This is a genomic window from Paraburkholderia sp. MM5384-R2 (genome assembly GCF_014201025.1).
GTDB classification, from domain to species: domain Bacteria; phylum Pseudomonadota; class Gammaproteobacteria; order Burkholderiales; family Burkholderiaceae; genus Paraburkholderia; species Paraburkholderia tuberum.
In genome coordinates, this window is record NZ_JACHDI010000006.1 from 1 (window position 1) to 343764 (window position 343764).

At 64.8% G+C, this 343764-nt stretch carries 301 protein-coding genes, 12 tRNA genes, 8 pseudogenes and 1 riboswitch; of the genes and pseudogenes, 182 read left to right on the top strand and 139 right to left on the bottom strand.

The genetic code is table 11. The features are described from left to right. The coding region (locus HDG37_RS12050; RefSeq protein ID WP_184047435.1) for an acyl-CoA dehydrogenase at window positions 1-840 on the top strand (840 nt) is incomplete at its 5' end. Window positions 841-979: 139 nt separating this feature from the next. Here the strand turns inward: HDG37_RS12050 and HDG37_RS12055 are convergent. Beyond that, window positions 980-2266 carry a D-amino acid dehydrogenase gene (locus HDG37_RS12055; RefSeq protein ID WP_184047438.1) on the bottom strand — a complete coding sequence of 429 codons (1287 nt, stop codon included), beginning with the start codon at window positions 2264-2266 and terminating at the stop codon, window positions 980-982. 179 nt (window positions 2267-2445) lie between these two features. Here HDG37_RS12055 and HDG37_RS12060 point away from each other — a divergent pair, with 179 nt between their 5' ends. Then, on the top strand, window positions 2446-2934 hold the full coding sequence (locus tag HDG37_RS12060; RefSeq protein ID WP_090801287.1) for an Lrp/AsnC ligand binding domain-containing protein: 489 nt from the start codon (window positions 2446-2448) through the stop codon (window positions 2932-2934). A 145-nt stretch (window positions 2935-3079) separates the two neighbouring features. Beyond that, entirely contained in the window at window positions 3080-4231 is a 1152-nt protein-coding gene (locus tag HDG37_RS12065; protein ID WP_184047441.1) for a PA0069 family radical SAM protein, read from the top strand. A gap of 35 nt (window positions 4232-4266) precedes the next feature. Here the strand turns inward: HDG37_RS12065 and HDG37_RS12070 are convergent, their stop codons facing one another. Both HDG37_RS12070 and HDG37_RS12075 read right to left on the bottom strand, forming a co-directional pair. After that, on the bottom strand, window positions 4267-4734 hold the full coding sequence (locus tag HDG37_RS12070) for an NINE protein (RefSeq protein WP_184047444.1): 468 nt from the start codon (window positions 4732-4734) through the stop codon (window positions 4267-4269). Window positions 4735-4932: 198 nt separating this feature from the next. After that, window positions 4933-6117, bottom strand: a complete 1185-nt coding sequence (locus HDG37_RS12075; protein WP_184047447.1) for a sorbosone dehydrogenase family protein — start codon at window positions 6115-6117, stop codon at window positions 4933-4935. A gap of 172 nt (window positions 6118-6289) precedes the next feature. Between HDG37_RS12075 and rpsP the strand changes: the two genes are divergently transcribed. The 6 genes from rpsP to HDG37_RS12105 all read left to right on the top strand — a co-directional run bounded on the left by rpsP (window position 6290) and on the right by HDG37_RS12105 (window position 10678). After that, window positions 6290-6544, top strand: coding sequence for a 30S ribosomal protein S16 (gene rpsP, locus HDG37_RS12080; protein ID WP_013090118.1), 255 nt, complete (start codon window positions 6290-6292; stop codon window positions 6542-6544). Window positions 6545-6678: 134 nt separating this feature from the next. Continuing rightward, window positions 6679-7413: a ribosome maturation factor RimM gene (gene rimM, locus HDG37_RS12085; RefSeq protein ID WP_184047450.1), complete on the top strand. Its 735-nt coding sequence runs from the start codon at window positions 6679-6681 to the stop codon at window positions 7411-7413. Between the two features lie 25 nt (window positions 7414-7438). Next, complete coding sequence (gene trmD / locus HDG37_RS12090) at window positions 7439-8206, top strand: tRNA (guanosine(37)-N1)-methyltransferase TrmD (RefSeq protein ID WP_184047453.1); 768 nt, start codon at window positions 7439-7441, stop codon at window positions 8204-8206. A 149-nt stretch (window positions 8207-8355) separates the two neighbouring features. Beyond that, window positions 8356-8742: a 50S ribosomal protein L19 gene (gene rplS / locus HDG37_RS12095; protein ID WP_013090115.1), complete on the top strand. Its 387-nt coding sequence runs from the start codon at window positions 8356-8358 to the stop codon at window positions 8740-8742. Window positions 8743-8829: 87 nt separating this feature from the next. Further along, complete coding sequence (locus HDG37_RS12100) at window positions 8830-9588, top strand: CoA pyrophosphatase (protein ID WP_184047455.1); 759 nt, start codon at window positions 8830-8832, stop codon at window positions 9586-9588. A 151-nt stretch (window positions 9589-9739) separates the two neighbouring features. Beyond that, window positions 9740-10678 carry a CobD/CbiB family protein gene (locus HDG37_RS12105; protein WP_184047458.1) on the top strand — a complete coding sequence of 313 codons (939 nt, stop codon included), beginning with the start codon at window positions 9740-9742 and terminating at the stop codon, window positions 10676-10678. Window positions 10679-10751: 73 nt separating this feature from the next. Here HDG37_RS12105 and HDG37_RS12110 read toward each other — a convergent pair whose 3' ends face one another. The 3 genes from HDG37_RS12110 to HDG37_RS12120 are packed head-to-tail and all read right to left on the bottom strand — an operon-like array spanning window position 10752 to window position 13328. Next, complete coding sequence (locus HDG37_RS12110) at window positions 10752-11072, bottom strand: DUF2007 domain-containing protein (protein WP_184047461.1); 321 nt, start codon at window positions 11070-11072, stop codon at window positions 10752-10754. A 1-nt stretch (window position 11073) separates the two neighbouring features. Continuing rightward, the gene (gene rsgA / locus HDG37_RS12115) at window positions 11074-12072 is read right to left on the bottom strand and encodes a ribosome small subunit-dependent GTPase A (RefSeq protein WP_184047464.1); all 999 of its coding nucleotides are present in this window, start codon (window positions 12070-12072) and stop codon (window positions 11074-11076) included. After that, window positions 12069-13328, bottom strand: a complete 1260-nt coding sequence (locus tag HDG37_RS12120) for a M48 family metallopeptidase (protein ID WP_184047467.1) — start codon at window positions 13326-13328, stop codon at window positions 12069-12071. Before HDG37_RS12120 ends, rsgA begins: the two co-directional genes overlap by 4 nt. A gap of 227 nt (window positions 13329-13555) precedes the next feature. Between HDG37_RS12120 and orn the strand changes: the two genes are divergently transcribed. Next, window positions 13556-14167, top strand: a complete 612-nt coding sequence (gene orn, locus HDG37_RS12125) for an oligoribonuclease (RefSeq protein ID WP_184047470.1) — start codon at window positions 13556-13558, stop codon at window positions 14165-14167. Window positions 14168-14205: 38 nt separating this feature from the next. Here the strand turns inward: orn and mog are convergent, their stop codons facing one another. Further along, window positions 14206-14847: a molybdopterin adenylyltransferase gene (gene mog, locus HDG37_RS12130; protein WP_184047473.1), complete on the bottom strand. Its 642-nt coding sequence runs from the start codon at window positions 14845-14847 to the stop codon at window positions 14206-14208. After that, on the bottom strand, window positions 14828-15445 hold the full coding sequence (gene yjgA, locus HDG37_RS12135) for a ribosome biogenesis factor YjgA (RefSeq protein ID WP_184047476.1): 618 nt from the start codon (window positions 15443-15445) through the stop codon (window positions 14828-14830). The genes mog and yjgA overlap by 20 nt, the downstream gene beginning before the upstream one ends. A gap of 150 nt (window positions 15446-15595) precedes the next feature. Here yjgA and pmbA point away from each other — a divergent pair, with 150 nt between their 5' ends. After that, a complete protein-coding gene (pmbA, locus tag HDG37_RS12140) occupies window positions 15596-16966 on the top strand; it encodes a metalloprotease PmbA (protein WP_184047479.1) in 1371 nt (456 codons plus the stop codon). Window positions 16967-17063: 97 nt separating this feature from the next. Here pmbA and HDG37_RS12145 read toward each other — a convergent pair whose 3' ends face one another. The 9 genes from HDG37_RS12145 to HDG37_RS12185 all read right to left on the bottom strand — a co-directional run bounded on the left by HDG37_RS12145 (window position 17064) and on the right by HDG37_RS12185 (window position 25550). After that, entirely contained in the window at window positions 17064-17564 is a 501-nt protein-coding gene (locus tag HDG37_RS12145; protein ID WP_184048116.1) for a dihydrofolate reductase, read from the bottom strand. Window positions 17565-17635: 71 nt separating this feature from the next. Continuing rightward, on the bottom strand, window positions 17636-19114 hold the full coding sequence (locus tag HDG37_RS12150) for a sigma-54 dependent transcriptional regulator (protein ID WP_184047482.1): 1479 nt from the start codon (window positions 19112-19114) through the stop codon (window positions 17636-17638). 24 nt (window positions 19115-19138) lie between these two features. Further along, the gene (locus HDG37_RS12155; protein WP_184047485.1) at window positions 19139-20590 is read right to left on the bottom strand and encodes a hypothetical protein; all 1452 of its coding nucleotides are present in this window, start codon (window positions 20588-20590) and stop codon (window positions 19139-19141) included. Window positions 20591-20683: 93 nt separating this feature from the next. After that, window positions 20684-21493: a peptidase C39 gene (locus HDG37_RS12160; RefSeq protein WP_184047487.1), complete on the bottom strand. Its 810-nt coding sequence runs from the start codon at window positions 21491-21493 to the stop codon at window positions 20684-20686. Between the two features lie 7 nt (window positions 21494-21500). Continuing rightward, window positions 21501-22214, bottom strand: a complete 714-nt coding sequence (locus HDG37_RS12165; protein WP_184047490.1) for a C39 family peptidase — start codon at window positions 22212-22214, stop codon at window positions 21501-21503. Between the two features lie 106 nt (window positions 22215-22320). Continuing rightward, window positions 22321-23712, bottom strand: coding sequence for a hypothetical protein (locus tag HDG37_RS12170; protein WP_184047493.1), 1392 nt, complete (start codon window positions 23710-23712; stop codon window positions 22321-22323). A 25-nt stretch (window positions 23713-23737) separates the two neighbouring features. Next, entirely contained in the window at window positions 23738-24406 is a 669-nt protein-coding gene (locus HDG37_RS12175; protein WP_184047495.1) for a hypothetical protein, read from the bottom strand. Further along, window positions 24403-24954: a hypothetical protein gene (locus tag HDG37_RS12180; protein ID WP_184047498.1), complete on the bottom strand. Its 552-nt coding sequence runs from the start codon at window positions 24952-24954 to the stop codon at window positions 24403-24405. The genes HDG37_RS12175 and HDG37_RS12180 overlap by 4 nt, the downstream gene beginning before the upstream one ends. Window positions 24955-25073: 119 nt before the next feature. Next, on the bottom strand, window positions 25074-25550 hold the full coding sequence (locus HDG37_RS12185) for a hypothetical protein (protein ID WP_184047500.1): 477 nt from the start codon (window positions 25548-25550) through the stop codon (window positions 25074-25076). 538 nt (window positions 25551-26088) lie between these two features. Here HDG37_RS12185 and HDG37_RS12190 point away from each other — a divergent pair. Continuing rightward, window positions 26089-27483 (top strand): sigma-54 dependent transcriptional regulator, encoded by a 1395-nt coding sequence (locus tag HDG37_RS12190; protein ID WP_184047503.1) that lies wholly within the window; start codon window positions 26089-26091, stop codon window positions 27481-27483. Between the two features lie 336 nt (window positions 27484-27819). Then, a complete protein-coding gene (locus tag HDG37_RS12195; protein WP_184047506.1) occupies window positions 27820-28791 on the top strand; it encodes a thymidylate synthase in 972 nt (323 codons plus the stop codon). A gap of 112 nt (window positions 28792-28903) precedes the next feature. Here HDG37_RS12195 and HDG37_RS12200 read toward each other — a convergent pair whose 3' ends face one another. Continuing rightward, entirely contained in the window at window positions 28904-31447 is a 2544-nt protein-coding gene (locus HDG37_RS12200; RefSeq protein WP_184047509.1) for a DUF6600 domain-containing protein, read from the bottom strand. Between the two features lie 149 nt (window positions 31448-31596). Beyond that, window positions 31597-32310 (bottom strand): helix-turn-helix transcriptional regulator, encoded by a 714-nt coding sequence (locus tag HDG37_RS12205; protein ID WP_184047512.1) that lies wholly within the window; start codon window positions 32308-32310, stop codon window positions 31597-31599. Window positions 32311-32520: 210 nt separating this feature from the next. Here HDG37_RS12205 and HDG37_RS12210 point away from each other — a divergent pair, with 210 nt between their 5' ends. Together HDG37_RS12210 and HDG37_RS12215 are read left to right on the top strand one after the other, a co-directional pair. Then, window positions 32521-32661 (top strand): hypothetical protein, encoded by a 141-nt coding sequence (locus HDG37_RS12210; RefSeq protein WP_167368602.1) that lies wholly within the window; start codon window positions 32521-32523, stop codon window positions 32659-32661. Between the two features lie 118 nt (window positions 32662-32779). Then, a complete protein-coding gene (locus HDG37_RS12215; protein WP_176105428.1) occupies window positions 32780-33286 on the top strand; it encodes an acyl-CoA thioesterase in 507 nt (168 codons plus the stop codon). A gap of 10 nt (window positions 33287-33296) precedes the next feature. Here the strand turns inward: HDG37_RS12215 and fumC are convergent, their stop codons facing one another. From fumC to HDG37_RS12240, 5 genes are all read right to left on the bottom strand, one after another. After that, window positions 33297-34694 (bottom strand): class II fumarate hydratase, encoded by a 1398-nt coding sequence (fumC, locus tag HDG37_RS12220; RefSeq protein WP_184047515.1) that lies wholly within the window; start codon window positions 34692-34694, stop codon window positions 33297-33299. 15 nt (window positions 34695-34709) lie between these two features. Continuing rightward, entirely contained in the window at window positions 34710-36311 is a 1602-nt protein-coding gene (locus HDG37_RS12225; RefSeq protein ID WP_184048119.1) for a phospholipase D family protein, read from the bottom strand. Window positions 36312-36560: 249 nt separating this feature from the next. Then, window positions 36561-37520 (bottom strand): bile acid:sodium symporter family protein, encoded by a 960-nt coding sequence (locus HDG37_RS12230; RefSeq protein WP_184047518.1) that lies wholly within the window; start codon window positions 37518-37520, stop codon window positions 36561-36563. Window positions 37521-37848: 328 nt separating this feature from the next. Continuing rightward, window positions 37849-39273, bottom strand: coding sequence for an MATE family efflux transporter (locus tag HDG37_RS12235; protein WP_184047521.1), 1425 nt, complete (start codon window positions 39271-39273; stop codon window positions 37849-37851). Between the two features lie 294 nt (window positions 39274-39567). Then, window positions 39568-39786: an RNA-binding S4 domain-containing protein gene (locus HDG37_RS12240; RefSeq protein ID WP_184047524.1), complete on the bottom strand. Its 219-nt coding sequence runs from the start codon at window positions 39784-39786 to the stop codon at window positions 39568-39570. Window positions 39787-40121: 335 nt separating this feature from the next. Between HDG37_RS12240 and HDG37_RS12245 the strand changes: the two genes are divergently transcribed. Then, window positions 40122-40646, top strand: coding sequence for a hypothetical protein (locus tag HDG37_RS12245; protein ID WP_184047529.1), 525 nt, complete (start codon window positions 40122-40124; stop codon window positions 40644-40646). A gap of 95 nt (window positions 40647-40741) precedes the next feature. Next, entirely contained in the window at window positions 40742-42937 is a 2196-nt protein-coding gene (locus HDG37_RS12250) for an ATP-dependent helicase (RefSeq protein WP_184047532.1), read from the top strand. A gap of 89 nt (window positions 42938-43026) precedes the next feature. Here the strand turns inward: HDG37_RS12250 and HDG37_RS12255 are convergent, their stop codons facing one another. The 8 genes from HDG37_RS12255 to fdxA all read right to left on the bottom strand — a co-directional run bounded on the left by HDG37_RS12255 (window position 43027) and on the right by fdxA (window position 47645). Continuing rightward, window positions 43027-43794, bottom strand: a complete 768-nt coding sequence (locus HDG37_RS12255; protein WP_090801217.1) for a DUF4088 family protein — start codon at window positions 43792-43794, stop codon at window positions 43027-43029. Window positions 43795-44128: 334 nt separating this feature from the next. After that, on the bottom strand, window positions 44129-44452 hold the full coding sequence (locus HDG37_RS12260; protein WP_184047537.1) for an AzlD domain-containing protein: 324 nt from the start codon (window positions 44450-44452) through the stop codon (window positions 44129-44131). Continuing rightward, a complete protein-coding gene (locus HDG37_RS12265; protein ID WP_184047540.1) occupies window positions 44449-45210 on the bottom strand; it encodes an AzlC family ABC transporter permease in 762 nt (253 codons plus the stop codon). The genes HDG37_RS12260 and HDG37_RS12265 overlap by 4 nt, the downstream gene beginning before the upstream one ends. A 180-nt stretch (window positions 45211-45390) precedes the next feature. Further along, window positions 45391-46233, bottom strand: coding sequence for an AraC family transcriptional regulator (locus HDG37_RS12270; RefSeq protein ID WP_184047543.1), 843 nt, complete (start codon window positions 46231-46233; stop codon window positions 45391-45393). Between the two features lie 121 nt (window positions 46234-46354). Further along, on the bottom strand, window positions 46355-46831 hold the full coding sequence (locus HDG37_RS12275) for a CreA family protein (RefSeq protein WP_184047546.1): 477 nt from the start codon (window positions 46829-46831) through the stop codon (window positions 46355-46357). Between the two features lie 159 nt (window positions 46832-46990). Beyond that, window positions 46991-47066: transfer RNA gene (locus tag HDG37_RS12280), tRNA-Asn, on the bottom strand. Window positions 47067-47127: 61 nt separating this feature from the next. Continuing rightward, window positions 47128-47203 (bottom strand) — tRNA-Asn (locus HDG37_RS12285). A gap of 118 nt (window positions 47204-47321) precedes the next feature. Continuing rightward, complete coding sequence (gene fdxA, locus HDG37_RS12290; protein WP_090801209.1) at window positions 47322-47645, bottom strand: ferredoxin FdxA; 324 nt, start codon at window positions 47643-47645, stop codon at window positions 47322-47324. A gap of 291 nt (window positions 47646-47936) precedes the next feature. Here fdxA and pncB point away from each other — a divergent pair, with 291 nt between their 5' ends. From pncB to HDG37_RS12315, 5 genes are all read left to right on the top strand, one after another. Further along, window positions 47937-49133: a nicotinate phosphoribosyltransferase gene (gene pncB / locus HDG37_RS12295; RefSeq protein WP_184047550.1), complete on the top strand. Its 1197-nt coding sequence runs from the start codon at window positions 47937-47939 to the stop codon at window positions 49131-49133. A 186-nt stretch (window positions 49134-49319) separates the two neighbouring features. Further along, complete coding sequence (locus HDG37_RS12300; RefSeq protein WP_184047553.1) at window positions 49320-49982, top strand: lactate utilization protein C; 663 nt, start codon at window positions 49320-49322, stop codon at window positions 49980-49982. Between the two features lie 130 nt (window positions 49983-50112). Further along, window positions 50113-51504: a sodium:proton antiporter gene (locus HDG37_RS12305; protein ID WP_409260105.1), complete on the top strand. Its 1392-nt coding sequence runs from the start codon at window positions 50113-50115 to the stop codon at window positions 51502-51504. A gap of 48 nt (window positions 51505-51552) precedes the next feature. Beyond that, window positions 51553-52542, top strand: a complete 990-nt coding sequence (locus tag HDG37_RS12310; RefSeq protein ID WP_090801203.1) for a D-glycerate dehydrogenase — start codon at window positions 51553-51555, stop codon at window positions 52540-52542. Further along, window positions 52539-53987 (top strand): DNA recombination protein RmuC, encoded by a 1449-nt coding sequence (locus HDG37_RS12315; RefSeq protein WP_184047558.1) that lies wholly within the window; start codon window positions 52539-52541, stop codon window positions 53985-53987. The genes HDG37_RS12310 and HDG37_RS12315 overlap by 4 nt, the downstream gene beginning before the upstream one ends. Window positions 53988-54005: 18 nt before the next feature. On the opposite strand, the gene HDG37_RS12320 is transcribed toward HDG37_RS12315, so the two are convergent. The 6 genes from HDG37_RS12320 to HDG37_RS12345 all read right to left on the bottom strand — a co-directional run bounded on the left by HDG37_RS12320 (window position 54006) and on the right by HDG37_RS12345 (window position 61401). Continuing rightward, a complete protein-coding gene (locus HDG37_RS12320; protein WP_018421300.1) occupies window positions 54006-54488 on the bottom strand; it encodes a GNAT family N-acetyltransferase in 483 nt (160 codons plus the stop codon). Beyond that, on the bottom strand, window positions 54488-54763 hold the full coding sequence (locus HDG37_RS12325) for a hypothetical protein (RefSeq protein ID WP_008923126.1): 276 nt from the start codon (window positions 54761-54763) through the stop codon (window positions 54488-54490). Before HDG37_RS12325 ends, HDG37_RS12320 begins: the two co-directional genes overlap by 1 nt. 100 nt (window positions 54764-54863) lie before the next feature. Then, window positions 54864-56180 (bottom strand): gephyrin-like molybdotransferase Glp, encoded by a 1317-nt coding sequence (gene glp / locus HDG37_RS12330; RefSeq protein ID WP_184047561.1) that lies wholly within the window; start codon window positions 56178-56180, stop codon window positions 54864-54866. Window positions 56181-56241: 61 nt separating this feature from the next. Further along, entirely contained in the window at window positions 56242-56868 is a 627-nt protein-coding gene (gene mobA, locus HDG37_RS12335) for a molybdenum cofactor guanylyltransferase MobA (RefSeq protein WP_184047564.1), read from the bottom strand. Window positions 56869-56879: 11 nt separating this feature from the next. Continuing rightward, the gene (moaA, locus tag HDG37_RS12340) at window positions 56880-57989 is read right to left on the bottom strand and encodes a GTP 3',8-cyclase MoaA (RefSeq protein ID WP_184047567.1); all 1110 of its coding nucleotides are present in this window, start codon (window positions 57987-57989) and stop codon (window positions 56880-56882) included. Window positions 57990-58182: 193 nt separating this feature from the next. After that, the gene (locus HDG37_RS12345; RefSeq protein WP_184047570.1) at window positions 58183-61401 is read right to left on the bottom strand and encodes an Rne/Rng family ribonuclease; all 3219 of its coding nucleotides are present in this window, start codon (window positions 61399-61401) and stop codon (window positions 58183-58185) included. A gap of 724 nt (window positions 61402-62125) precedes the next feature. On the opposite strand from HDG37_RS12345, the gene HDG37_RS12350 reads away from it, so the two are divergent. Genes HDG37_RS12350 through HDG37_RS12365 form a run of 4 tightly spaced genes read left to right on the top strand, consistent with a single transcriptional unit; the run spans window position 62126 to window position 65270 of the window. Beyond that, entirely contained in the window at window positions 62126-63175 is a 1050-nt protein-coding gene (locus HDG37_RS12350; protein WP_184047573.1) for an RluA family pseudouridine synthase, read from the top strand. Next, window positions 63168-63827 (top strand): HAD-IA family hydrolase, encoded by a 660-nt coding sequence (locus tag HDG37_RS12355; protein WP_184027976.1) that lies wholly within the window; start codon window positions 63168-63170, stop codon window positions 63825-63827. Before HDG37_RS12350 ends, HDG37_RS12355 begins: the two co-directional genes overlap by 8 nt. Then, the gene (locus tag HDG37_RS12360) at window positions 63824-64240 is read left to right on the top strand and encodes a Rieske 2Fe-2S domain-containing protein (protein ID WP_184047576.1); all 417 of its coding nucleotides are present in this window, start codon (window positions 63824-63826) and stop codon (window positions 64238-64240) included. Before HDG37_RS12355 ends, HDG37_RS12360 begins: the two co-directional genes overlap by 4 nt. 28 nt (window positions 64241-64268) lie before the next feature. Next, entirely contained in the window at window positions 64269-65270 is a 1002-nt protein-coding gene (locus HDG37_RS12365) for a S49 family peptidase (protein WP_184047579.1), read from the top strand. 111 nt (window positions 65271-65381) lie between these two features. On the opposite strand, the gene HDG37_RS12370 is transcribed toward HDG37_RS12365, so the two are convergent. Further along, on the bottom strand, window positions 65382-66101 hold the full coding sequence (locus HDG37_RS12370; RefSeq protein ID WP_184047582.1) for an SAM-dependent methyltransferase: 720 nt from the start codon (window positions 66099-66101) through the stop codon (window positions 65382-65384). Continuing rightward, entirely contained in the window at window positions 66098-66715 is a 618-nt protein-coding gene (locus HDG37_RS12375) for a Maf-like protein (protein ID WP_184047585.1), read from the bottom strand. The genes HDG37_RS12370 and HDG37_RS12375 overlap by 4 nt, the downstream gene beginning before the upstream one ends. Window positions 66716-67023: 308 nt before the next feature. Here HDG37_RS12375 and HDG37_RS12380 point away from each other — a divergent pair, with 308 nt between their 5' ends. From HDG37_RS12380 to nagZ, 22 genes are all read left to right on the top strand, one after another. Then, entirely contained in the window at window positions 67024-67680 is a 657-nt protein-coding gene (locus HDG37_RS12380; protein WP_184047588.1) for a DUF177 domain-containing protein, read from the top strand. A 102-nt stretch (window positions 67681-67782) separates the two neighbouring features. After that, the gene (rpmF, locus tag HDG37_RS12385) at window positions 67783-67962 is read left to right on the top strand and encodes a 50S ribosomal protein L32 (protein ID WP_027198353.1); all 180 of its coding nucleotides are present in this window, start codon (window positions 67783-67785) and stop codon (window positions 67960-67962) included. Window positions 67963-68085: 123 nt separating this feature from the next. Continuing rightward, complete coding sequence (gene plsX / locus HDG37_RS12390; RefSeq protein WP_090801179.1) at window positions 68086-69192, top strand: phosphate acyltransferase PlsX; 1107 nt, start codon at window positions 68086-68088, stop codon at window positions 69190-69192. Further along, window positions 69192-70181, top strand: a complete 990-nt coding sequence (locus HDG37_RS12395; protein WP_184028002.1) for a beta-ketoacyl-ACP synthase III — start codon at window positions 69192-69194, stop codon at window positions 70179-70181. The genes plsX and HDG37_RS12395 overlap by 1 nt, the downstream gene beginning before the upstream one ends. A 118-nt stretch (window positions 70182-70299) precedes the next feature. Further along, window positions 70300-71235 carry an ACP S-malonyltransferase gene (fabD, locus tag HDG37_RS12400; RefSeq protein WP_184047591.1) on the top strand — a complete coding sequence of 312 codons (936 nt, stop codon included), beginning with the start codon at window positions 70300-70302 and terminating at the stop codon, window positions 71233-71235. 114 nt (window positions 71236-71349) lie between these two features. Beyond that, the gene (fabG, locus tag HDG37_RS12405) at window positions 71350-72099 is read left to right on the top strand and encodes a 3-oxoacyl-ACP reductase FabG (protein WP_184047594.1); all 750 of its coding nucleotides are present in this window, start codon (window positions 71350-71352) and stop codon (window positions 72097-72099) included. A 152-nt stretch (window positions 72100-72251) separates the two neighbouring features. Next, window positions 72252-72491, top strand: coding sequence for an acyl carrier protein (acpP, locus tag HDG37_RS12410; RefSeq protein ID WP_004197638.1), 240 nt, complete (start codon window positions 72252-72254; stop codon window positions 72489-72491). A 257-nt stretch (window positions 72492-72748) separates the two neighbouring features. Then, window positions 72749-74005, top strand: a complete 1257-nt coding sequence (gene fabF / locus HDG37_RS12415; RefSeq protein ID WP_184047597.1) for a beta-ketoacyl-ACP synthase II — start codon at window positions 72749-72751, stop codon at window positions 74003-74005. A gap of 98 nt (window positions 74006-74103) precedes the next feature. Continuing rightward, window positions 74104-74520 carry a hypothetical protein gene (locus HDG37_RS12420; protein WP_184047600.1) on the top strand — a complete coding sequence of 139 codons (417 nt, stop codon included), beginning with the start codon at window positions 74104-74106 and terminating at the stop codon, window positions 74518-74520. A 101-nt stretch (window positions 74521-74621) separates the two neighbouring features. Then, on the top strand, window positions 74622-75221 hold the full coding sequence (gene rpoE / locus HDG37_RS12425; protein ID WP_006051939.1) for an RNA polymerase sigma factor RpoE: 600 nt from the start codon (window positions 74622-74624) through the stop codon (window positions 75219-75221). A 93-nt stretch (window positions 75222-75314) separates the two neighbouring features. Continuing rightward, window positions 75315-75929 (top strand): sigma-E factor negative regulatory protein, encoded by a 615-nt coding sequence (locus tag HDG37_RS12430; RefSeq protein ID WP_184047603.1) that lies wholly within the window; start codon window positions 75315-75317, stop codon window positions 75927-75929. A gap of 4 nt (window positions 75930-75933) precedes the next feature. Further along, complete coding sequence (locus HDG37_RS12435) at window positions 75934-76974, top strand: MucB/RseB C-terminal domain-containing protein (protein ID WP_184047606.1); 1041 nt, start codon at window positions 75934-75936, stop codon at window positions 76972-76974. 37 nt (window positions 76975-77011) lie between these two features. Beyond that, the gene (locus HDG37_RS12440; protein WP_184047609.1) at window positions 77012-78520 is read left to right on the top strand and encodes a DegQ family serine endoprotease; all 1509 of its coding nucleotides are present in this window, start codon (window positions 77012-77014) and stop codon (window positions 78518-78520) included. Continuing rightward, entirely contained in the window at window positions 78517-78789 is a 273-nt protein-coding gene (locus HDG37_RS12445) for a glutaredoxin family protein (RefSeq protein WP_184047612.1), read from the top strand. Before HDG37_RS12440 ends, HDG37_RS12445 begins: the two co-directional genes overlap by 4 nt. 229 nt (window positions 78790-79018) lie before the next feature. Continuing rightward, window positions 79019-80812: a translation elongation factor 4 gene (gene lepA, locus HDG37_RS12450; RefSeq protein ID WP_090801163.1), complete on the top strand. Its 1794-nt coding sequence runs from the start codon at window positions 79019-79021 to the stop codon at window positions 80810-80812. Window positions 80813-80830: 18 nt separating this feature from the next. Next, entirely contained in the window at window positions 80831-81724 is an 894-nt protein-coding gene (lepB, locus tag HDG37_RS12455) for a signal peptidase I (RefSeq protein ID WP_184047615.1), read from the top strand. Window positions 81725-81909: 185 nt separating this feature from the next. Next, window positions 81910-83190, top strand: a complete 1281-nt coding sequence (gene rnc / locus HDG37_RS12460) for a ribonuclease III (protein WP_184047618.1) — start codon at window positions 81910-81912, stop codon at window positions 83188-83190. Between the two features lie 54 nt (window positions 83191-83244). After that, window positions 83245-84144 carry a GTPase Era gene (era, locus tag HDG37_RS12465; RefSeq protein ID WP_026225953.1) on the top strand — a complete coding sequence of 300 codons (900 nt, stop codon included), beginning with the start codon at window positions 83245-83247 and terminating at the stop codon, window positions 84142-84144. Then, window positions 84131-85054, top strand: coding sequence for a DNA repair protein RecO (recO, locus tag HDG37_RS12470; protein WP_184047621.1), 924 nt, complete (start codon window positions 84131-84133; stop codon window positions 85052-85054). The genes era and recO overlap by 14 nt, the downstream gene beginning before the upstream one ends. Further along, window positions 85051-85815, top strand: coding sequence for a pyridoxine 5'-phosphate synthase (pdxJ, locus tag HDG37_RS12475; RefSeq protein ID WP_184047624.1), 765 nt, complete (start codon window positions 85051-85053; stop codon window positions 85813-85815). Before recO ends, pdxJ begins: the two co-directional genes overlap by 4 nt. Before the next feature lie 24 nt (window positions 85816-85839). Continuing rightward, on the top strand, window positions 85840-86307 hold the full coding sequence (acpS, locus tag HDG37_RS12480) for a holo-ACP synthase (RefSeq protein WP_184047627.1): 468 nt from the start codon (window positions 85840-85842) through the stop codon (window positions 86305-86307). A 66-nt stretch (window positions 86308-86373) separates the two neighbouring features. After that, window positions 86374-87402, top strand: coding sequence for a beta-N-acetylhexosaminidase (nagZ, locus tag HDG37_RS12485; RefSeq protein WP_184047630.1), 1029 nt, complete (start codon window positions 86374-86376; stop codon window positions 87400-87402). 110 nt (window positions 87403-87512) lie between these two features. On the opposite strand, the gene HDG37_RS12490 is transcribed toward nagZ, so the two are convergent. The 4 genes from HDG37_RS12490 to earP all read right to left on the bottom strand — a co-directional run bounded on the left by HDG37_RS12490 (window position 87513) and on the right by earP (window position 91719). Continuing rightward, window positions 87513-88895 carry a sigma-54 dependent transcriptional regulator gene (locus tag HDG37_RS12490; RefSeq protein WP_184047633.1) on the bottom strand — a complete coding sequence of 461 codons (1383 nt, stop codon included), beginning with the start codon at window positions 88893-88895 and terminating at the stop codon, window positions 87513-87515. Window positions 88896-89083: 188 nt separating this feature from the next. Then, window positions 89084-89290, bottom strand: a complete 207-nt coding sequence (locus HDG37_RS12495; protein WP_090801149.1) for a CsbD family protein — start codon at window positions 89288-89290, stop codon at window positions 89084-89086. A 282-nt stretch (window positions 89291-89572) separates the two neighbouring features. Then, entirely contained in the window at window positions 89573-90130 is a 558-nt protein-coding gene (efp, locus tag HDG37_RS12500; RefSeq protein ID WP_184047636.1) for an elongation factor P, read from the bottom strand. A 395-nt stretch (window positions 90131-90525) separates the two neighbouring features. After that, window positions 90526-91719 carry an elongation factor P maturation arginine rhamnosyltransferase EarP gene (earP, locus tag HDG37_RS12505; RefSeq protein ID WP_184047639.1) on the bottom strand — a complete coding sequence of 398 codons (1194 nt, stop codon included), beginning with the start codon at window positions 91717-91719 and terminating at the stop codon, window positions 90526-90528. Window positions 91720-91972: 253 nt separating this feature from the next. Between earP and uvrC the strand changes: the two genes are divergently transcribed. The 5 genes from uvrC to HDG37_RS12530 all read left to right on the top strand — a co-directional run bounded on the left by uvrC (window position 91973) and on the right by HDG37_RS12530 (window position 95614). Continuing rightward, window positions 91973-94204 carry an excinuclease ABC subunit UvrC gene (gene uvrC, locus HDG37_RS12510; RefSeq protein ID WP_184047642.1) on the top strand — a complete coding sequence of 744 codons (2232 nt, stop codon included), beginning with the start codon at window positions 91973-91975 and terminating at the stop codon, window positions 94202-94204. 204 nt (window positions 94205-94408) lie between these two features. After that, entirely contained in the window at window positions 94409-95002 is a 594-nt protein-coding gene (gene pgsA, locus HDG37_RS12515; protein ID WP_062127799.1) for a CDP-diacylglycerol--glycerol-3-phosphate 3-phosphatidyltransferase, read from the top strand. A 196-nt stretch (window positions 95003-95198) separates the two neighbouring features. Beyond that, a tRNA-Gly gene (locus tag HDG37_RS12520) sits at window positions 95199-95274 on the top strand. A 61-nt stretch (window positions 95275-95335) separates the two neighbouring features. Then, window positions 95336-95411: transfer RNA gene (locus HDG37_RS12525), tRNA-Gly, on the top strand. A 129-nt stretch (window positions 95412-95540) separates the two neighbouring features. Next, a tRNA-Cys gene (locus HDG37_RS12530) sits at window positions 95541-95614 on the top strand. 142 nt (window positions 95615-95756) lie between these two features. Here the strand turns inward: HDG37_RS12530 and HDG37_RS12535 are convergent. Next, entirely contained in the window at window positions 95757-95945 is a 189-nt protein-coding gene (locus tag HDG37_RS12535; protein ID WP_184047645.1) for a hypothetical protein, read from the bottom strand. A 422-nt stretch (window positions 95946-96367) separates the two neighbouring features. Here HDG37_RS12535 and HDG37_RS12540 point away from each other — a divergent pair, with 422 nt between their 5' ends. Together HDG37_RS12540 and HDG37_RS12545 are read left to right on the top strand one after the other, a co-directional pair. Further along, window positions 96368-97117, top strand: a complete 750-nt coding sequence (locus tag HDG37_RS12540; protein WP_184047648.1) for a TraB/GumN family protein — start codon at window positions 96368-96370, stop codon at window positions 97115-97117. Window positions 97118-97256: 139 nt separating this feature from the next. Continuing rightward, entirely contained in the window at window positions 97257-97757 is a 501-nt protein-coding gene (locus HDG37_RS12545) for a GNAT family N-acetyltransferase (protein ID WP_184047651.1), read from the top strand. A gap of 11 nt (window positions 97758-97768) precedes the next feature. Here the strand turns inward: HDG37_RS12545 and HDG37_RS12550 are convergent, their stop codons facing one another. The 3 genes from HDG37_RS12550 to HDG37_RS12560 are packed head-to-tail and all read right to left on the bottom strand — an operon-like array spanning window position 97769 to window position 99791. Then, complete coding sequence (locus tag HDG37_RS12550; protein ID WP_184047654.1) at window positions 97769-98647, bottom strand: cytochrome c oxidase assembly protein; 879 nt, start codon at window positions 98645-98647, stop codon at window positions 97769-97771. 39 nt (window positions 98648-98686) lie between these two features. Then, window positions 98687-99148 carry a copper chaperone PCu(A)C gene (locus tag HDG37_RS12555; protein ID WP_090801139.1) on the bottom strand — a complete coding sequence of 154 codons (462 nt, stop codon included), beginning with the start codon at window positions 99146-99148 and terminating at the stop codon, window positions 98687-98689. Between the two features lie 28 nt (window positions 99149-99176). Continuing rightward, on the bottom strand, window positions 99177-99791 hold the full coding sequence (locus tag HDG37_RS12560; protein WP_184047657.1) for an SCO family protein: 615 nt from the start codon (window positions 99789-99791) through the stop codon (window positions 99177-99179). Window positions 99792-100277: 486 nt separating this feature from the next. Between HDG37_RS12560 and otsB the strand changes: the two genes are divergently transcribed. Both otsB and otsA read left to right on the top strand, forming a co-directional pair. Further along, complete coding sequence (gene otsB / locus HDG37_RS12565; protein WP_184047660.1) at window positions 100278-101027, top strand: trehalose-phosphatase; 750 nt, start codon at window positions 100278-100280, stop codon at window positions 101025-101027. Between the two features lie 53 nt (window positions 101028-101080). Next, window positions 101081-102559: an alpha,alpha-trehalose-phosphate synthase (UDP-forming) gene (otsA, locus tag HDG37_RS12570; protein ID WP_184047663.1), complete on the top strand. Its 1479-nt coding sequence runs from the start codon at window positions 101081-101083 to the stop codon at window positions 102557-102559. Window positions 102560-102649: 90 nt separating this feature from the next. Here the strand turns inward: otsA and HDG37_RS12575 are convergent, their stop codons facing one another. Continuing rightward, window positions 102650-104485, bottom strand: coding sequence for an ABC transporter ATP-binding protein (locus HDG37_RS12575; RefSeq protein ID WP_184047666.1), 1836 nt, complete (start codon window positions 104483-104485; stop codon window positions 102650-102652). Between the two features lie 695 nt (window positions 104486-105180). Between HDG37_RS12575 and HDG37_RS12580 the strand changes: the two genes are divergently transcribed. The 3 genes from HDG37_RS12580 to HDG37_RS12590 all read left to right on the top strand — a co-directional run bounded on the left by HDG37_RS12580 (window position 105181) and on the right by HDG37_RS12590 (window position 107969). Then, window positions 105181-106245 carry a glycosyltransferase family 4 protein gene (locus HDG37_RS12580; protein WP_184047669.1) on the top strand — a complete coding sequence of 355 codons (1065 nt, stop codon included), beginning with the start codon at window positions 105181-105183 and terminating at the stop codon, window positions 106243-106245. Window positions 106246-106505: 260 nt separating this feature from the next. Continuing rightward, a complete protein-coding gene (locus tag HDG37_RS12585) occupies window positions 106506-107354 on the top strand; it encodes a hypothetical protein (RefSeq protein ID WP_184047672.1) in 849 nt (282 codons plus the stop codon). A gap of 150 nt (window positions 107355-107504) precedes the next feature. Next, the gene (locus tag HDG37_RS12590; protein ID WP_184047675.1) at window positions 107505-107969 is read left to right on the top strand and encodes a DUF2214 family protein; all 465 of its coding nucleotides are present in this window, start codon (window positions 107505-107507) and stop codon (window positions 107967-107969) included. Between the two features lie 81 nt (window positions 107970-108050). Here the strand turns inward: HDG37_RS12590 and HDG37_RS12595 are convergent, their stop codons facing one another. From HDG37_RS12595 to HDG37_RS12615, 5 genes are all read right to left on the bottom strand, one after another. Next, a complete protein-coding gene (locus HDG37_RS12595; protein ID WP_184047678.1) occupies window positions 108051-109925 on the bottom strand; it encodes an ABC transporter ATP-binding protein in 1875 nt (624 codons plus the stop codon). Window positions 109926-110441: 516 nt separating this feature from the next. Further along, a tRNA-Val gene (locus tag HDG37_RS12600) sits at window positions 110442-110516 on the bottom strand. Between the two features lie 48 nt (window positions 110517-110564). Further along, window positions 110565-111299: a DNA polymerase III subunit epsilon gene (dnaQ, locus tag HDG37_RS12605; protein ID WP_184047680.1), complete on the bottom strand. Its 735-nt coding sequence runs from the start codon at window positions 111297-111299 to the stop codon at window positions 110565-110567. An 82-nt stretch (window positions 111300-111381) separates the two neighbouring features. Beyond that, window positions 111382-111828 (bottom strand): ribonuclease HI, encoded by a 447-nt coding sequence (gene rnhA / locus HDG37_RS12610; protein ID WP_184047683.1) that lies wholly within the window; start codon window positions 111826-111828, stop codon window positions 111382-111384. Further along, window positions 111825-112706, bottom strand: a complete 882-nt coding sequence (locus HDG37_RS12615) for a class I SAM-dependent methyltransferase (protein WP_184047686.1) — start codon at window positions 112704-112706, stop codon at window positions 111825-111827. The genes rnhA and HDG37_RS12615 overlap by 4 nt, the downstream gene beginning before the upstream one ends. A gap of 18 nt (window positions 112707-112724) precedes the next feature. Here HDG37_RS12615 and gloB point away from each other — a divergent pair, with 18 nt between their 5' ends. The 7 genes from gloB to HDG37_RS12650 all read left to right on the top strand — a co-directional run bounded on the left by gloB (window position 112725) and on the right by HDG37_RS12650 (window position 123057). Further along, a complete protein-coding gene (gene gloB, locus HDG37_RS12620) occupies window positions 112725-113516 on the top strand; it encodes a hydroxyacylglutathione hydrolase (RefSeq protein WP_184047689.1) in 792 nt (263 codons plus the stop codon). 157 nt (window positions 113517-113673) lie between these two features. After that, complete coding sequence (locus HDG37_RS12625) at window positions 113674-115362, top strand: transglycosylase SLT domain-containing protein (RefSeq protein ID WP_184047692.1); 1689 nt, start codon at window positions 113674-113676, stop codon at window positions 115360-115362. Window positions 115363-115625: 263 nt separating this feature from the next. Next, complete coding sequence (locus tag HDG37_RS12630) at window positions 115626-116933, top strand: nitrate/nitrite transporter (RefSeq protein ID WP_260334687.1); 1308 nt, start codon at window positions 115626-115628, stop codon at window positions 116931-116933. Between the two features lie 396 nt (window positions 116934-117329). Continuing rightward, window positions 117330-118484: a glutamine-hydrolyzing carbamoyl-phosphate synthase small subunit gene (gene carA / locus HDG37_RS12635; protein ID WP_184047695.1), complete on the top strand. Its 1155-nt coding sequence runs from the start codon at window positions 117330-117332 to the stop codon at window positions 118482-118484. Between the two features lie 158 nt (window positions 118485-118642). Beyond that, on the top strand, window positions 118643-121897 hold the full coding sequence (gene carB, locus HDG37_RS12640) for a carbamoyl-phosphate synthase large subunit (protein ID WP_184047698.1): 3255 nt from the start codon (window positions 118643-118645) through the stop codon (window positions 121895-121897). Window positions 121898-122050: 153 nt separating this feature from the next. After that, window positions 122051-122527: a transcription elongation factor GreA gene (gene greA / locus HDG37_RS12645; protein ID WP_026225947.1), complete on the top strand. Its 477-nt coding sequence runs from the start codon at window positions 122051-122053 to the stop codon at window positions 122525-122527. Window positions 122528-122547: 20 nt separating this feature from the next. Continuing rightward, window positions 122548-123057, top strand: a complete 510-nt coding sequence (locus tag HDG37_RS12650; RefSeq protein WP_026225946.1) for a DUF4149 domain-containing protein — start codon at window positions 122548-122550, stop codon at window positions 123055-123057. A gap of 207 nt (window positions 123058-123264) precedes the next feature. Here HDG37_RS12650 and HDG37_RS12655 read toward each other — a convergent pair whose 3' ends face one another. Next, window positions 123265-123792 carry a YhbY family RNA-binding protein gene (locus tag HDG37_RS12655; protein WP_026225945.1) on the bottom strand — a complete coding sequence of 176 codons (528 nt, stop codon included), beginning with the start codon at window positions 123790-123792 and terminating at the stop codon, window positions 123265-123267. Between the two features lie 196 nt (window positions 123793-123988). On the opposite strand from HDG37_RS12655, the gene HDG37_RS12660 reads away from it, so the two are divergent. The 11 genes from HDG37_RS12660 (at window position 123989) to phoR (ending at window position 136337) form a co-directional block, all read left to right on the top strand. Beyond that, complete coding sequence (locus HDG37_RS12660; protein ID WP_184028328.1) at window positions 123989-124651, top strand: RlmE family RNA methyltransferase; 663 nt, start codon at window positions 123989-123991, stop codon at window positions 124649-124651. A gap of 190 nt (window positions 124652-124841) precedes the next feature. Then, window positions 124842-126731 (top strand): ATP-dependent zinc metalloprotease FtsH, encoded by a 1890-nt coding sequence (gene ftsH, locus HDG37_RS12665; RefSeq protein WP_018421239.1) that lies wholly within the window; start codon window positions 124842-124844, stop codon window positions 126729-126731. Between the two features lie 170 nt (window positions 126732-126901). Further along, window positions 126902-127714 (top strand): dihydropteroate synthase, encoded by an 813-nt coding sequence (gene folP, locus HDG37_RS12670; RefSeq protein ID WP_184048122.1) that lies wholly within the window; start codon window positions 126902-126904, stop codon window positions 127712-127714. A gap of 29 nt (window positions 127715-127743) precedes the next feature. Then, window positions 127744-129102: a phosphoglucosamine mutase gene (gene glmM / locus HDG37_RS12675; RefSeq protein WP_184047701.1), complete on the top strand. Its 1359-nt coding sequence runs from the start codon at window positions 127744-127746 to the stop codon at window positions 129100-129102. A 423-nt stretch (window positions 129103-129525) separates the two neighbouring features. Next, the gene (pstS, locus tag HDG37_RS12680; RefSeq protein ID WP_184047704.1) at window positions 129526-130557 is read left to right on the top strand and encodes a phosphate ABC transporter substrate-binding protein PstS; all 1032 of its coding nucleotides are present in this window, start codon (window positions 129526-129528) and stop codon (window positions 130555-130557) included. 160 nt (window positions 130558-130717) lie between these two features. Then, window positions 130718-131719, top strand: coding sequence for a phosphate ABC transporter permease PstC (pstC, locus tag HDG37_RS12685; protein ID WP_184047707.1), 1002 nt, complete (start codon window positions 130718-130720; stop codon window positions 131717-131719). Further along, the gene (gene pstA / locus HDG37_RS12690) at window positions 131716-132612 is read left to right on the top strand and encodes a phosphate ABC transporter permease PstA (protein ID WP_090801102.1); all 897 of its coding nucleotides are present in this window, start codon (window positions 131716-131718) and stop codon (window positions 132610-132612) included. The genes pstC and pstA overlap by 4 nt, the downstream gene beginning before the upstream one ends. A gap of 16 nt (window positions 132613-132628) precedes the next feature. After that, window positions 132629-133477, top strand: a complete 849-nt coding sequence (gene pstB / locus HDG37_RS12695) for a phosphate ABC transporter ATP-binding protein PstB (protein WP_184047710.1) — start codon at window positions 132629-132631, stop codon at window positions 133475-133477. Between the two features lie 28 nt (window positions 133478-133505). Next, a complete protein-coding gene (phoU, locus tag HDG37_RS12700; RefSeq protein WP_184028343.1) occupies window positions 133506-134210 on the top strand; it encodes a phosphate signaling complex protein PhoU in 705 nt (234 codons plus the stop codon). A gap of 26 nt (window positions 134211-134236) precedes the next feature. Further along, on the top strand, window positions 134237-134938 hold the full coding sequence (gene phoB / locus HDG37_RS12705; protein WP_008922879.1) for a phosphate regulon transcriptional regulator PhoB: 702 nt from the start codon (window positions 134237-134239) through the stop codon (window positions 134936-134938). Window positions 134939-135023: 85 nt separating this feature from the next. Next, entirely contained in the window at window positions 135024-136337 is a 1314-nt protein-coding gene (phoR, locus tag HDG37_RS12710; RefSeq protein ID WP_184047713.1) for a phosphate regulon sensor histidine kinase PhoR, read from the top strand. Window positions 136338-136454: 117 nt separating this feature from the next. On the opposite strand, the gene ppk1 is transcribed toward phoR, so the two are convergent. Next, window positions 136455-138518: a polyphosphate kinase 1 gene (gene ppk1 / locus HDG37_RS12715; RefSeq protein WP_184048125.1), complete on the bottom strand. Its 2064-nt coding sequence runs from the start codon at window positions 138516-138518 to the stop codon at window positions 136455-136457. 204 nt (window positions 138519-138722) lie between these two features. Between ppk1 and ppx the strand changes: the two genes are divergently transcribed. Further along, complete coding sequence (gene ppx / locus HDG37_RS12720) at window positions 138723-140375, top strand: exopolyphosphatase (protein WP_184047716.1); 1653 nt, start codon at window positions 138723-138725, stop codon at window positions 140373-140375. Between the two features lie 93 nt (window positions 140376-140468). Here ppx and HDG37_RS12725 read toward each other — a convergent pair whose 3' ends face one another. From HDG37_RS12725 to HDG37_RS12745, 5 genes are all read right to left on the bottom strand, one after another. Further along, window positions 140469-141281, bottom strand: coding sequence for a GNAT family N-acetyltransferase (locus HDG37_RS12725; RefSeq protein ID WP_184047719.1), 813 nt, complete (start codon window positions 141279-141281; stop codon window positions 140469-140471). A gap of 155 nt (window positions 141282-141436) precedes the next feature. Beyond that, window positions 141437-141895, bottom strand: a complete 459-nt coding sequence (locus tag HDG37_RS12730; RefSeq protein WP_018421227.1) for a histidine phosphatase family protein — start codon at window positions 141893-141895, stop codon at window positions 141437-141439. Window positions 141896-142106: 211 nt separating this feature from the next. Continuing rightward, window positions 142107-142183: transfer RNA gene (locus HDG37_RS12735), tRNA-Pro, on the bottom strand. Between the two features lie 110 nt (window positions 142184-142293). After that, window positions 142294-142452: a DUF3309 family protein gene (locus HDG37_RS12740; protein WP_184047722.1), complete on the bottom strand. Its 159-nt coding sequence runs from the start codon at window positions 142450-142452 to the stop codon at window positions 142294-142296. A 383-nt stretch (window positions 142453-142835) separates the two neighbouring features. After that, window positions 142836-143012, bottom strand: a complete 177-nt coding sequence (locus tag HDG37_RS12745; RefSeq protein ID WP_018421224.1) for a hypothetical protein — start codon at window positions 143010-143012, stop codon at window positions 142836-142838. Window positions 143013-143190: 178 nt separating this feature from the next. On the opposite strand from HDG37_RS12745, the gene HDG37_RS12750 reads away from it, so the two are divergent. Then, window positions 143191-143358 carry a hypothetical protein gene (locus tag HDG37_RS12750; RefSeq protein ID WP_184047725.1) on the top strand — a complete coding sequence of 56 codons (168 nt, stop codon included), beginning with the start codon at window positions 143191-143193 and terminating at the stop codon, window positions 143356-143358. Window positions 143359-143571: 213 nt separating this feature from the next. On the opposite strand, the gene HDG37_RS12755 is transcribed toward HDG37_RS12750, so the two are convergent. The 5 genes from HDG37_RS12755 to HDG37_RS12775 all read right to left on the bottom strand — a co-directional run bounded on the left by HDG37_RS12755 (window position 143572) and on the right by HDG37_RS12775 (window position 148509). Continuing rightward, on the bottom strand, window positions 143572-144939 hold the full coding sequence (locus tag HDG37_RS12755) for an MATE family efflux transporter (protein ID WP_184048129.1): 1368 nt from the start codon (window positions 144937-144939) through the stop codon (window positions 143572-143574). A 56-nt stretch (window positions 144940-144995) separates the two neighbouring features. Beyond that, window positions 144996-145304, bottom strand: coding sequence for a DUF2288 domain-containing protein (locus tag HDG37_RS12760; protein ID WP_184047728.1), 309 nt, complete (start codon window positions 145302-145304; stop codon window positions 144996-144998). A 999-nt stretch (window positions 145305-146303) separates the two neighbouring features. Next, entirely contained in the window at window positions 146304-146630 is a 327-nt protein-coding gene (locus HDG37_RS12765) for a hypothetical protein (protein ID WP_184047731.1), read from the bottom strand. A gap of 94 nt (window positions 146631-146724) precedes the next feature. Beyond that, window positions 146725-147447, bottom strand: a complete 723-nt coding sequence (locus HDG37_RS12770) for a peptidoglycan DD-metalloendopeptidase family protein (protein ID WP_184047733.1) — start codon at window positions 147445-147447, stop codon at window positions 146725-146727. 153 nt (window positions 147448-147600) lie between these two features. Beyond that, the gene (locus HDG37_RS12775; protein WP_184047736.1) at window positions 147601-148509 is read right to left on the bottom strand and encodes an aldose epimerase; all 909 of its coding nucleotides are present in this window, start codon (window positions 148507-148509) and stop codon (window positions 147601-147603) included. Between the two features lie 585 nt (window positions 148510-149094). Here HDG37_RS12775 and HDG37_RS12780 point away from each other — a divergent pair. From HDG37_RS12780 to HDG37_RS12800, 5 genes are all read left to right on the top strand, one after another. Then, complete coding sequence (locus HDG37_RS12780) at window positions 149095-149925, top strand: undecaprenyl-diphosphate phosphatase (protein WP_184047739.1); 831 nt, start codon at window positions 149095-149097, stop codon at window positions 149923-149925. A gap of 119 nt (window positions 149926-150044) precedes the next feature. Further along, window positions 150045-150121, top strand: a tRNA-Arg gene (locus HDG37_RS12785). Between the two features lie 189 nt (window positions 150122-150310). Then, window positions 150311-151876 (top strand): methyl-accepting chemotaxis protein, encoded by a 1566-nt coding sequence (locus HDG37_RS12790; protein ID WP_184047742.1) that lies wholly within the window; start codon window positions 150311-150313, stop codon window positions 151874-151876. A 114-nt stretch (window positions 151877-151990) separates the two neighbouring features. Further along, on the top strand, window positions 151991-152374 hold the full coding sequence (locus tag HDG37_RS12795; protein ID WP_184047745.1) for an RT0821/Lpp0805 family surface protein: 384 nt from the start codon (window positions 151991-151993) through the stop codon (window positions 152372-152374). A gap of 46 nt (window positions 152375-152420) precedes the next feature. After that, window positions 152421-152870: an NUDIX hydrolase gene (locus HDG37_RS12800; RefSeq protein ID WP_184047748.1), complete on the top strand. Its 450-nt coding sequence runs from the start codon at window positions 152421-152423 to the stop codon at window positions 152868-152870. Between the two features lie 16 nt (window positions 152871-152886). Here the strand turns inward: HDG37_RS12800 and HDG37_RS12805 are convergent, their stop codons facing one another. Beyond that, a complete protein-coding gene (locus HDG37_RS12805; protein ID WP_184048132.1) occupies window positions 152887-153780 on the bottom strand; it encodes a transporter substrate-binding domain-containing protein in 894 nt (297 codons plus the stop codon). A 201-nt stretch (window positions 153781-153981) separates the two neighbouring features. Next, window positions 153982-155691, bottom strand: a complete 1710-nt coding sequence (locus HDG37_RS12810; RefSeq protein ID WP_184047750.1) for a glutamine--tRNA ligase/YqeY domain fusion protein — start codon at window positions 155689-155691, stop codon at window positions 153982-153984. Window positions 155692-156039: 348 nt separating this feature from the next. On the opposite strand from HDG37_RS12810, the gene ggt reads away from it, so the two are divergent. Both ggt and HDG37_RS12820 read left to right on the top strand, forming a co-directional pair. Then, window positions 156040-157836, top strand: coding sequence for a gamma-glutamyltransferase (gene ggt, locus HDG37_RS12815; protein ID WP_184047753.1), 1797 nt, complete (start codon window positions 156040-156042; stop codon window positions 157834-157836). 55 nt (window positions 157837-157891) lie between these two features. Beyond that, window positions 157892-158452, top strand: coding sequence for an alpha/beta hydrolase (locus tag HDG37_RS12820; protein ID WP_184047756.1), 561 nt, complete (start codon window positions 157892-157894; stop codon window positions 158450-158452). An 18-nt stretch (window positions 158453-158470) separates the two neighbouring features. Here the strand turns inward: HDG37_RS12820 and HDG37_RS12825 are convergent, their stop codons facing one another. Further along, entirely contained in the window at window positions 158471-159691 is a 1221-nt protein-coding gene (locus tag HDG37_RS12825; RefSeq protein ID WP_184047759.1) for a CaiB/BaiF CoA-transferase family protein, read from the bottom strand. A 289-nt stretch (window positions 159692-159980) separates the two neighbouring features. On the opposite strand from HDG37_RS12825, the gene alaS reads away from it, so the two are divergent. Next, window positions 159981-162617, top strand: a complete 2637-nt coding sequence (gene alaS / locus HDG37_RS12830) for an alanine--tRNA ligase (protein ID WP_184047762.1) — start codon at window positions 159981-159983, stop codon at window positions 162615-162617. A 160-nt stretch (window positions 162618-162777) separates the two neighbouring features. Here alaS and HDG37_RS12835 read toward each other — a convergent pair whose 3' ends face one another. Beyond that, window positions 162778-163698: a LysR family transcriptional regulator gene (locus HDG37_RS12835; protein WP_184047765.1), complete on the bottom strand. Its 921-nt coding sequence runs from the start codon at window positions 163696-163698 to the stop codon at window positions 162778-162780. A 101-nt stretch (window positions 163699-163799) separates the two neighbouring features. Between HDG37_RS12835 and HDG37_RS12840 the strand changes: the two genes are divergently transcribed. From HDG37_RS12840 to HDG37_RS12880, 9 genes and pseudogenes are all read left to right on the top strand, one after another. After that, window positions 163800-165113: a YbfB/YjiJ family MFS transporter gene (locus HDG37_RS12840; RefSeq protein WP_184047768.1), complete on the top strand. Its 1314-nt coding sequence runs from the start codon at window positions 163800-163802 to the stop codon at window positions 165111-165113. An 86-nt stretch (window positions 165114-165199) separates the two neighbouring features. Further along, window positions 165200-166232, top strand: a pseudogene (locus HDG37_RS12845) (threonine aldolase family protein). A 126-nt stretch (window positions 166233-166358) separates the two neighbouring features. Further along, window positions 166359-166889, top strand: a complete 531-nt coding sequence (locus tag HDG37_RS12850; protein WP_090801064.1) for an NUDIX domain-containing protein — start codon at window positions 166359-166361, stop codon at window positions 166887-166889. A 184-nt stretch (window positions 166890-167073) separates the two neighbouring features. After that, window positions 167074-168222, top strand: a complete 1149-nt coding sequence (locus tag HDG37_RS12855) for an iron-containing alcohol dehydrogenase (protein ID WP_184047771.1) — start codon at window positions 167074-167076, stop codon at window positions 168220-168222. Between the two features lie 28 nt (window positions 168223-168250). Continuing rightward, a complete protein-coding gene (locus tag HDG37_RS12860) occupies window positions 168251-168700 on the top strand; it encodes a thioesterase family protein (RefSeq protein WP_184047774.1) in 450 nt (149 codons plus the stop codon). A 4-nt stretch (window positions 168701-168704) separates the two neighbouring features. Beyond that, a complete protein-coding gene (locus tag HDG37_RS12865; protein WP_184047777.1) occupies window positions 168705-169643 on the top strand; it encodes a branched-chain amino acid ABC transporter permease in 939 nt (312 codons plus the stop codon). Beyond that, window positions 169636-171000, top strand: coding sequence for a branched-chain amino acid ABC transporter permease (locus HDG37_RS12870; protein WP_260334714.1), 1365 nt, complete (start codon window positions 169636-169638; stop codon window positions 170998-171000). Before HDG37_RS12865 ends, HDG37_RS12870 begins: the two co-directional genes overlap by 8 nt. Then, window positions 170997-171797: an ABC transporter ATP-binding protein gene (locus tag HDG37_RS12875; protein WP_184047780.1), complete on the top strand. Its 801-nt coding sequence runs from the start codon at window positions 170997-170999 to the stop codon at window positions 171795-171797. Before HDG37_RS12870 ends, HDG37_RS12875 begins: the two co-directional genes overlap by 4 nt. Next, window positions 171794-172519, top strand: a complete 726-nt coding sequence (locus HDG37_RS12880) for an ABC transporter ATP-binding protein (RefSeq protein ID WP_090801053.1) — start codon at window positions 171794-171796, stop codon at window positions 172517-172519. Before HDG37_RS12875 ends, HDG37_RS12880 begins: the two co-directional genes overlap by 4 nt. Window positions 172520-172541: 22 nt before the next feature. Here HDG37_RS12880 and iolB read toward each other — a convergent pair whose 3' ends face one another. The 7 genes from iolB to HDG37_RS12915 form a co-directional block, all read right to left on the bottom strand. Further along, window positions 172542-173342 carry a 5-deoxy-glucuronate isomerase gene (gene iolB / locus HDG37_RS12885; RefSeq protein WP_184047783.1) on the bottom strand — a complete coding sequence of 267 codons (801 nt, stop codon included), beginning with the start codon at window positions 173340-173342 and terminating at the stop codon, window positions 172542-172544. Then, window positions 173339-174247, bottom strand: coding sequence for a myo-inosose-2 dehydratase (gene iolE, locus HDG37_RS12890; protein ID WP_184047788.1), 909 nt, complete (start codon window positions 174245-174247; stop codon window positions 173339-173341). Before iolE ends, iolB begins: the two co-directional genes overlap by 4 nt. Window positions 174248-174257: 10 nt before the next feature. Beyond that, window positions 174258-176246, bottom strand: coding sequence for a 3D-(3,5/4)-trihydroxycyclohexane-1,2-dione acylhydrolase (decyclizing) (gene iolD / locus HDG37_RS12895; RefSeq protein ID WP_184047791.1), 1989 nt, complete (start codon window positions 176244-176246; stop codon window positions 174258-174260). After that, on the bottom strand, window positions 176243-178267 hold the full coding sequence (gene iolC / locus HDG37_RS12900; protein WP_184047794.1) for a bifunctional 5-dehydro-2-deoxygluconokinase/5-dehydro-2-deoxyphosphogluconate aldolase: 2025 nt from the start codon (window positions 178265-178267) through the stop codon (window positions 176243-176245). Before iolC ends, iolD begins: the two co-directional genes overlap by 4 nt. A gap of 86 nt (window positions 178268-178353) precedes the next feature. Then, window positions 178354-179160, bottom strand: a complete 807-nt coding sequence (locus HDG37_RS12905) for an ATP-binding cassette domain-containing protein (protein WP_090801043.1) — start codon at window positions 179158-179160, stop codon at window positions 178354-178356. Between the two features lie 13 nt (window positions 179161-179173). Beyond that, entirely contained in the window at window positions 179174-180364 is a 1191-nt protein-coding gene (locus tag HDG37_RS12910; RefSeq protein ID WP_184047797.1) for an ABC transporter permease, read from the bottom strand. A gap of 176 nt (window positions 180365-180540) precedes the next feature. Continuing rightward, the gene (locus HDG37_RS12915; RefSeq protein WP_026225938.1) at window positions 180541-181587 is read right to left on the bottom strand and encodes a sugar ABC transporter substrate-binding protein; all 1047 of its coding nucleotides are present in this window, start codon (window positions 181585-181587) and stop codon (window positions 180541-180543) included. A gap of 276 nt (window positions 181588-181863) precedes the next feature. Between HDG37_RS12915 and HDG37_RS12920 the strand changes: the two genes are divergently transcribed. The 4 genes from HDG37_RS12920 to HDG37_RS12935 all read left to right on the top strand — a co-directional run bounded on the left by HDG37_RS12920 (window position 181864) and on the right by HDG37_RS12935 (window position 185167). Next, window positions 181864-182748, top strand: a complete 885-nt coding sequence (locus HDG37_RS12920; protein WP_090801038.1) for a MurR/RpiR family transcriptional regulator — start codon at window positions 181864-181866, stop codon at window positions 182746-182748. Further along, the gene (gene iolG, locus HDG37_RS12925; protein ID WP_184047800.1) at window positions 182741-183757 is read left to right on the top strand and encodes an inositol 2-dehydrogenase; all 1017 of its coding nucleotides are present in this window, start codon (window positions 182741-182743) and stop codon (window positions 183755-183757) included. The genes HDG37_RS12920 and iolG overlap by 8 nt, the downstream gene beginning before the upstream one ends. Further along, entirely contained in the window at window positions 183757-184803 is a 1047-nt protein-coding gene (locus HDG37_RS12930) for a Gfo/Idh/MocA family oxidoreductase (RefSeq protein ID WP_184047803.1), read from the top strand. Before iolG ends, HDG37_RS12930 begins: the two co-directional genes overlap by 1 nt. Window positions 184804-184939: 136 nt before the next feature. Continuing rightward, a complete protein-coding gene (locus tag HDG37_RS12935; RefSeq protein WP_026225937.1) occupies window positions 184940-185167 on the top strand; it encodes a sulfurtransferase TusA family protein in 228 nt (75 codons plus the stop codon). Between the two features lie 100 nt (window positions 185168-185267). On the opposite strand, the gene galU is transcribed toward HDG37_RS12935, so the two are convergent. Further along, complete coding sequence (gene galU / locus HDG37_RS12940) at window positions 185268-186149, bottom strand: UTP--glucose-1-phosphate uridylyltransferase GalU (RefSeq protein ID WP_090801031.1); 882 nt, start codon at window positions 186147-186149, stop codon at window positions 185268-185270. A 61-nt stretch (window positions 186150-186210) separates the two neighbouring features. After that, a complete protein-coding gene (locus HDG37_RS12945; protein ID WP_184047807.1) occupies window positions 186211-189090 on the bottom strand; it encodes a valine--tRNA ligase in 2880 nt (959 codons plus the stop codon). A gap of 800 nt (window positions 189091-189890) precedes the next feature. Here HDG37_RS12945 and HDG37_RS12950 point away from each other — a divergent pair. Beyond that, on the top strand, window positions 189891-192254 hold the full coding sequence (locus HDG37_RS12950; protein WP_184047809.1) for a UvrD-helicase domain-containing protein: 2364 nt from the start codon (window positions 189891-189893) through the stop codon (window positions 192252-192254). Then, window positions 192251-193045, top strand: a complete 795-nt coding sequence (locus HDG37_RS12955) for a 5'-methylthioadenosine/adenosylhomocysteine nucleosidase (RefSeq protein WP_184047812.1) — start codon at window positions 192251-192253, stop codon at window positions 193043-193045. Before HDG37_RS12950 ends, HDG37_RS12955 begins: the two co-directional genes overlap by 4 nt. A gap of 56 nt (window positions 193046-193101) precedes the next feature. Here HDG37_RS12955 and HDG37_RS12960 read toward each other — a convergent pair whose 3' ends face one another. Continuing rightward, the gene (locus HDG37_RS12960; RefSeq protein ID WP_184047815.1) at window positions 193102-195006 is read right to left on the bottom strand and encodes a propionate--CoA ligase; all 1905 of its coding nucleotides are present in this window, start codon (window positions 195004-195006) and stop codon (window positions 193102-193104) included. Window positions 195007-195167: 161 nt separating this feature from the next. Here HDG37_RS12960 and HDG37_RS39210 point away from each other — a divergent pair, with 161 nt between their 5' ends. After that, entirely contained in the window at window positions 195168-195758 is a 591-nt protein-coding gene (locus HDG37_RS39210) for a DUF2778 domain-containing protein (RefSeq protein WP_260334724.1), read from the top strand. Between the two features lies 1 nt (window position 195759). Further along, window positions 195760-196002 carry a hypothetical protein gene (locus HDG37_RS12970; RefSeq protein ID WP_184047818.1) on the top strand — a complete coding sequence of 81 codons (243 nt, stop codon included), beginning with the start codon at window positions 195760-195762 and terminating at the stop codon, window positions 196000-196002. 712 nt (window positions 196003-196714) lie between these two features. Here the strand turns inward: HDG37_RS12970 and HDG37_RS12975 are convergent. Beyond that, window positions 196715-197980, bottom strand: a complete 1266-nt coding sequence (locus tag HDG37_RS12975; protein WP_184047821.1) for an MFS transporter — start codon at window positions 197978-197980, stop codon at window positions 196715-196717. Window positions 197981-198463: 483 nt separating this feature from the next. Here HDG37_RS12975 and HDG37_RS12980 point away from each other — a divergent pair, with 483 nt between their 5' ends. Then, on the top strand, window positions 198464-200065 hold the full coding sequence (locus HDG37_RS12980) for a methyl-accepting chemotaxis protein (RefSeq protein ID WP_184047824.1): 1602 nt from the start codon (window positions 198464-198466) through the stop codon (window positions 200063-200065). Window positions 200066-200080: 15 nt separating this feature from the next. On the opposite strand, the pseudogene HDG37_RS12985 reads toward HDG37_RS12980, so the two are convergent. Beyond that, a pseudogene (locus HDG37_RS12985) lies at window positions 200081-200485 on the bottom strand (HlyD family efflux transporter periplasmic adaptor subunit); the annotation flags it as partial. Between the two features lie 112 nt (window positions 200486-200597). Here HDG37_RS12985 and HDG37_RS12990 point away from each other — a divergent pair. Genes HDG37_RS12990 through HDG37_RS13000 form a run of 3 tightly spaced genes read left to right on the top strand, consistent with a single transcriptional unit; the run spans window position 200598 to window position 203584 of the window. Next, window positions 200598-201914, top strand: a complete 1317-nt coding sequence (locus tag HDG37_RS12990; RefSeq protein ID WP_184047827.1) for a DUF2974 domain-containing protein — start codon at window positions 200598-200600, stop codon at window positions 201912-201914. Between the two features lie 14 nt (window positions 201915-201928). After that, a complete protein-coding gene (locus HDG37_RS12995; protein WP_184021769.1) occupies window positions 201929-202750 on the top strand; it encodes an ankyrin repeat domain-containing protein in 822 nt (273 codons plus the stop codon). 18 nt (window positions 202751-202768) lie between these two features. Beyond that, window positions 202769-203584, top strand: coding sequence for an ankyrin repeat domain-containing protein (locus tag HDG37_RS13000; protein ID WP_184047829.1), 816 nt, complete (start codon window positions 202769-202771; stop codon window positions 203582-203584). 261 nt (window positions 203585-203845) lie between these two features. Here the strand turns inward: HDG37_RS13000 and HDG37_RS13005 are convergent, their stop codons facing one another. From HDG37_RS13005 to HDG37_RS13020, 4 genes are read right to left on the bottom strand one after another with little or no spacing between them, the layout of a single operon-like run. Beyond that, complete coding sequence (locus HDG37_RS13005; RefSeq protein ID WP_184047832.1) at window positions 203846-204739, bottom strand: HlyD family secretion protein; 894 nt, start codon at window positions 204737-204739, stop codon at window positions 203846-203848. A 13-nt stretch (window positions 204740-204752) separates the two neighbouring features. After that, window positions 204753-204953, bottom strand: coding sequence for a DUF1656 domain-containing protein (locus HDG37_RS13010; RefSeq protein ID WP_018421177.1), 201 nt, complete (start codon window positions 204951-204953; stop codon window positions 204753-204755). After that, on the bottom strand, window positions 204943-207162 hold the full coding sequence (locus HDG37_RS13015) for an FUSC family protein (protein WP_184047835.1): 2220 nt from the start codon (window positions 207160-207162) through the stop codon (window positions 204943-204945). Before HDG37_RS13015 ends, HDG37_RS13010 begins: the two co-directional genes overlap by 11 nt. An 8-nt stretch (window positions 207163-207170) precedes the next feature. After that, a complete protein-coding gene (locus tag HDG37_RS13020) occupies window positions 207171-208796 on the bottom strand; it encodes an efflux transporter outer membrane subunit (protein ID WP_184047838.1) in 1626 nt (541 codons plus the stop codon). Window positions 208797-208951: 155 nt separating this feature from the next. On the opposite strand from HDG37_RS13020, the gene HDG37_RS13025 reads away from it, so the two are divergent. Together HDG37_RS13025 and HDG37_RS13030 are read left to right on the top strand one after the other, a co-directional pair. Continuing rightward, on the top strand, window positions 208952-209890 hold the full coding sequence (locus tag HDG37_RS13025) for a LysR family transcriptional regulator (protein WP_184047841.1): 939 nt from the start codon (window positions 208952-208954) through the stop codon (window positions 209888-209890). A gap of 267 nt (window positions 209891-210157) precedes the next feature. Beyond that, complete coding sequence (locus tag HDG37_RS13030; RefSeq protein WP_167544144.1) at window positions 210158-210310, top strand: hypothetical protein; 153 nt, start codon at window positions 210158-210160, stop codon at window positions 210308-210310. 43 nt (window positions 210311-210353) lie between these two features. Here the strand turns inward: HDG37_RS13030 and HDG37_RS13035 are convergent, their stop codons facing one another. The 4 genes from HDG37_RS13035 to wrbA are packed head-to-tail and all read right to left on the bottom strand — an operon-like array spanning window position 210354 to window position 213846. Then, a complete protein-coding gene (locus HDG37_RS13035; protein WP_184047844.1) occupies window positions 210354-211160 on the bottom strand; it encodes a metallophosphoesterase in 807 nt (268 codons plus the stop codon). A 52-nt stretch (window positions 211161-211212) separates the two neighbouring features. Beyond that, a complete protein-coding gene (locus tag HDG37_RS13040; protein WP_184047847.1) occupies window positions 211213-212631 on the bottom strand; it encodes an FAD-binding oxidoreductase in 1419 nt (472 codons plus the stop codon). Between the two features lie 32 nt (window positions 212632-212663). Beyond that, on the bottom strand, window positions 212664-213233 hold the full coding sequence (locus tag HDG37_RS13045; RefSeq protein WP_184047850.1) for a DUF2069 domain-containing protein: 570 nt from the start codon (window positions 213231-213233) through the stop codon (window positions 212664-212666). A 10-nt stretch (window positions 213234-213243) separates the two neighbouring features. Then, complete coding sequence (gene wrbA, locus HDG37_RS13050; protein WP_184047853.1) at window positions 213244-213846, bottom strand: NAD(P)H:quinone oxidoreductase; 603 nt, start codon at window positions 213844-213846, stop codon at window positions 213244-213246. 142 nt (window positions 213847-213988) lie between these two features. Between wrbA and HDG37_RS13055 the strand changes: the two genes are divergently transcribed. Then, window positions 213989-215302: a YihY family inner membrane protein gene (locus HDG37_RS13055; RefSeq protein WP_184047856.1), complete on the top strand. Its 1314-nt coding sequence runs from the start codon at window positions 213989-213991 to the stop codon at window positions 215300-215302. A gap of 34 nt (window positions 215303-215336) precedes the next feature. Here HDG37_RS13055 and HDG37_RS13060 read toward each other — a convergent pair whose 3' ends face one another. The 3 genes from HDG37_RS13060 to HDG37_RS13070 all read right to left on the bottom strand — a co-directional run bounded on the left by HDG37_RS13060 (window position 215337) and on the right by HDG37_RS13070 (window position 218091). Next, window positions 215337-215657, bottom strand: coding sequence for an Mpo1-like protein (locus tag HDG37_RS13060; protein WP_184006183.1), 321 nt, complete (start codon window positions 215655-215657; stop codon window positions 215337-215339). A 209-nt stretch (window positions 215658-215866) separates the two neighbouring features. After that, window positions 215867-216700 (bottom strand): alpha/beta fold hydrolase, encoded by an 834-nt coding sequence (locus HDG37_RS13065; RefSeq protein ID WP_184047859.1) that lies wholly within the window; start codon window positions 216698-216700, stop codon window positions 215867-215869. Then, the gene (locus HDG37_RS13070) at window positions 216697-218091 is read right to left on the bottom strand and encodes an O-acetylhomoserine aminocarboxypropyltransferase (protein ID WP_184047862.1); all 1395 of its coding nucleotides are present in this window, start codon (window positions 218089-218091) and stop codon (window positions 216697-216699) included. The genes HDG37_RS13065 and HDG37_RS13070 overlap by 4 nt, the downstream gene beginning before the upstream one ends. Before the next feature lie 272 nt (window positions 218092-218363). Here HDG37_RS13070 and HDG37_RS13075 point away from each other — a divergent pair, with 272 nt between their 5' ends. The 3 genes from HDG37_RS13075 to aroC all read left to right on the top strand — a co-directional run bounded on the left by HDG37_RS13075 (window position 218364) and on the right by aroC (window position 222235). After that, window positions 218364-218831, top strand: coding sequence for a CBS domain-containing protein (locus HDG37_RS13075; RefSeq protein WP_018421164.1), 468 nt, complete (start codon window positions 218364-218366; stop codon window positions 218829-218831). A gap of 202 nt (window positions 218832-219033) precedes the next feature. Then, window positions 219034-220971: an MFS transporter gene (locus HDG37_RS13080; RefSeq protein ID WP_184047865.1), complete on the top strand. Its 1938-nt coding sequence runs from the start codon at window positions 219034-219036 to the stop codon at window positions 220969-220971. Between the two features lie 163 nt (window positions 220972-221134). After that, window positions 221135-222235, top strand: a complete 1101-nt coding sequence (aroC, locus tag HDG37_RS13085; protein WP_184047868.1) for a chorismate synthase — start codon at window positions 221135-221137, stop codon at window positions 222233-222235. Window positions 222236-222409: 174 nt separating this feature from the next. Here aroC and HDG37_RS13090 read toward each other — a convergent pair whose 3' ends face one another. Then, window positions 222410-224083 carry an electron transfer flavoprotein-ubiquinone oxidoreductase gene (locus HDG37_RS13090; protein WP_184047871.1) on the bottom strand — a complete coding sequence of 558 codons (1674 nt, stop codon included), beginning with the start codon at window positions 224081-224083 and terminating at the stop codon, window positions 222410-222412. A gap of 186 nt (window positions 224084-224269) precedes the next feature. On the opposite strand from HDG37_RS13090, the gene HDG37_RS13095 reads away from it, so the two are divergent. After that, window positions 224270-225046: an SDR family oxidoreductase gene (locus tag HDG37_RS13095; RefSeq protein ID WP_184047874.1), complete on the top strand. Its 777-nt coding sequence runs from the start codon at window positions 224270-224272 to the stop codon at window positions 225044-225046. 56 nt (window positions 225047-225102) lie between these two features. Further along, the gene (locus HDG37_RS13100; RefSeq protein ID WP_090800991.1) at window positions 225103-225534 is read left to right on the top strand and encodes a thioesterase family protein; all 432 of its coding nucleotides are present in this window, start codon (window positions 225103-225105) and stop codon (window positions 225532-225534) included. Between the two features lie 44 nt (window positions 225535-225578). Here the strand turns inward: HDG37_RS13100 and HDG37_RS13105 are convergent, their stop codons facing one another. Further along, window positions 225579-226124 (bottom strand): LuxR C-terminal-related transcriptional regulator, encoded by a 546-nt coding sequence (locus HDG37_RS13105; RefSeq protein ID WP_018421157.1) that lies wholly within the window; start codon window positions 226122-226124, stop codon window positions 225579-225581. A gap of 219 nt (window positions 226125-226343) precedes the next feature. Here HDG37_RS13105 and HDG37_RS13110 point away from each other — a divergent pair, with 219 nt between their 5' ends. From HDG37_RS13110 to HDG37_RS13180, 15 genes are all read left to right on the top strand, one after another. Further along, on the top strand, window positions 226344-227048 hold the full coding sequence (locus HDG37_RS13110) for a CoA transferase subunit A (RefSeq protein ID WP_184047877.1): 705 nt from the start codon (window positions 226344-226346) through the stop codon (window positions 227046-227048). 2 nt (window positions 227049-227050) lie between these two features. Continuing rightward, window positions 227051-227692, top strand: coding sequence for a CoA transferase subunit B (locus tag HDG37_RS13115; protein ID WP_184021841.1), 642 nt, complete (start codon window positions 227051-227053; stop codon window positions 227690-227692). A gap of 227 nt (window positions 227693-227919) precedes the next feature. Beyond that, window positions 227920-228834 carry an alpha/beta fold hydrolase gene (locus HDG37_RS13120; RefSeq protein WP_184047880.1) on the top strand — a complete coding sequence of 305 codons (915 nt, stop codon included), beginning with the start codon at window positions 227920-227922 and terminating at the stop codon, window positions 228832-228834. A 79-nt stretch (window positions 228835-228913) separates the two neighbouring features. Next, window positions 228914-229267 carry a RidA family protein gene (locus HDG37_RS13125; RefSeq protein WP_184021856.1) on the top strand — a complete coding sequence of 118 codons (354 nt, stop codon included), beginning with the start codon at window positions 228914-228916 and terminating at the stop codon, window positions 229265-229267. A gap of 69 nt (window positions 229268-229336) precedes the next feature. Then, complete coding sequence (locus HDG37_RS13130) at window positions 229337-231580, top strand: bifunctional (p)ppGpp synthetase/guanosine-3',5'-bis(diphosphate) 3'-pyrophosphohydrolase (protein WP_184047883.1); 2244 nt, start codon at window positions 229337-229339, stop codon at window positions 231578-231580. Window positions 231581-231685: 105 nt separating this feature from the next. Continuing rightward, a tRNA-Val gene (locus HDG37_RS13135) sits at window positions 231686-231762 on the top strand. Between the two features lie 254 nt (window positions 231763-232016). Further along, the gene (thrS, locus tag HDG37_RS13140) at window positions 232017-233924 is read left to right on the top strand and encodes a threonine--tRNA ligase (protein WP_184047886.1); all 1908 of its coding nucleotides are present in this window, start codon (window positions 232017-232019) and stop codon (window positions 233922-233924) included. A gap of 49 nt (window positions 233925-233973) precedes the next feature. Next, the gene (gene infC / locus HDG37_RS13145; RefSeq protein WP_075643713.1) at window positions 233974-234498 is read left to right on the top strand and encodes a translation initiation factor IF-3; all 525 of its coding nucleotides are present in this window, start codon (window positions 233974-233976) and stop codon (window positions 234496-234498) included. Between the two features lie 258 nt (window positions 234499-234756). Next, window positions 234757-234954, top strand: coding sequence for a 50S ribosomal protein L35 (gene rpmI / locus HDG37_RS13150; protein ID WP_006052501.1), 198 nt, complete (start codon window positions 234757-234759; stop codon window positions 234952-234954). A gap of 29 nt (window positions 234955-234983) precedes the next feature. After that, window positions 234984-235343 (top strand): 50S ribosomal protein L20, encoded by a 360-nt coding sequence (rplT, locus tag HDG37_RS13155; RefSeq protein WP_006052502.1) that lies wholly within the window; start codon window positions 234984-234986, stop codon window positions 235341-235343. Between the two features lie 158 nt (window positions 235344-235501). Further along, window positions 235502-236515: a phenylalanine--tRNA ligase subunit alpha gene (gene pheS, locus HDG37_RS13160; protein ID WP_184047888.1), complete on the top strand. Its 1014-nt coding sequence runs from the start codon at window positions 235502-235504 to the stop codon at window positions 236513-236515. A gap of 160 nt (window positions 236516-236675) precedes the next feature. Continuing rightward, on the top strand, window positions 236676-239111 hold the full coding sequence (pheT, locus tag HDG37_RS13165) for a phenylalanine--tRNA ligase subunit beta (protein ID WP_184047891.1): 2436 nt from the start codon (window positions 236676-236678) through the stop codon (window positions 239109-239111). 69 nt (window positions 239112-239180) lie between these two features. Beyond that, window positions 239181-239597, top strand: a complete 417-nt coding sequence (locus tag HDG37_RS13170; protein WP_090800976.1) for an integration host factor subunit alpha — start codon at window positions 239181-239183, stop codon at window positions 239595-239597. A 39-nt stretch (window positions 239598-239636) separates the two neighbouring features. Then, the gene (locus HDG37_RS13175) at window positions 239637-240053 is read left to right on the top strand and encodes a MerR family transcriptional regulator (RefSeq protein ID WP_184021872.1); all 417 of its coding nucleotides are present in this window, start codon (window positions 239637-239639) and stop codon (window positions 240051-240053) included. Between the two features lie 76 nt (window positions 240054-240129). Then, window positions 240130-240206: transfer RNA gene (locus HDG37_RS13180), tRNA-Pro, on the top strand. Between the two features lie 16 nt (window positions 240207-240222). Here the strand turns inward: HDG37_RS13180 and HDG37_RS39215 are convergent. Genes HDG37_RS39215 through HDG37_RS13200 form a run of 4 tightly spaced genes read right to left on the bottom strand, consistent with a single transcriptional unit; the run spans window position 240223 to window position 245216 of the window. Beyond that, complete coding sequence (locus HDG37_RS39215) at window positions 240223-240675, bottom strand: lysozyme inhibitor LprI family protein (RefSeq protein ID WP_260334740.1); 453 nt, start codon at window positions 240673-240675, stop codon at window positions 240223-240225. Window positions 240676-240692: 17 nt separating this feature from the next. Further along, window positions 240693-241844, bottom strand: a complete 1152-nt coding sequence (locus HDG37_RS13190; protein WP_184047894.1) for an acyl-CoA dehydrogenase family protein — start codon at window positions 241842-241844, stop codon at window positions 240693-240695. A 12-nt stretch (window positions 241845-241856) separates the two neighbouring features. Continuing rightward, window positions 241857-243065: an acyl-CoA dehydrogenase family protein gene (locus HDG37_RS13195; RefSeq protein ID WP_184047897.1), complete on the bottom strand. Its 1209-nt coding sequence runs from the start codon at window positions 243063-243065 to the stop codon at window positions 241857-241859. 30 nt (window positions 243066-243095) lie between these two features. After that, window positions 243096-245216, bottom strand: a complete 2121-nt coding sequence (locus tag HDG37_RS13200; protein ID WP_184047900.1) for a 3-hydroxyacyl-CoA dehydrogenase NAD-binding domain-containing protein — start codon at window positions 245214-245216, stop codon at window positions 243096-243098. Between the two features lie 126 nt (window positions 245217-245342). On the opposite strand from HDG37_RS13200, the gene HDG37_RS13205 reads away from it, so the two are divergent. Then, window positions 245343-246251 carry a LysR family transcriptional regulator gene (locus HDG37_RS13205; protein WP_184047903.1) on the top strand — a complete coding sequence of 303 codons (909 nt, stop codon included), beginning with the start codon at window positions 245343-245345 and terminating at the stop codon, window positions 246249-246251. Between the two features lie 10 nt (window positions 246252-246261). Here HDG37_RS13205 and HDG37_RS13210 read toward each other — a convergent pair whose 3' ends face one another. Further along, a complete protein-coding gene (locus tag HDG37_RS13210; RefSeq protein WP_184047906.1) occupies window positions 246262-247128 on the bottom strand; it encodes a hypothetical protein in 867 nt (288 codons plus the stop codon). Window positions 247129-247449: 321 nt separating this feature from the next. Between HDG37_RS13210 and HDG37_RS13215 the strand changes: the two genes are divergently transcribed. Further along, window positions 247450-249114, top strand: a complete 1665-nt coding sequence (locus HDG37_RS13215) for an acyl-CoA synthetase (RefSeq protein WP_184047909.1) — start codon at window positions 247450-247452, stop codon at window positions 249112-249114. Between the two features lie 49 nt (window positions 249115-249163). Then, the gene (locus HDG37_RS13220; protein ID WP_184047912.1) at window positions 249164-249544 is read left to right on the top strand and encodes a DUF5594 family protein; all 381 of its coding nucleotides are present in this window, start codon (window positions 249164-249166) and stop codon (window positions 249542-249544) included. A 105-nt stretch (window positions 249545-249649) separates the two neighbouring features. Here the strand turns inward: HDG37_RS13220 and HDG37_RS13225 are convergent, their stop codons facing one another. The 5 genes from HDG37_RS13225 to HDG37_RS13245 all read right to left on the bottom strand — a co-directional run bounded on the left by HDG37_RS13225 (window position 249650) and on the right by HDG37_RS13245 (window position 255329). Continuing rightward, window positions 249650-251767: a phosphocholine-specific phospholipase C gene (locus tag HDG37_RS13225; protein WP_184047915.1), complete on the bottom strand. Its 2118-nt coding sequence runs from the start codon at window positions 251765-251767 to the stop codon at window positions 249650-249652. 128 nt (window positions 251768-251895) lie between these two features. Beyond that, window positions 251896-252219, bottom strand: a complete 324-nt coding sequence (locus HDG37_RS13230) for a hypothetical protein (protein ID WP_184047918.1) — start codon at window positions 252217-252219, stop codon at window positions 251896-251898. A gap of 121 nt (window positions 252220-252340) precedes the next feature. Next, window positions 252341-253201: an alpha/beta fold hydrolase gene (locus HDG37_RS13235; RefSeq protein ID WP_184047921.1), complete on the bottom strand. Its 861-nt coding sequence runs from the start codon at window positions 253199-253201 to the stop codon at window positions 252341-252343. Between the two features lie 11 nt (window positions 253202-253212). Then, entirely contained in the window at window positions 253213-254802 is a 1590-nt protein-coding gene (locus HDG37_RS13240) for a benzoate-CoA ligase family protein (protein ID WP_184047924.1), read from the bottom strand. A 59-nt stretch (window positions 254803-254861) separates the two neighbouring features. Next, window positions 254862-255329: a DUF4863 family protein gene (locus tag HDG37_RS13245; RefSeq protein WP_184047927.1), complete on the bottom strand. Its 468-nt coding sequence runs from the start codon at window positions 255327-255329 to the stop codon at window positions 254862-254864. 224 nt (window positions 255330-255553) lie between these two features. Here HDG37_RS13245 and HDG37_RS13250 point away from each other — a divergent pair, with 224 nt between their 5' ends. From HDG37_RS13250 to HDG37_RS13270, 5 genes are all read left to right on the top strand, one after another. Continuing rightward, window positions 255554-256555, top strand: a complete 1002-nt coding sequence (locus HDG37_RS13250) for a helix-turn-helix transcriptional regulator (RefSeq protein ID WP_184047930.1) — start codon at window positions 255554-255556, stop codon at window positions 256553-256555. 114 nt (window positions 256556-256669) lie between these two features. Beyond that, on the top strand, window positions 256670-258349 hold the full coding sequence (gene boxC / locus HDG37_RS13255; protein ID WP_184047935.1) for a 2,3-epoxybenzoyl-CoA dihydrolase: 1680 nt from the start codon (window positions 256670-256672) through the stop codon (window positions 258347-258349). 98 nt (window positions 258350-258447) lie between these two features. Continuing rightward, window positions 258448-259875, top strand: coding sequence for a benzoyl-CoA 2,3-epoxidase subunit BoxB (gene boxB, locus HDG37_RS13260; RefSeq protein WP_184047938.1), 1428 nt, complete (start codon window positions 258448-258450; stop codon window positions 259873-259875). A gap of 16 nt (window positions 259876-259891) precedes the next feature. Further along, a complete protein-coding gene (gene boxA, locus HDG37_RS13265; RefSeq protein ID WP_184047941.1) occupies window positions 259892-261121 on the top strand; it encodes a benzoyl-CoA 2,3-epoxidase subunit BoxA in 1230 nt (409 codons plus the stop codon). Between the two features lie 278 nt (window positions 261122-261399). Further along, window positions 261400-262179 (top strand): amino acid ABC transporter substrate-binding protein, encoded by a 780-nt coding sequence (locus tag HDG37_RS13270; RefSeq protein ID WP_184047944.1) that lies wholly within the window; start codon window positions 261400-261402, stop codon window positions 262177-262179. Window positions 262180-262309: 130 nt separating this feature from the next. On the opposite strand, the gene leuA is transcribed toward HDG37_RS13270, so the two are convergent. Then, window positions 262310-264016 carry a 2-isopropylmalate synthase gene (gene leuA / locus HDG37_RS13275; RefSeq protein WP_184047947.1) on the bottom strand — a complete coding sequence of 569 codons (1707 nt, stop codon included), beginning with the start codon at window positions 264014-264016 and terminating at the stop codon, window positions 262310-262312. A gap of 412 nt (window positions 264017-264428) precedes the next feature. Between leuA and HDG37_RS13280 the strand changes: the two genes are divergently transcribed. Then, window positions 264429-264761: a hypothetical protein gene (locus HDG37_RS13280; RefSeq protein ID WP_184047950.1), complete on the top strand. Its 333-nt coding sequence runs from the start codon at window positions 264429-264431 to the stop codon at window positions 264759-264761. A 99-nt stretch (window positions 264762-264860) separates the two neighbouring features. Here the strand turns inward: HDG37_RS13280 and HDG37_RS13285 are convergent, their stop codons facing one another. Continuing rightward, entirely contained in the window at window positions 264861-265487 is a 627-nt protein-coding gene (locus tag HDG37_RS13285; protein ID WP_184047953.1) for a cadmium resistance transporter, read from the bottom strand. A gap of 206 nt (window positions 265488-265693) precedes the next feature. Between HDG37_RS13285 and HDG37_RS13290 the strand changes: the two genes are divergently transcribed. Beyond that, a complete protein-coding gene (locus tag HDG37_RS13290) occupies window positions 265694-266137 on the top strand; it encodes a hypothetical protein (protein WP_184047956.1) in 444 nt (147 codons plus the stop codon). A gap of 49 nt (window positions 266138-266186) precedes the next feature. Here HDG37_RS13290 and HDG37_RS13295 read toward each other — a convergent pair whose 3' ends face one another. Together HDG37_RS13295 and HDG37_RS13300 are read right to left on the bottom strand one after the other, a co-directional pair. After that, window positions 266187-267455: a DUF3443 domain-containing protein gene (locus HDG37_RS13295; protein ID WP_184047959.1), complete on the bottom strand. Its 1269-nt coding sequence runs from the start codon at window positions 267453-267455 to the stop codon at window positions 266187-266189. Window positions 267456-267523: 68 nt separating this feature from the next. Then, entirely contained in the window at window positions 267524-267988 is a 465-nt protein-coding gene (locus HDG37_RS13300; protein ID WP_184047962.1) for a DUF2844 domain-containing protein, read from the bottom strand. A gap of 398 nt (window positions 267989-268386) precedes the next feature. Here HDG37_RS13300 and bamC point away from each other — a divergent pair, with 398 nt between their 5' ends. Then, window positions 268387-269622, top strand: coding sequence for an outer membrane protein assembly factor BamC (gene bamC / locus HDG37_RS13305; RefSeq protein WP_184047965.1), 1236 nt, complete (start codon window positions 268387-268389; stop codon window positions 269620-269622). Window positions 269623-269792: 170 nt separating this feature from the next. Here bamC and HDG37_RS13310 read toward each other — a convergent pair whose 3' ends face one another. The 6 genes from HDG37_RS13310 to HDG37_RS13335 all read right to left on the bottom strand — a co-directional run bounded on the left by HDG37_RS13310 (window position 269793) and on the right by HDG37_RS13335 (window position 276673). After that, window positions 269793-270719 (bottom strand): DMT family transporter, encoded by a 927-nt coding sequence (locus tag HDG37_RS13310; RefSeq protein WP_260334756.1) that lies wholly within the window; start codon window positions 270717-270719, stop codon window positions 269793-269795. 291 nt (window positions 270720-271010) lie between these two features. Further along, complete coding sequence (locus HDG37_RS13315; protein WP_184047971.1) at window positions 271011-272609, bottom strand: L-lactate permease; 1599 nt, start codon at window positions 272607-272609, stop codon at window positions 271011-271013. Between the two features lie 295 nt (window positions 272610-272904). After that, window positions 272905-273384, bottom strand: coding sequence for a hypothetical protein (locus HDG37_RS13320; protein ID WP_184047973.1), 480 nt, complete (start codon window positions 273382-273384; stop codon window positions 272905-272907). Between the two features lie 233 nt (window positions 273385-273617). Beyond that, window positions 273618-273842, bottom strand: coding sequence for a glycine zipper 2TM domain-containing protein (locus tag HDG37_RS13325; RefSeq protein ID WP_184047976.1), 225 nt, complete (start codon window positions 273840-273842; stop codon window positions 273618-273620). Between the two features lie 146 nt (window positions 273843-273988). Continuing rightward, entirely contained in the window at window positions 273989-275920 is a 1932-nt protein-coding gene (gene thiC, locus HDG37_RS13330) for a phosphomethylpyrimidine synthase ThiC (RefSeq protein WP_184047979.1), read from the bottom strand. 88 nt (window positions 275921-276008) lie between these two features. Then, window positions 276009-276126: riboswitch (TPP riboswitch) on the bottom strand. A 142-nt stretch (window positions 276127-276268) separates the two neighbouring features. Continuing rightward, window positions 276269-276673 carry a GreA/GreB family elongation factor gene (locus tag HDG37_RS13335; protein ID WP_184047982.1) on the bottom strand — a complete coding sequence of 135 codons (405 nt, stop codon included), beginning with the start codon at window positions 276671-276673 and terminating at the stop codon, window positions 276269-276271. Between the two features lie 590 nt (window positions 276674-277263). Here HDG37_RS13335 and HDG37_RS13340 point away from each other — a divergent pair. From HDG37_RS13340 to HDG37_RS13365, 6 genes are all read left to right on the top strand, one after another. Beyond that, window positions 277264-277722: a hypothetical protein gene (locus tag HDG37_RS13340; protein ID WP_184047984.1), complete on the top strand. Its 459-nt coding sequence runs from the start codon at window positions 277264-277266 to the stop codon at window positions 277720-277722. A 112-nt stretch (window positions 277723-277834) separates the two neighbouring features. Further along, window positions 277835-278698, top strand: coding sequence for a thioredoxin family protein (locus tag HDG37_RS13345; RefSeq protein ID WP_184047987.1), 864 nt, complete (start codon window positions 277835-277837; stop codon window positions 278696-278698). 48 nt (window positions 278699-278746) lie between these two features. After that, the gene (locus HDG37_RS13350; protein ID WP_184047990.1) at window positions 278747-279391 is read left to right on the top strand and encodes a cytochrome b/b6 domain-containing protein; all 645 of its coding nucleotides are present in this window, start codon (window positions 278747-278749) and stop codon (window positions 279389-279391) included. Window positions 279392-279461: 70 nt separating this feature from the next. Continuing rightward, window positions 279462-280265 carry a molybdopterin-dependent oxidoreductase gene (locus HDG37_RS13355; protein WP_184047993.1) on the top strand — a complete coding sequence of 268 codons (804 nt, stop codon included), beginning with the start codon at window positions 279462-279464 and terminating at the stop codon, window positions 280263-280265. A 92-nt stretch (window positions 280266-280357) separates the two neighbouring features. Next, window positions 280358-280600, top strand: coding sequence for a pentapeptide MXKDX repeat protein (locus tag HDG37_RS13360; RefSeq protein WP_184047996.1), 243 nt, complete (start codon window positions 280358-280360; stop codon window positions 280598-280600). Between the two features lie 436 nt (window positions 280601-281036). Next, window positions 281037-281966, top strand: coding sequence for an EamA family transporter (locus HDG37_RS13365; RefSeq protein ID WP_184047999.1), 930 nt, complete (start codon window positions 281037-281039; stop codon window positions 281964-281966). Window positions 281967-282088: 122 nt separating this feature from the next. Here HDG37_RS13365 and HDG37_RS13370 read toward each other — a convergent pair whose 3' ends face one another. Then, window positions 282089-282226, bottom strand: a complete 138-nt coding sequence (locus HDG37_RS13370) for an entericidin A/B family lipoprotein (RefSeq protein ID WP_018421109.1) — start codon at window positions 282224-282226, stop codon at window positions 282089-282091. Window positions 282227-282444: 218 nt separating this feature from the next. Further along, window positions 282445-284100 (bottom strand): sensor histidine kinase, encoded by a 1656-nt coding sequence (locus HDG37_RS13375; RefSeq protein WP_260334764.1) that lies wholly within the window; start codon window positions 284098-284100, stop codon window positions 282445-282447. A gap of 24 nt (window positions 284101-284124) precedes the next feature. Here HDG37_RS13375 and HDG37_RS13380 point away from each other — a divergent pair, with 24 nt between their 5' ends. From HDG37_RS13380 to HDG37_RS13400, 5 genes are all read left to right on the top strand, one after another. Then, entirely contained in the window at window positions 284125-284301 is a 177-nt protein-coding gene (locus tag HDG37_RS13380) for a DUF1328 family protein (RefSeq protein ID WP_129961306.1), read from the top strand. A gap of 93 nt (window positions 284302-284394) precedes the next feature. Further along, window positions 284395-284556, top strand: a complete 162-nt coding sequence (locus HDG37_RS13385) for a DUF1328 domain-containing protein (RefSeq protein WP_006052455.1) — start codon at window positions 284395-284397, stop codon at window positions 284554-284556. Window positions 284557-284764: 208 nt separating this feature from the next. Further along, window positions 284765-285310: a bacterioferritin gene (locus HDG37_RS13390; protein ID WP_184048002.1), complete on the top strand. Its 546-nt coding sequence runs from the start codon at window positions 284765-284767 to the stop codon at window positions 285308-285310. 162 nt (window positions 285311-285472) lie between these two features. Then, window positions 285473-286105, top strand: coding sequence for a response regulator transcription factor (locus HDG37_RS13395; RefSeq protein ID WP_013089872.1), 633 nt, complete (start codon window positions 285473-285475; stop codon window positions 286103-286105). A gap of 20 nt (window positions 286106-286125) precedes the next feature. Continuing rightward, window positions 286126-286557 carry a response regulator gene (locus HDG37_RS13400; protein ID WP_184048004.1) on the top strand — a complete coding sequence of 144 codons (432 nt, stop codon included), beginning with the start codon at window positions 286126-286128 and terminating at the stop codon, window positions 286555-286557. 23 nt (window positions 286558-286580) lie between these two features. On the opposite strand, the gene HDG37_RS13405 is transcribed toward HDG37_RS13400, so the two are convergent. The 9 genes and pseudogenes from HDG37_RS13405 to HDG37_RS13440 form a co-directional block, all read right to left on the bottom strand. After that, window positions 286581-286934: a DUF1493 family protein gene (locus HDG37_RS13405; RefSeq protein ID WP_184048007.1), complete on the bottom strand. Its 354-nt coding sequence runs from the start codon at window positions 286932-286934 to the stop codon at window positions 286581-286583. Then, window positions 286934-287065 (bottom strand): annotated as a pseudogene (locus HDG37_RS40310) (STM2901 family protein); the annotation flags it as partial. The pseudogene HDG37_RS40310 and the gene HDG37_RS13405, both read right to left, overlap by 1 nt. 18 nt (window positions 287066-287083) lie before the next feature. Further along, entirely contained in the window at window positions 287084-288283 is a 1200-nt protein-coding gene (locus tag HDG37_RS13410; RefSeq protein WP_184048011.1) for an MFS transporter, read from the bottom strand. A 141-nt stretch (window positions 288284-288424) separates the two neighbouring features. After that, the gene (locus tag HDG37_RS13415) at window positions 288425-289249 is read right to left on the bottom strand and encodes a phosphodiesterase (protein ID WP_184048014.1); all 825 of its coding nucleotides are present in this window, start codon (window positions 289247-289249) and stop codon (window positions 288425-288427) included. Window positions 289250-289306: 57 nt separating this feature from the next. Further along, complete coding sequence (locus HDG37_RS13420) at window positions 289307-290353, bottom strand: ABC transporter ATP-binding protein (RefSeq protein ID WP_184048017.1); 1047 nt, start codon at window positions 290351-290353, stop codon at window positions 289307-289309. Beyond that, entirely contained in the window at window positions 290350-291264 is a 915-nt protein-coding gene (locus tag HDG37_RS13425; protein WP_184048020.1) for an ABC transporter permease, read from the bottom strand. Before HDG37_RS13425 ends, HDG37_RS13420 begins: the two co-directional genes overlap by 4 nt. 50 nt (window positions 291265-291314) lie before the next feature. Beyond that, window positions 291315-292139: an ABC transporter permease gene (locus HDG37_RS13430; protein ID WP_184048024.1), complete on the bottom strand. Its 825-nt coding sequence runs from the start codon at window positions 292137-292139 to the stop codon at window positions 291315-291317. After that, window positions 292136-293218 (bottom strand): ABC transporter substrate-binding protein, encoded by a 1083-nt coding sequence (locus tag HDG37_RS13435; protein WP_184048027.1) that lies wholly within the window; start codon window positions 293216-293218, stop codon window positions 292136-292138. Before HDG37_RS13435 ends, HDG37_RS13430 begins: the two co-directional genes overlap by 4 nt. Window positions 293219-293302: 84 nt before the next feature. Continuing rightward, window positions 293303-294397, bottom strand: coding sequence for a LacI family DNA-binding transcriptional regulator (locus HDG37_RS13440; protein WP_184048030.1), 1095 nt, complete (start codon window positions 294395-294397; stop codon window positions 293303-293305). A gap of 144 nt (window positions 294398-294541) precedes the next feature. On the opposite strand from HDG37_RS13440, the gene HDG37_RS13445 reads away from it, so the two are divergent. Continuing rightward, window positions 294542-294626, top strand: a tRNA-Leu gene (locus tag HDG37_RS13445). A gap of 197 nt (window positions 294627-294823) precedes the next feature. Then, window positions 294824-295838: pseudogene (locus HDG37_RS13450) on the top strand (tyrosine-type recombinase/integrase). A 152-nt stretch (window positions 295839-295990) separates the two neighbouring features. Here HDG37_RS13450 and HDG37_RS13455 read toward each other — a convergent pair. Both HDG37_RS13455 and HDG37_RS13460 read right to left on the bottom strand, forming a co-directional pair. Further along, complete coding sequence (locus tag HDG37_RS13455; protein ID WP_260334772.1) at window positions 295991-296536, bottom strand: flagellar biosynthesis sigma factor; 546 nt, start codon at window positions 296534-296536, stop codon at window positions 295991-295993. Window positions 296537-296619: 83 nt separating this feature from the next. After that, on the bottom strand, window positions 296620-297621 hold the full coding sequence (locus HDG37_RS13460) for a DUF2515 family protein (protein WP_184048036.1): 1002 nt from the start codon (window positions 297619-297621) through the stop codon (window positions 296620-296622). A gap of 352 nt (window positions 297622-297973) precedes the next feature. On the opposite strand from HDG37_RS13460, the gene HDG37_RS13465 reads away from it, so the two are divergent. The 3 genes from HDG37_RS13465 to HDG37_RS13475 all read left to right on the top strand — a co-directional run bounded on the left by HDG37_RS13465 (window position 297974) and on the right by HDG37_RS13475 (window position 299453). Then, window positions 297974-298417 carry a hypothetical protein gene (locus HDG37_RS13465; protein WP_184048039.1) on the top strand — a complete coding sequence of 148 codons (444 nt, stop codon included), beginning with the start codon at window positions 297974-297976 and terminating at the stop codon, window positions 298415-298417. Beyond that, window positions 298417-298713 (top strand): hypothetical protein, encoded by a 297-nt coding sequence (locus HDG37_RS13470; RefSeq protein ID WP_184048042.1) that lies wholly within the window; start codon window positions 298417-298419, stop codon window positions 298711-298713. Before HDG37_RS13465 ends, HDG37_RS13470 begins: the two co-directional genes overlap by 1 nt. A 236-nt stretch (window positions 298714-298949) precedes the next feature. After that, window positions 298950-299453, top strand: coding sequence for a M48 family metallopeptidase (locus HDG37_RS13475; RefSeq protein WP_184048045.1), 504 nt, complete (start codon window positions 298950-298952; stop codon window positions 299451-299453). Window positions 299454-299500: 47 nt separating this feature from the next. Here the strand turns inward: HDG37_RS13475 and HDG37_RS13480 are convergent, their stop codons facing one another. Continuing rightward, the gene (locus HDG37_RS13480) at window positions 299501-301837 is read right to left on the bottom strand and encodes an FdhF/YdeP family oxidoreductase (protein ID WP_184048048.1); all 2337 of its coding nucleotides are present in this window, start codon (window positions 301835-301837) and stop codon (window positions 299501-299503) included. A gap of 161 nt (window positions 301838-301998) precedes the next feature. Between HDG37_RS13480 and HDG37_RS13485 the strand changes: the two genes are divergently transcribed. Next, window positions 301999-303432 (top strand): PLP-dependent aminotransferase family protein, encoded by a 1434-nt coding sequence (locus HDG37_RS13485; RefSeq protein WP_184048051.1) that lies wholly within the window; start codon window positions 301999-302001, stop codon window positions 303430-303432. Window positions 303433-303480: 48 nt separating this feature from the next. Continuing rightward, on the top strand, window positions 303481-303771 hold the full coding sequence (locus HDG37_RS13490; protein ID WP_184048054.1) for a helix-turn-helix domain-containing protein: 291 nt from the start codon (window positions 303481-303483) through the stop codon (window positions 303769-303771). Window positions 303772-303865: 94 nt separating this feature from the next. Here HDG37_RS13490 and HDG37_RS13495 read toward each other — a convergent pair whose 3' ends face one another. Then, on the bottom strand, window positions 303866-304435 hold the full coding sequence (locus HDG37_RS13495; protein ID WP_184048144.1) for a lysozyme inhibitor LprI family protein: 570 nt from the start codon (window positions 304433-304435) through the stop codon (window positions 303866-303868). A 304-nt stretch (window positions 304436-304739) separates the two neighbouring features. Here HDG37_RS13495 and HDG37_RS13500 point away from each other — a divergent pair, with 304 nt between their 5' ends. From HDG37_RS13500 to HDG37_RS13535, 8 genes are all read left to right on the top strand, one after another. Then, complete coding sequence (locus HDG37_RS13500; RefSeq protein WP_184048057.1) at window positions 304740-305537, top strand: SH3 domain-containing protein; 798 nt, start codon at window positions 304740-304742, stop codon at window positions 305535-305537. A 275-nt stretch (window positions 305538-305812) separates the two neighbouring features. Further along, window positions 305813-308128: a bifunctional diguanylate cyclase/phosphodiesterase gene (locus tag HDG37_RS13505; RefSeq protein WP_184048060.1), complete on the top strand. Its 2316-nt coding sequence runs from the start codon at window positions 305813-305815 to the stop codon at window positions 308126-308128. Window positions 308129-308264: 136 nt separating this feature from the next. Continuing rightward, window positions 308265-308453 carry a hypothetical protein gene (locus tag HDG37_RS13510; protein ID WP_062129896.1) on the top strand — a complete coding sequence of 63 codons (189 nt, stop codon included), beginning with the start codon at window positions 308265-308267 and terminating at the stop codon, window positions 308451-308453. A 169-nt stretch (window positions 308454-308622) separates the two neighbouring features. After that, window positions 308623-310020: an FAD-containing oxidoreductase gene (locus tag HDG37_RS13515; RefSeq protein WP_184048063.1), complete on the top strand. Its 1398-nt coding sequence runs from the start codon at window positions 308623-308625 to the stop codon at window positions 310018-310020. Window positions 310021-310048: 28 nt separating this feature from the next. Then, window positions 310049-310402, top strand: a complete 354-nt coding sequence (locus HDG37_RS13520; RefSeq protein ID WP_184048066.1) for a cupin domain-containing protein — start codon at window positions 310049-310051, stop codon at window positions 310400-310402. A gap of 144 nt (window positions 310403-310546) precedes the next feature. Then, window positions 310547-311122, top strand: a complete 576-nt coding sequence (locus HDG37_RS13525; RefSeq protein WP_184048147.1) for a TMEM175 family protein — start codon at window positions 310547-310549, stop codon at window positions 311120-311122. 2 nt (window positions 311123-311124) lie between these two features. Then, on the top strand, window positions 311125-311931 hold the full coding sequence (locus HDG37_RS13530) for a hypothetical protein (protein ID WP_184048069.1): 807 nt from the start codon (window positions 311125-311127) through the stop codon (window positions 311929-311931). Window positions 311932-311939: 8 nt separating this feature from the next. After that, window positions 311940-312428 carry a metallophosphoesterase family protein gene (locus HDG37_RS13535; RefSeq protein ID WP_184048072.1) on the top strand — a complete coding sequence of 163 codons (489 nt, stop codon included), beginning with the start codon at window positions 311940-311942 and terminating at the stop codon, window positions 312426-312428. A gap of 66 nt (window positions 312429-312494) precedes the next feature. On the opposite strand, the gene proP is transcribed toward HDG37_RS13535, so the two are convergent. The 3 genes from proP to argA form a co-directional block, all read right to left on the bottom strand. Beyond that, window positions 312495-313964, bottom strand: a complete 1470-nt coding sequence (gene proP / locus HDG37_RS13540; RefSeq protein WP_184048075.1) for a glycine betaine/L-proline transporter ProP — start codon at window positions 313962-313964, stop codon at window positions 312495-312497. A 740-nt stretch (window positions 313965-314704) separates the two neighbouring features. Next, entirely contained in the window at window positions 314705-314977 is a 273-nt protein-coding gene (locus tag HDG37_RS13545) for an oxidative damage protection protein (RefSeq protein WP_026225286.1), read from the bottom strand. A gap of 74 nt (window positions 314978-315051) precedes the next feature. Continuing rightward, window positions 315052-316440, bottom strand: a complete 1389-nt coding sequence (gene argA / locus HDG37_RS13550) for an amino-acid N-acetyltransferase (RefSeq protein ID WP_184022179.1) — start codon at window positions 316438-316440, stop codon at window positions 315052-315054. Window positions 316441-316463: 23 nt separating this feature from the next. Between argA and hrpA the strand changes: the two genes are divergently transcribed. Then, complete coding sequence (hrpA, locus tag HDG37_RS13555; protein ID WP_184048078.1) at window positions 316464-320879, top strand: ATP-dependent RNA helicase HrpA; 4416 nt, start codon at window positions 316464-316466, stop codon at window positions 320877-320879. Between the two features lie 149 nt (window positions 320880-321028). Here hrpA and HDG37_RS13560 read toward each other — a convergent pair whose 3' ends face one another. Further along, window positions 321029-323539: a YadA family autotransporter adhesin gene (locus tag HDG37_RS13560; protein ID WP_184048081.1), complete on the bottom strand. Its 2511-nt coding sequence runs from the start codon at window positions 323537-323539 to the stop codon at window positions 321029-321031. 580 nt (window positions 323540-324119) lie between these two features. On the opposite strand from HDG37_RS13560, the gene HDG37_RS13565 reads away from it, so the two are divergent. From HDG37_RS13565 to HDG37_RS40025, 5 genes and pseudogenes are all read left to right on the top strand, one after another. Continuing rightward, the gene (locus HDG37_RS13565) at window positions 324120-325139 is read left to right on the top strand and encodes a beta-propeller fold lactonase family protein (RefSeq protein ID WP_184048084.1); all 1020 of its coding nucleotides are present in this window, start codon (window positions 324120-324122) and stop codon (window positions 325137-325139) included. A gap of 90 nt (window positions 325140-325229) precedes the next feature. Further along, on the top strand, window positions 325230-326228 hold the full coding sequence (locus tag HDG37_RS13570; RefSeq protein WP_184048086.1) for a sterol desaturase family protein: 999 nt from the start codon (window positions 325230-325232) through the stop codon (window positions 326226-326228). A gap of 230 nt (window positions 326229-326458) precedes the next feature. Then, window positions 326459-327292, top strand: a complete 834-nt coding sequence (locus HDG37_RS13575) for an EI24 domain-containing protein (protein ID WP_184048089.1) — start codon at window positions 326459-326461, stop codon at window positions 327290-327292. A gap of 19 nt (window positions 327293-327311) precedes the next feature. Beyond that, window positions 327312-328145 (top strand): molybdopterin-binding protein, encoded by an 834-nt coding sequence (locus HDG37_RS13580; RefSeq protein WP_184048092.1) that lies wholly within the window; start codon window positions 327312-327314, stop codon window positions 328143-328145. A 248-nt stretch (window positions 328146-328393) separates the two neighbouring features. Further along, window positions 328394-328612, top strand: a pseudogene (locus tag HDG37_RS40025) (hypothetical protein); the annotation flags it as partial. A 186-nt stretch (window positions 328613-328798) separates the two neighbouring features. Here HDG37_RS40025 and HDG37_RS13590 read toward each other — a convergent pair. Next, on the bottom strand, window positions 328799-329263 hold the full coding sequence (locus HDG37_RS13590; RefSeq protein ID WP_184048098.1) for a rhodanese-like domain-containing protein: 465 nt from the start codon (window positions 329261-329263) through the stop codon (window positions 328799-328801). A gap of 454 nt (window positions 329264-329717) precedes the next feature. On the opposite strand from HDG37_RS13590, the gene glnA reads away from it, so the two are divergent. From glnA to HDG37_RS13610, 4 genes are all read left to right on the top strand, one after another. Then, a complete protein-coding gene (gene glnA, locus HDG37_RS13595) occupies window positions 329718-331133 on the top strand; it encodes a type I glutamate--ammonia ligase (protein WP_184048101.1) in 1416 nt (471 codons plus the stop codon). A gap of 199 nt (window positions 331134-331332) precedes the next feature. After that, window positions 331333-332475, top strand: a complete 1143-nt coding sequence (glnL, locus tag HDG37_RS13600) for a nitrogen regulation protein NR(II) (protein ID WP_184048104.1) — start codon at window positions 331333-331335, stop codon at window positions 332473-332475. Between the two features lie 36 nt (window positions 332476-332511). Further along, window positions 332512-334050 (top strand): nitrogen regulation protein NR(I), encoded by a 1539-nt coding sequence (ntrC, locus tag HDG37_RS13605; protein WP_184048107.1) that lies wholly within the window; start codon window positions 332512-332514, stop codon window positions 334048-334050. A 140-nt stretch (window positions 334051-334190) separates the two neighbouring features. Further along, window positions 334191-336308 (top strand): prolyl oligopeptidase family protein, encoded by a 2118-nt coding sequence (locus HDG37_RS13610; protein ID WP_184048110.1) that lies wholly within the window; start codon window positions 334191-334193, stop codon window positions 336306-336308. A gap of 51 nt (window positions 336309-336359) precedes the next feature. On the opposite strand, the gene xth is transcribed toward HDG37_RS13610, so the two are convergent. Continuing rightward, window positions 336360-337136 carry an exodeoxyribonuclease III gene (gene xth, locus HDG37_RS13615; RefSeq protein ID WP_184048113.1) on the bottom strand — a complete coding sequence of 259 codons (777 nt, stop codon included), beginning with the start codon at window positions 337134-337136 and terminating at the stop codon, window positions 336360-336362. 77 nt (window positions 337137-337213) lie between these two features. Here xth and HDG37_RS13620 point away from each other — a divergent pair. After that, window positions 337214-337325, top strand: a tRNA-OTHER gene (locus tag HDG37_RS13620). A 106-nt stretch (window positions 337326-337431) separates the two neighbouring features. On the opposite strand, the pseudogene HDG37_RS13625 reads toward HDG37_RS13620, so the two are convergent. Further along, window positions 337432-338377: pseudogene (locus tag HDG37_RS13625) on the bottom strand (ABC transporter ATP-binding protein). A gap of 57 nt (window positions 338378-338434) precedes the next feature. On the opposite strand from HDG37_RS13625, the gene HDG37_RS13630 reads away from it, so the two are divergent. Together HDG37_RS13630 and HDG37_RS13635 are read left to right on the top strand one after the other, a co-directional pair. After that, window positions 338435-338833 carry a GNAT family N-acetyltransferase gene (locus HDG37_RS13630; RefSeq protein WP_260334789.1) on the top strand — a complete coding sequence of 133 codons (399 nt, stop codon included), beginning with the start codon at window positions 338435-338437 and terminating at the stop codon, window positions 338831-338833. A gap of 7 nt (window positions 338834-338840) precedes the next feature. Further along, window positions 338841-342027, top strand: a pseudogene (locus tag HDG37_RS13635) (multidrug efflux RND transporter permease subunit). 5 nt (window positions 342028-342032) lie between these two features. Here the strand turns inward: HDG37_RS13635 and HDG37_RS39220 are convergent. Further along, window positions 342033-342290, bottom strand: coding sequence for a GNAT family N-acetyltransferase (locus HDG37_RS39220; protein ID WP_260334791.1), 258 nt, complete (start codon window positions 342288-342290; stop codon window positions 342033-342035). Window positions 342291-342754: 464 nt separating this feature from the next. Then, window positions 342755-343764, bottom strand: a pseudogene (locus HDG37_RS13645) (alkaline phosphatase); the annotation flags it as partial.

Genomic DNA, 343764 nt, shown 5'->3' on the forward strand with positions numbered 1-343764 from the left:
TATGCGAAAGAGCGCGTGCAGAGCCGTCCCGTGGACGGCTCCGCGAAGCAGTCGGTCGCGATCATCCAGCACCCGGACGTGCGCCGCATGCTGTCAACGATGCGCAGCCTCACCGAGGCGTCGCGCGCGCTCGCCTACGTCGCGGCCTCGCACTGCGATATCGCGCATCGTCATCCGGACGATGCGACGCGCGCGAAGCATCAGGCGATCTACGAATATCTCGTGCCGATCGTGAAGGGCTGGAGCACTGAGCTGTCGATCGACGTGACGAGCCTCGGCGTGCAGGTGCATGGCGGCATGGGCTTCATCGAGGAAACCGGCGCTGCCCAGTACTACCGCGACGCGCGCATTCTACCGATTTACGAAGGCACGACCGCGATCCAGGCCAACGACCTGATCGGTCGCAAGACGCTGCGCGACGGCGGCAAGGTCGCGAAGGAACTGCTCGCTGGCGTCGCCGAAACGGTTGAAGCGCTTGGCGCGCAGCAGGGCGCGGCGTTCGCATCGATGCGCACGCAGCTCGCGCAGGGCCAACGCGCGCTTGGCGCGGTCGTCGATTTCGTCGTCGCCAATGCGAAGGGCGATCCGAATGCGGTGTTCGCGGGCAGCGTGCCCTATCTGAAGCTCGCGGGCATCGTGCTGGGCGGCTGGCAGATGGCGCGTGCGCAGCTTGCCGCGGCGACGAAGCGCGACGAGGACCCAGCGTTTCATGACGCGAAGATCGCGACCGCGCGGTTCTACGCCGAGCACGTGCTGCCGCAGGCGGCGGCGCTCGAAGTGGCGATCGTCAGCGCGAAGGGGGGCGAGGGCGTGCTGGCTTTGTCGGAAGACCAGTTCTGAGCATGCCTCGATGCCGGCCGCGATCGCGGCAGCACATTGAAATGCAAACGGCGCCCCGCGAGGCGCCGTTTGTTTGTACGGCTGCAGTTTGTTTCGGCCTGCGCCGCGGCCCGGGCCGCGTCAGCGCACGCACTCAAACTCACGCATACGCCGGCCGATGCTCGCCCGCGGTCTCGCCGAGATAGCGATGCACCGACAGATCGTCCGCGCGAATCGCGGGCTGCTTGCCCGACATCAAGTCGGCGAGCAGTTGGCCCGAGCCGCACGACATCGTCCAGCCAAGCGTGCCGTGGCCGGTGTTCAGGAACAGGTTCGGCACCGGCGTGCGGCCGACGATCGGCGTGCCGTCCGGCGTCATCGGCCGCAGACCGCTCCAGAACGTCGCCTTCGACGTGTCGCCGCCGCCCGGGAACAGGTCATTCACAGAAAGCTCGAGCGTCTCGCGGCGCGCCTGGCGCAGCGATTTGTCGAAGCCAACGATCTCGGCCATCCCGCCGACGCGAATCCGGTCATCGAAGCGCGTGATCGCGATCTTGTAGGTCTCATCGAGCACGGTCGACACCGGCGCGGCAGCCGCGTCGACGATCGGCGCGGTGATCGAATAGCCCTTCAGCGGATAGACCGGAATCTTCACAATGCCATCGAGGAAGCGCGTCGAATACGAGCCGAGCGCGACCACGAACGAATCCGCGCGTACGAACTCGCCGCCGCACTGCACGCCGGCGATGCGGCCGCCCGCCATCGCGAGCGCGTCGATCGACGTGTTGTAGCGGAACTCGACGCCCAGTTCCTCGGCGAGCGCCGCGAGGCGCGTCGTGAACATCTGGCAGTCGCCGGTTTCGTCGCCGGGCAGGCGCAGGCCGCCGGTGAGCTTGTGCGACACCGCGGCGAGGGCTGGTTCGGCCTTGGCGAGTTCGTCGGCCGTCAGCAGTTCGTATGGCACGTTGGCTTCCTGCAGCACGGCGATGTCTTTCGCGGCGCCGTCGAATTGCTGTTGCGTGCGAAATACCTGCAGCGTGCCGCCGGTGCGGCCTTCGTACTCGATGCCGGTGTCGGCGCGCAACGCCTGCAGGCCGTCGCGGCTGTATTCGGCCAGCCGCACCATACGGCCCTTGTTCACCGCATAGCGCGGCGCCGTGCAGTTCTGCAGCATCTGCCACATCCATTGCAGTTGGAACGCGGTGCCGTCGACGCGAATCGCTAGCGGCGCGTGCTTCTGGAACATCCACTTGACGGCCTTCAGCGGCACGCCCGGGGCGGCCCACGGCGAAGCGTAGCCCGGCGAGATCTGGCCCGCGTTGGCGAAACTGGTTTCGAGCGCCGGGCCGGCCTCGCGATCGATAACGGTCACTTCGTGACCGGCGCGCGCGAGGTAATACGCACTCGTCACGCCGACGACGCCACTGCCCAAAACGACGACTCGCATAGCTGCTCCAGATATCCAAAAATTGAGTGAGGGCAAGGCGCTCGTCGGAGCTTCGATCTGATTCGATTCGGCGAGCTGCAATGTGAGGTGAAATGCCGTTTGCCCAGTGTTAACCGCTATACTATTAACAGTGAGACAGGTTTTGTTATTGTATTTTCATCATTTTTAGAAAAAACACCATGCGTACCCAGCGCCAGCCCGTGCGGGCTCTCGACAAGCTCGATCACAAGATCCTGCGGCTCCTGCAGCAGGACGGCCGGATGGCGATGAAGGACCTGGCGGAGCAGGTCGGTCTGTCGGTGACGCCGTGCATCGAGCGCGTCAAGCGGATGGAGCGCGACGGCGTGATCACCGGCTACTACGCCCGCGTGAACCCGGCCGAGCTGGGCGCGGCGCTGCTCGTGTTCGTCGAGATCACGCTCGATCACAAGAGTGGCAACATGTTCGATCTGTTCCGGCGCGAGGTGCAGAAGATCCCCGAGGTGCTCGAGTGCCACCTCGTGTCGGGCGATTTCGACTATCTGATCAAGGCGCGCATCGGCGAAATGGCCGATTACCGCAAGTTGCTCGGCGATATCCTGCTGCAGCTGCCGGGCGCGGTGCAGTCGAAGAGCTATGTGGTGATGGAGGAAATCAAGGAGACGCTGACGATCGCGGTGGGCGAGTAGGTGCCGGTTCACTGACGGGGTGGGACGCGCATCAAGCGACCAACGAAGTGCTCGACAAACGGCGTAAACACTGTATATTTATACAGGTGTTTTGCGCCGCTTTCCTTTGGCGCTTCCTGTTTGCGTTTGTTTTGTGTGGCCCGCCGTGGATGACCCCGACACCCCTGACATTCCCGAATTTCCGATCGCGCCGCCGGCGCCTCGCAAGGGGCGCGGCGCGGTCACGAACCTGCAAGGCCGCTACGAAGTCGACCAGCGCGAAGCCGTCCACGACGGCTGGCAGACGGCCGACGAAGACGGGGAGCCGAAGGTCCTGCGCACGCAGGTGTTCGAGGAGCGCGCAAAAACCATCCTCACACGCAATGCGTCGCCGGACATTCCGTTCAATGTGTCGCTGAATCCTTACCGGGGCTGCGAACACGGCTGCATCTATTGCTTCGCGCGGCCCACGCACAGCTACCTGGGCTTGTCGCCCGGGCTCGATTTCGAAAGCCGCATCTACGCGAAGATCAACGCGCCCGAACTGCTCGAGCGGGAACTGTCGAAGAAATCCTATGTACCCGAGCCGATCGCGCTCGGCGTCGCCACCGATGCATGGCAGCCGGCCGAACGTGACTTGCGTCTCACGCGTCGTGTGATCGAGGTGCTCAGCGAGCGCAACCACCCGTTCGCGGCGATCACCAAATCATCGCTGATCGAGCGCGAAATCGACCTGCTTGCGCCGATGGCCGGGCGCGGACAATTCATGGCGGCGATCACCATCACCACGCTGGACGCCGACATCGCGCGCACGCTCGAACCGCGCGCGGCCACGCCGTCGCGTCGGCTGCGCACGATCCGTACGCTCAGCGAGGCGGGCATTCCGGTCGGCGTCAGCATCGCGCCGGTGATCCCGTTCGTCACCGAACCGGATCTGGAGCGCGTGCTCGAAGCATGCGCCGAAGCGGGCGCCAGCAATGCGAGCTATATCGTGCTGCGGCTGCCGTGGGAGGTCGCGCCGCTGTTCAAGGATTGGCTGGGCGCACATTTCCCGGATCGGGCCGAGCGCGTGATGAGCCGTGTGCGCGACATGCGAGGCGGCAAGGATTACGATTCGTCGTTCTCGACCCGCATGAAGGGAGAGGGCTTATGGGCGGATCTGCTCAGGCAGCGCTTTCACAAGGCCGTGCGCCGGTTAGGGTTGAACGGGCGCGACCGCGGCATTCTCGACATGTCGCATTTCCGCCGGATCGAGCCGCCGCGCGCCGAGCAGGTGAGCGCACCGGCGCGCGACAATCCGCAACTGAGGCTTTTCTAGCGCGCGGGAACGTCTGCGGTCCCGCCACGGGGGCACTACTGCGAAATCGCTTTGGCCGCTTCGACCTGACTTTCGAAGTAGGTCTGGAAACCGAGCGCGAGACCGGTCATCAGCAGAAACGCACCGATCAGCAGCGAAAAGATCACGACGAAAATGACCGTCCAGCCGGAGCGGCTTTTGCGTTGCGTGTGGGTGTTGAATTGCGCATCCCATTTCTGATCAGGACGCAGCCCGTAGACGAGCGCCGCCAGAAACGCGGCAAACAGCGAAACCGCGCCGATCGGCGCGAGCACCCAGCCCAGGATCGACGCGCGCTCGGTCGCGACCAGCAGCATCACGCCGGGAATGCCGATCAGCGTGCCGAGTAGATGCGCCCAGCCGTAGATGTCTCGGGTGCCATACAGATAGAAGCGGTGGGCGCCGAGGCTGCCGAACAGGAACGCCAACGCGGCGGTGAGCGTCTTGGATCTGAAGCGCGGGGAAGTCGAGGCAGCGGTGGGCATGAACGCGTGGGCAGAGTGACGGGCGGTCGAAAGGAGCGGCGCGCCGCGGGGGCGCGGACCGACGCGCATTCTACGCCTGCGGCGCGCGGGTGGTCACGTGGAGGACGATCGCCCAGGCTGAAAGCGGGGTGGCGAGATGCGCCGGACCTGGCTCAAGGTGAGTGCAGCCGTTCAGCCGGGCATGCGTGCATCCGCGCGTTACGGCGCTGAATACGTGATGCGATAGATTGCGCCGGCGGTATCGTCGCTGATCAGTAGCGAACCGTCTGGCAGCGGCAACACGTCGGCGGGGCGGCCCCAGACCGATTCGCCGGGTTGCAGCCAGCCTTCGGCAAAGACCTGCTGGCGTGCGTGGCTGCCGTCAGGGTCGGTGATCACGCGCACGACACGGTAGCCGACCTTCTTGCTGCGGTTCCACGAGCCGTGCTCGGCGATGAAGATATTGTTGCGGTAGTCGGCTGGAAACATCGGGCCGTCGTAGAAGCGCATGCCAAGCGCCGCCACGTGCGCGCCAAGCTTGACCACTGGCGGCGTGAATTCGCTGCACGGATGATCCTTGCCGTACTCGGGGTCGGGCGTGTCGCCGCCGTGACAGTACGGAAAGCCGAAGTTCATGCCGACTAGCGGCGCGCGGTTGAGCTTGTCGCTCGGAATATCGTCGCCGAGCAGGTCGCGACCGTTGTCGGTGAACCACAGTTCGTGGGTGACCGGATGCCACGCGAAGCCGACCGAATTGCGGATGCCGCGCGCGACGACCTCGTAGTGGCTGCCGTCCGGGTTCATGCGGCCAATCATCGCAAAGCGGTCCGGATCTCTCTGGCAAATGTTGCACGGCGCGCCTTGCGGCACGTACAGCTTGCCATCCGGGCCGAACGCAATGAATTTCCAGCCGTGATGCGTGTCCGTCGGCAGCTTGTCGGTGACAACGACCGGTTTCGGCGGATCGTTCAGGTGCGAGTCGATCGCATCGAAGCGCACGATTTTCGACACGGCCGACACATACAGAGCGCCGTCGCGCCACGCGACGCCGGCGGGCATCTGCAGCCCGGAGGCGATCACGTGGTGACCCGTCACGCGGCCGTTCCGCAGCTCGAGCGCATACACATGGCCATCGTCGCTGCCCACGTAGAGAATGCCCTTGGGCGACAACGTCATCGCGCGCGCGCTCGGCACCTCGTCCGACAACACTTCGATGTGAAAGCCCGGCGGCAGCTTGATTTTCTCGATGGGCAGCGCGGCGATTGCCGTCAACGCCTGCGCGGCGATAACCGCGGCCGCTACCGCACGTAGAATCCGGCTGCACGAGGTGCGCGAAAGTCCAGCAAAGCGTACGAAAATGGCACGAAAGGCGAACGGAAACGGGAGTTTCGGCTGGCGTTGCACAGGCGCTCCTTCAGGTAATTCGGGCGTTTGAGCGGGTTCTCGCACCACTTGTAAGAAGGTGGGGGCAGCCCGGTTCCGCAGTTTATCCCGGTAAGTGTTTGTTATGGCGTCGGTTTCCCGCTATAATCGCGTGTTTCAGTCGTTCCGAACCCCGGTTTTCAAGGATTCTAGTATGGTCATCATCCGCTTGGCTCGTGGCGGCTCCAAGAAGCGCCCGTTCTACAACATCGTCGCCACCGACTCGCGCAGCCGTCGTGACGGCCGCTTCATCGAGCGCGTCGGTTTCTACAACCCGGTCGCTACGAAGGGCGAGTCCCTGCGTATCGCTCAGGATCGCCTGACGTACTGGCAAGGTGTTGGCGCGCAACTGTCGCCGACCGTCGAACGTCTCGTGAAGGAAGCGCAAAAGGCGCAGCCGGCTGCTTGATATGGCGGCCCGCAGGCGTATCGTCGTCGGTTCGGCCGGCGGCCCGCGCAACTCGCGTGAGCAGTCCGATGCGCAATTTGTTTTACTGAAGCAGACGCCAAAGCAGGCTGCGAAGTTGTTGTCGAGGTTATTCGATGTCTGAGCGTGATTCCGGCAGTTCTGGTAGCGTCAAGGCAGCTTCGCGCGCAAAGGCGTCTGGTCAGGCGTCGTTCGGTGCATTCGTCCGCAAGCCGGTCGAACGAACCGACGGCAAGGCGAAAGAGGCGCAAGCCAATGCCGCGAACGCCGATTTCGAAGCTGCAGAAATGCGCATCGAAACGGCGGCAAGCTGGCCGGCCGATGCGGTCGAAGTCGGCGCAATCGTCGACGCCTATGGTCTCAAAGGCTGGGTCAAGGTAGCCGCGCATGCGGACGCCGGGCAAGGCGGCGACGTCTTGCTGAGCGCGAAGCGCTGGTGGCTGCTGAAAGGCCAGGAGCGCAAATCGGCGCCGTCCTTGCAGGCCAAAACACATAGCGACAGCGTGGTCGCCCGTCTGGGTGGCGTCGCTGACCGCGATACGGCGTTGGCTTTGCGCGGCTCTCGCGTATACATCGGCCGTAGCGAATTTCCGGCGCTCGAAGCCGACGAATTCTACTGGGTCGATCTGATCGGCCTGGACGTGGTGAATCTCGCCGGGCTCAACCTCGGCAAAGTCGCCAGCATGATCGACAACGGCGCGCAGTCGGTGCTGCGCATCGAATATCCGGCTACCGACAAAAACGGCAAGCCGGTCGCAGGCGAGCGTTTGATCCCGTTCGTCGGCGTCTTTGTCAAAACGGTGGACCAGGCGGCAAAGCATATCGTCGTCGACTGGGAAGCTGACTATTGAAATCTATCGTTGAGCGGGGAGAGCGATGCAGTTCGATGTCGTGACGCTCTTTCCAGAAATGTTCCGCGCGCTGACTGACTGGGGTATCACCAGCCGGGCCGCGAAGCAGCAGCGCTATGGGTTGCGTACGTGGAATCCGCGCGATTTCACGACCGACAACTACCGCACGATCGACGATCGCCCATACGGCGGCGGCCCCGGCATGGTTATGCTGGCCCGGCCGCTCGAAGACGCGATCAGTGCCGCGAAAGCGGCGCAAGCGGAGCAGGGCATCGGCGCGGCGCGCGTCGTGATGATGTCGCCGCAAGGCGCCACACTGAATCACGAGCGCGTGATGAAGTTCGCGGCCGAACCCGGTCTGATCCTGTTGTGCGGGCGCTACGAAGCGATCGACCAGCGTCTGCTGGACCGTGTAGTCGACGAAGAAGTAAGCCTTGGCGACTTCGTGCTGTCGGGCGGCGAGTTGCCCGCGATGGCGTTGATGGATGCGGTCGTGCGTCAGTTGCCTGGCGTGCTGAACGACTCACAGTCGGCGGTGCAGGATAGCTTCGTCGATGTGCTGCTCGATTGTCCGCACTACACGCGTCCCGAGGAATACGAGGGCGTGCGGGTGCCTGATGTGCTGCTCGGCGGCCATCATGCGGAAATCGAAGCGTGGCGGCGGCGCGAAGCATTGCGCAACACGTTGAACAAGCGGCCCGATCTGATCGTGAAGGCCAGAAAGAACAGAATGCTGAGCCGTGCCGACGAGGCGTGGCTCGCGAGTCTCGCGAAGGAAGAGCCGAAGGCCTGAGGCCCCGGTCTTTCGAGCGGACACAAGGCGGTGCCGTGCATGCGTGTGCGGTGCCAGATGTGAACCCATCCTCTATCGGGGCCGTAGCCCAACGCAGTAAGCGCGTGAGGCAGGTACGAACGTCGACAAGATGGATCTAGGAGTCAGTGATGAATCTGATTGCAAAACTCGAGCAGGAAGAAATCGCGCGCGTTCTTGGCGAAAAGACCATTCCGGATTTTGGTCCGGGCGATACGGTCATCGTCAGCGTGAACGTGGTTGAAGGCACGCGTAAGCGTGTGCAGGCTTACGAAGGCGTCGTGATCGCCAAGCGTAACCGTGGTCTGAATTCGTCGTTCATCGTCCGTAAGATTTCGTCGGGCGAAGGCGTCGAGCGTACGTTCCAGACGTATTCGCCGCTGCTGGCTAGCATCGTCGTCAAGCGTCGCGGCGATGTGCGTCGTGCGAAGCTGTACTATCTGCGCGAGCGTTCGGGCAAGTCGGCTCGAATCAAGGAAAAGCTGGTCTCGAAAGACCGCGCTGCTTCCCAAGCGTAAATGCTGTAAGAAAAAGCACCCCTCGCGGGTGCTTTTTTGTTGGCCAGGTCAAAATAGCGGCATGTCCACGCTCATCAGAGAGACCCGTTGATCCGCCCCGTCTTTGAGCCCGAAACTCTGCCTGTCATCGCGACAGGCGCCGATCTGCCACCGGTCGCGCGCGAGCGTCTGACGCCCGATGCACTGCGGGCGCGCTTTGATCGGCAGCTTGCCTGGACACCCGAGAAAATTGCCGATGCGCCGTGGCGCAATACCGACCTCGATCCGCGCGTGGCCGCGGTGCTGGTGCCGCTCGTCGTGCGCGCGCGTGGTCTTACCGTGTTGCTCACGCAGCGCGCGGACCATCTGAACGATCACGCCGGTCAGGTGAGTTTTCCCGGCGGCCGCCAGGAACCGTTCGACGCTGATGCGACCGCAACGGCTCTGCGCGAAGCGCGCGAAGAGGTGGGCCTCGACGCGTCGCGCGTCGAAGTTCTCGGCGCGTTGCCCGACTATCTCACTGGCACCGGCTTTCGCGTGTCGCCGGTCATCGCTCTTGTGCACCCGCCGTTCTCGCTGGAGATCGATACGCTCGAAGTGGCCGAGGTCTTCGAAGTGCCGCTCGCGTTCCTGATGGACCCGTCCAACCACGAAGAGCGCCTGTTCCGCTACGAGGGCGGAGAGCGCCGCTTCTTCGCGATGCCGTATCCGCGCGGCGAATTGACGGCGGCTCCGGAGGCCGCCGAGCAGCGCGGCGCGCACCACGCGCAGACGGTCACGCCAGCAGCCGTGCAAGGCGGCCATCATTTCATCTGGGGCGCGACGGCGGCGATGCTGCGTAACCTGTATCGGTTCCTCGCCGCATAAATTACGTGACTCGCATCGCCGCCTCGACGATGCACAGTTGCGCGAACGACGCACTTGTCGGCGCTTTGTCAGCATCCGCGTTCAGACTCATCCGACCCTGTGCTATCGTTATAAAACAATCGTAAAAAACTTAAAAAGCACGGCGCATCGCATGACTTTTTTCTCCGTATTGCTGGCTCTGATCATTGAACAGGTACGCGCGCTGTCGCCGAACAATCCGTTGTCCGCGCTGCTTCAATACCATGCGGAGTCGGCGGCGCACGGATTCGATGCTGGCAAGCAACGTCACGGTCTGCTCGCGTGGCTCGTCGTGGTGGTGCCCTGGACGCTCGCGGTCGCGCTCGTCTACTACGTGCTGTATCACATTCACTTCATGCTCGCGTTCCTGTGGAACGTCGTGGTGCTGTACTTCACGCTCGGCTTCCGGCAGTTCAGCCATTACTTCACCGACATCCATCTCGCGTTGAACAACGACGACGTGCCACGCGCGCGCGAAATTCTCAACGAATGGACCGGGCTCGAGACCGTCGACATGCCGGTCAGCGAGATCGTGCGTCACACGCTGATCCACGCGGTGGTCGCGTCGCATCGTCATGTGTTCGGCGTGTTCTTCTGGTTCCTGATTCCGGTCGGTCCCGCTGGCGCGGTGCTGTACCGTTGCGCGGAATATCTCGCGCGCGTATGGGCGCGGCCGGCCGACGACCGCACCGTCGCGTTTTCGAGCTTCGCGCAGCGCGCGTTCTTCGTGATCGACTGGGTGCCGGCGCGGCTGACGTCGCTGGGCTTTGCGATCGTCGGCAATTTCGAGGATGCGATTTACGCGTGGCGCAACCATGCACGGCAGTGGCCCGATACGAACGACGGCGTGTTGCTCGCCGCGGGCAGCGGGGCGCTCGGCGCGCGCTTGGCCGGGCCACTCGCGGAGCCGTCGAGCCTCGACGCGCTCGCCACCGGCGACGGCGGTCCGATGCAGGTCGGCGACGACTGCACGCCGCGCACGCTGCAATCGGCAGTGGGGCTGGTGTGGCGTGCAGTCGTACTGTGGATGATCCTGCTGTTGATGCTGACCATCGCGGTGTGGCTCGCCTGAAGCGGCCAAGGCCACGCGCGCAGCACAAGAAGAAGCCGGGCAATGCCCGGCTTCTTCAATTCCCGACTCCGCTTCACCCCTTCAACGGATCGCGCACAGTCCCGCATTGCCAGCACACGGTGAACTGCGCCTCGAGCACCTCGCCGCACTGCTGACATTGCCATGGAGGCGTGCCCGGCGCTGGTCCTCGCGAGGCCGCTTCGATCAGCCGCCGCGCGATCGCCTCATCGCGTTCATCGACGAGCCACAACTCCGGCGCGCACTGGTCGGCCGGAATCTCGCCGAGCGCACCGTTCAGATAGCGGTTGTGCAGCTCGCAAGCGATGCCCGCGGTCTCCAGCACGTTGACCCAATGCTGTCCGATGATCAGGTTCGGCGCGCGCATCAGTTTCATGTCAGCGGACAATCTGGCTCGCCTCGTGCACGAGCTGCGCATAAAGCGCATGCCGTTCGCGGCGGACACGCCCGTCGGCGACGGCTTCGAGGATCGCGCAGCCAGGCTCGTGCAAATGATGGCAGTTATAGAAACGGCAGTTTGGCAGCAGCGGCCGGAACTCGGGGAACGCGCGTTCGAGCCGGCCTTCGCTCAGGTGATGCAGGCCGAATTCCTGAAAGCCCGGCGAGTCGATCAGCGCGCCGGCCGCGCCGTTGACGCCATTCACGCCGGTCGTGCCCTCCGACCGCGGCAGCGGATAAAGACGCGTGAACGTCGTGGTATGGCGCCCGCTGTTCAGCGCGCTCGAGATCTCGCGCGTCGCGACTTCGGCATCGGGAATCAGCAGGTTCACGAGTGTCGATTTGCCCATGCCGGACTGGCCGAGCAGCAGCGTCGCGTGACCATGCAGATGTTCGGTCAGCGTGGCGCGTGCCGCCTCGGGCTGCATGCGGATCGACGCTTCGAGCACCGGATAGCCGAGCGCGCGATACGGCTCGAGCCGCTTGCGCGCGCCGTCCAGAGCATTGGTGACGTCGATCTTGTTCAGCACGATCAGCGGCTTCAATTCGTTCGCCTCGGCGGCGACGAGCGCGCGGCCGAGCAGATCCTCGCTGAAATGCGGCTCGGTGGCGAGCACGATCAGCAACTGGTCGAGGTTCGCGGCGAACAGCTTCGACTTGTACTGATCCGAGCGATACAGCAGATTGCGCCGCTCGCCGATCTCGACGATCACGCCTTGATCCGCCGAGGTCGGCTCATAGATCACGCGGTCGCCGACCGCGACCTCGCTGCGCTTGCCGCGTGGGAAACATTGCAGCAACGCGCCGCCGTCTTCGGGAGCGACCAGATAGTGGCGGCCGTGCGCGGCCACCACGAGGCCGCCCGTGCGCGCGCCGTGCATGCCGGATGCGGTGGCCGACGCGCCGCGCGCCGCCTTCTTCGGAGCGCGGCCGCTCATGCGTGCTGCAGCAGTCGGTCGATCCGCTGCGAGGCCGGCGGATGCGAATAGTAGAACGCGGTGTAGATCGGATCGGGCGTCAGCGTCGACGCGTTGTCCTCGTACAGCTTGACGAGCGCGTTGACGAGATCGTGCGCGTCGGTTTGCGTCGCCGCGAACGCGTCGGCTTCGAACTCGTGCTTGCGCGAGCTGAGACTGCCAAGCGGCGTGACGAAGAACATGAACACCGGCAGCGCGAGGAAGAACAGCACGAGCGCGAGTCCGCTATTGCCGCCGACGAGCGACGGCCGCACGCCGAGCCCTTCGTAGAACCACACGCATTGCGTCAGCCAGCCGAGCAGCGCGAGCATCGCGAGGCTGATCGCGAACGTGACCAGCATGCGCTTCATCACGTGACGACGCTTGAAGTGGCCGAGCTCGTGCGCGAGCACCGCTTCGATCTCGCGGCCCGACAGGCGCGCGAGCAGCGTGTCGAAAAACACGATGCGCTTGCTCGCGCCGAAGCCGGTGAAGTACGCGTTGCCGTGCGCCGAACGGCGGCTGCCGTCCATCACGAACAGGCCCTTCGCGGCAAAGCCGCAGCGCTTCATCAGCGCCTCGATGCGGGTCACGAGCGCGTCATCCTTCAGCGGCTCGAACTTGTTGAACAGCGGCGCGATGAAGGTCGGGAAAATCAGCAGGCCGAACATCTGGAACGCGACCCACACGACCCATGCCCACAGCCACCACAGGTTGCCCGCGCGGTTCATCAGCCACAGCACGACGAACAACAACGGCAGGCCGAACGCGATGCCGAGCAGCGCGCCCTTCAGACGGTCGAAAAAGAACAGGCTTTTGCTCATGCGATTGAAGCCGAAGCGTTGCTCGACGACGAACTGCCGGTAGTAATCGAACGGCAGGTCGATCGCGCTCGTGATCGCGATCACAGCGGCAACCAGCGCGATCTGACCGACGTAGCCGCGGCCGAGCCAGTCGGAGATCGCGAGATCGAGCATCTGCACGCCGCCGAGCAGCGTGAGCCAGATCAGCACGGCCGCGCCGACGACGATCTCGACCATCGCGAGCCGCGTGCGCTCGACCGTGTAGTCGGCCGCGCGCTGATGCGCGGTCAGCGCGATGGTGTTCGCGAACTGGCTCGGCACCTGTTCGCGATGCGCGACGACGAAGCGGATCTGCCGCGAGGCGAGCCAGAGTTTGGTGCCGACCATCGCGACGACGGCAACGACGAACAGGGCGGTGAAGTACAGGGTAGGCATCCGGGGATTCCGTGGTATCTATGCGAGAATTATATGTTTCTTCCCGCCTTGCGGCGGAGATACGGTTTAACGCGACGGTTCAATGCAAGAGCTCCGGGTAGCAGTTCAGGGCGGCGCTTTGGCGCGGCCGGCCCGGCTCGAACCGCGCGAATCGATTTCAAACGAACACATGCCGCGCCGCGCGGGTTTCCAGCGAAGCCCGCCGCGCGGCCCTCAGGGTTGCCTTCATGACTGACATCCTCGCATCCACCGAACAGCCGCCGCTCGTGCGCAGCGACATGAATCTCGTCTGGCTGGACATGGAAATGACCGGGCTCGAGCCCGACACCGACCGCATCATCGAGATCGCGGTGGTGGTGACGAATTCGACGCTCGACAGGATGGTCGAAGGTCCGGTGCTCGCGATTCATCAGAGCGATGAAACGCTCGCGAAGATGGACGAGTGGAACCAGAACACGCATGGCCGCTCGGGGCTGATCGATCGCGTGAAGGCGTCGACGGTCAGCGAGGCCGACGCGACCGCGCAGATCCGCGAGTTCCTCGGCCAGTACGTGCCGCCCGGCAAGTCGCCGATGTGCGGCAACTCGATCTGCCAGGACCGCCGCTTCATGGCGCGCTGGATGCAGGATCTGGAGAGCTTCTTCCACTACCGCAACCTCGACGTGAGTACGCTGAAGGAGCTGTGCCGGCGCTGGCAGCCGGTCATCTACAAGGGCTTCCAGAAGCGCGCGATGCACACGGCGCTGGCCGATATCCACGAGTCGATCGACGAGCTGAAGTACTACCGCGAGCATTTCCTCGTGCCGTCGGCGCCGGACGCCGCCGCGAGCGCTCAGTAAAGCGCGGGCTTGCACGGGCAGGCCCCGAACGTCGAACCTCAGCCTTGCCGCGGCGCGCGTTGCGCGCTTTTCGGCCGGAACGCCTTGACCACGTCGACGTTCGTTTCTACGTAAGGGCCGCCGATCAGGTCGATGCAGTACGGCACCGCCGCGAAAATCCCTGGCACCTTGACCATGCCGTCATCGCGCAGGCCTTCCAGCGTTTCCCTGATCGATTTCGGCTGGCCGGGCAGGTTGATGATCAGCGCGGCGTGTCGTTCGGTTTCGCGGATCACCGCGATCTGGCGCGACAGGATCGCGGTCGGCACGAAATTCAGGCTGATCTGCCGCATCTGCTCGCCGAAGCCGGGCATCTCCCTGGTCGCGACAGCGAGCGTCGCCTCGGGCGTCACGTCGCGGCGCGACGGTCCGGTGCCCCCGGTCGTCAGCACCAGATCGCAGCCCACTTCGTCGACCAGCTCGATCAGCGTCGCCGAGATGGTCGGCGCGTCGTCGGCGATCAGCCGCGTGACCACCTGCCATGGCGAGCTCAAGGCCGCGCCGAGCCACTCCTGCAGCGCCGGAATGCCCTTGTCCTCGTACACGCCCGTCGACGCGCGGTCGCTGATCGACACGAGGCCGATCACGATTTCGTCGGGGTGCTGACGTTGCTTACGTCGATCAGGCGTCGCGGTCGTCATCGTCGTCTTCCGCGGCGAGGTTGGGGTCGTGCGCGTCTTGCGCTTCGTCGTCGGTGCCGGCCGCGCTCTTGATCCACTGGAACAACTCGCGGAAGTAGCGCGGCGGCTTGCTCTGCTCCGCTTCCTTGCGCGCGTTGCGGATCAGCGTGCGGCCCTGCTGCGGGTCGGCGCTCGGGTGCTGGCGGATGAACTCGGTCAGCGCGGCGTCGTCGGCCAGCAGCTTTTCGCGGGTGCGCTCGATCCAATGGAGCTTCGCCGTCTCCGACTTGTTGATGCCCTTGTAGGTGTCGAGCGCGGTGCGCAGCGCGGCGGTTTCGGTGTCGAGCAGCGAGCGCATCACGCGGCCGACGTACTGGATCTGGCGGCGCTTGCCTTCGTGGTCGGTGATGCGGCGCGCTTCGCGCACGGCTTCGTCGAGCTTTTCGGGCATCGGCACGCGCTTGAGCGCGTCTTTCGGCAGCGCGACGAGTTCCAGGCCCAGATCCTGCAACGCCTGCATTTCGCGTTTGACCTGTGACTTGCTCGGACGATCGTAGCCGTTTTCGTCGACTTCCGTGACGACGGATTCGATCGGTTGAATGCGGGTTTTGCGTGTCATGCCGGTATTGTAACTTGCCGCGCCGGCCCGACCCGCGGCGGCGCGTACCTTGCTATGATCGCGGGATGCATTTATCCCGCACCCGCGCGCCTGCCCCGAATACGGTGTGCATACCCAGGGCCGCGCGGCCCCAACAGGACGGCAACCACAATGGCAGCAGACATGGACGTCAAGCAGCGCTTTTTTCCGCATACCCAGGATGAGCTGAAGGAAATCGCCTCGGACATCCTTCGTCACGCGAAGGCGCTCGGCGGCACCGACGCCGCGACCGAAATCTCCGAAGGCGACGGCCTGTCCGTCTCGGTACGGCGCGGCGAAGTCGAGACGATCGAGCACAACCGCGACAAGATGGTCGGCGTGACGGTGTTTATCGGCAACAAACGCGGTAACGCGAGCACCTCGGACTTCTCGCCGCAGGCATTGAAGGACACGGTCGCGGCCGCCTACAACATCGCGCGCTTCACCGCCGAAGACAATTGCGCGGGCCTCGCCGAAGCGGAGCTGCTCGAAACCGCGCCGCGCGACCTCGATCTGTACCACCCGTGGAATCTGTCCGCCGACGAAGCGGTCGAAATCGCGCGCCGCGCCGAAGACGCCGCGTTCGCGACCGATCCGCAGATCAAGAACTCGGAAGGCGCGAGCGTGTCGGCACAGCACTCGCAGTTCGTGCTGGCGACCTCGCGCGGCTTCCTCGCCGGCTATCCGTATTCGCGCCACTACGTCGCGTGCGCGCCGATCGCCGGCAGCGGCCGCAACATGCAGCGCGACGACTGGTACACGTCGACGCGCAGCGCCGACGAACTCGCCGATCCCGAAGCGGTCGGTCGTTACGCGGCGCAGCGCGCGCTCGCGCGCATCGGCGCGCGCGGCCTCGACACGCGCAAGGTGCCGGTGCTGTTCGAGGCGCCGCTCGCGGCGGGCCTGCTCGGCGCATTCGTGCAGGCGACGAGCGGCGGCGCGCTGTATCGCAAGACTTCGTTTCTGGTCGACAGCCTCGGCAAGCCGGTGTTCGCGCCGCACGTGCAGGTGGTCGAAGACCCGCACGTCGCGCGCGCGATGGGCAGCGCGCCGTTCGACGAGGAAGGCGTGCGCACGCGCCAGCGCTCGGTCGTGAAGGACGGCGTCGTCGAGGGCTACTTCCTGTCCACCTACTCGGCGCGCAAGCTCGGCATGAAGACCACCGGCAACGCGGGCGGCTCGCACAACCTGTCGCTGCTCAGTTCGAACACGCGCCCCGAGGACGACTTCGAGGCGATGCTGAAGAAGCTCGGCACGGGTCTGCTGCTGACCGAGCTGATGGGGCAGGGCGTCAATTACGTGACCGGCGACTACTCGCGCGGCGCGTCGGGTTTCTGGGTCGAGAACGGCAAGATCCAGTATCCGGTCGAGGAAATCACGGTCGCGAGCACGCTGCAGGAGATGTTCCGCCATATCGTCGCGGTCGGCGCGGATACGATCACGCGCGGCACCAAGCAGACCGGCTCGGTGCTGATCGAGCGGATGACGATCGCGGGGCAGTAAGCCGCACGGCTCGTTCCAACGCAGCCCCGCATCAAACGAAAATGCCACGCAACTGAACGTTGCGTGGCGTTTTTTATCGCTTGCGCGGCGCGCGCCGTCAGACGTCCTTGCGCTGATACGTGACGAATGCGTAATCTAAGTCGTTGGGCGCATTCGAGTGATGCGCTTCGCGCGCGATTTCTTCCCACACCTGCGGGTCGATCGCGGGGAAGGTCGCGTCGCCGTCGAAGTCGGCGGCGATTTCGGTGACGATCAGCTTGTCCGCATGGCGCAGCCCTTCGTCGTAGAGCTCTGCGCCGCCGATCAGAAACGCCTGCGGCGCCTGGTCCTGCGCGGCGAGCGCGAGCGCTTCGTCGAGATTGGTCGCGGTGTCGCAGCCCTGAAAGCGTCGCGAGGCATCGCGCGTGACGACTATGTTGCGGCGTCCCGGCAGTGGCCGGCCGATCGATTCATGCGTTTTGCGGCCCATGATGATGGGCGCGCCCATCGTCGTGCGCTTGAAGAATTTGAGGTCTTCGGGCAGTCGCCAGGGCAACTGGTTGTCGCGGCCGATCACGCCGTTGCTGGCGCGAGCGACGATCAGGGTGAGCGTCGTCATCGAATGGAAAGAGGAGGGTAACCGGGCGATTCTACCCGAGCCGTCGATCCACACCGACGCGTGCCCGCCGCTCACGCCCGCGCCGGCCCGTCCGCGGGGAGCGCTCCCTTGTCGTCGGCGCTGCCCGGTTCGCGCAAGCCGTGCACGCCCATCAGCCGATACAGCGTCACGCGGGAAATGTTCAGATCCACCGCCGCCTCGTTCAACCGGTGCCGATGGCGCAGCAGCGCGGCCTCGATCGCGCGCTTCTCGGCAGCCTCGCGCGCCTGCGTGAGCGTCATGCTTTCCTGCTCGGTGTAGCCCGCGAGGTCGAGATCGTCGGCCGAGATCAGCTTGTTCTCGGCCATCACGATCGCGCGGCGCACGCGGTTGATCAGCTCGCGCACGTTGCCGGGCCAGTTGTAGTTGTAGAGCGCCTCGATCGCCGACGGCGTGAAGCCGCGAATCTTGCGCGCGTTGTCGGTCTTGAACTTGTGCAGCATGTGGTACGCGAGAATCTCGATGTCCCGCCCCCGCGCGCGCAGCGGCGGCTCATCGACGCGCAGCACGCACAGGCGATGAAACAGATCCGCACGGAACTGGCCCTCGCGCATCGCGCCGTCGAGATCGACGTGGGTCGCCGAGATGATGCGCACGTCGACCGGAATCGATTCGCGTCCGCCGAGCCGCTCGATCTTGCCTTCCTGCAGAAAGCGCAGCAGGCTCGCCTGGCTTTCGAGCGGCAGATCGCCGATCTCGTCGAGAAACAGCGTGCCGCCGTCTGCCGCCTCGACGCGGCCGATCTTGCGCTGATTCGCGCCGGTAAAGGCACCGCGCTCGTAGCCGAACAGTTCGGATTGAAGTAGATGATGCGGGATCGCGCCGCAGTTGATCGGCGTGAAAGGCGCCTTGCGGCGCGGCGAGCGCTCGTGGATCGCGAGCGCGGTCAGCTCCTTGCCAGTGCCCGATTCGCCCGCGATGAACACGCTCGCGTCGGTGTTCGCGACCTTGCGGATCGTGCGAAAAAGCTGTTGCATCGCCTCGCAGGTGCCGACCATTTCCTCGTCGCCCGCTTCGCTGACGGGCGGCGGAAGTTCCGGGTCGCACAGCGCGACCATGCCGAACGCGTGGCCGGCCAGATAGTCGATCGTGGCGTGCGCGACGGGCAGCTTCACGAAGTCGAAGCAGTAGTGGCGCACGAGGCGTCGCACGAGCGGATCGTCGAGCCGCTCGTTGGTCGCCAGCGCGATCCAGCCGATCTGCTGCTGACGCAGGCTCGCCTCGAGCCCGCCGATGTCGCGCAGCGCGAAGCTCGCCAGATCGACGATCCCCGCGCATGCGATGTCAGGCTTCACGAGCCGCCCGAGTTCGTGCGCCGAGCGCGCCGCCGCGACCTGCCAGCCGCGGCTTTTCAGATGCGCGATCAGCGTTTCGTCGGGCGTGCGCGCGACGTACAGCAGCTGTCGCTCGACGCCGCGCACCGCGGCGCGCTGCTTCGGCACCGCGAGCGATAGATGCGATCCCGCTGCCGCGACGGAAGCCACACTGGTCAGATGAGGTGATTCACGCACGTTCGACCTCGTATCGTTGGCACGTCAGAAGGTGTACGGAAAGCGCATGCCGACCACGAAGTTCGGCGCGTCGGGTGTGAGTCCGATCGATACCGAGCCGTTGATGGTCAGATGCTTGTTTACGACGTGGTTCAGGCCAAAATTCATCGCCGCGGCCGTGGTTTCGCTGCCCGGCACCTTCTGATAGCTGCCGCCCGGCGACTTGGTCTGCGACGCGGGTTCGAGCGCCATCGTGAACGACACGCTGGCCGAATCCTTGTCGGAGAACGCGAGCGCGACGCCTCCGCCGAACTGCACGATATCGCCGAGCTTGACCGTCGCCGGTTCGGTTTGTCCCTGCACCGACGAGATGTCCGCGAACGAACGCGCAAGGTTGTAGGTATAGGAAACGCTGCCGAACAGCACGACCGGGTCGTAGGTCTTCAGCACCGACAGACCCGCCGTGATGTTCCAGAAGCCGGTGCCGGTCGGCAGTCTGGTCGGCGCGACGAGGTTGGTGTTGTCCGCGTCGAGCTGCACGACTTTTTCGCCGAACGGCGAGCTGCCGGTCGGCGCCTTCACGCGCAAACTGCCGACCACGTCCGGCAAGGCATTGGTTTCCCTGAGGAACTGGTAGTAGATGCCGAAGTTCACGTCGCCGATATCGTGACTCGACACCGTCGCGTCCGACAGCGTGCTCGCCGCGCCGCCCGCGCCGCCGACGATGAAGGTGCTGCGCCGATACACGTACGGCACGTCGACGTCGACATTGATGCGGTCGGACACCCCGTAGCGCGTGTCGAGGTCCGCCATTACCTGGTGCGACTTGGTCTGGCCGAGGTTGATGTTGCCGAGGAAAATCGCGTCGAGCGCGAGGAAGCCCGACAACTGCAACTGGCGACGGTCGTAATAGGTGTCGCTGATGCCGAAGTCCATCGTCAGCTTGTGGTCGAAGAGCGGCGCATGCTCGCGTTGCACGACCGCCTGCTCGGCCTGCGTGCGCACCGGTTCGTTCGCGCGCTGGGTCCGGCCGACCGCGCCGCTGCCGTCGGTGGCGGCGGGCAGGCCGCCGGCGCTGGCGTTGCCTGCATTGCTGCCGTCCGGCGTCGGCGGATTGACCGGCACGCCGGTCGCGGTGCCGGTTCTGTCCCCCGGCGCGGGCGCGCCGGGGGCGATCTGCGCGAGCGGCGGCAGCGGCACCGGCAGGCCGTCGGCGCCGGGCTGCTCGGCCACCGTGTCGCTGCCCGCGGGGGCGCCGGCGCCCGGCACGCCGCGTCCGCGCTGCGCCATCTCGAGTTCGGTGACCTGCCGTTCGAGCGAATGGATCTGCCGCTGCTGCTCGTCGACGACGCGCATCAGCGTGTTCAGACGGTCCTCCACGGATTGACCGGCGAGCGCCTGCGCGCTCGCCGACTGAGAAAGAGCCCACAGCATGACGGCGGCCGGAATGGCCGCGAGAGCCATGCGCGGCGCCCTGGTCGATGACAGTTTTTTCATTTTTGCTCCCCCGGTGGTCCTGCCGCGCGGTGCTGACTGCGCGGCCGTTTCTTTACTGCTTGTGCTGCAACTGGCGGGTGGCGGCCCGCTTCGCTATCTCCTGTTTCGCAGTGCCTGCAGTACGCCTAACTGACGAAGCATCGAAGCCGACATCTGCTGGGTTTGCAGATGCAGTTGCAGGGCGTTGGCGACTTGCTGGTTATTGCCTGCAATCTGCAGCAACTGGGCGATCTGCCCGTTGCTCGGCGCGACGGTCTGGGTGGCGAGCCCAGCGGGTGTCTGCAGCGCCACATTCACGCCGTTGCTGCCGAACGAAATGCCGGCTTTCACGGAGCCGGTCGAATTGCTGGCCAATGCCGACGGCGCGTTGGCGGAGCCCGTCAGCGTCACGGCGCTGTTGTTGAAGTCGATTAGCGCGGCGTTGGTGCCGCTGTTTCGATCGCCCGCGACCTGGGTGACCTGCGACACGCCATTGACGCCGACGCTCTGGCCGCCGCGCGCCTGGGCATTCGGGTTGGCGCCCGAATCGCCTGGATGGCCGTGCGCGCCGCCGCTCACGCTGGCGAACGTGCTGACGGAGCTCGTGAGCTGGCCGCGGCCGTTCTGCACCGCGCTCAGCGATCCCTGGGCGAGCGCGCTCGCGCCGTTGGGCAACTGCCATTGCGAAATGACGTTCAGCACGAAGCCGGAGATCATCGTCGCGCCGGCGTATTTGCCGGTCTGGGTCGCGAGCACGTCGTCGCCGACGAGTTGCACCCGCAGGGGCGCGGCGCCTGGCTCGGGCGGTATCGAAAGTTCGGGAGCCGGTGGCGAGGCGGCGCCCTCCGAAGCGTGGGCAAGGCCGCCTGCGCCGCAGGCGACGGCGCAGAGCACGAACCCAAGCTGTGTGAAGTGTGACTTCATGGCGGGATCAGAACATGTCTGCCTTGTTCAAGCCGTACTCGAAAAAGGGAGTCGCGGCGGTGCCGGCTGCGAGCGCAGCGGCGCGCAGCTTCAGCGCGAGCGACTCGTTGTCCTGCAACAGTGGTGAGTCCTCCCTGAAGGGTTTGCCGAGGACCGCGAACACGAGACCGTTCCAGGTCTTCGCGAAGTCCTCTTCGAGCACGATGCGATTGCCGAGCGCCGGGTCCGCGATGAACACGCGGCCGTCCTGCGCATGCTTGACGATCACGAAATGCTCGTAGCCGTCGATGTTCATCAGGACCATCACGGGGATCTGAAGATGGTGGAGCGCTTCGACGTTGACGCGAAAGCCGCGGCCGCGCAGTCCGATGGTCTCGACGAAGTGCTTCATGTCGAGCATCGAGAAGCCGTTCTTGACGACGACTTCGGGGGTTGAAAAGACCATCATCCGGCGAATCAGTTCGGTTTCCGGAATATCGATGCCGTAGCCGTACTTGAGGAGGGTGGCGAGCGCCGCCGCGCCGCAGCTGTAATCGAATTGCTGATTGACGATGTGGTTGTAGCGCAGGTCCTTCATCGAACGGACCGTCTTCGTCAACGGCACGCCGACGAACGTGGACGTGTCGATGCTCGACTGTGCGGCGGCGTAATCCGCGCACAGCACGCACCCTGCCAGCGCTACGGCGAACGGTAGCGCCGGGAACCCCTTGAACCCGGTCATGCTGGTCTCCTGCCCGATCCGCGCCGACAGCTTCTATGGCTGCCGGCGCGCCCCCTCCGACTGCTTTGTGCTTCTTCTGCTTGCCCGCGCTCGCCGCGTCGTCGGCTTACTTGCCGCTGTTCAGCGCCGCGATGGCAAGGCCGTTGTGCTGCAAGTTGCCCGCGCCGCCGGCGATGTTCACGCCGATGTTTCCGGAGGCGCCTTTCAGCGTATCGGCACCCAGACTCGCGGTGCCCTGGAATTGCCCGTGGACGGCCATCGTCGCGGATTGCGAGTTGTCGTCCGTCGCATCCATCGCGGTGGTCAGCGCCTTGCCCGGCGAGGTCGTCGTCACGGCGCCGGCAAGCGCGTTGTCCTGCGCGTTGCCGATACCGGAAGCGATGTTCACACCGACGTTGCCCGTCACACCCGACAGCGACCCGTTGCCGACCGACGCGTTCAGATTGAAGTTGTGGATCGTTGCGCTGCCGCCCGAGGACTGCATGTTGAAGGCCTGCGCGTTGCCGAACACGTTGCCGACGTCGACCGAGGCGAGCGACACGTCGTTGCTCTGCGCGTTGTCGATGCCTTCCGCGATGTTGATGCCGAGGTTGCCCGACACGTTGCTGGCTGCATTGGTGCCGGTGGTTGCATTCAGCGTGGCGGCAGCTTCGTTGTTGATGTGCTGCGTGATCGAGCCGCGCGTCGTCACGTCGGTCGTCGACATGCCTGCGTCGATGCCCCAGGCGGCGCCATACGAGTCGCTCGACGACGAGCGGCTGCGCGAGTAGCCCGACGATTGCTCGCCGACCATCGCATAGCCGGAGCCTCCGCTCGCCCTGAAGCCCCATGAACGGCTTTGCCCGGACGCTTCGCTCGCTTCGAAGCCGCCGGCGACGCCCGACGAGTTCGCGTAGCTCGATTCGCGATAACCGGCCTGCAGGCCGCCGCGGGCGCTGAACGAGCCGCTGCCGTGCGAGAACGTGTTGTGGTCCTGATAGCTGTAGCTGCCGCCGATCGAGCCGCCGGCCGACAGATGGCCGCCCGAGTTCTGACTTGTGTGCGAGAAGCTGCCCGCGATGCCGGCTGCCTGCTGGCTGGTTTCATAGCCGCCGCTCGTCACGCTCGCGCTCTGGCTGCCGTACGCATAGCCGCCGGAGGCTTCGAAGCCCTGCGAGCCCGAGCTCGACGACGTATGGTTTTGCGTCGTGAACGCGAATGCCGAGCCGCCGCCCCTGACCGACGTTCTGCTGTTGTTCAGGGTCGTGGTCACGTTGCCGCTGGTGTAGGTCTGCGCCTGCGGATCGAGGGTCGCATTCACGTTGACGGTCTGATTGTTGTTGATCACCGCGTTAGCCGTGCTGGAGACATGCACGCAGCCAAACAGTCCGACCAGACCTTCGACGCCGACCATCTCGCCGACGACCGTCGTATTGAACAGGTAGGCCTTCTGCGGCGCGGCAAGCACGCTGCCGGACGCGGCAACGAGAACGGCCGTGGCAATAAGAGTGCGCTTCATGATTCGCTCCGATACTTAAGTGTGGTCAGTTAAAAAAAGTGCCCGCCGGGGGACGGAGCACAAAACTGTTTGCCGTGGCATTACCGGCGCCGGCTGCCTGGTTGATCTGCACGATTCCGTTCGCGTTGCGAAAGGCATCGCTGGAAATGCTTGCCTCGCGCACGCCGTGAATCGCGTTCGACTGCCCCGGACTGCCGTTTTTCGGGGCCGTCGCGGATAGCTCCCCATCCGAGACGGTCTCGACTCCGAGCGCCGCAGTCCCGATCTGGGTGCTGTTGCGCTGCAGATTCCCTGCTCCGGCCGACTGGTTCACCAGCACCGCGCCGGATGTGTTCGAAAACGCATTGGCTTCGATCGACGCCTGTGCGCGCGGCACGTTCGCGGCCACCGACGCGCTTTGCACGCTCGCGTTCGCGTTGCCGACCGCGGCGCCGTTCGTCACCGTGATCTGGTTGGCCTGCGCGTTGTCGAGGCCAGCCGTTTCGTTGACCGTGAGCGCGCCCGTCGCGCCCATGCCCGCGCCGGTGCCGATCGTCGCGGTGGCGCCGACGATGGGCACCGCTTGCGCCTGCGCGTGAGCCGCGCCGGCGACGAACGCAGCGACGCCCATGCACAGGCACGCGCAGACGCGCAGGGCCGGGCGTGCCGCAGCGATTGGCAGCGAGCGCGGCGAGGGGCGCAGGCGTGTGCTCATTTCAGACCTCCGAGCGCGCCGCCGAGGACGTTCGATAGCGGCGCGAGCGCGCCCGTCACCGACGAGCTGATCGTGCCGCCGACGCCCGTCGCCGGTCCGCCGATGCCGCCCGAGTTCAGCGGGATCGTGTTGCCGGTCGCCTTGCCGGAGAGGATCTGCGTGACGGCCTGCATGCCGGTGCCGCCGAGTACGCCGCCGGCGGCGACGCCGTTCGAGCCGTGCGCGTTCGTCAGATCGGTGTCGCCGACGAGCGTCGCGATCGTCGGATCGAACGAGTTGGCCGGGAACGTGGTGGCGCGCACGGCGACCGGGTCCTGGTCGCGCGGCACGGGGACGAACGCGTCACGCGGCGTGACGCTGCGCTCGACGACGAGGTCGCCCGGATTGGCAACCTGCTCGGCATAGGCATGGCTCGTGAAGCAGGCGGTGACGAGGACGCTGGCGAGAAGGGCGGTGCCGGCCGAAGCGGCGCGCGGCAAGGCGGGAGTGTTGCTGAACGACGCCGCCGGCAGCCCGAAGGCGTGCGGCGTCTGTTGGTTCGTACTCATGTCCCGGTCCCTTCTCTCTTGTTACTTGTATCCCGCCGTCGTGGGGCGCGTCACTGCTCGCGCGGCCACCGGTCCTGCATTGCCTGGTTATTTGCCGTCTGTTCGTTGCTTCGTCTTGCTTACTTGCGCTGGTATGTCGCGACGTTGCCCTGGGCGGCGCGCGCGGCATCGACGGGCACCGGCAGCGGCGAGGGTGGCGCGATCTCGTCCCACAACGTCACCTGGTTGCCGCCGCTTTGCATCAACCGGGGCGTCGCGGCGACCATCAACATGCCGACCGCGCCGCCGCGTTGCCGCGACAGCATCTGGTCGTCGAGCGAAATATCGTTCATGGATGCAGCATCGGCAGCCGGGGTCGACGGGTTGGCGGCAATCTGGCTGTCGTCCTCCGCGGCAACCGGCGCGGTGGCTTGCAGGCTGGCGGAGGCGGGGTCGGCGGCATCGCTGGAATCCGTCAGCGTGGCGAATCGCGCCGGGGCGGCTTGCGCTGTCGGAGTGCCGGCACTCGCCGGCAGGGCGCTGAACGCGAGAGCTGCGCAGATCGCGAAGTATGGTGCGCGGCGGTTTATCAGATCGATGCGGAATGCGAGTCGCATGATGTGTCTCCCTGGTGCATGCCAATTAGCGAAACATGTGCCATCGCTCGCAATCCATTGACACGTCTGGCGCCAACCAGCGCAAACACGACTAATGCGTTCCAAATCGGGAAAAAACGTTGCAGCCCTGAAACGGATCAGCAGAAAATACCTGTAATTCGTTAATTCGCGAGGTACGAAATACTGTCGCGAGAACGCCACGAAAAGCGCTTCCACTAATGCTTTATTTGTCGGCTGAATAAATCGCGATCGGCCGCTAAGCCTTGATAGGCAACGGGTCAATCGATTAAATTCGCATAATTGTTTTCGAAGCGGCGCGCGTATAGTAAGCTCTCGAAAACAGCTTCAGATTTAAAAAAGGCCCATATCGGGCCGTCTCGAACACACACGCCGCTTTCTTGGGGATCAGCTGTCCGCACGGAATGGAATGGCCGTTCGGGTTTTGCGATTCGCGAATCCTGGACGAGTCAGCGTGTCTGAACCGCAATTTCAGGTGCATGCGTCGTCCTTAACGTTCGTTGGCGAGAGGATCTGAATAATGGAACCCGCAGCGCGGCAACTGATTTACGTTTCGCGTGACCCGAGCGCGGAACTGAATACGCGTTTTATGCAGCGTGGCTGGCATGTCGAAGTCGTGGGATCGGCGCGCGATGCGCGCCGGGCAGTGCGCACCGGCTCGGCTGCTGGCGGCCTGCTCGATCTGTCCAGTGATTTCCAGCCGCACGAAATCGCCGCTTTTGAATCCTGTTTGACCATGCCGAACGTCGGCTGGGTCGCTGCCACTACGCCTGGCCAACTCCAGGACGCCGCGTTGCGCCGGCTCGTGCGCGACTACTGTTTTGATTACGTGACGGTGCCGTCTTCTGGCGACCGTATCGTCGACTCGGTCGGTCATGCGTACGGCATGATCTCGCTGAGCGAAACGGCGTCGCACGACGGCTCGCAAGGCGCCGAGGGCGAGATGGTCGGCTCGTGCGACGCGATGCTCGCGCTGTTCCGCTCGATCCGCAAGGTCGCGATGACCGACGCGCCGGTGTTCATCTCCGGCGAATCGGGTACCGGCAAGGAGCTGACGGCAGTCGCCATTCATGAACGCTCGGCGCGGCGCAACGCGCCGTTCGTGCCGATCAATTGCGGTGCGATCCCGCCGCATCTTCTGCAATCGGAGCTGTTCGGCTACGAGCGCGGTGCGTTCACCGGCGCGAACCAGCGCAAGATCGGCCGGGTCGAGGCGGCCAACGGCGGCACGCTGTTTCTCGACGAAATCGGTGATCTGCCGCTCGAAAGCCAGGCGAGCCTGTTGCGCTTCCTGCAGGAGCGCAAGGTCGAGCGGCTCGGCGGCCATAGCGCGATCGACGTCGACGTGCGCATCATTTCGGCCACGCACGTGGACATGACCGCGGCGATGATCGAAGGGCGCTTCCGTTCCGACCTCTATCACCGCCTCTGCGTGCTGCAGATCGACGAGCCGCCGCTGCGCGCGCGCGGCAAGGACATCGAACTGCTCGCGCGGCACATGCTCGAACGTTTCAAGAAGGATGCGAGCCGCCGCCTGCGTGGCTTCGCGCCCGACGCGATCGCCGCGCTGCATAACTACGGCTGGCCCGGCAACGTGCGCGAACTGATCAATCGGGTGCGGCGCGCGATCGTGATGTCGGAGGGGCGCGCGATCACCGCGCGCGACCTCGAACTTGCCGAATACGTCGAGATCGTGCCGGTGTCGCTCGCGCAGGCGCGCGAAGCGGCCGAGCGTCAGGCGATCGAGCTTGCGTTGCTGCGGCATCGCGGGCGGCTCGGAGACGCGGCGCAGGAACTTGGCATCTCGCGAGTAACGCTGTACCGGCTGCTGTGCTCGCACGGCATGCGTCATATGGAAGGTGAGCCGATGGCGCCGCCGCACGGCGATTTGCCGGCGTCGGTGCAGCATCTGTAGGCGGCGCGGGCGAGCGGCGAGACGGGCGACGTGGCAGGTGAAGGTCTGGCGCGTCGCCGGGGGCTCGGGCTGTGCCGGTTCGGACGGATTGACTGTGCCTTCCGGGCGCAGCGACGCCAGCCGGCAAGCGTCGCGTCGAAGCACTTTTGCATACACGTGTTTGCCGCCCGTATATCGCGTGCCGCGGTGTTTTCCTTTCCGTCTGATATTTCCCTCGATATTCCCCCATGCGGCGCGCCATGCCCCGGCGGCGTGCGGTCGCGCTTGTTAGAATCGGGTTTTGCTCAATTCCGTGTGCACGCCTGATCGGGTTCGCGCCGCGCCGAAGGAAACTGCATGAAACAATACCTGGACCTCGTCCGTACGATTCTCGACACCGGCACGTGGCAGGAAAACCGCACCGGCATCCGCACCATCAGCATGCCCGGCGCGATGCTGCGCTTCGATCTGCAACAAGGCTTTCCAGCGGTCACGACGAAGAAGCTCGCGTTCAAGTCGGCGATCGGCGAGTTGGTCGGGTTTCTGCGTGCTTCGCGCAGCGCCGCGGATTTCCGCGAGTTCGGCTGCAAGGTGTGGGACGGGAACGCGAATCAGAACGCGCAGTGGCTCGCCAATCCGTATCGCGAGGGCCCGGATGATCTCGGTGATGTCTACGGCGTGCAATGGCGCAAGTGGCCGGCCTACAAGGTGCTCGACGCCAGCGCGAGTGCGCAACTCGCTGACGCGCAGGCGCGCGGTTTTCGCGTGATCACGCAGTTCGACGAAGAAGGCCGCTCGAAGGTGCTGCTTTACAAGGCGATCGACCAGCTGCGCCAGTGTCTCGACACGATCATGCAGAACCCCGCCGATCGACGCATTCTGTTCCATGCCTGGAACCCAGCCGTGCTCGACCAGATCGCTCTACCGGCTTGCCATCTGCTGTACCAGTTTCTGCCGAACGTTGCGCGCCGCGAAATTTCGCTGTGCCTGTATATCCGCAGCAACGACGTCGGGCTTGGCACGCCCTTCAATCTGACCGAGGGCGCGGCGCTGTTGCATCTGGTCGGACGGCTGACGGGCTATACGCCGCGCTGGTTCAGCTATTTCATCGGCGATGCGCATATCTACGAGAATCAGCTCGATATGCTGCACCAGCAGCTCGAGCGCGAGCCGTACGAGAGTCCGCGGCTCGCGATTTCCGATCGCGTGCCCGACTACGCGAAGACCGGCGTGTACGAGCCGGAATGGCTCGAGACGATCGAGCCTGCGGATTTCTCTCTGGTCGGCTATCGGCATCACGAGCCGCTGACGGCGCCGATGGCGATCTGATGTCGGTGGGAGCGGGGCGGTAGCGCTCGCCCGCGTCGTCGTCGAATAACAGAAGCCCCGCGATGGTTTGCATCGCGGGGCTTTATTGTTGCCGGGACGGCAGGCGTCCTGCTTAGCTCTTGTGATGCTCGTCGCGATTGCCTCCGCCCTGGTGCTGCTCGGCATGTTGCGGTTGCGGCTGGGGTTGCGGACGTGGCTGCTGCACCTGCTGGGGCCGCGGTTCGGGGCGCGGCTGCTGCATCTGCGGACGCGGCTCGGGCCGGGCTTGCGGCATCGGCTGTGGACGCGCTTCGAAATGCGGCTGCCGCGCCTGCTGGAACTGCGGTTCGGGCCGAGGGGCTTGCGGCATCGGCTGCGGACGCGGTTCGACACGCCGCTGTTGCGCCTGCTGCATTTGTGGTTCGGGACGCGGTTGCTGCGGCGGGACGGCGCGCGGCGCCTGTTGCGTCACAGGCGGATGCCAGTTTGGCACACGCGCCTGTTGCTGCGCGGCCCGGTTGTCCGGCGGATGGGGCACACCGGCCCGTTGCGCGAAGTTCGGCTGTTGCGGGCCGCCTGGTTGCGCCATGCGCGGTGCCTGCTGCGCCATCGGGGTATGCGGCTGCGTCCATGCCGGCTGAGACCTGCCGACCGCGCCCCATTCCTGCGGCGCGCCGCGCTGCCGTGCGTACGCCGCCGTGTTGGCTGAATTCCCACCGGCTGCTTGCGGCGGCCGCGGCACACCGTTCGACGGATGGTCCATATTGCCCGCGAGCCCGCTCTCGCCAGGCTGCGGCGGACGCGGCTTGCCGACCATCTGCGGCGGCATGCCCTGACGCGCTTGCGGCGCTTCGCCATGCGGCCCCACGACGCCGGCTTCGCCGGGACGCTGGCCAGCCTGCTCGACGCCATGCGGGCCGTTACCGCCCATTGCGCCGGGTGCGCCAGGCGCGCCTGGCGCACCCGCGGCCATCCCCGGCGGACGTCCCGGCACATGCGATTGCACGACCCGCACGTTCGCCATCGGCAGCGCGTTCGGTGCGCCGGTCATATGCGCCGGCACCGCGGTGCGCACGACCGGCTGGCCGCCGCCGGGCACCCGAGCGCCGCTTTGCGCGAAGCGCTGCGCGAGCTCGTCGTGATAAGCGGCCGGCATGACGGGATTGCGAGTCGCGACGACCGGCCGGCCGACGACGCTCGCTGGTGGCCGGTAGTTCGCGCGCCGCAGATCCGACCCGAAGCTTTCGCGCACCGGCGCGATCCCCGGTGCGCCCGGGTTGATCCGCGCGTTGCGCCACTGCGCCGGATCGACCTTCTGCGAAAAGCGTCGGACTGGCTGACCGTGCACGAACGCTGTCGCCGGCACGGCTGTCACACCGCCCGGCACGCGATAGTTCACGTATGTGTTGTGGATGTTCACGTTGCGGCGGTAGCCGTTGACGATCGTCGTGCGGTTCACGCGGTCGTAGTACCCAGCGCTCCAGCGGTCGTGACCGCCCCAATGCGGCTGCCACCGCTCGCCCGGCCCGAGCGGAAACCACGCGACACCCGCCGCGATGACCCCGCCGACCGCCAGGTTCACACCCCAGTCGACACCGCCGTCGTCGTCGCCGACGAATGCGACGAGCGCCGGCGCATAGACCGGCGCCGCGTCCGCTTCGAGCGGACCTGGCACCCAGGCCCACGTGCCGTCGACCTCGGCCCAGCGGCCGTAGTGGTACGGCGCGAAGCCCCAAGGTTGGTCGTCGACCCAGGTCCAGCCCCACGGCGCCTGCCAGACCCAGTGGCCGTCGTGATACGGCGCCCAGCCGGCCGGCGTCGCGTTCGGCACCCACACTTCGCCGTACTGCGGCGTCTCGCGCCATGTGCCGTTGGCATCGAGGTCCTCGTAGCCGGGGATGTCGCGCGACACGTAGCGCGCCGACAGCGAGCGGTCTTCGGTGGCGTCGCGGCTGGCGGCCCACTGGTCGAGTTCGTCGACAGCGGGCGCGCGGTTGTCGGCGAGCTGCTGCAGGCTGGTGCCGGCAAAGCGGATCTGCTGACCCGCCGCGACCGGCACCTGGCCGCCGTCGCCGTACGCGATCGCGCTGCCGCTGCGCACGGTGACGGTCGTGCTGCTGCCGTCCGGCGCGACGTCGACGCGGTAGTCGCCGGGACCATTCACGCCGAGCGCAAGGTTCGGCGTGTCGATTTCATACGACGAGCCCGGCGCGAGCTCGCGCACGCGCGTCGATAGCGTGCCTTGCGCGACTTTCAGTTGGGCGGTCGTGTCATCGAGATTGAGCACGTCGAGGCTCGTGTTCTGGCCGAGGCGCACCGCGGTCGAGCCGATGTGCAGCTCGGAGCGTGCGTTCTGGTCGTTCCATAGCTGGTCGCCGGTCGTCAGCGGCCGGTTGATCTGCGCGTACGACCAGTCGGTCGCGCCGGCGGGCTCGGTGGTCACGGCGCCGGCCGTGTAGTTCAGCCGCGCGATGCGCCCCGGCGGATCGCCGCCCGACGGGTCGCCGACTGACGGGTCGCCGCCCGGCCCGACGGCCGCCGCGGCTTGTGGCGTGGGTGTCGCTTGCTGCGCCAGGGCGCTCTGCGCCGCGAGCGCGACGGCGGCCGCGAGCAGCGTATAGCCGCTCATCCGGCGGCGGATCCCGGCATGCTGCACGGGCTGCGTGGCGTGTGTCATGACTGATCTCCGACGGACATGGCAATGGGCCGGGTCCGTTCAGTCACTGTACCCGCCGCCTATGTTTCAAGACTCGCTCATTTGTAAGGTGGATTCGCTGGCGTGTAACAAAAGGTCTCGCCACGTCGGGCCGCCGGCAGGTGAACGGTCTATCCGGCCAGAAACGCATCGAACTGTTGATGGCCGGTCGGCGTGACGCGCAGCACGCGCGGCCGCTCGGTCCGTTCGACCCAGCCATGCGCCGACCACGCATCGAGCAACGCCGCGCCGAGCGCGCCGCCCAGATGCGGCCGGCGCATGCTCCAGTCGAGGCAGGTGCAAGCGAAGCGCCGCCGTCGCGTCTTCTGCGCGGCCATATCGATGCCCCAGTCGGCGAAGCGGGCGACGCCCTGCGCGGTCGCTTCGAGCGATGCGCCGTCTTGCGTCAGCAGTCCGCGCTCGAGCATGCGCTCGAACATGCGCACCGACAGCTCGCCTGCCATGTGGTCATAACAGGTGCGCGCGTAGCGCATTTCTAGCGGCACGGTGCGTGCCGGACGCGGCACGGAGCGCTGTGGCGCGCTGACCTGCGCGACGTTGGCGAGTGCTTCGATCGATGCGGCGATGTCCGCCGACGCGATACGGAAATAGCGATGCCGGCCGCGCACTTCGAGCGCGAGCAGCCCGCCGTCGGTGAGCCGTCCGAGATGGGCGCTCGCCGCCGATGGCGACAGCCCCGCGATCATCGTCAGTTCGCCGGCTGGGCGGGAGCTGCCGTCCATTAGCGCCCACAGCATCGCGGCGCGGCCGGGATCGGCGAGTAGCGCGCCGATGCGGCTCAGGCCGGGGAAGTGGTTCTGGTCGTCTAAGAGGGGGGCGGTCATGGCACGTCTCCTGAATGGGCGGCACAGGGCAGCGCGGTCCAATCGCACAGCCCGCCGCCACGATTCCTACTCTACGCGCATCGGGTATTCGATGTTTCAGCTTCGCGTGAACAATCGATGCGACGGACGTGTCCGGCTCGGTCCGAGCTTGCGCATCGTCGCGAGCCGCCAGGCTAGAATCGAAGCCTGTCCTTGCAGGAAATCGATGTGATGAAAACTCTTCTCGCCGTCGCCGCGGCGGTTCTGCTGTCCAGCGCCTGCGCGGGGGGCGGAGCCGGCTCGGGGTCGGCCGGCAGCGGCAGCATCAACATGTACGGCACCGTCGACACGGGGATCAGCGTCCACAACTAGGCCCACCGTCGGCACATCGGCGCGCTTCGCGCCGCGTCCCCAATCGACGCCGCGCCGCGCGCAATATTGCGCTCGTATAATCGCCTCCTTTCAATGCATCCGATTGACCGGAGTCAAGATGAGCACTGTTCCCACCGCACCGCTGGACCGTTCGGAAACCACCTTCCGCTTTCTCGCCGAGCCGACCTCGGTCAACTTCGGCGGCAAGGTGCATGGCGGCGCGCTGATGAAGTGGATCGACGAAACCGCCTACGCATGCGCGGCGGTATGGTCTGGGCGCTATTGCGTGACGGTCAGCGTCGGCAATATCCGTTTCCGTCGGCCGATCCTCGTCGGCAATCTGGTCGAGCTGCGCGCGCGCGTCGTCGCGACGGGCCGCACCAGCATGCACATCCACGTGTCGGTGCACGCGGGCGACCCGAAGGGCGGCGAACTGCTGCAGACCACCGACTGTCTCGTCGTCATGGTCGCCGTCAACGAGAACGGCCATCCGGTGCCGGTGCCCGCCTTCCTGCCAGAGACCGAGGAGCAGAAACGCCTCGCCAGGTACGCGATGGACGTCAAGGAAGCGCTCGACGCGATCGTCGAGCTGAAGCCGGAAGAAGTCGCGCAGGGAAAGATCTAAGCGCGCATCATCATGCGGTGCGTCCGACCATATCCTTCGGTCGCACCCACTCGTCGAACTGCTGCTCGGTGACATAGCCGAGCGCCAGCGCCGACGCCTTCAGCGTCGTGCCTTCCTTGTGCGCCTTCTTCGCGATCTGCGCGGCCTTGTCGTAGCCGATGTGCGGATTGAGCGCCGTCACCAGCATCAGCGATTCGTTGAGCAAGGTATCGATGCGCTCGTGATTCGGCTCGATGCCGGCCGCGCAGTTGTCGTTGAAGCTGTGCGCGCCGTCGGCGAGCAGGCGCACCGACTGCAGCACGTTGTGCGCGATCATCGGACGGAACACGTTGAGCTCGAAGTTGCCGCTCGCGCCGCCGATGTTCACGGCGACGTCGTTGCCGAACACCTGCGCGCACAGCATCGTCAACGCTTCGGACTGGGTCGGATTGACCTTGCCCGGCATGATCGAGCTGCCCGGCTCGTTTTCGGGGATCGACAGCTCGCCGAGACCGCAGCGTGGGCCGCTCGCGAGCCAGCGGATGTCGTTGGCGATCTTGTTCAGGCTCGCGGCCACCGTTTTGAGGGCGCCGTGCGCGAATACCAGCGCGTCGGCGGCTGCCATCACCTCGAACTTGTTCGGCGCCGACATGAACGGCAGACCGGTCAGCTTGCCGATCGCGGCGGCGACGCCGTCGGCGAACTTCGGGTGCGCGTTCAGTCCCGTGCCGACCGCGGTGCCGCCCTGCGCAAGCTCGTACAGATGCGGCAACGCCGACTCGACGTGCCGGATGCCGTGCTCGAGCTGCGCGACATAGCCCGAGAATTCCTGGCCGAGCGTGAGTGGCGTCGCGTCCTGCAGGTGCGTGCGGCCGATCTTGACGACGTCGGTGAACGCTTTCGCCTTGCCGTCGAGCGTGTCGCGCAACGTCTTCAGCGCGGGCAGCAGATGCTTGACGATGGCATCCGCGGCAGCCACGTGCATCGCGGTCGGAAACACGTCGTTCGACGACTGCCCGCGATTCACGTCATCGTTCGGATGCACCTTGCGCGCTTCGCCGCGCTCGCCGCCGAGCAGCTCGCTCGCGCGGTTGGCGATCACCTCGTTCAGGTTCATGTTGGTCTGCGTGCCCGAGCCGGTCTGCCAGACCGCCAGCGGAAATTCGTCCGGATGTTTGCCGTCGATGATCTCGTCGGCCGCCCGCATGATCGCGCGGGCCTTCTGCTCGTCGAGCACACCGAGGCCGAGGTTGACCTCGGCGGCCGCGCGCTTGATCACGGCGAGCGCGGTGATCAGCTCGGGCGACTGCTTTTCCGTCGAAATCTTGAAGTTCTGCAGCGAGCGCTGCGTCTGCGCGCCCCACAGGCGGGCGTTCGGCACCGCGATTTCGCCGAACGTGTCGCGCTCCATCCGTACGTCTTCAGTCATGGTTGACTCCGCTTCTCAAAGTTCCGAGTTGACAGGCAATAACGAGAATAGACCCGTTAGCGCATTCCGGTAAAAACCGGCCTGCGGATCGAAAATGTAGGTGCGTGTCTGGCCGTTCTCGACGTCGGTCCAGACGAGCGGCGACAGGGGCGCGCCGATCGAGCGCAGATAGGCGAGCTGGGCCGCGTCGGCGAGCGTCACGTGGTAGCTGTGATCGGGCTGGATGGCGCGCTCGAAGATGCCGGCGACCTGATTCGCGAGTTCGGGGCTGTGGATCACGAGTGCGAGCTCGGTGTTCAGATTGGCCGAGCGCGGGTCGAGGTTCATCGAGCCGATGACGAGAATCTGGTGGTCGATCACATAAGTCTTCGCATGCAAACTCGCGCGCGAACGCGAGCCGACCAGCCCCACGTTCGGCGTGTCCTGGAATGACCTGAATTCGTACAGTTCGACGCCAGCCTTTAGCAGCGGCACCCGGAACGGGCTGTAGCCGGCCTGCACGGCGACCGCGTCGGTAGCCGCGAGCGAGTTGGTCAGCACTGCGATGCGGATGCCGCGGCGCGTGAGCTCGCCGGCCGCCTGCACGCCCGACGCGTGCGGCACGAAGTAGGGCGACACGATCAGGAAGTCGTGCTGCGCGTCGCGCATCAGTTCGCGCAGCCGCGCGAGCGGCGGGCTCACGTAGTCCGGCGACGGATGCGCGATCTTCTCCGGCAGGTCCGCCCAGAATTCCGCACCCGCCCACGTGAGGCCGAGCTGCCCGCTCGTAATCTGCGCGGCGAGCGGCGTCGCGTTCAGCGGTTTCGCGTTGTACGGATCGGCATTGGTGCGCCAGTGGTGGCGCAGGTCGTCGCGCGTCTGGTCGAGTTCTTTCTGGTCGAATTTCTGCTTGTTCAACGCACGCAGCGGATAGGCGAGGTCGCTGTTCCAGTAGTCGTCGAAACTCGCTGAGACTTCGGCGACGATCGGGCCCGCCGCGAGCACGTCCATGTCGCGGAACTGCAGCGTTTCACTGGCGCTGAAGTACTCGTCGCCAAGATTGCGCCCGCCGACGATCGCGAGCTGGTTGTCCGCGATCATCGCCTTGTTGTGCATGCGGCGCGTGAAGTGGCCGATCTGCGTGAACACGTTCGTGGCGCGCTCGAACATGCCTTGCTGGGCGCTGCCGAACGGATTGAAGACGCGAATCTCGATGTTGTCGTGCGAGTTCAGCCCCGCCATGATGCGGTCGATGTCCTTGAAGTTCAGATCGTCGACCAGCATGCGCACGCGCACGCCGTGATCGGCCGCATACAGCGCGGCGCCGAGCAGCAGCTTGCCGGTGGTGTCCTCGTTGGCAATGTAGTACTGCATGTCGAGGGTTTTGGTCGCCGCGCGCGCGAGCGCGATGCGCATCTGCAGCGCGTCGGTGCCGTTCGCCAGCACGCGAAAGCCCGACTGCTCCGGATGCTTCGCCTCGAACGGCGCGAGCGCTTCGCGCAGCGGCGTATCCGCGGTGGCGGGGAGTGCGTGCGTGAGCTGGCGGTTGAACGCGGTGGCGGGCGGCTTCGTCGCGCAGGCGGTCACAAATGCCGCCGCGCAACAGAGCAGGAAAAATTGCCTCGTCGTGCTGACTATCGAGTGGCGGCGCGCGGCCCGCCGATGTTGTTCGAATTGGCCCTGCACGCTGTTTTCCCCTTGTTTAGCAAGCTTTTCGCGTGGCGACAGCGAAGGCCTGCGCACGCTGTCGAGAAAACCATTCTAAGGGAATTGGGGCGCGTGTTCGTCGCTCGTCTGCAAACGCAGCAGCGTGCCGCGCGTCGGTCGGGAGGGCGCCGCGGTTCGGTGATCCATCATCCGATGCGACCGCGGCGCGCGGACGCTCTATCAGACGCGCCCGGCGCGCAGCGCGCGCTCGTCATCGGGATGGGTCGAGCCTTTCGCCGGGCGACCCGCCCACACTCCCGCGAGCAGCGAGCCCGACAGGTTGTGCCAGACCGAGAACAGCGCACCCGGCAGCGCGGCGAGCGGCGTGAAGTAGAGCTTGCCGAGCGTCGCGGCGAGACCGGAGTTCTGCATGCCCACTTCGATCGCGAGCGTACGGCAGACGGCTTCGTCGAAACCGAGCAGACGGCCGCCCCAGTAGCCGCCGAGCAGGCCGATGCCGTTGTGCAGGATGACGCCGACCATCACGACGAGGCCCACCGACGCGATGCTCTTCTGCGTGCCGCCCACCACCGCGCCGATGATCAGCACGATCGCGACCATCGACACGAGCGGCAGGATCGGTTCGATCTTGCGCACGAGCTTGCCGAACAGATGATTGACGACGAGACCGACGACGATCGGCAGCGCGACTATCTGCAGGATGCTCATCAGCATGCCGTGCACGTCGACGACGATCGACGCGTCGACGTAAAGGCGCGTGAGCAGCGGGGTCGCGAACACGCCGACGAGCGTCGACAGCGCGCTGATCGTCACCGACAGCGCGACGTCGCCGCGCGCGAGATAAATCATCACGTTCGACGCGGTGCCGCTCGCGACGCTGCCGACCAGCACCATGCCGGCGGTCAGCTCGGGCGGCATGCGCAGCGCCCTGGCGATGACCCACGCGGCGAGCGGCATCACGAGGTAGTGCAGCACGATGCCGGCGATCACCGGCGCGGGCCGCGAAAACACGCGCAGGAAATCGCCGGCCGACAGCGTGACGCCCATCGCCAGCATGATGATCGTGAGGAGCGTGGTGACGTGCGGCGCAACGCCGGAAAACGAGGCCGGCGAGAAGTACGCGGCGACCGAGACGAGCACGGCCCAGAGCGGGAACAGGCGGGTGACGCGGGCAAGCATGGCGGGTGGTCCTTGGTTATGTTGTATCGCGGGAAAGCGGGGGCTGCGGCGCGGCCGGATGTCGGCCGGCGATGCGGCGTTTGCCGCGCCAAAGCGGGTGAAGCGGCTACGGCCAAGCGCCGTGGCGAAAGCGCGGCAAAAACGGGCGGCCAATTGAAGCCGCACGCGAAGCGGGCAATGGTGAGCGCGCGAGCGGCGCCAGTCCGGCGCCTGCCTTCGTGAGGTGCGCCGTCGTGCGGTTCGTGGCGCGTGAGCGCGGGTTAGCGCTCGCGGGCCGCGGCGGCCATTTTACCTTTTACAGGGAGTGCTTCAGGAGTGGGGCTTGCCGCTACTTCGCTCGAGCCGAGCGCGCGGGCGGCGTGGCCGATGCCGCCGTCGGCGCCTGCCGCTGGCTTAGCCTGTGAAAACGCAGCGTCATCAGCAGCGCGACGCTCGCGAGACCTGCGGCGAGCCCCCACCACAAGCCGCGCGCGCCGAGGCCGGCGTGAAACGCGAGCAGATAGCCGGTCGGAAAACCGATCACCCAGTAGCCGAACGCGGCGGCGATCATCGGCACGCGCGTATCCTTCAGGCCGCGCAGACAACCGGAGCCCACCGCCTGCATCCCGTCGACGATCTGGAAAATCGCCGCCACGCCGAGCAGCGAACTGGCGAGCGCGATGGTCGGCGCGTTGGCCGGGTCGTCCAGATGCAGATACAGACCGACGATCCAGTGCGGCGCGGTGATCAGCACGAGGCCCGACATCGACATGAAGCCGACGCCGAGTGCGAGCGCGACGAAGCCCGCGTGGCGCGCGGCGAGCGGCTGACCGGCGCCGGCCCAGTAGCCGACCCGCACGTTGGCCGCCTGGCCGATCGACAGCGGCACCATGAACGCGACCGACGCGACGTTCAGCGCGATCTGATGCGCGGCCAGTTGCGATTCGCCGAGCAGGCCGACCATCAGGCCAGTGGCGAGGAACAGCGTCGACTCGACGCCGTAGGTGATCGCGACCGGCCAGCCGATGCCGAACAATTCGCCCATCAACGGCAGCTTCGGCCGCGTCGCGACGACGAAATGGCGGAAGCGCGGCCGCAGATGCAGTAGCGCCATCAGCACGAGCGCGGTCAGCCACACGGTGATCGTGGTCGCGGCCGCCGAGCCGAGAAAACCCAGCCGCGGCAGCCCGTACGCGCCGTGGATGAGCCCGTAGTTCAGGAAGCCGTTCACGCCGACGCTCGCGATCGACACCCACAACAGGCGCCGTGCCGCGCCGATCGCCGGCAGGAACGAGCGCATCAGACCGACGCCGATCAGGCTCGCGGGTGCGCCCCAACGCAACACCGCCGCGTATCGGCCGACGTTGTGCGCGAGCAGGCCCGGCTCGCCGACCGCGAGCAGGATCCTCGACGCGAACGACAGCAGGATGAACGCCGGCACCGACAGCAGCACCGACAGCACGAAACCGGTCCAGTAAATATGCGGCACCCGGCCGTCGTCCTGCGCGCCGCGCGCGTGCGCGACGCTGACGCTGACCGAGGTCAGCACGCCCTGCAGCAGCGTGACGACGACGAAAAAGAGGTTCGCGCCGAGGCCGCCGGCGGCGAGCGCATCGGGGCCGAGCGAGCCGAGCAGGATCGTGTCGGTGACGCTCATCGCCATTTGCGACAGTTGCGCGATCGCGAGCGGCGCGGCGAGCCGCGCGGTGTCGGCCGCGTGGCGGGATAGGGTCGGCGGCCGGCTGGCCGCGCGGGCGAAGCTGGGTTGAGTCATCGAATGCCTGACGGCGAAAAGTGGCAGCGGTGGCAACAGCGGTGGCGTCAGCGAAAGGCGGGCGCGAGCGGCGCCGCATTGCATCTCGCCGCGTGCTCCGACGGGCGTTGGAGCGGCCGGGCAGCGGGCGGGAAAAAAACGCGACGCGGCGCCGAGCCGGTCAGCCGACCCCTCGCCCGTGGCGCGGTCCGTCGTTTACCTGTCGAAACCGACAGCTTATTGCCTCCCCCGGCCGCTGTCGATGGACGACGCACGTTTCTGGTGCGTGCCGTCCTGCGATTTTCCGGACTGTCGTCAGCTTTCGTGGACCGCGATCCGCGTATCGCCGAGCAGTACGACCTGGCCCGCGCGGATCTTGCAGGTCTTACGCGTCTCGACCCGGCCATCGACCATCACGGCGCCGTCGGCAACCATCATTTTCGCGGAGCCGCCACTATCCGCGAGGCCCGTGATCTTCAGCAGATTGTGGAGTTCGACGTATTCGCCGGTCAGCGTGAAATTGAGGTTGGGCATGGCGTTTGCACCTTTGGGCACGGGGTCGCGTTGGGGTTCGCATCATAAAGCAAGCGCACCCGGAGTGGCGGCGCGGCCATCCGGCGAGCCCTTCGCGCAAGCAAATGAAAGTAGATGTTATTCAGTCGTCGGAAAGTGAAACGTTCCGTAACGCTGGTCGCGCCGGATGGATTCCACTCCTAGAGTGCAGTTCAGCAGCAAAGCCCGCTGGCTTCCGGGATCGCTCCCCGGCCGTCCATCCAGCGACGCACAGACCGGACGAGGCGCGCGCGACGTTCTGTCATCACGACGCCAGAGAGTCCGCCCGTGTCACAACAACTCCAGAGAGGATAACCATGACCCAGATTCGTTCGCTCCTGATCGGTACCGCCCTCACTGCTTTTGCCGCGACGGCGGCCGTTGCGCAGACCGCGCAGCCGGCAGCAGGCATCGGCGCTCAGGCGCAGATCCAGAGCCAGAGCCAGGGCGCCGCCGACATGGCGCCGCCGTCCGCGGCTGGCGTCCAGCGCATGCAGGTGGCGCCTTCGACGCAAGGCATGCAGCAAGTCCCGGGCGCACCCGCCGCGCAAGGGGTCGAGGCGCCGCCGCCGGCCCGTTTGACGGCTTCGGGCTCGACCGACCCGCTCGTGCAGAAGCGCGACGCCGACGCGAAGGCCAACGCCGAGTATCGCGCGGCCAGGAAGTCCTCGAAAGCGGAATTGAAGGCGGAGCAGAAGGCCGCGAAGGACCAGTACAAGGAGCAGGTGCGCGGCGCGAAGCTGAACCAGAAGGCGGACAAACAGACCGCCAATAACGAAATGAAGATGAACATGGAAGGGCAGGCTGCCGCGCAGGGCGATGGCGCGGACGTCAAGCACTAAGCCCTGCTGGATGCCGCGGCGCGCGGGTCTGCGAGGCTCGCGCGCCGCGGGCGGATAGGCGCCCGAAAAAAGGGGCGCTTGTCGCACGAGGTTGTATGGATATACAGTGTGCGTCGCATCCTGAAAATCCATCCAACCCGCGAAACCGATCAGTGTCCACCGTCGCCGAGTCCGCTCCGTCGTTCGATACCGCCGCCTGGCTAGCGAAGCTCAACGACGCCCAACGCGAAGCCGTCGAATACGGGTCCGACACGCCGGACGCGCTGCCCGGCGCGCTGCTCGTGATCGCGGGCGCCGGCTCCGGCAAGACCAACACGCTCGCGCACCGCGTCGCCAATCTGGTGGTGAAGGGCGCCGATCCGCAGCGCATCCTGCTGTTGACCTTCTCGCGCCGCGCGGCGCTCGAAATGATCCGCCGCGTGACCCGCATCGCGGGCGCCGCGGCCACTACCGTCGGCCCACGCGCCGCGCTCGCGCAAGGGCTCACGTGGGCGGGGACCTTCCATAGTGTCGGCGCGCGGCTGTTGCGCGAATACGCGGATCTGATCGGCCTCGCGCCCGCGTTCACGATCAACGACCGCGAAGACTCCGCCGACCTGATGAACCTCGTGCGCCACGAGCTTGGACTGTCCGCGAAGGAGCGGCGCTTTCCGGCGAAGGGCACCTGCTTCGCGATCTACTCGCGTGTCGTCAACACCGGCGCATCGCTCGGCCAGGTATTGGACCGCGCGTTTCCGTGGTGTCGCGAGTGGGAGGACGATCTGCGCCGGCTGTTCGCCGCATACGTCGACGCCAAACAGAAGCAGAGCGTGCTCGACTACGACGATCTGCTGCTCTACTGGTCGCACATGGCCGCCGAGCCCAGCATCGCGGCCGATCTGTCGGCGCGTTTCGATCATGTTCTGGTCGACGAATACCAAGACACCAACCGCCTGCAGGCGTCGATCCTGCTCGCGATGAAGCCGGACGGCCGTGGCCTGACCGTGGTCGGCGACGACGCGCAGTCGATCTATTCGTTTCGCGGCGCGACGGTGCGCAATATCCTCGACTTTCCCACGCAGTTCGAGCCGCCCGCCAGGCAGGTCACGCTCGAGCGCAACTATCGCTCGACCGAGCCGATTCTCGCCGCGTCGAACGCGGTGATCGAACTCGCGAGCGAGCGCTACACCAAGAATCTGTGGACCGACAAGGCGTCGGCGCAGCGCCCGCGCATCGTCACGGTCGCCGACGATGCCGCGCAAGCTCGCTACGTCGTCGAGCAGGTGCTCGAGGCGCGCGAGCAGGGCGTGAAGCTGAAGTCGCAGGCGGTTTTGTTTCGCACCGCGCATCACAGCGCCGCGCTCGAGATCGAGCTCACGCGCCGCAACATTCCATTCGTCAAGTTCGGCGGGCTCAAATTTCTCGACTCGGTGCATGTGAAGGACGTGCTCGCGGTGCTGCGCTGGGCCGAGAATCCGCGCGATCGCGTCGCCGGCTTTCGCGTCGTGCAGTTGCTGCCGGGCGTCGGCCCGGCCACCGCGGCGAAGGTGCTCGACGACATCGTCGCGCGCGCGGACGGCGGCGATCCGGTCGCGACCGCGGGCGGTGTGCTGGCCGCGTTTGCGGCGCCCGCGCGCACGCAGGAAGACTGGCATCCGTTCGTCAAGCTGATGTCGAGCGTATACGGCCGACAAACGCCGTGGCCCGCCGGGTTCGAGATGGTGCGGCGCTGGTACGAGCCGCATCTGGAGCGCAACCACGAGGACGCCGCGATCCGTCACGCGGACCTGCTGCAGATGGAAAGCATCGCGGGTACGTATCCGTCGCGTGAACGCTTCCTGACCGAATTGACGCTCGATCCGCCCGACGCGACCAGCGACGAATCCGGCGTGCCGCTGATCGACGAGGACTACCTGATCCTGTCGACGATCCATTCGGCGAAGGGTCAGGAGTGGCGCAACGTGTTCGTCCTGAACGGCGTCGACGGCTGTATTCCGTCCGATCTCGGCACCGGCAGCGACGAGGAAATCGACGAGGAGCGGCGCCTGCTTTACGTGGCGATGACGCGCGCGAAGGAAGACCTGCACATCGTCGTGCCGCAGCGCTTTTACGTGCACAACCAGACGCATCTGGGCGACCGCCATGTGTGGGCGTCGCGCACGCGCTTCATCGCCACGCCGATGCTGCCGCTGTTCGACGCCTATGCATGGCCGCGCATTGCGGTGGCGAGCGCGCCGAGCGCGGCGGGGCTCGCCGCGGCCGCGCAGGCGAAGATCGAGATCGCGGCGAAGCTCAGGAAGATGTGGGATTGAGCGGCTAGCACCGCGCATTGGGATCGACTCGCGGGCAGGGGCCGCGTTTATCCGACGAAGGGACGCGCGCCGCGCGGGTCAGTGGAAGCTCAGCGCGACTGCCGCTGCTGTTGCTGCGCGACCGGAGGCGGCGGCACGAAGAAATTGCGCAGCCATGCCGCGAGCCGCGAGAACACGTCGTACGGCTCCTCGACGAAAATCTCCGGCTTCAAGAGCCGCAGATACTCCATGATCTGCTGCGCTTCCTGCTTCTGGAACGTGCCGTGCGAAATGCCTAGCCGCAACAGCCCACGCAGTTCGCCGAGCTTCTCGCGCGCGGTGCTGCCCACGCTCGTCTCGCACGCGACCTTCGCCTCGTAGACGCGCTGGCGCAGCGATTCGACGAGCCGCCATGCCGGCGTCTGCATCACTTCCTCGAGTGCCTGAATGTCCTGCACGGTGCTCTTGATCTGCGAGGCGAGGGGGTCGACCAGCGTCGCGTCGCCTTCCGCTTCCTTGACGATTGCGGCGGCCCAGTCGCGGCATTGCTTGGTGAGCTCCTCGGGCGTCCATTCCGAGCGCGCCGCGAAACCGAAGCCGAACTCGCCCGCCTGCCGCATCAGGATCGACACGACGTCCGGGAATTCCTTGTCGAGCGTGCGTTTGGCCCACGCGTACTGGCCGCCTTGCAGCATCCGCTGTACCGCGTGCTCGGTGAGCGGCACCATGTTGTCGAGCAGCTTGGCGCGTAAGAAATCCTCGAACGACGGCGTCGCGAACTGCGGATCGAGCTTCAGCGAGACCCGTAAAAAAGCCTCGAAGTCCTTGCGCAGCGACGCGACGGTCTCGTCCTTGAGCTTCAGGGTGATTTGACCCATGTGTTATCCCGTTTAATGCGGCCGCGCGCGGCGCGCCGTCGCAAGATCGCCCGGCCGCTTGCGCACCGAGGCGATGCGACGCCGGTTGCCGACGCGCTTGATCCAGCCTGTTGCCGCGTAACCAGCGGGACGACTCCCGATGAGCGGACCTCGACTGCATATCGGCGGGGTGGCGGGAAACTTGAGGGCGGCCCGGCGACGCGTGGACGCTTTGGAGGGAAGCTTCGGGCGATGGCCCGCTTGGGAGTCGCTTGAACGGGAGTGCGCGGCCCGCGACGCGGCGAGGTGTCGACGGGACCGCTGATGAGTCGATGAGCGTAGAGACAGGGCGCGCTTACTTCAGCACCACGCACTGCCAGACGAAGAACGCGCCTAGACCGACTGCGATCGTCAGCAGCGGCCGGCGCGTCAGCGCGCTAACGACGATCGCGGCGAGCGCGCCGACCAGCTGCGGATTGCGCCAGCTCAGCTCGGCGTTGTTGCCGTGCGGCGACACGGCCATCGGGACGATGATCGCGGTCAGCACGGTGACCGGCACGAAGCTAAGCGCGGCGCGCAGAAGCGGCGGGAACACGAGCCGGTCGCCTAGCACGAACACGGCCGCGCGGATCAACCACGTAATCGCGGCCATGCCGACGATCAGAACGACGTAGTTCATCGCGTGGCCTCCACGGGACGGCGCGCGCCACGCAGGTTCAGACGCGACATCGACAGCAGCACGCCGACCGCGACTCCCGCGAACACTGCGCCGAGCAAGCCGAGCTTGTACGGCCACGCCTGCCAGAAAAACGCCAGCGTGCCGGCGGTGACGGCCGCCGCGATATAGCGCAGCGCGACCAGTTGCGGCACGACGATCGCAATGAACGTCGCCACCATCGCAAAGTCGAGACCGAGCGACTGCAGGCCGGGGAAGGCCGCGCCGAACAGCAGGCCGGCGACGGTCCATAGCTGCCAGTTCAGATACATCGCGACGCCGGCGCCGAAGAAGTAGTACGGGCCGACCGTGCCCGGCTCGCGATGCCGGTAGTGCTCCCACGCGACCGCGAAGACTTCGTCGGTGAGCAGCGCGCCGAGCGCCCAACGCCAGCGCTTCGGCAGATGCGCGACGTGCGGTGCGAGCGTCGCGCTATACAGCACGTGACGCAGATTGACGACGAGCGTGGTCGCCCAGATGACGGCGAAGCTCGCATGCCCGGCGATCAGGCCGAGCGCGATGAACTGCGCGGAGCCCGCGAAAACGACGAGCGACATCAACTGGCCGTGCCACAGATGCAGCGGGCTGGACGTCACGAGCGTGCCGAAAATGACGCCGAACGGCGCGGCGCCGACCATCATCGGGATGATGTCGCGCGCGCCGGCGGCGAATTCTTTGAGATGGCCGCCCCCGGTGGGCTGGCCTTGGGTGGAATCGGTCAATCTAGGCCTCCTTGATGTCGGAAGCATAGCGGCTGACCGGCGTTCGGACTTGTACGTTCTTGCGGCGGGTTGCGGATGGGGTGCTACGGTGTAGCGGGGGGGGATGGCTGATGACGGGCTGACGGATTGCGGCGGCACGCTCACGGCGCGCGGTGCAGGCGCCGGCGGTGCCGCATCGCGTTACGAACCGCGCTGCGTTCCTTGCCATTGGCCCGGCGGCACGCCGAACATGCGCCGGAAATGCCGCGTGAAATGGCTCTGATCGGTGAAGCCGCTCGCGGCGGCGACGTCGGTCACCGGGACGCCGGCGCGCAACGGCGCGAGCGCGCGCTGCAGGCGCACCTGATTGCGCCACGCGTGGGGCGGCAGGCCGGTCGATTGGGTGAATAGCCGCGCCGCGTGGAACGGCGACAGACCCGCTGCCTTCGCGACCTCAGCGAGCGTCACCGGTTCGACGAGGTCGCCGGTCAGACGCTCCTGCATCAGTGCGACGCGAGTGTCGTCGGTGGCGACGCAAGCGGTGGCGGGGCGCGTCCGCGCATAGCGGACCAGCAACGTGGACAGCGCGTCGAGCATCGCGGTTTCGGCGGCGAGCGCGTCGTCGCCGGCTTCGAGGAGGCGGTGGGCGTGCGCGAGCCGCATCGCGAGATCGGAATCGCGGATCACGCCGGGCGCGAACCACGGTAAGGCCTGCGGCTTGCCGGCGACTTCGTCGGCCAGCGCGCAGAGGAACCCGACCGGCGCATACATCACGCGATACCGCCAGCCCGCCTCGACCGCCTTCGACCCCGTATGCAACTCGCCCGGGTTGATGACCGGCACGCTGCCCGCTTCGGCGACATGGTGCTCGCCGCTATACCGATAGCATTCCGCACCCGCGACGATCACCGGGATCGTGTAGGCGTCGTGCCAATGCGGCGCGAACTCGTGATCGTGATATTCGGCGGTGAGCAGATCCGCGCCGGGCAGTAGCGGCGTGCGCCAGTAGCGGGCGGAATCGCGGAAACGAGGGGTGGCGGTCATGACGAAAGTCTGGCTGGACCGGTCAGTTTAACGCGTCGTTGTCGGGGACGGCGGCGGGTGTGCAGCGCCGCGCCGCATGCCGCGGGTGCCGTCAATTGCCGGTACTTGTCCTGACTTGCCCTTACTTGACCGGAATCGTCGTGCCAGTGGGCATCGGCACGGCGCTCACGCTGTTTTTCGCGCTGCCGCTGACGACGCGGTCGCTGTAGGTCAGATAGACCAGGGCGTTGCGCTTCGTGTCGACCACGCGCACCACGTGTAGCGACTTGAAGATCAGCGACATGCTGACCGAGAACACGTCGGCCTTCTGCTTGACGGGGCCGGTGAAATGCAACTCCCCGAGCTGGCGGCACGCGATCGACGCCTCGGTCGGATCTTCGGCGATGCCGAGCGTGCCTTTGACGCCGCCCGTCCGCGCCCGCGACACGTAGCAGGTGACGCCTTGCACGATGGGATCGTCATAGGCTTCCACGACCACGCGGTCGGAGCCGGTAACGTGAAAATTCGTATTGACGCTGGCGATTTCTTCGCCGCGCGCCGAAGAAAGCAGCAGGGCGCCGGCGGCCGCGAGCGCGATGCGTAGCGAGGTGGATTTCATGAGCGTGCCGGTTGAGTGTCTGGAGTGGGCCGACGCCAGAGCGGGGCGAAACGTGCGCCGTGAAGTCGCCATCGTATAACGGCGCGGGGCGCGCGTGAGGCTGTCCATCGTGGCACAAAAACAAAAAGGCCCGCAAGGATGCGGGCCTTTCAATTTTTTTGGCTCCTCGACCTGGGCTCGAACCAGGGACCTACGGATTAACAGTCCGGCGCTCTACCGACTGAGCTATCGAGGAACAGCAGTACAACTTGATCTACATAAAAAAACCCGTCTGATTAACGGGCTTTTGCAATTCTTGGCTCCTCGACCTGGGCTCGAACCAGGGACCTACGGATTAACAGTCCGGCGCTCTACCGACTGAGCTATCGAGGAACAGAACAACAACAGCAGAGAAGCGAAATTGTAGAGGCAGCTGAAACGTCTGTCAATACTTCGGCGTTCATCCTGATACTGAATCTGAACGGCCAAGGCAGGTGACAGGCGGCAGCGCTCAGCGCGCGAGCAGCGCGAGCTTTTCCTTCACATCCTTGAATTCCTCGGCTTCCGGCAGCGGTGCCTTGGTCTTCGTGATGCTCGGCCACGCTTTCGCCAGGTCGGCGTTCAGCGCGATGAAGTCCTGCTGGTCGCCCGGCACGTCTTCTTCGGCATAGATGGCGTTCACCGGGCACTCGGCCACGCACACGGCGCAGTCGATGCATTCATCGGGGTCGATCGCGAGGAAGTTGGGACCTTCGCGAAAGCAGTCCACCGGGCACACATCGACGCAGTCGGTATAGCGGCACTTGATGCAGCTTTCGGTCACAACGTGAGTCATTCAGGCAGCTCCTGCATGCGGAATCGGGGAGGGCGCGGACGCCAAGACAACTATTGTAACGTAACGTCAACAGGCGCATAAAGCATCGGGCCGTGCGTCTTATATGTTTTTGTGATTAGTTTATGGGGTGCCCCGAGCGGCCGCGCAATGGCGGCGAAGGCCCGGTGGGACGCTGGATGCGGACGCATTCGGGTAACATGCATCAGGTTGGCGCGCCGCTCGGTTCAGCGCGCCCGTTGCAAGGGTGCAGTGAGCCCTTTTCGTTTTTTCAGCGGTCCAGTTCGTACCATCATGATTATTACTTCGCTGCTCGATACCGATCTGTACAAGTTCACGATGATGCAGGTGGTGTTGCATCACTTCCCCGCCGCCAACGTGGAGTACCGCTTCCGCTGCCGCACGCCGAACGTCGATCTGGTGCCGTACATCGACGAGATTCGCGACGAAGTGCGCAAGCTCTGCGAACTGCGTTTCACCGACGACGAACTCGACTACCTGCGCCGCATGCGCTTCATCAAGGGCGACTTCATCGAGTTCCTCGCGTTGTTCCATCTGAACGAGAAGTACATTTCGATCACGCCGTCGCCGAAGGGCAATGGCGAAATCGACATCGACATCAAGGGGCCGTGGCTGCATACGATCCTCTTCGAAATTCCGATGCTCGCGATCGTCAACGAAGTCTATTTCCGCAACACCCAGCAAACGCCCGACTATCACGTAGGCCGTGGCCGTCTGCTCGACAAGATTCAACTGCTCGGCGCTCGTCCGGAGTTCGCCGACTGCAAGATCGCCGATTACGGCACGCGCCGCCGCTTCTCGAAGCAGTGGCACGAGGAAGTGATCCTCACGCTGAAGGACGGTCTCGGCGAGCAGTTCGCCGGCACGAGCAACGTCTTCTACGCGATGAAGCACAGCCTGACACCGCTCGGCACGATGGCGCACGAGTACCTGCAGGCTTGCCAGGCACTCGGTCCGCGGCTGCGCGACTCGCAGATCTTCGGCTTCGAGATGTGGGCGAAGGAATATCGCGGCGACCTCGGGATCGCGCTCTCCGACGTGTACGGCATGCAGGCGTTCCTGCGCGACTTCGACATGTACTTCTGCAAGCTGTTCGACGGCGCTCGCCACGACTCCGGCGACCCGTTCGACTGGGGCGAGCGCCTGCTCAAACACTACGAGGCGAATCGTTGCGACCCGCGCACCAAGGTCCTCGTGTTCTCCGACGCGCTCGACATCCCGAAGGTGCTGCAGCTATACGAGCGCTTCCGCGGCCGCTGCAAGCTCGCGTTCGGCGTGGGCACCAATCTGACCAACGACCTCGGCTACAACCCGCTGCAGATCGTGATCAAGATGGTTCGTTGCAACGGTCAGCCGGTCGCGAAATTGTCGGACTCGCCGGGCAAGAACATGTGCGAGGACAAGGCGTATCTCGCGTATCTGCGCCAGGTGTTCGGCATCGCGCAGCCGGAAGAAGAGGCGGCCAGGTAGCGCGCTTTGCGGACTGCTTTTCGGTTCGTCGCCTGACCATGATCTGCTCGCGTTCGGGGGCACGGCCAACAGTGTCGCCGCGCGATCGACTGGCGGCAATATGCCGTTCGGCCAGGGTGTTCGCGCGGAGCGCGGCCGGTATAATCCTCGCCATATCGCACGGCCGTCGACACGAGGATTTCGCCCATGGACACATCGATCGCCCGCCGCAACATCCTGGCGCGCATCCGCGCCGCGCAAGAGCGCGAGCCCGAACCGAGCGCCGCCGAGCGCGAAGCCGCGGCGGACTATCTCACGCGTCATCCGGCCGGTCCGCGTCCGGACATGCCCACCGATCTGCGCGCGCGCTTCATCGAGGAAGCGCAGAAAATGGCGAGTACTGTCGACACCGTTCAAACCTTCGCCGATGTACCCGCAGCCGCGCATCGCTATCTGACGCAACACGGTTTGCCGTTGCAGGCCATCGCGTGGCAAACGCTGCGTGATCTGCCGTGGGCCGCAGCCGGCCTCGCCGTCGAATTTCGCAAACCGCAAGACAATGACGTGGTCGGTCTCACCGGCTGTTTCTGCGCGACCGCGGAGACCGGCACGCTCGTGTTGCTGTCCGGTCCCGAGACGTATGCGTCGGCCGGGCTGCTGCCAGAGACGCACATCGCGATCGTGCCGGGCTCGCGGATCGTCGCGGGTCATGAAGAGGCGTTCGACCTGATCCGCAAGGAACGCGGCGAGCTGCCGCGCGCGGTCAATTTCGTGTCGGGACCATCGCGCACCGGCGACATCGAGCAGACCATCGTGCTGGGCGCGCACGGCCCCTACCGGGTGCATGCGATCGTCGTGCAGGATGCTTGAACGCGTCGCGCGGCGGCGTGCCAGCGCATACGCGACACACGCGTTATCTGTCGTGCGTGCGGTTGCAAGCCGTCGCGCGGCCTGTAACGGCATGAATTCGCAGGCGGGCCGGTGGCTCGCCGTTGCGTCGATGCTTGCGCTGTGCTCGCCGTCCGTGCAGGCTGAGACGCTCCTCGACGGCGCGCGCTTGTCGGCGTTGTGGGGCTTGCCCTTCGCGGGTGTGCTGCTGTCGATCGCGATCCTTCCGCTGATCGCGCCAGCCCTCTGGCATCACCACTTCGGCAAGATCGCCGCGGCGTGGGCGCTCGCGTTCATCGTGCCGTTTGCCGTGAGCTTCGGCGCGAGCGCGGCGCTCGGCGCGCTCGCGCATGCCATGCTCGACGAGTACATCCCGTTCATCATCCTGCTGACCGCGCTCTATACCGTCGCAGGCGGCATCTGCGTACGCGGCAACCTGCATGGCACACCGCGTCTGAACACCGCGATTCTCGCGCTCGGCACCTTGCTCGCGAGCGTGATGGGTACGACCGGCGCGGCGATGCTGCTGATCCGCCCGTTGCTGCGCGCAAACGACAATCGCCGCCACGTGACCCACGTGGTCGTGTTCTTCATCTTCCTCGTCGCGAACGTCGGTGGCGCGCTGTCGCCGCTCGGCGACCCGCCGCTGTTCCTCGGTTTTCTCGAAGGCGTAAGCTTTTTCTGGACCACTACGCATCTCACGCCCCCGATGCTGTTCGTGAGCGGCCTGCTGCTTGCCGTTTTCTATGCACTCGACTCGTACTACTTTCACCAGCGCGAGGAAGCGCGTTCGGCTTTCCTCGATCCGACGCCCGACGGCGCGCCGCTCGGCATCGACGGCAAGATCAATTTCGTGCTGCTCGCCGCGGTGATCGCGTTCGTGCTGATGAGCGGCCTGTGGCGCCCGCAAATCACATTCGACGTGCTCGGCACGCACGTCGCGTTGCAAAACATCGTGCGCGACGCCGCGCTGATCGTCGTCACGCTGCTATCGCTCGCGTGGACACCGCGCGCGGCCCGCGCGGGCAACGACTTCAACTGGGCGCCGATCGAGGAAGTCGCCAAACTGTTCGCCGGCATCTTCGTGACGATCGTGCCGGTTATCATGATCCTGCGCGCGGGAGAGGCCGGCGCGTTCGCGGGCATCGTCCATCTGGTCAATGACCCGTCAGGCGAGCCGCGCGACATCATGTACTTCTGGGCGACCGGCCTGCTATCTTCGTTTCTCGACAACGCGCCGACCTACCTCGTATTCTTCAACCTGGCCGGCGGCGATGCGCAGACCTTGATGACCACCGGCGCGACCACGCTCGCGGCGATTTCGGCCGGCGCCGTGTTCATGGGCGCGAACACCTACATCGGCAACGCGCCGAACTTCATGGTGAAGGCGATCGCGCAATCGCGCGGCGTGCGCATGCCGAGCTTTTTTGCGTATCTGGGCTGGTCCGGCGCGGTGCTGCTGCCGTTGTTCGCGCTGACCGGCTGGCTCTTTTTTGAACGCTGACTCTGCAACGCCGAGACAATCCCTCGACGTGCGATACGGAGACTTGCATTGCAGAAAATCCTCGTTGCCCGTTCGATCTTTCCCGACGTGATCGACCGGCTCAAGCAGTACTTCGACGTCGACTGGAACGAGGGCGACGTGTTGCCCGCCGACGAACTGAAGCGCCGTCTCGCGGACAAGGACGGCGCACTGACGGCCGGCGAGATGATCGACGCGGGCGTGCTCGCCGCGGCGCCGCGTCTGCGCGTCGTGTCGAACATGGCGGTCGGCTACAACAACTTCGACATGGCCGCGTTCAACGCGGCGAATGTACTCGGCACCAACACGCCGGACGTGCTGAACGAATCGACCGCCGATTTCGGCTGGGCGCTGATGATGGCCGCCGCGCGCCGCATCGCCGAATCGGAGCACTGGCTGCGCGCCGGACATTGGCAGAAGTGGAGCTACGACGGCTTCCTCGGCAGCGACCTATACGGTTCGACGCTCGGCGTGATCGGCATGGGCCGCATCGGCCAGGCGCTCGCGCGGCGCGCGCAGGGCTTCAACATGCGGGTCATCTATCACAATCGCTCGCGCGTCGCGCCGCAAATCGAGGCCGAGCTGAACGCGGAGTACGTGTCGAAAGAGGATCTGCTGCGGCGCGCCGACCACGTCGTGCTGGTGCTGCCGTACAACAAAGGCAACCACCACACGATCGGCGCAGCCGAACTGGCGCTGATGAAGCCGAGCGCGACGCTCACCAACATCGCGCGCGGCGGCATCGTCGACGATGCGGCGTTGGCCGACGCGCTGCGTGACAGGCGCATCGCGGCGGCCGGTCTGGACGTGTTCGAAGGCGAGCCGCAACTGCACCCGGCGCTGCTGAACGTGCCGAACGTCGTGCTGACGCCGCACATCGCGAGCGCGACCGAAACCACGCGCCGCGCCATGGCGAATCTCGCCGCGGACAACCTGATCGCGGGCCTCGGCGCAGGACCGCGCGCCGGTCAGCCGCCGAATCCGATCAACCCAGACGTGATCGGCAAGGCGCGTTCATGACAATGATTCTGGTGGCGGCCGTCGCGGTGCTGGCGGTTGCCCTCGTGATCGCACTCGCCTTGCTGCTACGCGGTCACGACCGCACGGAGCAGCGCGAACAGTTCGAGGTGCTGAACGAACGCGTCGATGCCGTCGTCGACGCGCAGGCGCATACCGCCGAGCGGCTCGAGCGGCAACTGCGCAACGACATCGCCGAGACCGCGCGCGTGTCGCGCACCGAGCAAAGCAGCGGCTTCGCGCATTTTCAGCAGACGCTCGCCGCGCAGTTCAGCAGCATGACGACGGTGCAGGGCGGCAAGATCGACGGCTTCGCGCAACAGCTCGACGCCGTGCGTCACAGCCTGCAGGCACAGGCGCAGCAGGCGCGCGACGAGCAGGGCCGCTCGTTGAAGCAGTTCGGCGACACGCTGAGCCTGCAACTCGGGCAACTAACCGAGGCGAACGACCGGCGCTTCGCCGAAGTGCGCGCGACGATCGAGCAGCGTCTGAAGGACATCGAGGCGAACAACGCGACGCGGCTCGAGGAAATGCGCCGCACCGTGGACGAAAAACTGCACGCAACGCTTGAGCAGCGTCTCGGCGAGTCGTTCAAGCTCGTGTCCGACCGGCTCGAACAGGTGCATCGCGGCCTCGGTGAAATGCAGACGCTGGCGGCCGGCGTCGGCGATCTGAAGCGCGTGCTGACCAACGTGAAGACGCGCGGCACGTGGGGCGAAGTGCAGCTCGAAGCCTTGCTCGAACAACTGCTGACCGTCGATCAATACGCGAAGAACGTCGCGACGGTGCCGAAGAGCGCCGATCGCGTGGAGTTCGCGATTCGTCTGCCGGGGCGGCAGGAGCCCGGCGGCGCGAATACGCCGGTATGGCTGCCGATCGACGCCAAGTTCCCGCGCGAGGACTACGAGCGGCTGATCGAAGCGCAGGAGCGCGCCGATCCGGTCGCGGTCGAGGAAGCATCGCGCGCGCTCGAAGTGCGAATTCGCGCGGAGGCGCGCACGATCGCGGAGAAGTACGTGGCGCCGCCGCATACGACCGACTTCGCGCTGCTGTTCCTGCCGACCGAAGGCCTGTACGCGGAAGTGCTGCGCCGACCGGGGCTCACGGATCTGTTGCAGCGGGACTATCGCGTGACGATTGCGGGGCCGACCACGCTGACCGCGTTGCTCAATAGTCTGCAGATGGGTTTCCGCACGCTCGCGATCGAAAAGCGTTCGAGCGAGGTGTGGCAGGTACTCGGCGCGGTGAAGACGGAGTTCGGCAAATTCGGCGACGTGCTCGCGAAGACCAAGGCGCAGCTCGAAACCGTCACGCGTTCGATCGAGGCCGCGGAAACGCGCACGCGCATGATGAACCGCAAGCTGCGCGACGTCGAGGCGTTACCGGGCGACGAGGCGAGCGGGTTGCTCGGCGATGCGCTGTCGAATGTGGAGCCTGATGAGCAATGAGGGGCGAGGCGCTGGAATTCAGGCCCTTGCAGCCAGCCGCGCCAGCGCATCGCCCGTCACGCGCACGACGCGCCAGTCCGGCAACACCGTCGCCCCCATCTTCTGATAGAAGCTGATCGCCGGCTGATTCCAGTCGAGCACGGTCCACTCGAAGCGCGCGCATTGCCGCTCCACCGCCAGCGCCGCGACGTGTCGCAGAAGCGCGGTGCCGAGCCCGCTGCCCCGCTGCGCGGGCTGCACGTAGACGTCTTCAAGATAGAGCCCGCGGCGGCCCGCGAAGCTCGAAAAATTGTGGAAGAACAGTGCATAGCCCACGATGCTCCCCGCGTCTTCGGCAACCAGCGCTTCGATCGACGGCCGCGCGCCGAACAGCGCGTCGCGCAGGCTATCTTCCGTCGCGACGAAGATGTGCGTGAGGTTCTCGAACTGCGCGAGTTCGTAGGTGAGCGCGAAGATCGCGCCGGTATCCGCGGGCTTGGCGGCGCGGATCGTCGCGGGCATTACGCTTCTTCCGGTGCGTCGGCCAGATGGATTTCGATACCACCGAAGCGCGACGCGACCCAGTTGTAGGCGTGGCACGCGATCCACAACAGCACGAAGCCGAGGATCGCGTTCAGCAGCAGCGCGCTGAACACCGTGCTCAGCTCGACCGAGCCATAGCGCACGAACGCGACCACCACGCCGAGCAGCACGATCGGCACCGAGAACGTCAGATAGACGAGGATCAGCGCCTTGGCCGTCTGTCCCGGTGCGATGAACGAGATCTGTTTTTTCATGTAAGTCAAACCCGTGTGTCGTGGTAGTGATAGTGGGTGGAGTGTCGATGAAGTGCTGCTGTGGAGCCGATGTCGTGCGATCGATGCGCCGCCTGGAACGTCAGATGAGACCGTCGAACAGCATGATCGACACGCGATCGCCGACCTCGATGTCGCCCTCGTCGTGGCCGAGCACGATGAAGCAGTTCGCTTCGCTCATTGAGCTCAGCACGCCTGAGCTTTGCGACCCGGTCGGGCTCACGTGCCAGTGTCCTTGCGCGTCCTGTTCGGCGATGCCGCGCTGGAATTCGGTGCGGCCCGCGCGCTTGCCCACCGCCACGCGGCTCGTCGCGTGAATCACCGGCAGCGGCCGCGGCGTCGCGCCGGCCATCAGCAGCAGCGCTTCGCGCACGATCTGATAGAACGTCACCATCACGGCGACCGGGTTGCCGGGCAGGCCGAAGAATAGCGCAGGTTTGCCGAGCCCGGGCTTTTCGCCGGACCACAGGCGGCCGAACGCGAGCGGCCGGCCGGGACGCATCGCGAGACTCCAGAAGGCGACGTCGCCGAAGGTCTGTAGCAGCTGCTTCGTGAAGTCCGCTTCGCCCACCGACACGCCGCCCGAAGTCAGCACCACGTCGGCGTTGGCCGCGGCACTGCGCAGCGCGGCTTCGAGCGCGGCCGGCTCGTCACGCACGACGCCGAGATCGAGCGCGTCGATGTTCAGGCGCCGCAGCATCGCAAACAGCGTGTAGCGGTTGCTGTCGTAGACCGAGCCCGCGTCGAGCGGCTCGCCGAGCGAGCGCAGTTCGTCGCCGGTCGAAAAGAACGCGACGCGCAAACGCCGCCGCACGCTGACTTCGCCAATGCCGAGCGACGCGAGCAGGCCGAGGTCCGAGGCGCGCACGATGCGGCCGGCATGCAGCGCGACGTGGCCGCGCGCGAGATCTTCGCCGGCGCGGCGGCGGTTCGCGCCCGCCGCCACCGCGCCGGCGGCGAAGCGGATCGACGTGGAATCCGCACCGTCGCGCTGCACCTGTTCCTGCGGCACGACGGTGTCGCAACCGGCAGGCATGCAGGCGCCCGTCATCACGCGCACGCACTGGTTCGCCGCGACGCGGCCCGCGAACGGATGACCGGCGAGTGCCTTGCCGGCAACCGTCAGCTCGACGCTGTCCGCGCCGCCTCGCATAGCGGCCGCGAGCGCCGCGTGATTGAACGCGTAGCCGTCCATCGCGGAGTTGTCGTGCGCGGGCACGTCGATCGGCGACACGATGTCGGCGGCTAGCACGCGGTCGAGTGCATCGCGCAACGCCAGGCGCTCGACGGCCGCGACCGGCGTCGCCCACTGCCGGACGATCGCCTGAGCGGCCGGGACGGGTAGCGCATGAGGATCGTACTGCGCGACGCAGCGGGAAAAGTCGTTGAGCGTGGTCATGAATGGCTGGGCGTCGCGACCGGTGATGGGCGCGGCTGTTGCCGTGCGGCCGGAGCGGATGTCAGCCGGGGCCCCGATTGCGTTCGAGGTCGGCGAGTTCTTGTAACGAGTTGGCATTGTAGAACGCGCGCTCGTCGGCAAAGACGACTTCGACCGTCTTGTGGCGCGCGTACCACGCGCGGACCTTGCGCTCGCCGGAAGCCAGGAACGCGGCCAGGTCGTCCGCGACGGCGGTGCGCATCAGTGCGAATACCGGGTGCAGGGAGGTTTCTCCACCGGTGTCGACGGTGGTGACCGTTGCGATCTCGGCGTGGTTCGCGTCGAGCGCATCCGCGAGGCGCGCGGCGAGGTCGGCTGGTAGCCACGGCGAATCGCAGGGCGCGCTCAGCAGGTACGCCGTGCCGGCGGCGCGCAGTCCGGCGAGCATGCCGGCGAGCGGGCCGGGAAAGTCGGGAAGGGTGTCGGCGACGAGCGTTGCGCGATATGGCGCGCCGAGCGCCGCATAGGTGTCGGGATGGCGGTTCGCGCTGATCATCAGCGGGCCGGTCTGCGGCGCGAGGCGCCGCAGCACGTGAGCGGCGAGCGGTTCGCCGTGCAGCGGCTGCAACCCCTTGTCGACGCCGCCCATGCGCGTGCCGCGCCCGCCCGCGAGCACGAGGCCAGTGATCTGTTCGCGGGGGATGGACATGCGTCGGCCGCTCAGCCGCCGATGTAGGACATTTCCACGCGACGCTTGGCCGGCTCGCCCTGGTCGGCCGGCTGGCTGCCGCGCAGCTGCGAGTAGCGGTCGCCGCGGCCCTGCCAGATTTCGGCGATGGCGGTGGCGATCCCGGCATCGCTCGCACCGCCGCGCAACAGCGCGCGCAGGTCATGTCCGGTCGATGCGAACAGGCACAGGTATAGCTTGCCCTCGGTCGACAAACGCGCGCGCGTGCAATTGCCGCAGAACGCGCGGGTGACGCTCGAAATGACGCCGATCTCGCCGCCGCCGTCGGCATAACCCCAGCGTTGCGCAGTTTCGGCGGCGCTGTGCGCTTCGAGCGGCACCAGCGGGAGATGCTCGGCGATGCGCGTGACGACCTCGGCGGAAGGCAGCACTTCGGTCATGTTCCAGCCGTTCGAGGTGCCGACGTCCATGTACTCGATGAAGCGCAGCACCGCGCCCGTGCCTTTGAAATGACGCGCCATGGGGACGATTTCGCCGTCGTTGGTACCGCGTTTGACGACCATGTTTACTTTGACCGGCGCGAGCCCGACCGCATGCGCGGCGGCAATGCCATCGAGCACGTCGGCGACCGCGAAGTCGGCGTCGTTCATGCGGCGGAACAGCGCGTCGTCGAGCGCGTCGAGGCTGACGGTCATGCGCGTGAGGCCGGCGTCCTTCAGGCTGCGCGCCTTGCGCGCGAGCAGCGAGCCGTTGGTGGTCAGCGTGAGATCGAGCGGATGGCCCGCAGGCGTGGTCAACCGGGCGAGCCGTTCGATCAGGAATTCGAGGTTTTTGCGCAGAAGCGGCTCGCCGCCGGTCAGGCGAATTTTCTCGACGCCATGCGCGACGAACAACTGCGCGAGCCGCTCGATCTCCTCGAAACTCAACAATGCGCTGTGCGGCAGGAAAGCATAGTCCTTGTCGAACACTGCGCGCGGCATGCAATACACGCAGCGGAAGTTGCAGCGGTCCGTCACCGAGATGCGCAGATCGTGCAGCGGACGCGCGAGCGCATCGTGCAGCACGCCGCTAGGTGTCTGCACTGGGCCGGTGATGACCGGCGCCGCGCTGAGATCGGCAACAGGGATGATGCGTCGTGACATGAAATGCTTCGTCGGGTGCTTTAACGGACGTGGATGATTTGATTCTATCGGAAATGCCGGTGGCGGCAGATGCGCGACGGACGTTGTCGGGGTATACGGGGAGCGGCGCGGCTCGCGGCTCGCGGCGACAAATGACCGCCTAAAGAAAAAGCCCGCCGGAAAGGGCGGGCTTTTTCACGAACAACGACGCGGCTTACTGCGGATGCTTGATCGTTTCGACCTGTTGCATCGGCGCGTGGTCGTCTGGCGGCAGCGCCTTGCGCTCACGGATCACGCGCGGCGGCTTGACCGTCTGCGCCGCCGCTTCCTGCGCGGCACGCAGTTTGTCGGCGTCGGTGTTCACCCAGACCAGGCCAGCCTGCTCGAGGATCGGCTGCAAGGCGTCGGCAGGTGCGGCGGCGGGGGCTGCGCTGCGGACGGGGGCCGGCTGCGGGGCCGCGGCGACGGGCGCCGGTTCGACCACGGCCGGTTCCGTTGCGACGACCGGTTGCGGCTCGACGATTTCGGCCTGCGGTGCCGGCACGGCTGCCGGTACCTCGACGATCGTGGCCGGAGCCGCGGTGTCGAGCGCAGCCGGGACGGCTCGCGGTTCGGTCGGGACGGTCGGGACGGTCGGCTGCACTTCCAGGGCCGGTTCGACTGCCGGGGATTCGGCATGCGCGGCGGATTCGACCGAAGCGGCCGGCGTAACCGGTTCGCTCGCGGCCGACGCGGCTTGCTCTGCCTGCGCTGGCGCTTCGATAGCCGGCTCCGCCGCCACGGGTTCGATCGACGCCGCCGGGGCCTCTTCCACCGGCACGACCTTTTCGGTCTTCGCGGCATTTTCCGCGGCGAGAGCCGGCGTTTCGGCTGCCGCATGCAGTTCGGCCACGACGGCGCTTTCCGTTGCGACAGCGGCGACCACCACATCGACCGGGGTCACTTCCTTCGCTTCGCTGGCTGCAGGCGTGTGCTCGACCGGCTGCTGGGTGCGCACCGGCGCTTCGTCGCTGACGGCAACGTTGTCGCCTTCTGCTTCCGCGACATCCGCCGCGAGATTGCCATTCACGTCCTCTTCACGCTCGCGACGACCACCACGACGGCCGCGGCGACGACGACGACGCTCTTCGCCGTCACGTGCGACTGTTTCCTGATCGACCGGCACGCCGTTTTCACCGGCTGCGGCGCGGTTGCGCGCCAGTTCGTCGGCGGCTTGCGTGTCGGTTTGCGTCAGCGCCGAGGCGGCTTCCGCCTGCGGCTTGCGACGCTCGCCACGCTCGACGCGTTCAGCGCGCTCGCGACGCTCACCGCGTGCCGTGCCTTCGACGGCTTCCGCGCGCTCGGCGCCGCGGGTGTCGCGTTCGCGAGCCTCGCGCGGCTCACGCGCTTCACGCGGCTCGCGAGCCTCACGCAGTTCACGGGCCTCACGCGGTTCGCGTTGCTCACGCGGCGCGCGCGGTTCGCGACCCTCGCGTGCCTCGCGGCCTTCGCGTTCCTCGCGACGCGGCGACGGCTGCTGACCTTGCGCCTGACGGCCGCCGGTCACGCCTTCGCCACGCGCTGCCGCGTCGCGACCGCCTGCGCCGCCACGGCGATTGCGGTTGCGATCGCCGCCGCGCTCGCCCGTGCGCTCGGTGCGCTCGCCGCGTTGCGGACGGGTCTGCTTGTCGGTGGCGGCCGGCGCCGCGGGTGCCGGAGCAGCCGGATGCATGCCGAACAGGTTCTTCAGCCAGCCGATGAAGCCGCCACTGGCCGGCGTCACCGCGACCGGAGCGGGGGTAGCCGCCGGGCGGGCCGGCGCGCTCGGAGCCGGCTTCTCGGGCGTGATGCCCTTGACCGCCGCTTCCTGCTTCGGCTTCACTTCCTCGGTGCGCTTGCTGTAGCCGGTTTCCGATTCGAGTTCGCGGGCCGCTTCTTCGGCCATCTTCCACGATGCGCGCGGCTCGTCGAGGCGCGCGTCGTCGTGACGCAGACGCTCGAGCTTGTAGTGCGGCGTGTCGAGGTGCTTGTTCGGGATCAGCACGACGTTGACCTTGAAACGCGACTCGATCTTGTTGATTTCGGCGCGCTTCTCGTTCAACAGGAAGGCGGTCACTTCGACCGGCACCTGGCAGTGGATCGCCGCGGTGTTTTCCTTCATCGCTTCTTCCTGAATGATCCGCAGCACTTGCAGCGCGGACGATTCGGTATCGCGGATGTGGCCCGTGCCGTTACAGCGCGGACACGTGACGTGGCTGCCTTCCGACAGCGCCGGACGCAGACGCTGACGCGACAGCTCCATGAGGCCGAAGCGCGAGATCTTGCCCATCTGGACGCGGGCGCGGTCGTGCTTGAGCGCGTCTTTCAGGCGCTGTTCGACTTCGCGCTGGCTCTTGGCCGATTCCATGTCGATGAAGTCGATCACGATCAGGCCGCCCAGGTCGCGCAGACGCAACTGGCGAGCGACTTCGTCGGCGGCTTCGAGGTTCGTGCGCGCGGCCGTTTCCTCGATGTCCGCGCCCTTGGTGGCGCGCGCCGAGTTCACGTCGATCGCGACGAGCGCTTCGGTGTGGTCGATGACGATCGCGCCGCCCGACGGCAGCGGCACGGTGCGCGAGTACGCGGTTTCGATCTGGTGCTCGATCTGGAAGCGCGAGAAGAGCGGCACGTCGTCGTGGTAGCGCTTTACCTTGCCGACGTTGTCCGGCATCACGATGTCCATGAAGGCGCGGGCCTGGTCATGGATTTCGGTCGTGTCGATCAGGATTTCGCCGATATCGGGCTGGAAGTAGTCGCGAATCGCGCGGATCACGAGGCTCGATTCGAGATAGATCAGCATCGGCTGGCCGGCCGTGCCACTTTGCGACGCGGCTTCGATTGCGCGCCACAGCTGCATCAGGTAGTTCAGGTCCCACTGCAGCTCTTCGGCGCTGCGGCCGATGCCGGCCGTGCGCGCGATGATGCTCATGCCTTCCGGCAGTTGCAGCTGCGCCATGGTTTCGCGCAGTTCCTGACGGTCGTCGCCTTCGATCCGGCGCGACACGCCGCCGCCGCGCGGGTTGTTCGGCATCAGCACCAGATAGCGGCCCGCGAGCGAGATGAACGTGGTCAGGGCTGCGCCCTTGTTGCCGCGTTCTTCCTTTTCGACTTGGACGATCAGTTCCTGACCTTCCTTCAGTGCGTCCTGGATGCGTGCGGAACGCATGTCGACGCCGTCGCGGAAGTACTGGCGGGCGACTTCCTTGAACGGCAGGAAGCCGTGACGGTCTTCGCCGTAGTTGACGAAGCAGGCCTCGAGCGACGGCTCGATGCGCGTGATGATGCCCTTGTAAATATTGCCTTTGCGCTGTTCGCGGCCGGCGGTTTCGATATCGATGTCGATGAGTTTTTGCCCATCGACGATGGCGACGCGCAGCTCTTCCTGCTGCGTCGCGTTGAACAACATTCGCTTCATTGAACGGCTCCAGAGCGGCCTCGCCGGCCCAGCTGCGCGGTTGTCAGTCGCGAGAGCGGGGAGAGTAGGCGTGCCGCGTCTTATTGTGTTTTCACAAACACGCTGGAGCGGGAAAGATGGCGGGAGAATTGCCTGAGAGGGCCCAGCCCGATAAAAAAGGGCACGGTGCCGCAGGGCACATGCGAACACGGCTTCAAATCATGGCCTGACACGCCGCGTTTAGCCAGCAGACCTTCATAAGTCTTCGCCCTCTGAAGCCGGCGCGCCAAATGGGCGCGCGAGCGAAGGGCCGAAGTCCGCGGTCATGCCGCAACGGGAAGTTCGCGCAGGCGGCGCGTCTTTTCCTGCTGGGGGTGTCTCGCCTTCTTTTGACGTCGCCTTGTCTTGTACTTTCTACAAGACGCCTTGGGCGCACGCCGTATTTTCGCGACTTGCAGCTTCGTCCAACTGGGCGTCATACCACCCGGATCACGAAGCTGAAAGCTAAATTCTTTTTTACCAAAATTCCGTTACCGTCGAAGCCGACCTTGACCGAACGCGCCTGCGGGCGCCGTCCCTGCCGGGAGCTGACTTCGTGCGTGCAACTTGTTGCATCTCATTTTCAGGGCGAGCAACCAGACCCCGGCGCAAGTAAAATAACGGTTTATCGCTTGCGCTCGCGCAATCCGCCGCATTCCGGACACTGCGCCGGCCGTCGCGGACTGCTGGGCAAATTATATTCAGAATGAAACAGTTAGGCAAAACATCCCAGAGATCGGTTGCAGGCGCGGTCGAAGACTCGGTTTCAAGCGACCAGGTTTCGCTGATCGAAATCGACGACCGCTCGGCTGGTCAGCGCATCGACAATTTCCTGCTGCGCGTCTGCAAGGGCGTGCCGAAAAGCCATATTTATCGCATCCTGCGCAGCGGTGAAGTGCGCGTGAACAAGGGCCGGATCGACGCGCAGTACCGGCTTGAACTGGGCGATATGGTGCGTGTGCCGCCGATCCGCGTCGCGCAGCCGAATCAGGCCGCAGCCCGCGTGCCCGTGCCCGTCGCGGGCTTTCACATCCTGTTCGAAGACGAGCACCTGCTCGTGATCGACAAGCCGGCCGGCGTTGCGGTCCACGGGGGCAGCGGTGTCGCGTTCGGTGTAATCGAGCAGATGCGCGAGGCGCGGCCGCAGGCGAAATTCCTGGAACTCGTGCATCGGCTGGATCGAGAGACCTCGGGCATCCTGATGCTCGCGAAGAAGCGCGCGGCGCTCGTCAATCTGCACGAGCAGATTCGCGATAACCGGATGGACAAGCGCTACTACGCGTGCGTGCACGGCGAATGGGCGAGCGACTGGGGTCGCCGCCGCGCGGTAAAGGAGCCACTTCACAAGTACCTGACCGCCGACGGCGAGCGCCGCGTGCGCGTGCAGGCCGATGGCCTCGCTTCGCACACGATCTTCAATCTGATCGAGCGCTGGCCGGAATATGCGCTGCTGGAGGCGGAACTGAAGACGGGGCGTACGCACCAGATTCGCGTGCATCTGCAGCATCTGGCACTCCCGATCGTCGGTGACGCCAAATATGGCGATTTCGCGCTGAACAAGGCGCTTGCGCGCGCCAACGCGAAGCCCGGCATCAAGCGGATGTTTCTGCACGCTTACCGGCTCAAGCTCACGCATCCTGCGACGGGCGCGCCGCTGCAGTTGGAGGCACCGCTGCCTGCCGACTGCCGCGGCTTTATAGAACAGCTCAACGAACTACGCACTGGGTTCAACCCGGAGACGACCTTGCATGGCTAGAGAGCAATTCGATCTGATCGTGTTTGACTGGGATGGCACGCTGATGGATTCCACCGCGCATATCACGCGCAGCATCCAGGCGGCGTGCCGCGATCTCCGCCTGCCGGTTCCCGCGGACGAAGCCGCGAGCTACGTCATCGGCCTCGGCCTGCGCGACGCGCTGCAGATTGCCGCGCCGACGCTCGATCCGGCCGACTACCCGCGGCTTTCTGAGCGTTACCGCTTTCATTTTCTTGTAAAAGACCAGACTACCGAGCTGTTCCCCGGCGTGCGCGAGATGCTCCAGGAGTTGCGCGACGTCGGCTATCTGCTCGCGGTCGCGACCGGCAAGAGCCGCGTCGGGCTCAATCGCGCGCTTGACCAGGCGCGCCTGACGAGCCTGTTCGACGGCACGCGCTGCGCTGACGAAACCTTCTCGAAACCGCATCCGGCCATGCTGCACGAGCTCACCCGCGAATTGGGGCAGGATACGGCGCGCACGGTCATGATCGGCGATACGACACACGATCTGCAGATGGCGCTCAACGCCGGCGTGGCGGGCATTGGCGTGACTTATGGCGCGCATCCGGCGAATTCGCTGAATGCGATGTCACCGAAGTTCGTGGCGTCGAGCATCAGCGATCTGTCCGGTTGGCTGCGGGAGAACGCATGAGCGCCGACGGCGTGGATACTGCTACCGCCGCGGCTGCGCAGGCTGTGCGCATTTGCGCGGCCGACGAGCTGATCGACGGTGGCGACGGCATCCGGCGCGACGCGCGGCTCGGCGGGCAGGATGCCGTGGTGTTTTTCGTCCGCCATGATGGCTGCGCCTACGGCTATTTGAACCGTTGCGCTCATGTGCCGATGGAGCTCGACTGGCAGGAAGGGCAGTTCTTCGAATCGTCCGGCGCATACTTGATGTGCGCGACACATGGCGCGATTTACGCGCCGGATACTGGCAAATGCGTCGGTGGTCCGTGTCGCGGGGGCAGATTGCGTCCCGTGCAGGTCGAGGAACGCGACACGCTCGAGGGCCGTGCGGTATTCTGGCTGCCTGACGGCGATTTGCTGCCGGTTACGCGCTGATTTCCTCTTCCAATTTTCCACTGTCCGCATGTCCGACAACTTGACCCCCGAAAAGGACCCTGCCTCGGGAAGTGGCTCCCGTGCACCCGCCGACCAGCCCGGCTGGGAAAGGGCCGCGCTCGAGCGCATCGCGCTCGCCGCGATCAACGAGCAACGCGCCGCGCGACGTTGGCGGATTTTCTTCCGCTTCGTGTTCCTCGCAGTGCTCGCACTGGCGGTATGGGGTGCGCTGAACCTCTCGGGCGAGCGGGTCGCTACGACTGGCCGTCATACGGCAATGGTTTCGCTTGATGGCGAGATCGCAACGGATGCGAGTGCGAACGCCGAAGATATCAACACCGCACTCGATTCCGCGTTTGAGGATTCCGACACAGCCGGCGTGATTCTTTATTGCAACAGCCCGGGCGGCAGTCCAGTGCAAGCGGGCATTATCAACAGCGAAATTCGGCGATTGCGTGGCAAATATCCGTCTATTCCGCTGTATGTCGTGGTCGGCGATATGTGCGCATCCGGCGGCTACTACGCGGCCGCGGCGGCGGAAAAGATCTATGTCGACAAGGCGAGTATCGTCGGTTCGATCGGCGTGCTGATGGACGGATTTGGTTTCACCGGCCTGATGGACAAGTTGGGGATTCAGCGCCGACTGCACACATCGGGTGAGAACAAAGGCTTTTTTGATCCGTTTTCGCCCGAAACGCCGAAGATGGACGAACATGCGCAGGTTATGCTCGATCAGATCCACGCGCAGTTCATCGACGCGGTGCGTCAAGGGCGCGGCAAGCGTCTGCATGAGACATCGGACATGTTCTCGGGTCTATTCTGGACGGGGCAGAAGAGCGTCGAACTTGGACTCGCGGACGGTTTTGGCGATGCAGATTACGTCGCGCGTGAGATCTTCAAGGCGCCGGATATCGTCGATTACACGGTGAAAGAGAGCATTACGGATCGCGTTGCCCGCAAATTCGGCGCGGCCATCGGCGCCGGCGCGGTTCGGGCGATGGCGCTCGGCGCGAAAATGAATCTGCGTTGAATCCACAGTTTTAAAAGGACGCCCACGCGGTCGGTTTTGGCCGATCGCGCGGACTTTGCGTTGTGAGTTTCGGGCCCTGGTCGCCCTCAGTTGCCTGGCCGGTGTCTACGTTCAGGCCGCGAGAATCAGAAAAATCGCCGGCCGCTTATGCAGGTCGATCTCCGCCTTCTTTTTCCAGTCGGCGACGCTCCGGCTTGCGATCACTTCGCTCGGCAGCGTCAGATCGACCGCCACGCAGACCAGCGTCGACGGCGCGCAGGTCGCGAGCAAGGTATCGAGCAGTGCGCGATTCCGGTACGGCGTTTCGATGAAGATCTGCGTTTGCCTGCTCTTGCGCGACTGCTGCTCGAGATCGCGCAGACGTTTGGCGCGCTCGGTGACGTCGACGGGCAGGTAGCCGTGAAACGCGAAGCTTTGGCCGTTCAGCCCCGATGCCATCAGCGCGAGCAGAATCGAACTCGGCCCGACCAGCGGCACAACCTTTACGCCGCGCTCGTGCGCGCGTCGCACCAGCAGCGCGCCCGGGTCCGCGACTGCAGGGCAGCCAGCCTCGGAGACGAGGCCCGCATCGGTGCCCGACAGCAGAGGCGCGAGCAGCTTGTCGATTTCGCCGGCCGGCGTATTGACGTTCAGTTCGCGAATCTCGATTTCTTGAATCGGCCGATCGGGGCCGACTTTCTTCAGGAACGCGCGCGTGGTTTTGGCGTTTTCGCCAATGTAATAGTGCAGCAACGCCGCGCGGGCGCGTACGGGCGCGGGCAGTACCAGATCGAGCGCGCTTGCGTCGCCTTCGCCGAGCGTGTTGGGAATGAGATAGAGCGTACCGGTCATTGGGCCCCCAAAAGCGGGTAGTTGGCCGCGAGCAGCATGTGCGACAGCGCGATAAGCGGCAGGCCGACGAGCGCGGTCGGGTCGTCGGAATGGATGGCCTCCAGCAGCGCGATGCCAAGCCCTTCGGATTTGGCGCTGCCGGCCACGTTGTACGGGGTTTCAGCGTGCAGGTAGGCGTCGAGCGCCGCGTCCGGCAGATCGCGAAAGCGCACGCGGGTGATCACGTCGATCGTTTGCGCGCCGTCCGTCGCGCTGTCGAACAGACACAGCGCGCTGTGGAACAACACGTCGCGGCCGCGCATCGCCTGCAATTGCGCGAGCGCCCTGTCGTGCGTGCCGGGTTTGCCGATCTGCAGGCCGTCGTAGGTGGCGACCTGGTCGGAGCCGATCACGAGCGCGTGTTCGTCGGCGGCGAGGCCTTGGGCGACCGCACGCGCTTTGGCTTCGGCGAGGCGCAGCGCAGTGGCTTCGGGCGTTTCGGCGGCGAGCCGGGTTTCGTCGATCGCAGGCACGACGACGTCGAACGGCACGCGCAGGCGTTCGAGCAACTCGCGGCGATACCGCGAACTCGACGCCAGAATCAGGCGTGGCGGGCGTTTGGAGGATTCAGGCATAGTTTGCGGGCAACGGGAGTGGCGGGTCGTACGGGGTCGCGCGAGGCTCCCGTACGTACGGGCTTAAGTGTTTGACTCGAAAAGACAAAACGGATATGATTTCGGGCTTTTCACGGTATGCTTGCACTTGAAGGGTCTCGGCGCGTTCAGCGGCTTTCGGCAGTCGGAAGGTTGAAGAAAGCCCGGCAGGGTGAACGCAATGGCCGCGGGCCCCACTGGCTGCCCCGCACACCGGATTATCTTCGCGGCGGATCTGATCATCCTTCGCGAATCACCCCGGCAACATGCTTGCCGACGCAGGAGCGCACATGACTCAACATCCTGGCAAACCTGCAGGTCTGTCCGACCCGCATGAACTCGATCTGTTCGAATTTGCGCGGAGCGGGCGTCAGGCCGCGGGTGTCGTGCGCGTCTCGCAACTGCCGCGCATGTTAAACGAAGTCCCGGCGGAAGCGCCAGATCGCGACACCGCGTTCACATGGCAGGCCGAAGGGACGACGCAGCCGGAATTGCAGGACGATGGCACCGAAGGTTCCCAGCCTTATCTGCGGCTGGCGATTCACGGTGCCGCGTGGCTCGAATGCCAGCGGTGCTTGACGCCGTATTCGCAGGCGTTCAACGTCGATGCAACTTACCGGATCGTCAATACGGAGGCGGAAGCCGAAGAGTTTCCGCTGGACGAGGATGAAGTCGAGGTGGTCGTCGGCTCGCGCCAGTTCGATCTCATCGACTTGATCGAAGAAGAGTTGCTGCTTTCCTTGCCGCTCGTGCCCAAACACGAGGTCTGTCCCGAAGTGCACGAAAGCCTTGTCTCGGGCACGGACGGTAGCGAACGCGAGGGCGACGAAGCCGCGCAGGAAGAAGCTGGCGATGCCAGCAAGCCGGACCAGTCCAGCGAACGGCGCAATCCGTTCGCGGCGCTCGAAAGTCTGAAACGCGACGAACCGGGCGGCAAGAAGCGCTAAACAGTTGCAGGGGGCGCGATGAGGGCGCATTGGTCATTCGGCCAGTGGTTAAGTCCGTGTCGGTCTGTGTTAGAATTCGGAAAATTTTTTGGAGTTTTAGTCATGGCAGTTCAACAAAACAAGAAGTCGCCGTCGAAGCGCGGCATGCACCGTTCGCACGATTTCCTGACGGCAGCGCCGATGGCCGTCGAGCCGAGCACGGGCGAAGTGCATCTGCGTCACCACATTAGCCCGAACGGCTACTATCGCGGCAAGAAAGTCGTCAAGACGAAGAACGACTAATCGTTGACTGCGATGCGCCCTGTGGCGTTTCGCGTAGCGATCGGCTCGCTTGACATTTTCCCGGTTCGGCAAAAAGGCGGCATTCAACTGCCGCTTTTTTGTGTCTGAAATTCGTCGCACTCCATGACAGTAAAGCTCACGATAGATTGCATGGGAGGCGACCACGGCCCGTCCGTGACCGTTCCCGCTGCCGTCAACTTCGTTCGTTCGCATCCCGACGCGCAGTTGCTGCTCGTCGGCATTGAAAGTGCGATTCGTGCGCAGCTGAAGAAGCTCAAGGCTCAGGATCTGCCGGCGCTGACCGTCGTACCTGCTACCGAGGTCGTCGCGATGGACGACCCGGTCGAGGTCGCGCTGCGCAAGAAAAAAGATTCGTCGATGCGCGTGGCGCTGAATCGCGTCAAGGAAGGCGAGGCGCAAGCCTGCATTTCCGCCGGCAATACCGGCGCGTTGATGGCGGTCTCGCGCTATGTGCTGAAAACGCTGTCGGGCATCGAACGCCCGGCCATCGCGTTTGCCCTGCCTAATCCCACCGGCTATACGATGATGCTCGACCTGGGCGCCAACGTCGACTGCGAGCCGCAGCATCTGCTGCAGTTCGCCGAGATGGGGCACGCGCTTGTGTCCGCGCTCGAAGGAAAAGAGCGGCCCACCATCGGCCTGCTCAACATCGGCGAAGAAGTCATCAAGGGCAACGACATCATCAAGCGCGCCGGCGAACTGCTGCGTGCGAGTACACTCAACTTTCATGGCAATGTCGAAGGCGACGACATCTACAAGGGCACCGTCGACGTGATCGTCTGCGATGGCTTTGTCGGCAATGTCGCGCTGAAGACGTCGGAAGGTCTCGCGCAGATGCTGTCCAACATCATCAAGGAAGAGTTCGGCCGTTCGTGGCTGACCAAGGTGATGGCGGTGCTCGCGCTGCCGGTATTGATGCGCTTCAAGAAACGCGTCGATCATCGGCAATATAACGGCGCCGCGCTGCTCGGCTTGCGCGGTCTCGTGATCAAAAGCCACGGTTCAGCCGATGCCTACGCGTTTGAGTGGGCTATCAAACGCGGGTATGATGCCGTCAAAAACGGCGTGCTGGAGCGCCTTGCGCGAGCGATGGAAGAGAACGCGAGTTCTCTCGAACAGGCGGCGCGCGACGCAAGCGGTGCGGGTCACGCAAGCCCGATCGCAGGCCAGCCTGCCGAGCCCTACGCTGCGCAATCCTCGAAGGCATAATGGCTCAATCCACAATCTACTCCCGCGTGCTGGGCACCGGCAGCTGTCTGCCGCCCAACCGCGTCACCAATCAGGATCTGGCTGAGCGTCTCGCCAGGCAAGGCGTTGAAACGAGCGACGAATGGATCGTCGCGCGCACGGGCATCCATGCGCGTCACTTCGCCGAGCCGGACGTCACGACCAGCGACCTCGCGTTGATCGCCTCGCAGCGAGCGATCGAAGCGGCGGACATCGATCCGCAGTCCATCGACCTGATCGTCGTCGCCACCTCCACGCCGGACTTTGTGTTCCCGAGCACCGCCTGCCTGCTGCAGAACAAGCTCAGGATCAAGAATCACGGTGCCGCGTTCGACATACAGGCGGTCTGCTCCGGCTTCGCCTATGCGGTGGCGACGGTGGACGCCCTGATTCGCAGCGGCCAGCATCGCACGGCGCTCGTGGTCGGCGCGGAAACTTTCTCGCGCATTCTCGATTTCAACGACCGCACCACCTGCGTGCTGTTCGGCGACGGCGCCGGCGCAGTGATCCTGCAAGCGTCCGACGCACCGGGCGTGCTTTCGAGCGCGCTGCACGCGGACGGCAGCCATTCGAACATTCTGTGCACGCCGGGCAACGTGAATGGCGGCGTGGTCGCCGGCAGCGCCTTCCTGCACATGGACGGTCAGGCGGTGTTCAAGCTTGCCGTCAACGTGCTCGAGAAGGTCGCGATCGAAGCATTGGAAAAAGCCGATCTGAAGCCCGAGCAGATCGACTGGCTGATTCCGCATCAGGCCAACATCCGCATCATGCAAAGCACCTGCCGCAAGCTCGGCCTGCCGCAGGAGCGCATGGTCGTCACGGTGGGCGAGCACGGCAATACGTCGGCGGCGTCCATTCCGCTTGCACTCGACGTCGCGGTGCGCGACGGTCGCATCAAGCGCGGCCATAACGTGCTGATCGAAGGCGTCGGCGGCGGCTTCACGTGGGGCGCGTCGGTCATCCGCTACTGAGCGGGACGACGCATTCCGGGGCGTCGCCGGCGGCGCGCGTGCGGCCGGAATAACACCGCGCGCCATCTGGCAGCCGCGGCCGGCCGCCACATCCGATTAAACAGATTTTGGGGACGATATGAAATTCGCGTTCGTTTTTCCTGGGCAGGGTTCGCAGGCGGTCGGCATGCTCAACGCATTCGCCGATTACGCGATCGTGCGTGAGACGGTTCAGGAAGCCTCCGACGCACTCAACCAGGATCTCGGCAAGCTGATCGCCGAAGGCCCCGCCGAAGATCTCAATCTCACCACCAATACCCAGCCGGTCATGCTGACCGCGGCCTACGCTATCTATCGCGCGTGGCAGCAGGCGGGCGGCCCGGCGCCGGCGCTCGTCGCCGGCCATAGCCTTGGCGAATACACGGCGCTCGTCGCGGCCGGCGCGCTCGCGTTTCGCGACGCGGTGCCGCTCGTGCGTTTCCGTGCGCAGGCGATGCAAACCGCGGTACCGGTGGGCGAAGGCGGCATGGCCGCGATTCTCGGCCTCGACGACGACACGGTGCGCGCGGTCTGCGCGGAAGCGTCGGCGGCGGGCGTCGTCGAAGCGGTCAATTTCAATGCGCCGGCGCAAGTCGTGATCGCGGGCCACAAAGCCGCGGTCGAGAAAGCCTGCGAAGTCGCGAAGGCGAAGGGCGCGAAGCGCGCGCTACCGCTGCCGGTGTCGGCGCCGTTCCACTCGTCGCTGCTCAAGCCGGCGTCGGATCAATTGCGCGAATACCTCGCGAGCATCGACGTGCAGGTGCCGTCGATTCCCGTCATCAACAACGTCGACGTCGCCGTGGTCAACGAGCCGGCCAAAATCAAGGACGCGCTCGTGCGCCAGGCAGCTGGTGCGGTGCGCTGGGTCGAATGCGTCCAGGCAATCGCAGCGCAGGGCGTCACGCACGTGATCGAATGCGGCCCGGGCAAGGTCCTTGCGGGTTTGACGAGGCGCATCGACGGCAATCTCGTCGGCGCGTCGGTGTTCGATCCGGCGTCGCTCGAAGAAACGCTGAAGCTCGTGACGGCAGACTGAGCGCGCATTCGCGAACGGGTATCGACAGAGCAATGCCGCGCTGGCGCGGCATCCCTCGACAGACGAATCAACAAGAATCAATGAGCCCTATTTGAAGGGCATCCGGACTGACAGATGGAAAAGACTCTCGACAAGCAGATCGCAATCGTGACGGGCGCATCGCGCGGCATCGGCCGTGCGATCGCGATGGAACTCGCGCGTCAGGGCGCGACGGTGATCGGCACCGCGACGAGCGAAAGCGGCGCGACGGCGATCACCGAAGCATTCAAGGCGGCGGGCGTGAACGGCCGCGGCGCGGTGCTCGACGTCAACGACGCGGCCGCGGCCGAAGCGCTGATCGAAGGCACCGTCAAGGAATTCGGCGCGCTGAACGTGTTGGTGAACAACGCCGGCATCACGCAGGATCAACTGGCGATGCGCATGAAGGACGACGACTGGGACGCCGTGATCGACACCAACCTGAAGTCGGTGTTCCGTCTGTCGCGTGCGGTGCTGCGCCCGATGATGAAAGCGAAGGGCGGTCGGATCATCAATATCACGTCGGTGGTCGGCTCGGCCGGCAACCCGGGGCAGATCAACTACGCGGCCGCGAAGGCCGGCGTCGCGGGCATGACGCGCGCACTCGCGCGCGAGATCGGCAGCCGCGGCATCACGGTCAATTGCGTGGCGCCTGGTTTCATCGATACCGACATGACGAAGGCGCTGCCCGAAGAGCAGCAGTCCGCGCTGAAAACGCAGATTCCGCTCGGCCGTCTAGGCAGCCCGGAAGACATCGCGCACGCGGTCGCGTTCCTCGCGTCGCCGCAAGCGGGCTACATCACCGGCACGACGCTGCACGTGAACGGCGGCATGTATATGCAGTAACCAATTTCGGTTACTATCCGCGCCTTGATGCGTTTGCGGAAAGCACGAGGCGCATGCGTTGACAGGAACCCGATGCGCCGCTTTTTTGCCGGGTCAAACCTGATAAAATGCGCGCACCTGTATTTTTGAACTTCTTTTCCCTTGGAGGGGTAATGGACAATATCGAACAGCGCGTCAAGAAGATCGTCGCGGAACAACTGGGCGTTGCGGAAGCGGAAATCAAGAACGAAGCGTCGTTCGTGAACGATCTCGGCGCCGACTCGCTCGACACCGTTGAACTCGTGATGGCCCTCGAAGACGAATTCGGCATGGAAATTCCAGATGAAGAAGCCGAGAAGATCACCACCGTTCAGCAAGCGATCGACTACGCTCGCGCAAACGTCAAGGCCTAAGGTCATTCGCGCCTGCGTTTCTGCACGGGTCGCGCATGACGCCCTGCCGTGCCGCTTGCCGGCGCCAGCAGGGTCGACGCTATCGGGCGTGTCCATTGGCACACCATACGTCGCGCCGCTTGCCACGCAGGAGCCAGCGATGTTGACCAGCGCAACTTTCCGCGCGATTGCCGACTTAAACAGCCACAGGGCACACAGGGCGATTCCTGTGGCCGCTGTGGCTTTTGCTTTTTGTCATCTATGAAAAAGGGGTTACCGTGAGCCGCCGTCGTGTTGTTGTTACAGGCCTGGGGCTGATTTCGCCTGTTGGCAATAATGTTGCCGATGGCTGGGCCAATCTGGTCGCCGGCAAGTCTGGGATTGCCAATATCACGAAGTTCGATGCGTCGAACTTCTCGACTCGTTTCGCCGGCGAGGTGAAGGGCTTCAATATCGAGGACTACATCCCCGGTAAGGAAGCGCGCCACATGGATACGTTCATCCATTACGGCGTGGCTGCGGGCATCCAGGCGATGCGGGACAGCGGCCTCGAAGTCACCGACGAGAATTCGGAGCGCATTGGCGTGGTGGTCGGTTCGGGCATCGGCGGTCTGCCGATGATCGAAATCACCCAAACCGAATTGCTCAATCGCGGCCCGCGTCGCATTTCGCCATTCTTCGTGCCGGCTTCGATCATCAACATGATCTCCGGCCACCTGTCGATCAAGTTCGGCATCAAGGGTCCGAATCTGTCGATCGTTACCGCATGTACGACCGGTCTGCACTGCATCGGCGAGGCTTCGCGCCTGATCGAATATGGCGACGCCGACGTGATGATCGCGGGCGGCGCGGAATCGACCGTGTCGCCGCTCGGTATCGGCGGCTTTGCCGCGGCGCGCGCGCTGTCGCAACGCAATGACGATCCGGCTACCGCGAGCCGTCCGTGGGACAAGGACCGCGACGGCTTCGTGCTGGGCGAAGGCGCCGGCGTAATGGTGCTCGAAGAATACGAGCACGCGAAGGCGCGTGGCGCGAAGATCTACGCGGAAATCGGCGGCTACGGCATGAGCGGCGATGCGTATCACATGACCGCGCCGCTCGAAGACGGTGACGGCGCACGCCGCTGCATGCTCGCAGCGCTGAAGAACGCGGGCATCAACGGCGATCAGGTGAGCTACCTGAACGCGCACGGCACGTCCACGCCACTCGGCGATCTGGCGGAAACGACCGGCATCAAGCGGGCGTTCGGCGACCACGCGAAGAACATGGTCGTCAACTCGACCAAGTCGATGACGGGTCACCTGCTGGGCGGCGCTGGCGGTCTGGAGTCGGTGTTCACGGTGCTCGCCGTGCATCACCAGGTGTCGCCTCCGACCATCAATATTTTCAACCAGGACCCGGCCTGTGATCTCGATTACTGCGCGAACACCGCGCGGGAAATGAAGATCGACGTCGCGCTGAAGAACTCGTTCGGGTTCGGCGGCACGAACGGCACGCTGGTGTTCAAGCGCGCCGGATCGCCTGATCTCGGGTGACGCGTCGGTTCACGACGCCGGCTTCGCCGGCGCTTTCCCCCGCACCGGCAACGTTGGGTAGGGCAGCGCAGCGGATCACGCTGCGTCGCTCTATCGCAATGCGTGCCGCGGTGGGAGCGTTCGTGCTGATTGCGACGTTAGCCGTTTATACCTGTCTCGCGCCGCGAGTGGGCGCTTGGCAGGCCGTTCCGTTGACGCTCGCCGTCGCGGCACTGCTCATGCTCTGCGCGGCGAGGCATGACGCGGCGCAGGCCATCGCGCTGCATGTCGCGATGGGCGAGATTTCCGCCTGGAACCACGCGGGTGAGTTGCTCGCGCGGGGCCGCATGGTCGGTTGCGCGCAGTGGAGCGGCCGTTTGCTGGTGCTTGAGTTCGATCCCGAGGGTGGTCGAAGGCGCGGCCTCATGCGCGCACCGACGGGTCGCAGGCGCTCCCTGCTGCTCGCCGCGGACGCGCTGCCGTTCACTGTTTTCCGCGAACTTTCCGTGCTGGGCCGGCGTGCGGCCGGCGCCTGACTGTAACGACTGTAACCGCTGTTACCGTAGTAACGTGCCCTCACCAGGGGGACGCTACAATGGTCCCCCGCCATGCGCCCTATAGTTAACGGATTTATCAGGTGAGCGAAAAAGAAATTGATCAGGTGCTGGTCGAGCGCGTCCAGAAGGGCGACAAGGCCGCGTTCGAGCTTCTGGTCTCCAAATACCACCGCAAGATTCTCCGGCTGATCTCGCGTCTCGTGCGGGACCCCGCCGAAGTCGAAGACGTCGCGCAAGACGCTTTTATCAAGGCGTATCGCGCCTTGCCGCAGTTTCGCGGCGAGTCGGCGTTTTATACGTGGTTGTACCGGATTGCGGTCAATACCGCGAAGAACTACCTTGCCACCCAGGGCCGGCGCGCGCCGACCTCGACCGAAGCGGATGCTGAAGAAGCTGAAACTTTCTCCGATGCCGACCAACTAAGGGATATCAACACACCTGAGTCGATGTTGATGAGCAAGCAGATCGCAGAGACGGTCAATGCTGCGATGGCGGTTTTACCGGAAGAATTGCGCACCGCCATTACTCTCCGAGAAATTGAGGGTTTGAGTTACGAGGAAATCGCCGAGATGATGGGTTGCCCGATTGGCACAGTCAGATCACGAATTTTCCGCGCTCGCGAAGCCATTGCGGCAAAATTGCGACCGTTGCTTGACACACCCGAAGGCAAGCGTTGGTAGACGTTTCCGAACGTCCAGCTGGCTTGGCGGGGCAGCGGTGCAATATCTGGATTAGTGGTGTCACTACGGGGTATTTGGAAGATGGAGAGCATCATGGGGTCGGTCTCGATGCAATCGCAAGCAGGCTCGCACGGCGAGCGTCTGTCCGCTTTCGTCGACGGTGAGTTGTTCGGCGAAGAGCATCTGAATCTGGACAAGTTTTTTGCGGAGCTGGGCGGCGATGATCGCGCTGCCTGGTCGAGCTACCACCTGATCGGCGACGCGCTACGTTCCGACGATCTGGCAATCAGCCCCGCACGGAGCAGTGCATTTCTGAGCGAGTTTGCCGCGCGTCTTGAAAGCGAGCCGCATGTGCTGGCGCCCGCCGCCGCGTCTGCATCGGTCGCGCGCCGCCTGCTCGGGCTGCGCCGCCGAGTCGTGCCGGCTCTTGCCGTCGCTGCCGCGGCCGCTACGTTGACCTGGATCGTAGTGCCGCAGCTGCAGGGCGTGCCGGGTGGACCGGGTGCCCAGCTCGCTTCGCTCCAATCGCACGGCGACGCGGTGCAGCGTGTCGCCATGGCCTCGGTGCCCGCGCAAGACTCCAACATCATTCGCGACGCGAGCCTCGATCAGTACCTCGAAGCTCATCAGCAATTCGCGCAACAACCGGCGATGGCAGGCTCGATGCCGGTGATTCGCGCTGCCTCAGTCTCCACGCAGGGCCAATAGTTTGATGCAGACTCCGCGGTTCAATAAAACGACTATCTGGGGGCGGTTGCCAGCATTTCTGTTCTGCGCAGCCGTGTTGTTGTCCGCTGCACCGCGGGTCTTCGCACAAGACGATCCTGCCGTCGCCCGTCGCACGGCCGCGGAACTGCTCGATCGCATCCATCAGGCCGCCCAGCAGCTGAACTACGAGGGCGCGTTCGTCTATCAGCGCGGCAGTTTCGTGCAGACGTCGCGCATCGCACATTACTCCACGCGTACGGACGGCGAGTTCGAGCAGCTCGAAAGCCTCGACGGCAAGCCGCGCAAAATGCTGCGCCACAACGACGACATGTACACGTTCTTGCCGGAGCGGCGTATCGTGGTCTTCGAAAAACGGCAGAACAAGGACTCATTCCCTGCGCTGCTGTCGGTGAACGGCGAGCAGGTGCTGTCCGTCTACGAGCCGAAGATGCTTGACGACGACCGCGTCGCGGGCGTCGACAGCCTCGTGATGGAACTCGATCCGAAAGACGCGTACCGCTTCGCGTACAAGCTGTGGGCAGACAAAAAGTCCGGTCTGCTGTTGCGCGCGCAGACGCTCGACCCGAGCGGTCAGGTGCTCGAGCAGTTGTCGTTTTCGCAGGTCCGCATCGGCGTGCCGGTCGACAAGACGGGCATCGTCAATGGCATCCGCAATCTCGCGGGCTGGACGGTAGTGCGTCCGCCAGTCGAGCCGGTCGACATGGCCGCGCAGGGTTGGCAAATCATGCCGTCGGTACCGGGCTTCCATATGATCCGCCAGTTGCGTCGTCCGATGGCGTCGCGCGAGGCGGGGCAGCCTCCGATCCCGGTCGACCAGGCCGTGTTTTCCGACGGCCTCGCGGCGATTTCGGTATTCGTCGAGCCCGTCGAGAAAAACACGCGTAAGGAAGGCACGGGCGATAGCGGCGCGACGCACGTACTGGTCAAGCGTCAGGGCGACTTCTGGATTACCCTGCTCGGTGAGGTGCCCCAAACCACATTGCAGCAGTTCGCGTCTGCAATAGAATACAAAGCTCCGAAGTAACCCTTCCGAATCCTGAAATCCCTCGGCTTGCTACGATATGACGACTTTCTCGGTGCGCAAATTCCTCGCGGCCGTAGTGGTGGCGGCGTGTTTGCCGCTTGTGCCGCATATGGCATCGGCGGCTCCCGCTGCCAACCTGCCCGACTTCACCGACCTCGTCGACAAGGTCGGCCCGGCGGTCGTCAACATTCGCACGACAACGCGCGTGTCGAACGGTAGTTCCCGCGGCGGCCTGCCGCCGGGTATGGACGACGGCGACATGTCGGAGTTCTTCCGGCGCTTCTTCGGGATTCCGTTGCCGCAGTCACCGCAATCGCCGCACGGGGGTGATAACGGGGGCGGCGGCGGTAGTGGCGGCAGCCCGGATTCACCGGACAACTCGGACGCCGAACAGAACAGCGGGGTAGGCTCGGGCTTCATCCTGTCGGCGGACGGCTACGTGATGACCAACGCGCACGTCATCGACGACGCGGACACGATCTACGTGACGCTGACCGACAAGCGCGAATTCAAGGCGAAGCTGATCGGCGTCGACGACCGTACCGACGTCGCGGTCGTGAAGATCAACGCGTCGAACCTGCCCACCATCACGATCGGCGACTCGAACAAGGTGCGCGTCGGCGAATGGGTCGTCGCGATTGGTTCGCCGTTCGGTCTCGAAAACACGGTGACTGCCGGTATCGTCAGCGCGAAGGGACGCGACACCGGCGACTACCTGCCGTTCATCCAGACTGATGTGGCCGTCAATCCGGGCAATTCGGGCGGTCCGCTGATCAACATGCAGGGCGAGGTGATCGGCATCAATTCGCAGATCTATAGCCGCACCGGCGGGTTCATGGGCATTTCGTTCGCGATTCCGATCGACGAGGCGATGCGCGTGGCCGATCAGCTGAAGAGTTCGGGCAAGGTGGTGCGCGGCCGCATCGCGGTGGCGATTGGTGAAGTGACGAAGGACGTCGCCGAGTCGCTCGGTTTGCCGAAGGCGCAGGGCGCGCTTGTGAGCAGCGTGGAGCCGGGCGGACCCGCCGATAAGGCCGGCGTGCAGCCGGGCGACATCATCCTGAAGTTCAACGGTCATTCGGTCGACACGGCGACGGACCTGCCGCGCATGGTCGGCGATACGAAGCCGGGCACAAAGACGTCGATCACCATCTGGCGCAAGGGTCAAACGCGCGAACTGCCGGTCACGATCGCAGAAATGCAGCCGGACAAGGTCGCGAAGGCGGATCAGAAGAAGCCGCAAGCGCCGAAGCAGCGCGCAACCAACGCGCTCGGCATCGCGGTCAGCGACATTCCCGCCGATCAGCAGAAAGCGCTGAAGATTCAGAACGGCGTGCAGATCGACGCGGTCGACGGTCCGGCCGCGCGTGTCGGGCTCCAAAAGGGCGACATCATCCTGCGGATTGGCGATACGGATGTGACGAGCACGAAACAGTTCGACGAGCTGACCTCACACCTCGATTCGCAGAAGATGGTCGCATTGCTGGTTCGTCGCGGCGACAACACGCAGTTCGTGCCGATTCGTCCGCGCAGCGCGCAGAAATGACGAAGACGACATCGCTCACGCTCTATGGGCGCGCGTGGTGCCATCTGTGCGAGGACATGCGCGCTGCGCTCGAGCCGTTGCTGGCCGAGTTCGGAGCGCAGCTGGCGGTGATCGACGTCGACAGCGATCCGTTGCTCGAAGCGCGTTACAACGAGTTGGTGCCAGTGCTGGTTTGCGATGGCGTCGAACTGTGCCACTATCATCTCGACGAAGCGCCCGTGCGGGCAGCATTGGCTGCACATGCGTCGCGTGTCGCGGCGGCATCCTGATACGCACCCGCGGGGCATCTGGTTTCGCGCGATCCATGCGCATTTTTGCCGCGGCTCATTGCGATGCGCGCGGTAATTTTCTCGCATCCTCTACGCCGTCTTGAGGCCCGCGCTTCGCAAGATGCGCCGGCCGATGGGCTTTTCGGCTAAAATAGATAAGATTTTCACCTACTTACAAGGCGTGCTCCGCTATTGTCCGGGGCGCGCCTTTTCGCTTGATCGGCACTGAATGGATCATATTCGTAACTTCTCGATCATCGCGCACATCGACCATGGCAAGTCGACGCTCGCCGATCGCATCATCCAGATTTGTGGCGGTTTGTCCGACCGCGAGATGGAAGCTCAGGTGCTCGACTCGATGGATCTCGAGCGCGAGCGCGGCATTACCATCAAGGCGCAAACCGCCGCGTTGTCGTATCGCGCGCGCGATGGGCAGCTCTACAACCTGAACATGATCGACACCCCGGGCCACGTCGACTTCTCGTACGAAGTCAGCCGCTCGCTGTCCGCGTGCGAAGGTGCGCTGCTCGTCGTCGACGCGAGCCAGGGTGTGGAGGCGCAAACCGTCGCCAATTGCTACACGGCCATCGAACTCGGCGTCGAAGTGGTGCCGGTGTTGAACAAGATCGATCTGCCGGCGGCGAACCCCGAAAACGCGATCGCCGAGATCGAGGACGTGATCGGCATCGACGCGACCGACGCGACGCATTGCAGCGCGAAAACGGGCCTCGGCGTCGAAGACGTGCTCGAAGCGCTGATCGCGAAAGTGCCGCCGCCGAAGGGCGATCCGCAAGCGCCGCTGCAGGCTCTCATCATCGACTCGTGGTTCGACAACTACGTCGGCGTCGTGATGCTGGTGCGCATCGTCAACGGCACGCTGCGTCCGAAGGACAAGATCCGGCTGATGGCAACCGGCGCGCAGTATCCGGTTGAACATATCGGCGTGTTCACGCCGAAGTCGAAGGATCTCGAATCACTGTCGGCGGGGCAGGTGGGCTTCATCATCGCCGGCATCAAGGAACTCGCGGCGGCGAAGGTCGGCGACACGGTTACGCTCGTGAACCAGCCGGCGGCCGTGCCGCTACCGGGTTTCAAGGAAGTGAAGCCGCAGGTGTTCGCAGGTCTGTATCCGGTCGAAGCGAATCAGTACGACGCGCTGCGCGATTCGCTCGAAAAGCTAAAGCTGAACGACGCGTCGCTGCAGTACGAACCGGAAGTGTCGCAGGCGCTCGGTTTCGGTTTCCGCTGCGGCTTCCTCGGTTTGTTGCACATGGAAATCGTGCAGGAACGTCTCGAACGTGAGTTCGACATGGACCTGATCACGACGGCGCCGACCGTGGTCTACGAAGTCCTGCAGCGCGACGGCACGACCCTGATGGTCGAGAATCCGGCCAAGATGCCGGAGCCATCGAAGATCGAGGAAGTGCGCGAGCCGATCGTCACTGTGAACCTGTACATGCCGCAAGACTACGTCGGCGCGGTGATCACGTTGTGTACGCAGAAGCGCGGCAACCAGATCAACATGCAGTATCACGGTCGTCAGGTTCAGCTTACGTACGAAATTCCGATGGGTGAAGTCGTGCTCGATTTCTTCGACCGTCTGAAGTCGATTTCGCGCGGTTATGCGTCGATGGATTACGAGTTCAAGGAATACCGCGCGTCGGACGTCGTGAAGGTCGACATGCTGATCAACGGCGACAAGGTCGATGCGCTGTCGGTTATCGTGCACCGTTCGCAAAGCCAGTACCGCGGCCGCGAAGTGGCGGCGAAAATGCGCGAGCTGATTCCGCGTCAGATGTACGACGTAGCGGTTCAAGCCACGATCGGTTCGAATATTATTGCGCGCGAAAACATTAAAGCGTTGCGTAAGAACGTGCTGGCAAAATGCTACGGCGGTGATATCACGCGTAAGAAGAAGCTGCTTGAAAAGCAGAAGGCGGGCAAGAAGCGAATGAAGCAGGTGGGCTCGGTTGAAATCCCGCAAGAGGCTTTCCTCGCTATTCTGCGTGTCGAAGACAAATAAGTTGAATAACGGAACCCTATGAATTTTGCGTTGATTCTTTTTGTGCTCGTCGTTTTGACGGGTGTCGCATGGGTCGCGGACAAACTGGTTTTCCTGCCGAAACGGCGCCGCGAGGCGGAAGCCGCAGTCGCCGAATTCGATCGTCAGCAGGCACGCATCGGCGAGCGTTTCGCCGATGAAAACGCCGCGCAGACGCGCGCGCGTCTGCGCGACGACAAGCTGCGTCAGCCGTGGTGGCTCGAATATACGGCGAGCTTTTTTCCGGTGATTCTGGTGGTGTTCGCCGTGCGCTCGTTCGTGATCGAGCCGTTCAAGATCCCATCGGGCTCCATGGTGCCGACGCTGCTGGTGGGCGACTTCATCCTCGTCAATAAATTCGAATATGGTCTACGTTTGCCGATTACCAACACGAGGATCACGCAGGGCAGTCCGGTCCATCGCGGCGACGTGGTGGTGTTCCGTTATCCTAAAGACGAATCGGTCGACTACATCAAGCGCGTCATTGGTCTGCCCGGCGACGTGATCGAGTATCAGGACAAGAAACTCACGATCAACGGCAAGCCGGTGCCTGAAACGCCGTTGCCCGATTATCTCGACGAAGAGCGTCTCGGTTATGCGAAGCAGTTCCAGGAAGATATCGACGGCCGCAAGAACGCGATTCTGAATAATCCGGCGGTGCCGCCGTTCATCGTCGGTGCGGAAGACTATCCGTATCGCGACAACTGCCAGTACAACGCGCGTGGCGTGATCTGCAAAGTGCCGCCGGGCAATATGTTCATGATGGGCGATAACCGCGACAACAGCGCGGATAGCCGGTACTGGGGTTTTGCGCCAGAACGCAATATCGTCGGCCGCGCATTTTTCATCTGGATGAACTTCAGCGATCTGCGGCGCATCGGCCCTTTCCAGTGAGTCGCGTGCATCGATCGCTTCATGAGCGCTTCTCAGACGCCGCGCGAATGACCGGCACCCGGTTATCTCGGTCGCGGCGTGTTGTCATGCTACTTTAAGAACTCGCGGTAACGTCGTTTCACCACGCTTTTTCCGCTGGCGCCCCGTGTTTCCGCCGGGTCAGGCGCCCGCGTTATACTCTGCCCATGCCCCTATCTCCGTTGGAAAGCCGTTTGCGCTACGAATTTCGCAATGCGGAATTGCTGCGCCAGGCTCTAACACACCGCAGTCATAGCTCCACGCATAACGAACGGCTCGAATTTCTCGGCGACTCCGTTCTGAATTGCGCGGTGGCTGCGCTTTTGTTCCAACGTTTCGGCAAACTCGACGAAGGCGACCTGTCTCGCGTGCGCGCCAATCTGGTCAAACAGCAGTCCCTCTACGAGATTGCTCAGGCAATCAATATTTCGGAGGGCCTGCGCCTCGGCGAAGGCGAGTTGCGCAGCGGCGGCTTCCGCCGCCCGTCGATCCTCGCGGATACGCTCGAGGCGGTGCTCGGTGCGATATTTCTGGACGGCGGATTCGAGGCTGCGCAGACGGTCATCAAGCGCCTTTACGTGCCGATTCTCGACCATATCGACCCGCGCACGCTTGGCAAGGACGCGAAGACGCTGCTGCAGGAGTATCTGCAGGGCCACAAGATTGCGTTGCCTACTTATACGGTCGTCGCCACGCATGGTGCGGCGCACAATCAGCAGTTCGAAGTGGAATGTACGGTGCCGAAGCTGGACGTCAAGGTGTCTGGCTCCGGCGCGAGCCGTCGCGCGGCGGAGCAGGCGGCCGCAAAGAAGGCGCTCGACGAAGTGATGGCCGCGGCGCCTGCCGTGGTCGCGAAGCCGAAGCGCTCGAAGGGCGCGCGTGCCGCGAAAAATGCCGAGCAGGAAATCGTGCCGGGCGTGACCGGCGTACAGGCCGCACTGGATTTGCGCACACCGGATCGCAAGAGCGCGCGCGGTGAAGGGCGCGCGCCTCTCGCGCCGGAAGCGCACGCCGACAAACCTTCCGTGGAAAAATCAGCTGCTGAAAGACCGGCGACCGAGCGTGCCGCGCCGGGTCCCGCCGGTGCGCCGTTGGCTGTAATTCGTGCCGCGCATGTGGAGTACAGCGGACAGGACAAGCCGGAGCGCGCCGAAAAGTCCGAAAAGACGGAGAGGGCCGACAAGGTTTCGATCCACGCGGGCGAGAAACCTGTCGACAAGCCGGCCGAAAAACCCGCAGCGGACAAAACCCCCGACCTCAAAGCCGACACGCCGTCACACGCTCGCGGCACAGACCGTCAGCGCAGCCGCGAAGCCGCGCCGGGGACTGCTGCGTCGAGCGTGAGCGCCGCGCCCGCGTCGGTTGTCTCGGTGCCCCCGGCCCCTGCCGAACACGAACCCGGCGTCGCCGACGCGGTGCAAACGCGCGTCGCCGATGCGGGCCATTGATTGCCATCGGCGTGCGCGTCGCGCGCGCCGAACTGAACCTGCCGTAGTCCGAATATGAACGCTCCCACTCCCACTGGTTTTCGCTGCGGCATGGTCGCGATCGTCGGCCGCCCGAATGTCGGCAAGTCCACGTTGATGAACGCGCTGGTCGGCCAGAAAGTCAGCATCACGTCGCGCAAGGCGCAGACCACGCGCCATCGCATTACCGGCATCAATACGCTGGAAGACGCCCAGTACATCTTCGTCGACACGCCCGGTTTTCAGACCAAACACAGCGGCGCCCTGAACCGCTCGCTGAACCGCGCCGTTACGTCGACGCTGACCTCGGTCGACGCGATCCTGTTCGTCATCGAAGCAGGCCGCTTCGGCCCTGACGACCAGAAGGTACTCGACCTGATCCCGGCGAAGGTCCCGACGCTGCTGATCGCGAACAAGCTCGATCGCGTGTCGGATAAAGACTCGCTGTTCCCGTTCATGCAGCAGATGAGCACGCTGCGCGAGTTCAACGAGATCGTGCCGCTGTCGGCGAAAAATTCCGACGACATCAAACGTCTGATGGCCACCGTCAAGCCGTTCCTGCCGGAAGGCGAGCCGATCTACGGCGAGGACGACCTGACCGATCGCAGCGAGCGCTTTCTTGCCGCCGAAATCCTGCGCGAGAAAGTCTTCCGCTGGACCGGCGACGAGCTGCCGTACACGAGCACCGTGCTGATCGAGAAGTTCGAAACCGAAGGGCGGCTGCGCCGTATCTTCGCGACGATCCTCGTCGATCGCGACATGCACAAGGCGATGATCATCGGCCAGAAGGGCGCGAAGCTGAAGCAGATCAGCACCGAGGCTCGCCTCGACATGGCCAAGCTGTTCGACGGGCCGGTGTACCTCGAAACCTTCGTCAAGGTGAAGAGCGGCTGGGCCGACAATGAAGCCGGGCTTCGTGCGTATGGGTACGAATGACGCGTGGATGACGCTCAATTCAGACGAGGCTTCGGATCAGCCGGAGCACGAACCGTCTCAGCCCGCGCGTAGCGCGAGGAAATCGTCGGCCGACGCAAAAAGCCCAAAAAGCCCAAAAAGCGCGAAATGCGCACCCGCCGACGATGGCGAGCCACGCAAAACGCCGGCGCGCCGCGCGCCGCGCACCTCCACATCCGAATATCGGATCACCGAGCAGCCCGCGTTCGTGCTGCATAGCTATCCGTATCGCGAGACCAGCCTGATCATCGACGTGCTGTCGCGCGATCACGGCCGTCTCGCGCTGGTCGCAAAGGGCGCGAAGCGCCCGCACTCCGCGCTGCGCGGCGTGCTGCAAACGTTCCAGCCGCTGTCGCTCGCGTGGTCGGGCAAGTCCGAAATGCGCACGCTGACCGGCGCCGAATGGGTCGGCGGCATGCTGCCGCTGACCGGCGACGCGCTGCTGTGCGGTTTCTACGTCAACGAACTGCTGGTGCGCTTCTGCGCGCGCGAGGACCCGCATCCTCAGTTGTTCCATCACTACGTCGTCACGCTGACGCGGCTCGCGCACGATGAGCCGCCGGTGCAGGTGCTGCGCTCGTTCGAACGCGTGCTGCTACGCGAGACCGGTTACGCGATGGCGCTCGACCGCACGGTCGCACGCAAAGCGGTGCTCGCCGACGGCCGCTACGTGTTCGATCCCGAGCGCGGGGTACGCGAGGCATCGGACGAATGGCCCGCGCAGTGGCCGGTAGTGTCGGGACAAACCTTGCTCGATATGGAAAAGGACGATTACCATCGAGCGCAGACCGTCGCGCAAAGCAAAACGCTGATGCGCTTTCTGCTCAACACCTATCTCGGCGGCGCGCCGCTTGCTACCCGCCAGATCCTGATCGACCTGCAGAACCTATGAGCTTCTTCCTGACTTCGCCGACCGCGATCGACCTCGGCGTGAACATCGACCACGTCGCCACGCTGCGCAACGCGCGTGGCACGTCCTATCCCGATCCGATACGCGCCGCGCTGATGGCCGAAGAAGCCGGCGCCGACGCGATCACGCTGCATCTACGCGAAGACCGCCGGCACATCGTCGATGCCGATGTTCGCAGGCTGCGTCCGCTGCTGAAAACGCGCATGAATCTCGAATGCGCGGTGACGCCGGAAATGCTCGACATCGCGTGCGCAGTGCAACCGCACGACGTCTGCCTCGTGCCGGAAAAGCGCGAGGAGCTGACGACCGAAGGCGGTCTCGACGTCGCCGGACAGTTCGAGGCGGTGCGCGCCGCATGCAAGCAACTGGCGGACGCGAACTCGCGCGTGTCGCTCTTCATCGACCCCGAGGAGACGCAGATTCGCGCCGCGCACGAAGCCGGCGCGCCGGTGATCGAGCTGCACACAGGCCGTTACGCGGAAGCTCATGATCCCGCGGAACAGCAGCGCGAATACGAGCGCATCGTGCGAGCAGTCGAATTCGGCGCGACGCTCGGCCTCAAAGTGAACGCGGGCCACGGCCTGCACTACACGAACGTGCAGCAGATCGCGGCGATCGACGGCATCGTCGAACTCAACATCGGCCATGCGATCGTCGCGCACGCGATCTTCGCGGGCTGGGACAACGCGGTGCGCGAGATGAAGGCGATCATGGTCGCCGCGCGTCTCGGCGCGCGCGCGTAACGCAATCTCGCGACGGACGCACGCATGGCAATCTACGGAATCGGCACCGACATCGTTCAGCTCAGCCGCGTAGCAGCGGTGATGACTCGCACCAATGGCCGTTTCGCCGAGAAAGTGCTCGGTCCCGACGAACTACGCGTGTACCACGCGCGCCACGCCCGTTCGGCGGCACGCGGTCTCGCGTTTCTCGCGACGCGCTTCTCGGCGAAAGAGGCGTTCTCGAAGGCAATCGGCCTCGGCATGCACTGGCCGATGAGCTGGCGTGCGCTGCAAACGCTGAACCGGCCGAGCGGCGAGCCGATGGTGGTCGCCTCCGGCGAGCTGGCCGACTGGCTCGACGTGCGCGGCATCACGGCGCGCGTGACGATCAGCGACGAGCGCGACTACGCGGTGTCGTTCGTGATCGCGGAGACGCAGCGGGCGGCCGATACGGAAGGTTCGTTGGCGGCGTCAGCGTCGCGGGCTTCGTCCGCCCGTTCCGCCACAGAATGAAAAGGTTGAGCGCGGCCGCTGGCGGTCGCGTTTGTGTTGTCTCACAGTCCTTTCCAGCGGAATTCGATGAAAACCACACCCGGACCGGTGATGCTCGACGTGGTCGGCAAAACGCTGAACCGCGATGACAAAAGGCGTCTCGCTCACCCGATGACCGGCGGCGTGATCCTGTTCGCGCGCCACTACGAGAGCCGCGCGCAACTGGTCGGGCTGACCGATGCCATCCGCGCGATTCGCCCGGATCTGCTGATCGCCGTCGATCACGAAGGCGGCCGCGTGCAGCGCTTTCGCACCGACGGCTTCACGGTGCTGCCGTCGATGGGTAAGCTCGGCGCGCTGTGGGACCAGGACGTGCTGCACGCGACCAAGGTGACGACCGCGGTCGGCTATATCCTCGCCGCGGAACTGCGCGCGTGCGGTATCGACATGAGCTTCACGCCGGTGCTCGACCTCGACTATGGACACTCGCAGGTGATCGGCGATCGCGCGTTCCATCGCGATGCGCGCGTGGTCGCGCTGCTCGCGAAGAGTTTGAACCACGGCCTCGCGCTCGCCGGCATGAGCAATTGCGGCAAGCATTTTCCAGGGCACGGATTCGCGCAGGCAGATTCGCACGTCGCGATGCCCGTCGACGAACGCCCGATCGACGAAATCCTCGGCAACGACGTCGCGCCGTACGACTGGCTCGGTCTGTCGCTTGGCGCGGTGCTGCCCGCGCACGTCGTCTATCCGCGGGTCGATGCGAAGCCGGCCGGCTTCTCGCGCATCTGGTTGCAGGACATCCTGCGCGGCAAGCTTGGCTTCGAAGGCGCGATCTTCAGCGACGATCTGTCGATGGAAGCCGCGCGCCAGGGCGGCACGCTGACCGAAGGTGCGCAAGCGGCCCTGGAGGCCGGCTGCGACATGGTGCTGATCTGCAACCAGCCGGACGAAGCGGAGAAGGTGCTCGACGCGCTGCGCGTCACGCCGGCGAGGGAATCGCAGCGGCGGCTGAAGCGCATGCGGCCGCGCGGTAAAGCGCTCAGGTGGAGCAAGCTGATGGCCGAGCCACGGTACGCCGAAGCGCAGAGGCTGCTGCGCAGTACGTTTGCATAAAAGGAAATGGCGCCTTGAAGCAATTCAAGGTGCCATTTTTTATCCGCTTCGAACGGTGCGAGCCGCCGTCGAGCTTTGCTTGACAACCGCAGCACGCGCGATCCGATCGCTCAGTTCAAGCGCATGCGCTGCAACTTGTTGTACAGCGTCTTCGGGCTGATTCCCAGCAACGACGCCGCGCGATGCCGCGTGCCGCCGACCGCGTCGAGCGTCGCGCGAATCAGCATTTCTTCGACGTCCGCGAGGGGCGTACCGACGGTCACCTGCACGCGACTGCCGTTCAGATCGCGGCCGTTCGCCGTGCTGGCTTCGTCGGCGCGCAACGACTCGATCACGTCGCCCGATGCCTGATAGGCGCGCCGCACGCGCTCCTGCAGTTCGCGCACGTTGCCCGGCCAGTCGTACGAGAGGCATTCGCGCAGGAAATTCGGCGCCGCCTGCTTCGCGACCTCGGCCGTACCGCGCGCGGTCGCTTCCACATTCAGTTCGTCGACGGCTGCCTGCGCGATCAGCAGCGGATCTTCACCACGCTCGCGCAGCGGTGGCAGCATGACCGCGGCGGCTTCGAGGCGCAGCGCGAGGTCCTGATGCAGCGAGCCGTCCGCGACCGCCGCGCGCGGCGGCTTGCGCGTCGACGCGATGAGCCGGAAGTCGGTCACGATGTGGCTGGTACCGCCCACGCGCATGAAGGTCTGCGAATCGAGCGCGCGCAACAGCGCTTCCTGCTGCGTGCGCGGCAGCTCGGTGATTTCGTTGATGAACAACGTGCCGCCGCTCGCCTGTTCGAAGAGGCCCGGCTCGCGCTGCTCGGCGCCGCCGAACGCTCCGCGTTCGTGACCGAGCAGCATGCTGTCGAGCGAGCGATTGAGCCCGCCCGCGGTCGCGCCGCGGCAATCGAACGTGACGAACGGGCCTTTGCGGCGGCGGCTCATGTCGTGCAGCGTGCGCGCGGCGATCTGCTTGCCGGTGCCAGCCTCGCCGGAGATCAGCACCGCGGCTTCTGTCGGCGCGAGACGCTCGATCGTGTCGTACACGTGCTGAATGGGGCCGCTGCGACCGAGCATTGAGCCGAAGCGCCCAAGCTGACGCAGCGCCGCGCGCAGTGCCTGGACCTCCTCGGTCAGTTCATAAGGCCGCGGAATGCGCGCGAGCAGGCTGCGCAGGCGCGGAATGTTGACCGGCTTCAGCAGATAGTCCCAGATACCGTGCCGCAAGCCCTCGATCGCACTCTCGACGGTCGCATTGCCGGTCATCACGATCACCGGAAGCGCGCCGCCCGGCGGATGCGCGGGCAGATGCTGCAACAGATCGAGGCCGCTGCCGTCCGGCAGATTCAGGTCGACGAGCACGACGTCGGGGATGAAGCGCGTCAATGCGCCGCGGGCCTCGGCGAGCGTGGTCGCGGTGTCGACTGAAAAGCCGTCGGCGGCGAGGATTGCCGACAGACCGGACAGGCTATTGGGATCGTCTTCAACAATCAGGGCGTGTGGCATGGCGAGCGCAATTTTATGAATGGGTTGAATGCCCGGTGCGCCGCCAACGCTGATGGCGCGCACCGCGGACTCTGGGGGCTCGATGACAGGGCTAAACGAACGGTCCCTGGGCGATGAAAAAACGACAGCCGCCGGCACTGCGCCTTGGGTCACGCGGGCCGGCGCCTGTAGTTCCTTCACTGGTCCTGTCAGAAATCCCGGTTGCTATCGAAAAACCGGCGCACTTCGAGTTCCGCCTGTTCACGGGTTTTGCCATAACGTTCCTGAATCAGACCAGCGAGCTTGTCGGCCCGGCCTTCGGCCTTGGTCAACTCGTCGTCCGTCAGTTCGCCCCATGCGGTCTTCGCCTTGCCGATCATCTGTCTCCATTTACCTTCAGCGATGTCGTTGTTCATGGTGCCTCTCCCAGGAGTGGAAAATGAGCGATACTCGCGTAACTCTCTCCACCTAGCAGAGATCGTGCCAAAGAGCGTGGACGAAATCGATCAAGGGCTTGCTGCGCGCCCAGCGCGAAATCCGGATGTCGCGATGGTAATTTTGAGAAATTTGCCGGTAAAGTTTTCCTAAACCATACACGGCGCGACAGAAAAGAAAAAGCGCCCAAAAATTGAGCGCTTTTTGTGCAGGCCGGGAGGCCGGCAGGGCGCCGGCGCTGGCGGGGTGACGCAGATGGGCGCTTAGGCGCGGCTGCGGTACTCGTGCGTACGCGTGTCGATTTCGATCTTGTCGCCGATGTTGCAGAAGAGCGGCACTTGCAGTTCGAAGCCGGTGTTCAGCTTGGCGTTCTTCAGCACCTTGCCCGACGACGTATCGCCCTTGATGGCCGGTTCCGTGTAGATGATTTCGCGAACCAGCGTGGTCGGCAGTTCGACCGAGATCGCCTTCTCGTTGTAGAACACGACTTCGCAAGCCATGCCGTCTTCAAGGTAGTGCATCGCGTCGCCCATCATTTCGGCTTCGACTTCGTACTGGTTGTAGTCGGCGTCCATGAACACGTACATCGGGTCGGCGAAATACGAGTACGTCACTTCCTTGCGCTCGAGCACGACGACGTCGAACTTGTCGTCCGCCTTGTACACGGTTTCCATGCCTGCGCCGGTCAGCAGGTTCTTGAACTTCATCTTGACGACGGCGGAGTTACGGCCCGATTTGTTGTATTCGGCCTTTTGCACGACCATTGCGTCTGCGCCGATCATCACGACGTTGCCGGTGCGGAGTTCCTGTGCGGTCTTCATAAAACTGTCCTGTACGAGATAAATAGCTTGACTGTTGCTCAACGGCATACGGCGCAAGCGGCTTCGGCGTTTCGCCCACCGCCTGCCGCGCGCCGCGTGAAGCGGCCGCGCAGCCCGGATGCGTGAAACGGGATCGGCTCGCGGCGAAAACCCGGGGGCGTGATGCCTCGGCGTTCCACCTGTCCGTTACCTGATTTTTACCCTGTTCGGGCGTGTACACGAGTGGCGCCGATCTGCAACACGCCCAAACATACGTCCCTTTTTTGACATTCGCGTGCCCGACCGGAAGATTGGGACGCGTGCTGTGTTTTTCGAGGGGACCGGCCAGACGGGCTGACCATGGGGTAGTTGGTCTAATCGGGCCGCGCTTGCGTCGTCGGCCGTTGGATAACCGCTTATTTTAACTGAGTTTTTGCGAACGAGGTCAGATTTCCGGCGAGATCGCCGACTTGCGCGAGTTCGACCGCCCAGCCAGCGGCGCGCCGTTTCAGGGCCGGATAGTGGCGCTGGAATTCCGCCCAGTCCGGCTGACCAGCGCCGTTCCACGCGTGCCAGAAGCGCTCGAGCGCGGCGCGCGCGTCAGCTGGGAGCGTGCGGGTGTAGTGCGCAAGTGCGGCGTCGAGCTTTGGCAGATGGGCGTCGTCGGCCTGCGGGTAGATGTGCCAGACGAACGGCTTGGCGGCCCACTGCGCGCGCACGAACGAGTCCTCGCCGCGTACGAAATTGACGTCGCTCGCCCATAGCAGTGCGTCGTAGCCAGGCTGTTCGGTGAACGCGAGCGCGTGCGCGCTGAGGTTGCCGAGCGTCGCATGGGTGCCCGCTGCAAACGACGGTAGGCCGAAAAAGCGCGCCAGCGCGCCGGAAATGCGTCCTTCGGGCACCAGCAGCACGATCGGGTTTGCGTTGTCGCGCCATTGTTCGAGCAGGCTGTCGACGGCCGGGTTTTCGTAGGCGAACAGCGACACGACCGTCGCGTCGGCGGGCGGCGGCGCGTGGCCCGTGACGTTGCGCCACCAGTCGGTGCGCGCGGCGGGCGACGCTTCGAACGCGGCGCGCGCCGCGTCGAGATCGCGCTCCTTCAGGACGCCACCGGTGCCGGGGCCGAGTCCGGGGAAAAAGAAGGTCTTTCTGAGAGCGTAGCGCGGATGCGGCGATGGCCGCAGATGAAAATCGGCGATCCAGTCCTCGGCGCTCAGATATTCGAGGTTGAACCAGAGCGGCACGCTCGCTCGCTCTGCCATCGCCGCGATATAGACGGGCGGCAGTTCGCAGGCGAACGCCTCGATCACGACGTCGGCGACTTCGAGCGTATCGCCAACATGGGACGGCTCGTGCCAATGCTCGACGACGATGCCGTCGAGCGTCTGCCGCGCACGCTCCAGCTCGAGCGACGGGCACAGCCTCCTGAACGCATGCAGATCGTCGACGAACACGCGCACCTGCCAGCCGTGCTCACGCGCGAGTTGGCGCGCAAGGCGCCAGCACACGCCGATGTCGCCGAAGTTGTCGATCACCGCGCAGAAGATATCGCAGGCGATCGGGTTGGCAGGGGCGGCGGGTGATCCGGAATCGGGCGCGACGGAGGACATGGCGGCTCGGCTGGCTCGGTGACTCCGGCGAACGGAGCGGGTTCGAACGAACGCGGAATGTTCTAAACTGGCGATTCTAAAGCCTCGCTCGCGATCGCGCGCGCCCTTTGTCCGCCATGCGGGCCGCATCGGCGACACGCGACATGACCCCCGGCGCACGATGCCGGGCACCCGGCGGCGCAATCGGTGCAATCAGTGCAATCGGTGCAAGCGGCGAGGCAGCGCGAGACAGTCCCACCCCAATCGATCCCGCATGACCGAACCCGAAGCCAGCGACGCCCCCGACACCTTCGAGCCGAAAACAGTGCTCGCCCAACTGCCGCATCTGCCCGGCGTCTACCGCTATTACGACACGAGTGGCGCGGTGCTCTACGTCGGCAAGGCGCGCGATCTGAAGAAGCGCGTATCGAGCTACTTCACGAAGACGCAGCTGTCGCCGCGTATCGCGATGATGGTCACGCGCATCGCGCGCATCGAGACCACGGTCACGCGTTCCGAGGCCGAGGCGTTGCTGCTCGAAAACAATCTGATCAAGGCGCTCACGCCGCGTTACAACATCCTGTTTCGCGACGACAAGTCGTATCCCTATCTGAAGCTGACCGGCCACAAGTTTCCGCGCATGGCCTATTACCGCGGCTCGGTCGATCGCAAGAACCAGTACTTCGGCCCGTTCCCGAGCGCGTGGGCGGTGCGCGAGAGCATCCAGATCCTGCAGCGCGTGTTCCAGCTGCGCACCTGCGAGGACTCGGTGTTCAACAACCGCACGCGGCCGTGTCTGCTGCATCAGATCGGCCGTTGCACGGCGCCGTGCGTCGCGAACATCAGCGAGGAGGATTACGCGCGCGACGTCGCCAACGCGTCGCGCTTTCTGCTCGGCCGTCAGGGCGAGGTGATGAAGGAGCTCGAGCAGAAGATGCATGCGTTCGCGAGCGAGCTGAAGTTCGAGCAGGCCGCGGCGGTGCGCAACCAGATGAGTTCGCTGTCGACGGTGCTGCATCAGCAGGCAATCGAAGTCGGCGGCGACAGCGACGTCGACATTCTCGCGGTAGTCGCGCTGGGCGGCCGCGTGTGCGTGAATCTCGCGATGGTGCGCGGCGGACGACATCTCGGCGACAAGGCGTACTTTCCCACGCACGTGGAGAGCGCGTTGACGGCGGAGGAAGGCGGGCTCGAAGAAGACGGCGCTCAGGACGATGCATCGGCGGATGCGCGAGCGGTCGCGCCATCGGCCGCGGCGGCGAGCGCCTCGGCCGATGCGCTCGCGATCGCTCAGGACATGCCGTCGGAAGACGAGGACGCCGATGGTAGTGAAGAAGACGCGATCGACGAGGCTGCCGAAGCGAGCCCGGACGCCGTCAGCGACGAAGTCGCGGACGAAGGCACCGACGGGAACGCAGAGTCCGGCCCCGCGGCGAAGCGCCGCAACGGCCGCGCGCCAGGCGGCATCGAATCCGAAGTGCTCGAAGCGTTCATCGCGCAGCATTACCTCGGCAATCGCGTGCCGCCGGTGCTGGTGGTCAGCCACGCGCCGGCGCGCGAACTCGTCGACGTGCTGATCGAGCAGGCGGGCCACAAGGTGACCGTACTGCGTCAACCGCAAGGACAGCGGCGCGCGTGGCTCGCGATGGCCGAGCAGAACGCGCGGCTCGCGCTCGCGCGCCTGCTCTCCGAGCAGGGCTCGCAGCAGGCGCGCACGCGCGCGTTGACCGACACGCTCGGCATGGAGTGCGACGACCTCGCGCATCTGCGCATCGAATGCTTCGACATCAGTCACACGATGGGCGAGGCGACGCAGGCGTCCTGCGTCGTCTATCACCACCACAAGATGCAGTCGTCCGAGTATCGCCGCTACAACATCGCCGGCATCACGCCCGGTGACGATTACGCGGCGATGCGCCAGGTGCTCACGCGCCGCTATGAAAAGATGGTCGCGCAGGCCGCCGCGAATGCGAGCGACGAAGCCGCCGAATCGCAAAGTGACGCGGCCGCCGATCCCGCGCTCGCCGCCGATGCCGCCGAGCCGGCCGCGGCCGGCGGCGTGCTGCCGACCATCGTGCTGATCGACGGCGGCAAGGGGCAGGTGGAGATCGCGCGGCAGGTGTTCACGGAGTTGGGGCTCGATACTGGCATGCTGGTCGGCGTCGCGAAGGGCGAGGGGCGCAAGGTCGGTCTCGAGACGCTGATTTTCGCGGACGGCCGCACGCCGCTCGAACTCGGCAAGGAAAGCGCCGCGCTGATGCTGGTCGCGCAGATCCGCGACGAAGCGCATCGTTTCGCGATCACCGGCATGCGCGCCAAACGCGGCAAGACGCGCCAGACCTCGCGGCTCGAAGAACTCGAAGGCGTAGGGGCGAAGCGGCGTCAGCGCCTGCTGGCGCGCTTTGGCGGCTTGCGCGGCGTGGTGGCCGCGAGCGTCGAGGATCTCGCGAGCGTCGAAGGCATTTCGCAGGCGCTCGCCGAGCAGATCTACCGGCAACTGCATTGAATTGGCGGGCCACGCCGGGCTGTGATCGGAACGACGGTTCGTCGGACCCGCGGCGTCGCGCTGCGGATGCGCTGGCTGCGAACCACGCGCCCGGGGGCGGCTCGCTTGCCGCCCCCGCGCGGCCATGCCTGGGCGCGCTTGCTTGTGGCAGGCCCTGTGACACGGCACAATTGCAACTCACTCGTCAGACGCTGCGCCTGCCCCATGCCGTTTAATTTCCCGATATTCCTGACCTGGCTGCGGATCGTGCTGATTCCGCTCGTCGTCGGTGTGTTCTATTTGCCCGACATGATGATGAGCCCCGCGCACCGCAATCTCGCGGCCGCGACGATCTTCATCCTGGCGGCGCTCACCGACTGGTTCGACGGCTTTCTGGCCCGCAAATGGAATCAGACCTCGGCATTCGGCGCGTTTCTCGATCCGGTCGCCGACAAGCTGATGGTCACCGCGGCGCTGCTCGTGCTCGTGCAACTCACGCGGATCGATTCCGCGATCGCGCTCGTGATCGTCGGACGTGAAATCGCGATCTCGGCCCTGCGCGAATGGATGGCGCAGATCGGTGCGTCGAAGAGCGTCGCGGTGAACTCGCTCGGCAAGTTCAAGACCGCTTGCCAGATGGTCGCGATTCCCATGCTGCTGTTCTATGGCCCGCTGCCGCTCGGTGGCGGCGTGACGGTCGACACGCGCGTGTGGGGCCTGTGGCTGATCTATCTGGCTGCGTTCCTGACGATCTGGTCGATGCTGTACTACATGAAGCTCGCGTGGCCGCAGATTCGCGAGCGCGGCGGCATTGCGTGACGGTGTGAATAGAAGAGCACGGGGGCGCAAAAGTGTGTTCGAACCCCGCACTACTATGAGAGAAATATTTTCCTTAACGCAGACGGGCAAAGGGGTTGACACGTTTCAGTCGATTCTCCATAATCTCGTTTCTCCGATGCACGCAACGCGAAACACCGGAGACGCAGTAAAGCAGTAGCGGTAAATGCAGCACAACGCGGGAATAGCTCAGTTGGTAGAGCGCAACCTTGCCAAGGTTGAGGTCGCGAGTTCGAGCCTCGTTTCCCGCTCCAGTATTCGAAGCATCGCGTTGTTTGGCGAAGTAAAAAAGGCAGCGCGGTGAAGCAGTTCAATGCGGGAGTAGCTCAGTTGGTAGAGCGCAACCTTGCCAAGGTTGAGGTCGCGAGTTCGAGCCTCGTCTCCCGCTCCATACATCAGGGGAAGCAGCGCTTCCCTTTTTGTTTGGAAGGCCGCTCGTTCTGAACTTTCCAGAGCTTCGGTTCTTCTGGTAATTACCAGATAAATCTGCGAACCCGTGTCCAGGTTCCAGTCCGCTTGTGGCGCGATAGCAAAGCGGTTATGCAGCGGCCTGCAAAGCCGTTTAGGCCGGTTCGACTCCGGCTCGCGCCTCCAGTCTTTGATGTAAAGCGAAAGCCCCGACTTGTCGGGGCTTTTCTTTTTCTGTTCCTCTCTTCGCCAGCCTTGTCGATCGTCGTCATCAATGTGAGCGGAGCGGTCGATCCGACTGCGTGCCGCAGACGTTCCTCCGAATCGATCAGAAATTGAGCGCGGATTTGATTGACTGCACGGCAGCGGTGTTCAGGAAGCAGTAGTTCTCTTGCGGCGTACCGCCTCCGAGCGGTGCTATCTGCATCGTTGTGCCGCTCCTGATCGTGTAACCCGCGTAGATGCCGCCGTTGTTCTGGTAATACACGCGATAGTCGGTCGTGCTACTCCTGAGCACGCTGTTGGCCACTCATGCGCGAACGCCCTGCAACGGACGATCTGGCCATCGGAAAGCTGATAGGTCTTGTCGTCCGTCGTGCTGGAGTAGGGAAAGAAACCTTCCAGCGTCGATACCGTTGCCGAGCAGGGCGCTATTCGTGAAGAGTTCGGACGGCGTCGCGGATATCAGGCCGGTGGAAGAGTATTACGGCAGCAATGGCGTGAGAAACGAGCGCTATACGACCGAACTCGAGTCGTTAAAAAGAGCGGGCAATAATCGGGTTCAGGCGTTTGATGCGTTCCCGCATTCATTAGGGCAGCGCATTCCGCTCAACGGCGTGTCCGGCACGCGCACGGGAAGGGCAACGCACGCCGGCGCGCCTCATCCAGGCCGGGCGATAGAATCGCACCATCGTCATCGCCCGTTTTCATTGAAGCCGCATGTATTTTCAACTCACCGGCACTCAGGTCCGCCTGCTCGGCTCGATGCATCTGTTTCCCGCGACGAGCCGTCGAACGCCGCCATGGGTCGCCGAAGCCTATGACTGGGCCGACGCGCTCGTATTCGAGTCCGACCCAGCAACGATCCTGCCGTTTCTCAAAGCCGACGCACACCCCGACGCCGCGCAACTGCGGCCCCTGATGCGCGACGAAGCCTGGACGCAACTGCGGGCGCTGTGGCCGACCGATGGCCTGCTCGCGCCGCTTGAAACACTGCGTCCGTGGGCCGCGCTGATCGTCGCGCCGACGCTGCTGCAGCAGGTCGTCGAGGGTGTCGAGCCGCGCATGTTGCGCTCGGCGCTCGCGCAGGCGAAGCCGTATCGATATCTCGAGTCCGCGCGGGACGTCGCAGTCGCGCTCGAATCGATTCCGCTCGAAGCCATTGCCGCGGCGCTCGACATCCTGATGGCCGACCGCGGCGAACCGCAGCGCACGCTCGAACGGATGCACGCGGCGTGGCTGGAGGGCGATCTGCACGCGATACAGCAAATCGCCGTCGAAGCGCCGATGTTCAATCTGGCCGGCATCCGTCAGGCGATTCTCGACGTGCGCAATCGCGCGTGGGCCGCGCGGCTGAGCGAGTTGCTGGAGGTTCGCGAGCGCACGCTCGTGGTCGTCGGCGCGCTGCATCTATGCGGCCCCGGCAATCTCCCCGACTGTCTCGCGCGACCCGTGCAAGCGGTGTTCTGAACGCGTGCGCGGCTTTCGCGACTGAAGACAGCCGTGTCGACCGCCCGGATGCCAGGCCTGCGCATGCTCGATGACGAGGCGCGCGGCATAATTGCGGATCGTTGCCCGCGCTGTCGCGCATTGACCCTGAAAGCTACCGATGATTGAACCGCAACACACCGCCGCCGCGCGGCTCGCCCAGCTCGAATGGCGCTGGAAGCCGTTCGGGAACCTCACGAGCGTCGAAGTCTATGAGATGCTGGCCGCCCGCAGCGCGGTGTTCGTCGTCGAACAGAACTGCGTGTATGGCGATATCGATGGGCTCGACGTCGAAGCCTGGCATCTGCTTGCGTATGGCACCGGCGACGGTGCGGCGCTGCCGCCGTTGGCCGGCTATCTGCGCGTGTTGTTGCCCGATGCGGCGGATGCCGATGTGCGCATCGGCCGGGTGTTGACGACCGCGCCGTTTCGCGGCATCGGTCTCGGCAATGCGATGCTCGAACGCTCGCTCGCGCAAATCCGTGCGCAGTGGCCCGATACGCCGATCCGTCTGCACGCGCAGGCGCATCTGCAAGGCTTTTACGGTGCGTTCGGCTTCGAGCCGGTCTCGGAGATTCACGACGAAGATGGCATCCCGCATGTGTGGATGCGCGCGCTGTGAACGCGAACGGGTCAGCGGTTCGTGGTCGTCGACGCCGCATGCGTGAGCCCGCGCGCCGCTTTTGCATGCCGCTCGGCGCGCAGGCGTCCGCGAGACGACAGCCGCATCCAGTGACGCAGCGCGATCAGCGCGCCGACTACGCTCATCATCGAACCCGGAATCCATAGCAGGAGCCCGCCGATCTGCTGATCGCGCATCGGGCTCAGCCACGTGAACGCGCGGCCGCAGATCGAGTAGATCGGATACAACTCGTGCGTCGTAAAAAAGATGAATGCGCCGAGAACGATCTGTGGCGGAATCGCCGCGATCACGACGAGCACGCGCTTGCCCGGAGACAGACGCGCGGGCGGCGCCGGACGCGGATCGAGTACGAGCCACCAGAACAGCAGGCCGTCGATCGCCACGCTCCAGTTCATGACGCGATAGAGCCGCCAGTCGAGCATCGCGACGAAATGAATCGGCGACAGCAGCCAGAAATAGATCAGCCCGACGAATAGCGTGACCGCGACGACCGGGTGCATGACGACGTCGAGCGCCGTGCGCACGAGCGGTGTTTGCAGCACGGGCCGCACCAAGCGCTGTCGCCAGCGCAACGGAATTCCCGCGCGCAACGCCGCGCCCGGATACGACAGCGCAATGAAGAACGGCCCGAGATGATGCAGCACCAGATGCTGCAAGCGATGCATGAAGAATTCATGCTCGAAGAAATAATCGAGCCGCGTATGCAGCACGACATACAGCGCGACCAGCCCGAACCAGAATGACAGACGCCGCGCGAACGACAGCCGCGCCTTGCGTGCGCCGCGCACGAAAAGGATCGCGGGGATCAGCAACGCGATCACGACGGTCGGCGAAAACTCCCAGGGATCGAGCCAGTAGAGCAGGTTCATGGCGATGGCGCGTGCGGTGGCGGCGGCCCGTCGTGCCGCTTACTTGGTCTGGCCCGGGGACTTGACCGCAAACGGCGCGCTCACTGTTTCGCCGTCGGAGAACTTCAGCGTCAGACGCACGGTGTCGCCCGGCGCGACCTTGTGCTTCGCGTCCTCGAGCATCACGTGATAGCCGCCCGGCGCGATCGCGACCTGGCCATGCGCGGGCACCGTCAGCTTGTCGACCATCACCATCTTCTGCGTCGATCCGTTCGATACGGTTTGATGCAGCATCGCATCGCCGTAGTCGTCGCTCGATACATCGACGAGGTCGATCGGCTTGTCGCTCGCGTTGACGAGCGTCGCATAGCCGGCCGCGGGCAGGTTGTTCGGCAGCCAGCGCACCCACGCGTCCTTGATGCTGATCGCGTGAGCATCGGCCGCTTGCGCGGCCGACGCGGCGCCGAGCGACAGCGCGAGCGCGCAGGCGAGGGAAGCGATTGGTTTGAGCTTGATCGTCATGATGGAATGGAGTGGGATCAAAGAAGAATCAGGATTGGTCATCGATGATGCGGCGCAGGTCCTGCGCGATCGCATCGGGCGTGTCGTGATCGGTGGCGAGCAGGCGCGCGCGGCCCCGGCTGTCGAACACATAGACGGCGGAGCTGTGCATGACCTCGTAGTTGCCGTTCGGGTCGCGCTTTTCCATCTGATAAGCGACACGATAGCGCTTGGCCAGCGACTCGATCTGCCAGTCGGTACCGGTCAGCCCTTCGGCGTGCTGTGCGTCGAACGCGCCGACATAGTCGTGCAAGGCCCGCGGCGTGTCGCGCGCGGGATCGACGGTGATGAACAGAATGCGCACTTTCTGCGCATCGGGACCGAGCTTGCCGAGCACCTGCATCAGACGGCCCATCGTCTCGGGACAGACGTCCGGGCAATGCGTGTAGCCGAAGTAGACCAGCGACGTGCGGCCCCTGAACGACGCGGCGTTGACGGGACGGCCGGTGTCGTCGGTCAAGGTGAAGTCCAGATCCGGCAGGTGGCCGGTCACGTTGGTCAACTGCCACGGCTCGGCGCGCTGTGTGCAACCGGTCAGCGCGGCGAGCGCGACCAGCGTGCCCAGCGCGGTTGCCGCCGCAAACCGGCGTGCCAACCCGTGCATCAAGCGGTGCGTGAGTCGCTTGGGTCGTGAGCGGGACAGGTTCGGCCGCGGGCGCTGGGGTGGCAGGATCGGGAACAAAGCAGGGTTCAATGACTCGATTGAAGAGCAGGCAACACGAATCGATGGAGCAGGGGGCCGCACCGTCGCCCGATCATGCCGCGCAAGATTCGCGCGCGACACGCGATTGATTGAGAGCGTGCAACGATGTCCATCACACCGACGGTCCGCGTGGCAGCGACTGTAGCGCAAAATTGGCGCCAGCGTCGCGCAGCGCGCCGGGCACACGATTTGCGAGTCAATTTGACGCAGCTTGCTGAAAGCCGTTTGAAGCCCGATCGTTGCGCTTTCGAACGCAATCGACAGAAGCGGATGGATAGCTCGCCCATCGGGCTTGAGTCCCAGCTTACTTTCTCGAAAAATTGACGGATGCGCTGTAAGATGCGCACACTTTTCCGGCCATAGATGGCTGAAAGGCGAACCCACGCGATGCAAGCACTTCCGGCTGTTCTGTCTCCGAGCGAGACGGCATTTTTCTTCGACTTCGATGGCACGCTCGTCGAACTCGCCCCCACGCCGGACGGCGTGCTGGTGCAGCCGCGCGTGATCGACCTGCTGCGCGAACTGCGCAGTCTGACGAATGGCGCGGTCGCGGTGGTGTCGGGGCGCGGCATCGACAGCATCGACAGTTTTCTCGGCATGCCCGATCTGCCGGTCGCGGGTCTGCACGGCGCCGAGCGGCGCGATGCGAATGGCGACACGCAGCGCATCGGCTTTCACGACGAGCGCCTGTTGCGCATGGAGCAGGTGCTCGCGCAGGTCGTCAACGAACATCCGGGCATGCTGCTCGAGATCAAGGGCGCGGCGCTCGCGCTGCACTACCGCAACGCGCCGGACCGCGAGCCGGTCGCGCGCGAGGCGACCGAGCGGCTCGTCGCCGATTACCCCGCTTCTTACGTGCTGCAGCCCGGCAAGATGGTCTACGAGATCAAGCCGAAGGACGTCGACAAGGGCCGCGCGACGCGCGCGTTCCTCGACGAGCTGCCGTTCACCGGCCGCACGCCGATATTCGCCGGCGACGATCTGACCGACGAGAAGGGCTTCGCGGTCGTCAACGAGCGCGGCGGTCTGTCGGTCAAGGTCGGCGCGGGCGAAACGATGGCGCACACGCGCGTCGAATCGGTGTCGTCGCTGCTCGACTGGCTCGAAACCATCGTCGCGGCGGCGCGCGGCGCATGACGCCGGCGGCCCCGTTCAACGAAAACAACATACTGCATCGGGAATCGCGCTTCATGAGCCGACTGATCATTGTTTCGAACCGGGTGGCGCCTATTTCGGAGGGCGGCCCGGCGGCGGGCGGTCTGGCGGTCGGCGTGTACGACGCGCTGAAGGAGACCGGCGGCATGTGGTTCGGCTGGAGCGGCGACGTGCTGAGCTCCGGCCAGCCGCAGATCAAGCTCGAGGAGCGCGGTCCGGTGACCTTCGCGACCGTCCCGCTGATGCGCCGCGATTACGACCAGTACTACCGTGGTTTCTCGAACGCGACGCTGTGGCCCGCGTTCCACTATCGATCCGACCTGCTGCATTACGACCGGCACGACTTCGAAGGCTACTGCCGCGTCAACGCGTGGCTCGCGCAGCAACTCGTGCCGCTCCTGCGCGAGGACGACGTGATCTGGGTGCACGACTATCACCTGATTCCGTTCGCTCAGGCCCTGCGCTCGGCTGGCGTGAAGAACCGCATCGGTTTTTTTCTGCACATTCCGTTTCCGGCCGCGCAGGTGCTGTTGACGGTGCCGCCGCATCGCGAGCTCGTCGAGGCGCTGTGTTCGTTCGACCTGCTCGGCTTCCAGACCGGTCCCGATCTGCGCGCGTTCTGCGACTACGTGATCAACGAGGCGGGCGGCTCGATCGACGCGTCGGCGAAAGGACCGCTGAGTGTGCATGCGTTCGGCCGCACGTTGCGCGCCTCTGCGTATCCGATCGGCGTCTATCCGGACGAGATCGCCGAGCTCGCGAAGGCAGGCGAACGCGGCAAGCCGGTGCGCACGATGAAGGCGACGCTGCATTCGCGCAAGCTGATCATGAGCGTCGACCGGCTCGATTATTCGAAGGGGCTGGTCGAGCGATTCCGCGCGTTCGAGCGCCTGCTCGAGCATACGGCCGCGCAGCGCAACAAGGTGTCGTTCCTGCAGATCGCCCCGCCGACGCGCGCCGACCTGCACGCGTATCAAGACATCCGGCTACAGCTCGAAGGCGAGTCGGGACGGATCAACGGACGTTTCGCCGAGCTGGACTGGACGCCGATCCTATACATCCACAAGCAGTACGAGCGCTCGGTGCTGGCGGCGCTGTTCCGCACCGCGCACGTCGGCTATGTGACGCCGTTGCGCGACGGCATGAACCTCGTTGCGAAGGAATACGTGTCGGCGCAGGATCCGGAGAATCCCGGCGTGCTGGTGCTGTCGCGCTTCGCGGGCGCGGCGCAGGAGCTCGACGGCGCGCTGATCGTCAATCCGGTCGATATCGACGGCATGGCCGAAGCGCTCGCGCGGGCGCTCGACATGCCGCTCGCCGAGCGCCAGGGGCGCTATCGGGACATGATGGCGCAGCTGCGCGAGAACAACGTGTCGGTGTGGCGCGACAACTTCATGCGCGATCTGCAGAGCGTCGAGGGCGCGAAGCGCGCCAGAAGCGGGAAAGCGCACGCGGCCACGGGTGCGGCGGGCGCCGCGCGCAAGAGGGCGGCGCGCGAGAGCGTGACCGGCTAAGCCAAGCCGGGCCGCGAGCCAGACAGCAAAAAGCCGCTCCAGGGAGCGGCTTTTTTTCAAGCGATGCGCAGCGCGTGGACCAGACGTGCGTCAGGCTACGTGCTGTTCGTCGACCTTCTTGCCGCCGATATGCAGCGTCTGGCCCTTGCCATACTGCTTCGAGAGCAGGTCGCGATAGAGGCCCGGACGCTGGCGCAGTTCTTCCGGCGTGCCGTCGTCGATGACCTTGCCGGCGCTCATCACGATGATCCGGTCGAAGTTGTTCAGCGTCGACAGACGGTGCGCGATCGCGATCACGGTGCGGCCGACCATCAGGCGGTCGAGCGCCTTCTGGATCGCTTCCTCGGACGCGCTGTCGAGCGCGGACGTGGCTTCGTCGAGCAGCAGGATCGGCGCGTTTTTCAGAATCGCGCGCGCGATTGCGATGCGCTGGCGCTGACCGCCCGACAGCTTCACGCCGCGGTCGCCCACGATCGTGTCGTAGCCTTCCGGCATCGCTTCGATAAAGTCCGTGCAACGCGCCTCGCGCGCGGCGGCGAGCACTTCCTCGCGGCTCGCGTCCGGGCGGCCGTACGCGATGTTCTCGTACACCGTGCGATGGAACAGCGAGATGTCCTGGGGCACCAGCGCGATCGCGTGGCGCAGGCTGTCCTGGGTAATCGACGCGATGTCCTGGCCGTCGATCTTGATCGCGCCACCCTGGGTCTCGTAGAAGCGCTGCAACAGCGCGAGCACGGTCGATTTGCCGGCGCCCGACTTGCCGATCAGCCCGACGCGCTGACCCGGTTCGATATCGAGGTCGAAGTGATCGAGAATCGGCCGGCGGCGCGGATAGGCGAACGTGACGCCGTCGAACGTGACGCGGCCGCCCTGCGGCACGAGTTCGGTCGCGTCGTCGCGATCGGGCATGCCGTGCGGTTCGAGCAGCGTGCGCACGGCCTCTGCGAGTCGCGCGACGTGCTGCGTGACGTCGACGAGCGCGACGGCGAGATCGCGCGTGCCGTGCAGGATCGTGAAGCCGAGCGAGCTGACGAGCACGATGTCGCCCGAGGTCGCGCGGCCCTGGTCCCACAGCCATAGTGCCCAGCCGAGCAGGCCGGCCGACAGCAGCGCGGTGACCACGGCGTGCAGCAGACGCAGCTTTTCCAGGTACAGCAGGCTTTGCTGGCGCGCGTCCATTTCCGACTTGACCGTCGAAGCAAAGCGGTGCTGTTCGCGGAACGTCATGCCGAACGCGCGCACGAGCCCCATATTGCTGATCACGTCGACAAGTTCGCCGTCGACCGATGCCGCCTTGGTCGCGAAATTATGGTGACGCGCGGAACCGCGGCCCGCGAGCTTGTACAGCACGACCGACAGGATCGCCGAGCACAGCATCAGGCCGGCGGCCATCAGCGGGTTCACCGCGATGATCATCACGATCGCGCCGAGCACCGCGATGCACGGCGGCAGCACGTTCCACGCGGTGGTGTTTTCGGCGGTATAGACGGCGTTCGAGGTCGCGGTGATCCGGCTTGCCAGCATGCCGGGCTGTTTTTCGGCGTAGTAGGTCGGCGAGTGGCCGCTCAGGTACTGAAACAGGTCGCGCCGCAAATCGCCCGTCACGGCGACGAACGTGTGCGCGGCGAACCAGCCGCCGATCCGCCACAACAGGTTGTCGGCAGCGATCAGGCCGACGAGGATCGCGAACGCGCCCCACAGCGGTCCCGGATGATGCCTGCCGCCGCCGAGCACGTCGATCAGATGTTTGATTGCGTACTGCGAAGCGAGTGCACAGCCCACGGCCGCAAACACGCTGCACAACACGATCGCATGCGCGAGCGGATGGCGGCGGATAAAGCGGAAGAGAAACGCAAGTGGCCGGTGCGCATAGCTCGCGAGCTTGGCGTTCTGGGCGTTACGCTGGGCGATGGTCAAGTGTTCCAATTGAGCTGAGATCGATGTGTTGCGGGTTGTGCATGCAATGCGCGGACCACACGGACAAGCATGGCTCTGCGTGAAGCCGATGCTTCGCATTGTAAACATGCAAAGGCGATTGCGCCCTGTGTATCCGGGCTTTGACGCGATTGATTTCGCGATGGACCTCCGCGATCTGCGTCGTCCCGACACGCCAGCCGACGCGCCATTCAGGCAGATTGCGGAAAATTTCGAGATATAGTTACGGATTGCATTCAACCGCGCTGCGGCAATTTTGCAATTCCTACCGCAACGTTGATGGGCGAGAGCTCACAGACACCGGTACCGCCGCCCCTCCCGAAACTTCGTGGATACTGTAGAACTGTCTTTGAAAACAAGGGTTTGCAAAGTGTTTCGCGTTTGTAACAACGTAAAGACTTTGAAATGCTGCGTTGCTGCAACAATCCGGGCATCGATAATGCGTGCTCGTTAGCCCGGCAATTTTTCTGACAGTTTGTCAACGTCGGTGCAACGGGCGCGTTTACTCGCACATGCCCAGTCGCTGATCCACTTGTCCGGGCTCGTTACCAAGCGATCCATCGCAGGATTTCTCAAAAGAATCAGGCCCGCGCCGGCATTTCCGGCCAGACTGCCCTGGCGAGCAAGCGAGTCGCTTTTTCCAAATGCAGTACTTTTGCCTGATTTTTTACTAGGAGTTCGTCAATATGCGAATCGCTCAAATCGCTCCGCTGCACGAGGCGGTTCCTCCCAAGCTGTACGGTGGTACGGAACGCGTGGTGTCCTATCTGACCGAGGCGCTGGTCGAGCAGGGCCACGACGTCACGCTGTTTGCAAGCGGTGATTCGCAAACCTCGGCGAAGCTCGAAGCTTTCTGGCCGCAGGCGCTGCGCCTCGACCCGACGATCCGCGACGTGATGGCGCCGCACATGCTGCTGCTCGAAGAAGTGCGCCGCCGCGCGGACGAATTCGACGTGCTGCATTTCCACATCGACTACTACCCGTTCTCGCTGTTCGCGCGTCAGCCTGTGCCGTTCGTCACGACGCTGCACGGCCGTCTCGATCTGCCTGAACTGCAGCCGATCTTCAACACGTTCAATGACGTGCCGGTCGTGTCGATCTCGGACAACCAGCGCATTCCGCTGCCGCAGGCGCACTGGCTGCAAACCGTCTATCACGGTCTGCCGGAAGACGTGCTCAAGCCGATTCCCGACGTCGAGCCCGGCTACCTCGCATTCCTGGGCCGTGTCTCGCCGGAGAAGGGGCTTGACAGGGCGATTCGCATCGCCGGGCAGGCAGGCATGAAGCTCAAGGTCGCCGCCAAGATCGACAAGGCCGACCGTGCCTACTACGAAGAAGTCATCAAGCCGCTGATGTCGTTGTCGCACGTCGAGTACATCGGCGAAATCGGCGAAGCTGAAAAGCGCGAGTTTCTCGGCAATGCGCACGCACTGGTGTTCCCGATCGACTGGCCGGAGCCCTTCGGTCTCGTGATGATCGAGGCGATGGCTTGTGGCACGCCGGTGATCGCGTTCAATCGCGGTTCGGTGCCGGAAGTGATCGAAAACGGCGTGTCGGGTTTCGTCGTCGAGGACGAAATCAGCGCGGTCGCCGCCGTCAAACGTCTGCACACGCTGCCCCGCGCTGGCGTGCGCAAGGCGTTCCAGGCGCGCTTCTCGTCGAAGGTGATGGCGCAGAACTACGTCGCCACCTATGAAGAGCTGCTGCGCCGCAAACATCGCACGGTGCTGCGCGAAGTCAACGCGGGCTGATTGGCGATTGTTTCGCCGCGGTTGTTTCGCGGTAGATAAAACGCTGTCGGCAGCAACTCGTTGACCGCTTCCTTCGTTGCTCTGAACGCCCCGCCGGCACGTCGCCGGCGGGGCGTTGTTGCATGCGCGCTGCGTTTTTCGTCGGTGCACAACTGAAAATACGGGTTTCCGCGCGGCGCGAACGAGCCAGTCTCGGTAATATCCCTATAATTGCCGTGCCGCAAATTGGGCTGCGGTGCCGCCGACGACAGGAGGATGCCTTGGCGAGAACGAAAGAGACGCGCGCGAACGCCGCGCCCGGCGCCGGAACGATTTTTACGTTGCGCGCCATCGGTCTCGTGCTCGCCGCCCGCTGGTTTTTCTCGATGTCCGAGATGAAGCTGACCACCGCGCTGACCGCGATGGCGTCTTCACCGTGGGCATGTATCAACCTCGTTTTTCTGTTCCTGCTGATCTTCCTGCCGGGCGCGCGCGCCGTCGCGGAGCGTCCGTTCCATCCGTTGCCGCAATGGCTGCGTCAGGCGCTGCGCCTGTTCGCGTTCCTCGGGTTTCTGTTTGCGCTGTGGTCGGTCGGCGCGTTCGTCGCGAGCGCAGGCTGGCGTCGCGCGATGCAGGCGGTCGCGGCCAGCAACGGTTGGCTCGTCGCGGCGCCGGTGCTGTATGCGATCGTCTTGTGGATCTGCCGGCCGCTGCCGTTGTGGCGCACCAATGTGGCGGCGCGGCGCTTTGCGATCGGCCGCTATGCGGTGTCGCTCGATCCGCTGACCCGCACCGTCGTCGTGTGGGCTGAGCGGCGCAAGGTGGGGCAATACGATGCGCGCGAATTGTCGGTGCGCTGGGCGAGCGGTTCCAATGCGCGCGCGACGCCGGCGCCCGCGGTCGCGCTCGGCGCGGCGGGCAAGGCCGGCGCGTCAGCGGCGCCGATAGGGTCGGTCGCGGCGCCCTCGCTTGCGCGCAGCGCGTTCGGCGTACGTCCGAAGGTCGAGTTGCTGTGGGATTCGCCGGCCGCCGCGGGTCATAACCGGCAGACCGTTTTCCGCGCCGCGCTGACGACCGAAGGCGATCGCGTCGCCGCTCGCGCGCTCGACACGACGCTGCGCCAGGTCTGACGCTGCATGTTTTGTGCTATCGGTCACATCGCGTGGCCGATGCACGCATCCCGAAGCGAAGCTTCGTCGATAATGCAATCAAGGCGCCCGGCCTGCAGGCGGGCGAGTGGGACACTCATCGATCATATTGCGTCTTTCGCAGGAGTCGCCATGCTGGTTCGCTGGTTGCTTGCCGCCCTTCATCTGCTCGCTTATGGTTTTGCGCTCGCGTCGATTCTCAGACGCACGTGGTCGCTGCGTCGCGCGTCGGTGCCCGCCGCATTGCGTTCGGTGTTCCGCGCCGATTCACGCTGGGGCATCGCCGCGCTGGTGCTGATCGTGACCGGCCTGATGCGCATGTTCGGTAGCTATGAGAAGGGCGCCGACTACTACCTGCACCAGCCGCTCTTTCACGTGAAGATGACGTTGCTCGCGCTGATCCTGATCCTCGAAGTGCCCACGATGCTCGGCCTGATGCGCTGGCGCGCGGCGATCCGCAGCGGCGCGGCGCCGAATCTGAAGAAGGCGCGATCTTACGCGCATTTCAGCGTGATCCAGACCGTGCTGCTGGTTCTGATGGTGTTTGCCGCGACCGGAATGGCGCGCGGCATCGGGTTGCCCGCCGGCGCGGTGTAGCGCGGGCCTTCTATTGCCAGGGGCTGGTGGCGCCAGGCGTGGCATCGTTTGCCGCGAAGCCTGGTGCATGCCTGCGTCGCGCTAGCCGACCAACAAGCCAGAATCGTCGACCCGGTCGGCTTTGACCTTTGCCGACTCGCGCACGAGCTCCGGCTCGCCGAGACCCTTGATCAGCTCCAGCGCCTGACGCTCGAACAAGCGACGGTACAAGCCGTTGTCGCGTTTGATCAGCGCGTCGTGGCTGCCTTCCTCGATCACCTTGCCCTTGTCGAGCACGAGGAGCCGGTCGAGCGCGCGCACCGTCGACAGCCGATGCGCGACCACCAGCGTCGTGCGCCCCTGCATCAGCCGCTCCATCGCGCGCTGGATCAGCACTTCGCTTTCGCTGTCGAGGCTCGACGTGGCTTCGTCGAGAACCAGGATCGGCGCGTCGGCGAGAAAAGCCCGCGCGATCGCGACGCGTTGACGCTCGCCGCCCGATAGCTTGATGCCGCGTTCGCCGACCAGCGTGTCGTAGCCGTTCGGCAGCGCGGCGATGAAGTCGTGCGCGCTCGCGAGCCGCGCGGCCCGCTCGATGTCGGCGCGGCTCGCGCCGGGCCGTCCATACGCGATGTTCTCGGCAAGCGAGCGGTGAAACAGTACCGGCTCCTGCTGGACGATCGCGATCTGGCTGCGCAGCGACGCTTGCTGGACCTGCGCGATGTCCTGGCCGTCGATCGTGATCCGCCCGCCCGAAATGTTGTGAAGGCGCTGGATCAGCTTGATGAAGGTCGTCTTGCCCGAGCCGGAATGACCGACCAGCCCGACGCGCTCGCCCGCCGCGATGCGGATGGAAAAGTCGTCGTAGAGCGGCCGGCTGTGCGCGCCATAGTGAAACGACACCTGCTCGAAGCGGATCTCGCCGTCGCGGATCGCGATGGCGCCGGCGCCGGGACGATCCTCGACGCCGAGCGGCTGACTCTCGAGTGACACCAGTTCCTCCATGTCGTTGACCGAGCGCTGCAGGTTACGGATGTGCATGCCGATGTCACGCAGATAGCCTTGCAGCATGAAGAACATCGTCAGCGCGAACGTGATGTCGCCGACGCTCGCTTCGCCGCGTGCCCACAGCAGTAGCGCCACGCCGAGAATCGCCGCCTGGATCGCGGCCAGCATGCCGCCCTGGAGGCCGCCGTTGAGTGTGCCGCGCACCCACGTGCGGCGTGTGCGTTTCCGCCATTTGCCGATCACGTGCGCGAGGCGCGCTTCCTCGCGCGCTTCCGCGCCGAATGCCTTGACGACGCCGTTGCAGCTGACCGCATCGGCGAGCGCGCCGCCCATGCGTGTGTCCCACGCGTTCGCGAGACGCGCGGACGGCGCGACGAAGCCCAGCGACACTGTCACGGTCACGCCGATGTACAGCAGCGAGCCGATGCCGACGACGATGCCCATCATGAGCCAGCGCGAGCCGAGCAGCAGGGTCGCGCCGATCAGCATCGCCAGCGATGGCAGCAGCGCGATCAGCAGCGTGTCATTGAGCAGGTCGAGCGCCCACATGCCGCGCGTGATCTTGCGCACGGTCGAGCCGGCGAAGCTGTTCGCGTGCCAGTCGGTCGAAAAGCGCTGCACGCGATGAAACGCGCGCGCGGCGATCTCGCTCATCATCTTCAGCGTGAAGCGGATGATGTTGAAGTACACGCCCTGGCGCAGCAGCGTCGCGGTGAGGCCGAGCGCGGCGAGCGCGCCGAAGGCCGCGAGCGCGTGATGCCAGACGGGCGCCGACGACGCCGGACCGGCCGCGATCGCGTCGACGAGCCGTCCGGCGAAGACCGGCGTCAGGATGTCCGCGCCTGCCGTGAACAGCGCGAGCGCCGCGATCACGACGATGCGCCCCGGCTGTTGCGCCCAGTGACGGAAGGTGAAGCCGAGGACATCCTTGAAGGCTTGTCCGCGAAAGTCGAGTTTTCTGTTGGCCATTTGCTTTGGGCCCGGCGAAGCACGAGCGCACCGAGATTCCAGTCAGAAGCGAAAAGGGGTAGACAGCCAGCGGATGCCGGAATCCGCGCGGGAACGCGCGAAAAAATACGACGGCAAACAACGGCAACGGAACAACGGACTGTCTGGAATGAACGCGGTGCGCCTGCCGAGGCGGCGGCGCATCAGCGACAACGCTGCGGCTTCAAGGTCGCAGCGGTCGTGGCGGACGGGCCGGCGGTCGTGGAACCATGCGGGGGAGCGCGCGATGCACTGCAAACATGTGGCGCCTCCCTGAGATGGTTCAAGATGGAGAAACCGGACGGAGCCGGACCGGGCGAATGCCCGTTTGCCGAATATAGCAATAGTGCGGGGCGCTCGCCAACCTACGGAACGACGTGGTTCTATAGCAACGATATCTCGTATGGCGCACGCGACGTATTTGCCGGCAAATAGAAAAAGGGCTTACGCATTGCTGCGTAAGCCCTTTTGTCTTCGGTGATCGACACACCAAGAATCTGGTGGGTAGTACTGGGATCGAACCAGTGACCCCTGCCGTGTGAAGGCAGTGCTCTACCGCTGAGCTAACCACCCGAAGAGAGCGAAATTATGTCAGGGAATTTAGGGTTCGTCTAGTCTTTTTTAAGCAGTTTGCTCATCAGTTGCCGGCGCGGGTTCAAGACGCCATACGCTCGCGCCTTTGAGCGCCTTGTCGAGATCGTCGAGTACGGCTTCGTGCGCGGTGCTTTCGTCGTCGCTCGCAGCGATCACGACCAGCTCCAGCGAGTCGAGTGCAACACGCGGCGCATGCGTATCGCCGCCGGCCTGCGCTTCGCCGAGCATGTCGATGACGAGGCTTTCCTGACCCCGCGTCATCGCCAGATAGACCTCGGCGAGCAGTTCCGAGTCGAGCAGCGCGCCGTGCAGCGTACGGTGCGCATTGCTGATGCCGAAGCGGTCGCACAGCGCATCGAGCGAATTGCGCTTGCCGGGGAACATCTGCTTGGCTTGCGCGAGCGTGTCGATGATCTCGCCGCAGTGCATGCTCACTGGCGGCAGACCGAGCAGCGCGAACTCGGCGTCGAGAAAGCCGATGTCGAATGGCGCGTTGTGGATGATCAGGTCCGCGTCCTGGATGAAATCGCGGAACCGGTCGATGATCTCCGCGAACTTCGGCTTATCGCTCAAAAATTCCGTGGTGAGGCCGTGCACCGCGAGCGCGCCCGGATCGCTGTCGCGCTCGGGGTTGATATAGAAGTGCAGGTTGTTGCCGGTCAGCCGGCGGTTCACGAGCTCGACGCAACCGAGTTCGAGAATCCGGTCGCCGCCGCGGGCGTTCAGGCCGGTAGTTTCGGTATCGAGGATCAGTTGACGCATGTCGGATTAGCCTGCTTCGAAAAAATTGCGGAAAAAAAGCGGGGGAGGGCGGCGCGCGGTGTTGCCGATGCGCGCACGCTCTTTACATCCCGGCGAGCGATGCCACGCCGCGATTGGCCAACTGATCGGCGCGCTCGTTTTCCGGGTGGCCATTGTGGCCGCGCACCCAGCGCCATTCAATCTCGTGTTGCGCGACGAGCGCATCGAGCCGCTTCCACAGATCGGCGTTCTTGACCGGCTGTTTCGCCGCGGTGACCCAGCCTTTCTTCTTCCAGCCGTGAATCCACTCGCTGATGCCTTTCTGTACGTACTGCGAGTCGGTGTGCACGATCGCCTTGCACGGGCGCTTCAACGCCTCGAGCGCGGAAATCACGCCCATCAGCTCCATGCGATTGTTGGTCGTGTTGGCCTCGCCGCCGAACAGTTCTTTTTCCTGGCTGCCGAAGCGCAGCAACGCGCCCCAGCCGCCAGGGCCGGGATTGCCCTTGCAGGCGCCGTCGGTATAGATGTCGATGTGATCTGGAGTCATTCGGTGTGGTTTCGTGTGTTCGGGGTGGCGGCGGGCGCGAGGCCTGCCGCGAGCACGGGCTTTTTCACTTTGAGCGGCCCGACGAGACGCATGCCGCGCATGCGCTTGATCGCCTTGATCATGTAGGTGGCGCCGAAAATCGGCCACCAGCGGTCGCCGGCGGCTTCCATGAAGCCGTAACGCGCGAGCCATTGATCGCTCGCGAGCGGCGGACGATAGCAGCCGAAGCGCCCGCGTTCAAGGTCGAAGCCGAGCAGCTTGATCCAGTCCTTCAGGCGCGTGAACGCGATCAGATCGACGGCGGAGGGCACGAACGGGCGGCCTGTCATTTTGCCGATCGACTGCCGTACTCCCCACAGCGACAACGAGTTGAAGCCGAGGATGATCAGTTGGCCTTCGGGCACCAGCACGCGTTCGGCTTCGCGCAGCAGCCGGTGCGGGTCGCTGGTGAATTCGAGCGTATGCGGCATCACGAGCAGGTCGACGCTTTGCGCTTCGAACGGCAGATCGAGCAGGTCGCACCAGACCGCGCTGCGCCCGGCCGGCGCGTGCAGACCAGGTGTGCCTCGCGCGGCGTTCGCGGGGTTGTCGTCGCCAGCGTTGCCCGCGCTGCCGATGCCGCTCACGCTGCCACGACGTGCCCAGCGCGGATACGTGTACGGCGCGCTCGCGCCGCTCGCCGCGTCGAGCACGAGGCCGCGGCACGGCATGCGGTTCTCGCGCAGCGCGTCGAGCTGCGGCAGGCCGAGTTGCAGCGCATGATAGCCGAACACGTCCGACACCACGCGATCGAGCTGGGTTTGCTCCCAGTCGAGCACGTAGCGGCCTGGCGGCGAATCGGTCCAGGCGGGCCAGTCTATAATCGCTCGGTCAGTCATATTAAAAATGCGTCGCCTATGAATGCGCTCGAGTACGTACCGGTCCCGGCGTTTGAAGACAATTACATCTGGGTCATTGCCGACGGACACCACGCGGTCGTCGTCGATCCGGGCGAAGCCGCCCCTGTGCGCGCCTGTCTGGCCCAACGAGGCTGGCGGCTGAGCGCTATTTTACTCACGCACCATCATCAAGACCACGTCGGCGGGGTGGCCGATCTGCTGAACGGCCAGGACGTGCCGGTCTACGGCCCCGCCGGCGAAGCGATCGCGCACCTGACACATCGTCTCAAAAGTGGCGATCACGTGACGATCGCTGCACCCGCGCTTGAATTCAGCGTGCTCGACGTGCCCGGTCATACGAGCGGACACATCGCCTATTTCCAGGCGGCCGATACGCGCGGCACGCCGCACGTGTTTTGCGGCGACACACTGTTCGCGTGCGGTTGCGGGCGCCTTTTCGAAGGCACGCCGCAGCAGATGCTGAATTCGCTCGATGCGCTCGCCGCGCTGCCCGGCGCAACCGAAGTGCACTGCGCACACGAATACACGCTGTCGAACATTCGCTTCGCGCTCGCTTGCGAGCCGCACAATGCCGAACTGCAGGCGTGGCGCGACAAGGCGAACGAGTTGCGCGCCCGCCACCAGCCGACGCTGCCGACCACGATCGCGCACGAGCGCGCGGTCAATCCGTTCCTGCGCGCAGGCGAGCCGGCGATCCAGTCGAACCTCGAAGCACGATTGCACGAAACGGTGTCTGACCGGCTGAAGGCCTTCACATTGATGCGCGAATGGAAGAACCGCTTCCGTTGATCCGGAGCGCATTCGGCGGTTCTTCACGCGATGAATCGGAAAAATTCGCCAAGCCCCAGATTTGGTTGATTTTTTTCTTGATTTTCCAATTGACGGAAACGTTGACGTTTCGTACTATCGGCTGCAAATTCCAGCCCTTGTGGAAACCGAGACGTTCATGCGATTTATCTTAAGTGCGTTATTGGTCCTGACACTCGCCGCGTGCGCGAGTCAGGGACCGACGACGAATACCGCCACTAACCCCGCCAGCCAGCAGGCCGTAGCCGACGCCCTTCGCAAGAACGCCACCGCTAAAGAAACCATCAACGTCGACCAGAGCTCCGTCAATCAGTTGACGAGCCAGGACGCCGATCTGTGGGCCCGCATTCGCCGTGGCTTCCAGATGCCGGACCTGCAGAGCGACCTCGTCGACATGCAGCTGAACTGGTATCTGCAGCGTCCCGATTACGTGCAGCGCATGACCGAGCGCTCGCAGAAATACCTGTATCACATCGTCGAGGAACTTGAGTCGCGCCATATGCCGACCGAGCTCGCGCTCTTGCCGTTCATCGAGTCTGCATATAGCCCGCAGGCTTTGTCGGTCGCCAAGGCTGCGGGTATGTGGCAGTTCATGCCGGGCACGGGCCGGACCTACAACCTGAAGCAGAACATGTGGCAGGACGAGCGCCGCGACGTGCTTGCGTCGACCAGTGCCGCGCTCGACTACCTGTCGAACCTGCACGACATGTTCGGCGACTGGCAACTCGCGCTCGCTGCGTATAACTGGGGCGAGGGCAACGTGCAGCGCGCGATCGCGCGCAACGAGGCGGCGGGTCTGCCGACCGACTACATGAGCCTGCGTCTGCCGAACGAAACGCGCAACTACGTGCCGAAGCTGCAAGCGGTCAAGAACCTCGTGATGAACCCGCAGATGTACGGGCTCACCCTGCCGTCTATTCCGAACCACCCGTACTTCGTGACGGTCACGACCTCGCACGACATCGACGTCGACGTCGCCGCGCGGCTAGCCAATATGTCGACGGACGAGTTCCGTTCGCTGAACCCGTCGTTCAGGAAGCCGGTGATTCTCGGCGCGACGCAGCCGCAGATTCTGTTGCCTTTCGACAACGCGTCCGCGTTCGAGCGCAATCTGAAAACGTACTCGGGCTCGCTGTCGTCCTGGACCACCTACACGGTCGACGCGCGCGCGACGCCCGCGGCGATCGCACAGAAGATCGGCGTCGACCCCGACACGCTGATGGAAGTGAACAAGATTCCGGTCGGTATGCGCCTGAAGCCGGGCTCGACGATCGTCGTGCCGCGCGGCTCGGACGACGACGAGGACATCAGCGCCGACGTCGCCGAAAGCGCGGTGCTCGCGATGGAACCCGACGTACCCGACACGCGCAAGATGCTGATCCGCGTGCGTCGCAATCAGTCGATGGCGGCCATCGCGGTGCGCTACGGCGTGTCGGTCGGTCAACTGAAGGCGTGGAACAGGACGCATCGCGATCACGTTTCGCGCGGCCAGGTGATCGTGCTGCACGTGCCGGTCGGCAAGCCGGTACCCAGCGAGCCGGGGCCGGAAAAGATCGCCGCCGACGTGCAAGGCGGCAGTGTGCAGAAGATTGGCGTCCACGTCGCAGACACACACGGTGAATCGCGCTACGATAAGAAGAAAAGGCGCGGCCACTCCGCCATCGTCAAGGTCTCCGAGCCGGGCGGCAAGGGTAACAAGCCGGCGGCGCCCGTTGCCAGCAAGGGCAAGGTCGAGAAAGTCTCGGCCTCGGAGCCCGGCAAGGCGTCGAAGGCTGCGGCTGAGAGCCGCCCGAAGACCGTGGCCAACGCGAAGAAGAAGGGTAAATAGACCAATAGCGGCTCTCACGGTAGTGACCACATGCGTTGCGGGGGCAGCGCATGGATTGCGCTCCGATCACGTACCGTGTTCATCCAACGCCGTCACCTCAGGGTGACGGCGTTTTTCATTGCGCGGACGATTCCTGCGCGTTTGCGGTATTTACTTTATTGTTCGTGCTTCGGCCGCGTTGGCCGCGGGGTGCCGGTCCGTCCTGATCCGTCCGAACCTCGGGAGAGGTTCTTGAGGTCATTTCCAGGTTTACTTCCTGATTTATGTCGTCGACCCAACTGCGCGTCTTTCTGCTTTTTTCCGCCGGCTACTTCGTCTCTTACGTGTTTCGCGGCGTCAATCTTGGTTTCGCGCCGTTCATCACGCGCGATCTCGGTCTGTCAGCCGCCGATCTGGGTGTGCTGACGAGTCTGTATTTCCTCGGATTCGCGGGCGCGCAGATCCCCGCTGGCGTGCTGCTCGATCACTTCGGCGCGCGTCGCGTGACCTCCGTCACGTTGCTTTTTGCTGCGCTCGGCATCTGGGTATTCGGCGCCGCGCACAGTCTCGGCATGATGATGGTCGGGCGGCTGCTGGTCGGCGTTGGCGTGTCGGTGTGCCTCGGCGCCGCGTTCAAGGCGCTCGCGCAGCATTTTCCGGTGGCGCGTTTGCCATTGATGAACGGGCTTGTGATGGCGATCGGCGGTTTCGGCGGCGTGATGGTCGGTTCGCCGCTCACGTGGGTGCTTGGTTTTTCCAGCTGGCGCCCGGTTTGCGTCGGACTCGGTGTGCTGACGGTAGCGGTTGCGCTCGCGCAATGGACGCTCGCTCCGGACGCGCGCGAAACGCATCGCCAGGCGAGCATCGTCGCGCAGTTCAAGGGTACGTGGCACATTCTGCGCAGCGCGGCTTTCTGGAAAATCGCGTCGTTCTCGGTCGTTACGCAAGGCGTCTTCTACGCGATGCAGTCGTTGTGGGTCGGAGCATGGCTGCGCGACGTACAAGGCTTCGAGCCGCACCAGGCGGCGGCGCTCGTGTCGATTCTCGGCTTCGCGATGATGGCCGGCTGCGTCGGTTTCGGCGCGGCGGCGCGTAGTCTCGAGCGGCGCGGCCTCTCGCTGTACGCGTTCTGCGGCATCGGCATGGCGCTATATGTGCTGACGCAGATGCTCATCATGTTTAACGCGCCGTTGCCGGCGAGCCTGTTGTGGGCCGCCTACGGCATCTTCGGCGGCACCGGGATTCTGAGCTACGCGGTGATGGCGCGGCATTTCCCGCCGCAGATGATCGGCCGGGTCAACACGACGCTGACGCTAATTATTTTTCTGCTGATCTTCGGTTTTCAGATCGGCGTTGGCGCGGTGCTGTCGCACTGGCCGGCGAGCGGCGGGCATTACCCGGCGCTCGCGCATCTGAGCGCGTGGGAAATCCTCGTCGCGCTGCAGGTGCTGAGTGCGATCTGGTACGTGTTGCCGGGTCGGCAGCTTGCCCGTTCGGGCGAGATGCGCGCGGAACAGGAGGGCCGAACGGCCGCGCCAGGCCTTGCGTCGGGCCCGGAGGGGCCGCCACGGCGGTTCGGTCCCCGTCAATAGTGGTGTCTCGACAGAACTGCATGGACAGGCGTGGCAAGTACCTGACGACGCGGCCCGGCAAGGCATTGAAGGTCCGCCCAGGCACGTCGCCTCAACGCCTCGTCCTATCTCGCATTTGGAGGGAACAGTGGATTCAGGCTATAATTTGAAGGTTTGAGCTTATCCACCCGCACCCTAGCGCCTACCTCCCCCATACCGTTCATCCGCCGCGCGCCATTGGCGTAGCAAGAAGGGCTCCACACCCAGCCGAGTCGTCCACACAATGGACCCATCGCGCCCCTTGCAGCGTCACCGGCAGCTCGCGAGCGAGTCTGCGCGCGCATCCACGATGTGTTTCGCTGCGGCTTGCAATCGGATAGACAGGTGGCAACAGGGTGTTCCCCCAAGGAGTCTCCCGTGTTGCCGTCATTTTCTCCCGCTCTACTCGCGCTCGCCGACGGCACGGTCTTTCGTGGTTATTCGATCGGCGCCCCCGGGCATACCATCGGTGAAGTCGTGTTCAACACTGCCATCACCGGCTATCAGGAAATCCTGACTGACCCGAGCTACGCGCGCCAGATCGTGACCCTCACGTACCCGCATATCGGCAACGTCGGCGTGAACGCCGAAGACGTCGAAGCGACGAAAGTCCATGCCGCCGGCCTGATCATCCGTGATCTGCCGGTTCTCGCGTCGAACTTCCGCATGGAGGGCACGCTCCCGCAATATCTGCAGGACGAAGGCGTGGTCGCCATCGCCGGCATCGACACTCGCAAGCTGACCCGCCTCCTGCGCGACAAGGGCGCGCAAAACGGCGCGATTCTCGCTGGTTCCGACGACGAAGCGAAGGCCATCGAACTCGCGCGCTCGTTCCCGGGCCTCGCCGGCATGGACCTCGCGAAGGTCGTGTCGACCCAGGAAGCCTACGAGTGGACCAAAACCGAATGGCGTCTGGGCACGGGCTACGGCGAGCAGAAAGCGCCGACGTACCGCGTGGTCGCATTCGACTACGGCGTCAAGCAGAACATCCTGCGCATGCTGGCCGAGCGCGGCTGCCATGTCACCGTGCTGCCGGCGCAAGCGAGCGCCGCTGACGCGCTCGCGCTCAACCCCGACGGCGTGTTCCTGTCGAACGGCCCGGGCGACCCTGAGCCGTGCGACTACGCGATCGCGGCGACCAGGGAGTTCATCGAGCGCGGCATTCCGACCTTCGGCATCTGCCTGGGCCACCAGATCATGGGCCTCGCGGTCGGCGCGAAGACGATGAAGATGAAGACCGGCCATCACGGCGCGAACCATCCGGTCAAGGATCTCGAAGACGGCCGCGTGGTCATCACGTCGCAGAACCATGGTTTCGCGGTCGATGCCGACACACTGCCCGCCAACGCGCGCGTGACCCACGTGTCGCTGTTCGACGGCACGCTGCAGGGCTTCGCGCTGACCGACAAGCCGGCGTTCTGCTTCCAGGGCCACCCGGAAGCATCGCCCGGTCCGAACGACATCGCGTACCTGTTCGACCGCTTCACCGCGTTGATGGACGCGCACAAGAACGGCAAGAGCGCAGCGGCTTGAAGCAGTACAGGCCGGCCGCAGGGGCCAGCCGGAAACGGCTCGCGGCGGCCGCCGCAGCCCGCGGCGCTACGCGGCGGGCATGCCGCGAAACAGCGCGCGCAACGTGAAAACGGCGCGCGCCGACGGAAAGAATTCAGGAATACATTAGCGAGAGCGTTATGCCGAAGCGGACAGACATCAAGAGCATCCTCATCATCGGCGCGGGTCCGATCATCATCGGTCAGGCGTGCGAGTTCGATTATTCGGGCGCGCAGGCATGCAAGGCGCTGCGTGAGGAAGGCTACAAGGTCATTCTCGTCAACAGCAATCCGGCGACGATCATGACCGACCCGAACACGGCCGACGTGACCTATATCGAGCCGATCACGTGGGAAGTGGTCGAGCGCATCATCGCGAAGGAGCGCCCGGACGCGATCCTGCCGACGATGGGCGGCCAGACCGCGCTGAACTGTGCGCTCGACCTGCACGCGCACGGCGTGCTGGCGAAGTACGAGGTCGAGCTGATCGGCGCATCGCCGGAAGCGATCGACAAGGCGGAAGACCGTCAGAAGTTCAAGGACGCGATGACCAAGATCGGCCTCGGTTCGGCCAAGTCGGGCACCGCGCATTCGATGGAAGAAGCGCTGCAGGTGCAGGCGAAGATCGCCGCGGAAACCGGCAGCGGCGGCTATCCGGTCGTGATCCGTCCGTCGTTCACGCTGGGCGGCTCGGGCGGCGGCATCGCGTACAACCGCGACGAGTTCGAAGAGATCTGCAAGCGTGGGCTCGACCTGTCGCCGACGCGCGAACTGCTGATCGAAGAGTCGCTGCTCGGCTGGAAAGAGTACGAGATGGAAGTGGTCCGCGACAAGGCGGATAACTGCATCATCGTCTGCTCGATCGAAAACCTCGACCCGATGGGCATCCACACCGGCGACTCGATCACCGTCGCGCCGGCGCAGACCCTGACCGACAAGGAATACCAGATCCTGCGTAACGCGTCGCTCGCGGTGCTGCGCGAGATCGGCGTCGACACCGGCGGATCGAACGTGCAGTTCTCGATCAATCCGAAAGACGGCCGCATGATCGTGATCGAAATGAACCCGCGCGTGTCGCGCTCGTCGGCGCTGGCGTCGAAGGCAACCGGCTTCCCGATCGCGAAGGTCGCGGCGAAGCTGGCGGTCGGCTACACGCTGGATGAACTCAAGAACGAAATCACCGGCGGCCAGACCCCGGCGTCGTTCGAACCGACGATCGACTACGTCGTCACGAAGATCCCGCGTTTCGCGTTCGAGAAGTTCCGTGAAGCCGATTCGCGCCTGACCACGCAGATGAAGTCGGTCGGCGAAGTGATGGCGATTGGCCGCACGTTCCAGGAGTCGTTCCAGAAGGCGCTGCGCGGCCTCGAAGTCGGCGTCGACGGTCTCGATGAAAAGACCGCCAATCGCGATGAGATCATCCGCGAGATCGGCGAAGCTGGTCCGGATCGCATCTGGTATGTTGGCGACGCGTTCCGTGTGGGCATGAGCGCGCAAGAGATCTTCGAGGAAACCGCGATCGACCCGTGGTTCCTCGCGCAGATCGAACAGATCGTGCTGAAGGAAAAGGCGCTGGCAGGCCGCACGCTGGCGAGCCTGACGAAGGAGGAGCTGAAGTATCTGAAACAGAGCGGCTTCTCGGATCGTCGTCTGGCCAAGTTGCTCGGCGCGAAGCCGGCGGACGTGCGCGCGCGTCGTATCGAGTTGAACGTGCGTCCGGTGTACAAGCGCGTCGACACCTGCGCGGCCGAGTTCGCAACCAGGACCGCGTACATGTACTCGACGTACGAGGAAGAGTGCGAAGCGAATCCGACCAGCAACAAAAAGATCATGGTGCTGGGCGGTGGCCCGAATCGGATCGGCCAGGGCATCGAGTTCGACTACTGCTGCGTGCATGCCGCGCTCGCGATGCGCGAGGACGGCTATGAAACGATCATGGTCAACTGCAACCCGGAAACCGTGTCGACCGACTACGACACCTCCGACCGTCTGTACTTCGAATCGCTGACGCTCGAAGACGTGCTCGAAATCGTCGACAAGGAAAAGCCCGTCGGCGTGATCGTGCAGTACGGCGGCCAGACGCCGCTGAAGCTCGCGCTCGACCTCGAGGCGAACGGTGTGCCGATCATCGGTACGTCGCCGGACATGATCGACGCGGCCGAAGACCGCGAGCGCTTCCAGAAGCTGCTGCAGGACCTCGGTCTGCGCCAGCCGCCGAACCGCACCGCGCGCGCCGAAGACGAAGCACTGAAGCTCGCCGACGAAATCGGCTATCCGCTCGTCGTGCGTCCGTCGTACGTGCTGGGCGGCCGCGCGATGGAAATCGTCCACGAGCCGCGAGATCTCGAGCGCTATATGCGCGAGGCGGTGAAGGTGTCGAACGACTCGCCGGTGCTGCTCGACCGCTTCCTGAACGACGCGATCGAATGCGACGTGGATTGCATTTCCGATGGCGATGCCGTGTTCATCGGCGGCGTGATGGAGCACATCGAACAGGCGGGCGTGCACTCGGGCGACTCGGCCTGCTCGCTGCCGCCGTATTCGCTATCGAAGGCGACCATCGCCGAACTGAAGCGCCAGACCGCTGCGATGGCGAAGGCGCTGAACGTGGTCGGCCTGATGAACGTGCAGTTCGCGATCCAGCAGGTACCGCAGGCTGACGGCTCGAAGGACGACATCATCTACGTGCTCGAAGTGAACCCGCGCGCGTCGCGCACGGTGCCGTACGTGTCGAAGGCGACCAGCCTGCCGCTCGCGAAGATCGCAGCGCGCGCGATGGTCGGCCAGAAGCTCGCCGCGCAAGGCGTGACGAAGGAAGTCGAGCCGCCGTACTTCAGCGTGAAGGAAGCGGTGTTCCCGTTCGTCAAGTTCCCGGCGGTCGACCCGGTGCTCGGACCTGAAATGCGCTCGACCGGCGAAGTGATGGGCGTTGGCCAGACGTTCGGCGAGGCTCTGTTCAAGTCGCAGCTCGCGGCGGGTTCGCGTCTGCCCGAATCGGGCACGGTGCTGCTGACCGTGATGGACGCCGACAAACCGAAGGCAGTCGAAGTCGCGCGCATGCTGCACGAGCTCGGCTACCCGATCGTCGCGACCAAGGGCACGGCTGCCGCGATCGAAGCGGCCGGCGTGCCAGTCAAGGTCGTCAACAAGGTGAAGGACGGCCGTCCGCACATCGTCGACATGATCAAGAACGGCGAGATCGCGCTCGTCTTCACGACCGTCGACGAAACGCGCGCGGCGATCGCCGATTCGCGTTCGATCCGCATGAGCGCGCAGGCGAACAAGGTCACCTACTACACGACGATGTCGGGCGCACGTGCGGCGGTGGAGGGTCTTCGTTATCTGAAGAACCTGGAAGTCTATGATTTACAAGGACTCCATGCTCGCCTAAACTAAGGCTTCGACTAGCTGTCCAAGATGTAAGTGCCGCGGTTAAGCGGCGTTCCGCAGGTGCTGCGGCCCGGGTTTGTCCACGGGCGGCGGCTTTCGCGGAATGCACTTAACCGCGGTGATTTTTTTTATGGCCGTTTTTTGCCTCCAGAGTTGTTTATGAGCACTATTCCATTGACGAAGCGCGGCGCAGACATGCTGCGCGATGAATTGCAGCGCCTGAAATCGGTTGAACGTCCGGCCGTGATCAACTCGATCGCGGAAGCGCGCGCCCAGGGCGATCTGTCGGAAAACGCGGAATACGACGCTGCGAAGGAAAAGCAGGGCTTCATCGAAGGCCGTATCGCGGAAATCGAGTCGAAGCTAGCGGGTGCGCAGGTGATCGATCCGTCGCAAGTGGAAGCGGACGGCCGCGTGGTGTTCGGCGCGACGCTCGAGCTCGAAGACCTCGAGTCGGGTGCGTCGGTCAAATACCAGATCGTCGGCGACGACGAAGCGGACATCGACCACGGCCTGATCTCGATCAGCTCGCCGATCGCGCGTGCGCTGATCGGCAAGTCGGAAGGCGACGTCGCGTCGGTGCAAGCGCCGGGCGGCGTGCGCGAATACGAAATCATCGCGGTCAGCTACATCTGAGGGTGGCGCCGGTGTCTTTGATGCCGCATCGTTTTTTCCGCCTGTTGACGGTGGTGTGGGTCGGTAGTCTGTTGACTATCGGCTATGCGGTTGCGCCCGTGCTGTTCACGACGCTCGACCGGATGACGGCGGGCGCCGTCGCCGCGCAGCTGTTTCGTATTCAGGGTGTGATTGGCGTCGTGTGCGGCATTTTGCTGCTCGGCCTCGCCAATTTGCTCGTGCGGCGCGGGAGTGGCGCATATCGCCGCTTGCGCTGGCTGCTCGCCGGTATGCTCGTATGCGTGCTGGTTGGCTATTTCGCGTTGCAGCCGTTCATGAACGCGATGCGCGTGGCGGCGCTCGAGGCGGGCAGCGACATCGGGCATTCCGTTTATGCGACGCGCTTCGGCATCCTGCATGGCGTGTCCAGTCTGTTCTACCTGATCGAGAGCCTGCTAGGGGTTGCGCTCGTTTGGCTGCTGCCGGCGCCCGTTGGTGCCGCGGCCGAGGAAGAGGGCGCGCGCGGCGTCACGGGCAAGGTGGCGGGCTGAAGCTCGCGGGTGGCTGATGGTGTGACGGTGCGCGTGCCATGGCCGCCGGGCCGATGCCGATGCCGATGCCCGCGATGAACCTCACATTGCGACGAATCGTCGCGATTCCCGTGGCCAACTACGGTTCATTCGCGCTGCTTCGGGCCTCGCGCTCAAGGCCGCCAATGCGCAGTGCGGAGTCGGTCCGCACCTTGGGCGCGTGTGCTCTTACTTCGACTGATGCGAACGCTTCGCGCTGGTTTGACGCTTCTTGGCGCGCTTGATGTTGCCGCCCTGCGTCACGCGTTCATTGCCGCGCACCAGCACCGCTTTCGCTCGCGGCTTGCGCATCGGCACGTCGGTCGGCTTGGCGACCTTGACGATGCGGGGTGCGCGTCCCTTGGCCGGCCGGGTTTCTTCGGCTGCCGCTTCGCGGGCGCTCGGCAACGCGCCGCGCTTCGCTTTTGCCGCCGGCTGTGCCGATTCTGGCTTCCAGATCACGAGCAGCTTGCCGATATGCTGGATCGGTGCAGCGTTCAACGCGTCGCAGATTTCTTCGTAGATAGCGATGCGCTCCTCGCGCTCATCGCCGAACACGCGAATTTTGATCAGTTGATGCGCGGCGAGGTGCACCTTGATTTCGGCGAGCACAGCGTCGGTCAAGCCTTCGGCGCCGACGAGCACGACCGGTTTGAGCGCATGTGCCTGGGAGCGCAACTCGGCGCGTTGGTCGGAAGAGACTTTGAGGGCTGGCATGGAAAGTGGAAGACTCGACTAAAATGGCGGCTCCTGCGTTTTCGTCTGATCGCCGAGCGATTCGGGCGACTCGATTCAGCAGGGCGCGCGTCAGAACAACAGAATCGCGGATTGCCGCCAGTCTGGCGGGGGCCGCGCGAATTAACCGCGTATTATCCCCTAAAGCGCGACCCGACGCAGCAATAGTTAAATCTTAATGGCAAAAAACAAATTCAATACCGCGTGGCTGCACGACCACATCAACGATCCGTACGTCAAAATGGCGCAGCGGGAAGGTTATCGCGCCCGCGCGGCCTACAAACTCAAGGAAATCGACGAGCAGGACAAGCTGATCCGTCCCGGGCAGGTGATCGTCGATCTCGGTTCCTCGCCGGGCAGCTGGAGCCAGTACGTGCGCAACAAGCTCGCGGGCGGCTCGCAGCGCAACGCGGAGCGCGAAGGTGGCATCGACGGCACGATCATCGCTTTGGACATTCTGCCAATGGAGCCGGTGGCCGACGTGCACTTCATCCAGGGCGATTTCCGCGAAGACTCGGTGCTGGTCCAGCTCGAAGAATTGGTCGGTGCGCGCCAGGTAGACCTTGTAATTTCGGATATGGCACCCAACCTGTCGGGCGTGGCGATCGCAGATGCGGCGCGGATCGAGCATTTATGCGATCTCGCGCTCGAATTCGCGCAAAATCACCTGAAGCCGGATGGTGCCCTTTTAGTCAAATGCTTTCACGGCAGCGGATATAGTCAGATTGTCGAAAAGTTCAAACGCCAATTCAAGGTGGTGGCGGCCCGCAAGCCGAAGGCGTCGCGGGATAAATCGTCAGAAACATTTATTTTGGGTAAGCATCTGAAGCGTCCCGCATAGGGATGCGGCGAGCCGGTTCCATCTCTGCCAATAATGAGCCCGATGCGTCCGGAGACGGGCGTCAAGCCGGCCCGCTACCCTATTTCCGTGGTAGTGAAACGTTATGGCAGGGGTCTGCGGACTGGATTAGAATGCTTTTGTGGAGCCGCAAGGCAAATGTAGGCGCCCGTCTAAGTGAAGGAGTGGTGCTTTGAACAACAATATGTTTTCGAAAGCAGCAGTGTGGCTGGTGATCGCACTGGTGCTGTTTACGGTGTTCAAGCAGTTCGACAAGCCCCGTGTCCAGGAAGGCGTTTCCTATTCGCAGTTCATGGACGACGCGAAGAACGGCAAAGTCAAGAACGTCATTGTCCAGGGGCGGAACCTCACGGTCACTCCAGCAGACGGCCAGAAGTACCAGATCGTGTCGCCCGGCGACATCTGGATGGTCGGCGATCTGATGAAGTATGGCGTACAGGTGAGCGGCAAGGCTGACGACGAACCCAATGCACTGATGTCCGTGCTGTATTACCTGGGGCCGACGATCCTGATCATCGGTTTCTGGTTTTACATGATGCGACAGATGCAGGGGGGCGGCAAAGGCGGGGCCTTCTCGTTTGGCAAGTCGCGCGCGCGGCTGATCGACGAGAACAACAACGCAATCAATTTCACCGACGTCGCCGGTTGCGACGAAGCCAAGGAAGAAGTATCGGAACTCGTCGACTTCCTGCGCGATCCGCAGAAATTCCAGAAGCTCGGTGGTCGTATTCCGCGCGGCGTGCTGCTCGTTGGCCCGCCGGGAACCGGTAAGACGCTGCTCGCGCGTGCCATCGCCGGCGAGGCGAAGGTGCCGTTCTTCAGCATTTCAGGTTCAGATTTCGTGGAAATGTTCGTCGGCGTCGGCGCGGCTCGCGTGCGCGACATGTTCGAGCAGGCCAAGAAGCACGCGCCGTGTATCGTGTTCATCGACGAAATCGACGCGGTCGGCCGTCATCGAGGCGCCGGCATGGGCGGCGGTAACGACGAGCGCGAACAGACGTTGAACCAGATGCTCGTCGAAATGGACGGCTTCGAGGCGAACTCGGGCGTCATCGTGATCGCCGCGACGAACCGTTCGGATGTGCTCGACAAGGCGCTGTTGCGTCCGGGCCGTTTCGACCGTCAGGTGTACGTGGGTCTGCCCGATATTCGCGGCCGCGAGCACATCATGAAGGTGCACCTGCGCAAGGTGCCGATCTCGAACGACGTCGATGCGGCAGTGATCGCGCGCGGCACGCCGGGTTTCTCGGGCGCAGATCTCGCAAACCTCGTCAACGAAGCAGCACTGTTCGCGGCGCGCCGCGGCAAGCGCATCGTCGAAATGACGGACTTCGAGGACGCGAAGGACAAGATCTTCATGGGTCCGGAGCGTAAGTCGGCTGTGATCCGCGAAGAATCGAAGCGTGCTACCGCGTATCACGAATCGGGTCACGCGGTGATCGCGAAGCTGTTGCCGAAGGCCGATCCGGTGCACAAGGTTACGATCATTCCGCGCGGCCGTGCGCTGGGCGTCACATGGCAGTTGCCGGAGCATGACAACGAAACGTACTCGAAGGAATATCTGCTCGACCGTCTTGCCATCCTGTTCGGTGGCCGCGTCGCGGAGGAGCTGTTCCTGAACCTGATCAGCACCGGTGCGTCGGACGACTTCAACAAGGCGACGCAGACGGCTCGCGCAATGGTTGCCCGCTTCGGCATGACGGATGCGCTCGGACCGATGGTCTATGTCGACGACGAGAACGACGCTTCGCCGTTCGGCCGAGGCTTCACGCGGACCATTTCGGAAGCGACGCAGCAGAAGGTCGACGCGGAAATCCGTCATGTGCTGGACGAGCAGTACAATCTCGCACGGCGCCTGCTCGAAGAGAACCGCGACAAGGTCGAAGCGATGACCGCCGCACTGATGGAGTGGGAGACGATCGACGCCGATCAGATCAACGACATCATGGCAGGCCGTCCGCCGCGTTCGCCGAAGAGCTCGCCGCCGTCGGCAAGCGACGCCTCGTCGGGCGGCAGCCCGGGCACCGAAGTCAAGCCGGGCAGCGCAACCGCGCCGGCCTGATCGGCAGCCAGTAGAAAGTGCGGGCCGGTGTGCTACACACCGGCCCGTTTTGCATTTATCCGTTCCAAGTGAAGCATTGCTACGTGTCGAAAGTCGATTCTTCTTCCGCACCCCTTCCAGAGCCGCTGCAGTGTGGCCGCTTCAAGCTGACGTTCGAACGCCCGTTGGTCATGGGCATCCTGAACGTCACTCCCGATTCCTTTTCCGATGGCGGCAAGTTCGCGACGCGCGGCGATGCGCTGCGCCAGGCCGAGCGCATGATGCTCGAGGGCGCGGATATCATCGATATCGGCGGGGAATCGACGCGTCCTGGCGCGCCGCCGGTGCCGCTCGACGAAGAGCTGGAGCGCGTGTTACCGCTCGTCGAGCAACTGTGTGGCGCGAACGTGCCATTGTCGGTTGATACGTACAAGCCGGAAGTGATGCGTCATGCGTTGAACGCGGGCGCCGACCTGATCAACGACATCTGGGGCTTCCGCATGCCCGGCGCGATCGACGCGGTGCGCGACAGCGACTGCGGCCTTTGTGTCATGCATATGCTAGGTGAGCCGCAGACCATGCAGCTGGGCGAGCCGCACTATGACGACGTCGTCGGCGAAGTGCGCCACTTCCTCGAGGAGCGTGTCGCGACGTTGCAGCAGGCCGGAATTGCGCGCGAGCGCATCAGCGTCGATCCGGGTTTCGGCTTCGGCAAGGTCGTCGTCGAGCATAACTACGCGCTGCTCGCGCATCTGCGCGACACGGCCCCGCGCGCCGCTTCGCCGTATCCGATTCTTGCGGGCATGTCGCGCAAGTCGATGGTTGGCGCGGTGACGGGGCGGCCGGCGCCGGAGCGCGTGGCCGGCAGCATCGCCGCGGCGGTGTGCGCGGCCGAACGGGGCGCCGCGATTCTGCGCGTACACGACGTCGCGCAAACAGTCGATGCATTGAAAGTATGGGCAACCCTGCGCGACGCGGACAAGCAGAGCCGCGCGCACGGTTGAACCCGCAGCCACGGACAGGGAGAACAAACATGGCACGTCGTTACTTCGGAACGGACGGCATTCGGGGCAAGGTCGGCGAAGGCCCGATCACGCCGGAATTCGTGTTGCGGCTCGGCTATGCGGCCGGCAAGGTGCTCGCGGGCGCCGATCAATGGGCGAAAACAGGCACCCGTCCGACCGTGCTGATCGGCAAGGACACGCGGGTGTCGGGCTACATGCTCGAAGCCGCGCTCGAATCGGGCTTCTCGGCCGCCGGCGTCGACGTGATGCTGGCCGGCCCGATGCCGACACCCGGCATCGCCTATCTGACGCGCGCACTGCGGCTTGCCGCGGGTGTCGTGATCAGCGCATCGCACAACCCGTACTACGACAACGGCATCAAGTTCTTCTCGGCCGACGGCAACAAGCTGCCGGACGACGTCGAGGCGCAGATCGAGGAGCAGCTCGAACTGCCGCTCGCGTGCGCGGCCTCCGAGCAACTGGGCAAAGCGCGCCGTCTCGATGACGCAGGTGGCCGCTACATCGAGTTCTGCAAGAGCACATTCCCGGCCGCGTACGACCTGCGGGGCATGAAGCTCGTCGTCGATTGCGCGCATGGCGCCGCGTACGACGTCGCGCCGCACGTGTTCCATGAGCTCGGCGCGGAAGTGATCCCGATCGGCGTCTCGCCGAACGGCTTCAATATCAACGACGGCGTCGGCGCGACCGCGCCGGATGCGCTGGTTCGCGCGGTGCGCGCGAACCACGCGGACCTCGGTATCGCGCTCGATGGCGACGCCGACCGTCTGCAGGTCGTCGACGAGTCCGGCCGCCTTTTCAACGGCGACGAGCTGTTGTACGTGCTGGTCAAGGACCGTATCGCGACCGCCGGCCAGGTGGAAGGAGCGGTCGGCACGCTGATGACCAACATGGCCGTGGAGGTCGCACTGCAGAATGCCGGCGTCAAGTTCGTGCGCGCCGCGGTCGGCGACCGCTATGTGCTCGAACAGCTTCGCGAGCACGGCTGGCAGCTCGGCGCCGAAGGTTCGGGCCACATTCTGTCACTCGATCGCCATTCGACCGGCGACGGCATCGTGTCCGCTCTGCTCGTGCTGGCGGCGATGCAGCGCAGCGGCAAATCGCTCACGGATCTGCTCGACGGTGTCACCCTGTTTCCGCAGAAGCTGATCAACGTGCGTATGAAGCCCGGCTCGGACTGGAAGGGCAGCGAGACGATCCGCAGTGCGATCAAGGTGGCCGAAGGCGCGCTCGACGGCCGCGGCCGCGTGCTGATCCGCGCGTCGGGCACCGAGCCGGTACTGCGCGTGATGGTGGAGGCGCAGAACGTCGCGGACGCGCTCGAGCATTCTGAAGCGATTGCCGAAGCCGTGCGGCTAGCGACGGCCTGATCGATTCCCGAGTCGACGGCGGGCGGTGGCGGCCGCTTGCCGCCTGCCTGAGCGTCGCAGGCAGAAGATTCAGCGGACTCCATAAACTGGGCCGTCGGACTCTTTCGCACCCAACGAAGACTCATTCCTCACCCCATCGAATCCCTACTGCGCAGTCGCCAAAAGGACGGCACATCCCGCACAAAAACGACCTCCGCGCGCAGCGCAAACGTTCGCGCCCCATCTTTTTCGTCTACCTCGAAAAATGCGATGCAACGGGCATCGGCACAGCGGCAATTCGGCGGCTTCGGCACCTTTCACGGGGTAATATTACTGTCACATCTGATTCATTATCAGTCACGTTTTTGTCATAAAGAGACCCTAAGCTTCGCGGTGTTCGAGTTTCACGCTCACACCACACGCTCACACCCCCTTGGAGGTCTCATGAAATTGATGCAAACCGTGTTCGCTGGCGTCGCTGGCGCGCTCTTCGCAATCGCAGCGCAAGCCGCAGACATCACCGGCGCGGGCAGCACGTTCGCGGCACCGATTTACACGAAGTGGGCCGACACTTATCAGAAGACCGGCGGCGGCAAGGTTAACTACCAAGGCATCGGTTCTTCGGGCGGCATCAAGCAGATCGAGGCGAAGACCGTCGATTTCGCAGGGTCGGACGCTCCGCTGAAGGACGACGAACTCGCGAAGGCGGGCCTCTTCCAGTTCCCGACGGTGGTCGGCGGCGTGGTGCCGGCAGTCAACGTGCCGGGCGTCAAGCCGGGCGAACTGGTGCTGTCGGGTGAAGTGCTCGGCGACATCTACCTGGGCAAGATCAAGAAGTGGAACGACCCGGCAATCGTCGCGCTGAACCCGAAGGTCAAGCTGCCGGATCTGGACATCGCCGTGGTGCGCCGCGCCGACGGTTCGGGCACCAGCTTCATCTGGACGAACTACCTGTCGAAGGTCAACCCGGAATGGAAGACGAAGGTCGGTGAAGGTGCGACGGTCAACTGGCCGACCGGCACGGGCGGCAAGGGCAACGACGGCGTCGCGGCTTTCGTGCAGCGTCTGCCGGGCGCGATCGGTTACGTCGAATGGGCGTACGCGAAGCAGAACCACATGAACTACGTCGCGATGAAGAACGAATCCGGCGCGGTGGTTCAGCCGGAGACCGACACGTTCAAGGCAGCGGCGGCTGGCGCCGACTGGTCGAAGTCGTTCTATCAGATCCTGACGAACGAGCCGGGCAAGAACGCATGGCCGATCGTCGGCGCGACGTTCGTGCTGCTGCACACGACGCAGGACAAGGCACCGCAAGGCGCGGAAACGCTGAAGTTCTTCGACTGGGCGTTCAAGAACGGCGGCCAGGCTGCGAACGATCTGGACTACATCTCGCTGCCGCAGTCGGTCGTCTCGGAAATCCGCACGCAGTGGAAGCAGAAGATCAAGGATTCGGCAGGCAAGACGCTCGCCGAGTAACAGGCGTAAGCTGGCGCGGTCGATCTGGGCCGCGCCCTGTAGCACCCCGGCCGTCCTCGTGCGAGGACGGCCTGTGACTTTCACGCGGCATGCGCCGCATGCATCACCGACCGCCCGACATGTGTCGTCCGGCAACTGGAAACAGGTCCCTCAGGCTCTCATGTCCGATATTCATTTTGCATCCGGCACGAGCCGGGCCACTCCGCCTGGCAGCGCGTCGCAGCAGAAAGCGCCTGGCCGCTCGGGCGATGTGATCTTCGGCGGCCTCGCACGCCTTTCCGCCATCGTCACGCTGCTGCTGCTCGGCGGCATCATCGTGTCGCTGATCGTCGCCTCGATGCCGTCGATTCGCGAGTTCGGTCTCGCGTTCCTGTGGACGGCGGTGTGGGATCCACCCAGCAACCAATTCGGCGCGCTCGTGCCGATCTACGGCACTCTCGCGACGTCGATCATCGCTCTGCTCATCGCGGTGCCCGTCAGCTTCGGTATCGCGCTATTTCTGACCGAACTGTCGCCCGCGTGGCTGCGCCGGCCGCTCGGCATCGCGATCGAGCTGCTCGCCGCGATTCCGTCGATCGTGTACGGCATGTGGGGTCTGCTCGTGTTCGCGCCGATCTTCGCGGTGTGGTTCCAGAAGCCGCTAGGCGCGGTGCTCGGCGGCATTCCGATCGTCGGCGCGCTGTTCGCCGGTCCGCCGATCGGCATCGGCATTCTGTGCGCGGGGGTGATCCTTGCGATCATGATCATCCCGTACATCGCAGCGGTGATGCGCGACGTGTTCGAAGTGACGCCGGTGCTGCTGAAGGAATCGGCGTACGGTATCGGCTGCACGACGTGGGAAGTGATGTGGAAGATCGTGCTGCCGTTCACCAAGAGCGGTGTGATCGGCGGCATCATGCTCGGCCTCGGCCGCGCGCTGGGTGAGACGATGGCGGTCACGTTCGTCATCGGCAACACCAACCTGCTCGACAATATTTCGCTGTTTTCGCCGGGCAACAGCATCACGTCGGCGCTCGCCAACGAGTTCGCGGAAGCGGAGCCGGGCCTGCATACGTCGGCGCTGATGGAGCTCGGCCTGATCCTGTTCGTGATTACATTCATCGTGCTGGCGATTTCGAAAATCATGCTGCTGCGTCTCGAGAAAGGGGAGGGCGCGAAATGAGCGGGCCGTCCCTGAACATGCCGGGTCTGAAGGACGCCGCGACGCTCGAAACGATGCGCGTGCGTCTGCAAGGGCGCCGTCGCATGACCAACGCGCTTGCGCTGACGCTGTCGCTCGCGGCGATGGCGTTCGGCCTGCTGTGGCTCGTGTGGATTCTCTATACGACGCTGCGTCTCGGTATCGGTGGTCTGTCGGTCGAGCTGTTCACGCAGTCGACGCCGCCGCCGAACACCGATGGCGGCGGTCTCGCCAACGCGATCGTCGGCAGCCTGTTGCTGGTCGGGCTCGCGACCTTCGTCGGCACGCCGATCGGCATCATGGCGGGCGTCTATCTCGCCGAATACGGCCAGAAAGGCTGGCTCGCGAACCTCACGCGCTTCATCAACGACATCCTGCTGTCGGCGCCGTCGATCGTCATCGGTCTGTTCGTCTACGCGCTCGTCGTCGTGAAGATGGGCCACTTCAGCGGCTGGGCCGGCGTGCTCTCACTGGCGCTGCTGCAGATTCCGATCGTGATTCGCACGACCGAAAACATGCTGAAGCTCGTGCCGAATGCGATGCGTGAAGCCGCGTTCGCGCTCGGCACGCCGAAGTGGAAGATGGTGCTGTCGATCACGCTGAAGGCGTCGATCGCGGGCATCGTCACCGGTGTGCTGCTCGGTGTCGCGCGAATTGCCGGCGAAACCGCGCCGCTGCTCTTCACCGCTTTGTCGAACCAGTTCTTCTCGGTCGATATGGGTCAGCCGGTCGCGAACCTGCCGGTCACGATCTACAAGTTTGCGATGAGCCCGTTCGCGCAGTGGCAATCGCTCGCGTGGGCCGGCGTCTTTCTGATCACGCTCGCGGTGCTGGGACTGAACGTCCTCGCGCGCACGATCTTCTCGAACAAGTAAGGGCGGAGTGAATCCGATGAACATGGCAGAAACCCAACTCAATCCGATCGGGCACGCAGCCGCGCCCGCGGGCTCCGACCCCGAACACAACGCTCAAGCGCAAACCCCGTCGCGTCCGAAGATCGAGGTCAAGGATCTCAACTTCTTCTACGGCAAGTATCACGCGCTGAAGAACGTCAATCTGCAGATTCCCGAAGGCAAGGTGACCGCGTTCATCGGCCCGTCGGGCTGCGGCAAGTCCACGCTGCTGCGTACCTTCAACAAGATGTACGCGCTCTATCCGGAGCAGCGCGCGGAAGGCGAGATCGTGATGGACGGCGAAAACCTGCTGACCACGCGCCAGGACATTTCGCTGCTGCGCGCGCGCATCGGCATGGTGTTCCAGAAGCCGACGCCGTTCCCGATGTCGATCTACGACAACATCGCTTTCGGCGTGAAGATGTTCGAGAAGCTGTCGCGCTCGGAAATGGACGACCGCGTCGAATGGGCGCTGACCAAGGCGGCGCTGTGGAACGAAGTGAAGGACAAGCTCGGCCAGAGCGGCTACGGTTTGTCGGGCGGCCAGCAGCAGCGTCTGTGCATCGCGCGCGGTATTGCAATTCGCCCCGAAGTGCTGCTGCTCGACGAGCCCTGCTCGGCGCTCGACCCGATTTCGACGGGCCGTATCGAAGAGCTGATCGCTGAACTCAAGAGCGACTACACGGTGGTGATCGTCACGCACAACATGCAGCAGGCGGCCCGCTGTTCGGACTACACTGCCTATATGTACCTCGGCGAACTGATCGAATTCGGCGACACCGAAAAGATCTTCATCAAGCCGGTCCGCAAGGAAACCGAGGACTACATCACTGGCCGCTTCGGCTAATCCGCCGGGCAATACAACGGAGTACGACATGTCCGATAAACATCTGTCCAGCCAGTTCGACGCAGACCTCAACCTCGTTTCGTCGAAGGTGCTCGAAATGGGCGGCCTCGTCGAATCGCAGATCGTCAACGCGATGCAGGCGCTCAACGAATTCGACCTCGACATCGCCGAGCAGGTGATCGTCGCCGAAGACCGTCTGAACAAGATGGAAGTCGAGATCGACGAAGAGTGCAGCAACATCATCGCGCGCCGTCAGCCGGCCGCGCGCGATCTGCGCCTGCTGATCGCGATCTCGAAGACCATCACGAACCTCGAGCGCGCCGGCGACGAAGCCGAAAAGATCGCGAAGCGCACCAAGCGTCTGATGGAAGACGGCGCATCGCGCACCATCAACATCGCCGAGATCAAGCTGTCGGGCGAAATGGCCGTGTCGATCCTGCGCCGTGCGCTGGACGCGTTCGCGCGTCTGGACACGGTCGCCGCCGCGCAGATCGTGCGCGACGACAAGGCGATCGACGAGGAATTCCGCGCGTTCGTTCGCAAGCTGATTTCGTATATGACCGAAGATCCGCGTTCGATCTCGGTGGGCCTCGACTTCCTGTTCATCGCCAAGGCAATCGAGCGGATCGGCGACCACGCGAAGAACATCGCGGAATTCATCATCTACATCGTCAAGGGTACCGACGTGCGGCACCAGTCGCGCGACACGCTCGAACGCGAAGCGCTCAGCTAATCCAGAGATAAGGAACAGAGGTGCCGATGCCCAGCAGCATTCTCGTCATTGAAGATGAGCCCGCCATTTCCGAACTGATTTCGGTCAATCTTCAACACGCCGGGCACTGCCCGATTCGCGCGTACAACGCGGAGCAGGCGCACAACCTGATCAGCGACGTACTGCCCGATCTCGTGCTGCTCGACTGGATGTTGCCGGGTAAATCGGGTATTTCGTTCGCGCGCGATCTGCGCAACAACGAGCGTACGAAGCATATCCCGATCATCATGCTGACCGCGCGAGGCGACGAGCAGGACAAGGTGCTCGGCCTCGAGATCGGCGCCGACGACTACGTGACGAAGCCGTTCTCGCCGAAGGAACTGATGGCGCGCATCAAGGCGGTGCTGCGCCGCCGCGCGCCGCAGCTGACCGAAGACGTGGTCGCAATCAACGGCCTGAAGCTCGATCCGGCCACGCACCGCGTCGCCGCGCATGCGGAAGGCAGTGAGATCAAGCTCGATCTCGGCCCGACCGAATTCCGTCTGCTGCACTTCTTCATGACTCACCCGGAGCGCGTGCACAGCCGCACGCAACTGCTCGATCAGGTGTGGGGCGATCACGTGTTCGTCGAAGAGCGGACCGTCGACGTGCATATCAAGCGTCTGCGCGCGGCACTCAAGCCGGCCGGGTGCGATGCTATGATTGAAACGGTACGCGGCAGCGGTTACCGGCTGGCGAAGAGCGCCTGATAGCCGTCGGCGGCGCGCTGCATTGCACGGCGCTGTGCCGCCGTACCTCCCTCCTGCGCTGTATTTTCTCTTCGATCGCTAGACCATGAACATCATCTGGGCGCGCTCCATTGTGTCGGTCGTGCTGCTTGCTGTTCTGTGCGCGGTGGTCGGCGCACTGCTGAACGTCAAGGCAGGGCTCGCTCTCGCCATCGTCCTGCTGCTGGTACAGAGTGTCTTCAGTACCTTCCACAAGCAGCGTCTGTGGCGTCTGCTCGACGCGCCGGTGTACGGCGAAGTGCCGAGCGCCCCCGGCATCTGGGGCGAAATCTACTACCGTCTGCACAAGCTCGCGAAGCGCTGGCATGCCCAGGTGCGCCAGGTCGAGCAGCAGCATTCGCGTTTCATCCAGGCGATCCAGGCGTCGCCTAACGGTGTCGCGATGCTCGACGATCATGATCAGATCGAGTGGTGCAACGCGATTTCCGAAAGCCACTTTGGGCTCGATGCGAAGCGCGATCTGCGTCAGCACATCACGCATCTGGTGCGTCATCCGGATTTCGTGCGCTATCTGAATTCGCATCGGTACGAGGAAATGCTGATCATGCGCGGCATGGGCGACAAGCGCCAGAACGTGCTGTCGGTGCAGGTGTTTCCTTACGGCGACAATCGCAAGCTCGTGCTGTCGCAGGACATCACCGAGCTCGAGCGCACCGATGCGATGCGGCGTGACTTCGTCGCCAACGTGTCGCACGAATTGAAAACGCCGCTCACCGTGTTGTCCGGCTTTCTCGAGACGATGCGCGAGCTGCCGTTGGGCGAAGCCGAGCGCGCGCGTTATCTCGAGCTGATGGAGCAGCAGGCGTCGCGCATGCGTCATATCGTCAGCGATCTGCTCGTGCTCGCGAAGCTCGAAGGCGACAACAAGCCGCCGAGCGACCAGATGATCGACATGCGCGCGGTGTTGCGGCATCTGCATGACGACGCGCAGAGCCTGTCCAGCGATCATCACAAGATCGTCTTCGATGCCGACGAAGCGCTGACCGTCACCGGCGTCGAAACCGAGATTTTCAGCGCATTCGGCAATCTGGTGACGAACGCGATCCGCTACACGCCGGACGGCGGCTCGATCAAGGTTAATTGGCGTGCGCAGGGTGGCCATGCGGTGTTCTCGGTCACCGATAGCGGCCTCGGCATTCCGGCCGCCGATATCCCGCGGCTCACCGAGCGCTTCTATCGCGTCGATCGCAGCCGTTCGCGCGACACGGGCGGCACCGGGCTCGGTCTCGCGATCGTCAAGCACGTACTGCAACGGCACGATGCGCAACTCGACGTGAAGAGCGAAGAAGGGCGCGGCAGCACGTTCACGGTGCGCTTTCCGGTGTATCGGACGGCGCGCTGTCAAACCGCACAGGTTTGAACGCGGCAGTCGTACGACTGGTCGACGCATAAAAAAACCGCCTGAAAAAGGCGGTTTTTTTATGCGCGCGGATCGTCGGGTGCCCGCCGTCGCGGCGAGCGCCCGAAACGCGGACGACTACGAACAGAACTTGCCGAGCAGACTCATCTGCGCATTGCGCGACGCCTTGCCCGGCCGGCGCCGGCGATAGTGACCGTCGCTCTGCATCAACCAGGCCGACTGGTTGTCGCCGAGAAACGCCGACAGCCCTTCCGCGATCACGCGCCGCTTCAGTCGCCGGTTGTTGACCGGGAATGCGACTTCGACGCGCCGGAACAGATTGCGATCCATCCAGTCGGCGCTCGACAGATAGACCTGTTCCTTGCCGCCGTCGTAGAAGTAGTAGATGCGATGGTGTTCGAGAAAGCGCCCGACGATCGAGCGCACCGTGATGTTCTCGGAGAGCCCTTGCACGCCCGGCTGCAGCGAGCACACGCCGCGCACGATCAGATCGATCTTCACGCCGGCCTGCGATGCTTCGTACAGCTCCGCGATCACCGTCGGCTCGAGCAATGCGTTCATCTTCGCGACGATGCGCGCCTTCCTGCCCGCGCGCGCATGCTCGGCTTCCTTGCGGATCGCGTCGACGAGCTTCGGATGCAGCGTGAACGGCGACTGCCACAGCTCGTGCAGCTTCAGCTCGCCGCCGATGCCGGTGAGCTGCTGGAACACATGGTGCACGTCCTCGCAGATCTTCTGATCGGCGGTCATCAGACCGAAATCGGTATAGAGGCGCGCGGTGCGCGGGTGATAGTTGCCCGTGCCGAGGTGCACGTAGCGCTTCAGGCTCGCCTTGCCGCCCGCCGACACGCGTCGCACGATCAGCATCATCTTCGCGTGGCACTTGTGGCCGACTACGCCGTAGACCACGTGCGCGCCGACCGCTTCGAGCTGCGAGGCCCAGTTGATGTTGGTTTCCTCGTCGAAGCGCGCGAGCAGCTCGACGACCACCGTGACTTCCTTGCCGTTGCGCGCGGCCTGCATCAGCGCATCCATCAGCGGCGAGTCGGTGCCGGTCCGATAGATGGTCTGCTTGATCGCGACCACGTTCGGGTCCTTGGCCGCCTGCAACAGCAGCTCGAGCACCGGCTGGAAGCTCTCGTACGGATGATGCAGCAGCACGTCGCCCTGATCGATCACGTCGAACATGCTCGTGCTGTTGGCGATCTGCCTCGGCGTCGACGGAATATGTGGCACGAACTTCAGATCGGGCCGGTCGACCATCTCGGGCAGCTGCATCAGCCGCACCAGATTGACGGGGCCGTTCACGTAGTAGCAGTCCTTGTTCGACAGAGCGCTTTCGTCGAGCAGGCGCCGCACCACATGCGTGGGCGTTTCCGCCGACACTTCGAGCCGCACCGCATTGCCCAGATGCCGCGCCGGCAGTTCGCCCTGCAACGCTACGCGCAGATTGGTGATTTCGTCTTCGTCGACGAACAGCTCGCTGTTGCGCGTGATGCGAAACTGATTGCAGCTGCGCACGAGGAGATTCGGAAACAGCTCGCCGACAAAGTGTTGGAGCAGCGAGCTCAGCAGCACGAAGCCATGCGGATAACCCGACAGCTCCTGCGGCATGCGCACGAGTCGCGGCAGCGCGCGCGGCGCCTGCACGATGCCCATCATCGCCTGACGGCCGAACGCGTCCTTGCCCTCGAGCTCGACGACGAAGTTCAGGCTCTTGTTCAGCACGCGCGGAAACGGATGCGCGGGGTCGAGACCGATCGGCGTGAGCACCGGCAGCAGTTCGTTGAAGAAGTAGTTGCGCGCCCATTCGGTCTGCGCGTCGCTCCAGGCTTCGTTGCCGTGGAAATAGATGCCTTCCTGTTCGAGCGCGGTGAGCACCGTGTCGTGCAGCATCGTGTACTGGCGATGCACAAGCTTTTGCGCACGTTCGACCACGAGGTCGTACATATGAAGCAGCGACATGCCGTCGGGCGACAATGCGCCGGGGTTGTCGCCCATCTGTTCCTGAAGCCCGGCCATGCGGACTTCGAAAAATTCGTCGAGGTTGCTACTGGTGATGCAGATAAAGCGGAGACGTTCGAGCAAGGGGACGGCGGGATCGGCGGCTTGCGCCAACACACGCTCGTTGAAACCCAGAATGCCCAGCTCGCGATTCAACAGGGGATAGCGGATGGACATCGGCGGCGAGATTGGAATGTCTGAAATGGAGACGGAAAGACGCTCGGAAATTCTCACGGTTTGGTGACGTCCTGATGACATCGGCGATGTTTTTAAGATTTTATGCCGCAATCGTCGTCTGCCGTCAATATGACGCGCTACCTATGCGACGATACCGAACTCCCTGCGCCGCGAGGTGACACCGTGAAGGCTGCTACGCTTAGAATGGCGTCTTTGAACAGTGCGGCTGGCCGCGACGCGCACCATGCGCCGAAGGCGCCGGGCAGGCGCGTGGCGCTGCCGGAGTCCGCCGCCACGCCCTCGGCCGCAGCCGCGGCGCTCGCGCGCATGGAGTACGCTTACCCGATGGTCAATATTCCACATCTCCTCGCCGCCGTCGATCTCGGTTCGAACAGCTTCCGGCTCATCGTGGGCCGGGTCGAGGAAACCGACGCGGGCAGCCAGATCTATCAGGTCGACGCCTTGCGCGAGCCGGTGCGGCTCGCGGCCGGGCTATCGAGCGACAAGATGCTCGATCGCGCATCGCAGGTGCGTGGCTGGGATGCGCTGAAGCGCTTCGGCGAGCGGTTGCGCGATTTTCATCCGGACCACGTGCGCGCGGTCGCGACCAATACGCTGCGCATCGCGAAGAATGCGGGCGAATTTCTCGGCGAAGCGCAGGCCGCGCTCGGTTTTCCGATCGAAGTGATCGCCGGGCGCGAGGAAGCGCGCCTGATTTATGCGGGCGCCGCGCACTCGGTGCCGGCGAGCGCGGGCAAGCGGCTCGTCGTCGATATCGGCGGTGGCTCGACGGAATTCATCATCGGCTCGCACTACACGCCGATCATGATGGAGAGCTTGTATATCGGCTGCGTGAGCCATAGCCGCGGGTTTTTCCCGGCCGGCAACGTCGACGAGTACACGATGCGCCAGGCCGAGCTCGCCGCGCGCCGCGAAATCCAGATCATTTCCGCCGAATACAGGAAGACCGGCTGGGAGCAGGCGATCGGCTCGTCGGGCACCGCGCGCGCGCTCGCCGAACTGGTGGAAGCGAACAATTTCAACGATGCGGGCGTCACCCACGGCATTTCGCGCGGCGGCCTCGAGCGGCTCAAGCGCGCGCTGATCAAGGCCGAAAACGTCAACCGGCTGAAACTGACTGCGCTGAAGAGCGACCGCGTGCCGGTGCTCGCGGGCGGCCTGTCGATCATGATCGCGGTGTTCGACGAACTGGGCGTCGACTATGTCGACACCACCGACGGCGCGCTGCGCCTCGGCGTCATGTACGACCTGCTCGGCCGTTCGCAGCACGAGGACATGCGTACGGTGACGGTCGAGGGCTTCATGCGCCGCTATGGCGTCGATCGCCCGCAGGCGGGGCGCATCGGCGATCTGTCGACGAGCTTCTACGACCAGTTCGTCGAACCGGACGAGGAACGCCGCGCGGAAAACCGCATGTTCATCGGCTGGGCGGCGTCGCTACACGAAATCGGCCTGTCGATCTCGCATAGCGCGTATCACAAACACTCGGCTTATATCGCGAGCAATGCCGACATGCCGGGCTTTTCGCGTACCGACCAGGCGCGCCTCGCCGCGCTCGTGCTCGGCCACGCGGGCAAGCTCGGCAAGCTGTCGCAGACGCGCGACGTCGAATGGCCGCTGCTGTTCTGTCTGCGGCTCGCGGCGTTGCTGTGCCGTCGGCGCGCGGACGTCGGCCTGCCGGGCATCACGGTTGCTCAGGCGAACGGCGGTTACGAGGTGCGTTTGCCGAACGAGTGGGTCGCCAACAATCCGTTGACGGATTACAGCCTGATCCAGGAGGCGGCGGAGTGGGAGAAAGTCGGGATTCCGTACCGTGTCGTTTATACGGACGATTGACGCGATGCGGATCGACGCACGCGTCGATTCGCGGCGTGTGCATGAACAAAAAAAGCCCTGCAAATGCAGGGCTTTTTCGTATCTCGGCGCAGCTTATCGCGGCAACGCATCGCCGAGGAAGTGCCGCGCATAGCGCGCGTTGATATCGGACAGACGGAACAGCGTCAGGAAATCCGCGGTATTGAAGTCGGGGTCCCACGCCGGTGCGCCGCAAATCTTCGCGCCGAGACGCAAGTAGCCCTTCACGAGCGGGGGCGGCGCGACGGCGGCACCCGTCTGCAGTTCGTCGACCGGCAGCGGCGTATGCGGGAATGCGCGATATTCGGGCGCGGTCAGCGCGTTGTCGCGCAGCGAGCAATACAGGTTCGCCGCATAGTGGCCGCCGTCGGCCATCGCGACGCTCGCGCAGCCGAGCATCGTCTCGTAGCCGTTGTGCTTCATGTACGCGGCGAGCCCGGCCCATAGCGACATGATCACCGAGCCGCTGCGATAGTCCGGATGCACGCACGAGCGGCCGACCTCGACCATCTTCGCGCGCAGATGCGTGAGACGCGACACGTCGAACTCGCTTTCCGCATATAGACGGCCGATGCGCGCGGCCTGATGCGGCGGCAGGGCGCGATACGTGCCGACTACTTTCAACGTGTCGAGATCGCGTACCAGCAAATGGTCGCAGTACGAATCGAAGGTATCGACGTCGAGGCCCGCGGGGCCGCTGAGGCGTGCGCCCATTTCGTCGGCGAAGACGCGATAGCGTAGACGCTGCGCTTCACGCAGCTCTTCGTCGGTACGCGCCCACGACACTTGCAGGCGATGCTGCGCGGTGACCGTTTCCTCGGCGCGCGGCAGACGGCGCGGTTCGAAAAGCGAGGCGAAGGGCAGGGTGGGCGTCGGCAGTTCTCGCATTGGCTGTCCTGGTCGAAAAGAGTGAGGATTTCTTTTTTCGCCAATGTAGTAACGCGCGGTGACGCTCGCATGGCAAAGCCGTGACGATTGGATGACTGCCCGTAAGCCTTCGCGTGGGTGCCTGTAATGTCGGAGGTGTCGCGCGACACGCGGGCTCAGATCAGATCGGGGCTGATGGCGGCGCGCAACACCGCCTCATCTTCGCCGTTGCGCTCGCGGCTCTCGATCCACCAGATGCCGGCTTTTTTCAGTGGCCAGCTCGCGCGGCTGTCGCCGAGCAGTTGCGCGGCGACGTGGCCGAGCGTCGGTTGATGGCCGACGATCACCACGGTTTGCGCGATGCCGCCGGGCCAGCCGGCCGCTTCCAGGACGTCGTTCGCGCTCGCGTTCGGCGCGAGTTCGCGCACGACGCGGTACTGGTCGCTCAACGTCTCGGCGGTCTGGATGGTGCGCACGGCGGGGCTCGCGAGTATGACCGCATCGTCGGGCAAACGGGCGCGCAGCCATTTCGCGGCGTTCTGCGCCTGCTTGCGGCCGCGCGTGGTGAGCGCGCGGGAGAGATCGCTCGCGGCGACATCTTCTGCTTCGGCGTGACGCCAGAGGATCAGGTCCATGGGAGTCTCCTTTTTGAGCGGCTTGGGATGGCGTTGCGGCGGGCTTGCGCGTCTTCGCAGCGAGATACCTGCCCAAGCACTGTCGCATGCGCGGGTGATGATTTGCAAGGCGAGTCCCTGACGGGGCGGCTGTCGGCGTCCACGTGAACGCGAGCCAAAAAAGCAAAAACCCGCGAAGCCGGAGGCTTCGCGGGTTTCGACCTGCTTTTCGTGGTCGGAGCGATAGGATTCGAACCTACGACCCTCTGATCCCAAATCAGATGCGCTACCAGGCTGCGCTACGCTCCGACGAATCCGAGAGTATAGGGGGTGCGGGCAGGAGCGTCAATCCCTTGGCGGCACCAACCGCACGGGCAACGACGTTCACCGTAGCGGGCTCGCGCCGGCCTCGCGGTGGGCTATATACGCCCCATCAACAGCAGAACGATCACGATGATCAGCACGATGCCGACGAGTCCAGTCGGCCGATAGCCCCAGCCGCTGCTATACGGCCAGCTTGGCAACGCGCCGATCAGCAGCAGGATGAGCACGATTAGCAGGATGGTTCCGACGGTCATGGCGTTCTCCTTTTTGAGGGGGCCGCGAAATCGCTGGCCGCATCTTCACGCTGGTTTGGCGCGCGCGCCGCGACAATCGACGCGCGTGTCGCGCGTCTGTTGCTGGATCGGAACCAGCAAGGCATGTGCCCATCACCCGTTAAGCTCGATGCAGTGAGGCCTTGGACGAGAGCGCAGAAGGAGAGAGCGACGCAGGAATCGTCGTCGTTCGATGTAGGTATGCCCAAAGAACCGGAAAGGCGTTGCGCACGTCCAGCGGACCTCGAGGCGCGCAGGCGCCGCAACGCCGGTCAACGCGTCATCGAGCGGACGCGCGACTGACACACCGTGACATGCCGGTGCCGCGGCCAGAGGCCATTCGGTCCGAGTCGAAGATCACCCGCTCAATGCCTTGGACGCCTCCAATGCGGCATATGTAGATGCTGATGCGTCCAGTGATGCAGCATGCCCTCGCCGTCGTGTTCACGCCGGTAGGCCCGCGATTCGAAAATCGACAACGCCACCAGCACGATCAGGCCTATTGCGAGCCCGATCAGGCCCGCGATCGATTCACCGTCCATGGCAGTCTCCCGGTAGGTTCAGCCATGAACCCATAGTAGCGCAGGTCCGGCGAAATCTCACGAACTGGAACGGGCGACGCACAAGGTGTGTGATGGCGTCGCCGAACGTGCTTTGCGGTTAGACTCTCGGCGCGCCGGCGGACGTCCGCCATCGCTTTGTCCCGGAGACGATTGCAAAATGACTCGCGTTCTGACTCTTGCCTTGCTGTTGTGCGCCGGCGTCGCCGGCTGTGCGGACCATCCGTCCGCGCATCGCGGCAGCCCACCACATGATCCCGCCGACTACCACGGCGTGCCCACCGACGATCGGCCGCCCGCGATGGTGCCCGCGCCCGTCGCGCAGTGAGCGCTCGTTGAAGTGAAAACGAGCGGGAAAGGGCGGGGAAAGCGAAGCACCGGCGCGGGCACGCCGGCACTTCTGACCCGTGCCGACGGTTCGCGCGGAGAGCACGGGCTGAGAGCATTCCAGGACGCGCTCGTTATGCGATATGTATGCGCTTGTTTCAAGCCGTAACGGTCTGTCGTCCGCCGAATAGCCAACGGTGCCCAGCGCACCGCGCTAGGCAGCCGCAAGCCCCCGCGACACGCCCGGCAGGTAACGCGCGAGCGTTGCGCCACGCGTGGCCATGAAGATCAGCAGCGCGATCCACAGCCCGTGATTGCCGTGCCACGCGAGCAATGCCGACGACGCCGCCACGAACACCGCAAGCGACACCGCCATCGACATCATCAGCTCGCGCGTTCGCGTCGCGCCGATGAACACGCCGTCGAGCAGGAAGCCCCACACCGAAATGACCGGCGACAGCGCCGCCCACGGCAGATAGGTTTCGGCCGCGGCACGCACGGCGGCCTGATCGGTCAGCCGCTCGATGATCCACGCGCCCGCGCCCCAGTACACGCACGAGAAGCCGATCGCGCCGAGCGCCGACCACAGCGCGGTGACCTTGACCGCCTGCGCGAACGCGTGACGATCGCGCGCACCGATCGCCGCGCCGACCAGCGCCTCGGCCGCGTGCGCGAAACCGTCGAGCCCGTACGCCATGAAGGTCTGGAAATTGAGTAGCAATGCGTTCGCGGCGAGCGTCGCGTCGCCTTGCCGCGCGCCGAGATGCGCGAACCAGCCGAACGACGACAGCAGGCACAGCGTGCGCACGAAGATGTCGCGATTGAGCACGACGAGCCGCTTCAGCGCGGCGGCGTCGAACAAGGCGGCGCGATTCAGCGCGGGCAGGCCGCGTGGCCTGCCGTGCCATAGCAGGGCGAGCCCGAGCACGAAGCCGAGCGCGTCGGCGGTCGCGGTAGCCGCGCCGATGCCGGCCACGCCCCAATGAAACGCGTACACGTACAGCAGCACCGCGGCGATGTTCACGCTGTTGATGAAGACCTGCGACAGCAATGCGAGCCGCACCTGCTGCGTGCCGAGCAGCCAGCCGAGTATCACGTAGTTGCCGAGCGCGAGCGGCGCGGCCCAGATGCGCGCGTGGCAATAAGCCTGCGCGTGCCGCTGCACGGCGTCGCTGCCGCCGATCGCCCGCAGCGCATAGTCGATCAGCGGTTGCTGCACGAGCAGCACCGTTGCGCCGATCGCGGCCGCCATCAGCAGTGCGCGCACGACGGTGTTGCGCAACTCGTCGCTGCGGCCCGCGCCGTGCGCCTGCGCGACGAGGCCGGTCGTGCTCATGCGCAGGAAGCCGAAGCCCCAGAACACGAAGTTGAAGAAGAGCCCGCCGAGCGCGACGCCGCCGAGGTAAGAGGCGCTGTCCAGATGACCAGCGACGGCGGTGTCGACCGCACCGAGGATCGGTTGCGTCAGATTCGCGAGGACGATCGGGAACGCGAGCGCGAGCACCCGGCGATGCCAGCGCACCGGCAGCGCGGGCGCGCTGGCTGGGTGTGCGGCGGGTTCGGATCGCGCGGCGGGGGGCATACCGGCATCGGGCGTACCGGCATCGGGCATACCGGCATCGGGCGTCCTCGCGTCGTTCAAGAGCGCTCCTGCACGCACACCCAAGGAGAGACGACGACGGCCCACAGCTCGGGGTCGCGCGCGGCGAAATCGGCGGCCGTCTCCGCCTGAACGCGCACGACGAGGCCGGAGGACAACCATTGGGCGACCCGGGTGGTGTCGTCGTTGGCGATTGCCTCGGCGACGCTCACGAGATCGAGGTCGCGCGCGACGTGCAGCAGTATGCCGCGCGCAAAAAAACGTTCGAGTTCGCTCCAGCCGATCTTGGCGGTTTCGCCGAGCAGCTTCGCATAAAGGGGGCTTTGGGAGGCGTCGTTGGAGGTCATCGTGGACAGGGTCGGACGGGGCCGTCACTATAAACTATTGGCAAGGACCGGCGGGCCGCGTGGCGGCCTTGCGCAACGTGCCGGGCGGTTTTTTTATGCAGCGCTGACTGAATCGGATTCTGAACCTGGATGCCGGCGGATTCAACGACGGCGGCACACGAGGCGTGCCGCCCACCAGCACCGGCCATTAATCGTCCGAATATTCAAAACTGAAACGAGTTTGAATGCGGTTTCAATATTGTCGGCGGAATTGTCGATGTTAAAGATTTCACTATTCGCGAATTTGTTGTGAAAACGTATCGGCGCTTATTCGGAAGAGTTGCCGCGACTAATCGATGCGTTACGTGCGTTTGCGCACCAAGTTAATATTCGCAAGGCAAAGCGGCGTTATTGCCGAATGAGTTAGTGTTATTCGGCCAGACGTCTTTCCTCTGCTGGTTTGGCGGGACTTTCCGCCGATGGCCCAAGAACATTAGCCGGTGCGATACTCCGACATTCCTGGTTTGAATGATTTGGCGTGTGGAGTATCCCGGCTGCGGCGCATTAAGACGGTCTGATTCCGACATTTCCGATTCACGGATTGCGGAATCCGTACGCCGTGTAACATTAGCCGCAAAATTAATGCATTGCGCTTGGAAATACAGATTGTTAGATTTCGTTCTGGCGCATGGTGAACCGGTCCTTTGCCGATATGCGCCGAACCCCCGTTAGCCCGGCCTCGTGCCGGGCTTTTTTTTTGAATGGATTTACGCGGATGTTTAACCTGCCGCAGCGATCTTCACCGCGAATTCACATGTGCGGCCGATGATGGCGGATTATTTGTTTCGGCGCGAGAGTCATGACCGGGGTGATCATTTTTGTCGGCGTATGGCTAATCGCGCTCGCGTTGCTGGTGCGCTTCGCCGCGCGCATCGATCCGCGCTCCGGGCGCTGGCGACGCCGCTAAGCGGTGACGCTCTGCCGCTCGGCGGCCACGCGTGCCGCACGGCGCGCTGCCTTTTACTGCTTGCAGCGGATGACCATCGAACGGTTTTTCACATTCGCGCCGAAAATCCCACCGATCGTGCCGCCCGCCGTCGCGCCGTTGTCGACGTCTTTCGAAACCACGTCGTACCCGTAGTTGCCGCAGGTTTCGCCCGCGCGCTTGTAGCACTCGGCCCAGCTCGTGCTGGCATCGCTGCCGCTGCAGTTGATCGCGAAGCCGGTGTCGCCGCTCGGCAGATAGGTCATCGTGGTCGTGGTCGAGCAGCCGCCGAGGCCGCCGAGCGTCAGGAGGCCAAGACTGATCGTCGCAGCCGCCGCGACGCGCGCCAATGGGCTTTTCATTTCAGATTCCTTGCAGATAACCGAAGGGCGGGGCGCGCAGCCACGCCGCTTCGAATTGAGCGTTTATAGCACGGCGGGTTCTCGCGCCCGTCGCCTAGCGTGGTGGCAGTTCTTTCGACGGATCGATCGAACGGCCCTGGTAGCGCAATTCGAAATGCAGCATCACGCGATTGGTATCGGTGTCGCCCATTTCGGCGATTTTCTGGCCGCGCTTGACCGATTCGCCTTCCTTCACCAACAGCGCGCGGTTATGCGCGTAAGCGGTCAGATAGTCGGCGTTGTGCTTGAGGATCAGCAGATTGCCGTAGCCGCGCAGACCGTTGCCCGCATAGACGACGGTGCCAGGCGCCGCCGCGACGATAGGCGTGCCGGCCGCCGCGGCAATATCGATACCCTTCGAGTTGCCGCCGTCGAAACCGCGGAACACCGTGCCGTCGGCCGGCCATACCAGCGAGATCGGTGCGGGCGCGGTCGCCGGCGCAGTGTCCGCGGGCGCAGGACGCGGCGCGGCCGCCACGCTCGCGCTGCCACTGCTGCTATCGCCACCGCCGCTGCGGATCGCGCCGCTCGTCGACGCCGCGCCGCCTGGCGGCGCGACGCGCAGCACCTGGCCGACCTCGATGCGGTCGGGATTGGTCAGGTTGTTCCAGCGTGCGATGTTCTGCACCGATTGCCGGTTGCCGCGCGCGATTTTCGACAGCGTGTCGCCCCGTTCGACCCGGTAGTAGCCCGGCCCCACCGGCGCCGACCCGCACGCGGCGAGCAGCGCGAGCAATGCCGCGCAGCCGAGTCGTTTGATTCTTGTCGTTTCCAGCATTGGACCTCGCAAAACACTGCCGCGCGCTGATCCCGATCACGCGGCACAGACAGACAAAGCGTTCGATTCTAACGGTTTTGTGTTGCGCCCCCCGGCGAGGGGAGCGAAGTGGCGGGCGGCCGCTTCGAGCGGCTCGCCGCCGGCGCCGGCGTATCAGCTGGTCTTCTCGACGGTAATGCGCAGTGCCGCCGTTTCGGTTTGTCCCGGCTCGAGCCAGCGCAAACCTCGGCCGTTGTGGATCGCATCGGGCAACCCGAGCCACGGCTCCACGCAGTAAAAGTCCGACTGCGGCGTTTCAGTCCACGTCGTCACCGCGTACCAGGGCGCCGAGCCGGGCCGCTGCAGATCGATCGTGATCACGCGATCGATGCCCGGCGCCTCGACCCTCACCGGTCGATCGGGCGTGCCGGTCAGGCAATGAAAGCGGTCGTAGATGCGGTCTTCGTCGAGCGTGTAGCTCGCTTCGCCCGGCTCGGCGGGGCTGATCGAGCCGTCCTCGAGCTGACGGCACCGCTCGGTGCGCGGCAGTTCGAGCGTCGCCTGCGCGCGCTGCGTGTGCGGCAGCGTGAAGTAGAAGTGATGGCCGGCGTAGTAGGGCAGGCGCGCGTCGCCGGTATTGGTGGTGGTCAGCGTCACGTCGAGCGTGCGCGGATCGACGAGCTCGTAGGCGGCCTCGAAGCGGAAGCCGAACGGATAGGAGCCGCGGGTCGCTTCACTGTCGGTCAGAACCATCCGCAGGCCGGCGCCATGCACGTCGGCGTGAGGCTCGAACGGCAGGTCGCGCGCGAAGCCGTGCATCGGCAGCTCGCGCACGGTGCCCCGCGCGTCACGCCAATAGCCGATCTTGCCGTCGACACGATGACGGCCGAGAAATGGAAACAGCAGCGGATTGCCGCCGCGAATCCGCGCGGGCACGCTCCAGTCGGCGTGCTCGGGCCAGTGAATCACCTCTTCGCCGTCGATCGTCCACGACAGCAGACGGCCGCCGGCTTGCGGCGAAAAACGGAGCACCGAGGCGTCCTGGGCGATCTCGAGAATGTCCTGTTCCGGGGAGAGGGGCATGGTCAATAGCTAGCCAGATAGAGGTTGAGGGTCGCGCAAAGCGGCCGCGTGGGTCGGCCGTTGCATCTGCATCGAAGCGGCGTTTTGCGCCATTCGCGGCGACGGCGTCTCGCGAGGCGAAACCGCGATTTTGCGCTGCTTTGCGCTACGGGGAAACCCTTCCCGGGAAATTGCGGGTGTCGGAAAACGGCGAATCCTATTGATAATCCGTCGGAGCGTCCGGTCCATCCGACTCCCGGGCGAATCGGCTCAGGAGGCATCATGGATCTCGCAACGGCAATGGCGGTGGCCTTATTCGGTATATTCACCGCCAGCACGTACTACTTCTTCCACTCTCTCAAACGCTGATCCGCTGGTTTCATTCCCTGCTTTCACAGCACGCGCGCGACGAATCCGCCGCCCGCTTTCTTGCTCTCGCGTAACAACGGTGTCGAGTTGTGACGCGGCGCGTCAATATCTCTCCGAATGTGGCCTAACCGCTTGGCGCTGGGTGTGTAGCCAGGCATAATCGGTGCGCCTTTGACGCGCCGGTCCCCCTTTTGTGCGGCGCGCAGTTCCCGACACTTTGCTTACAAGGACCGCCGCGTGAACCTGTCGTTTCTCATTTTTCTGAGCGTGCTGCAAGGCGTTACCGAACTGTTTCCGGTGAGCAGCCTTGGCCACACGCTGCTCGTGCCAGCCCTGTTCGACATGCATATCGACAAGCATGCGCCGCAACTGCTGCCGTTCCTCGTCGCCCTGCATCTCGGCACCGCGTTCGCGCTGCTGTGGTACTTCCGCGCGCGCTGGTACGCGCTGGTGCGCGGTTTCTTCGCGTCGCTCGGCGGCCGCCGCAACGACGACGGTCACATGATGTGGGCGCTGATCATCGGTACGATTCCGGCGGGCCTCGTCGGTCTCGTGCTGGAAAAGCGCCTCGAGGCGCTTTTTCATGATCTGCGGATCGTCGCGATCGCGTTGATCGTGAATGGCGTGCTGCTGTGGTTCGGCGATCGTCTGCAACGCGCGCGCGCGCATCAGCCGCCGGAAAAGCTGACGTTCCGCCAGGCGTTCTTCGTCGGCCTCGCGCAGATCGGCGCGCTGATTCCGGGCTTCTCGCGCAGTGGCCTGACGATGATCGCCGGCAATGCGGCCGGCCTCACCACCGAGAAAGCCGCCGAGTTTTCGTTCTTGCTCGGCACGCCGATCATTTTCGCGGCTGGCGTACTCGAACTGCCGAAGCTGCTTCACGCGCCGAGCCAGCTTGCCGACGCGGTGCTCGGCGGCGTGCTGACCGCGATCGCAGCGTACCTGAGCGTGCGTTTCCTGATGCGCTATTTCGAAGGCCGCGGACGTCTCGCGTCGTTCGGCGCGTACTGCGCGATCGCGGGGATCCTGTTCCTCGGCTGGTTCATGCTGCATCCGCAGCCGGTCTGAGCGCGCCGGGCGATCGGTTATAATCCGGGCCCGGTTGGTTGCAGGTCAGTTAGAATTTTAGTTTGTGGGAAATCGGGCGGCTCGCCGCGAGTGCCGGTTTCATGCAGATATCGTTCCATACGGCAGTAGCTCAGCTGGATAGAGCATCGGCCTTCTAAGCCGAGGGTCGGGGGTTCGAGCCCCTCCTGCCGTACCAGAATCATCGAAGGGTTACAGGTTTCGCGCCTGTAACCCTTTTTGTTTTTGTGCCATGTTGCGCGCCCGGTGGCTGCCAGGCCGTCGCGTGTTCGTATGGCTCGCTTCGGGTGTTTCCCGACTCAGGAAATCGCGCGCGGCGCCGTTAATTCAACAGAACCGTGTGACGCACCGCGATGGAGAAATCAGCGTGAACCGACTTAGCCTCAACACCAAACTCTGGCTCGCGCTGCTGATTACGTGGCTCGGCCTGCTCGGCCTCGGCGGCTGGGCCGCATGGCAGTCGCGCGCGACGATGCTGGCCGAGCGCAAGTCGGCGGTGCAGAACGTCGTGGAAAGCGCGTACGGCATCGTCGCCGACTACGCGCAGCGCGCCGACCAGCACGAATTGACGCCCGAACAGGCGCGGCAGCAGGCGCTGGCGCGGCTCTCCGCGATGCGCTACCCCGGCAGCGGCTACATGATCGTGTCGACTGCCACGCCGGTCGTGATCATGCATCCGATGCTCGCCGATCTGCGCAACAAGGACGTGTCGCACTACGCGGACAGCGACGGCAAGCTGCTGTTCGTCGAAATGGTCAAGGTCGCGCAGGCGCACGGGCAGGGCTTCGTCGATTACATGGGCCGCCTCGCCGGCAACAACGAGCGCGTGCCGAAGATCAGCTTCGTCAAGCGCTTTGCCGCGTGGGACTGGTATCTGATTTCGGGTGTCTACGTCAACGACATCGACGCGGCGTTCCGCGCCGACCTGCTGCGCTATCTGCTGACGATCCTCGTGATCGGCAGCTTCAGCACCGTCGCGCTCGTGCTGATCATCCGCAACGTGAAGCGCAGTCTCGGCGGCGAGCCCGCCTATGCGGCGAGCGTCGCGGAGACGATTGCCGACGGCGATCTGTCGTGCCCCGTCGCGCTGGCCGGAGACGATCAGGAAAGCATGCTGTTCGCGATGCAGCGCATGCAAAGCCGCCTCGCCGACGCGATCCGGCGCATTCGCGGCGGCACCGAAACGATCACGGTCGCGGCCGAAGAGATCGCCGCCGGCAATCTCGATCTGTCGGCGCGAACGGAACAGCAGGCGTCGTCGCTCGGCGAAACGGCCGCGAGCATGGAGCAGCTGACGGCGACCGTCAAGCAGAACGCCGACAACGCGCTGCAGGCCAATCGCATGGCGCGCTCGGCGTCGCAGCTCGCGGGCGAGGGCGGCGAGGCCGTGCAGCACGTCGTCGCGAACATGCAGAGCATCGCGGCGAGCTCGGCGCGGGTGGTCGATATCATCGGCGTGATCGAAAGCATCGCGTTTCAGACCAACATCCTCGCGCTGAACGCGGCCGTCGAAGCCGCGCGCGCCGGCGAGGAGGGCCGCGGCTTCGCGGTCGTCGCGGGCGAGGTGCGCAACCTCGCGCGCCGCAGCGCCGACGCGGCCAAGGAGATCAAGACGTTGATCGAGGATTCGGTCGCGCGCGTCGGCAGCGGCAAGACGCTCGTCGAGAAGGCGGGCGGCACGATGGAGTCGCTCGTCGATGCGGTGAAGCGCGTGACCGACATCATCAGCGAGATCTCCGCCGCGTCCGACGAGCAGAGCCGCGGCATCGAGCAGGTCAATCTCGCGATCGCGCAGATGGACGAGACCACCCAGCAGAACGCGGCGATGGTCGAACAGGCGGCGGCCGCCGCGCAGTCGATGCAGGAGCAGGCGCAGATGCTGCGCGACGTCGTCAACACGTTCCGCCTGCAGGGGACGGCCGCCGCGCGTTGATGGCCGCGTCGATGGCGCGCTGCCTGCCGAAGTGTGCATGCTATGCTTTTGAGGTCAGGATCAAAAGCCGCCGTGCGCCCGTGCGCGCCGTGCACACTTCGAGGAGAGTCCTACATGTCGACGCGAACCCGTGTGCTGTTCCACCTCAGTGCCGCGAGCCTTTTGCTCGGCGCGGCGATCGGCGCGCAAGCGGCGAACCTGGCCTTCCTGAACGACACGCCCATCACCTACATGAAACAGCGCGACAACGACTCGATCAAGCATGCGGTCATGAGCGCGCTCAATGACAGGAAGGACGGCGAGAGCTTCACGTGGGTCAACGACGGCACCGGCAATAGCGTGAAGATCGACGCGACCATCTCGATGGACAGCACCTCGACCGAAGGCGGACGCACCTGCCGCACCCTCGGGGTCGTACTCAATGCGAAAGGGCAATCGATGAACCTGCGTCCGAACTTCTGCAAGGAAGGCGGCGCCTGGCAGCTGCAGAAGCGTTGAGCATGCGTGAGCGCGGCGCGAGAGGTGCATGCAGTGAGGCTGCGCGATGAGCCCGCGAATCGTCTCGTGCGGGATCGTGCTGCTCGATCCCGACGGACGCGTGCTGCTCGCGCACGCCACCGAAACGACGCACTGGGACATCCCGAAAGGCCAGGGCGAGGCCGGCGAGGCGCCGCACGTGACGGCGCTGCGCGAGATGGTCGAGGAAACCGGCATCGCGCTCGAGGCCGATCGGCTGAAGGATCTCGGCCTGTTCGTCTACCGGCGCGACAAGGACCTGCATCTGTTCGCGGCGCGCGCGGGTGCCGGCGAGCTCGATCTGAGCACGTGCACCTGCACGTCGCTGTTTCCGCGCCGCTCGGACGGCACGCTGATCCCCGAAATGGACGACTACCGCTGGGCGTCGATCGAAGAGGTGCCGCGCTATGCGAGCCGTAGTCTGACGCGGCTCTTCGAGACGACGCTGTCGCTCACGGAGTTGCACCGGTCGCTATAGACGGCGCACGCCGCCTTCAATCGAGCGCGTGGTCGTTCGGATGCGCGAACAACGCGCGGTTCTGCTCCGACAGCGGGAAATTGACGTTGATGCCATGCGGCGGAATCGGCTGCGTGAACCACTGCCGATACAGACGCTCGGCGTCGCCGGACGTCTGCGAGCGCACGATCACGCGATTCACGAGCGCGCGGAACGGCTCGTCGCCCTTGCGGAACATGCACGCATAAACCTCGTAGCCAAGCGGCGTGCCCGTCACGATGAAATCGTCGGGATGCGGGTCGGTCGCCTTGAAACCGTAGACGATCGGCTCGTCCATCACGAACGCCACCGCGTGACCGTCCTTCATCGCGTTGAAGGCGTCCTGATGGTCGCGCACGCTCATGATGCGCATGTTCAGCTGCTTGTCGGTGTTGAGGCTGCGCAGCAGGCGCTCGTCGGACGTGCCCGCGGTCGTCACGACCGGCTTGCCGGCCAGATCGGGGAAATCGGTGATGCCGCTGTTCCTGCGCGTGATCATGCGCACCGCGTACTGGAAAAAGCTGTCTGAAAACGCGGCGACGTTTTCGCGCTCTACCGTGTGTGTGGTCGAGCCGCATTCGAGATCGATCTGGTTGTTCAGCAGCATCGGCATGCGGTTCGACGACGTGACCGTGACTTCGTGAACCCGCAGTTGCGCCATGCCGAGCGTTTTCCTGATTTCATCGACGATCTGCATCGCGATCGCCTGCGAGTAGCCGACCGTGCGCCTGCCGTCGAAGTACGAGAACGGGATCGACGCCTCTCGCACGCCGAGCACGACGACGCCGTCGTCGTGGATCTTTCTCAGCGTGCCGGTCAGTTCATCCGCGCGGGCGGGGCCGGTGAACGCGAGCGCGCCGCAGGCGGCCAGCGTAAGCAGCACGCTGTACATGCCGCGCAGCAGACGCGGGAAGCGTGAGCCGCACGCGCTCCGTGCGACGCGAACCCTACCTTCAGACCCTTCCCGGTGACGGCCTGCAACCTTCATCGGACCTCCCGGACCGGCGCGCTCAGGCGAGCGCGCAGTGAGTGTCGATCGAAACATCCGGCAACCCGGATGGGCCCGCAACGCCGGGCCCTCGCTGGCGCGGGCTCAGGCCGGCTTGCCCCAACTGTCGCGCAGACTGACGATGCGGTTGAATACGGGCTTACCCGGCTTCGAATCGACGCGGTCGGCGACGAAGTAGCCGTGGCGCTCGAACTGGTAGCGCTGCTCCGGCAGCGCATGGCGCGCGCCGGTTTCGAGATAGGCCTGGACCACGCGTTTCGAGTCCGGATTCAGCGCTTCGAGGAAGTCGCGGCCGCCGGCGTCCGGTTGCGGTTCCTTGAACAGCCGGTCGTAGATGCGCACTTCGGCCGGGCACGCGGCCGCCGCGCTGACCCAGTGAATGTTGCCCTTGACCTTGTAATTGTTCGCGCCTTCGGTGCCCGATTTGCTGTCCGGGAAGTAGTTGCAGTGCACCGCGACGATATTGCCGTTCTCGTCCTTGTCCGCGTGCGTGCATTCGATCACGTAGCCGTAGCGCAGCCGCACCCTGTTGCCCGGGAACAGGCGGAAGTAGCCCTTCGGCGGCGTCTCTGTGAAGTCCTCGCGCTCGATCCAAAGCTCGCGCGAAATCGGAAACTCGCGCAGGCCCTGTTCCGGATGATGCGGATGCACCGGTGCGTGGCACGGCTCGGTGAGGCGTTCGGGGAAGTTGTCGATGATCAGCTTGACCGGATCGAGCACGGCGGCGATGCGCGGCGCCTTCTCGTCGAGATCGTCGCGCAGCGCGCCTTCGAACACGCTCATGTCGATCCACGAGTCGACCTTGGTCACGCCGATGCGCTCGCAGAACAGCTGGATCGACTCGGGCGTGAAGCCGCGCCGGCGCAAGCCGACGATGGTCGGCATGCGTGGGTCGTCCCAGCCTTCCACATGGCCTTCGTTGACGAGTTGCAGCAGCTTGCGCTTGCTGGTGATCGCATAGGTCAGGTTCAGGCGCGAAAACTCGATTTGCTGCGGCAGCGGACGCCCGAAGACACCGGCCTCGGCGAGTTCGTTCAGGATCCAGTCGTACAGCGGCCGATGGTCTTCGAATTCGAGCGTGCACAGCGAATGCGTGATGTTTTCGAGCGCGTCCGAGATGCAGTGCGTGTAGTCGTACATCGGGTACACGCACCAGGTGTCGCCGGTACGGTAGTGATGCGCGAAGCGGATGCGGTAGATGACCGGGTCGCGCATGTTGAAGTTCGGCGACGACATGTCGATCTTCGCGCGCAGCACGTGCTCGCCTTCCTTGAACTCGCCCGCCTTCATGCGGCGGAACAGGTCGAGGTTTTCCGCGACCGAACGCTCGCGGAAGCGCGACGGCGTGCCGACTTCGGCGGCCGAGCCGCGGTTCGCGCGGATTTCCTCGGCCGACTGGCTATCCACGTAAGCGCGGCCGCGCTGGATCAGCAGCTCCGCGAACTCGTACAGCTTGTCGTAGTAGTCGCTCGCGAAGTACAGATGCTCGGTGCGGTCCTTTTCCCATTCGAAGCCGAGCCAGCGCACCGAGTCGATGATCGACTCGACGTACTCGACGCTTTCCTTCTCCGGATTGGTGTCGTCGAAGCGCAGATGGCACACGCCGCCGTAGCTGCGCGCGACGCCGAAGTTCAGGCAGATGCTCTTTGCGTGACCGATGTGCAGATAGCCGTTCGGCTCCGGCGGGAAGCGCGTTTCGACGCGCTGGCTCCATTTGCCGGTGCGGTTGTCGTCGTCGATGATGTTGCGGATGAAATTGGCTGCCGCGGGCGCGTCGTTGCGTTCGGTATTCATGCGAGAAGATGAGAGTCCGTGGGGGCGCGCAATGCGCCCGTGTAGCCGTCAATTCTACCTGACGAGCCCGTTCGCGGCAGGTGGTTGCGGCGCGCAGCCAACGGCGCAGTGGGTTTGGCGCGGCTGCCGGAGTCAGGGAAGCCGGCGCGCGGGGCTGTAACAGGAGGTAAAACGGGTTGGCGACGCGCGCCGCGCCGACTTAGGATGCGCTGCTGCGCGCGGCTCGCGCCTGTGCTGGGCCTTCGCGCGGGGCGGGCTTGCCCGAGCCGTCCACGCTGTCCTTCATCTTCCTGCACGAGGCTCCGCTGCTCGTGCGCCATGCTCGCCTCGTTGCCGGAGTTTTCTCGGATGTCTGTCCCGACGCACGGCGCGTTTCGCGCGCCTTTTGCCCGCGCTTTGGCTAGCGCCCGATTTTCTTGCCGTAACCGTCGTGTGCTCGCTTTGGCCTGGTTTGCCGCGCTTGCCGTGAACGGGGCCGCGCCGCTGTGCGCCGCCGCGAAAACACCGGCGCCGAAGCCGGCGCTCGATGCGTCGGCAGTCGCCGCACCGGATAGCTACAGCGCTGACACCGCGCAGCAGATCTTCGCCGCAGGCGGCAACGCGATCGATGCCGCGGTCGCGATGGCCTTCACGCTCGCCGTCACGCGGCCCGATGCGGGCAACCTCGGCGGCGGCGGTTTCATGACGCTGCTGGTCGACGGCAAGCCGTATTTTCTCGACTATCGCGAGCGCGCGCCGCAGCAGGCGACCCGCGACATGTACCTCGACGACAAGGGCAACGTGGCGCCCGGCATGAGCACGGTCGGGCATCGCGCGGCGGCCGTGCCGGGCACTGTCGATGGCATGTGGGAAGCGCAGCGGCGCTTCGGCAAGCTCAAATGGAAGCAGGTGCTCGCGCCCGCGATCCATTATGCGACCGACGGCTTCCAGGTCGACCCGCGGCTGCAGCAGCGACGCGACGCGGCCGCGAAGAGTTTCGCCGGCAAGACCAATTTCGACGCCTACTTCACGAACCTGAAGGCGGGCGCGATGCTGCGCCAACCGGAACTCGCGCAGACGCTGGGGCGGATCGCGAGCGACGGCGGCCGCGAATTTTACGAGGGCCGCACCGCTCAAATGATCGCCGCGCAGATGTACGGCCACGGCCTGATCACGAGCCAGGATCTGAGCCAGTACAAGGCTGTGTGGCGCGAGCCGCTCGCGGCCGATTGGCACGGCTACCGCGTGATCACCGCGCCGCCGCCGAGCTCGGGCGGCGTCGGGCTGATCCAGATGCTGAAGATGCGGGCCGATCTGCAGCCGGCGTTCGACGGCCTTGCGTTGAATTCAGCGCCGTACATCCATCTGATCGCGCAGATCGAGGATCGCGTGTTCGCGGACCGGCAGCACCATATCGGCGACCCGGACGCATCGCCGGTGCCGGTCGCGAAGCTGATCGACGACGCCTACCTCGCGCAGCGCGCGGCCGAAGTCAAAGCCGACGAAGCGCCGGCCGCCGCGACGGTGAAACCCGGTGTCGACGGCGGCGCGGCGACGGAGAAGGCGCAAACCACGCATTTCTCGGTGGTCGACAAATGGGGCAACGCGGTGTCGAACACCTACACGCTGAACGGCGATTTCGGCTCGGGCGTCGTGGTGGACGGCGGCGGGTTCCTGCTGAACGATGCGATGGACGATTTCGTGATCAAGCCAGCCGGCGCTGGCGCGACGGGCGCGGCGTCGACACCCGGCGCCGCCGATGCCGAGCCGGATGCGATCGCGCCGGGCCGCCGCCCGATTTCGTCGATGACGCCCACGCTGCTGCTGAAGGACGGCAAGATCGCGCTAGCGATCGGCACGCCCGGCGGCTCTCGCATCCTGACGACGATCTTCCAGGTGATGACGAATCTGTACGACTTCGACATGTCACCGACGGACGCGCTCGCCGCGATGCGTTTCCATCATCAGTTGCTGCCGCCAAAGACGATCTACTTCGAGCCGTACCGTCGCGCGCCGGATGAGCTCGCCACACAATTGAAGGCGCTTGGCTTTACTGTCGAGCAGCAGTCGTTCAACGGCGACGTGCAGATGATCCGCGTGGACGGCAGGACACCCGAGCCCGCGAGCGATCCCCGTGGTGGCGGCGTGGCACGCGTGATACGGTAGACGGCCCGCCGCGCTATCCCGCGAGCGGGCGATAAGCCGAATACGGGGAAGCACGATGAGCGAACACCAACCAACCACACTCGTACTGCCGGGCTATCTGGACTCCGGCCCAGGCCACTGGCAAACGCGCTGGGAAGCGCTCGATCCCGCGGTCGTCCGGGTGCAGATGCCGGACTGGGACCAGCCTTCGCGCGACGCCTGGTGCCGTACGCTGGCCGCCGCGCTTGACGCCGTGGACGCGCCGGTCGTGTTCGCCGCTCACAGCCTCGGCTGTCTGACCACGGCGTTCTGGGCCTCGCAATACGCAAGCGCGGCGCAGCTCGCGAAGGTGGCCGGCGCGCTGCTGGTCGCCGTGCCCGATCCGGACGAAGCGCACTTCCCGAGGGACGCGGGCGGCTTTGCGCCGGTGCCGCTCACCCGCCTGGCGTTTGCGACGATCGTGGTGGCGAGCAGCGACGATCCTTATGGCGGCGTGCCGTTTTCACAAACCTGCGCGAACGCGTGGGGCAGCCGCTGGATCGGGATCGGCGCGCGCGGCCACATCAACGCCGACAGCGGTCTCGACGATTGGGACGAGGGGCGGGGCTGGCTGGCTTCGCTAACGGCGATGCGCTGAGTCTCGCCGCCTGCTCGATCAGATCACCGCTTTGCGCTTCAACTCGGCAATCGTCTGCGCGTCGTATCCGAGCACGTCGCTCAGCACCCGCTCGGTATGCTCGCCGAGCAGCGGCGGATGGCTCAGCGCCTGCGGCGGCGTGCCGGTCATGGTGATCGGATTGCGCACGAGCTTGACCGTGCCGCCCGACGGATGCGGCAGATCGACCTGCATACCGCGCGCGACCACCTGCTCGTTGTCGAACACTTCGTCGAGGTTGTTGATCGGCCCGCACGGCACGCCGGCCGCTTCGAGCGCCGCGATCCATTGCTGCTTGCCCTGCAGGCGGACCATGTCCGCGAGCATCGGCACGAGCAGTTCGCGGTTGCGCACGCGCGCGGGGTTGGTTGCGAAACGCTCGTCGTCGGCGAGTTCCGGGCGGCCGCCCACTTCGACGAACTTGCGGAACTGTCCGTCGTTGCCGACCGCGACGATGATCCAGCCGTCGCTGGTCTGGAAGGTCTGGTAGGGCACGATGTTCGGATGCGCATTGCCCCAGCGCACCGGCGGCTGGCCGCTCGCGAGGTAGTTCGAGTTCATGTTGGCGAGCATCGCGACCTGCACGTCGAGCAGCGCCATGTCGATGTATTGGCCAACGCCGGTGCGGTCGCGGTGCGTGAGCGCGGTCAGCACCGCGATCGTCGAGTACATGCCGGTCATCAGGTCGGCGATCGCGACGCCGGCCTTCTGCGGGCCGCCGCCCGGCTGAGCGTCGCGCTCGCCGGTGATGCTCATGAAGCCGCCGATCCCCTGCACGATGAAGTCGTAACCGGCGCGCTGCGCATACGGGCCGGTCTGCCCGAAGCCCGTGACCGAGCAGTAGATCAGGTCGGGCTTGACCTCTTTGAGCGAGTCATAGTCGAGGCCGTACTTCTTCAACTGGCCGACCTTGTAGTTCTCGAGCACGACGTCGCTTTGCGCGGCCAGTTCGCGCACGATCCGCTGACCCTCGGGCGACGCGATGTCGAGCGTGACCGAGCGCTTGTTGCGGTTCGCCGCGAGATAGTAGGCGGCCTCGCGCGTGTCCGCGCCGTCCGGCGTTTTCAGATACGGAGGCCCCCAGTGGCGCGTGTCGTCGCCGACCTCGGGGCGTTCGATCTTGATGACGTCGGCGCCGAAATCGGCGAGCGTCTGCGCGCACCACGGACCGGCGAGCACGCGGGTGAGATCCAGTACGCGGATGTGACTGAGAGCGCCCATGTTCCTGAATGTCTCCTGATGGTTGCAGGCCGCGCGGCGAGCTGCCATGCGTTATTTCGCGCGAAGTTTCGTGGAAGTCATCTTAAGCGATTCGCGCTCGCGGGCGCAGTCAGCCGAACGTCATGGCGCGGATCGGACGAGCGGACACGCGAGCGCCAACCAGGCGGCGCGCGGTGCCGCGCACGCTTGCCGATCCCGTATAATCAGTCGTTTAAAGAAACCGACAGTTGGCGCATCCCACCGACCGCCAGTCTCCGTCAGGAACCGTCAGGACCGTCCCCCGCCCGCTATGAAAGCCGCTGAAATCCGCGAGAAATTCCTCAAGTTCTTCGAATCGAAGGGCCATACGATCGTCCGTTCGTCGAGCCTCGTGCCCGGCAACGACCCGACACTGCTCTTCACCAATTCGGGGATGGTGCAGTTCAAAGATGTGTTCCTCGGCGCGGAATCGCGTCCGTATTCGCGGGCCACGACCGCGCAGCGCAGCGTGCGCGCCGGCGGCAAGCACAACGACCTCGAGAACGTCGGCTACACCGCGCGTCACCACACGTTCTTCGAGATGCTCGGCAACTTCTCGTTCGGCGACTACTTCAAGCGCGACGCGATCCACTACGCGTGGGAACTGCTGACCGGCGTCTACCAGCTGCCCAAAGACAAGCTCTGGGTCACCGTCTACCAGGAAGACGACGAAGCGCACGACATCTGGGCGAAGGAAGTGGGCGTGCCGGTCGAGCGCATCATCCGCATCGGCGACAACAAGGGCGCGCGCTACGCATCGGACAACTTCTGGCAGATGGCCGACACCGGCCCGTGCGGCCCGTGCTCGGAAATCTTCTACGACCACGGCCCGGACGTGTGGGGCGGGCCGCCGGGATCGCCCGAGGAAGACGGCGACCGCTACATCGAAATCTGGAACCTCGTGTTCATGCAGTTCAACCGCGACGCGCAGGGCAACATGACGCCGCTGCCGAAGCAATGCGTGGACACCGGCATGGGTCTCGAGCGCATCGCCGCGGTGCTGCAGCACGTGCACAGCAACTACGAGATCGACCTGTTCCAGGCGCTCATTCAAGCCGCTGGCCGCGAAACCGGCGTGACCGATCTGGGCAACAACTCGCTGAAGGTGATCGCCGATCACATCCGCGCGTGCTCGTTCCTGATCGTCGACGGCGTGATTCCGGGCAACGAAGGCCGCGGCTACGTGCTGCGCCGTATCGTGCGCCGCGCGATCCGCCACGGCTACAAGCTCGGCAAGAAGGGTTCGTTCTTCCATCGCCTCGTCGCCGACCTCGTCGCGCAGATGGGCGACGCTTACCCTGAACTGAAGCAGGCCGAGCAGCGCGTGACCGACGTGCTGCGTCAGGAAGAAGAGCGCTTCTTCGAGACGATCGAACACGGCATGTCGATTCTCGAGGCCGCATTGGCCGATCTCGGCGCCGCAGGTGCCAAAACCAGCGGCAAGACGCTCGACGGCGAACTCGCGTTCAAGCTGCACGACACCTACGGCTTCCCGCTCGACCTGACCGCGGACGTCTGCCGCGAGCGCGAAGTGACGGTCGACGAATCCGCGTTCGACGACGCGATGGCGCGTCAGCGCGAGCAGGCTCGCGCGGCGGGCAAGTTCAAGATGGCGCAGGGCCTCGAATACTCGGGTGCGAAGACCACCTTCCACGGCTACGAAGAAATCGTCTTCGACGACGCGAAGGTCGTCGCGCTGTACGTCGATGGCGCATCGGTGCAGCAGGCGCAGGCCGGCCAGCAGGCGGTCGTCGTGCTCGATCACACGCCGTTCTACGCGGAGTCGGGCGGCCAGGTCGGCGACCAGGGCGTGCTCGCCAACGCCAGCACGCGCTTTGCGGTCGTCGATACGCTGAAGGTTCAGGCCGACGTGGTCGGCCACCACGGCACGCTCGAGCAGGGCACGCTGAAGCTCGGCGACATCGTCAAGGCCGAAATCGACGCGGTGCGCCGCGCCCGCACGGCGCGCAACCACTCGGCCACGCACCTGATGCACAAGGCGTTGCGCGAAGTGCTCGGTTCGCACGTGCAGCAGAAGGGCTCGCTCGTCGACGCCGACAAGACCCGCTTCGACTTCGCCCACAACGCGCCGATGACGGACGGGCAGATCCGCCGCGTCGAGGAAATCGTCAACGCCGAAGTGCTGGCGAACGCGCCCGGCATCGTGCGTGTGATGTCGTACGACGAGGCGGTGAAGGGCGGCGCAATGGCGCTGTTCGGCGAAAAGTACGGCGACGAAGTGCGCGTGCTCGACCTCGGCTTCTCGCGTGAGCTGTGCGGCGGTACGCACGTGAATCGCTCGGGTGACATCGGTTTCTTCAAGATCGTGATGGAAGGCGGCGTCGCGGCCGGTATCCGTCGCGTCGAAGCGATCACGGGCGACAACGCGGTGCGCTACGTGCAGGAGCTCGAAGCGCGCGTCAACGCGGCCGCGGCCGTGCTGAAGGCACAACCGGCGGAACTCACGCAGCGCATCGGCCAGGTGCAAGATCAGGTGAAGGCGCTCGAGAAGGAACTGGGCGCGCTGAAGTCGAAGATGGCGTCGAGCCAGGGCGACGAACTCGCGGGCCAGGCGATCGAAGTCGGCGGCGTGCATGTGCTCGCGGCGACGCTCGAAGGCGCGGACGTGAAGACGCTGCGCGAAACGGTCGACAAGCTCAAGGACAAGCTGAAGAGCGCGGCGATCGTGCTCGCGTCGGTGGAAGGCGGCAAGGTCAGCCTGATCGCGGGTGTGACCGCCGACGCCAGCAAGAAGGTCAAGGCGGGCGAACTGGTCAACTTCGTGGCCCAGCAGGTGGGCGGCAAGGGCGGCGGCCGTCCGGACATGGCGCAGGCCGGCGGTACCGAGCCGGCCAACCTGCCGGCGGCGCTCGCGGGCGTCAAGGGCTGGGTCGAAGGGCAGCTTTGATTCTGATGGTCGGTTGAGTCCGGCTCGACGCGAAGTCGAGCCGGGTTCGACGAAGGGGCCACGCGGTGCGCCAGCAGGATCGGCGCGTTGCGTGGCCCCTTCGCTTTTGCTGAAGCCGACCGGTTTGCGTCGAACCTGGTCGGCGGGGCGGATTCAACGATCAGACCACATTCGCATCCGCGGACGCCACCGCATCCACCTCGGCCGTCCCTTCCTGCGACGCCACCAGCGTGCGACGCAGCGCATTGAGCGCCGACGAAAAATGCCCGCGTCGCCACACCAGCAGCGTGTCGATCATGCCGATTTCGGGCAATTCGTGCACCGCGATAATGCTCGTGTCGGTCGCCAGATCGAGCACCGAGCGCGGTGCGACCGCGACGCCCGCGCCGGCCGCCACGCACGCGACGATCGCGTGATACGAGCCGAGCTCCAGCACCCGTTGCGGCCGCGTGCCGTGCTCCAGATACCACTTCTCGATATACGCGCGATACGCACAGCCCCGCTCGAACGCGATCAGCGTCGATAGCGCGATGTCGCGCACTTCGCGGATCGGCCGATGACCGCGCGGCGTCAGCATCACGAGTTCCTCGCGGAAGATCGGCACGGTCTCGAACAGATCGCCGAGCGTGGCCGGATCGAGCGGCGTCGCGACCAGCGCCGCATCGACCTCGAACTCGCGCACCCGCTCGATCAGCCTGCCGGTCGTACCGGTCTCCAGTTCCAGTTCGACGGCCGGCCATTGCTGGTGATATTGCGCGAGCAGGCCCGGCAGACGCGTCGCCGCGACGCTTTCCATCGTGCCGAGACGCAGACGCCCGCTCGGACGATCCTCGCGCACCGCGTGCCGCGCCTCGTCGGCGAGCGCGAGCAGCCGTTCCGCGTAGGGCAGCAGCGTCTCGCCGGCCGGCGTCAGCACGAGGCGGCGGCCGTCGCGGATGAACAGCTCGGTGCCGAGCTGCTCCTCGAGCTGCTTGATGCGCGTGGTCACGTTCGATTGCACGCGATTGAGCTTCGCCGCGGCGCGCGTCACGCCGTTTTCGCGCACGACCGCGCGAAAAATGGTCAGAGCGGCCAGATCCATGATTCTCTCCGGGCGATGAATAACATCCTAATTATTCATTTTTCGTGATTCCAAGGTCAAGCTAACATGGATTCATATCATCTCCGTTTGCCCGTCCGATCATGAACGATCTCGCTTCCCACGCGTACCCGCGCATCCACGGGCCGCACGCCGCCCGGCGCGCGGCGCTCGCCTGCATGGTCACGCTGGCCGTCGCGCTCGGTATCGGGCGCTTCGCATTCACGCCGCTGCTGCCGCTGATGCTGCACGGCGCCGCGCTCGGCCAGCCGCAGATCGATATCCAGCATGGCGGCTGGCTCGCTTCGTTCAATTACGCCGGCTATTTCGCCGGCGCGATGACGTGCGCGGCGCTGCGGGTCGAGCCCGCGCGCATGGTGCGCGTCGGACTCGCCGCGACCGTGCTGCTGACGCTCGCGATGGGCGTCACCGGCCAGTTCTGGGTGTGGGCGCTGGTGCGCTTCGTCGCCGGCGCGGTCAGCGCATGGACCTTCGTGTTCGCGTCGCAGTGGGGCTTGCGGCGGCTCGCCGAACTCGGCGCGCAGGCGTGGAGCGGCGTCATCTATACGGGGCCGGGCTTGGGCATCGTCGGGACCGGCTTGCTGGTCAGCGTCGCGGGTGGCTATGGCGCGGTGGTCGGATGGATCGGCTTTGCGGTGATCGGCGCGGTGCTGTCGGTGCTGGTGTGGCCGGTGTTTGGCGAAGCGCGGCGTGTGGGAACAGCGAAGCCTGCCGCTGCAAGCTCCGCAACCGCAAAGCCCGCCAGCGGATCGCGCGCCAGCGCAAACCAGCCGCCTCGTACGGCCGGCATTCGGACGAGCCATGCCGTCCACCGTACCGACGCGTTCTGGCTGGTCCTGCTCTACGGCATACCGGGCTTCGGCTACATCATCACCGCGACCTTTTTGCCGGTCATCGCGCGCCACGCGTTGCCGGGCTCGGCGTGGCCGGACCTGTTCTGGCCGATGTTCGGTGCGGCGCTGATCGTCGGCGCGTTGCTCGCCGCGCGTTTGCCCGTGCATTGGGACAACCGCGCGCTGCTCGCGGGCTCGTATGTGCTGCAGGCGCTCGGCATCGCGCTGGGCATCGTGTGGCCGACGGCGGGCGGGTTCTCGCTCGGCAGCATCCTGATCGGCCTGCCGTTCACCGCGATCACGCTATTCGCGATGCGCGAGGCGCGGCGTCTGCGCGGCGACGACGCGGCCGGGCTGATGGGTTATGCGACGGCGGCCTATGGCATCGGTCAGATCGCAGGTCCGCTGGTGGCCGCGCCGATTGCCGCGCACACAGGGTCGTTTTCGCTGGCGCTGTGGCTCGCCGCAGGCGCGCTGCTGGCGGGGGCGGCGGGCCTGATCGCAGTGACGCGCGTGCCGCGTGGCCCGCGCCGTGGCCGCATGCCGGATTGCGGTTGCAGCTAGGACGCGAAAACAAATCTCGCACAGCGCACTAAAATGACCGCTTTCCGTCATTCCCTCGCGCCTGTCGCCGGGCGCGTCGCTCGACCATGCAACATTTCGCGTCCGACAACTACGCCGGCATCTGTCCCGAAGCGCTCGACGCGCTGATCGCCGCCAACAACAGCGGCCACGAGCCGGCCTACGGCGACGACTCCTGGACCAGCCAGGTCTGCAGACCGTCTGCGCGACCTGTTTCAGATCGATTGCGAAGTGTTCTTCGTGTTCAACGGCACGGCAGCCAATTCGCTCGCGCTCGCGTCGCTGTGCCAGTCGTACCACTCGGTGATTTGCCACGAACTCGCGCACATCGAGACCGACGAGTGCGGCGGTCCCGAGTTCTTTTCGGGCGGCTCGAAACTGCTGACGGCGCCGGGCATCGCCGGCAAGCTCACGCCCGATGCGATCGAGTCCATCGTCACGCGGCGCGGCGATATCCACTATCCGAAGCCCAAGGTCGTCACGCTGACGCAGTCCACCGAGGTCGGCACCGTCTACAGCGTCGAGGAAGTGCGCGCCATCGCGGCGATCGCGAAGCGTCGTCATCTGAAGGTGCACATGGACGGCGCGCGCTTCGCGAACGCGGTCGCCGCGCTCGGCGTGCATCCGTCGGAGATTACGTGGCGCGCGGGCGTCGACGTGCTGTGTTTCGGCGGCACCAAGAACGGCTTGCCGGTCGGCGAGGCGGTAGTGTTCTTCGACCGCGCGCTCGCCGACGATTTCGCCTATCGATTGAAGCAGGCGGGACAGCTCGCCTCGAAGATGCGCTTCATCTCCGCGCCGTGGCTCGGCCTGCTCGACAACGACGTATGGCTGCGCAATGCGCGTCACGCGAACGCGATGGCGCGTCTGCTGGAGACGCGGTTGCAGGAAATCCCCGGCGTGAGCATCATGTTTGCGAGCGAATCGAACGCGGTGTTCGCGCAGTTGCCGCCGCATGCCGCGAAGGCGATGCGCGCGCGCGGCTGGAAGTTCTACGAGTTCATCGGCGCGGGCGGTTGCCGGCTGATGTGCGCGTGGGACACGCAGCCCGACACGGTCGAGCGTTTCGCCGCCGAGGTGCGTGAGCTGTGCGTCGCGTGATGGAAGACGCGTGAGGTTGCTGAAACCCGAGTTACCACCGGCGCCTCGATGCACCACTCGGCACACGCGCAAAGCCACCCAGCTACGCCCCGCCAGAAAACACGAAACAAAGAGACGTCCCCCGCCATGACCGAGTACCGATTCTGTCCCCGCTGCGCGAAACCCCTGACCGAACGCGCCGACCCCGACCACGAGGGCGGCCGCGTCCGTCAGAGCTGTCCCGATACCGAGTGCGGGTACGTCCATTGGAATAACCCGCTGCCGGTCGTCGCGGCGATCGTCGAGTACGAGGGCAAGATCCTGCTCGCGCGCAATGCGGCGTGGCCCGAGGGCATGTTCGCGCTGATCACCGGCTTCCTCGAAAACGGCGAGACGCCGGAGCAGGGCATCGCGCGCGAAGTGATGGAGGAGACGTCGCTGCACGCCGGGTCGGTCGAGCTGATCGGCGTGTACGAATTCATCCGCAAGAACGAGCTGATCATCGCGTATCACGTGAAGGCGCATGGGACGATCGCGCTGTCGCCCGAGCTGCTCGAATACCGGCTCGTCGAGCCCGCGAAGCTGCGGCCGTGGCGCGCGGGCACCGGCCAGGCGCTTGGCGAATGGATGCGGCGACGCGGGTTGCCGTTCGAATTCGTCGAGCGGCCGGGGCAGTGAGGCGTTCGGCCCATCGAGCCGCAACATTAGCCAGCACACAGACGACGCAGAAATCACAGCCAACATGGAGACAGCCCACAACGCACGCGACACCACTCGACTCGGCACATCCATCGACGCATCACCGAACCGATCATCCACGTCAACCGGCAGTCAATGAGCGCACGCTCAGGGAGAAAACGGCATGGCCTACATCTACTACCTGACCCATATTCATCTGGGCTACGACGCACTGTCGCAACTGTCGTCCGAGTGCGCGCGCATCGGCATCGAGCGGCCTCTGGTGATCAGCGACAAGGGCGTCGTCGCGGCCGGCATTGCGCGGCAGGCACTCGACGCGCTGAAGCTCGGCGACGTGCCGCTGTTCGACGACACGCCGTCGAACCCGACCGAGGAAATGGTGCTCGCGGCCGCCCAGGTGTATCGCGACGAGCGCTGCGACGGGCTGATCGCGGTGGGCGGCGGTTCGTCGATCGATCTCGCGAAGGGCGTCGCGATCGCGGCCACGCATCCGGGGCCGCTCACGCAGTACGCGACGATCGAAGGCGGCAGCGCGAAGATCACCGACGCCGTCGCGCCGCTGATCGCGATTCCGACCACGGCCGGCACTGGCAGCGAAGTCGCGCGCGGCGCGATCGTGATCCTGAACGACGGCCGCAAGCTCGGCTTTCACTCGTGGAATCTGCTGCCGAAATCGGCGCTGTGCGATCCTGGTCTCACGCTCGGCCTGCCGCCGGGGCTGACCGCCGCGACCGGCATGGACGCGATCGCGCATTGCATCGAGACCTTCCTCGCGCCGGCCTTCAATCCGCCCGCCGACGGTATCGCGCTCGACGGCCTCGAACGCGCGTGGCACAGCATCGAGCGCGCGTGCGCGGACGGCCGCGATCGCGAGGCGCGCCTGAACATGATGAGCGCGTCGATGCAGGGCGGGATGGCGTTCCAGAAGGGCCTCGGCTGTGTGCACTCGCTGTCGCATCCGCTGGGCGGCCTGAAGGTGAACGGCCGCACGTCGCTGCATCACGGCACGCTGAACGCGGTCGTGCTGCCCGCGGTTCTGCGCTTCAACGAGCGCGCGCCGAGCGTGGTGGCCGAGCGTCGCTATGCGCGCATGCGTCGCGTGATGGGGGTGCCCGAGCATGCGGATCTCGCGCAGGCGCTGTTCGACATGACGGCGCGGCTTGGACTGCCGACCGGCCTCAGGCAAATGGGCGTCGACGAAAGCATGTTCGACAAGGTCGTGCAGGGCGCGCTGGTCGACCATTGTCATCGCACGAATCCGCGCGAGGCGAGCGCCGACGACTATCGCCGCATGCTGACCGAGTCGCTGTGATCCTCGCATCCACCCACCGCCACGTCCGATGAACAAACCCACCCCCGCCGGCCGCGCCGCGTATCCGCACTTCCTGCCGATCACCACGCGCTGGATGGACAACGACGTCTACGGCCACGTGAACAACGTCGTCTACTACAGCTATTTCGACACCGTCGTGAACGAGTATCTGGTCCGCGCGCGCGTACTCGATTTCGAACACGGCACGACGATCGGGCTGGTCGTCGAGACGCAGTGCAACTACTTCGCGCCGCTCGTGTTTCCCGATCGCATCGACGCGGGCTTGCGCGTCGCGCGGCTCGGCACGTCGAGCGTGCGCTACGAGGTGGGGCTATTTCGTGACGGCGACGCCGAGCCCGCCGCGCAAGGGCACTTCGTGCACGTCTACGTGGATCGCGCGACGCGCCGTCCCGTGAACCTGCCCGCCGGGCTGCGCGCGGCGCTCGAACCGTTGCGCGTCGTCGGGCCGGCGGACTAGACGCGTGCAGTCGTTCATCATCACTCTGCTCAACGGCCTGAGCTACGGGCTGTTGCTGTTCATGCTGTCGGCCGGGCTGACGCTGATCTTCAGCATGCTCGGCGTGCTCAACTTCGCGCATGCGAGCTTCTATATGCTCGGCGCGTACGTCGGCTTTTCGGTGGCGGCGCGCGCCGGCTTCTGGAGCGCGCTGGTGGTTGCGCCGCTCCTCGTCGGTCTGCTCGGCGCGGCGCTCGAACGCTGGCTGCTGCGGCGCGTGCGCGGGCACGGGCATCTGCCCGAACTGCTGCTGACGTTCGGCGCCGCCTATCTGCTCGGCGAACTCGTCAAGCTCGGCTGGGGGCTCGGTCCGCTGTCGGCGAGGATTCCGGCGGTGCTCGACGGTCCGCTGTTCTCGCTGTACGGCGCGGTCTTCACGCGCTACCGCGCATTCATGATGGCGGTGTCGCTCGCGATGCTCGCGGCGCTCGTCGCGATGCTGCGCGTGTCGAAGACTGGCTTGATCGTGCGCGCCGCGCTTACGCATGCGCAGGCCGTCGAAGCGCTCGGGCACGACGTGCCGCGCGTGTTCACCGGCGTGTTCGCGGCCGGCACCGCGCTCGCCGCGCTGGCCGGCGTGATCGGCGCGCCGCTGTTCGTCATCGAGCCGGCGATGGCGGAGTCGCTCGGCTCGATCGTGTTCGCCGTCGTCGTGATCGGCGGGCTCGGGTCGCTGAGCGGGGCGCTCGTCGGGTCGCTGCTGGTGGGCTGCCTGCAAACGCTGGCGGTCGCGAGCGATCTGTCGTTGGGCGACGTGGTGTCACTCGCCGGCGCGGCGCTGCCGCCCGAATGGGACGCGCTGACGCTCGCGCAGCTCGCGCCGCTGCTGCCGTACCTGCTGCTCGTCGCGGTGCTGGCGACGAGGCCGCGCGGACTGTTCGGACGACGTGACGATCATGCGTAAGCAGAGCGGGTCGTCAAACGCGCTGGAAAGCGAGGTGCCGCCTCGCGGGGGCGGCCGTGCGCTCGCGCCGTGGCTCGCGCTCGTCGCCTTTCTGGCCGTACCGCCTTTCATCTGGCCGCACAGCTGGCTGCTCGGCTATCTCGCGCAAAGCGCGACGATGATCGTGTTCGCGCTGTCGTACAACCTGCTGCTCGGCGGGACCGGGCTGCTGTCGTTCGGGCACGCCGCTTATGCGGGGCTCGGCGCGTTGATCGCCGCGCGGGTGTTCAACGCGGGCGGCATGCCGCTCGTGCTGCTGCCGTTGCTCGGCGGCATCGGCGGCGCGCTGTGCGGCGTGCTGTTCGGCTTCATCGCGACGCGCCGTGCCGGCACCGCATTCGCGATGATCACGCTCGGTCTCGGCGAGCTCGTCGTCGCGGCCGCGTGGACGCTGCCGGGCTGGTTCGGCGGCGAGGCGGGCGTCGCGATCGATCGCGCGAGCGGGCCACTCTTCGGCGGCTGGAGCTTCGGTCCGGCGCGCGAGGCCTATGCGCTGATCGCGCTGTGGAGCGTCGTCGCCAGTGGCGCGATGTTCGCGCTGTCGCGCACACCGTTCATGCGGCTCGCGAACGCCGTGCGCGACAACCCGGCGCGCGCGGCGGCGCTCGGCTGCTATCCGCGGCGGATTCACCATGGCGTGATCGTGCTGTCGGCGTTTTTCGCGGGCGTCGCGGGCACGCTCGGGCTGATCAATATCGAGCTCGTATCGACTGAGAGCGTCGGCATGATGCGCTCGGGCGCGGTGCTGATCGCGACCGTGATCGGCGGCACGGCGGCGTTCTTCGGGCCGGTCGCGGGGGCGATCGTGCTGACGTTTTTCAGCGTGGTGGTCGCCAGTGTCACGCGGGCGTGGCTGTTCTATCTCGGGCTGTTCTTTGTCGTCGTCGTGCTGGCCGCGCCGGATGGGCTCGCCGGCTTTGCCTCGCGGCAGACGGCGCGGATTGCCGCCAACGGCTGGCGACGTTGCCGCGCCGCGTATTGGTGGAGCGCGGCGGCGGGGTTGCTGTGGCTCGCGGCCATCGTGTTCGCGGTGCAGTGGGCCTATGCGGCGCAGTTCGGCGCGGACGAAGGTGCGGTTTCAGGTGGGTTGTTCGGCGCATTGTTCGGCGCCGGCGCCGGTGCAGGTGCAGGTGCGGGCGCTGGCGCGGGTACCGATGTCACCGTCGCGTCGCCGCTTGCCGCCTCGCCGCTTCCTCTTGCGCTGGCGCTCGTTGCGCTCGCCGCTCTGGCTGCGCTGACCACGCGCCATGCGCTGCGCGCGCATGCGCGCGTCACGGCCCATGCACGCGCGGCACGATTCCCCGGAGCCGCACGATGATCCCCGCACTCGCGCTCCACGGCATCGAAAAGCGTTTCGGCTCGACGCAAATCCTGCGCGGCGTCGATCTCGCGATCGAGCCAGGCGAGCGGCACGCGCTGATCGGCCCGAACGGCGCGGGCAAGTCCACGCTGTTCAACCTGATGGGGGGCGGCGCGCGGCCGAGCGCGGGGCGTATCCACCTGTTCGGCGCGGACATCACGCGGCTCGCGCCGGCCGCGATCGCGCGCCGTGGCCTCGCGCGCAGCTTTCAGAGCTCCAGCGTGTTCGCGCGGCTGTCCGTGTTCGACAACCTGCGCTGCGCGGCGCAGCTTGCCGAGCGCGATCGCACGCGCTGGTGGCAGCGTCTGACCGGCACGGCCGCGGTCGATGCGCGCGCCGCCGAGGTGCTCGACGCGGTCGGCCTCGGCGCGCGCCGCGACGTCGCGGCCGGCACGCTCAGCTACGCGGAGCAGCGCGCGCTCGACCTCGGCATCGCGCTCGCGGGCGGCGCGCACACGCTGCTGCTCGACGAACCGACGGCGGGCATGAACCGCGCGGAAGCGGCACGCGCGATCGAGCTGATCCGCGACACCACCGCCGGCCGCACGCTGCTGATGGTCGAGCACGATATGGATGCGGTGTTCGCGATCGCCGATCGCATTTCGGTGCTGGTGCAAGGGCGCATCATCGCAAGTGGATCGCCGGCCGCGATTCGCGCCGACGCGGCGGTACGGGCCGCGTATCTGGGTGAACGCTTCGACGTCGGCTCAGGCGCGCGGGCGGGTGATGAACCGGACCACGGAGCAGGCCGATGAGCGCGCTGCTCGACATTTGCGACCTGAATGCGTGGTATGGCGCGAGCCAGGCGTTGCACGGCGTCACGCTGAGCATCGAGCCCGGCGAAGTGGTCGCGCTGGTCGGCCGCAACGGTTCGGGCCGCTCGACGCTCGCGCGCGCGATCATGGGCCTCGTGCGCTGCGAGGGCGAACTGCGTTTCGCGGGGCGTTCGCTCGCCGGTCGGCGCACGTTCGAGATCGCGCGGCTCGGGCTCGGCTATGTGGCCGAGCATCGCGACGTGTTCGCCGCGCTGAGCGTGCATGAAAACCTGCTGCTCGGCATTGCGCCGGCTGCCGCATCGCGTGCGCGCGGCCGCGCGCCGCGCTTCACGCTCGACGACGCGTACGCGCTGTTCCCGGTGCTCGCCGGGCGCAAGCGCACGCGCGCCGGCGCGCTGTCGGGCGGCGAGCAACAGATGCTCGCGCTCGCGCGGGCGCTGCTCGGAGATCCCGATCTGCTGTTGATCGACGAGCCCGGCGAAGGGCTCGCGAGTCTCGTGATGCAGCAGGTCGCCGCCTGTCTGCACGCGCTGCGCGAGCGTGGCGTCGCGATGTTGCTGATCGAGCAGCGGCTCGTGATCGCGCGGGACATCGCGTGCCGCGTCGCGGTGATGGGGCACGGCGAGATCGTGTTCGACGGCGCGCTGGCGTCGTTTATGTCGCGCGACGACGTGATGCGCGAATGGCTCGGGGTTGGCTGACGCGCGACTACGGACAAGTTAGTCAAGCATCCTTGTTGATGATCCATTCGTGCGCCGGATCGTTATGGAAATGCCAGACCCGCTGGCTGCCAGCCATCACGTTCAGATAATACGAGTCGTAGCCGTACGGCACGACGACCGGGTGATAGCCGCGCGGCACCATCACGACGTCGTGATCCTCGACGGCCATCGATTCGTCGATATCGCGTGAGTCGGTGTACACGCGTTGGAATGCGAAGCCTTGCGGCGGATCGAGCCGGTGGTAATAAGTTTCTTCGAGCGAGCTTTCGAGCGGGATATTGTCGGTGTCGTGCTTGTGCGGCGGGTAGCTCGACGCGTGACCGCCCGGCGTTCTCACTTCGACCACCAGCAGCGATTCCGCCGGCTCGGCGTGCGGAAGAATGTCGCACACGTAACGCGTATTCAGCGACTTACCGCGCGTCGAGCGCTTCATCGACTCCGGCTCGATCAGCCGCGCCGGATACTCGCCCTTGGCCGGCGCGCTCGCCACACCGATCTCCGCGTCGCGGCATGCGCGCACCGTCGCGCGCACGTTCGGCGGCACATACACCGCGTACGGCGCCGCGTCTTCGAACACGCTGTCGCGTGAACCGAGCGAGCTCCACGTCGTGCCCGGCGTTTCGATATCGACCGCGCCGCTCAGCACGACGATGCACGCTTCACGCGCCGGCTCGAACACGTAGACGAGTTCGTTCGCGCCGAGCCGGTACGCGGCGAATCCCACATAGCGCCAGCAGGCCGACTGCGGCGTCACGCGCGCGATCGTCTGGCCTTCGCGCTCTGCCTTCACCAATAAGCTCATGCTGCCTCCTTGCCGAGCGGCGCATCGACGAGCGCCCGCAAAGTTCCATATCCCTTCTGCGCATAGTCGAACGGCGGCGCGACCACCGGGTCCTGCTCCGCCTCGACGACGAGCCAGCCGCAATAACCGTGCCGCTTCAACCGGTCGATCAGCGCCGGAAAATCGACCGCGCCGTCGCCGGGCACCGTGAACGCACCGGCGATCACCGCATCGAGAAAACTCCAGTTGCGATTGCGTGCGAGCTTCATCACGGCGGGGCGCACGTCCTTGCAGTGCACGTGGCAAACGCGCGCGATGTGTTGGTCGAGCACGGCCAACGGATCGCCGCCCGCCAACGTGATGTGCCCGGCGTCGAACAGCAGGCCGACCGCGTCGCCTGTGCGCGCCATCAACTGATCGACGTCGGCAGGCGTTTCGACGTACGCGCCCATATGATGATGATAGGCGAGCCGCACGCCGCGACTCAGCGTATAACGCGCGAATTCATCGACGCGGGCCGCGTAGCCGGCCCATTGCGTGTCGCTGAAAAAGCGCGGCCGTTGATACAGCGGGCGCGGCGCGCCCTGGATCGAATCGGCGACTTCACCATACACCATCACGGTCGCGCCGTTCTGCGCGAGCAACTCCAGATGCGGGCCGACCGCGTCGATTTCTTCGGCGACGCTGCGCCTGGCCAGTTGTCCCGAGTACCAGCCGGACACGAGCGCGAGGTCGTATTGCGCGAGCAGCGTTTTCAGCGCTTGCGGCTCGCGAGGAAACTTGTTGCCGAGTTCGAAGCCCTGATAGCCGATCTGGCGACCCTCGGTCAGCGCGACTTCGAGCGGCGTCTCGCCGCCGAGCGACGGCAGGTCGTCGTTCATCCACGACAGCGGGTTGATGCCGATGCGTACGTCGAAAGCAGTCATGCCGGAGTCCTCATGGTTCCCAGTCGTGATCGGCGCCCTGTGACGGCGCAGGCGTCGCGGGCGGCGCCGCGCGCGCGGCGAGTTGCGCGTCGTACTTCGCGCGGGCCTCGCGCACCTCGGTGCGCGTCGACACTTCGGGCACCGCGACTTCCCACCACCAGCCACCGTCTTCGGTGGTGCGAGCCGGGTCGGTGTCGATGCTGATCACGTACGTGCCTCGCGCCGCGCGCGCGCGTTGCAGTGCCGCTTCGAGCTCGGCGAGATTGCGCGCATGCTCGGCTTGCGCGCCGAGCGCGCGCGCATGCGCGGCGAAGTCGATGCGCGGCGCGCCTTCCGGTGCGTGCACGCAATCGTCGAGCAGATTGTTGAACGGTGCGCCACCGCAAGCCTGTTGCAGTCGATTGATGCAGCCGAAGCCGCGATTGTCGAGCACGACGACGATCAGCTTCGCGCCGAGCATCACCGAGCTCGCGATCTCGCTGTTCATCATCAGATAGCTGCCGTCGCCGAGAATCACGATCACCTCGCGCTTGGGCCGCGCGAGCTTGACGCCGAGGCCGCCCGCGATCTCGTAGCCCATGCACGAATAGCCGTATTCGACGTGATACGCGCCGGGCCGGCCCGCGCGCCATAGCTTGTGCAGCTCGGCGGGCAGCGTGCCGGCCGCGCAGACGACGATGTCGTCGGTCGGCGAGTGCGCGCTCGAACGCTGCACCGCGCCGATCACGTCGCCCTCGTAGGGCAGTACCGCGTCGCGTTGCGGCGCATGGGTGAGCGTGTGCACGGTATCGCGCCAGCTCGCCGCGAGCTTGTGTGCGCGCGCGGTCCAGCTGCGCTCGGCGTGCCAGCCATGCAGCGGCCCCGTTAGCGCATCGAGCGCGAGTTTCACATCGGCTTCGACGACGAAGCCGCGATGCTTGAGCGCGTCGAATCCGTTCGCGTTGATCGCGATCACGTCGGCTTGCGTGAACAGCGTGTTCGAGCCGGTCGTGAAGTCCTGCAGCCGCGTGCCGAGCGCGAGCACGCAATCGGCGTCATGCGCAAGCGCGTTGGCAGCCGCTGAGCCGGTCACCCCGAGCGCGCCGGCATTCAGCGGATCGTTCCACGCGAGCGAGCTTTTGCCGGCCTGCGTTTCCGCGACCGGCACGCCATGCGCGCTTGCGAAGCGGTGCAGCGCATCGGCCGCGCGGCTGTACAGCACGCCGCCGCCCGCGACGATCAGCGGACGCTTCGCGTGCCGCAAGCGCGCGCACGCGGCGTCGATCTCGTCGCTACGCGGCGCGGGTGCATGAAAGCGCACGACACGCGGCGTGAAAAAGTCCTCCGGGAAGTCCCACGCCTGCGCCTGCACGTCCTGCGGCAGCGCCAGCGTGACGGGGCCGCACAACGCGGCATCGGTGAGCACGCGGATCGCGCGCGGCAGCGCGCTCAGCAATTGCGCAGGATGCACGATGCGGTCGAAGTAGCGCGACAGCGGCTTGAACGCGTCATTCGCGGATACGCCGCCATCGTTGAAATCCTCGACCTGCTGCAAGACCGGATCGGGCGCGCGCGACACGAAGATGTCGCCGGGCAACAGCAGCACCGGCAAACGGTTCACGTGCGCGAGCGCGGCCGCGGTCAGCAGATTGGTGGCACCTGGGCCGATCGACGTCGTCACGGCCATCATGCGGCGGCGAAAGTGCGCCTTCGCGTAGGCGATCGCACTGTGCGCCATCGCCTGCTCGTTGTGCGCGCGCAAGGTCGGCAGCGCGTCGCGATGCTGATACAGCGCCTCGCCGATGCCCGCGACGTTGCCGTGACCGAAAATCGCGAACACGCCGCCGAACAGCGGTTCGACGTTGGTGCCGTCTTCGCTGGCGACGCGTTGCGCGGCCAGATAGCGCACGAGCGCCTGCGCCATCGTCAGGCGAATCGTGCCGCCGGTGCGCGCAGGCGCGTGCGCTTGCGTCGCGCCGCTGGCGGATGGGGTGTCGTCATCCATGATGCGCTCGTTCATACGGCCTGCTCCTGATGAGCGTGATGAGGTGTGCCATGCGCCGCCGGTTCGCCGCGCGCACCGCGCCACGCGGCGATCAGCGTTTCGAACGTGAGGCGCACGCGCGCGATCAGTTCGTCGTCGCCAATTTCACCGGCGAGCCACGCATGGCTCGGTTCGTGAAAGATCGTGCGGCCGACCGTGAAGCCGCGGCACGTCGCCGCTTGCGCGGCCGCGCGAAAGCCGTCGCTCAATTGCTCGACCGCCGCCGATAAACCGAGCAGCACGACGCCACGGCAATACGGATCGCGCTCGGCGATCAGCGCGTCGATGGCCTGCCATTGCGCGGAGTCCATCGGTTCGAGCTTCCACCACTCGGGGTAGATGCCGAGGTTGTACAGCCGCTTCAACGCGCGATACACGATGTCCGGTCCCTGCGGCAGCGACGCATGCTTCGGAGGAATCACTTCGAGCAGCAGTTCGTGGCCGCTTGCCTGGGTCGCGTCATACAGCGCGCGCAGTTGCGCCTCCTGTTCGAGCCGCTGCTCGATCGGCTCGTCGGGATGAAACTGCACGAGGCATTTCACGACGTGTTCCTGCGGCCACGCGATCAACGTGGTGCCGATCGAACGACCATGATCGAACGCGAGCGGCACGGAGCCGGGCAGTTCGACCGGGCGGCCGATCCACCAGCCGCGACCGGTCGCGGCATTCAGTGCGTCCTGACCATAGCGGTCGTCGATCAGTACGCCGATGCGTCCCTGCAAGTTCAATGCACGTTCGGTTTGCGCGACCGCTTCGACGAACAGGCCCTTCAACCGGGCAATGCGCGCTTCATCGGCACCGGTCTGCTGCGCGAGTTCGAAGAACGGGTTGCGATGATCGAAAGCGAAGCCGAGCACCTCGTGCCACGCTTTGCGCGCCGGCGACACGCGATGCAGTCTTGCGAGCTTCGCGTCGCGATCGGGGCGGCGCATGCGTTGCGGATCGGCCTGCGCTTCGCTGAGGAAGTAGTCGAGCTCGGCCGGGGTCGGCATCGCCGGGGCGCAGCCGTGCCGAGACACGACCAGCGCGCCGCTCGCATTCGCGGCGTGCGCGCAGGCGTCGAGCGACTGATCGCGCAGCCAGCCGGACAGGAAGCCGGAAGCGAACGCGTCGCCCGCGCCGAGCACGTTCAGCACTTCGACTTCGACGCCGCCATGAACCGGCGCATCGTCGAGCGACGCAGGCACCTCGCCGTCGATGATCTGACAGCCGAGCGGCCCGCGTTTCAGCACGAGCGTGGCCGGCGTCACCGCGCGCACCATCGCGAGCGCGTCGGCGAGGTCGGCCTTGCCGCCGGCGATGCGAAACTCTTCCTCGGTGCCGATCACCAGATCGAACAGCGGCAGAATCCGCTGCAAATGCGCGCTGACGCCTTCGCTCGCCACGAAACGCGTCTCGCCGTCGGCCTTGCCCGTGAGTCCCCACAGCACCGGGCGGTAGTCGATGTCGAGCACAGTGCGCACGTCGTTGCGGCGCGCGTAGTCGAGCGCGCGACGGCTCGTGCGATTGACCTGCTCGGTCGAGAAATGCGTGCCGGTGATCAGCAGCGCTTTCGACGACGCGATGAACGCCTCGTCGAAGTCGGCCTCGTCGACCGCCATGTCCGCGCAGTTCTCGCGGTAGAAGATCAGCGGAAAGGTGTCACGGTCCTTCAGGCCGAGCAGCACGAGCGCGGTCAGCCGATCGTGATCGATGCGCACGCGACTCACGTCGCAGCCTTCCTTCGTGAGCGTCTCCGTCAGGAAGCGCCCCATGTGATCGTTGCCGACGCGTGCCAGCATGGCCGCGGCAAGCCCGAGCCGCGCGCAGCCGAACGCGATGTTCGCCGACGAGCCGCCGAGATACTTCGCGAAGCTCGACACGTCTTCGAGCCGTGCGCCGACCTGCTGCGCGTACAGATCGACGGCCAGCCGGCCGAGGCACACGATGTCGCGGGCGCGCCCCGGCGCGAACCGGCTGTCCGCTGCGTTACCGCTGGAGGTGCTGGAGTGAGCCATGAATAGTCCTGAGTAACAGTGCGCGGTGGGTGCGCGTCGGCCAGCCGGGCGAAACGCGCCGAGGCTGGCCGTGCCGCGCGAATCGGTCAGATCGTCGCGCCTTCGAGTTCGCCGATCATCTTCTGCATCTCGGCGCCGCCGGCCATCATGTCGAGCACTTCGTTCTTGCTGATCGTCTGTTTGGTGAACGTGCCGAGCGAGCGGCCGCGATTGAGCAGGGTGAACGAATCGCCGATCGGATACGCGTGGTGCACGTTGTGCGTGATGAAGATCACCGAGATGCCTTTGGCGCGCGCCTTGTGGATCAGCTTCAGCACGTTGAAGCTCTGCTTGACGCCGAGCGCGGCGGTCGGTTCGTCGAGAATCAGCACGCGCGCGCCGAAGTGGATCGCACGCGCAATCGCCAGACATTGACGCTCGCCGCCCGACATCGTGCCGATCGGCTGATGCGGGTCGCGCACGTTGATGCCCATTTCGGCGAGCTTGTCGCGCGCGGTGGTTGCGCAGGTTTCGAGGTCCATCACGTTCAGAAGGCCGAACAGCTTTTTCTGCGGCTCGCGGCCCATGAAAAAATTGCGCGCGACCGATAGCAGCGGCACCAGCGCGAGATCCTGGTAGACGGTTGCGATACCGAGATCGAGCGCGTCTTTCGGCGACGTGAAGTGCACCGGTTTGCCGTCCACCCGGTAGGTGCCTTTGCTCGGCTGATACACGCCCGCGAGCGTCTTGATCAGCGTCGACTTGCCGGCGCCGTTGTCGCCGAGCAGGCAATGCACTTCGCCGCGTATGAGGCGCAGCGTGATGTCGTTCAGCGCGATGATGTTGCCGAAATAACGGCTGACGTTTTCCAGCGACAAAATGATGTCGTCGGTGTTCTGTTCGGGGGTGCTCATCGTGAACCTCCGTCTAGCGCGATGCCGCGACGCGGCCGCGCACGTAGTGGTTGAACAGCACGGCGAACAGCAGCATCACGCCGAGGAACACGCGGAACCAGTCGGAATCGACGTTGGTATACGTGATGCCGATCTGCACGACGCCGAAGATCAGCGCACCGAAGCATGCGCCAATCACCGAGCCGTAGCCGCCTGTCAGCAGCGTGCCGCCGATCACCGCGGCGATGATCGCCTCGAACTCCGCCTGCAAACCGCGGTCGGCCGCGGCCGAACCGATGTCGCACACCTGAAGTACTGCATACAGGGCCGAGCAGAACGCGGTCAGCACGAACAGCGAAATCTTCACGCGACGCACCGGCACGCCGACGTTCTTGGCCGCGTTGGCATCGCCGCCGACCGCGAAAATCCAGTTGCCGAAGCGCGTCCTGGCGAGCGTGAACGCGCAGACCACGGCGAGCACGAGCCACCACAGCAGCACCTTCGGAATGCCCGGCACGAGCGGCGTGCCGTTGTCGAGCAGCTTCACGAGGCCGAGGTGGCCGAGCCACACGAACAGACCTTTGAACGCGACGCCCTGGAAGAACGTGTGCGCGAACCAGTCCTGACGCGCGACGTCGCCGACGCCGGAGATGATGGTGCGATCGGCGAACATCACCGATAGCGCGAGCGTGAGACCGCGCAGTATGAACAGGAACGCGAGCGTGACGATGAACGACGGCAGGCGCGTGCGCATCACCAGATAGCCGTTGAGCGCGCCGAGCAGCATCGAGCCGACGAACGCGAACACGATCGCGAGCCAGATCGGCCAGTGGAAGTACATGGTCGGCAGCGCGACCATCATGCCGGCAAAGCCGATCATCGAACCGATCGACAGATCGAACTCGCCGGCGATCATCAGCAGGCACGCGCCGACCGAGATCAGACCGAGATAGGCGGCGACCTGCGCCCAGTTCATCACGCCGTCGAGGTTGAACATCCCCGAGTTGCCGGCCGCCACGCCGAACACGATGAACACCATCACGGTGCCGGCGAGCGCCGCGAATTCCGGTCGGCCGAGCAGATGGCGAAACCAGGATTCCTCGCGCACGCGTTCGTCGACGGCAGCGGATTGCGAGGCGGTCGTCGCAGCAGACTTCGCCGGGTCCTGCGGATCAGGCGGCGGTTGCTTGCGGTGATGGGGATGAAACAGGTCGGCGACACCCATTGAAGCTCTCCTTGATACGCCCGCGACCGGCGGGTCGGCGCAATGCCGTGGGCGTTTGCGAATCCGCTGAGCGGGCGGGCGCCGGCAAGACGCCATGCGTCCCGCCGGTCACTGCCTTTTCAACCTTGCCGCCGGCGCGGCGGCTCAGGCGCACGATGCGATGCGTTGCCGTGCGTTCAGCGGTACTGGCCGGCGTACTTCAGCACCTTGTCGACGTTGGCCTTCGTGATGAAGCCCGGGCCCGAGCCGATATTGCGCGGCCCGTAGGACGGCGTGAGCCCATAAGTGGCAAGACGCTCCTTGAACTTCGGATTCGCCTGCAGGATCTCGCGGATTTTGGCCGGATCGGTGGTGTGGTCCTTCTTCACGATCGCGAGCACGGCAACCGGGATATAGCCCTGCAAGTACGGTTGCTGGTCGATCGCGAACTGGATCGTGCCGTCCTGGATGCCCTTCGCGATGTCGCTGTCGAAGTCGAACGTCGCGAACCAGATCTTGCCGGCGAGGCCCATCTGCTGCAGCGCCTTCAGCGTCGGATCGGCCGACAGCGGACCGAGCGTCAGCACCGCCTGGGTATCCGGATGATTGCGCAGGAACGCGCTGACCTTCGACTGCACGCCGGTCGGGTCCTGGCCCGTGTCGAGCGTCGAGGTTTTGAAGTTGGCGCCGATCGCTTCGGCGAAACCGCGGCAGCGTTCGAACGAAGCCGGGTTCGTCGCGTAGTGGTTCACGCACAGGAACGACTTGATGCCGGCGGCCTTGGCCTTTTCTCCGGCGGCTTTGCCGGCCGCGAACTCGGGCTGGCCGACGTGCATGATCGCGCCGAGCTTCGCGCTTTGCTCCTCGGTGCCCGAATTGATCGTGACGAGCGGAATGTGCTTCTCGGTGACCTTCGCGATCGAGCTCTTCAGCACGTCGAAGTCGGCGATCGACACGATCACGCCGTCGTAGTTGCGCGCGGCCGCCTGCTCGACGAGACGCGCCATGTCGGCGATGTCGCCGTTCGGCGGGTTGCGGTAGTCGGTCTGAACGTTGAAGTCCTCGTCGGCCTGCTTGATCGCGTTCTTGATCGTGTTCCACCACGAATCCGAATCCGGCGCGTGGCTGATCAGCACGAAGTGGGCGTCCGCCGCGCGGGCGGCCGAGGCCGCGCCGAATCCCGTCGCCAACGTCAACGCCGTCACCAGAATCCTGAGCGTTGCCTTGCCTCTGCAAAGTCTCATTGTCTCCACCTTTCTCGGTCTGTCGTTCGTTATTGAGGGAGCGACTGGCGGGCGGCTTTCCATTCCGATGACCCAAACAACGAGGCCGAAGCGCCATCGCTCACGACCAAGAGTAGGTCATCTTCCGAAGCCTTGCAAAGAAAATTTCATGAGAAATAAAAATGGAAAATACGTTCCATTTGACGGAGCGGCCGCCTATACTCGGCAACGTCGGATGCACGTTGCGGCGGGCCGCGGGCGCGTCTGCCGCATTGCAGGAAACCCCGAGAGGCAGTCATGGCGGAACAGATCACCGAAGAAACGGTGCCGAGCGTCGACGAATTGATGCAGCGCATCGCGGATACCTACGAGTCGCTGCCGCGGCAGTTGAAAAGCGTCGCGACGTACATCGAGCAGCATCGCGCGAGCGTGATGATGGATCGCACGAGCGATATCGCCGCGAGCTGCGGCGTGCATCCGTCGGCGGTCGTGCGCTTTGCGCAGCGCTTCGGCTTTTCCGGGTTTTCGGATCTGCAGGCGGTGTTTCGTCAGGCGTATACGGGGCAGGGCGTGTCGTCGTCGAGCTATCAGCAGCGCATCCGCAAGCTGATCGACGAGAAGCCCGGCACGTTGTCGGGCGGCGCGGTCGCGCGCGAGTTCATCGCCGCCTCGCGCGGCGGCCTCGAAGAACTCGAAGCGGGCCTCGACGACAAGCAGTTCGACGCCGCCGTGAAGATGCTGCAGCAGGCCGACAACATCTACGTGATCGGGGTGCGGCGCTCGTTTCCGGTCGCGAGCTACATCGTCTATGCGTTGCAGCACACGCACAAGCGCGTGCATCTGGTGTCTGGCTTCGGCGGCATGTATCGCGAGCAGATCCGCAGTGTGAGGAAGGGCGACGTGGTGATTGCGATCAGCTTCGCGCCATACGGCAAGGAGACGCAGTACTGTCTGCGCGTCGCGCATCATCATCAGGCGAAGACGCTCGTCATTACGGATAGCCAACTATCGCCGCTCGCACGCTACGCCAGCACGCAGTTGTACGTGAAAGAGGGCAGCGCGTTCGCGTTCCGCTCGCTGACCAGCACGATCTGCCTGTGCCAGGCGCTCTTCATCGCGCTCGCGTACAAGCTCGAACTGAACGTTGAAGAATCCAACGACACTGGAGGCTACGATGACTGACGCGGTAAACACGATCGACGTCGCCGTATTCGGCGCGGGGCGCATCGGCAAGATCCATGCGGCGAATCTCGCGCGGCAGCCCGGCGTGCGGCTCAAATACGTGGTCGACGTGAATCGCGAGGCGGCCGCCGCGCTCGCCGCGCAGCATGGCGCGCAGGTTGCGGATAGCGACGGCGCGATCGGCGATGCATCGATCGGCGCGACCGTGATCTGTTCGAGCACCGACACGCATGCGGACCTCATCGTCAAATCGGCCGCGCAGAACAAGCACGTGTTCTGCGAGAAGCCGGTCGATCTCACGTTGGAGCGCGCGCGGATGTGCGCCGAAGCGGTGGAGCGCGCCGGTGTCGTGTGCATGATCGGTTTTCAGCGGCGCTTCGATCCGACGTTTTCCGCGTTGAAAGCGCGTCTCGACGCGGGCGAGATCGGCACGCCGGAAATGCTCGTCGTCACGAGCCGCGATCCGGGCGCGCCGCCGGTCGAGTACATCCGGCACTCGGGCGGCATCTTCAAGGACATGCTGATTCACGACTTCGACATCTGTCGCTGGATTCTCGACGACGAAGCCGACACGCTGCACGCCACCGGCAGTTGCCTCACCGACCCCGCGATCGCCGACGCGGGCGACATCGATTCGACCGCGGTGACGATCCGCACGAAGCGCGGGCGGCTGTGCCAGATCAACACCGCGCGGCGCGCTGCCTACGGCTACGACCAGCGCTTCGAAGTGCTCGGCAGCACCGGCATGCTGCAAGCAGGCAACGTTCGGCCCACCGAAGTCACCGCGTACTCGAAGACGGAAGTGTCGACCGACGTGCCCGAGGCGTTCTTTCTCGAACGCTATCGCGCGGCATACGCGCTCGAAATCGCGCATTTCTTCGACGCGGTCACGCACGGCAAGCCGGTGCGCACGACCGTCGCGGATGGCCTGAAAGCGCTCGAACTCGCGGAAGCCGCGACGCGGTCGTGGCGCGAGGGCCGCGCGATCAAACTCGGCGAGGCAGCGTGATGAAGCCCGCCACGGAGCGCTTGCGGATCGGCGTGGTCGGCCTTGGGCGGCTTGGCAAGCGGCATGCGGAGAATCTCGCGTATCGCGTGGCGCGCGCGACGCTCACGGCCGCGTGCAGTCCGCTCGAAGATGAACTGGCATGGGCGCGTGATGCACTACCCGAACCGCGTCTCTACACCGATTACGCGGACCTGCTCGTTGATCCGCACGTCGACGCGGTATGGCTCGTCACGCCGTCGTCGCTGCACGCGCAGCAGATCGTCGACGCGTTGCGCGCCGGCAAGCATGTGTTCTGCGAAAAGCCGCTGTCGCTCGATGTCGCCGAATGCGAGCGCGTGCTGGCCGAAGCGGCGCGCTATCCGCACCTGCAGGCGACGATCGGCTTCATGCGCCGCTTCGATCCGAGCTATCGCGACGCGTTCGATAAAATCGCCGCCGGCCAGATCGGCCGGCCGTTCCTCGTGCGCTCGCAAACCACCGATAAAAACGACGACGACGGTTTCTTCGTGCGCTTCGCGGCGACCTCGGGCGGCATCTTTCTCGACTGCACGGTGCACGACATCGACGTCGCCCGCTGGCTGCTCGGCAAGCCGCGCGCGACGCGCGTATTCGCGGCGGGTACGGTCGCGCTGCACGAGGGTCTGCGCGAATTCGGCGACGTCGACAACGGTGTCGCGATCTGCGAATTCGAGGGCGGCAAGCTCGCGATGTTCTACGCGTCGCGCACCCAGGCGCACGGCAACGATACGCATAGCGAAGTGATCGGCACGGCGGGCGCGCTGACGATCGGCCGCAATCCGCGCGCGAACCGCGTCGAGATCTACGACGCGACCGGCATTCGCAACGAGTGCACGCCGAACTTTTTCGAGCGGTTCGAGGACGCGTTTCTGCACGAGGCACGCGCGTTCGTCGCATCGGTGCAAAAAGGGCCGGGGAAGGGCGACGCGGCACTGAGTGGCGCGACGCTCGCCGATGCGCTCGAAGCGACGCGTATCGGCGTGGCGCTGCGCGAGTCGCTGCAAAGCGGTGAGGCAGTGACGCTGTAACGGCGCGCGGCACGGCTCGCGCGTGGGTATCGGCGTCGTGGCGATGCCCGGCGCCGCCGCTCCGCCTGCTGTAGAATTTGACCCTCTGTCCGGCGTCGTCAGCGACGCCCCGTCCCGAAGGTCATCGTCGATGCAAATTCAGATTCACAAGGAAGTCGATGCGCGCGGGCTCATGTGCCCGCTGCCCATCCTGCGCGCCAAAAAGGCGCTCGCCGACATGGAAAGCGGCCAGATTCTCAAGGTGCTCGCCACCGATCCCGGCTCGCAGCGCGATTTCGCCGCGTTCGCGAAGCAGACCGGCAACGAGATCGTCGAAAGCTCGGCGCATGACAAGGTGTTTACGTTTCTGATGCGGCGTCGTTGAGCTGCATTGGGTAAAACTGTCGGTCCGATGTAAAAAAAGAAGGCGCTGTCCCCATTATTCGGGGTACAGCGCCTTCTTCGTTTCAGCCGGACTTTCGACGTCAGCCTTCGAGAACCGGCGAGCGGGTACGCAGATATTCTTCGAAATCGGCGGCTACTTCCGGGTGACGCAGGGCGAACTCGACGGTCGCCTTCAGGTAGCCCAGCTTGCTGCCGCAGTCGAAACGTGTGCCGTGATACTTGTACGCGAGCACCTGTTCGTCGGCGAGCAGCGACTGGATCGCGTCCGTCAGTTGCAATTCACCGCCCGCGCCCGGCTTGATGGAGCGCAGGTGATCGAAGATGCGCGGTTTCAGCACATAACGGCCCACCACGCCGAGGTTCGACGGCGCCACGCCCGGCTCCGGCTTTTCGACGATGCCCGACATCTTGATGATCGAATCTTCCCATTCCTTGCCGTCGACGATGCCGTACGATTTCGTATCTTGCGGCGGGATCTCTTCGACGCCGATCACCGAGCTGTGATAGTGATCGAACACCTCGATCATCTGCGTCATCACGGGCGGCGTGCCGTACAACAGGTCGTCCGCGAGAATCACGGCGAAAGGGTTGTCGCCGACCAGCTTCTCGGCGCACAGCACGGCGTGGCCGAGGCCCAGCGCCTCGGCCTGGCGCACGTAGAAGCAGTCGACGTGGCTCGGCTTGATGCTGCGCACGAGTTCGAGCAGCTTGTCCTTGCCGCGCGCCTCGAGTTCGGCCTCGATCTCATAGGACTTGTCGAAATGGTCTTCGATCGCGCGCTTGCTGCGGCCCGTGACGAAGATCATTTCGGTGATGCCGGCCGCCATGGCCTCTTCGACCGCGTACTGGATCAGCGGCTTGTCGACGATCGGCAGCATCTCCTTCGGGCTAGCCTTCGTGGCGGGGAGGAAGCGGGTGCCAAGACCGGCTACCGGAAAGACCGCCTTCGTAACTTTTAGCATGTGAATACCCTGAGTCCTCTGGTTAAATCCTTGCCCGCCGTTGAGGGGGCGGGCGGGTCGGTCAGGCCGGCAAGCGGGCCAGTTGGGCTTTCAGCTTGCCGACGGTGGCTTCGAAATCGGCCAGCCGCTTCTGCTCCTGTTCCACGACCGCCGCCGGCGCCTTCGCAACGAAGGCCTGATTCTGCAGCTTACCGTTGCACTTGACGATTTCGGCGCTCAACCGCGTGATCTCTTTGGACAGGCGTTCGCGTTCGACCGCTGCGTCGATTTCGACCTTCAATACGAGCTTGTCCGTTCCTACGATAGCAATCGGCGCGCCATCCGCCTGGGCGTCGAGCGCGGCCTCGTCGGCGATGATCTGCACCTCCGACAGACGCGCAAGTGCCTGAGCGTAAGGCGCGAAAGTACGAAGACGCTCCGCATTGCCGGTGGCGAGCAACGGCACCTTCACCGCCGGCGACAGGTTCATTTCACCGCGCAGATTACGGCATGCATCGATCACCGCTTTGAGGTCGGTCGCCCACCGCTCGGCGTCTTCATCGAGCTTCGACGGCTCCGCGACGGGGTACTGCTGCACCATGATGGACGCCTCGCCCTCGGCCTTGCCTTCCGGGTAGCGTCCCGCGAGCGGCGCCACTTTCTGCCACAGCGCTTCGGTGATGAACGGGATCACCGGATGCGCGAGGCGCAGCACCGTTTCGAGCACACGCAAAAGCGTCCGGCGCGTGGCACGCTGCTGGTTCGGCTGCCCGGTCTGGATCTGCACTTTGGCGAGTTCGACGTACCAGTCACAATATTCGTCCCATACGAACTTGTATATGGCGTTGGCCACATTGTCAAAACGATAGTCGGAAAAACCCTTGACGACTTCCGCTTCCACGCGCTGCAGTTGCGACACGATCCAGCGGTCGGCCTGCGAGAAATGCAGATTGCCTTCTGGCCCGCATTCGCCACATTGCGCCGGCTGGCCGAAACCGCAGTCGTGGCCTTCGCAGTTCATCAGCACGAAGCGCGTGGCGTTCCACAGCTTGTTGCAGAAGTTGCGATAGCCTTCGCAGCGCGCGAGGTCGAAATTGACGTTGCGGCCGAGCGTGGCCATCGACGCCATCGTGAAGCGCAGCGCGTCGGTGCCGAACGCCGCAATGCCGTCCGGAAACTCCTTGCGGGTCTTCTTCTCGATCGACGCGGCCAGCTTCGGATTCATCAGGCCGGTGGTGCGCTTCGCGACGAGCGCGTCGAGGTCGATGCCATCGACGATGTCGATCGGGTCGAGCGTGTTGCCCTTGCTCTTCGACATCTTCTGGCCTTCGGCGTCGCGCACCAGACCGTGCATATAGACCGTTTCGAACGGCACCTTGCCCGTGAAGTGCGTGGTCATCATGACCATGCGCGCGACCCAGAAGAAGATGATGTCGAAGCCGGTGACGAGCACCGACGACGGCATGAAGTGCTTGAGCTCTTCGGTTTCGTTCGGCCAGCCGAGCGACGAGAACGGCACCAGAGCCGACGAGAACCACGTGTCGAGCACGTCTTCGTCGCGCTTCAATGCGCCCGTGTAGCCGGCCGCGACGGCCTTTGCGCGCGCGTCCTCTTCGGTCCTGGCGACGAACACTTCGCCGTTCTCGCCGTACCACGCCGGAATCTGATGACCCCACCACAGCTGACGCGAGATGCACCAGTCCTGGATGTTTTCGAGCCACTGGTAGTACGTGGTGGTCCAGTTTTCCGGCACGAATTTGATCTGGCCGTTGCGCACGACGTCGAGCGCGGTTTCGGTGATCGACTTGCCCGGATTGAACGTACCTTCGGGCGCCGGCTTGCTCATCGCGACGAACCACTGGTCGGTCAGCATCGGCTCGATCACGACGCCGGTGCGGTCGCCGCGCGGCACCATCAGCTTGTGCGGCTTGACCGATTCGAGCGCACCGAGCGCCTCGAGATCGGCGACCACCAGCTTGCGGGCTTCGAAACGGTCGAGGCCGCGGTATTTTTCGGGCGCGTTGTCGTTGATCTTCGCGTCGAGCGTGAGTATTTCGATTTGCGGCAGCTTGTGGCGCAGGCCGACCTGATAATCGTTGAAATCATGCGCGGGCGTGACCTTGACGACGCCTGTGCCGAATTCGCGGTCGACGTAATCGTCGGCGATGATCGGCACTTCGCGGTTCGACAGCGGCAGCGTGATGGTCTTGCCGATCAGGTGGGCGTAGCGTTCGTCTTCCGGGTGCACCATCACGGCGGTGTCGCCGAGCATGGTTTCCGGACGGGTGGTGGCGACGGTCAGATGGCCCGAGCCGTCGGTCAACGGATAGCGGATGTGCCACAGGTGGCCGTTTTCTTCTTCGCTGACCACTTCGAGGTCGGATACGGCGGTGAGCAGTACCGGGTCCCAGTTCACGAGGCGCTTGCCGCGATAGATCAGGCCCTGTTCATACAGACGCACGAACACGTCGCGCACGGTGGCCGACGTCTTGTCGTCCATCGTGAAGTATTCGCGCGACCAGTCGATCGATGCACCGAGACGACGCACCTGATTCGTGATCGTGGAGCCGGATTGCTGCTTCCACTCCCACACGCGCTCGACGAACTTCTCGCGGCCGAGGTCGTGGCGCGACACGCCCTGCGCGTCGAGCTGGCGTTCGACGACGATCTGCGTGGCGATGCCCGCGTGGTCGGTGCCCGGCACCCACAGCGTGTTCTCGCCGAGCATGCGGTGATAGCGGGTCAGGCCGTCCATGATGGTCTGGTTGAACGCGTGGCCCATGTGCAGCGTGCCCGTGACGTTCGGCGGCGGCAGCTGGATCGAGAAATCCTTGCGGTTCGCGTCGAAGGAGGGCGCGGCGTAGGTGCGCTTTTCCCATTCAGGGCCCCAGTGGGCTTCGATGGTGTGGGGTTCGAAGCTTTTTGCAAGCGTCGAGGTCGGGTCGCTCGGGGTGTCGCTCATGTTTCTGTTAAAGGCAGGATTTTGGAGGCGGGGAAGGGGTGATTATAGCTGGACGAGGTTTTTTGCCGGCCGGCGGCCGGTGTGGGCAGGGGTTATGCTTTTTTCGTTGTTCTGGCTTGGTTGGCCTTTCCTTGCTTTGTTATCGGTCTATTAGCGTTGCCCCTGTGCGGGGCGGCACCTACTTTCTTTGCTGCTGCAAAGAAAGTAGGCAAAGAAGACAGCTCAAACCGCAAACTCTTAAGCGGGTCCCTCGGTCTGCATGAGGTAGTGGTGCATCTGGAATCCGTGCTCCCGCACATTCGGCGCCAGTGACAAGGCTGGCATTCTTCCGGCGGCGCTACGCGTGCCGAAACCCCGTTCAAAAACCACCGGTTATTTCGGCGCATCGCCGAGGCGCAGCCGACGGCCCCCGCTGCGCGGGCAAAACCATTGGTTTCCCAGGCAGACCCGTCCGCGACGCACGTAGTGCGGAGTGGGAGGGATGACGGCTTTGTCACGAACGGGGAATGTGCGAGAGCACGGATTCCAGATGCACCACTACCCGCTCCAAACCAAGGGACCCGCTTAAGAATTAGCGGTTTGAGCTGTCTTCTTTGCCTACTTTCTTTGCAGCAGCAAAGAAAGTAGGTGCCGCCCCGCACAGGGGCAACGCTAATAGACCGACAAGACAACAAGGAAAGGCCAACAAAGCCAGAACAACGAAAAAACCCCAACCCATCTCCAGAAGAACAAAAAAACCAAAAAAAGCGCCGCCCCCGCCGGGGCATATAATGTCCCCCGAACTGCGCCTAAGCAAAAAAATGCCCGACCTCCTCTCGAATCTAAACCCCGAACAACACGCCGCCGTAACGCTCCCGAATGAGCCCGCCCTGATCCTGGCGGGCGCCGGCAGCGGCAAAACCCGCGTCCTGATCACCCGCATCGCGTGGCTGATTCAGCAAGGCCTCGCGTCCCCCGCGACCGTCCTCGCGGTGACCTTCACGAACAAAGCCGCCCGCGAAATGATGGCGCGCCTCTCGGCGCTATTGCCGATCGACACGCGCGGCATGTGGATCGGCACGTTCCACGGCCTGTGCAACCGTATGCTGCGCGCGCATCACCGCGACGCCGGGCTGCCCGCCACGTTCCAGATTCTCGATACCGCGGACCAGCTGTCGGCGATCAAGCGCCTGATGAAGGGCCTCAACATCGACGACGAAAAGTACCCCGCGAAAAATCTCCAGTACTTCATCAACAACGCGAAAGAGCAGGGCCTGCGCCCCAAAGACGTCGACGCCACCGACAACTTCAACCGCAAGTTCGTCGAACTCTACGAAGCCTACGATCAGCAATGCCAGCGCGAAGGCGTCGTCGACTTCCCCGAACTGCTGCTGCGCTGCTACGAACTGCTCGCGCACAATCCGCCGCTGCGCGCGCATTACCAGGCGCGCTTCAGGCACATCCTCGTCGACGAGTTTCAGGACACCAACAAGCTGCAATACGCGTGGCTGAAGCTGCTCGCGGGCCAGCACAACGCAATCTTCGCGGTCGGCGACGACGACCAGTCGATCTACGCGTTCCGCGGCGCGAACGTCGGCAACATGCGCGACTTCGAGCACGAGTTCAACGTGCGCAATCTGATCAAGCTCGAGCAGAACTATCGTTCGCACGGCCATATTCTCGATGCCGCCAACCAGCTGATCGCGAACAACTCGCGACGCCTCGGCAAGAATCTGCGTACCGACGCGGGTCACGGCGAACCGGTGCGCGTCTACGAATCGGCGACCGATTCGCAGGAGGCCGGCTGGATCGTCGAAGAGATTCGCGCGCTGATCAACACCGGCCTGTCGCGCAGCGAAATCGCGGTGCTCTACCGCAGCAACGCGCAGTCGCGCACGATCGAGCACACGCTCGTCAACGCGGGCATCGCGTATCGCGTGTATGGCGGCCTGCGCTTTTTCGAACGTCAGGAAGTCAAGCACGCGCTCGCATACCTGCGCCTGATCGACAACCCGAACGACGACACCGCGTTCGGCCGCGTCGTCAATTTCCCGACTCGCGGCATCGGCGCGCGTTCGATCGAACAGCTCGCCGACGCGGCGCGTCTGTACAACTGCTCGATGGCCGCGGCGATTCCGTACGTCGCCGGCAAGGCCGGCTCGAGCCTCGCCGCGTTCGCGAACCTCGTCGGCAAGATGCGCGCCGACACGCAGCAGATGAGCCTGCCGGAGACCGTCGAGTACGTGGTCCGCGCGAGCGGTCTCGCCGACTTCTATCAGAACGAGCGCGAAGGCCAGGAGCGGCTCGAGAACCTGCAGGAACTCGTCAACGCGGCCGCCGCGTTCGTCAGCGAAGAAGGCTACGGGCTCGATACGCCCGCGCGCTCGATTCCGCTGCGCCCAGGAGCCAGCGCCGCGCCCGAACTCGCGGTCGCGACCGACGATCCGACCACGGTGGTCCTCGACGCACCGGGCATCGCCGATCCGGCGCAAAACCCCGACACGATGACGCCGCTCGCGGGCTTTCTGTCGCACGCATCGCTCGAAGCGGGCGACAACCAGGCGCAGGCCGGCCAGGAAGCGGTGCAGCTGATGACGGTGCACGCGGCAAAGGGGCTCGAATTCACCGCGGTGTTCATCACCGGCCTCGAAGAGGGGCTGTTCCCGCACGAGAACAGCGCGATGGAGGCCGACGGCCTCGAAGAGGAGCGGCGTCTGATGTACGTCGCGATCACGCGCGCGAAGGAGCGGCTGTACCTGTCTTTCGCGCAGAGCCGGATGCTGCACGGCCAGACCCGCTACAACATCCGCTCGCGTTTCTTCGACGAATTGCCGCACGAAACGCTGAAGTGGCTGACGCCGAAGGTCGAGGCGGGCTCGCGCTGGGGCGGCCGCTCGGACAACGCCGGCTACGGGCGCGACTGGTTCGCGCGGCCGGGGTACGGTGGCGGTTCGGCGTCGGCGGCGGCGGTGACCTCCGCGCCGGCGCCCGCGTTCGCGAACGAGCAGCGCGCGGCCGACACGGGCTTCCGCGTCGGCCAGCAGGTGTTTCATACCAAGTTCGGCGAAGGCACGATCACCGCACTCGAAGGCAACGGCACCGACGCGAAAGCGCAGGTCCGCTTCAAGCGGCACGGCGAAAAGTGGCTGGCGCTGGCGGTGGCTAAATTGCAGGCGGTCGAATGAGCACGCCCTTGAATCTCAGCCGCGATGCGCGGCGGCCGCTGGGCGTTCTGGCCGCGTTACCGCAGGAACTCGGCGACCTGATCGAAGCGATGCGCGCCGAGTCCGGCGTGCGCACGGTCACGCACGGCCAGCGTGACTACCACGTCGGCACCGTGCACGGCACGCCGTGCGTCGTCACGCTCGCGCGCGTCGGCAAGGTCGCGGCGGCCGCGACGGTCAGTGCGCTGATCCACGCGTTCGATGTCGAGGCGATCGTGTTCACCGGTGTCGCGGGCGGTGTCGGCGGCGACGTGCATGTCGGCGACATCGTCGTTGCGAGCGCGCTGATGCAGCACGATGTCGACGCGTCGCCGCTTTTTCCGCGCTTCGAGGTGCCGCTGCTCGGCATGTCGCGCTTCACCACCGACGCGGCGCTCGTCGACCGTCTGATGGCCGCATGCGAGCAGTTCGTCGCCGAGGAAGGCGCGGCCTGCGCGGCGCGCTTCGGCACGCGCGCGCCGCGCGTGCATCGCGGCTTGATCGTCAGCGGCGATCAGTTTGTCGCGAGCGCGGCGGCCGTCGCGGCGTTGCGCGACGCGCTGCCCGACGCGCTCGCGGTCGAGATGGAAGGCGCGGCGATCGCGCAGGTCTGCTACGAGTACGGCGTGCCGTGCGCGGTCGTGCGCACGATCTCCGATACCGCCGACGACCACGCGCCCGGATCGTTCATGTCGTTCCTGACCGGGATCGCGGGCACGTATTCGAACTCGATTCTCGCGCGCTTTCTCGGCACGCGGGACACCGCGGGCTGAGCGCCCGCTTGTTCGTCCGCTTGTTCGTCCGCCTGGTCGCCCGCTGCTTGGCCCGCTTATTCCTTCCTGCCGTCGGCGAGCGCGTCGCGCACCTGCTGCAGCGCGGCCGGATCTTCGATCGTCGGCAAATCGCCCGGCTCGTGCCCTTCGGCGAGCGCCGCGATAGCGCGGCGCAATAGCTTGCCGGAGCGCGTCTTCGGCAGCATCGATACCATCACCACGCGCGCGGGCCGCGCAATCGAGCCGAGATGGCGGTCGACCGTCATCGCCAGCTCGGCTTCGAGCCGCGCGCGCTCGCTCGGGTCGCCTTCTCCCTGCGCGCCGCGCAGCACGACGAAGGCCATCGCCGCCTGACCCTTGAGCGGATCGGTCACACCGACCACCGCGACTTCCGCGACAGCCGCATGGCTCGACAGCGCCTCCTCGATCTCGCGCGTGCCGAGGCGATGGCCTGCGACGTTGATGACGTCGTCGGTGCGGCCGAGGATCGTCACGTAGCCGTCCTCGTCCTGCACGCCCCAGTCGAACGTCGAATACACCTGCTGGTTCGGCACGCTCGACCAGTAGGTGCCGACGAAGCGCCTGTCGTCGCCCCATACCGTCGACATGCAGCCCGGCGGCAGCGGATAGTCGAGCGTCAGCACGCCTTTCTCGCCGGGCGCGCAGGGCTCGCCGGTCAGCTCGTCGCGCACGGTCAGGCTATAGCCGATCGAGGGCACGCCCGGCGAACCGAGCTTGGTCGGCAGTGCCTCGATGCCGCGCGGAATCGCGAGCATCGGCCAGCCGGTTTCGGTCTGCCAGTAGTTGTCGATCACCGGCTTGTTCAACGCGGTGGAGATCCATTCGGCGGTCGGTTCGTCGAGTGGTTCGCCGGCGAGAAACAGCGTGCGCAGGCTCGACAGATCGGCTGTCTTCATCAGCGCCGGGTCCTGCTTCTTCAGCACGCGTATCGCGGTCGGCGCGGTGAACATCAGGTTGATCTTGTGCTGTTCGACGAGCCGCCACCAGATGCCGCCGTCCGGACGAATCGGCGTGCCTTCGTACATCACGGTGGTCAGCCCCGCGATCAGCGGCGCGTACACGATGTAGCTGTGGCCGACCACCCAGCCGACGTCGGACGCGGTGAACATGGTGTCGCCGGGCTTGCCCTCGAAGATGTATTCCATCGATGCCGCGAGCGCGACCGCATAGCCGCCGACATCGCGCTGCACGCCCTTCGGTTTGCCGGTCGTGCCCGACGTGTACAGCACGTACGATGGCTCGTTCGATTCGAGCCATTCGCACGGGACGTGGGCGTCGAAGAACTGTTCGCGCAGCGGCTCGTAGGCGACGAGGTAGGGTGCGTTCAGTCGCTCGGGCGCGAGCTGCCGGTCGATCAGCAGCACATGCGGTGTCTTGTGCATGGCGCGCGCGAGCGCTTCGTCGACGAGCGGCGTGTAGTCGACCACCTTGCCGCCGCGCGCGCCGGCGTCCGCAGTGACGATCAACACGGGCTTCGCGTCGTCGATACGCGTGGCGAGGTTCGGCGCCGCGAAGCCGCCGAACACGACCGAGTGGATCGCGCCGAGCCGCGCGCAGGCGAGCATCGCGAACAGCGCCTCGGGGATCATCGGCAGATAGATCAGCACGACGTCGCCGCGCTTCACGCCGAGCGAGCGCATGACGGCGGCCATCCGGTTGATTTCGGCGTACAGATCGGCATACGTGTAGTGCCGCTCGATGCCGGTTTCGGTCGATACGTAGACGAGCGCGTTCTGCTGCGCGCGTTCGGCCAGATGCCGATCGACCGCGTTATGGCAGAGGTTCGTGCGACCGCCGACGAACCAGCGCGCGAACGGAGGCTTCGAGCGGTCGAGCACGGTGCCGAATGGCGTGTGCCAGTGAATGCGCTGGGCTTCTTCGCGCCAGAAGGCTTCGGGGTGGTCGATCGAGCGGCGGTGGAAATCGCGGTAGCGGGTCATCGGCGGCGATCCTCGTGCGGCGGGAGTGGACGGGGTTGGATGAAACGGAATCGCAAATTGCGCGCCCGGTGCGGCGCTGATTATGCGCACAAGCATAGCCACGGGCGGGAGGGGGGGCAAGCGGGTTCGCCGTAAGGGCGAAGGGCAACAGAAGGAAGTCGTTGTTCGTCATTTTCATCCGTCGCCCATTTCTTGTTTCTGCACCGCCAGGTAGGGTAGAGGCGATCAACGTGACAGGTCGTTTTCCCCCAGATATTGAGGTTTGTATGTTCGATCGATACGCCTCGGAGCGTGGTAGTCCGCGTGTTCCAGCTTGCGCGAGGTCTCAAGTCTTTCTAAACTTCAACGGTCGTTTTTTAACCATGAGTGGTCCGACTTCCCGTATCTATGCCGCCGTGTCCGGAAGAACGGATAGCGGCGGAAAATTCGATTATTCGTCGATGCGTCAGCGCAAAGATGGTGTGGGTCCAATTCCCCCCGGCCAATATTGGATTGAGCCTTCGCAGATGTGGGAGAACCATTGGTACAACTTTGCCCCGCGTGCTGCCTGGGGTGATCATCGGATCACGATTCATGTCTATCCCGGAACACAGACGTATGGACGGGGCGGCTTTTTTATCCACGGCGGCACGCATGCGGGTAGCGCGGGTTGTATCAACCTGCATGCCGGGATGGAATCTTTCGTACGCGACCTGAAGGAGGCGGCTACGCCGTCGCCAGATTGCTACATTCCCTTGACGGTTAGGTACTGACATGCGGAAGTCCAGCATCGCCCGTTTTCTCGCTGGCGTAGTTCTGCTTGCCCTTGTCGTTGCGGTTGCTGCGTTTAACGTGATTAACCTGGACGAAGCGTATGGAAGCGGCGAGCCCTATTATTCGCGCGCGACGAACATGGACAAGTGGAGCGATCCTTTGCCGGTGCTGGCCGTTGTCGACGGTGTTGCGGTTATCGTCATTGCGGTGGGGTTTTTGCTGTGGAGGCGGATGCGGGGCTAAGGCGAGGGTGGTGTTCTTTGCGGTGTTGGCCTTTCCTTGCTTTGTTATCGGTCTATTAGCGTTGCCCCTGTGCGGGGCGGCACCTACTTTCTTTGCTGCTGCAAAGAAAGTAGGCAAAGAAGACAGCTCAAACCGCCAACTCTTAAGCGGGTCCTTCGGTCTGCATGAGGTAGTGGTGCATCTGGAATCCGTGCTCCCGCACATTCGGCGCCAGTGACAAGGCAGTCATTCTTCCGGCGGCGCTACGCGCGCCGAAACCCCGTTCCAAAACCACTGGTGGTTTCGGCGCATCGCCGAGGCGCAGCCGACGGCCCCCGCTGCGCGGGCCAAACCATTGGTTTCCCTGGCAGACCCGTCCGCGACGCACGTAGTGCGGAGTGGGAGGGATGATGGCTTTGTCACGAACGGGGAATGTGCGGGGGCACGGATTCCAGATGCACCACTATCCCTTCCAAGCCAGGGGACCCGCTTAAGAGTTTGCGGTTTGAGCTGTCTTCTTTGCCTACTTTCTTTGCAGCAGCAAAGAAAGTAGGTGCCGCTCCGCACAGGGGCAACGCTAATAGACCGACAAGACAACAAGGAAAGGCCAACCAAGCCAGAACAACGAAAAAAGCCCCGCCCCGCACAGGGGCAACGCTAATAAACCGACAAGCCAGCAAGAAAAGGCCAACACCGCACGATAAGGAAAAAGCCCCAACCCCGCGGCACGCGCTCACCCTTTAACCCGCTTCCCCTCAACATCCGGCAACAAAACAGTCAGCGCCCCAATCAACGGCAAAAACGAACAAACCTTATAAACAAACACAATACTGGTAGCGTCAGCGAGTTCCCCAAGCACCGCGGCGCCCACGCCGCCAAGCCCAAAAGCAAAACCAAAGAACAACCCAGCCACCATCCCAACCTTCCCAGGAATCAACTCCTGCGCATAAACAAGAATCGCCGAGAACGCCGAGGCGAGCACCACCCCAATAACAACCGTCAGCACACCAGTCCAGAACAGATTCGCATACGGCAACAGCAGCGTAAAAGGCGCGACGCCAAGAATCGACACCCAGATCACGTACTTGCGCCCGATCTTGTCGCCGATCGGCCCGCCGATCACCGTACCCGCCGCGACCGCCGCGAGGAACACGAACAGATGGATCTGCGCGGCCTGCACCGACAGATGGAACCTGTCGATCAGATAGAACGTGAAATAGCTATTGATGCTGGCGAGATAGAAGTACTTGGAGAACACCAGCAACACCAGCACGCTCATCGCCAGGATGATCTTGTTACGCGGCAGCGTCACATGCGCGCCCTGGCCGCGCGCCTTCCTGACCGACGGATGACGCTTGTACCAGCGGCCGATCTGCGTGAGCACGACGATCGCGACGAGCGCCGCCGCCGAGAACCACGCGATGCTGCGTTGCCCGTGCGGAATCACGATCAGCGCGGCGAGCAGCGGCCCGAGCGACGAACCCGCATTGCCGCCGACCTGGAACAACGACTGCGCGAGACCGTGACGGCCACCCGAGGCCATCCGCGCGACTCGCGACGACTCCGGATGGAACACCGACGACCCGCAGCCGACCAGCGCCGCGGCGACCAGCAGCACGCCGAAGTTCGGCGCGACCGACATCAGCAGCAGCCCGGTCAGCGTGAAGCCCATGCCGACCGGCAGCGAGTACGGCTTCGGATGTTTGTCGGTATAGCTGCCGATGAGCGGCTGCAGCAGCGACGCGGTGATCTGGTAGGTCAGCGTGATCAGACCGATCTGCCCGAACGACAACGAGAAGTTGTCCTTGAACATCGGGTAGATGGCGAGCATCAGCGACTGGATCATGTCGTTGAGCAGGTGCGAAAAGCTGATCGCACCGAGCACGGAATACACCGTGCGCTGGACCTTGGCGGTCGCCGGCGCAGCGGCGGCCGGGGACGCGCTCGCCCCCGTGGCGGATGCGCCGGCAAGGGCGCTTTTATCGAGGCTCGTTTCCATACGCTAGAAAAAAAGATCGGGAAAACGGTGGAATGAAAGATCGGCACCGAAAACCGGTGCGGGCAGCACGCCTCGTAGGCGCGTTCCGCGAAGCACTGCGGCGTTTCGTCGCGGCAACCGGCGTTTTGAATATCTAGCCGAAGTTTAATGTGGCCGAAGTGAATTGTAAGGACAACTTTTGTCGCGACTCGGACAAGGGGAGTATGACTTTTCAGTCGGCGCTGAAAGGACGAATCGTCAGCTCTTTGCCTGAAGAAACTTTTTTTGGCGAGTTTTTGGCCACGGTATAAAGCGCGCTCGCGATTGCGCGGCTCACGAAGCAGCGCGTCGAACATGGAACCGGGAACGGCAAGCGGCGCACGACCCGCCCCGGCCTGCACAAGCGAAATTCAAGATCGCGGGGCGGGCTGCCGTAGACCCGGAGAGATAAGTGGTGATGCCGGAACCGACCGTCCGGCGCGTCGACATGTGGGGACGGGGATTATGAAAGCAGTGGCACACAGCGCAGCGGCAACGAAGTTCAACGGCCTGTCGGTCAAGGCGACGCTGCGGATCGCGTTTGCGATTCTGCTCGCCGGCACGCTCCTGATCGGCGTGTTTTCGCTGCTGCAGATCGGCCGGCTGAACGCGTCCGCGCAATCGATCTACGACCAGGGCCACGTCGCGAGCCGCGCCGCCGAGGAAGCGCGCGGCCACATGCTGCGCGCGAGCCGCGCGCAAAAGATGCTGCTCACCGCGACCACCGCGAAGGAGCGCGACGAACTCGGGGCCGACATCGAGCGCGGCCTCGCGGGTCTCAACGAGCAACTGCGCACGCTCCAGCAGTACGTCGATAAGTCGGACGCGAAGGCGGTCGGCGCGCAGAAGGCGTTCACCGAGGCGGTCGCGGCATGGAGCAGTCATCTGCGCGACTTCGTCACGCTCGTGAAAGCGCAGCCGCTCGATCTGTCGCAGATGAACTGGCAGGTCGGCACGCAGGACGTGTCGCTGCTCGTCGAAACCGGCAAGCTCGAAAAGCTCGTCGACGAACTCGTCGCGCAGCGCGGCACCGCCGCGAAGGCGACGATCGACGCGTCCGGTTTCATCTATCACTCGTCGTTCGTGATGATCGCGGTGATGACGTTCGCACTGATCGTGCTCGCGTTCGGCATCGCCGCGTGGGTCGTGCGGCGGCTCACCGCGCAGCTCGGCGGCGAGCCCGCGTACGCGAAGGAGATCGCGCGCCGCATCGCCGCGGGCGATCTGTCGAACCGCATCGCGCTCGGCGGCAAGGACCGTGCGAGCATGCTGTTCGCGCTGTCCGACATGCAAAGCGGACTCGCGACGACGGTTGCCGACATCGCGTCGAGCGCCGATGCGATCGCGACCGCGTCCGGGCAGATTTCGATGGGCAACCTCGATCTGTCGAAGCGTACCGAGCAGCAGGCGCTTGCGCTCGAGCGCACCGCGACCAGCATGGAGCAGCTGACCTCGACGGTGCGTCAGAACGCCGACAACGCAAAGCAGGCGAGCACGCTCGCGAACAACGCGTCGGCGATCGCCGAGCAGGGCGGTGCGGTCGTGAGCCGCGTGGTGGCGACGATGAACGACATCAACGACAGCGCGCGCAGCATCGGCGACATCATCGGCGTGATCGAGGGGATCGCGTTCCAGACCAACATCCTCGCGTTGAACGCGGCCGTCGAGGCGGCGCGCGCGGGCGAGGAGGGGCGCGGCTTTTCGGTCGTCGCGGCGGAAGTGCGCAATCTCGCGCAGCGCAGCGCGGCGGCCGCGAAGGAGATCAAGGGCTTGATCCAGACTTCGGTCGAGCGCGTCGGCAACGGCTCGACGCTCGCCGCGGACGCCGGTCAGACGATGGACGAAGTCGTCAAGGCCGTGAAGCGCGTGACCGACATCATGGGCGAGATTTCGGCGGCGTCGTCCGAGCAGAGCGCCGGTATCGAGGCGATCAGTCTCGCGGTCACGCAGATGGACTCGGGCACGCAGCAGAACGCCGCGCTGGTGGAGCAGGCCACCGCCGCGGCCCGCTCGCTCGACGATCAGGCGCGCGGGCTGAAGGCGATGGTGGGGCAGTTCAGGCTATAAAAGGCGGCGCGGGCGTCAGCTCGCGTTGGCCGACGAGGAGCCGGAGCCCGTCCCCGGCCGCACCACCACCGTGCAGGTCGTGCCCGCCGCCAGCATCACGTCGGGCGGCACCGAGTCGATCCGCACGCGCACCGGCACGCGCTGCGCGAGGCGCACCCAGTTGAAGGTCGGATTCACGTCCGCGAGCAGTTCGTGGCTTTGCGGATTGTCGCGGTCGTAGATGCCGCGCGAGATGCTCTCCACGTGACCTTGCAGCGTGCCGCCGCTCATCAGCCGCACTTCGGCCTGATCGCCGACGCGCACGTGCGGCAGCTTGGTTTCCTCGAAGTAGCCATACACCCAGAACGAGTGACTATCGACGATCGCGAGCTTCGCGGCGCCGGCCGTCGGATAGTCGCCGCGGAACACGGACAGGTTCGTCGAAAGCTGTGGAGATTTTGGGCCGTCGCCCATGTACGGACTGCCTGTCGCACGGTAATTATCTGACTGCTGTCACCCCGGCAGCGACTTCAGATAGACCATCGACACACCTATGTCCCTGTCCGTATTTGAGATGCACTCCCTGGAGCTGTTCTGCCAGCGGCCACCGGGTACCTGTTACGTCATCTGCGACGAATGGCACTATAACGCGTGCCTCGGCAAGGCCGCAGACCTTCAGAGAGCCAGGGCGGAGACCCGGGAATTTCTTGCTATCGCCACACTGAATCGCGGAAAGTGGGAGGAGGACCGGAAGCTGGTCAGGAATCTCATCGACAGTCACTGGCTGTTTTTTCATGATGTACGGGACCGGAACCCTGATACCGATGGTTGGTGGGTCATCGTTGCTCTTCTCGAAGAGGTTCGCCGGGGCAAACTGCTTGCCGTTAAAGGTCCGCGTAATGGCCTGTTTCCGTCACCGTACAGTAGCACGCCGTTAATGAATCCCGTAGGGAGGACCGGCAGTCACGCGAACGGCGAGCCCATTCTGTCCGTTCAGTATGATCCGGCCACCTGGCAAACCCGGCTGGACGCTGCGCGCGCAGCCCGGGCGACACCGCCGCGCATTGAGATACCACAGGCACTGACCAAGGCGCAGCGGTGGCAGACGCGCAAGGCGCTGATTGCGGCGGGCAATGCAGCCATGTCAGGGCGCGTGCGGACAGCGGCTGAGCGGCTCGCCCGCAACAATGTCGCGGTGGAGAAGGCCAGACTCTCCGATCATGTCTACGAGCCGTCCAGGCCGGTGCCCGAAGGGTGGGCGAACCGCAGCGGGGATATGGAATTTCTACGGCAGTACGGCTTGAAGCCAAAAGACCTGGAAATCGAAGGCTCGAACTTCAGGGCGCAGCTATACGAACCGGATGCGGCGGTCTTCGGTGCCGCCATGAATCCGACACTCGCCTTCAAGGGAACCGAAATGACGAGCCTGAGCGACTGGTCAAACAACTTCAACCAGAGCGTGGATATGAAGTCGCCTTACTATAGACGAGCCGTAAATATTGGGGAAAAGCTGCGCGATAATCCCCCGCCAATTGATATTGCCGGACACTCGCTAGGTGGTGGTCTCTGTTCTGCCGCTTCTTTGGCCAGCGGCAAGGACTGCTGGAGCTTCAATGCTGCCGGTCTGCACCCGAAGACGGTCGAACACTACGGCGGCCAGGTCACGCCATCGAACATCAATGCGTACCATGTGAAGGGCGACATTCTGACCGTGGCACAGACGTGGACGCCTCTGCCCGGTGCAGCCGGTACTGCCTATCCCCTGCCCGGCAGCGGCTCGCCCGTGTCGCGGCACTTCATCAGGCAGGCAATAGACAGCATCGAGCAGCAGAAGGCGGAGGACATCGCCGTACTTGAAACACTGTCATAACGTGGCTGAAAGCGATGAAAACACTCAGCCGAATCCTTATCGTGCCGGTGCTGTTACTGGCGCTGTCCCCTGTGGTTCATGCAATGAAAAAATTTCCCGCCACTGATTTTTTTAGCGGCCCGCAACTCGAACTGGCGCAGGCCATCGAGCGAGGTGACATGGAGCAGGTCCGGCGGCTGGCACCGAAGACGGACCTGAACACGCCCGGACGCAAGAACATGACGATGCTGTTTTTTGCCTTTCAGGAGGCGTTGCAGCGCGACCCGCATCGGCTTGCGGTTGCGTCGGAGGTGGTGAGGGCCGGGGCCGATCCCTTGCAGGCCGTACCGGATTTTGGCAGCCCCCTCGGGGTCGTGCTCAACAGCTCCCACCCGGAATTCCTGCGCGCGATGCTGGACGGGGGCGTTGATCCTAATCTGGTCTACAAGGGAGATCCATTAATTTTCTTTGTTGCAGGAGAGTCGACATCTGGCTCACTCAAGCTGCTGGTGGAGCGTGGCGCGGATGTGAACCGGCGCGATTCGTTGCGTAATTCAGTGCTGTATGAGGCGCTGGCAAATCGCGCACTAGATCAAATTGACTACTTGCTGGATCATGGGGCGAACCCCGACACCTACGATATCAAAGGCCTGTCGTTTCCTCAGGCGCTATCAACGCGCATTGCCGATAACGCATCCGCGCCCAATTCTCCGACCTACATGAAGCTAATCGAGATTCGGGATCGCATCATCAGGATGGGCGTGAAATGGCCCCCGAAGACACCGGCACAGATACGGGCGCGCTGGGGGGCAAACGCACCACGTTGGCTCGATGACAGCAAGCTTCCGCTGCCTTGAATAACGTGGCTGAAAGCGATGAAAACACTCAGCGGAATTCTTATCGTGCCGGTGCTATTACTGGCGCTATCCCCTGTGGTTCATGCAATGAAAAAATTTCCCGCCACTGATTTTTTTAGCGGCCCGCAACTCGAACTGGCGCAGGCCATCGAGCGAGGCGACATGGAGCAGGTCCGTCGACTGGCACCGGAGACAGACCTGAACACGCCCGGGCGCAAGAACATGACGATGCTGTTTTTTGCGTTTCAGGAGGCATTGCAGCGCGACCCGCATCGGCTTGCGGTTATGTCGGAGGTGGTGAAGGCCGGAGCCGATCCCTTGCAGGAAGTGCCGAATTTTGGTGATCCGCTCGGGGTTATGCTCAACAGCTCCCACCCGGAATTCCTGCGTGCGATGCTGGACGGCGGTGTTGATCCAAATTTGATATCAGAAGGCACCCCGATAATTTTTGATGTTGCAAGCGATCGTAAATTGGGCTCGCTAAAGTTGCTGGTGGAGCGTGGCGCGGATGTGAACCGGCGCGATTCATTGCGCAACACATCTCTCTACGAAGCGCTAACTGGCTACGACACCGGGGCAGTCAATTACCTTCTCGATCACGGAGCCAACCCCAACACTTACAACATCAATGGAATCTCATTCCCAAGACAATTGGAATCGCAGATAGAACATATAGGCTCCACCGCTGAATCAGGTGTCAAACTGGTCGAAATCCGAGACCGCATCATCAGGATGGGTGTGAAATGGCCTCCGGAGACTCCGGAACAGATAAAAGCACGTTGGGGAGCCAATCCTCCGCGACGGCTCGATGACAGCAAGCATCCGCTGCCTTGACACAGAGACCGACAGGGCAACCTTCGACTGGAAGTCCGCGATGAACCAGTTCGTCATCCTGTTTGGCGAGCGCTTCACGCTGGCGAAGGGGTAGGATTTTTTAAACCGACTCGCACACGAAAAGGCGGATAGGCTCCGGGCACGCAGCAGAACGCCGCGCTGGTGGAGGAGGCCACCGCCGCGGCCTGCTCGCTCGACGATCAGGCGCGCGGGCTGAAGGCGATGGTGGGGCAGTTCAGGCTATAAAAGGCGGCGCGGGCGTCAGCTCGCGTTGGCCGACGAGGAGCCGGAGCGTCTCCCCGGCCGCACCACCACCGTGCAGGTCGTGCCCGCCGCCAGCATCACGTCGGGCGGCACCGAGTCGATCCGCACGCGCACCGGCACGCGCTGCGCGAGGCGCACCCAGTTGAAGGTCGGATTCACGTCCGCGAGCAGCTCGTGGCTTTGCGGATTGTCGCGGTCGTAGATGCCGCGCGAGATGCTCTCCACGTGACCTTGCAGCGTGCCGCCGCTCATCAGCCGCACTTCGGCCTGATCGCCGACGCGCACGTGCGGCAGCTTGGTTTCCTCGAAGTAGCCATACACCCAGAACGAGTGACTATCGACGATCGCGAGCTTCGCGGCGCCCGCGCTCGCATAGTCGCCGCGGAACACGGAGAGGTTCGTCACGTAGCCGTCGACCGGCGACACCACGCGCGTGCGCTCGAGGTTCAGCTTCGCGGCGTCGAGCGCGGCGAGTGCCTGCTGATAGGCGGCATCGGCGGCGGACGCGGTATGCGTCGCGTTTTCGCGGCTTTCCTTCGACACCACCTGCGAATCCATGTCGGCACGCCGTTGCGCGTCGTCGCGCTTCATCTGCAATTCGGCCTTGCGCGCGGCAACGGCGGCCTGCGCCTGCTCGACCGCGATCTGGTAATGCGACGGATCGATCTGCATCAGCAGGTCGCCCTTCTTCACGAACTGGTTGTCCTTGACCGGCAGATCGACGATCGCGCCCGACACGTCCGGCGCGACGTTGACGATCTCGGCGCGCACGCGGCCGTCGCGGGTCCACGGTTCGTCCATGTAATGGACCCACAGCACGCGGCCAATCACGATCGCGACGATGAAAATGACGGCTGTCGCGATGAAGCCCACAAGATTTCGGATGGTCATGTTTCGACTCTGATCAACGATAAACGGCGAGGCCGAGAAGGCCGCACACGGACACGAGCAAGCTGGCCCGGAACAGGGAGGGGTGCCACACCACGCGATACAGGCCCGTATAGGCGATCACGCGATCGACGAGCCAGGTCAGCGCGGCGCCCGCGATGAACAGCAGCACAATGGCCGGCACATAGGCATCGAGCACGGCGATATCACGCGGCATGAGGAACTCCTTTTTCTTCTGATGCGTTCGCGCGTGCGCCGATCGCCGAGGCAAGCGGCGACTGCGGATCGAGCAGCGCGGTACGGATGAAATGCAGTTGACTGAGGATGCGCAGCAGCTGATGGCGTTCTTCACGCGACGGCGTGAAGCCGGCCATCAGCTGCTGCACTTGCGCGATCGCATCGGCGGTCGCCGCGAGCGCGCGCGCGAAGTGCTGCTGCCGGGGCCGCTCGAACAGCGCCGCGAGCGCATCGCGCAGCGCGCGCAGCGCGACGCGCCACGGTGCCGCTTGGTGGTAGCGCGGCTCGTTGGGCAGCGTCGCGATTTCGCGGCGCAGGTCGATCACCGCGTTGCCGACCTCCAACACCGAAAACAGCCAGCGCAGCGTGTCGCGCTTCGTTTCGGGCTCGTTCTGCGACAGCGCGTTGATCTGGAACATCAGATCGCGCGCGCCGCTTTCGAAGCGCGAGCGCACGCGTGCCAGACCCGCGCGGCCGGCCAGCACCACCTGGCGGCGCAGGTCGACGAGCAGGCGGTTGCGCAGCCACGGCGTCGACGGCGGCAGCAGCACCGCGAACGCCATCGACGACACCAGCATCGACAGCACCAGCGCGAGCGCGTCGTTCATGAACGCGCTCGGGTCGTAGTGCATCACGTTGTCGGGGCCGGCGAGGAAGCAGAAGAAGATGCAGTAGCCGACGCCGTAGCCCGCGAGCGTCGCACGCGTGGTCATCAATACGCCGAGCAGCAGGAACGGCGTGAGCGCGACGCACAGCATCACGAAGCCGTCGATGTGCGGATACACGCCGAACACCGCGATCATGCCCATCAGCGTCGCGAGCACCGTGCCGCCGGCCATCTGGAACGCGGTGCGCTTCGGATCCGGCGACGCCGACGCGAGCGCGCACACGGCCGCTGCGACCAGCGTGAACGTCGAGCCGCTCGGCCACGCGGTGGCGATCCAGAACGCCCCGAGCACCATCATCACGATGGCCGCGCGCAGGCCCGCGACGCCGGCCGCGATCGCGTTGGTTCTCGGCTCGTAGCGCTCGATCCAGCGTTCGCGCGCGTGCTTGTCGACGGCGAGCGACGCGTAGGTCGCCGCGTACGCATGCAGGTCGTCGATGAAGCGGTATAGCAGCTCGGCGCCCGTGTCGAAATCGAGCAACGGCGCGTCGGGGTGCGTTTCGAGCTCGTCGCGCGTCGCGCGCACGCGTTTGGGCAACTCGCTCCTGTAGGTGTCGAGCTGGGCCGCGGCGTGCGCGGCGTCGGCCGCGCTCAGCACCGGCTCGCCCGACTTCGCGAGCAACGGCGCGATCTCCTTGAAGTACGGTTCGAGCGCGGCGATCGCGATCGCCGCGCCGTGCGTGCCGCTGTCGCGCAGACGGTTCATCAGCTGATGCAGCGCGTGAAAGCGCGTCGACGCGGTCATGAACTCGCTGTTCAGACGCGCGAGGCGCCCGCCGCGCATCCGCGAATCGGGGCCTTCGAACACGGCGACGCTGCGCGCGGCCTCGAAGCCGACGATGTCGGCGACGAAGCGCGCATTGGTCGCCTCGATCTGGGCGCGGTCGTTGCGCCCGGCAAGCGACGCCGACACGTACTCGACGAACGCCGAGAAGCGCGCGCGCACGGTGCCGCGCATCTGCAGGCCGGCGAACTGCGGAAACACGAGGCCGCTGACCGCGCCCGCGCAGATGATGCCGATCACCACTTCCGCGACCCGCGTGAGCGCGCTCAGGAACGCGCCGTCCGGATGCTGCGAAGCGGGGATGCCGATCAGCGCGGCCGTGTAGCCCGCCAGCACGAAGCCGTACGAACGGAAGTTGCGATTGCGCGCGGCGCCGGCGGTGCAGATGCCGACCCAGATCGCGGTCGTGACGAGGAACAGCTCCGGCTGCTGCGCGAACAGTCCGATCAGCGCGAGCATTACGACGAGACCGACCAGCGTGCCGCAGATCCGATAGAAGCTCTTCGCGAACACTGCGCCGCTTTGCGGCTGCATCACGATGAACACGGTGGTCATCGCGGTGCGCGGCTGCGGCAGATCGAGCTTCATCGCGATGCCGAGCGCGAGGAAGCACGCGGCGAGCGCCTTGAACAGATAGATCCATACGAGGCCGTCGGTGCGCGCCCAGTGGACGGCGGCTTCGTAGAGTGCGGCGAACGAGGCGGGGCGCGAGTTCGACGGGGAGGGCGAGGAGGACATGGCCTTCCTTACTCGGACGCGGGCGCGTTCGGGGCGCGCGAGGCGGTGGTGGCGGCGATGGCTGCGTTGGTCCTGGCGTTGGCGTTGGCATCCGCATCCGCTGTTGCCGTGTCGCTACTCGCCGCGCCGCTCTTGTTCTCGCCGCTGCTCTTGCCATGCGCCGGCAACGTTTCGTTATCCCGCGGACCGTTGGCCGGATCGTCGAGACCGCCGCCGAGCGCCGTCATCAACGACGCATGCGCGCCGAGCCGCTCGGCCTGCACTTTGGCGACACCTTCCTGCGCGCGCAGCAACTGGTTTTGCGCGACCAGCACGTTCAGATAGTCGGTCAAGCCGCGCCGGTAGCCTTCGCGCGACAGCTCGTAGTTCCTGCGCGCGGCGGCGACCGAGCGGTCGGCGGCGTCGGCCTGGGTGGTCAGCGAACGGATGCGGATCACCTGGTCGGAGATGTCCTTCAGCGCGCCCACGATCGACTGGTTGTAGCGCTCGATGGCCTCGTCGTAGCCCGCCGACGCCGCGCCGAGCTGCGAGCGCAGCCGGCCGCCGTCGAAGATCGGCAGCGTCAGCGCGGGACCCACGCTCCAGCTATGCGACGGACTCTTCAGGAACTGGAACAGCGGCCCCATCGCCGCATAGCCGCCGATCGACGCGAGCAGGTTGATGTCCGGATAGAACCCGGCCTTGGCGACGTCGATGCCGCGCGCCTGCGCGGCGACCGTCCAGCGCGCCGCGACCACGTCCGGCCGGTGGCCGATCAGATCCGCGGGCAGCGCGGCCGGCAGACCGGCGGGCACGGCGAGCGACAGCGCCGGGCGCTGGATCGCGTCGCCGGCGCCTGGACCCTTGCCCGCGAGTGCGGCCAACTGATTGCGGCCGAGCGCGATCTTCTCCTCGATCGCGTCGATCTGGCGCTCGTACTCGGGCATCGGCGTCTCGGCCTGGCTCACTTCGAGCTGCGTGCCGATGCCGCCCTTCAGGCGCCGGTTCGCGAGGTCGACGATCTGCTGCTGTTGCTGCAGCGTGGCCTTCGCGATGTCGAGCAACGCGTAGTTCAGCGACATCTCGATATAGGTGCGCACGACGTTCGCCTGCAGTTCGAGCTGCGCGGCGCGCGCGTCGGCGGCGCTCGCGTGCGCGAGGTCGAGCGCGCGCTCGGCGGCGTTCTTGTCCTTGCCCCAGAAGTCGAGGTGATAGGCGAGGCCGAGCGTGCCGGTGTTGTTCCACGACTGCTCGCCGGCGAGCGGCCCCGGACCGTAGAACACGTTGTCGGCCCACTGCTGGCGCTGGATCGACAGGCTGCCGTTGACTTGCGGCGCCAGCGCCGCGCGCGCGACGCCGGCCATCGACGCCGCCTCACGCACGCGCGCCTGGGCGACCGCGAGACTGGGATTGCCGGCTTGCGCGTCCGCGATCCACCGGTCCAGCTGCGGATCGTCATAGGCGCGCCACCAGTCGGCGGCGGGCCACTGCGCATCGGCGTTGGCGGCGCGGATTGCGTTGCCCGCATCGAGCGACGCAGGATTGATCGTGTGCGTTTGCGGCGCGACGCCTCCGGTACTTGCGCATCCGGCGATTGTTAATAGGATCGTAAGAACCGCGGCCGCGGCGATCCCTTTGAGTACCGGAGACTGCACGATTTCCTCCAAATTTGACTATAGAAGCTTGTGCGCAATTATATTTTTCGATCGATTGCGGAATAACCGGTAAGGATGCAAGGCATTTTTACCAGACATGAGATAATCGCCATTGCTGATCGTGTAACAATCGCTGCCGATTTCTGAGGATAGGTATGGACACGCTTCAAAACATGCGCGTTTTCGTCCGCGTCGTCGAAGCGGGCAGCTTCACGGGCGCCGCGCAGCATCTGAATACGACGACGGCCTACGCGTCGCGCGCGGTTTCCGATCTGGAAGCGCATCTGCGCACACGGCTTTTGAACCGGACCACGCGCCGCATCGCGCTGACCGAAGCTGGCGAGCGCTATCTGCAGCGCTGCGAGCAGATTCTCGCGTACGTGGATCAGGCGGAGGCCGAGGCGAGCGATGCGCACGCGCGTCCGTCCGGCAAGCTGAAGGTTCACGCGATGACGAGCTTCGGCCAGCACTACGTGGTGCCGGCCGTGGGCCGTTACCAGCAGCGCTACCCGGACGTGCATATCGAACTGACGCTCGCGCAGCGCATGCCCGATCTGCTCGACGAAGGCTTCGACGTGTCGCTGACGCTCGCGACCGGCCTGCCGGATTCGGGGCTCGTGTCGCAGCGCCTTGGCAGCGCGTTCAGCATTGCGTGCGCGTCGCCGGCGTACCTCGAACGGCGCGGCGTGCCGCAAACCCCTGCGGACCTCGCGCAGCACGCCTGCCTGCAGATGGTGACGCCGGTGAATCCGCCGGACAAATGGACTTTCGACGGCCCGAACGGCGAGGAAGTCGTCTCGCTCGGCGCGGCGACGTTTCAGGTGAACGTGGCCGAGGCGATGGTCGTGGCCGTCGCCCAGGGCATGGGCGTAGCGCTGATTCCGATCTACTCGGCGATCAGCCGTTTGCGCAGCGGCGAACTGGTGTGGCTGATGCCCGAGTACACGTCGCAGCAGATGAATCTGTATGCGCTGTATCCGTCGCGGCAGTATCTCGATGCGAAGATCCGCACGTGGGTCGAATTCCTGCGCGACGAGTTGCCTTCGACGCTGGCAGCGGATCAGGCGGAGTTGCGGCAGTTCGCGCGGACCTGAACGGTCTGCTCGTCATGCATTGACGTTCGAGCGGCACGCGGAGTGCGGCACGCGGAGTGCGGCACGCGGAGTGCGGCACGCGGAGTGCGGCACGCGGAGTGGGCACGCGGCGTGACAGCCTGTTACACACGCGCCGCGCCGCAACATTTCTTTACTTCTGCCGCGCAGTCGATTTGTTAACGTGTCGTTCACGCGTCGCCGCTCTGGCCGGACGCGCTGGATTCGCCGCCGTTCGGCGCCTCGCAACCACTGAAGGACGACACATCCATGGATACGCACCTGATGATCGGCTTGGCCGTCATGTTTGGACTGATCGGCGTCGCCGCCTCGCGCGATCTGCTGCGCCGCATGCGCGAACAGCAGCCGCAGCTCGTGCCGGTCGAGGTCGAGTCACAGGATGCGCCGCGGCGCGAGCGGTGAGCGGCGGCGGGGTGATCTGACGCAAGAGGCCCGCTAGCACCCGCTAGATCTCGACGACCTTGTCCCACGCAAACAGCGGATTTTCCCACTGGCGCGTGCGCCGGTCGAAATAGCCGCGCGGATTGCACACGACCCGGGTGCCGTCCACCACGTAGTCGAACGACGTATGCGTGTGGCCATGTATCCACAACGCGACAGGCGCGCGCACGAGCTCGGGCAGATGGTTGACGAAGCCCGCCGACACGCGGTCTTCGGCAAAACGCCCGGCCAGGCTCAGCCGATGCGGCGCGTGATGCGTGACCACGATCGTTTGGCCGGCGAACGGTTTGGCAAGCTCGCTTTCGAGCCACGCGCGCGCATGCTGGTGCAGCGCGAGCGAATCGGCGGGCGTGAAGTCGCGTGCGGCGTCGCGCGGGTCGTGCGGCCAGTTCATCTGGATCAGCCCGCGATAGTCGAGCATGATCCGGCGCGCGGCGACGATCGATTCCTCGATTGCATCCGGCGTCGCGCCGTACAGCGCGAAGTCGGTCCACAACGTCGTGCCGAGCACGCGCCAGCGGCCCTGGCTGTCGACCAGCGCGGCGTTGTTCAGCAGATGCACGTTGTCGACCTGCGCGGCCGCGTCGAGCATCGCGCTCTCCAGCGCGCCGAATTCACCGTCGTAGTACTCGTGATTGCCCGGCACGTAGACGACCGGCACCGCGTCGTCGAACGCCTGCGCGGCCCAGCGCGGGCCGGCCGCATGATTGTGGATGTCGCCCGCCAGCACCACGAGATCCGCCTGCGCATGCGGGATCAGTTCAGGTTCGTCGTTTTCCAGATGCAGATCGGACAGCACGCGAATCTTCACGGACGCGACTCCTGCAAAACGCCTGCGCGCCGGATCGCGCAGGCTTCAGATATTAGCGTAGCACCTTGCCCGGATTCATCAGGTTCAGCGGATCGAGCGCCTGCTTGATCGCGCGCATCATCCGCACCTCGACGTCCTGCTTGTAGCGGGCGGCTTCGTCGATCTTCAACTGGCCGAGTCCGTGTTCCGCGCTGATGCTGCCGCGATGCGCATTGACGCTGTCGTAGACGATCCGGTTGATCGGGCTCTGGTACTGCCGCAGAAACGCCTTCGCATCGACGCCCTCGGGCGCCTGCACGTTGTAGTGCAGATTGCCGTCGCCGAGATGGCCGAACGTGACCATGCGCGCGCCCGGCGCGGCTTGCGCGATTGCCGCATCGGTCGCTTCGATGAAGTGGCCGATGCGTGAAATCGGCACCGCGATGTCGTGCTTGATGTTCAGGCCCTCCTCGGCCTGGGCGAGCGGAATGTGCTCGCGCAGATTCCAGAACGCGCGAGACTGCGCGAGGTTTTCCGCCACCACGGCGTCTTCCACGAGACCTTGTTCGAGCGCGGTTTCCATCAGCCCCTCGAACAGCGTGCGCGCGTGCACTTCGCTTTCGCTGTCCGACAGTTCGAGCAGCACGACCTGCGCATGCGGTTCGGCAAACGGATAACGCATCTGCTCGAAGTGCCGGCCGACGAGGCGCAGGCAGAAATCCGACATCAGTTCGAAGCCGGTCAGGAGCGGCCCGGCGACGCGTTGCGTGAGCGCGAGAAAATCGAGCGCCGCATGCGGCGACGCGAGCGCGGCGAGCGCGGTGACGCGCGCGGCCGGCTGCGGATGCAGCTTGAGCACCGCCGCGGTGATCAGGCCGAGCGTGCCTTCCGCGCCGATGAACAGGTCGCGCAGATCGTAGCCGGTGTTGTCCTTGCGCAGCCCGCGCAGGCCGTCCCACAGTTCGCCTTGCGGCGTCACCACTTCGAGGCCGAGGCATAGCTCGCGCGAGTTGCCATAGCGCAGCACGCCGGTGCCGCCCGCATTGGTCGACAGATTGCCGCCGATCGTGCAGCTGCCTTCGGCGGCGAGGCTCAGCGCAAACAGACGCCCGGCCGCTTCGGCGTGCTTCTGCACGTCGGCGAGGATCACGCCGGCTTCGACGGTGATCGTGTTGTTGTGCGGATCGATGTCGCGCACGCGATTCAGGCGGCGCAAGCTGATGACCGCCTGCGCGCCGCTCGCGTCGGGTGTCGCGCCGCCCGCGAGGCCGGTGTTGCCGCCCTGCGGCACCAGCGCGACGCGATGTTCGACCGCGAGCCTGACGAGCGCGGCGGCTTCCGCGGACGTGGCCGGGCACAGCACCGCGCAGGCCGCGCCGGTGTAGCGGCGGCGCCAGTCGGTCAGAAATGGAGCGGTGTCGTGCGGATCGGTCAGTACGTAAGTCGCGCCGATGGTGTCGCGGCAGGCGGCGAGAAAAGCGGTGTGGGTCATGTGGATCGGTTGACGGTGTTGGGGCTTGGGCCTCAGGCGGGCGGGGTCGGTTCGCTGGCGGCTTGCTTTGCAGCCTGCTTTGCAGCCTGCTTCGCGGCTCGTTTCGCCGCCCGCTTGAACGGTCCGACATACGCGAGTGCGCAGGTGAAGAAGATCATGGCGAGCGCCGCTTGAAGCCAGCCGAGCCGCGCGCTCAAGCCATGATCGCTCCAGCCACGCACGACGCCTTCGGCGAAATACAGCAGGATCAGCATCGACGCCCATTGCATCGTGTAAAGCCGACGTCGCCACACGCCCGGCAACGCGCAGAGTAGCGGTAACGCTTTCAGTACGAGCAGCGAGCCGCCAGAGCGCAACGGCGCGAGCCACCATTCCCATGCGACGGCAAGCACGATCATCGAGACCAGTGTGAAAGCGGCGACGAGCGCGGCGGCAGCTTTGGGTTGCACGGGCACGACGGTCGTAGATGCCGACGCGTTGGCCGCGAGGCTTGCGGGCGCCGCGTTCGCGTGGCCCCCGGAGTTCGTGGCCGCGAGTGCAGCGCCACCCGCGTCACGACGGGCGTCGTCGCGTTCGGTGGGTTGCGGATCCGGTTCGTTCACGGCTTTACGCTCATGGCCTTTCGGACATCGACGCCGCCGTGAGCCCAACGCGCGCACCGAGCGCAATCGCCAGCGTCCGTTCGTCGGCGGAGATGCCATGGCCGGTCGTGCCCGCGCGCGCGTAATGCGACGCGCCGTACGGCGTGCCGCCGGTCTGCGTGGTGGACAGCGCGCTCTCCGTGTATGGAATGCCGACGATCAGCATGCCGTGATGGAGCAGCGGCAGCATCATCGACAGCAGCGTGGATTCCTGGCCGCCGTGCAGGCTGCCGGTCGACGTGAACACGCAGGCCGGCTTGCCCGACAGTGCACCGGATAGCCACTGCGGCGTGGTGCCGTCGAGAAAGTATTTGAGCGCGGCCGCCATGTTGCCGAAGCGGGTCGGCGAACCGAGCGCGAGGCCCGCGCATTCTTCGAGGTCGCGCAGCTCGACGTACGGTGGTCCTTCGGTGGGAATGTCCGGCTCGCTCGCCTCGCAAACCGTGGAAACCGCCGGCACGGTGCGCACGCGCGCCTGCATGCCGGGGACGCTGTCGACGCCGTGCGCGATCGCCAGCGCGAGCTCGCGGGTGGCGCCGTGACGGCTGTAATAAAGCACGAGAATGTCTTTCATAGGCCTCATCGTTGAACGGGTATTATAGGGGTTCGGTCAGTTGCAAAGGCCGCACATAGCCGTTCGGCCAGGAGCTTCGGCCAAAGGCCGCACGGAGTTCCCGCAGTCCCGGTCTGACGGTTCAGCAAGCAAGGAGGCAGGTTTGTTGGTTAGGGTGCGTTTCGATCTCGACACGCTTAAACGGCTCGCGCAATTCGCGGCGCAACGCATCGGCGAGGACCGGATTCCGCAGGTCGCGGGCAGCCTGACGTTCACGACGATGCTCGCGCTCGTGCCGCTCGCCACCGTCGCGTTTGCGCTGTTCACCGCGTTTCCGATCTTCAGCTCGTTCCAGGCGTCGCTGCAGTTTTTTCTTGCCGACCACCTGATGCCCGCGCAACTGAACGATCAGATCTTCAAGTATCTGAACCAGTTCGCATCGAAGGCCAAAGGGCTGACCACGATCGGCATGATCATCCTGTTCGTCACCGCGGTGATGACGATGATGACCGTCGAGTCCGCGTTCAATGTGATCTGGCGCGTGCGCAAGGCGCGGCCCGTCGCGCAGCGCATTCTCGTGTACTGGGCGATCATCACGCTCGGTCCGATCCTGATCGGCGTGAGCCTGTCCATCTCGTCGTATGTGTTCACGCAATCGATGTCGTTTAGCGCCGCGCAGCGCATCACGCCGCTGATCGAATGGGCGCTCGCGAGCGCCTCGCTGCCGTTCACGATGCTCGCGTTCACGATCCTTTACGTTTATCTGCCGAACTGCCGTGTCGAATGGCGCGACGCGGTGGTCGGCGGCGTGATCGCCGCGGTCGCGTTCGAGCTCGCCAAGCGCGGCTTCGGCTACTACGTGCGCCGTATTCCGACCTATACGGCGGTGTACGGAGCGTTCGCAGCGGTGCCGCTGTTCCTGTTGTGGATGTACCTGTGCTGGTTCATCACGCTGACCGGCGCGATGATCGCATCGGCGTTGCCGGCGATTCGCATCGGTCAGTTTCACCGCCCGGTGTTCTATGGCAGCAATCTGTTCGATTCGCTCGAATTGCTCGCGCGGCTGTGCGAAGCGCGTGAGGGCGGCAGACGCGGCTACACGATGCCCGAGCTTGCCCGGATGCTTCGCCGCGACAAGGATACGACGCTGATGCTGTTGCAGCGTCTCGAGGAGATCGAGTGGATCGCGCGGCTGGAGGAGGACCATACCGGCCCGCACTTCGTGCTCCTCGCGAACCCGGCGCAGGTGACCGTGCAGCGGCTGTACGACCTGTTCGTGATCGACCGCGCGGAGCTTACGTATCAGCTCGAACTCGACTCCACGCGCGTGGACGGCGGCATGCTGCTCGCCGCGCTCGACAATGACCAGCTGAAGGTGACGCTCGCCGCGTTGCTCGCCTCGCGCGCGGCGGCACGGGCGGCGCGACCCGGCGATGGCGAGCGCGCGGCGGCTTCGATGCCGCACCAGGCTGCGTGATAGGGCGGCCAGACTTCGAGCCGCCCCGATAAAACTACAACGAAATCTTCCCCACGCAGATGTCCTTGAACATCACCCAGTCGCCCATCAGGCTGTAAAACGGATGACGGAAGGTGGCAGGCCGGTTCTTTTCGAAGAAGAAATGGCCGACCCACGCGAAGCCGTAGCCGCACACCACGGCCGCCGGCAACCATAGCCAGTCGCCGGTGGCGAGCGCCATCGCGAGGCAGCCAATGACGCCGAGCGAGCCGACGAAATGCAGCCGCCGCGACACGAGATTGCGATGCTCGCTCAGGTAGTACGGATAAAACTCCGCGAAGTTCGCGAAGTGATCGGTATGTGCTGTATGAGCCATGACGGCCTCCGGAGGCTGAGAAAGACAGCTTCAATCATTCTCCGGCGATCGCCTGCCTGGCGCAACCTGGCCATTCGGCAGATGGCGCGGCGGGTTCGGCGTGGGTATCGTGGTCGTTCGGTAGCGATTCGGTGGCGATTCGCAACGGCATTCCCGACGGCCGCCCGCGGAGCACCGAGGCGCGCGGCGAGCGGCCATCGCGCGCCCCTTCAGCCCGCTTCGTGCGGCGGCCGCGAAGCGAAGCCGTACAGCGCATCGAGCGTCGCGTCGGGTTGCTCGGTCATCAACGCGTGGCCCGCATCGAGCGTGACGGTGTCGACCGGCGTGCCCGCCTGCGCGAGCGCATCGGCAAGCGCTTTCGCCGCGCGCGGCGGCGTCATCGCATCGCGCCGGCCAACGATCAGGCGCGTGGCGCAACGCACCTGCGCCGCACGAGCGTGGCCGTCCGCATAGGTATGGCAGGCGGTGAAGTCGGTGTGGAACAGATGCGGCTCGCCGCTGGCGGACACGTGCTCCATCAGCCGCTGGTTCATGCCGTGCAGCCAGAAACCGGGGCCGGGGCACGAGGGCTTCGCGGCGAGCGTCGAATGCGACCACTGGTTGACCATGCCGATTGCCTCGGGCTCGCGATTGAGCGCGGCGTCGAGCAGCGCGTCGGAGACCGTCATCGGCAGCGCGGTGGCGAGCAGCGCAAGATGCGTTGCGCGCTGCGGATAGCGGCCGGCGAAGTCGAGCGCGATCAGCGAGCCCATGCTGTGACCGGCGACGAACGCACGCGTGACGCCCGCGGCGTCGAGCAGCGCGGCGAGCCAGTCGGCCAGCGCGGCGATGCTGGCGAGCGCGGGGCCGGCGCTGCGTCGGTGGCCCGGCAGATCGACCGCGAGCACGCCGAAGCCGTGATGCGCGAAGTAGCGGCTTTGCAGCGCCCACACGCTGTGATCGTGCTCGGCACCGTGGATGAACACGGCGGTTGGCAGGCTCGCGTCGAAGGGTTTGCCGCCGGTGTAGGCGTAGGCCGGTTTGCCTTGAACGGTGACGATCATGCGGACTCCGGGCGGGCGGGGGGGCTCGTGGCGGCGGGCGCGGCAGTGGCGGTCTGTTGCGAGGCGCTGCTCGGCGTTGCGGTACGACCGCCGCTTGCCGGCTGCGCGGTTTTTTGCGCGGCCTTCAGCGCGCGCTTGAGATCGTCGATCAGGTCATCCGGATCTTCGAGCCCGATCGACAGACGGATCGTGCCTTCGGTGATACCGGCCGCGGCGAGCGCGGCGGCATCCATGCGGAAGTGCGTCGTCGATGCCGGGTGAATCACCAGCGAGCGCGCGTCGCCGACGTTCGCGAGGTGCGAGAAGAGCGTGAGCGCTTCGATGAAGGCGCGCCCGGCCGCGCGGTCGCCGCGCAGGTTGAAGCTGAACACGGCGCCCGCGCCGCGCGGTAGCAGCCGCCTGGCGAGCGCGTGGTCGGGATGCGTCGGCAACTCGGGATAGGCGACCGATTCGACCGCCGCATGACCGGCGAGAAACTCGACCACGCGCCGTGTGTTGACGACGTGACGCTCCATGCGCAACGGCAGTGTCTCGATGCCTTGCAGCAACTGCCACGCGGCCTGCGGATGCAGGCACGCGCCGAAGTCGCGCAAGCCTTCCCGACGCGCGCGCAGCAGGAACGGCGCGACGGTGCTTTCCTCGGCGAATACCATGCCGTGGAAACCGTCGTACGGCTCGGTGAATTCGGGAAAGCGGCCGGAAGCTTCGAAGTCGAACGTGCCGCCGTCGACCAGCACCCCGCCGATCGTCGTGCCGTGGCCGCCGAGAAACTTGGTCGCCGAGTGGTAGACGAGGTCGGCGCCGTGCTCGAAGGGGCGCAGCAGGTAGGGCGTCGTGAAGGTCGAGTCGACCAGCAACGGCAGGCGGTGCGCGTGCGCGATCTGTGCGAGCGCGGCGATGTCGAGCACGTCGAGGCCCGGATTGCCGAGCGTTTCGCCGAATAGCAGGCGCGTGTTGGGGCGCAGCGCGGCGCGCCACGCGTCGAAGTCGCCGGGCTTGACGAAGGTCGTCTCGATACCGAAGCGTCTCAGCGTGTAATGCAGCAGATTGTGCGAGCCGCCGTACAGCGCGCTCGACGCGACGATGTGCGAACCCGCGCCCATCAGCGTCGCGATCGCCAGATGCAGCGCGGCCTGCCCGCTCGCGGTGCCGATCGCGCCGGCGCCATTTTCGAGCGCGGCGACGCGCTCCTCGAACACGGCGACGGTCGGATTCGAGATGCGCGAGTAGACGTGGCCGGCGCGCTCCATGTTGAACAGCGCGGCGGCATGATCCGAGTCGCGGAACGAAAACGACGTGGTCTGGTAGATCGGCGTCGCGCGCGCCCCGGTGGCAGGGTCGGGGGCTGCGCCGGCGTGCAGCGCAAGCGTATCGAAACGGTTGGCGGACATCGTGGGCGGCGGGCCGTGACCGGCCTCGCGAAAGATCGGGGTGGGCGGCCATCCTACCATTGGCGCGCGCCGCTTCAAGCGCGGTTTTCCCGCGGGTTCCTGCGGCTCGTGCCGGGAGCGGGGCATGCTCGCAATCTGGAAGTCAGACGAATTCGAGTCTGCGAAGCCCGCCGCGCCTTGGCTGGCGGGCCGCTTTCCTTTTATGGGCCTTTCCGATAGGATCGAAAAAACATTTCATGCACTGCAAGATTGGCGGTATCAGGAGATAGATCATGCGAGTCAGCGACATTCTTAAAGTCAAGGGCAATACCCTTTTTACGGTCACGCCGGATACCACGCTGCATGACGCCGTCAATACCATGGCCGAGCACGACATCGGCTCGCTCGTCGTGATGGAGTACGGCGACCTCGTCGGCATGCTGACGTTTCGCGAAATCATTCTGACCTTGAGCGAGAACGGCGGCAGCGTCGGCACCTCGACGATCCGCAAGGTGATGGACGACCATCCGCTCACCTGCACGCCCGAAACCGACGTCAACGAAGTGCGCCGCATGATGCTCGAGCATCACGTGCGCTATCTGCCCGTCATGGAAAGCCGCACGCTGATGGGCGTCATCTCGTTTTACGACGTCGCGAAGGCGGTGGTCGAGGAGCAGGGGTTCGAGAACCGCATGCTGAAGGCCTATATCCGCGACTGGCCGGAAGAGCAGGAAGGACAGGACCAGCAGCCGGCGCGTTGATGCGTGTGGCTCGAAGGTCGCGCTCCGGCCGTCGCCGCGAGCGCGAATCCGCCGACAGGGCGCGCGCGCAAGCGGGCGCTTTTTTTGTGTCTGGAGCTGGTGCGGACGGATTGCGGGAGCCGCGTGCGCGAGTCGCGGCGATCCGCTTGCCGGCCGTGCCGCCCGCTTCATCGCCATTGTTCCGCGCCGTTCTCCTGACTTCATGAACGATCGTCCGTTGCCCGCCGCCCGCCGCGCCGCTCGCGCGCACGAAGCGCACGAATCCCAGTTCCGCCTGCTCGGCCAGCGCCGCTTCGCGCCGTTCTTCTGGACACAGTTTCTCGGCGCGATGAACGACAACGTGTTCAAGATCGGCTTCACGTCGCTCGTCACGTATCAGGCGGCGCGGTTTTCGGGCGTCGACCCGAAAACCGCGGCGTTCCTGATCGCCGCGATTTTCATTCTGCCTTTCGTGCTGTTTTCGGCCACTTCCGGCCAGATCGCGGACAAGTACGACAAAGCGTTGCTCACGCGCCTCGTCAAGACTTTCGAGATCGCGGTGATGCTGGTCGGCGGCGCGGGGTTCTGGCTGCATGCCGCGCCGTTGCTGTACCTGTGCACGTTCCTGATGGGCGTGCATTCGACGGTATTCGGGCCGGTCAAGTACTCGTATCTGCCGCAGCATCTGTCGCAGGCGGAGCTGGTCGGCGGCAATGGCATGGTCGAGATGGGCACCTTCGTCGCGATCCTGATCGGCACGATCGTCGGCGGCGCGGGCGCGGGGTTCGCCGAGCATGGCGCGGTGGTGCTCGCTTGCGCGTGTATCGCGATCGCGCTGATCGGGCGCGCCGTGTCGGGCTTCGTGCCGGCTACGCCCGCGCCGCAGCCCGGGTTGCGCATCAACTGGAACCCGGTCAGCGAAACGTGGCGCAATCTGAAGCTCGCGCACGAAAACCGCACGGTGTTTCTTGGTCTGCTCGGCATTTCGTGGCTGTGGTTCGTCGGCGCGACGTTCCTCGCGTCGTTCTTCAACTTCGCGAAGGACGTGCTGTCCGCCGATCCCGACGTCGTGACCGTGCTGCTCGCCACGTTTTCGATCGGCATCGGCATCGGCTCGCTGTTGTGCGAACGGCTCTCGAAGCGGCGGATCGAAGTCGGCCTCGTGCCGCTCGGCTCGATCGGTATGAGCGTGTTCGCGATCGATCTTTTTTTCGCGAGCCACGCGCTGCCGCCGGCGGGGCATCTGCTCAGCGTTGGCGAATTTCTCGCGCGGCTAGCGCATTGGCGCGTGCTCGCCGATCTGTTCCTGCTCGCGATGTTCGGCGGCTTTTACAGCGTGCCGCTGTATGCGCTGATCCAGAGTCGTAGTCAGCCGAGCCATCGCGCGCGCATCATCGCCGCGAACAACATCCTCAACTCGCTGTTCATGATCGTGTCGGCGCTCATGGCGATGGGCCTGACCGCCGCGGGCTTCAGTATTCCGGCGATCTTCCTCGTCACCGCGCTTCTGAATGTGGTCGTCGCGGGCTACATCTATTTGCTCGTGCCGGAGTTCCTGCTGCGCTTCATCGCGTGGCTGCTCGTGCATACGTTCTACCGGATCCGGCTCGTGCACGCGGAGCGGATTCCGGAACAGGGCGCGGCGGTGCTCGTGTGCAACCACGTCAGTTTCGTCGATGCGATCGTCATCATGGCCGAAAGCCCGCGGCCGATCCGCTTCGTGATGGACCACCAGATCTTCCGCTCGCCGTTCGTCGGCTGGCTGTTCCGGCACGCGAAGGCGATTCCGATCGCGTCCGCGCATCAGGACGCGGCGCTGCTCGCGCGTGCGTACGACCTGTGCGCGCAGGCGCTCGCGGACGGCGAGCTCGTCTGTATCTTTCCCGAAGGGAAGCTGACGCGTACCGGCGAGCTGAATCCGTTTCGCCACGGCGTCGCCGAGATCGTCAGGCGGACGCCGGCGCCCGTCATTCCGATGGCGCTGCGCGGGCTGTGGGGCAGCGTGTTTTCGCGCGCGGTGGACGCAACCTGGCCGCGGCCGATCAGCAAGGGTGTGATGAGCCGGCTGAGCCTCGCCGTCGGCGAGCCGATCGACCCGGCGCTCGCGACGCCGGAGACGCTGCAGCGGCTCGTGACCGAGCTGCGCGGCGCCCGCAAATAGCCGTGGGCCGATGCGCGGACGCCGAGATGGCGAACTCGCCCACCATCACCCGCTTTCGGCCGAGTGCGCCCTGGCCGATCGGCCATCGCCGTCGCCAGGCCCGCCTTCGAGGCGAGCGGGCTGGCATAATAGCGGTCTCCCCGTATTTCTTTGGACGACGCTCATGTCCGGCAACACGCTCGGTACGCTTTTCACTGTCACGACCTTCGGCGAATCGCACGGCCCCGCTATCGGCTGCGTGATCGACGGCTGCCCGCCGGGCATGGCGCTCAACGAAGCCGACATCCAGTTCGAACTCGATCGCCGCAAGCCGGGCACGTCGCGCCACGTGACGCAGCGCCAGGAAGAAGACAAGGTCGAGATCCTCTCGGGCGTGTTCGAAGGTCAAACCACCGGCGCGCCAATTGCGCTGCTGATCCGCAATACCGACCAGCGCAGCAAGGACTACGGCAACATCGCGGAAACGTTCCGCCCCGGCCACGCCGACTACACGTACTGGCAAAAGTACGGCATTCGCGATTACCGCGGTGGCGGCCGCTCGTCGGCACGGCTGACGGCGCCGGCGGTCGCGGCGGGCGCGGTCGCGAAGAAGTGGCTGCGCGAGAAGTTCGGCACCGAAATTCGCGGCTATATGGCCGCGCTCGGCGAGATCGACGTGCCGTTCGTCGATTGGGCGCAGGTGCGCGAAAACCCGTTTTTCGTGCCGAATGCGGAGATCGTTCCGCAGCTCGAGGCGTATATGGACGCGCTGCGCAAGGACGGTGATTCGATCGGCGCGCGCATCAACGTAGTTACCTCCGGTGTGCCGGTCGGCCTCGGCGAGCCGCTGTTCGACCGCCTCGACGCCGACATCGCGCACGCGATGATGGGCATCAACGCGGTGAAGGGCGTCGAGATCGGCGCGGGCTTCGCGAGCGTCGCGCAACGCGGCTCGGTGCATGGCGACGAGCTGACGCCGGAAGGTTTCGTCGGCAATCACGCTGGCGGCGTGCTCGGCGGTATTTCGACGGGGCAGGACATCACGGTGTCGATCGCGATCAAGCCGACGTCGAGCATTCGCACGCCGCGCCGTTCGATCGACAAGGCGGGGAACCCCGCGATCGTCGAGACCTTCGGGCGGCACGACCCCTGCGTCGGCATTCGTGCGACGCCGATCGCCGAGTCGATGCTTGCGCTCGTGCTGATCGATCACGCGCTGCGCCATCGCGCGCAATGCGGCGATGTGGCCGTGAGCACGCCGAAGATCGCGGCAAGCGCGCCGTAACCCTGACGCGGTCCCGCGATTGGCGGCGAACGGGCCGCCATAAAAAGATTAGGGAAGGGGACCAACGAAACGCGCAAGAATGCGCGCAGACGAAAGCGCGAGCGCGCTATCGGAATTTGCCTGCGCGACGCTGCCGGTTATCGCGCAGCGCCGCACAGGCAGACGGCACATCAATCACATATTCGGATAGTTCGGACCGCCACCGCCTTCCGGCGTGACCCACACGATATTCTGCGTCGGGTCCTTGATATCGCAGGTCTTGCAGTGCACGCAGTTCTGCGCATTGATGACGAGCCGCTCGCTGCCATCGTCGTTCTTCACGAACTCGTACACTGCGGCCGGGCAATAACGCGCCTCCGGTCCCGCGTAGGTCTGCCAGTTCACGTTGACCGGCACGCTCGGATCCTTCAGCGTCAGGTGCGCCGGCTGATTTTCCTCGTGATTCGTGTTCGAGATGAACACCGAGGAGAGCCGATCGAACGTCAGCTTGCCGTCCGGCTTCGGATACGTGATCGGCTTGCACTGCGAAGCCGGCTTCAGCATCTCGTGATCGGAATGCTGGTGATGCAGCGTCCACGGCACGTTGCCGCCGAGCAGCTTCTGCTCGAGACCGACCATCAGCGTGCCGAGGTAGAGACCCTTGCTCATCCACTGCTTGAAGTTACGCGCGCGATACAGCTCGGTGTAGAGCCACGACGTCTTGAACGCTTCCGGGTAGGCGCTCAGTTCGTCCGACTGACGGCCGGCCTGGACGGCGTCGAACGCGGCATCGGCGGCGAGCATGCCGGTCTTGATCGCGGCGTGCGAACCCTTGATGCGCGACGCGTTCAGGAAGCCCGCGTCGTCGCCGACCAGCGCACCGCCTGGGAACACCAGCTTCGGCAACGACATCAGGCCGCCCGCGGTGATCGCGCGCGCGCCGTAGGACACGCGCTTGCCGCCTTCGAGAATCGCGCGGATCGCCGGATGCGTCTTGTAGCGCTGGAATTCCTCGAACGGCGACAGATACGGATTCGAATAGCCGAGGCCGACCACGAAGCCGACCACGACCTGGTTGTTGTCCATGTGGTAGAGGAACGAGCCGCCGTAGGTGTCGTTTTCGAGCGGCCAGCCGGCCGTGTGCATCACCAGACCCGGCTTGTGCCTGGCGGGATCGATCTCCCACAGCTCCTTGATACCGATGCCGTACACCTGCGGATCGACGCCGTCGCGCAGCTTGAACTTCTCGTTCAGCTGACGGCCGAGGTGGCCGCGCGCGCCTTCGCAGAACAGCGTGTACTTCGCGTGCAGCTCCATGCCGAGCTGGAAGTTCCCGGTCGGTTCGCCGTCCTTGCCGATGCCGAGGTTGCCGGTCGCGACGCCCTTGACCGAGCCGTCGTCGTTGTACAGCACTTCGGCCGCCGGAAAGCCCGGGAATATCTCGACGCCGAGCGCCTCGGCCTGCTGACCCAGCCAGCGCGTCACGTTCGCGAGGCTGATCACGTAGTTGCCGTGGTTCTTGAAATTGTCCGGCAGCGCCCAGGTCGGCACGCTCTTCGAACCGGTTTCCGTCAGGAACAGGAATCTGTCTTCGGTCACGTCCACCGTCAGCGGCGCGCCTTTTTCCTTCCAGTCCGGGATCAGCTCGGTCAGTGCGCGCGGGTCCATCACCGCGCCCGACAGAATATGGGCCCCGATCTCTGAGCCTTTTTCGAGTACGCACACGCCAATGTCAGCGCCTCGCTCGGCGGCGCGCTGCTTCAGGCGAATGGCCGCCGACAGGCCCGCAGGGCCGCCGCCGACGATGACGACGTCATACTCCATCGACTCGCGCGGGCCGTACTGCTCAATGAGACTTGCGGGGGTCATTGATGCTCCTCTTACCGTTAGAATGCTTTTTTCGGGTTCGTATTGTGGGCGATCGATTCCCGCGCCGCAACCCGAAAGCCACAGATTAGCACGACCGTACTATTTCATGATACGGTATAGACCCTTAGTCGGGTCCTACCGAACCCGTCAACCGCAGTTGTCACCACAACCGAACAAGGAAAGACAATGGGCCGTTCGATCAATCTGGAAGGCAAGGTCGCGCTGATTACCGGCGCCTCGAGCGGGCTGGGCAAGCGCTTCGCGCAGGTGCTATCGCAGGCGGGCGCGAAGGTCGTGCTGGCGAGCCGACGTACCGAGCGGCTCAAGGAACTGCGTGCGGAAATCGAGGCGTCCGGCGGCGCCGCGCACGTCGTGTCGCTCGACGTGACCGACTATCAGAGCATCAAGTCGGCGGTCGCGCATGCGGAGACCGAGGCCGGCACCATCGATATCCTCGTCAACAACTCGGGCGTGTCGACCACGCAGAAGCTGTCCGAGGTCACGCCGGCGGACTTCGAATACGTGTTCGACACGAATACGCGCGGCGCGTTTTTCGTGGCGCAGGAAGTCGCCAAGCGCATGATCATGCGCGGCAACACCGCGCAGAAGCCGTCGTACCGGATCATCAACATCGCGTCGATGGCGGGCTTGCGCGTGCTGCCGCAAATCGGCCTGTATTCGATGAGCAAGGCCGCGGTCGTCCACATGACGAAGGCGATGGCGCTCGAGTGGGGCAAGCACGGCATCAATGTGAACGCGATCTGCCCCGGGTATATCGACACCGAGATCAACCATCACCACTGGTCGACCGATCAGGGGCAGAAACTCGTGGCGATGCTGCCGCGTCATCGGGTCGGCAAGCCGGAGGATCTCGATGGGCTGCTCCTGCTGCTCGCGGCGGATGAATCGCAGTTCATCAACGGCTCGGTGATCGTCGCCGACGACGGCTTCGGACTCGCGTGAGCGGGTTGTCCAAAGTTTCAAAAGTCAGGCAGAAAAAGGAAGAACGGAAGTACAGAATGAGCGATTTTCACGCAGTTTTCGAAATGACGATGCCGATCCGCTGGGGCGACATGGACGCCTTCGGTCACGTCAACAACACGGTTTATTTCCGCTACATGGAGCAGGTGCGGATTTCCTGGTTCGAGCACATGGACTTTGTCGGCCAGCGCGCGCACGGGCAGGGGCCGGTGATCGTCAATGCGTCGATGGAGTTTCTGAAGCAGCTGCACTATCCGGGCGACGTGATCGGCCGGATGTCGGTGGCGACACCGGGGCGCAGCAGCTTCGATACGGCTTTCGAGCTCCTGCGCGCCGATGAGCCGGATACGCTCTATGCGCGAGGCGCCGCGCGATGCGTGTGGATCGACTACGCGGCGGGCAAGTCGGTGCCGGTGCCTGACGTACTGCGTGCGGCCATCGAGAGCGCGGCGCTCGTCAAGGCGGCCTGAGCGCGCGGCTTGACAGCGTTGTCGCGCGCTTCAAACACCCTCTCTCAATCCCCGAGCAGCCGCTGCAACAGCTCGGTCGCATTGCCCGTATCGTATTTGCGCATGAGCCGCGCGCGGTAGACGTCGACCGTGCGCGGGCTGATGTCGAGCACGCGGCCGATCTGCTTACTGGTCTTGCCCGTCACCAGTTGCGCGGCGATTTCGCGCTCGCGTGGCGTCAGTTCCACCGCGACCCGCCGGGTTGCGCTCAAATCCTCGAAAGTCCAGACACCCGCCGCGTGCGGGTCGGTGCGCTGCTGCGCGCGGCCCGTCACGTGACACCAGAACAGCTCGCCGTTCGCGCGCTTCATGATCCGGTCGTCCGCGTAGCTGCCTTGCGCGGTCATGATCGGCGGAATGCGCGCGCCGATCCGCTCGAACTCGTCCGCCGATGGATACAACACCTGGAACGACTGACCGATCAGCGCGTCGCGCGCGTAGCCGAATATCGACGCTAGCTCGTCGTTGCAGTCTTCGATGGTCCGCTCGCGGGACAGCACGAGTCCGATCGGCGCGAGGTGAAACGCAGTGCGGTAATCCAGGGCGGGCATGGGCGGGAGGCAAGTACTTATGTATTTTTGCGTATTGTGCCGCATGGCGGGCCCAGCGTACTCTTTCGGGCAGATGACAACGCGGCTCAAGCCGCGGATGACTAGAATGACGTAGCGGTATCGTGAGGCGACGTGAAGTTCGCCCGTTGCGATATCAGCCGCAATGATCCGGCGGCCTGCGTACACGTTTCGGGTTTCCATAGAGGAAGGGACATACAGATGAACAAGGTCTATCCAGGCGCCGCCGAGGCGCTGAAGGACATCGTCAAGGACGGGCAGACGTTCGCCGTCGGCGGCTTCGGGTTGTGCGGCATTCCTGAGGCGCTGATCGCAGCGCTGCGCGATTCGAAGGTGCAGGGCATCACCTGCATCAGCAACAACGCGGGCGTCGACGGTTTCGGCCTCGGCTTGCTGCTCGAGACGCGTCAGATCAAGAAAATGATCTCGTCGTACGTCGGCGAAAACAAGGAGTTCGAGCGCCAGTACCTGGCCGGCGAACTCGAGCTCGAATTCACGCCGCAAGGCACGCTCGCCGAGAAGCTGCGCGCGGGCGGCTCGGGCATCCCGGCGTTTTTCACGAACACCGGCTACGGCACGCAGATCGCCGAGGGCAAGGAAACCCGCCAGTTCGGCGAGAACCACTACGTGCTCGAACATTCGCTGAGCGCCGATGTCGCGCTCGTCAAGGCATGGAAGGCCGACAAGTCCGGCAACCTGATCTATCGCCGCACCGCGCGCAACTTCAATCCGATGTGCGCGATGGCGGGCCGCATCACCGTCGCGGAAGTCGAAGAGATCGTCGAAGTGGGCGAGCTCGATCCGGACGCGATCCATACGCCTGGCATCTTCGTGCAGCGCATCGTGCTGAATGCGCATCCGGAAAAACGCATCGAACAACGCGTCGTCCGCGCGAAAGGAGACTGATCATGGCATGGACTCGTGACGAAATGGCCGCGCGCGCGGCGAAGGAACTGCAGGACGGCTTTTACGTGAACCTCGGCATCGGCTTGCCGACGCTGGTCGCGAACCACGTGCCGGCGGGCGTCGAAGTGTGGCTGCAGTCGGAGAACGGTCTGCTCGGTATCGGCCCGTCGCCGACCGAAGACGAAGTCGACGCCGACCTGATCAACGCCGGCAAGCAAACGGTGACGACGCTGCCCGGTTCGTCGATCTTCTCGTCGGCGGATTCATTCGCGATGATTCGCGGCGGCCACATCAATCTCGCGATTCTCGGTGCGATGCAGATCAGCAGGAAGGGCGATCTCGCGAACTGGATGATCCCGGGCAAGATGATCAAGGGCATGGGCGGCGCGATGGACCTGGTCGCGGGCGTCAAGCGCGTTGTCGTGCTGATGGAGCACGTCGCGAAGGGCGATCAGCACAAGATCCTCGAAGAATGCACGCTGCCGCTGACGGGCGTGGGTGTGGTCGACGAGATCATCACCGATCTCGGCGTGATCGAAGTGACCGAAAACGGCTTGAAAGTGACCGAACTCGCGCCGGGTGTGAGCGTCGACGAAATCAAGGCGAAAACCGGCGCGCCGCTCGATGTGAGCGCGGTGAGCTGACGCGGGTTGAAACGCCGCTGCGCGCGTCGGCGCGACCGCGCGGCGGCAACGGTGTGTTCCGGACGGGCGAGACGAGAGTCTCGCCCGTTCTGTTTTTGGCGCGCGGCGGCGGATGCGCCGGACGGTTGGATCGACCTTCCTAAGCCTTCTGGCCGATCCTTGCCGCGCGGCGAAGCGGTTTACAATCGTTCGCAGCCCAATCCGCAGCGTCTTTGCAAGGACACCAGATGACCGCAACGACTTCCGCTTCCACCACCGGGCGGCCCGCGCCGCGTCAACGTTACTTGCGGTGCGCGAGCGCTGCCGGCCTGCATCGCGTCGCCTATACCGAGTGGGGCGACCCGGACAATCCGCGCGTGTTGCTGTGCGTGCACGGACTCACGCGATCGGGGCGCGATTTCGACCGCCTCGCCGTCAACTTCGCGGACACCTATCGCGTGGTGTGCCCGGACGTGGTTGGCCGGGGCTTGTCGTCGTGGCTCGCGAACCCCAACTTATACGCGGTGCCGCAGTACGTCGCCGACATGGTCACACTGATCGCGCGGCTCGACGTCGACACCGTCGACTGGTTCGGCACCTCGATGGGCGGCCTGATCGGCATGGGGCTCGCCGGCCTGCCGGACACGCCGATCCGCACGCTGCTGCTGAACGACGTCGGGCCGCATCTGGAGCCGGTCGCGGTCAAGCGCATCGGCGATTACCTTGGCAAGCCCGCACGCTTCGAAACGCTGCAGCAGGGCGTTGACTATGCCGCGCAGCTCGCGCAGAGCTTCGGACCGCTGACTGCGGACGAATGGCGCGAAATCAATACGCCGTTGCTGCGCGAAGAGGACGGCGCATGGGTGCTTCGCTATGACCCGCGCATCGCGCAGCCGTTCGCGGCGGTCACCGAGGAAGCGGCGAAGCTCGGCGAGGCGGCGCTGTGGCATTCGCTCGCGTCGTTCCAGGGGCCGGTGCTGGTGGTGCGCGGCGAGCAGTCGGATTTGCTGTCGCGTGAAACGGTCGCGAAGATGGTGTCGACCGCGCGTGCCGCATCGAGCGTGGAGATCGCCGGCGTCGGGCATGCGCCGGCGTTCCTGGCGGCGGACCAGATCGCGCTCGCGAGGGAGTTCTTCATCGGTCAGGCCGCGAACGCGTCATAATATTGAGTTCCGCGTGACGATTTCATCGGCAGTGTCGTGTGGGACGTAGTTCGATTAACCCCTCAGCTCAGGACTTTTCATGGCAGTCATTCGTTATCACGTCGGCAAGCGTCTCTCGGAAATGGCCGTGCACAACGGCACCGTGTACCTCGCGGGTCAGATCGCCGAAGACGACGATCAGGACATCGCCGGCCAGACGCGCGAAGTGCTCGGCCACATCGACCGTCTGCTCGCCGAAGCGAACAGCGACAAGTCGCTGTTGCTGTCGGTGCAGATCTATATCTCGGACATGGCGCATTTCGCCGGCATGAACGCCGTGTGGGACGAGTGGGTCGCGCAGGGCGACACGCCGCCGCGCGCGACCGTCGAGGCAAAGCTTGCGAATCCGAAGTGCCTCGTCGAAATCGTCGTGATCGCGGCGCAGCGCAACTGAGTCGCGGCCGTCCGGCAGCACCGTGGTTGATTTTCCGTTGAATCGTCTGGCCCGGCGGGCCGTCGCACCATGAACACCGATACCGTTCCGAGCGCGCCTCATCCCCATCGTTCCTTCGACGAAGCGATGGCGTTCGTGCGCGAACATGCGGGCGAGGTGCGGCTGTCGTCGGGCGAATTGCTCGCGGATCACGCGGCGGGCACCGCGTCGATCATGCGCAAGCTCAACGTCGATCCGCCGGCGGTGCTGGCCGCTGCGCTGTTTGCGCTGACACCGCATCTGCGCGATCCGGAGCGCGTGATCGCCGACCAGTTCGGCGAAGAAGTCGCCCAACTGGTCGGCGACGTACGCAAGCTGCTGCGGCTCGGCACGGTCAGTTTGCGCGCGGCGCAAAACGCGATGCCCGAGGCCGGGCGTGACGCGCAGGCTGCGCGCCGCGTGCAGGTCGAGGCGCTGCGCAAAATGCTGCTCGCGTTCGCGCAGGACATTCGCGTCGTGCTGATCCGCCTCGCGTCGCGGCTGCAAACGCTGCGTTATTACGCGGCCGCGAAGCTCACGCCGTCGCCCGACGTCGCACGCGAAACGCTCGATATCTACGCGCCGCTCGCGAACCGCCTCGGTATCTGGCAATTGAAGTGGGAGCTCGAGGACCTCGCGTTCCGTTTCGAGGAGCCGGACACCTACAAGCGCATCGCGAAACTGCTCGACGAGAAGCGCGTCGAGCGCGAGAGCTATGTCGCGCAGGCGATCGAACGCCTGCAGCAGGAGTTGGCCGCCGCGCATATCCGCGCGGAAGTGAGCGGTCGGCCGAAGCATATTTACAGCATCTGGCGCAAGATGCGCGGCAAGGAGCTGGACTTCGCCGAGCTGTACGACGTGCGCGCGTTTCGCGTGATCGTGCCGGACATCAAGGACTGCTACACCGTGCTCGGCATCGTGCACAACCTGTGGCAGCCGGTGCCGAAGGAGTTCGACGATTACATCTCCCGGCCGAAGCCCAACGGCTACAAGTCGCTGCACACCGTCGTGATCGGCGACGACGGCCGCGCGTTCGAAGTGCAGATCCGCACGCAGGAAATGCATCGCTTCGCCGAATACGGCGTGGCCGCGCACTGGCGCTACAAGGAAGCGGGTGCGCGCGGCTATGGCGGCACGTTCACCGCGAGCGAGAAGTACGACGAGAAGATCGCGTGGCTGCGACAGCTGCTCGCGTGGAAGGACGAAGTCTCCGAGGGCGAGCATGGCGAAGCGGGCTCGGCACAGCCGTGGGAGCAGTTGCGCCAGGCCACGCTCGACGACGATCACATCTACGTGCTGACGCCGCAGGCGCGCGTGATTCCGTTGCCGCACGGCGCGACGCCGATCGACTTCGCGTTTCACCTGCACAGCGAGCTTGGGCATCGTTGCCGCGGTGCGCGCGTCGACGGCGCGATGGTGCCGCTCAACACGCCGCTGCAGAACGGCCAGACGGTCGAGATCGTGGCGGTGAAGGAGGGCGGTCCGTCGCGCGACTGGCTTAATCCGCAACTTGGCTATCTGCAAAGCCCGCGCGCGCGGCAGAAGGTGCGCGCATGGTTCAACGCGGTGGAGTTACAGGAGCACATCGCGAATGGTCGCGCGATGGTTGAAAAAACCCTGCAGCGCGAAGGCAAGACCTCGGTCAATCTCGATCAACTGGCCGCGCGGCTCGGTTTCAAGACCACCGACGACCTGTTCTCCGTGGTCGGCAAGGAGGAGTTCAGTCTGAGGCTCGTCGAGCAGGCGTTGCAGGATGCGCCGCCGCCCGAGCCCGAGGTCGATGCGCCGGAGAAGTTCGAGAAACGCAGCAGCGGCGCGAGCGTCGCGCGCGGCGCATCCACGGGGGTGCTGGTGGTCGGCGTCGATGCGTTGCTCACCCAGCTCGCGCGATGCTGCCGGCCGGCGCCGCCCGACGACATCTGCGGATTCGTTACGCGAGGCAAGGGCATGTCGGTTCATCGCAGCGACTGCGCGACGTTCCGCCGGATGGCGGAGCGCGCGCCGGAGCGCGTGCTTCAGACGGCGTGGTCGGCGGACGTGATGAGCGGCCGCGGCCATTCCGTCTACCCGGTCGACCTCAGCATCGAGGCGACCGACCGGCAAGGTCTGCTGCGCGATATCTCCGAAGTATTCGCGCGGGAAAAGATGAACGTGATCGGCGTAAAGACGCAATCGCGCCGCAATGCCGCGTTCATGCAATTTACCGTCGAGGTGTCGAGCTCCGCGCAGATTCAGCGCGCGTGCACGCTGCTGGGCGAGATCACGGGTGTCGTGCGCGCGACGCGCAAGAACTGAGGCGCGGGCGGTTGGAAAAAGCCCCGCTAGTGGCGCGACGGATTAAAGTCGCTGCATAAAAGTACTTGCCAAGCTGCGCTATACCCCATATACTCTCGTTTCTTCAGGCTCGTAGCTCAGCTGGTTAGAGCACCACCTTGACATGGTGGGGGTCGTTGGTTCGAGTCCAATCGAGCCTACCAACGAAAATGAAATTCCGGCCTCGCTGGGGTTTCGCAAACTGCAGTAAGCGCTTTGAGCGCAAAAAGGCGAATACGGTTATGACACCGCGAACGTTGACCGAAACCACTTCGGAACGACGCTAGTCGAGGACCACTTTCGCCAGTGAAGTTTGCATAAAATGTGAATGCGGCCCCTCGAAAGCGGGGCCGCATTTTTTTTATCTTTTTGACCCTGGTTGTATGTGCCGCCGCCGGTCGGCACCACGGAGAACGCAATGGTTTCGATACGTTTGCCTGACGGTTCTGTTCGACAGTACGAGCATCCGGTGACCGTCGCCGAAGTGGCCGCCTCGATCGGCCCCGGTCTCGCGAAAGCCGCGCTCGGCGGCAAGATCGACGGGGAGCTGGTCGATACGTCCATGCTGATCGATCACGACGTGGCGCTCGCCATCGTCACGGAGAAGGACGCAGACGGTCTCGATATCATCCGCCACTCGACGGCGCACCTGCTCGCGTACGCGGTGAAGGATCTGTACCCGGAAGCGCAGGTCACGATCGGCCCGGTCATCGACAACGGTTTCTATTACGACTTCTCCTATAACCGTCCTTTCACGCCGGAAGATCTCGAAAAGATCGAAAAGCGCATGCAGGAACTCTCGAAGAGGGACGAGCCGGTGTCGCGTCGCGTGGTGTCCCGCGACGAAGCGGTCGAGTACTTCAAGAGCATCGGTGAAAAGTACAAGGCCGAGATCATCGAATCGATCCCCACTAGCGACGAAATCAAACTGTACTCGCATGGCGGCTTCACGGACCTGTGCCGCGGCCCCCACGTGCCGTCCACCGGCAAGCTGAAGGTCTTCAAGCTGATGAAAGTCGCGGGCGCGTACTGGCGTGGCGACTCGAAGAACGAGCAACTGCAGCGCATTTACGGCACGGCCTGGACGAAGAAGGAAGACCAGGAAGCGTATCTCCACATGCTCGAAGAAGCCGAGAAGCGCGACCATCGCAAGCTTGGTAAGCAGCTCGACCTGTTCCACATGCAGGACGAGTCGCCGGGCATGGTGTTCTGGCATCCGCGCGGCTGGACGCTGTGGCAGCAAGTGGAGCAGTACATGCGCCGTCGCGTGAACGACGCCGGCTACCTGGAAATCAAGACGCCATTGATCATGGACCGCTCGCTGTGGGAAGCGTCGGGCCACTGGCAGAACTATCGTGAAAACATGTTCACGACGGAATCGGAAAAGCGCGACTACGCGATCAAGCCGATGAACTGCCCCGGTCACGTGCAGGTGTTCAATCACGGTCTGCGCTCGTATCGCGATCTGCCGCTGCGTTACGCGGAGTTCGGTTCGTGCCATCGCAACGAATCGTCGGGCGCGCTGCATGGACTGATGCGTGTGCGCGGCTTCGTGCAGGACGACGCGCATATTTTCTGTACCGAAGATCAGTTCATCAGCGAATCGATCGCGTTCAACACGCTGGCAATGAGCGTCTACCGCGACTTCGGCTTTGATAACGTCGAGATCAAGCTGTCACTGCGCCCGGATGCGCGCGCCGGCACCGACGAAACTTGGGATCGCGCGGAGCAGGGACTGCGCGAGGCGCTGACGGCCTGCGGCGTCACGTGGGAAGAGTTGCCCGGCGAGGGTGCATTCTACGGCCCGAAGGTCGAGTATCACATCAAGGACGCGCTCGGCCGCTCGTGGCAGTGCGGTACGCTGCAGCTCGACATGGTGTTGCCGGAGCGGCTGGGTGCCGAATACGTTGCCGAAGACAACAGTCGCCGTCGCCCGATCATGCTGCACCGGGCGATCGTCGGATCGATGGAGCGTTTCCTCGGGATTCTGATCGAGCACCATGCCGGTGCAATGCCCGTTTGGCTCGCGCCGATGCAGGTCGTTGTGATGAATATTGCGGAAAGTCAGGCCGAATACGCGCAGGCGCTAGCCCAATCGTTGCAAAAACAAGGGGTTAGAGTCGAGGCCGATTTGCGCAACGAGAAGATTAGCTATAAAATACGGGAGCACACGCTGGAAAAGGTCCCCTACCTGTTGGTGGTCGGCGACAAGGAGCGTGAAGCGCAAACGGTAGCCGTGCGTGCCCGTGGTGGTGTCGATAAGGGTGTAATGCCTGTTGACGCCTTCATTGAGCGTCTGCGCCAGGACGTGCAGTCGTTCAACTGAGCCACTTGGTACCCGGCTCGTTTTTTTTAATTTTTAGAGGAAACGTAACATCGCTACTGATAAGTCTGCGCACCGCATCAACGGTGAAATTACAGCACCCGAGGTGCGACTGGTCGGCGTCGAGAACGAACCGCTCGGCATCGTGAAACTCGCTGATGCGTTCCGCATGTCGGAACAGCAGGACGTAGATCTGGTCGAAATCGCTCCGCAAGCGGTTCCGCCGGTTTGCCGCTTGATGGACTACGGCAAGTTCAAGTACCAGGAAGCGAAGAAGCAACACGAGGCCAAGCTCAAGCAGAAGGTCATCCAGGTCAAGGAAGTCAAATTCCGCCCAGGTACCGACGACGGTGATTACAACGTCAAGCTGCGCAACCTCGTCCGCTTCCTCGAAGACGGCGACAAGACGAAAATCACGCTGCGTTTCCGTGGCCGCGAAATGGCTCACCAGGAAATCGGCATGCGCATGCTCGAACGCCTGCGCACCGACCTCGACGAAGTCGGTCAGGTCGAGCAGATGCCGAAAATGGAAGGGCGCCAGATGATCATGGTGCTCGCTCCGAAGAAAAAGAAGTAAGCGCGAAGCAGTTGGCCGGAGCGGCGGCGTGCCATGTGGCGCGCGCTCCGGCGGCGCAAGGTTGTTTGATGCTGTGCTGGGTGTCCGGCTTGGTGTCGGAAGGTTTCGGAACGTCGCGCATGCAAGTGCGCAGTGGTTCCCGAAAAACGGCCGCTGGCGGTATCGGTGGTCTGCATACCAAGTGGAATGGGTTTCGAAGGGCGGGAAATGGCCATCTGGCCGACCGCACACCCATGTCCATCTAATAATGGAGTTGTCATGCCGAAGATGAAGACCAAGAAGAGCGCTGCAAAGCGCTTCGTGGTGCGTCCGGGCGGTACCGTCAAGCGCGGTCAGGCCTTCAAGCGTCACATTCTTACCAAGAAGACCACCAAGAACAAACGCCATCTGCGCGGCTCCACGGCAGTTCATGATTCCGATCTGAACTCCGTTCGCGCAATGCTGCCGTTCGCTTAACCCTTAACCGACACTCATAGGAGCGAAACATGCCTCGAGTAAAACGTGGGGTTACCGCACGGGCCCGTCACAAGAAGATCATCAAGCTGGCCAAGGGTTACCGCGGCCGTCGCAATAACGTCTATCGCATCGCCAAGCAGGCGGTCATGCGCGCAGGCCAATACGCCTACCGCGACCGCCGCAACAAGAAGCGTGTGTTCCGCGCACTGTGGATCACGCGTATCAACGCGGCGGTGCGCCAGCACGACATGACGTACAGCGTGTTCATCAACGGCCTGAAGAAGGCGTCGATCGAACTGGATCGTAAGGTGCTGGCCGACATGGCTGTGTTCGACAAGGCTGCTTTTGCTGCGATCGTTCAGCAGGTGAAAGCCGCCGTTGCAGCCTGATTGCGCTTCTGGCAATTAAAACTGCGTGGTTCGTTGCAGCGAACATCCGGTAGTCTCGGTGACGCTGCAACAAAAACGGGGCTCCTCACCGAGCCCCGTTTTTGTTGGTAGAACCAGTTTTGTTTCGATAGAAGACTGACGCTGAAATGATGGGATCAATGGATCTGGACCAGATTGTCGCCGACGCGCAAAAAGCCTTCGCAGAAGCCCCCGACGTCACCACCCTCGAGAACGAGAAAGCGCGCTTTCTCGGTAAGGCGGGTGCGCTGACCGAGCTGTTGAAGGGCCTTGGCAAACTCGATCCCGAAACGCGCAAGACCGAAGGCGCACGGATCAACCTCGTCAAGCAACAGGTCGAGGCCGCGCTGACGGCACGTCGTCAGGCGCTCGCCGACGCACTTCTGAACCAGCGTCTCGCTGCTGAAGCGATCGACGTCACGCTGCCGGGCCGCGGTGCCAATGCAGGTAGCCTGCACCCGGTGATGCGCACCTGGGAGCGCGTCGAACAGATTTTCCGTACGATCGGATTCGACGTGGCCGACGGGCCCGAGATCGAAACCGACTGGTACAACTTCACCTCGCTGAACAGCCCGGAAAACCATCCGGCGCGTTCGATGCAGGACACCTTCTACGTCGACGGCAAGGATGCCGACGGCCGCCCGCTGTTGCTGCGCACGCATACGAGCCCGATGCAGGTGCGCTACGCGCGCACCAACACGCCGCCGGTCAAGGTGATCGTGCCGGGCCGCACGTATCGCGTGGATAGCGACGCGACGCATTCGCCGATGTTCAACCAGGTCGAAGGCCTGTGGATTGACGAGAACATCAGCTTCGCGGACCTGAAGGGCGTCTATACCGACTTCCTGAAGAAATTCTTCGAGCGCGACGACATTCTCGTGCGCTTCCGTCCGTCGTATTTCCCGTTCACCGAACCGTCGGCCGAGATCGACATGCAGTTCGAAACGGGCAAGAACGCGGGCAAGTGGCTCGAAATTTCGGGCTCCGGCCAGGTGCATCCGACTGTGATCCGCAACATGGGTCTCGACCCGGAGCGCTACATCGGCTTCGCTTTCGGCAGTGGCCTCGAGCGTCTCACGATGCTGCGTTACGGCGTGCAGGACCTGCGCCTGTTTTTCGAAAACGACCTGCGTTTCCTGCGTCAATTCGCGTGACCCGGCGCGCGCGAGCGCGATGAAGCATCAATCGCGGCAGCGCACCTGGTGCGCGCCGCGAGCGTCCCCGGCAGAGCACACTGAACCGGCGCAAGACCACCGGGCTTTGCGAAGCATCTGCCGGACGTGGACCTAACCTGATCACAACGTACACAGAACCATGCAATTTCCGGAATCCTGGCTCAGAACTTTTGTCGATCCGCAACTGACCACCGACGAGCTGTCGCACGCGTTGACGATGGCGGGTCTCGAAGTCGAAGACCTGCGAACGGCCGCGCCGCCGACCTCGAAGATCGTCGCCGGCCAGGTGCTGGAAGTCGTCAAGCACCCGGATGCGGACAAGCTCAACGTGTGTCAGGTCGACGCCGGCACCGGCGCGACGCTGAACATCGTGTGCGGCGCGCCGAATGTTGCGCCCGGCATCAAGGTGCCGGTCGCGCTGGTCGGCGCGCAACTGCCGCCGGCCGAAGAGGGCGGCGCACCGTTCGCGATCAAGCTGTCGAAGCTGCGCGGCGTGGAAAGCCAGGGCATGCTGTGCTCGGCGCGCGAGCTGAAGCTCTCCGAAGATCACAGCGGTCTGATGATCCTGCCGGAAGACACGCCGATCGGCCAGGACATCCGCGACACGCTCAATCTCGACGACACCGTTTTTGAAATCAAGCTGACGCCGAACAAGGCCGACTGTCTGTCGGTATTCGGCGTCGCGCGAGAAACGTCGGCGATTACCGGAGCGCCGCTGCGTCCGCTCGAAATCAAGCCGGCTCCGGTCACGCTCAACGAAACGCTGCCCGTGAAAATCTCCGCGCCCGATCTGTGCGGCCGTTTCTCGGGCCGCGTGATCCGCGGCGTCAATGCGCGCGCGAAGTCGCCGCAATGGATGGTCGAGCGTCTCGAGCGCTCCGGCCAGCGCAGCATTTCCGCGCTCGTCGACATCTCGAACTATGTGATGCTCGAGCTGGGGCGTCCGTCGCACGTGTTCGATCTCGACAAGATCCACGGCGGCATGGACGTACGCTGGGGCCGCAAGGGCGAAACGCTGAAGCTGCTGAACGGGAACACGGTCGAGCTCGACGAAACGGTCGGTGTGATCGCCGACGAGCAGCATATCGAAAGCCTCGCGGGCATCATGGGCGGCGACAGCACCGCGGTCACGCTCGACACCACCAACATCTATCTCGAGGCCGCGTTCTGGTGGCCCGACAGCATTCGTGGTCGCTCGCGCAAGTACAACTTTTCGACCGATGCAGGCCATCGCTTCGAGCGCGGCGTCGACTACGCGACGACCGTCGATCATATCGAGCGCATCACGCAGCTGATCCTCGACATCTGCGGCGGCGAAGCGGGTCCGGTCGACGATCAGATCGTCAACGTGCCGAAGCGCGCGCCCGTGAAGATGCGCGTTTCGCGCGCGAACCGCATCATCGGCGTCGCGATCGGTGTCGATGAAATCGCGCAGATCTTCACGCGCCTCGGCCTCTCGTTCGAGCGTGACGGCGATACGTTCTCGGTGATGCCGCCGTCGTACCGCTTCGATATCGAAATCGAAGAGGACCTGATCGAAGAGGTCGCGCGTATCCACGGCTTCGAAAAGATTCCGGCGCGCCCGCCGGTCGCGACCAGCGAAATGCGCGCGACCAACGAGACGCAACGCTCCATCCACGCGATCCGTCATGCGCTCGCCGCGCGCGACTACGCGGAAACGGTGAACTTCAGCTTCGTCGACGCCGAGTGGGAGCGGGACTTCGCAGGCAACAGCAACCCCGTGCGTCTGATCAACCCGATCGCGAGCCAGCTGTCGGTGATGCGCACGACGTTGTTCGGCAGCCTGATTCATGTGTTGCGCACGAATCTGAACCGTCGTGCGGCGGACCGCGTGCGCGTGTTTGAAGCAGGTCGCGTATTCCTGCACGATCCGTCGATCAAGGCCGGCGAGCTGACCGTCGAAGGTTTCTCGCAGCCGAAGATGATCGGCGCGCTCGCCTATGGGCCCGCGCTCGACGAGCAGTGGGGCGCAACGACGCGTGCCGTCGACTTCTTCGACGTGAAGGGCGACCTCGAAGCGCTGGTCGCACCGGCGCTCGCGCGGTTCGTACAGGCCGAGCATCCGGCGCTGCATCCGGGACGCAGCGCGCGGATCGAATTGAATGGTCGCGCAGTGGGCTGGATTGGCGAATTGCATCCGCGCTGGCTGCAAAAATATGATTTGCCGCATGCGCCGATTCTGTTTGAAATCGAAGCGGAAGCATTAATGCAACGGGTATTGCCGATTCCGTCGGAAGTTTCAAAATTCCCGCCGGTACGACGTGATATCGCGGTGGTCGTCGATCAGAAAATCGAGGTTCAGGCGCTGCTCGACGAGCTTCAGAAGGCCCAGTCCGAACCGGCCTGCAAGGCTGTCCAGAAGGTTGCACTTTTCGACGAATTTCGTCCAAAATCAAACACTTCCGGTGGTCTGGCCGCGCACGAGAAAAGCCTTGCGTTCCGGGTGACCTTGCAAGATACTGGCGGAACCCTTCAGGATGAAACGGTCGATCTGGCTATTCAAACTCTGGTGGAACGTCTAGCTCGAGTATATGGCGCACGGTTGCGCGGATAACCCGCATTTAACAATTGCACGGCTGTTTCCGCATCCATTGTTTTACGCTTGGCGCGCCATTTGATAGATATGAATGAAATGAACTCGAGTGATTTCGAAGCCCTTCTTACGGCGCAACGCAGCGCCATGATTCGAGATATTCCGACATCATCCGCCGTCGTTTCCAATGAAACGCCGACACTCACCAAGGCGGAACTTGCCGAGTTGCTGTTCGACAATGTCGGGCTCAACAAGCGGGAAGCGAAGGACATGGTCGAGGCGTTCTTCGAGGTGATCCGCGATGCGCTCGAGAGCGGCGATAGCGTGAAGCTGTCGGGCTTTGGCAACTTCCAGTTGCGCGACAAGCCGCAGCGTCCCGGCAGAAATCCGAAGACGGGCGAGGCGATTCCGATTGCGGCACGTCGCGTGGTGACGTTTCATGCAAGTCAAAAACTGAAGGCGCTCGTCGAAAACGGCGCCGAAGCGAGCTTCTCGCGCGCTGATTGACTGGCGCGCTTTCGGGCAACCCATCACGGCTAACTGACGATGACAGCGACGATCGAAAAAGTCGTCTTGCCTCCGATTCCGGCGAAGCGGTACTTCACGATTGGTGAGGTCAGCGAACTTTGTGGGGTAAAGCCTCACGTGCTGCGTTACTGGGAGCAGGAGTTCACCCAGTTGAGGCCGGTCAAGCGGCGCGGCAATCGTCGGTATTATCAGCATCACGAGGTGCTGCTGATCCGGCGGATTCGAGAGTTGCTGTACGAGCAGGGTTTTACGATCAACGGGGCGCGCAACCGGCTCGATTCGCATGGCGGCGGTGGGCCGGATGCGGTGGTCGAAGAGGGTGAGGCTACCGCCGGAGTCGCGGGTCAGGTGCAGGCATCGGCGGCAACGGTTGCGGTCGATGTCGAGAAGTTGCGCAAGGAACTGCAGAACGTAATCGATCTGCTGGGCCACTAGTTCATGGACTTGTTCGCTTTGTTCGTGTCGAGCGGTTCTAATCGAATGAAGTGTCTGTTATAATTTTTCTTCTGTTCGGGGCGTAGCGCAGCCTGGTAGCGTACCTGCATGGGGTGCAGGTGGTCGGAGGTTCAAATCCTCTCGCCCCGACCAAAAAGATCAAAAGGACTTACGGTGAAGGCCGTAAGTCCTTTTTTCTTGTCCGTCGCGCGGGGCAGCGTTTCCCGCTGTCAACGCTTCGCCCACGCTCATCTGCATCCGAAGCCTCGATTGCTTTGCTCATGCGCTCGGTTTCGGCTGTCTTGCACATCGCGACCGCCGTGGGCAGCATCGACCCGCCGCCCCATTCTCGAGAAGCCGATTTTTTGCAGTTGGCGTCACGGCGCGTTTTCCACGCGGTGAGCCTCTTCTCGATCGCCGCATTGCAACTCGCCGACACCGCGGCCTTGCCCTTGACGAGCTGCTCCAGCTTCTGCTCTGCGACGATCTGATCGCGCTTACCAAGCCTGGCACTCGCACTGCCGGTAGCCGTCGCCCGTGGGCATCGCGAGGATGTACATATCAGCTCCTCAAGAATAGGCGAGTGCAATCTGGCAGACTTGTCACCAGCACGCGTTCGCATTCGCAAGCGCACACGAATCACCGCCCTTGAGCCCCCAACGCCACAAACCGCTCCAGATGATGATCCTCATCCCCAAGCTGATGATCGATCATCACGAGCCGCTTCGCGTAATGCGCGAGCGGCAGTTCCCACGTCATACCGATCCCGCCGTGCAACTGGATGCATTCCTCCGCGACTCGCGTGCCGATCCGGCCGATGCTGTACTTTGCCGCCGACACCGCGCGCTCGCGCGCGTTTCGTTCACCGTCGAGCGCCGCCGCCGCGTTGATCACCGCCGAGCGCGCCTGCTCGATTTCGAGCAGCAAATCGGCCATGCGATGCTGCAACGCCTGGAAGCTGCCGATCGGCACGCCGAACTGCTTGCGCGTGCGCAGATAGTCGAGCGTGTAGTCTTTCGCGACGTCCATTGCGCCGACCGCTTCCGCGCACAGCGCGAGCACGCCGCAACTCAGCGCATATTCGAGCGTCGCAAAGCCGTGATCCACTGAGCCGAGCACGGTGTCGTCGCCGAGCGTGACGTCGTCGAACGTCACTTCGGCCGCGCGTCCTCCGTCGATCTTGCGGTAGCCGCGCACGCTCACACCCGTCGCGTCGCTCGGCACCAGAAACAGCGTGATGCCGGCTTCGGCATCGTCCTCGCCGCTCGTGCGTGCCGAGACGAGGAACACCTGAGCATGCTCGCCATGCTGAACGACGGCCTTTGCGCCGTGCAACGTCCACACGCCGCTGTTGCCATTTACGCTTCGGCGCGCGCGCGTCGTTGCGACCCGGGCAAGCTCGTAATGACTGTCCGGTTCACCATGCGCGAGCGCAACGATCCGCGAGCCGTCGATCAACGAACCCAGCGCCGCATTCTGCAGGTCGCTGCCGCTGCGAGCGATCGCCCGGCCGACGACCAGCGTATCGAGAAACGGTTCGACGACGAGCCCGCGGCCGATGCTCTCGAACACCACGGAAATATCGAACCCGCCGCCGCCAAAACCGCCGCTCGCTTCGTCGAACAGTGCGCCGATCACGCCAAGCTCCGCGAAGCGTGCCCACAATTCGGTGCTGAAGCCTTGCGTCGAGCGTGCGATTTCATCGCGCGTCGCGAAGCCGTACTGCTCGCTGATAAACCGATTCAGCGTATCCGCCAGCATGCGGCGCTCTTCGGTGTGCTGGAAATTCATGACGTGGGCCTCTTACAGTCCGAGGATCATTTTGGAAATGATGTTCTTCTGGATTTCGTTCGAGCCGCCGAAGATCGACAGCTTGCGATTATTGAAGTACTGCGACGCGGCACTCGCGGCTTCGTCGGGGCCGACCGGCACGCCGTCGAAGCCTTCGTGCAGCGCTTCGTCGACGAATGGCTGCGCATAAGCGCCCATCGCACGCCGCGTCAGCGACGAGATCTCCTGACGGATCTCCGTGCCGCGAATCTTCAGCATCGAACTCTCGGCACCGGGCACGCCGCCGCCCCCCACGGCCGCGATCACCCGAAGATTGGTCGTCTTCATGTTCTCGAGATCGATCTCGACGCGCGCCATGCGTGCCGCGAACGCCGGATCCTCGGCGAGCGGCCGGCCATTGCGCAGCTGTGTCGCGGCGATCTTGCGCAGACGGTTGAACGCGGCGACGGAAAAGCCGACGCCGGCGATATTGGTGCGCTCGTACGTAAGCAGATATTTCGCGTAGGTCCAGCCCTTGTTTTCTTCGCCGACGAGATTTCCGGCCGGCACGCGCACGTCGGTGAAGAACACTTCATTGACCTCGTGCTCGCCGTCGAGCGTGATGATCGGCCGGACTTCGACGCCCGGCGTGCTCATGTCGATCAGCAGAAAGCTGATGCCTTCCTGTTTGCGCACGTCGGTCGCGGTGCGCACGAGGCAGAAGATCATGTTCGCGTAATGACCGAGTGTGGTCCAAGTCTTCTGGCCATTGACGAGGTAGTGCTCGCCCTGCGCGTCCTTGCCTCGCACTGCCGTCGTCTTGACCGATGCGAGATCGGAGCCCGCGCCGGGCTCCGAATAGCCCTGGCACCACCAGTCGGAACCGTCGAGAATGCGCGGCAGCCAGTGACGCTTCTGCGCCTCGCTGCCGTACTTGATCAGCACCGGCCCGAGCATGTTGACGCCGAACGGCACGACGCGTGGCGCGCCGGCGAGTGCGCATTCGTTTTCGAAGATGAATTTCTGCACTGCGCTCCAACCCGGGCCGCCGTACTCTTTCGGCCAGTGATTCGCGAGCCAGCCTTGCGCGTTCAGAATCGCGTGCCACTCGGCCATGTCGCCGCGCGTCAGACGCCGCCCGCCGTGCACCTTGCCGGCGAGACGTCGCGGGAGCTTGTCGCGCAGAAACGCCAGCACGCTGGCGCGAAACGCTTCTTCCCCGGAGGTGAAGTTCAGATCCATCGCAGTCGTTCCGTCAGTGTTCGTGGTGGTTCAGGCCGTCGTGTTCAGGCTCGCGAAATCCGCGCCGCGCTCGACCAGCTCGACGAGCAGCGGCGACGGCCGCCAGAACAGCGGGTCTTCCTTAGCGAACCCGCGGATGTCGGCGAGAATCGTCGGCAGGCCGACGCTATCCGCGTATTTCATCGGACCGCCGCGGTAGCGCGGAAAGCCGTAGCCGTACAGCAGGGTCACGTCGACGTCGAGCGGGCGCAGCGCGATACCTTCGTGGACGACGTTCGCGCCTTCGTTGATCATCGCGGCCAGATAGCGGCGCATGATCTGCTCGTCGGTGAAGCTGCGCGGCGTGATGCCCGCGCGCGCACGCTCGGCGTCGATGATCGCCTCGACTTCGGGGTCGGGCATGCCGCCGCGCGATCCTTCGGGGTACAGATAGAATCCGCGGCCGGTCTTCTGGCCGAACCAGCCGCGCTCGCACAGGCGGTCGGCGATCTGCACGTAGCGCGCGTTCGGGTCGCGCGTGGCCGCGCGGCGTTTGCGCGCCGCCCAGCCGATGTCGCCGCCCGCGAGGTCGACCACCTGAAACGGGCCCATCGGCAAGCCGAACGCCCGCACCGCCGCGTCGATCTGATACGGCGACGCACCGTCTTCCAGCAGCGCGTCCGCGGCGGCGCGGTACACGGCAAGCAGGCGATTGCCGATGAAGCCGTCGCACACGGCGGCGCGCACCGGCGTCTTGCGCAGCTTCTTCGCGAACTCGAACGCGGTCGCGACGACGTCGGCGCTGACCTGCTTCGGCACCACGACTTCGAGCAGCTTCATGATGTTGGCGGGCGAGAAGAAGTGCAGGCCGATTACGTCGGCGGGGCGCGAGATGCTGGCTGCGATCGCGTCGATGTCCAGATACGACGTGTTGGTCGCGAGCACCGCACCGGACTTGCAGACGCGATCGAGCTCGGCGAATACGGCCTTTTTGACGTCGAGATCTTCGAACACGGCTTCGATCACGAGGTCGGCGTGAGCAAGCGCATCGTACGACGTGCTGCCGCTCCAGCGCGCCATGGTCGCGGCTTTCTTCTCAGCGGTGAGGCGGCCCCTGGCGATCAGCCCGTCGTAGACCTTGTCGATGTGCGCGCGGCCACGCGCGAGCGCCGCTTCGTCGCGTTCGATCAGCGTGACGGGCAGCCCCGCGTCGAGCACTGCGACCGCAATGCCCGCGCCCATCGTCCCGCCGCCGATCACGCCGATCGCCTCGAGCGCGCGCGGTTTCGCGTCGCGCGTTTCGGGCGCCTTCAGCACTTCGCGCTCGGCGAAGAATGCGTGAACCAGGCCGGCGCGCTGCGGGCTGTCGAGGCATTGCAGGAACAGCTTGCGTTCGAGCTTCAAGCCCTCCTCGAAGGGCTGTTCGATCGCGGCTTCGACGGCATCGACGATTTTCAGCGGCGAGAACAGGCCGCGCGCTTTCTTCGCGGTTTCGTCGCGCGCTTTCGCGACGGCGGCGCGGCTCGCGGCGCGATCGATCAATGCGGCGGCGTCGCGCGTGCGGCGTACCGGCGCGTGCGCGGCGAGCAGCTCGTGCGCGTAGGCGAGCCCTTCGGCGAGGATGTCGCCACTGTCGCCGAGACGGTCGACAAGGCCGAGCGCGAGCGCCTCCTTCGCGCTCGCGTGACGGCCGCTCAGCATCAGGTCGAGCGCCGCCGGCGCGCCGATCAGACGCGGCGTGCGTTGCGTGCCGCCCGCGCCAGGCAGCAGACCCAGCTGCACTTCGGGCAGGCCGAGCTTCGCGCCGTCGACGGCGATCCGGTAATGCGCGGCGAGCGCCACTTCGAGCCCGCCGCCGAGCGCCGCGCCATGCAGCGCGGCAATCACGGGTTTCGTGCATGCCTCGATGCGGTTGCACACGTCCGGCAGCGAAGGCGGCACCGGCGGCTTGCCGAACTCGCGAATATCGGCACCGGCGATGAAATTGCGCCCCGCGCCGACGATCAGCACGGCTTCGACCGCGCGGTCGGCGTCGGCGGCTTCGATCGCGGCCAGCAGGCCGCGCCGCACGTCGGCGGATAGCGCGTTGACCGGCGCGTGGTCGATCGTGACGAGCAGGACCTTGCCGTGCAATTCGCGCGTGACGACGTCGGCTGAGGAGGAAAGGGTCATCGTAGGTGTCTCCGTTTGAGGATGGCGAGGCGCGCCGGATCGTCCCATTCTGGAGTGGTCAACGTTCATTGACAATTACACCGTTGATTGACAGACTGTCAAAATTATTTTGACAACGACTGGGCGATGGACGTCAACTCGCTGACCCTGCTCGTCGACATCCTCGACGCCGGCAATCTGAGCGAAGCGGCACGCCGGCTCAAGATGAGCCGCGCGAACGTCAGCTATCACCTGAATCAGCTCGAGCGTTCGGTCGGCCTGCAATTGGTGCGACGCACCACGCGTCGCGTCGAGCCGACCGAGATCGGTCTGCGGCTCTACGAGCACGGCCGCACGATCCGCAACGCGCTGCTGGCCGCGCGCGAGTCGGTGACGACACTGGGCCAGAGCCTGCAGGGGTGCGTGCGGCTCAGCGTGCCGAGCGGCTATGGCCAGCTCGTGATGTCCGACTGGCTGATCGCGTTCAAGCGGCTGTATCCGGGTATCGTGCTCGATGTGATGTTCGAGAACCGTGTCGAGGATCTGATGCGCGACGAGATCGACATCGCGGTGCGCGTGATGTCGGAGCCGCCGCAAAACCTCGTCGCGCGGGACATGGGGCCAGTCCGGTACGTGGCCTGCGCATCCCCCGAATTCGCGCGGACACACGGCCTGCCCGCGACGCTCGACGACCTGCGCACCGCGCCGCTGATTACCGCGGCCGTGATCGGCAAGCAGTTGCGGCTCGCCGCGTATCTGCGCGACGAGCGTCATGAAGTCCTGCTCGAACCGACGATTATTTCGGAAAACTTTCTATTTTTGCGCCAGGCGGTGCTGGCCGGTCTCGGTGTCGGACTCGTGCCCGACTACGTGGTGCAGGACGATCTGAAGCTCGGCGCCGTGCTGACCGCGCTCGATGCCTGGCGGCTCAGCATCTTCGGCACGCACATGTACATGCTGTACATGCCGGATCGGCATCACACGCGCGCGGCGGCGACGTTCATCGACTTCGTGCTGGAGCAGGCGCGGGGCTCGGGCAGGGGCGGCGCGAACTGAAGCTGCGAACTCAGGCGCCGAGTCTGCGCGCGATGGCCGTCGTGACCATCGGCACGCCGACGCGCAGCAGCTTGCGCACGCCTTCGTCGCTACCGACTTTGCCCACCGCGTTGTCGATCATCGCCTGCATCACGCTCGCCGGATAAAACTCGCGAAACAGCGCGTTGGCGCCGGTTTGCTCGAACACGTGGTGCAGGAACGACCCAACGGGGGGGCCGATGCGCTTGAACAGGCCCATCTTGACCACCCGGTTGTTCCACAGATGCAGCGTGTACGCATTGGAACAGAGCGCCGCGCACTCGTCGAAATAGCGCGGCAGGAACACCTTGTAGTAATCGTTGAAATGCACCGGATAGAACAGGCTTTCGGGAAGACCGGCCTTCACGCCGTAGATGGCGGTCAGCAGACGCGGGCCGGTGTCGCCCCACTTCAGTGCCCGGCCTTTCATCGCTTCGACCCGTTCGATCGCCTCGTGCAAGCGCGGCTGATCCGGATCGAGCCTCAGAATCGCATTACAGATGCTCGACTGGGTTTCCCGGCCGATCAGATCGCCCTTGGCGTTGAGATCGAAATCGCGTAGCAGCAGCATGTCGGTATCGACCCAGATCTCATCGGTCTTCGTGAACATCACGAAGCGGAAATAGTCGGTGAAATGCTGCATCGACGGCACGCCGTGAATCGGGAAGTCGTTCAGCGAGTCGCGCGGCAGTATCGTGGTCGCGTCCTTCGCGATCACGCCGGGCGGCAGGGTGTCGATCGGCTCGTAGCTATAGAGCGCGACCTCGCTGCCGTACAGCGTGAACGAATTCAGACAGGCGATCTCATAGGGAGAAAGCTCCGGGCCATGCCAGAACGATGCAAACCTTGCCTTGCGCATATGTAATCCAGGTAGCGATCGTGCGGCGCAACATGCGCGCCGAACCTGTGTAACGATCCTAGACGGGCGCGGCACAGGTCAGACGTAAAGGGCTTGAATCGCACAGGAGTTGTCGCAAAACGTTGAGTCCAGCGCAACGAGTCGGCGATTATGAGCGGAACTATGTCGTATCTGGCGAATTCAGTTGCGCCCGGCAATGCATCAACTGAGTGCGCAAGGTCGTGGGCTAAACTTCGGAACACCGGCCATGCGCGCAGAGGCAGCCAGCGACGGACCATGCATCACGCCATGCGGCGACAACGACGATATCCAGGAGACCCGATGAACCTCGACGGCGAGACTTACGATTCGCTCACGGCCAGATTCGCGTGGCGTATTCCACCGCGCTACAACATCGGCGTCGACACATGCGACAAGTGGGCCGATGGCTCGGGGCGTCTCGCGCTGATCTACGAAGACGCCGACGGCCGCGCGACCCGCTATACGTTCGACGAACTGAAAGCCCTGTCCGACCGCTTCGCCAATGCGCTGCTCGCGGCGGGCGCGCGGCGCGGCGAGCGCATCGGCATCTTTCTGTCGCAATCGATCGAAACGGCCATCGCGCATCTCGCGGCCTACAAGGCCGGCATGGTCGCGGTGCCGCTGTTCGCGCTGTTCGGCGTGGACGCGATCGAGCATCGGCTCGGCGACAGCGGCGCGCTCGCGCTGATCACCGATCACGCCGGCGTGCAAAAGATCGACGAAATTCGCGGCGCGCTGCCCCAGTTGCGGCACGTGTTCAGTGTCGATATCGAGCAGGATGACGAAGCATCGGACGCGCCCGTGCGGTCGTTCTGGGAGGCGTTGAACGGCGCTTGCTCCGAGTTCACGCCGGCCGACACCGCCGCGGACGATCCGGCGATCATCATCTATACGTCGGGCACGACCGGAAAACCGAAGGGCGCGTTGCACGGGCATCGCGTATTGCTCGGGCATCTGCCCGGCGTGGAGATGTCGCAGCAGGGCTTTCCCACGCGCGCGACGCTGATGTGGACGCCCGCTGACTGGGCGTGGATCGGCGGGCTGTTCGACGTGCTGCTGCCATCGTGGCATCACGGCGTCGCGGTGCTGGCGCGCCGTTTTGCGAAATTCGACGGCCACGCCGCGTTCGATCTGCTCGCGCGTCACGCGGTCTCCCATGCGTTTCTACCGCCGACCGCGCTGAAGATGATGCGCGGCGTCGAGCGGCCCGCTCATCTGCGTCTCGCGTTGCAATCGGTCGCGAGCGGCGGCGAATCGCTGGGCGAGGAACTGATCGGCTGGGGGCGCGACGCACTCGGCGTGACGATCAACGAGTTCTACGGGCAGACCGAGTGCAACGTCGTGGTGTCGTCGTGCGCGGCGCTGTTCGAGCCGCGCTTCGGCGCGATCGGGCGCGCGGTGCCGGGGCACCATGTCGCGATCGTCGATGCCGCCGGCAACGAGCTGCCGCCCGGCGCGATCGGCGATATCGCGGTGGCCGCGCCCGATCCGGTGATGTTTCTCGGCTACTGGCGGAACGTTGCGGCCACCAACGACAAATTCCGCGGCAGGTTTCTGCTGACCGGCGATCTCGGCACGCGCGACGCGGACGGCTTCATTCGCTTCGTCGGTCGTGGCGACGACGTGATCACGAGCGCCGGTTACCGGATCGGGCCGGCATCGATCGAGGATTCGCTGCTGCGTCATCCGGCCGTCGCGATGGCGGCCGTGGTCGGCGCCCCCGATCGCGAGCGCACCGAAATCGTGATGGCGTTCGTCGTGCTGAAAGCGGGTTTCGTCGGCGACGATGCACTCGTGCGCGAGATCCAGCAGCACGTGAAGACGCGTCTGGCCGCGCACGAATATCCGCGCGAGATTCGCTTCGTCGAAAGCCTGCCGATGACGGCCACCGGCAAGGTGATCCGCAAGACGCTGCGCGAGGCAGTGACGCACGGTGCGGACGCGATCTCACCGGCGAAAAACTGAGTCTGCTACGATGACCATCCCACGATGGGAATCACAGCGGAGAGATTGGATGCGCCCCGAGAGTGCAATTCGTTTCGACCAGGAGTTCGCGCCGCGCATTGCCGAGGCGATCGCCGCGTGTATCGCAAAGACCGTGCACACCGACGTGTTGCCGCATGGCGAACAGGGTCAGCCCACCCGCGTGCGGATTCACGCCACGCCGCTCGATGAGCTCGGTCATTACCCGCATCCGTTGAATCTGTATCTGACCTGGGACAGCGACGAAATAGAAAGGCTGATGGGCGAGCAGGGCGCGACGCGTTTCGCCAGATATCTGGCCGCGCTGCCGCGCAAGCTCAATGCGTGGACCCAGGCGCGCGAACTCGATTTCTCCACGCACACGCAGGGTGAGCCGGTTACGTTGATCGGCGGGCTCGATTTCGAATCGTAGACGCGCGCGCGATTGCGGGCTTGCGTTCGAGAGTTGGATAAGGACGGCCGCTGTGCCCGAAGAGCCAGCGGCCGTTGCTTTTGCAGCGTTGGGTTACAGCGACGCTCAGCCGCCCAGCGCCGGATCGCTCATGCTGTTGTTTGCCGTCTCGACATGACCGGCGATGCGGCGCGCGAACGTCGGGTCCGTATCGACGGTGATCGCGAGATCGTACCAGCCGTATGCTTTGCGCAGATCGAGGTACAGATTGTCGGTGTCGCCGCCGCGTACCGAATGCTTGATCACATGGCTCGCGTCGTACGCGTTGACGATCGTGAACTGGCAACGCGCGCTGCCGACGTTCTCGAGCCGCAGTTGCAGATTGCCGTTCGCGACATCGTAGCCCTCGGCGACGGCCGGCCGTGCGGTGTCCGAACCATTCCACCAGTTCCGTGCGACCACCTTGCCCGCGAAGCGGCGCAGGAAGCCGTTCGGCCCGTGCACGCTGAAGTCGTAGCTGCCGTCGGCGTTGAGCAGCAGCGCGTCCTGCAGATGCTTGCCCGCTTCGACGGTATAGCTGCGCGGCGCGTCGGCGCTATTGGCCGCGTACACGAGGAACACCGCGCCCGCGCGGCCCGTGTTGACGAAGCGCATCGCCAGCTTGCCGTTCGAGCCTTCGTCGACGCGCACGAACAGTTCGTACGGCAACGCGCGCGCCGGGCGCACACCCGCTTCCTGCTTCGGTACCGTCTGCACCGTCGGCGGTTGCGGCACGTAGTCCGGGTGACGGTTCTGGTCGGCCGGCACGTAGCCGCTCGTGCCCGGCAGCGACGGCACCGACGCGTTCGGATTCGCGAAGTTGAACGCGGAGGTCAGATCGCCGCACACCGCGCGACGCCACGGCGTGATGTTCGATTCGCCGAGATTGTGCTGCTGGCCGAAGCGCTTTTCGATGAAGCGGATCACCGACGTATGGTCGAACACTTCCGAGCACACGTAGCCGCCTTTGGACCACGGCGAGACCACCAGCATCGGCACGCGCGGTCCGAGCCCGTACGGCCCGGCGACGTTCTTCGGATCGCCCGCATAGATTTCGTGCGTGATGTCGACGGTCGACAAACCGTTCGCGCTCGACGCGGCCGCGAACGGTGCGGCGATGTGATCGAAGAAGCCGTCGTTTTCGTCGTAGTTGATCAGCAGCACGGTCTTGCTCCACACGTCCGGGTTCGACGTGAGGATCTGCAGCACCTGATCGATGTACCACGCGCCGTAGTTGGTCGGCCAGTTCGGATGCTCGCTGTACGCTTCGGGCGCGACGATCCACGACACCTGCGGCAGCGTGCCGTTCTGCACGTCGCGCTTCAGAATGTCGAAGTAGCCGTCGCCGTTGACCGCGTTGGTGCCGGTCCGCGCGTTGTCGTACAGCGGGTTGCCCGGCTGCGCGGTGCGGTACTGATTGAAATACAGCAGCGAGTTGTCACCGTAGTTGCCGATGTACGCGTTCTGCGTCCAGCCCCACGAGCCGTTCGCGTCGAGCCCGGTGCCGATGTCCTGATAGATCTTCCACGAGATGCCCGCGTTCTGCAGCACTTCGGGGTAGGTCGACCAGCCGTAGCCGAGTTCCGAATTGTCGATTACCGGGCCGCCGCCGCTGCTGTCGTTGCCGACCCAGCCACTCCACATGTAGTAGCGATTCGGATCGGTCGGGCCCATCAGCGAGCAGTGGTAGGCGTCGCAGATCGTGAATGCGTCGGCGAGCTGATAGTGGAACGGGATGTCGTCGCGCGTCAGGTAGGCCATCGTGGTCGCGCCTTTCGACGGTACCCACTGATCGTTGCGGCCGCCGTTCCATGCGGCGTGCGTGGAGCTCCAGTCGTGCGCGAGATCCTGCAGGAATTGCAGGCCGAGGTTCGGCGCGCCCGGACGGAACGGCAGCACGTAGCTGGCACCGCTGGCATCGGCGGTTTGCGGCTGATACCACACCGGCTGGCCGTTCGCGAGGTTGATCGCGCGCGTGTCGCCGAAGCCGCGCACGCCCTTGAGCGTGCCGAAGTAGTGGTCGAACGAACGGTTCTCCTGCATCAGCACGACGATGTGCTCGACGTCGCGGAGCGTGCCGCTCCGGTTGTTGGCCGGAATCGCGAGCGCATTGCGGATGCCCGGCGGCAGCATGCTCAACGCGGTGAAGGAACCGGCGGCTTGCGCGGCCGAGCGCAGAAAATCACGACGATTGTTTGAGGTCATGGTTGGGGCGGTGGTGGCTTTGATCTTCGGTGGAGGAAAAAGGCACGGGGACGACAATTGCGGTACTGAAGCGGCGATGCTGCGTCGGACGCGCGAAGGCGGGCTAGCCGCCGCGCGCGGCGCGATTCTCAATCGACGGTATGGATGACGGGGCTGGCCAGCGGCGGCGAGGTGGCGGACAGCGCCGTGTCGGCTTCGGATGCGGGTGCCGCCGGTGTCTGGATCGTCAGCGTCGGCGGCGCGGAGTCGGCCGGCGGCGGGGCGATCGATGGGTCGATCGATGGGTCGCCGGGGTTAGCGGCGGAATGGTCGGTTGAACTGATCGTATTCGTGCCGGCGGGCGGGGCGTCGTCGCTGCACGCTCCCGCTAGCGCGCACAGCGCGATCACCGCGATGGCGCCCGTCAAACGTTTGCGACGGGGCGCACGGATCGGCTTCGACACGAAAGGCATGGCACTGTCTCCGGGCGGGGAAGGGATGCCTCGCAATCGATGTGCCGAGGTCAGCGATGCAGCAGCATAATCGCCGATCCGTGTAATTTTTATGAAGTATCGGTAACAGGCAGGGCGCCGCTTATCGTTGTGCGCGCACGAACGCTGCGATGGCGTCGTTGAGCGCGGCGGGCGCGTCGCGATGCGGCGAGTGTCCGCATGCGTCGAGCTTCACGAGTTGCGCGTGCGGCACGCGCGCGGCGATCGTGTCGATCTGCGCCATCGTGCCGTAGTTGTCGTCGTGGCCCTGGATCGCGAGCAGCGGTCGACGGATCGGCGCGAGCGCCTCGACGATCGACCACCGCCTGAACGCAGGGTCGAGCCAGATATCGTTCCAGCCGTAGAACGCGGAATCGACGTCCGCGTGATAGCGGGCGAGCTTCGCGCGAAGATCGGTGGTTTCGTAAAGCTGCTTCGCTTGGGCGATGCTTTGCACCGAGATGTCTTCGACGAATACGTGCGGCGCGATCACGACCGCGCCCGCGAGCGCATCGGGGTACAGCGCCGCATACAGCAGCGCGATCGAGCCGCCGTCGCTATGACCGATCACCCACAAGCGTTGGCGTTGCCGCAGGTCGATATCGAGCGCGTCGAGCAGGGTGGGGAGGATGTCGCGCGCCTGGGCGGTCATGAAATCGACCGGCCATTTGTCGTCAGGCGCACGCGCTGTCGAGAGTCCGTAGCCTGGCCGCGAATAGACGAGCCCGCGCATGCCGAGTCGCGCGCACAACGTCTGCGGCCAGTCGCGCCACATCGCGATCGAGCCGAGACCTTCGTGCAGGAATACCGCGATCGGCGAATCGTCCTGCTGAGCATTCGCCTGCTCGTTGACCCAGCGGTACTCGATGCGCAGCGGTCCATGCGATGCGCTCGCCGGCAGTTCGGCAAAGCGGCTGGCGGCACTCGCGGAGGAAGTGGCAGGGGCGGTACCTCGGTTCTGCATCAATGAATCACCTATGACTGTTCGCGTAGCTTGAAGCGTTGAATCTTGCCGGTGGCGGTCTTCGGCAGATCGTCGGTGAACACGATATCGCGCGGGTACTTGTGCGGCGCGAGCCGTTCCTTGACGAAGGTCTTCAGTTCCTCGGCGAGCAGGTCGGACGGCATGAAGTCGCGCTTGAGCACGACGAACGCGCGCGTTTTCACGAGCCCGCCATGATCGACGCCGACCACCGCCGCTTCGAGCACCGCCGGATGCGCGACGAGCACCATCTCGACCTCGACCGGCGACACATATTGGCCGCTCACCTTCAGCATGTCGTCGCTGCGGCCGGCGTAAACATAGCAGCCGTTCGCGAGACGCCGATATTTGTCGCCGCTTCTGATCCATTCGCCGAGAAACGTCGCGCGCGTTTTCTCGCGATTGCTCCAGTACATCAGCGCCGCGCTCGGCCCCTTGATGAACAGATCGCCGACTTCGCCATCGGGCACGGGCCGCCCGGCTTCGTCGCGCAACTCGACTTCGTAGCCCGGCACGGGGCGCCCGGTCGTGCCGTATTCGACCTTGCCCGCGCGATTCGACAGGAAGATGTGCAGCATTTCCGTCGAGCCGATGCCATCGAGAATCTCGGCGCCGAAGTGCGCGGTGAAGCGTTCGCCGACGTCGCGTGGCAACGCCTCGCCGGCCGACGCGCACACGCGGATCGCGACGTCGGCGCGCGCGGGCAGGTTTGGCGACACCAGCATGTTCGCGTACAAGGTCGGCACGCCGTAGAACACGGTCGGGCGGTGCCGGACGAGGCGCGCGAAAATCGCCTCGGCGGTCGGGCGCTCGGCCATCAGGATCGCGGTCGCGCCGACCGACAGCGGAAACGTCAGCGCGTTGCCGAGCCCATATGCAAAGAACAGTTTCGCCGCCGAAAACACCACGTCGCTCTCGACGATGCCGAGCACCGGCTTCGCATACAGCTCGGCGGTCCAGTACAGATTCGCGTGCGTATGGACGGTGCCTTTCGGCTTGCCGGTCGAGCCCGACGAATAGAGCCAGAACGCGATGTCGTCCGCGTTGCTTGCACAGCCTTTGACGGCGGGTAGCGCGGTGTCGACCAGCGTTTCGAAGCGGGGCGCCGCGAGCGGCGCTTCGGTGGAAGCGTGAGGCTGCGAGACGATCGGTTGGCAGCCGTCGTCGTCGATGCTGCTCAGCGCCTCCGTCACGTTAGGTAGCAACGGTTCCGATACGATCACCGCTCGCGCGTGGCTGTGCGTCAGCATGTACGTATAGTCGGCGGCGCTCAGCAAGGTGTTCGCGACGACCGGCACGATGCCGGCGTAAAGCGCGCCGAGAAATGCGACCGGCAGCGATACGGTGTCGAGCATCACGAGCAGCACGCGTTCCTCGGGATGGACGCCGAGCGCACGCAGTGCGCTGGCGCAGCGCCGCGCGCGCTGTTCGAGTTCGCCGTAGGTGATCGCGCCGTAGTCGTCGATATAGGCGACTTTGCTCGCGCGCGCTTCGTTCAACTGGAACAGATGCCTCGCGAAGTTGAACAGCGGGGGCGGCGGCGCAACCGGCTCGCGTGCGCTCGTTTCAAGCAGGGCTTCCATATGTCTCCTCCATCCGTGGACACGGTCCGGCTCTTGTGTGATCGTGATCTGCTCGCGGCTCACGCGCGCGTGAATTCGATCGCCCCTTGCGGCAGCAGATACAGCACCAGCGCCCGGCCGTTCGCGACGCTCGGACGATGCGCCGAGCTGGGGCCATACACGCACCAGCCGGCCGGATGGCCGTCGAACGTCGCGCCGTCGGTGAGGGGCATGATCAGATCGATCTCGCCGTGCGGATGGACGTGGTGCGGACCGGCAATGTCCTGCATGTCGACGACGTCGACGGAAAAGCCGTGCGTGTCGGGCCGCGCCTTGAAGATGCGGCCGTAGCGGATGCCGCCGGCCTCGCGGTTGCACAGCCAGCCTTCGGCGACGCCGCTGCGGCATGCGTTCGCGAGTTCGTGAAAGGTGGGACTGCCGGCGGGCCAGGTGTCGTTCAGCCAGTCGGCGAGCGCGGCGTCGAGCGGCCGCCCGGCGAGTTGCCCAGTGACGCCTGCGATCAGGCGCTGGAATTCCTGTGGGGACATGCGAGCCTCCAGAAGCGCGCTCACGCAGGCCGGATGTCCGGAACGCCGGCCGCCGGAATTTGGGTGCATGCGTATTGCGGCGCCGTCTCCATGACGCGGCCGGAATGCCAAGGCGGCGCGCGACTGTGTTTGTGATTGGATCAGCTTTTGGCGAAAATTAAACCGTTCACCTGGTGCGTGTCAAGCACTATAGTACATGTATCGTAGTCACGAGGTCGAAAAACATGAATCAAAAGTACCCTCCCGCACCGTTGGACGATACCGACGACGACGCGGCCCGCGCCGAACGTAACGAGCGCGCGGGTGAACGCACGGCCGAACGTGGCGGCGAGCGCGAAGAACGCGATCCGTTCCTGACCGCGATGGGCGAGCGTGTGCGTTTGCTGCGCGCGCGCCGCGGCATGACGCGCAAGACGCTGGCGGCCGAAACCGGTTTGTCGGAGCGGCATCTGGCGAACCTCGAATCGGGCGTCGGCAATGCGTCGGTGCTGGTGCTGCGGCAGCTCGCGGCGACGCTGAACTGCTCGCTCGCCGAGGTGATCGGCGACGAAACCACCGCGTCCGCCGAATGGCTGCTGATCCGCGAGCTGCTGCAGGGGCGCGACAAGGCGGCACTGCAGCGCGCGCGCATCGCGCTCGCCGAGATGTTCGCGCAGGCGCCGCGCGACCCGCACCGCAAGGACCGCATCGCGCTGATCGGCCTGCGCGGCGCGGGTAAGTCGACGCTCGGGCGCATGCTCGCGCAGGAGCGCAAGGTGCCGTTCATCGAGCTCACGCGCGTGATCGAACAGCTCGCGGGCTGTCCGCCGTCGGAGATTCATTCGCTGTACGGCGCGAGCGCGTATCGACGCTACGAGCAACGCGCGCTCGAGGCGGTGATCCACGAGCATCCGCACGCGGTGATCGCGTCGCCGGGCGGGCTCGTGTCGGAAGCGGGCACGTTCAACGCGCTGCTGTCGCACTGCTTCACCGTGTGGTTGCAGGCGACGCCCGAGGAACATATGCGCCGCGTCGTCGCGCAAGGCGATCTGCGGCCGATGTCCGGCAACCGCGAGGCGATGGACGACCTGAAGCGCATCCTCGCCGGGCGCGCCGAGCTATACGGACGCGCGGACATGTCGTTCGACACCAGCGAAAAGACGCTCGCCGATGCGTATCTGCAGTTGCGCGACCGTCTCGCCGCGCGGCTCGCGGCGCAAGCCCCCGACGAGGCGCGCGTGAACTGACCGATCGTGGACGCCAGGGTTTCCCCGTAAAAATGCACTAAAGTGCTTTACGCCGGTATGACGATGCACTATTGTTCAAAAAACAGATTGCATCGTCCAGTCAGGAGACGCCCCATGTCCACAGCACCCACCGCCGTTGCTCAGGCCGCGCCGGTCGACTATCGCACCGAGCCGTCGCAGTACAAGCACTGGAAGCTCAGCTTCAACGGTCCGGTCGCGACGCTCGGCATCGACATCGCCGAGGACGGCGGCATTCGCGACGGCTACAAGCTGAAGCTCAATTCGTATGATCTCGGCGTCGACATCGAGCTTCACGACGCGATTCAGCGCATTCGCTTCGAGCATCCGGAAGTCCGCACGGTGGTGGTGACGAGCCTGAAGGACCGGGTCTTCTGCTCGGGCGCGAATATCTTCATGCTGGGGCTGTCATCGCACGCGTGGAAGGTCAACTTCTGCAAATTCACGAACGAAACCCGCAACGGGCTCGAAGATTCGTCGCGCCATTCGGGGCTGAAGTTTCTCGCCGCGGTGAACGGCGCGTGCGCGGGCGGCGGTTATGAACTCGCGCTCGCCTGCGATGAAATCTATCTGATCGACGATCGTTCCTCTTCGGTGTCGCTGCCGGAAGTGCCGCTGCTCGGCGTGCTGCCCGGCACTGGCGGACTCACGCGCGTGACCGATAAGCGCAAGGTGCGCCACGATCGCGCGGATATCTTCTGCACGGTGGTCGAGGGCGTGCGCGGCGAACGCGCGAAGGCCTGGCGTCTCGTCGACGAAGTCGTGAAGCCGAACCAGTTCGAGCAGGCCATTCAGGCGCGCGCGCTCGAACTCGGCGCGCACAGTGATCGTCCGGCCGGAGCGCCCGGCGTCGCGCTCACGCGCATCGAACGCACGGATCGCGAAGCTGGCCTCAGCTATCAGACGGTCGACGTCACGATCGATCGCGCGAAACGTGTGGCGACCTTCACCGCGCGCGCGCCACAGACCGGGCAACCGACCGACCTCGCCGCGATCGCCGCGGCCGGCGCCAATTGGTGGCCGCTGCAATTCGCCCGCGAACTCGACGACGCGATCCTCTCGATGCGCACCAACGCGCTCGACATCGGCACCTGGGTGTTCAAGACCGAAGGCGACGCGCGCCATCTGCTCGCGGTCGATGCGACGCTGCTGCAGCACAAGGATCACTGGTTCGTGCGCGAAACGATCGGCATGCTGCGCCGCACGCTCGCGCGCCTCGACGTGTCGTCGCGCTCCATCTTCACGCTGATCGAGCCGGGTTCATGCTTCGCCGGCACGTTCGCGGAACTCGCGTTCGCCGCCGATCGCACCTACATGGCCGCGCTGCCCGACAACGAGGACGAGGAGCCGGCGATCACGCTGTCGGAAGTCAACTTCGGCCTGTATCCGATGGTGACGCATCAGTCGCGGCTCGCGCGGCGCTTTTACGAGGAAGCCGAGCCGCTCGACGCGGCGCGCGCGCTGATCGGCCAGCCGGTCAAGGCGCTCGACGCGGAGCGCCTCGGTCTCGTCACCGCGTCGCCGGACGATATCGATTGGGCCGACGAAATCCGCATCGCGCTCGAAGAACGCGCGGCGATGTCGCCCGATGCCTTGACCGGCCTCGAAGCGAATCTGCGCTTCAATGGGCCGGAGACGATGGAGACGCGCATTTTCGGGCGTCTCACCGCCTGGCAGAACTGGATCTTCAACCGGCCGAACGCAGTGGGCGAGAAGGGTGCGCTCAAGGTGTACGGCAAGGGCAGCAAGGCGCAATTCGATGTGTCGCGCGTGTGAGATGCGCCGCGCTCACTCCGACTGAACGACGCCGCCTGCCGATACGCGCCTCTCGCCACTGCAGCTTCCGAACAGGGAATTGACCCAGGGAACCGACCATGTCCTCGATCAACTACAGCGAAAAGATTCCGAACAACGTCAACCTCGCCGACGACCGCGCGCTGCAACGCGCGCTCGAACAATGGCAGCCGAACTTTCTGTCATGGTGGGGCGACATGGGCCCGGAAGGCTCGCACGGCTACGACGTGTATCTGCGCACCGCGGTCAGCGTCGATGCGGGCGGCTGGGCGCACTTCGACTACGTGAAGATGCCCGAGTACCGCTGGGGCATTTTCCTCACGCCGGGCGAGCAGGATCGCACGATCCACTTCGGCGAGCACAAGGGCGAAGCCGCGTGGCAGGACGTGCCCGGCGAGCATCGCGCGAACCTGCGCCGCATCATCGTCACGCAGGGCGATACGGAACCGGCCTCGGTCGAGCAGCAGCGTCACCTCGGTTTGACCGCGCCGTCGCTGTACGATCTGCGCAACCTGTTCCAGGTCAACGTCGAGGAAGGCCGCCACTTGTGGGCGATGGTGTATCTGCTGCATCGCTACTTCGGCCGCGACGGTCGAGAGGAAGCCGAAGCATTGCTTGGCCGTCGCTCGGGCGACGAGGACAACCCGCGCATTCTCGGCGCGTTCAACGAGAAAACGCCGGACTGGCTCGCGTTCTACATGTTCACGTACTTCACCGACCGCGACGGCAAGTTCCAGTTGTCGGCGCTCGCGGAGTCGGGTTTCGATCCGCTCGCGCGCACGACGAAGTTCATGCTGACCGAGGAAGCGCATCATATGTTCGTCGGCGAATCGGGCGTGTCGCGCGTGATCCAGCGCGCCGCTCAGGTGATGAACGAACTCGGCACCGACGACGTCTCGAAGATCCGCGCGGCCGGCGTGATCGATCTGCCGACCATCCAGCGCTATCTGAACTTCCATTACTCGGTCACGATCGACCTGTTCGGCGCCGATCATTCGTCGAACGCGGCGACGTTCTATAGCTCGGGTCTGAAGGGCCGCTACGAGGAAGGCAAGCGCGACGACGATCATCGCCTGAACGAGCATGCTTACAAGCTGCTCGACGTGCAGGACGGCAAGCTCGTCGAGCGCGAAGTGCCGATGCTCAACGCGATGAACGAAGTGCTGCGCGACGATTACATCAAGGACTCGGTTGCGGGCGTTGGGCGCTGGAACAAGGTGCTCGAGAAGGCTGGCATCGACTTTCGCATGACGGTGCCGCACAAGGCGTTCAACCGGCAGATCGGCACGTTCGCGGGCACGCGGGTGTCGCCGGACGGCCGCGTGCTCAGCGAAGCCGAATGGGCCGCCAACGAAGCGCACTGGCTCGCCACGCCGGAAGACCGCGCGTTCGTCGCTTCGCTGATGGGCCGCGTCGCCGAGCCGGGCAAGTTCGCGAACTGGATCGCGCCGCCCGCGATGGGCGTGAACCGTCAGCCACTCGATTTCGAATACGTGCGCTTCAACTGAAGCAGGCGAGGAAGTCATGAACGGCCCAGTATCGGTCGAAGTTCTGCGGCAGCATCTGATCGATCCGGAGATCTGCATTCGCTGCAATACCTGCGAAGAGACCTGTCCGGTCGATGCGATCACGCACGACGACAACAACTACGTCGTGAAGGCCGACGTCTGCAACGGCTGCATGGCCTGCGTGCCGCCGTGCCCGACCGGCGCGATCGACAACTGGCGCACCGTGCTGAAGGCCGACGCGTATTCGATCGACGAGCAGTTTACGTGGGACGTGTTGCCGGAGCAGAACACGATGGCGGTGCCGGCTGAAGAACCGGTGGCCGCGGGCGACAGCGCCGCCGAAGCGGACGGCATCGAAGTCGATACCGTGCGCGGCGCGCTCGTGCCGCCGTGGTCGGCCGCGAAGCCGTACGTGAATCTCTACACGCATAAGGCGCCGACCACCGCGACGGTGGTCGGCAACTACCGGCTCACCGACAGCGCGACGTCGAGCGACATCCATCACATCGTGCTCGATTTCGGCTCGATGCCGTTTCCGGTGCTCGAAGGCCAGTCGATCGGCATTCTGCCGCCGGGAGCTGCTGCCGCCGGCCGCGTGCATCACGCGCGCCAGTACTCGATCGCGAGTCCGCGCGATGGCGAGCGGCCCGGCTATAACAACGTGTCGCTGACGGTGAAGCGGGTGTCGCAGCAGCACGGCGACGCGATCGACGGCGTGTGCTCTAACTATCTGTGCGATCTGAAGAAGGGCGACGTGGTCAACGTGATCGGTCCGTTCGGCAGCACCTTCCTGATGCCGAATCATCCGAACTCGCATCTGCTGATGATCTGCACGGGCACCGGTTCCGCGCCGATGCGCGCGATGACCGAGTACCGCCGCCGCAAGCGCCTCAAAGGCGCGACCGGCAAGCTGATGTTGTTCTTCGGCGCGCGTACCAAGGAGGAGCTGCCGTACTTTGGACCGCTGACGAATCTGCCGAAGGATTTCATCGACACCACGCTCGCGTTTTCGCGCACCCCGGGACAGGCGAAGCGCTACGTGCAGGACGCAATGCGCGAACGTTCGGCCGACGTCGCGAACCTGCTGCAGGACGACAACACCTATATCTACGTGTGCGGCCTCAAGGGCATGGAGGACGGTGTGCTGCTGGCGCTCAAGGATATCGGCGAGCAGCATCAGCTCGATTGGGAAGCGTTGTGGGCGAAGCTGAAGCGGGAAGGGCGGCTGCATCTGGAGACGTACTGAGCGGCGCGCCGACACGCCGACCCACACCGAAAGCTGCGCGAAAAGGCTCCGCAAAGGCTCGTGAAAGCATGAGCGCTTGCGGGGCCTTTTTGCCTGCGCCATATGCTTGACGGCAGAGCGCCGCGGCTGACCTGTGCGGATCGACGCACCGCGCGCGAAGCGCTTTGAAAATCGCGGACGGTTTGCTACAGTCGGCCCACACAGCCGGTCGCACGCCGGCACTCCCCGCCAAACGCGGCAGTCCGCCACCCGCGCAGCCACTCAGACGGAGCCGTCCGATGAAGCCGATTCGTTCACTTGCGATGATTGCGCTGTTGCAGGCAGCACTCGCGCATCCGGCTAGTGCCGACGATCTCGCGCGGATCAAGGCATCGGGCGTGTTCCGGATCGGCACCGAAGGTACGTACGCCCCGTTCACCTACCACGACGACGCGGGCAAGCTGACCGGCTTCGACGTCGAGCTTGGGAGCGCGATCGCGCAGCGTCTCGGCGTCAAGCCGCAATTCATCGAAGGCAAATGGGAAGGACTGGTCGCCGGTCTCGACGTCAATCGCTACGACGCGGTGATCAACGAGGTCGCGATCACCGACGAGCGCAAGCTCAAATACGATTACTCGGACCCGTACATCACGTCGCACGCGGTGCTGATCGTCGCATCGGACAACACGACGATCAAATCTTTCGACGACCTGAAGGGCCGCAAATCGGCCAATACGCTGACCAGCAACGTCGGCAGGATCGCGGCCGCGCACGGCGCGCAGGTGATTCCGGCGCAGGGCTTCGACGAATCGATCGATCTGCTCGTCGCGGGCCGCGTCGACGCGACCGTCAACGATTCATTGTCGTTTCTCGACTACAGGAAGCGCGAGCCCGAGGCGAGGATCAAGGTGGTCGCGGTCGATACGTCGCCCGATAGCAGCGACAAGTCGGCCGTTCTGATCCGCAAGGGCAATCCGAAGCTGCGCCTGGCGATCGACGACGCGCTCGCCGGCATGAGAAAAGACGGTACGTATCAGCGGATTTCGCTGAAGTACTTCGGCCGGGACGTGTTTCATTGACCGTCGGCCGAAACGTTGACGCGGATAAATCCACATTAAAAAAGAAGGGGCGTCGAAACGCCCCTTCTTCGTTGTCGTCAGCCCGTCGAACATGCGGCGTGCCGCACGTTCAACTCGGCAGACGCTGGCCTCACACCGTCGCGTCGCTCAGCGCGGCGTCGAAGAAGCGCTCCTGGGCATCCGTGTTCACGCGTGCATACGCGCGGTTCACGCCGCTGATCACCGCGCGGATCGACGCGGTGATCAGGTTCGCATCGACACCGACGCCGAACGCGCTGCCGGCCACATCGGCGCCGGCCATTTCGGCGATCGCGATCGCGCGCGCATCGGCGCCCTGCGTGAGCGCGCGTTCCTCGTAGTGCTGGATGCGCACGGGCACGTCGAAGGCGTGCATCAGCGCGTCGAGCGGGCCGTTGCCGGAGCCGCCCAGCACGCGCGGCGTGCCGTTGATTTCGACGTTGAGCTTGATGTGCTCGCGGCCGTCATGCTCGGACAGGCTGTGGCTGATATAGCGGACCGGCTCGGCCGTGCGCACGTATTCCTGCTGGAACAGTTCCCAGATCTGCACAGGCGTGACTTCCTGGCCGCTCTGGTCGGTGAAGCGCTGCACGGCCGAGCTGAAATCGACCTGCAGACGGCGCGGCAACACGACGCCGTAGCTCTGCTCGAGCAGGTACGCGATACCGCCCTTGCCCGACTGGCTGTTCACGCGAATCACGGAGTCGTAGGTTCGGCCGAGGTCGCTCGGATCGATCGGCATGTACGGCACTTCCCAGATCGCGTCCGGCTTCTGCGCGGCGAAGCCCTTCTTGATCGCGTCCTGGTGCGAGCCCGAGAACGCGGTGAAGACGAGATCGCCGACATACGGATGACGCGGATGCACCGGCAACTGCGTGCATTCCTCGGCCGTGCGCGCGACTTCGTTGATGTTCGAGAAATCGAGTTCGGGGTCGACGCCCTGCGTGTACAGGTTCAACGCGAGCGTGACGAGGTCGACGTTGCCGGTGCGCTCGCCGTTGCCGAACAGGCAACCTTCGACGCGATCCGCACCCGCCATCACCGCGAGCTCCGCGGCCGCGACGGCCGTGCCGCGGTCGTTATGCGGGTGGACGGAGACGATCAGCGAGTCGCGGCGCGCGAGATTGCGGTGCATCCATTCGATCTGGTCGGCGTAGACGTTCGGCGTGGCCATTTCGACGGTGGCCGGCAGATTGACGATCGCCTTGTGCTCGGGCGTCGGTTGCCAGATGTCGAACACCGCGTCGCAGACTTCCTTCGCGAATTCGAGTTCGGTGCCGCTGAACACTTCCGGGCTGTATTGCAGCGTGAAGTGCGTGTCCGGTTGCGCGTCGGCGAGGCGTTTCATCGTGCGCGCGGCCTTCTGCGCGAGTTCGATCACGCCGCTCTTTTCGAGGCCGAACACGATCTTGCGGAATTCCGGCGCGGTCGCGTTGTACAGATGGACGATCGCGCGCGGGGCGCCGCGCAACGATTCGAAAGTACGCTCGATCAGATCGTCGCGCGCCTGCGTGAGCACTTCGATCGTCACGTCGTCGGGAATATGGCCGCCCTCGATCAGTTCGCGCACGAAGTTGAAATCGGTCTGCGACGCCGACGGAAACGCGACTTCGATTTCCTTGAAGCCGATCTGCACCAGCGTCTTGAACATGCGCATCTTGCGCTCGGCGTTCATCGGCTCGAACAGCGCCTGGTTGCCGTCGCGCAGGTCGGTGCTCATCCAGATCGGCGCGCGCGTGATGGTGCGCGACGGCCACTGGCGATCCGTCAAATTGATCGGCTTGAACGAACGGTACTTGGTAGCAGGGTTTTTCAACATTTTCATCATCCGGGGGAGAAACCGTGGAATGGGTGTCGACCGGACGACGAAAACGCGATACTGGGCCGCCGGTCGGAAACCGGGGCTGGGTCAGTTACTGGGGATTCAAGCGATGCTTCGGTGTATCAGAGAGAAGCGGACGCGCGCAGCAGCAGACCTAGCCCGGTAGAGCGGGCTAGTAGTAGCGATAGGGTGGTCTGGGCGCGGTACATAGTGCGCAATGGGAACATATTATTGAGAAAGCGTCAAGGGCCGAGGTGGAGTGGGCCGAGGTGGAGTGGGCGGCGGCCTGCTCGACTGCAGAAGGGGCCGAGCGGCCGCTCGCAGGGAAGGTGCCGTGGGACGCTCGCGCGGCACTCGATTCAGGGGTGAGCTCACGAGGCGTCGTCAATTCACAGAGCAGGAGGTGAACATGAAAAGGGTAGCGAAGATATCCGGCCTCGCGAGGATCTGCGCGTGCGCGGCGTTGGCATGTGGGTTCGTCGGGCAGGCCGGCGCGCAGGGGCTCAGCGCGCAGAACGACATGAACGCGCCGCAGAACGGTACAGGTCTGATGCCGCAGGCGGCGCGCGGCAGCGAGTATCCGACGCATGGCAACCAGCAGGCGGGCGAGCTGAATCTGAATCCGACCGATCCGCGTGCGCAACTGGTCAACGGCTTGCCGAACAACGCGAGCGCGGGCGGCTATGGCGCGCCGCTGGCGGGCGTGCGTACATACGTGCAACCGCCCCAGCCGGCGAATTGAGACTGGCGAAGCAGGATCGGCAGACGAAGACTACGACGCTGAAGGCGGCAAGCTGAAGCCGTTGCGTGCCGCGCAGTCTTCGTCGACGCCCCGCGTTGATCACGCGCCGGACCAAAGTCGCAACGTATCGCTGTTCACCATCACCGATACGCCTATCGCGAGCAGGATAAGCGGCAGAAGCGCCGAGCCGTATCGTCGGATCGGCGCGCCGAGCAACGGGTGGTCGACCAGCCATGCCGCGCCCGCGCACCAGAGCCCGATCATCACGACGAACACGAGCGAAACCAGCGCGTTCTCGGCGGGCGTACGACTCGCGTACAGCGGCACGTAGACGGCGAGGTTGTCCGAGCCGTTGGCGATGGCGACGCTCGCGACGGTCCAGCTCGATGAGCCGCGAACGGATGGCGGGGCGCTTGCGCGGCTGTCCTCGCTATCTTTGCTGGCGTTGCGCCGCGCGTGGCCGGGACCGAAGCGCTGCCAGGCCTTGTGCAGGCCCACGACGATCGGCAGCAAGCCGAGCAGGCCCACATAACCGGCCGGCAGGCGCGTGAGCAAGGACGCTAGCACGAGCGCCGCGGCGACGAGGATCAAAGAGCCCGCGTACTGTCCCGCGACCACGCGGCGCCGCTCCACGCCCGTTTCGGTCAGAAAGCCGAGCAGCACGAACAGGTTGTCGATATTGGTCGCGGCGTAGGCGACGATCGCGAGCAGGACGAGGCTGAGCATGAAGAAGCCGGGATCGTTACCGGGGGTAGAGTCGTTTTGAATTCGCCGCGCAATGTGGGCAACCGGACTGCCGGCTGCGCCGTCGAGGGCGCGACCGGTCAACACGATGCCGATGCGCCGCGTCAAGGTCAAGCGGCAGGCGGCCGCGAAGCCGGGCGACGGGGTCGTAAGCTACAATGACCGAGGCTTGGAACAACGGAACATCGATGAAGATTCGCCTTCTCTCTATCGCCTGTGTCGCGAGCGCCGCGGCGCTGCTGGCGGCCTGCACGATCGGTACCCGCAACTCGGGCGCATGCGAACAATTGATGCGCAGCAAGCTGGCCGAGGCGTCGTCGGGGATGTCGTCGGATACGCTGCGGGTCACGCATCGCGGGGCCGCGATTCGCGGCTCGCGCGTCGTGGTGGAGGGGACGATCGAGCACCGGGTAAGCGCGTCCGAGGTGGCGGTCTCCGCGCCGCTCGCGGCATCGGCATCGCAAGCGGCGACGGACGTCAACGTGGCCGCGAAGCAGGCCGAGCCGAAGAGGGTCAGCACGCCGGCCGCCGCCGAGTGCACGTTCCACGGCGAAGAGCTGGACGTATTCCGCTGGCTCGCGCCGGCAAAGCTGGCCGCGCCGGCCGCGCAACCCGCCAGCGCGGCGGGCTGAGTTCCCGTCCGCGTCTCGCGCCATCGCTGCGCATCCAACCCGATCAACCTCAGAACGCGTAATACGGCCCCTGGCCGGCCGACGTATTGCGCGCCGCAATCGCCGTGTAAATGCGTTTGCCGTAAAAGAACGGCAAGCCCCAGCCGAAGCCCTGACTCGAATTGCCGGCGAGATTGTCGAACGCGTTGTTCGACGACGAGAACAGCGTGCTCGAATTGGCTATGTCGAATGACACCGTGCTCGACACGCCATCGATGCCGGTGATCGACGCGCTCGCCGACTGCGTCGAAGTCGGGCAGTACCAGAAGCCGCACAACGGGAACTGCGTCGAGTGGAAGAACAGGCCGTTCGAGCCGCTGTCGAGATAGCTCACCGCATAGGTCTGACCGCCCGAGTTCGTCGTCACGTAGCCGGTTGCGGCGTTCGCCTTCAGGACGTTCGGGCTCGTCAGCGTGTTGTTCGACTGGGTGCCGATGCCGAAGATCAACGAGCCCGACACGCTGGCCGCGCCCGCATCGGCGACGGCCGGCAGGTCGATCACGACGCCGTTGTTGTCAAGCGGGAAGCTGCTGACCGGGTTGGTCACCTGCTGTGCGAGCGGCTGCGCGGTTGCGGTGCAGCCGCTCGTCGTGCAGCTGTAGTACCAGCGCGGCAATGCGGAGTTCGAGCAGCCGTTGCCGCAGTCGACCGGGAACAGGCCCACGCCGAGGATCCCGTTCGAGTGCAGGCTCGACACCGTCAGCAGCGATGCGCCGGAGTTCGCGCAGTCGGTGGGTGCGGCGGGCAGCGCACTGTCGGCGATTACCTGGATCGGAATCGATGACGCCTGTTGGCCGGCCATGCGTACGTCCGCGTTGCGGATCGAGCCCCACGCATAACCGCTGCCGAACACCGCGCATTCGGCGCTCACGCCGCCGCCCGCGGCGATGGTCGGCAGCGACAGGGTCGTCGGCAGCGCCGATGCGAGGATGCGCAGGCCGTTCGAACCGGTGTCGACCTGGATGTCGTCGATCGTCGCGCAGTTGCTGGTGCCGGCCTGGCAGACGGTGACGCTCGTCGTCAGCATGTTGCGCGTACTGCCGGGCGATACGCCGACCGTGACCAGCTGCACGTTGGGCGTGGTCGATTGCGGCACGTTCGCGCTCTGCGTCGTGTTCGACGCGCTCGTGGAGCTGGTCGACGAGGTCGGCGCGGTCGCGGACGGCGTCGAGCCCGAGCCGGACGAGCCGGACGAGGAACTGCCGCCTCCGCCGCCGCAGCCGACGAGGGCCGCGCAGACGATCAGAAGCAGGGCATGGAAACGCAAGGCGGATTTCATGGCGTGGCGATCCGTCGGATGGAATTCAGGCGTGAAGGGGGCGCGAGCGACGCGTGCGGGCGCACGCGTTACTGGATGTCGTCGGAGGTGACGCCGGCGGGCAAAGCCGCCGGCAGCCACGCGCGGCCGACGTAGCCGCGCATCGGTCCGCCGGACTCGACGATCACGTCGGCGCGCGTGATCCGCGACGAATGCAGATTGCCGCTGCCGGCCGCCGCCGCGGCGCCTGTCTTGTACGAGTCGCCGTATTTGCCGAGTAGCGCGTGCAGATCCGGCATCGTCGGGCCTTGCCACGCGTAGGCGACGATCAGGCCGGTGCTGGTCGCGTATTCGTTGATGGTCGTATTGCCAGCGTCGGTCCACGTGCGCTCGCGCAGTGCGCCATTGAGCAGCGTGCGCGGCGCGCTCGCGCCCGAAACCGCCTGGCTCGGCATCGTGCCGCCCAATTCGGCATGCGCGCCGAAGCTCGCGCAGCACGCGACGACGGCGATCGCCGAGGCGATCGCGGATGGATTGAGACAGGACTGGGACATGAGGCCTTCCTCGTTTGGCGCCGGATTTTTTATTGAGATAACTCGATTAATCTAGCGCTGGTTTTTTCTGGTCTTTGCACATCGCGGCGGACAGGACCGCGCGCCATGTTTAAAAACAAGCCGCATGCAGACCGGAAGCCCTTATTCGGCGGGCCTCCGGCAAAGACTTGGGAATACTCCCAAGGTCAACCCGAAAGTGTTATTGAGTGTTAAATTTACCTCATAAGAAGGCAAATAGCATGATGGGCGCGGACTTTTTTCCCGTGGTCGCTTCGTAGCCGTGGCATGCGGTGATTCGCGGGCAAACCCCAGTTTTTGCACAGGCCTCGCCGGGACCGGTAAAATGTTGGGTTGATCCACGGAAACTTGCCGTGGCGTAGCGGAAGGATTCCCCGAACATGACTGATTTTCGTCTCACCAAGCGGTTTGCAGTAATGCTCATGGCAGGCGGGCTGGTCGCCGGCTGCGGCACCTCGTCGCCGACCAAAATCGACTATAGGAGCGACTCCCGTTCGAAGCAGGTATCGCTTGCCATACCGCCGAACATGATCGACGAGACGGCCGATCAGCGTTCGCTGCCGCCGCAGGGCGGCGAAACCTCGCTGTCCACGCTGAAACAGGTGCAGGCACAGGCGCCGGCCGGCGACGCGGTCGCGGTCGTGCCACCCGTCCAGGGCATCCACATCCAGCGCGACGGCACCGAGAGCTGGCTCGTGATCGACAACAAAACGCCCGATCAGGCCTGGCCGCAAATCCGCCGCTTCTGGCAGGAGCAGGGCTTCCTGCTCGTCGTCGACCAGCGCGACAAGGGCGTGATGGAAACCGACTGGAACGAGACCCACGCGCAGATCAACGACGGCTTTATCCGCAACACGCTGTCGAAGGCGATGGGCAACAGCTACGTGAGTTCGGAGCGCAACAAGTTCCGCACGCGTCTCGAAGCGGCGCCGAAGGGCGGCACCTATGTGTTCGTCAGCCAGAAAGGCATGCGTGAGGCGATCACCGGTACGAACAACGAGTCGACCCAGTGGCAACCCAAGCCGAACGACCCGGCGCTCGAGCAGGAGTACCTGAAGCGCCTGATGGTCTCGCTGGCGCGGGCCGATTCGGGTAGCAACGCGGGTGGCACGCAGAACGCCGAGCTGTCGCCCGCGGGCACGCAGATCGCGCCGAACGCGGCGACGGCGGGTGCGAACTCGGCGACGGCCGCCGTTGTCGCGCAGAACGTCGCGCTCGCGGCGCAACCGCCTATGCCGAATGCGGATTCGGCCAACAACACGTCGGCGCAGCTCTCATCGACCGAACTCACGCTCGGCGAGCCGTATGACCGCGCGTGGCTGCGCGTGGGCCTCGCGCTCGATCGCAGCAATTTCACGGTCGACGATCGCGACGTGAGCCGCGGCCTCTATTTCGTGCGCTACGTCGATCCGAAGGATATGTCGTCGGCCGAGCAGGGCTTCTGGAGCCAGGTCTTCCACGGCAAGAAGGAGAAGGTCGCCAGGCAGTATCGCGTGAACGTGCGCGCCGTGACGCCGAACCAGACCCGCGTGGCCGTGGTCGACGACAAGGGGCAACTCGACGAAAGCTCGCAGGCCAAGCAGATCATGAGCCTGATGGCCGACCAGCTGCACTGATACGAGAGCCTCGCGGCCGACGCCGCCGGTTCGACGAAACCGCCCGGAGAAATCCGGGCGGTTTTTTTTGACTATGCATTTGACGCGCGAAGGGCGCGCGCGTGAGCCAATGTAACGTGACCGGATCGGCAAGCCGCGACCCGGCGCGGTTGCCGATTGACTGCGTGCGCTCAGGTATCCGCGCGCCGCGTCCCCATCCACGGCAAGCGCTTGACCACGCCGGTCGCCAACGCGGTGCCGACCAGAATCACCGCGCACCCTTCGAGCATGCCTGGCGACACCGTCTCGCCGAGAAACAACGCGCCCCACAGAATGCCGAAGATCGGAATCACGAAGGTCACGGTGATCGCGCGCGTCGGTCCGGCGACCGCGATCAGATGGAAGAAAAGCATGTACGCGATGCCGGTACAGGCGACGCCGAGCGCGATCACCGCGCCCCACGCGCGCAGCGAGACCGGCGCGGCGGGCCAGTAGATGACCGCGAGCGGCAGCAGCACGATCGTCGCGCCGATCATCGTGCCGGTCGCGACGGTCAGCGCGTCGACGCCAGTCAGGTGACGCTTCGTGTAGTTGGCGGCGATGCCGTAGAGCAGCGTGGCGCCGAGCGCGGCGCCGGCCGCGAGCGCGACGCTCAGCGGCGAGGCGGCCGAGCCGGCCGGCGCCGCGATCTGATCCCACACGAGCATCAGCACGCCGAGAAAGCCGACCACGAGACCGAGCGTGCGCAGTGCGCTGAGCCGGTCGCGCAGCCACAGGAAGCCGACCAGCGCGCCCCACAGCGGCGCGCACGCATTGATCACCGACGTGACGCCCGCCGACAGCGTCAGCTCGGCATACGCGAACAGGCAGAACGGTGCCGCCGAATTGACGATACCGACCACGAGCAGCGGCACTGCGTGCGTGCGCAACACGGTGACGGACTGTTGCAGCGGCCGTCGCGCGATCAGCACGATCGCGAGAAAGAGGGCGCCGATGCCGACGCGCAGCGCCATCAGCGGCGCGACGCCGAAATCGGTCACGCCGACGCGGATGAACAGGAACGATGCGCCCCACAGGGCAGCGAGGATCAGCAGTTGCAGCAGGTTTCTGGTTTTCATTGGAATGGCGCCGCGCGCAGTTGAGTCGGGACGACAGTTCATCGTAACAGTGCGATCGCGCGAATCGTTTCAGTACAGGATGAAACGGCAAGATCCGGGAGACCGCCGCGTCCGATGAGGTCGATGGTAAGCGCTGCGAGGGCGCGCGCCAAACGAGCAATTCTCGCCGATATGTGAGAAAAATTGCGATCGGCGGAACGGCAGTGGGGATGGGATCGGAAACGGCGCCCGCGATGCGCGGGCGGCCGTCCGAAAAGATGTGAATTGCATTGCGCCGTTACTGGCGCGGCCTCAATGCGGAATCATCCATTGAAGGACGTTCTGCTGCGCCCAGACGAGCACGCCAAGCAGCACCGTCAGCAGAATCGAATGTTTGAAGGTCTTGGCGAACACGACGCCTTCCTTGCCCTTCAACTCGGTGGTCGCGACGCCGGTCGCGATGTTCTGCGGCGAGATCATCTTGCCCATCACGCCGCCCGACGAGTTGGTCGCCGCCATCAGCACCGGATTCAGATTGAGCTGGTTGGCCGCGACCACCTGCAGATTGCCGAACAGCGCATTGCCCGACGTATCGCTGCCCGACAGGAACACCGCCACCCAGCCGAGGAACGCCGACACGAGCGGAAACAGCGGCCCGACCGACGCAACGCCGAGACCGAGCGTGTAGGTGAGTCCCGAGTAGTTCATCAGGTAAGCGAGGCCGACGATCGTTGCCACGGTCAGGATCGCGATGCGCGTTTGCACCCACGTATCGGAGATCGCCTTGCCGAACTCGGCGGGCGGGAGCCGTACGACGAACGCCGTGATGAGCGCGGCGACGAGGATCGCGGTACCGGTCGCGAGCGGCTGGAAGTCCCAGATCGCGCCGTAAGGCGTGTTGTAGAGCGTGATGAACACGGCCTTGTCGAGACCGGGCCACGACACCTTGATGTCGCCGATCGTGAAGATCCTCGCGATCGTCCAGATGATCACGACGACCGACACGATGATCCACGGATACCAGCCCTGTGCGCCGCCGATCTTGCCGCGCACCTCGCTGATGCGATCGACGTTGACCGCGAATTTCGGATCGCCGGCGGGCTTCCAGACGCGCAGGAACGCAACGGTGAGGATCAGCGAAACAAGCGACGACAGCACGTCGGTCAGGCTGTAGTTCACGAAGTTCGAGACGACGAACTGGGTCAGCGCGAAGCTCAGGCCCGAGACCAGCAGCACCGGCCAGATCCGCAGCATGTTGCGAAAGCCCGCGTACACGGCGATCACATAGAAGGGCAGCAGGACCGCAAAGAAAGGCAATTGCCGCCCGACCATCTTGCCGAGCACGTCGGACGGCAGATGCGTGACCGCGCCGAGCACCGTGATCGGCACGCCGAGCGCGCCGAACGCGACCGGCGCGGTGTTGAAGATCAGTGTAAAGGTTAGCGCCTCGAGCGTCGGAAAGCCGAGCATGATCAGCAGCGAGCTCGTGATCGCGACCGGCGTGCCGAAACCCGAAATGCCCTCGAGCAGCGCGCCGAACGAAAAGCCGACCACGACGAGCACGGTGCGCCGGTCGTTCGGCAGGTTGTCGATCATCCACAGGCGGAAGGCCTCGAAGCGTCCCGAGCGCTGCGCGATGTTGTACAGCAGGATCGCGGTGAACACGATCCACATCACTGGCCAGATCGCGAACACGACGCCAGCCGCGACAGAGTTGAACGCGAGCCCGACCGGAAACTGCCAGACGAAAATCGCCACGATCAAACCGATGATCAGTCCCGCGAGCGACGCTTGCCACGCGGGCCTGCGCGCCCAGCCGAGCAGCGCGAGCACGGCGATGATCGGCAGCGCGGCCACGATGAACGACGGAAAAATCGAATTGCCAACCGGAGTGAGTAGTTGATGAAACATCACGCCTCCTTCGTTGTTGTGTAATTCGACGCGGAGGATTGCGCATGACGGCGCGTCGCTCTGATTCGGCGGACGCTCGCAAGTGGCCTCGACAAAGCGGCGTCGCCCGATTTAAGCGGGTGCTGCATGAAACCTTCCAAGGATAGAGCGCCCGATCGGCGCGTCAAGCCGGGAAAGTACGGGCGGGGTATGCGCGGCGGAGGGCGATACGCGCGGAGAAACGACTCATGAAGTAGCGCGCGCGCCGGCAGTTGAAGTGCCGGCGCGTGCGCGCTCCGCGACGAAAGAGGACAGGTCAATGCGAGTGGCCGCCCCCATGACCGCCCCAATGGCCGCCCCAATAACCGCCAATGCCGATCGCAATCGACGGTCCGTAGTAGGCGGGGTAGCCGTAATAAGCGGGATAAGGATAAGCCGGCGGCGGATAGTAGGCGGGATAAACCGGCGGCGCCGCATACACGGGCGCGGGGACCGCATAACCGGGCGGCATGTCTTGCGGTGCGACCTGCATTTGCGCCTGGGCTTGAGGCGGCGGCTGCTGATCGGTCGCCGGCGCGGTTTGGTCGGCTGTGGTCGCGGGCGCGGTCGAATAGTACGACGGGTAATAGCCGGCGGGATAGTAGCCGGCGGGGTAATAGCAGCCTGCAAAAAAGAGACTCGAGGCGAGCACGCAAATCGCGGTGGCGGGCCGCGCGAATCTCGCGGAAAAACTGGATGAATCGCGTGGCGTCGAGAGGCGCACCACGCAAAGATGGGTGACGACGCGGGACTTCATGGCGCGCTCCTCGATGAACCGATGCCGCCTTGCGCGACGTCGTTATGAGGAGCTTACGCTCTTGCCGCGGCAGCGCTGTGGCAAAACCGCAACCGCATATTTCAGCCTATTTCCACGCGCGTTGTCGGGACGAGGGCGCACCGCATCCGCCGCCCTCGGCAGTCCGGATCGTGGCCCGAAAAAATCGTTTGCTGTCCTGTATGAATCGTTAGACGTGTCATCGGACGCAGCGCTCACTTGCCGACCTGGTTACCGATGACGCCGCCTACCGCCGCGCCGCCCAGCGTCGACAAGCCGCTGCCACCGATCGCCGCGCCAGCGGCGCCGCCGACACCCGCGCCGATCGCGGTATCGCGTGTGCGTGGGGACATGTCGCCGCATGCCGCGAGACCCGCGACGAGTGAAAGGGCGGCTGCGACCGTACCAAGACGAGTACCGAGATGACGGATCGATTTCATGATGCTGACTCCGCTCGTTGTTGGAAACAGAGGTTTCCTTCTCTCAGCACGCAACGTGCCTGCTCGATGCGGTGGAATAGAAAAGCCCGCCATGCCGGCGGGCTTCGATACTGCAGTGCTGGTTAAGCGCGAATCGCGCAACCCGCTCATTGCCGTTGATAAATCTCCGCGCCTTGCTTCATGAACTCGATCGACTTTACTTCCATGCCTTTCTTCAGCGCTTCGTCGTCGGTGACACCTTGTTGCGCGGCGAACTCGCGTACGTCCTGGGTGATCTTCATCGAGCAGAAGTGCGGGCCGCACATCGAGCAGAAATGTGCGACCTTGGCCGAATCCTTCGGCAGCGTTTCGTCGTGGAATTCGCGCGCCTTGTCCGGGTCGAGACCGAGATTGAACTGGTCTTCCCAGCGGAATTCGAAGCGCGCCTTCGACAGCGCGTTGTCGCGCACCTGCGCACCCGGATGACCCTTCGCGAGATCGGCGGCATGCGCGGCGAGCTTGTACGTGATGATGCCGGTCTTCACGTCGTCCTTGTTCGGCAGACCGAGGTGTTCCTTCGGCGTCACGTAGCACAGCATCGCGGTGCCGAACCAGCCGATCATCGCGGCGCCAATGCCCGACGTGATGTGGTCGTAGCCCGGCGCGATGTCGGTGGTCAGCGGCCCGAGCGTGTAGAACGGCGCTTCGTCGCACCAGTCGAGCTGCAGGTCCATGTTCTCCTTGATCAGCTGCATCGGCACATGGCCCGGACCTTCGATCATCACCTGCACGTCGTGCTTCCACGCGATCTGCGTGAGTTCGCCGAGCGTCTTCAGCTCGCCCAGTTGCGCTTCGTCGTTCGCGTCGTAGATCGAGCCGGGACGCAGGCCGTCGCCGAGCGAGAAGGCCACGTCGTAGGCCTTCATGATTTCGCAGATCTCTTCGAAATGCTCGTACAGGAAGCTTTCCTTGTGATGCGCGAGACACCACTTCGCCATGATCGAGCCGCCGCGCGACACGATGCCGGTCATCCGGTTCGCCGTGAGCGGCACATATTGCAGACGCACGCCTGCGTGGATCGTGAAGTAGTCGACGCCTTGCTCGGCCTGCTCGATCAGCGTGTCGCGGAAGATTTCCCAGGTGAGGTCTTCAGCCTTGCCGTTGACCTTTTCGAGCGCCTGATAGATCGGCACCGTGCCGATCGGCACCGGGCTGTTGCGGATGATCCATTCGCGTGTTTCATGAATGTGCTTGCCGGTCGACAGATCCATCACCGTGTCGCCGCCCCAGCGGATCGCCCACGTCATCTTGTCGACTTCCTCGCCGATCGACGATGTCACCGCCGAGTTGCCGATGTTCGCATTGACCTTCACGAGGAAGTTGCGGCCGATGATCATCGGCTCGCTTTCCGGGTGATTGATGTTGTTCGGGATGATCGCCCGGCCGCGCGCGATTTCCTCGCGCACGAACTCCGCGGTGATTTCGGTGAGGCCGTTCGGACCGAACGCGCTCGCGCCGAACGCCTGGCCGGGGTGCTGACGGCCCATCATCGCGGCGAGCTTCGCGCCGTTCGGGCCGCTCGTCTTCAGGGTCTCGAGGTACTCGGCACGGCGCTGGTTTTCGCGAATCGCGATGTATTCCATTTCCGGCGTGATGATGCCTTGCTTCGCGTAGTGCATCTGCGTCACGTTCCTGCCGGCGATCGCGCGGCGCGGCGTGCGATGCAGTCCCGGAAAACGCAGCTGCACAGTGGCCGGATCGGCGGCGCGCTCGCGGCTGAAGCTGCTCGACAGACCGGTCAGCGGCTCGGTGTCGCCGCGCTCCTCGATCCACGCCTGGCGCAGTGCGGGCAGACCCGCGCGGATGTCGATCTCCGCGTCCGGGTCGGAGTAGGGGCCCGACGTGTCGTACACGTAGATCGGCGGATTCTTTTCGCCGCCGAAGCTGTCGGGCGTGTCGGCCTGCGAGATTTCGCGCATCGGCACGCGGATGTCGGGGCGCGAGCCGGTCACGTAGACCTTGCGCGAATTCGGCAACGGCGCGACGGCGGCCTCGTCCACATGGGCTTCGGCGGAAATAAACTTCGGATTGGCGTTCATGTAAGTCTCCGTACAAAGTGGGGCGGCTAAGCAGGAGACCGAGATGGAAGTAGTCGGAAATCGCGGAGAGGTGAGGCCCTTGAGGCTGGAGCGAAATCCGTACGCTTCCCTGCGCTGGCATTATCCAGATCAGGTTCAAAGGGTATTTCTCACCCACGCAACACGGACCTCCAGCTCCGCGCTACGCAGGACCCCCGCGTTAGCAGCGCACACGATACACCGGCCGCCCGCGGTTTGGCAACCTGTCTGAATGACTCAAAAAAACTGGTCCGGATGAAACCAGACATCTCCTATGCTTGATTCGAGACCGCATCAGACAAGGCAACTTACAGCGAGGGAACGGCCGGCTTACAGTGAAAAATCGTCGGCGGCTTCAGGCTGATACAGGATTTTGTCGAGCTTGAGCACTTTCTGATCGCCGCTGGGTGGCGTGAAGCGGACGCTCTCGCCGCGGCGCGCGCCGAGCAGCGCGAGGCCAGCCGGCGAGAACACATTCAGGCGCCCTTGCGCGAAATCGGCGTTGGGCGGATAGACGACGGTCCACGTCATCTGTTCGCCGCTCGCCGTGTCGATCAGCGTCGCTTGCGAGTTCATCGTGACGACGTCGGCGGGGATGTCGTGCGAGTCGACGATCACCGCGCGTTCGAGCACATCGTCGAGCATGTGCTGCAACTTGGCGTCGGTGGCCGCGTATTTCTCAAGGCGGGTCACGTCGAGTTCGGTCAGGTAGCAGGTTTTGATCTTCTTCATCATCAGGACTCCGGGTAAGGCGGTCATGGATGGCCGCGTGCAACGACCCATGGGGTGGTCGGCGGATGAGTGGACGAATGGGAGAGCCCGGTGCCCGGCGACGCGGCCCTGGGTATTGGCGGGCTGCGTCAGCGAGGGCGCCGGGCGGCGTGAAGCGGGACCGTTCGGGACGTCTCGCCGGGGCCGTGCGACGCGACGTCCGCGCGCGCGCACTCGCCTGCGCGGCATGGGCGCAAGCGGGCGAGAGCACGGAAAGTCGGACGACGCAGAGAAGTCACGGGCAAAACGACCAGGTGTTGGGGAAGAGCGATCGAGAGGTGCCGGGCGACAAAGCGTGAGGCCGCGCGGCAGCAGCGAGACGAAAGTTTGATGTTAGCACGCTGTCTCACGCAGCTCCGTTTGCGACGTCGCGCCCGTCGATTGACCGTTTTTGTGCGGTGCGAGAAGAAAGCGGTGTGGTCCGCATTGCGTTCAAGCCAGTCAGAGGATTGCCGTTAAACAAAGTGCAGCGAAGGCCGCACTCAGCGAAGCGATTCGCGGGATGGCGCGTGAATGGCGCGAGGCGGCTCGCGCCGATTGACAAAGAGGTGCACATGAAAGCGGAAAGCAGGCGGTGGCGAACGTTCGGTCGCACAGTCGCGGGGGTGGCATTGCTTGCCGCGCCGCTGGCGGCGCCGGCGGCATCGACGGTGACGGGCGGCGTGATCCGGTTCGTGGGGATGATCGTTGCACCGCCGATGCAGATCAGCGTGGATACGGCGCCCCCTGGCGTCGCCGTCGGTAGCGCGAGCGTGGCGGGTCAGCGCTTCTCGCGCACGGTGACGTTCAGCGCGCCGCCGGGCGTCGTCAGCGGGGCCGATGTCGCGCTCGAAGTGAACGGCGGCACGCAGTCGCGCGATCTGGTGGCGGCGCGCTTCGTCGATGGCACCGGGCGCGTCGCGACGGCCCGCGACGGCCACTACGCGGTCGGTCGCGCGGGCGGCGTGCTGTCGCTGAACGCGAAGCGCACCGATACGGACACGCGCGTGACGGTGGTGGTCAGTTACGACTGAGTCGCGGGCGAGCTTTGGCTGGCTCATCCCATGCCGGAAAAAAAATTAAAAGAGGCTTGTCATAACCGGCCGCGCGGCTCGACAAACGTGCAGATTACGATCGGAGCACGTCATGTCGACCGCGCACAATCGCTCGATACTTCAGCGCTTTACGACTTTTTCGACGCCCGCCGTCGGCCTCGCGCTTTTTCTGCTGAGCGGTTCTGGCATCAGTGCGGCCGACGCGGCCGGGCCCCTATGCGCCACGCACAGCCCCGCGCACCGCGTCGCGCTCGTCGAGTTGTACAGCAGCGAGGGCTGCGATAGCTGCCCGCCCGCCGACCGCTGGCTCAGTCAATGGAAAAGCAACGGTGCCGCGCACGGCATCGTGCCGCTCGCGCTGCACGTCGACTACTGGAACAGCCTCGGCTGGACCGACCGCTTTTCCCAGCATCGCTTCACCGAACGTCAGCAAACGCTGACGCGTCTCGCGGGCGCGCACACGCTCTATACGCCGGAAGTGTTCGTCGCGGGCCGCGAGCTGCGCGACTGGTCGCAACGCGACAGTTTCGAGCGCCGTATCGACGAGCTCGTCGCCGAACCCGCCCAGGCGAGCATCGCACTTGCGCTGAGCCCGCGTGCGCCCGGCGCGTTCGATGTCGATGCGCAGTTCAGCACGACGGCAGCCGCCGCCACGGGTGCGTTGAGCGCCTATCTCGCGATCTATGAGAACGCGCTGACGACGCAGGTCGGCGCGGGCGAAAACCGCGGCGCGACGCTGCATCACGAGCGCGTCGTGCGCGCCTGGTTCGGGCCCGTGCCGCTCGTCTCCGGTCACGCGCGGATTCATCAGGACATCGATGTACACGCTGCGAGCGTCGATGCGCAAGCCGATCCGAGCGCCAACGCCGCCGGCCGCTTCGGCGTGGTCGCGTTCGTCGAAAGCGACGCGAGCGGCGACGTGCTGCAAGCGACCGACCTTCCCGCGTGCCGTTGATCGACACCGCGCGCGCCGCATTCACTACCGCTGCTCGAGGAGAGCCCCATGTCCACACCCCACGCCTTGCGCCCCAGCGCACCCGCCGCGCCCACCGCGCCGAAGCGCGGCGTCATTCATCCGCTGTGGCTGCGCATCACGCATTGGCTGAACGCGCTCGCCGCGATCGTGATGATGCTGTCTGGCTGGCGCATCTACAACGCGTCGCCGATCTTCCCGGCGTTCAGCTTCCCGACCGCGATCACGCTGGGCGGCTGGCTCGGCGGCGCGCTGCAATGGCACTTCGCGGCGATGTGGCTGCTGGTGTTCAACGGCCTCGTGTATATCGCGCTGAATCTCGCGAGCGGGCGTTTGGTGCGCAAGTTCCTGCCGCTGACGCCGCGCTCGGTACTGCGCGATTTCGTCGCCGCGTTGCGCGGGAAGCTTTCGCATGGCGATCTGCGCGTCTACAACGCGGTGCAGAAATTCGCCTACCTGTTCGCGATCGCCGATCTGATCGTGCTCGTGCTATCGGGGCTCGCGATCTGGAAGTCGGTGCAGTTTCCGCTGCTGCGCGAACTGATGGGCGGCTACGACAACGCGCGCATCGTGCACTTCAGCGCGATGTCGCTGCTGGCCGCGTTTCTCGCCGTGCATCTGGCGATGGTCGCGCTCGTGCCGCGCTCGTTGCTCGCGATGTTGCGCGGACGTTGAGCCCGCGGCTACCCACGCGCATGCTCACGCTCATGAAATCGCAACGCGAATTCCAAACGGATACCGAATCATGAACAAGCCGATAGAGAAACCAGCGGACCCATCCACACATCGTGTGAGCCACAAGCTCGACCGCGCGTCGATCCTGCTCGATGCGAAGCGCGAACTGGCGATGCCGTCGCGACGCCTGTTCGGCAAGCAGCTCTTGACGCTCGGCGGCCTGTCGATGCTGACCGGCTGCTCGCTGACCGACGACGCTTCGGTGAACCGTTTCCTGACAGCCGTGTCGCGGCTGAACGATCGCGCGCAGGCCGCGCTGTTCGATCCGAAGCAGCTCGCGCCGACCTACACCGAAGCGCAGATCACGCGGCCGTTTCCATTCAACGCGTACTACGGCATCAACGACGTGCCGCACGTCGACGGCTCAGATTATCAATTGAGGCTGAGCGGTCTCGTAACCGGCCAGCGCGTGTGGACGCTGCCCGAGCTGTACGCGCTGCCTCACGCGGAGCAGATCACGCGACATATCTGCGTCGAAGGCTGGAGCGCGATCGGCCGCTGGGGCGGCACGCCATTCGGCGATTTTCTGCGGCGCGTCGGCGCGGACACGACGGCGAAGTACGTCGGCTTCAAATGCGCGGACGACTACTACGAAAGCATCGACATGCCGACCGCTTTGCATCCGCAAACGCTGCTGACGTTTTCCTACGACGGCGAACGGCTGCCCGCGAAATACGGCTACCCGATGAAGCTGCGCATGCCGACCAAGCTCGGCTACAAGAATCCGAAGCACATCGTCGAAGTATTCGTCACCAACACGTATCCCGGCGGCTATTGGGTCGACCAGGGCTACAACTGGTTCGGAGGCTCCTGACGCATGCGGGCGCACGCGCGCTTGCGGCAGCGGCTTCGGAAGCACGCCGGCTCTCGCCGGCTTCGATTCATCCACCACCAAGGAGTCATCCCATGAAGAAGATTGCAGTTACCACGATCGCGTTGTTGATGCTGGCAAGCGGCGGCACGGCCTTCGCGCAGGCGAGCGGCGCGATGTCCAACGATGCGATGTCGAAGGACGCGATGTCGAAAGATTCGATGTCCAAAGACAGCATGTCGAAGGACGGCATGAAAAAGGACACGATGAAGCACGGCTCGATGAAAAAGGGCGGCGACGCGATGAAACACGAGGCGTCGGGCGCGATGGGCAACTGAGTCGGCGCCGAGCGTGCTTAGCGATCCTTTCGATGCATGACCGCGCATCGAAAGGATCCGACACTGACCGCAAGCCGGGGATGCGTCCCCGGCTTTTCTGTTGCGGGAAACCAAAAAGTTACGATTCTGCCGCGTGGCGTTCTCGGCGCTTACTGCATAATGCGGTGCGCGCCGCGGCTTTGCCAACCTTGCCGCCGCGCAGCGCGGCCGCGTTGCATCGTGTCGTTCTGACCGGCGCGGCCGCTACCGCCGTTTCTGGCGCTTCCGGCGCCGCCCATCGTCTTCCCGTTCCACCGACATGTCCGCCAGCCTCGCCCGTCCGACCGCATCACCGATGCGGTGCCCGCCATCCCGCCCGAAAGGTATCGACGCAGGCTCGGCGCCTCGCGGGCATCGAGCGCATCGCGCGGGTCGAGTGGCGACGGCGGACTGAAGCATGTCGCTGCAACGTTCAGCTTTTTCTCCGCGCGGCTGGCCGCTGCGTCTGCCGCAGTCGCGCAACGGGCGGATCGCGCTCGCGCTTGCCGTCGTTTATCTGGTGTGGGGCTCGACGTACCTCGGCGTGCACGTCGCGCTCGGCTCGTTCCCGCCGCTACTGATGTCGGGCTTGCGCAACCTGTTCGCCGGCATCGGTCTGTTCGTGTTCGCCGCGCGCCGCAAGCCGATCTGGCCGAGCTTCGCCGAAATCCGCAACGCGGGCCTCGTCGGCACCATGCTGGTGGGTCTGTCGAGCGGCATGCTCGCCTACGGCATGCGCACGGTCGGCACCGGCACCGCAGCCGTGATGGTCGCGACCGTGCCGCTGTTCGCGACCGTGATCGCGGCCGTCGCCGGACGCAAGATCGGCCGCGGCGAATGGTTCGCGGTCGGGCTGGGGCTCGCCGGCATCGTGATTCTGAGTCACGGCGACAGCACGCCGGGCTCGACGGGCGGCAGTCTCGCGATTCTGTGCGGCGCGCTGTTCTGGGCCGGCGGCGCGCATCTGGCCGGGCAACTGAAGCTGCCGTCGGACCTGTTTCTGTCGACCTCGCTGCAGATCGGCCTCGGCGGCGCGATGTCGACGCTGGTCGCATGGGCGTCGGGCGAGCGGATGCTCGAGCTGCATTTTCTGCCTCTCGTCGCGTTCCTGTATCTGATGTTGATTGGGACGATGGCGGCGTACGTCGCGTACGGGTATCTGATTCGCCACACGAGCCCGATCATCGCGAGCAGCTGCATGTACGTGAATCCGGTCGTCGCGGTCGCGCTGGGCGCGCTGCTGCTCGGCGAGCCGGTCACCCGCTCGACGGTAATCGCGACGATCGTGATTCTGATCAGCGTCGCCATGTCTTTCTGGTTCGATTACCGGAAGAAGCGCAGCGCCTGATAGCGCTGCGGTTCTCGGCGAACCGCGCGCCCGCTGCCAAAGCCTTGCCGTCAGCTCCGCCGAAAAAAACCCGCAGCGGCATCCCGCGACGGGCTTTGCAAATCCTGCTGCCATGTGCCGGCTTATTTCGCCTTATCCGCCTCGTTCGTGATGGCGTGGCCGCCCTTCGAAATATCTTCGCCAGCGCCCGCCATCGTGTTGCAGCCGGTGACAAGCATGGCAGTTCCTGCGAGCACAAGCAAAGCGATCAGTCGAGTCATGAAACTTCTCCTTGTCGAGAATGCATCGGTTGATGTCGTCCGACCGGGGCCATGCCAGTCGATCAGGTCTCGATCCGGTTTCGAACCGGCCTGTTTGCATGGTAAAAAAAGGGCGGGGGCGGCGCTGTCGGCCGTGCCGCGATTTTGTCGTAGGCGTGCTCCGGTGTTGGCGTCGGCGCACTCCTACAACGGCTTGGGGGCGCTGCGGCGAGCATCTGTCAGACGGGGCTTTGCGAGGAAGTGGGCGGCGTGGCCGGCGACGTCGGCGGCTGATCGACCGAAGGCGTCGCGGCGCTCGCGCTCGGCATCACGACGTCGATGTCGGTGCCGTTTTGCGCGCCACGGCGGATGTCGAAGCGCCCGCCGTGCGCGGCCACGCGCTGACGCATGCCGAGCAGGCCGTGCGTATGCGTGCGCTTCAGATCGGCCGGCATGATGCCGACGCCGTTGTCCGCGATATGCAGCGCGACCTCGCCGTCGCCGACCCGCAATGCGATTCCGACCTTCGAGGCCCGCGCGTACTTGGCGGCGTTCGTCAGCGATTCCTGCGCGACCCGAAACAGCGCGATTTCGGTCTGCTCGTCGAGCTGGATATCGTCGGCGGGCAGGTGCAGCTCGAGCGTCCAGTTGTTGCGCTGCGCGGCTTCGTCGGCGAGCGTGCGCAGCGCGGTAACGAGCCCGAAATTGGCCAGCACGGTCGGCCGCATGTCCTCGATGATGCGCCGCTTCAACGCGATGCCCTGGTCGAGATTGGCGAGCGCGCGCTGCAGCTTGTCGGCGATGTCCGGCTCGCTGTCCTTCAGCTTGCGGCGCGCCCATGCGACGTCCATCCGGCATGCGGTCAGAATCGCGCCGAGTTCGTCGTGCAACTCGCGCGCGAGCTGGGTCTTTTCGTTTTCGCTGACCGCCTGCAGATGCCAGCCGAGCGCTTCGAGCTGCCGCGTGCGCTCGTTGACGAGCTGGTCGAGTTCCTCCTGCTGCGTGATCAACTGACGCTGCGCGCGCGCCTGCCGGTCGATCTGGATGCCGAGATTGCGAAACAGCAGAATGAACAGCACGATGTTCAGCGCCGACAGACCCGCCGCGCACAGCGTCGACAGCCGCTGGTCGGCGCGGCTCGCGGCCAGCGCGTGCTGAGCGCGGCGCTCCTCGTTGTCGCGCAGCAGCGCGAGCGTACTGTCGATCAACGACGCGTCCGCCGGGTTGACGTCGCTCGCGCTCCCGCATGCGCCGAGATCGAGCGGATGCGGCGCGGCGTGCCGCATCGCGGCGGCGCCCGCGCCGATGCGCGCGTCGATCAGCGCGAGAATCTGTGTGAAGCTCGCGAGTTCCGCGCTGTCCGCGCGGCCGCCGCGATAGAAGTGGTCCAACTGCTGCGTGGTGTCGCGGATGCGCGCGGCGCTCGCGCAGAACGCGTGGGCGGAGGCGTCGTCCTTCGTCAGAAGAAACTGGTTTTGTTGCGCGGTGAGGCGCGACAGCTCGCTCGCGAGTGTGCTCAGTCGCACGGTGACGTCGCGCGCTTCAAGCGCGGTCTCATACTCGGCGGTGATGCGCTGACGCGCGGTCTCCAGAATCACGAGGCCTCCCACCGTGATCACGATCGCCACCGTCATCGCAATCGCCCAGCTGCGATTGCGCATCCACTCGGCGAGCCGCGCCGTGGCGCGCGCGCCAGGTTGTTCCGGTGGGTTCTGCAGATTCGACACTTTCGGCTCCAGAAAGAGGGCATCGACACCGGCATCGACTCCGCCATCGCGCGAAGCCGCGCGCGTAATGTCGTCGTAATCCAATGTAAGCGGATTCTCACACGAAAAACGGCGAGCGTCGGAATGCGCGCGGCGCCGCGCATCGATAGCATGGACCCGATCGTTCATGCAATGTTTCGGGAGGAAGCCATCATGTTGAAGTGGGCACTGTTCTTCGCGGTCGTCGCGGTGATCGCCGGTCTTCTCGGCTTCACCGGCATCGCGGCCGGCGCGGCGGCGATCGCGAAGTTCCTGTTCTTCGTCTTTGTCGTACTGTGCGTGGTGTTCCTCGTGCTGGGCTTCGTCGTGACGAAGAAAATGATCGATTAGCGCGGCCATCGCGGTGGCGGCAAGCCGCGCCCTCACAGCAGGCGAGCGATTTGCTGGTAGTGGATTGGAAGGCCAACAAAAGGGAGAAATGCCATGCTTCACTATGCCATCGTCTTCTTCGTGATTGCGATCATCGCAGCCGTGTTCGGCTTTACCGGCATCGCGGCCGGCGCGGCCGAAATCGCGAAGATCCTGTTCTACATCTTCCTCGTCGTGTTCGTGGTCACGTTGCTGCTCGGCGTGTTTCGAACCTAGCCGCGCGAGCCGGATGAACGCAACATGAGGTAGGCAGCGAAGTACGCAATGTGGGAACAGGTAGTCAACGAGGCGCGTGAACGCGCGGCGTTTGAATCCCCGATTGAGGCGCCCGCGTTCGTAGCGCGCCGTCATTCCACCCTGGGCGCATCAGGCGCGATTCGTGCTGATGCGCGATTCACCCAATACCGGATAAAGGAGAAGTTCGATGACGAAGCAATCTGGCGACACGTTCGTGATGGACATCATGAAGATCCGCGAGGACGCGCGCAAGCATATGTCGGATGGTCCGGTCACGCAGAGCTATGGCGCGAATCGCGAGACGGTGCTCAAGCTGCTCAACGACGCGCTCGCCACCGAGATCGTCTGCACGCTGCGCTACAAGCGCCATTACTTCATGGCGAAGGGCATCAATTCGGAAGCGGTCGCGAGGGAATTTGCCGAGCACGCAACCGAGGAGCAGGAGCACGCCGATCGCATCGCCGAGCGCATCGTGCAGCTTGGCGGCGAACCGGATTTCGCGCCGGACGGCATCAAGGCACGCGCGCATTCGGAATACAAGGAAGGCACCGATCTGACCGACATGATTCGCGAGAACCTGATCGCGGAGCGCATCGCGATCGACACGTACCGCGAGATCGTACGGTATCTCGGCGAGAAGGACGTGACCACGCGCCGGCTGTTCGAGGAGATTCTCGCGGTCGAAGAAGAGCATGCCGACGATATGGCGGATCTGCTCGCGGGGCGCGAGTAGCGCACCAGGCGACAGGCAAGCGTCGAAGGACCGGGTCGCGGGCGAACTCGGGAATGCCGGCAGTTGTGGTGCGAAGCCGCCCTCGCATTCCGCGTCCGGCCGTGGCCCCGGATCATTACCATGTCCGCATCGGAGTGACTCCCTTTGCACGGAACCCAACCGATGATTCGAGTGCTGATAGCTGACGATCATGCGATCGTTCGAGGTGGATTCAGACAGTTCGTCGCCGACGAGCCGGACATGTGCGTCGCCGCCGAGGCCGCCACCGGCGAGGAAGCGATCGGCCTCGTGCGCGAGCAGGCATTCGACGTCGTGCTGCTCGACATCGCGATGCCGGACAAGAACGGCATCGACACGTTGCGTGTGATCAAGCAGGTGCGTCCCGAGCAGGGCGTGCTGATTCTATCGGGCTATCCCGAGAGCCAGTACGCGATCAATCTGCTGCGCGCGGGCGCGAACGGCTATCTGAACAAGGACTGCGAGCCGGAAGAAATCGTGCGCGCGATCCGCTCGGTCGCGCGCGGGCATCGCTATCTGTCGGAGGCGGTCGCCGATACGCTTGCCGACAATCTCGACAAGCCTGCCGCGGGGCGTCCGCATGAAGCGCTGTCGGAGCGCGAATTCCAGATCTTCTGCAAGCTCGCGGCCGGCCAGTTGCCGACCGAGATTGCCGAAGAGCTGCATCTGTCGGTCAAAACGGTGAGCACGTATCGCGCGCGGGTGCTCGAGAAGATGCGTCTCGCGAACAACGCGGACCTCACGTATTACGCGATCAAGAATGGCCTGATCGAATGACGGACGATCGAGATATTCCGATGAACAGCGAACCGAACCCCGCTACCGAGTCAGCCAGTCGCGCGCCGTTGCGCGTGCTGCTGATCGAGGATTCGCCGCTGATCCGCCGCAGCCTCGTGGAGGCGATCGATGCGTCGGGCCTGCTGCGCGTGGCCGCTTATGCCGATTCCGCCGATCAGGCGATCGCGCTGCTCGGCGACGAAGCGTTCGACGCGGTGATCGTCGATTTGCAGCTCAGGCAGGGCTCGGGCGTGCCGGTGCTCGCGTATCTGCAGCGCGAGGGGCTGATCGATTCGATGTTCGCGGCGGTGCTGACCAATCACGCGTTGCCCGCGTACCGCGAGCGCTGCGAGCAGTATGGCGTGCGGCACTTTTACGACAAATCGTTCGAGTTCGATCGCGTGCTCGATGCGCTGCATGAGTATGCGTTGGGGCGGGGTGGCGGGGTGTAACGACTCTACCGTAGTTGGCGTTTCTAGTCCTGTTTCCACGCTCCGCGCTTCATCGCTTCTTCGAGCATCCCAAGGGTAAGCGAACGTCCGCCGAGCAATTCTCGCGCGCTGGAACTGAACGGGGACTTCAACGCGGCCACGACGATGTCGCGCTTTCGCATGTTGGCGGATGGAACGTGGTAAGCGACGTCGAAATCGCGCAGGTCCACATGGAAGCGCTCAGCCCATGCCTGCATCACCTCGACGATTTTCGCTGGCTCCCAATCCAGATCGTGATACAGATCCATGTCACGGGTCAGCTTGTCGTCGAGAGGCAGCCCGGCGGGAGTGCGCATTTCGCGGATGAACCGAGCGAGATCGAGCCACGTGTCGTTCATTACAGACGATCCTCCGGTTTCATCAGGCGGTTATATGCATTAACCGTCTTGTGGCCGATTATTGCCACGTCAGATGCGGTGACTATCCACCCGACTCCGGGAATTGCTCGACCGACGAATACGCCCCGATGGCGCTGGTCAACCTGATATCAATGCCCAGCCCGCGCCGGCAACCGCAAATGATTCCACGCGCCGAGCCCGGCAAACGTGATCCCCGCGATAGTCACGCCGACCCACCCGAACACCGGCCACACGATCGCGCCGACACCCGAGCCCAGCGCCCCGCCGATGAAATACGCGACCATGTACACGGTATTCACGCGGCTGCGCGCATCGGGCTTCAAGGCGTAGATGCGCGACTGATTCGAAATCTGCGCGGCCTGCACGCCGATGTCGAGAATGATCACGCCGACCACGAGGCCCGCGATGCTCTTCGCCGACGCGCCGAAAATCACGAACGCGATCACGACCAGCACGAGCGACACGGTGATGATCGCGCGCGGTCCACGCCGGTCGGCGAACTTGCCGGCGAGCGGCGCGGCCAGCGCGCCGGCCGCGCCGACGATACCGAACAGCCCTGCCGCCTGCGGCCCGAGATGAAACGGCGCGCCCGCGAGCAGCAGCGCGAGCACCGACCAGAAAATGCTGAACGCGCCGAACAACGCCGCACCGGTCAGCGATGCCTCGCGCAGCGCGCGATGCTCGGTTACCAGGTGCCACATCGACACGAGCAGCTTGCCGTACGGCAACGTCGAGGTCGGCTGACTCTTCGGCAAACGCAAAATGATGACGACCGCGAGCGCGAGCAGCGCGACGACGGATGCGCCAAACACCGCGCGCCAGCCGAAGTATTCGGCGACGATGCCCGCCGCGGTCCGGGCGAGCAGGATGCCGAGCAGCAGGCCGCTCATCACGGTGCCGACCGCGTGGCCGCGCTCGGACGGCGGCGCGAGTTCGGCCGCGAACGGCACCGCCTGTTGCGCGATCGTCGCGAGCACGCCGATCGCGAGACTCGTGACGATCAGCACCGCGAGCGTCGGTGCCGACGCCGCAATGACGAGCGCGACGCACATGCCGGCGATCTGCAGCAGGATCAACAGACGCCGGTCGAAGCGATCGCCGAGCGGCGCGAGCAACAGCATGCCGGCGGCGTAGCCGAGCTGCGTGACGGCCGGCACCGCGCCGACCCATGACGCGCTGCCCGGAAACGACTGGCGGAAGTTATCGAGCAGCGGCTGGTTGAAATAGATGTTTGCGACCGAGACACCGGCGATCGTCGCGAGCAGCAGCAACACGCCGCGCAGCGACCGGGCGGAGGAAGCGGAAGTGGAAGCGTCGGAAGTGGACATGACAAGGGCGGATCGACGGACCGGCCCATGCGCGGTCCTCAAGCGTGCCGATCATACCGGAGCGGCGGGGTTCGTGCTGACGGCCGCGCGAGGCTCACCCGCGCATCCGGTGTCAGGCGATTGCGAAGTGTGTCCGGCGGTTCAGTCGATCAACGCGCCAGCATCGTGGAACGGATACGGGCCGTCGGCCGCGTCGACATACGCATGATGCGTGACGATGCCCGTCGCCGGATCGTAGTAATGGAGCGCATACGCGGGCGGCTCCATCACGAACGCCGACGGTCCGTCCTCGCGAAAATCGAGCGCCACCTGGTGCGCGGGCGCTGGAATCGCGCTCGCGATCGTGCCGCCGAAGCGCACGAACATCGACCGATGCACGTGCCCGCAGAGCACGCGCTCGACGTTGGGATACTGAGCGATCAACGCCGCGAGCTTGTGCGACGCCGCCCGGTCGAGCCGGATCTCGTCCATATGCCCGATGCCGCACGCGAACGGCGGGTGATGCAGCGCGACCACGACCGGCTTGCCGCGCGCCGCATCGAGCTGCCGCTCGAGCCACGCGAGCCGCGTGTCGCACAGCATGCCGGCGCTCGAACCGGGCACCAGCGAATCGAGCGCGATCACGCGCAGCGGGCCGACGTCGAGCGCGTACTGCACGAACTCTCCGCCGCTCAGCAATTCCTCGCGCTCGGGAAACGCCGCGCGCAGCGCGTTGCGTTCGTCGTGATTGCCGACCATCAGGAAGTAGGGGATCGCGAGCGGCGCGAGCAGTGTTTTCAGGTGTGCGTACTGCTGCGGGTCGCCCTGATCGACGAGGTCGCCGGTGATCAGCACCGCGTCGGGGCGCGGTGTGAGCGCGTTGAGCGCGTCGACGCAGCGCGCGAGGTAGGGGGCGGTATCGACGCGGCGATACGCGAGTGCGCCGGGTTGCTTGATATGCAGGTCGCTAATTTGAGCCAGCAGCATGACAGAGGTCCTTCGGGTTGCTTCGTGTCGGGCGCCAGGATGCGGCGCTGTTTTTACTTACGATAGCGCAATCAGTGCGTCCGGCTCGATCGAGATGCCGACCGGCGTGCCGCGCGCAAGCTCGATGCGGCCCGCGACGTCGACGAAGAGCGGCTCGGGCGCGGCACCGCCAATCGTCAGCCGCGTGCGCTCGCCGAGGAACGCGGTGCTTTCGATCTGGCCGCGCAGCTGCGCGAGCGCGGGGTCGGTGAGCCGGGCATCCTCGGGGCGAAAGAAGATTTCGTGCGCGCCGCGTGCGTTCGACGCATGCGCGGGCAACGGCACGGCGCCGCCGCTCGTCGCCAGCATGCCGTCGCGGGGCTCGCCCGCGACACGGTTGATCGTGCCGACGAACTGCGCGACCGTGCGATTGGCCGGACGATAGTAGATGTCGCGCGGCGAACCGATCTGCTCGATGCGTCCGGCGCTCATCACGACGATGCGATCGCCGAGCTCCATCGCTTCGGCCTGATCGTGCGTCACGTAGACGGTCGTGATGCCGAGTTCGCGCAACAGCGCGTTCATCTCGCTGCGCAATGCGTCGCGCAGACGCGCGTCGAGCGCGGTCAGCGGTTCGTCGAGCAGCAGCACGCGCGGCTGCACCGCGAGTGCGCGCGCGAGCGCCACACGTTGACGCTGGCCGCCCGACAGTTGATCGATCGGTTTGTCGGCGTGCGCGTTGAGCCGCATCATGCCGAGCAGTTCGTCGACGCGTTGTCGCGCGACTGCGGCCGGCACGCGCTTGATCTTCAGACCGTAGCCGATGTTGCCGCGCACGGTCAGGTTCGGAAACAGCGCGTAGCTCTGGAACACCATGCCGACCGCGCGCTTTTCGATCGGCAGCGTAGTCACGTCGTCGTCGCCGAATGCGATGCGGCCGCCCGCGTCAGGTGTTTCGAGGCCCGCGATCAGGCGCAGGGTCGTCGTCTTGCCGCAGCCCGACGGTCCGAGCAGCACGAGGGTTTCGCCCGCGCCGATCGTCAGGTCGAGCGGTTCGAGCACGCGCGTGCCGCGAAACGTTTTGGCGCACTGCGTGAGCGTGATGGGAACCGAGGTCAGTTTCATGGCGTGTCGATGGGCTTCGAGGAAGAGGCGAAGCCGCGCTTCTTCGACGCGCTGCGCTGGCCGGTCGCATCGACGCCGAGCCATTGCATCGCGACGAGCAGCGGCATCGTCATGATGAAGAACAGGATCGTGTACGCGCTGCCGATCTCGATGCGCATCGACGCGTAGGTGTCGGCGAGGCCGACCGGCAGCGTCTTCGTGTCGGGCGTGTGCAGCATCCACGTGAGGTTGAATTCGCCGATCGACAGCGTGAGCACCGCGAGCGCGCCCGCGACGATGCCTGGCCGCGCGTTCGGCAGCACGATGGTGACGAAGCGCGTGAAGAAGCTCGCGCCGAGGCTCGCCGCGCCTTCTTCGAGCGTGCGCAGATCGCTGCTCGCGCAGACCGCCGCGACTGCGCGCACCATGAACGGCAGCGTGAACACCACATGCCCGACGACGATGAATGCAGCGCTCATCCGAAACGCCGTGAAGCCGCCGTAGATCACCAGCAGCGCGAGTGCCGATGCGAGGCCGGGCAGCGCGATCGGCAGCACCAGAAACTCTTCGACGATGCGTGCGAAGCGCGTCTTGCTGCGCGCGAGCACATAGCCCGCGGGCACGCCGGTCAGCAGCGTGACGACGAGCGTCGCCGCGGCCACTTCGAGCGACAGCCACACCGAGTCGTGATACTGGGTCCACACTTCGACGAGCCAGCGCAGCGTGAGTCCGCTCGACACGCCCTTGAAGTAGTTGACCGTGAGCCCCGCGACGATCGACATGACGACCGGCACGATCAGGAACGCGCACAGCAGCAGTGTGACGAACCATTGACCCGCGGCGAGCCATGTTCGCGTGGAAGGCCACGCGCGTCGCGCGCGCGGTCCCGCTGCCGGTTGCGAAGACGGCGAAGGGGCGGTGATTGAGTTCATAGGTAGGTAGTCGTCGCGTTCGCGAACGCGCGGCTTTGGCGACGCGCCGTTCACGCGCTCGCCGCCACGCCAGAACCGCTCGCGCTGCGCGCGATCGCCAGCACCGCCCACGTGACGATGCCCAGCACGATCGACAGGCCCGCGGCCGTCACCATGTTCGCGTTCAGCGTGAACTCGGTATAGATGGTCATCGGCAGCACGTCGATGTCGGTGGCGAGCGTGAACGCCGTGCCGAACGCGCCCATCGCGGTCGCGAAGCACACGGCGCCCGCCGCGATCAGTCCGGGCGACAGCGCCGGCAACACGATGTCGCGCATGATGCGCCACGGCGATGCGCCGAGCGAGCGCGCGGCCTCTTCGAGCGATGCATCCAGCTTGGTCGCCGAAGCCATCACGGTGACGATCACGCGCGGAATCGAGAAGTACAGATAGCCCAGAAACAGGCCGCTCATCGAATACGCGAACACCCAGCGATCGCCCGCGAGTTTCAGCGACAGCGCGCCGATCAACCCTTGACGTCCCGCCAGCATGATGACCATGAAGCCCACGACGACACCCGGAAACGCGAGCGGAAACGTCAGCAGCGCGAGCAGCGGGCGCTTGCCGGCGAATTCTCGACGCGCGAGCAGCAGCCCCGCGATCACCGACAGCACCAGCGTGGCCGCCGTGACCGCCGCCGCCAGCACGACGGTCGCGCCAAGGCTCGACATGTAACGCGCATTCGTCAGCATTGCGCGATACGTCGCGAACGCATGGCCGCCGCCGGAGAGCTGCGCGAGCGCGATCATCGGCAGCAGCCAGAACGCGATGAAGACCGCGAGCGCGGGCGCGAGCAACGCGATGCGCCAGCGCAGCGGGAACGTGACTTCGTTCAATGCATCACCTGTAGATAGCGCTCGCCGAAGCTCGACTGCTTGTCGGCCATCTTCGCGAAGTCGACCGGCTTCGCGCGCGCGTATTCGCTCGCGGGCAGGAACTGCGCAGCCGTCTCGGCGCTCATCGCGCTCGCGCGCACCGGCCGCAGATACGCCTGCGCCCACAGCTTCTGGCCTTCGTCGGACAGTACGAAATCGAGCACCTTCTTGCCGTTCGCTTCGTGCGGCGCGCCTTTCACGAGGCTCATCACGTACGGCACCGAGATCGTGCCTTCCTTCGGAATCACGAACTCGACGTTCGCGTGATCCTTGTACTTCGCGCGGTACGCGTCGAAGTCGTAGTCGAGCAGGATCGGAATTTCGCCGGACAGCACGCGCGCGTACGCGGTTTGCTTCGGCACGATCGGCGCGTTCGCCTTGAGCTTTCTGAACCAGTCGAGACCCGGCTCGAAGTTGTCGAGCGTGCCGCCGAGCGCCTGGTTCACCGCGACCGCGCCCGCATAGCCGACGAACGCGCTCGACGGATCGAGATAACCGATCATGCCTTTGTATTCGGGCTTCAGCAGATCGGCCCACGAGCGCGGCACCGGCTTGCCTTCGAGCGCGTCCTTGTTGACCAGGAAGCCGAGCGTGCCCGAGTGGATCGTGAACCAGTAGCCTTGCGGGTCTTTCAGGCCGGCGGGAATGTCGTCCCAGTGCGCGGGCTTGTACGGCTGGATCACGCCCTTGTCCTTGGCCTGGAACGCCGACGCTACGCCGAGATACACGACGTCGGCGACCGGGCTTTTCTGCTCGGCCATCAGCTGCGCGATCGATTGTCCCGAGTTCTTGTTGTCGAACGGCACGCGAATGCCGGTCTTTTGCTGGATCGCCTTGATCTGGCTCGCCCAGTCGGCCCATTCGGGCGGGCAGTTGTAGCAGATCGCGGTTTCGTCGGCGCGCGCGGCTTGCGGCGCGAGCGCGACGAGCGCCGCGCCGGCGACGAGCAGGCTCGCCGGCAGTGCGGTCGCGGCGGCGCGCGAGAGTTTCTGCCACAGCGGTATGAGCGAGGATGCGAAGCGTGAGGTTGAGCGGGGCACTGCGGGTCTCCCTGTGTCGGATGGGTTGCGCGGGTTGGGGATGACAGCTATGGCGCGCGTATGCGCGTGCCTTCATTGGGCTTCTTATGCGAGCGGCTTTTCGATGGCGGCCGCAGCGCTCGGGACGTGGGTCGGCGACGCTCCGTCGAGATTCGCGTGCGAGCCGAGCGCCGCGATCGTCGCGCCTTCGCGCAAGCTATGCGGCAGCGTCAACGCGCGCGAGGTTGTGCAGAACGCGCGCTCGTCGCGCGCGCCGCCGATGCGTGCGAGCAAGCGCTGCCACGCCGCACAGCCGATTTCGCGATTCGGCGCGCAGATGCTCGCGAGCGCCGGCGACAGCAGTTCGCCCATTGCGAGGCCGTCGAAGCCGAGAATCGACATGTCCTGCGGAATCCTCAGACGCGCGCGGCGCAGGCCACGCATCACGACCATCGCGAGCAGATCGTTGCTGCAGAAGAGGGCGGTCGGACGGTTTGCGCCGTGCGTCAGGTGCGCGAGCACGGACGGCGCGAGTTCGTCGGCGTTGAAATCGACTTCGAGCGCGGGCGCGGCCGTGAGGCCGGCCTGCTGCATCGCCTGCGTGTAGCCGAGATGACGCTGACGCGCGCGATCCGAGGCCGCGAACGAGCCGGCCAGCATCAGGATGCGGCGATGGCCGTGCGCGATGAGCCGGCGCACGCCGTCGTAGGCGGCGAGGCGATTGTCGACCGACACCGACGGGCGGCGCACCGTGTCGTTGTGCATCAGCACGTATAGCAGGCCGTCGCGGTCGAGTTCGTCGAGCAGCGGATGGGTGTCGGCATCGGCGACGGTCAGGATCAGTCCTTCGACGCGATGCTCGCGCAGCGTTTCGATTGCGTGACGTTCACGGTCCACGTCGTACTGCGTGGTCATCAGCATCAGCCGATAGCCTTGCGCTGACGCGAGATCGTCGATGCCTTGCAGGCATTCGGCGAACACCGGGTTCGCGAGCGTCGGCAGAACGACACCGACGAGGCGCGTGCGCTCGCCGCGCAATTGCCGGCCGAGCGGGCTCGGGCGGAAGTTTAGCGCGTCGATCGACTGACGTACCTTGTCGAGCGTGACGGGGTTCACGGTGTGCGGCGCGTTGATCGCGCGCGATACCGTGGCGATGGAAAAGCCCGCGTGGGCGGCGACATCCTTGATCGTCGGCGTCATCGGTTTTCGGCCCGCTGTAATCGTTTTCGTGAGCGGATTATCGGCAACGTTTGTGACTTGGGGATGAATGCGGGTGTCGGGCGCTTTTTTGGGGCTGCCGCGAGGCGATGGTAGAATTCGCGACCACGCGCGATTGCCACCTCTGCCGGGGTGATGAAATTGGTAAACATAGCGGACTTAAAATCCGCCGCCTTCGGGCTTGCCGGTTCAAGTCCGGTCCCCGGCACCAAATACTCGCCAACGGATTTCAACGGTTCACCGCGAAGCCCCGCCAGATAATGCTGAGCGGGGTTTTTGTTTGCTATGGTCTCAAATTCACCACTGATTACAACCCTCATCAGGGGGCGTTTCGGGGGTTTCCACGATTCAAGCGCTCGTCGGATGGAAAACGACCCCCGCAGTGGCGCAACAAGCGGAGACGCAAACATGGCGCTGACCGATGCCACGATCCGTAACACGAAGCCGGGTGAAAAACAGCAGAAGCTGTACGACGGCGATGGCCTGCTGCTGCTCGTCACGCCAACGGGCAGCAAGCGATCGATTTTCAAGTACCGTTTTGCCGGAAAGGAAAAGAGCCTCGCACTTGGCGTCTATCCAGACGTGCCGCTTGCCGATGCCCGCAAGCGTCGGGACGACGCCCGCGAAAAACTGGCAGCAAGTATTGATCCGGGGAAGCCAAAAAGGCCGGGAAACGCGCCTCCCGCCTTGCTGCTGCCAATTCATTCGAAGCCGTTGCGCTCGCCTGGATGGAAGAGCGCGGTCAGTCCGTTGAAAGCGGGCAGTATGAAAAAACGCTTGCGCGTTTCAGGAATGACGTGTTTCCCTGGCTTGGCAAGCGACCCATTACTGACATTGACGCACCCGAGATTCTGGCGGTCCTTAAACGCGTGGATAGCCGGGGCGCTCGCTTTACCGCTCACCGTCTGCGCAGCGAAATAAGCCGCGTGTTCCGTTTCGCGATCAAGGAGGGCTATTGCAAAACCGATCCGGCACGCGATCTGGTTGGGGCAATACCACCCGCACAGACAACGCATTTCGCCTCAATCACCGGGCACAGGCCGTCGCGATCCTGCGCGAACTGCGGGCGCTGACGGGTAGCGGCCGCTACGTGTTCCCGGGCGCTCGCGATATCAAGCGCCCGATGAGCGAAGCGGCTATCAATGCCGCGCTTCGGCGGCCTGGCTACGATACCCGCACCGAGATAACCGGCCACGGTTTCCGGGCGATGGCGCGCACGATCCTGCATGAAGAACTGGAACACAAGCCCGAAGTGATCGAACATCAACTCGCACACGCTGTATCCGATAACCTTGGTTCGGCGTACAACCGCACAAAATTCATTCGCGAGCGCCGCGAGATGATGCAGGAATGGGCCGATTACCTTGACCGGATCAAGGCCGGGGCCGAAGTCATTCCGATCAAGGGCGGGACGGTCGCCTGACTACCTCAGCGGGACAACGTTTTGGAACAGCACCTCCCGATGATGGAAGCGTCGGCGGCGCATGTCTTTGCTCACTGAGACCTACGTGACGTTAAACAGAAAGTCCCGCCGAAGCGGGACCACTTGTACTCATCGGCTTCGCGAACTACCGGTTAATAGTCGTCGCGGTTATCCTCAAACACCGGAAAATTAAGGTCGAGGGTAATCAGGTAGCGCTCGTCGTTTGGTCGGTCGTCTGTCCGAAAGCACCGGATATTGAGGGAAACCTGATATTTGTTGCCGGCCTGCCATCGTGTCGTGGGTGCGTCGCACGCCCGAATTGTATTGCGTGTCGCCTGAGTGTCTTCGATGGGGCGAGTGGCCGAAGAGTGAAAAGGTTTCCACCCGCCCCGCCTGAATTGGTTCTGTAGGTCCGTAAGGATCGCCATTGATTCATCAAGCGGTAATGTTTCGACTTGCGGCGAGAGTACAAGCGATTCGACCTTGCCTTTCTGGTCGTACTGAACCATGAAAAACTTCGCGGCCGGCGTTACGAAATCATAGTGTGGATCAACAAATCGGAGTTTTGCAGGGCGTATCAGCACCCCAGCCCAGCTTGTATTGGGTTCAATCGGCGGTAACGTCGAGTGCGATTGCTTACGCACCTGTTCATAGGGTTCCCCTAGCGTCAGCACGACCTCATCAACAGGCTTTGCCATTGCGAGCAGTCCCCATAAGGCAGCGCAGCCAACTACGGTGCAAACGAGATAGCTAGGCCACCTGATTTTTCGACTCAGCATGTTTACCTTGCATGCGCGATGAGATAAAGGGAATTTTCTACGTCATATTTCTTAAGCGGATCGTGTAGCAGTTGGTCGAAACGCTGTGCGGCTCGCAAAACAAATGTCATGCGCTGCTGTGGATCGGCAAGATTTGCGAGAGGCTCCTTGCTGAATCTTTCGTTCCTGGCGTTGGCCCCCGTCACCGTACACTGATTCGCAAAGGCAAGCTGGATTTCCCGCGCCGATCCAGTCGGAATATGCAATGCCCATGCGAACTGGTTGGCGCGCATCAGCAACGCGAATGTTGGATCGTTGTACATGGCCGGTTGCAAGATGTTGATTTGCTCGTGTATTGCGAAGTCTTTGACACCATCTGCAATGCGGCCACTATCAATTGCGGAGAAGGCGCTCAAAATCTGAGGCCTTTCCTCCGCGAACGGAACACTGTTCTCAATCGGCCACAGGACGGAACTGCGCAAGAGTTTGCGTTCGGGTAAGCATCGCTTTAATCGCGCAAGCCCAAACTTCTTGTAGAACATATGCAGCGGCCAAACGTCGAGAAACAGCGACGTGTTGCCCTTTGCCAGCATCTGATAGACCTTGGCACCGCTTTCGGCGGTCGCAGCACTCACCGCCGACTGTGCCCCGTAGGCCGTCATCCATGCAGCCGGGCCAACACTCGCTACCTTGCGCAAATTGGCAACGCTGTCCGAAGCCGATTTGCCGATCATCTCGGCGGCATTGAGCAGCCCGCATCCTACCTGCTTCGACGCGAACGCCGCGAGTCCGGCCCACTGGAAACGTCGGTCATCCCACCAGAGTTGCGCATACGCCGCATTGATGCTGCGGTTACGCCCAATCGGATCGTCAACGGATACGATGGCCTCGGCCTTCTTCTGATAGAGGCGCCAGCAGTCGATACAGTCCTGCTTGTCCTCTTCCGCTCGCTTTTTTGCGGCGGCCTCTTCCTCTTTCCAGTTCGGGTAACAGACCGGACACCTTGGGTTATCGCACTTTTGCATCTTCGTTATTCGCGTTGGTGTTGTACTGACGCCGCGCAAGGCCGATGCCATATTTCGGCGCGCAGTTCTGGGTGAGGGCATGCCGACTCTCTCGGCTCTCCGCTTCGTGAGCGAATCATAAAATGGCCCCACCTTCGACGGGTGAGCGCTGCGGATCACCCTGCGCCAAGCTAGTGCAAACAGGAGGGGGCATTCAATAGGACAGGGTCGATATTTTGTTTAACGATTGTCAAACCAATGGTGATGGTGACCATCGGGTTTAGTGAGTCGTGAGCGGCGGCGCGATAACAAGGAGCCAGCGGTCGCTGTCGCCGTTGTCGGGGGGAGTGACAACCGCTTTCATATGTACAGGATGACCAACCATCAGGTCGCCAAAGCCCTGTACGACGAAGTAAAGAACGGCAACCTGCTGTTTGTGCCCGAGCGGGACGACATGCGCAAGTGTGTGGAGGCGATACGCAAGCAACGGGAAAAAGGTTCGGGTCCAGCGCCTGCCCGCACACAACAACCGGCCGAGGCGGACATGGCAAGCTCGCTCCTTGGCAACAGTCCGCGCGTGCCGCAGAATCTCGGCAATGCAAAGCCGTTGGAGTACGCACCGGACGCGCTGAGCGGCGATGTGCAGCAGATCGCGGCGCGCGGAGTCAGCGCGGCCGAGGAAACTGAGTGCGACGCGATATATCATGCGGAAATGACAGCCTGTTCTGCTGCTGGCGCAATATTCCAAGACCCGCGCACTTATGCGCTGTGCGCGCAACGGGCATTCGCGAATTACCAGACCTGTAGGGGTTATTGATGAGTCAACGACAAACCGCGTTTATCAGTTTTTTCGACGAACACACGGGACAGGTGAAATTCTGCGTTGTGCCGCGACAGTTCGTTCAAACCGCGATTGATCGCGTCATGGCAATCAGCGTGCCGCCGGATGCCGCTGAACACTCCGACGCTCCATTTACAGACGAGGACGCGCGGAAGCTGGGGGGCTTGGCGGTCCTGAGCCTTGCCGCTTCGAATCCTGACTTGAGGTATCGCCTGCAGATCACGACTGAAGCCCCGATGGTCTGGACACCAGCGAAGCCGTCTGGCGAATAGTGCATTCTTGTAGTCGCTCGAGGTCAAGCATGCAGGGTGATTGATGCGATGAAGCGAGCGAATCAATTGCGCGGTGACGACAACGCCATCTTGCACGACGATGGAGGCGTTGAATCAGGCGGTGAAATCATCGACAACATGCACGCCTACGCGCCTTAAGTCGTCCGGAAAGAATCAAACTTGTCGCCAGGCCGGACCATGCGTAACATCACCCCCGCCAACCTCACTCCGCCTTCATGTCTCCCCTCAAATACCTCGCCGGCTACCCCGCACCGTTGCAAGACAAGGTGAGAAAGCTGATCGCCGCCGATCAGCTCGGCTCCTACGTCGCGCAGAAGTACCCGAGCACGCACGAGGTGCAAACCGACCGTGCGCTCTACGAGTACTGCGCGGACCTCAAACGCGAACACCTGCGCAACGCCGAGCAGATCGACAAGGTCACTTACGACAGCAAACTCGACGTGATGCGTCACGCGCTCGGCCTGCACACGAGCGTTTCGCGCGTGCAGGGCAGCAAGCTGAAAGCGAAGAAGGAAATCCGCATCGCGTCGTTATTCAAGGCCGCGGCGCCGGAGTTTCTGAAAATGATCGTCGTGCACGAACTCGCTCATCTGAAGGAGAGCGATCACAACAAAGCGTTCTATCGTCTGTGCGAGTTCATGCAGCCGGGTTACCACCAGATCGAATTCGATCTACGTCTGTATCTGACACATCGCGATCTGGCGAAGAAGACCGTGTGAGGTACGCCGCGCGGCGGGCGCGGCAGGCGCGACAAGCAGAGCTGACTTCAAGCCGCCAGTTCCGCGGCATCCTCCACCATCGACGCCGTCAACAACACCGGAATCGACTTCGACGTCGGCGTACCCGCGCCATCCGCGACCGAGGAGAGCGGCACCAGCGGATTCGTCTCCGGGTAATAAGCGCCGAGGCAGCCGCGCGGAATGTCGTACTCGACGAGCAGAAAACCGTCCACGCGTCGCTCGATGCCATCGGCCCACACGCTCGTGATATCGACGCGCTGACCAGCCGCGAACCCGAGCATCGCGAGATCGTCCTTGTTGGCGAACAGCACGCGCCGCTGTCCGTACACGCCGCGATAGCGATCGTCGAGACCGTAAATCGTCGTGTTGTACTGATCATGTGAGCGGGTGGTCATCAGCGTCATCAGGCGTTCGCCATGTTGCTTCTTCGCTCGATGAATCGGCGTGTCGAGCGCGATCGCGTGGACGATGAACCGTGCCTTGCCGCTCGGCGTTTTCCAGATGCGATCGCGCGATGCGACGCCGAGATGGAAACCGCCCGGCTTCTTCAGACGCTCGTTGTAGTCGTCGAAACCGTCGATCACCTTCGCGATGCCCTCGCGAATCAGCGCGTAGTCGGCCGCATGGGCAAGCCAGTCCACCTTGCCGCTGCCCAAAGTTGCATGCGCCATGCGCGCGACGATCGCCACTTCGGAAAGCAGATTGTCCGACGCCGGCTTGTTCATCCCATACGAGATGTGCACCATGCTCATCGAATCCTCGACGCTGACGCCTTGTGCCACGCCGTTCTGAACATCGATCTCGGTGCGTCCGAGCGTCGGCAGGATCAGCGCGTCGCGGCCATGCACGAGGTGGCTGCGATTGAGCTTCGTCGTCACGTGCACGGTCAGATCGCATGCGCGCATCGCGTCCCACGTGCGCGGCGTGTCCGGCGTCGCGATCGAGAAATTGCCGCCCAGCCCGATGAACACCTTCACCTTGCCGTCGAGCATCGCCTGAATCGTGTTGACGACGTCGAGTCCGTGCTCGCGCGGCGGCGCGAAGTCGTAGGCTGCGCCGAGCTTGTCGAGAAACGCTTCAGTAGGCTTTTCTTCGATACCGACCGTGCGGTCGCCCTGCACGTTCGAGTGGCCGCGCACCGGGCACAGCCCCGCGCCGCGCCGGCCGATATTGCCGCGCATCATCATCAGGTTCGACAGCAGCTGTACCGTCGCGACCGAGTTCTTGTGCTGCGTGAGACCCATGCCCCAGGTCGAAATCACCGCGCGGCCCTTCACGTAGATATCGGCGAGCTTCAGCACCTCATCGAGCGGCACGCCTGCCTCGGCGACGATCGTGTCCCAGCGCTCGGCGCGCAGGTCGTCGGCGAAGGCAGCGAAGCCGACTGTGTGCTGGGCGATGAAGCCGAAGTCGAGCACGCGCTCGAGGCCCGACACGAGCGCTTCGTCATCCAGTTCGAGCACGCGTTTGGCGACGCCCTTGATCAGCGCGAAATCGCCGCCGAGCTTCGGACGGGTGAACACCGAGCTGATTTTCGTGCTGCCCATCGTCAGCATTTCGACCGGATGCTGCGGGCTCGCGAAGCGTTCGAGGCCGCGCTCCTTCAGCGGATTGATCGACACGATCGTGGCGCCGCGCTTCGCGCATTCGCGCAGCTCGCCGAGCATGCGCGGATGGTTGGTGGCCGGATTCTGGCCGAAGATCAGCAGCGTATCCGCGTGTTCGAAGTCATCGAGCGTGACCGTGCCCTTGCCGATGCCGACCGTGTGCGGCAGGCCACGGCTCGTCGCCTCGTGGCACATGTTCGAGCAATCGGGAAAATTGTTGGTGCCGTACATACGCACGAACAGCTGGTACAGGAACGCGGCTTCGTTGCTCGCGCGGCCCGAGGTATAGAACGCGGCGCGGTCAGGATCGTCGAGACGCTTCAGATGGCTCGCGATCAGCGCGAATGCGTCGTCCCAGCCGATCGGCACATAGCGGTCGCGCGCGGCGTCGTAGACGAGCGGATCGGTCAGGCGGCCGTGCTGCTCGAGTTCGAAGTCGGATTGCGTCATCAGCTCCGTGACGCTGTGCCGCTCGAACAACGCGGGCGTCACGCGCTTGCCGGTGGCCTCGGCGGCCACGGCCTTCACGCCGTTTTCGCAGAACTCGAATGTCGACGCGTGCTCGCGATCCGGCCACGCGCAGCCGGGGCAATCGAAGCCGTCCGACTGGTTCTGCTTGAGCAGCGTGCGGTAGTTGCCGCCCGCGACCTTTTCCTTGAGCAGGTTGATGGCGACATACTTCAGCGCGCCCCAGCCAGCGGCGGGGTGCTTGTACGGCTCGATGCGGGCTTCGGCTTGTGTTTCGTTCTTCTTCATGACGTGGCAGTGGATAGATTCAACAGGCTTTGCAGACCAATGTCGAGAAGCGTACTGTGTTCCACAAACCGCGTCGGATACAGAAAATCGGAAAGAATAGGAGTACAGTTGCGCGACGATGCCTGAAGCCACCCGAATCCACCCGAATCCACCCGAATCGCATGAAGCTCTACGAAAAACTCGCCGACGAAATCACCGAAGCCGTGCGCCGCGGCGTGTTCGCGGCCGGCGAGCGGGTTGCGTCGGTGCGTCAGGCGAGCCAGCAGCACGGCGTCAGCATCAAGACGGTGCTGCACGCGTATGCGCTGCTGGAGAGCCGCGGCATCGTCGAGAGCCGGCCGCAGTCGGGCTATTTCGTGCGCGACGCGGCCGCGCGGGCGCTCGCGCCGGCGCCCGCCGCGGCCCGCGCGGGCCGCAAGTCCGCGCCGCCGCCGGTGCCCGCGACGGTCGACGTGAGCCGGCTCGTGCTGTCGACGCTACGCAGCATCCGCGCGCACGACGCCGTGCCGTTCGGCTCGCCGTATCCCGATCCGTCGCTGTTCCCGTGGCGGCGCATCAACCAGTACGCCAACGCGATCGCGCGGCGGCACGCGAGCTGGAATCTGATCGACGATCTGCCGCCGGGCAACCCCGAGCTGATCCGGCAGATCGCGCGGCGCTATGCGGAAAACGGTCTGCCGGTCGATCCGGGCGAAATCGTGATCACGCTCGGCGCGACCGAGGCGATCAACCTGAGCCTGCAGGCGGTCGCCAAGCCGGGCGACACCGTCGCGGTCGAGTCGCCGACCTACTACGCGATGCTGCACGCCATCGAGCGCCTCGGCATGCGCGCGATCGAGGTGGCGACGCATCCGGTCGACGGCATCGACATCGACGCGCTCGCGAAGGCGATCGCGCGGCAGAAGATCGCCGCGTGCATGGTGATGCCGAATTTCCAGAATCCGCTCGGTTTCTGCATGTCCGACGAGCGCAAGCGGCAACTGGTCGAACTGCTGGCCGCGCACCAGATTCCGGTGATCGAGAACGATGTCTACCAGGAGCTGTATTTCGGCGAGACGCGGCCGTCGACGCTGAAGACCTTCGACACCCGGGGGCTTGTGCTGCACTGTGCGTCGTTTTCGAAAAGCCTGACGGCGTCGTACCGGATCGGCTGGGCGCTGCCGGGGCGCTATCGCGCGCAGGTCGAGAAGCTCAAGTTCCTGAATACGCTGACGACGCCGTCGGTGCCCCAGGTCGCGGTCGCCGATTATTTGCGTCAGGACGGCTACGACCGCCATCTGCGGCACCTGCGCCGCGTGTACCGGCAGCAGGCGAGCATCATGAGCGCGCTGGTGCTGCGCTTTTTCCCGGTCGGCACGCGCGTGTCGACGCCGCGGGGCGGCTACGTACTGTGGGTCGAGTTGCCCGTTGCGATCGATTCGATGCGGCTTTATCAGGCGGCGCTCGAACGCGGGATCACGGTCGGGCCGGGGATGATGTTTTCGACGCGCAACGATTTTCGGCACTTCATCCGGCTCAACTACAGCTATCCGTGGACCGCGCAGGCCGAAGCGGCGTTGAAGACGCTCGGTGAGCTGGCTACGGCGATGGCGTGACAGGCGCTACGGCGATGCGAAACGACACATCACGACAGGCAGACCGACATGGATGACGACGACATCGACCCGCAACTCGCCGCGATACTCGCGCAGCTATGGCGCGCGCATCGCGAGACACCCTGGCGCGCGTGGTCGCTCGCGAAGCTGTCGAAGCAGGCCGGCGTGCCGATGAGCAGCTTGCGGCGGCAATTGACGGCGCTCTCGGGAAGCGGTCTCGTCGATACGATGTTCCACGACGATGGCACCGGCGCCGCGTCGCTGAGCGAAATCGGCGCGCAGCTTTGCGCGGAGCTGTTCGGCACGAGCGAGGGCGGCGCGCCGTCGGCCGCCGGCTGAGCGTCCGGGCGCGACTGTCACCGGCGCTGCCACCGGCGCGCAATTGATCCGGCGCACGGGTTCATTGTTGTCGTAGTCAGCGCGTTCCGCCGTCTCATTGCCCGACGCTCGCCTGCACCTGCGGCTGTGATTGCGATGGCGCCATGTCCGCCGCCTCGAGCGTGGCGACGCCGCAGAACCAGTCGGCATCGCGCGGCTGATACTTCCACCGCTTGCTGGACTGCCCGATCACGCTCGCACACTGCTCGTTCACCATAAGGTCGGGCTGGGCGGCCGTGCATTGCAGCGTCGACGGGTCGGAGTGCGCATCCGCATCCACGGACGCCGCGTGCCGCGCGCCGCTCGGCAGGCTCGCCAGCAGTCGCTGCAATTCGTCGATACGCGTCGCGTACCACGTCCGCAGACAGGCGGCGTCGCGGCAGTTCGCTTCGCGCCAGGCCCACTTGCTGTCGCTGTCGTCGATGAACGCGCGGCGCTGGGCGACTCGCCGACGTGCCTTCCAGTAGAGTTGGCCCAACGTGTCGTCGAGCGTCGACAGGGCGGCGTCGCCGCAAATCATGCGCTCGGCCGGCGAGCGGCCGCGCTGGCAATCGAAGCTCGCAGCGTTGGCGTACGGATGCGCGAGCAGCAGTCCAGCGATCAGGAGGGGGCGGAAGAGGGTCATCAGGGTGTGGGCGGTGCATCGATTGATCATGCCGCCGATGATCGACCGGTCGCGCGCCTCGTGGACGTCCGAACAACGCGGGAGTTCGGGCGGGTCGTTACCAGATGTTGCCGCGCGGGCCGGCTGCGCATGTGCCTGCCGTGCGTGAGCACACGAGCGCGAGCCCGGTAGGGCGGCGGCACGAACGCCCAGGTCGGCGCTTGCGCACCTTCGCGTGTCATGAAGTAGGCGCAACGTCTATATATTGAAAGTGGGGCACTTGGGCCGGCGTGGTCAAAGGCGGCCATCGAAAGAGGGAGAACGAATGCAACGACGACTCGTGATCGGTCTTTGCATGGCAGCGGGCCTTCTGACTTTACCCGGCGCGGCCAGCGCGCAGTCACAGGCCTATACGAACAGCGGGTCCAACGTGCGCGCGGGCCCTGCGGCCGACTACCCGATCGTCGCGCAACTGCCGGGCGGCGTTCCGGTGACGGTGATGGGGTGCCTGAGCAACTACCAGTGGTGCGACGTCGCCGCACCGAATCTGCGCGGCTGGGTGTATGCATCGCGGCTCAGTTCGCCGTACCAGGGCTACAACATGCCGCTGAACTACGGCGCCGCGCTCGGCCTGCCGATCCTCGCGTTCTCGATCAACGATTACTGGGGCAACTACTACCGCGGCCAGCCGTGGTACGGCCAGCGGTCGCGCTGGGCGCGTCATGCGCCGCCCCCGCCGCCGCGACCGGGCGCCGGGCATCCGCCGCCGAACTGGCGGCCGTTGCCGGGGCATGTCGGCGGACGTCCGCCGGGCGCGTCGCCGCCGGGCAGTGCGGGTGGACGGCATCCAGGTCACAAGGGCGGCCGACCACCAGGCAACGCGGGTGGACGCCCACCGGGCGGGCCGCCGCCGGGCAACGCAGGGGGGCGTCCTCCCGGCGCGGAGCAGGGCGGTGGGGGCGGTCGGCCACCGGGCGGCGGACCGCAAGGCGGCGGAGGCGGTCGTCCGCCGGGCGGCGGCAATCGCCCCCCAGATGGCCATCAGGGCGGACCCCAAAGCGCTCATCAAGGCGGTGGAGGTGGCGGCGGAACCCGGCCTCCCGGAGGCGGTGGCAACAATTGAGGATTGACGCCGCCGCCACGCTGCAGACCATCAAGCCAAACGGGCCGTCGCAGTCTGCCGCGGCCGGCCCAGCGTCGAGCCGCTGCGGCGCCGGCGGGCCAGGAACAGACGGCGCCCGCACTGCCGTCGCCCGTCGTACCGGCATCAACCGATGCTGGCACGCCACACCCGAGCCGTCCGCACGCGATGCATGGCAGATTTTCACGCTGGGCTTAGCGTAAACCCCGGTGTGCCGCGTACACTAACTTGCCGATGTTGGGTTGGGGGGCGCAACTATGATTTGCGAAGCAACATCACGTGGCACGACGACAACTGCGCCGGAAGGCGCCCGCTACCGACCGGAACGGGCCGAGGAGGTACTCGCGTCCAAGCGCAGCGTGTTGCGGCTGATCACCCGCAACACGCCGCTGCCCGAGCTGCTCGACGAAGTCTGCCGTCGCGCCGAGGCGCTGCTCGGCGACGGCGCGTGCTGCTCGATCCTGCTGCTCGACCCGGACGGCGTGCATGTGCGCGTCGGCGGCGCGCCGTCGCTGCCGCCCGCGTACAGCGCCGCGATCGAGGGCGCGGCGATCGGTCCGCGCGTCGGCTCGTGCGGCACGGCGATGTTCGAGCGGCGTCTGGTGATCGTCGACGACATCGAATCCGACCCGCTGTGGGAAAACTTCCGCGATTTCGCGTTGCCGCACGGCTTGCGCGCATGCTGGTCCGTGCCGTTCGAAAACGACGCGGGCATCGTGCTCGGCGCGTTCGCCGTCTACTACCGCGCCACCCGGCGTCCGACCGTCGAGGAAGAGGCGATGCTGCGCGACATCGGCAGCAGTGTCGGCCTTGCGGTCCATCAGGACGCGATGGCGCAGCGCCTCGCGCATAGCGAGGAGCGTCACCGGCTGGTCGTCGATCATCTCAGCGAGGGCATCGTCGTGCAGTCGCGCACCGGCATCGTGCTCGCCTGCAATCCGAGTGCGCAGCGCATGCTGCACGTGACACCGGAGGTCGTCGGCAGCAGCATGCGGACCGTGATGACACGCGCGTTCGGCGAGGACGGCTCGGTGATCGGCGAAGTCAACCGTCCGGTCTCGCAGGTCTTTGCGACCGGCAAGCCGATGCTCGGCGTGACGGTCGGCCTCGAACTGATCGGCGGCGAGGTCGTGTGGATCACGCAGAACGTCGTGCCGATCCTGCGGCCCGGCGACAGCGAGCCGGACTCCGTGCTGATTTCGTTTTCCGACATCGGGCCGGTGCGCGAGGCGCAGCGCCAGCTGAAGTACCTCGCCACGCGCGATTCGCTGACCGGCCTCTACAACCGCGCCTACCTGACCGAGCGGATGCGCGACCTGTTCGCGCCGTGCGCCGCCGGCGACCATGGCGGCGAGCTCACCAGCGTCGCCGTGCTGTTCGTCGATCTCGACGGCTTCAAGAAGGTCAACGACACCGCCGGTCACGAAGCCGGCGACGCCTTGCTGTGCAGCGTCGCCGAACGGCTGTCGGCCTGCGTCGGGTGCGGCGACACGCTGGCGCGCGTCGGCGGCGACGAGTTCGTGATCGTCGCCAGTGCGTACGGCAATACCGGCGAGCTGATCGGCCTCGCGCACCGCATTCTGGACATGATCGCGGTGCCGTTCGCGGTGGCGGGCAACGAGTACTACCTGGGCGCGTCGATCGGCATCAGCCTGTTTCCCGAAGACGGCCAGGACGTCGCGACGCTGATGCGCAACGCCGATTCGGCGATGTATCACGCGAAGCAGCGCGGCCGCAACAACTTCCAGTTCTTCACCGCCGAGCTGAACCAGCATCTGCAGCGGCGTTTCACGATCGAACAGTCGCTGCGGCGCGCGCTCGCGGCCCACGAGCTGAGCCTCGTGTACCAGCCGATTGTCGATAGCCAGAGCGGCCGCACGATCGGTGCGGAAGCGCTGCTGCGCTGGTACAACAGCGAGCTGGGCAACGTGTCGCCGGGCGAATTCATTCCGGTCGCCGAGGATGCCGGGCTGATCGTCGAGATCGGCGACTGGGTGCTCGAGCACGCCTGCCAGCAGGTCGCGCAGTGGCGGCGCTCGCTCGCGCCGCATCTGATCGTCGCGGTCAATCTGTCGCCGCGGCAGTTCAACGACGGGCTGCTCGAGCGCATCGAACGTTGTCTTGCGCAGTCCGGGCTCGAACCGGCCGCGCTCGAACTCGAGATCACCGAGCGATTGCTGATGAGCGACAGCGATACCGTGCTGCCGATGCTGAGCGCGCTGAACGCAATGGGCGTGCGCGTCTCGGTCGACGATTTCGGCACCGGTTATTCGTCGCTGTCGTACCTGAAGCGCTTTCCGCTGCATAACCTGAAGATCGACCGGTCGTTCGTCGCGGGGCTGCCCGATCATCGCGATTCGGTCGCGATCACCCAGGCGGTCGTCGCGATGGCGCACTCGCTCGGCATGAACGTCACCGCCGAGGGCGTCGAGACCGCCGAGCAGGCGGCGTTCCTGCGCGCGATCGATTGCGACAAGCAGCAGGGCTATCTGTACAGCCGGCCGGTCGGCGCGAGCGCGTATGCGCGCACGCTGTGCGACGCACAGATGATCGACATGGCGAAGGCGTCCTGATGCGATTGTTCAGATTGCCGAACAAGTGACTTCGCGTTGCCGCTATTTATCGGCGGCGACGCACTCCCTAAAATTCCCCCATCGAAACAGTATTGGTGCGCGGTGCCGAAGCGGCGCCCCGCGTTTGGGGGTCGTGATGTCAGAGTTGATCAGAAACCAGCTTTACCGGCCAGCGGTCGTACTGCCGATGGTCGCGCTGATGCAGGTGATGGTGTCGCAGGACTTCAATCTCGGCCAGGTCGGCTGGGTGTTCGCGGCGCGCGGCGCGCAGGCCGCACTGCAACGTTCGCGCGAGTTGATTTGCGCGGTTCATTGCCACGCCTGAGATTTCCCGCGCAGCATACGCAGTAATCCCAACTGATTGGCGCCGCCTCGCGCGCGGCGCGTGGGAAGACGGGCCGTCGCCAAAGCGCCCGCACAACCAGACATGACATGGCAGCGCGTGGCACTAAGCGTAAGATGCTACGACCTGCACCCAGCCGGGGAGAGTTGCCATGCCACAGCACTTCGACGCAGTCGTGATCGGTACCGGACAAGGCGGTTCGCCGCTCGCCGTGCGCCTCGCTCAAAGCGGGCGCCGCACCGCGGTGATCGAACGCGCGGAGTTTGGCGGCACTTGCGTGAACGTCGGCTGCACGCCGACCAAATCCTATGTGGCGAGCGCCCGCGCGGCGCACGTGGCGCGCCATGCGGCGGAGCTCGGCGTGCAGGTGGGTTCGGTCGGGGTCGATCTGGCGGCCGTGAAAGCGCGCAAGGACCGGATCATCGGAGAGTCGAGCAGCGGCGTCGAAAAATGGCTGCGCGGCACGGAAAACATCACGGTGTTCAACGGCCACGCGCGCTTCACCGGCGCGCGCACGCTCGCTATCTGCGGGCGCGACGGGGAATTGCTGAACGAGCTCAGCGGGTTCGAAATCTTCATCAACACCGGCACGCGCGCCGTCGTGCCGCCGCTCGAAGGCGTCCAGCGGATTCCGTACTACACGAACTCGACGCTGCTCGAACTGACCGCGTTGCCGGATCATCTGGTGATCGTCGGCGGCAGTTATATCGCGCTCGAATTCGCGCAGGTGTTTCGCCGCTTCGGGAGCCGCGTCAGCGTGCTCGTGCGCGGCGAGCGCGTGTTGAACCGCGAGGATGCCGATTTCGCGGAGTCGGTGCAGAAGGTGCTCGCGCGAGAGGGCGTCGAGTTTCATTTCGGCGTGCAGCCGACGCGCGTCGAGCCGCATGCGCATCGCGCGAACGACGTGTGCATCGGCTTCGAGCAGAACATCCCGGCCATGGAGGCGTCGCACCTGCTGTTGGCCACCGGCCGCAGGCCGAATACCGACGACCTCGGCCTCCACACCGCCGGCATCGAGACCGACCGGCACGGCACGATCATCGTCGACGGCCAGTTGCGCACCAGCGTGCCGGGCGTGTGGGCGATCGGCGACGTGAACGGCCGCGGCGCGTTCACGCACACGTCCTACGACGACTACCAGATCGTCGCGGCGAACCTGCTCGACGGCGGCGCGCGCAGCGTCGACACGCGGATCATGACGTATGCGGTGTTCGTCGATCCGCCGCTCGCGCGCGTCGGCATGTCCGAGCTGGAGGTGCGCAACAGCGGCCGCGAAGCGCTGATCGCGACGATGCCGATGTCGCGCGTGGGCCGTGCGCGCGAGCGTGGCGAGACCGACGGCTTCATGAAGGCGCTCGTCGATGCGAACAGCAAACAGATACTCGGCGCGGCAATTCACGGCATCGAGGGCGACGAGGCGATCCATACGTTCGTCGACATCATGACCGCAGGCGCGCCGTATCCGACTTTGCAATACGCGATGCACGTGCATCCGACCATCAGCGAACTGGTGCCGACGCTGCTCGATGGGCTCAAGCCGATGCAATGAACTGCCTTGACGCTGGCGCGACACGCTGATGACAAGCTCGCTCAAACCCGCACGTAACAGCGGCAACCTGTTCGACGCCGTCGCGCAGTTGGGGACGACGCCCGAGGAGCAGGTCGACACGCTCGTCGAGCGGGGCGGCGTGACGATCGAGCGGATCGTCTCGACCGGGCAGGCGAGTCCGCCCGGTTTCTGGTACGACAGCGCGCGCGCCGAATGGGTCGTGCTGCTCACCGGCGCGGCGATGCTCGAATTCGACGGCGACCCCCAGCCGCATCGGATGAAGCCCGGCGATCACGTGCTGATCGAGGCGCATTGCCGCCACCGCGTCGCATGGACGAGCGACACCGAGCCGAGCGTGTGGCTCGCCGTCCATTACCCGTGAGCCGCGGCGGATCGAACCATCCGCGCGGCCGGCTCTCGCGCATCGACAAATCCTCACACCATCACCGATAATCGGCAGCGGCGCGGCCCGCGCGCAAGGCGAAGGCGGGCTGTGCGCCCCACCGCATTGATGTTCGGGACTCGCATGGGCAAGGGACGCGTCGAAGCCTTCAGCGATGGCGTAATCGCCATCATCATCACGATCATGGTGCTCGAGCTGAAGGTGCCCGAAGGCCACGATCTCGCGGCGCTGCGCCCGGTCGTACCGGTGTTCTGCGCATACGTGCTGAGCTTCGTCTACGTCGGCATTTACTGGAACAATCACCATCACATGTTCCATGCGGTGCAGAAGGTCAACGGCAAGGTGTTGTGGGCGAACCTGCATCTGCTGTTCTGGCTATCCCTCTTGCCGGCCGTGACGCACTGGGTCGGCGAAAACCATCTGGCCGCGTGGCCGACCGCGATGTACGGCATCGTGCTGTTCATGGCGGCGATCGCGTATTTCATCCTGACGCGCACGCTGATTTCGCAGCATGGACACGACTCGACGCTGGCCAAAGCGCTCGGCAACGACTTCAAGGGCAAGGTCTCCGTCGTCATTTACCTGACCGGCATCGGGCTCGCGTTCGTCGTGCCGTGGGCGTCGGCCGGGCTGTACGCGCTCGCCGCCGCGTGGTGGTTCGTACCGGACCGTCGCATCGAACACGTGCTGGAGGCCTGAGCATGCTGCTCGCGCTGAAGCTCGTGCTGGTGCCGGCCTTTCTCGCCGCGCTGACGGCGGCCGCGCGCGTCTGGGGGCCGTCGGTCGCGGGATGGCTCGCGGGACTGCCGGTCGTCGCCGGACCGATCATGCTGCTGCTCGCAGTCGAGCGCGGGCCGGCGTTCGCGGCGCAGGCGTCGGCGGCGTCGGTTGCGGCGATCGCCGCATCCGAGGCATTCAATCTTGCTTATGGATGGAGCTGCCGACGCTTCGACTGGCCGCTCGCACTGGTCGCGGGCATGGCCGGCTGGCTCGGCGCGGGACTGCTGATCGTGCGGATGCCCGGCTCGCTTGGGTGGGCGCTGGCGGCGGCGTGCGTGGCCGTCGTGGTGTCGCAGAGCTGCTTGCCGCGCGCGACGGGCCATGTGCCGACGGCACGCGTCGGGCGCGCGGATCTGGCCGTGCGGATGCTCGCGGGCGCATTGCTGACGCTCGCGGTGACGGCTGCCTCGGCATCGATGGGCGCGGCGTGGAGTGGGGTGCTGTCGGTGTTCCCGCTGCTCGGCATCGTGCTCGCGGTGTCGGCGCAGCGTGCGCATGGCGCGGACTTCGTGGCGCTCTTGATGCGCGGCATGGTGGTCGGGCGCGGCTCGTTCGCGGCGTTCTTCGCGGTGACGGCGATGCTCCTGCCGCAGTACGGTGTGGCGACGGGGTTTGCGTGCGCGGCGGTGGTGTCGGTCGTCGTGCAGGGGTTGACGCGGCGCATGCTGGCTGGGCAGCGCCGTGCTCAGGCGGCGGCGCGAGAGTTGGCGCAGCCGCAGACGGAGTGAGACTGCGCATGGATTCACATCGCTCACCTTCGACCGCTACCCGCATCGGGCTCATCTCGGATACGCACAACCTCGTGCGTCCCGAAGCGTTGCGCTATCTCGACGGCTGTGACGCGATCATCCACGCGGGCGATATCTGCAACCCGGACGTGCTCGACGCGCTCGCGCGGATCGCGCCGCTCACCGCGGTGCGCGGCAACAACGATACCGGTGACAGGGCCGCGTCTCTACCGACGCATGCGCGGCTGACGATCCAGCAGGTGACGATTCTGGTCGTGCACGACATCGCCGAGCTGGGCTGCGTGCCGCAGCACGATGGCATTCGCGTCGTGGTGAGCGGCCACTCGCACAAGCCGTCGATCGCCGAGCGCGATGGCGTGCTGTACGTCAATCCTGGCAGCGCGGGGCCGCGGCGCTTCAAGCTGCCGGTGTGCGCGGGCACGCTGACCGTCGAAGGCGCGCAGGTTGGCGCGACGTTCGATTCGCTGCTGACGTAAAAAAGCGGGCCGGCGAATGTCGCCGGCCCGCTTCAGAAACTACGCCTGACGTGATGACTGCGCAGGTCAGGCACGCGCGGTCGCAGCCGCCGCGAACCGTTCATCCATCTCCTCGGCCTCGCGCTCACCGCGCAGCACCGCGTGCGCTTCGGCGCGCGTCGCGACGCACGGACCCGAGCCGAGCAGCGGCTTGCGCGCGGTTTCGCGCAGCGCGAGCACCGACACGATGCCGATCAGCGATGCGCCCATCAGGTAGTACGCGGGCATCATCAGATTGCCGGTCCGGTCGACGAGCCATGCGGTCACGAGCGGCGTCGTGCCGCCGAACAGCGACACCGAGATATTGAAGCCGATCGCGAGCGCGCCGTAGCGGATCCGGGTCGGGAACAGCGCCGGCAGCGCCGACGGCATCACCCCGGTGAAGCACGACAGCAGCACGCCGAGAATCATCAGACCGCCGAACACCGGCAGCACCGTGCCCATCCGAATCAGCAGCAGCGCGGGAATCGACAGCGCGAACAGACCGACGCAGCCGAGCAGCATCACGGGCTTGCGGCCGATCGCATCGGACAGACGGCCGGCGGCGAGCGTCATCGGCATCATCAGGATCATCACGAGCAGCACGAGGAACAGACCGTGCGTTTCGTTGAAGTGCAGCGTGGCGGACAGATAGCTCGGCAGATACGACAGCGCCATATAGTCGGTCACGTTGAAAATCAGCACGAGGCCGACACACAGCAGCAGCGGCTTCCACTGCTGCACGAGCAGCTGGCGCAACGACTGGCTGGGCAGCGCGCGGTCCTCGGCTTCGCGCTCTTCGGCCTGTTTCTTGAACGCGGGCGTTTCCTCGAGCTTCATGCGGATGTAGAGACCCACCAGGCCGAGCGGTCCGGCGATCAGGAACGGTACGCGCCAGCCCCAGGACAGCAGCGCGTCGTTCGACAGCGTGGCCGTCAGCAGCGCGACCGTGCCCGCGCCGAGCACGTAGCCGATCAGCGTGCCGAACTCGAGAAAGCTGCCCATGAAGCCGCGGCGCTTGTCGGTCGAGAATTCGGCGATGAAGGTCGCGGCGCCGCCGTATTCGCCGCCGGTCGAGAAGCCCTGCACGAGGCGCGCAAGCAGCAACAGCGCCGGCGCGAGAATGCCGATCGTCGCGTAGTTGGGGATCAGGCCGATCGCGAAGGTGCCCGCGGCCATCATGATCATCGTCATTGCCAGCACGCGCTGACGGCCGATGCGGTCGCCGAGCGGCCCGAATACCATGCCGCCGATCGGCCGCACGAGAAACGCCGCGGCAAACGTGCCGAAGGTCGCAATGAGTTGCGCCGAAGGGCTCGACGAGGGGAAGAACACCTTGCCGAGCGTGACCGCAATGTAGCTGTATACGCCGAAATCGAACCATTCCATCGCGTTGCCGAGCGCCATGGCGCCGACGGCCCGCTTCAGGAGGGAGTGATCGACGACGGTGATGTCGTCGAAGGAAAGACGCTGTTCCGGTTTGTGATGTCGCCAGAAGCCGTTGCTGGAAGCGGTCAAGGTTGAAACTCCAATGACTGCGACGAAACTCGTGATGCGTTCCGCCACGGTTGCTGGGAAGTGTAATTTCGTGAGCAAGGCGAGACTATTCGCGGCGCCGGTTATCCGGCGGCGCAACGGATGGCGAAAAGAAGCAAACGCCAGTGCCTCGCGGTAAGTTCGCGAAAAAACACTCGACTAGATTGTGCTGACTGTTGCACCTGCGTGGCCGTGGAAGGGGGGCAGATGCATGAGGGACGCGGGGCTGGCGGGAAACTGACCCATGCGCCACTGAAGGCTTGAAACGAAAAAGGCCGGTCTTGAATTTTCCGCTTTAGGCGGGGAAACGACCGACGAGCCTTCTTGTTTAAAAACAGTTCAATTCAGGATGGCGCGTGCGCGGAAAAACACACGATGAACCGACTTGAAAGAACACGAATGAAGGTGAATTGCGGCTGAAAGGAGGGCACATGTTAGCACGATGCCAGAGGATCATGCAAATCGGCGGTGCGAGGCAGGGCCGCCAATGGGACTCGATCCGTTGCGGGACGGGAGATCTGGCGGGGTCGAAACGGCCCTCAAAAACGGACCGCTTGGAACATTGGCGAGCGCTTTTTGAGGCGAAGACGACGCGAGCGGCGGGCGCGATGCGCGGCCGATGTTGGCGCGAAAAAAATCCGCGCTCGCGGCGCGGACTTTCAGGCATGTGTTTGCTCGATTTGGGCGACGCGTTGTGTCGTGTCGTCCTCGACGAGGCAAGCTCAGGCTGACGGCGGCACGTAGCCCGACGCGGTATCTGCGCCTTCGCCGAAGAAGAACTTTTCGGTCTGCTTCATCAGATACTGCCGTGCGCGCGGATCGGCCATGTTCAGGCGGTTTTCGTTGATCAACATGGTCTGCTGCTTCAACCAGCTCTGCCAGGCTTCCTTCGAGATACTTTCGTAGATCCGCTTGCCGAGTTCGCCCGGCAGCGGCGGGAAATCGAGGCCTTCGGCTTCCTTGCCGAGCTTCGCGCATTGAACCATACGAGTCATGCTGTGCTTCTCCTGTAATCGATGTGGGGCGGGCAGACGCCGGTTCGGATCAGATGGGGGCGATCACGAAGTACTCAAAGCTGTTTCATCAGCACGAGCGATTTGCGCTGCCAGTTATAGAGTCGGCGGCGGTCTTCGGGCAAGTCGTCGACCGTAACCTTGACGAAGCCGCGCTTCAGGAACCAGTGTTCGGTGCGCGTGGTGAGCACGAAAATGCGCGTGAGGCCGCGTGCCCGCGCGCGCTGTTCGATGCGCTTGAGCAGGCGCTCGCCGTCGCCGGTGCCTTGAGCTTCGGGCGCGACGGTCAGGCACGCCATTTCGCCGATGCGCTCCTGCGGATACGGATACAGCGCCGCGCAGCCGAACAGCACGCCGTCGTGCTCGATCACCGAGAAATGGTCGATATCGCGTTCGATCTGGTGACGGCCGCGCCGTACCAGCGTGCCGTCTGTTTCGAGCGGCTCGATCAGTGCGAGAATGCCGCCGACGTCGTCCGGCGTTGCTTCGCGCAGGCTTTCGAGGTTCTCGTACGAAATCATCGTGCCGACGCCATCGTGCAGGAACAGTTCGAGCAGCAGGCTGCCGTCGAGCGCGTACGGGATGATGTGCGCACGCGGCACGCCGCCGCGGCAGCCGCGGATCGAATGCTTCAGGTAGAACGCGGCGTCGCCGGTCACTTCGCCGCTTTCGTGCAGCTTGTAGGCGTCGTCGAGCGACAGTTCGCGGATCAGCGCGGTGCCGCTTTCGCCGGTTTCCATCAGGCCCGGCGTTTCGGTCAGGAACACGATCTTGTCGGCGCGCAGCGCGATCGCCGCGGCCGAGGCCACGTCTTCCATCGACAGATTGAATGCCTCACCGGTGGGCGAGAAGCCGAGCGGCGACAGCAGCACGAGCTTGCGGCTCGCAAGCGAGTGCCGGATCGAATCCGCGTCGATCTTGCGCACGAGGCCCGTGTGCTGGAAGTCGACGCCGTCCAGAATGCCGACGGGGCGCGCCGTCACGAAGTTGCCCGATACGACGCTGATGTGCGCGTGCGCCATTGGCGTGTTCGGCAGACCCTGGCTGATCGCGGCTTCGATGTCGAGACGCACTTCGCCGGCCGCCTCCTTCGCGGACTCGAGCGCGCGCGCGTCGGTGATGCGCATGCCGTGTGAAAACTCCGATTCGACGCCGTGCAGGCTCATCTGCTCCTCGACCTGCGGGCGCGAGCCATGCACGAGCACGATCTGGATGCCCATTGCCTGCAGCAGCGCGATGTCGGACACGAGCGCATTCAGCAGCCCCTGATGCACCACTTCGCCGCCGAAACCCACGACGAATGTCTTGTTTCGGAATGCGTGGATATACGGGGCGACGGAACGCATCCAGTCGACGAATTGCGCGTGCTGGGCGAGGGTTTCCGGCGAGTCGGCGGGGGCCGGGACGCTCGCGGGCGCGGGGACGAGGTCGGTTTGGGAATTCATGCCGGGGATTATAATGCGCCCCCATGTCGAATGTACCCAAAAGTCCCGCTGGGGCGAACGAGAAACCGGCGTCGGCCGGCGAGCCGGCCAACCCCGGCGACACGATGCGCCGCCCAGCGCAGGATGCGAAACCCGATCAGGCCCGTGACGCGCGTCGGGGGGCGGGTGCGTCTGCGCGAAAGGTGCCGCCTGAAGAGCGCCGCAATACGCCTTCGGCCGCGCCTCGCGGTGAGCATGGCCAGCAGGCTCACGACGAGGGAGGTGATGCGCGGCAAAGCGAGCAGCGCAATGAAATCCGCGACGCGCGCTCGGACACGCCTCGCGTTGAACAGCGTCGTGCGTCTCGCAACGAACAGGGAGATCGCGGGCCACGTAGCGAGCAACGCGGATCCACCCGCGGCGAGCAACGTCACGGATCGCGCGACAAACAATCGGGCGAGCCGCGCAAGGAACCTCGCGCGCCGCGCGAAGCGCGGCCGTCGCGGGTCGTCGAGCCGAATCCGATTCCACCGGTCACGTTCCCCGAAGCGCTTCCTGTCTCCGGTCGTCGCGACGAGATCGCGCGGGCGATCGCGGAGAATCAGGTCGTGATCGTGTCGGGCGAAACCGGCTCGGGCAAGACCACGCAGTTGCCGAAAATCTGCCTCGCGCTTGGCCGTGGTTTCGGTGCCGGCGGCAATGGTCTGATCGGCCATACGCAGCCGCGCCGGATCGCCGCGTCGGCGACCGGGCGCCGTATCGCCGAGGAACTCGGCACGCCGTTCGGCGAAGTGGTCGGATACAAGGTGCGTTTCAACGACAACCTCGCGCCGGGCGCATCGGTCAAGCTGATGACCGACGGCATTCTGCTTGCGGAAACGCAGACCGATCCGCTGCTGAATGCCTATGACACGCTGATCATCGACGAAGCACACGAGCGCAGCCTCAACATCGATTTTCTGCTCGGCTACCTGAAGGAGATTCTTCCCAAGCGTCCCGACCTGAAGCTGATCGTCACCTCGGCGACGATCGACGCCGACCGTTTTGCGCGTCATTTCGGCAGCGACGACAAACCCGCGCCGGTGATCGAAGTGAGCGGCCGGATGTATCCGGTCGAGGTACGTTACCGTCCGGTCGTCGAGGACAGCCCGGCGGTCAAGGCGGCGCAAGGGACCTCGGGTGCAACCTCGTCTGGCCGCGAGCGCCCGAAGACGCAGCGCGAGACTGATCGTGATCTGATGGAGGCGATCGTCGACGCCGTCGACGAACTGTGCCGCGAAGGCCCCGGCGACGTACTGGTGTTCCTGCCCGGCGAGCGCGAGATTCGCGACGCCGCCGAGGCGCTGCGCAAACATCATCCGCCCCACACGGAGATCCTGCCGCTGTTCGCGCGGCTCTCGGCCGCCGAGCAGGAACGCGTGTTCCGCGCGTCGAACGCGCGCCGCATCGTGCTCGCGACCAACGTCGCCGAAACTTCGCTGACGGTACCCGGCATCCGCTACGTGGTCGACACCGGCCTTGCGCGCGTGAAGCGCTACTCGTATCGCAACAAGGTCGAGCAATTGCAGGTCGAGTCGATTTCGCAGGCCGCCGCGAACCAGCGCGCGGGGCGTTGCGGCCGGGTCGCCGATGGCATCTGCATTCGTCTGTATGAGGACAGCGACTTCCAGGGCCGCGCGCGCTTCACCGATCCGGAAATTCTGCGCTCGTCGCTTGCTTCGGTGATTCTGCGCATGAAGTCGCTGCATCTGACGGCGATCGAAACCTTCCCGTTTATCGAACCGCCGCCGGGCCGTGCGATTTCCGATGGCTACCAGTTGCTCAACGAGCTCGGCGCCGTCGACGACGACAACCACCTGACGCCGCTCGGCCGCGAACTCGCGCGACTGCCGCTCGATCCGCGCGTCGGCCGCATGATCCTCGCCGCGCGCGACCAGCAGGCGCTGAAGGAAGTGCTGATCATCGCGAGTGCGCTGTCCGTGCAGGACCCGCGCGATCGCCCGATCGAAGCGCAGGAGCAGGCGGACCAGGCGCATCGCCGGTTCGCCGACGAGCGCTCCGAATTCCTGCAGTGGCTGAAGATCTGGAACTGGTTCGACGAAGCGATCGCGCACAAGAAATCGAACCGGCAGCTGCAGGACGAGTGCCGCAAGAACTTCCTGTCGCAACTGCGGCTGCGCGAATGGCGCGACGTCCACTCGCAGCTGCTGACGGTGGTGCGCGAGCACGGCTGGCGGCTGAACGAAGCGGAGGCAACATTCGAGCAGATCCATCTGGCGCTGCTGACCGGTCTGCTCGGCAACATCGGCCTGAAAGCCGACGACGAGCCGTACTACCTCGGCGCGCGCGGCATCAAGTTCTACTTGTGGCCCGGCTCGGCGCTCGTGAAAAAAGCAGGCAAGTGGGTGATGGCCGCCGAGCTCGTTGAAACGAGCCGTCTGTACGCGCGCTGTATCGCGAAAATCGAGCCGGAGTGGGTCGAGAAGGTCGGCGCGCATCTGCTCAAGAAGTCGTTGTCCGAGCCGCATTGGGAAAAGCGCGCGGCGCAGGTGTCCGCGTTCGAGCGCGCGATGCTGTACGGCCTGCCGATCTATCACCGGCGGCGCGTCGCCTTCGGCAAGCAGGATCCGGCGCGGGCGCGCGAGCTGTTCATTCGCGGTGCGCTCGTCGAAGGCGAGTTCGACACGAAGCTTGCGTTCTTCGCGCACAACCGCAAGCTGCTCGCCGACATCGAGCAGCTCGAGCACAAGTCGCGCCGCCAGGACGTGCTGGTCGACGACGAATTGATCTACGCGTTCTACGATCAGGCGCTGCCGGACGGCATCCATACCGGCGCCGCGTTCGAGCGCTGGTATCGCGACGAGGTCAAAAAGAGCGGCCAGGCGGAGGACAAGCTGCGGCTGTTGTATTTGTCCCGAGACGATCTGATGCGGCACGAGGCGGCGGGTGTCACGACGGATCTGTTCCCTAAGCGGCTGACGATGGCGGGCATCCAGATGGCGCTGACCTATCACTTCGAGCCGGGCACGCCGCGCGACGGCGTGACGCTCGCAGTGCCGCTGTACGCGCTGAACCAGGTCGACGCGCGCCGCTGTGAGTGGCTCGTGCCCGGGATGCTGAAAGAAAAGGCGCAGATGCTGCTGAAGTCGCTGCCGCAAAAGCTGCGTCGGCATTGCGTGCCGCTCCCCGAGTACGCGGCGGGCTTCGCCGAACGGCACGGCGCACTGCGCTTCGGAGGAGGAGGCTTGCTCGAGGCGCTGATCGCCGACCTGCGCGAGCAGACCCAGGTCACGATGAAGCAGTCCGACTTCAAGCTCGAGACGCTGCCCGCGCATCTGTTCATGAACTTCAAGGTCATCGACGAACATGGCCGGCAGCTCGCGATGGGGCGCAATTTGTCGCAACTGCGCGCCGAGCTCGGCGCTCAGGCGCAGCAGCATTTCCAGAAGCTCGTTTCGGGCGCGGCGGGCGCCGCCTTGGCCGACGCGGGCGGCGGCGGTGTTGCGGCACCTGCACGCTCTCCAGATTTGGCTCAGAGTGGCGCGTCGCGCGGCAAGGGCGCGGCCGCGCCGCAACCCGCGACACCCGAAGGCGCACCAGCCACCGCGCTCTATGAAAACCTGACCACGTGGAATTTCGGCAAGTTGCCCGAGTTGCTCGAAATTCGCCGTGGTGGTCAGACGCTGTTTGGCTACCCGGCGCTCGTGGACCGTGGCACCCTTTGCGACGTCGAGGTGTTCGATTCGCCGGAAGAAGCCGCGCGGATTCATCGGGCGGGCTTGCGTCGGCTCTTCGCGCTGCAGTTGAAGGAGCCGATCAAGTATCTGGAGAAGAATCTGCCGGGCCTGCGCGAAATGGCCATGCAGTTCATGCCGCGCGGCACGCAGGAGGAACTGCGCGATCAGCTGATCGACACCGCACTCGACCGCGCGTGTCTGCAGGATCCGCTGCCCGACGACGATGCGAGCTTCCATGTCCGCCGCGACGAAGGGCGTAGCCGCCTCACGTTGCTCGCGCAGGAAATTTCGCGGCTGGTCGGTCAGATTCTTGGCGAATACGCGAGCCTGACGAAGAAGCTCCTGCAGGCGAAGCCATTCGTGGCCGCGTACACCGATCTGCAGAATCAGCTCGATGCGCTGATCGGCAAGCGTTTTGTCGTCGATACGCCGTATGCCCAACTCGCACATTTCCCGCGTTATCTGAAGGGGATGGCGCTGCGTATCGACAAGCTGCGCGCGGACGCTATACGCGACGCGCGGCAGTTCGCCGAATTCCAGCCGCTGCTGCAGCACTATCAGCGCGCGGTGTCGCAGCGCGGCGGCGTCGTGGATCCGCGGCTCGCGGAATTCCGCTGGCTGCTCGAAGAATTGCGCATCTCGCTGTTTGCGCAGGAGTTGCGCACCCCGATGCCGGTTTCGGTGAAGCGCCTGCACAAGGTGTGGGAGTCGATGCAGCGTTAAAGCCAGGGCGCTCGCTCGCGGACGCTGGACACTGGGTGTGCACCGCGGCCGATGAGCGGGCCCGCGCACCGGTGCGCGCAGGGTACACCCGGCGTCCTCTGAGCGCCGTCGCGGCCGGACTCGGTCCGATACGTTCACTCGAGCTGATTTCACCAATGCATCCCCGCGCCGATCGATGCGCCGAACTGTCGGCGAGAGTCGGTGCTGCCTTGGACCTTGTAGATCCATTTGCCGGTGTCCGACAACTGCGACACGCTGATTGCGAGCGCAGATTGACCGCCGTACGTGCCACCCGCCATGGCGACCATGCCGTGTCCCGGCAGGACCGCTTGCGGCAAAGCTGCCATCGCGAGCGCCGATGCCGTGCCCCCGTAGCTGTCCCGACGGGCTGAGCGGATCTGGTCGTCGGTATAGCGATTCGACGCGCTGATCGCGCCGCTCACGCTTTGCTGCAACTGATTGACGTTGACCGCGTCGGTGCCTCGCACGCCGGCCGCGACGTTGGCGATCTGGCGTTCCTGGCCCGCCGCGCCAACCGATACCGTGTTCGCTCGGTCGGCGACGGAGCCCTGGCCTAACGCCACCGCGTTGTCGGCACTCGCGCTGGCTGCGGCACCGACCGCCGTCGCGTTGTTGCCGCTGACGATGGCGTTCGCTCCGATGCTTGCCGCGTTGGTGCCGCTTGCTTGTGCATTCGCTCCGACGGCAATCGCGTTCGTGCCGGCCGCCTCTGCGTTCGCACCCTCGGCGACCGTGTTGACGCCGCTCGCCCGCGCGTTCGCCCCGGCCGCAATCGCGTGCGCGCCGGACGCCTGCGCGCTCTCAGTCGCGCTATCGCCTGCCGCGCTGAACAACGCGTCGGCCGAGCCGATCGTCGCGTTATTGATCGCGCCTTCGAGCGCCGCGTTCAACTGACCGAGGTTGACCGCGTCGGACGCCTGTACGCCGTCCGCGACGTTGTGGATGACGGTGCCCTCCGTGGTTTCGCCGCCGAGCGTAACGCTGTTCCGGTTGATGCTGCCGTCGGCGTTCGTGTCGTACATGACCGCGCCGTCGAGCTTCGCTGCGGTCGCGCTGCTCTGGTCGCTCACCGCTTTCAGTTGGGCGACGTTGACCGCATCGGTGTCGGCGGTGCCAGCCGCGACGTTGGTGATCTGGCGCTCGTTGCCCGTTGAGCCGACCGACACGGTACCCGCGCGATCGGCGATCGAGCCCTGGCCGAGCGCGACGGAGTTTGCAACTAGCGCGCTCGAGTTAGATCCGAGCGAAAGTGCGTTGTCGGCGGCTGCGCTGGCACCGGAGCCGAGCGCGAGGGCGCCGGCGCCGCTCGCCGTGGCGTTGGAGCCGAGCGCCGTCGCACCGGAGCCGTAGGCCGACGCTGACGCGCCCAGCGAGGTCGCGTCGGCCGTGCCGGCGACGGCGCCCGCGCCGATCGCGGTCGAGTCGGTTGCGCTGGCGCTGGCGCTGGTGCCGAATGCGGTTGCGTTGCTGCCCATAGCGCTGGCGTTGCTGCCCGCGGCAAGCGCGTGCGTGCCGTCTGCGAGCGCCTCGTTGGAGCCGTCGACCGGGTCAGCAGCGCTGAAGTAATGCAGCGCGCTGCTTTGAGCGAGTGCATCGACCTTGTTGTCGACCGCGCTCAACTGGCTCACGTTGACCGCGTCGGTGGGCGCGGCGCCCGCGGCGACGTTGGTCAGGCGACGCTCGTTGTTCGCCGAGCCGAGCGAGACTTCGCCCGTCGCGCTGGAGGCCGCGATCGGGGTGGCGCCCGTTCCCACGGGCACAAACGCGCTTTGCGACAGGTCCGTCGTGGTGCTGGCGTTGGCGCCTAGCGCGACGCTATTGTCGGCGCTCGCGTTTGCGTTGCTGCCGAGCGCTATGGCGCCGGCTCCCGCGGCCGTTGCGCCGAAGCCGATTGCGCCGGCGTAGGCGCCGCGTGCCTGCGCGGCAACGCCGAGGGCGACGGCGCCGACGCCGCTGACGACGGCATTACTGCCAAGCGCGACGCTCGAGTCCGCGAGCGCCGAGGCCCATGCTCCGGCGGCGAGCGAGTTGGCGCCTCCGGCCTGCGCGACATAGCCGAGCGCGGTCGATCCGACGCTGGTTGCCGTGGATAGGGAGCCGAACGCGGAGGCGGCCGAGTCCGCCGCTATTGAACCGGAGCCCGCTGCGACCGAGTCGACGCCAAGCGCCGACGCGTTCAGACCGACCGCGGTCGCGCGTTCCGCTTGCGCATTCGCATAAGGCCCGAAGGCGCTCGCGCCTTCGCCTTGTGCGGAAGAGGAGAGACCAATGGCGACTGCGCTATCGCCCTGCGCCGTGGCGTTCGTCCCTACCGCGATCGCGCCGTCGTTTTGCGCGTTCGCCTGCGAGCCGACCGCCAGCGATGAGTTGCCGCTTGCGGTGGCCTGTGCGCCTATCGCGACCGCGATGTCGCCGGGCGCGCTGGCCGTGCCTACCTCGACGGAATCGACGCCGGCGCCTGTCGCTTCCGTGACGTAAAGGGCCGCCGCCGCAATTGCAACACCCGCGGTACTTCGAACCGCCCGGGCGATGCTTTTCTGGCGCGCGGAAGCACGGTGTGTTTGCAGGCAGGCAGTTCGCCGTGCTGCGATTTTTATTTGAGACGTGGTATGGCGAATTATCGAAATATTCTTGTTCATCAATTAAAAATCCTCCGCATTATTGGAGTTAGTGGCACGCAGCGTGTATTCCGACTTTGACTTGAATTTATTGCCTGGTGGGTTTGAAAATATTGAAAATACAAAAACGCCGGTCATTGGTAAGGCTTGCGTTATTTGGCCGAGCGCGCGTCAGCCCGGCGATGTACGCTCGGGATTCATGGGGGAGGCGCTACCGGGGCGGCGCGTATGGAGAATTCTCCGATGTCCGCGTGCAATTCGGATATCAGCAAACTCCGAAATTCAATCGGGCTAAAAAATATATTAATACGGCTAGGTTTTTATTGATAAGGAAAGAGGAGTATTCTTATTGCTCCAGCTAATCATTTGCGCGATTTTAACGTGTGGCTGATGCATGATTGAACCTGACAGGGAGAGCACATTGATTCCTCACTCGAAAACCCGCGGCGCGAGCATCAAACCGGACGTGGCAGACGAAATCTCCCGCACGCGGCCGCGCTTCATCGCACCCGTCATTTTTCGGTCGTCGCCAGTGACTTGCGTCAACCGCCCGGACCGGCAAACGTTCTACAATGACCGTTGTTCTCCGAAGCGAGTTCTCATGCGTAAATTTTTTCTTCCCGGCTTGAGTGCCACGTTCGCCGCGACCGCGGTGCTGGTCGCCGCCGCAGGCTTTTTTTCTCCGGCGGCGCACGCCAATAGCGTGATCGTGCTCAATTCCGGCGAGGCCACGCTGAGCCTGATCGACGAGAACAGCCACCAGGTCATCGGCACCGTGCCCACGGGCAAGGAACCGCATCACCTGATGGCCACGCCGGACAACTCCTCGCTGATCGTCGCCAATTCGGTGTCGAACAGCCTGATGTTCGTCGATCCGAAGACGGGGCAGTTACAGCGCTGGGTCGAGAACATCGAAGATCCCTATCAGATCGGTTTTTCGCCTGATCGCAAGTGGCTCGTCACTACGGGACTGCGGCTCGATCGACTCGACATCTATCACTACGACAACCAGAAAAACCAGATGACGCTGGCTTCACGGCTGCCGCTCGCGGTGATGCCGAGCCACATGGCGTTCTCGAACGACAGCAAGACGGTGTTCGTCTCGCTGCAGATCTCGGGCGAGCTCGCCGCCATCGACCTGCCCACGCAAACCGTCAAATGGAAGATGAAGGTCGGCAAGGTGCCCGCGGGTCTGTGGATGACGGCGGGGGAAAAGTACCTGCTCGTCGGCATGACCGGCGAGGACTGCGTCGCCGTGGTGGACTGGCGCAACCAGAAGGTCGTCAAGACGATTCACACGGGCAAGGGCGCTCACAATTTCCGCTCGCTCGCCGACGGCAAGCATGTCGCGGTGTCGAACCGCGTCGCTAGCACGATCAGCATCATCGACGAAGACACGCTCACCAACGTCGGCGACATCACCGGCCTGATGCCGGGACCGGACGATATGGAACTTTCCGCCGACAAACGCTATTTGTGGGTGACCTTCCGCTTCGCGAAGCACGTTGGCATCATCGATCTCAACACGCGCAAGCTGATCCAGACCATTGCGGTGGGCCGCTCGCCGCACGGCATCTATTTCTTCGACCGCGCGCCGGTGACGGCGCCGAACGGCGCTTGAGGGGCCTGACGGCGCCCGACAGTGCCTGAGGGCAACAGGGCAGAGCCAGGACGCCACGAGCCACCAAGGATGAAGTAACAGGCCAGCATCATGTTCCATCTGATTTTCTCCTCACTCGACAGCTTCGTTTCAGCCGCGCAGACGTGGCTGTACGTCGACGTGGTGCAGCCGCTGCTGTTCCGGTTCAATCTGATGGACTACGACGAGGACACCTACGACAGCCTGTACTGGGTCATCGTTGGTGTGCTCGAGGTGCTCGCGATGTACGCGATCCTGCGTCCGCTCGAGGCGCTGCGCCCGGTCGAGCAATGGGAGCACCGCAAGGCCGTGCGCGTCGACGTGCTGTACACGTGGATCGCCAAGCTCGGCATTCTGAACCTGTTCTTTTTCTTCGCGCTGCAACCGTTCTTCGACAACGTGCAAGGCTGGCTGCGGCTGCACGGCATCGCGAACCTGAACTTCGACAACCTGTGGCCCGGCGTGACCACGCAGCCGCTCGTCACGTTCGTCATGTATCTGCTCGTACTCGATTTCGCCGGCTACTGGTATCACCGCTGGCAGCACCGCTTCGGCGTGTGGTGGGAGCTGCATGCGGTACACCATAGTCAGCGGCAGATGTCGCTGTGGTCCGACGATCGCAACCATCTGCTCGACGATCTGCTGCAGGCGTCGTTCTTCGCGATGATCGCGCTCGCAATCGGTGTGCCGCCGTCGCAGTTCGTCGTGCTGGTTGCGATCACGAATCTCGCGCAAAGCGTGCAGCACGCGAACATCCGCCTGTATTACGGCTGGCTCGGCGAGCGGCTGCTCGTCAGCCCGACGTTCCACCGCCGTCACCACGCGATCGGGTACGGTCATGAAGGGCTCAATTACGGTTGCAATTTCGGCGTGCTGTTCCCGTGGTGGGACATGTTGTTCCGCAGCGTGTCGTGGAGCCGCGACATGGAGCCGACCGGTATCAGCGATCAGCTCGAAGGCCGCCGCTATGGCGATGGATTCTGGGCGCAGCACTGGTTCGCCTTCGTGCGCATCGCGCATCGCCTCGTATCGAAGCGCCGCGCACCCGGCAACGACACCGCTGCCGTTTGAGTCGGTTCAGAGTCCGTTCCGAGTCCGTTCCGAGTCCATTGCGGGTCCATTGCGGATCCATTGCGGATCCATTCGAGCGCGCACTCCGCCGCGCTGCTCACTTCCGCCGGCGGCGCGTCCCTTGGTTTATGCTGTGCACGTTCGAGCGCACCCTCCAGTGCCCCAGCATGCCTGGTCCGGGCGCGGCGCGATTTTCCCGTCCATCGTTTCGTTCGCAGGCACTGGCTCGCATGAATGATCTGTTGCGCTCGTTTGGGCGCGCACTCGCAAGCGCGTTGCATCCGCGCATGCTCTGGCTGACCTTCAAACCGTTTATCGTCGCGACGGTCGGCTGGGGCGTACTCCTGTGGTTCTTCTGGCAGACGCTGACCGGCGCGACCCGCACCTGGCTCGACGACTGGTCTTTCACCGCCACGCTTTATCATCTGTTCGACGTGCTCGGTTTTTCGACGCTGCACGCGGTCATCGCGCCGTTCATCGTGATTGCGATGGCGATCCCGCTGATCGTCGTCACGGTGCTGCTGCTGATCGCCATGCTGTCGATGCCGGCCGTGATCCGCTTTCTCGCGGCCCGCCAGTTCGCCGGGCTGGAGATGCGCCACGGCGGAACGTGGTACGGTAGCCTCGGTCAGGCGCTCTGGACCACGCTGCTGTGTCTGGCGCTGCTGATCGTCACGTTGCCGCTGTGGCTCGTGCCGCCGTTTTTCGCGTTGATTCCGCCGCTGCTGTGGGGATGGCTCACGTATCGCGTGATGACCTACGACGCGCTCTCGTTGCATGCGACGCGCGACGAGCGGCGCGAACTGGTGCGGCGCCACCGGCTGCCGTTGCTGCTGATCGGTATCGTGAGCGGCCTGCTAGGTTCGCTGCCGACGCTGTTGTGGGCGTCGTCGGTATGGCTGATTGTGCTGTTCCCGGTGATCACGACGGTGACGATCTGGATTTACGCGTTCATCCTCGTGTTCTCGGCGCTATGGTTCGGCAACTACTGCCTGCGCGCGCTGCAGCGCATGCGGGCGGAAGCGCCTGGTGGCGCGCGCGAGGTCGCGCCGGTTCCCTATTGATCAAACGAAAGAGGCGGCAATGGCATTTGGCGTCATCATCATCGGCGATGAAATCCTCTCGGGCAGACGCGTCGACAAGCATCTGCCGAAGGTGATCGAGCTGCTCCGCGGGCGCGGGCTGTCGCTCGGCTGGGCGGAGTACATCGGCGACGATCCGGAGCGCATCACGGCGACGCTGCGGCGCACGTTCGCGTCGGGCGACATCGTGTTCTCGACGGGCGGTATCGGCGCGACACCGGACGACCACACGCGCCAGTGCGCGGCGGCCGCGCTCGGCGTGCCGCTCGAGCTGCATCCGGAAGCCGCGAAGCTGATTCAGGAGCGTATCCGCGACATGTATCCGGCGAACTCGCCGGCGCCGCTCGATCTGAACTCGCCCGAGAACCGGCATCGCCTGAATATGGGCACGTACCCGCAGGGCGCCGACATCATTCCGAACGGCTACAACAAGATTCCGGGCTTTTCGATCCGCCAACACCATTTCGTGCCGGGTTTCCCGGTGATGGCCTGGCCGATGATCGAGTGGGTGCTCGACACGCAGTACGCGCATCTGCATCACACGACGCCGCACGCTGAAAAATCGCTGCTGGTGTTCGAGTTGCCGGAGTCGCGCGTGACGCCGCTGATGGAGAAAATCGAGCGCGATTTTCCGGGCGTGCGGGTGTTCAGCCTGCCGAGCGTCGGGGATGCGCAGCGCGGCGGCGTGTATGCGCGGCATCACATCGATCTGGGTGTGAAGGGTGAACCGGAAGCCGTCGCCGCGGCGTTCGTGAAGCTGCGAGAGGGGGTACATCTGCTCGGTGGCGATATCGTTGAGCCCGAAGCGGCGGCAGCAGCCGCGGGTAAGCCGTGAAGCTGAGCGGGCCCTCAATACGATTCAGGTAAGTAGTCAGGACACGGCTGCGCTGACGAAGTTTTATACGGCGTTCTATCCGCGGTGTGGGCGCCGAGCGTATTCAGCGATTCCAACGGCCAATATATCGACTTCGACCAGCAGGTCCATACGGTTAGCGCGGGCCACGCGGCGCGTGGTCCAGCAGATCATGGCGAGCGCGTTCGGCACAGGGCCGAACGGTTGCCCGGCAATGACGACCTCGGCGCGGCGCCACGCTGAACTTCGTGATGGGTTCGTCTCCCTCCCAGTGGGGGACGAGCGCGGCGGACGCACCCCCTTCGTACGGCGTGCCGCTCGCGCGGAATGTGGCCGACGCATTCAACAACCACGGAATCGGCAGCGACGGCAGCACCGATACCGATGGTCTGGGTGCGGACTTCGACGGCTCGCTGTTCAGCTTCTCGTCGCAGGCCTTGACGGCGGCGCGCGCGGCGCTCGACAAAACAAGCGGTCCGCGCCTGAGGGTCAGGTTGGCGCGAACCGCGAGATCGCAGTGTCACAACCCGCGCCGACGATGCAATCAATGCGTGGTCGGCGCGAACCGTTTCAATCGGCGTGCTTCAGCGCCGCGCCACGGGCATCCGCAGATGCGGGCAGTGCGCCACGCGCCATCAGGCTCCGATCCATGGCAAGCCGCGAAAACACCATCCCGACACCGTCTTCCGATGCGCCTGGCCGTCCTTGTCGCCTTCGAAGCCTTCCAGCAGGTCATACGCCTTCGTGAAGCCGGCCTGGGTCGCGGCGATCGCGGCGAGCTTCGAGCGCGCGGCGCTGCGGCACAGGAACAGCACCGGCGTGTCGGGCGAGGCGACCTGCGCGAGTTGCTGCACGAACTCCTGATTGGGCACCGCGCCCGGATAGCGCGTCCATTCGACATGCGCGTATTGGCCATCACCGATCAACGGCCGGCCGACCCAGTCGAGCTCGGCGCGGGTACGCACGTCGACGAGACGCGTGCGCGGATCGAGTTCCAGCAGTTCGAACGCCTCGGCCGGCGATACCGCGCCCGCGTAGGGCAGTTGGTTCTCGGTGCGGCGGGCGTCCGCCTTCGCGTAAAGCTGTTCGAGCGTGCTCATGAGCGTCAATCTCCTTCGGACCAAATGATCATTCTAGCGCGCTGCAGGCAGCGCACAGACCTGTGTAGACTGGACGGCGCCGAGCAGTCGCGGGCGCCGCCCCAACCTCGATGCGCAAATATGGTGCATTTCCTGCTGAATGCACCAAAATGGTATGGACCGTCGTTTCCAAAGCGGTGAATGCGCGAAATTGGTGCGTTGCAATGCCCGCACGTTTGTTTGCGACGCTGCTCGCGCCTCGTGCGTGGCCGGCAAACGTAAGCGGCGTAATGGTGTGCGCCGGATTTACCCATACAAGGTCGAGAGGTGGCACACTATCTGCTTTATTGGTGCCGATCGATTTATCCCGGCAGAATTTTCCGCTCGCGACGCCATATAAGTGGACGTTCCGGGATGGGTCAGCTAGATTGGGCGGCGGCTGAATCCGCCGAAATTGTTAATCAGGAGATAGGTTATGAGTAAATCCGTGGCCGACGTCATTCAACTCGTCAAGGACGAAGACGTCAAGTTTGTCGACTTCCGTTTCACCGACACGCGCGGCAAGGAACAACACGTTTCGGTGCCGGTGTCGGCATTCGATGAAGACAAGTTCGAAAGCGGCCATGCGTTTGACGGATCGTCGATTGCCGGCTGGAAGGGCATCGAAGCATCGGACATGTTGCTGGTCCCGGACGCGAACACGGCCTTCATCGACCCGTTCTACGAAGAATCGACCCTCGTGTTGACCTGTGACGTCGTCGAACCGGCTGACGGCAAGGGCTACGAGCGCGACCCGCGCTCGCTCGCGAAGCGCGCCGAAGCGTACCTGAAGAGCTCGGGCCTCGGCGACACCGCGTACTTCGGTCCGGAACCGGAATTCTTCATTTTCGACTCGGTCCAGTGGAACACGGATCAGTCGGGCTGCTTCGTGAAGATCGGTTCGGAAGAAGCACCGTGGTCGTCGGCGAAGGAATTCGAAGGCGGCAACACCGGCCACCGTCCGGGCACCAAGGGCGGCTACTTCCCGGTCGCGCCGGTCGATTCGTTCCAGGACATCCGTTCGGAAATGTGTCTGCTGCTCGAACAGATCGGCATTCCGGTCGAAGTGCATCACCACGAAGTGGGGGGCATGGGCCAGAATGAAATCGGCACGAAGTTCTCGACGCTGGTGCAGCGCGCCGACTGGACGCAGCAACTGAAGTACATCATCCAAAACGTCGCGCACACGTACGGCAAGACGGCAACGTTCATGCCGAAGCCGGTCGTCGGCGATAACGGTTCGGGCATGCACGTTCACCAGTCGATCTGGAAGGACGGCACGAACCTGTTCGCAGGCAATGGCTACGCAGGTCTGTCGGAATTCGCGCTGTTCTACATCGGCGGCATCATCAAGCACGCTCGCGCGCTGAACGCGATCACGAACCCGGGTACGAACTCGTACAAGCGTCTCGTGCCGCACTTCGAAGCGCCGGTCAAGCTCGCTTACTCGGCTCGCAACCGTTCGGCATCGATCCGAATTCCGCACGTGTCGAACCCGAAGGGCCGCCGTATCGAAACGCGCTTCCCGGATCCGCTGGCGAATCCGTACCTGTGCTTCTCCGCGCTGATGATGGCGGGTCTGGACGGCGTGCAGAACAAGATTCACCCGGGCGAAGCCGCCGACAAGAACCTGTACGACCTGCCGCCGGAAGAGGATGCAAAGATCCCGACCGTGTGCGCGGGCCTCGACCAGGCTCTCGACTCGCTCGACGCGGACCGCGAGTTCCTGACGCGCGGCGGCGTGTTCACGGATGCGATGCTCGACGCGTACATCGAACTGAAGACGACGGAACTGCAGCGTTATCGTCAGTCGGTGCACCCGATCGAATTCGAAATGTACTACTCGCTGTAAGCGGCCATGGCGCTTCGCCCTTCACCCGGCGAAGCGCTTTGCCCGACGCTCGCGATCGGTCACGAAGGGACGGCGGCGCCGTCCCTTTTTCGTTAGGCCGTACGCACGGCCGGCCGCGCGCGGGCAACACGGCATTCGGTGAAGCACAATAAAGCAGCACTCCTGATTTATCACCATCTCCTACCGGCCAGACTGCAAGATGGTTCTCAAGAATCTGATCAAGGCAAGGAAAGGACACGAACAGACGCTGTCGGACGACATGCAGCTCGTGAGTTCTGGCCTGCTGCCAGGCTTCGAGGCGCTGCCGACCGTCTTGCTGGTGCTCGAGAAGCGCACGCTGCGCGTCGCGTTCGCGAATCCGTCGGCGGAGTCGATGCTGGAGATGTCTCGCAAGCAACTCACGCAGATGGCGTGGCCAGACATCTTCTCGAACGCGGACGAACTGGTCGCGACGATCACCGCGATCGCCGCCCACCGTTTTCACGCGACGCATCTGGACGCCGTGCTCGAGCGTCCCGGCCACGAGCCGCTGCACGTGCATGCGATCGTCGGTTTTCTGGAAAGCGCGCAGGACTACGTGTTGCTCGAACTGTTCGAGAACGAGCGGCATCTGCGCACCGACCGCGAAGAGCGCATCAACGACCTGACGGCCGTCAACAAGCATCTGATCCGCAATCTCGCGCACGAAATCAAGAATCCGCTGGGCGGGATTCGCGGCGCCGCGCAACTGCTCGAGTTCGAACTCGGCGAACGTGAGCGCGACGAGTTGCGCGAGTACACCCAGGTCATCATCAAGGAGTCGGACCGCCTGCAGACGCTGGTCGACCGCTTGCTCGAACCGCACCGGCATCCGCATATCGTCGGCGACGTCAATGTTCACGAGGTGTGCGAGCGCGTGCGTCAGGTGATTCTCGCGGAGTTTCCGCGCGGCCTGACGATCGAGCGCGACTACGACGTCAGCGTGCCGGATCTGCGCGGCGACAAGGAGCAACTGATCCAGGCGCTGCTGAACATCGTGCGCAATGCGGCCGAGGCGTTGCGCGAGCGGATCTCGCAGGGCGATGCGCGCATCGAATTGCGCACGCGCATCGCGCGCAAGGTCACGATTTCAAAACGCTTGTGCAAGCTGGCATTGGACTTGCATATCATCGACAACGGCCCAGGCATTCCCGAAGAGATTCGCGACCGCATTTTCTATCCGCTCGTGTCGGGGCGCGAGGACGGCAGCGGTCTCGGTCTCACGCTAGCGCAGACCTTCGTGCAGCAGCACGAAGGTCTGATCGAGGTGGACAGCCGGCCGGGCCATACCGAGTTTCAGATTCTGCTGCCGCTCGACCTCTAGATAACACAAGCACCTCAAGACTTCTGACCGAACTATATGAAGCCGATCTGGATAGTAGACGACGATCAATCAATTCGCTGGGTGCTCGAGAAAGCGCTGGCGCGCGAGAACTTCGCGACGCGCAGCTTCGCGAACGTGCGCGAAGCGTCGGCCGCGCTCGATCACGACAGCCCGCAGGTGCTGGTCTCCGATATCCGCATGCCCGGCGGCTCCGGGCTGGAACTGCTGCAAACCGTACGCGACAAGGTGCCGGGCTTGCCGGTCATCATCATGACCGCGTTCTCGGATCTCGATAGCGCGGTCGCCGCATTCCAGGGCGGCGCGTTCGAGTATCTGGCGAAGCCGTTCGACGTCGACAAGGCCGTCGAGCTGATTCGCCGCGCGGTCGACGAAAGCATGCGCGGCGAGCAGACGTGGGACGACCGCGTCGCCGAAGCGCCCGAGATGCTCGGCCAGGCGCCCGCGATGCAGGACATGTTTCGCGCGATCGGCCGCCTGTCGCATTCGGCGGCCACCGTGCTCATTACCGGCGAATCAGGCACCGGGAAGGAACTGGTCGCGCGTGCGTTGCACCGACATAGCCCACGCGCGAACGGCCCCTTCATCGCGTTGAACACGGCCGCGATTCCGAAGGATTTGCTGGAGTCCGAACTGTTCGGTCATGAGCGCGGTGCGTTCACCGGCGCGCAGGCGATGCGCCAGGGACGCTTCGAGCAAGCCGAGAACGGCACGCTGTTTCTCGACGAAATCGGCGACATGCCGTTCGATCTGCAGACGCGTTTGTTGCGCGTGCTGTCGGACGGGCAGTTCTATCGCGTGGGCGGCCACAATCCGTTGCGCGCGAATGTGCGGGTGATCGCGGCGACGCACCAGAATCTCGAATCGCGCGTGCGGCAGGGACTGTTTCGCGAGGACCTGTATCACCGTCTGAACGTGATCCGTCTGCGCTTGCCCGCGTTGCGCGAGCGCAACGAGGATATCCCGCTGCTGACGCGGCATTTCCTGCAAAAGAGTGCGCGCGATCTCGGCGTCGAACCGAAGCGCGTGTCCGAGGAGGCGCTCGCGTATCTCGCGTCGCTGCCGTTTCCGGGCAACGTGCGGCAACTCGAGAACCTCGCGAACTGGCTCACGGTGATGGCGCCCGCGCAGACGATCGAAACCAAGGATCTGCCGCCCGATCTCGGTCCCGCGCACGGCGCCGGGAGCGAGCCTGGTGCGGGCGCCGCTGCCGGCGCGACGACGGATGGCACCGTGGCGACCAATGCGGGAATCGCGGGCGGCGGGCCGCTCGCTGGCACGAACGGCGGCGCGCTCGTGCATCCGGGTGGGGCGGCCGGTGCGTCGGTCGCCACCGCGCTGAGCGCATGGGAAGGCGGCTTGCGCACCGAAGTCGCGCGCATGCTGCGTGAAAACGCGGCCGACGTGATGGACGAACTCGCGCGCCGCTTCGAAGCGGCCGTGATCCGCGAAGCGCTCGACTTCACGCGCGGCCGCAAGGTCGAGGCGGCCGAGCGGCTCGGCATCGGGCGCAATACGATTACGCGCAAGATTCAGGAGCTCAATCTGGAGCCTTGACGCGCTCGTTCTGAGCGATGCTGCATGGCAGGCGGGGGCGGCTCAGGCCGCCTTCGTCGTTGTTGCATCGCGCCCCGCGGCAAACCGTCGACCACCGCGCACGAGGCATAATCAACGCTGTTCCGATCCAACAGCCGACGATGCCAGCTTCTTCAGCTTCTCCCGCCCCGTTCGAGTGGCCGCTTTCCCCCGATCCTTTCCTGTCGCTCGAAGAGCTGTACGACGCTGACGCACTCGCATGGGTCGACGCGCAGAATGCGCGCACCCGCGCGGCGTGGTGCAGCGGCGAGTCGTTCGACACGCTCAGACGGCGGCTCGCCGATGCCTATCTGCCGCGCGAGCGTCCGGTGATTCCGGATCGCTGGAAGGACTGGGCCTACGATTTGTGGCAGGACGAGCGCAATCCGCGCGGTCTCTGGCGACGCACTGCGTGGGCCGCATGGCGCAACGGCGCACCGGTGTGGCAAAACCTGCTCGACTTCGACGCGCTCGGCGCGGCCGACGGCACGCCCTGGGTCTGCGTCGATCTCGATATCCTTTATCCGGACGGCGACCGCGCGCTGATCACGATGTCGCCGGGCGGTTCGGATGCGCTCGTCGTGCGCGAGTTCGATCTCGACGCGCGGCGTTTCGTCGACGATGGCTTCGCGATTGCGAAGGCGGGCAAGCACACGGTGTCGTGGATCGATCGCGATACGCTGTACGTCGGCTGGGACAATGGGCGCAAGACGCTGACGCGCTCCGGTTATCCGCGCGACGTGCGGCGCTGGACCCGCGGTACCGCGCTCGCGGATGCGCCCGTCGTGTTTCGCGGCGAGTTTGGCGACATCGGCGTGGAGGCGCATTACGATCCGGTCGATCGCCGGCATACGGTGACGAGCAGCGTCGACTTTTTCGATTCGCACACGTATTACCTCGACGACGCTAGCGACGCCTGGCATCGTTACGAAGTGCCGCCGCACGTCGCGGTGGGGGCGTGGCAGGGCTGGCTGTTGCTCGAGCCGCGGCTCGATTGGGAGTGCGAGTGGGACGGCAATCTCGCGCGCTATCCGGGCGGCGCGCTGCTCGCGATTCGCGAGGACGCGTTTTTGCGCGGCGAGCGCGACGTGACGCCGCTCTTCACGCCGACGCCGCTGACCTCGGCCTGCGAGTGGTCGCATACGCGCCATCATCTGATCGTGTCGTATCTCGACGACGTGCGCGGCAAGACGCTGATCTGGACGCCGTCGCAGCGCGAGGACGGCACCTGGCAGTGGCGTGAGCGCGTGTTCGCGTCGCACGGCGATGCGCAGGTCGACGTGTCGCCGGTCGAGTCGACACTGAACGACGAAGTGTTCGTCGACACCGACGATTATCTGCAACCGCCCGCCTACTGGCTCTCCGATCTCGCGCTCGAGGAGCCCGGCGAATGGGAGTTGCTCGACCGTTGGCCGACGCAGTTCGACGCGACGCGCGTTGCGGTGACGCGCGGCCATGCGGTATCGGCCGATGGCACGCGCGTACCCTACACGGTGATTGGGCCGAAGGAAGCGCAATCGTCGCCGGGCGATGAAAGCCCGACGCGCCCATGTCTGCTGAGCGGCTACGGCGGCTTCGCGATTCCGCTGCTGCCGAGCTATCTGACGGGGCAGGGCATCGGCTGGCTCGAACGCGGCGGCGTGTACGTGGTCGCGCATATTCGCGGCGGCGGCGAGTTCGGCACGCGCTGGCACACGGCGGCGCAAGGCGAGCATCGCCAGCGCGCGTTCGATGATTTCATCGCGGTCGCCGAGGCGCTGATCGCGACCGGCGTGACGAGCGCCGCACAGCTTGGCGTTCAGGGCGGCAGCAACGGCGGTTTGCTCGTGGCCGCCTGCATGGTGCAGCGGCCGCAGCTATTCGGCGCGGTCGTCTGCGAGGTGCCGTTGCTCGATATGAGCCGCTATCACCTGCTGCATGCGGGCGCCTCGTGGATCGACGAGTACGGCGACCCCGACGAACCCGATGAAGCGCGTGCGCTCGCCGCGTATTCGCCGTATCACAACCTCGCGGCGGGTGTCGCGTATCCGCCGGTGCTATTCACGACGTCGACCGCCGACGATCGCGTGCATCCCGGCCATGCGCGCAAAATGGCCGCGCGCATGCAGGCGCTGGGCGCGCAGCACGTGTGGTATCGGGAGAATACGGAAGGCGGCCACGGCGGCTCCGATGAGCTGGAGCAGGCCGAGCATGATGCGATGGTGTTCGGGTTCTTGTGGGGTGTGCTGGGCGGCGCTTGAAGCAATAGGGACGCGAGGCAGCGCTGCCTCGTTTCGTCGCTGTATGCCGGATCAGCCCAGCTGCGCGAACACTGGCGCGTGATCCGACGGCTGCTCCCACTTGCGCGGCACCTTGTCGATGTCGCACGCCGAGCAGATGTCGGCCAATGCCTTCGACAGCAGGATGTGATCGATGCGCAGTCCCGCGTTGCGACGGAACGCCATCATCCGGTAGTCCCACCACGAATAGATTTTTTCCTGCTGCTCGAACTGGCGGAACGCGTCGAGCAGGCCGAGGCCGATCAGCCGCACGAACGCCGCGCGTTCCTCGGGCGACACCAGATTCTGACCTTCCCATGCCTTTGGATCGTGCACGTCGCGATCGTCGGGCGCGATGTTGTAGTCGCCGAGCAAGGCGAGCTTCGGATGCAGCGTCATCTCGGTTGCGAGCCAGTCGTGCAGCGCGTCGAGCCAGCGCAGCTTGTACGCGAACTTGTCGGTGCCGGGGGCCTGGCCGTTGGGGAAGTACGCGGAGATGATGCGCACGCCGTCGATGGTTGCCGCGATCACGCGCTGCTGCGGGTCCTCGAAACCGGGGATGTTGCGCACGATGCTGCTTTCGTCGACGTTCATACCTTCGCGCACCAGAATGCCGACACCGTTATAGGTTTTCTGACCCGCGTACCAGCTTCGATAGCCGACCGCCTCGAGTTCGGCGCGCGGAAATTTTTCGTCGGGAAGCTTCAGTTCCTGCAGGCACAGCACGTCGGTGCCGCTGCTCGCGAGCCAGTCGATGACGTGTTGCTGGCGGACCTTGAGGGAGTTGACGTTCCAGGTGGCGATTTTCATCAGTTGCACAAATTGTTGATTTTCAATAAATATTTGACTTGATGTGGTCGTGATATACGTATCGATATACCATTTCGCGAGTGGTGTTCCGTTACTCGGGAGTCACACGCCATGCCAGTCCGGCGCCGCAGCCTATATGATACGGCCTGTCACGCCCGGAGGGCGCGGGTTCGAGTCCCGTCCACTCTGACCATAGATTTGCTTTTGGCCCATCACCAGGCCATCAGCTCGGGCCGGTCGAGCGTGGGCTTTCGCCGCTGTCCCGGTTGTTGAACTCCCGCCCATGAAACAGGCGCTATTCGGTAGGAACGGGAACCCGGATGCACGCAACCCGCCGTGCATCACCTTGCTGGGAAACCGCTTGCGGTTGCGCATCGCCGCATGCGTCGATCGCGGCGGGGCAGCGCGTGCGGAACGCGCATCCCGAGGGCGGTTGCAAGGGCGACGCAATCTCGCCTTGAAGCAGCAGATGCCGTCGCGCGCGCTCGACGCTCGGGTCGGGAACCGGTACGGCCGACAGCAATGCACGGGTATAGGGATGCGCAGGTGCCGCGTACAGCGCGCGTTTTTCGCCGAACTCTATCACGCGCCCCATATACATCACCATCACGCGATGGCTGATTGCTTTCACCACGGCCAGATCGTGTGCGACGAACAGCAGCGACAACGACAGTTCGCGTTGCAAGTCGCGCAATAGATTAACGATTTGCGCTTGAATCGACACGTCGAGCGCGGACACCGGTTCATCGCAGATCACGAGTTGCGGCTCGCTGATCAATGCCCGTGCAATTCCGACGCGCTGACATTGCCCGCCCGAAAACTCATGCGGATAGCGCCGCAGATGCTGCGCATTCAGGCCGACGCGTTCGAGGATGGTCAGCACGCGAGCGCGCACATCGGCGCGCGCGACATCGGGCCGATGCGTGATCAACGGCTCCGCGACGATCTGCTCTCGTCATGCGCGGATCGAGCGACGCCAGCGGGTCCTGAAAGATCATCTGCACGTCGCGCCGCAAGATGCCGAGATCGCGCTTCGCGCCTTGCACGGTTTCGACGCCATGAAGCTTGACGCTGCCGCCCGACGCAGGCGCCAGACCGACGATCGCGCGCGCGAGCGTGGACTTGCCGCAGCCGGATTCACCCACCAGCCCGACGGTTTCGCCGCGCCGTACATCGAACGACACGCCGTCGACAGCGCGCAGCGTGGCCTTGCCAGACCACGGTAATTTGCCGCGCGGCATGGCACGTTGCAGACGCCGTATCGTTCGAACGCGACGGTCGGGAGCTGGCTCGAAAAAATGCCCGCGAACACGCTCGGACTGTGCGCGGAGGCGGGCGGTCGCGTGGTCGGGATGATCGACGTGTTGCCGAGCATGCACCGGATGGCGCATTGCGCGGGAATCGGTCTCTGCGTGCATGACGATTACGTCGGGCGCGGCATCGGCACGGCGTTGCTCGCGGCGGCCGTCGAGTGCGCGGATACGCTGCTCGGCCTGCGTCGGCTGGAGTTGACCGTGTTCGTCGACAACCACCGCGCGATCGCGCTGTACCAGCGCTTCGGTTTCGTCGAGGAAGGACGCTCGCCAGCGTTCGCGATGCGCGACGGCAAGCTGGTCGATGCATTCCATATGGCCCGTTTCGCCGATGCGCCGGTGTTCGCTTCGCCGGTTGCGCTCGCACCGAACCCACACGCGTGAGCATGCCTTGGCCGCCTTTTTTATCGACCGACCGGTCTTTGCGTGGATTCTGGCGCTTGCGGTAATCATCGCGGGCGCGCTCGCGTTGACGCAACTGCCGGTCGCGCAATACCCGCGACTCGCGCCCCCGCGTATCGTGATCGACGCCGTCTATCCGGGTGCATCGACGGAAGCCGTGGATGCGAACGTTGGCAGCATCATCGAAGAAAGTCTCGACGGTGCCGACGGGATGCTTTACTACGAAACCGCCAGCGACGGCCTCGGCAACCTTGAAATCGCGGCGACCTTCGCGCCCGGCACCAACCCCGATATCGCGATGATGGACGTGCAGAACCGGCTCAAGCAGGTCGAGCCGCGTTTGCCGCAACAGGTGGTGCAGCAGGGTATCAGCGTTTTCAAGGCCGCCAACACGTTTCTGATACTGGTCGCGCTGACATCCACCGATGGCACGCGCGATTCCGCGCAACTGAGCGACATCCTCAGCCGCGACATCATGCGCGAACTGAAGCGCGCGCCGGGCGTCGGTTCCGCGCAACTGTGGGACGCCGACGAAGCGTGGCGCGTCTGGCTCGATCCGATGAAGCTGCGCGAATTCGGCCTCGCCGGGTCCGACGTCAACGCCGCGATTGCCGCGCAAAACGCGAGCGTCGCGGCAGGCACACTCGGCGACGCGCCGCTGATGGACGGCCAGCAGCTGAGCGCGTCGGTGAGCGTCAAAGGGCAGTTGCTGTCGCCGGAGGAATTCGGCCAGATCGTGCTGAAAGCGCACCCCGACGGCTCGGCAGTGCGGCTTGCCGACGTCGCGCGGGTCGAGATCGGCCGCGACAACTATACGTTCTGGTCGCGCCTGAACGGCAAGCCGTCGGCGACGGTCGGGATTCAACTCGGGCCGCGCGGCAACGCGCTCGAAACATCGGACGCGATTCGGGCGCGGCTCGCGGAACTGGCGAGCCGTTTGCCGCCGGGCGTCGCGGTTCAGGTGCCGTTCGATAGCGCGCGCTTCGTCAACGTTGCGATTCGCGAAGTGCTGATCACGCTGGCCGAGGCGATCTTGCTGGTGTTTCTCGTGATGTGGCTGTTCCTGCGCGATCTGCGCTACGCGCTGGTGCCGACAGTGGTGATTCCGGTCACGCTGATGGGTGCGTTTGTCACGATGTACGCATTCGGCTTGTCGATCAACGTGTTCACGATGTTCGGCCTCGTGCTGGCGATTGGCGTTCTGGTCGACGACGCGATCGTGGTGGTCGAGAGCGTGCATCGCGTGATGGACGAGGAGGGCATGGCGCCGCGCGACGCGACATTGAAAGCGATGAAACAGATCGGCGGTGCGATCGTCGGCGTGACGGCGGTGCTGACCGCCGTGTTCGTGCCGATGGTGTTCTTTCCTGGCGGCGTCGGTGGGATTTGCCGGCAATTCGCGGTCGCGATGATTGCGTCGATGCTGGTGTCGTCTTTCATGGCGCTTTCGTTGACGCCCGCGTTGTGCGCGAACCTGCTGAGCGCGCCTGCGCAATCGGTCCGTCAGCGTGACGCGCGACGCGGTTTGCGTGGCGTCGCCGCGCGCCTCTCGACGCGTTTCGAACAGGGCTTTGATCGCGCGTCGCGCGGCTACCGGGCCATGACGGCCGCCGCGATGCGCCGGGTCGGGCCGCTGCTCGCGGTGTATGCCGTATTGCTGCTGCTGTGCGGCGCGTTGTACTGGCGGATGCCGGGCGGCTTCCTGCCCGTCGAAGACCAGGGCCAGCTGCAGGTGATGATCCAGTTGCCGGCCGGCGCGACGCAGGCGCGCACGCTCGCCGTCGTCGAAAAGACCGAGCCGATTTTGCGCATGCAAACGGCGGTGGCGAACGTGACAAGCGTGATCGGCTGGAGTTTCGAGGGCAGCGGACAGAACGTGGCGATGTCATTCGTCACGCTGAAAGACTGGGGCCGGCGCGGCGTTGATGCGATGACGCTGCGCGACACGTTGAACCGGTCGTTCAGCCGGATTCTCGACGGCAACGTGCAGGCGCAATTGCCGCCGTCGGTGCCGGGCGTGGGGCATTCGGACGGCTTCACGTTCCGGCTCGAAGATCGCGGCGGCTTGGGCCGCGACGCGTTGAAGGCCGCCCGCGACCAGCTTGCCGAGCGCGCGAAGGCCGATCCGTCGCTGGCGTCGATTCATTTCGAGGATCTGCCCGACGCGCCGCGTATCGAACTCGACGTGGACCGCGCGAAGGCGTACGCGCTCGGCTTATCGTTCGACCGGATTGCGGACGTGGTCGGCAGCACCTTTTGGCTCGCACTACGTCGACGATTTTCCGGCGGGTGGCCGGATGCGCCGCGTCCTGGTGGCGGGCGATGCGTCGACGCGGATGACGGAAACCGATCTGCTGGCGTTGTCGGTGCCGAACCAGTCGGGCGCGATGGTGCCGCTGTCGTCGGTTGCGACGCGCCGCTGGACCATCGGGCCAGTCGCATTGACGCGCTACAACGGCTATCCGTCGCTCGATCTGAACGGCCGTGCGGCGAGCGGTGTCAGTTCGGGGGCGGCGATGGAGGCGATGGAGCGGCTCGCGGCGAGCTTGCCTGCAGGCATCGCGTTCGACTGGGTCGATGCGGCGCGCGAAGAACGCGCGACGGCGCGGCTGACGCCGTTGCTGCTCGGACTGTCGCTGCTGGCGGTGTTCATGGCGCTGGCCGCGCTATACGAAAGCTGGACGATTCGGCTCGCGGTGTTGATGGTCGTACCGCTTGGCGTAGTCGGCGCCATTGCGGCGATGCTGATGCGCGGCATGCCGAACGACGTCTACTTCAAGGTTGGGATGATCACAGTGATCGGCTTGTCCGCGAAAAACGCGATCCTGATCGTGCAATTCGCGCGCGACCTGAGCCTACGCGGCGTGCCGCTGACGCGCGCGGTGATACGCGCGGCGGGCGCGCGATTTCGTCCGATCGTGATGACGTCGTCGGCGTTCCTGCTGGGCGTCGTGCCGCTGTTGCTGGCGAGCGGCGGCGGTGCGGAAAGCCGCCGGTCGATCGGTACGGGCGTGTTCGGCGGCGTCGTGACGGCGACCTTGCTCGGGCTGGTGTTTGCGCTGGTCGCGTTTCAGGCGGTGGCGGTGGTCGCGCAGCAAGGGGCGCGCGGCGCGCTGCGGCGCTTGCATGGCTATCGGCGTCAGTCGCGCGAGTTGATTCGCGATGTCAGCACATGATCGGCTCACGCGCCGTCGATCTTCAGATACGCACGCGCGAGGCCTTCGTTTTCAAAGCCGAGCCGCTCGAGGAGTCGCGCGCTGCGCAGATTGTCGGGCCGGTAATTCGCCATTACGCGATGCAGTTGCTGCGTGCTAAAGACGTGGTCGATTGCGTTGCTCAACCCTTTGCGCGCGAAGCCCGCGATCTTCGATGCGCCGCGATACCGGGAACCTGAGATGACGCGCCTGGAAGGATGCGAGACCAAAGATAGAAGTGTCATGGCGGTCTCACTGATGTGGCAACTATCGGCAGGGCGGTTATAGCCGATGTTATTTCAGGCCCACAGCTTCCGCCAGGCATAGCCAGTTGCATAGCTCGCCAATCGTTTTTATGTCTTTAAATTTGCCGTCCGCAAATCCGGTGAGCGGGGTTGACCGTGGTCGCGCAAATAAAGCAACACCCGCCGCAGGAAGATGCGTTCGTCCGAGCAGGAAAGCCGCACACCGCGCGCAGCAAGATGAACCGTCTTGGTTGACTATCACCACGCAGTTGCCTGAATGCAGGTCTATGTCACAGTTCGAAGAGTGTCTTGCGAACACACAATTTTGCCTCCCGGCTCCAGTAAAAAAACCCCCTCCAGAGAGGGGGCGATGAACCGCTCGCGAACCGTGCTTTTCGTATCGGATCAAAGCGCCATCAATTTCCCCACAATGAGACTTGCGAGGATCTCTGCGAGCCTTGCCGTCACACCAGCTTGATCGATGTCGGGTCTGCTGTCAGATAGCCGACCGACGCGCCGAAGCGATCCCTGTAGTTCGCGCGGACCAGCGGATCGAGCGTGTCCCTGAGCGCCTGCGTATGCTGGCTGCCCCAGTCGCCGGCATGCTGGAAGTTGCTCATGATGTAGGTCCAGCCGTTGAGTTCGTCGACCGCATGCAGACCGGTCGATTCGGCGCCGGCGGGTGTCGACAGCAGACGCGTGAGCTGCTTCGTGTCGACGTTGTACGCCCACAGGAAATTGTTCACGTGGTAGCCGCTGTCCTCGCCGATAAAGAGCGTGCGCAGCTTCTCCGAGAATTTCAGGTTGTCCGGGTTGGCGACCAACTCCGGGTCGGCCTTGTTGCCGAGCGCGTCGGCGGCGATATCCTTGCCGACCAGCAGCGCGCTGGTGTGCACCGGCACCCACTCGCTGTTGATCGCGGCACCCTGGTTATCCTTCTGGCCGCCCGCGAGCTTGTGCTGAAGCACGCCGCCGGCGTTGATCGCGGTGTCGACGGAAATGTTGCTCTCCGCGTTCCAGCCCTTCGCGTTGCCCTTCACCATCGAGTCGACGATGTTCTGCAAAGCGGAGTACGCGGTCTTGTCCTTGATGTTGACCGTCGTCCCTTCCATCTTCGTGAAGCCCATGCTGCCGCCCGCCAGGTAAGCGTAGCGATGGGTTTCGAGGAAAGCCGCAACCTTCTCCTTGCCCGGCATGATCCTGACCCACTGCGCGGTGCCGCCGGCGAAGATCTTCCGGTAGTTAGCGTCGGCAGGATCGGTCCACTTGACGTCGATGACGTCCTGCGGCCGATTCGACTTCGCCATGGCCTCGACTTCCGCGCTCGTCGCGTGACCCAGCCTGATCCACGTCAGGTCCGCGCCCGCCGCGGCCGGATCGACCGAGAAGCCCGCGCCCACTTTCGCCACATACAACGTGCCGGCCGACAGGTCCTTCTCGTTGTCCGCCACGAACATGAAGAGGCCGCTGTTGG

Excerpts from the sequence above, each read along its gene's own strand:
- HDG37_RS13545 (WP_026225286.1), bottom strand. The coding sequence starts at position 314,977 with ATGACTCGTATGGTTCAATGCGCGAAGCTCGGCAAGGAAGCCGAAGGC.
- folP (WP_184048122.1), top strand. The coding sequence starts at position 126,902 with ATGGGCATCCTGAACGTCACTCCCGATTCCTTTTCCGATGGCGGCAAG.
- HDG37_RS12165 (WP_184047490.1), bottom strand. The coding sequence starts at position 22,214 with ATGACCGGGTTCAAGGGGTTCCCGGCGCTACCGTTCGCCGTAGCGCTG.
- glnA (WP_184048101.1), top strand. The coding sequence starts at position 329,718 with ATGAGTAAATCCGTGGCCGACGTCATTCAACTCGTCAAGGACGAAGAC.
- HDG37_RS12775 (WP_184047736.1), bottom strand. The coding sequence starts at position 148,509 with ATGCCCCTCTCCCCGGAACAGGACATTCTCGAGATCGCCCAGGACGCC.
- HDG37_RS12955 (WP_184047812.1), top strand. The coding sequence starts at position 192,251 with ATGAGCACGCCCTTGAATCTCAGCCGCGATGCGCGGCGGCCGCTGGGC.
- ppx (WP_184047716.1), top strand. The coding sequence starts at position 138,723 with ATGGCGTCTTTGAACAGTGCGGCTGGCCGCGACGCGCACCATGCGCCG.
- lepA (WP_090801163.1), top strand. The coding sequence starts at position 79,019 with ATGGATCATATTCGTAACTTCTCGATCATCGCGCACATCGACCATGGC.
- HDG37_RS12070 (WP_184047444.1), bottom strand. The coding sequence starts at position 4,734 with ATGCCCACCGCTGCCTCGACTTCCCCGCGCTTCAGATCCAAGACGCTC.
- boxA (WP_184047941.1), top strand. The coding sequence starts at position 259,892 with ATGAACGGCCCAGTATCGGTCGAAGTTCTGCGGCAGCATCTGATCGAT.
- HDG37_RS12300 (WP_184047553.1), top strand. The coding sequence starts at position 49,320 with ATGGACACATCGATCGCCCGCCGCAACATCCTGGCGCGCATCCGCGCC.
- HDG37_RS13375 (WP_260334764.1), bottom strand. The coding sequence starts at position 284,100 with ATGAACGATCGGGTCCATGCTATCGATGCGCGGCGCCGCGCGCATTCC.
- HDG37_RS12555 (WP_090801139.1), bottom strand. The coding sequence starts at position 99,148 with ATGACGATCAAGCTCAAACCAATCGCTTCCCTCGCCTGCGCGCTCGCG.
- HDG37_RS12445 (WP_184047612.1), top strand. The coding sequence starts at position 78,517 with ATGACGAAGACGACATCGCTCACGCTCTATGGGCGCGCGTGGTGCCAT.
- rnhA (WP_184047683.1), bottom strand. The coding sequence starts at position 111,828 with ATGACTCCAGATCACATCGACATCTATACCGACGGCGCCTGCAAGGGC.
- hrpA (WP_184048078.1), top strand. The coding sequence starts at position 316,464 with ATGTCGAATGTACCCAAAAGTCCCGCTGGGGCGAACGAGAAACCGGCG.
- argA (WP_184022179.1), bottom strand. The coding sequence starts at position 316,440 with ATGAATTCCCAAACCGACCTCGTCCCCGCGCCCGCGAGCGTCCCGGCC.
- rimM (WP_184047450.1), top strand. The coding sequence starts at position 6,679 with ATGTCTGAGCGTGATTCCGGCAGTTCTGGTAGCGTCAAGGCAGCTTCG.
- HDG37_RS12810 (WP_184047750.1), bottom strand. The coding sequence starts at position 155,691 with ATGAATACCGAACGCAACGACGCGCCCGCGGCAGCCAATTTCATCCGC.
- pstS (WP_184047704.1), top strand. The coding sequence starts at position 129,526 with ATGAAATTGATGCAAACCGTGTTCGCTGGCGTCGCTGGCGCGCTCTTC.
- HDG37_RS12625 (WP_184047692.1), top strand. The coding sequence starts at position 113,674 with ATGCGATTTATCTTAAGTGCGTTATTGGTCCTGACACTCGCCGCGTGC.
- HDG37_RS12275 (WP_184047546.1), bottom strand. The coding sequence starts at position 46,831 with ATGAAATCCACCTCGCTACGCATCGCGCTCGCGGCCGCCGGCGCCCTG.
- HDG37_RS12660 (WP_184028328.1), top strand. The coding sequence starts at position 123,989 with ATGGCAAAAAACAAATTCAATACCGCGTGGCTGCACGACCACATCAAC.
- HDG37_RS12325 (WP_008923126.1), bottom strand. The coding sequence starts at position 54,763 with ATGAAAAAACAGATCTCGTTCATCGCACCGGGACAGACGGCCAAGGCG.
- HDG37_RS12655 (WP_026225945.1), bottom strand. The coding sequence starts at position 123,792 with ATGCCAGCCCTCAAAGTCTCTTCCGACCAACGCGCCGAGTTGCGCTCC.
- HDG37_RS12975 (WP_184047821.1), bottom strand. The coding sequence starts at position 197,980 with ATGGAAACGAGCCTCGATAAAAGCGCCCTTGCCGGCGCATCCGCCACG.
- HDG37_RS13230 (WP_184047918.1), bottom strand. The coding sequence starts at position 252,219 with ATGCCTTTCGTGTCGAAGCCGATCCGTGCGCCCCGTCGCAAACGTTTG.
- HDG37_RS12380 (WP_184047588.1), top strand. The coding sequence starts at position 67,024 with ATGACTCAACATCCTGGCAAACCTGCAGGTCTGTCCGACCCGCATGAA.
- aroC (WP_184047868.1), top strand. The coding sequence starts at position 221,135 with ATGTCCGGCAACACGCTCGGTACGCTTTTCACTGTCACGACCTTCGGC.
- HDG37_RS12055 (WP_184047438.1), bottom strand. The coding sequence starts at position 2,266 with ATGCGAGTCGTCGTTTTGGGCAGTGGCGTCGTCGGCGTGACGAGTGCG.
- HDG37_RS12365 (WP_184047579.1), top strand. The coding sequence starts at position 64,269 with ATGTCCGACAACTTGACCCCCGAAAAGGACCCTGCCTCGGGAAGTGGC.
- HDG37_RS12650 (WP_026225946.1), top strand. The coding sequence starts at position 122,548 with ATGCCGCATCGTTTTTTCCGCCTGTTGACGGTGGTGTGGGTCGGTAGT.
- pncB (WP_184047550.1), top strand. The coding sequence starts at position 47,937 with ATGATTATTACTTCGCTGCTCGATACCGATCTGTACAAGTTCACGATG.
- HDG37_RS13370 (WP_018421109.1), bottom strand. The coding sequence starts at position 282,226 with ATGACTCGACTGATCGCTTTGCTTGTGCTCGCAGGAACTGCCATGCTT.
- thrS (WP_184047886.1), top strand. The coding sequence starts at position 232,017 with ATGGTTTCGATACGTTTGCCTGACGGTTCTGTTCGACAGTACGAGCAT.
- HDG37_RS12235 (WP_184047521.1), bottom strand. The coding sequence starts at position 39,273 with ATGACTCAACCCAGCTTCGCCCGCGCGGCCAGCCGGCCGCCGACCCTA.
- HDG37_RS13495 (WP_184048144.1), bottom strand. The coding sequence starts at position 304,435 with ATGACCCTCTTCCGCCCCCTCCTGATCGCTGGACTGCTGCTCGCGCAT.
- greA (WP_026225947.1), top strand. The coding sequence starts at position 122,051 with ATGAGCACTATTCCATTGACGAAGCGCGGCGCAGACATGCTGCGCGAT.
- HDG37_RS12260 (WP_184047537.1), bottom strand. The coding sequence starts at position 44,452 with ATGAACTACGTCGTTCTGATCGTCGGCATGGCCGCGATTACGTGGTTG.
- HDG37_RS12495 (WP_090801149.1), bottom strand. The coding sequence starts at position 89,290 with ATGAACAACGACATCGCTGAAGGTAAATGGAGACAGATGATCGGCAAG.
- gloB (WP_184047689.1), top strand. The coding sequence starts at position 112,725 with ATGAATGCGCTCGAGTACGTACCGGTCCCGGCGTTTGAAGACAATTAC.
- HDG37_RS12120 (WP_184047467.1), bottom strand. The coding sequence starts at position 13,328 with ATGCCTACCCTGTACTTCACCGCCCTGTTCGTCGTTGCCGTCGTCGCG.
- HDG37_RS13480 (WP_184048048.1), bottom strand. The coding sequence starts at position 301,837 with ATGAAGAAGAACGAAACACAAGCCGAAGCCCGCATCGAGCCGTACAAG.
- HDG37_RS12835 (WP_184047765.1), bottom strand. The coding sequence starts at position 163,698 with ATGGATCTGGCCGCTCTGACCATTTTTCGCGCGGTCGTGCGCGAAAAC.
- HDG37_RS12110 (WP_184047461.1), bottom strand. The coding sequence starts at position 11,072 with ATGAAACTGATGCGCGCGCCGAACCTGATCATCGGACAGCATTGGGTC.
- HDG37_RS13610 (WP_184048110.1), top strand. The coding sequence starts at position 334,191 with ATGCCAGCTTCTTCAGCTTCTCCCGCCCCGTTCGAGTGGCCGCTTTCC.
- HDG37_RS12825 (WP_184047759.1), bottom strand. The coding sequence starts at position 159,691 with ATGGGCGCTCTCAGTCACATCCGCGTACTGGATCTCACCCGCGTGCTC.
- pmbA (WP_184047479.1), top strand. The coding sequence starts at position 15,596 with ATGGCAGCAGACATGGACGTCAAGCAGCGCTTTTTTCCGCATACCCAG.
- HDG37_RS13095 (WP_184047874.1), top strand. The coding sequence starts at position 224,270 with ATGGGCCGTTCGATCAATCTGGAAGGCAAGGTCGCGCTGATTACCGGC.
- pheT (WP_184047891.1), top strand. The coding sequence starts at position 236,676 with ATGCAATTTCCGGAATCCTGGCTCAGAACTTTTGTCGATCCGCAACTG.
- orn (WP_184047470.1), top strand. The coding sequence starts at position 13,556 with ATGACTGACATCCTCGCATCCACCGAACAGCCGCCGCTCGTGCGCAGC.
- HDG37_RS13505 (WP_184048060.1), top strand. The coding sequence starts at position 305,813 with ATGATTTGCGAAGCAACATCACGTGGCACGACGACAACTGCGCCGGAA.
- HDG37_RS13485 (WP_184048051.1), top strand. The coding sequence starts at position 301,999 with ATGAAGCTCTACGAAAAACTCGCCGACGAAATCACCGAAGCCGTGCGC.
- iolD (WP_184047791.1), bottom strand. The coding sequence starts at position 176,246 with ATGAACGAGCGCATCATGGATGACGACACCCCATCCGCCAGCGGCGCG.
- HDG37_RS12155 (WP_184047485.1), bottom strand. The coding sequence starts at position 20,590 with ATGAAAAAACTGTCATCGACCAGGGCGCCGCGCATGGCTCTCGCGGCC.
- ppk1 (WP_184048125.1), bottom strand. The coding sequence starts at position 138,518 with ATGTCCATCCGCTATCCCCTGTTGAATCGCGAGCTGGGCATTCTGGGT.
- glp (WP_184047561.1), bottom strand. The coding sequence starts at position 56,180 with ATGACCACGCTCAACGACTTTTCCCGCTGCGTCGCGCAGTACGATCCT.
- HDG37_RS12360 (WP_184047576.1), top strand. The coding sequence starts at position 63,824 with ATGAGCGCCGACGGCGTGGATACTGCTACCGCCGCGGCTGCGCAGGCT.
- HDG37_RS13630 (WP_260334789.1), top strand. The coding sequence starts at position 338,435 with ATGCCCGCGAACACGCTCGGACTGTGCGCGGAGGCGGGCGGTCGCGTG.
- HDG37_RS12200 (WP_184047509.1), bottom strand. The coding sequence starts at position 31,447 with ATGACACACGCCACGCAGCCCGTGCAGCATGCCGGGATCCGCCGCCGG.
- HDG37_RS12560 (WP_184047657.1), bottom strand. The coding sequence starts at position 99,791 with ATGCACGGGTTGGCACGCCGGTTTGCGGCGGCAACCGCGCTGGGCACG.
- HDG37_RS13175 (WP_184021872.1), top strand. The coding sequence starts at position 239,637 with ATGACAGCGACGATCGAAAAAGTCGTCTTGCCTCCGATTCCGGCGAAG.
- HDG37_RS12745 (WP_018421224.1), bottom strand. The coding sequence starts at position 143,012 with ATGGACGGTGAATCGATCGCGGGCCTGATCGGGCTCGCAATAGGCCTG.
- HDG37_RS13325 (WP_184047976.1), bottom strand. The coding sequence starts at position 273,842 with ATGAAATCGATCCGTCATCTCGGTACTCGTCTTGGTACGGTCGCAGCC.
- HDG37_RS13240 (WP_184047924.1), bottom strand. The coding sequence starts at position 254,802 with ATGGAAGCCCTGCTTGAAACGAGCGCACGCGAGCCGGTTGCGCCGCCG.
- HDG37_RS13060 (WP_184006183.1), bottom strand. The coding sequence starts at position 215,657 with ATGGCTCATACAGCACATACCGATCACTTCGCGAACTTCGCGGAGTTT.
- pgsA (WP_062127799.1), top strand. The coding sequence starts at position 94,409 with ATGCCGTTTAATTTCCCGATATTCCTGACCTGGCTGCGGATCGTGCTG.
- HDG37_RS13340 (WP_184047984.1), top strand. The coding sequence starts at position 277,264 with ATGAAAGCGGAAAGCAGGCGGTGGCGAACGTTCGGTCGCACAGTCGCG.
- HDG37_RS12490 (WP_184047633.1), bottom strand. The coding sequence starts at position 88,895 with ATGCCACACGCCCTGATTGTTGAAGACGATCCCAATAGCCTGTCCGGT.
- HDG37_RS12770 (WP_184047733.1), bottom strand. The coding sequence starts at position 147,447 with ATGCTGGAAACGACAAGAATCAAACGACTCGGCTGCGCGGCATTGCTC.
- mobA (WP_184047564.1), bottom strand. The coding sequence starts at position 56,868 with ATGTCCATCCCCCGCGAACAGATCACTGGCCTCGTGCTCGCGGGCGGG.
- HDG37_RS13290 (WP_184047956.1), top strand. The coding sequence starts at position 265,694 with ATGAAGATTCGCCTTCTCTCTATCGCCTGTGTCGCGAGCGCCGCGGCG.
- HDG37_RS12320 (WP_018421300.1), bottom strand. The coding sequence starts at position 54,488 with ATGCCCGCGACGATCCGCGCCGCCAAGCCCGCGGATACCGGCGCGATC.
- HDG37_RS12870 (WP_260334714.1), top strand. The coding sequence starts at position 169,636 with ATGCGTAAGCAGAGCGGGTCGTCAAACGCGCTGGAAAGCGAGGTGCCG.
- HDG37_RS12875 (WP_184047780.1), top strand. The coding sequence starts at position 170,997 with ATGATCCCCGCACTCGCGCTCCACGGCATCGAAAAGCGTTTCGGCTCG.
- HDG37_RS12950 (WP_184047809.1), top strand. The coding sequence starts at position 189,891 with ATGCCCGACCTCCTCTCGAATCTAAACCCCGAACAACACGCCGCCGTA.
- glmM (WP_184047701.1), top strand. The coding sequence starts at position 127,744 with ATGGCACGTCGTTACTTCGGAACGGACGGCATTCGGGGCAAGGTCGGC.
- HDG37_RS13570 (WP_184048086.1), top strand. The coding sequence starts at position 325,230 with ATGTTCCATCTGATTTTCTCCTCACTCGACAGCTTCGTTTCAGCCGCG.
- HDG37_RS12995 (WP_184021769.1), top strand. The coding sequence starts at position 201,929 with ATGAAAACACTCAGCCGAATCCTTATCGTGCCGGTGCTGTTACTGGCG.
- HDG37_RS13065 (WP_184047859.1), bottom strand. The coding sequence starts at position 216,700 with ATGATCGTCACCGTTCAAGGCAAACCGGCCTACGCCTACACCGGCGGC.
- wrbA (WP_184047853.1), bottom strand. The coding sequence starts at position 213,846 with ATGAAAGACATTCTCGTGCTTTATTACAGCCGTCACGGCGCCACCCGC.
- HDG37_RS13120 (WP_184047880.1), top strand. The coding sequence starts at position 227,920 with ATGACCGCAACGACTTCCGCTTCCACCACCGGGCGGCCCGCGCCGCGT.
- HDG37_RS13395 (WP_013089872.1), top strand. The coding sequence starts at position 285,473 with ATGATTCGAGTGCTGATAGCTGACGATCATGCGATCGTTCGAGGTGGA.
- HDG37_RS12395 (WP_184028002.1), top strand. The coding sequence starts at position 69,192 with ATGGCTCAATCCACAATCTACTCCCGCGTGCTGGGCACCGGCAGCTGT.
- HDG37_RS12255 (WP_090801217.1), bottom strand. The coding sequence starts at position 43,794 with ATGGGTCAAATCACCCTGAAGCTCAAGGACGAGACCGTCGCGTCGCTG.
- HDG37_RS13245 (WP_184047927.1), bottom strand. The coding sequence starts at position 255,329 with ATGTCCCCACAGGAATTCCAGCGCCTGATCGCAGGCGTCACTGGGCAA.
- HDG37_RS12185 (WP_184047500.1), bottom strand. The coding sequence starts at position 25,550 with ATGCGACTCGCATTCCGCATCGATCTGATAAACCGCCGCGCACCATAC.
- HDG37_RS12160 (WP_184047487.1), bottom strand. The coding sequence starts at position 21,493 with ATGAAGTCACACTTCACACAGCTTGGGTTCGTGCTCTGCGCCGTCGCC.
- dnaQ (WP_184047680.1), bottom strand. The coding sequence starts at position 111,299 with ATGCGTCAACTGATCCTCGATACCGAAACTACCGGCCTGAACGCCCGC.
- HDG37_RS12370 (WP_184047582.1), bottom strand. The coding sequence starts at position 66,101 with ATGACCGGTACGCTCTATCTCATTCCCAACACGCTCGGCGAAGGCGAC.
- rpmF (WP_027198353.1), top strand. The coding sequence starts at position 67,783 with ATGGCAGTTCAACAAAACAAGAAGTCGCCGTCGAAGCGCGGCATGCAC.
- HDG37_RS39215 (WP_260334740.1), bottom strand. The coding sequence starts at position 240,675 with ATGCGAACGCGTGCTGGTGACAAGTCTGCCAGATTGCACTCGCCTATT.
- HDG37_RS13590 (WP_184048098.1), bottom strand. The coding sequence starts at position 329,263 with ATGAGCACGCTCGAACAGCTTTACGCGAAGGCGGACGCCCGCCGCACC.
- HDG37_RS12270 (WP_184047543.1), bottom strand. The coding sequence starts at position 46,233 with ATGACCGCCACCCCTCGTTTCCGCGATTCCGCCCGCTACTGGCGCACG.
- HDG37_RS12590 (WP_184047675.1), top strand. The coding sequence starts at position 107,505 with ATGCTGGTTCGCTGGTTGCTTGCCGCCCTTCATCTGCTCGCTTATGGT.
- HDG37_RS12245 (WP_184047529.1), top strand. The coding sequence starts at position 40,122 with ATGACCCAGATTCGTTCGCTCCTGATCGGTACCGCCCTCACTGCTTTT.
- HDG37_RS13320 (WP_184047973.1), bottom strand. The coding sequence starts at position 273,384 with ATGAAGTCCCGCGTCGTCACCCATCTTTGCGTGGTGCGCCTCTCGACG.
- HDG37_RS12060 (WP_090801287.1), top strand. The coding sequence starts at position 2,446 with ATGCGTACCCAGCGCCAGCCCGTGCGGGCTCTCGACAAGCTCGATCAC.
- HDG37_RS13535 (WP_184048072.1), top strand. The coding sequence starts at position 311,940 with ATGGATTCACATCGCTCACCTTCGACCGCTACCCGCATCGGGCTCATC.
- ntrC (WP_184048107.1), top strand. The coding sequence starts at position 332,512 with ATGAAGCCGATCTGGATAGTAGACGACGATCAATCAATTCGCTGGGTG.
- HDG37_RS13455 (WP_260334772.1), bottom strand. The coding sequence starts at position 296,536 with ATGGCAAAGCCTGTTGATGAGGTCGTGCTGACGCTAGGGGAACCCTAT.
- HDG37_RS12905 (WP_090801043.1), bottom strand. The coding sequence starts at position 179,160 with ATGAGCACCCCCGAACAGAACACCGACGACATCATTTTGTCGCTGGAA.
- HDG37_RS13195 (WP_184047897.1), bottom strand. The coding sequence starts at position 243,065 with ATGGATCTGAACTTCACCTCCGGGGAAGAAGCGTTTCGCGCCAGCGTG.
- trmD (WP_184047453.1), top strand. The coding sequence starts at position 7,439 with ATGCAGTTCGATGTCGTGACGCTCTTTCCAGAAATGTTCCGCGCGCTG.
- HDG37_RS39220 (WP_260334791.1), bottom strand. The coding sequence starts at position 342,290 with ATGACACTTCTATCTTTGGTCTCGCATCCTTCCAGGCGCGTCATCTCA.
- pheS (WP_184047888.1), top strand. The coding sequence starts at position 235,502 with ATGGATCTGGACCAGATTGTCGCCGACGCGCAAAAAGCCTTCGCAGAA.
- HDG37_RS13380 (WP_129961306.1), top strand. The coding sequence starts at position 284,125 with ATGTTGAAGTGGGCACTGTTCTTCGCGGTCGTCGCGGTGATCGCCGGT.
- otsA (WP_184047663.1), top strand. The coding sequence starts at position 101,081 with ATGAGCCGACTGATCATTGTTTCGAACCGGGTGGCGCCTATTTCGGAG.
- HDG37_RS12750 (WP_184047725.1), top strand. The coding sequence starts at position 143,191 with ATGACTCGCGTTCTGACTCTTGCCTTGCTGTTGTGCGCCGGCGTCGCC.
- HDG37_RS12630 (WP_260334687.1), top strand. The coding sequence starts at position 115,626 with ATGTCGTCGACCCAACTGCGCGTCTTTCTGCTTTTTTCCGCCGGCTAC.
- HDG37_RS13270 (WP_184047944.1), top strand. The coding sequence starts at position 261,400 with ATGAAGCCGATTCGTTCACTTGCGATGATTGCGCTGTTGCAGGCAGCA.
- rsgA (WP_184047464.1), bottom strand. The coding sequence starts at position 12,072 with ATGAGCGGCCGCGCTCCGAAGAAGGCGGCGCGCGGCGCGTCGGCCACC.
- HDG37_RS13500 (WP_184048057.1), top strand. The coding sequence starts at position 304,740 with ATGCAACGACGACTCGTGATCGGTCTTTGCATGGCAGCGGGCCTTCTG.
- HDG37_RS12595 (WP_184047678.1), bottom strand. The coding sequence starts at position 109,925 with ATGGCCAACAGAAAACTCGACTTTCGCGGACAAGCCTTCAAGGATGTC.
- HDG37_RS13465 (WP_184048039.1), top strand. The coding sequence starts at position 297,974 with ATGACCAACCATCAGGTCGCCAAAGCCCTGTACGACGAAGTAAAGAAC.
- HDG37_RS13415 (WP_184048014.1), bottom strand. The coding sequence starts at position 289,249 with ATGCTGCTGGCTCAAATTAGCGACCTGCATATCAAGCAACCCGGCGCA.
- HDG37_RS12855 (WP_184047771.1), top strand. The coding sequence starts at position 167,074 with ATGGCCTACATCTACTACCTGACCCATATTCATCTGGGCTACGACGCA.
- HDG37_RS13115 (WP_184021841.1), top strand. The coding sequence starts at position 227,051 with ATGGCATGGACTCGTGACGAAATGGCCGCGCGCGCGGCGAAGGAACTG.
- HDG37_RS12730 (WP_018421227.1), bottom strand. The coding sequence starts at position 141,895 with ATGGACCTGATCCTCTGGCGTCACGCCGAAGCAGAAGATGTCGCCGCG.
- HDG37_RS13285 (WP_184047953.1), bottom strand. The coding sequence starts at position 265,487 with ATGCTCAGCCTCGTCCTGCTCGCGATCGTCGCCTACGCCGCGACCAAT.
- phoB (WP_008922879.1), top strand. The coding sequence starts at position 134,237 with ATGCCCAGCAGCATTCTCGTCATTGAAGATGAGCCCGCCATTTCCGAA.
- HDG37_RS12755 (WP_184048129.1), bottom strand. The coding sequence starts at position 144,939 with ATGCCCCCCGCCGCGCGATCCGAACCCGCCGCACACCCAGCCAGCGCG.
- HDG37_RS12305 (WP_409260105.1), top strand. The coding sequence starts at position 50,113 with ATGCTTGCGCTGTGCTCGCCGTCCGTGCAGGCTGAGACGCTCCTCGAC.
- xth (WP_184048113.1), bottom strand. The coding sequence starts at position 337,136 with ATGAAAATCGCCACCTGGAACGTCAACTCCCTCAAGGTCCGCCAGCAA.
- HDG37_RS12860 (WP_184047774.1), top strand. The coding sequence starts at position 168,251 with ATGAACAAACCCACCCCCGCCGGCCGCGCCGCGTATCCGCACTTCCTG.
- HDG37_RS13220 (WP_184047912.1), top strand. The coding sequence starts at position 249,164 with ATGCGCCCCGAGAGTGCAATTCGTTTCGACCAGGAGTTCGCGCCGCGC.
- HDG37_RS13090 (WP_184047871.1), bottom strand. The coding sequence starts at position 224,083 with ATGACCCCCGCAAGTCTCATTGAGCAGTACGGCCCGCGCGAGTCGATG.
- HDG37_RS13215 (WP_184047909.1), top strand. The coding sequence starts at position 247,450 with ATGAACCTCGACGGCGAGACTTACGATTCGCTCACGGCCAGATTCGCG.
- HDG37_RS12350 (WP_184047573.1), top strand. The coding sequence starts at position 62,126 with ATGAAACAGTTAGGCAAAACATCCCAGAGATCGGTTGCAGGCGCGGTC.
- HDG37_RS13345 (WP_184047987.1), top strand. The coding sequence starts at position 277,835 with ATGTCGACCGCGCACAATCGCTCGATACTTCAGCGCTTTACGACTTTT.
- HDG37_RS12580 (WP_184047669.1), top strand. The coding sequence starts at position 105,181 with ATGCGAATCGCTCAAATCGCTCCGCTGCACGAGGCGGTTCCTCCCAAG.
- HDG37_RS12175 (WP_184047495.1), bottom strand. The coding sequence starts at position 24,406 with ATGAGCACACGCCTGCGCCCCTCGCCGCGCTCGCTGCCAATCGCTGCG.
- HDG37_RS12420 (WP_184047600.1), top strand. The coding sequence starts at position 74,104 with ATGCGTGCCGCGGTGGGAGCGTTCGTGCTGATTGCGACGTTAGCCGTT.
- glnL (WP_184048104.1), top strand. The coding sequence starts at position 331,333 with ATGGTTCTCAAGAATCTGATCAAGGCAAGGAAAGGACACGAACAGACG.
- uvrC (WP_184047642.1), top strand. The coding sequence starts at position 91,973 with ATGACCGAACCCGAAGCCAGCGACGCCCCCGACACCTTCGAGCCGAAA.
- galU (WP_090801031.1), bottom strand. The coding sequence starts at position 186,149 with ATGCTAAAAGTTACGAAGGCGGTCTTTCCGGTAGCCGGTCTTGGCACC.
- HDG37_RS12805 (WP_184048132.1), bottom strand. The coding sequence starts at position 153,780 with ATGTACAGCGTGCTGCTTACGCTGGCCGCCTGCGGCGCGCTCGCGTTC.
- fumC (WP_184047515.1), bottom strand. The coding sequence starts at position 34,694 with ATGACTGAAGACGTACGGATGGAGCGCGACACGTTCGGCGAAATCGCG.
- HDG37_RS13030 (WP_167544144.1), top strand. The coding sequence starts at position 210,158 with ATGGATACGCACCTGATGATCGGCTTGGCCGTCATGTTTGGACTGATC.
- HDG37_RS13170 (WP_090800976.1), top strand. The coding sequence starts at position 239,181 with ATGAATGAAATGAACTCGAGTGATTTCGAAGCCCTTCTTACGGCGCAA.
- HDG37_RS12990 (WP_184047827.1), top strand. The coding sequence starts at position 200,598 with ATGTCCCTGTCCGTATTTGAGATGCACTCCCTGGAGCTGTTCTGCCAG.
- HDG37_RS12190 (WP_184047503.1), top strand. The coding sequence starts at position 26,089 with ATGGAACCCGCAGCGCGGCAACTGATTTACGTTTCGCGTGACCCGAGC.
- HDG37_RS13105 (WP_018421157.1), bottom strand. The coding sequence starts at position 226,124 with ATGCCCGCCCTGGATTACCGCACTGCGTTTCACCTCGCGCCGATCGGA.
- HDG37_RS13205 (WP_184047903.1), top strand. The coding sequence starts at position 245,343 with ATGGACGTCAACTCGCTGACCCTGCTCGTCGACATCCTCGACGCCGGC.
- HDG37_RS13130 (WP_184047883.1), top strand. The coding sequence starts at position 229,337 with ATGAACACCGATACCGTTCCGAGCGCGCCTCATCCCCATCGTTCCTTC.
- lepB (WP_184047615.1), top strand. The coding sequence starts at position 80,831 with ATGAATTTTGCGTTGATTCTTTTTGTGCTCGTCGTTTTGACGGGTGTC.
- iolB (WP_184047783.1), bottom strand. The coding sequence starts at position 173,342 with ATGAGCTTATTGGTGAAGGCAGAGCGCGAAGGCCAGACGATCGCGCGC.
- HDG37_RS13350 (WP_184047990.1), top strand. The coding sequence starts at position 278,747 with ATGTCCACACCCCACGCCTTGCGCCCCAGCGCACCCGCCGCGCCCACC.
- HDG37_RS13580 (WP_184048092.1), top strand. The coding sequence starts at position 327,312 with ATGGCATTTGGCGTCATCATCATCGGCGATGAAATCCTCTCGGGCAGA.
- HDG37_RS13475 (WP_184048045.1), top strand. The coding sequence starts at position 298,950 with ATGTCTCCCCTCAAATACCTCGCCGGCTACCCCGCACCGTTGCAAGAC.
- HDG37_RS12920 (WP_090801038.1), top strand. The coding sequence starts at position 181,864 with ATGGCGGAACAGATCACCGAAGAAACGGTGCCGAGCGTCGACGAATTG.
- HDG37_RS13440 (WP_184048030.1), bottom strand. The coding sequence starts at position 294,397 with ATGACGCCGACGATCAAGGATGTCGCCGCCCACGCGGGCTTTTCCATC.
- otsB (WP_184047660.1), top strand. The coding sequence starts at position 100,278 with ATGCAAGCACTTCCGGCTGTTCTGTCTCCGAGCGAGACGGCATTTTTC.
- carB (WP_184047698.1), top strand. The coding sequence starts at position 118,643 with ATGCCGAAGCGGACAGACATCAAGAGCATCCTCATCATCGGCGCGGGT.
- bamC (WP_184047965.1), top strand. The coding sequence starts at position 268,387 with ATGACTGATTTTCGTCTCACCAAGCGGTTTGCAGTAATGCTCATGGCA.
- HDG37_RS12980 (WP_184047824.1), top strand. The coding sequence starts at position 198,464 with ATGAAAGCAGTGGCACACAGCGCAGCGGCAACGAAGTTCAACGGCCTG.
- HDG37_RS13280 (WP_184047950.1), top strand. The coding sequence starts at position 264,429 with ATGAAAAGGGTAGCGAAGATATCCGGCCTCGCGAGGATCTGCGCGTGC.
- phoU (WP_184028343.1), top strand. The coding sequence starts at position 133,506 with ATGTCCGATAAACATCTGTCCAGCCAGTTCGACGCAGACCTCAACCTC.
- HDG37_RS13400 (WP_184048004.1), top strand. The coding sequence starts at position 286,126 with ATGAACAGCGAACCGAACCCCGCTACCGAGTCAGCCAGTCGCGCGCCG.
- HDG37_RS12540 (WP_184047648.1), top strand. The coding sequence starts at position 96,368 with ATGTATTTTCAACTCACCGGCACTCAGGTCCGCCTGCTCGGCTCGATG.
- HDG37_RS12910 (WP_184047797.1), bottom strand. The coding sequence starts at position 180,364 with ATGGGTGTCGCCGACCTGTTTCATCCCCATCACCGCAAGCAACCGCCG.
- rpmI (WP_006052501.1), top strand. The coding sequence starts at position 234,757 with ATGCCGAAGATGAAGACCAAGAAGAGCGCTGCAAAGCGCTTCGTGGTG.
- HDG37_RS13525 (WP_184048147.1), top strand. The coding sequence starts at position 310,547 with ATGGGCAAGGGACGCGTCGAAGCCTTCAGCGATGGCGTAATCGCCATC.
- HDG37_RS12960 (WP_184047815.1), bottom strand. The coding sequence starts at position 195,006 with ATGACCCGCTACCGCGATTTCCACCGCCGCTCGATCGACCACCCCGAA.
- HDG37_RS12550 (WP_184047654.1), bottom strand. The coding sequence starts at position 98,647 with ATGAACCTGCTCTACTGGCTCGATCCCTGGGAGTTTTCGCCGACCGTC.
- HDG37_RS13210 (WP_184047906.1), bottom strand. The coding sequence starts at position 247,128 with ATGCGCAAGGCAAGGTTTGCATCGTTCTGGCATGGCCCGGAGCTTTCT.
- HDG37_RS13410 (WP_184048011.1), bottom strand. The coding sequence starts at position 288,283 with ATGTCCACTTCCGACGCTTCCACTTCCGCTTCCTCCGCCCGGTCGCTG.
- HDG37_RS13110 (WP_184047877.1), top strand. The coding sequence starts at position 226,344 with ATGAACAAGGTCTATCCAGGCGCCGCCGAGGCGCTGAAGGACATCGTC.
- HDG37_RS12195 (WP_184047506.1), top strand. The coding sequence starts at position 27,820 with ATGAAACAATACCTGGACCTCGTCCGTACGATTCTCGACACCGGCACG.
- acpS (WP_184047627.1), top strand. The coding sequence starts at position 85,840 with ATGGCAATCTACGGAATCGGCACCGACATCGTTCAGCTCAGCCGCGTA.
- HDG37_RS12210 (WP_167368602.1), top strand. The coding sequence starts at position 32,521 with ATGAAAACTCTTCTCGCCGTCGCCGCGGCGGTTCTGCTGTCCAGCGCC.
- HDG37_RS13405 (WP_184048007.1), bottom strand. The coding sequence starts at position 286,934 with ATGAACGACACGTGGCTCGATCTCGCTCGGTTCATCCGCGAAATGCGC.
- HDG37_RS13360 (WP_184047996.1), top strand. The coding sequence starts at position 280,358 with ATGAAGAAGATTGCAGTTACCACGATCGCGTTGTTGATGCTGGCAAGC.
- moaA (WP_184047567.1), bottom strand. The coding sequence starts at position 57,989 with ATGTCACGACGCATCATCCCTGTTGCCGATCTCAGCGCGGCGCCGGTC.
- HDG37_RS13075 (WP_018421164.1), top strand. The coding sequence starts at position 218,364 with ATGCGAGTCAGCGACATTCTTAAAGTCAAGGGCAATACCCTTTTTACG.
- HDG37_RS12145 (WP_184048116.1), bottom strand. The coding sequence starts at position 17,564 with ATGACGACGCTCACCCTGATCGTCGCTCGCGCCAGCAACGGCGTGATC.
- iolC (WP_184047794.1), bottom strand. The coding sequence starts at position 178,267 with ATGGCTCACTCCAGCACCTCCAGCGGTAACGCAGCGGACAGCCGGTTC.
- HDG37_RS12760 (WP_184047728.1), bottom strand. The coding sequence starts at position 145,304 with ATGACCTCCAACGACGCCTCCCAAAGCCCCCTTTATGCGAAGCTGCTC.
- HDG37_RS13070 (WP_184047862.1), bottom strand. The coding sequence starts at position 218,091 with ATGTCCGCCAACCGTTTCGATACGCTTGCGCTGCACGCCGGCGCAGCC.
- HDG37_RS12615 (WP_184047686.1), bottom strand. The coding sequence starts at position 112,706 with ATGACTGACCGAGCGATTATAGACTGGCCCGCCTGGACCGATTCGCCG.
- HDG37_RS13530 (WP_184048069.1), top strand. The coding sequence starts at position 311,125 with ATGCTGCTCGCGCTGAAGCTCGTGCTGGTGCCGGCCTTTCTCGCCGCG.
- HDG37_RS12315 (WP_184047558.1), top strand. The coding sequence starts at position 52,539 with ATGACAATGATTCTGGTGGCGGCCGTCGCGGTGCTGGCGGTTGCCCTC.
- HDG37_RS13225 (WP_184047915.1), bottom strand. The coding sequence starts at position 251,767 with ATGACCTCAAACAATCGTCGTGATTTTCTGCGCTCGGCCGCGCAAGCC.
- HDG37_RS12170 (WP_184047493.1), bottom strand. The coding sequence starts at position 23,712 with ATGAAGCGCACTCTTATTGCCACGGCCGTTCTCGTTGCCGCGTCCGGC.
- HDG37_RS13295 (WP_184047959.1), bottom strand. The coding sequence starts at position 267,455 with ATGAAATCCGCCTTGCGTTTCCATGCCCTGCTTCTGATCGTCTGCGCG.
- era (WP_026225953.1), top strand. The coding sequence starts at position 83,245 with ATGAACGCTCCCACTCCCACTGGTTTTCGCTGCGGCATGGTCGCGATC.
- HDG37_RS13565 (WP_184048084.1), top strand. The coding sequence starts at position 324,120 with ATGCGTAAATTTTTTCTTCCCGGCTTGAGTGCCACGTTCGCCGCGACC.
- HDG37_RS12440 (WP_184047609.1), top strand. The coding sequence starts at position 77,012 with ATGACGACTTTCTCGGTGCGCAAATTCCTCGCGGCCGTAGTGGTGGCG.
- HDG37_RS12230 (WP_184047518.1), bottom strand. The coding sequence starts at position 37,520 with ATGCTTGCCCGCGTCACCCGCCTGTTCCCGCTCTGGGCCGTGCTCGTC.
- HDG37_RS13200 (WP_184047900.1), bottom strand. The coding sequence starts at position 245,216 with ATGACCCTTTCCTCCTCAGCCGACGTCGTCACGCGCGAATTGCACGGC.
- HDG37_RS12375 (WP_184047585.1), bottom strand. The coding sequence starts at position 66,715 with ATGCCTGAATCCTCCAAACGCCCGCCACGCCTGATTCTGGCGTCGAGT.
- HDG37_RS12250 (WP_184047532.1), top strand. The coding sequence starts at position 40,742 with ATGGATATACAGTGTGCGTCGCATCCTGAAAATCCATCCAACCCGCGA.
- pstA (WP_090801102.1), top strand. The coding sequence starts at position 131,716 with ATGAGCGGGCCGTCCCTGAACATGCCGGGTCTGAAGGACGCCGCGACG.
- rnc (WP_184047618.1), top strand. The coding sequence starts at position 81,910 with ATGCCCCTATCTCCGTTGGAAAGCCGTTTGCGCTACGAATTTCGCAAT.
- leuA (WP_184047947.1), bottom strand. The coding sequence starts at position 264,016 with ATGTTGAAAAACCCTGCTACCAAGTACCGTTCGTTCAAGCCGATCAAT.
- efp (WP_184047636.1), bottom strand. The coding sequence starts at position 90,130 with ATGAAGACCGCACAGGAACTCCGCACCGGCAACGTCGTGATGATCGGC.
- yjgA (WP_184047476.1), bottom strand. The coding sequence starts at position 15,445 with ATGACACGCAAAACCCGCATTCAACCGATCGAATCCGTCGTCACGGAA.
- ggt (WP_184047753.1), top strand. The coding sequence starts at position 156,040 with ATGTCTGTCCCGACGCACGGCGCGTTTCGCGCGCCTTTTGCCCGCGCT.
- acpP (WP_004197638.1), top strand. The coding sequence starts at position 72,252 with ATGGACAATATCGAACAGCGCGTCAAGAAGATCGTCGCGGAACAACTG.
- HDG37_RS13190 (WP_184047894.1), bottom strand. The coding sequence starts at position 241,844 with ATGAATTTCCAGCACACCGAAGAGCGCCGCATGCTGGCGGATACGCTG.
- HDG37_RS12740 (WP_184047722.1), bottom strand. The coding sequence starts at position 142,452 with ATGACCGTCGGAACCATCCTGCTAATCGTGCTCATCCTGCTGCTGATC.
- HDG37_RS12435 (WP_184047606.1), top strand. The coding sequence starts at position 75,934 with ATGCAGACTCCGCGGTTCAATAAAACGACTATCTGGGGGCGGTTGCCA.
- rplT (WP_006052502.1), top strand. The coding sequence starts at position 234,984 with ATGCCTCGAGTAAAACGTGGGGTTACCGCACGGGCCCGTCACAAGAAG.
- HDG37_RS13515 (WP_184048063.1), top strand. The coding sequence starts at position 308,623 with ATGCCACAGCACTTCGACGCAGTCGTGATCGGTACCGGACAAGGCGGT.
- HDG37_RS13355 (WP_184047993.1), top strand. The coding sequence starts at position 279,462 with ATGAACAAGCCGATAGAGAAACCAGCGGACCCATCCACACATCGTGTG.
- iolE (WP_184047788.1), bottom strand. The coding sequence starts at position 174,247 with ATGACTGCTTTCGACGTACGCATCGGCATCAACCCGCTGTCGTGGATG.
- HDG37_RS13425 (WP_184048020.1), bottom strand. The coding sequence starts at position 291,264 with ATGAACTCAATCACCGCCCCTTCGCCGTCTTCGCAACCGGCAGCGGGA.
- HDG37_RS13100 (WP_090800991.1), top strand. The coding sequence starts at position 225,103 with ATGAGCGATTTTCACGCAGTTTTCGAAATGACGATGCCGATCCGCTGG.
- HDG37_RS12205 (WP_184047512.1), bottom strand. The coding sequence starts at position 32,310 with ATGACCGCCCCCCTCTTAGACGACCAGAACCACTTCCCCGGCCTGAGC.
- HDG37_RS13510 (WP_062129896.1), top strand. The coding sequence starts at position 308,265 with ATGTCAGAGTTGATCAGAAACCAGCTTTACCGGCCAGCGGTCGTACTG.
- HDG37_RS12945 (WP_184047807.1), bottom strand. The coding sequence starts at position 189,090 with ATGAGCGACACCCCGAGCGACCCGACCTCGACGCTTGCAAAAAGCTTC.
- HDG37_RS12840 (WP_184047768.1), top strand. The coding sequence starts at position 163,800 with ATGAACGATCTCGCTTCCCACGCGTACCCGCGCATCCACGGGCCGCAC.
- nagZ (WP_184047630.1), top strand. The coding sequence starts at position 86,374 with ATGAAAACCACACCCGGACCGGTGATGCTCGACGTGGTCGGCAAAACG.
- HDG37_RS13025 (WP_184047841.1), top strand. The coding sequence starts at position 208,952 with ATGGACACGCTTCAAAACATGCGCGTTTTCGTCCGCGTCGTCGAAGCG.
- plsX (WP_090801179.1), top strand. The coding sequence starts at position 68,086 with ATGACAGTAAAGCTCACGATAGATTGCATGGGAGGCGACCACGGCCCG.
- HDG37_RS12105 (WP_184047458.1), top strand. The coding sequence starts at position 9,740 with ATGACTTTTTTCTCCGTATTGCTGGCTCTGATCATTGAACAGGTACGC.
- HDG37_RS13080 (WP_184047865.1), top strand. The coding sequence starts at position 219,034 with ATGAACGATCGTCCGTTGCCCGCCGCCCGCCGCGCCGCTCGCGCGCAC.
- HDG37_RS12800 (WP_184047748.1), top strand. The coding sequence starts at position 152,421 with ATGAGCCCGCGAATCGTCTCGTGCGGGATCGTGCTGCTCGATCCCGAC.
- HDG37_RS12345 (WP_184047570.1), bottom strand. The coding sequence starts at position 61,401 with ATGAAGCGAATGTTGTTCAACGCGACGCAGCAGGAAGAGCTGCGCGTC.
- HDG37_RS12430 (WP_184047603.1), top strand. The coding sequence starts at position 75,315 with ATGGGGTCGGTCTCGATGCAATCGCAAGCAGGCTCGCACGGCGAGCGT.
- HDG37_RS13310 (WP_260334756.1), bottom strand. The coding sequence starts at position 270,719 with ATGAAAACCAGAAACCTGCTGCAACTGCTGATCCTCGCTGCCCTGTGG.
- HDG37_RS13000 (WP_184047829.1), top strand. The coding sequence starts at position 202,769 with ATGAAAACACTCAGCGGAATTCTTATCGTGCCGGTGCTATTACTGGCG.
- fabD (WP_184047591.1), top strand. The coding sequence starts at position 70,300 with ATGAAATTCGCGTTCGTTTTTCCTGGGCAGGGTTCGCAGGCGGTCGGC.
- boxC (WP_184047935.1), top strand. The coding sequence starts at position 256,670 with ATGTCCACAGCACCCACCGCCGTTGCTCAGGCCGCGCCGGTCGACTAT.
- HDG37_RS13125 (WP_184021856.1), top strand. The coding sequence starts at position 228,914 with ATGGCAGTCATTCGTTATCACGTCGGCAAGCGTCTCTCGGAAATGGCC.
- boxB (WP_184047938.1), top strand. The coding sequence starts at position 258,448 with ATGTCCTCGATCAACTACAGCGAAAAGATTCCGAACAACGTCAACCTC.
- HDG37_RS13300 (WP_184047962.1), bottom strand. The coding sequence starts at position 267,988 with ATGTCCCAGTCCTGTCTCAATCCATCCGCGATCGCCTCGGCGATCGCC.
- HDG37_RS13335 (WP_184047982.1), bottom strand. The coding sequence starts at position 276,673 with ATGATGAAGAAGATCAAAACCTGCTACCTGACCGAACTCGACGTGACC.
- mog (WP_184047473.1), bottom strand. The coding sequence starts at position 14,847 with ATGACGACCGCGACGCCTGATCGACGTAAGCAACGTCAGCACCCCGAC.
- HDG37_RS13390 (WP_184048002.1), top strand. The coding sequence starts at position 284,765 with ATGACGAAGCAATCTGGCGACACGTTCGTGATGGACATCATGAAGATC.
- HDG37_RS12850 (WP_090801064.1), top strand. The coding sequence starts at position 166,359 with ATGACCGAGTACCGATTCTGTCCCCGCTGCGCGAAACCCCTGACCGAA.
- HDG37_RS12930 (WP_184047803.1), top strand. The coding sequence starts at position 183,757 with ATGAAGCCCGCCACGGAGCGCTTGCGGATCGGCGTGGTCGGCCTTGGG.
- thiC (WP_184047979.1), bottom strand. The coding sequence starts at position 275,920 with ATGAACGCCAATCCGAAGTTTATTTCCGCCGAAGCCCATGTGGACGAG.
- HDG37_RS13250 (WP_184047930.1), top strand. The coding sequence starts at position 255,554 with ATGAATCAAAAGTACCCTCCCGCACCGTTGGACGATACCGACGACGAC.
- HDG37_RS12545 (WP_184047651.1), top strand. The coding sequence starts at position 97,257 with ATGATTGAACCGCAACACACCGCCGCCGCGCGGCTCGCCCAGCTCGAA.
- HDG37_RS13015 (WP_184047835.1), bottom strand. The coding sequence starts at position 207,162 with ATGTCCTCCTCGCCCTCCCCGTCGAACTCGCGCCCCGCCTCGTTCGCC.
- HDG37_RS12180 (WP_184047498.1), bottom strand. The coding sequence starts at position 24,954 with ATGAGTACGAACCAACAGACGCCGCACGCCTTCGGGCTGCCGGCGGCG.
- HDG37_RS13385 (WP_006052455.1), top strand. The coding sequence starts at position 284,395 with ATGCTTCACTATGCCATCGTCTTCTTCGTGATTGCGATCATCGCAGCC.
- HDG37_RS13040 (WP_184047847.1), bottom strand. The coding sequence starts at position 212,631 with ATGACCCACACCGCTTTTCTCGCCGCCTGCCGCGACACCATCGGCGCG.
- HDG37_RS13235 (WP_184047921.1), bottom strand. The coding sequence starts at position 253,201 with ATGCAGAACCGAGGTACCGCCCCTGCCACTTCCTCCGCGAGTGCCGCC.
- HDG37_RS13365 (WP_184047999.1), top strand. The coding sequence starts at position 281,037 with ATGTCGCTGCAACGTTCAGCTTTTTCTCCGCGCGGCTGGCCGCTGCGT.
- phoR (WP_184047713.1), top strand. The coding sequence starts at position 135,024 with ATGAACATCATCTGGGCGCGCTCCATTGTGTCGGTCGTGCTGCTTGCT.
- HDG37_RS12765 (WP_184047731.1), bottom strand. The coding sequence starts at position 146,630 with ATGAAAAGCCCATTGGCGCGCGTCGCGGCGGCTGCGACGATCAGTCTT.
- rplS (WP_013090115.1), top strand. The coding sequence starts at position 8,356 with ATGAATCTGATTGCAAAACTCGAGCAGGAAGAAATCGCGCGCGTTCTT.
- HDG37_RS12795 (WP_184047745.1), top strand. The coding sequence starts at position 151,991 with ATGTCGACGCGAACCCGTGTGCTGTTCCACCTCAGTGCCGCGAGCCTT.
- alaS (WP_184047762.1), top strand. The coding sequence starts at position 159,981 with ATGAAAGCCGCTGAAATCCGCGAGAAATTCCTCAAGTTCTTCGAATCG.
- HDG37_RS12355 (WP_184027976.1), top strand. The coding sequence starts at position 63,168 with ATGGCTAGAGAGCAATTCGATCTGATCGTGTTTGACTGGGATGGCACG.
- HDG37_RS13470 (WP_184048042.1), top strand. The coding sequence starts at position 298,417 with ATGAGTCAACGACAAACCGCGTTTATCAGTTTTTTCGACGAACACACG.
- HDG37_RS13315 (WP_184047971.1), bottom strand. The coding sequence starts at position 272,609 with ATGTTTCATCAACTACTCACTCCGGTTGGCAATTCGATTTTTCCGTCG.
- HDG37_RS12915 (WP_026225938.1), bottom strand. The coding sequence starts at position 181,587 with ATGAGACTTTGCAGAGGCAAGGCAACGCTCAGGATTCTGGTGACGGCG.
- HDG37_RS12820 (WP_184047756.1), top strand. The coding sequence starts at position 157,892 with ATGAGCGAACACCAACCAACCACACTCGTACTGCCGGGCTATCTGGAC.
- recO (WP_184047621.1), top strand. The coding sequence starts at position 84,131 with ATGGGTACGAATGACGCGTGGATGACGCTCAATTCAGACGAGGCTTCG.
- rpsP (WP_013090118.1), top strand. The coding sequence starts at position 6,290 with ATGGTCATCATCCGCTTGGCTCGTGGCGGCTCCAAGAAGCGCCCGTTC.
- HDG37_RS13520 (WP_184048066.1), top strand. The coding sequence starts at position 310,049 with ATGACAAGCTCGCTCAAACCCGCACGTAACAGCGGCAACCTGTTCGAC.
- HDG37_RS12215 (WP_176105428.1), top strand. The coding sequence starts at position 32,780 with ATGAGCACTGTTCCCACCGCACCGCTGGACCGTTCGGAAACCACCTTC.
- HDG37_RS13490 (WP_184048054.1), top strand. The coding sequence starts at position 303,481 with ATGGATGACGACGACATCGACCCGCAACTCGCCGCGATACTCGCGCAG.
- HDG37_RS12970 (WP_184047818.1), top strand. The coding sequence starts at position 195,760 with ATGCGGAAGTCCAGCATCGCCCGTTTTCTCGCTGGCGTAGTTCTGCTT.
- HDG37_RS12240 (WP_184047524.1), bottom strand. The coding sequence starts at position 39,786 with ATGCCCAACCTCAATTTCACGCTGACCGGCGAATACGTCGAACTCCAC.
- HDG37_RS13005 (WP_184047832.1), bottom strand. The coding sequence starts at position 204,739 with ATGACCATCCGAAATCTTGTGGGCTTCATCGCGACAGCCGTCATTTTC.
- pdxJ (WP_184047624.1), top strand. The coding sequence starts at position 85,051 with ATGAGCTTCTTCCTGACTTCGCCGACCGCGATCGACCTCGGCGTGAAC.
- iolG (WP_184047800.1), top strand. The coding sequence starts at position 182,741 with ATGACTGACGCGGTAAACACGATCGACGTCGCCGTATTCGGCGCGGGG.
- HDG37_RS12725 (WP_184047719.1), bottom strand. The coding sequence starts at position 141,281 with ATGCGAGAACTGCCGACGCCCACCCTGCCCTTCGCCTCGCTTTTCGAA.
- HDG37_RS13560 (WP_184048081.1), bottom strand. The coding sequence starts at position 323,539 with ATGAACAAGAATATTTCGATAATTCGCCATACCACGTCTCAAATAAAA.
- HDG37_RS13460 (WP_184048036.1), bottom strand. The coding sequence starts at position 297,621 with ATGCAAAAGTGCGATAACCCAAGGTGTCCGGTCTGTTACCCGAACTGG.
- HDG37_RS13420 (WP_184048017.1), bottom strand. The coding sequence starts at position 290,353 with ATGAAACTGACCTCGGTTCCCATCACGCTCACGCAGTGCGCCAAAACG.
- pstB (WP_184047710.1), top strand. The coding sequence starts at position 132,629 with ATGAACATGGCAGAAACCCAACTCAATCCGATCGGGCACGCAGCCGCG.
- HDG37_RS13010 (WP_018421177.1), bottom strand. The coding sequence starts at position 204,953 with ATGCCGCGTGATATCGCCGTGCTCGATGCCTATGTGCCGGCCATTGTG.
- HDG37_RS13575 (WP_184048089.1), top strand. The coding sequence starts at position 326,459 with ATGAATGATCTGTTGCGCTCGTTTGGGCGCGCACTCGCAAGCGCGTTG.
- pstC (WP_184047707.1), top strand. The coding sequence starts at position 130,718 with ATGTCCGATATTCATTTTGCATCCGGCACGAGCCGGGCCACTCCGCCT.
- fdxA (WP_090801209.1), bottom strand. The coding sequence starts at position 47,645 with ATGACTCACGTTGTGACCGAAAGCTGCATCAAGTGCCGCTATACCGAC.
- fabG (WP_184047594.1), top strand. The coding sequence starts at position 71,350 with ATGGAAAAGACTCTCGACAAGCAGATCGCAATCGTGACGGGCGCATCG.
- earP (WP_184047639.1), bottom strand. The coding sequence starts at position 91,719 with ATGTCCTCCGTCGCGCCCGATTCCGGATCACCCGCCGCCCCTGCCAAC.
- HDG37_RS12880 (WP_090801053.1), top strand. The coding sequence starts at position 171,794 with ATGAGCGCGCTGCTCGACATTTGCGACCTGAATGCGTGGTATGGCGCG.